Source organism: Synechococcus sp. MIT S9451 (assembly GCF_047304725.1).
GTDB lineage: Bacteria > Cyanobacteriota > Cyanobacteriia > PCC-6307 > Cyanobiaceae > Synechococcus_C.
In genome coordinates this window covers 52,009-494,537 of record NZ_CP138971.1, presented here as the reverse complement: position 1 = coordinate 494,537, position 442,529 = coordinate 52,009, and the positions used below count along the sequence as shown (strand labels likewise).

At 58.6% G+C, this 442,529-nt stretch carries 463 protein-coding genes, 11 tRNA genes, 3 rRNA genes and 5 pseudogenes (1 of these 482 running past the window's edge); 238 read left to right on the top strand and 244 right to left on the bottom strand.

The window, feature by feature from the left end; translation table 11 throughout:
- From SIB72_RS02745 to rpaB, 5 genes are all read right to left on the bottom strand, one after another.
- Positions 1-479, bottom strand: the 5' portion of a protein-coding gene (locus SIB72_RS02745; protein ID WP_413744507.1) for a lysophospholipid acyltransferase family protein. It extends 208 nt beyond the left edge of the window; 479 of the gene's 687 nt are visible here — the first part of the coding sequence; it begins with the start codon at positions 477-479; its stop codon lies beyond the left edge, outside the window.
- A 2-nt stretch (positions 480-481) separates the two neighbouring features.
- A complete protein-coding gene (gene fabD / locus SIB72_RS02740; RefSeq protein WP_115121245.1) occupies positions 482-1,378 on the bottom strand; it encodes an ACP S-malonyltransferase in 897 nt (298 codons plus the stop codon).
- A gap of 27 nt (positions 1,379-1,405) precedes the next feature.
- Entirely contained in the window at positions 1,406-2,434 is a 1,029-nt protein-coding gene (locus SIB72_RS02735) for a beta-ketoacyl-ACP synthase III (protein WP_413744506.1), read from the bottom strand.
- Between the two features lie 102 nt (positions 2,435-2,536).
- Positions 2,537-3,874, bottom strand: coding sequence for a phosphate acyltransferase PlsX (plsX, locus tag SIB72_RS02730; RefSeq protein ID WP_413745022.1), 1,338 nt, complete (start codon positions 3,872-3,874; stop codon positions 2,537-2,539).
- Positions 3,855-4,601 (bottom strand): response regulator transcription factor RpaB, encoded by a 747-nt coding sequence (gene rpaB / locus SIB72_RS02725; protein WP_115016344.1) that lies wholly within the window; start codon positions 4,599-4,601, stop codon positions 3,855-3,857. Before rpaB ends, plsX begins: the two co-directional genes overlap by 20 nt.
- Before the next feature lie 111 nt (positions 4,602-4,712).
- Between rpaB and radA the strand changes: the two genes are divergently transcribed.
- Complete coding sequence (gene radA / locus SIB72_RS02720; RefSeq protein ID WP_115121248.1) at positions 4,713-6,116, top strand: DNA repair protein RadA; 1,404 nt, start codon at positions 4,713-4,715, stop codon at positions 6,114-6,116.
- A 7-nt stretch (positions 6,117-6,123) separates the two neighbouring features.
- Here radA and SIB72_RS02715 read toward each other — a convergent pair whose 3' ends face one another.
- Entirely contained in the window at positions 6,124-6,645 is a 522-nt protein-coding gene (locus tag SIB72_RS02715) for a photosystem I assembly protein Ycf3 (RefSeq protein ID WP_115016346.1), read from the bottom strand.
- Between the two features lie 73 nt (positions 6,646-6,718).
- Here SIB72_RS02715 and SIB72_RS02710 point away from each other — a divergent pair, with 73 nt between their 5' ends.
- The 3 genes from SIB72_RS02710 to SIB72_RS02700 are packed head-to-tail and all read left to right on the top strand — an operon-like array spanning position 6,719 to position 10,652.
- Positions 6,719-9,052 (top strand): heavy metal translocating P-type ATPase, encoded by a 2,334-nt coding sequence (locus tag SIB72_RS02710; protein WP_413744505.1) that lies wholly within the window; start codon positions 6,719-6,721, stop codon positions 9,050-9,052.
- Complete coding sequence (gene tmk, locus SIB72_RS02705; RefSeq protein WP_115121249.1) at positions 9,049-9,696, top strand: dTMP kinase; 648 nt, start codon at positions 9,049-9,051, stop codon at positions 9,694-9,696. The genes SIB72_RS02710 and tmk overlap by 4 nt, the downstream gene beginning before the upstream one ends.
- On the top strand, positions 9,696-10,652 hold the full coding sequence (locus SIB72_RS02700; protein ID WP_413744504.1) for a DNA polymerase III subunit delta': 957 nt from the start codon (positions 9,696-9,698) through the stop codon (positions 10,650-10,652). The genes tmk and SIB72_RS02700 overlap by 1 nt, the downstream gene beginning before the upstream one ends.
- Positions 10,653-10,661: 9 nt before the next feature.
- Here SIB72_RS02700 and SIB72_RS02695 read toward each other — a convergent pair whose 3' ends face one another.
- The 4 genes from SIB72_RS02695 to SIB72_RS02680 form a co-directional block, all read right to left on the bottom strand.
- Positions 10,662-11,459, bottom strand: a complete 798-nt coding sequence (locus SIB72_RS02695; RefSeq protein ID WP_115121251.1) for a response regulator transcription factor — start codon at positions 11,457-11,459, stop codon at positions 10,662-10,664.
- Between the two features lie 302 nt (positions 11,460-11,761).
- Positions 11,762-11,833: transfer RNA gene (locus tag SIB72_RS02690), tRNA-Asn, on the bottom strand.
- A 23-nt stretch (positions 11,834-11,856) separates the two neighbouring features.
- Positions 11,857-12,546, bottom strand: coding sequence for an ABC transporter ATP-binding protein (locus SIB72_RS02685; RefSeq protein ID WP_413744503.1), 690 nt, complete (start codon positions 12,544-12,546; stop codon positions 11,857-11,859).
- Positions 12,539-12,802, bottom strand: a complete 264-nt coding sequence (locus tag SIB72_RS02680) for a hypothetical protein (RefSeq protein ID WP_115016327.1) — start codon at positions 12,800-12,802, stop codon at positions 12,539-12,541. The genes SIB72_RS02685 and SIB72_RS02680 overlap by 8 nt, the downstream gene beginning before the upstream one ends.
- 168 nt (positions 12,803-12,970) lie before the next feature.
- On the opposite strand from SIB72_RS02680, the gene psbD reads away from it, so the two are divergent.
- A complete protein-coding gene (gene psbD / locus SIB72_RS02675) occupies positions 12,971-14,026 on the top strand; it encodes a photosystem II D2 protein (photosystem q(a) protein) (protein WP_413744141.1) in 1,056 nt (351 codons plus the stop codon).
- Positions 14,027-14,178: 152 nt separating this feature from the next.
- A pseudogene (locus SIB72_RS02670) lies at positions 14,179-15,681 on the top strand (DUF2079 domain-containing protein); the annotation flags it as partial.
- Here SIB72_RS02670 and SIB72_RS02665 read toward each other — a convergent pair.
- Positions 15,680-17,134: a DUF2079 domain-containing protein gene (locus tag SIB72_RS02665; protein ID WP_413744502.1), complete on the bottom strand. Its 1,455-nt coding sequence runs from the start codon at positions 17,132-17,134 to the stop codon at positions 15,680-15,682. The pseudogene SIB72_RS02670 and the gene SIB72_RS02665 overlap by 2 nt on opposite strands.
- Positions 17,131-18,690 (bottom strand): ArnT family glycosyltransferase, encoded by a 1,560-nt coding sequence (locus tag SIB72_RS02660; RefSeq protein WP_413744501.1) that lies wholly within the window; start codon positions 18,688-18,690, stop codon positions 17,131-17,133. Before SIB72_RS02660 ends, SIB72_RS02665 begins: the two co-directional genes overlap by 4 nt.
- 19 nt (positions 18,691-18,709) lie before the next feature.
- Here SIB72_RS02660 and SIB72_RS02655 point away from each other — a divergent pair, with 19 nt between their 5' ends.
- From SIB72_RS02655 to SIB72_RS02630, 6 genes are all read left to right on the top strand, one after another.
- The gene (locus tag SIB72_RS02655; protein ID WP_170953834.1) at positions 18,710-18,868 is read left to right on the top strand and encodes a hypothetical protein; all 159 of its coding nucleotides are present in this window, start codon (positions 18,710-18,712) and stop codon (positions 18,866-18,868) included.
- A gap of 220 nt (positions 18,869-19,088) precedes the next feature.
- Positions 19,089-21,023, top strand: a complete 1,935-nt coding sequence (locus tag SIB72_RS02650; RefSeq protein ID WP_413744500.1) for an iron uptake porin — start codon at positions 19,089-19,091, stop codon at positions 21,021-21,023.
- Positions 21,024-21,279: 256 nt separating this feature from the next.
- Positions 21,280-23,040 carry an iron uptake porin gene (locus SIB72_RS02645; RefSeq protein ID WP_413744499.1) on the top strand — a complete coding sequence of 587 codons (1,761 nt, stop codon included), beginning with the start codon at positions 21,280-21,282 and terminating at the stop codon, positions 23,038-23,040.
- A 319-nt stretch (positions 23,041-23,359) separates the two neighbouring features.
- Positions 23,360-24,328 (top strand): cysteine synthase A, encoded by a 969-nt coding sequence (cysK, locus tag SIB72_RS02640; RefSeq protein WP_413744498.1) that lies wholly within the window; start codon positions 23,360-23,362, stop codon positions 24,326-24,328.
- A complete protein-coding gene (locus SIB72_RS02635) occupies positions 24,325-25,041 on the top strand; it encodes a J domain-containing protein (protein ID WP_115121109.1) in 717 nt (238 codons plus the stop codon). The genes cysK and SIB72_RS02635 overlap by 4 nt, the downstream gene beginning before the upstream one ends.
- Positions 25,041-27,143 carry a phospholipid carrier-dependent glycosyltransferase gene (locus tag SIB72_RS02630; protein ID WP_413744497.1) on the top strand — a complete coding sequence of 701 codons (2,103 nt, stop codon included), beginning with the start codon at positions 25,041-25,043 and terminating at the stop codon, positions 27,141-27,143. The genes SIB72_RS02635 and SIB72_RS02630 overlap by 1 nt, the downstream gene beginning before the upstream one ends.
- On the opposite strand, the gene SIB72_RS02625 is transcribed toward SIB72_RS02630, so the two are convergent.
- Positions 27,122-27,376, bottom strand: coding sequence for an NAD(P)H-quinone oxidoreductase subunit O (locus SIB72_RS02625; protein ID WP_115121135.1), 255 nt, complete (start codon positions 27,374-27,376; stop codon positions 27,122-27,124). The genes SIB72_RS02630 and SIB72_RS02625 overlap by 22 nt on opposite strands.
- 59 nt (positions 27,377-27,435) lie before the next feature.
- On the opposite strand from SIB72_RS02625, the gene SIB72_RS02620 reads away from it, so the two are divergent.
- The gene (locus tag SIB72_RS02620) at positions 27,436-28,689 is read left to right on the top strand and encodes a cation:proton antiporter (RefSeq protein WP_413744496.1); all 1,254 of its coding nucleotides are present in this window, start codon (positions 27,436-27,438) and stop codon (positions 28,687-28,689) included.
- 30 nt (positions 28,690-28,719) lie between these two features.
- A complete protein-coding gene (locus SIB72_RS02615; RefSeq protein WP_413744495.1) occupies positions 28,720-29,661 on the top strand; it encodes a TIGR01777 family oxidoreductase in 942 nt (313 codons plus the stop codon).
- Here SIB72_RS02615 and SIB72_RS02610 read toward each other — a convergent pair.
- The 4 genes from SIB72_RS02610 to SIB72_RS02595 form a co-directional block, all read right to left on the bottom strand.
- Positions 29,597-29,872: a hypothetical protein gene (locus tag SIB72_RS02610; RefSeq protein ID WP_413744494.1), complete on the bottom strand. Its 276-nt coding sequence runs from the start codon at positions 29,870-29,872 to the stop codon at positions 29,597-29,599. The two genes, SIB72_RS02615 and SIB72_RS02610, sit on opposite strands and share 65 nt — an antisense overlap.
- Positions 29,869-31,089 (bottom strand): lipid-A-disaccharide synthase-related protein, encoded by a 1,221-nt coding sequence (locus SIB72_RS02605; protein ID WP_413744493.1) that lies wholly within the window; start codon positions 31,087-31,089, stop codon positions 29,869-29,871. The genes SIB72_RS02610 and SIB72_RS02605 overlap by 4 nt, the downstream gene beginning before the upstream one ends.
- Before the next feature lies 1 nt (position 31,090).
- Positions 31,091-31,474: a hypothetical protein gene (locus tag SIB72_RS02600; protein WP_115121136.1), complete on the bottom strand. Its 384-nt coding sequence runs from the start codon at positions 31,472-31,474 to the stop codon at positions 31,091-31,093.
- A gap of 85 nt (positions 31,475-31,559) precedes the next feature.
- Positions 31,560-31,967, bottom strand: a complete 408-nt coding sequence (locus SIB72_RS02595) for a HesB/IscA family protein (protein ID WP_413744492.1) — start codon at positions 31,965-31,967, stop codon at positions 31,560-31,562.
- A gap of 93 nt (positions 31,968-32,060) precedes the next feature.
- Between SIB72_RS02595 and zds the strand changes: the two genes are divergently transcribed.
- The 3 genes from zds to SIB72_RS02580 are packed head-to-tail and all read left to right on the top strand — an operon-like array spanning position 32,061 to position 34,550.
- The gene (gene zds / locus SIB72_RS02590) at positions 32,061-33,533 is read left to right on the top strand and encodes a 9,9'-di-cis-zeta-carotene desaturase (protein ID WP_413745021.1); all 1,473 of its coding nucleotides are present in this window, start codon (positions 32,061-32,063) and stop codon (positions 33,531-33,533) included.
- 8 nt (positions 33,534-33,541) lie between these two features.
- Positions 33,542-33,991: an SRPBCC family protein gene (locus SIB72_RS02585; RefSeq protein ID WP_115121116.1), complete on the top strand. Its 450-nt coding sequence runs from the start codon at positions 33,542-33,544 to the stop codon at positions 33,989-33,991.
- Positions 33,942-34,550, top strand: a complete 609-nt coding sequence (locus SIB72_RS02580; protein ID WP_413744491.1) for a hypothetical protein — start codon at positions 33,942-33,944, stop codon at positions 34,548-34,550. The genes SIB72_RS02585 and SIB72_RS02580 overlap by 50 nt, the downstream gene beginning before the upstream one ends.
- On the opposite strand, the gene SIB72_RS02575 is transcribed toward SIB72_RS02580, so the two are convergent.
- The 5 genes from SIB72_RS02575 to SIB72_RS02555 all read right to left on the bottom strand — a co-directional run bounded on the left by SIB72_RS02575 (position 34,514) and on the right by SIB72_RS02555 (position 38,913).
- Positions 34,514-35,323: a uroporphyrinogen-III synthase gene (locus SIB72_RS02575; protein WP_413744490.1), complete on the bottom strand. Its 810-nt coding sequence runs from the start codon at positions 35,321-35,323 to the stop codon at positions 34,514-34,516. The two genes, SIB72_RS02580 and SIB72_RS02575, sit on opposite strands and share 37 nt — an antisense overlap.
- The gene (locus SIB72_RS02570; protein ID WP_413744489.1) at positions 35,320-36,528 is read right to left on the bottom strand and encodes a glycosyltransferase; all 1,209 of its coding nucleotides are present in this window, start codon (positions 36,526-36,528) and stop codon (positions 35,320-35,322) included. Before SIB72_RS02570 ends, SIB72_RS02575 begins: the two co-directional genes overlap by 4 nt.
- A 70-nt stretch (positions 36,529-36,598) precedes the next feature.
- On the bottom strand, positions 36,599-38,272 hold the full coding sequence (locus tag SIB72_RS02565; protein WP_413745020.1) for a glycoside hydrolase family 3 N-terminal domain-containing protein: 1,674 nt from the start codon (positions 38,270-38,272) through the stop codon (positions 36,599-36,601).
- 2 nt (positions 38,273-38,274) lie between these two features.
- Positions 38,275-38,700, bottom strand: coding sequence for a 30S ribosome-binding factor RbfA (gene rbfA, locus SIB72_RS02560; RefSeq protein ID WP_115017802.1), 426 nt, complete (start codon positions 38,698-38,700; stop codon positions 38,275-38,277).
- Between the two features lie 6 nt (positions 38,701-38,706).
- Positions 38,707-38,913 (bottom strand): DUF751 family protein, encoded by a 207-nt coding sequence (locus SIB72_RS02555; RefSeq protein ID WP_115017726.1) that lies wholly within the window; start codon positions 38,911-38,913, stop codon positions 38,707-38,709.
- A 562-nt stretch (positions 38,914-39,475) separates the two neighbouring features.
- Here SIB72_RS02555 and SIB72_RS02550 point away from each other — a divergent pair.
- The gene (locus tag SIB72_RS02550; RefSeq protein ID WP_115121139.1) at positions 39,476-40,201 is read left to right on the top strand and encodes a glutathione S-transferase family protein; all 726 of its coding nucleotides are present in this window, start codon (positions 39,476-39,478) and stop codon (positions 40,199-40,201) included.
- On the opposite strand, the gene SIB72_RS02545 is transcribed toward SIB72_RS02550, so the two are convergent.
- A complete protein-coding gene (locus SIB72_RS02545; RefSeq protein ID WP_413744488.1) occupies positions 40,113-40,880 on the bottom strand; it encodes a DUF6816 family protein in 768 nt (255 codons plus the stop codon). The genes SIB72_RS02550 and SIB72_RS02545 overlap by 89 nt on opposite strands.
- Here SIB72_RS02545 and SIB72_RS02540 point away from each other — a divergent pair.
- A complete protein-coding gene (locus SIB72_RS02540) occupies positions 40,879-41,145 on the top strand; it encodes a chlororespiratory reduction protein 7 (protein WP_115017731.1) in 267 nt (88 codons plus the stop codon). The genes SIB72_RS02545 and SIB72_RS02540 overlap by 2 nt on opposite strands.
- Here SIB72_RS02540 and SIB72_RS02535 read toward each other — a convergent pair.
- Positions 41,096-41,701: a shikimate kinase gene (locus SIB72_RS02535; RefSeq protein WP_413744487.1), complete on the bottom strand. Its 606-nt coding sequence runs from the start codon at positions 41,699-41,701 to the stop codon at positions 41,096-41,098. The two genes, SIB72_RS02540 and SIB72_RS02535, sit on opposite strands and share 50 nt — an antisense overlap.
- A gap of 92 nt (positions 41,702-41,793) precedes the next feature.
- Between SIB72_RS02535 and SIB72_RS02530 the strand changes: the two genes are divergently transcribed.
- Positions 41,794-42,741, top strand: coding sequence for a 6-pyruvoyl trahydropterin synthase family protein (locus tag SIB72_RS02530; protein ID WP_413744486.1), 948 nt, complete (start codon positions 41,794-41,796; stop codon positions 42,739-42,741).
- A gap of 17 nt (positions 42,742-42,758) precedes the next feature.
- Entirely contained in the window at positions 42,759-43,445 is a 687-nt protein-coding gene (locus SIB72_RS02525; RefSeq protein ID WP_413744485.1) for a RibD family protein, read from the top strand.
- On the opposite strand, the gene SIB72_RS02520 is transcribed toward SIB72_RS02525, so the two are convergent.
- Entirely contained in the window at positions 43,415-43,846 is a 432-nt protein-coding gene (locus SIB72_RS02520; RefSeq protein ID WP_413744484.1) for a hypothetical protein, read from the bottom strand. The genes SIB72_RS02525 and SIB72_RS02520 overlap by 31 nt on opposite strands.
- An 85-nt stretch (positions 43,847-43,931) precedes the next feature.
- On the opposite strand from SIB72_RS02520, the gene SIB72_RS02515 reads away from it, so the two are divergent.
- Both SIB72_RS02515 and SIB72_RS02510 read left to right on the top strand, forming a co-directional pair.
- Positions 43,932-45,131, top strand: coding sequence for a GNAT family N-acetyltransferase (locus tag SIB72_RS02515; RefSeq protein ID WP_115121124.1), 1,200 nt, complete (start codon positions 43,932-43,934; stop codon positions 45,129-45,131).
- Positions 45,132-45,135: 4 nt separating this feature from the next.
- Positions 45,136-45,525 carry a DUF4346 domain-containing protein gene (locus SIB72_RS02510; RefSeq protein WP_413744483.1) on the top strand — a complete coding sequence of 130 codons (390 nt, stop codon included), beginning with the start codon at positions 45,136-45,138 and terminating at the stop codon, positions 45,523-45,525.
- A gap of 41 nt (positions 45,526-45,566) precedes the next feature.
- On the opposite strand, the gene SIB72_RS02505 is transcribed toward SIB72_RS02510, so the two are convergent.
- Positions 45,567-47,141 (bottom strand): B12-binding domain-containing radical SAM protein, encoded by a 1,575-nt coding sequence (locus SIB72_RS02505; RefSeq protein ID WP_115017747.1) that lies wholly within the window; start codon positions 47,139-47,141, stop codon positions 45,567-45,569.
- A gap of 177 nt (positions 47,142-47,318) precedes the next feature.
- Here SIB72_RS02505 and SIB72_RS02500 point away from each other — a divergent pair, with 177 nt between their 5' ends.
- Positions 47,319-47,411, top strand: coding sequence for a cytochrome B6 (locus SIB72_RS02500; RefSeq protein WP_115017751.1), 93 nt, complete (start codon positions 47,319-47,321; stop codon positions 47,409-47,411).
- A gap of 18 nt (positions 47,412-47,429) precedes the next feature.
- Here SIB72_RS02500 and SIB72_RS02495 read toward each other — a convergent pair whose 3' ends face one another.
- On the bottom strand, positions 47,430-48,662 hold the full coding sequence (locus tag SIB72_RS02495; protein WP_413744482.1) for an MFS transporter: 1,233 nt from the start codon (positions 48,660-48,662) through the stop codon (positions 47,430-47,432).
- Entirely contained in the window at positions 48,659-50,056 is a 1,398-nt protein-coding gene (gene rimO, locus SIB72_RS02490) for a 30S ribosomal protein S12 methylthiotransferase RimO (RefSeq protein ID WP_413744481.1), read from the bottom strand. Before rimO ends, SIB72_RS02495 begins: the two co-directional genes overlap by 4 nt.
- 124 nt (positions 50,057-50,180) lie before the next feature.
- Between rimO and SIB72_RS02485 the strand changes: the two genes are divergently transcribed.
- The gene (locus SIB72_RS02485) at positions 50,181-51,122 is read left to right on the top strand and encodes a vitamin K epoxide reductase family protein (protein ID WP_413744480.1); all 942 of its coding nucleotides are present in this window, start codon (positions 50,181-50,183) and stop codon (positions 51,120-51,122) included.
- Between the two features lie 21 nt (positions 51,123-51,143).
- On the opposite strand, the gene nadB is transcribed toward SIB72_RS02485, so the two are convergent.
- The 3 genes from nadB to SIB72_RS02470 all read right to left on the bottom strand — a co-directional run bounded on the left by nadB (position 51,144) and on the right by SIB72_RS02470 (position 54,134).
- Positions 51,144-52,829, bottom strand: coding sequence for an L-aspartate oxidase (gene nadB, locus SIB72_RS02480; RefSeq protein WP_413744479.1), 1,686 nt, complete (start codon positions 52,827-52,829; stop codon positions 51,144-51,146).
- 83 nt (positions 52,830-52,912) lie between these two features.
- Complete coding sequence (psbU, locus tag SIB72_RS02475) at positions 52,913-53,290, bottom strand: photosystem II complex extrinsic protein PsbU (RefSeq protein ID WP_413744478.1); 378 nt, start codon at positions 53,288-53,290, stop codon at positions 52,913-52,915.
- Positions 53,291-53,402: 112 nt separating this feature from the next.
- A complete protein-coding gene (locus SIB72_RS02470; protein WP_413744477.1) occupies positions 53,403-54,134 on the bottom strand; it encodes a DUF3120 domain-containing protein in 732 nt (243 codons plus the stop codon).
- Positions 54,135-54,279: 145 nt separating this feature from the next.
- Between SIB72_RS02470 and SIB72_RS02465 the strand changes: the two genes are divergently transcribed.
- The 11 genes from SIB72_RS02465 to SIB72_RS02415 all read left to right on the top strand — a co-directional run bounded on the left by SIB72_RS02465 (position 54,280) and on the right by SIB72_RS02415 (position 66,735).
- Complete coding sequence (locus tag SIB72_RS02465) at positions 54,280-55,149, top strand: undecaprenyl-diphosphate phosphatase (RefSeq protein WP_413744476.1); 870 nt, start codon at positions 54,280-54,282, stop codon at positions 55,147-55,149.
- Between the two features lie 19 nt (positions 55,150-55,168).
- Positions 55,169-56,566, top strand: a complete 1,398-nt coding sequence (locus SIB72_RS02460; protein ID WP_115121133.1) for a TIGR03279 family radical SAM protein — start codon at positions 55,169-55,171, stop codon at positions 56,564-56,566.
- A 111-nt stretch (positions 56,567-56,677) separates the two neighbouring features.
- The gene (locus SIB72_RS02455) at positions 56,678-58,366 is read left to right on the top strand and encodes a TolC family protein (RefSeq protein ID WP_413745019.1); all 1,689 of its coding nucleotides are present in this window, start codon (positions 56,678-56,680) and stop codon (positions 58,364-58,366) included.
- A 6-nt stretch (positions 58,367-58,372) separates the two neighbouring features.
- Positions 58,373-59,173, top strand: a complete 801-nt coding sequence (locus tag SIB72_RS02450) for an inositol monophosphatase family protein (RefSeq protein WP_413745018.1) — start codon at positions 58,373-58,375, stop codon at positions 59,171-59,173.
- 688 nt (positions 59,174-59,861) lie between these two features.
- Positions 59,862-61,346, top strand: a 16S ribosomal RNA gene (locus SIB72_RS02445).
- Between the two features lie 184 nt (positions 61,347-61,530).
- A tRNA-Ile gene (locus SIB72_RS02440) sits at positions 61,531-61,604 on the top strand.
- A 9-nt stretch (positions 61,605-61,613) separates the two neighbouring features.
- Positions 61,614-61,686, top strand: a tRNA-Ala gene (locus SIB72_RS02435).
- A 403-nt stretch (positions 61,687-62,089) separates the two neighbouring features.
- Positions 62,090-64,955 (top strand): 23S ribosomal RNA (locus tag SIB72_RS02430).
- A gap of 108 nt (positions 64,956-65,063) precedes the next feature.
- Positions 65,064-65,180, top strand: a 5S ribosomal RNA gene (gene rrf / locus SIB72_RS02425).
- The 16S, 23S and 5S rRNA genes sit together here with 2 tRNA genes alongside, the layout of an rRNA operon.
- 212 nt (positions 65,181-65,392) lie before the next feature.
- On the top strand, positions 65,393-66,355 hold the full coding sequence (locus SIB72_RS02420) for a YihY/virulence factor BrkB family protein (protein ID WP_115118342.1): 963 nt from the start codon (positions 65,393-65,395) through the stop codon (positions 66,353-66,355).
- 17 nt (positions 66,356-66,372) lie between these two features.
- Positions 66,373-66,735: a zinc finger Ran-binding domain-containing protein gene (locus SIB72_RS02415; protein ID WP_115118343.1), complete on the top strand. Its 363-nt coding sequence runs from the start codon at positions 66,373-66,375 to the stop codon at positions 66,733-66,735.
- Positions 66,736-66,738: 3 nt separating this feature from the next.
- Here SIB72_RS02415 and SIB72_RS02410 read toward each other — a convergent pair whose 3' ends face one another.
- From SIB72_RS02410 to SIB72_RS02375, 8 genes are all read right to left on the bottom strand, one after another.
- Positions 66,739-67,098: a DUF2834 domain-containing protein gene (locus SIB72_RS02410; RefSeq protein ID WP_115118344.1), complete on the bottom strand. Its 360-nt coding sequence runs from the start codon at positions 67,096-67,098 to the stop codon at positions 66,739-66,741.
- Entirely contained in the window at positions 67,095-67,367 is a 273-nt protein-coding gene (xseB, locus tag SIB72_RS02405) for an exodeoxyribonuclease VII small subunit (protein WP_413744475.1), read from the bottom strand. The genes SIB72_RS02410 and xseB overlap by 4 nt, the downstream gene beginning before the upstream one ends.
- A 24-nt stretch (positions 67,368-67,391) precedes the next feature.
- Complete coding sequence (xseA, locus tag SIB72_RS02400) at positions 67,392-68,582, bottom strand: exodeoxyribonuclease VII large subunit (protein ID WP_413744474.1); 1,191 nt, start codon at positions 68,580-68,582, stop codon at positions 67,392-67,394.
- A complete protein-coding gene (locus tag SIB72_RS02395; protein WP_170955730.1) occupies positions 68,572-68,748 on the bottom strand; it encodes a hypothetical protein in 177 nt (58 codons plus the stop codon). The genes xseA and SIB72_RS02395 overlap by 11 nt, the downstream gene beginning before the upstream one ends.
- A gap of 124 nt (positions 68,749-68,872) precedes the next feature.
- On the bottom strand, positions 68,873-69,013 hold the full coding sequence (locus SIB72_RS02390) for a chlorophyll a/b-binding protein (protein WP_115118484.1): 141 nt from the start codon (positions 69,011-69,013) through the stop codon (positions 68,873-68,875).
- An 87-nt stretch (positions 69,014-69,100) separates the two neighbouring features.
- Positions 69,101-71,680 carry an ATP-dependent helicase HrpB gene (hrpB, locus tag SIB72_RS02385; protein WP_413744473.1) on the bottom strand — a complete coding sequence of 860 codons (2,580 nt, stop codon included), beginning with the start codon at positions 71,678-71,680 and terminating at the stop codon, positions 69,101-69,103.
- A gap of 227 nt (positions 71,681-71,907) precedes the next feature.
- Positions 71,908-72,291: a hypothetical protein gene (locus SIB72_RS02380; protein ID WP_115017609.1), complete on the bottom strand. Its 384-nt coding sequence runs from the start codon at positions 72,289-72,291 to the stop codon at positions 71,908-71,910.
- Between the two features lie 60 nt (positions 72,292-72,351).
- Positions 72,352-72,582, bottom strand: coding sequence for a DUF2973 domain-containing protein (locus SIB72_RS02375; protein ID WP_413744472.1), 231 nt, complete (start codon positions 72,580-72,582; stop codon positions 72,352-72,354).
- A gap of 166 nt (positions 72,583-72,748) precedes the next feature.
- Between SIB72_RS02375 and SIB72_RS02370 the strand changes: the two genes are divergently transcribed.
- Positions 72,749-73,879: a trypsin-like peptidase domain-containing protein gene (locus SIB72_RS02370; RefSeq protein WP_413745164.1), complete on the top strand. Its 1,131-nt coding sequence runs from the start codon at positions 72,749-72,751 to the stop codon at positions 73,877-73,879.
- Here the strand turns inward: SIB72_RS02370 and SIB72_RS02365 are convergent, their stop codons facing one another.
- Positions 73,880-74,059: a hypothetical protein gene (locus SIB72_RS02365; protein ID WP_115118350.1), complete on the bottom strand. Its 180-nt coding sequence runs from the start codon at positions 74,057-74,059 to the stop codon at positions 73,880-73,882. It lies immediately after the preceding gene.
- A gap of 115 nt (positions 74,060-74,174) precedes the next feature.
- Positions 74,175-75,899: an ABC-F family ATP-binding cassette domain-containing protein gene (locus SIB72_RS02360; RefSeq protein ID WP_413744471.1), complete on the bottom strand. Its 1,725-nt coding sequence runs from the start codon at positions 75,897-75,899 to the stop codon at positions 74,175-74,177.
- 82 nt (positions 75,900-75,981) lie between these two features.
- Here SIB72_RS02360 and SIB72_RS02355 point away from each other — a divergent pair, with 82 nt between their 5' ends.
- Positions 75,982-76,161: a hypothetical protein gene (locus SIB72_RS02355; RefSeq protein ID WP_115118352.1), complete on the top strand. Its 180-nt coding sequence runs from the start codon at positions 75,982-75,984 to the stop codon at positions 76,159-76,161.
- Positions 76,162-76,183: 22 nt separating this feature from the next.
- Here SIB72_RS02355 and SIB72_RS02350 read toward each other — a convergent pair whose 3' ends face one another.
- Both SIB72_RS02350 and SIB72_RS02345 read right to left on the bottom strand, forming a co-directional pair.
- Positions 76,184-76,411, bottom strand: coding sequence for a hypothetical protein (locus tag SIB72_RS02350; RefSeq protein WP_115118353.1), 228 nt, complete (start codon positions 76,409-76,411; stop codon positions 76,184-76,186).
- A gap of 70 nt (positions 76,412-76,481) precedes the next feature.
- Positions 76,482-76,820 carry a hypothetical protein gene (locus tag SIB72_RS02345; protein ID WP_115118488.1) on the bottom strand — a complete coding sequence of 113 codons (339 nt, stop codon included), beginning with the start codon at positions 76,818-76,820 and terminating at the stop codon, positions 76,482-76,484.
- Positions 76,821-77,066: 246 nt separating this feature from the next.
- Between SIB72_RS02345 and SIB72_RS02340 the strand changes: the two genes are divergently transcribed.
- Positions 77,067-77,405 carry a ribbon-helix-helix domain-containing protein gene (locus SIB72_RS02340; protein WP_413744470.1) on the top strand — a complete coding sequence of 113 codons (339 nt, stop codon included), beginning with the start codon at positions 77,067-77,069 and terminating at the stop codon, positions 77,403-77,405.
- A gap of 48 nt (positions 77,406-77,453) precedes the next feature.
- On the opposite strand, the gene SIB72_RS02335 is transcribed toward SIB72_RS02340, so the two are convergent.
- The 6 genes from SIB72_RS02335 to SIB72_RS02310 are packed head-to-tail and all read right to left on the bottom strand — an operon-like array spanning position 77,454 to position 85,541.
- Complete coding sequence (locus SIB72_RS02335; RefSeq protein WP_413744469.1) at positions 77,454-78,614, bottom strand: anhydro-N-acetylmuramic acid kinase; 1,161 nt, start codon at positions 78,612-78,614, stop codon at positions 77,454-77,456.
- Positions 78,615-78,619: 5 nt separating this feature from the next.
- A complete protein-coding gene (locus SIB72_RS02330) occupies positions 78,620-79,324 on the bottom strand; it encodes a potassium channel family protein (RefSeq protein ID WP_115118356.1) in 705 nt (234 codons plus the stop codon).
- Positions 79,325-79,339: 15 nt separating this feature from the next.
- Complete coding sequence (locus tag SIB72_RS02325) at positions 79,340-80,743, bottom strand: TrkH family potassium uptake protein (protein WP_413744468.1); 1,404 nt, start codon at positions 80,741-80,743, stop codon at positions 79,340-79,342.
- 3 nt (positions 80,744-80,746) lie between these two features.
- On the bottom strand, positions 80,747-82,591 hold the full coding sequence (locus SIB72_RS02320) for an SLC13 family permease (protein WP_413744467.1): 1,845 nt from the start codon (positions 82,589-82,591) through the stop codon (positions 80,747-80,749).
- Positions 82,579-84,342, bottom strand: a complete 1,764-nt coding sequence (gene hflX / locus SIB72_RS02315; protein ID WP_413744466.1) for a GTPase HflX — start codon at positions 84,340-84,342, stop codon at positions 82,579-82,581. The genes SIB72_RS02320 and hflX overlap by 13 nt, the downstream gene beginning before the upstream one ends.
- Positions 84,339-85,541, bottom strand: a complete 1,203-nt coding sequence (locus tag SIB72_RS02310; RefSeq protein WP_413744465.1) for an NAD(P)/FAD-dependent oxidoreductase — start codon at positions 85,539-85,541, stop codon at positions 84,339-84,341. Before SIB72_RS02310 ends, hflX begins: the two co-directional genes overlap by 4 nt.
- 69 nt (positions 85,542-85,610) lie before the next feature.
- Here SIB72_RS02310 and SIB72_RS02305 point away from each other — a divergent pair, with 69 nt between their 5' ends.
- Complete coding sequence (locus tag SIB72_RS02305; RefSeq protein ID WP_413744464.1) at positions 85,611-86,375, top strand: phosphoadenylyl-sulfate reductase; 765 nt, start codon at positions 85,611-85,613, stop codon at positions 86,373-86,375.
- A 110-nt stretch (positions 86,376-86,485) separates the two neighbouring features.
- Positions 86,486-87,058: a type III pantothenate kinase gene (locus SIB72_RS02300; RefSeq protein WP_413744463.1), complete on the top strand. Its 573-nt coding sequence runs from the start codon at positions 86,486-86,488 to the stop codon at positions 87,056-87,058.
- Here SIB72_RS02300 and bcp read toward each other — a convergent pair.
- The gene (bcp, locus tag SIB72_RS02295; RefSeq protein WP_115118366.1) at positions 87,051-87,518 is read right to left on the bottom strand and encodes a thioredoxin-dependent thiol peroxidase; all 468 of its coding nucleotides are present in this window, start codon (positions 87,516-87,518) and stop codon (positions 87,051-87,053) included. The genes SIB72_RS02300 and bcp overlap by 8 nt on opposite strands.
- 47 nt (positions 87,519-87,565) lie before the next feature.
- Here bcp and SIB72_RS02290 point away from each other — a divergent pair, with 47 nt between their 5' ends.
- From SIB72_RS02290 to SIB72_RS02280, 3 genes are all read left to right on the top strand, one after another.
- Complete coding sequence (locus tag SIB72_RS02290; protein WP_244281454.1) at positions 87,566-88,198, top strand: 4'-phosphopantetheinyl transferase family protein; 633 nt, start codon at positions 87,566-87,568, stop codon at positions 88,196-88,198.
- On the top strand, positions 88,199-88,735 hold the full coding sequence (locus SIB72_RS02285; protein WP_115118368.1) for a thymidylate synthase: 537 nt from the start codon (positions 88,199-88,201) through the stop codon (positions 88,733-88,735).
- 198 nt (positions 88,736-88,933) lie between these two features.
- Complete coding sequence (locus SIB72_RS02280; protein ID WP_170953758.1) at positions 88,934-89,557, top strand: alpha/beta hydrolase; 624 nt, start codon at positions 88,934-88,936, stop codon at positions 89,555-89,557.
- Positions 89,558-89,609: 52 nt separating this feature from the next.
- On the opposite strand, the gene SIB72_RS02275 is transcribed toward SIB72_RS02280, so the two are convergent.
- Entirely contained in the window at positions 89,610-91,826 is a 2,217-nt protein-coding gene (locus tag SIB72_RS02275; RefSeq protein ID WP_413744462.1) for an AAA family ATPase, read from the bottom strand.
- A 131-nt stretch (positions 91,827-91,957) separates the two neighbouring features.
- Between SIB72_RS02275 and SIB72_RS02270 the strand changes: the two genes are divergently transcribed.
- Genes SIB72_RS02270 through SIB72_RS02260 form a run of 3 tightly spaced genes read left to right on the top strand, consistent with a single transcriptional unit; the run spans position 91,958 to position 96,789 of the window.
- Complete coding sequence (locus SIB72_RS02270) at positions 91,958-93,052, top strand: efflux RND transporter periplasmic adaptor subunit (protein WP_413745163.1); 1,095 nt, start codon at positions 91,958-91,960, stop codon at positions 93,050-93,052.
- Between the two features lie 9 nt (positions 93,053-93,061).
- Positions 93,062-96,472 carry an efflux RND transporter permease subunit gene (locus tag SIB72_RS02265; protein WP_413744461.1) on the top strand — a complete coding sequence of 1,137 codons (3,411 nt, stop codon included), beginning with the start codon at positions 93,062-93,064 and terminating at the stop codon, positions 96,470-96,472.
- Positions 96,472-96,789 carry a hypothetical protein gene (locus SIB72_RS02260; protein WP_244281455.1) on the top strand — a complete coding sequence of 106 codons (318 nt, stop codon included), beginning with the start codon at positions 96,472-96,474 and terminating at the stop codon, positions 96,787-96,789. Before SIB72_RS02265 ends, SIB72_RS02260 begins: the two co-directional genes overlap by 1 nt.
- Positions 96,790-96,850: 61 nt before the next feature.
- Here the strand turns inward: SIB72_RS02260 and SIB72_RS02255 are convergent, their stop codons facing one another.
- Together SIB72_RS02255 and SIB72_RS02250 are read right to left on the bottom strand one after the other, a co-directional pair.
- The gene (locus SIB72_RS02255) at positions 96,851-98,512 is read right to left on the bottom strand and encodes an alpha-D-glucose phosphate-specific phosphoglucomutase (RefSeq protein ID WP_413744460.1); all 1,662 of its coding nucleotides are present in this window, start codon (positions 98,510-98,512) and stop codon (positions 96,851-96,853) included.
- Between the two features lie 125 nt (positions 98,513-98,637).
- Positions 98,638-99,033: a hypothetical protein gene (locus SIB72_RS02250; RefSeq protein WP_413744459.1), complete on the bottom strand. Its 396-nt coding sequence runs from the start codon at positions 99,031-99,033 to the stop codon at positions 98,638-98,640.
- Between the two features lie 855 nt (positions 99,034-99,888).
- On the opposite strand from SIB72_RS02250, the gene SIB72_RS02245 reads away from it, so the two are divergent.
- Together SIB72_RS02245 and SIB72_RS02240 are read left to right on the top strand one after the other, a co-directional pair.
- The gene (locus tag SIB72_RS02245) at positions 99,889-100,365 is read left to right on the top strand and encodes a hypothetical protein (protein ID WP_413744458.1); all 477 of its coding nucleotides are present in this window, start codon (positions 99,889-99,891) and stop codon (positions 100,363-100,365) included.
- A 46-nt stretch (positions 100,366-100,411) separates the two neighbouring features.
- Positions 100,412-100,840, top strand: coding sequence for an OB-fold protein (locus SIB72_RS02240; RefSeq protein WP_413744457.1), 429 nt, complete (start codon positions 100,412-100,414; stop codon positions 100,838-100,840).
- 33 nt (positions 100,841-100,873) lie between these two features.
- Here the strand turns inward: SIB72_RS02240 and SIB72_RS02235 are convergent, their stop codons facing one another.
- The 3 genes and pseudogenes from SIB72_RS02235 to SIB72_RS02225 form a co-directional block, all read right to left on the bottom strand.
- Entirely contained in the window at positions 100,874-101,518 is a 645-nt protein-coding gene (locus SIB72_RS02235) for an OmpA family protein (protein ID WP_413744456.1), read from the bottom strand.
- 4 nt (positions 101,519-101,522) lie between these two features.
- The gene (locus SIB72_RS02230) at positions 101,523-102,140 is read right to left on the bottom strand and encodes a hypothetical protein (protein ID WP_413744455.1); all 618 of its coding nucleotides are present in this window, start codon (positions 102,138-102,140) and stop codon (positions 101,523-101,525) included.
- Positions 102,141-102,471: 331 nt separating this feature from the next.
- A pseudogene (locus SIB72_RS02225) lies at positions 102,472-102,606 on the bottom strand (phospholipase D-like domain-containing protein); the annotation flags it as partial.
- Between the two features lie 88 nt (positions 102,607-102,694).
- Here SIB72_RS02225 and SIB72_RS02220 point away from each other — a divergent pair.
- On the top strand, positions 102,695-103,144 hold the full coding sequence (locus tag SIB72_RS02220; protein ID WP_413744454.1) for a hypothetical protein: 450 nt from the start codon (positions 102,695-102,697) through the stop codon (positions 103,142-103,144).
- Positions 103,145-103,252: 108 nt separating this feature from the next.
- Here the strand turns inward: SIB72_RS02220 and SIB72_RS02215 are convergent, their stop codons facing one another.
- The 8 genes from SIB72_RS02215 to SIB72_RS02180 form a co-directional block, all read right to left on the bottom strand.
- Complete coding sequence (locus tag SIB72_RS02215) at positions 103,253-104,668, bottom strand: phospholipase D-like domain-containing protein (protein WP_413744453.1); 1,416 nt, start codon at positions 104,666-104,668, stop codon at positions 103,253-103,255.
- Between the two features lie 92 nt (positions 104,669-104,760).
- Complete coding sequence (locus SIB72_RS02210) at positions 104,761-104,949, bottom strand: hypothetical protein (protein WP_413744452.1); 189 nt, start codon at positions 104,947-104,949, stop codon at positions 104,761-104,763.
- A 4-nt stretch (positions 104,950-104,953) separates the two neighbouring features.
- A complete protein-coding gene (locus SIB72_RS02205; RefSeq protein WP_413744451.1) occupies positions 104,954-106,030 on the bottom strand; it encodes a DUF4912 domain-containing protein in 1,077 nt (358 codons plus the stop codon).
- 169 nt (positions 106,031-106,199) lie between these two features.
- Positions 106,200-106,982 carry a phycobilisome rod-core linker polypeptide gene (locus tag SIB72_RS02200; RefSeq protein WP_115118403.1) on the bottom strand — a complete coding sequence of 261 codons (783 nt, stop codon included), beginning with the start codon at positions 106,980-106,982 and terminating at the stop codon, positions 106,200-106,202.
- Between the two features lie 86 nt (positions 106,983-107,068).
- The gene (locus SIB72_RS02195; RefSeq protein ID WP_413744450.1) at positions 107,069-107,671 is read right to left on the bottom strand and encodes a phycobiliprotein lyase; all 603 of its coding nucleotides are present in this window, start codon (positions 107,669-107,671) and stop codon (positions 107,069-107,071) included.
- Between the two features lie 54 nt (positions 107,672-107,725).
- Complete coding sequence (locus SIB72_RS02190) at positions 107,726-108,109, bottom strand: hypothetical protein (protein WP_115118407.1); 384 nt, start codon at positions 108,107-108,109, stop codon at positions 107,726-107,728.
- On the bottom strand, positions 108,102-108,743 hold the full coding sequence (gene sufR, locus SIB72_RS02185) for an iron-sulfur cluster biosynthesis transcriptional regulator SufR (RefSeq protein WP_115118409.1): 642 nt from the start codon (positions 108,741-108,743) through the stop codon (positions 108,102-108,104). Before sufR ends, SIB72_RS02190 begins: the two co-directional genes overlap by 8 nt.
- Positions 108,712-108,909 (bottom strand): hypothetical protein, encoded by a 198-nt coding sequence (locus SIB72_RS02180; RefSeq protein WP_115118411.1) that lies wholly within the window; start codon positions 108,907-108,909, stop codon positions 108,712-108,714. Before SIB72_RS02180 ends, sufR begins: the two co-directional genes overlap by 32 nt.
- Before the next feature lie 224 nt (positions 108,910-109,133).
- On the opposite strand from SIB72_RS02180, the gene SIB72_RS02175 reads away from it, so the two are divergent.
- From SIB72_RS02175 to SIB72_RS02155, 5 genes are all read left to right on the top strand, one after another.
- Complete coding sequence (locus tag SIB72_RS02175; RefSeq protein ID WP_115017530.1) at positions 109,134-109,493, top strand: ferredoxin-thioredoxin reductase catalytic domain-containing protein; 360 nt, start codon at positions 109,134-109,136, stop codon at positions 109,491-109,493.
- A gap of 5 nt (positions 109,494-109,498) precedes the next feature.
- Entirely contained in the window at positions 109,499-110,938 is a 1,440-nt protein-coding gene (gene sufB, locus SIB72_RS02170; RefSeq protein WP_413744449.1) for a Fe-S cluster assembly protein SufB, read from the top strand.
- Positions 110,939-111,018: 80 nt separating this feature from the next.
- A complete protein-coding gene (gene sufC, locus SIB72_RS02165) occupies positions 111,019-111,813 on the top strand; it encodes a Fe-S cluster assembly ATPase SufC (protein ID WP_115017526.1) in 795 nt (264 codons plus the stop codon).
- 2 nt (positions 111,814-111,815) lie between these two features.
- The gene (gene sufD, locus SIB72_RS02160) at positions 111,816-113,057 is read left to right on the top strand and encodes a Fe-S cluster assembly protein SufD (protein WP_413744448.1); all 1,242 of its coding nucleotides are present in this window, start codon (positions 111,816-111,818) and stop codon (positions 113,055-113,057) included.
- A complete protein-coding gene (locus SIB72_RS02155; RefSeq protein ID WP_413744447.1) occupies positions 113,054-114,325 on the top strand; it encodes a SufS family cysteine desulfurase in 1,272 nt (423 codons plus the stop codon). The genes sufD and SIB72_RS02155 overlap by 4 nt, the downstream gene beginning before the upstream one ends.
- On the opposite strand, the gene SIB72_RS02150 is transcribed toward SIB72_RS02155, so the two are convergent.
- Positions 114,316-115,344 carry a metallophosphoesterase family protein gene (locus SIB72_RS02150; protein ID WP_413744446.1) on the bottom strand — a complete coding sequence of 343 codons (1,029 nt, stop codon included), beginning with the start codon at positions 115,342-115,344 and terminating at the stop codon, positions 114,316-114,318. The two genes, SIB72_RS02155 and SIB72_RS02150, sit on opposite strands and share 10 nt — an antisense overlap.
- A gap of 40 nt (positions 115,345-115,384) precedes the next feature.
- Here SIB72_RS02150 and mtnA point away from each other — a divergent pair, with 40 nt between their 5' ends.
- Positions 115,385-116,485: an S-methyl-5-thioribose-1-phosphate isomerase gene (gene mtnA, locus SIB72_RS02145; RefSeq protein WP_413744445.1), complete on the top strand. Its 1,101-nt coding sequence runs from the start codon at positions 115,385-115,387 to the stop codon at positions 116,483-116,485.
- Positions 116,472-117,176: a class II aldolase/adducin family protein gene (locus SIB72_RS02140; protein WP_413744444.1), complete on the top strand. Its 705-nt coding sequence runs from the start codon at positions 116,472-116,474 to the stop codon at positions 117,174-117,176. Before mtnA ends, SIB72_RS02140 begins: the two co-directional genes overlap by 14 nt.
- Here the strand turns inward: SIB72_RS02140 and SIB72_RS02135 are convergent.
- Complete coding sequence (locus SIB72_RS02135; RefSeq protein WP_413744443.1) at positions 117,161-119,098, bottom strand: alpha/beta hydrolase family protein; 1,938 nt, start codon at positions 119,096-119,098, stop codon at positions 117,161-117,163. The two genes, SIB72_RS02140 and SIB72_RS02135, sit on opposite strands and share 16 nt — an antisense overlap.
- A 129-nt stretch (positions 119,099-119,227) precedes the next feature.
- On the opposite strand from SIB72_RS02135, the gene def reads away from it, so the two are divergent.
- The 5 genes from def to SIB72_RS02110 all read left to right on the top strand — a co-directional run bounded on the left by def (position 119,228) and on the right by SIB72_RS02110 (position 121,238).
- Entirely contained in the window at positions 119,228-119,833 is a 606-nt protein-coding gene (gene def / locus SIB72_RS02130; protein WP_115118423.1) for a peptide deformylase, read from the top strand.
- A gap of 21 nt (positions 119,834-119,854) precedes the next feature.
- Positions 119,855-120,052, top strand: coding sequence for a hypothetical protein (locus SIB72_RS02125; RefSeq protein ID WP_115017510.1), 198 nt, complete (start codon positions 119,855-119,857; stop codon positions 120,050-120,052).
- A 58-nt stretch (positions 120,053-120,110) separates the two neighbouring features.
- Positions 120,111-120,779: a DUF3747 domain-containing protein gene (locus tag SIB72_RS02120; RefSeq protein ID WP_413744442.1), complete on the top strand. Its 669-nt coding sequence runs from the start codon at positions 120,111-120,113 to the stop codon at positions 120,777-120,779.
- A gap of 47 nt (positions 120,780-120,826) precedes the next feature.
- Positions 120,827-120,997, top strand: a complete 171-nt coding sequence (gene rpsU, locus SIB72_RS02115) for a 30S ribosomal protein S21 (protein WP_006043142.1) — start codon at positions 120,827-120,829, stop codon at positions 120,995-120,997.
- A 97-nt stretch (positions 120,998-121,094) separates the two neighbouring features.
- The gene (locus tag SIB72_RS02110) at positions 121,095-121,238 is read left to right on the top strand and encodes a hypothetical protein (protein WP_170953760.1); all 144 of its coding nucleotides are present in this window, start codon (positions 121,095-121,097) and stop codon (positions 121,236-121,238) included.
- Positions 121,239-121,287: 49 nt separating this feature from the next.
- Here SIB72_RS02110 and SIB72_RS02105 read toward each other — a convergent pair whose 3' ends face one another.
- Positions 121,288-122,826 carry a YifB family Mg chelatase-like AAA ATPase gene (locus SIB72_RS02105; protein ID WP_413744441.1) on the bottom strand — a complete coding sequence of 513 codons (1,539 nt, stop codon included), beginning with the start codon at positions 122,824-122,826 and terminating at the stop codon, positions 121,288-121,290.
- 69 nt (positions 122,827-122,895) lie between these two features.
- On the opposite strand from SIB72_RS02105, the gene SIB72_RS02100 reads away from it, so the two are divergent.
- From SIB72_RS02100 to SIB72_RS02090, 3 genes are read left to right on the top strand one after another with little or no spacing between them, the layout of a single operon-like run.
- On the top strand, positions 122,896-123,237 hold the full coding sequence (locus SIB72_RS02100) for a histidine triad nucleotide-binding protein (protein ID WP_115118429.1): 342 nt from the start codon (positions 122,896-122,898) through the stop codon (positions 123,235-123,237).
- A 51-nt stretch (positions 123,238-123,288) separates the two neighbouring features.
- Positions 123,289-125,637 carry an ABC transporter ATP-binding protein/permease gene (locus SIB72_RS02095; RefSeq protein WP_413744440.1) on the top strand — a complete coding sequence of 783 codons (2,349 nt, stop codon included), beginning with the start codon at positions 123,289-123,291 and terminating at the stop codon, positions 125,635-125,637.
- Between the two features lie 9 nt (positions 125,638-125,646).
- Positions 125,647-125,862, top strand: a complete 216-nt coding sequence (locus SIB72_RS02090; protein WP_115017501.1) for a chlorophyll a/b-binding protein — start codon at positions 125,647-125,649, stop codon at positions 125,860-125,862.
- Between the two features lie 5 nt (positions 125,863-125,867).
- Here SIB72_RS02090 and SIB72_RS02085 read toward each other — a convergent pair whose 3' ends face one another.
- The 4 genes from SIB72_RS02085 to psbX all read right to left on the bottom strand — a co-directional run bounded on the left by SIB72_RS02085 (position 125,868) and on the right by psbX (position 128,169).
- Positions 125,868-126,341, bottom strand: a complete 474-nt coding sequence (locus tag SIB72_RS02085; protein WP_413745162.1) for a TolB family protein — start codon at positions 126,339-126,341, stop codon at positions 125,868-125,870.
- A 44-nt stretch (positions 126,342-126,385) separates the two neighbouring features.
- Entirely contained in the window at positions 126,386-126,871 is a 486-nt protein-coding gene (locus SIB72_RS02080) for a Tol biopolymer transporter periplasmic protein (protein WP_413745161.1), read from the bottom strand.
- 91 nt (positions 126,872-126,962) lie between these two features.
- Positions 126,963-127,982 (bottom strand): Ycf66 family protein, encoded by a 1,020-nt coding sequence (locus tag SIB72_RS02075; RefSeq protein ID WP_413744439.1) that lies wholly within the window; start codon positions 127,980-127,982, stop codon positions 126,963-126,965.
- 64 nt (positions 127,983-128,046) lie between these two features.
- Positions 128,047-128,169: a photosystem II reaction center X protein gene (gene psbX, locus SIB72_RS02070; protein ID WP_115017493.1), complete on the bottom strand. Its 123-nt coding sequence runs from the start codon at positions 128,167-128,169 to the stop codon at positions 128,047-128,049.
- A 78-nt stretch (positions 128,170-128,247) separates the two neighbouring features.
- Here psbX and SIB72_RS02065 point away from each other — a divergent pair, with 78 nt between their 5' ends.
- Entirely contained in the window at positions 128,248-128,577 is a 330-nt protein-coding gene (locus SIB72_RS02065) for a YggT family protein (protein WP_413745160.1), read from the top strand.
- A 42-nt stretch (positions 128,578-128,619) separates the two neighbouring features.
- On the opposite strand, the gene accC is transcribed toward SIB72_RS02065, so the two are convergent.
- Positions 128,620-129,963 (bottom strand): acetyl-CoA carboxylase biotin carboxylase subunit, encoded by a 1,344-nt coding sequence (gene accC / locus SIB72_RS02060; RefSeq protein ID WP_115118434.1) that lies wholly within the window; start codon positions 129,961-129,963, stop codon positions 128,620-128,622.
- A 157-nt stretch (positions 129,964-130,120) separates the two neighbouring features.
- Here accC and SIB72_RS02055 point away from each other — a divergent pair.
- The 3 genes from SIB72_RS02055 (at position 130,121) to msrB (ending at position 132,039) form a co-directional block, all read left to right on the top strand.
- Positions 130,121-130,202, top strand: a tRNA-Leu gene (locus SIB72_RS02055).
- Between the two features lie 75 nt (positions 130,203-130,277).
- Positions 130,278-131,585 (top strand): glycosyl transferase, encoded by a 1,308-nt coding sequence (locus tag SIB72_RS02050; RefSeq protein ID WP_413744438.1) that lies wholly within the window; start codon positions 130,278-130,280, stop codon positions 131,583-131,585.
- 25 nt (positions 131,586-131,610) lie between these two features.
- Positions 131,611-132,039, top strand: a complete 429-nt coding sequence (gene msrB / locus SIB72_RS02045) for a peptide-methionine (R)-S-oxide reductase MsrB (protein ID WP_115118441.1) — start codon at positions 131,611-131,613, stop codon at positions 132,037-132,039.
- Positions 132,040-132,059: 20 nt separating this feature from the next.
- On the opposite strand, the gene SIB72_RS02040 is transcribed toward msrB, so the two are convergent.
- The 3 genes from SIB72_RS02040 to SIB72_RS02030 all read right to left on the bottom strand — a co-directional run bounded on the left by SIB72_RS02040 (position 132,060) and on the right by SIB72_RS02030 (position 137,462).
- Entirely contained in the window at positions 132,060-133,298 is a 1,239-nt protein-coding gene (locus tag SIB72_RS02040) for a PRC-barrel domain-containing protein (protein ID WP_115118443.1), read from the bottom strand.
- Between the two features lie 115 nt (positions 133,299-133,413).
- Positions 133,414-136,965 (bottom strand): chromosome segregation protein SMC, encoded by a 3,552-nt coding sequence (gene smc, locus SIB72_RS02035; protein ID WP_413744437.1) that lies wholly within the window; start codon positions 136,963-136,965, stop codon positions 133,414-133,416.
- 119 nt (positions 136,966-137,084) lie between these two features.
- Entirely contained in the window at positions 137,085-137,462 is a 378-nt protein-coding gene (locus SIB72_RS02030) for a hypothetical protein (protein WP_413744436.1), read from the bottom strand.
- Positions 137,463-137,519: 57 nt separating this feature from the next.
- Between SIB72_RS02030 and SIB72_RS02025 the strand changes: the two genes are divergently transcribed.
- Together SIB72_RS02025 and SIB72_RS02020 are read left to right on the top strand one after the other, a co-directional pair.
- Positions 137,520-137,984, top strand: a complete 465-nt coding sequence (locus tag SIB72_RS02025) for a hypothetical protein (RefSeq protein WP_413745159.1) — start codon at positions 137,520-137,522, stop codon at positions 137,982-137,984.
- Complete coding sequence (locus SIB72_RS02020) at positions 137,984-138,397, top strand: phage holin family protein (RefSeq protein ID WP_115118449.1); 414 nt, start codon at positions 137,984-137,986, stop codon at positions 138,395-138,397. Before SIB72_RS02025 ends, SIB72_RS02020 begins: the two co-directional genes overlap by 1 nt.
- Positions 138,398-138,416: 19 nt before the next feature.
- Here the strand turns inward: SIB72_RS02020 and SIB72_RS02015 are convergent, their stop codons facing one another.
- The gene (locus SIB72_RS02015; RefSeq protein ID WP_115118451.1) at positions 138,417-139,544 is read right to left on the bottom strand and encodes a THUMP domain-containing class I SAM-dependent RNA methyltransferase; all 1,128 of its coding nucleotides are present in this window, start codon (positions 139,542-139,544) and stop codon (positions 138,417-138,419) included.
- A 569-nt stretch (positions 139,545-140,113) separates the two neighbouring features.
- Between SIB72_RS02015 and SIB72_RS02010 the strand changes: the two genes are divergently transcribed.
- From SIB72_RS02010 to SIB72_RS02000, 3 genes are all read left to right on the top strand, one after another.
- Entirely contained in the window at positions 140,114-140,347 is a 234-nt protein-coding gene (locus SIB72_RS02010) for a hypothetical protein (RefSeq protein ID WP_413744435.1), read from the top strand.
- Positions 140,348-140,385: 38 nt separating this feature from the next.
- Positions 140,386-140,613, top strand: a complete 228-nt coding sequence (locus SIB72_RS02005; protein WP_413744434.1) for a hypothetical protein — start codon at positions 140,386-140,388, stop codon at positions 140,611-140,613.
- Positions 140,614-140,759: 146 nt separating this feature from the next.
- The gene (locus SIB72_RS02000) at positions 140,760-141,803 is read left to right on the top strand and encodes an AAA family ATPase (RefSeq protein WP_413744433.1); all 1,044 of its coding nucleotides are present in this window, start codon (positions 140,760-140,762) and stop codon (positions 141,801-141,803) included.
- A 445-nt stretch (positions 141,804-142,248) separates the two neighbouring features.
- On the opposite strand, the gene SIB72_RS01995 is transcribed toward SIB72_RS02000, so the two are convergent.
- Positions 142,249-142,638 carry a thermonuclease family protein gene (locus tag SIB72_RS01995; RefSeq protein ID WP_413744432.1) on the bottom strand — a complete coding sequence of 130 codons (390 nt, stop codon included), beginning with the start codon at positions 142,636-142,638 and terminating at the stop codon, positions 142,249-142,251.
- A gap of 65 nt (positions 142,639-142,703) precedes the next feature.
- On the opposite strand from SIB72_RS01995, the gene SIB72_RS01990 reads away from it, so the two are divergent.
- Positions 142,704-143,141 carry a hypothetical protein gene (locus SIB72_RS01990; protein WP_413744431.1) on the top strand — a complete coding sequence of 146 codons (438 nt, stop codon included), beginning with the start codon at positions 142,704-142,706 and terminating at the stop codon, positions 143,139-143,141.
- 684 nt (positions 143,142-143,825) lie between these two features.
- Here the strand turns inward: SIB72_RS01990 and SIB72_RS01985 are convergent.
- Entirely contained in the window at positions 143,826-144,656 is an 831-nt protein-coding gene (locus SIB72_RS01985) for a M20/M25/M40 family metallo-hydrolase (RefSeq protein WP_413744430.1), read from the bottom strand.
- Positions 144,657-145,050: 394 nt separating this feature from the next.
- Between SIB72_RS01985 and SIB72_RS01980 the strand changes: the two genes are divergently transcribed.
- Entirely contained in the window at positions 145,051-145,386 is a 336-nt protein-coding gene (locus SIB72_RS01980; protein WP_413744429.1) for a MarR family transcriptional regulator, read from the top strand.
- Positions 145,387-145,534: 148 nt separating this feature from the next.
- Here the strand turns inward: SIB72_RS01980 and SIB72_RS01975 are convergent, their stop codons facing one another.
- Complete coding sequence (locus SIB72_RS01975) at positions 145,535-146,881, bottom strand: zinc-ribbon domain-containing protein (protein ID WP_413744428.1); 1,347 nt, start codon at positions 146,879-146,881, stop codon at positions 145,535-145,537.
- A gap of 1,279 nt (positions 146,882-148,160) precedes the next feature.
- Positions 148,161-148,325: a hypothetical protein gene (locus SIB72_RS01970; RefSeq protein ID WP_413744427.1), complete on the bottom strand. Its 165-nt coding sequence runs from the start codon at positions 148,323-148,325 to the stop codon at positions 148,161-148,163.
- Between the two features lie 549 nt (positions 148,326-148,874).
- Between SIB72_RS01970 and SIB72_RS01965 the strand changes: the two genes are divergently transcribed.
- Positions 148,875-149,624: a hypothetical protein gene (locus SIB72_RS01965; protein ID WP_413744426.1), complete on the top strand. Its 750-nt coding sequence runs from the start codon at positions 148,875-148,877 to the stop codon at positions 149,622-149,624.
- A complete protein-coding gene (locus SIB72_RS01960) occupies positions 149,602-150,081 on the top strand; it encodes a hypothetical protein (RefSeq protein ID WP_413744425.1) in 480 nt (159 codons plus the stop codon). The genes SIB72_RS01965 and SIB72_RS01960 overlap by 23 nt, the downstream gene beginning before the upstream one ends.
- Before the next feature lie 93 nt (positions 150,082-150,174).
- On the opposite strand, the gene SIB72_RS01955 is transcribed toward SIB72_RS01960, so the two are convergent.
- Entirely contained in the window at positions 150,175-150,813 is a 639-nt protein-coding gene (locus SIB72_RS01955; RefSeq protein ID WP_413744424.1) for a hypothetical protein, read from the bottom strand.
- A 78-nt stretch (positions 150,814-150,891) separates the two neighbouring features.
- Positions 150,892-152,139 carry a hypothetical protein gene (locus tag SIB72_RS01950; RefSeq protein ID WP_413744423.1) on the bottom strand — a complete coding sequence of 416 codons (1,248 nt, stop codon included), beginning with the start codon at positions 152,137-152,139 and terminating at the stop codon, positions 150,892-150,894.
- A gap of 393 nt (positions 152,140-152,532) precedes the next feature.
- Here SIB72_RS01950 and SIB72_RS01945 point away from each other — a divergent pair, with 393 nt between their 5' ends.
- Positions 152,533-154,266, top strand: a complete 1,734-nt coding sequence (locus SIB72_RS01945; RefSeq protein ID WP_413744422.1) for a hypothetical protein — start codon at positions 152,533-152,535, stop codon at positions 154,264-154,266.
- 338 nt (positions 154,267-154,604) lie between these two features.
- Entirely contained in the window at positions 154,605-154,868 is a 264-nt protein-coding gene (locus tag SIB72_RS01940; RefSeq protein WP_413744421.1) for a hypothetical protein, read from the top strand.
- Between the two features lie 315 nt (positions 154,869-155,183).
- Here the strand turns inward: SIB72_RS01940 and SIB72_RS01935 are convergent, their stop codons facing one another.
- Both SIB72_RS01935 and SIB72_RS01930 read right to left on the bottom strand, forming a co-directional pair.
- Entirely contained in the window at positions 155,184-155,477 is a 294-nt protein-coding gene (locus SIB72_RS01935; RefSeq protein ID WP_137006987.1) for a hypothetical protein, read from the bottom strand.
- A gap of 529 nt (positions 155,478-156,006) precedes the next feature.
- Positions 156,007-156,225, bottom strand: coding sequence for a hypothetical protein (locus SIB72_RS01930; RefSeq protein ID WP_413744420.1), 219 nt, complete (start codon positions 156,223-156,225; stop codon positions 156,007-156,009).
- 548 nt (positions 156,226-156,773) lie between these two features.
- On the opposite strand from SIB72_RS01930, the gene SIB72_RS01925 reads away from it, so the two are divergent.
- Positions 156,774-157,151 (top strand): AbrB family transcriptional regulator, encoded by a 378-nt coding sequence (locus tag SIB72_RS01925; RefSeq protein WP_115118469.1) that lies wholly within the window; start codon positions 156,774-156,776, stop codon positions 157,149-157,151.
- Positions 157,152-157,349: 198 nt separating this feature from the next.
- Here the strand turns inward: SIB72_RS01925 and SIB72_RS01920 are convergent, their stop codons facing one another.
- The gene (locus SIB72_RS01920; RefSeq protein ID WP_413744419.1) at positions 157,350-158,090 is read right to left on the bottom strand and encodes a hypothetical protein; all 741 of its coding nucleotides are present in this window, start codon (positions 158,088-158,090) and stop codon (positions 157,350-157,352) included.
- 651 nt (positions 158,091-158,741) lie between these two features.
- On the opposite strand from SIB72_RS01920, the gene SIB72_RS01915 reads away from it, so the two are divergent.
- Entirely contained in the window at positions 158,742-159,464 is a 723-nt protein-coding gene (locus SIB72_RS01915) for a tetratricopeptide repeat protein (RefSeq protein ID WP_413744418.1), read from the top strand.
- A gap of 101 nt (positions 159,465-159,565) precedes the next feature.
- Here SIB72_RS01915 and SIB72_RS01910 read toward each other — a convergent pair whose 3' ends face one another.
- Together SIB72_RS01910 and SIB72_RS01905 are read right to left on the bottom strand one after the other, a co-directional pair.
- Positions 159,566-159,775: a hypothetical protein gene (locus SIB72_RS01910; RefSeq protein WP_115118475.1), complete on the bottom strand. Its 210-nt coding sequence runs from the start codon at positions 159,773-159,775 to the stop codon at positions 159,566-159,568.
- A gap of 12 nt (positions 159,776-159,787) precedes the next feature.
- Positions 159,788-159,967 carry a hypothetical protein gene (locus SIB72_RS01905; protein WP_115118477.1) on the bottom strand — a complete coding sequence of 60 codons (180 nt, stop codon included), beginning with the start codon at positions 159,965-159,967 and terminating at the stop codon, positions 159,788-159,790.
- A 1,955-nt stretch (positions 159,968-161,922) separates the two neighbouring features.
- Here SIB72_RS01905 and SIB72_RS01900 point away from each other — a divergent pair.
- The 4 genes from SIB72_RS01900 (at position 161,923) to SIB72_RS01885 (ending at position 164,644) form a co-directional block, all read left to right on the top strand.
- A complete protein-coding gene (locus tag SIB72_RS01900) occupies positions 161,923-162,471 on the top strand; it encodes a hypothetical protein (protein WP_413744417.1) in 549 nt (182 codons plus the stop codon).
- A 324-nt stretch (positions 162,472-162,795) separates the two neighbouring features.
- Complete coding sequence (locus SIB72_RS01895) at positions 162,796-162,966, top strand: hypothetical protein (RefSeq protein ID WP_413744416.1); 171 nt, start codon at positions 162,796-162,798, stop codon at positions 162,964-162,966.
- A 247-nt stretch (positions 162,967-163,213) separates the two neighbouring features.
- Positions 163,214-163,522: a hypothetical protein gene (locus SIB72_RS01890; protein ID WP_413744415.1), complete on the top strand. Its 309-nt coding sequence runs from the start codon at positions 163,214-163,216 to the stop codon at positions 163,520-163,522.
- Positions 163,523-164,461: 939 nt separating this feature from the next.
- A complete protein-coding gene (locus tag SIB72_RS01885; RefSeq protein WP_413744414.1) occupies positions 164,462-164,644 on the top strand; it encodes a hypothetical protein in 183 nt (60 codons plus the stop codon).
- Between the two features lie 1,075 nt (positions 164,645-165,719).
- Here SIB72_RS01885 and SIB72_RS01880 read toward each other — a convergent pair.
- Positions 165,720-165,848, bottom strand: coding sequence for a hypothetical protein (locus SIB72_RS01880; RefSeq protein WP_413744413.1), 129 nt, complete (start codon positions 165,846-165,848; stop codon positions 165,720-165,722).
- Positions 165,849-165,853: 5 nt separating this feature from the next.
- On the opposite strand from SIB72_RS01880, the gene SIB72_RS01875 reads away from it, so the two are divergent.
- Entirely contained in the window at positions 165,854-166,156 is a 303-nt protein-coding gene (locus SIB72_RS01875) for a hypothetical protein (RefSeq protein ID WP_413744412.1), read from the top strand.
- A gap of 419 nt (positions 166,157-166,575) precedes the next feature.
- Here SIB72_RS01875 and SIB72_RS01870 read toward each other — a convergent pair whose 3' ends face one another.
- The 3 genes from SIB72_RS01870 to SIB72_RS01860 all read right to left on the bottom strand — a co-directional run bounded on the left by SIB72_RS01870 (position 166,576) and on the right by SIB72_RS01860 (position 168,377).
- Positions 166,576-166,740: a hypothetical protein gene (locus tag SIB72_RS01870; RefSeq protein ID WP_170953922.1), complete on the bottom strand. Its 165-nt coding sequence runs from the start codon at positions 166,738-166,740 to the stop codon at positions 166,576-166,578.
- A gap of 262 nt (positions 166,741-167,002) precedes the next feature.
- Positions 167,003-167,770, bottom strand: a complete 768-nt coding sequence (locus SIB72_RS01865; RefSeq protein ID WP_413744411.1) for a hypothetical protein — start codon at positions 167,768-167,770, stop codon at positions 167,003-167,005.
- Positions 167,771-168,269: 499 nt separating this feature from the next.
- Entirely contained in the window at positions 168,270-168,377 is a 108-nt protein-coding gene (locus SIB72_RS01860; RefSeq protein ID WP_256359593.1) for a chlorophyll a/b-binding protein, read from the bottom strand.
- 1,211 nt (positions 168,378-169,588) lie between these two features.
- On the opposite strand from SIB72_RS01860, the gene SIB72_RS01855 reads away from it, so the two are divergent.
- Together SIB72_RS01855 and SIB72_RS01850 are read left to right on the top strand one after the other, a co-directional pair.
- A complete protein-coding gene (locus SIB72_RS01855) occupies positions 169,589-170,287 on the top strand; it encodes a phycobilisome rod-core linker polypeptide (protein ID WP_413744410.1) in 699 nt (232 codons plus the stop codon).
- A gap of 72 nt (positions 170,288-170,359) precedes the next feature.
- A complete protein-coding gene (locus tag SIB72_RS01850; protein ID WP_413744409.1) occupies positions 170,360-170,740 on the top strand; it encodes a 4Fe-4S domain-containing protein in 381 nt (126 codons plus the stop codon).
- A 697-nt stretch (positions 170,741-171,437) separates the two neighbouring features.
- Here the strand turns inward: SIB72_RS01850 and SIB72_RS01845 are convergent.
- Positions 171,438-171,719, bottom strand: a complete 282-nt coding sequence (locus SIB72_RS01845; protein WP_137007083.1) for a hypothetical protein — start codon at positions 171,717-171,719, stop codon at positions 171,438-171,440.
- A gap of 168 nt (positions 171,720-171,887) precedes the next feature.
- On the opposite strand from SIB72_RS01845, the gene SIB72_RS01840 reads away from it, so the two are divergent.
- Positions 171,888-172,022 (top strand): photosystem II protein Y, encoded by a 135-nt coding sequence (locus tag SIB72_RS01840; RefSeq protein ID WP_115121092.1) that lies wholly within the window; start codon positions 171,888-171,890, stop codon positions 172,020-172,022.
- 973 nt (positions 172,023-172,995) lie between these two features.
- Entirely contained in the window at positions 172,996-173,850 is an 855-nt protein-coding gene (locus SIB72_RS01835; RefSeq protein ID WP_413744408.1) for an acid phosphatase, read from the top strand.
- Between the two features lie 229 nt (positions 173,851-174,079).
- On the opposite strand, the gene SIB72_RS01830 is transcribed toward SIB72_RS01835, so the two are convergent.
- The 3 genes from SIB72_RS01830 to SIB72_RS01820 all read right to left on the bottom strand — a co-directional run bounded on the left by SIB72_RS01830 (position 174,080) and on the right by SIB72_RS01820 (position 176,433).
- Complete coding sequence (locus tag SIB72_RS01830) at positions 174,080-174,382, bottom strand: DUF1330 domain-containing protein (protein ID WP_115121090.1); 303 nt, start codon at positions 174,380-174,382, stop codon at positions 174,080-174,082.
- 250 nt (positions 174,383-174,632) lie between these two features.
- Positions 174,633-175,100: a cupin domain-containing protein gene (locus SIB72_RS01825; RefSeq protein ID WP_413744407.1), complete on the bottom strand. Its 468-nt coding sequence runs from the start codon at positions 175,098-175,100 to the stop codon at positions 174,633-174,635.
- A gap of 436 nt (positions 175,101-175,536) precedes the next feature.
- Positions 175,537-176,433, bottom strand: coding sequence for a phycobilisome rod-core linker polypeptide (locus tag SIB72_RS01820; protein ID WP_413744406.1), 897 nt, complete (start codon positions 176,431-176,433; stop codon positions 175,537-175,539).
- Between the two features lie 805 nt (positions 176,434-177,238).
- Here SIB72_RS01820 and SIB72_RS01815 point away from each other — a divergent pair.
- The gene (locus SIB72_RS01815) at positions 177,239-177,448 is read left to right on the top strand and encodes a hypothetical protein (protein ID WP_413744405.1); all 210 of its coding nucleotides are present in this window, start codon (positions 177,239-177,241) and stop codon (positions 177,446-177,448) included.
- 52 nt (positions 177,449-177,500) lie between these two features.
- On the opposite strand, the gene SIB72_RS01810 is transcribed toward SIB72_RS01815, so the two are convergent.
- The 4 genes from SIB72_RS01810 to SIB72_RS01795 all read right to left on the bottom strand — a co-directional run bounded on the left by SIB72_RS01810 (position 177,501) and on the right by SIB72_RS01795 (position 181,195).
- A complete protein-coding gene (locus SIB72_RS01810; protein WP_115121085.1) occupies positions 177,501-177,773 on the bottom strand; it encodes a DUF1651 domain-containing protein in 273 nt (90 codons plus the stop codon).
- Positions 177,774-178,421: 648 nt separating this feature from the next.
- On the bottom strand, positions 178,422-178,640 hold the full coding sequence (locus SIB72_RS01805; protein ID WP_413744404.1) for a hypothetical protein: 219 nt from the start codon (positions 178,638-178,640) through the stop codon (positions 178,422-178,424).
- 376 nt (positions 178,641-179,016) lie between these two features.
- Positions 179,017-180,693, bottom strand: a complete 1,677-nt coding sequence (locus tag SIB72_RS01800) for a SulP family inorganic anion transporter (protein WP_413744403.1) — start codon at positions 180,691-180,693, stop codon at positions 179,017-179,019.
- 82 nt (positions 180,694-180,775) lie between these two features.
- On the bottom strand, positions 180,776-181,195 hold the full coding sequence (locus tag SIB72_RS01795) for a hypothetical protein (RefSeq protein WP_413744402.1): 420 nt from the start codon (positions 181,193-181,195) through the stop codon (positions 180,776-180,778).
- A gap of 164 nt (positions 181,196-181,359) precedes the next feature.
- On the opposite strand from SIB72_RS01795, the gene SIB72_RS01790 reads away from it, so the two are divergent.
- Genes SIB72_RS01790 through SIB72_RS01770 form a run of 5 tightly spaced genes read left to right on the top strand, consistent with a single transcriptional unit; the run spans position 181,360 to position 186,547 of the window.
- A complete protein-coding gene (locus SIB72_RS01790; RefSeq protein WP_115121079.1) occupies positions 181,360-182,361 on the top strand; it encodes a DnaJ C-terminal domain-containing protein in 1,002 nt (333 codons plus the stop codon).
- Positions 182,362-182,401: 40 nt separating this feature from the next.
- On the top strand, positions 182,402-183,403 hold the full coding sequence (gene hemB / locus SIB72_RS01785; RefSeq protein WP_115121078.1) for a porphobilinogen synthase: 1,002 nt from the start codon (positions 182,402-182,404) through the stop codon (positions 183,401-183,403).
- A gap of 39 nt (positions 183,404-183,442) precedes the next feature.
- Entirely contained in the window at positions 183,443-183,685 is a 243-nt protein-coding gene (locus SIB72_RS01780) for a hypothetical protein (protein ID WP_115121077.1), read from the top strand.
- Between the two features lie 46 nt (positions 183,686-183,731).
- Entirely contained in the window at positions 183,732-184,133 is a 402-nt protein-coding gene (locus tag SIB72_RS01775; RefSeq protein ID WP_115121106.1) for a VOC family protein, read from the top strand.
- Positions 184,133-186,547, top strand: a complete 2,415-nt coding sequence (locus SIB72_RS01770; RefSeq protein ID WP_413744401.1) for an endonuclease MutS2 — start codon at positions 184,133-184,135, stop codon at positions 186,545-186,547. The genes SIB72_RS01775 and SIB72_RS01770 overlap by 1 nt, the downstream gene beginning before the upstream one ends.
- Here SIB72_RS01770 and SIB72_RS01765 read toward each other — a convergent pair.
- On the bottom strand, positions 186,544-187,773 hold the full coding sequence (locus SIB72_RS01765; protein ID WP_413744400.1) for an ABC transporter ATP-binding protein: 1,230 nt from the start codon (positions 187,771-187,773) through the stop codon (positions 186,544-186,546). The genes SIB72_RS01770 and SIB72_RS01765 overlap by 4 nt on opposite strands.
- Positions 187,774-187,833: 60 nt before the next feature.
- Between SIB72_RS01765 and cgtA the strand changes: the two genes are divergently transcribed.
- Both cgtA and SIB72_RS01755 read left to right on the top strand, forming a co-directional pair.
- Positions 187,834-188,823, top strand: coding sequence for an Obg family GTPase CgtA (gene cgtA, locus SIB72_RS01760; RefSeq protein ID WP_115121075.1), 990 nt, complete (start codon positions 187,834-187,836; stop codon positions 188,821-188,823).
- A gap of 71 nt (positions 188,824-188,894) precedes the next feature.
- Positions 188,895-189,077 (top strand): hypothetical protein, encoded by a 183-nt coding sequence (locus tag SIB72_RS01755; protein WP_115019954.1) that lies wholly within the window; start codon positions 188,895-188,897, stop codon positions 189,075-189,077.
- Between the two features lie 96 nt (positions 189,078-189,173).
- Here the strand turns inward: SIB72_RS01755 and SIB72_RS01750 are convergent, their stop codons facing one another.
- On the bottom strand, positions 189,174-189,392 hold the full coding sequence (locus tag SIB72_RS01750) for a CP12 domain-containing protein (protein WP_115019967.1): 219 nt from the start codon (positions 189,390-189,392) through the stop codon (positions 189,174-189,176).
- A 161-nt stretch (positions 189,393-189,553) separates the two neighbouring features.
- Between SIB72_RS01750 and SIB72_RS01745 the strand changes: the two genes are divergently transcribed.
- Positions 189,554-190,030, top strand: a complete 477-nt coding sequence (locus tag SIB72_RS01745; RefSeq protein ID WP_115121074.1) for a hypothetical protein — start codon at positions 189,554-189,556, stop codon at positions 190,028-190,030.
- Here SIB72_RS01745 and SIB72_RS01740 read toward each other — a convergent pair.
- The 4 genes from SIB72_RS01740 to SIB72_RS01725 form a co-directional block, all read right to left on the bottom strand.
- Complete coding sequence (locus tag SIB72_RS01740; RefSeq protein WP_115121073.1) at positions 190,011-191,936, bottom strand: ABC-F family ATP-binding cassette domain-containing protein; 1,926 nt, start codon at positions 191,934-191,936, stop codon at positions 190,011-190,013. The genes SIB72_RS01745 and SIB72_RS01740 overlap by 20 nt on opposite strands.
- On the bottom strand, positions 191,933-192,571 hold the full coding sequence (locus SIB72_RS01735) for a DUF2301 domain-containing membrane protein (protein WP_115121072.1): 639 nt from the start codon (positions 192,569-192,571) through the stop codon (positions 191,933-191,935). Before SIB72_RS01735 ends, SIB72_RS01740 begins: the two co-directional genes overlap by 4 nt.
- 107 nt (positions 192,572-192,678) lie before the next feature.
- Positions 192,679-196,104: a hypothetical protein gene (locus SIB72_RS01730; RefSeq protein WP_413744399.1), complete on the bottom strand. Its 3,426-nt coding sequence runs from the start codon at positions 196,102-196,104 to the stop codon at positions 192,679-192,681.
- A gap of 143 nt (positions 196,105-196,247) precedes the next feature.
- Entirely contained in the window at positions 196,248-197,237 is a 990-nt protein-coding gene (locus SIB72_RS01725) for a glutathione S-transferase C-terminal domain-containing protein (RefSeq protein ID WP_413744398.1), read from the bottom strand.
- A 49-nt stretch (positions 197,238-197,286) separates the two neighbouring features.
- Between SIB72_RS01725 and SIB72_RS01720 the strand changes: the two genes are divergently transcribed.
- The gene (locus tag SIB72_RS01720; protein WP_413744397.1) at positions 197,287-198,234 is read left to right on the top strand and encodes an aspartoacylase; all 948 of its coding nucleotides are present in this window, start codon (positions 197,287-197,289) and stop codon (positions 198,232-198,234) included.
- Here SIB72_RS01720 and SIB72_RS01715 read toward each other — a convergent pair.
- From SIB72_RS01715 to SIB72_RS01700, 4 genes are all read right to left on the bottom strand, one after another.
- The gene (locus SIB72_RS01715) at positions 198,231-198,602 is read right to left on the bottom strand and encodes a hypothetical protein (protein ID WP_115019969.1); all 372 of its coding nucleotides are present in this window, start codon (positions 198,600-198,602) and stop codon (positions 198,231-198,233) included. The genes SIB72_RS01720 and SIB72_RS01715 overlap by 4 nt on opposite strands.
- 81 nt (positions 198,603-198,683) lie before the next feature.
- A complete protein-coding gene (locus tag SIB72_RS01710; protein ID WP_244281553.1) occupies positions 198,684-199,079 on the bottom strand; it encodes a hypothetical protein in 396 nt (131 codons plus the stop codon).
- Between the two features lie 94 nt (positions 199,080-199,173).
- The gene (locus tag SIB72_RS01705) at positions 199,174-199,527 is read right to left on the bottom strand and encodes a hypothetical protein (protein ID WP_413744396.1); all 354 of its coding nucleotides are present in this window, start codon (positions 199,525-199,527) and stop codon (positions 199,174-199,176) included.
- 31 nt (positions 199,528-199,558) lie between these two features.
- Entirely contained in the window at positions 199,559-199,717 is a 159-nt protein-coding gene (locus tag SIB72_RS01700; protein WP_170953845.1) for a hypothetical protein, read from the bottom strand.
- A gap of 265 nt (positions 199,718-199,982) precedes the next feature.
- Between SIB72_RS01700 and psbA the strand changes: the two genes are divergently transcribed.
- Positions 199,983-201,062 carry a photosystem II q(b) protein gene (psbA, locus tag SIB72_RS01695; protein ID WP_413744395.1) on the top strand — a complete coding sequence of 360 codons (1,080 nt, stop codon included), beginning with the start codon at positions 199,983-199,985 and terminating at the stop codon, positions 201,060-201,062.
- Between the two features lie 126 nt (positions 201,063-201,188).
- Positions 201,189-202,766, top strand: a complete 1,578-nt coding sequence (locus SIB72_RS01690) for a TRIC cation channel family protein (RefSeq protein ID WP_413744394.1) — start codon at positions 201,189-201,191, stop codon at positions 202,764-202,766.
- Positions 202,767-202,866: 100 nt separating this feature from the next.
- Here SIB72_RS01690 and gap read toward each other — a convergent pair whose 3' ends face one another.
- The 3 genes from gap to SIB72_RS01675 form a co-directional block, all read right to left on the bottom strand.
- Positions 202,867-203,865, bottom strand: coding sequence for a type I glyceraldehyde-3-phosphate dehydrogenase (gap, locus tag SIB72_RS01685; protein ID WP_115120534.1), 999 nt, complete (start codon positions 203,863-203,865; stop codon positions 202,867-202,869).
- A gap of 149 nt (positions 203,866-204,014) precedes the next feature.
- Positions 204,015-205,292: a DUF389 domain-containing protein gene (locus SIB72_RS01680; protein ID WP_413744393.1), complete on the bottom strand. Its 1,278-nt coding sequence runs from the start codon at positions 205,290-205,292 to the stop codon at positions 204,015-204,017.
- A gap of 389 nt (positions 205,293-205,681) precedes the next feature.
- Positions 205,682-205,754, bottom strand: a tRNA-Thr gene (locus tag SIB72_RS01675).
- Positions 205,755-205,759: 5 nt separating this feature from the next.
- On the opposite strand from SIB72_RS01675, the gene SIB72_RS01670 reads away from it, so the two are divergent.
- Positions 205,760-206,053, top strand: coding sequence for a DUF3493 domain-containing protein (locus SIB72_RS01670; RefSeq protein WP_371410880.1), 294 nt, complete (start codon positions 205,760-205,762; stop codon positions 206,051-206,053).
- Positions 206,054-206,548: 495 nt separating this feature from the next.
- Here the strand turns inward: SIB72_RS01670 and SIB72_RS01665 are convergent.
- From SIB72_RS01665 to SIB72_RS01635, 7 genes and pseudogenes are all read right to left on the bottom strand, one after another.
- Positions 206,549-207,106 (bottom strand): annotated as a pseudogene (locus SIB72_RS01665) (low-complexity tail membrane protein); the annotation flags it as partial.
- A gap of 25 nt (positions 207,107-207,131) precedes the next feature.
- The gene (gene infB / locus SIB72_RS01660) at positions 207,132-210,476 is read right to left on the bottom strand and encodes a translation initiation factor IF-2 (RefSeq protein WP_413744392.1); all 3,345 of its coding nucleotides are present in this window, start codon (positions 210,474-210,476) and stop codon (positions 207,132-207,134) included.
- A 73-nt stretch (positions 210,477-210,549) separates the two neighbouring features.
- Complete coding sequence (locus SIB72_RS01655) at positions 210,550-210,819, bottom strand: YlxR family protein (RefSeq protein ID WP_115120514.1); 270 nt, start codon at positions 210,817-210,819, stop codon at positions 210,550-210,552.
- Positions 210,816-212,291: a transcription termination factor NusA gene (gene nusA / locus SIB72_RS01650; RefSeq protein WP_413744391.1), complete on the bottom strand. Its 1,476-nt coding sequence runs from the start codon at positions 212,289-212,291 to the stop codon at positions 210,816-210,818. Before nusA ends, SIB72_RS01655 begins: the two co-directional genes overlap by 4 nt.
- A 67-nt stretch (positions 212,292-212,358) precedes the next feature.
- Positions 212,359-212,826, bottom strand: coding sequence for a ribosome maturation factor RimP (rimP, locus tag SIB72_RS01645; protein WP_115120549.1), 468 nt, complete (start codon positions 212,824-212,826; stop codon positions 212,359-212,361).
- Positions 212,827-212,958: 132 nt separating this feature from the next.
- The gene (locus tag SIB72_RS01640; protein ID WP_413745158.1) at positions 212,959-213,363 is read right to left on the bottom strand and encodes a hypothetical protein; all 405 of its coding nucleotides are present in this window, start codon (positions 213,361-213,363) and stop codon (positions 212,959-212,961) included.
- A gap of 185 nt (positions 213,364-213,548) precedes the next feature.
- Positions 213,549-213,818 (bottom strand): hypothetical protein, encoded by a 270-nt coding sequence (locus SIB72_RS01635; protein WP_413744390.1) that lies wholly within the window; start codon positions 213,816-213,818, stop codon positions 213,549-213,551.
- Positions 213,819-214,073: 255 nt separating this feature from the next.
- On the opposite strand from SIB72_RS01635, the gene SIB72_RS01630 reads away from it, so the two are divergent.
- Positions 214,074-215,141: a trypsin-like peptidase domain-containing protein gene (locus tag SIB72_RS01630; protein ID WP_413745157.1), complete on the top strand. Its 1,068-nt coding sequence runs from the start codon at positions 214,074-214,076 to the stop codon at positions 215,139-215,141.
- A gap of 61 nt (positions 215,142-215,202) precedes the next feature.
- Entirely contained in the window at positions 215,203-215,898 is a 696-nt protein-coding gene (gene rpiA, locus SIB72_RS01625; protein ID WP_413744389.1) for a ribose-5-phosphate isomerase RpiA, read from the top strand.
- 5 nt (positions 215,899-215,903) lie between these two features.
- Here rpiA and hisD read toward each other — a convergent pair whose 3' ends face one another.
- Positions 215,904-217,226 carry a histidinol dehydrogenase gene (hisD, locus tag SIB72_RS01620; RefSeq protein WP_413744388.1) on the bottom strand — a complete coding sequence of 441 codons (1,323 nt, stop codon included), beginning with the start codon at positions 217,224-217,226 and terminating at the stop codon, positions 215,904-215,906.
- Positions 217,227-217,346: 120 nt separating this feature from the next.
- On the opposite strand from hisD, the gene rpsT reads away from it, so the two are divergent.
- The 14 genes from rpsT to SIB72_RS01550 all read left to right on the top strand — a co-directional run bounded on the left by rpsT (position 217,347) and on the right by SIB72_RS01550 (position 234,721).
- Positions 217,347-217,649, top strand: a complete 303-nt coding sequence (gene rpsT, locus SIB72_RS01615; RefSeq protein ID WP_115120509.1) for a 30S ribosomal protein S20 — start codon at positions 217,347-217,349, stop codon at positions 217,647-217,649.
- Between the two features lie 62 nt (positions 217,650-217,711).
- Entirely contained in the window at positions 217,712-218,497 is a 786-nt protein-coding gene (locus SIB72_RS01610) for a TatD family hydrolase (protein WP_413744387.1), read from the top strand.
- A 298-nt stretch (positions 218,498-218,795) separates the two neighbouring features.
- Positions 218,796-222,089, top strand: coding sequence for a DNA-directed RNA polymerase subunit beta (rpoB, locus tag SIB72_RS01605; RefSeq protein ID WP_115019605.1), 3,294 nt, complete (start codon positions 218,796-218,798; stop codon positions 222,087-222,089).
- Between the two features lie 49 nt (positions 222,090-222,138).
- The gene (locus SIB72_RS01600; RefSeq protein WP_115120507.1) at positions 222,139-224,043 is read left to right on the top strand and encodes a DNA-directed RNA polymerase subunit gamma; all 1,905 of its coding nucleotides are present in this window, start codon (positions 222,139-222,141) and stop codon (positions 224,041-224,043) included.
- A 55-nt stretch (positions 224,044-224,098) separates the two neighbouring features.
- On the top strand, positions 224,099-228,205 hold the full coding sequence (locus SIB72_RS01595; protein WP_115120506.1) for a DNA-directed RNA polymerase subunit beta': 4,107 nt from the start codon (positions 224,099-224,101) through the stop codon (positions 228,203-228,205).
- Positions 228,206-228,273: 68 nt separating this feature from the next.
- Positions 228,274-228,426 carry a high light inducible protein gene (locus SIB72_RS01590; RefSeq protein ID WP_115120505.1) on the top strand — a complete coding sequence of 51 codons (153 nt, stop codon included), beginning with the start codon at positions 228,274-228,276 and terminating at the stop codon, positions 228,424-228,426.
- On the top strand, positions 228,423-229,475 hold the full coding sequence (rlmN, locus tag SIB72_RS01585; protein ID WP_115120504.1) for a 23S rRNA (adenine(2503)-C(2))-methyltransferase RlmN: 1,053 nt from the start codon (positions 228,423-228,425) through the stop codon (positions 229,473-229,475). Before SIB72_RS01590 ends, rlmN begins: the two co-directional genes overlap by 4 nt.
- A 28-nt stretch (positions 229,476-229,503) precedes the next feature.
- A complete protein-coding gene (locus tag SIB72_RS01580; RefSeq protein ID WP_413744386.1) occupies positions 229,504-231,393 on the top strand; it encodes a sodium:solute symporter family protein in 1,890 nt (629 codons plus the stop codon).
- 34 nt (positions 231,394-231,427) lie between these two features.
- Positions 231,428-231,553 (top strand): hypothetical protein, encoded by a 126-nt coding sequence (locus SIB72_RS01575; RefSeq protein ID WP_256359588.1) that lies wholly within the window; start codon positions 231,428-231,430, stop codon positions 231,551-231,553.
- Positions 231,554-231,587: 34 nt separating this feature from the next.
- The gene (locus SIB72_RS01570; RefSeq protein ID WP_115120501.1) at positions 231,588-232,397 is read left to right on the top strand and encodes a HEAT repeat domain-containing protein; all 810 of its coding nucleotides are present in this window, start codon (positions 231,588-231,590) and stop codon (positions 232,395-232,397) included.
- A gap of 116 nt (positions 232,398-232,513) precedes the next feature.
- Positions 232,514-232,717, top strand: coding sequence for a DUF2997 domain-containing protein (locus SIB72_RS01565; protein ID WP_115019590.1), 204 nt, complete (start codon positions 232,514-232,516; stop codon positions 232,715-232,717).
- Positions 232,717-233,109 carry a DUF1257 domain-containing protein gene (locus SIB72_RS01560; protein WP_413744385.1) on the top strand — a complete coding sequence of 131 codons (393 nt, stop codon included), beginning with the start codon at positions 232,717-232,719 and terminating at the stop codon, positions 233,107-233,109. The genes SIB72_RS01565 and SIB72_RS01560 overlap by 1 nt, the downstream gene beginning before the upstream one ends.
- 20 nt (positions 233,110-233,129) lie before the next feature.
- Positions 233,130-233,516, top strand: a complete 387-nt coding sequence (locus SIB72_RS01555; RefSeq protein WP_115120500.1) for a ferredoxin — start codon at positions 233,130-233,132, stop codon at positions 233,514-233,516.
- A complete protein-coding gene (locus SIB72_RS01550) occupies positions 233,516-234,721 on the top strand; it encodes an aldo/keto reductase (protein ID WP_413744384.1) in 1,206 nt (401 codons plus the stop codon). Before SIB72_RS01555 ends, SIB72_RS01550 begins: the two co-directional genes overlap by 1 nt.
- A 19-nt stretch (positions 234,722-234,740) precedes the next feature.
- On the opposite strand, the gene rsmG is transcribed toward SIB72_RS01550, so the two are convergent.
- A complete protein-coding gene (gene rsmG / locus SIB72_RS01545; RefSeq protein WP_413744383.1) occupies positions 234,741-235,493 on the bottom strand; it encodes a 16S rRNA (guanine(527)-N(7))-methyltransferase RsmG in 753 nt (250 codons plus the stop codon).
- A 73-nt stretch (positions 235,494-235,566) separates the two neighbouring features.
- On the opposite strand from rsmG, the gene SIB72_RS01540 reads away from it, so the two are divergent.
- The gene (locus SIB72_RS01540) at positions 235,567-236,109 is read left to right on the top strand and encodes a J domain-containing protein (protein WP_413744382.1); all 543 of its coding nucleotides are present in this window, start codon (positions 235,567-235,569) and stop codon (positions 236,107-236,109) included.
- Positions 236,051-236,317 carry a DUF3143 domain-containing protein gene (locus SIB72_RS01535; protein WP_115120497.1) on the top strand — a complete coding sequence of 89 codons (267 nt, stop codon included), beginning with the start codon at positions 236,051-236,053 and terminating at the stop codon, positions 236,315-236,317. Before SIB72_RS01540 ends, SIB72_RS01535 begins: the two co-directional genes overlap by 59 nt.
- A 113-nt stretch (positions 236,318-236,430) precedes the next feature.
- On the opposite strand, the gene SIB72_RS01530 is transcribed toward SIB72_RS01535, so the two are convergent.
- Genes SIB72_RS01530 through SIB72_RS01515 form a run of 4 tightly spaced genes read right to left on the bottom strand, consistent with a single transcriptional unit; the run spans position 236,431 to position 239,182 of the window.
- Complete coding sequence (locus tag SIB72_RS01530) at positions 236,431-236,586, bottom strand: hypothetical protein (RefSeq protein ID WP_413744381.1); 156 nt, start codon at positions 236,584-236,586, stop codon at positions 236,431-236,433.
- A gap of 2 nt (positions 236,587-236,588) precedes the next feature.
- Positions 236,589-237,263, bottom strand: coding sequence for a dethiobiotin synthase (bioD, locus tag SIB72_RS01525; RefSeq protein ID WP_413744380.1), 675 nt, complete (start codon positions 237,261-237,263; stop codon positions 236,589-236,591).
- Positions 237,260-237,985, bottom strand: coding sequence for an alpha/beta hydrolase (locus SIB72_RS01520; RefSeq protein WP_413744379.1), 726 nt, complete (start codon positions 237,983-237,985; stop codon positions 237,260-237,262). The genes bioD and SIB72_RS01520 overlap by 4 nt, the downstream gene beginning before the upstream one ends.
- Before the next feature lie 30 nt (positions 237,986-238,015).
- Positions 238,016-239,182: an aminotransferase class I/II-fold pyridoxal phosphate-dependent enzyme gene (locus SIB72_RS01515; RefSeq protein ID WP_413744378.1), complete on the bottom strand. Its 1,167-nt coding sequence runs from the start codon at positions 239,180-239,182 to the stop codon at positions 238,016-238,018.
- A 59-nt stretch (positions 239,183-239,241) separates the two neighbouring features.
- Here SIB72_RS01515 and SIB72_RS01510 point away from each other — a divergent pair, with 59 nt between their 5' ends.
- Positions 239,242-242,004: a DEAD/DEAH box helicase gene (locus SIB72_RS01510; protein ID WP_413744377.1), complete on the top strand. Its 2,763-nt coding sequence runs from the start codon at positions 239,242-239,244 to the stop codon at positions 242,002-242,004.
- 12 nt (positions 242,005-242,016) lie between these two features.
- Here SIB72_RS01510 and fumC read toward each other — a convergent pair whose 3' ends face one another.
- From fumC to SIB72_RS01490, 4 genes are all read right to left on the bottom strand, one after another.
- Complete coding sequence (gene fumC / locus SIB72_RS01505; protein WP_413744376.1) at positions 242,017-243,414, bottom strand: class II fumarate hydratase; 1,398 nt, start codon at positions 243,412-243,414, stop codon at positions 242,017-242,019.
- Positions 243,415-243,506: 92 nt separating this feature from the next.
- Complete coding sequence (locus SIB72_RS01500) at positions 243,507-243,608, bottom strand: adenylosuccinate lyase (RefSeq protein ID WP_115120492.1); 102 nt, start codon at positions 243,606-243,608, stop codon at positions 243,507-243,509.
- A 15-nt stretch (positions 243,609-243,623) separates the two neighbouring features.
- The gene (gene purB / locus SIB72_RS01495) at positions 243,624-244,919 is read right to left on the bottom strand and encodes an adenylosuccinate lyase (RefSeq protein ID WP_413744375.1); all 1,296 of its coding nucleotides are present in this window, start codon (positions 244,917-244,919) and stop codon (positions 243,624-243,626) included.
- Positions 244,920-244,962: 43 nt separating this feature from the next.
- Positions 244,963-245,226, bottom strand: a complete 264-nt coding sequence (locus SIB72_RS01490) for a hypothetical protein (protein WP_115019564.1) — start codon at positions 245,224-245,226, stop codon at positions 244,963-244,965.
- Between the two features lie 99 nt (positions 245,227-245,325).
- Between SIB72_RS01490 and SIB72_RS01485 the strand changes: the two genes are divergently transcribed.
- Entirely contained in the window at positions 245,326-246,186 is an 861-nt protein-coding gene (locus SIB72_RS01485; RefSeq protein ID WP_115120544.1) for a TlyA family RNA methyltransferase, read from the top strand.
- A gap of 26 nt (positions 246,187-246,212) precedes the next feature.
- Here SIB72_RS01485 and SIB72_RS01480 read toward each other — a convergent pair whose 3' ends face one another.
- Entirely contained in the window at positions 246,213-246,551 is a 339-nt protein-coding gene (locus SIB72_RS01480; RefSeq protein ID WP_115019558.1) for a P-II family nitrogen regulator, read from the bottom strand.
- A gap of 164 nt (positions 246,552-246,715) precedes the next feature.
- On the bottom strand, positions 246,716-246,934 hold the full coding sequence (locus SIB72_RS01475) for a DUF4278 domain-containing protein (RefSeq protein ID WP_413744374.1): 219 nt from the start codon (positions 246,932-246,934) through the stop codon (positions 246,716-246,718).
- A 276-nt stretch (positions 246,935-247,210) separates the two neighbouring features.
- Here SIB72_RS01475 and queF point away from each other — a divergent pair, with 276 nt between their 5' ends.
- Positions 247,211-247,621 (top strand): preQ(1) synthase, encoded by a 411-nt coding sequence (gene queF, locus SIB72_RS01470; protein WP_413744373.1) that lies wholly within the window; start codon positions 247,211-247,213, stop codon positions 247,619-247,621.
- Here queF and SIB72_RS01465 read toward each other — a convergent pair.
- The 7 genes from SIB72_RS01465 to SIB72_RS01435 form a co-directional block, all read right to left on the bottom strand.
- Positions 247,593-248,888 carry a cytochrome c biogenesis protein ResB gene (locus SIB72_RS01465; protein WP_413744372.1) on the bottom strand — a complete coding sequence of 432 codons (1,296 nt, stop codon included), beginning with the start codon at positions 248,886-248,888 and terminating at the stop codon, positions 247,593-247,595. The two genes, queF and SIB72_RS01465, sit on opposite strands and share 29 nt — an antisense overlap.
- Positions 248,889-248,891: 3 nt before the next feature.
- Positions 248,892-249,560: a cytochrome c biogenesis CcdA family protein gene (locus SIB72_RS01460; RefSeq protein WP_413745156.1), complete on the bottom strand. Its 669-nt coding sequence runs from the start codon at positions 249,558-249,560 to the stop codon at positions 248,892-248,894.
- A 107-nt stretch (positions 249,561-249,667) separates the two neighbouring features.
- A complete protein-coding gene (locus tag SIB72_RS01455; protein WP_413744371.1) occupies positions 249,668-250,831 on the bottom strand; it encodes an FtsW/RodA/SpoVE family cell cycle protein in 1,164 nt (387 codons plus the stop codon).
- A gap of 224 nt (positions 250,832-251,055) precedes the next feature.
- The gene (locus SIB72_RS01450; protein ID WP_007098856.1) at positions 251,056-251,256 is read right to left on the bottom strand and encodes a phycobilisome linker polypeptide; all 201 of its coding nucleotides are present in this window, start codon (positions 251,254-251,256) and stop codon (positions 251,056-251,058) included.
- 5 nt (positions 251,257-251,261) lie between these two features.
- On the bottom strand, positions 251,262-251,750 hold the full coding sequence (gene apcB / locus SIB72_RS01445; RefSeq protein ID WP_115019550.1) for an allophycocyanin subunit beta: 489 nt from the start codon (positions 251,748-251,750) through the stop codon (positions 251,262-251,264).
- Between the two features lie 41 nt (positions 251,751-251,791).
- Complete coding sequence (locus tag SIB72_RS01440) at positions 251,792-252,277, bottom strand: allophycocyanin (protein ID WP_115120484.1); 486 nt, start codon at positions 252,275-252,277, stop codon at positions 251,792-251,794.
- Between the two features lie 317 nt (positions 252,278-252,594).
- Positions 252,595-256,137 carry a phycobilisome rod-core linker polypeptide gene (locus SIB72_RS01435; protein WP_413745155.1) on the bottom strand — a complete coding sequence of 1,181 codons (3,543 nt, stop codon included), beginning with the start codon at positions 256,135-256,137 and terminating at the stop codon, positions 252,595-252,597.
- A gap of 165 nt (positions 256,138-256,302) precedes the next feature.
- Between SIB72_RS01435 and SIB72_RS01430 the strand changes: the two genes are divergently transcribed.
- The 13 genes from SIB72_RS01430 (at position 256,303) to SIB72_RS01370 (ending at position 265,735) form a co-directional block, all read left to right on the top strand.
- On the top strand, positions 256,303-257,505 hold the full coding sequence (locus SIB72_RS01430; RefSeq protein WP_413744370.1) for a class I SAM-dependent methyltransferase: 1,203 nt from the start codon (positions 256,303-256,305) through the stop codon (positions 257,503-257,505).
- Positions 257,506-257,552: 47 nt separating this feature from the next.
- Positions 257,553-257,945, top strand: a complete 393-nt coding sequence (locus SIB72_RS01425; RefSeq protein ID WP_413744369.1) for a hypothetical protein — start codon at positions 257,553-257,555, stop codon at positions 257,943-257,945.
- Between the two features lie 24 nt (positions 257,946-257,969).
- Positions 257,970-258,695, top strand: a complete 726-nt coding sequence (gene atpB / locus SIB72_RS01420) for a F0F1 ATP synthase subunit A (RefSeq protein WP_115019543.1) — start codon at positions 257,970-257,972, stop codon at positions 258,693-258,695.
- A 172-nt stretch (positions 258,696-258,867) separates the two neighbouring features.
- On the top strand, positions 258,868-259,116 hold the full coding sequence (atpE, locus tag SIB72_RS01415) for an ATP synthase F0 subunit C (protein WP_007098848.1): 249 nt from the start codon (positions 258,868-258,870) through the stop codon (positions 259,114-259,116).
- Between the two features lie 94 nt (positions 259,117-259,210).
- Positions 259,211-259,678 carry a F0F1 ATP synthase subunit B' gene (locus tag SIB72_RS01410; RefSeq protein ID WP_115019541.1) on the top strand — a complete coding sequence of 156 codons (468 nt, stop codon included), beginning with the start codon at positions 259,211-259,213 and terminating at the stop codon, positions 259,676-259,678.
- On the top strand, positions 259,675-260,196 hold the full coding sequence (locus tag SIB72_RS01405; RefSeq protein ID WP_115120481.1) for a F0F1 ATP synthase subunit B: 522 nt from the start codon (positions 259,675-259,677) through the stop codon (positions 260,194-260,196). Before SIB72_RS01410 ends, SIB72_RS01405 begins: the two co-directional genes overlap by 4 nt.
- Positions 260,196-260,744, top strand: a complete 549-nt coding sequence (gene atpH / locus SIB72_RS01400; RefSeq protein WP_413744368.1) for an ATP synthase F1 subunit delta — start codon at positions 260,196-260,198, stop codon at positions 260,742-260,744. Before SIB72_RS01405 ends, atpH begins: the two co-directional genes overlap by 1 nt.
- 58 nt (positions 260,745-260,802) lie before the next feature.
- Complete coding sequence (gene atpA, locus SIB72_RS01395; RefSeq protein WP_115120479.1) at positions 260,803-262,323, top strand: F0F1 ATP synthase subunit alpha; 1,521 nt, start codon at positions 260,803-260,805, stop codon at positions 262,321-262,323.
- A gap of 13 nt (positions 262,324-262,336) precedes the next feature.
- Entirely contained in the window at positions 262,337-263,287 is a 951-nt protein-coding gene (locus SIB72_RS01390; protein ID WP_115019534.1) for a F0F1 ATP synthase subunit gamma, read from the top strand.
- A 371-nt stretch (positions 263,288-263,658) separates the two neighbouring features.
- The gene (locus SIB72_RS01385) at positions 263,659-263,994 is read left to right on the top strand and encodes a 2Fe-2S iron-sulfur cluster-binding protein (RefSeq protein WP_115120478.1); all 336 of its coding nucleotides are present in this window, start codon (positions 263,659-263,661) and stop codon (positions 263,992-263,994) included.
- Complete coding sequence (locus SIB72_RS01380) at positions 263,991-264,203, top strand: hypothetical protein (protein WP_244281587.1); 213 nt, start codon at positions 263,991-263,993, stop codon at positions 264,201-264,203. The genes SIB72_RS01385 and SIB72_RS01380 overlap by 4 nt, the downstream gene beginning before the upstream one ends.
- Positions 264,200-265,279, top strand: a complete 1,080-nt coding sequence (locus SIB72_RS01375; RefSeq protein ID WP_413744367.1) for a DUF3326 domain-containing protein — start codon at positions 264,200-264,202, stop codon at positions 265,277-265,279. Before SIB72_RS01380 ends, SIB72_RS01375 begins: the two co-directional genes overlap by 4 nt.
- A complete protein-coding gene (locus SIB72_RS01370; protein WP_413744366.1) occupies positions 265,280-265,735 on the top strand; it encodes a YchJ family protein in 456 nt (151 codons plus the stop codon).
- A 432-nt stretch (positions 265,736-266,167) separates the two neighbouring features.
- Here the strand turns inward: SIB72_RS01370 and ald are convergent, their stop codons facing one another.
- The 5 genes from ald to SIB72_RS01345 are packed head-to-tail and all read right to left on the bottom strand — an operon-like array spanning position 266,168 to position 272,028.
- On the bottom strand, positions 266,168-267,307 hold the full coding sequence (gene ald / locus SIB72_RS01365; RefSeq protein ID WP_115120474.1) for an alanine dehydrogenase: 1,140 nt from the start codon (positions 267,305-267,307) through the stop codon (positions 266,168-266,170).
- A 28-nt stretch (positions 267,308-267,335) separates the two neighbouring features.
- A complete protein-coding gene (locus SIB72_RS01360; protein ID WP_413744365.1) occupies positions 267,336-269,078 on the bottom strand; it encodes an NAD+ synthase in 1,743 nt (580 codons plus the stop codon).
- A 6-nt stretch (positions 269,079-269,084) separates the two neighbouring features.
- A complete protein-coding gene (locus tag SIB72_RS01355; RefSeq protein WP_413744364.1) occupies positions 269,085-269,672 on the bottom strand; it encodes a nicotinate-nucleotide adenylyltransferase in 588 nt (195 codons plus the stop codon).
- Positions 269,669-271,051, bottom strand: a complete 1,383-nt coding sequence (locus SIB72_RS01350; protein ID WP_413744363.1) for a GTP-binding protein — start codon at positions 271,049-271,051, stop codon at positions 269,669-269,671. The genes SIB72_RS01355 and SIB72_RS01350 overlap by 4 nt, the downstream gene beginning before the upstream one ends.
- Positions 271,012-272,028: a CNNM domain-containing protein gene (locus tag SIB72_RS01345; protein WP_413744362.1), complete on the bottom strand. Its 1,017-nt coding sequence runs from the start codon at positions 272,026-272,028 to the stop codon at positions 271,012-271,014. The genes SIB72_RS01350 and SIB72_RS01345 overlap by 40 nt, the downstream gene beginning before the upstream one ends.
- An 11-nt stretch (positions 272,029-272,039) precedes the next feature.
- Here SIB72_RS01345 and SIB72_RS01340 point away from each other — a divergent pair, with 11 nt between their 5' ends.
- Entirely contained in the window at positions 272,040-273,416 is a 1,377-nt protein-coding gene (locus SIB72_RS01340; RefSeq protein ID WP_413744361.1) for an aminopeptidase P N-terminal domain-containing protein, read from the top strand.
- Positions 273,417-273,594: 178 nt separating this feature from the next.
- Here SIB72_RS01340 and SIB72_RS01335 read toward each other — a convergent pair whose 3' ends face one another.
- Entirely contained in the window at positions 273,595-274,389 is a 795-nt protein-coding gene (locus tag SIB72_RS01335) for a TIGR01548 family HAD-type hydrolase (RefSeq protein WP_413745154.1), read from the bottom strand.
- A 78-nt stretch (positions 274,390-274,467) separates the two neighbouring features.
- On the opposite strand from SIB72_RS01335, the pseudogene SIB72_RS01330 reads away from it, so the two are divergent.
- Positions 274,468-274,982 (top strand): annotated as a pseudogene (locus SIB72_RS01330) (30S ribosomal protein PSRP-3).
- A gap of 304 nt (positions 274,983-275,286) precedes the next feature.
- On the opposite strand, the gene atpC reads toward SIB72_RS01330, so the two are convergent.
- On the bottom strand, positions 275,287-275,688 hold the full coding sequence (gene atpC / locus SIB72_RS01325) for an ATP synthase F1 subunit epsilon (protein WP_115120468.1): 402 nt from the start codon (positions 275,686-275,688) through the stop codon (positions 275,287-275,289).
- Between the two features lie 78 nt (positions 275,689-275,766).
- Complete coding sequence (atpD, locus tag SIB72_RS01320; protein ID WP_115019508.1) at positions 275,767-277,227, bottom strand: F0F1 ATP synthase subunit beta; 1,461 nt, start codon at positions 277,225-277,227, stop codon at positions 275,767-275,769.
- Positions 277,228-277,466: 239 nt separating this feature from the next.
- Here atpD and groES point away from each other — a divergent pair, with 239 nt between their 5' ends.
- From groES to SIB72_RS01305, 3 genes are all read left to right on the top strand, one after another.
- Complete coding sequence (gene groES, locus SIB72_RS01315) at positions 277,467-277,778, top strand: co-chaperone GroES (RefSeq protein WP_115019506.1); 312 nt, start codon at positions 277,467-277,469, stop codon at positions 277,776-277,778.
- Between the two features lie 101 nt (positions 277,779-277,879).
- The gene (gene groL, locus SIB72_RS01310; RefSeq protein WP_115120466.1) at positions 277,880-279,514 is read left to right on the top strand and encodes a chaperonin GroEL; all 1,635 of its coding nucleotides are present in this window, start codon (positions 277,880-277,882) and stop codon (positions 279,512-279,514) included.
- Positions 279,515-280,177: 663 nt separating this feature from the next.
- Positions 280,178-280,534 (top strand): hypothetical protein, encoded by a 357-nt coding sequence (locus SIB72_RS01305; RefSeq protein WP_413744360.1) that lies wholly within the window; start codon positions 280,178-280,180, stop codon positions 280,532-280,534.
- A 125-nt stretch (positions 280,535-280,659) separates the two neighbouring features.
- Here the strand turns inward: SIB72_RS01305 and SIB72_RS01300 are convergent.
- From SIB72_RS01300 to gpmI, 3 genes and pseudogenes are all read right to left on the bottom strand, one after another.
- Positions 280,660-280,734: pseudogene (locus tag SIB72_RS01300) on the bottom strand (Ycf66 family protein); the annotation flags it as partial.
- A 233-nt stretch (positions 280,735-280,967) separates the two neighbouring features.
- Positions 280,968-281,198: a preprotein translocase subunit SecG gene (gene secG, locus SIB72_RS01295; protein WP_115120464.1), complete on the bottom strand. Its 231-nt coding sequence runs from the start codon at positions 281,196-281,198 to the stop codon at positions 280,968-280,970.
- 24 nt (positions 281,199-281,222) lie between these two features.
- Entirely contained in the window at positions 281,223-282,854 is a 1,632-nt protein-coding gene (gene gpmI / locus SIB72_RS01290; protein WP_413745153.1) for a 2,3-bisphosphoglycerate-independent phosphoglycerate mutase, read from the bottom strand.
- 137 nt (positions 282,855-282,991) lie between these two features.
- Between gpmI and pyrR the strand changes: the two genes are divergently transcribed.
- Positions 282,992-283,543: a bifunctional pyr operon transcriptional regulator/uracil phosphoribosyltransferase PyrR gene (gene pyrR, locus SIB72_RS01285; RefSeq protein ID WP_115120462.1), complete on the top strand. Its 552-nt coding sequence runs from the start codon at positions 282,992-282,994 to the stop codon at positions 283,541-283,543.
- A gap of 77 nt (positions 283,544-283,620) precedes the next feature.
- Here pyrR and SIB72_RS01280 read toward each other — a convergent pair whose 3' ends face one another.
- From SIB72_RS01280 to SIB72_RS01270, 3 genes are all read right to left on the bottom strand, one after another.
- A complete protein-coding gene (locus SIB72_RS01280) occupies positions 283,621-283,842 on the bottom strand; it encodes a ferredoxin-thioredoxin reductase variable chain (protein ID WP_413745152.1) in 222 nt (73 codons plus the stop codon).
- A 45-nt stretch (positions 283,843-283,887) separates the two neighbouring features.
- Positions 283,888-284,736 (bottom strand): hypothetical protein, encoded by an 849-nt coding sequence (locus SIB72_RS01275; protein WP_413744359.1) that lies wholly within the window; start codon positions 284,734-284,736, stop codon positions 283,888-283,890.
- A gap of 103 nt (positions 284,737-284,839) precedes the next feature.
- A complete protein-coding gene (locus SIB72_RS01270) occupies positions 284,840-286,471 on the bottom strand; it encodes an Hsp70 family protein (protein WP_413744358.1) in 1,632 nt (543 codons plus the stop codon).
- A 39-nt stretch (positions 286,472-286,510) separates the two neighbouring features.
- Between SIB72_RS01270 and SIB72_RS01265 the strand changes: the two genes are divergently transcribed.
- From SIB72_RS01265 to SIB72_RS01250, 4 genes are all read left to right on the top strand, one after another.
- Complete coding sequence (locus tag SIB72_RS01265; protein WP_115019491.1) at positions 286,511-286,795, top strand: hypothetical protein; 285 nt, start codon at positions 286,511-286,513, stop codon at positions 286,793-286,795.
- A 26-nt stretch (positions 286,796-286,821) separates the two neighbouring features.
- Entirely contained in the window at positions 286,822-287,049 is a 228-nt protein-coding gene (locus tag SIB72_RS01260) for a DNA-directed RNA polymerase subunit omega (RefSeq protein WP_043692626.1), read from the top strand.
- Positions 287,046-287,432 (top strand): DUF1818 family protein, encoded by a 387-nt coding sequence (locus SIB72_RS01255; RefSeq protein ID WP_413744357.1) that lies wholly within the window; start codon positions 287,046-287,048, stop codon positions 287,430-287,432. The genes SIB72_RS01260 and SIB72_RS01255 overlap by 4 nt, the downstream gene beginning before the upstream one ends.
- 346 nt (positions 287,433-287,778) lie before the next feature.
- Positions 287,779-288,033, top strand: a complete 255-nt coding sequence (locus SIB72_RS01250) for a DUF2811 domain-containing protein (protein ID WP_413745151.1) — start codon at positions 287,779-287,781, stop codon at positions 288,031-288,033.
- Here SIB72_RS01250 and SIB72_RS01245 read toward each other — a convergent pair.
- The 6 genes from SIB72_RS01245 to SIB72_RS01220 form a co-directional block, all read right to left on the bottom strand.
- The gene (locus SIB72_RS01245; protein ID WP_413744356.1) at positions 287,985-288,725 is read right to left on the bottom strand and encodes a hypothetical protein; all 741 of its coding nucleotides are present in this window, start codon (positions 288,723-288,725) and stop codon (positions 287,985-287,987) included. The genes SIB72_RS01250 and SIB72_RS01245 overlap by 49 nt on opposite strands.
- Before the next feature lie 13 nt (positions 288,726-288,738).
- Positions 288,739-289,185, bottom strand: coding sequence for an EVE domain-containing protein (locus SIB72_RS01240; RefSeq protein ID WP_413744355.1), 447 nt, complete (start codon positions 289,183-289,185; stop codon positions 288,739-288,741).
- Between the two features lie 837 nt (positions 289,186-290,022).
- Positions 290,023-291,399 carry a UDP-N-acetylmuramoyl-L-alanine--D-glutamate ligase gene (gene murD, locus SIB72_RS01235; protein ID WP_115120539.1) on the bottom strand — a complete coding sequence of 459 codons (1,377 nt, stop codon included), beginning with the start codon at positions 291,397-291,399 and terminating at the stop codon, positions 290,023-290,025.
- A 27-nt stretch (positions 291,400-291,426) separates the two neighbouring features.
- Positions 291,427-291,498 (bottom strand) — tRNA-Val (locus SIB72_RS01230).
- Between the two features lie 94 nt (positions 291,499-291,592).
- Positions 291,593-292,438 carry a photosystem II S4 domain protein gene (locus SIB72_RS01225; protein ID WP_413744354.1) on the bottom strand — a complete coding sequence of 282 codons (846 nt, stop codon included), beginning with the start codon at positions 292,436-292,438 and terminating at the stop codon, positions 291,593-291,595.
- The gene (locus SIB72_RS01220; RefSeq protein WP_115120454.1) at positions 292,381-292,896 is read right to left on the bottom strand and encodes a hypothetical protein; all 516 of its coding nucleotides are present in this window, start codon (positions 292,894-292,896) and stop codon (positions 292,381-292,383) included. Before SIB72_RS01220 ends, SIB72_RS01225 begins: the two co-directional genes overlap by 58 nt.
- A 78-nt stretch (positions 292,897-292,974) precedes the next feature.
- On the opposite strand from SIB72_RS01220, the gene serA reads away from it, so the two are divergent.
- The 4 genes from serA (at position 292,975) to SIB72_RS01200 (ending at position 296,468) form a co-directional block, all read left to right on the top strand.
- A complete protein-coding gene (gene serA / locus SIB72_RS01215; RefSeq protein WP_413744353.1) occupies positions 292,975-294,561 on the top strand; it encodes a phosphoglycerate dehydrogenase in 1,587 nt (528 codons plus the stop codon).
- Between the two features lie 26 nt (positions 294,562-294,587).
- Positions 294,588-295,502 carry a 50S ribosomal protein L11 methyltransferase gene (prmA, locus tag SIB72_RS01210; protein ID WP_115120453.1) on the top strand — a complete coding sequence of 305 codons (915 nt, stop codon included), beginning with the start codon at positions 294,588-294,590 and terminating at the stop codon, positions 295,500-295,502.
- Between the two features lie 139 nt (positions 295,503-295,641).
- A complete protein-coding gene (locus SIB72_RS01205; RefSeq protein WP_115019479.1) occupies positions 295,642-295,941 on the top strand; it encodes a ferredoxin in 300 nt (99 codons plus the stop codon).
- A 119-nt stretch (positions 295,942-296,060) separates the two neighbouring features.
- Positions 296,061-296,468 carry a hypothetical protein gene (locus tag SIB72_RS01200; protein WP_170953876.1) on the top strand — a complete coding sequence of 136 codons (408 nt, stop codon included), beginning with the start codon at positions 296,061-296,063 and terminating at the stop codon, positions 296,466-296,468.
- Between the two features lie 48 nt (positions 296,469-296,516).
- On the opposite strand, the gene psbV is transcribed toward SIB72_RS01200, so the two are convergent.
- On the bottom strand, positions 296,517-297,029 hold the full coding sequence (gene psbV, locus SIB72_RS01195; RefSeq protein WP_244281583.1) for a photosystem II cytochrome c-550: 513 nt from the start codon (positions 297,027-297,029) through the stop codon (positions 296,517-296,519).
- A 127-nt stretch (positions 297,030-297,156) separates the two neighbouring features.
- Positions 297,157-298,104, bottom strand: a complete 948-nt coding sequence (locus SIB72_RS01190) for a ribonuclease Z (RefSeq protein ID WP_413745150.1) — start codon at positions 298,102-298,104, stop codon at positions 297,157-297,159.
- 166 nt (positions 298,105-298,270) lie between these two features.
- On the opposite strand from SIB72_RS01190, the gene SIB72_RS01185 reads away from it, so the two are divergent.
- The 5 genes from SIB72_RS01185 (at position 298,271) to SIB72_RS01165 (ending at position 305,038) form a co-directional block, all read left to right on the top strand.
- Positions 298,271-299,665: a SpoIID/LytB domain-containing protein gene (locus SIB72_RS01185; RefSeq protein ID WP_413745149.1), complete on the top strand. Its 1,395-nt coding sequence runs from the start codon at positions 298,271-298,273 to the stop codon at positions 299,663-299,665.
- A gap of 75 nt (positions 299,666-299,740) precedes the next feature.
- Entirely contained in the window at positions 299,741-300,460 is a 720-nt protein-coding gene (locus tag SIB72_RS01180; protein WP_413744352.1) for a glucosamine-6-phosphate deaminase, read from the top strand.
- Positions 300,435-304,214 carry a hydantoinase B/oxoprolinase family protein gene (locus tag SIB72_RS01175; RefSeq protein ID WP_413744351.1) on the top strand — a complete coding sequence of 1,260 codons (3,780 nt, stop codon included), beginning with the start codon at positions 300,435-300,437 and terminating at the stop codon, positions 304,212-304,214. The genes SIB72_RS01180 and SIB72_RS01175 overlap by 26 nt, the downstream gene beginning before the upstream one ends.
- An 83-nt stretch (positions 304,215-304,297) precedes the next feature.
- Positions 304,298-304,558: a DUF4278 domain-containing protein gene (locus tag SIB72_RS01170; protein WP_115120450.1), complete on the top strand. Its 261-nt coding sequence runs from the start codon at positions 304,298-304,300 to the stop codon at positions 304,556-304,558.
- Between the two features lie 150 nt (positions 304,559-304,708).
- Complete coding sequence (locus SIB72_RS01165; protein ID WP_413744350.1) at positions 304,709-305,038, top strand: hypothetical protein; 330 nt, start codon at positions 304,709-304,711, stop codon at positions 305,036-305,038.
- Positions 305,039-305,052: 14 nt separating this feature from the next.
- Here SIB72_RS01165 and SIB72_RS01160 read toward each other — a convergent pair whose 3' ends face one another.
- The 4 genes from SIB72_RS01160 to truB all read right to left on the bottom strand — a co-directional run bounded on the left by SIB72_RS01160 (position 305,053) and on the right by truB (position 308,179).
- A complete protein-coding gene (locus SIB72_RS01160) occupies positions 305,053-305,232 on the bottom strand; it encodes a hypothetical protein (protein ID WP_115120448.1) in 180 nt (59 codons plus the stop codon).
- 198 nt (positions 305,233-305,430) lie between these two features.
- Positions 305,431-306,099 carry a hypothetical protein gene (locus SIB72_RS01155; RefSeq protein ID WP_413744349.1) on the bottom strand — a complete coding sequence of 223 codons (669 nt, stop codon included), beginning with the start codon at positions 306,097-306,099 and terminating at the stop codon, positions 305,431-305,433.
- A 255-nt stretch (positions 306,100-306,354) separates the two neighbouring features.
- Positions 306,355-307,137, bottom strand: coding sequence for a YebC/PmpR family DNA-binding transcriptional regulator (locus SIB72_RS01150; RefSeq protein ID WP_413744348.1), 783 nt, complete (start codon positions 307,135-307,137; stop codon positions 306,355-306,357).
- A 58-nt stretch (positions 307,138-307,195) separates the two neighbouring features.
- Entirely contained in the window at positions 307,196-308,179 is a 984-nt protein-coding gene (gene truB / locus SIB72_RS01145) for a tRNA pseudouridine(55) synthase TruB (protein ID WP_413744347.1), read from the bottom strand.
- Between truB and SIB72_RS01140 the strand changes: the two genes are divergently transcribed.
- Positions 308,178-308,927, top strand: coding sequence for a class I SAM-dependent methyltransferase (locus SIB72_RS01140; protein ID WP_413744346.1), 750 nt, complete (start codon positions 308,178-308,180; stop codon positions 308,925-308,927). The genes truB and SIB72_RS01140 overlap by 2 nt on opposite strands.
- A 198-nt stretch (positions 308,928-309,125) precedes the next feature.
- Here the strand turns inward: SIB72_RS01140 and rpmA are convergent, their stop codons facing one another.
- Together rpmA and rplU are read right to left on the bottom strand one after the other, a co-directional pair.
- Complete coding sequence (gene rpmA, locus SIB72_RS01135; RefSeq protein WP_115121408.1) at positions 309,126-309,392, bottom strand: 50S ribosomal protein L27; 267 nt, start codon at positions 309,390-309,392, stop codon at positions 309,126-309,128.
- A gap of 39 nt (positions 309,393-309,431) precedes the next feature.
- Positions 309,432-309,782 carry a 50S ribosomal protein L21 gene (rplU, locus tag SIB72_RS01130; RefSeq protein ID WP_115121409.1) on the bottom strand — a complete coding sequence of 117 codons (351 nt, stop codon included), beginning with the start codon at positions 309,780-309,782 and terminating at the stop codon, positions 309,432-309,434.
- A gap of 163 nt (positions 309,783-309,945) precedes the next feature.
- Between rplU and SIB72_RS01125 the strand changes: the two genes are divergently transcribed.
- The 3 genes from SIB72_RS01125 to kaiC all read left to right on the top strand — a co-directional run bounded on the left by SIB72_RS01125 (position 309,946) and on the right by kaiC (position 312,823).
- Positions 309,946-310,863 carry a circadian clock protein KaiA gene (locus tag SIB72_RS01125; protein WP_413744345.1) on the top strand — a complete coding sequence of 306 codons (918 nt, stop codon included), beginning with the start codon at positions 309,946-309,948 and terminating at the stop codon, positions 310,861-310,863.
- Positions 310,860-311,219 carry a circadian clock protein KaiB gene (gene kaiB / locus SIB72_RS01120; protein WP_413744344.1) on the top strand — a complete coding sequence of 120 codons (360 nt, stop codon included), beginning with the start codon at positions 310,860-310,862 and terminating at the stop codon, positions 311,217-311,219. Before SIB72_RS01125 ends, kaiB begins: the two co-directional genes overlap by 4 nt.
- A gap of 65 nt (positions 311,220-311,284) precedes the next feature.
- Complete coding sequence (kaiC, locus tag SIB72_RS01115; protein ID WP_115121412.1) at positions 311,285-312,823, top strand: circadian clock protein KaiC; 1,539 nt, start codon at positions 311,285-311,287, stop codon at positions 312,821-312,823.
- 35 nt (positions 312,824-312,858) lie between these two features.
- On the opposite strand, the gene SIB72_RS01110 is transcribed toward kaiC, so the two are convergent.
- The gene (locus SIB72_RS01110; RefSeq protein ID WP_413744343.1) at positions 312,859-314,922 is read right to left on the bottom strand and encodes an ATP-binding protein; all 2,064 of its coding nucleotides are present in this window, start codon (positions 314,920-314,922) and stop codon (positions 312,859-312,861) included.
- A gap of 25 nt (positions 314,923-314,947) precedes the next feature.
- Positions 314,948-316,279: a phosphoribosylamine--glycine ligase gene (gene purD / locus SIB72_RS01105; RefSeq protein ID WP_413744342.1), complete on the bottom strand. Its 1,332-nt coding sequence runs from the start codon at positions 316,277-316,279 to the stop codon at positions 314,948-314,950.
- Between the two features lie 98 nt (positions 316,280-316,377).
- Between purD and SIB72_RS01100 the strand changes: the two genes are divergently transcribed.
- From SIB72_RS01100 to SIB72_RS01060, 9 genes are all read left to right on the top strand, one after another.
- Positions 316,378-317,334, top strand: coding sequence for a hypothetical protein (locus SIB72_RS01100; protein ID WP_413744341.1), 957 nt, complete (start codon positions 316,378-316,380; stop codon positions 317,332-317,334).
- A 35-nt stretch (positions 317,335-317,369) separates the two neighbouring features.
- The gene (gene purC / locus SIB72_RS01095) at positions 317,370-318,122 is read left to right on the top strand and encodes a phosphoribosylaminoimidazolesuccinocarboxamide synthase (protein WP_413744340.1); all 753 of its coding nucleotides are present in this window, start codon (positions 317,370-317,372) and stop codon (positions 318,120-318,122) included.
- Between the two features lie 44 nt (positions 318,123-318,166).
- Positions 318,167-320,461, top strand: a complete 2,295-nt coding sequence (locus SIB72_RS01090) for a BamA/TamA family outer membrane protein (RefSeq protein ID WP_413744339.1) — start codon at positions 318,167-318,169, stop codon at positions 320,459-320,461.
- The gene (lpxC, locus tag SIB72_RS01085; RefSeq protein WP_413744338.1) at positions 320,461-321,324 is read left to right on the top strand and encodes a UDP-3-O-acyl-N-acetylglucosamine deacetylase; all 864 of its coding nucleotides are present in this window, start codon (positions 320,461-320,463) and stop codon (positions 321,322-321,324) included. The genes SIB72_RS01090 and lpxC overlap by 1 nt, the downstream gene beginning before the upstream one ends.
- Positions 321,325-321,364: 40 nt before the next feature.
- Complete coding sequence (gene fabZ / locus SIB72_RS01080) at positions 321,365-321,793, top strand: 3-hydroxyacyl-ACP dehydratase FabZ (RefSeq protein ID WP_413745148.1); 429 nt, start codon at positions 321,365-321,367, stop codon at positions 321,791-321,793.
- Between the two features lie 5 nt (positions 321,794-321,798).
- Positions 321,799-322,644, top strand: a complete 846-nt coding sequence (gene lpxA / locus SIB72_RS01075; protein WP_413744337.1) for an acyl-ACP--UDP-N-acetylglucosamine O-acyltransferase — start codon at positions 321,799-321,801, stop codon at positions 322,642-322,644.
- Positions 322,644-323,822: a lipid-A-disaccharide synthase gene (gene lpxB, locus SIB72_RS01070; protein WP_413744336.1), complete on the top strand. Its 1,179-nt coding sequence runs from the start codon at positions 322,644-322,646 to the stop codon at positions 323,820-323,822. The genes lpxA and lpxB overlap by 1 nt, the downstream gene beginning before the upstream one ends.
- A complete protein-coding gene (gene msrA, locus SIB72_RS01065; RefSeq protein WP_413744335.1) occupies positions 323,819-324,466 on the top strand; it encodes a peptide-methionine (S)-S-oxide reductase MsrA in 648 nt (215 codons plus the stop codon). Before lpxB ends, msrA begins: the two co-directional genes overlap by 4 nt.
- 164 nt (positions 324,467-324,630) lie before the next feature.
- Complete coding sequence (locus tag SIB72_RS01060) at positions 324,631-324,843, top strand: hypothetical protein (RefSeq protein WP_115121421.1); 213 nt, start codon at positions 324,631-324,633, stop codon at positions 324,841-324,843.
- Between the two features lie 2 nt (positions 324,844-324,845).
- Here the strand turns inward: SIB72_RS01060 and SIB72_RS01055 are convergent, their stop codons facing one another.
- The 6 genes from SIB72_RS01055 to SIB72_RS01030 form a co-directional block, all read right to left on the bottom strand.
- Complete coding sequence (locus SIB72_RS01055; RefSeq protein ID WP_413744334.1) at positions 324,846-325,094, bottom strand: hypothetical protein; 249 nt, start codon at positions 325,092-325,094, stop codon at positions 324,846-324,848.
- Positions 325,095-325,121: 27 nt separating this feature from the next.
- The gene (locus SIB72_RS01050; RefSeq protein ID WP_413744333.1) at positions 325,122-326,609 is read right to left on the bottom strand and encodes a leucyl aminopeptidase; all 1,488 of its coding nucleotides are present in this window, start codon (positions 326,607-326,609) and stop codon (positions 325,122-325,124) included.
- Between the two features lie 61 nt (positions 326,610-326,670).
- Positions 326,671-327,306, bottom strand: a complete 636-nt coding sequence (locus SIB72_RS01045) for a GIY-YIG nuclease family protein (RefSeq protein ID WP_413744332.1) — start codon at positions 327,304-327,306, stop codon at positions 326,671-326,673.
- 2 nt (positions 327,307-327,308) lie between these two features.
- Entirely contained in the window at positions 327,309-327,890 is a 582-nt protein-coding gene (locus tag SIB72_RS01040) for a hypothetical protein (protein ID WP_115121441.1), read from the bottom strand.
- A 47-nt stretch (positions 327,891-327,937) separates the two neighbouring features.
- On the bottom strand, positions 327,938-328,231 hold the full coding sequence (locus tag SIB72_RS01035) for a hypothetical protein (protein ID WP_413744331.1): 294 nt from the start codon (positions 328,229-328,231) through the stop codon (positions 327,938-327,940).
- Between the two features lie 75 nt (positions 328,232-328,306).
- A complete protein-coding gene (locus SIB72_RS01030; protein WP_413744330.1) occupies positions 328,307-329,071 on the bottom strand; it encodes a LuxR C-terminal-related transcriptional regulator in 765 nt (254 codons plus the stop codon).
- Positions 329,072-329,187: 116 nt separating this feature from the next.
- Between SIB72_RS01030 and SIB72_RS01025 the strand changes: the two genes are divergently transcribed.
- Together SIB72_RS01025 and tyrS are read left to right on the top strand one after the other, a co-directional pair.
- Entirely contained in the window at positions 329,188-329,514 is a 327-nt protein-coding gene (locus SIB72_RS01025; protein WP_115019452.1) for a DUF1825 family protein, read from the top strand.
- 58 nt (positions 329,515-329,572) lie between these two features.
- Positions 329,573-330,820 (top strand): tyrosine--tRNA ligase, encoded by a 1,248-nt coding sequence (tyrS, locus tag SIB72_RS01020; protein ID WP_413744329.1) that lies wholly within the window; start codon positions 329,573-329,575, stop codon positions 330,818-330,820.
- 6 nt (positions 330,821-330,826) lie between these two features.
- Here the strand turns inward: tyrS and SIB72_RS01015 are convergent, their stop codons facing one another.
- Together SIB72_RS01015 and SIB72_RS01010 are read right to left on the bottom strand one after the other, a co-directional pair.
- The gene (locus SIB72_RS01015) at positions 330,827-330,964 is read right to left on the bottom strand and encodes an aldehyde dehydrogenase family protein (protein ID WP_413744328.1); all 138 of its coding nucleotides are present in this window, start codon (positions 330,962-330,964) and stop codon (positions 330,827-330,829) included.
- Complete coding sequence (locus tag SIB72_RS01010; RefSeq protein ID WP_413744327.1) at positions 330,943-331,164, bottom strand: aldehyde dehydrogenase family protein; 222 nt, start codon at positions 331,162-331,164, stop codon at positions 330,943-330,945. Before SIB72_RS01010 ends, SIB72_RS01015 begins: the two co-directional genes overlap by 22 nt.
- Positions 331,165-331,415: 251 nt before the next feature.
- Here SIB72_RS01010 and pyrF point away from each other — a divergent pair, with 251 nt between their 5' ends.
- A complete protein-coding gene (gene pyrF, locus SIB72_RS01005) occupies positions 331,416-332,147 on the top strand; it encodes an orotidine-5'-phosphate decarboxylase (protein WP_413744326.1) in 732 nt (243 codons plus the stop codon).
- Positions 332,148-332,359: 212 nt separating this feature from the next.
- Here pyrF and plsY read toward each other — a convergent pair whose 3' ends face one another.
- The 5 genes from plsY to SIB72_RS00980 are packed head-to-tail and all read right to left on the bottom strand — an operon-like array spanning position 332,360 to position 336,595.
- Positions 332,360-332,959, bottom strand: a complete 600-nt coding sequence (gene plsY / locus SIB72_RS01000) for a glycerol-3-phosphate 1-O-acyltransferase PlsY (protein ID WP_115121428.1) — start codon at positions 332,957-332,959, stop codon at positions 332,360-332,362.
- Positions 332,959-334,059: a DUF3086 domain-containing protein gene (locus tag SIB72_RS00995; protein ID WP_413744325.1), complete on the bottom strand. Its 1,101-nt coding sequence runs from the start codon at positions 334,057-334,059 to the stop codon at positions 332,959-332,961. Before SIB72_RS00995 ends, plsY begins: the two co-directional genes overlap by 1 nt.
- 8 nt (positions 334,060-334,067) lie before the next feature.
- Entirely contained in the window at positions 334,068-334,490 is a 423-nt protein-coding gene (locus SIB72_RS00990) for a DUF3119 family protein (protein WP_413744324.1), read from the bottom strand.
- Positions 334,491-334,515: 25 nt separating this feature from the next.
- Positions 334,516-335,262, bottom strand: coding sequence for an MlaE family ABC transporter permease (locus SIB72_RS00985; protein ID WP_115121431.1), 747 nt, complete (start codon positions 335,260-335,262; stop codon positions 334,516-334,518).
- 16 nt (positions 335,263-335,278) lie between these two features.
- Entirely contained in the window at positions 335,279-336,595 is a 1,317-nt protein-coding gene (locus SIB72_RS00980; RefSeq protein WP_413745147.1) for an MFS transporter, read from the bottom strand.
- A 130-nt stretch (positions 336,596-336,725) separates the two neighbouring features.
- Here SIB72_RS00980 and SIB72_RS00975 point away from each other — a divergent pair.
- Positions 336,726-336,796: transfer RNA gene (locus SIB72_RS00975), tRNA-Gly, on the top strand.
- Positions 336,797-336,884: 88 nt separating this feature from the next.
- Here the strand turns inward: SIB72_RS00975 and SIB72_RS00970 are convergent.
- Positions 336,885-338,918, bottom strand: a complete 2,034-nt coding sequence (locus tag SIB72_RS00970) for a glycogen debranching protein (RefSeq protein ID WP_115121432.1) — start codon at positions 338,916-338,918, stop codon at positions 336,885-336,887.
- A 118-nt stretch (positions 338,919-339,036) separates the two neighbouring features.
- Between SIB72_RS00970 and SIB72_RS00965 the strand changes: the two genes are divergently transcribed.
- The 8 genes from SIB72_RS00965 to SIB72_RS00930 all read left to right on the top strand — a co-directional run bounded on the left by SIB72_RS00965 (position 339,037) and on the right by SIB72_RS00930 (position 343,316).
- The gene (locus tag SIB72_RS00965) at positions 339,037-339,717 is read left to right on the top strand and encodes an MBL fold metallo-hydrolase (RefSeq protein WP_413744323.1); all 681 of its coding nucleotides are present in this window, start codon (positions 339,037-339,039) and stop codon (positions 339,715-339,717) included.
- A 132-nt stretch (positions 339,718-339,849) separates the two neighbouring features.
- Entirely contained in the window at positions 339,850-340,125 is a 276-nt protein-coding gene (locus tag SIB72_RS00960; protein ID WP_006043393.1) for an HU family DNA-binding protein, read from the top strand.
- 81 nt (positions 340,126-340,206) lie between these two features.
- A complete protein-coding gene (gene gluQRS, locus SIB72_RS00955; RefSeq protein ID WP_413744322.1) occupies positions 340,207-341,115 on the top strand; it encodes a tRNA glutamyl-Q(34) synthetase GluQRS in 909 nt (302 codons plus the stop codon).
- A gap of 568 nt (positions 341,116-341,683) precedes the next feature.
- Positions 341,684-342,013, top strand: a complete 330-nt coding sequence (locus SIB72_RS00950) for a hypothetical protein (RefSeq protein WP_244281675.1) — start codon at positions 341,684-341,686, stop codon at positions 342,011-342,013.
- Between the two features lie 37 nt (positions 342,014-342,050).
- The gene (locus SIB72_RS00945) at positions 342,051-342,326 is read left to right on the top strand and encodes a lactate dehydrogenase (RefSeq protein WP_413744321.1); all 276 of its coding nucleotides are present in this window, start codon (positions 342,051-342,053) and stop codon (positions 342,324-342,326) included.
- 69 nt (positions 342,327-342,395) lie between these two features.
- Complete coding sequence (locus tag SIB72_RS00940) at positions 342,396-342,647, top strand: hypothetical protein (RefSeq protein WP_413744320.1); 252 nt, start codon at positions 342,396-342,398, stop codon at positions 342,645-342,647.
- Positions 342,648-342,757: 110 nt separating this feature from the next.
- Positions 342,758-342,919, top strand: coding sequence for a hypothetical protein (locus SIB72_RS00935; protein WP_170953951.1), 162 nt, complete (start codon positions 342,758-342,760; stop codon positions 342,917-342,919).
- A 136-nt stretch (positions 342,920-343,055) separates the two neighbouring features.
- A complete protein-coding gene (locus SIB72_RS00930; protein WP_170953952.1) occupies positions 343,056-343,316 on the top strand; it encodes a hypothetical protein in 261 nt (86 codons plus the stop codon).
- Positions 343,317-343,361: 45 nt separating this feature from the next.
- On the opposite strand, the gene SIB72_RS00925 is transcribed toward SIB72_RS00930, so the two are convergent.
- From SIB72_RS00925 to SIB72_RS00915, 3 genes are all read right to left on the bottom strand, one after another.
- Entirely contained in the window at positions 343,362-343,805 is a 444-nt protein-coding gene (locus SIB72_RS00925) for a hypothetical protein (RefSeq protein ID WP_413744319.1), read from the bottom strand.
- A 482-nt stretch (positions 343,806-344,287) separates the two neighbouring features.
- The gene (locus SIB72_RS00920; protein WP_170953953.1) at positions 344,288-344,461 is read right to left on the bottom strand and encodes a hypothetical protein; all 174 of its coding nucleotides are present in this window, start codon (positions 344,459-344,461) and stop codon (positions 344,288-344,290) included.
- A 691-nt stretch (positions 344,462-345,152) separates the two neighbouring features.
- Entirely contained in the window at positions 345,153-345,407 is a 255-nt protein-coding gene (locus SIB72_RS00915; RefSeq protein ID WP_137007094.1) for a DUF1311 domain-containing protein, read from the bottom strand.
- Between the two features lie 435 nt (positions 345,408-345,842).
- Between SIB72_RS00915 and SIB72_RS00910 the strand changes: the two genes are divergently transcribed.
- Positions 345,843-346,139 (top strand): hypothetical protein, encoded by a 297-nt coding sequence (locus SIB72_RS00910; RefSeq protein WP_413744318.1) that lies wholly within the window; start codon positions 345,843-345,845, stop codon positions 346,137-346,139.
- A gap of 117 nt (positions 346,140-346,256) precedes the next feature.
- On the opposite strand, the gene SIB72_RS00905 is transcribed toward SIB72_RS00910, so the two are convergent.
- The gene (locus SIB72_RS00905; protein ID WP_137007096.1) at positions 346,257-346,451 is read right to left on the bottom strand and encodes a hypothetical protein; all 195 of its coding nucleotides are present in this window, start codon (positions 346,449-346,451) and stop codon (positions 346,257-346,259) included.
- Positions 346,452-347,484: 1,033 nt separating this feature from the next.
- The gene (locus tag SIB72_RS00900; protein ID WP_170953954.1) at positions 347,485-347,661 is read right to left on the bottom strand and encodes a hypothetical protein; all 177 of its coding nucleotides are present in this window, start codon (positions 347,659-347,661) and stop codon (positions 347,485-347,487) included.
- 258 nt (positions 347,662-347,919) lie between these two features.
- Between SIB72_RS00900 and SIB72_RS00895 the strand changes: the two genes are divergently transcribed.
- A complete protein-coding gene (locus SIB72_RS00895) occupies positions 347,920-348,264 on the top strand; it encodes a hypothetical protein (protein ID WP_413744317.1) in 345 nt (114 codons plus the stop codon).
- A gap of 159 nt (positions 348,265-348,423) precedes the next feature.
- On the opposite strand, the gene SIB72_RS00890 is transcribed toward SIB72_RS00895, so the two are convergent.
- Positions 348,424-348,657: a chlorophyll a/b-binding protein gene (locus SIB72_RS00890; protein ID WP_413744316.1), complete on the bottom strand. Its 234-nt coding sequence runs from the start codon at positions 348,655-348,657 to the stop codon at positions 348,424-348,426.
- 366 nt (positions 348,658-349,023) lie between these two features.
- Entirely contained in the window at positions 349,024-349,338 is a 315-nt protein-coding gene (locus SIB72_RS00885) for a DUF3288 family protein (protein ID WP_413745146.1), read from the bottom strand.
- Between the two features lie 536 nt (positions 349,339-349,874).
- Between SIB72_RS00885 and SIB72_RS00880 the strand changes: the two genes are divergently transcribed.
- A complete protein-coding gene (locus SIB72_RS00880) occupies positions 349,875-351,449 on the top strand; it encodes a calcium-binding protein (RefSeq protein WP_413744315.1) in 1,575 nt (524 codons plus the stop codon).
- Between the two features lie 419 nt (positions 351,450-351,868).
- Here SIB72_RS00880 and SIB72_RS00875 read toward each other — a convergent pair whose 3' ends face one another.
- Positions 351,869-352,132 (bottom strand): DNA ligase, encoded by a 264-nt coding sequence (locus SIB72_RS00875; protein WP_413744314.1) that lies wholly within the window; start codon positions 352,130-352,132, stop codon positions 351,869-351,871.
- A 211-nt stretch (positions 352,133-352,343) separates the two neighbouring features.
- On the opposite strand from SIB72_RS00875, the gene SIB72_RS00870 reads away from it, so the two are divergent.
- Positions 352,344-352,604, top strand: a complete 261-nt coding sequence (locus tag SIB72_RS00870; RefSeq protein WP_115121144.1) for a sulfiredoxin — start codon at positions 352,344-352,346, stop codon at positions 352,602-352,604.
- Positions 352,605-353,489: 885 nt separating this feature from the next.
- Positions 353,490-354,032, top strand: coding sequence for a hypothetical protein (locus SIB72_RS00865; RefSeq protein WP_413744313.1), 543 nt, complete (start codon positions 353,490-353,492; stop codon positions 354,030-354,032).
- 256 nt (positions 354,033-354,288) lie between these two features.
- On the opposite strand, the gene SIB72_RS00860 is transcribed toward SIB72_RS00865, so the two are convergent.
- The 3 genes from SIB72_RS00860 to SIB72_RS00850 form a co-directional block, all read right to left on the bottom strand.
- Positions 354,289-355,053, bottom strand: a complete 765-nt coding sequence (locus SIB72_RS00860) for a sulfite exporter TauE/SafE family protein (RefSeq protein ID WP_413744312.1) — start codon at positions 355,051-355,053, stop codon at positions 354,289-354,291.
- Positions 355,054-355,970: 917 nt separating this feature from the next.
- Positions 355,971-356,201: a hypothetical protein gene (locus SIB72_RS00855; protein WP_115119104.1), complete on the bottom strand. Its 231-nt coding sequence runs from the start codon at positions 356,199-356,201 to the stop codon at positions 355,971-355,973.
- Positions 356,202-356,690: 489 nt separating this feature from the next.
- Entirely contained in the window at positions 356,691-356,954 is a 264-nt protein-coding gene (locus SIB72_RS00850) for a hypothetical protein (protein WP_413744311.1), read from the bottom strand.
- Positions 356,955-357,300: 346 nt separating this feature from the next.
- Between SIB72_RS00850 and SIB72_RS00845 the strand changes: the two genes are divergently transcribed.
- From SIB72_RS00845 to SIB72_RS00790, 12 genes are all read left to right on the top strand, one after another.
- Positions 357,301-358,443: an acyltransferase family protein gene (locus SIB72_RS00845; protein ID WP_413744310.1), complete on the top strand. Its 1,143-nt coding sequence runs from the start codon at positions 357,301-357,303 to the stop codon at positions 358,441-358,443.
- Between the two features lie 365 nt (positions 358,444-358,808).
- The gene (locus SIB72_RS00840) at positions 358,809-359,924 is read left to right on the top strand and encodes a choloylglycine hydrolase family protein (protein ID WP_413744309.1); all 1,116 of its coding nucleotides are present in this window, start codon (positions 358,809-358,811) and stop codon (positions 359,922-359,924) included.
- A 188-nt stretch (positions 359,925-360,112) separates the two neighbouring features.
- Positions 360,113-360,274: a hypothetical protein gene (locus SIB72_RS00835; RefSeq protein WP_413744308.1), complete on the top strand. Its 162-nt coding sequence runs from the start codon at positions 360,113-360,115 to the stop codon at positions 360,272-360,274.
- A gap of 115 nt (positions 360,275-360,389) precedes the next feature.
- Complete coding sequence (locus SIB72_RS00830; protein ID WP_413745145.1) at positions 360,390-360,467, top strand: hypothetical protein; 78 nt, start codon at positions 360,390-360,392, stop codon at positions 360,465-360,467.
- A 150-nt stretch (positions 360,468-360,617) separates the two neighbouring features.
- A complete protein-coding gene (locus SIB72_RS00825; protein WP_413744307.1) occupies positions 360,618-360,785 on the top strand; it encodes a class IIb bacteriocin, lactobin A/cerein 7B family in 168 nt (55 codons plus the stop codon).
- Between the two features lie 254 nt (positions 360,786-361,039).
- Entirely contained in the window at positions 361,040-361,201 is a 162-nt protein-coding gene (locus tag SIB72_RS00820) for a hypothetical protein (protein ID WP_413744306.1), read from the top strand.
- 255 nt (positions 361,202-361,456) lie between these two features.
- Positions 361,457-361,612 carry a hypothetical protein gene (locus SIB72_RS00815; protein WP_413744305.1) on the top strand — a complete coding sequence of 52 codons (156 nt, stop codon included), beginning with the start codon at positions 361,457-361,459 and terminating at the stop codon, positions 361,610-361,612.
- Positions 361,613-361,844: 232 nt separating this feature from the next.
- Positions 361,845-361,988 (top strand): hypothetical protein, encoded by a 144-nt coding sequence (locus tag SIB72_RS00810; RefSeq protein ID WP_413744304.1) that lies wholly within the window; start codon positions 361,845-361,847, stop codon positions 361,986-361,988.
- A 344-nt stretch (positions 361,989-362,332) separates the two neighbouring features.
- A complete protein-coding gene (locus SIB72_RS00805; RefSeq protein WP_413744303.1) occupies positions 362,333-362,518 on the top strand; it encodes a hypothetical protein in 186 nt (61 codons plus the stop codon).
- A gap of 1,257 nt (positions 362,519-363,775) precedes the next feature.
- Complete coding sequence (locus tag SIB72_RS00800; RefSeq protein WP_413744302.1) at positions 363,776-364,003, top strand: hypothetical protein; 228 nt, start codon at positions 363,776-363,778, stop codon at positions 364,001-364,003.
- 91 nt (positions 364,004-364,094) lie between these two features.
- On the top strand, positions 364,095-364,313 hold the full coding sequence (locus SIB72_RS00795; RefSeq protein WP_413744301.1) for a hypothetical protein: 219 nt from the start codon (positions 364,095-364,097) through the stop codon (positions 364,311-364,313).
- 149 nt (positions 364,314-364,462) lie between these two features.
- Positions 364,463-365,530 carry a hypothetical protein gene (locus SIB72_RS00790; protein WP_413744300.1) on the top strand — a complete coding sequence of 356 codons (1,068 nt, stop codon included), beginning with the start codon at positions 364,463-364,465 and terminating at the stop codon, positions 365,528-365,530.
- Between the two features lie 594 nt (positions 365,531-366,124).
- On the opposite strand, the gene SIB72_RS00785 is transcribed toward SIB72_RS00790, so the two are convergent.
- Positions 366,125-366,198: transfer RNA gene (locus SIB72_RS00785), tRNA-Arg, on the bottom strand.
- 68 nt (positions 366,199-366,266) lie between these two features.
- Between SIB72_RS00785 and SIB72_RS00780 the strand changes: the two genes are divergently transcribed.
- Complete coding sequence (locus SIB72_RS00780) at positions 366,267-367,070, top strand: helix-turn-helix domain-containing protein (RefSeq protein WP_413744299.1); 804 nt, start codon at positions 366,267-366,269, stop codon at positions 367,068-367,070.
- Between the two features lie 45 nt (positions 367,071-367,115).
- Here the strand turns inward: SIB72_RS00780 and SIB72_RS00775 are convergent, their stop codons facing one another.
- Both SIB72_RS00775 and rsmI read right to left on the bottom strand, forming a co-directional pair.
- Complete coding sequence (locus SIB72_RS00775; protein WP_413744298.1) at positions 367,116-367,343, bottom strand: hypothetical protein; 228 nt, start codon at positions 367,341-367,343, stop codon at positions 367,116-367,118.
- A 19-nt stretch (positions 367,344-367,362) separates the two neighbouring features.
- A complete protein-coding gene (gene rsmI / locus SIB72_RS00770) occupies positions 367,363-368,244 on the bottom strand; it encodes a 16S rRNA (cytidine(1402)-2'-O)-methyltransferase (RefSeq protein ID WP_413744297.1) in 882 nt (293 codons plus the stop codon).
- Between the two features lie 23 nt (positions 368,245-368,267).
- Between rsmI and SIB72_RS00765 the strand changes: the two genes are divergently transcribed.
- Complete coding sequence (locus SIB72_RS00765) at positions 368,268-369,185, top strand: 3'(2'),5'-bisphosphate nucleotidase CysQ (protein ID WP_115119071.1); 918 nt, start codon at positions 368,268-368,270, stop codon at positions 369,183-369,185.
- 90 nt (positions 369,186-369,275) lie between these two features.
- Here SIB72_RS00765 and SIB72_RS00760 read toward each other — a convergent pair whose 3' ends face one another.
- The 14 genes from SIB72_RS00760 to sppA form a co-directional block, all read right to left on the bottom strand.
- Positions 369,276-371,441 carry a polyribonucleotide nucleotidyltransferase gene (locus SIB72_RS00760; RefSeq protein WP_413744296.1) on the bottom strand — a complete coding sequence of 722 codons (2,166 nt, stop codon included), beginning with the start codon at positions 371,439-371,441 and terminating at the stop codon, positions 369,276-369,278.
- A gap of 162 nt (positions 371,442-371,603) precedes the next feature.
- A complete protein-coding gene (rpsN, locus tag SIB72_RS00755; RefSeq protein ID WP_115018462.1) occupies positions 371,604-371,906 on the bottom strand; it encodes a 30S ribosomal protein S14 in 303 nt (100 codons plus the stop codon).
- Between the two features lie 61 nt (positions 371,907-371,967).
- Complete coding sequence (rseP, locus tag SIB72_RS00750; RefSeq protein WP_413744295.1) at positions 371,968-373,059, bottom strand: RIP metalloprotease RseP; 1,092 nt, start codon at positions 373,057-373,059, stop codon at positions 371,968-371,970.
- Positions 373,060-373,078: 19 nt separating this feature from the next.
- Positions 373,079-374,356 carry a serine--tRNA ligase gene (gene serS / locus SIB72_RS00745; protein ID WP_413744294.1) on the bottom strand — a complete coding sequence of 426 codons (1,278 nt, stop codon included), beginning with the start codon at positions 374,354-374,356 and terminating at the stop codon, positions 373,079-373,081.
- 41 nt (positions 374,357-374,397) lie between these two features.
- Positions 374,398-374,559 carry a hypothetical protein gene (locus tag SIB72_RS00740; RefSeq protein WP_170953791.1) on the bottom strand — a complete coding sequence of 54 codons (162 nt, stop codon included), beginning with the start codon at positions 374,557-374,559 and terminating at the stop codon, positions 374,398-374,400.
- An 81-nt stretch (positions 374,560-374,640) separates the two neighbouring features.
- Positions 374,641-376,155 carry an AAA family ATPase gene (locus SIB72_RS00735; protein WP_413744293.1) on the bottom strand — a complete coding sequence of 505 codons (1,515 nt, stop codon included), beginning with the start codon at positions 376,153-376,155 and terminating at the stop codon, positions 374,641-374,643.
- Positions 376,148-376,681 (bottom strand): YceD family protein, encoded by a 534-nt coding sequence (locus SIB72_RS00730; RefSeq protein WP_115119065.1) that lies wholly within the window; start codon positions 376,679-376,681, stop codon positions 376,148-376,150. The genes SIB72_RS00735 and SIB72_RS00730 overlap by 8 nt, the downstream gene beginning before the upstream one ends.
- Positions 376,678-377,826: a membrane protein insertase YidC gene (yidC, locus tag SIB72_RS00725; protein ID WP_115119063.1), complete on the bottom strand. Its 1,149-nt coding sequence runs from the start codon at positions 377,824-377,826 to the stop codon at positions 376,678-376,680. The genes SIB72_RS00730 and yidC overlap by 4 nt, the downstream gene beginning before the upstream one ends.
- A 68-nt stretch (positions 377,827-377,894) precedes the next feature.
- Positions 377,895-378,305 carry a PH domain-containing protein gene (locus tag SIB72_RS00720; RefSeq protein ID WP_115119061.1) on the bottom strand — a complete coding sequence of 137 codons (411 nt, stop codon included), beginning with the start codon at positions 378,303-378,305 and terminating at the stop codon, positions 377,895-377,897.
- Entirely contained in the window at positions 378,302-378,700 is a 399-nt protein-coding gene (gene rnpA, locus SIB72_RS00715; protein WP_413744292.1) for a ribonuclease P protein component, read from the bottom strand. Before rnpA ends, SIB72_RS00720 begins: the two co-directional genes overlap by 4 nt.
- Positions 378,701-378,731: 31 nt before the next feature.
- Complete coding sequence (rpmH, locus tag SIB72_RS00710; RefSeq protein ID WP_115018477.1) at positions 378,732-378,869, bottom strand: 50S ribosomal protein L34; 138 nt, start codon at positions 378,867-378,869, stop codon at positions 378,732-378,734.
- A 60-nt stretch (positions 378,870-378,929) separates the two neighbouring features.
- Positions 378,930-379,565 carry a DUF2808 domain-containing protein gene (locus tag SIB72_RS00705; RefSeq protein ID WP_115119057.1) on the bottom strand — a complete coding sequence of 212 codons (636 nt, stop codon included), beginning with the start codon at positions 379,563-379,565 and terminating at the stop codon, positions 378,930-378,932.
- A 98-nt stretch (positions 379,566-379,663) separates the two neighbouring features.
- Positions 379,664-380,059, bottom strand: coding sequence for a chorismate mutase (gene aroH / locus SIB72_RS00700; RefSeq protein ID WP_115119055.1), 396 nt, complete (start codon positions 380,057-380,059; stop codon positions 379,664-379,666).
- On the bottom strand, positions 380,056-380,865 hold the full coding sequence (sppA, locus tag SIB72_RS00695; protein WP_115119052.1) for a signal peptide peptidase SppA: 810 nt from the start codon (positions 380,863-380,865) through the stop codon (positions 380,056-380,058). The genes aroH and sppA overlap by 4 nt, the downstream gene beginning before the upstream one ends.
- 53 nt (positions 380,866-380,918) lie before the next feature.
- Between sppA and SIB72_RS00690 the strand changes: the two genes are divergently transcribed.
- The 3 genes from SIB72_RS00690 to SIB72_RS00680 are packed head-to-tail and all read left to right on the top strand — an operon-like array spanning position 380,919 to position 384,846.
- Entirely contained in the window at positions 380,919-381,881 is a 963-nt protein-coding gene (locus SIB72_RS00690) for a DMT family transporter (protein ID WP_115119050.1), read from the top strand.
- Between the two features lie 26 nt (positions 381,882-381,907).
- Positions 381,908-382,996, top strand: a complete 1,089-nt coding sequence (locus tag SIB72_RS00685) for a glycosyltransferase (protein WP_413744291.1) — start codon at positions 381,908-381,910, stop codon at positions 382,994-382,996.
- A complete protein-coding gene (locus tag SIB72_RS00680) occupies positions 382,996-384,846 on the top strand; it encodes an ArnT family glycosyltransferase (protein WP_413744290.1) in 1,851 nt (616 codons plus the stop codon). The genes SIB72_RS00685 and SIB72_RS00680 overlap by 1 nt, the downstream gene beginning before the upstream one ends.
- Here the strand turns inward: SIB72_RS00680 and SIB72_RS00675 are convergent.
- Positions 384,840-385,379 (bottom strand): DUF721 domain-containing protein, encoded by a 540-nt coding sequence (locus tag SIB72_RS00675; protein ID WP_413744289.1) that lies wholly within the window; start codon positions 385,377-385,379, stop codon positions 384,840-384,842. The two genes, SIB72_RS00680 and SIB72_RS00675, sit on opposite strands and share 7 nt — an antisense overlap.
- Before the next feature lie 105 nt (positions 385,380-385,484).
- On the opposite strand from SIB72_RS00675, the gene SIB72_RS00670 reads away from it, so the two are divergent.
- From SIB72_RS00670 to SIB72_RS00650, 5 genes are all read left to right on the top strand, one after another.
- A complete protein-coding gene (locus tag SIB72_RS00670; RefSeq protein WP_413744288.1) occupies positions 385,485-386,255 on the top strand; it encodes a PspA/IM30 family protein in 771 nt (256 codons plus the stop codon).
- A 70-nt stretch (positions 386,256-386,325) separates the two neighbouring features.
- Positions 386,326-386,652 (top strand): thioredoxin, encoded by a 327-nt coding sequence (gene trxA, locus SIB72_RS00665; protein ID WP_115018493.1) that lies wholly within the window; start codon positions 386,326-386,328, stop codon positions 386,650-386,652.
- Complete coding sequence (locus SIB72_RS00660; protein ID WP_115119040.1) at positions 386,639-387,832, top strand: aminotransferase class I/II-fold pyridoxal phosphate-dependent enzyme; 1,194 nt, start codon at positions 386,639-386,641, stop codon at positions 387,830-387,832. Before trxA ends, SIB72_RS00660 begins: the two co-directional genes overlap by 14 nt.
- A complete protein-coding gene (locus tag SIB72_RS00655) occupies positions 387,832-388,593 on the top strand; it encodes a biotin--[acetyl-CoA-carboxylase] ligase (protein ID WP_413744287.1) in 762 nt (253 codons plus the stop codon). Before SIB72_RS00660 ends, SIB72_RS00655 begins: the two co-directional genes overlap by 1 nt.
- Before the next feature lie 30 nt (positions 388,594-388,623).
- Positions 388,624-389,619 carry a M23 family metallopeptidase gene (locus tag SIB72_RS00650; protein ID WP_413744286.1) on the top strand — a complete coding sequence of 332 codons (996 nt, stop codon included), beginning with the start codon at positions 388,624-388,626 and terminating at the stop codon, positions 389,617-389,619.
- Here the strand turns inward: SIB72_RS00650 and SIB72_RS00645 are convergent.
- From SIB72_RS00645 to SIB72_RS00635, 3 genes are all read right to left on the bottom strand, one after another.
- Complete coding sequence (locus tag SIB72_RS00645; protein ID WP_115119034.1) at positions 389,585-390,319, bottom strand: response regulator transcription factor; 735 nt, start codon at positions 390,317-390,319, stop codon at positions 389,585-389,587. The genes SIB72_RS00650 and SIB72_RS00645 overlap by 35 nt on opposite strands.
- A 61-nt stretch (positions 390,320-390,380) precedes the next feature.
- Positions 390,381-391,097, bottom strand: a complete 717-nt coding sequence (locus SIB72_RS00640; RefSeq protein ID WP_115119032.1) for an ABC transporter ATP-binding protein — start codon at positions 391,095-391,097, stop codon at positions 390,381-390,383.
- Positions 391,090-392,661, bottom strand: coding sequence for an NAD(P)H-quinone oxidoreductase subunit N (locus SIB72_RS00635; protein WP_115119030.1), 1,572 nt, complete (start codon positions 392,659-392,661; stop codon positions 391,090-391,092). The genes SIB72_RS00640 and SIB72_RS00635 overlap by 8 nt, the downstream gene beginning before the upstream one ends.
- 137 nt (positions 392,662-392,798) lie before the next feature.
- On the opposite strand from SIB72_RS00635, the gene topA reads away from it, so the two are divergent.
- Genes topA through SIB72_RS00610 form a run of 5 tightly spaced genes read left to right on the top strand, consistent with a single transcriptional unit; the run spans position 392,799 to position 398,930 of the window.
- Positions 392,799-395,489: a type I DNA topoisomerase gene (gene topA / locus SIB72_RS00630; protein WP_413744285.1), complete on the top strand. Its 2,691-nt coding sequence runs from the start codon at positions 392,799-392,801 to the stop codon at positions 395,487-395,489.
- Positions 395,489-395,968 (top strand): hypothetical protein, encoded by a 480-nt coding sequence (locus tag SIB72_RS00625; RefSeq protein WP_413744284.1) that lies wholly within the window; start codon positions 395,489-395,491, stop codon positions 395,966-395,968. Before topA ends, SIB72_RS00625 begins: the two co-directional genes overlap by 1 nt.
- A 20-nt stretch (positions 395,969-395,988) precedes the next feature.
- Positions 395,989-396,654, top strand: a complete 666-nt coding sequence (locus SIB72_RS00620) for a DUF2232 domain-containing protein (RefSeq protein WP_115119024.1) — start codon at positions 395,989-395,991, stop codon at positions 396,652-396,654.
- 21 nt (positions 396,655-396,675) lie between these two features.
- Positions 396,676-397,899, top strand: coding sequence for a nicotinate-nucleotide--dimethylbenzimidazole phosphoribosyltransferase (locus SIB72_RS00615; RefSeq protein ID WP_413744283.1), 1,224 nt, complete (start codon positions 396,676-396,678; stop codon positions 397,897-397,899).
- Positions 397,896-398,930, top strand: a complete 1,035-nt coding sequence (locus SIB72_RS00610; protein ID WP_115119022.1) for an ABC transporter substrate-binding protein — start codon at positions 397,896-397,898, stop codon at positions 398,928-398,930. Before SIB72_RS00615 ends, SIB72_RS00610 begins: the two co-directional genes overlap by 4 nt.
- Here SIB72_RS00610 and SIB72_RS00605 read toward each other — a convergent pair.
- A complete protein-coding gene (locus SIB72_RS00605) occupies positions 398,919-400,076 on the bottom strand; it encodes an aldo/keto reductase (RefSeq protein WP_115119020.1) in 1,158 nt (385 codons plus the stop codon). The genes SIB72_RS00610 and SIB72_RS00605 overlap by 12 nt on opposite strands.
- Before the next feature lie 18 nt (positions 400,077-400,094).
- Positions 400,095-400,733: a bifunctional nuclease family protein gene (locus SIB72_RS00600; RefSeq protein ID WP_413744282.1), complete on the bottom strand. Its 639-nt coding sequence runs from the start codon at positions 400,731-400,733 to the stop codon at positions 400,095-400,097.
- A 65-nt stretch (positions 400,734-400,798) separates the two neighbouring features.
- Here SIB72_RS00600 and SIB72_RS00595 point away from each other — a divergent pair, with 65 nt between their 5' ends.
- Both SIB72_RS00595 and SIB72_RS00590 read left to right on the top strand, forming a co-directional pair.
- Positions 400,799-401,464 carry a riboflavin synthase gene (locus SIB72_RS00595; RefSeq protein WP_413744281.1) on the top strand — a complete coding sequence of 222 codons (666 nt, stop codon included), beginning with the start codon at positions 400,799-400,801 and terminating at the stop codon, positions 401,462-401,464.
- 87 nt (positions 401,465-401,551) lie between these two features.
- Positions 401,552-402,136, top strand: coding sequence for an HdeD family acid-resistance protein (locus SIB72_RS00590; protein WP_413744280.1), 585 nt, complete (start codon positions 401,552-401,554; stop codon positions 402,134-402,136).
- Positions 402,137-402,207: 71 nt separating this feature from the next.
- Here SIB72_RS00590 and SIB72_RS00585 read toward each other — a convergent pair whose 3' ends face one another.
- The 4 genes from SIB72_RS00585 to SIB72_RS00570 form a co-directional block, all read right to left on the bottom strand.
- A complete protein-coding gene (locus SIB72_RS00585; protein ID WP_413744279.1) occupies positions 402,208-402,618 on the bottom strand; it encodes an AbrB family transcriptional regulator in 411 nt (136 codons plus the stop codon).
- 130 nt (positions 402,619-402,748) lie between these two features.
- Positions 402,749-403,348, bottom strand: coding sequence for a heme-copper oxidase subunit III (locus SIB72_RS00580; protein ID WP_115119010.1), 600 nt, complete (start codon positions 403,346-403,348; stop codon positions 402,749-402,751).
- On the bottom strand, positions 403,345-405,015 hold the full coding sequence (ctaD, locus tag SIB72_RS00575; RefSeq protein WP_413744278.1) for a cytochrome c oxidase subunit I: 1,671 nt from the start codon (positions 405,013-405,015) through the stop codon (positions 403,345-403,347). The genes SIB72_RS00580 and ctaD overlap by 4 nt, the downstream gene beginning before the upstream one ends.
- Positions 405,012-405,887: a cytochrome c oxidase subunit II gene (locus SIB72_RS00570; RefSeq protein WP_413744277.1), complete on the bottom strand. Its 876-nt coding sequence runs from the start codon at positions 405,885-405,887 to the stop codon at positions 405,012-405,014. Before SIB72_RS00570 ends, ctaD begins: the two co-directional genes overlap by 4 nt.
- Before the next feature lie 302 nt (positions 405,888-406,189).
- On the opposite strand from SIB72_RS00570, the gene SIB72_RS00565 reads away from it, so the two are divergent.
- From SIB72_RS00565 to SIB72_RS00535, 7 genes are all read left to right on the top strand, one after another.
- On the top strand, positions 406,190-407,110 hold the full coding sequence (locus SIB72_RS00565) for a COX15/CtaA family protein (protein WP_413744276.1): 921 nt from the start codon (positions 406,190-406,192) through the stop codon (positions 407,108-407,110).
- Complete coding sequence (locus tag SIB72_RS00560) at positions 407,103-408,107, top strand: heme o synthase (protein WP_413744275.1); 1,005 nt, start codon at positions 407,103-407,105, stop codon at positions 408,105-408,107. Before SIB72_RS00565 ends, SIB72_RS00560 begins: the two co-directional genes overlap by 8 nt.
- Positions 408,108-408,138: 31 nt before the next feature.
- Entirely contained in the window at positions 408,139-409,152 is a 1,014-nt protein-coding gene (locus SIB72_RS00555; protein ID WP_413744274.1) for an ATP-binding cassette domain-containing protein, read from the top strand.
- A gap of 74 nt (positions 409,153-409,226) precedes the next feature.
- The gene (locus tag SIB72_RS00550) at positions 409,227-410,066 is read left to right on the top strand and encodes an ABC transporter permease (RefSeq protein WP_413744273.1); all 840 of its coding nucleotides are present in this window, start codon (positions 409,227-409,229) and stop codon (positions 410,064-410,066) included.
- A 4-nt stretch (positions 410,067-410,070) separates the two neighbouring features.
- Positions 410,071-410,625, top strand: a complete 555-nt coding sequence (locus tag SIB72_RS00545) for a hypothetical protein (protein WP_413744272.1) — start codon at positions 410,071-410,073, stop codon at positions 410,623-410,625.
- A 3-nt stretch (positions 410,626-410,628) separates the two neighbouring features.
- Positions 410,629-411,321, top strand: a complete 693-nt coding sequence (locus tag SIB72_RS00540; protein WP_413744271.1) for an N-acetylmannosamine-6-phosphate 2-epimerase — start codon at positions 410,629-410,631, stop codon at positions 411,319-411,321.
- A gap of 94 nt (positions 411,322-411,415) precedes the next feature.
- Positions 411,416-411,607, top strand: a complete 192-nt coding sequence (locus SIB72_RS00535) for a hypothetical protein (RefSeq protein WP_115118992.1) — start codon at positions 411,416-411,418, stop codon at positions 411,605-411,607.
- 30 nt (positions 411,608-411,637) lie between these two features.
- Here SIB72_RS00535 and groL (SIB72_RS00530) read toward each other — a convergent pair whose 3' ends face one another.
- Positions 411,638-413,308, bottom strand: a complete 1,671-nt coding sequence (gene groL / locus SIB72_RS00530; protein WP_413744270.1) for a chaperonin GroEL — start codon at positions 413,306-413,308, stop codon at positions 411,638-411,640.
- Between the two features lie 129 nt (positions 413,309-413,437).
- Here groL (SIB72_RS00530) and SIB72_RS00525 point away from each other — a divergent pair, with 129 nt between their 5' ends.
- Complete coding sequence (locus tag SIB72_RS00525; protein WP_170953788.1) at positions 413,438-413,614, top strand: hypothetical protein; 177 nt, start codon at positions 413,438-413,440, stop codon at positions 413,612-413,614.
- Between the two features lie 3 nt (positions 413,615-413,617).
- Here the strand turns inward: SIB72_RS00525 and fabG are convergent, their stop codons facing one another.
- The 3 genes from fabG to SIB72_RS00510 form a co-directional block, all read right to left on the bottom strand.
- Positions 413,618-414,370 carry a 3-oxoacyl-[acyl-carrier-protein] reductase gene (fabG, locus tag SIB72_RS00520; RefSeq protein ID WP_413744269.1) on the bottom strand — a complete coding sequence of 251 codons (753 nt, stop codon included), beginning with the start codon at positions 414,368-414,370 and terminating at the stop codon, positions 413,618-413,620.
- A gap of 72 nt (positions 414,371-414,442) precedes the next feature.
- Positions 414,443-415,552, bottom strand: a complete 1,110-nt coding sequence (locus SIB72_RS00515) for a potassium channel family protein (RefSeq protein ID WP_115118986.1) — start codon at positions 415,550-415,552, stop codon at positions 414,443-414,445.
- Entirely contained in the window at positions 415,552-416,388 is an 837-nt protein-coding gene (locus SIB72_RS00510; protein ID WP_413744268.1) for a glycosyltransferase family 9 protein, read from the bottom strand. Before SIB72_RS00510 ends, SIB72_RS00515 begins: the two co-directional genes overlap by 1 nt.
- Before the next feature lie 74 nt (positions 416,389-416,462).
- On the opposite strand from SIB72_RS00510, the gene ispD reads away from it, so the two are divergent.
- Positions 416,463-417,155: a 2-C-methyl-D-erythritol 4-phosphate cytidylyltransferase gene (ispD, locus tag SIB72_RS00505; protein ID WP_413745144.1), complete on the top strand. Its 693-nt coding sequence runs from the start codon at positions 416,463-416,465 to the stop codon at positions 417,153-417,155.
- Here the strand turns inward: ispD and SIB72_RS00500 are convergent.
- Together SIB72_RS00500 and SIB72_RS00495 are read right to left on the bottom strand one after the other, a co-directional pair.
- On the bottom strand, positions 417,142-418,017 hold the full coding sequence (locus SIB72_RS00500) for a S66 peptidase family protein (protein WP_413744267.1): 876 nt from the start codon (positions 418,015-418,017) through the stop codon (positions 417,142-417,144). The two genes, ispD and SIB72_RS00500, sit on opposite strands and share 14 nt — an antisense overlap.
- Positions 418,014-418,922 carry a 4-hydroxybenzoate polyprenyltransferase gene (locus tag SIB72_RS00495; protein WP_413744266.1) on the bottom strand — a complete coding sequence of 303 codons (909 nt, stop codon included), beginning with the start codon at positions 418,920-418,922 and terminating at the stop codon, positions 418,014-418,016. The genes SIB72_RS00500 and SIB72_RS00495 overlap by 4 nt, the downstream gene beginning before the upstream one ends.
- Positions 418,923-419,030: 108 nt before the next feature.
- On the opposite strand from SIB72_RS00495, the gene SIB72_RS00490 reads away from it, so the two are divergent.
- The gene (locus SIB72_RS00490; RefSeq protein WP_413744265.1) at positions 419,031-420,653 is read left to right on the top strand and encodes a Ppx/GppA phosphatase family protein; all 1,623 of its coding nucleotides are present in this window, start codon (positions 419,031-419,033) and stop codon (positions 420,651-420,653) included.
- On the opposite strand, the gene SIB72_RS00485 is transcribed toward SIB72_RS00490, so the two are convergent.
- The 6 genes from SIB72_RS00485 to petC all read right to left on the bottom strand — a co-directional run bounded on the left by SIB72_RS00485 (position 420,565) and on the right by petC (position 424,848).
- On the bottom strand, positions 420,565-421,479 hold the full coding sequence (locus tag SIB72_RS00485; RefSeq protein WP_413744264.1) for a RodZ domain-containing protein: 915 nt from the start codon (positions 421,477-421,479) through the stop codon (positions 420,565-420,567). The genes SIB72_RS00490 and SIB72_RS00485 overlap by 89 nt on opposite strands.
- Before the next feature lie 104 nt (positions 421,480-421,583).
- Positions 421,584-421,655: transfer RNA gene (locus tag SIB72_RS00480), tRNA-Val, on the bottom strand.
- Positions 421,656-421,693: 38 nt separating this feature from the next.
- Complete coding sequence (cobM, locus tag SIB72_RS00475; protein ID WP_115118976.1) at positions 421,694-422,464, bottom strand: precorrin-4 C(11)-methyltransferase; 771 nt, start codon at positions 422,462-422,464, stop codon at positions 421,694-421,696.
- Positions 422,465-422,469: 5 nt separating this feature from the next.
- On the bottom strand, positions 422,470-423,318 hold the full coding sequence (gene lgt / locus SIB72_RS00470; RefSeq protein ID WP_115118974.1) for a prolipoprotein diacylglyceryl transferase: 849 nt from the start codon (positions 423,316-423,318) through the stop codon (positions 422,470-422,472).
- A 20-nt stretch (positions 423,319-423,338) separates the two neighbouring features.
- A complete protein-coding gene (gene petA, locus SIB72_RS00465; RefSeq protein WP_413744263.1) occupies positions 423,339-424,268 on the bottom strand; it encodes a cytochrome f in 930 nt (309 codons plus the stop codon).
- 43 nt (positions 424,269-424,311) lie between these two features.
- Positions 424,312-424,848 (bottom strand): cytochrome b6-f complex iron-sulfur subunit, encoded by a 537-nt coding sequence (petC, locus tag SIB72_RS00460; RefSeq protein WP_115018551.1) that lies wholly within the window; start codon positions 424,846-424,848, stop codon positions 424,312-424,314.
- Positions 424,849-424,952: 104 nt separating this feature from the next.
- On the opposite strand from petC, the gene SIB72_RS00455 reads away from it, so the two are divergent.
- Positions 424,953-425,297: a DUF3067 family protein gene (locus SIB72_RS00455; RefSeq protein WP_413744262.1), complete on the top strand. Its 345-nt coding sequence runs from the start codon at positions 424,953-424,955 to the stop codon at positions 425,295-425,297.
- Here the strand turns inward: SIB72_RS00455 and tatC are convergent.
- Entirely contained in the window at positions 425,248-425,982 is a 735-nt protein-coding gene (tatC, locus tag SIB72_RS00450) for a twin-arginine translocase subunit TatC (RefSeq protein WP_115118970.1), read from the bottom strand. The two genes, SIB72_RS00455 and tatC, sit on opposite strands and share 50 nt — an antisense overlap.
- Positions 425,983-426,117: 135 nt before the next feature.
- Positions 426,118-427,851: an NFACT RNA binding domain-containing protein gene (locus SIB72_RS00445; protein ID WP_413744261.1), complete on the bottom strand. Its 1,734-nt coding sequence runs from the start codon at positions 427,849-427,851 to the stop codon at positions 426,118-426,120.
- A 66-nt stretch (positions 427,852-427,917) separates the two neighbouring features.
- On the opposite strand from SIB72_RS00445, the gene gmk reads away from it, so the two are divergent.
- The gene (gmk, locus tag SIB72_RS00440) at positions 427,918-428,484 is read left to right on the top strand and encodes a guanylate kinase (protein WP_413744260.1); all 567 of its coding nucleotides are present in this window, start codon (positions 427,918-427,920) and stop codon (positions 428,482-428,484) included.
- 247 nt (positions 428,485-428,731) lie between these two features.
- On the opposite strand, the gene psaJ is transcribed toward gmk, so the two are convergent.
- On the bottom strand, positions 428,732-428,848 hold the full coding sequence (psaJ, locus tag SIB72_RS00435; RefSeq protein ID WP_007098612.1) for a photosystem I reaction center subunit IX: 117 nt from the start codon (positions 428,846-428,848) through the stop codon (positions 428,732-428,734).
- Positions 428,849-428,893: 45 nt separating this feature from the next.
- The gene (locus SIB72_RS00430; protein WP_115118964.1) at positions 428,894-429,373 is read right to left on the bottom strand and encodes a Photosystem I reaction center subunit III; all 480 of its coding nucleotides are present in this window, start codon (positions 429,371-429,373) and stop codon (positions 428,894-428,896) included.
- 77 nt (positions 429,374-429,450) lie between these two features.
- On the opposite strand from SIB72_RS00430, the gene tsaD reads away from it, so the two are divergent.
- Positions 429,451-430,521 carry a tRNA (adenosine(37)-N6)-threonylcarbamoyltransferase complex transferase subunit TsaD gene (gene tsaD / locus SIB72_RS00425; protein ID WP_413744259.1) on the top strand — a complete coding sequence of 357 codons (1,071 nt, stop codon included), beginning with the start codon at positions 429,451-429,453 and terminating at the stop codon, positions 430,519-430,521.
- 46 nt (positions 430,522-430,567) lie between these two features.
- On the top strand, positions 430,568-430,756 hold the full coding sequence (locus SIB72_RS00420; protein ID WP_413744258.1) for a high light inducible protein: 189 nt from the start codon (positions 430,568-430,570) through the stop codon (positions 430,754-430,756).
- Between the two features lie 14 nt (positions 430,757-430,770).
- On the opposite strand, the gene SIB72_RS00415 is transcribed toward SIB72_RS00420, so the two are convergent.
- Positions 430,771-432,039 (bottom strand): type IV pilus twitching motility protein PilT, encoded by a 1,269-nt coding sequence (locus SIB72_RS00415; RefSeq protein WP_413744257.1) that lies wholly within the window; start codon positions 432,037-432,039, stop codon positions 430,771-430,773.
- A 58-nt stretch (positions 432,040-432,097) separates the two neighbouring features.
- Here SIB72_RS00415 and wecB point away from each other — a divergent pair, with 58 nt between their 5' ends.
- The 4 genes from wecB to SIB72_RS00395 are packed head-to-tail and all read left to right on the top strand — an operon-like array spanning position 432,098 to position 435,338.
- Positions 432,098-433,210: a non-hydrolyzing UDP-N-acetylglucosamine 2-epimerase gene (gene wecB, locus SIB72_RS00410; RefSeq protein WP_413744256.1), complete on the top strand. Its 1,113-nt coding sequence runs from the start codon at positions 432,098-432,100 to the stop codon at positions 433,208-433,210.
- A 22-nt stretch (positions 433,211-433,232) separates the two neighbouring features.
- Positions 433,233-433,838 (top strand): DUF1643 domain-containing protein, encoded by a 606-nt coding sequence (locus tag SIB72_RS00405; protein WP_413744255.1) that lies wholly within the window; start codon positions 433,233-433,235, stop codon positions 433,836-433,838.
- The gene (locus SIB72_RS00400; RefSeq protein WP_115018567.1) at positions 433,835-434,080 is read left to right on the top strand and encodes a hypothetical protein; all 246 of its coding nucleotides are present in this window, start codon (positions 433,835-433,837) and stop codon (positions 434,078-434,080) included. Before SIB72_RS00405 ends, SIB72_RS00400 begins: the two co-directional genes overlap by 4 nt.
- Positions 434,070-435,338: a cation:proton antiporter gene (locus SIB72_RS00395; RefSeq protein WP_115118953.1), complete on the top strand. Its 1,269-nt coding sequence runs from the start codon at positions 434,070-434,072 to the stop codon at positions 435,336-435,338. The genes SIB72_RS00400 and SIB72_RS00395 overlap by 11 nt, the downstream gene beginning before the upstream one ends.
- On the opposite strand, the gene gltX is transcribed toward SIB72_RS00395, so the two are convergent.
- A complete protein-coding gene (gene gltX / locus SIB72_RS00390; RefSeq protein WP_413744254.1) occupies positions 435,288-436,721 on the bottom strand; it encodes a glutamate--tRNA ligase in 1,434 nt (477 codons plus the stop codon). The genes SIB72_RS00395 and gltX overlap by 51 nt on opposite strands.
- Before the next feature lie 20 nt (positions 436,722-436,741).
- Positions 436,742-436,815: transfer RNA gene (locus tag SIB72_RS00385), tRNA-Asp, on the bottom strand.
- 231 nt (positions 436,816-437,046) lie between these two features.
- Between SIB72_RS00385 and SIB72_RS00380 the strand changes: the two genes are divergently transcribed.
- A complete protein-coding gene (locus SIB72_RS00380) occupies positions 437,047-437,928 on the top strand; it encodes a LysR substrate-binding domain-containing protein (RefSeq protein ID WP_413744253.1) in 882 nt (293 codons plus the stop codon).
- A gap of 66 nt (positions 437,929-437,994) precedes the next feature.
- Here SIB72_RS00380 and SIB72_RS00375 read toward each other — a convergent pair whose 3' ends face one another.
- The 4 genes from SIB72_RS00375 to SIB72_RS00360 form a co-directional block, all read right to left on the bottom strand.
- Entirely contained in the window at positions 437,995-438,183 is a 189-nt protein-coding gene (locus SIB72_RS00375; protein ID WP_006043540.1) for a hyperconserved protein Hcp, read from the bottom strand.
- A 36-nt stretch (positions 438,184-438,219) separates the two neighbouring features.
- Positions 438,220-438,292: transfer RNA gene (locus SIB72_RS00370), tRNA-Trp, on the bottom strand.
- A 63-nt stretch (positions 438,293-438,355) separates the two neighbouring features.
- A complete protein-coding gene (rplS, locus tag SIB72_RS00365) occupies positions 438,356-438,829 on the bottom strand; it encodes a 50S ribosomal protein L19 (RefSeq protein WP_413744252.1) in 474 nt (157 codons plus the stop codon).
- A gap of 33 nt (positions 438,830-438,862) precedes the next feature.
- The gene (locus tag SIB72_RS00360) at positions 438,863-439,177 is read right to left on the bottom strand and encodes a PepSY domain-containing protein (RefSeq protein WP_413744251.1); all 315 of its coding nucleotides are present in this window, start codon (positions 439,175-439,177) and stop codon (positions 438,863-438,865) included.
- Positions 439,178-439,290: 113 nt separating this feature from the next.
- Between SIB72_RS00360 and map the strand changes: the two genes are divergently transcribed.
- Complete coding sequence (map, locus tag SIB72_RS00355) at positions 439,291-440,130, top strand: type I methionyl aminopeptidase (RefSeq protein ID WP_413745143.1); 840 nt, start codon at positions 439,291-439,293, stop codon at positions 440,128-440,130.
- Here map and SIB72_RS00350 read toward each other — a convergent pair.
- Entirely contained in the window at positions 440,111-440,914 is an 804-nt protein-coding gene (locus tag SIB72_RS00350) for an SDR family oxidoreductase (protein WP_413744250.1), read from the bottom strand. The two genes, map and SIB72_RS00350, sit on opposite strands and share 20 nt — an antisense overlap.
- Here SIB72_RS00350 and ebsA point away from each other — a divergent pair.
- Both ebsA and SIB72_RS00340 read left to right on the top strand, forming a co-directional pair.
- Positions 440,906-441,328: a type IV pilus biogenesis protein EbsA gene (ebsA, locus tag SIB72_RS00345; RefSeq protein WP_413744249.1), complete on the top strand. Its 423-nt coding sequence runs from the start codon at positions 440,906-440,908 to the stop codon at positions 441,326-441,328. The genes SIB72_RS00350 and ebsA overlap by 9 nt on opposite strands.
- Before the next feature lie 27 nt (positions 441,329-441,355).
- The gene (locus SIB72_RS00340; RefSeq protein WP_413744248.1) at positions 441,356-442,447 is read left to right on the top strand and encodes a phosphotransacetylase family protein; all 1,092 of its coding nucleotides are present in this window, start codon (positions 441,356-441,358) and stop codon (positions 442,445-442,447) included.
- The last annotated feature ends 82 nt before the right edge of the window (positions 442,448-442,529 follow it).

Genomic DNA, 442,529 nt, shown 5'->3' with positions numbered 1-442,529 from the left:
AGGGGTGCTCCGCTGCGGGCGGCCAGTAGGGCAGCGCCTGGCATCGGCTGGTTCACCCGGCCGTCGGCCTGGCGTGTGCCATCGAGGAAAACACCTGTAGCCCAGCCGTCCTGCAGGCGCGCCGTGGCGGTGCGGATGGCTTCACGGTCACTCGCTCCGCGCTTCACCGGGTAGGCGCCGCATGCTCGGATCAGGGAGCCCAACAGAGGGATTCGAAACAGCTCCGCTTTGGCCATGAAGGCCACAGGACGGCCAAGGGCATGGCCGAGCAGAGGAGGGTCCAAGTGGGAGGCATGGTTGGCGACCACCACCACAGGCCCTTGGCTTGGCACATGTTGATTGCCTCTGGTGCTGCCACGGAAGAGACCGCGGAACAATGGGAATACCAGTAGGGCACTCACCAGCCTGTAGGTCAAGCTAGGCCTTGGCGTCAGCAGCAGCGGAGCCGCGGAGTCTGTCACCGACAGAGAGGAGGGCACGATCAGAGCCCCAAGTCATCAGCGCCCGCCAGTTGGCTCGTGACCACGCCGCTGAGGGAGCGTTTCGCAAGACCGCTGAGCACGTTTCCAGGCCCGATCTCCACCAGGGTGTCAACAGCGTGTGTGGTCATTGTTTCCATCGTCTCCCGCCAGCGCACTCCTGTGGTCATCTGATCGCGCAGGCGTTGTTTGATCACCGTCGCATCACATGTAGGGCTGGGGTCGGTGTTGCTCAGCACCGGCACGCGGGCATCCTCGAAGGCAATTGCATCCAATGCTTCTGAGAAGCCTTGGGCTGCCTCGGCCATGAACGGGGAATGAAAGGCTCCGGAGACCGGCAGGGGAATGGCCCGCTTGCAGCTGAGTTGGTCGGTCACCGCCTTCACGGCTTCGGGGGTGCCAGAAAGAACGACCTGAGCGGCGCTGTTGTCGTTGGCGATCACGACCCCATCCTCAGCGGCCACTAAGGATGTGAGCTGATCACGGTCAAAGCCGATCACGGCGCTCATCGCACCGCCGCCAGCGCTGGCCATCAGGGTGGAGCGCTTGAGCATCAGTTCCAGGCCGATTTCGGCATCGAACACTCCTGCGGCATACAGCGCCACCAGTTCTCCCAGGCTGTGTCCCGCCACCAAGGCGGGTTCGCGACCCTGACGGCGTAATTCGTCCACGATGAGCGACTCCACCACAAACAAGGCTGGCTGGGTGTTGCGGGTGTCATTGAGGTCCGTTGGGCCCGTTCCATTCAGCTCCTCGCCACGGCAGATCGCCAGGAGATCACGCCCCAACAGGCGGGAGGCCTGGGAGAAGCGTTCTTCAGCTCCTGGCAGGCTGAGTACAGGGTCGGCCATGCCGACTTTCTGAGACCCCTGACCAGGGAACACCCAGGCGATCGCCATCGAAAAGCGTGCGGTTGTGGAGGGAGCCTACGAGGGTCCCTGCCAGCGCAGAAGGGCTGCCCCCCAGCTCAGGCCAGCACCGAAGCCACTACTGGCGATCCGGTGACCTGGCTGGATGCGACCGTCGCGCACGGCTTCATCCAGCATGAGGGGGATGGTGGATGCTGAGGTATTGCCGTAATTGGCGAGGTTGCTCAAGACCTGACTGTGGGGGATGGCGAAGCGATCGGCCACGGCATCGAGGATGCGCTGATTGGCCTGGTGCAGGAGCAGCCAGTCGATCTGGTCTGCGCTTGTGTCGGTTTCACTCAGCAGGGTCTTGAGAATCGCCGGAACTTCCCGCACTGCGAACTTGTATACCTCCTGACCGTTCATGCGGATCGGGTCGTAATGCCCCTGTTGATGGCTGGTCTCGCCCACCAGCGGGCTGCGTTGCTCTGTCTGGGGCACGTTGAGGCACTCGCCTCGACTGCCATCGGTACGCATCTGAAAACCGAGCAGCCCGTTGGACTCGTTTGGGCAGGCTTCGAGAGCAAGGGCGCCGGCCCCATCACCAAACAGCACACAGCTGCGGCGGTCGTCCCAGTCGACCCAGCTACTCAGTTGATCAGCACCGATCACCAACACTCTGCGCATCGCTCCTGTGCGCAGGAACTGGGAGGCGGTGATCAGAGCGAAGAGAAAACCGCTGCAGGCCGCTGTGAGATCAAAGGCCACGGCCTGGCGTGCACCGAGCAGGGCCTGCACCTTGGGCGCGGAGCCGAATAGGTCGTCCGGTGTGGAGGTGGCTAGCAACACCAGGTCGAGACTGTCAGCCTCCCAGCCGGCCATGGCTATGGCCTGGCGGCCCGCTTCTGCACTCAAGCTCGAGAGCGTTTGGCCTGGACCGCAGATCCGCCGAGTTTGGATGCCAGTGCGGGTGCGGATCCATTCATCGTTGGTTTCAACCCGCTCACCCAGTTGGTCGTTGCTGATCTGTTGCTCAGCACGGGCGCTGCCGCTGGCCACCAGGGCCACGCCGCCGGAGGGTCCGGAGAGTGGGGCTGATCCAGCCAAGGGCGACGTCAGAACAAGTGGCGCCAGTCAATCACAGCCTTGGGGTTGTGCTCATGCTTCAACCGCACCAGGCAGACTGGCTCATCCTGGTGCAACGAAGGTTCAGACCCCGACAGTGCTGCTGGTATTGCCCAGTGCTGCCAGGTCATCCATCACGCCATGGCTTGCGGCGGAATGGGCAAGGCGCAGGGCGCTGAGCACCGAGAGGGCACGGCTGCTGCCGTGGCCGATCACGCAGATTCCATTCACTCCCAGCAGGAGGGCGCCGCCGTGTTCTGCATGATCCAGACGTTTCTTGATGCGCTTCAGATTGCTGCGCAGGAAAGCTGAACCAACTTTGCCCCGTCGGCCCCGTGGCAATTCAGCGCGAAGCACGCCCAGCAGCACACTTCCTACCGATTCCAGGAACTTGAGAATCACGTTGCCTGTGAAACCATCGCAGACCACCACATCGAATGCACCAGAGAGCACATCGCGACCCTCGCAGTTGCCTGCGAAGAGGAGCCGCGATTCCTTGGAGAGCAGGGCGTAGGTCTTCAGGGCGAGATCGTTGCCCTTGCATTCCTCCTCGCCGATGTTGAGCAGACCTACACGTGGTTTGGCCACCTGGAGCACATCGCGGCTGTAGATGTTCCCCAGCAGGGCGAATTGATGCAGGTAGGACGGTTTGCAGTCCATGTTTGCTCCCACATCAAGCACCAGCACCGGTTGGCCGGGGTCTTTGGTGGGGAAGAGCGCACCGATCGCGGGCCGTTCAATGCCTGCTAGACGACCGAGTCGAAAGATGGCCGATGCCATCACGGCTCCTGAATTGCCTGCGGAATAGACCGCCAGGGCTTCCCCTTTTTTCACCAGATCCATCGCCATGTTGATGCTGGCGTTGCGCTTGCGCCGCACCACGGTGGCTTCCTCATGCATCTCAACCGATGGACCACTGGCCACCAGGTCAAGATGACCCGTTTCGATCGCAGCATTCATGGCGTCCGTCAGCCCCATCTCTGCGGCGGCTGCCTGAACCCGATCGGTTTCGCCGACGAAGCGAATGCGTAGCGGTAGGCGTGCAATCGCCTCCAAACAGCCTTCGAGAATTGCGCCTGGGGAATGGTCGCCGCCCATGCCGTCGACCGCCACCCAAAGGCGGTCGTTGTCATGAATGGTGTCCGCGCCATCATTGTTGCCACCCTGGAGGCGGCGCAGAGGATCGAAAACAAGGGGCTGGAGCACGCTCCCGGCCACGGTTCCCGCGCTGGAAACAACACTGCCGGCCACGCTCCCTGCCACTGATCCTGCAGCCGTGGCCGACGTGGTAGCGGTGTCCACCAAGGTGGTAACGGCCGCATTGCGGCGATACCAGATCACCAGGCGGCGGACGGCCTTGGAGCGTCGGGGTTTGGTCCGGAACGACGGTGTCGCTGCGGAATCAGGGTCCTTCGGAGGCAACGGAATCAACGATGCGCTGGAACAGGTAGCCGGTGCCACGAGCCGTGAGAATCAGCTCGGGATTAGCCGGATCGTCTTCCAGTTTGGAGCGAAGCCGGGAAATATGAACATCCACCACGCGGGTATCAACATGGCGTTCGGGGGTATAACCCCAAACTTCCTTCAGGATCTCGCCACGGCTGAAGGGCTCGCCTGAGCGACTCACCAGCAGTTCCAACAGGCTGAATTCCATCCCTGTGAGACGGATTCGCTCATCAGCTCGGAACACTTGGCGTTTGTTCGTGTCGATGCGCAGGTCGGCGACCTGAATGAGCCCGGAATTCGGGATGCCTGCGACTTGCTCCTTCTCGACACGGCGCAGCACGCAGCGGATGCGAGCCTCGAGTTCCTTGGGGCTAAATGGCTTGACGACGTAGTCATCAGCGCCAAGTTCTAAACCTGTGATGCGATCGGCCACATCGCCAAGGGCGGTGAGCATCACGATCGGAACATCCGATTCCTTGCGCAGTTCCTGGCAGACGCCATAGCCGTCGAGTTTCGGCATCATCACGTCGAGCACAACCAAGTCGGGCTCGGTGTTGCGGAAGCACTCCAGTGCTTCATTGCCGTCGCAGGCCGTGATCACGTTGTAGCCGATCATCGACAGGCGAGTCTCCAGAATCCTTCGGATGCTGGCCTCGTCATCGACCACGAGGATGGTTTCCTTGGCAGGACTGGCGACTGTCATCAGGCCCGCGGGCACTACAACATCTGTTTACACCTAAGTTGCCGGCGGCCCCGGATATTCATCCGCAGCCAATTTTCTTCATAGTTCGACTTCTTACCAGTCGCCCTCATCGTGGCCCGTTCCGTCTCGATTTACGTCTGCCAGAGCTGTGGGGCTCAAACCCGTCAGTTCTTCGGTCGTTGCAATAGCTGTGGCAGCTGGAACTCCCTTGTGGAGCAGTCGCAACCCAAGGTGGATGGACGCCGCCACCGGGCGGGTTCAGATCCTGCCTCCACCCCGGCTGCACGACGGTCTACAGCCATGGCTGACCTCGGTGAGCTGCCGATGCAACGGCTGGCCAGTGGTTATGCGGAATTGGATCGGGTCTTGGGTGGAGGCCTCGTGCCGGGCTCGTTGGTGCTGGTGGGCGGAGATCCTGGGATCGGCAAGAGCACACTGCTGCTGCAGAGCGCCACGGCAATGGGTCGGGAACGGTCGGTGCTTTATGTGAGTGCAGAGGAATCTGCCCAGCAGGTGAAGCTGCGTTGGCAGCGTCTTCAGGGCTGTGGCGCTGATTTGCAGTTGCTGGCGGAAACCGATCTGGAGCTGGTGCTGGAGGAGCTCGAGGCGCTCAAGCCCGATGTGGCGATCATCGACAGCATCCAGGCGCTGCATGATGCCAACCTCACCAGCGCTCCGGGCTCAGTGGCCCAAGTGCGGGAATGTGCTGCTTCGCTTCAGCGTTTAGCCAAACGCCAGAACACGGCCCTTGTTTTGGTGGGGCACGTCACCAAAGAAGGGGTGCTGGCAGGTCCGAAGGTGCTGGAGCACCTCGTGGATGCGGTGCTCACATTTGAGGGGGATCGTTTCGCCAGCCATCGCCTTCTGCGTGCGGTGAAGAATCGCTATGGCGCCACCCATGAGCTTGGGGTGTTTGAGATGCGTGGCCAGGGTTTGGAGGAGGTGGGCAATCCCAGCGAGCTTTTTCTGAGTGGGGACCAGGCCAGTGGAGTGGCCACAATCGTGGCCTGTGAAGGCACACGCCCTCTTGTGGTGGATCTTCAGGCTCTGGTTAGCACCACCAGCTACGCAAGCCCTCGCCGCACTGCCACGGGCATTGCCGTGAACCGTTTGCATCAGATCTTGGCTGTGCTTGAAAAGCACATGGGTTTGCCTCTGTCCCGTTACGACTGCTACCTAGCGGTGGCTGGTGGCTTGGATGTGGAAGAGCCTGCTGCTGATCTTGGCGTGGCGGCAGCAGTGGTTGCCAGTTACAGAGATCTCACTCTTCCTGCAGGCACGGTGCTGCTTGGTGAGCTCGGATTGGGAGGTCAGCTGCGGGCTGTCCCGCAACTGGAGCTGCGGCTGCAGGAAGCGGCAAGGCTGGGATTCCGCCGGGCGGTGGTTCCGCAGGCCAGTGGAATGAGTGCAGCTGCCGCGGCTTTGGGGCTTGAGCTGCTTGAGGCATCCAGAATCACCGAGGCGTTGGTGATGGCTCTCGGAGATGGTTTGGTCTCTCAGGACGAAGCTGGCTGATGGGGGCTCAGAAGTAGACGTCCACGTTGCTGCGACCGGTGGATTTCAACCAATTCTCGATGTCGAGATAGCCACCAGGGTTGAGTCTGACGGCCTGGGTCCAGGCCTCAGCAGCACGGTCGAACCAGCTGTCGGCCTCATCGCGGAGGCCTGCCTCCTCGGCGATCCGGCCCCGCTTCTCGAAGATCAGGCCCATGTTCTTCAGGCATGAAGGCTGTTTGGGGTTCTCTTCAAGGGCCTTCTGATAGGTCTCAATCGCCCTGTCCTCCTCGCCGTTGCTCATGAAAATGATCGCCATGTTCTTGAGGGTTTCGCCTCGGTCGATCGGGTTGTCCTCGAGCTTCAGGCTTTCCTCATAGTTCTCCAGGGCTTCGGCGTAATCACCGTCGTTTTGTGCAGAGAGGCCATCTCTGTAATAGACGTAAGCCTCCTTGGAGCGGGCGTTGATCGGAAGCAGCTTCACGATCAGATCAGCCATCACCGTGAAACTTTTGTCGATGAAGTTGTCGTTGCGGTTGCTGCGGGGCACGGCTGGCCTGGTGGATTTCAACCATCCTGGGGCACGTGGCTCTGCCTAGGCTGGAAACGTCTTAATCCCTGCTGTGAGTCGCTCCGCTGCCGTTGGCCCCCAAGCCACCATTCTTCTCGATGTGGAGGGCATGAAGTGCGGGGGGTGTGTGCGTTCTGTGGAGCGCACGTTGCTTGAACAGCAAGGTGTGCAGGAGGCCAGTGTGAATCTGGTCACTCGCAGCGCTTGGCTCTCCCTTGATGGCGAGGGGGAAGCCTTGGATGGGGTGCTGAAGGCCCTTGCCGATAGGGGCTTCCCGGCCAAACCCCGTTCGCAGTCACCCCTCCCTGCTGTTGGCCAGAGCCCAGAAGAAAGCTGGGGATGGTGGCACCAGTGGCGACAACTGATGGTGGCTCTGGTGTTGCTGCTGCTTTCGGTTCTCGGCCACCTCGCGGAAGGGGGGCATCTGTCTTTGCCCGTGGTGGGAGAACTGCCGTTTCATGCCGCGTTGGCAACGGCGGCGCTCTTCGGCCCTGGGCGATCGATTCTGGTGGGGGGCTGGAAGGCGATGTGGGCAGGGACCCCCAGCATGGACACCTTGGTGGGCCTTGGCGTTAGTAGTGCCTATGGCGCCAGTGTGGTGGCACTGGTGTGGCCCCAGGTGGGCTGGCCCTGTTTCTTCAACGAGCCTGTGATGCTGCTCGGCTTCGTGCTGTTGGGGCGTTTTCTGGAGGAGCGGGCTCGGGTGCGTACCGGTCGTGCCCTCAAGCAATTGGCGGCACTGCAACCCGATCAGGCCCGATTGGTCATGGCCGACGGCAGCGTCCGAGACGTGGCTGTAGCTGCCCTCCGTCCCGGAGAGCAGCTACAGCTGCTGGCGGGCGATCGCATTCCGGTGGATGGGGTGGTGATCGAGGGGCGCTCCGCTGTGGATGTGTCGAGTCTCACCGGTGAGCCCCTGCCGCTTGAAGCTGCACCGGGAACGGAGCTGTCGTCAGGGAGTCTCAATCTGGAAGGCACCCTGGTGCTGGAGGTGCAGAGGGTTGGCGCTGAAACGGCTCTGGCCAGGATCATCGCCATGGTTGATCAGGCCCAGGCCCGCAAGGCACCGATCCAGGGGCTCGCTGATCGCGTTGCCGGTGGCTTCTGCTACGGGGTGATCAGTCTCGCAACCGTGACTTTTTTGTTTTGGTGGCAGGTGGGGCCGCGGCTTTGGCCCGATCTGCTGGCGGAACCGATGCATGCAGCTCATCACCATGGCGTGGTCGGCCATGGCCTTCATGGTCCGCTCGGAGCCGGTGCTGAAACGCCCTTCGGGCTGGCCCTGCAGTTGGCCATTGCGGTGCTGGTGATCGCTTGCCCCTGCGCACTCGGTCTGGCGACTCCCACGGTGATCACCGTTTCCTCTGGACTCGCGGCCCGTCAGGGATGGTTGTTTCGGGGCGGTGATGTGATCGAACTGGCCGCTGGCCTTGATCGTGTGGTGTTTGACAAAACCGGCACGCTCACCTTGGGCAGGCCTCTGGTTGCCGAGATCATGGCCAGTGTTGATCCAGTCCGCACGCTGCAGCTGGCGGCCAGTGTGGAGCACACCAGTCGCCACCCTCTGGCCTATGCCCTGTTGCAGGAGGCGCAACGCCGCAATCTGTCGCTGTTGCCAGTGACTGCAAGCCGCACCATTCCAGGACTCGGTGTGGCTGGTGAGTTGGAGGGTGTTGGCGAAACGGTGAGGGTGGGGGCACCCGAATGGCTCCAGCGGGAAGGGGTGGTCTGGTCCTCCTCGTTGCAGGCCGTGCTCGATCAGGTCGCTGACCGCGGTCAGTCGCTGCTGGCCGTGGCTCTGGGCTCCGAGCCACTTGGACTGATCAGCGTGGATGATCGTCTACGCCCTGATGCCTCTGTTGCCCTTCAGCGCTTGCGAGGGCAGGGCCTCAAACTGGCGATGCTCAGTGGAGACCGCCAACCGTCGGTTGAGCGCCTGGGCCACCAATTGGGCTTCACGTCTGAGCAGTTGGCCTGGCAGCTCCTGCCGGAGCAGAAGCTTGATCGGCTTGAGACGTATCGCCGCACAGGAAAGGTGGCCATGGTGGGGGATGGCATTAATGATGCCCCTGCACTGGCTGCTGCCGACTTGGGTATCGCCGTTGGAACGGGGACGCAAATCGCTCAAGACACCGCCGATCTTGTGTTGCTTGGCGATCGACTCGAGGCAGTGCCTGAAGCCTTGCAGCTTGCCCAGCGCACCATGGTCAAGATCCGACAGAACCTGATCTGGGCTTTCGGCTACAACCTCTTGGCCCTGCCGGTGGCAGCCGGTGCGTTGTTGCCCGGTTTTGGCTTGTTGCTATCGCCCCCATTGGCAGCGTTGTTGATGGCTCTCAGTTCGATCACAGTGGTTCTCAATGCTCTGAGCTTGCGCTTGCCATGACCCATGAGCGCGGCTGCTTCCTTGTGATGGAAGGGATTGATGGCTGCGGCAAGACCACCCAGTTGCAGCGGCTGGTGAATTGGTTGCCTACGTCCGGGCTGATGCCACCGGGGACTGCCGTCGTGCAGACGCGCGAGCCCGGTGGAACAGCACTGGGCCAGGCCCTGCGGCAGGTGCTGCTCCATCCTCCGGACGCGGCCGAGCCTGGTCCTGTGGCCGAATTGTTGTTGTACGCAGCAGACAGAGCCCAGCATGTCGACAGGGTGATTCGACCGGCATTGGAGCGTGGGGACTGGGTTTTGAGCGATCGCTTCGCGGGCTCGACCCTGGCTTATCAGGGCTATGGCCGTCAGTTGGATCGGTCGTTAATCGAGCAGCTCGAGCAGATCGCCACCGGCGGTCTGGGAGCGGATGCCACCCTTTGGCTCAATCTTCCCTTGGAGCTCAGCCTCGCCCGTCGTGCTGATCAGAGCAATGATCGGATTGAGTCCGCTGGTCAGCTGTTCTTGCAGCGGGTTTGCGATGGCTTTGCGGCTCTTGCCAAGGCTCGGGACTGGTGGGTGATCGATGCCGCTCAGTCACCGGATGTGGTGACGGAGCAGATCTGCAACCGCCTGACGGCTGCATTCTCCGGGCAGCGCTGATGGGGGCCTTGTTTGCTGATCTGGTGGGTCAGGCTCAGGCCGTGGCGCTGCTGGAAGCCGCCTTGACGAAGGATCGCGTTGCTCCGGCCTATCTGTTTGCTGGTCCGGAGGGTGTGGGACGTTGCATGGCTGCTCTGCGCTTCCTGGAAGGTGTTTTGCAAGCGGGGCAGTCAGACCTGCGTCAACGGCGACGTCTTGAGGCTCGCAACCATCCTGATTTGCTTTGGGTGGAGCCCAGCTATTCCCATCAAGGCCGTTTGATTGCTCGCTCCGAGGCCGATGAGGCTGGCGTCAGTAAACGCACGCCACCGCAAGTGCGCCTGGAGCAGATTCGCGAGGTCAGTCGTTTTCTCGCCCGGCAGCCATTGGAATCGGCCCGAGGCTTGGTGGTGATCGAAGACCCTGAGGCAATGCCCGAGTCGGCTGCCAATGCGCTGCTTAAAACGCTGGAAGAGCCGGGGCATGGGTTGTTAATTCTGCTGTCTGCAGCACCGGATCGTTTGCTTGCCACCATTCGTTCTCGCTGCCAGCAGATCACCTTTCAGCGCCTTAGCTCCGGCCAGATGGAGGAGGTGTTTGGGCGGCTTGAAGACGATGAGCGTGCCCAGGCTGCTGCGGCCATGGCCCAGCCCGAGCTGGTTGCCCTCGCGGCAGGGTCGCCCGGTGCTCTGCTCAGCCATGCCGACCAGTGGCAGTTGGTTCCAGAGGGGCTGCGGGATCGACTGGTGGCTCTACCGGCCAAGCCGGCAGATGCGCTGGCGTTGGCCCGCGATCTCAGTGAAGCGCTCAGCGGCGAGCAGCAACTGTGGTTGATCTCCTGGTGGCAGCAGCAGCTTTGGTATCGGCAAGGTGATGTGGAGGCGCTGCACCGTTTGGAACGACTGCGCAGCCATTTGCTCTCCTACGTGCAACCCAGGCTGGCTTGGGAAGTCACCCTGCTCGACTTGTTGGAGTAACGACCTGAATCAAGCGCTGGCGCGCTTGCTCTGTTCATCTTTTTGCTGACGCTCTTCCCGGGCTTGAGCCAGCACATCATGCAGGTCGTCAAGCTGAGCACCGGTGGGAAGTTCCAGGCAGTAACCGGCTCCGTAGACGGTTTTGATGAAACGTGGTTTACGAGGGTCGGGCTCAAGCTTCGTCCGCAAATGACGAACGTGCACCCGGATGGTCTCGATGTCATCGTCTGGCTCGTAGCCCCAGACCTCTTTGAGGATGAGGGAGGGTGCAACGGTTTGTCCGTGACGTTGGAGCAGGCAGTGCAGCAGCTCGAATTCGAGATGGGTGAGGCGCACTGGCGTGTCGAACCAGATCGCTTCGAAACGTTCGGGCACCAGAGTGAGTGGTCCGTAGCTCAGAATCTCGTTGTGATTTGAGCTGCCGACCGGAGCGCGGTCGCTGCGGCGCAGCAGAGCTTTCACCCTGACCTGAAGTTCCTCGAGGTCGAAGGGTTTGGTGAGGTAGTCGTCAGCGCCAGAATTGAAGCCGCTCACCTTGTCTTTGGTGCCGCCCAACGCAGTGAGCATCAGGATCGGAATCCCGGCGGTGCGCTCATCGCGGCGAAGCCGCTGGCAAAGGGTGAGCCCGTCAACCTTGGGCAACATCAGATCCAGAAGGATCAGATCCGGCGTGTATTGCAGCGCAAGAGCCTGGCCCTTGATGCCGTCATCGGCACGTTGCACATCGAAGCCACCGTGCTCCAAATGCCCGGCCACAAGCTCGCGCATGTCGCTGTCGTCTTCGATCAGGAGGATGCAGGGCTTCATCGGAGCGAAGGCACGGTGAACAGAGGGGAAGCGGGGGGAAGAATGTCGCTGCTACGGATTCTCACAAGATTTGTAGGCCCTCCGACGCCTCTGTGCATGGACTTGCGCATTGCGGTAAGAGCTGGAATTCTGGCTCTCACTGCGATTTGCTGGCTCAGGTAGGGGTTGGTAGTGCCTGTCTTTTCAGAATGTCTTCGGAATCGTGGCCTTGTTTGTAACGGAATCGCGATTTCTTGAGGGGCTAAGTGGGCCTCCTTAGGTACAAAAAAACCACAGCTTTTGGCTGTGGTTGAAGTGAAAAACTCCCCGGGCGGGATTCGAACCTGCGACCAATCGATTAACAGTCGACCGCTCTACCGCTGAGCTACCGAGGAATGGGACCCGAAGAACTTACCCTTCAGCCCCGCCGCCCTGCAAGGGGTTGAAGCTGTCGTCGTAGTTTTCGTCCGTCGCGCCAGCCGGCGATTCGGCCCCTCTCCATGCGGGCGGCCCCATCGGCGTGGTCGAGTTCGTCGAGCCGGTGGGTCACCCATAGAGCGGTGAGGGGAGACTGGGAGCGGTGGCAGAGCTGCTGAACGGCGGCCAGCACCGTGTGTTGACTGGCTGGATCCAGTAGGGCGGTGGGTTCGTCCAGTAGCAAGAGCGTGGCCTCGCTGGCCAGGGCGCCCGCAATCGCCAATCGTTGTTTTTGGCCACCGCTGAGGGTGTGGATCGGTCTTGTCGCCATCCCGGCCAAGCCCACTTGCTCGAGCAGGTGATGGATGCGTTTTTGGCGCTCGGATCTCTTGAGATGGCGAGGCAGGTTAAGCAGCAGTTCGCTGCCACAGCTGGGTAGAAGCAGCTGATGATCAGGGTTTTGAAAGACCAGCGCCGGTCGGAGTGTGCAGTGGATCGTGCCGGTTTGGGGCTTGACCAGCCCGCCAATCATGCGGAACAGGGTGCTCTTGCCGCTGCCGTTGCTTCCCACCAGCATCCACAGTCCTGGTCCCGGCAGCGTCAAGCTGCACTGGTCAAGAGCGTTGGTGCCGCAGGGCCAGCGAAAGCTGACCCGATCAAGGCTCAGGCCGGGGCCTGTGTGGTCAGCCATCAAATGCGAACCCAGGACGCTTGCTGCCGCCGGCTCCGGAGGCCTTCTCGTAGATCTGTACGGCGAGTACTTCGCTGCTCAGCACGCTGACGCGTTTGCCTTCCATCTTTTCGCAAGTGAGTTCAAGCAACAGAGGTTGGCCTTGCTCCATGGTTTGGCGCACCTGTTGATACAGGGTCTCTGCGGCTGCCTGCTCCTTGCGCTGCACTGAGACCGGCATCGGACTCATCTTCAAGGCCAGTTCAATGATGTACACGAGGGCGAGCTGCGGATTGGCTCATTCTTGCGAATGGTTTCGCCAGCCGCGCTGTGCCTTGGCGGTAAGTATTTCCACTCATCTGTGTAAACGGTGGTGGGCTTCCTTCCCCCAGAACGGCCTATGCCCATTAGTCTTCTGCGTGTAAAGCTTCATGAAGTCCCCCTCATGACGATCGCTGTAGGACGCGCGCCTCAGCGGGGATGGTTCGACGTCCTCGATGATTGGCTCAAGCGCGACCGCTTCGTTTTTGTCGGCTGGTCCGGCATCCTTCTCTTCCCAACGGCCTACCTGGCCATCGGTGGCTGGCTGACAGGCACCACCTTTGTCACCTCTTGGTACACCCACGGCATTGCCTCGTCGTACCTGGAAGGTTGCAACTTCCTCACCGCCGCTGTGTCCACCCCCGCTGATGCGATGGGTCACAGCCTTCTGCTGCTCTGGGGCCCTGAGGCCCAGGGCGACTTCGTTCGCTGGTTCCAGCTCGGTGGCCTCTGGGCCTTTGTGGCGCTGCATGGCGCCTTCGCTCTGATCGGCTTCATGCTGCGTCAGTTCGAAATCGCCCGTCTGGTCGGCATTCGTCCTTACAACGCCATCGCCTTCTCCGGTCCGATTGCGGTGTTCGTCAGTGTTTTCCTGATGTACCCCCTCGGCCAGAGCAGCTGGTTCTTTGCTCCCAGTTTTGGGGTGGCAGCGATCTTCCGCTTCCTCCTCTTCCTCCAGGGCTTCCACAACTGGACCCTGAACCCCTTCCACATGATGGGCGTGGCCGGCATCCTCGGCGGCGCACTGCTCTGCGCCATTCACGGCGCCACCGTGGAAAACACCCTGTTTGAGGATGGCGAGCAGTCCAATACCTTCAAGGCGTTCGAGCCCACCCAGGAAGAAGAGACCTATTCCATGGTCACCGCCAACCGCTTCTGGAGCCAGATCTTCGGGATCGCCTTCTCCAACAAGCGCTGGCTGCACTTCTTCATGCTGTTCGTGCCTGTGATGGGGCTGTGGACCAGCGCCATCGGCATCGTCGGCCTGGCCCTCAACCTGCGCGCCTATGACTTCGTGTCTCAGGAAATCCGCGCTGCAGAAGATCCCGAATTCGAGACCTTCTACACCAAGAACGTCCTTCTGAATGAAGGTCTGCGTGCCTGGATGGCACCGGCTGACCAGCCGCACGAAAACTTCGTCTTCCCTGAAGAGGTTCTGCCCCGCGGTAACGCTCTTTGATGGTTTGGTCTGGATCGCAGATCCATCCCTGAACACAATGGGGTGCCACTCGGCACCCCATTTTTTGTGCGCTCGTGGTGTTCAGGTCACGTTTGCGCGCAGTTTGTTGGCCCCTCTTGGTCGTTCGTGGCCTTCTCGCAACCTTGTTTTGAATGCTGTCACCGCAGGGCTTACTGATGCGCTCGTTTGCTGCCAGGTCGCTGGTTTGGCCGCGGTCTGTGCTGTTGCTTGCTGGCGGCTTCTGGTTGCTCACCCTGTTGATCCAGATTTGGCGTCTGGAAAGCCTGAGTGCCACGTACGACCAGGCTCTGTTTCTGCAGGAGCTCTGGTCAACTGCCCAGGGTCGCCCCTTTGAGAGCAGTTTGTCTTCGGTGCTTTCCGGGGCTGTGGCGATTGGCAATGCTCTCCCCTTTGTGGATTATCTGCATCTGGGTCAGCACGCCAATGTGCTGACGTTGGCGGTGGCCCCTGTGGTGGCCCTGTTGGGGCGTTGGGCCTTGCCTTTGGTGCAGGTCACGGTCCTGACCGCTGCAGGTCTCGTGCTCTGGCGCATTGCAGCAGTGCGCTTGCCCCGGCCTTTGGCGGTGCAAATCACGGCTGCTTACTTTCTCAGTGGAGCCGTGATCGGGCCCGCGCTTGAGAACTTCCACGATCTGATTTGGTTACCTCTGCTTGGCTTTTGGCTGGTGGAAGGTCTGCTGGAGCGCCGCGGCTGGCAGGTGCTGCTCTGTGGGTTGCTCCTGCTGCTGGTGCGGGAAGACAGCGGTTTGGTGCTGTTTTCCTTGGGTTTCTGGGCTCTGGTGCGACGGCCAGATGTGCGGTGGTGGGGTGCGGCCCTGATGCTGCTGTCCTTCGGGTGGGTGTTGCTGGTCACCAACTGGATTCAACCCGCCGTTGATTCTTCGTTGGCCGATCGCTTCCTGGCGGAGAAATTTGGCCACCTCGTTGAAGACCCTTCTCAAGGCACCCTTGCTGTGGTGCGCACCATGCTGGGCCGGCCGCTTGCTCTGCTGCAGGCGCTGGTGTCACCACCCGGGGCCACGGTCGGATTCGTTCTGGCCCTCACCCTGCCGCTGTTGTTTGTGCCGTTGCTTTCGATTGATGCTGGCCTGTTGGTGCTGGTGCCTCTTCTGATTGCTCTGGTTTCGCAGGGACGCACCGCTCTAGCGGTGACCTTGCGCTACGTGCTTGCCCTGGTGCCTGGTCTTTACCTGGGTGCTGTGCTCTGGTGGCAGGCCCATCCTCAGGTGTGGCAACGGCGATGGTTGCGCCCAGTTTGGACAGGAGCTCTGGCCTTGGGAGTGGTGCTCACCCTGGTGGGAAACCCACACCGCTCTCTCTCGGCGTTGATTCCCGACAGCTTTTCGCCTTGGGTGCATGTGCCGCCGCAGAGGATGCTTGCCAGGCGCGAGGCGGCCTGGGCTGCGGTTGATCAAGTGCCGCCTGATGCAAGCGTTTCGGCGGACACCCCATTACTGCCACTGTTGGCGCAGCGGCAAGAGTTGATCCGCTTCCCCAAGCATCTGGCGTTCCGTGGTCGTGATGGGATGGAGCGATCGGTGGAATATGTCGTGGCGTTTCCGGGCTACTACACCCCCTTGGCCCCTGTGTTCAAGCGGGAACGACGCCAGCAGGCATCGATCCGTGATCGTCTCAATCAGTTGGTGCGCCGCGGCGACTATGCGCTGATCCATTGCCAGGGGGGAGCGGTGGTGTTGCAGCGGGTGAGCGGCACAGCTCCAGGCCTGACTCCCAGCTCTGGCAGTGCCAGCCATTGTGATGCGCTTGATTGATCAAGCGGCCTTGCACCTTTCCAGATGAGCCCCAGCCGGGGTCGTTGGGATTGAGGAGGAGCGTGTCCCAGTTGCTTGCGCCTAAGGCCTCGTTGAAACTCTTTTTGGGGAAAGCGATCAGCTCACGTGTGCTGAGGTGAGGTGCCAGATAGCTGGTTGTCAACACGTTTGCGTTCGTTGGAATTTGACCGATAGCAGCGCTGGCATCCACGCGCAGGCTCCACCGCTGCAGGTAGGGCCCAGCAAAAAACCACGGTTTCGCCAGGCTCAGCCAGCACAGCAGTGCCCAGCCCAGCACCAGTGCGCGGCGGCGACCTGTCAATCTGCGCCGGTGCTCGGCAGCTTCTGCCAGGCCGTCAATCGCTGCCGTGACCGCCACCACAGCGAGAGGCAGGCTGTAGTGATGAATGAGGGTGCGGTAGCTGGGGGATGCCGATAGCAGATTCACCACCACGAGTGGCAGCGCAATCACCAGCACCGGCAGAGAGCGGCGACGCCAGAGCAGGCCACAGGGCAGTGTGAGCAGCACGAGATAGCTGACGCCTCCACTCCAGTCGATGCTGGTGAGGATCTGGTGCAGTCCCCCGTTCAGATGGCCGAACATTCGGCCAGCCGCCTTGGGCCCTTCACCACCCCGTAGCCAGGGATAGAGCCAACGACTGAGCATCAGCAGCCAGCCTGCCGAGAGCAGGGCGGCGCTGGCGCTCCATCGCCAGCGGCGTTGGCAGGCCAGCTCCAGTGCCAGACCGATCGTGATCAGCACCAAGCCGTCACGGCAGCCGAGCAGGATCAGCAGCAGCGCCAGCCAGAGCCACGCTCTCCTGGCCCGTTCTGCCCAGAGGATGAGGGCCAAGGCTGGCATCACCCACACCTCAGGGTGGAAATCAAACAGGTTGCTGTTGAACACCACCGGTTGCAGCCACCAAAGCAGGCAGGCCAGCCAGCAGAGGCGTTGGGGTAGTCGGGCCTGGGCGGCCAGCATCCAGATCGGGATCGCCGTCAGGCTGAGGGCAAGCGCCTGAGATGCGAGCAGCCAGTGCACGGATGGAGCGATCGCATACAGGCCACCCGTCAGGAAGAAAACCCAGGCACCATGGTCGGCCAGTAAGTGGACCTCCTCCATCGAGGAGATCGGCGCTAGGCCCTGGCTCAGTAGCCAGGCCCATTGATCGAACAGCCCGAGGTCGTAGGCATTGCTCTGCAGCAGGGCGTGGCGGGCAGCGGAGCAGCACCAGCCAATCAGCGCCAGCAGCAGGCTGATCAGCCAGAGACGGCGAGGTGGAGCCACAGGTCTAGGGCTGCTGGTGCTGGTCATGGGCTCGGTGCATCCAGCGCTGCTGGGCAGTGCCAAAGCTGCCACGACTGTTCTGCCCCCTGGTCGTCGGCAGCGATCGGGTTGCAGCGCTCGAGTGGTTGACGGCTCACCACCCAGTGTTCGCGCTTGCTTTCAGCATCATTGGGTAAGAGTTCACGGCCTGCATACCAGCCAAGGGATGGGCGTGTAGGTCCTCGCAGGATCACAACGGCTTCGGCGGGCAGTTGTCGAATCTCACTCGCGATTGGGCGGGGGTCCCAGCTTTCGTTGAGTTCCCACAGCCAGAGCTGGCTCTGCCAGAGGCATAGCAGGGCCAGGCCCCAGCCGATCAGCAAGCTGATCAGGCCCCAGCGTCGCTGCTGGCTTGTGGGTTGGATCAGTTGCAGCCCGCCTGCCAGTAGGCCCAGTCCGGCGCAGATCAGTGCGAGGCGAGGCAGACCCTGGTTCTGACCAATCAGCAGCAGGGTCATGCCCGTTAGCAAGAGGGCCGTGCCCAAGAGGGCCCAGATTCGCCCCACCCAGAGGGGGCGGCCCGTGATCAGGAGCTGATGCAGTCCTTCGGCGCAGAGCAAGGCGATGGCTGGCCAGAGCAGATGGCTGTACCAGGGCAGCTGGCTGCGGAGCGGCAAGACCAGAGCGCAACTGCCCAGCAGCAGCCCCAGTTCCCAATGTCCACTGCTTTGCTGGCGCTCACTCCAGGCCCAGCGGAGGCCCAGGGGCAAGAGGAGCAACCAGGGCCAGCCGCCTTCAAGAACTTCCGTGATGGGCATCACCCAGGCCCCGGTGCTGTCGCCAACAACGCCCGCCACACGGCTGAGTCCCTGGCCGCCCCACATCACCAAAGCATCGGTGCCGCGTTGATGGCCGTGCCAAAGGTGCCAGGCCAGGCCAGGGAGGATGCCGCTTCCTAGCCAGGCCAGGGCACGGGGTTTCCAGGTGCTGTTGCGACGATCCCAGACGCTGATGGCCGCGGTGATCAGAAGAAAACCCAGCACAGCAGGAGGCTTCAGCATCAGCACCCCCGTTGCTCCGAGGCCAGCGAGTAGGCCATGCCAGGAGGTCTGGCGACTGCTGAGCCAGCCGGTCCACAGCAGCAGTGAGCAGCTCACCAAGCTGCCGTCGAGCATCGCCAGCCGGCCGTGGCGCGCCATCGGTAGCAGGGTCATCAGGATCAGGCCGGCCAGTACTGCTCGTCGTTCGCATTGCGCTCCCCCCAGCTGCCGCCGCAGCAGGATCAGCAGCGGCACCGCCAGGCTGGCGATCAGGCAGGGCAGCAGTCGAGCCGCCCACTCGTGTTCACCCAGAAGTCGGGTGGAGGTACCGATGAGCCAATGCAGTCCTGGAGGCTTGTTCAGATAGGCCTCGTTCCATTTCCAGGCGAGGAGCCAATCAAAGCTGGGATGGGTCGGTTCAATCCGGCCGATCGTGGATCGGGCGACGCTGGTCACCCTGCCTTCATCCCAGTCCCGTAGGGGCAGATTGCCGAGGCCCGGCAACCACAGCACCAGGGTGAGAAGCCACAGCAGCGCAGGCCTTGTGAGTCCGTTAAGGTTCAAAGGTCCTGATCGCAGTGATGTGAAGGCATCCTCGGCCGTTCTCGGCCTGGTTGTCGTCGAAGGCATCGCCGGCGCTCAACAATCCCATCCAGGAGGAGGTGTCCATGAGTTCCAGTTCTTTAATTCAGGGTCTGCTGATCGCGGAGAACGCCGGCTGACGGCACAGTCCTCTGACTGATCAATCGGTTCCGCGCCAGAGCGGACCCGGCGAGAGCCCCCGTCCGGTTTCCGGGCGGGGGCATCGTTTTGGCAGTTTTGCGCCCTGGGGGGGGGCGGCCAGATTGTGTATCAAGCGATACCAGCCGTTGTGTCAGCTGGCACATCCGATGTTGGTTGTGTGCTGTTAATGGGCCAGTTTTGATGTGGCGCATTTTGCGCCTTCCTGTGTGAGGAATTCAATGAAACTTTTCCAGCAACTGCTGGTTGCACCTGCTGCCCTGGGCCTTCTGGCTCCCGTGGCTGCAAACGCCAGCGACCTGAACATCAACGGTGTGTCTGACTACGCCGCTTCTGGCGAGCAGGTCACCAGCATCACCCAGTTCTCGGATGTGTATCCGACCGACTGGGCTTACCAGGCTCTGTCCAACCTGGTCGAGCGCTACGGCTGCGTCGCCGGCTACCCGAACGGCACCTACCGCGGCAACCGTGCGATGACCCGCTTTGAAGCGGCCGCACTGCTGAACGCTTGCCTCGACCGGATCACTGAAGTGACCGACGAGCTGAAGCGCCTGATGAAAGAGTTCGAGCGTGAACTCGCCATCCTCAAGGGCCGCGTTGACGGTCTGGAAGCTCGCGTTGGCGAACTGGAAGCCACCCAGTTCTCCACCACCACCAAGCTGAAAGGTACGACCACCTTCGTGATCGGCGCCAACAGCTTCGGTGGCGACGCCTACGTGCGTGAGCAGTTCGGCCGTAACTACTTCATCGGCGACAAGTACAGCTACAAGAACAACAAGACCTTCACGATCAAGGATCTCGACGGCAACGACAAAACCGTCAACAATCCCTTCTATTACACCGGTTCCAAGACCAGCTACAAGGGCCGGAAGATGGCCGACCAGGCCAACCAGTACCTGGGCGCCCTCACCTTCAACTACGACCAGCGCCTCGATCTGCTCACCAGCTTCACTGGTAAGGATCTGCTGAAAGTGCGTCTGCGTGCTGGCAACTTCCAGAACAGCGCCTTCGGTTTCAGTGCTTCCACTGGTATCGACAGCTTCTTGGGTGGTCAGTACTCCACCATGTCTGGCATGGAGGCTGCCTTCGAAGAGGGCACAGTCACCAATGCTGTGAAGATCAACCGACTCTTCTATCAGTTCCCCCTGGGTAGCAACTTCACCGTCACCGCTGGTGGTGTTGTCCGTCAGGACGACATGCTGGCCGTATGGCCCAGCGCTTACCCCGCTGACACCGTCCTCGACTTCTTCACCTACGCCGGTGCTCCTGGTACCTACAACCTGAACCTCGGTTCAGGTGCTGGTATCTCCTGGGCGAACGACGGCTTCAGCATCAGTGCCAACTACGTCTCCGGCAACGGCAACGTTTCCAAGACCAACAACGGCTACACCACTTCCTACAACGCCTACAACAACGGCACTGACACCCTCGGCATCTACTCCGTAGACCAGGATTGCAGTGGTTCCGGCGGCATGATGACCGACTGTGCCTCAGGCACCGGTACGGTTCAGATTGCCTACACCGACGACCAGTGGGGTGTTGCTGCTGCTTACAACTACAGCAGCCAGAACACTGGCAACATGAACCCCGGCACTGCAACGCCTCTGGCGACGCAGATCGGAACCCTGGGTAACACCAACTCTGTTGGTCTGAGTGCCTACTGGAGCCCCGAAGAGTCCGGCTGGATGCCTTCGATCTCCGCAGGTTGGGGCCTGAACTCCACCAGCGGTGGTGATTCAAGCTCCTACCGCGTCTACAGCGACGGCAGCTGGGGCAAGAGCAAGAAGTACACCAACCTGTTTGGTTACGACTTGAACTCCGCCACCACCCAGTCTTGGTCTGTTGGCCTGCAGTGGACCGATGTGTTCCTCAAGGGCAACACTGCCGGTATGGCTGTTGGTCAGAAGGGCTTCGTCACTGCTCTGGATCTCACCGGCAACAGGTTTGACTTCGGCTACGGCAAGTCCGGCAAGGCCGAAGACCGCCTCGTCCGCGACGGTCAGTACGCCTGGGAATGGTGGTACATGTTCCAGGTCACCGACAACATCTCTGTGACCCCCGCCCTCTTCTACATGAGCCGTCCTCTCGGTTCTGCGACCCAGGGCGTCCAGTTCAACCAGTTCGGCGGTCTGCTCAAGACCACCTTCAAGTTCTGATCTTGAACGTTTGATCTGAAGAGCTTCGCTTTTGCGAAGTTCTTCATTTTCTCCTCACTGACTCATCATCAAGCGCGGGTTTTTGCCCGCGCTTTTTTGATGGCAAAGCAGCAACGCATATCAGGTCTTTTTTGATTGTCGCCTGCGATACCTTCGCCAGGTGTGGTCGGCGACCTCTGTTGCTTTGGTCGGTCGGTAACTTTTGCTCGAAGGCTTTGTGCCTTTATTTACCCTCAATTTTGGTGTGAGGAATTCGATGAAACTTTTCCAGCAACTGCTGGTTGCACCTGCTGCCCTGGGCCTTCTGGCTCCCGTGGCTGCAAACGCCAGCGACCTGAACATCAACGGTGTGTCTGACTACGCCGCTTCTGGCGAGCAGGTCACCAGCATCACCCAGTTCTCGGATGTGTATCCGACCGACTGGGCTTACCAAGCTCTGTCCAACTTGGTCGAGCGCTACGGCTGCGTCGCCGGCTACCCGAACGGCACCTACCGCGGCAACCGTGCGATGACCCGCTTTGAAGCGGCCGCACTGCTGAACGCTTGCCTCGACCGGATCACTGAAGTGACCGACGAGCTGAAGCGCCTGATGAAAGAGTTCGAGCGTGAACTCGCCATCCTCAAGGGCCGCGTTGACGGTCTGGAAGCTCGCGTTGGCGAACTGGAAGCCACCCAGTTCTCCACCACCACCAAGCTGAAGGGCAAGACCACCTTCGTGATGGGCGCCACCAGCGCTGGTGGCGATAGCGGCTACAAGTTTTACCGAGGTGCTGTCCGCGATACGAACGCCTTCGATAAGAAAGGAACGAAGGGCGGCGCCGATGCCTACAACCGCAATTTCGGGGCGTTCACCTTTAACTACGACCAGCGCCTCGTCTTTGACACCAGCTTCACCGGTAAAGACAAGCTGCGTGCCCGTCTGCGTGCCGGCAACTTCCTCAAAAAAGCGAATGCTTTTTCTGGTGCTGGCGTCAACTTGGCGGCGCTCGACATCGCGACCGATTCTGGTGTGAACAACACGGTGAGCAATGCCGTGGTGCTTGATCGTTTGTTCTACAAGTTCCCGGTTGGTAAAGAGTTCACCGTGATTGCCGGTGCGCTCGCTCGTAATACCGAGTCGCTGGCTGTTTGGCCCTCTGTGTACAACAAAGGTGGCGCCAAGATCCTTGACTGGACTGCTCTGATGGGCACCAGTGGTGTTTATAACAAGGAGACCGGTCAGCTCATCGGTGCTTATTGGAAGCAGAAGGTGAACAAGGGCGACAACGCCTTCAGCGTGTCGGTCAACTACGTCGCTGATGATGGCAACGGCAACAACTCCAATGCCCGCAAAGGCGGCTTCATGACCGACAACTCCGAGGCGAGCCTGTTGGCTCAGCTTGGCTATGCCGGTCCTGAGTGGGGTCTTGCCTTCGGTTATCGCTACGGCCAGTGCGACAGCGGCAATGGTCTGCGTCGCGGTACCGAGTTCGCCAAGAACAACACTTGGAACAACAACTGTGTCGCTAAAAACGACAACGGTAAGCTCAAGCGTTATGCCAGCAGCTCCAACAGCTATGCGCTGAACGCCTACTGGCAGCCCGATGAAGCTGGCTGGATCCCATCGATTTCAGCTGGTTGGGCCTTAAATAACGTCAGCGCTGATCGGCTTGTCGAGGGCTCCCCAGTGGATACCCAGAGCTGGATGGTTGGTCTGAAGTGGGAGGATGTGTTCCTCCAAGGCAACGACATGGGCTTTGCTGTTGGTCAGCCCACCTTCGCCACCAGTGTGAAGGACTGTTCCAAGGCCTCTAAGAACGCCGGCACCTGCAGTGAAACGCCTTTCGATGGCAATTATGTCTTCGAGTGGTACTACAACTTCAAGGTGACCGATAACATCGCCATCACTCCTTCTGTCTTCTATCTGTCCCGCCCGATGGGTCAGTACACCAACAACCTGGTGAAGAAAGGCGGCGGCGGCTATGACGGTCAGTTCAATGTGTTTGGTGGTTTGGTTCAGACCACCTTCAAGTTCTGATCTGATGTTGTAAGTGGAATCCCTCGTTTGGCGGGATTCCACCTCATGACTCCTCATCATTTAGCCCTCCTTTTGGAGGGCTTTTTGATGGCTGCAAAGCCAGATTGGCTTTGCTTTGTTTCCGCAAAGTTTCTGTTGATTGCAGCTCATCCCTGCCCAGCGTGCCATCTACATCAGGCCAGATCTTTTTTGCCCTTCATCACAGATTGAGCCTGGGTTTGTGCGCAGTGTGCCAACACGAAGCATCTGCTTTCGCTTCCTATATTGAGCTGGCCATTCATCCCTGCAGATCAGGGGTCTGGTCTGTTTGGATAACGGCATGGTGATCGCAGCCGATATCACGGCCCTTGTGGGCCGCACGCCGCTGGTGCGCCTCAACCGCCTGCCGGCGGCCAGTGGCTGTGGGGCGGAAGTGGTGGCCAAGCTGGAGAGCTTCAATCCCACGGCGTCGGTGAAAGACCGGATTGCAGGGGCGATGGTTCAAGCCGCCGAGGAGGAGGGCACGATCACGCCTGGTCGCACGGTGCTGGTGGAGCCCACGAGCGGTAACACCGGGATTGCCCTGGCCATGGTGGCTGCGGCGCGTGGGTATCGCTTGATTCTCACCATGCCCGACACGATGAGCACCGAACGCAGGGCGATGTTGCGCGCTTATGGCGCTGAGCTGCAACTCACATCAGGCGATGAGGGGATTCAGGGGGCGATCGACTTGGCAGGGGAGCTGGTTGAGGAGATCCCAGACGCCTATCTGCTTCAGCAGTTCTGTAATGCTGCCAATCCGGCGATTCACGAGCGAACCACCGCAGAGGAGATCTGGGCCGATACCGATGGGAATCTCGATGTGCTCGTAGCGGGAGTAGGGACCGGTGGCACCATCACGGGCTGTGGTCGCTTGCTGAAGGCACGTCATCCCGCTCTCAAGGTGGTGGCAGTCGAGCCCGCTGGTAGTGCCGTGCTCAGCGGTCATTCCCCAGGCCCCCATCGCATTCAGGGCATCGGTGCAGGCTTTGTTCCCCCAGTGTTGGAGAGGGAGTTGATCGATGAGGTGATGGCGATTAGCGATGAGGAGGCCATGGTGATGGGCCGAAGGCTCGCCCGTGAGGAGGGGCTACTCAGTGGGGTGAGTAGCGGTGCTGCCATTGCCGCTGCTCTGAAGCTTGGCCAGCGTCCGGAGTTGCAGGGACGCCGGATCGTGGTGATCCTGGCCAGTTTTGGTGAACGCTATCTCTCAACGCCGATGTTCAGTTCAGCGGCGCCGCTGCCGCCCCGTCGGGACGCTCACCTGTGAGTCCCACCGGATCACAGCAGGCGGGGCGTGGGGATCCCTATGCCGTCCTCGAGGTGTCGAGCCAGGCGAGTCAAGCTGAGATCAAGGCTGCCTATCGCCGTTTGGTGAAGCAGCACCACCCCGATGCAGGTGGCGATAGCGAGCGGATCCTGGAGCTCAACGCTGCTTGGGAAGTGCTGGGGGATGCCGAGCGCCGTCGTCAGTTCGAGCGTGATCGTGTGCAGGGATGCGAGGAGGCCCGTCGCCGTGGGGCCCGCAATGCCCAAGCCAGCAGTGCCGCCCGTGCCGCCAGTGGTCAGGGAGCAGCTGCCGATGATGCAATCGTGCAGTGGCTGCAGCGGGTGTATGCCCCGATCGATCGTCTGCTGTCACAGGTGATCAATCCTTTTCCTGATCAGTTGCGGGCACTGTCTGCAGATCCCTATGACGACACACTGATGGAGGCCTTCTGTGCCTACATCGAAACGAGTCAGCAGAAGCTGGAGAAGGTGAAGACGCTCTATCAGTCCCTGCCGGTGCCGGCATCCGTTCGCGGTTTTGGTTTGAGCCTCTATCACTGCCTCTCTCAGGTTGAGGATGCGATCACCGAGCTTGAGCGATACACGATGGGGTACGTGGATAACTACCTCCACGACGGCCGCGAGATGCTGCGAGAGGCCAAGCAACGTCGTCACCGTCTGCAGCAGGAACGTCGACGTCTGGAGATCACTTGATGGCTGTCTGGCCGTTCCGGTTGTTGTTGTTGTTGCTCTGGCTGCTTTCCACTGCCGCAGATCGTGGGTGGTGGATTTGGTTTGACGGCATCCCTGCCTGGGATCAGGCCGACTATCTCAACAGCGCTCTCGACCATGGCCGGGCCTTGGGGCTGCTGCCCGGTGGCGGCTGGCAGGGGTGGGCGGCACTGCTGGATCTTTCTCCCAAGATTCCGCCGTTGGCGTCGCTGGTGAATGGCACGGTGATGGCTGTGGCCGGTGATTCACCGGTGCAGGCGGCCTGGAGCCTCAGTCTCTGGCACGGGGTGTTGTTGCTGGCAGTGACGGCCTGGGCTCTGGAGCTACGGCGCCCCCGTGCCATGGCGCGGGGCTTCGCGCTGCTTGCAGCAGCACTGGTGGCACTTGCACCAGCCCTGCTTGAGTTGCGCAGTGACTACGTGCTCGAGCTGCCACTGACGGCAATGGTGACTCTCGCCCTCTGGCGGCTGGGCTGTTGGTGGAATCCCAAGACCGGTGGGAGCTGGATGCAGGCGTTGCTTGCGGCCCTGGCTTGTTTGTTGGCTTTGCTGGTGAAGCAGAGCGCTCTGCTGGTGCTGCTGCCTGTGCTGGCCTGGGTGGCTGTGCAGGCCCTATGCCGTGGTCATGGCCGCCGCTTGCAGTTGCTGGTTGGTGCGGGTGTGATCTTGATCGGTCTCTTCCCCTGGCTGCAGCACAACTGGATCACCACCCTGGGTGGCACCAATCGGGCCGTCCTTGAATCGGCCGCGCGGGAGGGAGATCCAGGCCCTTGGTCGGTGCAGGGCTGGCTTTGGTACCCCCGCTTGCTGCCCGCTCAGCTGGGGGTTGTGATGCTTGCAGTGGGCCTGGCGGGCTTGCTGCTTTGGTTCTGGTGGCACTGGCAGGGGCGCCGCCATCCTTCAGATCGGTTGATGACGCTTGGTCAGGATGATTCCTTGGCCTGGCGCTGGTTGCTGATCAGTTTGGTTGTTGGTTGGGTGTTCACAGGCTTGAGTCCCAATAAGGACGACCGCTATATCGCTCCTCTGCTGCCGCCGCTGCTGTTGCTGCTGGCACGGGGCTGGTGGCAGTGGGGGTTGTGGCTGGAGCAGCGCTGGCCGCGCCGGTCGCCCTGGTTGGCTTCGGGGCTGTTGTTGTTGGGGCTTGGTGCCAGTGTCCAAGCAGGGGCAGCAGCCCAGTTGGCACGTTTGAACGAACGGACGACGGGGCCGTTGGAAGCGATTGTGGGCCGGGCCGGTGGTGCCACCCCTGGGGCAAAGCCCACCACCCTGATCGTGGTCCCGAGTACAGCTGACCTCAATCAGCACAACGTCAGTTATTACGGCCGTCGCCAGGGCGGTCAGCTGGTGGGGCGTCAGTTGGGGAGCAGTCGCCGTGACCTGCAGCCCGTGCTTGACCATGCTCAGTGGGTTCTGCTTGCGGAAGGGGATCAGGGCTCCGTGCGCAAGAGTGCGCTCAAGCTGGATCGTGCGGTGCGAGACAGCGGTGTGTTTGCGCTGGTGCAGCAGTTCCCGCGCCCTGGTGGCGATAGCTATTCGCTTTGGCGCCGCCGCAGTGATCAAGCTGCAGCTCCAGGATTCGCCCATCGCTTCCCCGGCCTCGCCGCTGGTTTGGCAGCCGGGCCGGAAGGTCTCGATCCCCTGTTTAATGCGGTGGCAATCGAACACATGCTTGACGGCCATTTCCTCTACCGAGACCGGGTGCGCCGCGAGGCCTTGCACAGGCTTGCCCTTGATGCGAACGACCTGGAGGCCCGGTGGAGTCTGGCCTTGTTGGCGGTGCTCGCCAATCGACCTGTTGAGGCCTCAGCTCAATTTGCAGTATTGGAGCAGGCCTTGCCCGCCAGCGCTTGGCCCAGTGCTTACCGGGCTGTGGTGACACTGGCGGGATGGAATCCCTGGCAGGCTGCCGCGATCACGTCTGAAGCTCGCCGTCGGCATGGCGATCAACCTCTACTGATCGCCCTCGATGATCTCAGCGCCGTGCTGGCAGGGGCGATCTGGCGCCTACCTTCGGCATGGCAGTCCATCCCCCAGGCTGTGCAGAGCGTGGAGACGCAACTTCAGGAGAAGGCCTCAAGCTGAGCCAGTTTCAGCCACACGTCTGGCACTGGACGGCGCCAGCGCACCTGGGCGTAATCGCCCTTGACAACAAGGATCTCGCCCGGTCCTTCAAAGATGTAGGCGGGCGGTATTGGGTCGCTGGCTCCTGCCTCGACGCTGCCGCTGTAGGCCTCACGCTTGACGCGAACCAGAGCCCCTTTCTTGAGAGCAACGGGCTTGGCTTTGGCTGGCGCCGCAGTATCGGTTTCGGCCATCAAGAGGAGGCGATCAGACCGCCAGGCTAGAACCAACCCAACTGCCCTAGGCCGAAGGCTTGACCCATCAACTTGCGATTTACCTGCTTGTCTTCGGTGGATTGTTGTTGCTGGCGGTGCTGCTTGACGATCTGGCCGCACGGATTCGCATGCCTGGCGTGCTGATGGTGCTGCTTCTTGGCTTGTTGATTGACAACAAGCTGGATGGCGCGACCACCCTGCTGTCTTTGGATCAAGCCAAGCAGATCACCCAGGCAGCATTGGTGCTTGTGCTCTTCTTTGGGGGCCTAACCACTAACTGGGCGGAGGTTCGTCGGGTGATCCGCCCGGCAGCCCGTCTGGCCACCCTTGGCGTGGTGTTGACGTCGCTGATGATCGCGGCGGTGCTGCTTGGTTTTGGTCTTGCGGAAGGCCAGAGCGTTTGGATGAACCTGCTGCCTAAAGCTCTGTTTGTCGGGGCGATGGTCGGCAGCACTGATGCCTCTGCAGTGCTGGCGTTACTTCGTCCCCTGGAGGGCCGCCTGCCCAAACCCCTGCTCGATCTGATTGAGATCGAATCGGGCTTCAACGACCCGATGGCGGTGGTGCTGGCGGGACTCGCTTTGGCTCTAGCAGGCGGCGGTGGTTTTACGTCGGGGGAACTGGTGATCACGGTGTTGCGCCAGTTTCTGTTGGGCACGATGTTGGGCTTCGTGGGTGGCAGCCTCACCGTGCAGCTGCTTGGCAGTCGGCTCAGCCTGAACCACAGCACGATGCTGCCGGTGGTGAGTCTGGCTTTGTTGCTCGTGCTCACCGGCGGCACGACTTTGCTTGGTGGTAGTGCGCTGTTGGCTGCCTATGTCGCTGGTTTGGTGTTAGGCAATGGCCCCAGCCTGGATCAGGAAGTGCTGGAGGAAGCCCATGCCAGCTTCGCGAAAATGGCGGAGCTGCTGCTGTTCCTTTGCATGGGCTTGGTGGTGAATCCTCAGAATGTGGTGTACGCCGCCGGCTGGGGCTTGCTGCTGTTCCTGATCATGCAGCTGGTGCGCTACTTGATCGTGCAGGTTTTGCTTCTGCGAACGGAGTTTTCGGCCGAACAGCGATTGTTCGTTGCCTCCGCAGGCTTGCGCGGTGCCGTTCCGATCGCCTTGGCGATCGATGCTTGGGCGTCCGGCGTCTCATGGGGAGTCGAGATGCCTCCCCTGGCGCTGGCGGTGGTGCTCTACGGATTGTTGATTCAAGGCTTCGGTCTGGTGCCCCTCGCGAGGCGCCTCAATCTCACACTGCCGATCGAGAGCAGTGCGGCAGTCACCGACACCACTTCTCCGCCTTAACCTGGCCCCTCTCCGTCCGCCCCCTTCCTCATGCGTCTGCTGCTGCTCGGCTGCACCGGTTTGGTCGGGCGCGAATTGGTCCCCATCCTTTTGCAGGAGGGCCACCAGCTCACTGTGGTGAGCCGCCGTCCACGGGCGGCCGTGGCCTGGGCCACGGATCTTGGCCACGACTGGCTTCAGCTCGACCCAGCGCAGGCCTCGCATTGGGCTCAGGGTGGTGGGCTGCAGCAGGCGCTGGAGAACGCTGATGGTGTGGTCAATTTGGCTGGCGAGCCCATTGCTGAACAGCGCTGGACGGTGGCTCATCGACAGCTGCTGAACACCAGCCGTCTTGCAACAACCAGTCATCTGGTTTCGGCGATGCAGCGGCTGGAGCAGCCGCCAGCGGTGTTGGTGAATGCTTCTGCAGTGGGCTTTTACGGCACCAGTGCAGAGGCCACCTTTGTGGAATCCAGCCCTGCTGGTGATGATCTGCTCGGCACCCTCTGCCGCGATTGGGAGACCGCCGCTAGCGGCCGGCCTGATCCCACCCGTCTGGTGGTCGTGCGTATCGGCATTGTGCTTGCCCCAGAGGGTGGAGCTCTGGGCAAGATGCTGCCGGTGTTCCGCGCCGGTTTCGGCGGGCCGATCGGTTCAGGACGACAGTGGATGAGCTGGATTCATCGCACCGATCTGTGTCAGCTCATCCTGCGAGCTCTCACCGACAGCCGTTGGTCAGGTGTGGTGAATGGCGTCGCACCTGAGCCGGTGAGCATGGCCACCTTCGCTTCCACCTTGGGCCGTTGCTTGGGACGACCGAGCCTGCTTCCCGTGCCTGGGCCGGTGTTGCATCTTCTCCTTGGCGATGGTGCTCGCGTCGTCCTGGATGGTCAGCAGGTTCGATCAGAGCGTTTAGCTCAGCTGGGTTTTAGCTTCCGTTACCCCGATCTGTCTGAGGCCCTCGCCGCTGCCACCACGACGCGATCCCGTTGATCAGTGCTGCAGCGATTAAGAGCCCGATCGCGGGGGTGAACAGTGGATCCCAGAGCTGCTGGAAGGAGTGCATCGGCGCTTCGATGCCCTGGCTGCTCGCTACCACTGCAATGCCGAACCAGCCTGCCCCCGCAAGCACCACGAACACATCGAGCACCAGCAGCCTGTCCAGCCAGAGTTTCCAGAGGGGTTGGTCTGTGGCGGAACTCATGGGTTGATGGAGAGGGAGGGCTGACTGGGGGCGAGCAGGTCGGTAATGGCGGAGGCCATGCGGTCGGCTCCCCCCATGCTGCCGAGCCGTTCTTCCGCCTGCTGGCGACACCGTTGCTGCAGGGTGTTGTCTTGTTCACTGCCTTCCAGTAGCTCCAGTGCGAGCTTTGCCGTGGCATCCAGAGTGGTCGGTTCTCCGCTGTCTCCCTCTGCACAGAACACGGTGGGGCCAAGCAATCTCCGCTGCGCTTCGGCGAAGTTGGCGGTGAATTGTGGCCCTTTGCCTGCGACTTGAAGCACCGGTTTGGCAAGCCCCACGGCCTGTTCGGCGGCTGTTCCTGCCATGGACATCACCAGGTTGGCGTTTTGCAGGACGGAGGCGAAAGCGCTGCGTTGCACCTCCACCCGCAAAGGTCCTTTGACGAGTGCGAGTTGATGCTCCGATCTGTGCATCTGCCAGGCATGGGGAGCGATCAGAGCCTGGAGCGCTGCATCGTCCACGCTTCGGATCAGGGCCAGGTCCACCGCCAGTTCCTGATGGCTGAACAGGTGGGTTGGCAGCCGCTGGATGACCTGCAATAGCAGCAGCAGGTTGTGCTCAAGTTCAGGCCTTCGGCTGCCGGGAAGCAGCGCGAGCCGGTGCCGCCGAGGCGGTCGTGGTGTTGCCGGAGCCAGCACTGGATCCATAAAGGGATTGCCAAGAAAGCGCACTGGCCGGCCGAGTTGGCGGCTGAGATCTTCGGCGCTGAGCAGATCGCGGCTGTAGACCGCCAGGAAGCGCCCGCTGCTTAGGCAGTTGTCGCAGGGCCAGGGCAGATTCAGACGACCCTCATAGTGGCTGGAATAGGCGACCAGATAGGTCGCCACTGGTCGCCCGCAGAGCCAGGCCGCCATGACCGGAATCACATCGCCGATCACCACCACGAGGGCATAGCGGCGGCGGATGCGGATCAGCCGCAGCAACGACTGGAGCAGATGCAGCACCTGACCTTGGATCAGTTCGGTGAGACGGCCCCGCAGGCTGGTGTAGCCCAGCCCACCGGTGCTGAATTCACGTGTGTTTGCCATCAAGGGGATGCCTGCATCCCGATAGGGGTGGCCTCCGCCAACAAGCGGCAGGGCATCCACCTGGTGGCCGCAGCGTTGCAGTGCTTGGCCAAGCAACGCACCGGAGAGGTCTTCTCCATGACCGTTGCTCAACAGCAGCAGCCGCGCCACCTCAGAGCTCCAGCCAGTTTTTTACTTTCATGAGTGCTGGCCAGCCCGGTTTACGAACCAGCCCGTCGGCGATGGATGCCTGCAATTCTTGGTTGACCTCCGGCGCTACGGCCAGGATTTGCTGCACCACCTGCACATGATCGCGTACGCCCTTGGCCTTGGTTTCCAGCATTGCCAGGCTCAGGTTGATGCGGGCCTGGGGGTCCTGACCATTCAGTTTCACGGCCAAACGGGCCGATCGCAGCGCTTCTTCTGGCTGATCGCAGAGCAATTGCAGCCAGGCCAGGCAAGTCCACCCCGCCGATTGGCGTGGGGCGGCGTTGGTGATGGTGATGAAGTCCTCAAGCACTTCAGTGGCTGGAGCACCGTCTTGGTAGCGGGCCATTGCCTGTTCAAACAGGCTTTCATCGTTCGCTTCGGTCACCGTTCCGCTGGCGTCTGCAGTGCCATCAGATTCCCATGCAGCCGGTTCAGACTGCGAAGGAACTTCCGCAGCCGCAGGTCTGGCTGGCGTTGGGGTTGGTGAAGTTGAAGCCGCCCCCGATCAGTGCTGTGCTGAAGTCCAGCTGCATTCCGTAGATGTAGAGCAGGCTCTTGGGGTCACACACCACTTGAAACGCTGCACCATCTGGGGCGTTGTAGTCATACACCTCATCCCCTTCCTCGATCTCGGAACTGGGAACGAAATCCATCGTGTAGCTCATGCCGCTGCAGCCACCTGAGCGAACGCCGACCCGCAGCACCTGGTTTTGGCCCTGTTCGTTGCAGAGCTTGGCCAGCTGCTGCATGGCTGGATCGGTGATTTGGATGCCTTTGCCGTCCTTAGCGGTATGGGCGATGGTCTCTGTGGTGCCAGCAGGAGGGACGGATGCGGTCATGGAGGTGGGATCAGTCCGGTCTCCGTACTGTATGGAGGCTCGTTCATGGCTGCCGAATTCATAGAGTCAGTTCGTTGTTGGCGGATGCAGCCGGTGCGGGTCGCGATCGTGGGTGCGGGTCTTGCCGGATTGTCGGCTGCTGTTGATCTGGTGGATGCCGGCCATCAGGTGGATTTGTACGAAGCCAGGCCATTTATGGGCGGCAAGGTTGGCAGTTGGGAGGACGACGACGGCAATCACATCGAGATGGGCTTGCACGTTTTTTTCTTCAACTACGCCAATCTTTTTGCTCTGATGCGGAAGGTTGGCGCCATCCAAAATCTGCTGCCGAAGGACCACACCCACCTCTTTTGCAACCGCGGCGGCGATCTGCGCGAGCTCGATTTTCGCTTTGCTCTTGGTGCGCCTTTCAATGGGCTGAAGGCGTTTTTCACCACCCCCCAGCTCACCTGGATCGACAAACTGCGCAATGCCTTGGCCCTCGGAACGAGCCCGATCGTTCGCGGACTGGTGGATTACGAGGGCGCGATGCGCACGATCCGGGCGCTTGATTCAGTCAGCTTCCAGGATTGGTTTGTGGGCCACGGCGGCAGTCTGGAGAGCATCCGTCGCATGTGGAATCCGATCGCCTATGCGCTCGGGTTCATTGACTGTGAAGCGATCTCGGCTCGCTGCATGCTCACCATCTTCATGATGTTTGCGGCCAAGACCGAAGCCTCCAAACTCAATCTGCTCAAGGGGTCGCCCCATCGCTGGCTCACCGCTCCGATCTTGGATTACATCCAGGCCCGTGGCGGCAAGCTTCATCTCCGCCACCGAGTGAAAGAGGTGCAGTTCACCGAGGCCGACACCCCTGAAGTCACAGGACTGATCCTTGGTACCCCCGAAGGTGAGCGGCAGATCCAGGCCGATGCCTACCTGGCAGCCTGTGATGTTCCGGGTATCCAGAAGCTGCTGCCAAAGGCCTGGCGCCGCTTTCCCCAGTTCGATGCCATTCACAACCTGGAGGGTGTCCCGGTCGCCACTGTTCAGCTCCGCTACGACGGATGGGTGACGGAACTAGGGGACGGTGCGCAGGAGGAGAAACGTCGCCGCGACCTCGCGACCCCCGCAGGTCTGAATAACTTGCTCTATACCGCTGATGCTGATTTCAGCTGCTTTGCTGATCTGGCACTGGCGAGCCCTGAGGACTACCGCAAGCCTGAACTTGGTTCCTTATTGCAGTGTGTTCTCACCCCCGGAGATCCCTGGATTCCCAAGTCGGTTGACGCCATCGTGGCCCACACCGATGCCCAGGTTCGTGAACTCTTTCCCTCCGCCAAAGGCCTCACTTTGGTGTGGAGCAACGTGGTGAAATTGGCTCAGTCGCTTTATCGCGAAGCCCCAGGGATGGAGCCGTTCCGCCCAGATCAGAGCACACCCATCGGGAATTTCTTCCTGGCGGGTAGCTATACCCGTCAGGACTACATCGACTCGATGGAGGGCGCCACGATGAGCGGGCATCTTGCTGCCGCTGCCATCCTGGGCCGATCGGCTCGCTTGGCCACCAATGCCGCAGTTGCCTAACTGAATCTATGGGACGTTGGCTTGAACACACTGTCACCACTGACGTGAGGGCTCCCGTCTCCAGGGTGTGGGCGGTGTGGAGTGACCTGGAGGCGATGCCGCATTGGATGCGCTGGATTGAATCGGTCCAAACTCTTGATGACCCTGATCTCACCGACTGGACCCTCGCGGCTCAGGGATTTCGCTTTCGTTGGAAGGCAAGGATCACCACCCGTGTGGAGGCCCAGCAGTTGCATTGGGAGTCGGTGGGTGGCTTGCCCACCAAAGGCGCAGTGCGTTTCTATCCAGAGGCTGACGACCGTACCGCCGTCAAACTGAGCGTTACGTACGAATTGCCGGGGGTCTTGGCACCCCTCATGGAACCGAGCATCTTGGGAGGGATGGTTACCCAGGAACTCCAGGCGAACCTTGACCGATTCCGGGATCTGGTGGAAAGCGATTACACCGTGTCGGCCTGATCAGTGTCGGCCTGATCAGCTGTCTCGGCAGTTGTTGATGGTGTTGCTCACGGTGCTGGCCGGTTGTGCCAGCCCGGATCCTGACGAATCCCTGATGACTCCCAGCAGTCCATTGGGCTCTCCTTCTCCTGCTGTCATGCCCGAGGAGAACCAGATCGCAGCGATTCCTGCAGTCCCCCCCGCCACGCTGACGCCGCTTCCCACCCCTGCTCAGGTTCAGGACTCTGTGAGCCGGGGACGGGTCGATCCTTTCGCGCCTTTGGCTGGGGGGGCTATTGGCAATGCCTCGTCCTCCCAGCCAGGTTCGGTGCCGATCAGGCTTCAAGGTGTGCTGTCCGTTGGTGGACAGTTGCAGGCTCTTGTCAGCATTCCGAAGGACTCTGGAGCGATCTCTGGAGCGATCTGCGTTGGCCCCTCTGGTCGCTGTGGATCGGAACTCAAGGCGATCCTTCCCCAAGACTGGTCCGTGCTGAGGATTGATCTGCAGCGCGGTTGTCTTACCTATGCGGTGGCGGGCAAGGCTCAGGAACCTGTCTGCTTGGTGGAATCCAAGGCCTGAACACAGGCTTGCACCAGTCCTGGGATGTCATGGGGATCCGCTTCCTGATCGACGCGACCCAGCAGCTCAAGACAGCGTTTGCTGGTCTGCGGACCAATCGACACCACTTTGGCTGTGTCCAGTCGCGTCAACCATTGGGAGCCGAATCGTGCCTCGAGAAGCTGAGCTGTGTGGATCACGGTCTTGCCACTGCTGAAGGTGAGGGCAGCGACCTCGCCAGCCTCCAAGGCCGCCGCCGCATCATTCGGGATGCTTTCAGGACAGCGGGACTCGTAGGCCGCCACCTCGACGACCCGTGCGCCTGCTTCCCCGAAGGCTTCTGCCAGCAAGGTGCGCCCGCCGCTCTGCACACGTGGGATCAGCAACCTCAGCCCCCAGCCAGATATCGGGAAATGTTCGATCAGACTGTCAGCAACGAAGTTGGGTGGCACGAAGTCCGCCTCCGCACCCAGCTCTTCCAGTCTTGCGGCGGTCTTGCGCCCCACGGCGGCAAGTCTGAGGCTGCTGGGTCGTCCAGACAGACTTCCCCCCTGCCTCTGCAGTCGTTCCTCCACCGCGTTCACTCCATTGGCGCTGGAGAACACCAGCCAGTGGAATTCATCCAGTTCGGCCAGAGCGTCGTCGAGCGGTCCCCACTCATCCGGTGGTCCGATCACCAGGGCGGGAAGGTCGATCACGCTGGCTCCGAGTGCTTCCATGAGCTGGCGTCCTTCGCCCTGCTGCTCCTGGGCTCGGGTGAGAACCACCGTGCGGCCTTGCAGTGGCAAGCTCATCGACCGGCCTCGTTCAGTTTCACCAGACCCTCCACCTGGCTGCGCAACGCCTTGGCTTCGTTGTTGCGCCCCTGGGCTTCCAGCAGATCTAGGGCGATCCGGAAGCCGTTGCGGGCTCCATCGATGTCGCCGCCCATCAGCAGTGCCACCGCCAAATTTTGATGGCATTCAGGGTGGTTGGGATGGCGCTGAATCGCCTTGGTATAGGCGTTGATGGCCGCGGCGATGTCGCCTCGGCGCCTTTGCATGAGGCCGAGGTTGTACCAGCCAAGGGCCACTTCCGGAGCCTGTTCAGTGGCGGTGGTGGTGAGCTTGATCGCCTCCTCCAATTGGTCGGTTTCCATCAGCAGCACCGCCAGGTTGAGGCGTGCCCCAAGGTTGAGACGGGGCTCCATCGGCAGATCTAGCGCTTGCTGGTAAGTGGCGATGGCGGTGGTGGGATCATCGTCGCGCTGCGCCATGGCGAGATGGAGCAGTAGCTCATACCGCTCTGCAGTGCGATCCATGCTTTCCCCCAGGGATGCGAGGCCCTGATGCAGCAGAGCGACGCCTCGATCTCGGTTCCCTGCAGCCACCTCAAGGGCGCCCAGCTTGGCGCAGGCATAGGGATCACCAGGCTGCTCGCCCAGCCATTGCTCCATGGCTTTTTGGAGCCGCTGGGCCTTGTCACTGCCCTGGAGAAGCTCGGGGCGATAGCCGTCATGGAGCAGTGCTGGGGCGCTGCAGTTGACGATGCGCCACTGGGGCTCATCGCGGAGCAGGGCCTCGACGCTGTCGTCGATCATTGAGTGGTACGGACGGCTCCACCGCAGGCGTGGATGACGGCGGAACAGCCGGCTGACACTCGAATAAGGGGCCATGGCCGCACCCCTCTCGTAGCGCAGCAAATTGATCACCAGCACATCGGGCTGGCTCATCAGTTCCTGCAGGGCGGGGATGGCCTCGGGTAGGAGCTGTTCATCCGCATCCAAGACCAGCACCCAGTCGCCGCTTACGTGCTCCAGTGCCGCATTGCGTGCGGGTGCGAAATCTCCTGGCCAGGGCATGTGTTCCACCCGTGCGCCGGCGGCCTCGGCCCGCTGCACGGTGTCATCCGTTGAGCCGGTGTCGACCACCACCATCTCGTTGGCTAGACCCCGAACCGAGGCCAGACAGGCCTCGATCCGATCGGCCTCATCGCGCACGATCATCGAGAGGCTGAGCATGGAGGCTTCACGGTTCGCGCTGAGGCTACGGCCCTCGGCTTGGCTCTGCTGCGTTTGCTGTGGCTGAATCTCAGTCGGTGAAACCCTGCCCAGGCCCTGTGCCCGTGGTCTCAGGCTGTGTGATCAGACGACTCAGGGCGGAGTGCTGGGCATCGGGCATTTGGCCTGGGCTGTAGGCGGCCGGAATGCCGGCCTCAAGCCTCGCGCGCAAGGCCTCCCAGCTGTATGGACTTCCGTAGATCACAACCCCGGCAAGCCGACCTGCGCGTTGTAGCTGGGCGAGGGCATCCCCCCAGGGTTCTTGTTTGTCACGACCGCCTCGGAAGGGATTACCACGCAGAAACAGTTGCACCAGCACAGGTCCGTCCCCCAGTCGCTCCAGCGCCAGAGGGGAAGAGGGCTGGTCGTCCCGCCAGATTGACACCGCCATCGGGTGGATGATCAACGGACTGAAGCCTGCTCGTTCAGGCAGCAGGAGGGCTGGAGCCGTGGCATGGAGTTGAGGGCAGGGCAGCACCCCATCCACCCGGATCAGATTGATGCCCTTGCCTGCCGCTGCAGCCTGGATGCGACCCCCGTTGGTCTGGCAGGTCAGCTCCACGAGTTCGGTGCTGAGCGCGCGTTCTTTTGGGCTTTCCTGTGCCAGGAGCTGGTGGCTTGCTTGCTCGCTGCGTTGTTGTTCAGGAGCTGCAGTGTTGATGCGCTGTAAGGCCTTTTGCCGTCTTTCCAAACTGGCATCGAGCTGCTGCCAAGGGATCCGTCCGGAGCGCAGGCCAGAGCAGATCGCTTTGATCGCCGCGTCGGCGTCCTCAGGCATGAGGATTAAATCAGCCCCTGCCTCGAAGGCGAGACGTGCTGCCTCACCGGGGCTGTAGTGCTTTCTGATCGCCTCCATCACCAGGGCATCGGTGACGATCAGGCCTTCAAAGCCAAGCTCTTGCCGCAGCAGTCCAGTGAGGACCGGCTTCGAGAGGGTGGCAGGCCGTGTGGGATCAAGCGCAGGGATTTCCAGATGGGCAGTCATCACGCTGTCGATACCCGCAGCGATGCTTGTCCGAAAGGGCAACAGTTCGATCCGCTCGAGCCGTTCCCTGTCATGGGGGAGCACCGGGAGCTGCAGATGCGAATCCACCGCAGTGTCCCCATGGCCCGGGAAGTGCTTGGCACACCCCAGCACTCCCTCTCTGGTGAGGCCACGTTGGAAGGCGAGTGTGAGCTTTGAGACTGTCGTTGGGTCGTTCCCCCAGGCCCGGACATTGATCACTGGATTGTCCGGGTTGTTGTTGACATCCACGACTGGTGCCAACACCCAGTTCAGGCCGCACTGGCGGGCCTGTCGGCCTGTGCAGGCGCCGTAATGCTCTGCGAGGGTCTCGGCTTGCGCAGGGTCGGAGGCATACAGGCTGGAGAGGGCCATCGGCGGCACGAGCCATGAGGCTCCTTCAAATCGCTGGCCGACCCCCTCTTCGACATCGGCGCAGAGCAGGAGCGGCCGGCCGGCCCAATCACGCAGCTGCAGGCAGCGCTGCTGCAGTTCCACGCAAGTGCCTCCAAGCAGGATCACACCGCCTACACCCGATTGGAGAAGCCGCTGCAAGTCGGCATTGTTGAGCTCCCAGCGGGGGTAGCGCCGTTGTCGGTCTCCGGCATGTCCACTGGCCCGAACAACGATCAGGCTTGCTACCCGCCTGTGCAGTTCTTCGTCCGTGAGTGCCTGGCTGCTTGGTGACGGAAACGACCCCAGCGTCACGATGCTCCTTGCTCGGCTCCGCTTTCGGGGTCTGCATCACTGCCGGCTGGGATCGCGCCGCGTTCTCCCCGTTCCTCCTCAAGGCGGTTGAGCAGATTGAGAACGGTGGTTCCCTTCTCGATTCCACGATCCAGCTGGAAAACGACCTCCGGCGCACGGCGCATCTGCAGGCGTCGCCCCAGTTCTCCGCGTAGGTAGCCGCTGGCGGCCTGAAGGCCTTCGAGCACCTGCTGTCGCTGCTGCTCCTCGCCGTAGATGCTCACGAAGATTTTGCAGTGCTGGAGATCACCGCTCACTTCCACTTCGGTGATGCTCACCATCCCTTGATGCACGCGCTCATCGCGGATCCCATGGATGAGCAGTTCGCTTGTTTCGCGTCTGATCAGGGCCGCGACCCGCTCCACTCGCCGTCCCGGTGCCATGGCCAATCAAGCCAGAGGTGATGGCGTCACCATGGCACGGAGCACCAGGCTCAGGCTGATCATGCCGCTGATCAGGGCACCGATGAGGGCCACGGCGGTGACCGGATTGCTGCGGCGCCGTGCCAAGGGTTCGGCGACAGAATTCAGGACTCCCAGACCGAAGGCGATCAGGTAACGCGGATAGCGCGTCACATTGACGAAAAAATCTCTCATGGTCAGTTATTGCAGTCGGTTTGGCTGGGTGGAATGAACGTGGGCAAGTCTTGGCTGAGGGCTCGCATGCCCAGGACAAAGCGCGCGAGACGGAAGCAACAAGGTGCTGAACCGAATTTTAGGGCGTCCAAATGACGCATGAGTTGCTCGAGAAACGAGATGAATCGATGTGATGCCAGGCCTTTTGGGGAGGCCTTGACATGACGAATGGGAAAAGGCTTGCCCAGCAGTGTCATGGATGGCAATGCATGGGTTGGTCACGCCCAAGCTGCTCTGAGGGTTGGATCTTTCAACTGTTGCCGCTTCACTCTCATCCCGGGACAGTTTTCGTGAGGTGAAGAGTCTCAATCTCAATCGTTTTGTCTTTCAAAAAGATGCATTTGGCTTTGGCAGATTCTTTTGGGGGATGAAACTGCAACCGTCACCTGTTCGGAATTCTTCTCGTTCGGGATCCGACTGTGATGTCGCAAACCTTGTCGAGTAGAGACGACAACCTCTCGCAGGGAGATGGCGAAGGTCGGATTCAGATGGCTACCCTTCCGTTCCCTGGTTGGTGCAGGCCATGTTGGAGCTTCATCAGTTCCGTCATTCAGCCTTTTGTCTCAAGGTGCGGATGATCCTTCAGGCCAAATCTCTGAGCTTTCGAGTCGTGGAGGTGACCCCCGGTGTGGGCCAAATCGACGTGTTTCGTCTCTCCGGTCAGCGTCAGGTCCCTGTCCTTGTGGATGGCGACACGGTGGTGCCCGATTCCAGTGCGATTGCACTGCATCTTGAACAACACCATCCTGCGCCTTGTTTGATCCCTGCAAATCCACGGGAACGGGCCCAGTCCCATCTGCTGGAGGACTGGGCAGACACCACCCTGGCAGCGGCCGCCAGGGTCGCCCTGGCTCAGGCGGCGGTTGGGGATGGGAGTCTCTTAGCTGCCTTATTACCTGATGCTCTCCCCGCACCTCTTCGCCAGACGGTGGGGGCCCTACCTGGTGGATGGCTGCAGGGTCTTGGTGAGGTGGTTGATCAGGGGGAACGTTCAGCCATGCTCGCCAGCCTGATTCAACTGTCTGATGCGGTTGACGTCAGTCCTTGGTTGGTCGGAGATGGCCTGACCATTGCAGATCTCGCCGTGGCTGCCCAGTTGTCTTTGCTCCGTTTCCCCCCCTCCGCCGGAGAAGCCTTGGCAGGTCGAGGGGTGCCTGGGTTTAGTGATCATCCCCGTTTGCAATCCCTGTTCCGTTGGAGGGATCAACTCGAGGATCAGCTCCTGCAGGCTGATCCCGCTGCCGTGTGAGCCGTAGCTCGTAATGGCTTGTGTTCAAGGCCTGGTTGGACGACTGGGCTCCCGGTCCCGGGTAACGGGCTTGCCATTGCTCGGCACAGATCAGGTTGATGTCGTCCGCACAGAGGCTGTATCGGCTGAGGGTTTCGATCCTGCTAATGCGTGGAGGACCGTTGCCATGCAGGATCTGGAGCACCAGCTCATCGCTCACAAAGGGCCTTTGATCGGTGGACGTCTGACGACGACCGATCACGGTTGTTTCCAGTGTTCGATCGTCCGAGAGATGGGCCAGCTGGCGATTGACCTGTTCCGGTGCTTGCTCCACTGAGAGCAGTTGCTCACCGAGAAGGGCTTCGCCGATCGCACGGGCATTGAAGCGCCGGTCTCCGACCACGTCGGCCTTGCCATCGATCAGCGGATGGAGCGCATGGAAGCGAGCCGGATGTTCAAGCCTGCTTTGGTCGGCCAGATCAGTGCTCTCAACCATCCATTCCCCCCTAAGCCACTCGGGATAGATCAGGTCCTGGTGCTGACGAGGCCGCGGCAATGGTGCCGGCAGCTGCCAGTGAGGCCAGGCCTGCTGTCGCTCATCCAGCCAGTCTTCCGCCCCCCAGGCTGGATTGGCATCCACCAAGAGCAGTGCCTGAATCGAGAGCAGGCTGATGATGATGGTCAGCAGCCGTTGCGCCATGTCTGATCCCCTGATCCGTGCCTGTGAGCACTACGTGGTGCTGGAGCCCGGTCAGCCGGAACAGCTTCTGAGTGCCGACGACACCTTGGCATGGCTTGAACAGCACCTGACCTCACTTGACGCTCTGCCTGAAGACCTTGATGCACAGGGCTCGGTAGCGGCGGCGGCCCTTCGATTGCTGGACACGGCCTGTGATCTGGAACTGCAGCCAGGTATCAACCTTCAGTGGTTTGCAGTCCGTCTGGAGCCTCCTGGTTCGAGCTGAGGATGGTTGGAATCGCTTCCAGCACCATGGCCGCCACCTCTTCGGCTGACTGGTCGCCAACGCTGAGATGGAGGTCAGCCTCCGCATAGAAGGGGTTGCGTTTGCTCAGCAGGGCATCAAGGGAGGCCGTGGGGTCATCGGTCTCCAGCAACGGCCGTTGGGTGGGGTCGTTGGCCAGACGCTTGAGGATGCGCTCCCTGTCTGGGGCGAGCCAGATCACCACACCCTGATGCAGAACTCCCCAGTTCTCCGGCCGGGTCACCACTCCGCCGCCAGTGGCCACCACCAGGGAATGGCGCTGGCCAATCGCCTGCAGAACCTGGGATTCGATTGCGCGAAACCCTGCTTCGCCATCCTCCGCAAAGATCTTGGGGATGGGGCGACCGGCCACTTGTTCGATCACCGGGTCGGCATCCACGAACCCGTAACCGAGTTGCTTGGCGAGAGGACGACCACTGCTGCTCTTGCCACTGCCCATCATCCCCACCAGGTAGAGGTTGCGTCCCCCCAGTCGGGAACGAAGCGGGTGGGGCCCGTTCTGGGATTGGTCAGTCATGGAGAGCGGCAGGCGTTCAGGGTGGAGTCGCGTCAGGCCTTGGTCGGTTGCACCCCGGGACTCCCTAGGATGCCCGCTGGACTTACCACGCCATGACTGAACCCTCAGCTGTGGCATGTGCCGCAGATCTGCCTCAGACGGCGACGCATGGCCGGGGCAGGGGGTGTGTGATCACCCGTAGAGCCTGTTTTAGTGCCAGTCACCGCTACTGGCTGCCTGAATTGAGTGCAGATGACAATGCTGCCCGGTTCGGACCCTGTGCTTTGGCTCCTGGCCATGGTCACAACTACGAGCTGATCGTGTCCATGGCCGGAGGCCTGGATGCCGATGGCATGGTGCTCAACCTCTCAGAGGTGAAGCATGCGATCCGCACTGAGGTGACGGGCCAGCTCGACTTTCGCTTCCTCAATGAGGCTTGGCCAGAGTTCGATGTTTCCACACCTGCTGGTTGCCTCCCCACCACCGAAGCGTTGGTGAGGTCGATCTGGCAGCGTCTCACCCCGCATCTGCCGATCACGGCCCTACGTCTCTACGAACAACCGGGCCTTTGGGCCGACTATCTCGGACATCCCATGGACGCCTTCCTGACGATTCGCACTCATTTCGCCGCCGCACACCGTTTGGCGCGCCCGGAATTGAGCCAGGAGGAGAACGAACGCATTTATGGCAAGTGTGCCCGTCCCCATGGCCATGGTCACAACTATTTGGTGGATGTGACGGTGCGCGGCACAATCGATCCCCGAAGTGGCATGGTCTGTGACCTCTCGGCACTGCAGCGGTTGGTGGATGATTTGGTGGTGGAACCCTTCGATCACACGTTTTTGAACAAAGACGTGGCCTTCTTCGCTGAGTGCGTTCCGACGGCTGAGAACATTGCCCTCCACATTGCTGACCGCCTCTCGGCACCGATTCAGGCCATTGGCGCCCATCTCCACAAGGTGCGTTTGCAGGAAAGTCCAAACAATGCCGCTGAGGTCTATGCCGAAGTGCCTCAGCTGGACATGCAGCCCGCTGCCCTTGAGGCGGTTATGGCGTCCTGAGTCCTCCCCCCTCCACCATGCCGCACAAGCTGAGGCTGGTGCTGGCCATCAGCCTTGATGGACGTCTAGCCCCGCCGAAGGGTGGGGCCGCTCATTTGGGTGGTGAGGGTGACCGCAAGGTGCTTGATCGAGCCCTCGCTTGGGCTGATGGCTGTTTGCTCGGTGCGGGCACGTTGCGGGCCCATCGCTGCACCTGCCTGATTCATGATCCGGAGTTGCTGCAAAAGCGTCTGGCAGCAGGACGATCCCCCCAACCCTCCGCGCTGGTGGTGACCTCACGGATGCAGCCGCAGTTCCCCCTGGATTGGCCTTTTTTTCATCAGCCGCTTGAACGACAGCTTCTGCGCCCTGCCGATCCTTCCCTGCCTGATGGCTTGATTCCCGGCTTTGATCACGTGCACGTGATGGCCGATTCCTGGCGTCAGACGCTGGATGGGCTGGCGTCAAAGGGATTGCATCGTCTTCTCCTCCTGGGAGGAGCGTCTCTAACCAGTTCCTTGCTGCTGGCTGATGCAGTCGATGAGCTTCAACTCACCCTCACCCCTCGGGTGCTCGGAGGGCGCCACGGTTGGATTCCCTTTACTGAGGAGAGCCTGCCCTCAGCGTTGGCTGTCGCGGATGCCTGGAGTTTGCAGGAGTGCATGCCCCTTGAGAGCAACGAGTTGATGGTGCTTTATCGGCGCAGGCGTTCGAGCAGCGTTTGAAGCAGACCAGGATTCAGTTCGGTGGTTGGCAGTCCTATCAGGGAGGTCACACAGCGCTGGATCACCACCTCGGAGTCATCGCCGATACGGCCTCTGAGCAGCTCGGTGAGGACCCCCAGTTCTCTGCCGGTGCGACCGGCTTCACGAATCAAGCAGGCACTCACGGGTTTGGCCAAAGACCGGCAGGGCTGTTTCGCCAGCGTGCTGAATCCTTGGCCCAGCCCTTCGGTCGCCTCGCTCACCAGGGAGGTGCAGCTTTGTGTGAGGTGTGTCTCAAGGCGGGGACGCAGCAAATCCAGCAGCGGCTGAAGCAGGCCGGCTCGGGCGGTCTGTGGTCCGGCTCCCAGCAGCAGGAGCATCACGAGCCAAAGGCCACGCTGGGTCGACGCAAAACCGTTCACGGTGGAAGCGGCGCCAAAGTTTCAGTCTGGTCACAGCCAGCGCCTGCTCGTTAGGGTCGCCCCATCCGCCTTGCCTTCGCCGGCCATGACCGCGCTGTCTGCCCGTTGGCATCGCTCTCTGAGCGAGATCCCTGAACAGCAATGGCAGAGGCTGGTTGGGGAGGAGGTTTCTCCTTTCTATTGCTGGGATTGGCTTGTTGCCCTGGAGGAATCGGGCAGCATTGTGCCCAAGCTTGGTTGGCAGCCTTTGCATCTGTCGGTGTGGCGCTCCGACGATCAGCTCGTCGGCGTGGCACCCCTCTATCTCAAGGGGCATAGCTATGGAGAGTTTGTTTTTGATCAAGCGTTTGCGCGTTTGGCTGCCGATCTGGGAGAGCGCTATTACCCCAAGCTTGTGGGGATGAGTCCAGTGAGCCCGGTCCAGGGCTATCGCTTTCATACCGCCCCAGGCGAGAGCGCTGCGGAACTCACGGCCGTGATGTTGGAGCTGATCGACCAGTTCGCCTCTCGCAATGGCATTCTCAGCTGCAATTTTCTCTATGTGGATCCCACCTGGCAGCCTTTGGCGGAGGCGGCCGGCTGCGCCACCTGGATCAATCAGCAGAGCCTTTGGACCGCGGATGGTCAGCAGACCTTCGCGGACTATCTGGCTGGCTTCAATGCCAATCAGCGTCGCAATATCAAGCGCGAACGTCGGGCTGTCGAACAGGCAGGCCTCAGGGTCACACCACTCAGTGGTGCCGACCTTGATCCCAGCCTGCTCCAGCGCATGCATGGTTTTTATGAGCAGCACTGTGCCCGGTGGGGGATGTGGGGAAGCAAATATCTCGAGGCCTCGTTCTTCGATCGGCTGGCATCCCCGGCGATGCGAGAGAGGGTGGTTCTCTTTAGTGCCCATCGCGGCGATGCGCGTGAACCGGTGGCGATGTCGCTGTGCGTGCATGACCATCAGCAGCTGTGGGGGCGCTACTGGGGCAGCGAGGAGGAGATCGACTGCTTGCATTTCGAGGTGTGTTACTACGCCCCGATCGCTTGGGCCCTGAAGAGGGGACTGCAGCGATTCGATCCTGGAGCGGGTGGCAGCCACAAGCGCCGTCGTGGTTTTGTGGCTCGCCCTCTAGCCAGCCTCCACCGTTGGTATCACCCGGCCATGGATGGTTTGATCCGCCAGTGGTTGCCTCGGGCGAATGCCTTGATGGAAGAGGAGATTGAAGCGATTAATGCTGAGCTGCCCTTCAAAGTGGAGCCGCCCTCCTTGTCATTTGTAGCCTGTGACCATGGCTGAATCCATGCAGATGGTTGAACCACTGAAGGAGCTGCAGTCTCTGGATGATCAGTTGTCTCAGCGCTTCATTGCGCTTGATCCAGCTGGCTATTTCCTCATCCGTGTGGACCGGGAGACCCTTGAGTTGGTTGTTGAGCACTTCGCGAATGACGTCGACGAAAGCGGCAGAGCCACTGATCCTGAGACCGGTGAAGTGTTGGAGTGCCGGGGTAGTGCTCCTCGAGCTGCAGCAGCTGTTTACCGCTCTCGAACCGCGAAACAGATGGGCATTCAACTCACCGAGGGGGAGGGCCCTCACCCCCTCAGCTGCTTAGACCATGCGCTCTATCTCGGACGGGAGCTTCAGCGGGCCGAGCAGGCGATGCTGAGCGGTGAAGATTACGTGCAGGACTAAGACTGACTGAGAGGGCAACCCGGTTGGCTCGCTGACCTCGATCAGACGGGTTGGAGTTCCCGGGTGCTTTTCGGCTCTTCAGGTGGCAGAGATTCGAGCTGGTCACGAATTTCTTGCTGCACGATCGAGCGGTACTCGAGGAAATGCTCATTGTGGGCAAGCACCACAAGGAACTGTTCGAGCATGGCCGGGTTGCTTCGTGCCATACCGATCATGTAGCGCCAGAAACGGCTGCGGGTATTGCGCTTAAGGCCCTGACGCCAGATCACAATCGCGAGAGCGCGAAGATCCGTGAGGGTTGGAAGTTTGGTGGACCCCTTCCAGCGGGGTGCTCCCATCTTTAAGTAGTAGGAATAGACCCGATCCATGTAGGCATTGGGCTCATAGAGAGCGCAGAACGCCTCGACGTATTCATTGGCAATATCCCGGATCGGACGGGTTGGTTCGAAATTGAGAAGGTTGGTCTGGTTGACCCCTTTGGCGGCATCCTTGTCTTGGATCAGGCGACCTTCTTTTTCCAGTCGATGCCACAGCGCGGTATTGGGCAGTGCCTGCAGCATTCCCATCATCGCGGCCGGTATTCCAGTGCGGGTGACGAAGTCCACAATCCGGCGTCCGGCCCCTTCTTTCTCGCCATCAAAACCGATGATGAATCCGGCCATCACCCGGATGCCATTGGCCGTGATTCGATCCACTGCCGCATCCAGTGGATTGCGGGTGTTCTGTACTTTTCGGGCCGTTTCCAGGCTGGCTTCGTCTGGTGTTTCGATGCCGAGGAAGACGCTTTCGAAGCGAGCTTCGTGCATCATTCGCATCATCTCGTCGTCATCGGCTAGGTCGACGGATGCCTCCGTGGCAAAGCTGAACGGATAACCCCGTTCTTCTTGCCAGGCCTTGATTTGCGGCAGCAGCAGTTTGGCGTTGCGTTTGTTGCCGATGAAGTTGTCGTCGACCAAGAAGATGGATCGCCGCCAGCCAAGGTCGTAGAGCGACTGCAGCTCAGCCACAAGCTGCTCAGGAGTTTTTGTGCGTGGCTTTCGGCCATACAGCACGATGATGTCGCAGAACTCACAGTTGAACGGACAGCCTCGAGAGAACTGAACGCTCATGGAGTCATAAGCATCTAACTGGAGCAGGTCGAAACGTGGAATGGGTGTGCCGGTGACATCGGGCTTGTCGCCTTCTGCGCTGAATCTTCCACTGGTGTCTCCGCGTTGGATCGCCTCGATAAACAAAGGCAGGGTGATTTCACCCTCATCCAGCACTTTGAAATCGGCTTTGGCAATCTCCGGTGCGTCTGGCGTAGAGCTGGCATAAGGACCGCCGACAGCGACAAGCAGTCCACGACTTTTGGCGATGGAGATCTGTTTCTCCATGTCGTCCTTCTGGACGATCATGCCTGAGATCACAACCAGTTCCGCCCAGTCCCATTCGGCTTCGCTAACTTCCCGCACGTTGCGGTCCACCAGCTTCATCTCCCACTCCTGAGGAAGCAGTGCAGCCACAGTCGCTAGCCCAAGGGGGGGGAGCAGCACCTTGCGGTTCACCAGCTCAAGGATCTTTTCGTAGCTCCAGAACGTTTTCGGGAACTCCGGATAAACAAAAAGGGTTCGCATGGAAGCGCTGCGACAGGGCAGAGATGGGGAACGGTGTGCTGCCGGAGCAGAAGCAGGTGGCCGAACTTGGGCGCTGGCCCGTCCGAGATCAGTCAATCGAATGCGACAACCTTAAGGGGTATTTGGCTGTGACAGCCCTCGGGTCTGATCTAATAGACCAGTCTTGCCATCACTGCCGTGGGTGTTGTCTTCTATCTGGGTCTGGTTGGTGCAGGCCTTGTCGCCGCTGCTGTGATCGGTGGAGTGCTGCGTGGAATCAAGTTGATCTGAAGCTCTTGCAGCGGATCTTCACTCTGTTTCCGTCCTCTCAGGGAGAACGGTTTCACCACGCCTCCAGATTTCCCAACCAGCCAGCACTAGCCCCACACCGCCTGTGATGGCGAAGGTGTGACTGAGTCCAACTGTGGTCGCGAGAGCTGCAGCGATCAGACCGCTCAGCCCACCCCCACCAAGAAAGGCGATCTGGCTGAGTCCGGCCATGCGTCCGCGGATGATCTGAGGTGTGCCCACCTGGGTGATCATGTTGGCGCTGCTGAGCAGGCCTGCAGTGCCTGCGCCGATGAGCAGGGCCATGGTTAATACCATCGTGACCGATCCCCCTTTGGCCATGCCCAGTTGCGCCACAGCGGTGATCAAGGCGAAGCAGCCAAGTGTCATCGCTGGTCGACGGCTGAATTTGTGGCTGTTGCGTTGCAGTACCACCCCACCGGCAATGCTTCCAGCCGCCAGAACACTGGTGAAAAGACCAAGGTCTCGGGGATCAGGGCCGAGGGTGTCGGCAGCGATCAGAGGCGCCAGGCCAGGATGAAAGAAACCCACAACGCAGATCACAGCCGTGAACTGCAGAACGTTGCGCAGAATCGGTCCACAGTCGTTCCACGCTGTCCGCAGTGATGCGCTGCTGGAACCGGTGCTGCGTTGCTCCTGAGCTGTATTGGGCTGCAGTAGCCAAATCACACTGGCGATCGGTAGCAGGTAGCTGAAGGCATCGATGCTCAGGGCCATGGCCGGTCCCGTTAGCGCCACCAGCCAGCCTCCGATCGGTGGTCCCACCAGCTTCCCCACGTTGAACACCACTGAAAAGCTGGTGAGATAAGGGGCCAATTGCTGGGGTTCATCCACCAGCAGGGCACAGTATTTATTGCGGGCTGTCAGTTCGTATGCACCGGCCACTCCCATGAGCAGTGTGCTGAGCAGGAGCACGCTCACCTGCGCTTTGCCGTTGAGCAGGGGAATTGCAAGGGCACCGATCAGGCCCGCTCCGAGCAGAGCCCACTGCGCCTGCACCAGAACCTTCTCGCAGCCGATTCGGTCCGTGCGTACACCGGCGGGACCACTGACCAGCAGGGTTGGCAAGGAGAGGGCGGCGAAATGCAGAGCCAGCAGCATCGCGTTTTGGGTGCCGCTCATCAAAATCCAGCCCTTAGCCGTGAGCCCCGCGAAGGATCCCGCCGTGCTCAGGCCTGAAGCGATCAGAAAGATAGTGCGTTGCCGTTGGTGCCAGTTGGAAACGAGTCTCACAAGGCGCTGCGCGCCGCTGTGACCATGTCGGCTGCTCCGACCAGCTTGCCGGTGAGGTCGTAAACATCGGCACCGGTAATCAGTACAGGCACCATGGTGCCCGGGCTCGCCTGCATGCCGTTATCGCCGGGTTGCAACAGCACCTCTCCATCCACCTCCGGAGCGAAGCGAGCGCAGCGGCCAATCATCTCGCCGGTGGTGGGGTTGTGTTGTTCGATCAGAACATCAACCGTGCGGCCCACCCAGCTGGCGTTGCCCGCAGCTGAAATGGGTTGCTGCAGGCCCATCAGTTTGTCCTTGCGAGCGATGGCCACCTCCTCGGGCACGTGGTCTGAAAGGGTGGCTGCCGGTGTGCCGTCTTCCGGGGAGAACGTGAAGACGCCCACATGGTCGAAGCGCTGACGCTCAATGAACGAGGCCAGATGCTCGAATTGAGACTCCGTTTCACCAGGAAATCCGACAATCAGCGTCGTGCGCAGCACGGCATCCGGCAGTTGCTCACGGATCTGATCGAGCAGGCGTTCGTTCACGTCGGCCTGCCAGGGGCGGTTCATGGCGCGCAGCACATCAGGATGGCTGTGTTGAAGAGGGAGGTCGAGGTAGGGCAGCACGTTGGGCACCTCCCGGTATGCAGCCAGCACCTCTGGTGTGAGCCCTGTGGGGTAGGCGTAGTGCACTCGGATCCAGGGAATCTCCACTTCGCCAAGGGCCCTGAGCAGATCTGCCAGCCGAGGCTTGCCGTAGAGATCGAGTCCGTAGTTGGTCGTGATCTGGCTGATCAGGATCAGCTCCTGCACGCCCTGGGCCGCCAACTGATGGGCTTCGGCCACGATCGATTCAATCGGCCGTGAGCGCTGGTTGCCGCGAAGGTGGGGAATGATGCAGAAAGCACAGCGGTAATCACAGCCTTCGGCCACTTTCAAATAGGCCACGGCTTCGCCAGTGGTGCGGTAGCGCGGCAGATGTTCATCGCCCACAAAGGTGGGGTTCTTACTCACCTGATTGACGCGCTCTCCGGCTTCAACCCGCTTGAGCACGTCCACGATGTGCTGGTAATCACCCGTGCCCACGATGGCTTTCGCCTCGGGAAGCGATTCGAGCAGTTCCTCCTGGAAATGTTGGGCCAAGCATCCGGCGATGATCAGTTCCTTGCCTTGTTCGGCCAATCCCACCAGGGTGCGCACTGATTCTTCTCTGGCGTCCTGGATGAAACTGCAGGTGTTCACAACCACAACGCTGGCATCTGTTTCGTCGCTGCTAACGCCATAACCCGCTTCTGAGAGCAGGCCGAGCATGTGTTCGGTATCCACCCGGTTTTTTTCGCAGCCCAGATGTGCGAAGGCCACTGTCGGCCGTGCTGCCTTTGCACTTGCGGTCGTTGCGTTTGCCGCCATGGCCGCACCACTTAATTCTTCACCTTACGGTTGCACCTGCAACGCTTCTGATCCAAGCCTCACAGCTCTGGAGCTGAAGAAGGCAGCCATGCCTGCCAAACTGATTGGCACCTGAACAGCCTCGATGGCCACCACGCGCCTCACCAGTCGCCGCCGCCAGGACCCGGGCTCGAAATGGGTGCGGATCGCTATGGCCGTTCTGGCCACTGTTGGCGTGATCGATACCGGTTCGATCACGCTTCAACGCTGGAATCTGCTGGGTCCTCTGACCTGCCCTGTTGGAGGAGATGGCTGCGACAAGGTGCTCAGCAGTGTCTGGGGAACTCTGTTTCAAGGAGATGGCTTCACCATTCCGCTGTCGTTTGCTGGATTGCTCGCTTACCTAGCGGTGCTGGTGATGGCGATTGGGCCTTTGTTGCCCGGGTTGGCGGAAAACAAAACCGATTTGTCCCGCCGTACCTGGTGGGGTCTGTTTACGGTCTCTCTGGGCATGGCGGTGTTCAGCTTGGTGCTGATCGGCCTGATGGTGTTCAAGATTCAGGCCTTTTGTTTTTTCTGTGTTTTATCGGCACTGATTTCCCTCACTCTTGTGGTCCTGGCAGTGGCCGGTGGTGGTTGGGATGACCCTGCAAAGTTGCTGTTTCGAGGTGTGCTTCTGGCCCTCGCGGTGCTGTTGGGAAGTTTGATCTGGGCTTCTGTTGTCGACCCCAACCGGCCTGCAGCAGCCCCGGTCGGCCAGCGCACGGGGCCACCAGTCACCAGCCCTAGCTCACCCGCGAAAATCGCTCTGGCCGAACATCTCAGCGCAGAAGGGGCTGTGCTGTACACCGCTCACTGGTGTCCTCATTGTCATGATCAGAAAGAGCTTTTTGGGAAGGAAGCCACGGACAAACTCGATGAGGTGGAGTGTGCGCCTGATGGCCTGAATGGCCAGCCCAAACTCTGTGCCAGCAAGGGGATTGAAGGTTTTCCCAGCTGGGAGATCAATGGCCAGCTTGATTCAGGCGTCAAGCCTCTCGAAACCTTGGCAGGCCTCTCGAATTACAAAGGGCCTTCCGATTTCTGATGCCATCCCTTTGCTGCTGTCTTAGGGGCTAACCGGACGGGTGTGGATCATCCGTCCCTTGAGCTGCCTGGAGTGGCACTGCCACTGCGGCATTGGCAGTGGGGCATCACTCCGGAAATGACCCCCGCGGCTTTCCTGTCGGAACAAGCAGGCTTCCAGCAGCAGAGCACTTGTGCGCTGACGGTGGTTGAGATCCAGCAGCAGGTTGAGCTCCCGGCGACTGGGTTCTTCCAGTTGATGTTGCTGATCGAAGGCTTGAGCATCCAGTAGCGCCAAGGTTTCTTCTTGCTCGAAGCGCGGCATCGCTTCCAGTGTTTGTTGCAGCACGGCTTGCATGCCGTGAACAGATCGGTCGACACCGGCCACGGCCCAGCACTGTTCACGCAATCGATCGATGCTGCGTGTGAGCTCAGAGGCTTGGATGCTGCTGCGCAGATTGGTCATTAAGGGGGGCTTGGCTGCACAAAGTGCGCGCACGCTTCGTTGACTCGCCTCTGACCAGATAGGAAGATCGATCTCTCGTAGCTGCCGGGCGTAGACCAGGCATTCCATCAGGGAATTGCTTGCCAGCCGGTTGGCACCATGCACGCCTGTGCAGGCAGCTTCCCCAACGGCGTAGAGACCGGGAACATTGGTCGATGCATGCTGGTTGGTGGCGATTCCCCCCATCCAGTAATGGGCGGCAGGGGCAACAGGCAAAGGCTTGTCGAGGGGCTGGAGCCCAAATTCGCGGCAGTGTTCGAGGATTGTTGGGAATCGGCGTTGCGCCTGAGCCCGAGGGATTGTCCGTAGGTCAAGGCCAACGTGGTCTGTGCCCTCACGACGCATGCTGTGCACCAAAGCGCGACTGACCTGATCTCTGGGGGCGAGGTCACCTCCCTTCAGATCTGCCACAGGGCTGCGGCCAGAACCATCCACCAGAACGCCCCCTTCACCACGCACTGCTTCGGAAATTAGGAAGCAGGGAGCTCCTGGTAGATGCAGAGCAGTGGGGTGAAATTGCACGAATTCGAGGTCTTCGATTGCTGCGCCGGCTTGCCATGCCAGCGCAACCCCTTCACCGGCGGCTTGAGCAGGATTGGTGGTGTTGGTGTAAAGGTGACCGCCGCCCCCGGTGGCAAGAACGACGGCCCTGGCTCTGATCCAGTGGAGGAGAGGGCCATCAATCACCTGCACGCCGCAGCACCGACCGTCTTCAACCCAGAGCTTGCTAACGCGTACGCCCCTTCTGTGCAGCAACCCCTGTCGTTGTTCGACCCGCTCTCGAAGAACATCCACAAGCGCGCGACCCGTCTGGTCTTGCACATGCAGCACCCGGTGATGGCTGTGGGCCGCCTCTAGCGTGGTGGCGAGACTGCCGTCACTGTTGCGGTCAAAGGCCATCCCGACCTGCAACAGACGTTCCACGCACTGCGGTGCTTGATCCACCAGCAGCCGCACCGCATCTCCGTCGCAGAGTCCAGCCCCTGCCTGGAGTGTGTCGGCGGCATGGCTGCCTGCACTGTCGTCCGGGCGGGTGACGGAGGCGATGCCTCCCTGTGCCCAGCGGCTTGAAGAACGACGACTGGTGTTGCGGTTGAGCAGAAGGATGTTCAGACCTTCGGGCAGCTCCAGGCATGTCATGAGCCCTGCCGCACCAGCTCCTACCACCACCACATCCCAGGGACCTGGTGGGATGGGGTCTCCGTGGGCAGAGACAACTCTCATGCCAGTAGACAAAAAACCGCCGGGAATGCCGGCGGTTTCTTCAACGACGTTTCAGATCGGAACGAATCGTTCAGAGCGGGGCCTCAGCGGTACTGGCCGTCGTTGATGCGATCAAAACCCTCATTCAGGGCAATGGCGGGATCCGTGACCGTGAAGTTGTCGCGGTACTTGGAGAACAGTTCCTTTTGGCGGGCTGTCAGGTCGAGGCTGAGCACATCTTCAACGCTGTTGTAAGGCCCACCGAGCACGATCTTGCCGGCCAGAGTCGGATACATGCCAGGGAACTGCTGAAAGCGGCGAACAGAAGAGTTGTTCAGGTCCACTTTGTCGCCGCGCTCGGCAATTTTGTCGTCGGCAACGTTGCGAATGGAATCGGCGTAGGCAGCTTGCGGAAGCACCAGCCCCAGCAAGAGGCCTGTCATCACCACCACACCAGTCAGCCAGGAGACCAGCCGCTTCATCGGAACACTCCGTCAGGAATCGGAACGAGACTTCCGGCATCGCCGGTATGTGCACCATACAAGCGTGTCTAGGCCAATCTCTAGGCCAGATGACGAGCTTTTGCAGTTCGTTTCAGATCAGTCCACTCAGTGCGGGCTGAAGGAGGGCCATCAGCAGGAACAGACCATCCACCATCAACGTTGTCACCAGCACCGATGCGGCCACTGCCCAGCAGTCGGAATGCAGGCTTGGGCGATGACTCCGCATGTGCATTTGGTTCGCCATGCCAAGAATGAGAGCCGCCAGGCCAAGCATCACGAGCAATGCGGAGGGATGGCGCAGGGACGCTGCTGCGGTGTTCAGAAGCGTGTTTGCTTCCGCTAACGGCGCTTGCACCACGGCTGGCCAGAAGCGCATCACGCCCGTGAGCGCCATGGCTAAATCGGTGAGGGCTGTGCCGATGAGGGAGGAGAGATAGAACGTGCATCCCAGTCGCCAACGTCCCCCCAGTCCGGTGATGGCCAGGGGAAGTGCCAGGGCTTCAATCGGTAGGTGCCAGCTTGGGTGAGCTCGCAGCCATCCCCAGAACAGGCTGCCTGCTAACCAGCTGCCACTGAACCCCAGGAGTAGGGCCCCCATGTCTTTGCGGACTGGTTGCTGCTGCCAACCGAGGGGGATGGCTACAGCCATCAGCACGATGGTGAACAGGCTGGCGCTGAATGGATGAATGCGCACCCAAGGGGCCTGAAGAAACACAGGCAACACCACCAGCGCACCACTCCAGAGGCGCAGTGGTGTTTGCGAGACGCTACGGACGAAGGGGGTGTCCAGTACAGGGAGGACATCCAGCCTGCGGCGATCCATGACTTGGGTTTGGATCAGGCCGCTGGGCAAAAGGGATGCCTCCGTTTGTGCAGTAAGGACCGAAACCTTAGAAGATGCTTCCAAGAAAAGGAGGCTGGCGCCAATGCCGGCAACCGCATAGCGTCCTGAAACATTGGCTTTTGCAATGACTGACGTGGTGGCGGCACCCGGGCTGCTTGAAGCCTGTTGGCGCAATTTGATTCTTGGTGTGGTGCAAGGACTGACGGAGTTTTTGCCCATCAGCAGCACCGCCCATCTCAAGGTTGTGCCCGTGCTGGCGGGATGGGGAGATCCTGGTGTGTCGATCACCGCCGTGATTCAGCTCGGCAGTATTGCCGCGGTGATTGCTTACTTCCGCAATGACCTCAAGAATGTGCTGCGGGGAATCACGGCTGCAGTGGCTCGCGGCCAGTGGAGGGAACCAGAGGCCAGGCTCGGACTGGCGATGGCAGTAGGCACCTTGCCGATCCTGTTCGCAGGATTTCTGATCAAGGTGTTCTGGCCCGGTTACGCCACATCCCCTTTGCGCAGCGTTCCAGCGATTGCGATTGTCTCGATCGTGATGGCCCTGCTGCTGGCTTTGGCAGAACAGTTGGGTCCTCGGATTAAAAATCTGGATCAGGTGCAGGGGCGCGATGGCCTCGTGGTGGGTCTGGCCCAGGTACTGGCTCTCATCCCTGGTGTGTCCCGCTCCGGCAGCACACTCACTGCTTCTCTCTTTGATGGATGGCAGCGGGCCGATGCAGCTCGCTTTTCCTTCCTTTTGGGGATCCCGGCCATCAGCATTGCCGGTCTCGTGGAGCTGAAGGATGCCTTCGCCGATCCCAGTTCAGGCGGTGTTCTGCCATTGCTGGTCGGGATTGTCTCCGCTGCTGTGGTGTCGTGGCTGGCGATTGACTGGTTGATCCGTTATCTGCAGCGCCACAGCACCTGGATCTTTGTTGCGTATCGCTTGCTCTTCGGGGTGCTGCTTCTGGCCTGGTGGATGACAGCAGGATCAACAGGATCAAACTGAGTACAGCAGCTGCTTCCACGTGTGGAATGAGCCCTCTGCTGGTGTTGCTGTGGCGGCACTAGATCACAACTCCTCAGCGCGTCAACCGGTTCCAGCCATTGTTGTGGCTGTTGAGTCTGGTTCGATTGGTGAGGAGCTGGGGTTTGAGCCTGGAGATCAGCTGCTCAGCATCAATGGAATTAGACCGCGGGATCTGATCGATTACCGCTACCTCTGCGTTGATGAAGAGTTGCGCCTGGAGGTGAGAGATGCTGCGGGCGATTTGCATCAAGTCGATCTGGAAAAGGATGCCGATGATGGCCTTGGCCTTGAGTTCAGCGAGGCGCTTTTTGATGGACTACGGCAATGCAATAACGCTTGCCCTTTCTGTTTTATTGATCAGCAACCGCCAGGCCGGCGTAGCAGCCTGTATTTAAAGGACGACGACTACCGTCTGAGCTTTCTCTACGGCTCCTATCTCACGCTCACCAACCTCACCGATGCCGACTGGCAGCGGATCGAGCAGCAACGCCTGTCTCCACTGTTCGTTTCGGTGCATGCCACTGAACCTGAGTTGAGAGCTCGTTTACTGAAAAACCCCAGGGCTGGTTTGCTGTTGGACCAGGTGCGTTGGTTTGCTGCAAGGGATCTGCAGATTCATGCCCAGGTGGTGGTTTGTCCTGGGATTAATGATGGTGACTCGCTTGAACGCACTCTTCAGGATCTGGGTGCGTTCGCGGGTGGTGAATGGCCGGCTGTGCTCTCGGCCGCTGTTGTGCCTGTTGGCCTGACGCGCTTTCGGCCCGAGCAGGATGGCCTCATGCCGGTATCGCCTGAGGACGCACGAGCTGTGATCGCACGGGTGGAGCCTCTGCAGCTGGAGTTTCAGAAGCGTCTTGGTAGTCGTTTTGCTTGGTTGTCAGATGAGTGGTATCTGATGGCCGGTTTGCCGCTGCCCCCACGGGAAAGCTACGAGGATTTGCCCCAGCAGGAAAACGGTGTGGGCAGTATTCGCGCTTTTTTGGAGTCGCTCGATGGCGCCAGCGCCGACCTCCCCAGTGGTATTGATCAGCCCTTGCACAGCAGCTGGGTCGTTGGTCGGCTGGTGGATCAGGCCCTTGCTCCGGTGACGGCCCGTCTGAATGCAGTGGAGGGAGTCACGCTCAGTTTGTATGGTCTTCCCAGCCCCTATTGGGGGCAAGACCAGGTCGTTACAGGGTTGCTCACTGGTCAGGATCTGATTCAGGGACTGGAAGGTTGCAACCTCGGTGATCAGCTGCTGCTGCCATCGGTGATGCTTCGCCAGGGCGAGCCAGTGTTTCTCGATGACATGACGTTGGCTGAATTGGAGCAGCGCTTGTCTGTTCCGATTCGAATCGTGCATGGAGCAGCTGACATCGTGACCGTCGTCCTCGGTGATCAGTCGAAAAGCCCCTAAGCTCCGGCCAGCTTGCGTATTGATGTGAGACGGACTGCCGCCCGCTTGTTTCTCATTGCCGGCACGTTGACAGCCACCGCCTCCATTGGGTTTCCACTCCGGGCCGAGGACATGCTCGCGGCTGATGCTCCAACCTCTGATCAGCGCGCAGAGGGGGCTTTGCTGGATCAGTCGACACTCCCAACAGCTACTGAGGTCAAAGGGGCACGACCTAAGGCAGATGACTCGGTGCTGCCTCCTGCAGCCACAGAGTTGCCCCAAGATCTCTCACCGCTCAAGGCTCCTCCTTCTCTGGCGCTTCCCGATAAACCTTCCCAGGTGAGGATCCGCGAGCTGCGCCCGCTCACTCTTGAGCAGGCTCAACGCCTCACTGAGGTGAACAATCCCAGCCTGAAGGCGGCGGCCAGTCAGGTCGAGCAAGCCAAATCGCAGTTGCTGGCAGCGATTGCGGCCTGGTATCCAACGGTCAACCTCACGGCTAATGGCCTCCCCCAATATCTGGCGGGAGATCAATACCGCAATCCCGACTTTCTCAGTTCTCAGAGAGGTGAATCTCTTCGCATCGATCCGAGGACTGGTAAGCCTCCCGTGAATGCACTCACAAAACGGCCTTACACCCCATATAAGACCAGTGGTCAGTGGACGGCTAACTTCTCGGCTCAGGTGGAGTGGAAGCTGATTGATCCTGCCCGGGTCCCTCAGATCGCCTCAGCACGAGATAGTTACGAAAAGGCACGTGATACGTACTTGATCTCGCTGCGAGAGCTGCGCCTCAACACCGCAACCCAGTATTTCAACCTTCAGCGCCAGGATGAGCAGGTGCGGATTGGCCAGCAGTCGGTGCGGGTGTCGCTCGTCAGTTTGCGTGATGCCAGAGCTCGATTTGAGGCGGGTGTGTCCACGAAGCTGGAGGTTCTCGAGGCTGAAACACAGCTGGCCCGTGATCAGCAGCTGCTCAGCCAAGCTCTGGGCAAGCAGGACAAAGCCCGTCGGGCCTTAGCAGCTCTTCTTGATCTGCCTCAGGACGTCACACCCACTGCCGCCACTCCTGCCCGCGTCAGAGGTGTGTGGCAGCCGTCCTTGCAGGAAAGCATTGTTGCTGCCTATGCCTTCCGCGAAGAGCTGGATCGCTTCATCCTTGATATCTCCATCAACAACAGCAACGCCAATGCTGCTTTGGCCGCTGTGCAGCCAATCCTGAGCTTGGTGAACACCTTCTCTACCTCGCGCACGCAGGGGCAGACCGCCGTTGAAGTGGTCAAGATGGCGGATTACACCTGGAGTGCCAGCAACACCGTGGCTCTCAATGCCACCTGGAACATCTTTGATGGAGGCCGTGCCCGCGCCCAATACCGGCTCAATAAGCAGAAAGCTGAGGAAAGCGAGTTCAATTTCGCTTCCGAACGGGACAAGATCCGTCAGGAAGTGGAAGACAGCTTTTTTGACCTGCGCACCGCTAATCAAGACATTTACACCACCTCTCGTGAGGTTCTCTCTTCACGCGAATCACTGCGACTGGCTCGTCTTCGCTTCCAGGCCGGTGTCACGACGCAACGGGAAGTCGTTGACACCCAGCGTGACCTCACCAATGCGGAGGTTCGCTATGCCGATGCAGTGACGACCTACAACACCTCATTGGCCCAGCTGCGCCGTCGCACCGGATTGGATCAAGTGATCTCCTGTGAATCCGTCAGTCTCAGCAGCACCAAACCGGTTGAGGATCAGGATTACACCGTGCCGATCGAACCCACCTCTAGTCGGCCAGCCTGCCAAGCTTCTGTTTTGAACTCAGAGGGGTGACTCCCAATCGTGGCTGAAGCCCTCACCTCACAGCAGCTCAATGCCGTGCATCAGCTGCTCGATCGGGTGGCTGAGCGCCAGTTGCAGGATTTCGGCCATATCGTTTCCGATATCAAGCCAGATGGCACCTTGATCACCACCTGTGATCGCTGGAGTGATCAGGCCATCTTTGAGGGATTGCAAGCGATTGCACCCGGTGAAGGGGTGCTGAGTGAGGAAGGTTCCAAGTCGGTTCCATCGAGCCAGGCCTACTGGGTGGTGGATCCGTTGGATGGCACGACCAATTTTGCTGCAGGCATCCCTTATTGGGCGATTTCCGTGGCCCGCTGGGTGGATGGTGCACCTTCTGAGGTGTTTCTGGATGTGCCGTCTTTACGACAAAGGATCGTTGCGATCCGCGGTAAGGGGGCATGGAGGAATGGCAAGCGACTCACGCCAGAAACCCGCACGACTTCGGGAAGTGCCTGTATCTCCCTCTGCAGCCGGGCGATTCGTGTGCTTCAGCAGCGACCAGACCGACGTTTTCCGGGCAAGATTCGCCTGCTGGGGGTTGCAAGCCTGAATTTGCTCAGTGTGGCGATGGGGCAGACCGTTGGGGCTCTCGAGGCCACTCCCAAAATCTGGGATATGGCTGCAGCCTGGTTGGTGCTGAGTGAATTGGGTTGTCCTTTGATCTGGCTCGATAGACAGCCATCTGATCTGGTTGTTGGTGAAGATCTGGCGTCTGCTGATTTCCCAGTCGTGGTTGCTAGCAACCACGACATGCTCGAACGTTTGCATGAATGGGGCCAGGCCTTACTGCAGTGATCGGGCAGGGCGCTGCGAGGGGTGATGGTGAGGCAAGCCACTGCCTCACAGGCCTTCAGGCTTTCAGTTGTGGGCTGAGTGTGGGTCCCGAGGCTTAGGGCTTGCGAGTTGGGTGAGTTGTGAGTTATGGTTTTGGACTGCGCGGGAGCCGAGAGGCGAGCGCGCGGACCACAGGTCTGAGGGCGAGAGCCTTTGGCGTCTGTGGTGCTTACGGCAGCGTCAAGGGAGCGATCCCACGGTGTTGTAAGTTCTTCAAGCGGCTGACGAGGCCGCGCCGCTGAACCACTCCTGAGAGGGAGTAGGGAAGCGAGAACCTGGACAATCGAAAAGTTTAGGAACTGACGCTTTTATCGCGTTCAGGGCCGAACCGAGGCTGCGAAGCTGAGGGGAAGTTTTGAATGAAGAGCGATAAAGGTGTGAGGTCCCGTCAACAATTTTTTAGTTGCAGAGAAGCATTGCGCTTACAGCAGCAAGGTTTTCACGAGCCTTGAGGTTGTCGGTGTGCGCAATGTGGAGCAACGACCGGATCTGAGATCCTGGAAAGTCACGAAGGAGAGATTCTAAGTGCACTCTTAAGAACCCTTTCTGTGTCAGCTGAAAGGAGGCTTCAACTGCAACCAGCAGAAGCTGAGATGTGGGTGATGCAAATCAATTTGAGATAGTGAAAGCCATCAAAAGGAATTGATCTACAACGGAGAGTTTGATCCTGGCTCAGGATGAACGCTGGCGGCGTGCTTAACACATGCAAGTCGAACGAACCTTCGGGTTAGTGGCGGACGGGTGAGTAACGCGTGAGAATCTGCCCTCAGGAGGGGGACAACAGCTGGAAACGGCTGCTAATACCCCATATGCCGAGAGGTGAAATGAATTTCGCCTGAGGATGAGCTCGCGTCTGATTAGCTTGTTGGTGAGGTAAGAGCTCACCAAGGCATCGATCAGTAGCTGGTCTGAGAGGATGATCAGCCACACTGGGACTGAGACACGGCCCAGACTCCTACGGGAGGCAGCAGTGGGGAATTTTCCGCAATGGGCGAAAGCCTGACGGAGCAACGCCGCGTGAGGGATGAAGGCCTCTGGGCTGTAAACCTCTTTTCTCAAGGAAGAAGATCTGACGGTACTTGAGGAATAAGCCACGGCTAATTCCGTGCCAGCAGCCGCGGTAATACGGGAGTGGCAAGCGTTATCCGGAATTATTGGGCGTAAAGCGTCCGCAGGCGGCCCAAAAAGTCTGCTGTTAAAAAGTGGAGCTTAACTCCATCATGGCAGTGGAAACTGTTGGGCTAGAGTGTGGTAGGGGCAGAGGGAATTCCCGGTGTAGCGGTGAAATGCGTAGATATCGGGAAGAACACCAGTGGCGAAGGCGCTCTGCTGGGCCATCACTGACGCTCATGGACGAAAGCCAGGGGAGCGAAAGGGATTAGATACCCCTGTAGTCCTGGCCGTAAACGATGAACACTAGGTGTCGGGGGAATCGACCCCTCCGGTGTCGTAGCCAACGCGTTAAGTGTTCCGCCTGGGGAGTACGCACGCAAGTGTGAAACTCAAAGGAATTGACGGGGGCCCGCACAAGCGGTGGAGTATGTGGTTTAATTCGATGCAACGCGAAGAACCTTACCAGGGTTTGACATCCTGCGAATCTCCTGGAAACGGGAGAGTGCCTTCGGGAACGCAGTGACAGGTGGTGCATGGCTGTCGTCAGCTCGTGTCGTGAGATGTTGGGTTAAGTCCCGCAACGAGCGCAACCCACGTCTTTAGTTGCCAGCATTTAGTTGGGCACTCTAGAGAGACCGCCGGTGATAAACCGGAGGAAGGTGTGGATGACGTCAAGTCATCATGCCCCTTACATCCTGGGCTACACACGTACTACAATGCTACGGACAAAGGGCAGCAAACTCGCGAGAGCTAGCAAATCCCATAAACCGTGGCTCAGTTCAGATCGTAGGCTGCAACTCGCCTACGTGAAGGAGGAATCGCTAGTAATCGCAGGTCAGCATACTGCGGTGAATACGTTCCCGGGCCTTGTACACACCGCCCGTCACACCATGGAAGTTGGCCACGCCCGAAGCCGTTACTCCAACCCTTGTGGAGGAGGACGTCGAAGGTGGGGCTGATGACTGGGGTGAAGTCGTAACAAGGTAGCCGTACCGGAAGGTGCGGCTGGATCACCTCCTAACAGGGAGACAAACAACGATTTTGATGTCTGAGTATTTTATTCTTAGGCCGAAATCCTGTCACCTTAGGTCGATCGGTACCTCAGCTTTGAAGTGACTAATTCAGCAGCGATGTTGAAGAGAGTCATGGAGATTCTTAGTTCCTAAACTTTGTCTAGGTCACACCCCATAAGGGATGAGACTCCTGGGCCATTAGCTCAGGTGGTTAGAGCGCACCCCTGATAAGGGTGAGGTCCCTGGTTCAAGTCCAGGATGGCCCATTCGGTGTTGGGGGTTTAGCTCAGTTGGTAGAGCGCCTGCTTTGCAAGCAGGATGTCAGGAGTTCGAGTCTCCTAACCTCCACTGACCGACTCAATCCCCATCTCCAAGATTGGAGTATGAGCTCGGATGGAGTGTGATTTAGATGTGTCCGCTGGATGACCCCAGCTTCCTGTCATTCCAAAGCAAGGAAAGATTTTCTTGATTTGGTTGATAAGATGCTGGGCTCGAGTTTGGCTGGTGAGAGATCATCAGCCAAGTTTGATGTCTAGCAGAACCTTGACAACTGCATAGGTGAAGTCTGGAAAGAATAAAGCATCTCATGGATGCATCATTCTTAATTGGATGATGTTTGATTCTTGAGCAAGAGCCGAGACTCCATGGCGTTCTTTTTAGTGTGTCGAGCACTAAAGAGTTTGATTCCTTAATTCAGCAATGAATGGGGAAGAATCCGTTTCAACGACGGTAAGCGTGATGGAGATTAATTGGTCAAGCTACAAAGGGCTCACGGCGGATACCTTGGCACACAGAGGCGATGAAGGACGTGGTTACCTGCGATAAGTCTCGGGGAGCTGGAAACACGCTTTGATCCGGGAATTTCCGAATGGGGCAACCCCTAGTACGGCCAGCTGCATCCATAGGCTGGCACGAGCCAACCCAGCGAACTGAAACATCTTAGTAGCTGGAGGAAAGGAAAGTAAAAACGACTCCCTGAGTAGCGGCGAGCGAACGGGGAAGAGCCTAAACCGATGGTTTCGACCATCGGGGTTGTGGGACAGCAATGTGGAAAAGGGATGTTAGTGGAAGTGTTTGAATGGCACACCACAGAGGGTGAAAGTCCCGTACACGAAAACTGAACTGACCTAGCTGTATCCCGAGTAGCACGGAGCACGTGAAATTCCGTGTGAATCTGCGAGGACCACCTCGTAAGGCTAAGTACTCCTGTGTGACCGATAGCGAAACAGTACCGCGAGGGAAAGGTGAAAAGAACCCCGGGAGGGGAGTGAAATAGAACATGAAACCGTGAGCCTACAAGCAATGGGAGCCCGACTAATCGGGTGACCGTGTGCCTGTTGAAGAATGAGCCGGCGACTTATAGGCACTGGCGGGTTAAACCGGAAATGGTGGAGCCATAGCGAAAGCGAGTCTGAATAGGGCGTTTGTCAGTGTTTATAGACCCGAACCCGGGTGATCTAACCATGGCCAGGATGAAGCTTGGGTGATACCAAGTGGAGGTCCGAACCGACTGATGTTGAAAAATCAGCGGATGAGCTGTGGTTAGGGGTGAAATGCCAATCGAACCCGGAGCTAGCTGGTTCTCCCCGAAATACGTTGAGGCGTAGCGTCTCGTGCTCCAGCAGGGGGGTAAAGCCACCATTTCGGTGCGGGCTGCGAGAGCGGTACCAAATCGAGATGAACTCTGAATACCCTGTGTGTAGCGAGGCAGTCAGACTGTGGGGGATAAGCTCCATGGTCGAGAGGGAAACAGCCCAGACCGCCAGCTAAGGTCCCCAAATCAACACTAAGTGATAAAGGAGGTGGGATTGCCCAGACAACCAGGAGGTTTGCCTAGAAGCAGCCATCCTCAAAGGAGTGCGTAATAGCTCACTGGTCGAGCGATCCTGCGCCGAAAATGAACGGGGCTAAGTGTTGTACCGAAGCTGCGGATTTATGGTAGGGGAGCGTTCTATGTGGGGTGAAGCGTTAGCGTGAGCGGGCGTGGACTGCATAGAAGTGAGAATGTCGGCTTGAGTAGCGAAAACATGGGTGAGAATCCCATGCACCGAAACCCTAAGGGTTCCTCCGGCAGGCTCGTCCGCGGAGGGTTAGTCTGGACCTAAGGCGAGGCCGAAAGGCGTAGTCGATGGATAACAGGTCAACATTCCTGTACCGGTTATGTTTTGGGAAGAGGGACGGAGAAGGCTAGCCAAGCCAGATGTTGGTTACTGGTTCAAGCGTTCGAGGCTATGAGGAGCGGCGAAAACGTTCCGAGCTGAGGCGTGAGTACGAGCTGCTACGGCAGCGAAGTTGGTGATGTCATGCTTCCAAGAAAAGCTCTATACCCGTTAAGGCATAACTGCCAGTACCCGAAACCGACACAGGTGGGGTGGTAGAGAATACCGAGGTGCGCGAGGTAACTCTCTCTAAGGAACTCGGCAAAATGGCCCCGTAACTTCGGGAGAAGGGGTGCCAGCGAGAGCTGGTCGCAGTGAAGAGTCCCAGGCGACTGTTTACCAAAAACACAGGTCTCCGCTAAGTCGCAAGACGATGTATGGGGGCTGACGCCTGCCCAGTGCCGGAAGGTTAAGGAAGCCGGTCAGCGTAAGCGAAGCTGGCGACTGAAGCCCCGGTGAACGGCGGCCGTAACTATAACGGTCCTAAGGTAGCGAAATTCCTTGTCGGGTAAGTTCCGACCCGCACGAAAGGCGTAACGATCTGGGAGCTGTCTCGGAGAGAGGCTCGGCGAAATAGAATTGTCTGTGAAGATGCGGACTACATACACCCGGACAGAAAGACCCTATGAAGCTTTACTGTAGCTTGGTATTGTGCCCGGGCTCTGAATGCGCAGGATAGGTGGGAGACGTTGATCTAGTGCTCGTGGGTACTAGGGAGTCAATGGTGAGATACCACTCTTTCAGAGCTAGGGTTCTAACGTTCACCCGTTATCCGGGGAGCGGACAGTATCAGGTGGGCAGTTTGACTGGGGCGGTCGCCTCCTAAAAGGTAACGGAGGCGCGCAAAGGTTTCCTCAGGCTGGTTGGAAATCAGCTGACGAGTGCAAAAGCAGAAGGAAGCTTGACTGTGAGACCTACAAGTCGAACAGGGACGAAAGTCGGCTTTAGTGATCCGACGGTTCTGAGTGGAAGGGCCGTCGCTCAACGGATAAAAGTTACTCTAGGGATAACAGGCTGATCTCCCCCAAGAGTTCACATCGACGGGGAGGTTTGGCACCTCGATGTCGGCTCATCGCAACCTGGGGCTGAAGTCGGTCCCAAGGGTTGGGCTGTTCGCCCATTAAAGCGGTACGCGAGCTGGGTTCAGAACGTCGTGAGACAGTTCGGTCCATATCCGGTGTATGCGTAGGAATATTGAGAGGATTTCTCCCTAGTACGAGAGGACCGGGAGGAACGCACCTCTGGTGTACCAGTTATCGTGCCAACGGTAAACGCTGGGTAGCCATGTGCGGAGTGGATAACCGCTGAAAGCATCTAAGTGGGAAGCCCACCTCAAGATGAGTATTCCCATGGGGTAACCCAGTAAGGTCACGGGAAGAACACCCGTTGATAGGCTCTACGTGGAAGTCCAGTAATGGATGCAGCGGAGGAGTACTAATAGACCGAGGGCTTGACCAACATTTGGTTCTTGCCTAAGAGACAAGTTTTATTCAATTCAGATGACATAGCGCAAGCTATGAGAACCTATGCAGTTCTCAGGGTTCACCCCTTGAGAATTGAAACTATCCTGGTGTCCATGGCGCTGTGGTCCCACTCCGATCCATCTCGAACTCGGTTGTGAAACGCAGCAGCGGCGACGATATTTGGGGGGTAGCCCCCTGAGAAAATAGCTCGATGCCAGGTAAAACAATTCTCTTTTTCTGATGATTGCTTGTGCATTGTTGAGCAATGCCTGCAATCATCCTCAACCGAAGCCGCTCCTGATGGGGCGGCTTTTTTTGTGCTTTCAGTCAAGGCGATGGCCGCGCAACGGCGGCGCATCGCCTGGCGTCTTCTCCCTGAGCGAAAGAAGTTGCTTCATGTTGCTAGCGTTTGCTATGGCAAAAGTTGTCTGAATGAGTCGACGATCCAGATGGAAACGATTGCTGGGCTCACTCTGGCGGGCCTATGCGCGTTGGTGTCGTTATGACTGTGTGGATCTCAGTGCGGCATTTGCCTATTACACCCTGCAATCGATCTTCCCGCTGCTGCTGATTGTTCTTTCGATTGCCTCTTGGTTGCTTGGCCGCCAGGCTGGGCTTGCTGAGCAAATTGTTGATTACACGGCTGGCATTTTCCCCCCTTCCGTTGTTGCTCTTGTCCAGGAAACGCTGGATAAGCTCATGCGTCAGGGTGTTGGTGCTGGTTTGCTAGGTGCTGGTGTCTTGTTGGTAACGGCAACCAACGTTTATCTCACTTTGCAGCGCGGTGCTGATCGTATTTGGCAAGGTGTTTTGCCTCAGCAGCAGGATGATCGTCCTTGGCGGCAACAGGTATGGTTTTTCATCAAAGTGCGCCTTGAGGCGTTTGTTGTGGTGTTGTTAATTGGTTTACTGATTGTGGTTGATCAGATTAGTGCGAATCTGCGCATGATCCCAGCGGCGGCTTTAGCTGAGTTCGTGCAATCTGTTCCCTGGCTCGAAGGAGTTTTGCGCTATGTCCCTGTCTTGACATTCGGTCGCTTTTTGATTCCTTGTCTTGGATTTGCGGGAATGGCGCTCTTGCTGCAGTTTTTGCTGCCCAGCCGTCGTGTTCCGATCCGGCCGTTAATTCCAGGTGCTGTCTTGATTGGTGTGTTGTTGACGGTGCTCAACCTGGCCGTGAGTCGCAGTATTCTTTCGCTTGGATCTCGCTTCCAGGCGTATGGCGTGATCGGCAGTGTGTTGGTACTGACGCTTTGGGTCTGGATGATCGGTGTGGTGATCTATTTCGGACAGTGCTGGAGTGTGGAGATGGCCAAAGGGCGATTGCGCAGAAGCGGAGATCCGCACGTGAGGTTGGCCTCTGTGCCCGCAGGAATCGGCGACACTGAAGTCTGATCTGAGCCGTTGATCCCTTGCGTTCTCCGATTCCCCTGGTTTGGATCGCATTGTTGGCGCTGGTGCTGCTGCCGACGGCAGCCGGGCGGGTCTTGCTTGATCTTGCCGGCGGGTTTGTGCTTTTGATGCTTGCCTTGCCGTTCGTGCTGGGTGGGGTTGGTTGGATCGGCTGGAAGTTGATGCAGAGTCGGATGCGCACCTGCCCTGCCTGCGGCACCGTGAACTTTGCCCCTGCTGTGGTCTGTCAGATGTGCGGCACCGAACTGCCTTCTGGCTCAGGAGGCACGCCTGCGGATGGAGCCTCGACACAACGAACACAAGAGGTGTCTGTGCCGGCAAGTTCGGCCACCATCGACATCAGCGCTGAGGATGTGGACTGACGGTTAGGCCGTTTCCTGTTCCTGTTGCTGCAGTTCAGCCAGCCGGCATTCCCGCAGGAACAGGAACAGCGGTGCCCCGCAGGCAAAGGAGATGCTGAAACTGGCGATCAGGGCAATCCACCAGCGTTTCACCTTCAGCCTTTTCGCTTCTGCAACGATCCAGATGGTGATGCTTGAAGCGCCGATCAGAAGATCACGACTGAGGGAGCGGGCTGCAGGATTGATGTTTGCATCAGCAATGAATTGCTGGATGTCAAAGCCGTTGCCTCCGCTGGCCTGGATGAATTCAAGGTTGGCTTGCCAGGGAGCAACAGCCCCCAGTAGCGCCAGGAGTAGATAGACCCATCGCAGTCCTTTCGTCATCGAGTGCCACCGGCATCAAGGGGTGCTGTTTTCATGGTCTTTGGATCGAGCTGAAGCACCGTTTGCTCCACCTCCTCCAGAAGCCTCTCGCAGCGGTCGAGATAGATCTGGCCTCGTTGATAGGTCTGCTGAAGTTCCGCCAGGGGGATGCTGTCGTTCTGCAGTTGATTCAGGAGGAGATCCGCGGCCTGTAGAGCTTCCTCGTAGCTGAGGGCCTCCGCATCCTTCCGCCATTGTTTCAACGGGTCTTTGGTTGTCCTCGGGCCCATGAGAGTGGCGTCTCTGGCTTAACGCTAGGGGGTCAAAGAGTCGCTCGGCGCGACGTCTGGCACTGACTGCGGATCGCATTCTGTGCTTTGCGCTTTCACCCGAATCGAGCCGTCACTGAGTCGAACAACCAGCTCTTGCTCGGCCTCTACAGCGTTGACACTGCGAATGACGGCGCCGCTCGGTGATTCGAGGATGGCAAACCCGCGGGCCAGCCAGCGCTGGGGAGACAGGGCCTGCAACAGTTGCTTGCGCTGCTCCAGTTGGCTGCGACGCTGGATCAGAACGCTGGGAAGGCTGAGTTCCTGCCAGCTTTGCTGGCGTTCAGCAAGACGCTGTCGCTGTCGTTCCGTCCACCAGCTGCGATGGTTGGTGAGTTGCCGTCTTCGTTCACTGATCTGTAGCTGGGCTGTGTCCCGCGAGGGCAGCAGAGCCACCATGGCGGCTGTGGGTGTTGCGGCGCGGTGATCCGCCACGAGGTCTGCGACGGTGAGATCGTCTTCATGGCCGATCCCGGTCACCACTGGTACGGGGAAGCTGGCCAGGCTGCGACAGAGCCCTTCATCGTCGAACACCATCAGGTCTTCTCGACTGCCGCCTCCGCGTGCAAGAACCAGGGCGTCTGGTTGTAGGCCTGCTGATGCATTGCGCAGCTGCTGGAGAGCAGCCTTGATGCGATCCGCGACGTCTCCCTGAACAGGAATGGCCATCACAACCAATTCGGTTAGGGGCCAACGTTCCCTGGCGGTTCGCAGGATGTCGGCGAGGGCCGAGCTGGGAACACTGGTGAGCACCGCCACGCGCTGGGGGCTTTGGGGTAGAGGCCGCCGCCGGTTGGGATCGATCACCCCTTCGCTTTCCAGGAGCGAACGGACGGCCTCGAAACGGCGGAGCACCGTGCTCAGACTCGGACGCATATCCAGGACTTGCACCGCGAGGCTGGCGCGCGCTGCCCAGAAATTGAGCTTGCCAACCACGGTGACCCCTTCGCCATCGGCAGGGACGTAGTTGAGTTGCTTGAGTTTGGAGGCCCAGGCCACTGCCGTAATGCTTGCCTCACCGTCGGTGAGGGTCAGCCAGAGGTGGCCTTTTTTGACCTGGGGACGGGAGGCTGTGGCTTGCACCAGAAAACGAGGAGCAAAACCGCGTTCCAGTAGAGAGCCGATGGCGCCGTTGAGTTCCTGAACGGAATAGGTCGGGGGTGCGTCAGCGGTCAAGGCGTCGATAGGCCATGCCCCAGTAGAGACACAGCACGGCGAAGAACAGGGTGAGGAGCAATCCCCAGGGTTGAAGGATCTGGGTGGCGCTGATGGTGAACAGCACCAAAGCACTGCTGATCAACCGAGCGCCGTCACGGCGGTTATCGACAAAAAGTCGGGACAAGGCCAGTGGGCGGATGGCGATACTCTCGCGCAGCGCGGTCGGTTCCTTGGCATAAAAAGACCCCACCTTGGCTTGGCGGGGTTGGGCGACTCAGATGGGCTGAGTGGCTGAGCTGTCCTGGTGATTAGCCCAGGCCGATCTGGGTCAGAATTCCCTGACCGGTGAGCAGTTCGGTGCCAAGGCCGATGACGAAACCCATCATGGCTAGACGTCCGTTCCAGGTTTCAGCAAAGTTGACGAAACCAAAGCGAGTGTTGTCAGACATGAGTGGCAGCTCCAAGACTTGCTAAAGGTAACAAAAAATTGAGATCGCTTGACGAGGTGGCGATGAGTCGTTTGGGGGTCGCTTAATTCATGGCCTGGGCTTGCCTCCGTCGCGATGCAGTCTCGCTTTGGTCATGGCCGTCGCCGCGCTTGTGCGGGGGTCGTCGGGCCAGGGATGTTTCGGATACCGCCCCCTCATTTCGCGACGGACGTCTTGATAGCTGCCTTGCCAGAACCCTGCTAAATCCTGGGTTCGTTGTAGGGGGCGACCGGCTGGGGAGAGCAGCTCGATGGTGACGGGCAGGGCGTGATCGAGCAGATGGGGCCCTTGATCGCAGCCGAACATTTCCTGCAGTTTCACGGACAGCACCACCTCTTGATCGGTATAGCGCAGGCGCGCTGCGCGGCCGGAGGGGATCATCACTGTGGTTGGCAGGAGGCGATCCACGCGTTGTCGTTCACTCCAGTCCAGCCCGCCCCAGAGCGCCTCGATCAGCCCGTCTTCTTGAAGATCACGCCAGGCCATGCAGCCCATCAGTGCACTGCTCAGCCATGTTTCGGGTGCCTGGCGCAGATGGTCGACATCTCTGCAGGGCCAGGGCTCTCCGCGCTGAAGGTGGAGCAGCTGTAGGCGGGCCCGCAGCTGTTTGCTGGCCTCTCCCCAGGGCAGAAGGTTCAGCCCCTGCTCCTTGATGCATTCGAGCAAGAGTTGGCAGGCGGCCTCGGGAGATGGTTTCGGTCGCGTTTTGGTCTGCAGTCTCAGACCTCCGAGCAGCAGGGTGCTTTGGGCGCGGACGCTGCCGTTGGCCTCATCCCAGAACACAGTCGTCTGCCAATCCCCTTCCAGTTCAGCTCGCTCCACTAACCAGGCTTTCGCTAGGGGCAGGGCCAGTTGGATCTGGGCATTGCTGTGGCCTAGATCAAGGCGAGCCACGGCCAGTGCCTCCTGGCCGACCAGGGGGTCCTGTGGATGCAGGAGTGCCCCTCGTCCCTGACGCAATTGGTAGCGACCCGGTTGTTGCGCGCGTTGGAGAGCCAGCCACTCTGGAAATGCTGCCGCGATCAGGCTGGCGGCGATGGCCTCGTCTCCGTCTTGACTGGAGGGGGCGCTGGCCCAGCCCGGCAGCTCGGTCTCGGGCAACTCCGGAAGTGCTTTGACCTGTTGCTGCAGTTGCTTGCTGAGCCGGCGGATGGCGCCGACGCGTTCTCCTTTGCGTTCTCCCAGCAGCTGTAGGCGGGCCCCGAGGTCGACCCCGTGCTCCCGCGGGTTGAGAGGGTCGCGCTCGCTTAGGAGTGCGGCGAGGTCAGCGCCAAGCGTGCTGCACCCCCAGGCGCGGGCTTGAAGCAGAATCATCGCCAAGCGTGGGTGGGCGCCGAGTTGGGCGAGTTGACGGCCTGCCGCATTGAGGTTACCGGAGGCTGTTAGGGCTCCTTGAGCCTGCAGTTGTTGCTGCCCCTCCAAAAGGGCTGGGCGTGGTGGCGGGTCGAGCCAATGCAGTCCATCCCCCAGCCCGGAGCCCCAAGCTGCCAGGTCGAGGACTAGGGGTTGTGGGTCACTTCTCAGGAGTTCGGGAAGATCATGGCGCGGTCTGCGCTGTTGTTCTGCCTGCGACCAGAGGCGGATGCAGTGGCCAGGGCCCTGACGCCCGGCCCTGCCTCGGCGTTGGTCAGCACTGGCCACACTGGAGGGCACGGTGATCAGTCCTGCCATGCCACTGCCTGGGGAGTATTGGCTGTGGCGGCTGAGGCCGCTGTCGATCACGAGACGGACGCCGTCGATCGTGAGAGAGCTCTCCGCGATTGCCGTGGCAAGCACCACCCGACCATCGACATCGCGGCGGCAGGGGCGCAGCACTTGGCCTTGGCTTGCCAGGGGCTGCTGACCGTGGAGGCAGCAGATCTCCCAACCCTCAAGGGAAGGGGCTTTGGTGAGTTGCTCTCGGCAGCGCTCAAGCTCCCTGAGGCCAGGCAGAAACACCAGCAGGGTGGGAGGAGAGTCAGGGTCTCCCAGGTCGAGGCCATGCTTTTCGATGGCTCGGAGCACCGTGCGGTTGAGCTGTTCATCGGGGCGGGGCGGAAGGTGGTGGGTCTCCACCGGATAGGCGCGCCCTTGGCTCGTGAGGACGGTGGCCTTCGGTAATCGCGCTTGCAGGTCGCTGAGGTCCAGCGTCGCTGACATCAGCAGCAGCGAGAGGTCAGGACGCACCAGGGCTTGCGTGTCCCGCACCAGAGCCAGGGCTAGGTCGCTGTCGCGTCCCCGTTCGTGGAATTCGTCGAAGATCACGCAACCGATGCCCTCCAGCTCCGGGTCGGATTGCAGACGACGTAGAAACAGCCCTGAGGTGATCACCTCGAGGCGAGTTCGGCTGCTGCGCTGCTGTTCGTGGCGTACGGCGTAGCCGACCTGCTCTCCCAATGGCTCGTTCAGTTGATCCGCCAAGCGAGTGGCTGCCGCCTTGGTGGCGAGTCGCCGCGGCTCAAGCATGAGCAGCTTGCCCTTGATCGGGGGCAGGTTCGGCCAGCATCCGAGCAGGGCCAGGGGTGCCCGTGTGGTTTTGCCGGCTCCCGGGGGGGCCTGCAGAAGAACAATGGAGCCTGGACTCAGGTGCTGACGTAGCTCCGGCAGCAGGGAGTCAATTGGGAACGAACCCGATGGGGCGTGAGGCAACGGGTTTGCAGTCAGCTGAAGAGATTGAGCAGGCCGACGAGCAGCAGGCTGCTGACGGCACCGAGGGCGGCCAGCAGCCGCACAAGAGGACCGAGAGAGGCTTTGAGCGTGGCCATAAAGAAAACCTTAAGGGCCGTACTCCTTCTGTCTACTTTGTCTGGATGCGGTGTGCCGTAGTCATTCGCACGCCTTCACAGGATTGGGTGGCGTGGGTGTCTTCCTAGGGCTTAGCGCACGTGGCGAGCGCCATCGACGGGGTGGTATTCCTCGCCAGTGAGCTCTTCATAAACAATGGCTGGGAGTCCTGTCTCAAACATTGTTTGGAGGGCTTCCTTCAGATAAGGGTTCCAGCCTCCGGTGCTCACTTGACCGTGGCGCACTGTCCAGTCCCAGGTGCCCTGGAGGTCGCGAGGGATGCGGCCTTCGCGGTCACGGCGGGCTACCAGGTCAAGGGATTCCACTAGGCCCACCTGGATTGGCTCCTTGCCATAGGACGGGGTGAGGCTCAACTCAAGGCGCACGGGGTCATCCTTGAGCATGTGCAGCCGAAAGCGCGGAGGCAATTTCACGGATTTGATCACCGCTGCCACGATCCGTGTTCGTTGATCCACCTGGGAGTCCCCCTACGAGTCCAATCGGCGCTTTCATGGCAGCCTTTGCACCAACCTTATTCAGTCGGCGTTCTCTGAGGGCTCTTGGTCGCCGCTGAATCGCACCGTCAGCAGATCTTCGTCAGTGAGGCGACCGTCTTGGTCGAGCAACTCGGGATGCACCGTGACCTTCCCGGTTCGATCCTTATCAGGGTTGGCAGCCTTGAAGCCTTGGCCCATCACCTTGAAGGCCTGCCAAAGCAGCAGCACAAAAACGGTGCCGTAGATCAGGGGAAACAGGCTGTTCAGCATGGTGAAGAGTCGAGGCGAGCTGTCCGAGGCTGAGGACTGGGATCGGGGCGTGTCTCAATCATCGCCGTTCTGGTCGCATCCGGTCACGTCTGCGGCGTCGAAGCTCGCGGATCTTCGTCTACATCCCTTCTACCGTCAGTCGATCGTGTCCACTGAGTTGTCGCTCATGACGGGACTCCGTTCCTTGCCGGTGATCGTCTCTGCTGCCGCCCTGGCGATACCTCTGCTCCCATTGGCGACTCCCTCTCCAGTGCTGGCGCGCTCGGCCGCTCAGGCTCTGATTGCCCCAAGATCGTTTGTGGCGGAGGCGGTCAAGCGCAGCGGGCCTGCCGTTGTCACCCTGGAAACCCAGCGGACCGTGCAAACCGGCGGTGGGATCCCCGGCCTGCCACAGGGGCTGCTGATGGATCCTTTCTTCCGGCGTTTTTTCGGCCTTCAGGGATCTGCTGTGCCGCGGTCTCGCGTTGAGAGGGGCCAGGGAAGTGGCGTGATCTTTGATGCGTCAGGGCTTGTCCTCACCAATGCTCACGTGGTCGAGAACACCGACCAAGTGATCGTGGGCCTCCCCGATGGTCGTCGGGTGTCCGGCCAAGTGCTCGGACAAGACAGCCTCACTGATCTGGCAGTCGTGCGTCTTGATCAGGAGGGCCCCTGGCCCATCGCTCCTCTTGGAGACTCTGATCAATTGCTGGTCGGAGACTGGGCGATCGCTGTTGGCAATCCTTTTGGTCTTGAGAACACCGTGACGCTCGGCATCATTAGCAACCTCAATCGCAATGTGTCCCAGCTGGGAATTTCCGGAAAGCGCTTAGATCTGATTCAGACGGATGCCGCCATTAATCCCGGTAATTCCGGTGGCCCCCTGCTCAATGCAGCGGGTGAAGTGGTTGGGATCAACACCCTGGTCCGCTCTGGTCCAGGCGCTGGCCTCGGCTTCGCCATTCCGATCAATCGGGCTCGCACCATTGCCGGCCAGTTGGTCAGCACTGGGCGCGCCAGTCATCCGATGGTGGGGATCGGCTTGTCCTCGGTGCCCTCACCGCAACCCGGTGCTCCTGCTCCGCTAGGCGCTGTGGTCCGATCGTTGGTGCCTGCTGGGCCTGCTGCCCAGGCTGGCCTGCAGTTGGGGGATGTGATCGTTTCGATCGGCGGATCACGGGTCAGTGGACCCGCTGATGTCGTCACGGCGGTGGACCGCCATGGCGTGGATCGGCCGTTGAATCTGGTTGTCGACCGTGATGGTCAGGCCCTTCAGGTGACGATGACGCCGGTCGAGATGAGCGGCCTGCAACCTTGATCAGGCGTCAGAATCGCGTAATTGGTCCACGCAGCGGGTGATGCATTCCCCGTCATCAAGGGAGCAAGTGGTGATGCACTGGAAATAGGTCTCCACGGAGTCCCATGTGTTCTCATGCTGCTGATCGGCGTCGCTGCCGCGGTTGTTCAGGCCGTCATGGTTGGGCTGGATGCTTGTCATGACAGGCCTCGAACAATGAAATCAGCCTATGTACACAAAACCTGTGGGTAAAGCGAAATAAGTCTTCCTGCCTAACCAAGCATGAAGTTTCGTCTTGCGTTGGCCAGATTCTCTGTTACTGGCCCTTTTTGCGTTTCGCCTGTTTCTGCTTCTGTTTTTGCTGATTGGCTTTGCGTTTGGCGTCTCGATCAGCAGCAGCTTGGGCTTGCTTGGCCTGCGCAGCTTCCTCGTCTTTCTTCTGGAGGTAGTAGTCGTAATCGCCGCGATAGAGGATGAGCTCGCCATCGCGCAGTTCAACAATCCGATTGGCGACACGGGAGATGAAATAGCGGTCGTGCGAGACGAGAAGCGCTGCCCCTTCGTAGTCGCAAAGAGCCGACTCCAGCATCTGCTTGGCTGGAATATCCAGGTGGTTGGTGGGTTCGTCAAGCACCAGCAGGTTGCAGGGGCTGAGCAGCATCAACGCCAGGGCTAGGCGTGCTTTTTCGCCCCCGCTGAGTTGCCCTACCTCCTTGAAGACGCTGTCGTTGCTGAAGCAGAAGCTGCCCAGCAGTGAGCGCACTTGGGTCTGAGTCCAGTCGGGCACGGCTTCGAACAAGGTGTCAATCACCGTTTTGCTCAGGTCCAGGGCTTCGGCCTGGTTTTGCTCGAAGTAACTGGCAATGATGTTGTGCTCGCCGAGCCTTGCACTGCCTTCATCGGGTCTCTCCAGTCCCATCACCAGGCGCAGCAGCGTGGATTTGCCGGCCCCGTTGGGGCCCACGAAGGCGATGCGGTCACCTCGCTCTATTTCCAGTTCTGCCCCCAAAAAAAGGATGTGATCTCCGTAGGAATGGGTGAGATTGTCAATGCGAGCAACCTCTCGGCCGGAGCGAGGCGCAGCGGGAAATTGAAAGCTGGGGCCACTGATGCTTTCGATTGGTGCATCCACGAGTGCAACCTTCTCAAGCTGCTTTTCACGACTTTTGGCCTGGGTGCTGCGGGTGGCGCTAGCTCTGAAGCGGTCGATATAGGCCTGTTGGGTGGCGAGCTCTTTTTGTTGTCGGTCGTAGGCGGCCTGCGTTGCTTCCAGTTCCTGTGCTTTCTGTTCGAGGTGGGCGGTGTAATTGCCGAGGTAGGAACGTGAGATCCCTCGCTCTGTGCTCACGATCTGATTGCAGATCCGGTCGAGGAAGGTGCGGTCGTGGCTGATGACCACAAGGGCCGCCGTCTGTTCGGTGAGGTAACCCTCCAGCCATTGGATTGTTTCCACATCCAGGTGGTTGGTGGGTTCGTCGAGAAGCAGTAGGTCTGGGTCCTGAAGCAGGATCTTCCCCAGGGCGATGCGCATTTGCCAGCCGCCTGAGTAGTCGGCCACGGTGCGTTCGGCACCCTCCGGGGTGAAGCCGATTGTGGGCAGAAGTTTGTCGATGCGCGCCTCCAGCTCATAGCCGTGCAGGCCTTCGAAGCGCGCCTGCAGCCGGCCGAGCTCGTGGATCAGCTGGTCAAGTTGCTCAGGATCGTCTTGGGCCTGCTGCGATCCCATCGCTGTTTCCACCTCGCGCTGGCGATTGAGGACGGCTGCAGCCTCGCCGAAAGCCTGGAACAGTTCCTCGCGCACTGTGCGCTTGAGGTCCACATCGAATTCCTGTTGGAGGTAGGCGATCCGGGGTTCCCCTTGGCGGACGACTTGTCCGGATGAGGGTTCTTCCAGCCCAGCGATCAGTCGCAGCTGTGTGGATTTCCCAGCGCCGTTGACGCCAACCAGGCCAATCCGGTCGCCGGCCTTGACCTCCCAGGTCACATCACGCAGCACCTCCCCAGTGGGATAGATCTTGCTGACGCGCTCCAGTCTCAGCACAGGGAAGGGGGCAGGCGGTTCTCATCATCCCGTGCGGGGGGTGCGATGCAGACTGGGAAGCCGAGAAGGGATCCCTTGGGCCATGCGCCGACTCGAACAGATCACCGCAGTGGTGGTGGCTGCCGGCCTGGCGATCGTCAGCTACTGGTTGTTCTTCAGCTGGGCCGACGGTGGTGGCTACCGCCGCAACAAACAGCTGTCGGATCCAACGGCAAACCAGGAACGCACAATGCCTGACAAGGATCAGGGCGGTCTTCCGTGATCCTCGAGCCTTGGGTTGCGCCTCAGAGGCCTCCTCGGGCCTTGATCAGCCATTGCTTGGTGGAGTCGTCATCCAGGCTCTTGATGTGAGCCTTCACGTCTTCCGGGCTGACGGGAAGCCCCATGGACTCGCCGAGTTCGCAGATCGCCGAGATGGCGCCTGAGGGGTTTTGTAAGGCTTGGCGGAAGAGCCCGTTGGTGAGCGCATGGTCGCTCTCGATCCGGCGATAGAGCTCAGCGGCGTTGCTCATGGAGGCGGAATTAGCTCGACTCAACGCTATTCCTCCTGGATGGTTTTGGGCTGAGGCTGTTGCGTTCTGCTCAGGCTGCAAGGTCGAGATCGGCATCGCGTAGGCCAGTGGCTGATGCGTCTTCCATGCTGCGGGCGTCCATGCACAGAACCTTTCTCAACTGGGCATAGTTCGCGGCCTGTGAACGACGCCCTTCCTGGACAGCGCTGTACTCAGCCCGTTGCAACACATGGTGGAGGTGCGTGAGCAGATAGGTGCTGATCACGGCTGACACCAGCACATCGCTGTGTTCCTGGCTGCGGCGTGGCCGCCTGGCATTGCTGTTTTGGCTGCTGCTTTGGCCGGCGGCTTTCGCTTTGGACCGTGCGGGTGACCGTGCTGGCTGGGCGCTGTCTGCCCCCGCTGTGATGGCGCGGGTTGCGCGACGACGGGGAGGCCTGCTTGGTAGTTCAGGGACCTGAATGCCGCTGGCTTTTGGCTTTTGGACAGCTGGGGTTTGGGTTGTTTCCCCGGCGCTGGACGCCTGGCTGGCTGATCGGGGCATGGGCTCTCCGGAGGGGTGAGCGGTGTGCTGAAGAATGACCACAGCATAGTGCTGGATACTACCCTTGCGCATCTCAGTACACTTTTTAGTAGCTGTGATGCTTTCTGGGGCATGGCCACCCGCCAAACCTCATCGAGTGGGAAGACGAAGTCCCCTCGAATCCAGGTCGTGCTGCCTGAGGAGCTGTGTGTGCGCCTGTCGGCCTTGGCCGACCAGGAATCGCGCACGGTGAGCAACATGGCCAAGGTGCTGATTCAGCAGGGCCTCCAGCGCTTGGAGCAGAGCGAGGTCTCGACACCGCCAGCGAGTGCCCAGGCCTCGGTCGTGCCTCCTGCGTCAGCGCAGATCTTGCCTCGCAATGCTGAACAGATCCGCTCAGAGTTAGAAGCTCAGCCCCCCCGTCGCTTGCGCGGGGCTCCTCGTCGGTTGCGCCTTTACAAACCCAGCTGATGCGGCGGAGCTGATGGGTCCTAGCTGATGCGTTCGTGTTCTCCGGATTCAGAAGCCAGGAGGATTCGCAATCACGCCAAGCACGCTGCGTCCTCGGGCGCCTGTTACCGCAGGCGCATTGCCAGGGTGCTGCTGGTGGTGCCACCAGGCCAAGAGCGCAAACACAAGGGCTTCACGGCTGTCCGCCGGTAGATCCAGTTCGTCGCTGCAGCGGACGCGCGTGCCACGACAACGTTGTTCCAGTTCGCGCATCAGGATGGGGTTGCGACAGCCCCCCCCGGCGGCGACCAACTCCTGGGGTCGCGGTAAGCCTCGCTCCACCATCTGATTGATGTCTTGGGCGACCACCGCTGCCGAGAAGGCGGTAAGGGTGGCGATGCAGTCGTCAGCGTTCTTGGGGTTTAGGTCTTTGAGTCGGCGCTGGAGATCCTGGCGGCCGAAGAGTTCACGGCCCGTGGATTTCGGTGGGGGCTGATGCAGGTAGGGCTCTTCAAGCCAGCGATGTAAAGCCGCTTCATCCACCTGTCCTCGACTGGCTCGCTGACCGTCTTTGTCGACGCGGTCTCTGCCGCCGCTGAAGTGCTCCACCGCCAGATCAATCAGCGTGTTGGCAGGTCCGCAGTCCCATCCGAGTACATCGGCTTTGCGATCCGGGCCTTGGGCCGGAGGGATCAGGGTGAGATTGGCAATGCCTCCGAGGTTGAGTAATGCCCGCCAGCCCGTCGCCGCTCCAAGCAGCGCGGCATCTGCCATCGGCACCAGAGGTGCCCCCTGTCCACCCAGGGCGAGGTCGGCGGCGCGGAAGTCATGCACCACAGGTCGCTTGAGGATCTGGGCAAGCAGAGGTGCCTGCAGCATCTGCCAACTGGCCCCTCTGCGGCCGTCACGGTTGGTTGTGGAGGCTGGGGGGCGATGCCAAACCGTCTGGCCATGGCAGCCCACCAGCGCGGCTCGGCCCTCAGGATCACAGGCCTGGGCGGCCGCCGCCTGATGCTCGGTGATGGCTTCCGTGAGGTCGAGTAGATCGGAGGCCGTGTGCGGCACCCCCTGGCCTACAGCAAGGATTCGTTCCTGGAGCGGTGCTGGATAGGCGATCGACGCTTGTCGGATGAGCGACCAGCGGGGGTGTTGGGGGGAACCGTTGAACGAGGCCAGCACTGCATCCACCCCATCGGCGCTTGTGCCGCTCATGAGGCCCACAACGTGCATGTTGCTTAGTCCTTTGGCAGATCCTGCAGATCGTCGATCAGGCCCATCACCACCAAGACATTGTCTTCCACCAGCATGTGCGAGGCCGGCGGGTTCACCGTTAGCTCCTTGGCAGGCCCTGCCGCGAGCACGTTGACGCGGTAGTTCTTGCGCAGATTGAGATCGCGTAGGGAACGTCCAACAAATCGACTGGGCACCTTGATCTCTTCGATGCAGTGCCGTTCATCCAATTCCAACCGCTCCATCAGGTTGGGCCGGACCAGTTCCAAGCCAAGACGCTCTCCCTGCATGCGTGACGGGAAGACAACCCGGTCTGCGCCGACGCGTTTGAGCATCTTCTCGTGCAGATCACTGGTCGCCCTGGCGATCACCCGACGCACCCGGGTTCCTTCGCTGTCTTTGGCGATCAGCGTGGCCGTAATGCTGGCTTCGATGGGTTCGCTGATCGCAATCACCACGGTGTTCATGGCGAGGATGCCTGCTTCCCTCAGCGATTCCTCATCGGTGCAGTCGACGACCCGAGCTTCCACGGATGGAAGTTGCTGCCTCAGTTCTTCAATTGCCCTTGCAGACCGGTCAACCGCCAAAACCTCAGCCCCGTTTTGGAGCAGTTGCTGGCAGACCGCAGTGCCAAAACGGCCCACTCCCACAATCCCGAAGCTCTCAAGTTGATCGCCCTGGGTGGGAGACCAATGCCACCACTCCCTCATGGCCTTCGTTCCTGCTCAGACATACACATCTTCGCGTGGGAAACCAATCCGATTCTGACGATTGAGCCTGTCGCGGTTGAGAGTCTCCCAGATGGCGCTGAGCAACAACAGGATCCCCAGCCGTCCGACGAACATCCCCACCACCAGCACAAGCTGTCCAAAGCGGCTGAGGTTTTCGGTCACCCCCAGATCCAAACCGACGGTGGCGAAGGCGGAAATACAAGTGAATAGCAATTCGAGGAAGGTGAATGGTTCATCTCCCTTGAGGTTGCTGTTGAGCGCGAGTAGCAGCGCCATGGCGAGCACAAACAACAGCGAGGCCACTGTGATGCTCACGGCTCGAAGCACCACCTTGTCGGAGATTTGTCGGTTGCGGATCACCACTTCCTCACGGCCACGCAAGGTGGAGCGGGTGGCGGCCATCAGCGCTACCACGGTGGTGGTTTTGACACCGCCACCTGTGCCGCCTGGGCTGGCGCCGATGAACATCAAGGTCATCAGCAGCAACAGCCCTGAATCGGACACGCTGTTGAGGGACAGATGCACCGTGGTGAAGCCTGCGGTTCTGGAGCTGACCGATTCGAACAAGGCACTCATCAACCTCTCCGGCCAGGCCAGTTTCGTTAGCAGTTGCCCTTGGGTCAGACTTTCAGTCACCAGCAGCCCGAGTGTGCCGATCGCGATCAAGATGATCGTGGCGCGGAGAACGAGACGGGTGTGCAGGCTGAGGTTGCGACGTTGAAGGCGTCGGCGATTGGTCCAGAGGTCATTGGTGACCCTCCATCCCAGTCCACCAAGCACGATGAGCAGCAGCACCACGGCATTCACCACCTTGTTCGTGCGGTAGTGCTCCAGGCTGTCGCTCCATAGCCCGAAGCCGGCGTTGTTGTACGCCGAGATGCTGTGGAACAGCGCAGCCCAAAGCCGTCCACTACCGCGAGGCAGATCGGTGAACCCGTAGAAGTAGAGCACCAGAGCTCCCAGCACGATCAGCACGGCCGCTGTCAGGGCGATGCCGCGAAAGGTGTTTCCCACACCCCCGACGCCAAATTCATCCAGGGTCTGACCGCGGTCGAGCCGCCGGCGCAATGCTGTTCCCCGCACCACAAATCCCTGCAGGAAGGTGGTGATGGCCATCAGACCGAGACCACCAACCAGAATCATCAGGGCCAACACACCCTGTCCAAACCCGGTGAGATCTTGGCCCACGTCGATCACACTCAGTCCCGTCACCGTCACCGCCGAGGTGGCGGTGAAGAAGGCTTCCCACAGGCCGACGCTTGGGTTCGAACACAATGGAGTGGCCAGCATCACCGTGCCGATGGCCACGACCAGCAGGCCCGTCACCACCGTGAACTGGGGCACTGTGAGCCGGCGATACCAGGCTTGGGTTCGATGCAGGGCGGCGGGAATCGGCATCGATCAGGCGGCGCCGTACTGCCAAAGGATGAGAGCGGGAACCAACAGCGTCATCAGCAGAGTGAGACCGGCGCCATAACGGGGAACGTCGAGAAAGTGATAGCGCCCTGGTCCGAACACCATCAGGTTTGTTTGATAGCCCATGGGTGTCAGAAAGGACTGACTGGCGCCGAACAACACCACAAGCAGCAAAGCCTGGGCCGGAATGCCGAGCGGTCCTGACAGCTGGGTGGCCACTGGAATGAGCAGCGCAACGGATGCGGCATTGCTCATCACGCTGGTGATCAGATTGGTGGCCAGAAAAATCAGCAGTAGGGCCCAATAGGTCGGCCAGTGCAGCAGCAACCGTTCCATGTCGGCGGCGAGTCCATCCGCCAGGCCACTGGTCTGCATCGCAATGCTGAAGCTGGAGAGTGATCCCAGCAGCAGAATCACATCGAGGCGTATCGACCGTTGCACTTCACCAGGTCGCAGGCAGCCCACCAGCACGAGCAGAACCACTGCGAACAACACCGATGCCACCAGAGGGATTGTGGTGAGCGAAGGCACCAGCAACATCAGCAGGGTGATGGCGATGGCCAGAGGTTTACGCCTGATGGTGGGCAGGTCATTTTCCAGTTGGTCCAGTACCAACAGGTCGTTGCTGGCCTGCAGCCCGCGGATTGCATCCAGTGGAGCCTGGAGCAGAAGCACATCACCCTCACGCAGCACCGCTTGCCCTAGGCGCTCCTGCACGGTCTGTTGGCCGCGGCGTAGAGCCAGCACGGTGGCGTTGTGGCGCTGACGGAAGCGTAGTTCGCGCAGACTGGCGCCAGCCAAGGTGGATCCGGCAGGCAAGAGAACCTCGACGGTTTTCTGCCCTCCCGCATCGCCTCCAAACAACGGGGCATCAACCGGTCCAAGAGGAGTCTGGTTTGTGGGTGGCCTGTCGGCGTCGGCCAGCTGCACGGTGTGTTCCTGCTGGAGACGAAGCAGGTCGGCACGGGTGACACGGAGTAGAAGCCTGTCGCAGGCTTCAATCTGGCGGTCGGCGAGAGGCGGCAGGATCCGTTCATTGCCCCGTTGCAATTCGAGTACATCGACATCGAAGCGCCGTTGCAGGCGGCTGTGGCGCAGGGTCTGCCCCACCAGCATGGAATCGCCTGGGATGGTGACCTCGGTGAAATAGCCGGTCTGGGAAGGATTGGTCCCAAGCTGATCGTCGGGGGCACTGCGGTTGGGAAGGAGCACGCCTGGCGCCAGCAGCATGTAGGCCGAGCCGACCAGCCAGACCGGTACTCCGATGGCGGTGAAGCTGAAGAGGTCGAGAGCGCCGTAACCAAGCTGTTGGCTGATGTCGCTGGCCAGCAGGTTCACTGAGCTGCCCAGCAGGGTGAGGGTGCCGCCCAACAGGGTGGCGAACGATAGGGGCAGCAACACCCGGGATGGAGCGATGCGGCGCCGCTGACACCAGGTTTCCAGAACCGGTAAAAGGCTTGCCACAATTGGTGTGTTGGGCACCACTCCCGAAATCGGCCCGACCACCAGTGCGAGTAGCCCGACCATCCTCCGGGGGGTGCGGATGCGCTCGGAGGCGATCAGTTCGCGAAGTCGGTCGAGTGCTCCACTGCGAAACAGTGCTGCGGAGACGGCGAACAGTCCCATCAGGGTGATCAGGGCGGGGCTCCCGAACCCGGCGAGCCCCTGCTCGGGAGTGAGCACATTGGTGCTCACCAGAAGAGCCACGCTGAGCAGACCGGTCAGTTCGGGCGCGAGAGCACCGGTGATGAACAACACCACCGCTAGCCCGAGCACGGCCAGGGTGATCAGGGCCTCGGGGTGCTGGAGCGCCGCACTCAATTCGGCCATGGAGGGGCGTGCTCATTTGGCGTCTGCAAAGCCACCGTATCTGTGCTCGTTTCTGTGGGAAGTTCAGGCACGACTTCTCTGTCTTCCTCGGCAGCTGGATCATTCCAGAAGGTTCGCTCGAGGCGTTGCTTGAGGCCCTTCAGACCCGTGCCGTCGGTTGCGGAGATGAAAATCACCTGCGGCTCCAGGCCGATCATTGTGGTGATCGCCTCCGCATGACAGCGGTCGATCTGGTTTGCCACGACCTGTCGGGGCTTGTTGCATCCCAGTTGATCCAGCAGTCCTTGCACTGCTTTCAACTGGGCCTCCCAGTCCGGATCCGCCAGGTCGACCACCAGCAACAGCAGGTCGGCATCCAGCGCTTCTTCCAGGGTTGCGCGAAAGGCTTCCACCAAGGCGTCGGGCAGATCACGAATGAAGCCCACGGTGTCAGTGATCAGCAGCTCTCGAGCAGCAGCAGCAGGTTGGGGCAGGGTGAGACGGCGTGTGGTGGGATCGAGGGTGGCGAATAGTTTGTTTTCCGCCAACACCTTTTTGTGCTCATGGCGTGAGCAGAGGGCATTGAGCAGAGACGATTTGCCGGCGTTTGTGTAGCCCACCAAGGCCAGCCTTGGCAGGCCTTCACGGCGGTCGCGCAGGCGAGCGCGATGCTCTTGGAGTTGTCGCGTCGAGCGTCGAAGCGCTTCAATGCGGCGGCTGATTGCACGGCGATCCTTCTCGAGCTGGGTTTCACCTGGCCCTCGGGTGCCGATGCCGCCCCCTTGTCGGGACAGACTGCGTCCCCGCCCCAGCAGACGGGGCAGCCGATAGCGCAGTTGGGCCAGTTCCACCTGGATTCGTCCGGCAGCGCTGGCAGCGCGTTGGGCGAAAATGTCGAGGATCAGCTCGCTTCGATCCATCACCGGGCAGTCGAGCCAGCGTTCAAGATTTCTGGCCTGCACAGGGGAGAGTTCTCTATCGGTGATCACCAAGGAGGCGTTATGCCGTCGAGCCTCCAGGGCCGCCTCCTGCAGTTTCCCAGTGCCCCAGAGGGTTTGTGGGTTGGCTGCTGATTGCTTTTGTTGGCACATCATCACGGGGTGTGCTCCGGCGCTGCGCACTAACCCCTCCAGCTCCGCCAAGTCCCGTTCGTTGCGATGAGGATCGGAGCCGCTGAGGGTGAGCAGCAACACACGCTCCTCGTCGGTGGTGGCCGGAACCGGCAACGCCGCTGGATCAGTGCTTCGGATTCCTGGAAGTTCTTCACGGCAGAGTTGGTGCAGCTGATCGCCGCCAACGGCAGACCATCCCAGGGGCGCCGTTGGGTCAGGGCGCCAGGCTGCTGCTGTCCAGTTCCCCCCCGCCTTCGCCTGACAGGGGTAACGCAACCAACTGTCTGGGCGCAGATCAAGAGCGACAACGGCCTCGCGGGAGTCGGGGCTGAGTGGTGCCTTGCTATTGACCTTCAAGCAGCTGATCAGTCGCCAATGGCGTTGATCTCCGGAGCGTCGTCGAGAGCTGCCTGGCACATGGGAGAGCAACTGGCCCGATTCGCTCAGTGGCCCCACCCAGAGCAGACGGCAGAGCCCCCTGCTGTCAATCAGCAAATGCAGGGGTTGCTCCAGATCCAGCACTAACTCCGCGAGGCGTTCCAGGGTGAGGGGATCAGCCCCAGTGCCTTGAGGATGGCGGCGATGCCCGAGTCGTTCGGCTTGGCGCAGTTGGGAGGGACGAAGGCCTTTGGTTCGTCCCGCCAGGTGAGTTTGTTTCAACGGCTCAGTAACCACGCTCCGGCCGAACGCAGCCCCAGGGATGCTTTCGGGAGCCTGGCTAGATAGGTCAGCCGGCGCAGGTTGAAGGCGAGAGGGCCGGCCATGGTTAGGCCCATGCCTGTCACGGTGGCGTTGCCCTTGCCCAGGCTGAGCATCTCGCCAAGGTCGCTGAAATGGAAGGGCTTCGGAGCCTGGTCTTGACGCATGGCCATCACGGTGGCTGCCGCTGCCTCACCTTGTTGCATCGCAACCTGAGCGGTGCTCGGCCAGCTGCTGGTTTTGGTATCGGCCTGGGAATGCATGGCCAGATCCCCGATCACCAGGCAATCGGGGATCGACAGGCTGCGAAGACTGGCATCGACGGCGAGCCTGTCGGTTGTCTCTGAGAGTTCTGGGGTGAGTGTGGGTCGGCTTGACCTGGTGCCAGCGGTCCAGATCAGGCCGTGGTGGGCCAGGGTGGTGGTTCGACCTTGGCCTGTGAAGGTCACGCTGTTGTCGGTCATGGTCTCCACCCTGGCGTTGAGGTGGCACTGGATGCCCTTGTGGAGGATGCTGGCCTCCGCTTGTTCTCGGTTGAAGGCGCGGGCTAGGGGCAGGATCTGATCCCCTTGCTCGATCAGGTGAAGTGCCACCCGTCCTTCCACCAGGTCGGCGAGTTTGCAGGCCAGCTCCACGCCTGTCGCTCCTGCTCCCACAATGATCAGGGCCGGCAACGTCCCATTGATCTGGTTGCCGTTTAACCGTTGCACGGTGCGCAGCCGTTGACGCAGGCTGCTCACATCGGCGAGGGAATGGAAGTGCAGGGCATGCTCACTCACTCCCGGAATGCCGAAATCATTTGGTTTTGAGCCTGTCGCCAGAACCAGTTGGCCATAGGAGAGGTTCTGCCCGGATGCGGTCATCACTGTCTTCGACTGCCAGTTGATGCTGTTGACCCGGTCCTTGATCAAAGAGATTCCGGAACTGTTGAGCAGCGTGTCGTAGCGAGGGGCAACCTCCCAGGGCTGTAGCTCACCGCTGAGAAGTTCATAGAGCAGTGGAAGAAAGGCGAACTGCTCCCTGGGTTCCACAAGCACGATCGGTGGCCGGGGGTGCTGACGGCTGAGCTTGAGGGCAAGGGTGAGGCCGGCAAATCCGCCGCCGACGATCACAACAGGCTGGAACGGCGCCGCCTCAAGGCCGTTGGATGGGGCGGACATGGGCGCAGGTTGGCAGTGGAATTGACCATAGGCATGCCATCACGGCCGCCGACATTGGAGGATGGAGTGATGACTGAAGGCCCCAATCCCAACGCCGCCGACGGGACCGCATCGCTAGCGGCCGCCAGTTCAGCCGCAGAAGCGGTTGCTTTGGAGGCAATGACGCCTCCAGAGCGACTGGGGTGGGCCCGGAAGCGGTTTGGGTCTGGATTCGCTTTGACGACCAGTTTTGGGATCCAGTCGTCGGTGCTGTTGCACATGCTCAGCACTCTCCAGGATTCAGACAACGTGCCTGTGATCTGGGTCGATACGGGCTATCTGCCGGCGGAGACCTATCGCTACGCCGATCAGCTCAGTGAGCGTTTCAATCTGAAATTGCATGTGGCCCAGAGCACGCTCTCACCGGCTCGGATGGAGGCCCTTCATGGCCGCCTGTGGGAGACCGGAGAGGTGGAAGATCTCGAGCTTTATCACCAACTCCGCAAGGTGGAGCCCCTCGAAGCGGCCATGGCCGCACTGGATGTGACTTGCTGGGCTAGTGGTGTGCGGCGTGGTCAGACAGACCACCGCAAGACGATGGGCTGGCTGGAGCCGATGCGCGGGCGATTGTCGTTGAGGCCTCTTTTGAGTTGGACGCCCAGGGATGTTTTTTATTACATGCAGGAGCATGATCTTCCCCAGCATCCCTTGTTCGAACAGGGATATTCGACGGTGGGTGATTGGCATTCCAGTGCGCCTGATGGGGCTGAGCAATCCGGACGCCAGACCCGTTTCGGTGGGCTCAAGCAGGAATGTGGAATCCACCTGCCGGGTGTGATGGGTGACGGCATCTAGGCATGCCCAATGGCTGCACATGTTTGCTGATCGGGAACAGTCGGTGGCACTGGGCAACGCGTACTGCGGAGGGGTGGGTGTTTGCGCACACCAATCCGGATCCTTTGCGATTGGACGGACTTGAGCTGGTGCGTTGGGCAGCAGTTGGCCCGGTGCCCGTTCATCCAGTCCTGTCTCAGACCACGCGGCTTGGTTTGGAGGATCTGCCCCTGAAGGGCATGCCCCCTTGGCTCGGCGTGGATCGTGCGTTGGCGGCCTGGGCTGCCACGACCAGAGCGGTGCCGTTGCCAACGCAAGGGGGGTTACTGGTAGCGGATGCCGGCACCGTGCTCAGCCTCACCCGGGTCACCTCGGAGGGGGAGTTCGCAGGAGGGCAACTGGCGGCTGGTTTCGGTCTGCAGCTGCGGGCGATGGCTGCTGGGACCCGTGACCTGCCTGCACCGGGGGCGCTGCATCAGTTGCCCTCAGAGCTTTTCCCCCACGCCACGCTTGCGGCGATGCAGCAGGGTGCCATCCAATCGCTCCTGGGTCTGCTTCTTGAAGCGCAGCGCAGCTGTTCTTGGCCGTTGTGGATCTGCGGAGGCGATGCTCCCCTGCTGATCGATTCGCTGCGTCAGCAGGGGGCTGAAGTGATCCATGCCCCTGATCTGGTGATGGAGGGGATGGTGACTTTGGTCAGCTGAGGCCCAGGTCCTCCAAGATCTGATCCGCCATGCTCTCGGCCTTGACCTTGCGGTAAATCAGTTCGAGCTTGCCTTCAGCATCGACAACGAAGGTATGGCGCATCATGCCCATGAACTCTTTGCCCATGAATTTCTTGAGCCCGTAGCTCTCATAACTGGTGGCCACAGCGCATGGCTCCACATCGGTCAGCAGGGTGAAGGGCAGCTCCTGTTTGGTGATGAAGCGCTGGTGTGAGGCTGCGTTGTCTTTGCTGATGCCCAGAACGGTGATGTCGTGCTGCTTAAAAGCGTCCCAACGGTCTCGGAAATTGCAGGCTTCCTTGGTGCAGCCAGGGGTGGCGTCCTTGGGATAGAAGTAGATCACAACTCGCTTCCCTTTCAGGGATGAAAGCTGCACCGATGCATCGTTCTGGTCCGGGAGAGTGAAATCCGGTGCTGGATCTCCGATCTGAAGTGGCATGGCGCAATGCAAAAAGGCCGCAGCGCAGCGTACCCGCCCTTTGGTTGGTGCCGTTCTCGCGAACCGCTCCGACAACGAACCTCTCCGCCCAGGAGCAGGCCTGGGCAGATGGGTTGCCGTCAAAACGCCGGCAACAGTACGTGTGGTCACGCCGTTGGATGCGAAGTCTGCTTGCGGACCTGCTAGGGCTGCCGCAGGAAGTTTTGCCCCTGGACGCTCCTCCTGGACAGCCGCCCAAGCTGGCGGAGGGATGGGGGTTTGTCAGTCTCAGTCATTGTCCGGATGCACTGCTCCTGGCTTGGGCGCCGTGGCGGGTTGGGGTGGATCTGGAGCGATGCGACCGTGTCATTCCCGCCGAATCCATCCTCAAGCGCTTTTTTTGTGCCGAGGAGCAAGAACACCTGAGCGGGCTGGTGCCAGAAGCCCTACGCCAGGCGGTGTTGGCGCACTGGTTGCTGAAAGAGTCGGCGATCAAATGGCAACGGGGCAGTTTGGGCCGCGATCTCACCCAGTGGTGCTGTAGTCGCGACCGAAGTGTTGTGATCCATCGGGGAGATGGCGCAGTGCTCTCAGCCAGTCGCTGGCGGCAGGGACCTTGGTGCCTGGCGATGGTGGCAGGCCAGGGGGATGTGGGCAATGGTGCCAATCCCATGCACACAGCGATGCTCTGCCTAGCGTGATTGACCGCTCAGAAACGGGTTGTTGTGGTGTGGATCAGTGCTCGTTCGATCCCTTCGCTGTTGGCAGCGGCTGCACTGTTTGGTCTCGGGCTGGTGGGGATGCGTCAGCCGCTGCAGCTCTCTGAGAATCAACGTCTGGCATCGTCTGGGCGTCCTGATCTAGCGGCCGTGGATGCGGCACTGCAAGAGCGTGAAATCACCTTGCATCAGCGGCGAGAAGCAGAAGCCTTGCTTGGTCAGTTCATCCGCGGCCAGATGACTCGGCACTACTGGGGGCATTTCGCCTCTTCCCTGATCGACCTTGGCCTCGATAGCGGCAGCCATTTGCGAGCACGGGTGATCTCCTCTCCGACAGGAACGGAGCTTTGGCTCACCCCTCGACGTGGAGGCGAGGCGTATGCAGCGGCTGTGCGTCAGAAGGGACCAAGGGTGGTGCGATGGCAGTGTCGTGGACCGCTACCTAAGAAAGACTTACGGCTCAGTCTTGTGCGGGGTTGCCCGGCAGGTTGGGTTGAGATCGAGATGCCCCAGCCCTGATCACGGCTTAAGCAACTGATGTAATTGCTTTCTTTTGCTGATGCTCATTGGCAGCGCTCATTTTGATGCCTTGCGTTGGCGTTCGAATGATCCCTATCGGCTCGAAATTGCCATTGCAGCAGTGACCTCTCTGACCAATGTGTTGGCAGTTTTATCCGCTCTGACTAAAAAAGGATTGACGTCTTCAATTCGCCGTCCGTGTTCACTCGTCTTGCAGCCGGTCTTCTCGCTGGCGCCTCTCTTTCAACCCTGGCTGTAGCAGCCGAAGCTGGCACCTCGCGCCCTGTGCGTTGGGAAACCGGTGGCGCTGTCTGGACCACCAAATCCAGTGCTTTCAAAACGTTCTTCAATAACGGTGAAATCACCGATCGTGCCCTGGAAGCAGGCATCAACGGTTCCGGATGGACCGCTGATGAAATCCGCGAAGGCATGACCAAGAACTACAACGTTGATCTGATCGGGGTGTCCCGTTTCCTGTATTCAGATGACGGGGAGAAGTTCCTTGATGATCAGACCCGCAGCTACTTCCCCTACTGGATGAAGAAGAAGACTGCTGTGGTCGCTCTTCGTTCCGCCATCATCGCCGACTCCGTCGATGGCCAGCTGTCTTCAGCCGGCATCATGGACAACCTGCCTGTTGACTTCGCCCTGGCGGACAACGGTGCTTCCGATGGTGCTCAGAACGTTTGCAAGCCTGGTCTCGACGCTCCTCGCGACACCTCCCTGCTGTCGTGGTACGTGTTCCTGCCCGCTTGCGTGCAGGCCAACCAGATCCTGCCTGCTGCTCCTGTTCGTCAGGCGCCCGTTCGCGGCCTCTGGTGATCACTCACGCCCAACTGGGTGTTCCTTCAGCCCCGGCATGCCGGGGCTTTTTTCATGGTGACGTTGATGGCTTGCGGCCAATGATGCGTCGATGCAGGAGTCGTTGCGGCAGTTGCTTTCCCTGCACATGCTTCAGCAGGCGGTTGAGCAGCGCTATTTCGGTTCGCTGCTGCGCCCCAGAGGCAAGCACCTGCCGGTAGGGTCGCTCTTCTCCCAGCCACCGCTCCTGAAAGGAGGCGTCCACAGGTAGATAGACGGATTCGTCCCAGCATTCGCTGTCCAGTTGCCAACCTTGGGCGCGCAGTTGGTCTAGAAACTCCTCTTGTTCTGCTTGGCTATTCAGCCAGGCCTCCTCTCGTTTCAGTAATGGAGTGAGGGCCTTTCGCTCCTTGTCATTGAGCTGTTGCGCGTGTTCGCAGAGCTCAAGCAGAGCGGCTGCGGGGCCCAGTCCGGCATCCGTGAGCAGCAGGCGCAGCTGCGCGTCGCCTCTGCAGCGGTCGTTGCAGTGTTGAAGCAGGTCAGCGCTGCTGCCATGCCTTAGTTCATGGCGGTTGAGGCGTCCGCCCACAACTTCGAATTGATGCTCGATGGGTAGCTTCGCCAGGGCCTGCTTTCCCACGATCACCGCGGGGCGTTGCAGAGGATCCAACAGTTGCAACTGGGCTTCGAGACGGTCCTGCTCCAGCGCAGATTGGCAGTGGATGGTGAGGCCCCCATCCGCAACAGCGCCAAGAGGATCCAGGCTCCACAACAATGTCGAGCCCCCCAGCATCAGAACCCGGTCTGTCCGTTTCCATTGCACTCCTTGCCAGAGCTTCTCCCTGAGGCGTTGCAAACGTGCGCCGTCCTGACTGAGCTGACGCTGAAGCCAGCGTTCCATGTCAGGGACTTCTGGGCCGCTGCTCACCAGCAGAGGATGTTCATCCACGGCTTCGGCTGCCGATGCCAGCTGGGCCGCGCGGCGTTCCAGCATGCGTTGCCGTCGCTCGCCTTCCCAGCCTTGGTTGCTTGGCGTCCAGAACACCTCTCCCTGCAGGGCTGTTGGCAGGTATTGCTGGGCGACCCAGTGCTCCCGAAAAGCATGGGGGTAGCGGTATCCCTTGCCATCGCCGAAGGCATCACCGTCGCGATGGGCATCGCGGAGATGGCTGGGAACGTCCTGGCGGGAACTGGCGCGTACGTGCTTGATCGCTTCGAAGATGCCGATGGTGCTGTTGCTCTTCTCCGTGTTGGCTAAGTACAGAGCAGCCTGCGCCAGCGGATAGAGACCCTCGGGCAAGCCGATGCGTTCGAAGGCAGCGGCACACGCTTCCACCACCACCACCGCTTGGGGGTCGGCCAGGCCGATGTCTTCGCCGGCGGAAATCAGCATGCGCCGGAAAATGAATCGCGGATTTTCTCCGGCTTCCACCATGCGGGCAAGCCAGAACAGAGCGGCATCAGGGTCGGAGCCCCTCAGTGATTTGATGAAGGCGCTAATGGTGTCGAAGTGGGCATCGCCCTGTTTGTCGTACAGAACAGCCCGCTGTTGGATCGACTCTTCGGCAATGGTGAGATCGATCTGAATCGCATCGTTGGAATCTTGGGGGGTGCTTTCGACGGCCAGCTCAAGCGCGTTGAGCAGGCTGCGGGCATCACCATTGGCGACATCGACGAGATGGTCGATCGCCTCGGGGCTGATCGTGACCTGGCGCTCGCCATAGCCGCGCTCTCGATCGTCGATGGCGCGTTGCAGTAGATCACGGAGGTCGTCGACCTCGAGCGTTTGGAGTCTGAACAGGCGTGAGCGGCTCACTAATGCCTTGTTCACTTCGAAATAAGGGTTTTCTGTGGTCGCCCCGATCAGGGTGAGTGTGCCGTTTTCGACCCAGGGGAGTAGGGCATCTTGCTGCGCGCTGTTGAAGCGGTGGACTTCATCGATGAACAGGATGGTGCGAAGGCCATGGCGCTCGAGGCGCAGTCGCGCAGCATCCACTTCGCTGCGCAGCTCCTTGACCCCAGCGAGCACCGCATTGAGGCTGCTGAAATGGGCTCGGGTGTGGTTGGCGATGATCCGGGCCAAGGTGGTCTTCCCCACCCCGGGCGGGCCATGCAACAGCAGGTTCCCGACACGATCAGCGGCAATGGCGCGGCGCAGCAGTCGTCCCTCCGCCAGGATCGCTCCCTGACCCACGAATTCCTCCAGCGTGCGGGGCCGCATTCGATCTGCCAGGGGAGCCTGGCGTTGGCGTAGCTGATCGCCGTGATGGGAGAACAGGTCAGCCGTCATGGCTCAATTTCCATTCGCCAATTTTGACCCTTTGCGCAGCCACGGCCTTCGCAAATCCACCCATAATCTGCTCCGTGAGGTGAGTGCTTGTGAACAGTTGCGCCCGAGTGGCTGGTGTCGTGGCCCTGGCAATGTCCCTGACGGCCTGTGCTTCGTCTGCACCAAGACGGCCACCGGTTGCGGTGCAGCAGGCGACTGTTCAGGAGGCGCAGTTCACCGATGATGTCGATACTGTCAGCACCTTGGAGGCCTTCGAGTTGGTCCAGCTGGCGGCTCAGGCTTCCGGTCGGGTGATGGAGCTGAAGATCAGCCAAGGTGATCAGGTCGAGCCCGGACAATTGCTCGTGGTGCTTGATCAGGCTCAGCAGAGGGCTGCTCTAGCGGAGCAGAGGGCTAAAGCAGAAACGGCAAAGACCGAGTGGGAGCGTGAAGAGTTTCTGGCCAGGGTGGGAGCATCCAGCCTGCGTCAGCGTGACTCCTACCGCACGCGCTACATCGCAGCGGCAGAGCAGGTCAAGTCATTGGAGGCCACGCTCAGCTATCGGAATCTGCGTTCGCCGACGGCCGGCACGGTGGCTGATGTGCAGGTGAAGGTGGGTGATCTGGTGCAACAGAACCAACCTTTCACCAGCGTGGTGCAGAACAACGCTCTGGAAGCACGCGTTGAAGTGCCAGCTGTCTTCGGAGACCGGCTTGCTCTTGGTCAACCCGTGATTCTCACTGCGCCCGGCAGCTCCAAGGTGCTGGCCACCGGTCAGGTTGATTCGATCGATCCACAGGTCAACCCTCAAACCCAGGGCCTGTTGGTGAAAGCTCTTTTTGCGAATGTGGATGGGCGTTTACGCAGTGGCCAGCGCCTGCGCACGCGTGTGCAGTTGCAGTCGCTCAATCTGCCGTCCGTGCCGTTCGCTGCGGTGACCCAAACCTCAGGCCAAAGCTTCGTGTTTCGCATCGGTCGTTTCGAGGAGCTTGAAGCCAACCCAGGCAAGGTCGATCTCAATCGCATCCGTCAGGGCATCAAATACAAAAAATTGCCTGCCAATACCCTCTTTGCGCTGCAAACACCGGTCACTGTCGGCGAATTGCAGAACAATCGTTACCCGATCACGAAGGGATTAAGGCTCAATCAGAAGGTGATCACCACTAATCTCCTCAACCTCAAGCACGGCATGCCGGTGCAGGTCAAAGCAGTGAGCGCGTCGGCTGGCTTCGCAGCTCGGAACTGACGCTGAGCCATGTCTGCTTCCAATACCTTCATCACACGGCCGGTTCTCAGCACGGTTTGCAGTCTGCTGATTGTGATTGTGGGTTTGATCGCGATCCCGATCCTCCCGATTGAGAACCTGCCGGATATTGCACCGCCAACAGTGAAGGTACAGGCCACCTATGTGGGTGCTGATGCTGTGTCGGTGGAGCAGGGCGTCACCTCGGTGCTCGAGCAGCAGATCAATGGTGTGGAGGAGATGGATTTCATTACCTCCACCAGTTCCTCAGATGGGGTGAGTGCGATTTCGGTGTCTTTCAACAGCGGTACCGACGGCAATATCAATCAGGTCAACGTTCAGAACCGTGTCTCCCTGGCTGAACCTCAGCTCCCGGAGGAGGTGCGCAAGGCCGGCGTCACGGTGAACAAGGCCTCTAACTCGATTCTTCTGGTTTACAACTTCGTCAATTCCGATCCAGCCCAAACGGAATACAGCGTTGAGACCATTAGCGGTTATCTCGATAAGAGCCTCACAGACAACATCAAGCGGGTTCCTGGTGTTGGCGATGTCACCTATTTCGGCAACCGCAAAGTGGCGTTTCGTCTCTGGTTGGATCCTGACAAGCTCACGTCTTACGGGCTCACATCCACGGATGTTGTCAATCAGCTCAAGAGCCAGAACCGGCTGGTCCCTGCCGGAAAGGTGGGCGGCGCACCAGCTCCCAAGGGGCAAGAATTCACCTTCACCGTTCAACTGCAAGGTCGTCTGACCACTGAACAGGAGTTCGAAAATCTGGTGCTCAAGAGCACCGATGCAGGAGGCCTGATCAGGCTGCGCGATGTGGGTCGGGTCAGCCTCGGTGGAGAGACTTACGGCATTGACGCCATGGATCTCAAGGGCTCACCGTCTGTTGGGGTTGCTGTTTATCAGCTCTCAGGCAGTAACGCCATTCAGGTGTCGAACGCGGTGAAGGATGTCATTGCTGAGTTTGAGCAAACCCTGCCGGTGGGTTTGGAATCTGAGGTGATTTACGACACCACCGACTTCATCAATCAGTCGATCAAGGGAGTCACCAATTCCCTGCGGGATGCTGTGATTCTGGTGGTGCTGATCCTGTTCCTGTTTCTTCAGAACTGGAAGGCCACTTTGGTGCCCGCTATCGCCATTCCTGTTGCCCTGATCGGTACCTTCGGTCTGGTGCTGGCCTTTGGCTTTTCTCTTAATCAGCTCACCCTTTTTGGTCTTGTTTTGGCCACCGGTCTTGTGGTGGATGATGCAATCACCGTGGTGGAAGACACATCGGCAAAGAAGGCGGAGGGCCTCACCGCCGTCCAAGCGGCGATGGCCACGATGGATGAACTGTTCAGTGCAGTCATCGCCACCTCTTTGGTGAAGATGGCCGTGTTTTTGCCGGTCCTGTTTTTCCCTGGAGCGACTGGAACGATCTACAAACAGTTCGCTGCAACCATCCTGTTTTCGATCGGTATTTCCACGTTTAATGCCCTCACCTTTTCCCCGATGTTGGCGGCATTGCTGCTCTCCCGTGACACCAAGGAGCTGAGCAAAGAGCAGTACGCCACGGCTGGCATTTGTCTTGGTTTCGTCTATGGCCTGCTGAACGCTGGCGATGGTGCGCCCTTGGTCCTGCTGCCTGTGGTGGTGGGAGCACTGCTTGGTTTTGTTGCCATGCAACTCACCGGTCGTCCCCTTCGGATGCCAGGTGCGGTTGGAGGTGCTGTGGTGGGCTTGGTGGTGCTTGGTGTGACCAATCTGATCCCGGTGCTTCTTTTCAGCGCCATCGGCGTTGGGGTGGGCTGGTTCATTCCAGTGATTTTCACCAACTTCAATCGCTGCTATGCGGCCTTTGAAGAGCGTTATTCGACCTTGCTTGATCAGGTGCTTAAGGCAAGGCCGCTGGTGATGGCGGCCTTGGCGGCCGGCATCCTTCTCACTGGCTTCGCATTCACCCGTATCCCTGGCGGGTTTGTGCCGATAGAAGACCAGGGCTATGCGATTGGCTTTGTGCAGGCCCCAGAAGGGGCCTCCAATGAGACCACGTTTGACATCAACCGCAAGGTGGCAGCGGTGCTGCGCAGTGAGGAGGACATCAAGGCTGCAGCTCTCTTCAGTGGTGCCAGCTTCGATGGCAATGCTCCGAATAAAGGTCTGTTCTTTTTCGGCACCAAGCACTGGGATGAGCGCAAAGGCAGTGACCACAGCGTGGCGGCACTTGTTCAACGTCTGAACAAGAAGCTCTTCATGGCAGTGGATGGTGCACGGGTATTCGTGGTCGAGCCCCCGTCGATTCCTGGCTACGGATCCGGTGGCGGTTTTGAGTTCCAACTTCTCGATCAGAGCAGCGGCTCCTATTCCTTGAATCAGTTCTTCGGCTCTGCCGAGCAGATCATTCAGGCGGGCAATGCCAATTCAGTGCTGAATCGCGTCTATTCGCTGTTTTCCCCTGAAGCTCCACAGATCGAAATCAAGGTGGACCGCCAACAGATGGCCAGCCTCGGTGTCGACTTTGGTTCGGCGATGCAGGCCTTCAGCGTCAATTTCGGTGGTGCCTATGTCAATGACACGTTTCAGGAAGGAAAGGTGAGACGGGTCTATGTCCAGGCGGACGACGTCAGCAGAGCCACTCCTGAGCAGTTGTCGTCGATCTATGTCAACAATCTCAAGGGTGACCAGATCCCTCTTTCAGAATTCTTCACGGTCAAGTCCACCACTGGCCCGAGTGTGATTCCCCATTTCAATCTTTATCGTTCAATCAAGGTCGAGGGCACTCCGGCAGAGGGCAAGAGCTCAGGTCAGGCGATTGGTGCGATGAAAACCATCTTTAGAGATGGGAACTTCCAGGGCTTGAGCTTTGACTGGACTGGAATCTCCCGCGAGGAGGTGAAAGCGGGGTCTCTTGCGGTGGTGATCTTTGCTCTCGGAATCTTGGCTGTGTTTCTAGTGCTTTCGGCCCAATACGAGAGCTACTCCGACCCGATCATCATTTTGCTCACCGTTCCCACAGCCCTGCTTGGCGCTCTGGTGTTTCTTGGTGCTGCTGGACAGGTGCTCAATATTTATGCCCAGGTGGGTCTGGTGATGCTGATTGGTCTTGCGGGCGGCAACGCGATCCTGATCGTCGATCTCGCCAATCAGAAGATGGGTGAGGGGGCGTCAGCACTCGATGCTGCTCGGTTTGCGGCCCAGTCGCGACTGAGGCCGATTCTGATGACGGCAATCTCCTCCCTCACAGGCTTCCTGCCGCTGATGCTTGCCAGTGGTGCGGGTGCCCAGAGTCAGTCCTCGCTTGGGCTTGTGGTCTTCGGTGGGCTGTTGGTCGCCACTTTTCTTTCCACCCTGGTCGTGCCTGTGTTCTATGTGGTGATGAAGTCACTGCTGGGTCAGGATCAAGGCCGCCCTCCCGTTGATCCCCAGGTGAGCTGATGCTGCCTCCCTCCGAGATGCCGCCACGGCCTGAGTACGCCGCCCACAAGCGTTTCAGTGGATCGAGAGTTCTGGTGGCGATCGCCATCGGCGCAGTTGTTGGTGTGGCGCTCTCCTACTTCCTCAAGGTGTTGATTGAGAACACCCCAGCCGACCTCGACATCCGTCGGATGCGGCTCTTCTTTCTGATGGTGATCACCTCCTGCAGCCTGGCTGGATTTGCAATCGAATCAACCCGTCAGCTGCAGGAGCAGGCCACCGATCCCGTTTACCGCCGTCCCAATTCTCGTCTGAGCCGGCGTTCGCCCAAATCTTGAAGTCAGCAAAAAGCCCCCATTGGGGGCTGCTGCTCTTTGGATCAAGTGGATGGAGCCTCGATTAAGTAATCACCGTGGGGCGATCCATTCCGGTGCGCTCCTGAATCTCTGCCAGCTGGTTGATGGCAGTGATCATGTCGGCCAGGGCAGCTTGGGGATCCTGGTTCAGGTCACCACTGCTGGGTACGTAGCTCTCAAGGTAGATGCGGATCGTCGCTCCCTTGGTGCCAGTGCCTGATAGGCGCATGACAACACGACTGCCATCGTCGAGCAGGATGCGTAGACCTTGGCCCTCGGTCACGGAGTTGTCGATCGGGTCGACATAGCTGAAGTTGTCGGCGTTTGCGACCAGCCGGCCGGCAAACGACTGACCGATCAAGCTTGGGAGCATCGCTTCCAGGCGGTCATACAGCCCATGGGCAGCCTCACTGGCAACGGCTTCATAGTCGTGGCGGGAGTAGTAGTGGCGGCCGAAGCGTTTCCAGTGCTCCGCCATGATCTCGGCCACGCTGCAGCGGCGTTTGGCCAGGATCTGCAGCCAGAACAGCACGGCCCACAGACCATCTTTTTCGCGCACATGGTTGCTGCCAGTGCCGAAGCTTTCCTCGCCGCAGAGGGTGATGCGGTCGGCATCCAGCAGGTTGCCGAAGAATTTCCAGCCGGTGGGTGTTTCGAAACAGTCGATTCCCAGCTCCTTCGCCACCACATCCACAGCGGCACTGGTGGGCATGGAGCGAGCGACTCCAGACAGGCCGGAGGCATAGGCGGGCGCCAGGGTGGCGTTCGCGGTAATCACGGCCAAGCTGTCGCTGGGATTCACGAAGCAGCGCTGGCCCAGGATCATGTTGCGGTCGCCATCACCGTCGCAGGCGGCCCCGAAGCGGAAGTCATCGCCGTTCAGCAGCAGTTCCGCTAGGTCGTGGGCATAGGTGAGGTTGGGATCAGGATGACCCTTGCCGAAGTCCTCAAGAGGAACGCCATTGCGCACGCTGCCGGCTGGGGTGCCAAGGATGCCTTCGAAGAGACGCTTCGCATAGGGTCCGGTGACCGCGTGCATGGCATCGAAGGCCATTGGGAAATCACTGCGGATCAGATCGCTGATGCTTTCGAAATCGAAGAGCTGCTGCATCAGCTCCACAAAATCATCGACGCCGTCAATCACCTCGACGGCCATCGCTCCGATGGCATGTTGCCCCGGGACATCGAGATCGATGCTGGTGGCATCAACGATCGAATATTGATCAAGGGTTTTGGTGCACTCGTACACGGCGTCCGTGAAGGAGGCCGGGGTGGGGCCGCCGTTGGCACCATTCACCTTCACGCCGAAGTCTCCGTCGGGCCCTCCAGGGTTGTGACTTGCCGACAAGATGATGCCGCCGATCGCCTGACGGCTGCGGATCAGATGGGACGCAGCTGGGGTGGAGAGGATGCCGCCGGTGGTGGTGATCACCTTGCTGATGCCATGGGCTGCGGCCATGCGCAGGATCACATCGATGGCGCGGCGGTTGCCATAGCGGCCATCGCCGCCCACCACCAAGGTGCCGCCTTCTACGCCGGAGAGGGTACGGAAGCTCGCTTCGACAAAGCTCTCCAGGTAGTGGGCTTGCTCGAACTGCTTGCTGCTCTTTCTTAGACCGGATGTGCCTGGCTTCTGGTCAGTAAAGGGGGCCTCAAGGCGGATGATCTGGTGTTGGCTCGGTTCCGCGGGTGCCGTGGTGGTCATCTCGACAACGAATTTGTATCAAGCAGATAAACACGGGGAACCGCCTCTGCCGTGTGGTCATGACCACTTCTCTGAGCTCATGCTCAGTGTTCGCGATTGCTGGGCTTGATTCCCTGAGCAGAGCGTCAGGTTTGGTTGGGATTGAAGCCTCCGATCGGAGGAGTTGCTGGTTTGACGGGTTTGACCGGATTGGCGCAGACCACGGTCAGCCTGCGAGCGGGCCTGTCAATGCTGTCGCGCCTTTGAAAGCTGTTGCTGGACACCACTTTCGCGACTTGGAGTAACTCCCACAGTGTGTCCTTGCAAGAGGCTGGCAGCCGCGGGTGGTCCATCAGCGGATCCGTGAGTGTTCGGGTGCGTTCGCAGGCCTCGCTCTGGTTCTCCCTCGAACAGCTGTATGCCAGCAGCTGGATCTCCCGCAGCTCTTCGCGGGTGGGTAGCGGCATTGAGACGGGCTTGGCTTGCAGCCCGCATGGCCAGGCCAGACTCAAGCCGATCAGAAGCTGCAGTGGGCGTCTCATCTGGATCCTGTTCCTTTCGCCATTTTGGGGGCTGAATCGGCGTTCAGCCGATCAGCATGGCCAGCTGAGACGAGGATGCAACCGCTCCATGCATGCCTCCTCCCACCGGTTGGCGCATCCAGTGTTGTTGGCGTCTTTCCCCTCGCCAGCTGAATGTATCGATCTTGCGTGTTCAGTTGGATCACATTCCGACAGAACCTTTGTTGCTTGAAGGCAAAGATCGCGGGGCTTGGTGGGTGGGCTGGACGCAACATTGGCGGTTCAGGCTGATTCGGTCGGAGCGGGTGTCTGGGTTGTGCTTGGTAAGCATGTTGTTCGTTGCTTCGTTCAGTGATGAGATGGTTTGATGTGGCGGGAGAGGTTTGTTCGGCATGCTCAATTCCACGTGGCACTATTTCATCCACGTCAGGTGGCTTCCCTCTCGAGATGGTCCAGGCCCGAGTGGCTTTTTGCTGTGGGGTTTCACAGCTTTAGGATTCTTTTCCGGACCTCTTGCGCCGATGCCTCCGATTGAAATTGAGAGGCCCATACCACCTTCTCAGGAGGGTCTCCGTCTCGATCAGTTTGAGATTGAGATTGATCAAAACAGCTTGGATTGTGCGGCAGGAGAATTGGCCTCTGGGATTAGGGCACCGTTTCTCTATCGCCCCGAACCTGAGGCTTATCAGGGTGAACTGCAGCTTCATGCTGCGCGCTGCAACATACGTTTTTAGGCGCGTTCGGTGGTCTTCCCGCACTGTTCCCCTTGCCCGGCTCAGCTGCGCTCTTCAGCTTTTCTCCCTGAGGTTTGGCTCCGAGTTGGCTGCCCTCTCTTTGAACGATTGAGGTGTGGTGATTACGCTAAGGCAAGGCCCGATGGCGTTAGTTGTTGCTTTGAGTATGGCTAGAACTTTACGGCGAGTCTTCTTAAAATATATACTTCCAATCACATTGGGTGGTGCTCTTTACGCCTCTTGTCGCACTCCTGTGCTTCTGTATGAAAGGCTTGCGCTCGTCTTGTTTGGTGTGCGCTGGCTTGGTGTTAAAGCCACATTGAATTCGGCTTGTTTGAGTCTGATTGGTGAAGGCCAGGTCTATGCGCTAATCGTTTACTCTCTGCCCAATGCTTTGTGGCATTTGTCCTTATGTTATTTCCTTGAGCAGGGTCTGCGATCTTTTTTTGGCCGAGCTTCTTTTGTTTGGAGATTTCGTTTGGTTTGGTTTGTTTTGTTGGCTCAGATGCCTGATCTCTTGCAGTGGGCGGGTTATTTGAGTGGTGTTGCCGATCCTGCGGATGTGCTTCTCGCTGTCGTCGCTTCTGTCATTGTTTGTGCTACCACGAAGACTGCTTGACTTGGTTTATCGATGCTGTAAATTGTCTCACTGGTCAATTCTTCTCATGCGCAAACTGCCTCAATCTGCAGCCTTTTTTGCTGGCTTGGGCATTTTTTCTTTGTTGGCTGCTGGTTCTGTTGAGGATGAGGTTGATTATTCTGGGCTTGATTATTCAAGCCCCGCCTATAGGGTGAATTATAAGGATTTGGCTGATGAATTTGATGAGAATTCAATTGCCGCTGAAAGTAAATACGATGGACAGTTGATCTATGTGAGCGGTCCGGTGGGGTCGGTGGATAAAGATATCCTTGATAATCCTTATGTTTCGATCACTGGTCAGTACGATTTTGCTTCTGTTCAATGCTTCCTGACGCCAGGAGAGGTGGAGGGTGCTTCTTCTCTCAGGAAGGGCCAAAGGGTTGTTGTGGCTGGTGTCGTTGGCGGTACAACTTTAGGGGTCACCCTTGATGGATGCAGGGTTGTGAGTGACTAGAACCTTGGCTTTAGTGAAAGTATTTCCATCAATTCATCCCTTGGTGTTGATGATAATCTCAACCCGGCGATTGCGTTGGCGACCTGAAGGGTCATCTTCGCCATTTTCTGTTTCGTTGGGCACTGCTGGTTTCGTTTCGCCGAAACCTTTGATGACGAATTGAAATGCTGTGAGCTCCCCACGATTGATCAACCAATCACGAACGGACCTTGCGCGTTTTTCTGAAAGATTTTGATTGTAAGAGTCTGATCCTTTTGAGTCAGTGTGTCCTTCAATCCGAATCTCACCGCGCGCAGAATTGCTGATCCGTTGTGCGACGCTTTTTAGGGATGTCAAAGCGGAAGATTTCAGCTTAGCTTGATCAAAATCGAAGAGAATGTCAGCGGCCAATTCGATTACGATCTCATCCTCTGATTCGGTGATCGTGTTCAGGTTGATGACAGGATAATCTATATCCTGAATCACAAACTCAAGGTTTTGTATGGCTGCTTTTCTCTCTTTATTGGAAATATCGGGCTTCGTATCTTGAGCTCTTGTTGCTTCAGCTTCACTGGCTGTTCCTGAAGTTGGATTGCCCCACGTAGCACTGGCTGATCCAAACAGATGTAGATGGAACAGCAGAATAACGAAGAGCAAGTTTCGAGGCATTTGTTGGGTATGAAGGTAGTGCTTTGGCATGTCCTTATTCCGTAATGCGAATGTCTTCGATTGGTGCAATGCCAGGCAAATAGATCGATACGGTCTTGACATCTGCAGGCGGTGCTGGGAATTTTGCCCAGACATTGATGCTTGAGTTGGGAGATAGAATGATTGGCGTTTTGAATGTGCTGACTACAGGCTTTTTGTTGGCTCTTACGACTAAGTGCTTCTTCTGATTGATGCTATCAATAATATAAGTGCCATTGGCGTATGTGCCTGCAGCCAACTTGTAGGCGCAATACCATGCCGCCGAGCACTTCACCAGTGTCTTGTCTTCTGAGGATGTATTGGTCATCTTCCAGTAAATATTCAACGTGTTCCCACTTGATCGCTTCACGTTGAGAAGAGAAACAACAACTCCTTCAATTTCATAGGGTTCAATGGCCAAAGATTTCTCTGTTTGATTCTGGGTCTTTGTTTCATTGGCTTCTTCTCCAATGGTCTCCTGAGGTGTTGCGCTTGCCTGCGCCTCTCTTCCCTCTGCGACTGGCTCAGCGGGTGCTTGAGTGGTTCCCGTGTTGTTATTGCAGCTTGCAAGCCCGATTGCAGCTGTTGAGAAGACCACAATGGCAAGGAGGTAAGTTTTCCAGTTTCTCATCATTATTCTGTTTTGATGATGTTGGCGGTTGACTCCTGATTCTTGTTAGCAGGTTGCAGCGGCCTCTTCAAGGCTGTTTCACATTTCAATATTTACTGATCGCTTCTTGCGCTACGTCTTCGTTTAGAGCTTTCTCAATTTGTGATTAGCTTCAAAGATGCGTTGTTCCCACTCAAGCAAAGATGGTCGCCTTCATTGTGTGACCTCAGGCCTGTGATCAGGCTGCTCGGGCACGCTTCGATGGCTGCGGAATGGGCTGGCGAGAGGCCTTCAGCAACCGTTCTCCCTGCTTAGTTTCACCCCCACAGCTGACCGGCTCCTCTCTCGATGCATCGCCACGCCACATTCGGATCATCTCACGGGTGAAGTGCGCAGCGAGCTTTGGTGATTCAATCACCAGCAGTGTTTCGTCATTGGTGTGTGCGGCAGCGGGCGACCAGTTGAAGGGTCCTGTGATGACCATTTCGTTGTGCTAGGGATGTACGCATGAATAGTGATTTCATGCCATGGCCAATTGAGATATGATATGAATCGTTGTTTTGAAAGTCTCGGCATTAATGAATTATTTGCCTCCCTTCTTGGTGCTGGCTTTGTTTGGTTTATTTCCTGCTGTTGTGAGATCTTTGCCGTTGGATGGTTTCTATGCTTATCAGCTGAGTAGGTTGGAAGATTCTAGAACGCTGTATAGCAGTACGGTCTGGCTCAAATCTTCTGGCAGCAAATTATCCATCTTTCGGGCAATTGATGCAGATCCTCTTGGTGGCTTGACGCGATGTGGAGGTCTGGGTTGCAATCTTGATGTGCACGAAGAAATCGGTGCTCTAACGTTTAAGCAAGTTTCTGGTCGCTTGAGGGTCGTTGAGGCAGAAGGGTTTGCGAGTTTCCTCTTGAACTCTACTTGTGGTTTGGAAGAAGGAGCACTTGGCTATCGGCTGGGGTGTCGTTCTAAAAAGTTTCCTGGTGGAATTGATCGTGGAAGTCTTGTTCTATTCTCGCCAGGTAGTTGATCGCCATTCATTTCATGGGAGGCGTCGAATTTCTTCGTTTTGAATATTGGTGAGCTGAGTCTGTAAGTTATCCCTCGGATGAGTTTTGGTTCTTCATCCAGATATTGCTTACTCTCTTGTGCTCCCACTCCCGCACTTGGCGCGCTGCCGTTCCAGCTTGCGTCGCATGTGAGCGGTGATCCCCAGCTCCGCACCACGCCACATTCGGTTCATCTCGCGCGTGAAGTGCGCGGCGAGCTTTGGTGAGTGAATCACCAGCAGGGTTTCGTCATTGGTGTGAGCAGCTGATGGTGACCAGTTGAAGCTGCCTGTGATCACAGTTTTGTTGTCGATTACGGCGAACTTGTGATGCAGCTTGTCGCCGCGTGCCAAGCGTGGAGTGCCGACGGTTTGGAGGGGATCTTGAAAAGGGTTGTTGCCGGCTTCCAGTTTGCAGAAGCGATCCGGCATGGCCATACCGAGTAGATCCAGCACTTCCGAAAAGGGCCGGCTGGCGAAGCCGGGATCAGCCAAAAGGCGTACTTTCACGCCTTTATTCACGCGCTGTCGTAGGGCGTCGGTCAGATCCTGGGCTGAAAACACGAAGAGTGCCATATCGATGCTTCGTTGGGCTTTGTTCAGTTCCTGGCCAATCAGTGCAAGGCCGTGCTCGCTGTTTCGTTTGGCTTGGGGAGCGAAGAGCACCTTGATCCTGGCCTCGCCAACGTCGACCTGCTCGATCGAGGGAGCGTCTTTGGCTCGCCCAAAGCGGCTGTTCTGTTGTCCTCCGGGGCCGTCCCCCCACATGCGCTCGAACTCCTGGCTGAATAGGGAGGCGAGTTCAGGGCTCTTCACCGTGATCAGATGGTTCACATTGCCTCTGGTGCGGGGGGCATCGGCGTCTCCATGCAGACCGGAGCTTGTGAAATTGGCGCTGCCGGTGACGACCTGGTTGCGATCGATCACCACGAATTTGTGGTGCATCAGGCCGCTGCCCTTGCTGCCGTCTTCTGTGTCGTCAATTTGAGGCACAGCTCCTCGCGCAAGAATGGCGATCGCATCCCCCTTCAGGCGCTCCTCCGCGCTGAGCACGCCATCACCATTGCGATCGGCCAGTCGCTTGAGGCGTTGAAGCCGCTTGCGCTCATGTGGCGTCAGGCCCGCCTCGTGCTGCTGGCTCCAGGCCTTGCTGTAGTTGTTCTCCAGCACCACTTGGACGCGCACACCACGTTGATGGGCCCTGACGAGGGCATTGGCGATCGCGGGTAGGGATAGCTCTTGAATGGCGACCAGGCACTCCACTTGGGCTTGATCGATGGCCTCGATCAGTTGCTGCTCGAGGTTGTCACCGTTGCGCCAAAGGCCGTTAAGCGGGCTGCGGTAGCGGGCGTCGTCGCGATGGTTGAAGGAGACCTGAATGTGCTGGAGTTGAGCTAACCCCTTTGTCGGTTCCCCCAGCAGCTCCCCGGCCTGGCTGCAGGATCCACAAAGCACTGGCAGCAGCACCAGCAAGATGCGGAGTCCAGGCGGCTGACGTCTGATCACCGATCCTCGCGAGAGCTTGCTCCAGCATTCCCCCGTTTTGTTCTGACTGCTGTCAGCACTGACATCCCATCTGGTTTGAGCTCAGTTCCGGTTCAGTGGGGCATCTCCGCAGTGCGCAGCATGGCCATAAACCAGAGCGTGCTCAGAACGAGAGCCACGCCCACTCCTGCTCCAATACCCACTCGGGCAATGGTGAGTGGCACAACAATTGGAAACGCCATCGCCCCGGCAAGTGGGGTGATGGCGACAAACCAACGCAAGCCTGAACGCTCGTTGGTCATTGGCTCAGAACCATTCAACCTGCGCTTCGCTGGCTGGATTGGTGTTGTCTTCCGGAGTGACTCTCTCAAAGTTGAGGGTGATGTTGCGCTTTTGGGCTCCGTCAGCTGCGGTGGCTTCGATGGGGTAGAGCTGCTTGCCATCCCGGAACGGCACCTGGATGCGGAAGGTGCCATCGCTTGAGAGGGGCACATCTTCTCCTCCAATGGTGAGACGAGCGGAGGGATCGGTGGCGCCGTAGACGATCAGTTCAGCATCGGCGATGAGCCAGAAGGAGCGCTGGCGGGGAGCGACTCCACCCAGGCCGGACTCATTGCGACCACTCGCCCAAAGGCCTGCTCCCGAGTCGTTCAAGCCGCGCTGATCGGAGCTCAAGCCCTGCTGCTCATGGAGCACCTCAGAGCCGACGCGACGGCTGCGGAAATGGGTGGTCGCAGTTTGGTAGAGGCGCTCGTGCAGACCACTATCTGTGCTCTCGGGAGCGCTAACAGGAGCGGCGGCTGGAATGGTTGCTGGGGTTGCATCCAGGCTGAAGGGAACGAACTGATCCATGATCTGATCGCTCGGGTGCAGAGCTGGAACGCGCGCCACAGAGGAGAGGGCCAGAGAGATCCAGGTCGAGCCGGCGCGATAGCCCAGCTCAACGCGGTAATCGCGGTCGCAGAGAGGAACAGGCAAATACCACTCGGTGCTGTGGCTGTCGACAGGAACTTCCTGGAGGGTATGGGGATGGGAGCTGCCATCCTGGATGCCGGTCACGTCAGCTAGGCGCAGGCTGAGGTGAGCAGCGCCTTCGTTTTGTGCCGCTTTACGGTCGCTGTCTGAGATCTCCCAGAACACATAGGCCCATTGGGGATCACGTGGGAGGAACACAACCCGTGTCGTCGTGTCGGAGCGCGTTGCTGCTGCGACGCCTGATTCGATCGACTTTGGCTCACCGCTCTTGCGGTCTTGGCGCTTGGCAATGGCCGTGACGAGGTCCTGCTTGCTCTTCCTGCTGTAGAGAGTCACGCCCAGATCACTGGCCATCTGGCGCAGTTGACGCAGCGTGAGGCGGGCCAGAGAGGACAGTGCTTGCGTCACGGACGGATTCACCCAGGTTTCTTTGGGATCAGTCTGCGTGAAAGAGCTGCATTTCGATCACTAGGGGGTGCTGACGTCAGCATCTTCTGACTGCTCTGACCTTCCCGTGGCCATGAAAAAAGGGGGCTTGATGCCCCCTTTTTCGCTGTGGTGGTAAGGATTCTGTCGACTAGCGACCGACGCTGCGATAGGGGACTTTGGACATGTAGTCCATGTCGGCATTCCCAATTGATGGGGCTGTCCTGATGGCAATCCCCGGCACCCATGCCATGTAATCGGCGGGGGAGCCTCCGCGCGTGATCTTGGCCCGAGCCGGAATGCTTTTGGATGTGCCTGTGAAGACGATCTGAGGGAAGCCCAGAATGCCGCGGTAGTACTCGTCGTAACGAGGGGTGCTGACGTTGAACGGGGTATCACCAAGGTCGCGTCCAGGCAGGATGCGATTGCGTTGGTAGGGAACGGTGTCGTATCCGAAGGCATCCAGGTATTCCTGGCTGTCCAAGAGCTCGTCCACCATGCCGACGATGCCTTTGGTGGCGATCACGATGGACCAAGCCAACTCTTCGCCCTTGCCGTTGGTCTTGCGGCCCAAGACACGCTCAACCAGATGACGAACAACTTTGTAGTTGCTGTTCAGGTTGTAGAAGCTGCGCTGGAAGGTTTCGGACAGCAGCAGGCCACGGATGAAGTCCCTGACGGTGATCTGACCGTCACGCAGCTGGGACTCAAGATTGACGTCGCGATCGCTCTTGAACGCATGAAAGAAAATCTGGCGGTAACCGCTTTCGATCACCGTGGTCAGATTGTCCGCATCCATGGCGATGTCCATGGAGTAGGCCCTTGATTCCTCTTCGGACCCGACGCGAATGTTCGGAACACCGGCCCTCAGAGAATTCTGAGTGATTGGTGCGTACTTAAGAAGAGGGATGGCCACGCGAGCATCAGCGTCCACTGATGGGGATCGTAATTGCAGGTATCAGGAACGAATCCCTTCAATCTGAGAACGGATTACAGACCGTAATACTCGCTACAAGCTTGCTACCAGCCAAAGGCTGACAGGGTCTGGGATGCGGAGGCTTGGGCCCTTGGGGCTGATGCGGTTTCGCCCAGGTCTTGCTCTCGGGTCTCGACACAGAACGAGGCGTTGTTCGACAGCCCTTCGACTGTGCTGCTGCGAACGCGCACATCCGGGCCGATGAAGCTAAACCGTTCCCACACACGCATGGTTTCGTAGCTCGTTTCGAGGATCAGACCATCCTCGGAATCCATCGCGAACAGAGATGACGCCGGCGCTTTTTCTGCGTAGCCCATCGTTCTCAGCATCAGTCCGCTGCGACCGTCGTCGCTGGTGGGGATGAGCCCAAACACTGTTTCGCCGTCGTGGCCCTCCTCGCTTCTGTCCCAAGCCATCGACGCGCTCCAGCGCACATAGCTTCCGCCGATGACCTGACTGGCTTCCTTCCCATGCGCGACCGCTAATTCGCCCAGGCGGCTATCGCTTGGATCGAGGTCCTCGACAACAATTAGCGATCCACCCGCCTCAGCCCGGCGATGCAGCAGATGGTGAACGCTGCGTTGCGAGCGCCAGCGACCACAGCTGAGCTGAAAAAAACTGAGGGCATCGGGGATGACAAGGCTCATGCTCAGCTCCGAAGGGGACCCAGGGGGTCTTTGGATGTTCGCAGGCGACCAGGCCTACGTGATCTGTTGCCTTGCATTGAAGGCCACAACGGCTTGATCGATCAGTGCGCCCAGGGTCAGTTCCAGCGGAGTGATCCCCAGGGCATCCGCAATCGACTCAAGCCGATCAGCCGCTGTCGAGAACTGACGCAGGAGTAGATCGCAAAACTCGGGATCGTTCTTCAGCAGAGGTTGATCCCTGCACCAACGTTGTTGCTGTGCCAAGGCGGGGATTGGGCCTTTGCATTCAGGTGACGCCATCTGTTGAAAGCTGGCCAGGCAGTGGGCAAGCAGTCGTAGGTGATGCCGCTCAAGACTCGGCAGCATGGACGCATCGATCTGTTCCACCATTTCCCTTGTGAGAGGGCTTTCTGCGGAGGTGGACGATGGGTCAGTCATCGCCTGGGGTGATCCGAAAACCACAGGAATGCTCTCCTTTCAGTCGCCAGTGCACTCGTTCCACTTGGCAGTCGGGAAAGGTCTGGCGAATTAGCTCAAGCTCCTGATCACAAACCACCGGGTATTCCTCGGCGATGCGTTGCACGGAGCAATGGAACTCACTCAGGCACCAGCCCTGGCCATCAGGTGCATCTTGCAGTTCGGTGACATAACCCTCCTGGCGGCGCAGTTCGGCTAGGAGGGCCACGCGTTCCTCTAACGGTGCTGAGCCCAGCTGTTGTCGGTAATGGCCTGCTTTGTCGATGGCTTGTTGGGTGAGCAGGGAGACCATCGTCTCGGGTGGCAGCGTTGCGGCCATGGAGTGGAGCAGGCCAAGAGCGAAGTGTTCGCTGCCATCGGGAAAATGTTGGTGGCCGCGGTCTGTAAGCCGCCAGCTGTTCGAGGGACGGCCGGGTCCCGCTGGCATCGGCGTTGATTCGACTAAGCCGTCATCTTCAAGACTGCGCAGGTGTCGCCGCATGGCCTGCACTGAAATCCCAAGTTGGTTGGCCAAATGCGCAGCACTCGTTTCACCCTGCCTCAGCAGCAGGGTGAGAGTGGTCTCACGGGTGGGTGCCTGCGCGTGTGCGCCCATGGGTCGGTGGTGATTCCATCACGATGCCACGCAAATTGGGTGACTGACGGATTCTCGCCAGAGTGCCCCCGGCATGGAGGTCGTCATCGTGACCGGCTTGGACGAGGGTGACGTCCTGATCAAGCGGTTTTTCCCAGGCCTTGCGCCCCAGATCGCCAGCTTCCACCGGCGCGTTGATGGGCCTTGTCGGTGCGATTGGCGCTAACAGGAACGTTGCGCAGCTTCGTCCATGGCCCCTCATCCGGGGCGTTGCGGGGGCACAATGAGCCTTGACCGGCAGCTGTCGTGACTGTGCCCTAGGCTCCAAATACGAAACCGAATGGTTTCGTATCTCCTGAAGCCTGCGTGCCCACGGCCTGTTTCCGTTGACTGCTCAACTCATCGCTGTCCATGACTGACGCACCTGCTGGCACCGCTGAACCAACCCCGGAAAGCCTTGAGGTGATCCGTAAGTTCGCTGAGACCTACGCCCAGCGCACCGGAACGTATTTCTGCAGTGATCCGGGTGTGACTGCTGTTGTGCTCAAGGGTCTGGCTCGTCATAAGGACGAGCTCGGCGGCGCACTCTGCCCGTGCCGCCATTACGAAGACAAGGGTGCTGAAGTTTCCCAGGCGTTCTGGAACTGCCCCTGTGTGCCGATGCGTGAGCGCAAAGAATGCCACTGCATGTTGTTTCTCACTGAGGACAATGCTTTCCGTGGTGATGCGCAGACGATCAGCACCGAGGAGATCCACGCCTCCGCAGGTTGACTCCTATGACCAGTGTCTCCACTCGTGATCTTGTCAGTCAGCCGTATAAATATGGCTTTGTTACTGATATCGAGACTGAGAAGATTGCCAAAGGCCTTAGTGAAGATGTTGTTCGCCTGATTTCCTCCAAGAAAGAGGAGCCTCAATTTCTGCTTGATTTCAGGCTGCGTGCCTACAAGCATTGGCTCACTATGGAAGAGCCTGATTGGGCTGCTTTGGGATACAGCGCGATCGACTATCAAAATATCATTTATTACGCTGCTCCTCGCCAGCAAGAGAAGAAGGCAAGTCTCGATGAGGTTGACCCAAAACTTCTGGAGACATTTGACAAGCTGGGGATACCTCTGAGTGAGCAGAAACGTTTAAGTAACGTCGCGGTCGATGCCGTTTTTGACAGCGTTTCCATCGCTACGACCTATCGCGAGAAGCTCGCTGAGCATGGAGTGATTTTCTGTTCGATCAGCGAAGCGGTGAAGGAATATCCTGAGCTTGTTGAGCGTTATGTCGGCACAGTTGTTCCCAGTAATGACAACTATTTTGCCGCGCTGAATTCAGCAGTTTTCAGTGATGGATCGTTTGTGTTTATTCCGAAGGGCGTGGAGTGCCCGATGGAGCTTTCGACTTACTTCCGGATTAATTCAGGTGATACAGGTCAATTCGAGCGCACGTTGATCGTTGCCGAGGAAGGCGCATCCGTTAGTTACCTTGAGGGTTGCACCGCGCCAATGTTTGATACCAATCAGCTTCACGCCGCCGTGGTGGAGCTTGTTGCTTTGGACGATGCTTCGATTAAGTACTCCACTGTTCAGAATTGGTATGCCGGTGACGAGAACGGAGTCGGCGGCATTTACAACTTTGTGACCAAGCGCGGACAGTGCCGCGGTGCACGAAGTCGCATCAGTTGGACCCAGGTGGAAACGGGTTCGGCGATTACCTGGAAGTATCCGAGCTGTGTCTTGCAGGGTGCCGACTCTGTCGGCGAGTTCTATTCCGTTGCTCTCACGAACAATTGCCAACAGGCCGATACAGGCACCAAGATGATTCACCTCGGTGCCCGTACCCGCTCCACGATCGTGAGCAAGGGTATTAGTGCTGGGCGCTCCAGTAACAGTTATCGAGGCCTTGTGCAGATTGCTCCTGGTGCCAAGGGTGCCCGCAATTACAGCCAGTGCGATTCGATGTTGATTGGCGATGAGGCGGCGGCCAACACCTATCCCTATATCCGTTCCCAACAGCCTCAGGCAGCAATCGAGCATGAGGCCAGCACCTGTCGTATCTCCGAAGATCAGCTCTTCTACCTCCAGAGTCGGGGCATTGGTTTCGAAGAGGCTGTGTCAATGATGGTGAGCGGTTTCTGCCGAGATGTTTTCAATCAGCTGCCCATGGAGTTTGCGGCGGAAGCCGACAAGCTCCTGGCTCTCAAGCTTGAGGGATCTGTCGGATAGACCGTTGATCCCGTTAGTGGTCCCCCCTGCCACTTATCGCTGTTGTCCACACCTTCTTTCTTACTCACTCGCTTTCACCCGTGATCCGTCCTGACGCCGAGCTGTTGCTCGATATCAACGATCTGCATGCTTCCGTTGAGGCTCAGCCCATCCTCAACGGTGTGAATCTGCAGGTCCGTGCTGGCGAGATCCATGCGGTGATGGGTCGTAATGGCAGCGGCAAAAGCACCTTGTCGAAGGTGTTGGCTGGTCACCCTGCCTATCGCGTCACCGGTGGGAGCGTCCGTTACCGAGGTTCTGATCTACTCGAGCTGGAGCCGGAAGAACGCTCCCGGCTTGGTGTCTTCCTCGGCTTTCAATACCCTGTGGAGATCCCAGGTGTCAGCAATCTGGAGTTCCTGCGGGTCTCTAGCAATGCGCGCCGTCAACAGCAGGGCCTGGAGGAGCTCGACACCTTCGATTTTGACGATCACGTGCGCGAACGCCTCAGCGTTGTGCAGATGGATCCTGCCTTTCTGGAACGCAGCGTGAATGAGGGCTTCTCCGGAGGGGAGAAGAAGCGCAATGAGATTCTGCAGATGGCGCTTCTGAATCCGGTGGTGTCCATCCTTGATGAAACGGATTCCGGCCTTGATATCGATGCCCTCAGAATCGTTGCAGGCGGAGTTAACCAGTTAGCCACGCCTGAGAACGCCACGCTGTTGATCACCCATTACCAGCGTTTGCTGGATGAGATCACCCCTGACTATGTCCATGTGATGGCGGCTGGCCGAATCCTCCGAACCGGGGGGCGTGAGTTGGCACTTGAGCTGGAAAAAACCGGTTACGACTGGGTGGATGAGGAGGTGGCGTCCACCGGACAGGGGGTGGCCTAACCATGGTGTCGACTGCGACCGACTGGTTGACGCGTCTGCCTGCTCCAGCAGGAGCCCTCGAGCCTATTCAGCGCCGCGGGCGAGAGGCCCTGGCCCAACTTGGATTGCCCACCCGCCGCCAGGAAGACTGGCGTCTCACCGATCTGACCCGCCTACAGGGTTTATTGACGCTGCCGTTGGCCGCTTTGGATCATGCTTCGGCTGAAGCAGCGTCGGCTCAAAACGTGCCCGGGCGTCCTGAGAATGGCTGGCGTGTTGTGCTCGATGGCCACTCCGATCCCCTCGCAGGGGTCACTCTCCCTGAGGGCGTGAGCGAGCTGAGCGGGAGTGAGTTGGAGCAGGCTCTGGGTCACACCCTCGCGCGCTGTGGCTCGGCCCATCACTGGCCCGTGGAGTTCAATCATTCACTGGCGTCGCAGGTTCTGGCCCTTCGCATCCGTGGTTCTGTGCCTCCTTTAGAGGTGCTGGTTGGCGCCGCTGAGGCATCCCTAAGCCCTACCAGGATCCTGTTGGTGGTTGAGGAGAAAGCAGAGCTGGAGATCCTTGAGGTGTTCCTGGCTGATTCGGGTGCGGCCCATAGCCATTTATTCGAGATGCATCTTGGCCAGGAGGCCAGGGTTCGACATGGCGTTGTGGCCCAGGGATCGGGGGATTCTGCGTTGATGGCCCACTTGGCGGTGGAGCAGGAGCCGCGCAGTAGCTATGAGCTCATCACGGTGTCGCGGGGATGGGCCTTGGGGCGCCTTGAACCTCAGGTTGTTCAAGTGGATGGCCAGGCCTCCACGGTGCTGAAGGGTCTCGTGCTGACGGCTGACGAGCAACAGTTCGCGACCCATACGACCATGCGCTTTGAGGGCGAGGAAGGAGAGCTTGATCAGCTGCAGAAGACGGTCGCCGCCGGTCGTTCCCACAGCATCTTCAATGGTGCAGTCAACGTTCCGAGGGCGGCGCAACGCACCAATGCCGCACAGCTCAGCCGCAATCTGCTGTTGTCAGATCGTGCCCGCATCGACACCAAGCCGGAACTGGAGATCGTCGCAGACGATGTGCGCTGTGCTCATGGGGCCACCGTGACCCAGTTGCAGGAGGAGGAGATGTTCTATCTGCGCAGTCGTGGAATCTCTAGTTCTCGTGCTGCCGCTTTGTTGCTGCGGGGTTATTGCCAGGAGGTGGTGGATGGCCTGCCTCCTCTGGCGCAGCGTTGGCCAGTGATCGATCACCTGCTTGAGGGCCTTGAGCGATGACCGCAGCACCTGAGTGCAATGCGTCTAGGTCTTTGGCAGAGCGGACCCGTTCCGATTTCCCGATCCTGGCGCAGCGCTCCAGTTCGGGCCAGCCACTGATTTACCTCGATCATGCGGCGACCAGCCAGAAGCCCACAGCAGTGCTAGAGGCTCTGCAGCGCTACTACAGCAACGACAACGCCAATGTGCATCGCGGGGCCCATCAGCTCAGCGCCCGTGCCACAGAGGCGTTTGAAGGCGCACGATTGATCACGGCTCGTTTCATTGCAGCGTCCAGTCCCCGCGAGATCGTTTTCACCAGAAATGCCAGCGAGGCGATCAATCTTGTAGCCCGCACCTGGGGTGATTCCAATCTCCAGCCTGGCGACGAGGTGCTGCTCACCGTGATGGAGCATCACAGCAATCTGGTGCCCTGGCAGCTGCTGGCCCAGCGCACTGGATGTGTGCTCCGTCATGTCGGTGTGACCGAGCATGGAACCCTTGATCTAGAAGACCTGCGCCGTCAGTTCACGAGTCGAACCCGGCTGGTGGCCTTGGTGCATATCAGTAACACCCTGGGTTGCTGCAATCCTGTGGATGAGGTGGTCAGCCTGGCTTCGGAGCATGGAGCTCTGGTGTTGCTCGATGCCTGTCAGAGCCTGGCCCATAAACCCGTGGCTGTGCATCAGCTCGGGGTGGATTTTTTGGTCGGCTCCTCCCACAAGCTCTGCGGTCCCACCGGGATGGGTTTCCTCTGGGCGAAAGAGGCTCTACTGGAGGCGATGCCGCCCTTTCTGGGTGGTGGAGAAATGATCCAGGATGTGTTCCTCGATCACAGCACTTGGGCGGACTTGCCCCATAAATTTGAGGCGGGAACCCCCGCCATTGGTGAGGCGGTTGGAATGGGCGCCGCGATCAGCTACCTCGAGACCGTTGGCCTCAAGGCGATTCAGGCTTGGGAAGCTGAGCTCACCGCCCATCTGTTCTCCCGACTACAGGCCATCGACGGTGTTCGCATCCTTGGGCCCACCCCAGAGCAGCAGCCCGATCGAGGAGCCCTGGCCACCTTTCTCGTGGAGGGCGTTCATGCGAATGACATCGCGGCCATGCTTGATCTGGAAGGTGTCTGCATCCGCAGTGGTCACCATTGCTGCCAACCCCTGCATCGCCACTACGGCGTGACTGCTTCAGCGCGGGCCAGTCTTAGCTTCACGTCCACTGTTGCTGAGATCGACCGCTTTGCTGATGAGTTGACGTCCACGCTGGATTTTCTCCGCGCTCACAGTTGAGTGAGTGGACGCAAAGAGCGATTGCGCATCAAGGTGCCCCGATGCCCTTGTAGCTGCTCTGGCAGGGAGTCCCAGTCCAGCGTCATGCCTGTGGCGGCGTCATAGCTGGTTTCCTCGAGGGTGTGCTCCTGCCAGTCGAGATCGAGGGTGGTGAAGCTTTGGGGTCTCGGACGGCGATCTCCAATCAAGAGGCGAGGCCCGCTTCCCATTGCCCCCAGCTGGATGAGATCGAGTCCGGCCTCGCTGGCGGGGTACCAGGCGTGTTGATGGCCACTGATGTACCCCTGGACTCCTGTCTCTTGCAGCAGTCTTTTGATCCTGTGGTGCTCTGTGAGCACTTCGCCGGGTCGGTCGCGTCCCTGACTGATCCCTGCCAATGGCAGGTGCCCCACCACCAGCCGAAGCCGTGCCTGACGGGCTTCAGCTCCCATCAGTTGCCGGCGGGCCCAGAGCAGTTGCGCCTCGGGAACACGGCTGGAGCTCGCATCCCACACCAGCCAGAACACGTCTTGATCCAGAACGCTGTAGTGAAATGGGAAATCGGCACTGTCGACCCATCGCAGCCCCAGGGCTTGACGACGATGCTTCCAAAAGCGGCGAACGGCCTGCCGGTCGGCGCTGAATCCGGGGGCTCCATCGTGATTCCCCACCGCTGGCAGAAAGGGAATGCCCTGTCGACGCACTGGCAGGAGGATCGTGCGGGCAAAGGCCTCCCACATTTGGTCCAGTCTGCGGGCGCTGAGGCCCTTTTTCTGGCCCGCCACCATGTCGCCGGCGCAGACCACTAGGGCTGGCTTCAGCGCTAACAGATGGGTGAGACCCTGCTGTACTTGCGGGATGTAGGAGGTGGAGCCGTAGCTGCTGTTGAGGTCGCTGATCAGGCCGATGCGGAGTGCATCAGCGGCTGCATTGGCCTGGAGCGCTCGTCCCGCCAGTGAATGACCCGCGGCCAGGCCAAGCGCCCCGGAGGCAAGCGTCAGCAGCTGGCGGCGATCACAGCGCATCAGGGAGGCCCCCATCGGAGGGCAGCATGGACCATTCCCTGCGCATCCGCAGCTGATGAATATTGATGGTCAGGCCTGGCGCACCATCTGGCTCGAGGCGGATGGTCGGTCGGTGGGGGTGATTGATCAGACCCTGCTCCCGCATTGCTTCACCACGCGCACTCTCACCACTTGTCACGCCGCTGCGGAGGCCATTCAAACGATGGTGGTTCGGGGCGCACCGTTGATCGGGGTCACCGGTGCTTACGGCTTGATGCTGGCCCTGCAGGTTGATGCCTCGGATGAGGCCCTGGCCACCGCTTTCGATCAGCTCAACGCCACAAGGCCCACAGCCGTGAATCTGCGCTGGGCTTTGGAACGGGTGCGTCAACGTGTGCTGCCCTTGCCCGCATCGGAGCGGGCCGCGGCGGCCAGGGAGGAAGCGGCTCTGATTGCGGAAGAAGATGTGGCCATGTGCGCTTCAATCGGCGACCACGGCCTGGGATTACTCCAGACGCTGGCCAGGGCACGTTCGCCGCAGCGACAGGAGCAACCGTTGCATGTCCTCACCCACTGCAATGCTGGCTGGCTGGCCACCGTTGACTGGGGAACGGCGTTGGCACCGATCTACAAGGCCCATCGTGCTGGCCTCAACATTCATGTTTGGGTGGATGAGACCCGTCCGCGCAACCAGGGGGCGTCCTTGACCGCTTATGAGCTGGGGCGCGAAGGCGTTCCCCACACGGTGATCGTCGATAACGCCGGAGGCCACCTGATGCAGCATGGTCAGGTGGATGCGGTGATTGTCGGCACAGATCGCACAACGCGACGCGGCGATGTGTGCAACAAAATCGGCACCTATCTCAAGGCGCTCGCCGCCCACGACAACGATGTTCCGTTCTATGTGGCGCTTCCGGCCTCCACGATCGACTGGGCGATCGGTGACGGCGTGGCCGAGATCCCGATTGAGGCCAGAGCGGCAGCTGAAGTGACCCATATCCAGGGGCGTGATCCCGCCGGTGCCGTCAATTCCGTGCAGCTGACTCCGGATGGCAGCGACGGATTCAATCCTGCTTTTGATGTGACCCCGGCCAGACTGGTGACTGCTCTGATCACTGATCGAGGCGTGGCTCCGGCCAGTGAGCAGGGTCTCAAGGGGTTGTATGTCGATGCCTGATGTCACCTCTGGCGCTGATGGGCTCGCTGCCGATGACCTGGCCTTGCGGCAAGAGTTGGTGTCCGTGGCTCGGCGCCTCAATGCCAGTGGGCTCAACCAGGGAACGTCTGGCAACCTCTCCCAGCGAATCCCAGGAGGACTGCTGATTACTCCCAGCTCCCTGCCCTACGAGCAGATGGAGCCCACCGATCTGGTGGCGATCGATTGGAGCGGAATGCCGCTCAACGAGCCTTCTCGTAGGCCTTCATCGGAATGGCGCCTGCACGCTGATGTGCTTGCGGCTCGCCCCGATGTGCAGGCGGTGTTGCATTGCCACCCGATTCATGGAACCGCCCTCGCCTGTCATGACCGGGGCATCCCCCCCTTTCATTACATGACGGCTGTGGCGGGGGGAGATGACATCCGTTGTGCTCCTTACGCCACCTTTGGGACGGAGCAGTTGTCGCGGATGACGGTTCAGGCGCTGCATGGTCGTCAGGCCTGCCTGCTGGCCCGCCATGGTCTTGTCAGCCTTGGCGACAGCCTTGACCAAGCCCTGCGCATCGCCGTGGAGGTGGAGACACTGGCGCGCATGTATCTGCAGGCCTTGCAATTGGGAGAGCCACCTCTTCTCACTGCTGAACAGATGCAGGCTGTCCATGCCCAATTCCGAGGCCTGCACTACGGCCAGGCGGATCAAACTCCCAGGTGACGGCGGAAGAAGGCTTCGGTGGCCTCGAGCACAGCAACTTGCACAGCACTGTCTCGGAAGCCATGGCCCTCCTCGGGGAAGGTGATCACTTCCACGGGAATGCCGTTTGCTGTCAGGGCTGAGGCCATCCGCTCGGTCTGCTCCGGTGGAACGACCTTGTCTTTGAGACCTTGGAAGAAGATCACGGGACAGCGAATTTTGTCGGCATGGTGCAGGGGGGAACGGGCTTCATAGCGTTCCCGCTCTGCTGGCCAGTCACCGACCAGGCCATCGAGGTAGCGCGCCTCGAAGCGGTGTGTGTCAGTGGCCATTGCGGTGAGGTCGCTGACGGCATATCGGCAGGCCCCGGCCCGGAAGACATCCGTAAAGCAGAGGCAGGCCAGTGTGGTGAAGCCGCCGGCACTGCCTCCCTCCATGGCGATCTGATCGGGATGGGCTCGGCCGTTGGCAATCAGGGCTTGGGCGGCCGCGGCGCAGTCCTCAACATCCACCACGCCCCATCCCTGTTGCAGTCGATCGCGGTAAGCCCTGCCAAAACCTGTGGAGCCTCCGTAGTTCACATCCACCACGCCCCAGCCCCGTGAGGTCCAGAACTGGATTGCAAGGTTGAGGCCAGTTCTGGCCATCGCGGTGGGTCCGCTGTGACCTTTCACAAGCAGGGGAGATGGTCCGGGGTGCGCCCCGGTTGGGGGGTAGTACCAGGCATGGGTGCGCTCACCATTGGCGCCGTTAAACCAGATCGCTTCCGCACGACTGATCTGCTCGGGGGGCAGCACGGCCGGGCTGGCGGGTGTGTGGCGCCAGTCTCCGTTGGTGAGATCCAGTTCCAGCAGGCCCATGCCTGTGTTGCCATTGCTGGCGATGGCAACGGCTCGTCCGTTTGCTGCCCGCAGCCCTGCCAGGTCATCGAACGGTTGCTCAATGGCTTGGATCGTCCCGTCATTGGTCAAACAGTTCAGTTGCCAGCGCCCCTGATCGCAGATCGCCGCCACCACCTGCTCTCCATCCCAGGCGGTGGTGCTCATCCCATAGATCCACTGGGGCATGGCCGTTTCCGCCTGCATGGGCCATGGTCTTTGCCACTGCGGGGCTGATGACCAAGCCTCCGGACGGCAATGGATCAGATTCCACCAGCCGCTGCGGTCCTCCGCCACTAGCAGGCGTCCATCCTCCAGCCACTGGGGTTGGAAGACGGAGACCCGAGCGCCGGACTCCGTGGTGCCGCCGGCTAGCTGGAAGGGCTGCTCGGGCATCCCCTCTCCATTGAGGCAGGCGCACCAAAGCGTGCTGCAATCCCATGGCATCGCCGGCTGCTGCCATTCCACCCAGGCAAGCCGAGCTCCATCGGCGCTCAGAGTCATGTACCCGGCAAAGTCCTGCGGTTGATGCAGCACGGCGGGTGTCTGATCGGCGCGCTCAAGATCCACGCTCACCAGCCAGTCACGACCCTCGGCTTCCATCACCCCCAGCCATCGCTGGCGATGGTGGTCGATGATGCCGTCGGCTAATGGGGATCCCGGTTGGGTGAGGCGTCGTGGTGGTGCGATTGGCTTCAGGCTGTTCAGCGGGTTCCTGTTTTGGCTCAGGCCCTGCCAGCTCTGGCTCCATAAACAGCCATCCGTGTCATCGACCCAAACCAAAAGCAACAGGTCACCGTCGGCATGGCTTGCAAGGGTGCCGCCGCCGTAGTCGTGGACGCGGCTTCGCAGGTTGCACGGGCAAGGTGTCAGCTCCTGGGGCTGTTGATCTCCTGCCTGCCAGGGGCGGATGAGGGCCGTGGTGCGTCCCTTCTCCTGGGGGCGCTGCTCCAGCCAGAGCACCCAGTCCCCAACCAGCTGTGGATCGCGCAGCACCGGACTGCGGCCGAGCGCCACGTCGGCTGCGAGGGGTATGGCCTGCTTAGGACCAGAAGCGTTGGACACAGCGTTGGGGAGGGCAGAACGGTGAGGCTGGACGGTGAGGGGGGACGGTGAGGGTGGAGGCAGCCAGGGCTGGTATCGGCCAGCACTGCCTAAAGTGGCCGGACACTATCCAATCGCGAGAAGAGGATCTTGGCCCGCAGCTTCGCTCAATTGGCACGGTCAGCTGAACGGAGCAGCTCCTCCGTGGCCGTGGCCAAAGAAGCTCTTGAGGTCTCTCCGCTTGAGATCCACACGCTCGGGGATGAGGTCTTACGCAAGGATGCTCGTCGGATCAGCAAGGTTGACGAATCTGTGCGTGAGCTGGCGCGCGACATGCTTCGCAGCATGTACACCGCCAAGGGAATTGGTTTGGCCGCTCCGCAGGTGGGCGTGCACAAGCAGCTGCTTGTGATCGATCTTGATCTTGAGAATGCCACCTCGCCGCCGCTGGTGTTGATCAATCCTGAGATCACAGCCTCCAGTGCATCGGTCGATACCTACGAAGAAGGCTGCCTCAGTATTCCCGGTGTGTATCTCGACGTGGTGCGTCCGACGGCGATTCAGTTGAGTTTTCGCGATGAGATGGGTCGCCCGCGGAGCATGAAAGCGGATGGCCTGATGGCCCGTTGCATTCAGCATGAAATGGATCATCTCAAGGGTGTGTTGTTTGTTGACCGCGTCACCGATGCAGGCGGCCTGAACAAAGAACTTCAGGATCACGGCTTTGAAGCTGCTGATGTTCGTTCTCTTGTCTGACCAACTCTTGTTTCTCTACCCATGCCGATGAAACCTTTGGCCGGACTGTTCTTGGCCCTCGCCTGCGTGCTCGGCATCGCTGCCACAGGTTCTGTGTTTGAGCTGGCCTATGGAGATCCTGAGCTAGGGCTCACCCCCACTCGTTGGATCCTTGGCTTGACTGCGCCCGGCACCGTCGGGTCACTTCTTGTCGCGATTCGGCTCAACAAACCGGCCTGAGCCCCCCTGACTGGCAGCGCCGCGACTTATACGATCCGCCCAACCAACATCACTCCCGATGGTTCGCTCCTTCCCCGCAACCCTGGCCTTTGCTGTGGCTGGGGCCACGATGTTCACGGGGCTGGGGAACCCAGCATCAGCGCAGGGTTCGCTGTTTTCAGCGACGCCAGTGGAGCAGGCGAATTTCATCCTTGTCGCGGCCCCAATCGGCAAGGGGGAATCTTCTCAGCTCAATATCTATGAGCAGCGCACCAATAAACGTCCTTGTTTTGCGGTGTCTGGCAGTGAGCCGGCAGTGGTGGATCCGCTGCTCGCCACCTTTGATTTCACAGGGGTCTGCAACCGCTATATCGACGGCAATGGCTATTCCTTGCGAATTGGTGGGGATGATTTCGGTACCCGTTATCGCCTCTCTGTGGTGAAGTCCAATCAGGACGTGGAGCTGCTGGCGGTGCCGACTCGCGATCCGTCGCAGCCCACGATGGTGGTGGCCAAGGCCGGTGGTGCCGGCGGCGGCTTTCTGCAGTTGCAGCTGGAGCCTGGCTGGCTGTTGATGCGCCGTCAATACGGCACCCGTTCCCTGGGTCACCTCTACGTCTTCCGAGAGGTCTGGCCTGGCAACGAGGCGGAACCCGTGCAGTCGGAGGGCAACCCAGTTGGCGAAGGCACCTTGCCGGCTGATGCTCCTGTTGCTCCGGAACTGACTCCGGCTGCTCCGGAATCCTGAGTGAGGTCAGGTTGCTACATTGACGGGCTGGAAAACACGCTTGTTGCATGACTCAGGTCACGGTCGGAGAAAACGAAGGCATCGAATCAGCGTTGCGTCGCTTCAAGCGTCAGGTCTCCAAGGCCGGAATCTTTGCCGACCTCAAGCGTCTGCGTCACCACGAGACTCCGATCGAGAAATACAAGCGCAAAGCACAGCAGCGTCGTCGTCGTCGTTGAGTGCGGTTGTCCAGTCGGTTTTAAAAAACGGGTAGTTCCACCTGTTGGCTCCTGACGGTCCCGTTCCCAGACTGGGATGAGACGCCAGGAGCAGTCCATGGATCTGAAGCCCAGAAGCATTCGCCAGTGGTTCGGGGAAACCCTCTCCCATGCCATCGGCAATCCGCGTGAGGAGAAAATGCATCTGCCGCCCCCGATTGGTGAGCAGCCTTTCCGCGATTCCCCCGTGAAGTCCAAGTAGGGCGATTGGCTCAAGGCATCGCCCCTCAAGGGCAACTGATCGGTTCAGATCAGTTGCCTGTATCAAAGCTGCGAAAGCAGAGGGCCGCGGCGAGGTCGCAGCCGCTGATCTTGGCCTGATCGCGAAGATCTGCAAGGGTGCGCGCCACCCGAAGCACCCTCAATCCGCTGCGGGCGCTCAGTTTGCGTTGATGCACCGCTCGTTCCCATTGTTCGAGTACCCCGTCACAGAGTCCTCCGTGGTCACCGAGCTGTGGGCCGCTCAGTGCAGCATTGAGGCATCCATCCGGGTTGCGAGCCTTCATTCGTTGCCTTGCGCTGATGATTTGCTCCGGTGTGGGCGTTGAGACTGCCTTGGCTGCGGCGGTTGTTGTGGTCAGGCTGGCGCGAATTTCGCTGCTCGTGAGACGTTCCAGCCGCAGCTGCAGATCAAGACGATCGATGAGAGGACCTGAGAGTCGAGACCAGTAACGCTGCCGTTGCAATGGTGTGCAGCGGCAGGGGTGATCAGGATCGCCGTACCAGCCGCATGGACAGGGATTGGTTGCTGCAACCAGGGTGATTTGGCAAGGGAAGGCGCATTTGAGCCGCGACCGGCTGAGCCACAGCACCCCTTCTTCCAGAGGTTGGCGCAGTTGATCAAGCACCCGTCGGGGGAACTCAGCGAGCTCATCCAGGAAGAGCACGCCGCCATGGGCCAGGCTGAGCTCACCGGGTCTGGGGATGGCGCCGCCACCGAGCAGCGCAGCACTCGAGCAATTGTGATGGGGTGCACGGAAGGGTCGCTGCTTTGCCAGGCCATCTCCTGGAACCAGCACACCGGCAATCGATTGCACGCGACTGATCTCCAGCGCTTCCTGCCGTGTCAGTGGTGGCAACAGTTGGGGCAGGAAGCGGGCCAGGAGGGTTTTGCCGCAGCCTGGTGGTCCCACCATCAACAAATGGTGGCCTCCAGCGGCCGTCACGGCCAGGGCGGTTTGCGCTAGCGACTGACCGATGATGGCGGCTGGTGGCTCCGTTGCCTTGGCAGGAGGTTGCTGCTCCGTTTGGCTGTACACCCTGTAGGACCGCTGTTCTGGTTTCTGGCGCAGCAGCGTCACCAGTTCCTGCAGCGAGCTTGCTGCGATCACCTTCAGGCCTGGAACGAGTAAGGCTTCGCTGGCATTGGCTTCTGGCACGATCAGGGCTGAGGCTTCGCTGCTTGCAGCAAGGCAGGCCACCGCCAGAATGCCGCGACAGGGGCGCAGGCTGCCGTCGAGTCCGAGTTCACCGGCACACCACAGGCCTTTGAGCAGTGGCGCATCCAGCTGACCACTGGCTGCCAACAGGGCGAGGGCAATCGGAAGGTCGAAGGCGGGACCTTCCTTGCGTAAATCGGCTGGTGCAAGATTGACGATCACCCTCACCAGAGGGCCACGAAAGCCGCTGTTGCGCAGAGCTGCTCGGACTCTCTCCCTCGATTCCTGGATGGCGGCATCTGGTAGGCCCACCAGTTGCAGGCCAGGAAGGCCTGGTGCCAGATCCACTTCAACCGTGACAGGGCAGGCCTCCAGTCCGAGCAGGGAGGCGCTTTGGCAGCGTGCCAGCATTGCATTTCAGATGGTGCATCGGATTGATGCCCTGCCTGTCTCAACCCTTGTTTCGATCAGGCTTTCACCATGGCGGGTGACACGATCTTCGGCCGAATCCTGCGCGGAGAAATCCCCTGTGATGAGGTCTATAGCGACGACCGCTGCTTGGCGTTTCGTGATGTGGCGCCCCAGGCGCCTGTGCATGTTTTGGTGATTCCGCGCAAGCCGATCGAGAGCCTGAATCAGGCCGGTTCTGAGGATGAGGCTCTGCTGGGTCATCTCCTCTTGGTGGCGTCCAAGGTGGCGAAGCAGGAGGGGCTCGAGGCCTGGCGCACCGTGATCAACACTGGTGCCGAAGCTGGCCAGACGGTGTTTCACCTGCACGTGCATGTGATCGGGGGACGGGAATTGGGCTGGCCTCCCGGCTGATCAGCCACCTGTTGCGACCAGTCGCCACAATGGGCCCAGGTGTGTGTATCCATGGCGTCCCTGCAGTCGTTCCGGGCCCAGCTGACGCGGCTGCGCCGGTTGTCGCAGCCTTATTTCCTTCCCTACACCGAGAGCAACGGCTGGCTGTTTGCCTTGCTGTTGTTGGCTTTGCTGTTCTGTGTAGCTGGAACAGTGCTGGGCCTGCTGTCAGGCGTGATGGCCCTGGTGGGGGCGGTCTGGCCCAAGCTCACCACTGAATATTTGGGGGGTGTGCAGGCCGCCATTGGCACTGTTTGGTCCCGCCCGATTATTGAGATCGTCTCCTGGGGGCAGCTTCTGCTTGGGGTTTATCCCTTCAGCCTGGTCATTTTCTTGATCTCCCAGGATCGCGTCTGCAGGCGTTTCCCGATTAAGACCTGGTTGTACGTTCCCACGTTGCTGTTGAGCGCAGCAGGAACAGTGCTGTTTGCGCTTTCGGCAGCGGTTGCTCTCTTCGGCTTGGTGGAGGTACCGGAAACCATGCAGTCGCTGAGTTGGCTCTCGGATCCCCTCACGATTGTTTGGACATCATCGATTGCTGCGGTGCTGAGTTGGCTCTCGGATCCCCTCACGATTGTTTGGACATCGTCGATTGCTGTGGTGACGCCTTGGCTTTCAGGCCTTGGTTTTGGACTGATGTGCTGGGGCCAGTTCATTGTTGCTTTGTTCGTCTTCGGACTTGGCTGTTTTCTCACTCATCGCAGTCGCTTACGGCAGAGACGTTGGTTCCCCTGGTTATTGCTGGGTGTGATCATCCTGATGTTGTTGTCGGTGAACGGCATTAATGCGGGAATCACATTTATCGCAAGAGATCTGACGAATGCGCTGATTGCTCGCAACCCAGAGTCGAGTTATCGCAACCTCTGGGTCTATGGCCTTTGTTTTATGGCGGCGTTGCCAATCCGCACGCTGCAGTACTACCTCACGGCAAAACTAAGCTTGGTGTGGAGGAACTGGCTAACGAAGAGCTTGATCTCTGATTATCTCAAAGATCGTGCTTATTACGTTCTCAACCCCAATGAAGGGGCGGGTGGTGACGTTGATAACCCTGATCAGCGTATTGCTGATGACACCAAGGATTTCACGATTGAGGCGCTGCGATTTACCCTTGATATTTTCGATTCGATTTTGATGTTCTCTTTGAACATCGCAATTTTGTGGAGCATTAGTGGTGAGCTCACATTTGCCTTGCTTCTGTATGCCGGCTCCATCTCGGCTTTGATGGTTTTTGCGGGTCGGAAGCTGGTTTCCATTAATACGAATCAGTTGCGTTACGAGGCCGACTTCCGTTATGGCCTTGTCCATATCCGTAATAATGCTGAGTCAATCGCGTTCTATTCCGGTGAACCCGAGGAGTCTCGCGAGGTGGGGGGACGGCTTGGATCTGTGATCAAGAACTACAACCTCTTGATTATTTGGCAGGCTATTTTGAAGATGGTTCAGCGCTCTGGAATCTACGGAAGTAATTTTATACCTTATCTGATTTTGATCTCCCCGATTTTGGCGGGAGAGATGGATTATGGCAGCTTTGCTCAGGCGAATGTTGCCTATAATTTGGTTGAAAACTCTCTATTTTTTATTATCTACAATATTGAGTCTTTGGCTCGCTTTTCTGCCTCGGTTGGTCGACTTGAAGGTTTCCAGTCGAACATCTCCCATGTTGATCGTGAGGAGTATGCAGATTTCTTCTCGGATGTGAAGCCTGCTAATTCGATTGTTCTTAAAGGTGCATCTGTGAAGACACCTTTTTCGAACCGACTTCTGACCAAGGATCTCAATCTCAGCATCTCTGCCAGCCAGAGGTTGTTGGTTGTCGGCCCGTCCGGCTGCGGCAAAACATCGTTGCTGCGAGTGATCAGTGGCCTTTGGGCCTCGCCGACGGGTCAGGTGTCGACTCCTCCCAGCGGTGAGTTGCTTTTCATCCCTCAGCGCCCCTACATGACCCTGGGCTCTCTTCGGGAGCAACTTTGCTACCCGCTCGATTGTGATCGCTTCAGCGACGATCACCTTCGAGCCGTGCTGAAGGAGGTGCAGCTCCAGTCTGTGCTGGATCGTTATCCCTCCTTTGACGTCAAGCAGGACTGGCCACGGCTGCTGTCGCTTGGGGAGCAGCAGCGTCTCGCTTTCGCTCGGTTGCTCTTGAATGCGCCCAAAGTGGTGGTGCTGGATGAAGCCACCAGTGCCCTCGATGTGAGTACCGAACGGCATCTTTATGCCTTGTTGGTGGAGCGGGAGATGGCGGTGGTGAGTGTGGGGCATCGGCCCACGCTCACATCGTTCCATGATCAAGTGCTGGCACTTCATGGCGACGGTGGCTGGCAGTTGATCCCCGCCGCCAGCTATGACTTTGAACATTCCTGAGCTGGATGCATGACCACAAGCAGCACTGAAGCGGCTTCTCAGGAGCCTCGACCGGCGCAAGTCCCCGCCACCAGTGCAACGACCTCGGATGTGCCTGGCTTCGGTTGGAGCGGCTATGCCGAGCGGGTCAACGGTCGGTTTGCCATGGTTGGATTTGCGGCCGTCCTGCTCGTCGAAGCCCTCTGCCACGACAGTTTCTTGCACTGGGCCGGTCTGGTTCCCTGAGCCATTCAGGGGAGCCGAATGATGTCGACATCCCAGCGTCCGCTGCGGCTGATCTGAACGGCCAGGGTCCTGCCATCGCCATTGAGACTCACCTGACGGGGCACTCCTGGCGGATTGATGTCCAGGCGCTGGAGGGCTCCGATGCTGCGGCGGTAGAGCATGAGTTCTGTCCGTCCATCGCGCTGCTGCACCAAGGCCAGCCGCTCTCCATCCCCGCTGAGGCTGATGCTCACAGGTTGTGCGTCGGCGCTGTTCAGTCCTGGCGTGGGAACGGGTGTGCCGTTCCGAAGATTGATCAGTTCGATCCGCTCCCGTCCTCCCCGGCTGGACAGGGTGGCCAGCCATTCCTGGGCCAGGGTTGGGTCTCGGCGGGCATCGCTGCTGCGGTCGAGGGCGCTGTTGAGGTTTTGGAGTGGACGGATGTCCTCGGTTGAGCAGCCGCCCACCAGTGTGAACAGCAGCAGACTGTTCCAGAGCAGCAGGCTGGTGCGGCCACCGGTCTTCTCCTTTTGAGACTGGGCGATCAAGGGCCCTCCTGCGGTGTGGTCACTCGCAGGCCCCCGGGTCGGTCTGGTTCGAGCACGGAGCTGAGGTCGAGCATCTCGACACGCCAGCGGCCGCGGTCGGCGACTTGAATCGCCATCCTCTGCCCATCCGGTGCCAGGCTGACCCGAACCGGATCCCGGTTGCCAGGTGGCCTGAGGGGATGGGCTCTGCCGGTGACGCGGTCTTCGACCAGTGCCATGCGCCGATTGCCCCGTTGGGTGATCACTGCCAGATAACGACCGTTCCAGCTCAGGGACGGGGAGCTGTGGGGCTGCTGGCGGTTGAGGTGCCGAAGTGGAAGTCGCTGGCCGCTGCGCAGATCACGCAGCTCCACGGTGGGGCGGCCTCGTTGTTCAACGATGACAGCGAGGATGTTGCCGTTGCCGCTGATGGCCGGATCCTGCTGCTGGCGATCCACGGATGCCCCAGGCGCTCGACGGGCATTCGGGCTGCACCCCAGCATGAGCAGGGAAACAGTTGCAGCGATCAAGCTGTATTCAGCGACGCGGGCGATCGGAGGCAGGCGACGCATGGGCCCTTAGCTGGAATGGGCTTCAGTCGTCGAACCGGGAGCTGTTGTCGCGCGGGCGAGAACTGCGAGGTGCCGGGCGACCGGAGGCTGTTCCGGTGTTCTCGGGCCGGTTCGAGCCAGGACGTGCCTGACTTCCTGTTTGGGGACTCGGTCGAGATGTGCCTGGGCCGGGGCTTGTTGTGGAGCGTGAACCGCGCTTGGAGGGTGAAAAGGCAGCGTCTTCAGGGCCTTGGCGCAGCGGAGTGCCTTGGGGGATTCCAGCTGGGCTTGAGGTGGTGGGAGGGGTCTCGCTGGAGCGGCCTCGGGAGGGGCTGCCAGGTCGTTCCCTTGGGTTGCGATCGTCGTTGCTCGCAGCGCCATCGGCGCGCGCAGCACTGGGGCGGCTGCCCCGCCGTTGATCCTGTCGTTGGGTGCGGCGGGATCCGAAGTTAGAGCGGGAGTCGCTGTCTTCATCGCGTCGCCCGAAACGGGCCATGCGCCGCTGTTGCTCACTGCGTTCGTCCCAATTGTCTGCCGAGTCGTCACGACCACGGCGACGGCTGGCAGCCTGCTCGGGAATCGCAGCTCGGGACTGACGCCGTGGACGGTAGAAGTCTCGCTCTCCCTCCTGGCTGTAGTCGTCACCAGAGGCACCCTGAAACCGTCGGCGCAGGGGTTCTGGTTCTGTGTCGTCGAAGCGGTCGTAGGGCGAATCCCACCCTCCGTTTAGACCTCCAGCAGGGCCAGGCCCTGGGGCGGGTTCATCGTCAAAGTAGGCCGAACGCCTTGCTTGCTCGACGGAGACGCCGCGGAGACGCACGCTTTCGAAGGCGAAGAATCCTGTTGAGGCCGAAAGTAAAAAAACGCCGAATTGCAAGATCGGGTCAAGACGCCAGCTTTGCGTCAGCAGAATCCCGCCGCAGAGCAAGCCAACCGCGGAGAAGAACACGTCATAATCCCTAGCTAGCGCAGGCTTGAAGCTGCGCATGAAGTAGAGAAGTGCTCCTCCAACCGCAAGTGCAATTCCGCACAGACTGCCGAAATTGAGGCTTGCATTAAACATTCCGGTCCCCCGATCTCCTTAGTTTACGAGTGGGGACCAGGGGTAGGGGGAAGAACTGAGCGCTTCAGAGCTTGCGGTCAAGCTGGTCGGTCTGGCTCAGCAGAAACAGGCCGATGCTGACCGGGATGACCACGATCACGGTGCCCCACAAGAGGCTGCTCAGAAAGTTGGCGAGGGAGGGGGTCATGTCGAGCCGGAATGGATGGCCAGGATCCGGAGATCCTAGGGATTGTTGGTGTCTTTCTACGATGCAGGCTCGGATGCTTTGAGCTTTGTGACGCCAACCCTCGTTGCGGTTCTGCCGGTTGTGCACCTGATGCTGGGCTTGCTGCTGATGGTCTGGACCCTCTGCTTCCTGGTGCGCATCGTGCTCACTTGGTACCCCCAGGTGGATCTCAGGGCAGGCTTATGGCCCCTGGTTGCGATTCCCACCGAGCCCTTGCTGGCCTCAACCCGCCGCCTGATCGCACCGATCGGAGGGGTGGATGTCACCCCGGTGATCTGGGTGGGCGTGATCAGCCTTGTGCGCGAACTGTTGGTGGGCCAACAGGGTCTGCTGTCCCAGCTGTTAATCCGCAGCGCCATGGTGGGTTAGGTGGCTGCCTCGCCACCCCCTGTCGTCTGAGCTCAATGCTGCTTAGAGCATGTCCTGCTCGACGAACTTCGTGTGCACATCACCGTTCTGAAACTCGGGGCGATCGAGCAGGCGGAGGTGGAATTCCACGGTCGTTGGGATGCCGGTGATGGCACATTCATTCAGTGCGCGTCGCATGCGCTTGAGGGCGCTCTCACGGTCTGGAGCCCAGATGATCAGCTTGCCGATCAGGGAGTCGTAAAAGGGTGGGATGTCGTAGCCGGTGTAAACGTGGCTGTCGACACGGATGCCAGGGCCACCGGGTGGGAGCCAGCCGGTGATCTTGCCGGGAGCAGGCCTGAAGTTGTGGGAGGCATCCTCTGCATTGATGCGGCATTCGATTGCGTGGCCACGCAGCTGGATGTCGTTCTGGCTGACGCTGATCGTCTCACCGCCGGCGATCCGTAGTTGTTCAGCGATCAGGTCGATGCCCGTCACCATTTCGGTGACAGGGTGCTCGACCTGAATGCGGGTGTTCATCTCCATGAAGTAGAAACCGCCGCCGCGATCGAGCAGGAATTCAACGGTGCCTGCGCCTTCGTATTGAATGCTGCGGGCTGCGGCCACGGCCGCTTCACCCATCCGTAGGCGTAGTTCGGGGTCAAGAGCAGGGCTGGGTGCTTCTTCCAGCAGCTTCTGGTGACGGCGCTGAATCGAGCAATCCCGCTCACCCAGGTGCACCACATTGCCGTGGCGATCGGCCAGCACCTGCACTTCCACGTGCCTGGGGCGATCGATGAACTTCTCCATGTAGAGGCCAGGGTTGCCGAAGGCGGCTTCCGCTTCGCCTTGGGCGGCCTTGAACAAGGTATGGAGTTGGTCCGGACCTGGAACCAGGCGCATGCCACGGCCACCGCCCCCTGCCGTGGCCTTGATCATCACCGGGTAACCCATCTCTTCTGCCAGGGTTGCCGCTTCTTCGGGGCTGGCGAGAAGCCCTTCACTGCCAGGCACGGTGGGGACGCCCACCTGCTGCATCGTGCTCTTGGCCGTGGCTTTATCACCCATCGAGCGGATCGCATGGGGTGACGGGCCGACAAAGGTGATGCCGTGGTCGCGGCACATTTCGGCGAACCGGTCGTTCTCAGCCAGAAAGCCGTATCCCGGGTGAATGGCATCCACACCGCGAGACGTCGCTGCAGCCAGGATGTTTGGGATATTCAGATAGCTCTTGCTGCTGGCGGCTTCGCCGACGCAAACAGCTTCATCGGCCAACTGCACATGCAGGGCGTTGCGATCCACAGTGCTGTAGACGGCCACTGTGGCGATCCCCAGCTCTCTGCAGCTCCTGATGATTCGGAGCGCAATTTCGCCGCGGTTGGCGATCAGCACCTTGCCGATGGGCATCCCGCAGTTTCCAGTCAAGGGCGGATCGTATCAGCGCTCACGCTTCTGGAGAAGAATCCGTTGCGTTGGAGGCCCTTGCCAGCGCGCTTGGCAGGGACATGGACCATGGCCCGGTATGATCCATCCTCGACGAGATCCGAGCGGTCACGTCAGCCACGCGGATGTGGTGGAATTGGTAGACACGCACGTTTGAGGGGCGTGTGGCTTCGGCCTTGCGAGTTCAAGTCTCGCCATCCGCACTTTTATCTTCATGATCTGATCGGATCCAGGTCGGTTCCGAGCCTGGGTTCCACCCAAGCTTTCCATGAGGGTTGATGCCTGTTGAACAGCCTTCTGGCATTGGTCAGGAGTTCCCGCCCAACCTATCCATCGTGTTCGTTTCGAACGGCCCGGGGGAGCTGGCGACCTGGGTTCGTCCTCTAGCGGAACAGTTGCACCGCACACTTCAGCTGCGTCCACGCGCTCCTCAGTCGCTGATCAGTCTGCGGTTGGTGCTTGTGCCCTGTCCGAATGCGACAGGTGAGGAGGCTGAGGCCGCTGCCCGCTGGGGCCAGTTTGATCGCATTACGCCCGCTCGTGGCTTCTGGCCCTTGCTGTTGAATCCCCGCCGGGAAGGCCCCTGGGCGGCTCAGGGAGTGGTGGTGTTTCTCGGTGGTGATCAGTTCTGGAGTGTGTTGCTGTCTGCTCGGCTTGGCTATCGCCACATCACCTACGCCGAGTGGGTGGCGCGATGGCCTCGCTGGAACGACCGCCTGGCGGCGATGGCGCCGGCAGTGCGTGAACAGTTGCCGCGTCGGTTCCGTTCCCGCTGCACGGTGGTTGGTGATCTGATGGCGGATCTTTCAAGCCATGCCCGGGACCAGTCCCCCCTGCCGCAGGGAGATTGGGTGGCGTTGTTGCCAGGATCTAAGCCCGCCAAGCTTTCAGTGGGAATGCCGTTTCTTCTGGATGTCGCTGATCGTCTGGTGCCGTTGCACCCTGGCTGCCGCTTCTTGATGCCCGTCGCGCCCACGACCTCGTTGGCTGCTCTGCAGCGCTTCGCCGGCGCGCGCAATCCGATCGCAAGCTTCTATGGCTCGGGGATTGCATCCATCGAGCCGGCCAGCGATGGATCGCCTTGGCGACGGCTCATCACCATTGCGGGAACGGAAATTCATCTCCAGGAGGAGCCCCCCGCCCATGGGCCCCTGAGTCAATGTTCGTTGGCTCTCACGACTGTTGGCGCCAATACTGCTGAGCTGGGGGCCCTAGGGGTGCCGATGATCGTGATCGTGCCCACCCAGCATCTTGGTGTGATGCAGGCTTGGGATGGCTGGATGGGACTGCTTGCCCGTCTGCCTGGACTGCGCTGGTGCATTGGCGCGCTTCTGAGTGCCTGGCGTCTGCGTCAACATGGTTTTTTGGCCTGGCCGAATATCTCTGCCGGTCGGGCCGTGGTGCCCGAACGGGTTGGCGCGATTCGACCGGAGGCGATCGCCGTGGAGGCGGCCGACTGGCTGTCGTCGCCTGAGCGGTTGCAGGGCCAACGGGATGATCTCCGCCTCCTACGGGGCCAGCCCGGTGCAGTGGCGGCTTTGGCGGAAGAGGTAAGGGCTCTGCTGCCAAAGGCTCTGTGTGACTAGCGTGAGGCTCGAATGAAACGCCGCTATGACCGCCAGTTCTGGCCTGCCCCTCGATGCTCAAGACAGGGTTCAGCGCAGCGAGGCGGAATGGAAGGCCGAGCTCACACCTGAACAGTTTCAGGTGGCGCGCAAAGGTGGCACCGAGCGCGCGTTCACTGGTGCCTATTGGGACAACAAGGCAACTGGGATGTACCACTGTGTTTGCTGCGGTGCTCCGCTATTCAGTTCCGACACCAAGTTCGATTCGGGCACTGGCTGGCCCAGTTTCTGGGATGGTGCCAGTCCTGCGGCCATCACCACCAAGACCGATGTCAGTCATGGGATGGTGCGGACCGAAATCAACTGCTCTCGTTGTGACGCCCATCTCGGCCACGTGTTTAGCGATGGCCCCACGCCGACGGGTCAGCGGTATTGCGTGAACAGTGCTTCGCTCCGATTTGAGCAGAAGGGCTGACCCGTCCTGCTCACAAGCATTCACCAGGGGTCGTCTAGGTCGTTGCGATTGGGTAAGGGCTCCCGGTCGCTCCGGCTTGCATAGGCCTCATCGGCTTCGAGTGGTTCCACATCCAGGGGATCTTCTGGCGGTTGGACCGCTCGACGGGCAGCAGGCCTAGGACGCGCTTCAAAGCGGTCAACCTCCATCCCAACTTCAGGATCAGGGTTCATCGCAACAGCATCATCCCAAGGTTGGGGATCAGCGGCGTAACGCTCAGGTGGCTCGTTTCGATCCCTTGGGAATCGCTCACGCTCAAACCGTTCATCGCCGTAGCTATCGGCGTTGTCATCAGGAGCTGCGTTGGAGGTATCGCGATAGCGATCCTGTCCATACCGTTCCTGATCGCTATAGGCCTGGCGACGGTCGTCGTCCTGGCTGTCATAAGAATCGCGGCGGCTGTATGCGTCCCGTTCAGGCAGGTCGTCCATATAGCGACGCTGGCTCTGCTGCTCGCTGCGTCGATCCTCCACTTCGACGTATTCCAGCTCCTCTTCAGGGGCGAAGCTGGCGCTTTCTGAGGCCTGCAGTTGTTTCTGCTGCTCTGCCGCCGGCTGTCCTGAGCTGAGCTGGTTCTCGACCGGCACCACATTGACCCGGTAGCGCTCTCGCTCCTGTTCTTCCCAGCTCGGTCCGCCAACGCCAAGTTTCTCTAAAACGCCGCTGTTGAGTTGCTTCAGTTTGTCTTCTGCGCCCTCGTAAACAATGATCCGATCAGGGCCGCTGCTGACGATTTCATCAACCGGGATTTCCCAGGTGCTGAGCACACCCTCGCCAAGGAGAGGCACGCCTAGGGCTCCCATCACCAACGTGCTGAGTTCGCCGGTTTCGATGTCGAACGAGAAGCCGAGCACCCGGCCGAGGACACTGCCGGATTCAGTGATGACTTGGCAGTTGATCACCCGGCTGTAGCGCTCAGGTGAGAACGTTTCGCTGAGCGAATCGATTGAATCCACCAGGATCACATCACCCACCTGGCGAATGCGCTCGAGGCGCATCCAGCGAGGCAGACCGGGGAGGAAGCGGGTGAGGGGGTTGTCGCGCAGGCCCAGGGCCACTACCTCACGACCATCGATATCAACGATCACTTCTCCGACCACGCCGAGGCGGCGGCCGGTGTCGCGGGTGATCACCTGGGTTCCCATTAGTTCGGAACGGAGCCACAGCCTGTCGCTGGGCACCGTTTCGAGAGGATCGTTAGGGGTTGGGGTCGAGGTCAAATTCAGGCCTCAGCCGTGGCAATTCGGACCATTTTGGCGTAGTGAGCTCGCATTGACTGTTTGTGTCAGAGGGTGCCTGTACTCCTGTCCTGGCAGGGTTGGCGGTCGGTGAGGTTCAGGCTGCGTCGGGAAGGCCCACCACCTGGGTGTGGGCGCCGCGGGCCTGGGTGACGCCGATGGTGCGTAGAGAGGCTCCAATCATTGGCCGGCGGTGACTGACCACCAGGAACTGGGCATCTTCGGCTTGGCGTGCGATCAGCGCGGCTAGACGCTCCACATTGACTCCATCAAGGAAGCTGTCGACTTCATCGAGCGCGTAGAAGGGCGAAGGCCGGAACCGCTGGAGAGCAAAGAGAAAGCTGAGGGCGGTCAGCGATTTTTCCCCTCCAGACATGGAGGCCAGCCGTCGCACTGATTTGCCTTTCGGATGCGCGACCAGAGTCAGCCCGCCCTCGAGGGGGTCAGAGGCGTTATCGAGCTGCAGATGGCCATCACCTTCGGAGAGGCTGGCGAAAATCTCACGGAAGTGACCATCCACCGCCTGGAAGGCCTCCATGAAGGCTTCTTGGCGCAGGGTGGCCACGGTCTCGATGCGAAGCAGCAATTCTTCCCGTTCCTGGCTGAGCACTTCCAGTCGTTCGCAGAGGTCGCCCAGGCGTGTCTCCAGCTCTTGCAGTTCCTCAAGGGCGAGCATGTTCACCGGTTCGAGTGCTTCCATGCGCTTCTGCAGCTCCTGCAGCGAGGCCTGAAGGGCTTCCAGCCCTCCGTCACGCACCTCCGCCGGGATCTCTGGGCGAGGGTCGGGCAGGGTCTGGCTCAGTTCTTGGAGGCGGATGCCGCCGCTGCGGATCTGTTCTGCAATGGTCTCCCGCTCTTCGCGTAGACGCTCCAGTTCCCAACGGGCTTGCTGCAGTTTCTGGCGCTGGTCGGCCACGATCGCTTCGGCCTCATCGCGTGCACGCCGTTGCTCTCCGAAGGCGGTTTGCAGCTCCTTTTGTTCGGTTTCCAGAGTGCTTTTACGGCTGGACAGCTGCTGCTGTTGCTCTCGCCACTCGCCATGGGCCTTGGTCAGTGCTTCCACTGCGTCCTTGAGGCGGGTTTCCTCTGCCTCCAGCGACTGTTGCTGATCGCCCAGGCGTTCCATGGCTAATTCGCGCTGGCGTTGCTCCTCCACCAGGGCGTCTTTGTTGTTCCGTGCTGACAGCAGGGTGGCGTCCGCTGCTTCCAGATCGCTCTGCAGTTGTTGCCAGGCTTCCATGTCACCTTCGGCCTGGGCATTGCGCTCTTGGCCGGTGAGCTGGTTGAGCTCGTCTTCTAGAGGGTTGAGAGCTGCACTCAGAGCCTCGAGGCGCTCGCGGCCGCTGTGTGCGCCGCTGCGCAGGCTGTCAAGACGCTCATTGCGCTGCCTGCAGCGTTCCATCAGCGGGCCATGGGCCCGACGGGCAGCGCTGCGTTCGGCGTCCAGACCGGCCTGGCGCTGTTCCAGTTGTCGCAGCCTCGGGCGTGCCGCTTCCAGCTGGTCGACGAGTCGCTGCTCTTCTCGCCGGCAGGCCAGGAGGGTTTCCCCCAACTCGAGCAGGCGACGACGTAATGGCTCGGCTTCATCGCTGTCTTGGCTGGTGCCAAAACTCAGGCCGCTGCTGCGCTGAGAGAAGCTGCCGCCTGTCATTGCACCACTCTTTTCCAGCAATTCCCCTTCCAGGGTCACGGCACGGTGACGGCCCAGCTGTTGACGGGCCGTGTGCAGATCACTGAACACCTGGGTGTCTCCGAAGACATAGGCGAACACATCGCCATAGATCGGCTCGAAGCGCACCAGGTCGACGGCGCGTCCGATCAGCCCACCAGAGGCGGCACCATCGGGGCGTCGGCCCCTTGCCATGGCTGCACCACCACCGCCACCGGCGGCGCGGATCTTGTTGAGCGGCAGAAAGGTGAGGCGGCCGGCACGGCGGCTTTTGAGCAGCTCGATCGCCCGGGCAGCGATCCGGTCGTCATCAACGACCACCTGGCCAAGCCTGGCCCCTGCGGCGACTTCCAGGGCAAGGCGGTGGAGCTCTTCGACTTCGCCGAGCTGGGCCACAGGTCCATGAATGCCATCAAGCCCGGCTTCCAGCAGCAGGCGAAGGGCGCCGGTGCCCCGGCTTTCCTGCAGGGCTTCGCGGCGACTTTCCAGCTTGGCGATGTCGCGTTCAAGGCGGCTCTGCTCCTGTTCAAGCCTTGAACGGGTGCGTTGCTGCACCGCTACGGACTCGACCAGTTGCTGGACCTCTGCCTTGCCATCCTCTAGCGATTGCAGCAGGGTCTGCCATTCCGCTTCCAGCTTGGTGAGGGCCGCTTGCACTTGCTGGTCTTCAGAGCCGTCTTGCTTCAGCTCCTCCTCAAGTTCATGCAGGCGTTCCTGGTCTTGTACAAGCCGAGCCTTGAGCTGTTGCTGCTCTTGCTGCAGGGGTGTGATCTGCGCCTGAAGGTCCAGCCGGCGGCTGCTGCGCTGACGTTGCTCTTCCATCCAGGTGCCGGAGCGGCCGGCTACATCCCCGAGGCGGCGGCGTGAGACCTCGACGGCCGCTTCGGCTTGATGGCAGGCTTGCTCCGCTGCTTTTAAGGCATCACTGTCTGCATTCGTCTGCAGTGACTGGGAGTTGTCCTGCAGGGCGCGACGACGATTTGTTAGGTCATGGCGTTGGCCTTGGAGTTTTTCTCCCTCCTGCTTGTGCTGCACCGACTGGCGCTCAAGCTCTCGGGCCTGGCTCTCCAGGCCCGCCAGTTCTGCTTGCACCGCCAGAAGTTTGTCTTCGCCTAGGTCTTTGACCTTCTCCTGCAGCTGTTGGAGATGGGCTGCGGCTTCGCACAGGGTGGTTTCGCCTGTTTTCAGGGCTTCGTGATCGCGCATCTCCTGGTCTCCCAGGGAGCGGTGACGCTCCTGCAGCTGCGCCAGGGCTTGTTTCGCGGCCTCATAGGCCAAGACCAGTTCTTGCTGGCGACCCTCCTGCATCTGGGTGCGTAGGGCTTGGTAGGTGCGTGCCTTGGCGCAGTCCTTCTCAAGGCGTTGGCGTGCGCTGTGCAGTTCCTGCTCCACGATCCGGCAGCGCTCCTGGCGCTCCTGCACATCATCGAGTTTGCGTCGTGTCTGCTCGATACGGGTGTCGAACAGGGCAACGCCCGCCAGTTCATCGATCAGGCCGCGGCGTTCGCGGTTGCTCATCGACACGATGCGGGTCACATCCCCCTGCATCACGACGTTGCTGCCTTCCGGGTCGATACGTAACCGTCTCAGCTGGGTTTGCAGCTGTTGGAGATTGCACGGTTCGCCGTCGGCTGTGTAGCTGCTGCTGTAGGAGCCGCCAGGCATCACCCGCAGTTTGCGGGTCACCGTCCATTCCTTCTGGTCCGCTTTGATCCAGGGGCCTTCCTCGGGGGTTTCCAGGCCTTCTTCAGCGGCGTCGGGTTGCCAGTCGCTGAGGTCGAAACGAACGCTCACCATCGTTTCGGCGGATTTGCCTGCTTTGAGGATGCCGCTATTCACCAGATCGGGTAGGCGATCCGCGCGCATGCCGCGGCTGGTGGCCAGGCCGAGGCAGAAAAGAACCCCATCAAGGATGTTGCTTTTCCCCGACCCATTCGGTCCGGTGACGACGGTGAAGCCGGTGTCCAGGGGGATGCTCATCGCCCCCCCGAAGGACTTGAAGTGCTTAAAGCCAACCTGATTGATATGAACCAACAGGATCAGGGGGCTTTCAGCGCTCTGAAATTAGCGGAGGTTCTGGAAACCTCAAGGGGGTTGGCTCAGGTGCAGCGGCTCAACCGGCAATGGCCGTTGCTAATCAGGAGTTGCACCGGGTCGGGTAGCCCTACTGCTGCCATGCCAGTGAGTTGAACGATGACCGCATCACCAGGAGTGCCCGGCAGGGCACCTTTGTAGACCCCCCCCACGAGGCGTCGGGCCCAGCCCCGCCCTCCGGAGACGGCGGCCGACTCGCGCTCCAGCCAGACCAGGCGGTGGGGAGGAAGGGGTGTGGCCTCAAGGTCGGGACCATCAAGTTGCGGCAGGTGGTTCAGCCGCCAGGATCGGCAGGATTCACCGTCCTCCATCAGTAGATCCAGGTGGCATCCCAGCGGATCATCTGGAGCGCCGGTGTGTTCGAGCACGACATACCGCTGCATGGGGGGTTTCACCTCATTGTCACTATCCCTAACCTGCAGCTGGCGAAACGGATGTCCATGGAGTCGGCGCCATCCCCTGCGGATGATCAGTTCAACCCGGGAGCTGCTGCCTCCGGTCCCCCGCTCCAGACGGCGGCTGATCAGTTCCGGGAGCACTTCGAGACGCTGTTGCCGGAGATCCAGCGACGCTGGCCAGAGGTGGCTGAGCACACCCTTGAGGCCACCCGCGGCAGCCTTGATGAGGTTGTGCGGGTGATCTCGGTGCAGTCGGGCCGTGCCGCCAATCTCGTGCATGCCCAGCTGGAGGATCTGCTCCAGTCGTTTGGGAAGGACGGCGATGGCTTCAGTGGCGCCCTAGAACCGCTGGAACAGCAGCTCGAGCAACTGCTGGATGACTTGAATCACAGCTTGCGCCCGAAGATCGAGCGTCCTGTGCGTCAGCGGCCCTTGCTCTCGCTTGCGATTGCCGCCGGTGTTGGCATGGTGATCGGATCATTGATTGCCGGCGGGAGGCGTTCCTGATGTCTGATCTCTCTGACGACCAGGCCCAGCGGCCTGAATCCTCTCGGCCGAGGGGACTCGGTGCTGCGGCGCGGGTGACGGCGCTGGCCTCCTCCGTGATGGATCTCCACGTCCGCATCGCTTTGCAGGAGGTGGACCGGGAAAAGCGTCGCCTGATCAGTGGTGGTGTGTTCCTGGCGATGGGCGGCACGTTGATGCTGCTGGCCTTGGTCGCCGTTGAAGCGGCCTTGATGGTGTGGATGCAGGAGGCCTGGGGTTTGGGTGTGACGCGCAGCCTGCTTGCCTTAGCGATTGGCAATGTGGTGCTGGCTGGCATCAGCCTGAGGCTGGGAGGCCAATTGGCCAAGGGGCCTTATCTGCCTCAGACCTTGGAAGGGATTAGTCGCACCACCAAGGCGGTGCTGGGACGCTGAGATTCGCAGCACCGCAGCATCAGCGCACCTGGTAATGAAGCCAGCGACAATCGATCCCTCCGTTGCTGATCGGGATGCGGCGTGAGGCCTTCATGCGCAGGGCTCCAGTGATGCCGGGATTGCCGCTCAGCACCCAGACATCCCAGCCGGATGCTTGGGCTTTCAGCGTTGTTCCTAGATCGCTGTAAAGACTCTCCAGGTCCTCGCCATCGCCGACCCGTAGGCCATAGGGAGGGTTGCAGACCACCACCCCTGGGCCTGGCGGCAGCGAGAAGTTGCGGAAATCACCGGTTTGAATCGAAATGCAATCGTCCAGCCCTGCTGCAGCGATGTTGCTGCGGGCTTGGTCTGCAATGGTCGCGTCCTGCTCACAGCCGATGATCGGGGCCAGTGGCCGTTGCTTTTGGCTCCGATGTTTGGCTCTCTCGAGTTCGTCCTGCCATAGCTCGTTATCGAAATCCGCCCAGCCTTCAAGGCTGAACTGCCGTTGCAAGCCAGGGCAGTGGTTGTGCGCGAGGCTTGCCGCTTCGATCAGCAGCGTGCCTGAGCCGCAGAGGGGATCCACAAGGGGAGTGGTGCCGTCCCAGTTTGTGAGCCGGATAAGGCCGGCGGCGAGGTTCTCTTTGAGAGGGGCTGCGCCCATCGCAGCGCGGTAGCCACGGCGGTGGAGGCTGCCACCGCAACCATCCAGGCTGAGCACAGCGCCTCCGCGCCCGAGATGCAGATGCAGGTGCAAGTCAGGCTCTTCGAGATCGACGGACGAGCGCTCGCCCCAGAGATCCCGCTGTCGATCGACGATTGCGTTCTTGACTTGAAGGGCGTTGTAGTGGCTGTGGTTGAGGCCTTGGGCGGTGCCGGTGGCATCCACGCGGAAGGTCATTGAGGGATGCAGCCAGCGCTCCCAATCCACGGCATCCTGCACACCGTGATAGAGGGAATCCCTGCCGTCACAGGGGAAGCTTGCCAGCTCTCGCAGCAGCCGAAACGGTAGGCGGCACTGCAGATGCAAGCGGTATAGACAGGCTTTGTCGGCCTCAAAGGCAGCGGCACGCCGAAGCGGTTGCACCGCTTTGGCGCCCAGCGCGATCAGTTCTTGGGTGCCGGCTTCCTCAAGACCCTGGGGCAACACAGCAATGCCGCGATGCATGGCTTTGTGCTGTCGGTTCTCCCTCCCCAATCCTGTGTGCTCCTAGTGACCACTGCTGCCAGAATGGCAAGGTCCGGCTTCGGCCGGACTAGGTGATCCACACCGGTGTTTCGGACAGCGGTTCGATTCCGCTCAGCTCCATTCTCATTTCCTGGGGCTGCAATGGTTTCGACGGGGCATAAGGAGGGTGACTGAAGCCTGCTCGGTAAGAGCAAACCCGTAACAGCGAACAACATCGTTCGTTTCTCCCGTCAAGCAGCCCCTGTTGCTGCCTGACCCTTAGGGGAGATGGGGTGAGGTCAGCCTTATCACCCAAGTGACCCATGGGGGCTGGAAGGCCCCCTCAAACATTCCGGGACAAGCGATCTCAGAGATTCGCTTTAGGGCCTAAAAACACGTTGGGCCTAAAAATGGGCCTACGAGACGCTATGGGTAGCGTCCGGTAGTGGACAGACGAAGAGGAGAGTTCTAGATTTTTGTCGCTGGCTTCCGCTGCTTTGCACCGGTTGCCCTAAGTCGCAGGTCTTGGGTTCGCCCCTCGCGCGAGGCATCTGTTCACTCCCTTCGCAATGCCGAAAAAGCAGAAGCCCCGCGCACAATCACTACGCGTGAATGGTCAGACCATTCGCGTGAGCCCTACGTCAGGTCTTGATGTCTCGATCATCAAATTGATGGTCGATCACCAAGCTGCGCAGGCTGAACGTATTGGCGAGGAATATCACCTTCGCGGTGGTTACCCCGTCCATCTCGCGCACAACACGGCGCTCTCTGCTGCTCTCAAGGCGAAGGGGTTAATCCACTAAGCCCCGTGTTCGAAAGAGATTGGGTGTCCTCCGCCGCAATGGCGAAGATTCTTGGCATCCACCCACAGACGCTGCGAAAGCTCCGGCGTTCTCAGATCGGCCCGTTCAAAGAAGGCCGCGACTATCGCTGGATAGGTCTAAGCACCATCAGCACTCTTCAGTGGTATGTCACGAGCGCGAGCCAGGCGTTCACTGATTTCCGTCGGATGCCTGCGGAGGCGGTTGAGACCTACAGCCGTGCCCCCGGCGAGAGGGCATGGTCATGAGTAATCAGGCAGACGAAAGAACGGCTTTTCACACGTTGCTTGATATGGGGTTGTTGCCTCCTGATGCGTTCCTTTCGCCTTCAAAAATGAATGAGTGCTTCTATTCCAAGACTCTTCAACAGGCGCGCCAATCATCCTCGGAACATTTGTCTGATGGAGGGTGTCAGGGGGATGTTCAAAAAGTCCCCATTCAGTCCGCTAAGGAGGTTCTGGAGACGCGAGAGGCTACGGATTGGATTGTTGATGAGTTCATCCCCCGTGGTCGGCTGTCCGTGCTTGCTGGCGCCTCTGGATCAGGAAAAAGCTCGCTTCTCTATGGGTTGGCGGAAGCCGTCTCCAACGGTTCGGAGTTCATGGGGCAGCTCAAAACAACGAAAGGCAAGGTGTGTTTCATCCAGTCCGACGAAAGCCCAGAAAACGCAGCCGACAAACTCAAGGTGATGGGGGCTCTTGGGGGGTTTCACCTCATCACCGACTGGACTGTTTTTAACGAGAAGAAGCTCGCAGCTCTCCAGAGGCAACAGCGCTACGACCTGATCATTTTGGACAGCATCACGTCGCTCTTGGGCGCTGGCAGACCAGATGGTCCGAAAATGAATGAGGCGGAGTTTGGGTTTGATCTCTACTCACTGAACAAATGGGCTTCTGAAAACGGCGTTGCCGTGGTGATGAGTGCTCACCTCAGGAAGCAGAGCAAAGACTCAACAACCAACGCCATCACTATTGACTCCATTTTTGGCGCCGGCAGTCAGGTCTGGGCTTCCAGCGATGTCTGGGGGATCTGGAGGTTGGATAAGCAGCAGCCAGGCCAGGGAATTCAGATGCAGTTGAAGTGCCTCAAAGGGCGCACCTGTACAGACGGCACAGCGTGGAATTTGGAGGGAAGCGATGAGGACTACTCGTTTCTTCTGAAGGGGGTCGCGAATGAAGCAGGCATGACACCAACACAACGGAGTCAGTTTGCAGATCAAGCGCTGAAGTTGATGGAAGGGAGTGATCGCCTATGGAAGGTTGAGGACATTCGGCGAGAGCTCGGCTGCGCTGAGAGGCACGCCTATCGGGTTCTGAAGGGCTTGTATGTAGAAGACAAGATCTCCAGGCAGACTCTTCCCTCTACTGGTGGTCGCCCGAGATATGCATACGCAGAGAAGACTTTTTGTACTTCCCCCTTACACCCCCAGGCTGCATAAATGCACTACTTGGCAAATACTTGGGTCCTTGCTGCGTTTGTTCTGTAGGTGATTTCGAACCACGTTGATTCCTTAGCGTCAGGCGCGACAACGGTTAAGAGGACAAGTAGAAGGCTGTGCATTGACTGGTTGGATCGGCGGCGCAACGGCGAGTAGTGCCAAAAGCTCTACGACTGCGATCAGACCTTGCCGCTTCATCGCCAGTACCAATGGGGTGAAACCACACTCACCCCCTTACAGGGGCTTCCGACAAGAGCCTTACGGCCGGCGGGGCTTAGCCCAAAAAAAAGCGGCCCGGAAAGGACGCCAGCTCAATTGCACTGTCACTGTTCCTCGCTTGGTGCTGAGTGTTTCAGCGACGCCTGTTCAGGTCTTGCTGTTCATGCTCAGGCCCACGTTGTAGACGTTGGGTGATTCAGCTGGGGCAGATGTTCCTCACGGGAGCTCAATCAGCCCAAGGACACTGCTTGGCGTACTTGGGGATCACTACGGCATGTCCGCTGGCAACCATCTCCCGCTGCACGTTCAGCCTGGTGATGTGAGGGCCAGCCAAGAACAGCTCACCCACCGTGCGGCCATAGCGGTCTTTTGTGATGCGACGGATCTCCACCTGTTTGCCCACCACCATGCGGCGTAGGTGACCCCGTGCAGCTTTGGCTGCTACTGGGTCGGCCCTTGGACCTGTGAGCTCTGGCGTGCCGATGCAGGCCAACCTGATCTTTTCGCCAGCTGCTGTGGTGCAGGTATCGCCATCCCAGCAGCTCTTGATCGTGACGCTGGGGTAAGCCCACGCAGGGGCTGCCAAGAGCAGCAGGGAAAGCAGGCTTTGCTGCATCAGCAGCTCTAATGCTTGTTTCTGTCTCATCAAAGTAAAGTCAGACCCGTTTCAATACGGAGCGCATGAAGCCGGAAGCCATCACTGAGCCTCGTTTCCCGAAGAGCCCAGAGCCTCAGGTCCTTCGTAAGACATACACAGACCTTCGTAAGACGGCGATCAGCATCAATAGGAGCCGTGGTCAGATCCGTGCAGACCGCGATAGGCAGCTGGCAATCGTGGTGGAGCAGCAGGAGAAGCTGCGTGAATTTGCTGAGCAGTCCGGCCTGCTCCTGCGTCAGAAGGCAGAGCTGAACAAGATCATCAACCATTACGCCGAATCTCTGGAGACAGTTGAGAAAGCTGGCGAGGAGCTGGAAGTCGCTATGGCTGACTTCAAAGGTGGATTGTCGAGTTGGCACAAGCTGTTTGCTGCTCTGTCCCGATTCGTCTCCTTCCTGCGCACGTCTAGGGACGCCGCTCGCACAGCACCCAAGGTGATCAGCGGTGGGTCTAGCCAGTGATCTAAGAGCAGCAGTAGCTGCGGTCAACGAGACCGATCAAAAACTCGCGCGGCTTGTTGGTCAGCACATTGAAGACAGTGCTGCTGGCCTGGCCGAGCTTCGCTCTGCAATAGAAGCCAAGAAGCTTGCGCCTGCCAATTTCCAGTCGCTTCCTCCTGCTTCAGCAGAGGAGTTGGACAGCCTGAAGGTTTCAGAACTTAAGGCCATTGGCACGCGTATGAACCTCGCTGGTCGAAGCAAGCCCAAGCGGAAAGCAGATCTGATTCGGTTTCTCGTTGAGAACAAGGCGCCGATGGCACCTTCTTATGAGCAGTTGTTGGCCTTTTGGGTGGAGCACCGGTAGGGAGATGGGCAAGCGCTTGTTGCTTTGAGCAGAGAACTCCGCTGGATCCCATCCATCTGCCTCTGAAGCCACAGCAGGGAAGAGGGTTTTTGATCACATCCTTGGCGGTGCTGCGTACCCGGCGAGGACTGCGTTGCATGGCATCGGGCCAGGATCCCTCCGGCCAGCGCGGCACACGGCGGCCGACGCGGTCACCGAGTTGAAGCAGGGATCGACGCAGCCGGCTGGCCACAGCTTTGAAGCAACAGCATCAATGTTCTGGCTCCAACTCAATGCTGTTGTGCCAAATGACACGAAGGTGGTCGTTGTTGGAACGCTGATGGCTTCTTTCGCTCATCTTTTCAAAGGCCACCGAAGGCGCTGTCGAGACCATCAATCACTGATGCAAAGAACGGCAAATCGAGGGTGTCGATCGTGTCGCTCATCTGGTGGTAGTTCGGGTTTCGCAGAAACGAGGTGTCGGTCACCATCAGTGCGTTGTAGCCGCGATCCCAAAAGGGGCTGTGATCGCTAAGACGTACATCCGGCACGTACCGCCCAGCGCGGGGCACGGGTAATGCCTTGGTGCTGACGTGCTTCCCCATCGCATGGGTGAGCTGAGTGAGCATCAGACCTGCACTGGCGTTCGCCACCAAGGCGATGAAGTCGCCGCGATCGCCATACAACTTGCGCATGGCGGGATGGGGATACTCCTGGTTGTCTGCGGTGAACGCCAGCATTTCCAGGCTCACCATCAGTTTGAGCCTCTGGCCCTCGGTTTTGAGATGGTCGGCCAGGGCTGCACTCCCCAGCATTCCCCATTCCTCTTGATCAAACGCCACGAGCCACACCGGCCGTTTCGGGGGATTGCTCGACCATCGCCTGGCTAGCTCCAGGAGAGCGGCCATGCCGCTGGCGTTGTCGTCGGCACCGATGGAATGCAGTGGCCCGTCGTAGTGGGCACCAACGAGAAGGGGCCTTCGATTGGGGTTTCGGCCTGGGAGCTTGAGAATGAAGTTGAAACCTTCATCAATCCCGCTGGAGAAGTGGTGCTCCTCCAGCTCTCCCAGCGCAGAGAGTTGTTCGCGCACATAACTGCGTACCGCCATCAATCCCATCGGATCCCAGCGCGCGTGGCGGGGAATGGCTAGGGCCTCAAGGTTTTGAAGACATCTTGGTGACAGTGTTGCCATGCCGTCAGTCTGCGATCGGATTCTGCTTTTGCCTGGGAGCCGGTAGCTCTCCTTCGCGCACTCGCCTCAGTACCTCTCGAGCGATAGCAAGGTTGATCGAATCGGTCGCAACCCCGCCTCAGGGCCAGCCCCTCTCCTTTTCCCACATCATTTCCTGCTTGCAAGTTGCTTGCAAGTTGCTGTGCCACTTTCCCCTGCCTTTCCAATGGTTGAGAGCTTCAGGTCGATTATTTGTTTTGCAAGCATGCCTCAAAACTCGTTGCTATCACTGGGATGTCATGTCATAAATAGTGTGACACGACGGGTTTTTGAGGAACCGTCCACTTCGCCCACCAAGGGTTCTACGGCGGTGCAATTCTTTGGTTGGCGCCACCCAAACCCGCTTTTTCAGACAATGAATCTGACCGACCTTGCACAGGCGCTTGAGGTATTTCGTGGCGCCAGCTTTTACGACGGACTGACTCTTCACCACGCTCAATTGCTGCTCTTCGTGGGTCAGCGTGGATCTGTGACTTACGCCGAAATTGAGGATCACCTCAGCCTCAGCAACGCTTCGGTGAGCCGCTCCGTGAATGCCCTCAGTTCCGGTGTCAGGCACCGGCAGACCTGCTTCGAGCTGCTCAAGATCGAACGAGATCTGAATGAAGGCAGGCGTTATGTGGTGAGCCTCTCTGAGAAGGGCATGAAACTGCTTCTGCACTTAGAGGCTGTGTGCCAAGGCAGGCGGTGATGCTCGCTCCCACGCGAATGATGGGGAAGTCATGACGCCGCTTCCTCTACCCCGCCTCAGGATCCCAACCAACCTCCTTCTGCCACGTAAGAGCCTGTTTTTTATAGGCGCGTCCCTGTGTGGGCTTACTACTTGGCGCGTTGACCTCCTAAAAAAGTTCTGTCTCGACCCCGCTCTTTGCCTTTAGTTCTGCCAACGAACGGACTTCAAGTTTTGAGGTGAACCAGTTCTCGTGAGTGTAAGGAACTAACCCGACCTTTGTCCTGAGCCACTGCTTGAGTACCTTCTCCGTCTCTAACACGAGCTTGCCGTTTGCCGGTCCAACAACTTCGAGCTCTACCCAGCCGTAGCGTTGGTGATTTTTAAGCCTTACTTCTGGCTCGTTAGTTATTCCAAGCTGCTGTTCACCTGGTCTTTCAAGCAAGTAGAACCAAGCAGGCAAGCTTTTTTTGAAGCCGTACTTAGCACACTCACGGCAACCACAACCGTTGGCTCTGTTAGCGATGGTTTGAGGGTAGTTTTTTTTGCACTTTGGGCAGCGCCACCTCTGAACGGTGTTGCTTTTTCTTGTGAACTCGCTTGGGTCCCAGCCCACTGCTTCTTTCGCAAGTTCTGGGTACCCACTTTGAAAGTCGTTGAAGCCCGGAAGGACTGCGTTTCCGCTGCAGAAATGACAACCACTGTCTTGGTCAGTCCTGCTTCTGACAGTTGTCTTGTACGGGTGTCCAAGTGGGCAAAGCCAGTCTTTCTCTGCGTGCGTTCCAGGTAGAACTGTCGTGGGGTCCCAGCCGTCAGCCTCTTTGGCTAGTTCTGGAAACTTTGTTGCCAGGTCGTTGAAGCCAGACAACACCTTTTGGTTGCTGCAGTAAGGACAACCTTGAGGCTTCTGCCCTGTTCTGTTGTAGACCGCTTGAGGGAAAGGTGGGTGTTTCAGTTTGCACTGCCACTGCTTTGTCGCTCGAGCGTGCGGAGGTGTCCCTTTGGGGTCCCAGCCGAAAGCTTCGGCGGCAACTTTGGGGAAAAGAGTCTCAAGGTCGTTAAAGCCCGCAACAACTGTTCTGCCTTTTGGGTTGCAGTGAGGGCAGCTAAGACCCTTTGAAGTTCTCTCCGAAGGGCTTCGGGGAAAGGACGGGTGGTCTGCTTCTTTGCACTTCCAGGACTTCCTTTTCGGACTTCCTGCGGTGACGGTTTTCGGGTCCCAACCGTCTGCTTCTTTTGCGATCTCCGGGTAAGTAGTTTCTAAATCATTGAAACCCACCCAAACCTTCTTTCCTGCGCAGTAAGGGCAACCGCTGCCGTCTCTCGCTGCTCCCTCGCTTTTTCGTCTACTCCTGTTGCTAACTACCGCGTCCCAGTTGTGCCCCAAGGCGCAACGCCAACGAAGCTTTTTCCCTGAGTTTTTTGCCACTTTTGAGGGGTCCCAACCGTCTGCTTCGTTGGCAAGCTCTGGTCGCGTTGTTGCCAGGTCGTTAATGCCGGGTTCGAGTTTTCCCATTTCTCACTTGAGGGCTTCTCGCAGGGTCCTATGAAAGTAGCGTTTGCACCTCCCCCAACTGGGGGGAATCACTTCCTGCAGGCGATATTGTAAGCGTCGGCCAAGCCGTGCAAGGGAGAGCCGGGAAAAAAATGCACACCGGGAGTTCCTGCAAACGGAGACCAGGCCGCATGTTCCTTCACTGTGATCTTGCCATTAACAACGTCAAGGTCTGCAGTATGGACACGTTGCTTTGTCTTGCAATTTGCTGCATGAACCCACGTCCCATTTATGTCTGTTAATTTCCACTTTCTGTGCCGGAGGTCTGGAACTATCCCTGTAGAAGTGATCGGTTGGCCCAAGTCGTCAATAGTCACAGTCGTGCTTACAAAAGTCACGAGATCTCCTTTTCTTGTGATGCTGTTCATGTCCACAAGGATTGACTCACGAAAACCAAAACTGGCCTTACTCCGCTTCCAGCCAACAGCTCTCCAAACGGGTTGAGCTAGAGCAGTTAGGGGCGTAGCGGCAAACAGCAGGGCTGCAAAGGCAAGGGCTCGCTTCAATGACTGCAGGCGAATGCCTACATCTTCAACTTTCCATTGAGGTCGCGCATCCCCCAAATGGGGGATCTTTCATCCCACCTCAGGAGCCCAGCCCACTTCTTTCTGCCACGTAGGTGCCCACTGCCTACAGCGCTTCGTCAGGTGCTCTCCTTGCCGTATGCCTCTGCCTGAGCTCGCAGCCGACGAGAGTTTGATCGTCCTCCTGCGGCGTTGGGTCAGGTGCTAGCGAAACGCCCAACGTCGAAGCCTGAACTATCTGCCTCGCCTTTGCAACTAGTTACGGATGCAGCTTGCGCTGACAAAACATTGGCCAGGCAAAAGGGTTTAAGTCCAAATCTGTGAGTTTTACTACGGCCATCACCACCCCCTTGCAAAGCGGTTCCAGTCATCGATGGCTTCCTCTGCTGCATCGGAGTGACGCTTAATTGCATCTTTTTGTTCGTCTACGAAATCTTCAATACACGTTTTGTATGAATCAACGGACCACTCATCGTTCCGGTCCCAGGGTTTACTGCAGCTGTGCGACACCCCCCATGAATCTCCTTGTGCCTGTTGAGGCATAAGCAATCCAACCACTAGGGCAAAACAGAGTGTTGCAGCAGTTCGCATGTAGCCCTTCATCAGAACGTTCCAACTAATGACAGTCTCGCCGCTGTGACGGGTTGCGCGCATCCCCAATTGGAGGGATTCTAGAGCAGGCAATAAAAAACCCCGCTCGTGGCGGGGTAATTCGGTCAGTTGCAGCGATATCTTCCGAGATAATCAGTGTCACAGGTGGTCTTGCTCCCATCGGAACCTCTCCAGGTGTCGCGTCCTAGGTAGTCCTTATCGCCGGTAAAATTAGTGCCGCCATCGGTTTTGCAGACGGTCCGCCCGAGGTAGTCCTTATCGCAGGTCATGCCTGCATTCGCAGCTTCTTGCTGCGTGCCAATTAATAAAACTGTGGCGCAAGCCATAAGGCCTACAGAGCATACGAAAGTTTCATCACGAAAACATGGGCTTTGTTTTTCGCATCGTCTCGCCGACGACACGGGCTGAGACGTAGCACCAAGCAAAAGCCCCCGAGGGCGAGTCAGGGGCCCAGGCTTCGCTGGAAATCCACTGTTCACCTGTGATCTCACCATCGCCGTAACTCTTCATATCCCACATCCCTCAAACAAGGGATCTTTGGTGCACTCCGCCTCCCTCAACTGGGGGATCAACCAGCCTCAGGAGTCCCGCCCAAGATTTGAATCCTCGTTGGCAACGATGGCCAGGTCAGTGGCGGGGAACAGCTCACGCGCCTTCTCCCGAGCCTCTTCGGTGGTGTCGGCTTCGATGGTTCGGAGGGGTTGTTGTGGAAGATGAGATTATGATTGTCAACTAGATATGCAGAGGTGATTATGGGTCTATCGGTACGCCGCCTAGCCCTTTCGTTAGCGTCCTTGCCCATATTAATGTCGATCAACTTGGCCGCTAATGCTAGATACAACGACAAGCTTATTGGAAGGACTTGCGATAAATACATGGGCCACATTGCAGCCAATAAATCATTGGCCGAGCAATATAATTTTGCGGTTAATTGCCTGAATAAAATTAAAGAAGAAACGGGTCGCTATCACGATGCTTATATGCTGTGGATTGCGAATATTCATAATGCGCAGGGCAATGGCGAAGAGGCGCTGAATTGGGCTTGGTGGGCAATAGGACAGACGCGGAAAAATAATCAACTAGACAGCAGAGGCCCAAATGATTTCCTGTCAATTGCATATATGTCATTGCTTTTGCATATGACAGATGGCTTTAGAAGTGAAAAATCTCTTCGTATTCCCCTTTCTGCGTCTGACGCAAAGGTCAGTCACGATATTTCTTTGGCCGTAATAAAGCTCTCTGGATGCAAGACCAAGGGTACGCAAGGGAGACAGTTTTATGGCGGGTTTCCATTGCAGCCTGGAAACACTCTAGTTGACTTCAATGTCCTTGATACGACCTTGTCTGCCGAGGATAGTGCTAGTCATTGTGCCTTCTCTGGGATGGTTAATTTACTTTCGCGGATGGCCATTACAAACAACACAGACTCGGTCGTAGCCTGTGAAGCTTCAAAGGAAATAGCAAAAGCCTTGGCTGATAAGCGGTATCAAGGATTTAGAAATACACTTGGCGCCATGTACACCAGAATGGTGGCCAGGCTGTCCGATGGGCGATGCGAAATTAGCTGAGCATTTCAGGTGGAGAGGCCAGGACTTTCCACAAGGGTATTTATGCTGCCACGTTGCCGCGTATGCCCACGTCGCCATAAATGGCTGGCATCCTCTTTATGTTCACGTCGATTTCGATGGGGAAATCAATCGAGGCGTATCCACCACCGCTGCTTTCAGGGTTGATACACGCCCTGCAGTAACCGCGGACGTTTCTGTAATGGCTCTTCTCAGGCAATCCAAGTCGAGCGATATCCTTTTTATTGCCTTCACTGTTTCCAAAAACCTGCGCGCATATGAACCGCGCATTGCTGGTTCGGTATTGATCAATGGCAATCGCACTGAGGCCGAGCGCGACAAGCATCGTGGCAGCGGGTTGGAGATAAGTCTTCAAGTCCTGCATTCTATTGATTCATCTGAATGCATTATGTTCGTCAACAGGGCTGGGCGTATCCCTCCAGCGGGGGGGTATTTCTAATGAACATCTAGCTTCACCGGGTGCGTCGTACGACCGCCGTTCACCCGAGGAACCCGCCAGACCACGCAAAAGAAAATTTAGCTGTCGGCTTTGTCATTGTGACTCGTAGTATCGCAAGAGGATCTGTATGACCTTGCCCTCTTTCGCCTCAATAAATTTTTCACAAGACGCATCAAGATATGGCCTAATACCAGCCGCAGCTAAAGCGACATTCTTATTCATTGCTGCACCTAAAGGGATCCCAGATTTTTTAAGACCCAATCCAAGGAGGTTTGTCTTCTCCTTTGTGGTTTGAAGCATTCCTTGATCATGTCTGCAGTTTAGGGCTGCAATGAGTCCTGCGGCTGCTGCAAATTTCTCTTTTGTTAGCTTAACCTGACTCCTAGGAGCGCCATTAAAGCGTATGTCATATGCATTGGAGACCCTAATCATCTCTCGTCCAACTTCAATCTTGTCGAATGATCTGCAGTCTGACGAGAGGTGCCTCTTATACTTATTTGAAAGTAATACCACTGCTGGATCATTTAGTTCCGCAGCTCCAACGCCTACTTTCTTTAAAATGATTGTTTTCTCGGATGCAGTAACTTTTCTGCATTCGAGAACTAATCGAATGGAAGCCAGCTGCGAAGCCCTTTCCATATCTTCTGTCTGAGACACAATGACTTGTTTTTCTGCGGCAACGGGCAGGGCGCCTGCGAGAAAGGCAATCGTTGTGAGTGTGGGTCGGATCATCGCCTTCGGGCTCACTACCCACACCATGGCCCTGAGTCTGCTGATGGCGCATCCCTTGGGTGAGGGATTTATCCCGCCTCAGCACGCCCTCTTGTAGGCATTGCGAACCGTCTTCGCTTCGTATGTGCGGTAGCTGCGGCGATGCACCTCAGGGCAATGCCCCATGGCTGCGCATACCAATGTGGTCTCAATCTCAAGGTCGTGGGACCGGACGCTGAATGTGTCCCGGAATGAGTAGGGCCGGAGCCATTCGCCCTGGGCTTCGTACTTCGCCACGAGCTCTCGCCAGTACGGGAGCAGTCGAAGTTTTGCTCCGAGGCTTTTGCCACTGATAATCGGAGGCCACTCCAGTTGATCCCACTTCTTCACTAGGTCAAAAGTCTGACCATTCACGGCTATGGCTTCCAGCCATCGGGGCTCAGTCTCTTCCTTGATCCCTCCGCTTTTGTTGTAGGTCTTGCCCTTGTTCACCCAGAGCTGAGGGTTCCCTTCCTCATTCGTTCTGCGGAGGATGAATTCAAATTCCCAAGTCCTCACCCCGAAGACTCGGGCGACTTTTACGACGTTGGCCCAGGGCTCCGAGAGCTGTCGGGTGAGTTCCATCACTTCGTCATCAGTGAGGACTGCTTTCTGCCTGCGCTTTGCCCCAGCACCTCGTAGTTGCAGGTAGTCCCTCTCTGGAATCAGAAGAGCCTGAGGCTGGCGGTGTTCTGAGACCGCGTACTCAAGGAAGAGTTTCAGGGCGAGGCAGCACTCCTGCCGTGATGCCGACATCTCAATCCAAGGTTTGAGCATCTCGCCTTGTTTGACGCCTGACTTCTGATTGAACCGCTCGTGAGTCAGAACCCGCTCAATCAGCTCCTTGCCCCTCCCGGCCGGTTTGCGGCCTTGGAGGTGCAGGAGGGCCACCTGCAGGTACCGCCCGTAGCTGGTGTCGTAGGTCTCGGGTTTTATTCGGTTGCCAAGGTTGAGCCTGTTGTCCCGGAACCTCTCCACGATTTCTGGCCATGGCGTGACCACTTCGCTGGCCTTGTTGTCGCTGAGAGCCAGTTCGTCGCCGATGGCTTGATGGAGTGTTTTCTTCCCGCTCATTACGGGCTCGTAGACCCGATTAATCAGGAGGACGATTTCGTTCGTAGATCGTTTGTCCCAGGGGAATGGAAGGTTGGTCTGAGCGTTGGCGGGCCAGTCCCCGGTCTTAGGGAACTGGAGGCGTAGCCGGGTCCTGCCGTTGTGTTCGCTGACCGACCACCCACGCTTCCCTCCGCTGACCGCGCCCTGGAGGCCGATCTCCCATGTCTCCTTGTTTTTCTTCAACCGAGGCATCGGAGAGGAATGGGCCTAAAACTGGGCCTAAAACTACTCTCCGCGACTCTCCTGCGCAACTGATGATTATTCGGAACTACAGTGATGAACTGGATTTTGGCTGAAATCCCTTGGCCTCGCTAGAGACTATTCAGTCCTATCACCCAAGTGACCCATGGGGGCTGGAAGGCCCCCTCAATCATTCCACTGCAGCGGATCTAAGGGGTCCGCTTTTTATTGCTCAGGGGCCGCGTGACAAATTCGTGACAACAGCTCGTCTCTTGCTGGCTTCGTGACAACCACTCCGGATTTGTGCATTTCTTCCTTATTCCCTAAATTGGGGATGCACATCCTGAGCGACAGTATCTACGTTGAGCAAATAAACAGAACTATTCGCTATTTGTTTTAGCTTTTATGCCGCAAAAGCCAGTTATTGTTTGTACTGAATTAACTAGCGTTCCACTGGAATGGGTAAGGGACTACCCTTCTAGTCCGGAAGAAGCGTTTGAGAAGTCTGTTGGGAAATATTTTGCCTCGAAGCCATGCAGTAAGGGCCATTATTCACTGAGGATTCAGTCGAAGGGAAAGGATAAGGGGTGTGTTACTTGTACTCAGCTGAAGCAGCGAGATAAGACCAAGGCAGAGCGAGCGACTAGAGGCGCAACAGATTACACCTTAGAAGACTTTATTCGCGATGCGAACTTGAAGCATGGAGAGGGCAGATATGACTATGGGTTGATTGAGCAATTTAATAGGAAGACAGATGAGTATTGGATTATTTGCCCAGATTGCTGTTGTTTTAAGCAAAGGGCAGCGAAGCATGTATCTGGGCAAGGGTGCAATAAATGTAGTCTTTCTTCGGCTATGCGGGAGCGGAGGATGACACAAAAAGAGTATGTTCGCAGGTGTGAGGAAGTACATGATGGTAAATATGATTTAAGCGAAATTAAATATACTTTGATGCACGATACTGTAACGCCAATATGTCGTATTCAGGGGCATGGCCTTTTTGAGACTGAGGCTAACAATTTTATGAGAGGACGCAGTAGCTGTCAGCTGTGTGCGAGATTAGCTACTGCACAAAGATGTAGGAGCGATACCCTTACTTTTGTGAACAAAGCCAAGAAAATGCATGGGGTCAATAAGTACAAGTATGACTTAGTGAATTATGTGACGAGCAAGGATGAGGTAAAAATTATTTGTCCAATTAATGGTCATGGTGTTTTTAGTCAGCTGCCATCAGTTCATCTTTCTGGTGGTGGGTGCAAGAAGTGTGCCGAGTTGTCTCGGGCTGAATGCTTTGCAATGACTTTGGATGATTTTTTAGCCCGCGCCCGAGAAAAGCATGGTGATAAATACGACTATTCGCTAGTTCGGCTTGGTGAGCTTTGTGGTGAGAAGTCCAGAGGGCATGCTGAGGTGGAAATTGTTTGCCCAAGCCATGGGAGTTTCTTTCAGGCTCCTTCAGTGCACTTCCGTTCTGGCTGTAGAAAGTGCCATATGGAGTATTTGTGGAATGAAGTAAGGGCTATTGGGCGTGAAGAATGGATTTCTAGATGTCAAGCCGTCCACGGTAAAAAGTATGACTATTCCAATGTTCGTGATTTCTCTAAAGTTTTAGATGAAGTTGTGACTATTGTTTGCCCAATTCGGGATCATGGTGAATTTACCCAAGGTGCTCGTAATCATATGGCTGGAAGTGGTTGTCAAAAATGTGGCGACTTGAATCGCGGGCGAGATAGCTATTATGCTTTTCTTGCGAATGAATTGTGGGCGGAGGTTGATACTGAGCTTTATTTGGTAGAGGCTTTTAGTAATTACTATAAATTTGGGATTGCGATTGATTTTGAAGATAGGTCAAGGGGTGATTATACAGACACTTTTTATAGGAAAATTATGCCTAGAGCTGTAGCTTGGACTGCAGAGCAATACCTCTTGCTTTCTACTGCATGGGCTGCACCAGGGTTCTTGCCTCCTGATATTGCTGATTGGGGTGGGAATACAGAGCTTCGCAATAAGGATTTTTCTGTGTCTGATATGGTAATTCAAATGGATGCGTTAGTTGAGAATATTGAGGAAATTGGATGGCGTGAGTTTTGTGAGCAGAATCTTATTTTCCGAAGCCAATCATCTCATTCAGAAGCCTGATTGCTCCAATTGCGTTGTTCTCTCGTCCTGCCGCTACTGCCGATGCTCAAGCGACAGAGGTCGGAGCCCAGATCGACCTTTGTATTCAGCGGGTGAAAGCTGAAGCCTCAGAGGGGGCAGCACTTGTTGATGCCTGTGGGCCTCATGGCAGAGCCATCAACTCTGAAGTTCCAATAGGAAAAACAGGAGTTATTGGCTAGCGCTGCCCTGGCAGCACCCATTCATACAGCTGCTGCTGAGCGGCCCGGGGGCCAACCTTTTTGACTCTGCGATTCCGCCCAGGCAGTGCACTCTTGACAGCAACGGTTTACTAGAGCTGTCACTTCAACCCTCTATCTGTGTTGAACGCTCTTGGCTCATTGTTGAAGTGGCTATTCCTCAAAAAACCTGATCAGCCGACATTTGTCGAAAGTAAGACAACGCTGAAAGAACGGACTCAGCAAGCGCTGCAGTCCGATCAAGCGTCCGCCATTCATAAAGGCCCCCGAGGTGGCTTTTATCGAATCGATGCCAAAGGGAGGAAGGTGTACCTCAAGGCGGCGGAACAGCCAAAGCAAGGCAAGCCGCGTCGAGCCAAGCGGCGACGTTCTCAAGCGGCATAAGCAGTGTTGCCGAAAGACCTGGAATGCAAAGGAAAGCCGTCAATCACTGAGGGCTTTCCTTGCTACGACGAACCACAAGTTCGCTGTAAGGCTGCCTTTTTAGTGTGGTCAATACACCTGTACTTGTAGGGAGTTGACCAGTTCTGTGCGTGCCGAAACGACTGCTCCCTTTGGCAGCGGATGTTGTTCTGAACTCGCTTCACAGGGCAGCTGCACTTCCATCGCCAATGACCATCACCACCTGGCCGCACACCGCAGCTGCCCAATACAAAACCCTGCTCAAGAAAGCAGGGTTGTCGTTCAGATTGAATCTGATCAGTGAAAGACACCAGGGTTGTCACTGGTGTCACCACCAGGGGGCATCCAGACACCGTCACCCCCAAAGATGTCGCTCACTGGCGTATGAAATCTCTCAGGGAGTTTGCCTGTTCTCTGCGTTTCTTCAATTTCCTTTGCACCTTTATACACGGCTACGGCAAATTGAGTGAAAAATCCCCACGGAGTCAATTTGTCGCCTCCTGAGCATGCGCTGAGCGTGTCGATGCTTAATTCTTGATCGACATCAGCATGAATGGAATGCAGTTGTGTTGTGACTGGGCGTTTGATCATGGTGGTGGTGCGAAGTGAGTCGAGGAGGTCAGCCCTCCCGCCTCGCAGACCATCGCCTTGATCGCCACAGACTTCGTTGACCTGGCTCAATGTCTGCTGTGACCTTGGTCACACAGGTTGGGGTCGCTGCCGAGACGGCTTGTCCAGGCATGAGTGCATTACAACAAGGATGTTGCCGCGCATCCATTTTGTCTATTCAGCATTACTCACTTGATGTGTTTGCACACTGCATCATGCACTGCGGATCCATAAGTGTTCGGCATGACTGGATTCATCTCCATTGATTTGGTAGAGGCATTGCCGCTAATCACGTAGTAGTACTTGTTCACTATTCGTATTTTTGGGAATTGAATCTCTGCCCCGTCTATGGTGTAAATTCCATTGTTGCTCGTGGTTTCAGGTTCTATTCTTGTGAAAAGAGTGTGGCCACTTGTGTTCGCCGAGCAATTGAATCTCTCGATCAAAATGTAGTAGTTGAAGCTGCCCTTTGGCTCGAATGAGAGTTGAACCCTTTTCAGTTTTTCGATGGTCACAATGCTGCCACTCCTGCTTGCTCTGCGAATGTATCTTGCTTCTCCGGGTTTCTATTCCTGAATTGTGGATGCCAAGGCAGTATTCCCCACTCTCCCTGCCAGCCGCCAATCGTAGGTGGTAAAATGATTGTTTGGGGGATGATTTCTGCATTGCTCGCAGTTGCCACAAATAAAGACGCTGTCATCGCAATGGCAGCAGCAATCTTTTTCATCAAGCGTTGATATTTGCTGCCACTCTACGTTTCTTTGCTCTCATTGCGCATCTTCGATTTGAGCCAAAGCGTCATGGTCGCACCACTGGTGGGCGCAGCTCCTTGGGCCATCGCTCCTCCGCCTGGAGGCCCCGCCGTTGATGGAAGTGATGGTTGTTGCCCGTTGGTGGCATGGTCTTGTGTGCCGCCGGAGCCTAGTCATATGCACCGGGTTGTCGACGACCTCAATGGCAAAACCATCTCGGTTGACTTGAAGCGCGCTAAGGGGTTCTGGTGATGGCTCGTCTCCGCCGGGGCTATGCCTTTGCTTTTCCCGGTGCAGGTGATTCCGCTGGCCGACCTTTTGCGTCGTGAGCGCCGATTCCTTTGGTGGTCGCAGTGGTCAATGTCAGTGCGTAGTGGTCTGCAGCTGGGAAAAGGCAGCGATGCAAGAATATAGTCGCGCTTCGGCCTGGTTTGTGGTCAGTATTTTGTTTCCAGAATTGGCAACTTAAAGGATTGCCAGTGGCCAGAGGAGCGATATGTTTGGATGGTCAATATCTATTGAAACGATGCTCACCGGCTCCGACCTCCTCTCCAAAGTCAAAGAACTCGGGGACGTCTCCAAGAGTGACCTGGCAACGGCTTGTGGTTACGTTTCTGACAAAAAGGACGGCGGTCAGCGAGTCAACTTCACCGCTTTCTACGAAGCTCTTTTGAATGCCAAGGGTATTGACCTGGGTGGTGGTACTGCAGGCATTGGTAAAGGTGGACGCAAGTTGTCCTACGTCGCCAAGGTGCAGGGCAATGGCAACCTTCTGATTGGCAAGGCATACACAGCAATGCTCGACCTTCAGGTTGGAGATGAGTTTGAAATCAAGCTGGGTCGCAAGCAAATCCGCCTCGTTCCCGTTGGTGGTTCAGACGAAGAAGATGGTGGTGAAGACTGAATCACTGCCTAGGTCTTAGTGGGTCATAGGGAGGGGCTTCACAGTCCCTCCTTTTTATTGCTATTCGCAACCATCACCCGAGCTGCCTTTCTTGATTGAAATGGTATGTCTGGCTAAGCCTTCATTCAGACCAGAGCCGTTGCGGCAATCCTGCAATCCCTTAGATCACCACTTCAGAAGATAGACCGGGTGGTGTGGTCATTCTCTGGCTTCCAGACGGATTCGAGCATCGGCCTGTATCCGTCGAATGGCGGCTTTCACAGGTAGAACGCCAGCAACGACATTTATCAGTACGACGAGTAATCCCACAATGGATCGAATCCATAGCTGAACCCAGAGTTCATTTGTCAGCGTGGGCTCATTGATCATCTGCTCTGCATCTAAGGGCAGCAGAAAATGGAAAAGCACCAAGATTCCTGCAGAGGCCAGCAGCACAACAAAGCGAGCTAAAAAATCCCACAGCAGGGGTGTGATCGTGCGCCGAGTGATGGCGTAATAGATGCCTGCAAACGGCAGAAAGCAATGGGCGATGGACCAAGGCCAGGCACGGTCCTGCAGCCGGTTCTCCAGAGCCAGCTGACGGGCCGATTGCTGAGCATCCCTTCGGCTGAATCGCTTCAGCTCACGGCCGTCTGCACGAATGGATCGGATCGACTCAAAGACCACACCCAAGACCAGCAGATTGATCCCAAGCTGAAGGATGGGATCCAGCCGCCAACCCTGGAAAAAGAGAATGCCACCCACTAACGGCAGGGCGATGTTGCGCCCAGCCAAATTGATCAGAAACAGTCCGAAACCAAGCCCCCGAACGGGACCACGCGCTTGGCCCCTCCGCATCAGAGCATCAAAGCGTCGCAACGACACAAAAAGAGCAGGAATCCAGAGCGCCAGCAAAAGGAGACCTGAGTACGCAGCCCAGTTCAGACCCGCATACATCATTGGGAGCTCCGTAGGTTCGACATTGTTCCGCAAGCGTTCATGAGCGTCGACTCTCTCGCAATGCAGATGATTCACTTTCCCATCGCGACGTTTCGATAGAAACGGTGAAACCCTGTCGCGGTGAGCTGGTCCTGTCTTCCGGCGTCTTGAGGTGTCGCATCTACCCGCAATCCTGAAGCTGCAGGATTGCCGCTTGCGTCAACCGATGGATCGCTTATTCATAGAGCTAACTTGACTTCGTTTGTATTGAGCATGAAGTTCTCTTTTCCGGTCATGTCGTGACGGCTTGGCAGTGGCAAAGAGTTGGGCCTTTTGATCACGGAATAGTGCATTGGCTATCACTTCCATGGGTCAGGATATGTGAATGAAAGGTTCGTGATCTCAGTTGATTGGTCATTGAGTTGGCATGACAATGCCTGGTGACCGACCGAGCACGACAGAGTGGTTGGCCAGCCTGATTACGGCTCGCTCATTGATTTGAATGCACCCATCCACGCTTGAGTGACGATGTTGCAGTGGCCATGACGTCCCTTTGCGCAGTGCGTGCATCACGAAACTGCCAGCACTGACGGCGTTTTTCTGTTTCCTGATCAGGCCTAGACAGGGCTTGTTGGCGATGGCTAGAGATGTAGGTGCCAAAACTCTTAGGCGATGACTCGCTCTACCGCCGCTCTGGCTGCTGCACTTTCCCTGCTTCTGCCACTGGGGCAACCGCTCTTGCTGGCATCCACTGCTGCTCTCGCGACTGCGGCGCTGGTGTTGTCTCCCGAGGCGGCACAGGCTTTAGGTGCAGAGGATTATGTTCGCGAAGGAGTTAAGAATCGAAAAAGCGGTGATTCCCAAGAAGCGATTGCTGATTTCAATCAAGCTCTAGAAATTGATCCGCAGAATGCCCGTGCCTACTTTGAACGTGGTTTTGCCAAGAGATGGATGGGTGACTATAAGGGCGCAATTGATGATTACAATAAGGCGATAGAGATTGATCCAGCGAACGCAGTCTTCTTTAATAATCGTGGTTTTGCTAAGCAGTTGTTGGTTGGCGAGAAAGGTGCTGACCTGTATTTGCTAACCCAAGAAGCCATTGCCGATTATACCTCGGCAATATCGATCGATTCGCAATTTGCCCTTGCCTATTCAAACCGTGGCACGGCTAAGGCTGCTTTGGCTGATTATCAAGGTGCCATAGATGATTTTTCAAAGATGGTAGCAATTGATCCTCGCAATCCCGTTGCATACAGCAACCGTGGACTTGCGAAGGGGAGGTCTGGTGACGCAGAGGGTGCTTGCAAAGATTTCATGAGAGCAATCGATTTAGGTGATACATATGCTTTAGCCTTATTCCATGGCAATTGTGATCAAAGTGCTCAAGATTGATCGATGTCAAGGAAGTTGGGATTGAGCCGATAAGCTTGTTGAGGCCCGGTATTGTTTTGCCGAGATAATCGAGGTTATTTCTAAGGATGTCTCTGTTGATGTCAATCGGGATGTTGTAAAGGAGCGGATTGCTGGTCTTGGGGCTGCACGCTTTCTCCGCCTTCGTATCGGCGGCGGTGCCTAGGAAGCAATGGCGATGTGGCCAGCGGCAAGCGCATGATCATCCCGGCATCCTCAGGCCACTGGCGCTCAGGTTGCCAGCCCAGATGCTTGAGATCGGGATGCGCAGCCAAAGCCGGCCCAATGCCCACTTCTGCTGCTGATCAGAAGTTGTCGAAGATTTTTTGCAGGGTGTTCCGCTCGCTCTGAAGTGAATTGGCTCGCATCGGCTTGCCCATCGGTTTGGGCTGTCTTGGACGATTCAGAAACACTTTGCTGAGCCACCACACCTGGAGGCCGAGAAAAGCGATGGCCAGCAGTCCTAATTCAAGTGCTCCCTGCATCAGTAGTGCTTCCCTCTGTTCTCAAGAGCATCTCTTTTCCAGCACTCCAATTCTTCAGGTGTATGAAGCGGGGGCGGTTGGGTTTTGTTTGTCAGTCGCTGAAGCAGCAGCAGGAGCAATCGTTTCATGCCAACAGTGTGGCTCTGTCCTGGACCTAGGCGCAGTTTGTGGCCGATTGACTCGGCTCCAAAGAGGAAGGCCGCCCCTCCCGATGGAGAGACGGCCTAGCTCGCTCGTTTGTGCATGGTTCAACCCATCACGTCAGAAGAGAGAGAGTGGAAGCGTCTGGCTCAAGGCGCCCTGGGGCCATGGGCTCTAGGTGTTGGGTCGTTGACTCCGAGGGCACCTAGGGCGGTGCAAGTGGAGTGTCGATTGGCGTGGCGGACCGATGCATGCCTACCAAAGGACCAACCCTGGTCATGGTTGAGACTGTTGGAGCAGGGGCCAGAAAGTCAGTCTGCTTCTTTGATCTGCGCTGGTGGAGTGTCGGCCGTCATGGGCACCTCCGATCTCGATGGCCTTACTTTCCACCCGCTAGGGGGTGTTTGGCATCGGTCGAATCGCGCATTGCCTTCTGAGCCGAACCGCATGATTGTGGAGATGGCGTGCCCAAACTCGGATGCTGGGCCGTACTGCTCAAGCTTCCATCGACTGTGATCTGAGTGAAGGCAAGAGTGCTCGTTGGGGCTTGGCTCCCTGCCTCGGCCCTTGAAGCCCCTCGCCATGCGCGGCTCCTACGACGGCCAAACCTGCACTTGTCGCACATCTGCCGGAGAGCTGATGGGGCTGGCTAGCAGCACACAGTTGCCCACAACAATCGTCTTGTCGTTCACGACACGATTGATCACCAAACACCAGGGCAACGGGAGTTCATCGCGGCTGACAAGCCAGCAAAAAAGATGTTGGAACCATCAGGCGCCGCCTTCGCTACACCTGCCTCAAATCGCAAGATCTGGATCTCCTTGACCCAAGCATCGTTGAAGACTGAGAGCCCTTTTTGATTGGCCTTCGTTCCACGCTCACAGTGGAACTGCATCAGTTCTGGATCTCCCTGGAGGAAGTCATCCCTGACGTCCATCCAAGCCTCATGTTGAGGTTTTGCAATGCTCGGTGACATCGCCAAAAACAGCACGCTTAAGACCATCAGAAGGGAGCTCAGCTGGTTGAGCTTGCAATCTCTGGTGACGTTGTGCGGATGGCTCATGCCCAAGCGATGACTGAACGCATGCTGAGTAATGCTTGCAGAGCCGTCCATCGCTTTCGGTACCATCTCCACCCCCTCGTCCCAGCAGATCGGGCTTGTTGCGGTTGATCGCTGCAGATCAGTCCGTCTCAATCGAGTGCGTCATCGTTGTCGGCTTTAGCCGCTGTTGATCCTTTGGTTCTGTCGCTTCTGGAGAAGGGACGATGAAAACCAGTAACGATCGATCGGCATGATTGATTCTCTCCCGATCCGGATTGACTTGAAACTGGTCGCGAGCTGGGGATGCGGCCTGCTGGTTGTCTTGTGCAGTGGGTGTATGCCTACTGTTTTGCATCGGATGATCACTTGCTCGGTGATCAAGGACCAATTCCACAGTCAGCAGAGTGGGATCGCGAAAGGAGAAGGTCCGTTTGGGCTCAAGCTCTTTCGGTCAGAGTCTGAGATCAGGGAAGCTCTCAAGCACAACGTGGAGCATTACGGGAAGCATTGGAAGGATGAAGGTTGCCAGGGCTTGCTGATTGAGGGTGAACCGCCGTGGCTCAGGTTGCTCTCAGTCGCGTCTGTCCAGACAGCTCCAGCCACCCCACAGCAGCACGCCCATCCTCAGCCCAGCCACTGACTGGTGTTTGCGCTGTTGTGAGCAAGCTCACAGCACTGCTTGAGTCAGATCAGCAGGTCGGCTGGTGATTCCGGAGATGGTGAATGCATCGGAGGGAGCGATCCCACCTCACTCATCACCCCCATCAGAGCAATGACCATGATCAAAACCATCGCCGCCGCTGCTGCCTCCCTCGCCGCTGGTGCCACCTTGATGAGCGTTGCAGGCCCTGCAGCACAAGCCAATCCCTACAACACCTTTGGCCGTGCCGGCGGCTGTGATTCACTCGCCCTTGGTGGTCGTGGCCCTAATGGTGGTGGATTCATCGCTGGCCGTGACTGCGGCGATCACCGCGACTGGGCCTCACGGGAAGCACGCCGCAATCGCCAGCACGACACCCAAACCCAACTGATTGGTCTTGGTGGTGGCCTGCTGGGCCAAATCATCAACGGCAGCCAGCAGCGTCAACAAGCTGCTTCTGTCTCGTCCTCTGAACTGGCTCTGCTCAGGCAGCAGCAAGAGATCGAGCTGCTCAAGATGCAACTGCAGATGCGGCAACAGCCTGGCTACGGCTACCAGACGGTGAACTACGCCCCTGCGCCTCAGGCTCCTGTGTATCACCAGCCTGCTTATGGCTATCAGCAGCAGAGCAGCTACCAGCAGCACTCCGGTTACGTGCAGCAGCCCCGCTACGGCTACTGATCAGACCGCCGGGGAGCCTGATGCCTGCGGGCTGAAAGCAATACAACACCAAGGATTGGAAAAGCAGGGCAGTCAGTGGAGGTGAGGACTGATCCATCCCCCGGCACAACACCACAAAGCCCCGCCACAAGCGGGGTTTTGTGGTGTCTGTGCGTGTTGTCAGTGCAGGAGCTGAGGTGGGTCTGCAGCGATCACCAGGATTTCACCAGAAGCTGCCTATGCAACCACCAAAACCATGCACTGGGGTTCACCAGAAGGGCTGTGATCTTGAAGGAGTCGAGGGGGCAACACCCCACACATCACTCACTCAACTCACTTAAAACCATGTCTGAACTCAACACTGAACTGCTCGATCAAGAGCTGACTGACGACCAACTCGAACTCGTCGCAGGTGGCAATGATGCCGTCCGAGTTGGTTATGAAGTCGCCCGATTTGGCTCTCCCGCCATCCGAATCGGCGAATGGATTGCCGGTGGACGCTACCCCTGGCAATGATCCCTGCGCAGTCAATCGCCTCACTCGCAACTTGATCACCAGCCCCGCCACGAGCGGGGTTTTTTCATGGCTGTGGTGTTTGTACTTCAGCCTCTTGCTGGGATCTGAGCGGTTCACCAGAGCTGCACCAGAACGATTCCGGTGGTTTGCCAGAGCTATGTAGTGGGGCTCACCAGAAGGGCTGTGATCTTGAAGGAGTCGAGGGGAACAACCCAACACAACCCACACACTTATCACTTTTCAAACAATGACTAACTTCAAAGAACAAAACACCCAACTCACCGTGGATCAACTTAAGGCCATCAGTGGTGGTGCTGGCGGCAGCGGTGCTCCTGGTAGTGCTCCTGGTGCTGTTTCTCGGTTTGTTGATTGGCGCCGGGGCGGTAGCGGTGCTCCTGGTGGTGCTAATGGCATGCTTGCCCCTCATGGGTTTGCCGGTGGTGGGCGCCAGGGCGGTCCTAGTCGATGTCCTTGCGGCGGCAGCGCCTTTGGTGGTGACGGTTTTGGCTATGGCGGCGCCGGCGGTTTTGGCGCTGGCGCCGGTCAGAGCGTGTGACTTTGTCCTCAAGGAGGCTATTGAGCCGTTATCTGCGTAGAGGTAGCCCGCAAAATTGCGGGCTTTTTATTGTCTTGTCTTTTTTGGAGCTAACCCCTGAGTTTCACCAAAAGCTTCCTGGTGGATCACCTGAGAAGTGCAGTGTGGTTCACCACTGGGGCTGAGATCTTGAAGGAGTCTGGGGCAACGCCCCAAATAATACCCAACTCACTCACTTTCCGAATTGTGACTGATCAAATGAAATGGTCACAAATAGATTTTCTCGTCTGCGGAATCTCTGGGAATATTGAGCTTTAAAAAGATTTGCTGGATACGAATAGTATTGATGATGTGTATGAGTTTATGGCTAAACTTGGATTCAAGCTCGAGAAGCAAGAGGCTGATGACAGTCTTGAGCTCTCTGAGGAGGGAATAGAGGATGTTTTATCGGTTTGATTTATTGGCTGTGTCCCAGGATTCGTCACTGTTGAAAAAAGGTGGAGTTCATAGTCCTGAGGAATCTTTTTAAGTCGAAATAAGCCGGGCCACGACTAGATTTTTGTTTCTGATTGGCTGGTGTTGCTCTGAGTCGAAGCTGGTCGCTATTGGCCAGCCAGGTTTCTAGCCATGGGTCTGTTGTGTATGCCCAGGATTAGATGATTGGTGCCATCATCCAGCTTCAGCCTTTGCTATCACTCCCATCTCCACTTATTGGCGCTCTCCCTCGCTGCTGGATCTAGGCATTGCTCCCGGAAACCGAGCATGACAAATGATCCGCAAGGTGTGATCGCTGCGCCGTTGGTGTGGTGGCCTATCGCAAGCCTCCGCTTAGTCAAGGGCATCATTTGAACAGCTGATCTGACCAGTCGGTAGCAAAAAATGCCTAAATAGTGTGTCGCCGTGAGCTCTGTGTGGGCCTTGATGTGTCCTATGAAGCGGCTGAAACGGACAAGTCTTCTGATGGCCAACATGCAGTACCGCTTTGCAAAGCACTCTCTCGCTGGCAAGAGCTTTGCTGCTGAAAGTCGTGAGCTCACCTATCGGGGGGCGACCTACATGACTCGCGTCTTCCAAAGCTGTGCAGATGATCCACAAGTTCTGCGTCTTAACTTTCAGGCACTGCAGGAACCCGTTGCAGCTTGATCTGGCCAGATAGAGGAAAGCTATGAGGCTGTTCCGTTGCTGGAGCAGTGAACGTGGCGATGTCGCAGAGCGGTTGGGCTGCCCTAGCCCAGGCGATGATCAGTCGGCTCTGCAGTGAGAGGCGCTAGACCCTCTTCTTCATCCAGCGCCTTCCCGGTGGAAAGCAGAGGGGTCGAAGGAAACCTCTCTGCTCGCCGGCATGCGACTCAAGGGTTCCGAGGCCCCTGAATCGCAACCACTGTCAGCCGAGATCAGTCGGTAGTCGTCCGTGCATGATCAGGTTCCACGTGCCCAGTGATGCACTTCATTTGTTCCTTTGCTGCCGGGCTTTGTTGGTTGAAGGCTGAGGCCTGCAGTGTCTGTGTCGGCCATGGTGCGACCGTCATCAAACAGCCTTTGGCTTCAAAGGCTGGGCGTGCGTTCACGTTTGATTGGCATTCCTGACAGAGGCATTTGTGATTTGTTTATGGCGATAGGTTTTTGGAGTACTGATCTGAAGGCCATCTTCCGAAAGCGCAGCCAGGGGTTTGCCATCGGGAACGCCAACGCATGACCACCACACTCCAAACAACGCTTGCACTGCGAGAAGCAGCTCTTCAGCGCCTTGAGGCGTCACTGGCGGCCAAGTCAGCCTCCAAGACTCAGCCAAAGAAGCCTGTCGACGCAAGTGGCCCCGGCGATCACTCGTAGAAGCTGCGTGGAACGCTGCGATCAAAGCCTTCTTCGTTGCTGGCTATGGCATCACCCCCTTCGCTGGGAACGATCAGATGTCACACCAGCCCTGTCTTGGGCTCCAGTACGGTCCTGATCATGGACATCGCACACATCCTTGGAGTTGCAGCTGCCTTTGGGCTCGGCGGGGTGCTCGCTGAGTTGAATAACAGGCGTGTGGGTCGCCGTGGTCGGCGGGATTGGCGCTGAAGAGACGCTCCTGGGGCATTGCTGTTGTCCGGCTGGGGAGTCGGGATCGACAGTTAGGGGGTGCTTCTATGGCCACCGATGCGACACACAACTGGTGGGGCCTCTTGTCATTGGGGAGGGGCATAAATGCCGATTGCATCTTTTCCCTCAGCAATTAAGACACTCTCATCACCACCATGGTCTGCAGAGAGGTGTCGATGCATTCACGCTCCAGCCACTCCTCGGGCACGGTGCAGCCCGCCCGACAGGGCATCACGTTGCTGTTAGCCCTCGCCACAGTCATTGGTTGTGGCTGGGCCAACGGGCGCTTTTGATGCAATCGCTCAACGAAACATCACAAACAATTGTGTTGTGAATGACTTGCCTTTGCCCCTTGCTGTAGCTGCTTCCTTATTGCTCTTCAGTAAAAAATACTTTTGTGTTTTGAGCCAGTTTGAGCACATCCTCTGGTTAAGGTTCCCATTGGAGGCTTTGGTGTTGTTGGGAGTTTTGCTTGTGTCTAAGACTCTTAAAGAAGCAAGTTTGCTTGGGTTTACCTTTTTGCTGGGTTTGGCTGCCATCGAGGTTATGCTTCATTTTGCCGGGTTTTGATTGTGCTTTAGGAGCAGTGGCGGCCTCATTACTCAGCGCCTCTCAACCTGCAAGGAAGTCAATCTCCTTCGGAACTCAATGTCTTGATCATGCTCTCCTCCAGCTTTGAAGTTTTTGTTGGTTGGTGATTGAGACGCATTGATAGTGCTCATCACGCGGAATGATTCTTCCAAATCCTGTGTCGATGCAATCGATTGGAATCAGTTCGCAGTGGCCTTGAGTGAGGCCTGGTCTCTTGCCAGAGAGGGAGGCCACTGAGGTTGGATTGGCTTGTGGTTGATTCCGTGGTGCCGGATCACAGCAGAGATGCCGCTAAGCCTTGCGGGTCCGGTCCCTGGGTCGTGACTGTTGGCGGTCAACCAGAGTTTTTGGCCATCTCTGCATCCTGTCGCCACGGGGCCGTCGGTTCCCCTCGTTGGCTATTCCGGCAAGTTCTCAACGGCGCGATGCATGAATCGCTTCACGAAAGGCATGGGCCACCCTTCCCGCTGCAGATTCTCGGCGATCTGATCGATCTGAATTGAGATCTCATCCGCCACGAGGTCTTCCAAGAGGGCGTTGGAGTGTTCCGTGCTGGAGGTCATAAGGCCAGGTGCATCTTCTTGCACTAGCCCAGGTCGACCTCATGCTGCCACTCTTCAGGCACTTTCTTTTTAGGTAGGACTCGTTGTGACCACCATCGTTTGTTGGTCTCTGTGAGTTCGACCCGATGATGCCAGCCAGCGATCATGAATCGGCGGCCATCAGTCATGCGTCATCTGAGGCGTGTTTGATGTTCGGTCTTTTCATTCTTTTCTAGCGTTGTCTCCCTTGTCTGGATCTGCCTGGTCTTAAAAAGTAGGTGTCTCAATACCGTGGGCCGACCTCAAGCCCATTCGGGCTGCTTGCACATGTCTTCTTAAATAATTCGCTTTCTGTGTGCCGTCTGACGATGGGCGTTGAAGCCCCACCATTGTAATTGAATTCAAATAGATGATTAAAATCGGATCGGTCTATTGTTTCCATTTCTGACCAGCCCAAGCCTTTTGCTAGCTCGGGCATATCCCAATAGTGCCAGATGACGACGACGAGAGGGTATTGCGACGCTGGCAAGGCCCTTAAGGCTTTGCCAGCCTGGAGTGTCCCTTGCTTGGCTTGCCACAGAAATCGTATATTTTCCTGAGTGGCTACAGCAAGAGGGACTGCCGTTTGGTACTCCCGTTGATGGGATCTTGGTTTGTTGTTGTCAATCGGATGCACGTAGATTGCGCTGGGTTTGCCAAAGCAGCCAAGCAGCATGTAGGCCAAATTGATAGAACGCGTGAAGCCTTTTGGATTCAGATTTTGCGATGTATTGGATAAGTTTTTGTTTCCATGGCGAATTAAGATTAGGCGCTTTGGAGCAGCTTTTGCCGATGAAATAGTGATGCCTACTGTAAGCAGGATGAAGAATGCAAGTAGCCTCGAAGGGATTCGATGCAGCATGGCTCGGGCTCGGGTGTATTCAGCATGCCTCATCATTGTTGCCATTGTGTTGAACTGTCTTGAGCAACGCTGAATCAATCGTCCCAAGCACAGAATTTCAGCTTGTGCATTGTTCCGCGGCCAAGGCTTCTTGAGGCGATTGATTGCCAACAATCACCCTTTTGGATCAGCCCATCAAAGCAGGCTTGGGCATTGCGCATGTTGCCTGTATTCCAGCAAAGGCGTGCTGCTGAACCTTCGCGCTGCAGAAAGCCGTATACCCCATTTCGCGCGACGCGCATTTGATATCCAAAACAGTCCGATGTTTGGACAGGTCGACCATCAGGGCACACGACTAACAGCCTTTCATCACTGAATGAGTCTGTTTCTCCATGGGATGTGAATGAGCATCGATCGTCTAATCGAGTCACACCATCCATCACCAGGAGACATTTGGCATTCAACGCACTGGCATCGCTCGGAGCTGTATGGAGTGCAGCAAAGCTGGCGGAGAGGGCTGCCATCAGCGCCACGGCTTTGATCATGGAGATCACTGGGTTGTCATCACCATGATTGCCTCTGTGATGCCTGCTTACAACTGCCTCGGAGGCTAAGAGTCGCCGCTCAAGACCAGCTTGCAGAGGTTGAAGCCAAGGTGTTCAGACATGGCTCAGCCAAGACTCGTTAGAAGGGGGTGGCCTTTGAGTAGTTCGGCGGCAATAGCACTGATAAAGCCGACCATTGCTAATCGACCATTTAAAAGCTCTGCAAAAGCCATCCCTTTTGGTATAGGGGTGTGAGGCTGTTTCCTTGTCATAGGGTTGAGAGGTTTCATGCATTCAATCTCATTAGATTTCAAGATCAGATTCAAAAGGCACAACTCATCCTTTCAAGCGATCGATCCATGGTCTAGACGATTCCTATGGGCTGCTTAGGGCCAGATGATCACCTAAAGCTGTGTTCTGATTGTTTCAACAGTTGTCAATTATCGTTGAGTTGATTGAGCGGCATCATTACGAGAGATGCGATCTTTGTCTTTTAAAGAGACTGCTCCTGCTAAGCCAATTGGTCCAAACACGGACCCTGCGAGCAGCCATAGCCAGCTTGGATGATTTTTTGAATCTGCGATTGCTGTACTCAGCAGTCCACATGGAATCCAAACACAAAATAAGGCGATTAAGATGTATGTGCTCATGGTTTGGCTTGTTTTTCTTCGTTCTACGTTCCCATTGCTTTTTTTGTTGTCGTATTTGATTGAAAAGTCTGTCTTCAAAGCATCCTTTTGTCGCAGCAATCAAGACTTTCCCCTTGGTCAAATCCCCAATGATCTATCCATTCAGTCCATTCTTGATGGCTTGGTCTAGCTCTTTTGTTTTGAGAGGTTGTCTCCACAGTGCAATGGAATGCATCACCAACGTCCTTCCTGGAGGGGGCGAGGCATCAAGTCATAGGCCTTGGCATCAACCGGCTTCAACACAAGTGTGTTGACAAGCCGATGGCCAAAATGATCTCAGCATCCCGGTAACAACATGTCGTTGACGGATGGGAGTGTGCTGCTTCACGACCACCAAGGGATGGATTGGTGTGGGTACGACGGCCAGAGATCCGCCATCAATGGCGTCTCCAGCGATTGATGGATCACTAGCGTTAGCCGAAGTGGCTGTGCTTCATGCCTGGTGTCCTGGTTTTATTCATGCCTCATTGTCGTTTGGATGCTGCTCGAATGAGCCCAACTGAATCAATCAATTGTTCAGCTAACATCTTTCCTCCTACCTTCATCAGCAGACGGTGTGACCTTTGTAACATAGTTTTTAATCATAAAAAGCGAAGGCCTACGTCATATTGGCGATATTGGCAGTAAAAATTATAATCAATTTGCCTCAGTCCTCTGGATAATTGTCTTGTGCGGATACGAGCTTGTCCTTAGCTATGCCATCAATTTTTAGCGACACTCGTTTGCAATATCCATACTCATCTCAACGATCCCGTGTGGATTCTTTTGATGCCAATAAAATCTCATCTCAAAAGCGAGATGAGTTAACAGAGTCTTGTGATCAGCTTATAGAGCAATGTTACCGACAGATATTCTTTCATGCTATGACTGCTGATCGAGATGTTTTTCTGGAGTCACAACTTCGATCTGGCAGCATTACGGTCAGGGATTTTATCAGGGGTCTTCTTCTTTCAGAGCGATTCTATAGAGGCTATATTCTTTGCAATAGCAATGAAAGAATTGTTGAGCAAGTGATAGGTAGAGTGCTTGGCAGACCTGTTTACAACTCAGAGGAAGTGTTGTCTTGGTCTATCGTGATTGCTGGGCAAGGATTTGCTAAGTTTATCGATCTAATTTTAGATGGTAGTGAATATATGGATCGATTTGGTTACGACAGTATGCCCTTGCAGATTAACCGTCTGATTCCTGGCCAAGCGATTGGTGAGCTCCCCATCTATCAAAAATTGCCAAGATATTCTGAGTATTGGAGAGATAAACTCATTTCTAGCAAAATGATGATGTCGATTGATCAATTTAATGCCTACAGCCTAAGAAGAGCGTCTGTCGCAAGTCTCATCTATGACAAGCCCGAAGGGCGAGCCTTGACTATCTGGACTCTTCTTCTCTCCATTGGATCGATTAGTGCCCTCATCATTGTGCTGTCAATCTTTAATGCCACTTTTACGGTGCGATGAATGACTGAAAAGCTACCCATCAATGACAGTAGTCTTTTTTAATCAACGTCATCTATCAAGCTTTGAAAAATAATGCAGGAAGTTGATCAAAATAACACGATTGTTGGATCTGCATTTAAAGCTAGGATAGTTGAATTTGCTCGATTGCGTACAGGCGATGAGCCAATTCTAGGTGGCCAACTTAATGTCAAGGCTGTCTGGGTTGATGAACGGTCATGTATTGGATGTGGATATTGCATCAATGTTGCATCAAATACATTCATGATGCTTTCTCATTCTGGGCGATGTAGAGCCCTTCGCCAAGATGGAGATTCGTTGATGCTTATTCAAGAAGCCATCGATACATGCCCTGTCGATTGCATCCATTGGGTTGACTTTAGTGAACTAAGATCTCTCTTGTCTGGACAGTCTGGTGTGGTTACGCATAGAGGCACGCATCAATGGGCTTCCTAAGCATTCGTGAATCATGCCACCTGGATTGTCATGGGTCGGCTTGAAGTTTCTAGGTGAAGATCGATCTGTTCTTGATCCCTTTCTTCGCTTCAGTGATTTGCTTGTCTACTTCTCTCGGTTTGGTTCAGATGTCAATATCGATGCAGCCTTTTCTTCCTATTTAGAGCAAACATGATTTTTATGAATTAAGTGACCGTGCTTGATCACTTGCCGTATTTTTCAAAGGGCATCAAAAGATCTACGTGCTATAGCTTTATTTTTTTATTCTTGCTCCTGTAGAGCAATATCGTCAACCCGGCTGCTGCTAATGGTATCGCAGTAAATAAAAGAATGTATATGGATGTATTGCTTTGCTGCATGGCTCATGTTTTTGAAATTGTAGTAGTGTCTGTGCGGCTGATTATGTATTGATTGATTGCCTGTTACGGGTTAGATGATTCTTGCTTGCTTTCGAAGTTGTGTTCACTGCTGGCCTTTTGTTGATCCCTTCTGTGCCAATTTAATCTGCCAGGTTCAGTTGGCGCGTTAGTTTGTGAAGGCAATGCATGTAGAGATAGATGGCTGAGTCATTCCTTCTTTGGGTTGATTTGTCTACTGCTGTTGTGTGTTTTGGCTTTATTGTTGGGATATTAAGCTCTTTGATGATTGATGATGACCTCTATTGGTGATCTAATCATCAATTGTATTCTTCTCGATTTTATCGTTTCGCTTGTTTTCGCCCTTCAAGGAATGCATCAAGATCCATCTTGGCGTTATTCCATCTGATTAATTTTTCGATACTTTGCCCTTGGAGCCAGTTGCTTTCTGCAGCGATCAACCTGGCGTGTAAAGCTCGCTCTGTTTTTGTCTCAAAACGAATTGTGCCGCTATCTAGCGGTGCATTGATGAAGTAGTCCCAATTTGGCTCAGTCATTCTGATCAGAATCTTTTCTGTATTTAACACCATAACTCTCTGTTTGGCGAATGATATGATTGCCATGACGTCTAGATTTGTTGTTTGCTTGAGCATATTAAATTGGTAGCATTTGAGTGGGTTGCTGGTAAAAAGAATGAAAGCATCGCTTGAGCTTATTGCCCCTTGGCCTGTAGCTTTTTATGCTTTCTTTCTCTGATGAAGGCAGATAATTGGCACAGCATTTAATTGACTGTGGATTTACGGATCGTTCTTGTTTTTGCTCCAATTGTTCTGGCGCTATCTTGGGCCGGTTATAATATTGGCCGTGCAGCGCTCGGTCAGTTTCAGTTGGCACTGCGTCAATACAAGAAAAACACTGGTAACTAGTCTGGTTGCCTTGTGAGGCAAGCCTGAACCTTCGTTTTCACCGCTTGAGTGGCATGTTCGTTGGCTTGTCTTGTTTGGTTTTGTGGCCTGTTCATCGATTGTCATCAGATAAGTCGGCACAAGTTCTCTGACGAGTTGATCGAGGTAGCCACCTGCTCCTATCTCAACGCAAAGCACAGCTATTTTTGCTCTATCTAAAAATTCTTGTTGCTGTCGCTTCATTTCGGCTTCTTGTTCTGAACTCTTCATCCTTGCCCATGCAGCTTGTTTGATTTGTGCTGCCTATTTTGCTTTCTTGGTCTTTCCTCCCTGAGCTCTCTAATCGTGTTAGACCTGCTTCAGCGTTGCAATGGTGCGGGAAGAAGATTTAGCTCCAATTCATGAACTTCCTTCCTCTTGATTGTTCCGTGTTGTTGTCTGCAATGATTCGAGCACCGAAACTCTTTTGATATCGCTTTATTTGAACCCCCTGGTCCCCTTGGCGCTTTCATAGCACCAAAGGAACAGGCGACGTGGGGCTGTCGATCCCGTCCAAAGGATGACTTTTGAATTATTATTTGCCATCTCTAATGCCTCAGTGCGCAACCTTCCTCACATGCGTTACGAATGATCCCCTCCTCCTGACCAGATGAGCATCTTGCCTGAGAGGCCGCTCGCGCAGGAGCCTCTCGGTATTAATACTTATCCTTGGCTTGGCGTCGTTGGCTCTCTTGCCCCTTGCCGTTGGCTTGCTCGCGTCAGTGTGCAATGTAATCCTTTCGCTGCGGGGCATTTGTCCTGCCTGGGATCTAAAGAGGCTGGTTTGATTCCTCTTGAGCCACCGCTGCTTAGCTGCGTTCTTCTCTGTTGCGGTATGGCTTCAAGGCTTCCTTGATCTGTTCTTGAAATCTGGTGAAAAGATTCAAATATGATCGGTCTGCTTTTCAAGCGTCTCGCTTGTCTTTAAGCCTAAGGAGGGAGACCCTCTTTTCTTATGCGAATTCGCACAGCAAAATTCCTTGGCCTTGGGCTGACCATAATTGCTACCAGTTATCCATCCACCGCCTTTGCTGGTGATCAGAAGAGCAGTGAATGTCTGATCGCATCCGCGCAGGTACCCGAACTTCAACATGGATTGATCGAGGGTTATCTTGTGAAGTCGGATTTCCCCGACAGCCTGGAGTTGTTGCCACAACCTCCGAGCCTTGGACAGGCTGATCATGCTCTGGATACGTCCATCTCGAGAAGAAGCTTCAGCCTGCCCGGAACGCCGCGATGGACTCTTGCAGCCAGTGATGCCAACCTAAGGTTCCCCGATGCGGCTAGTACCTTTTCATGCGCAATCGGTGCTCCCATTAGCGAGTCTGAAACTCCTAGGCTTTACCAACTCCTCAGGCGCAGTCTCACCGATGCTGGTTTGTCGACTTATAAGGCCAAAAATAATTACAATCGGCGTAGACCATTCCTTGTGAATCAGAAGCCGATTTGTTCCCCAGAAGATACGATCGAGCTCACTTCAGATCCCTCCTATCCCTCTGGTCATACTGCTGTTGGATGGGCTTGGGCATTGATTTTGAGTGAAATGGTCCCCGACCGTAGCAATCAAATTTTGGCCCGTGGATTGGCCTATGGTGAGAGTCGCCATCTCTGCAATGTTCATTGGTACAGTGATGTGATCAATGGTCGAGTGATGGGTGCAGCGACGGTAACCGTTCTGCATAATAATGCTGAGTTTCGCGCCGATTTTGCAGCCGCAAAAGCAGAAGTTGCCAATGCCCGTGTCAGGAATCTAGAGGCGAGCCGTGATTGTAACGTCGAGGCTTTAGCGCTTGATCAGGATACTCACTGAGACCCTATCTAAGCCAATCAAATTGGTTTGGTACTGTTCAAGTATTGACAGCAGTGTAGTTCACCCCCCTTCGAATGAGGGCTAAGGGTAGTCCTGGAAAGTAGAACGTAGAAACCAGAGAGAAGGAGGAGACCTCTCCTTCTCTCAACTTCCCATTGGCTCACCTCAAAATCTGCATCTCTTGAGATGTTCTTATGGAGACGACTGCATTCAATCTTTAGTACTGGTTTTAATGGCTGGCATGGTCACCTTCCTCAAGGATCGACAGAGAGATGTCGCAATGACCCTGGCGCAGTTTGATCATCTCTTGGTATTGATTTGATTCGTAAGCAGCTTGTGCTTGCGCCACATTCTCAAACTCGATGATCAACGTGAAATGGCCTGGATTCCCTTCTCGTACATCAGTATTCAGTTCTCTGCATAATATCTGTCCCTTGTGAGCTTCCAGAAAAGGTCCAAATGCGGCAAGAAAGTCAGTCATCCCTGCTGGATTGGTGATATTGCCAGCAACGCTCCAATAACCTTTAGCCATTTTGTGAGTGAGAAAACGTTTTATTATTGCATGGCTTAGCGGATTCTCAAAGCAATTCACTCCGACACTCTATGGTCATTGAATTGTCTCGAATGTTCTTATTAACCTCGATTTTTGATTGGCCTCCCATGCTTTTCCAGATCGTTCCATTCCTTCCTCTTTAACATCTCCATAGCTCAGCCAAATGGTGATCTTGGCCAACTCTCAGTGGGCCTAAAAATCAATCCAATTGGCCTAGCCCTGCGCTGCTCTATTTGACGAAGTTGGTTGTAGGCATTCCTTTGACTCCTGCAACTGTCACCCAAATAATCGTTGTTTCATCGCTTTGATTTTGCACAAAGTGTGGTGTGTCGCCACCTTCGATAAAGGCTTTGCCAGCTTTGAATTCCCGTTGCACCTCTGTACCATCTGGCATTACCTGGGTCACCAACAGGTCTCCGGAGTTTTCGCCTTGGACATAAACCATCATCGGTGCTGGATGGGTGTGAAGAGGGATTTTGCTGCCGACAGGTAACTCAACTCGGAATAGGCGCAGTTCTGGTGTGCCTTCGGGGTACTTCAAAGCAACTCCATCAATTGTTTTCGTGTCGCTAAACACTTTTTGGATCACAGGCTCGCTGGATGTTGTTGTGTCTTGCGTCTCGTTTGACGTACACCCCGCCACCCCCATGACGATCACGGTCGTCGTGCTCAGAGCAGCCAGAAATTTCTGCATCATGATCGGCTTGGTTTGGTGGACTATCTCACCACTTTGACGCTTTCCTCCTGGTCATGCCCATGACTGTGACGCCTGTCAGTCAGGCCCCCAAGCCTCGTGATGCTCAATAGTCGCTGTTTCGACAACGATTCGCTGTTGATAGATCAGTTCATTCACGATTGCCCTCTCTCAATAGCTGCTTTTTCTGCTTTGTATTCGCCTTTGCTTTCTATCAATGCTTAGAAGTTGGTTGATTCCGATTACTCTGCCTGTGATCGCTCAGGATTTGACTTGATTTGGGTCTCTTGTCTTGATGATCTGCTCCTCACTGCTCCGCCCATGTCGGCGGCTGTTGATCGGGTCTTCGTCAATTCGTTTAAGCAAGAAAAAGGGCTGGCGCAAGACCAGCCCCTTCGTTATTTGTTGCGGGCGTAGGTTTCTCGACCCTCGTGCATCTCTATGAAGTGATTGCAGAGTAGGCCACGGTTAATGTGATTCTTACGATCTCCATGACACCAGCGATGGTGAGGACTGTACCCACTTTAGAAAGGAATTTTGGAGGACGACCACCAGCCCATGCCGCTGAAGTCCCAATAAACTTATAGCTTGCCGAGGCTGGTGATTTGATGGCGTAGTTGGAGGTGCTTGAGAAGGAGTTCTTCAGCTTGCTGTCGTTGCCGATCGCTTTGTCTGAGTAGGCAAAGCCGAGCACCATCGCAGCTGTTCTATTGAATGATGACTGATAGGAGCCTGCATATGATCTCCATGAATGCATGTATGGAACCGTATGCTTTCCGAATGTTTCTAAGTATTCGGCCGAATCAACCATGGCATCAATGACTGCGCCATGGCCTGATCTTGCTTGCAGGCTTATATAGTCTGCAATTTCTGCTTGGTTACGTGGTGTGCGGCCCAATAGATGCTTGAAATCCAGTTCAATCGTTCTCATGGGGTCACGACCCTCATAGAAATTCTTGGTATAAAACTCACTCTTTGCTAGTCCACGTACGAAGTCCTGGATGCTTATTCTTCCATCGAGAAGCTGGGCTTCGAGAGAACTCTCTCTCTCATAGTCCATCACGTGTGCATTGCCAAATACCTGTTTGTATGCGGCATTGATCGCATTGGTGCATGCGTTTTGGCTTGAGTCTTTGAGCTGGTCACTGGTGACTTTTCTTCCGCACTCTTCATGGCTCCGAGGCCCTGTCGGTAGCTTTAGATTGGTGCATAGTGTGCTGCGGTACTCAGCTTGTGTGAGTGAAGCTCCTGCTGCTTTTGTATTGTCGTAGGTTATCGGCTGCTCTGTTGCACGTTCGCCGCCAAACGTCGTGATGATTGAATTCGATGACAGCATTTGATTTGACGGTGGCAAAGAATGGTTGTTACGACAACCTATTCCGAGTTTTTTGGCTTGAGTTGATCTAAGACTCACTTGTAGGTTTTTTGTAAAAGTCCTTCAAGGAAAATTACATGAGGCCTTGAATTTGTGTTTTTTTGTTCTGTTGTAGGGAATTTTTGGTTCTCCTCTTCTAACGTTCACCACTTTTCTTTTGTATCGACCGGGTTTTCAAGCATTTTTTGTCGATTTCCAGTCATTTGCCCCGGTTTGATGGCCTTGGCCCTGATTCGCCGTTGCAGTCACTTTCGTGACCGATTGCTTCGCTGTTCCTGCTTTGCGATCGCATTGTGATTGCCAATTTGGCCCGCCGGCGGCTTGGTTGCTGTCTTGGCGGTTGCGACGAATCCTTGGCTCCTCAAGCTTTGCTGATGACGGCTAGGCAAGTGTCTTGTGGGCAACTTTGCTCTTTTTGTTCTGTTTTGACTGTTTTGGTGTGGATCGTTTCTGTTCGCCCTGATCTGATTCTCGCCGCCTGATCCTTCATGCCTGATCAGTCTTCCCCTGCTATTCGCAGAAGGGTCGACTCTTTCGGTGCTGGTTCTTGGCGGTTTGTTTCTGCGCAGGCTTGACCCGTTTCGCAAGCGCCAGTCGGCTTCATCCGTTGGGCTGCGACTCGGGCCTGCATTGTCATGCTTGCTTTTCGCTGATCGTTGGCGCCGCATTGGCCCTTGGCATCGTGTTGCATCTGGTTCAGATTCTGTCTTGCTCTATTGCCTGTCGCCGGAATGGGCTTTTGATAGACAACAGTTTTTCAGTTGTGATGTCTTACGAACCAGGCACGACAGAGTGCCGTGTGCTGATCAACAGCAAGGAATCAATTGAAACGATGTTGCTCAATTTGAGCCGTTTAGAGGGCGCTGAGTCGATTCTTCTCCAGCTGCGCCAAGTGCATCAGCAGTTGGAGCTGCTTCATGATCAGCGTCGCATGCAAGTTGACGCTCAGGAAGCCTCTGCGGTTTCACTCTCCTGATTCGGAGATCTGTCTAGGCCTTTCCCTTCCTCTCCACTTCAGCTGGGTTGGTTCAGCGCACAGGGGGGTGACAACGACGCCATCCGCTTTGGAGCATGGTGTTCCAAGCCTCAATCGCATTGTTTCTGAGCATGCGTCGCTGGCTGTGGGGAACTGGAAGTTGTGGTGGTGCCCAGTTAAACGTTCTCAGTGACACCCAGCGGGAATGGACCGTTGGGGTGTCAGGTTTGAACTGAATGAGCAGTTGCTGCGCTTCATGCACCAGCCAGCCTTCCCCACCGTGCTGCTCCGGCTGTCGTTTGGGATCAGGGCGCAGGAGAGGCATGTCATCAGTCTGGCCGATGATTCCAGGCTTCGTCTTTAATCTCTCCACTGTTCTCGGCTGCAGAGATCAGCTCACTGCGTCGTTGCTTGCCGCTTTGTGGCAGAGAAAGGCTTCCTCCACAGCTGCCAAAACAGTGTTCGCAGCCCTTGTGGATCTGTGTTCTGTCCGCGCGATCACTGGCCTGATTTTGGATTCGTAGTGTTTGGCACAGTCGCCATCCTTCATGTCTGGTGTGATGTCTGCATCGAATTAGGGGCAATCTGTGGAACTTCTCGTGCTTGCGGCCATTGCCGTTCCCCTCTCCACGCTTGTGATGCAAGCCCTTTCCTCTGAATCGGATGATGAATTCGACTTCCTTTGATTTGTGGACTGCACGAGCTTCAGGCCTTAAAGACCCCAGCCTTGCTTTGAAGCTCAGATCCGAACTTTCTCGACAGCTGCTTGGAGAGGCCTCACGCCTGTGCTGATCAAAATTGGTCGCTTGGTCGTGATTTCAACTTTGATCCCAGCCCGCGAGATGGCCACAATTGCTCTGCTGATCGCAATGCAGCCGATGACAAAAGCGAGAGGCCAGCGCAGCATCTCGACGATGACAAGACTCCCATTCATGCCGTACTAGCGCCTGAATGATTGCTAGCACTGCAACAGTCAGTCTGCGGACTTGTTGTTGTCTTTCCCAAGGCTGAAGGCGGCAATCTTTGCATCAGCCCAGCGTGCAAAGAAATAAACGGTGATGAACAGTGGCACATACGCCATCCACAGATTGTCTGGGCCCATGCCGCTGTTGTTGATGATGGTCAGTCCCGCGTAACCGACCACGAAATAAATACCTGCCCGTCTCAGCGCACCCGCCAGATTTGGATTCATCACTGCCCCTGCATTGATGTCACTTTAGGTCGTTCAGACCTGTTGTTCGTTGGTGGGTGGACCAAGAGAGCTCTTACGACCGCGTGCTTTCTGGTGGGGGAATGACGTGGGTTGCTGCTGATGAGATTGGCTTCGGCATGGGGCGATCCAGACCGCTCATCAGTTGCAATGTTCCAATCAGCGATGTCTGCAGCAGCAAGCAGATGGCGACATCGATTCGCTGCTGCCAGAGAAGGGACGTCATCTGCCGAGACGCGTTGCTCAATGATTTCAGCCTGTTTTGATCAGGATCGCTGTACTGCAAATCACCTTGGCGGGCAGATGTTGAGTCGCTCGATCCCCTCGATGAAGACGGTGGTTGAGCACTCCATGGCGGTCAGTCAGAGGCGTTCAGCCATCCGTGCGCAATGCTGAGGGCCTCCTGTCGGCTCGAACAGAGTCCGCCGATAGCGAACTGTTCAAGCCGCTCGCGCACTTTCCCTTGGGCTCCGGCCACCAGCACCCGACGCTTGTGACTGTGGGCTTCCTCCACGATGCGTTCGATCGCAAGGGTGGCTGTGACGCCTAAATGGGGCACATCTGTGATATCCAGAATCAGCACTTGGTACTGCCGCACGAGCGTCATCCGTTCACTGATTCCTTTGGCTGCGCCAAAGCTGAGTGGTCCCTGGAGGGCAAACAGCATCACAGCATCACCACATTGATCCAGCAGGTTCTGTTCATCAGCTGGAAGAGCTTTGCGATCGGTGTTGCCCATGCCAGCGAGCTGGTGAGTGGTCAGCGATTCGATCGTGAGCAGATTGGCGACGAACATCCCGATCAGCACGGCGCCGATCAGGTCCCAGAACACGGTGAGAAGCAGCACTCCCCACATCACCAGGGCTGTTTTGATCGAGAGCCGATGGGCTCGGCGCAGGAACCCCCAGTCGATGATGTCCAGGCCGACCTTGATGAGGATGCCTGACAGCAGTGCTGTTGGGATGCCCTCTGCCAGTGGACCTGCTCCCAGCAATAGAACCAGCAGCACGACGGAATGGGTCATGCCTGCTAATGGCGTTTTGCCACCCGACTTGATATTGATCACGGTGCGCATCGTGGCTCCAGCCCCTGGCAGGCCTCCCATCAGGCCTGCGATGGCGTTGGCAAGACCTTGACCCACCAGCTCACGGTTGGAGCGGTGGCGGCTCTGGCCGATGTTGTCGGCGACTAGTGAGGTGAGCAGCGAATCGATCGACCCCAGCAGTGCCAGCACCACGCCGGCACGGATCAACACGGGAAGATGCATCCCCCAGTTGGGGATCACGAACTGCAAGCCACCTTCCGGGATGTTGCCAATACGCGGCAGGGTTTCCCATCCCAGGCTCTCCAGTCGTTGATCGTTGAAGAGCAGAAAGGAGAGCGGGGTAATAAAGATCAAAGCCAGCAAAGGTGCTGGCAGCACACGACTGATCCGTTTGGGAGTGACAAAGACCACCGCCAGGGTCATCAAACCCACGCTCAGGGCCGCCGGGTTGGGCTGGAAATCTTGAATCACCATCGTCAGCGAGCTGATCACCCCACCCGACGAGGGCACTCCCAGCAAGGGCCCGATCTGAATCAGCAAAATGATGATGCCGATCCCCGACATGAAGCCGGACACCACCGAATAGGGCACCATCGTGATGTAGCGGCCCAGCTTGAGCAGGCCGAAGAGGATCTGGAAGAGCCCTCCTAAGACCACCGCGGCCATGACCAGAGGCAGCAGCTCGCCGCCGGTCAGCTTGCCTGCAACACCAACGGCTAGCAGGCTGCTCACCACACCAGCCACAGTCACGCTCATCGGACCCGTGGGCCCGCTCACCTGGGCTGGAGTGCCCCCGAACAAGGCGGCCAGAAAGCCTGTGACGATGGCTCCATAGAGCCCATAAATTGCACCACCAGGGCCGAGCGCTGCATTGCCGAAGGCCAGGGCCAGCGGCAGTGCCACAACGGCTGCGGTCAATCCCCCGAGTAGATCACCGCGCCATTGACGCAGATCCCATCCATAGATCAGCTGTTGTCGTCCGATGCCCATGCATTGCTGAGCAAAGATTCATTCTTCTCGGTCTTTCGCAATCTGGCTGCCCACCGTCATTCCTCGATAACAGTCAGCTGCTTCAAGGCTGTTCGATCCACCCTTGGAGTTCGTTCAGCGACTGCACACCCTCTCGGCGTTCTCCAGAAGGATGGATCCAGGTCGGATAGGCGCGGATCTCAGCAGCACTGCAGGCTCTGGCTTGTTCGGGCAGGGTGTCCGGTTTGGCGCATTCAACGTAGGGAAGTCGTTGCTGCCCTCCCTGGCCGAACAGATGGCTCTGGTATTGACAGGCTGGACAACGCCAGGATCCGTAATACTTCACCCCCGCGGTCTTGAGTTGGTCGGCTAATTGCACTTGAGCCGGAGTGGACGCCGTTGGCTTTGGCGGCAAGGGCGTTGCGCTGCTGCCAGCGCTGGCGGGTGAGCCTGCCAGCAGGAACGCTGCGGCAAGGCTGGCGGATGCCCAGTGATCCATCCGTGCCTTGTTTGCAATGGTCATCACGATCACTTCGGCTCAGGCACGATGGGCGCCCTTAATTCTGTCGAAGCCAGAGCTGGCCTGGTGGATCAAACGTTCGGGCTTCCCTCCATTGCGGTGATTCCATCGCTGAGAAGAAACTGGGACACTGGCTAGAAGCAGGGCCTGCGGGCCGGGGGGAGGCCATGGCTGGCACGGGTTACCGCGACTATTTCAAGGTGCTTGGTGTCGAGCGTGGCGCCGATGCCGACACGATTAAACGGGCTTTTCGCAAGCTTGCCCGTCAATATCACCCGGATGTGAATCCCGGGAATGCCTCTGCTGAAGCCAAATTCAAGGAAGTGAGCGAAGCCTATGAGGTGCTCTCCGACCCTGAAAAACGTCAGCGTTACGAGCAGTTTGGCCAGTACTGGAACCAGGCTGGCGCTGGCAGTGGGGGGGCTGGAGTGGATGTCGATTTTGGCCGCTACGGCAATTTCGACGATTTCATCAATGATCTGCTGGGTCGCTTCGGTGGTCAGGGCGGCGGCCCTAGTGGTTTCAGCGGCGGCTTTCCGGGAGGGTTTGCTGGTGCTTCAGGTTTCCCCGGCGGTGGTTTTGCCGGTGGCGGTTACGGAGGTGGGGGGCGTGCAGCATCTCGGCAACCCGCCAATCTTGATGCGGAAGCCACAGTCAAGGTGTCGTTTTCTGAGGCGTTTCGCGGCGGTGAACGCACCCTTTCGGTGAATGATGAACGCGTTCAGGTGCGGATTCCTGCAGGAGTCAAGAACGGCTCTCGCCTTCGCCTGAAGGGCAAGGGAAATCTTCAGCCAGGTACCGGACGCCGTGGCGATCTCTATCTGAATCTTGAGGTGCAGTCGCATGGGGTCTGGCGGCTCGATGCTGATCAGCTGCGCGCCGATTTACCGGTTTCGATCGATGAACTCGTGCTGGGCGGCACCGTGACCGTGATGACCCCCGATGGCGAAGCCGATGTGACCATTCCGGCTGGTACGCCGCCAGGCCGCAGCCTGCGTTTGAAGGGAAAAGGCTGGCCAGGGCGCAACGGCCGTGGCGATTTGTTGTTGACTCTCAGCCTGCAGTGGCCCGACGGTTGGAGCGAACGTGAGCAGGAGCTGCTGCGCCAGTTGCAGCAGGCGCGCTCCACGGATCCACGTCGCAACTGGCTTAAGTCAGCCCGCCTCTAACGCAAGGCCTACGATCGCAAGCACAATTCCCTGCCCCTGGATGGAGCTCACCTACCGCCCTCGTCGCCTGCGTCGGACCCCTGCTCTGAGGGCCATGGTGCGCGAAAGGCTCCTGCAGCCATCCGACTTCATCTACCCGCTATTCGTGCATGAGGGTACGGAGATCGAGCCGATTGGAGCCATGCCTGGTGCCTTTCGATGGAGCCTGGATCAGCTCAGCGGCGAGGTGAAGCGGGCCTGGGATCTCGGCATCCGCTGTGTGGTGCTGTTCCCCAAGGTGTCGGAGAGTCTCAAGACGGAGGATGGCGCTGAGTGTTTTAACGAAAACGGCCTGATCCCAACAGCCATTCGTCAGCTCAAAAGAGATCTGCCCGATATGGCGATCATGACTGATGTGGCCCTTGACCCCTATTCCTGTGATGGCCATGACGGCATCGTCAGCGAGGACGGGGTGGTGCTCAATGACGAGACCATTGAGTTGCTCTGTCGTCAGGCGGTGATGCAGGCGGAGGCTGGTGCCGATTTGATTGGCCCGAGCGACATGATGGACGGACGCGTTGGTGCCATTCGAGAAGCCCTCGATGACGCCGGATTTGAGCATGTGGGGATCATCAGCTACACCGCTAAATATTCCTCTGCCTATTACGGCCCTTTCCGTGAGGCCCTCGACTCCGCTCCACGAGCTGCTGGCAGCAAGCCGATCCCCACAAACAAGGACACCTATCAGATGGATCCGGCCAATGCCCGTGAGGCGATTACCGAGGCCCAGTTAGATGAACAGGAAGGGGCTGACATCATGATGGTGAAGCCCGGGTTGGCCTATCTCGACATCATTCACCGTTTGCGTGAGGAGTCTGAATTGCCGATTGCCGCTTACAACGTCAGTGGTGAATACTCCATGGTCAAGGCTGCCGCAGAGCGTGGTTGGATCGATGAACGTGCCGTTGTTCTGGAGACCTTGCTCAGCTTCAAGCGGGCCGGTGCCGATTTGATTCTCACTTATCACGCCTGTGATGCTGCGGAGTGGTTGCGGCAGTCCTGATGATTTGCGGCTAACGAAAGGAGGCACCACCCTGCCTCCATGGCCGCCGCTCGCCCCCTCCGCTTTTGGAGCCCTCTGCCCTTTGTGGCCTCGGCGATTGCCTTCGTGATCGCGGCCCACCTGTTGCTGGAGGGTGATCGTCGCGATCGGGCTTCTGCTCTCAACTTGATTGGTAGCGGCCTGATCTGTTTCTCGATCGGATGTGTGTGCCGCACATCCTGGGGGATCTCCTTCGCTCACGATCCCGTTCCTGCTCCCGCAGCCCTTGAGCCTCGCCAGTAGGTTCAAACAACGTTGTATGTCTCCGCTTCTAGTCGGTCTCTCCAACATGGTTCCCGTCCATCGTCTTGGTCATGTCGCCATTCGCGTTGAAGACATGGACCGTGCCGTCGGCTTCTACACAGGTCTCGGCATGCGAATGGTGTGGAAGGCCAACGATTGGTGCTACCTCGAAGCCGGGGATGGCCGCGATGGTTTGGCCTTGCTGGGACCGAACTACAAGGCTGCTGGCCCCCATTTCGCCTTCCATTTCCACGATCGAGCCGATGTGGATCGGGTTCACCAGCAGCTGCGAGAGCATGGCGTGAAGGTGGGCGCTGTGCATGATCACCGCGATGGCACTGCCTCCTTTTATTTGCGCGATCCAGAGGGAAACTGGCTGGAAATGCTTTATGAGCCTCCCGGAGGGATTCCCTCCAATCAGCTGGAGGCGGCGGTTCCTCAGCCCTAATGCCGCCCCTTCACCACGTTGCCTCGTCGCATCACAGTCCTGTGCTGCAGCAAACGCTGGAGCTGCTGGAGTGGCCCAGGTTGTGTTCCCATCTGGCCTCGTTCACTAGCACCCTGGCTGGACGTAAGGCTGCGCAAGTCACCGCCCTGCCGGAGCACATCGAGATCAGTCGCCAGTGGCTGGCCCGCTCGATTGAGCTCGCCGGACTGAATGGAGTCACCGAAGGCGGGCTCAGTTTTCAGGGGGTGCACGATCTGGAGGCTGTGCTGCTGCGCTGTAGCAAGGGTGGCACCGCCCATGGTGAGGAGCTATTGGCGGTCGCCGACACCCTGGCCGCGGCTCGCCGGCTTCGGCGTCAGGTTGATGATCCCGAGCTGCGCCCGCTCTGCACGGCATTGTTCAGTGCTGTGGCCACCATGCCTGAGCTGGAACAACGGCTCAAATTCGCTTTGGAGGAGGGCGGCCGTGTGGCTGATCGGGCCAGCCCTGTGTTGGCTGGGCTGCGTCAGCAATGGCAGCTTCTGAGACAACAGCGACGTGATCGGCTGCAGGAGACGCTCCGGCGTTGGTCGGCCCAGCTTCAGGACACGGTGGTGTCGGAGCGTCATGGTCGACCTGTTCTGGCGGTGAAGGCCGGTGCCATCTCTCACTGCAAGGGCATGGTGCATGACAGCTCTGCTTCTGGGAACACCGTGTTTGTGGAGCCTCAGGCGGTGATCGAGCTCGGCAACCGTTTGGCCGACCAGGAGGGCCGCATTCGGGAGGAGGAGCAGCGCTTGCTTGCGGAGCTGAGTGCCGCGGTTGCGGCTCAGCATGAGCCGCTGATCCGGCTCGGAGAGGTGTTGCTGGTTTTGGATCTCAGCTTGGCCAGGGCTCTCTACGGCCAGTGGATCGGAGGGGTCCCTCCGCGCCTGGAGGCCGACCCCCAGACTCCCTTCGTCTTCGATCAGCTCCGCCATCCACTGCTGGTGTGGTTGGAGAAGCGCGATCAGGGAGCACCGGTTGTTCCGATCAGCATCACGGTCTCGCCTGAGCTGCGGGTGGTGGCGATTACGGGGCCTAACACTGGTGGTAAGACCGTGACGCTGAAAAGTGTCGGCTTGGCCGCTCTGATGGCGCGTGCTGGGCTTTGGCTGCCGTGCAGCGGCACTCCATCATTGCCCTGGTGTGCTCAGGTGCTGGCCGATATCGGCGATGAGCAATCGCTGCAGCAGAGCCTGTCCACCTTCAGTGGTCATGTGAAGCGGATTGGCTGCATTCTGGAGGCACTGGACAACGGCCCGGCACCTGCCCTGGTGTTGCTCGATGAGGTTGGGGCCGGAACGGATCCCAGTGAAGGGACAGCCCTGGCGACGGCATTGCTGAGAGCGCTTGCCGATCGGGCCAGGCTCACAATTGCCACTACGCACTTCGGTGAGCTCAAGGCCCTCAAGTACAGCGACGACCGGTTCGAGAACGCCTCCGTTGCCTTCGATGCCGAAACCCTGTCCCCGACCTATCAATTGCTCTGGGGGATTCCTGGTCGCAGCAACGCTCTGGCCATTGCCTCCCGTCTCGGGCTGGATCACCAGGTCATCGATCAGGCGCGCAGTTTGCTCAGCCCCCAAGCCGACGGCGATGTGAATGTTGTCATCCGTGGTCTGGAGGAGCAGCGTCAGCGTCAGCAAGCAGCGGCTGAGGATGCCGCGGTGCTCTTGGCTCGTACGGAGCTGCTGCATGAAGAGCTGCTCGGCCGCTGGGAGCGTCAGCGCCAGCAGTCGTCGCAACAGCAGGAGCAAGGGCGCCAGCGCCTTGAAACCTCGATTCGCGATGGTCAGAAGGAGGTGCGTCGACTGATCCGGCGGCTTCGCGATCAGAACGCTGATGGTGAAACGGCGCGTCAGGCAGGCCAGCGCTTACGACGGCTCGAATCGGATCATCGGCCTGCGCCCCAACGCAGGCAACACCCAGACTGGAGCCCAAAGGTGGGGGATCGCATTCGTTTGTTGGCTCTCGGCAAAGCAGCTGAGGTGCTGGCGATTTCTGATGATGGTCTGCAGTTGACTGTGCGTTGCGGTGTGATGCGCAGCACTGTGGAGCTGGCGGCGGTGGAGAGCTTGGATGGCCGTCAACCCACACCGCCACCCGCCACTGTGCAGGTCAAAGCCAGAGGGATAGGAACGCGGGGTGCAGAGGTGCGCACCTCACGCAACACCTTGGATGTGAGAGGGATGCGGGTGCATGAAGCTGAAGCGGCTGTTGAGGAGTTGCTCCGCGGTGCCAATGGACCGCTTTGGGTGATCCATGGCATTGGCACTGGCAAACTCAAGCGCGGTTTGCGCCAATGGCTCGACACCGTGCCCTATGTGGAGCGAGTCATCGATGCAGAGAAGGGAGATGGTGGCCCTGGCTGCAGTGTGATCTGGCCTCGCTAGAGGGGTGGCAGTGCTGGTTCTGGTCCGCGGCTGGGCGGTGGTTCCGGCAAGGAGATCGCTTCTCCATCAGCATCGAACAGACGCCAGCCCTGTGGGTCTGCCGCGAGGTGTATGCGGCAGCCTGGGTTCAGGCTCAGGCTTGGTTCGGCGCGAACCTGAACGAGATGATCGCCATCGAGTAGACGGCAGGTGACGAGTTGCTCGTTGCCCAGCACTTCACTGTGGCTGACCTCTGCCGGCAGGTTGCGGTTGGTGGCAGGTGCCACCTGCAGATGCTCGGGGCGGATGCCGGCGGTCAGGGTGTTGCCTTCGAGGCTGGGGAGGGCTGCCGCGATCGGCCCTTCAGGTGTGAGACGTTTGTCGCCAAGAATCAGCGTGGAGCCTGCTCCCACCTGCACCGGCAGAACATTCATCGGAGGACTGCCGATGAATTGAGCCACAAAGAGGTTGGAGGGCCAGCGGTAGAGCTCCATGGGCGTGCCGAGTTGCTGCAATCGGCCCTGATTCAGAACGGCGATGCGATGTCCCATCGTCATGGCCTCAACCTGATCGTGGGTGACATAAAGGGTGGTCGTTCCTAGCTGCCGTTGCAGGCCAACGATCCGGGCCCGCGTGCTGGCACGCAATTTGGCATCCAGGTTGCTGAGGGGTTCATCCATCAGAAACACCGCCGGTTGGCGTGCCATGGCTCGTCCGAGAGCAACGCGTTGTTTTTGGCCACCGGACAGCTCCTTCGGTCGGCGGTCTAAGAGATGGTCCAGCTCAAGGGCTGCTGCCACGTCGTTGACGCGCCGTTCGATTTTGCTCTCGCGCTGCGAGGGGATGCGCAATGGCTGGGGTAGGCCACGGGTGCGGCGATGCAGCTGATCCTGCAGTTGCTGAAGATTGGTGCGAGCTCTGCTGCGCCTCAGGCCGAAACTGAGGTTGTCGCGCACGCTGAGGTGGGGATAGAGCGCGTAGCTCTGAAACACCATTGCCACATCTCTCTGGGCCGGCCTGAGGCCGGTGATCGGACGATCTCCAATACGGATCTCTCCGTCTGTCGGGGAGTCAAGGCCAGCAAGCAGTCTCAACAGGGTGCTTTTGCCGCAGCCTGAAGGCCCCACCAAGACCAGGAACTCTCCATCCTGAATCGTGAGATCCAACTGCCGGATGACCTCCACGGGTTGGTTCTCACCACGGCCGGGATAGGTTTTGCTCAGCCCCTCAAAGCGAACGCCTGCCACTGCTGAGATCCAGGATGCCGCGATCTTAGGGTTGATGGTTGGCCCTGCCCGACGCTTGACGTGCAATTCATTGACCAAGCCCGAGTCACCGTGCGCGGAGGCCGTGGAGGCGATGGCATTGTTGCGTTCCGGCGCGAGAAATATGTGCCTGCTGGTGGTCCATCCGGCGGCGATGGGGGCCATGGGGGCAACGTGGTGCTGGAAGCGGATGCGAACCTTCAAACACTCCTGGATTTCAAATACAAACGTCTCTTCCCGGCCGTTGATGGGCGCCGGGGTGGGCCGAATCGCTGCACGGGTGCGTCAGGCCCAGATCTGGTGATCAAGGTGCCATGTGGAACGGAGGTCCGGCATCTCAAAACCGACATCCTGCTGGGAGATCTCACAGACAGCGGTGAGCAATTAGTGGTGGCTTTCGGTGGTCGCGGTGGGCTGGGCAATGCTCATTACCTCAGCAATCGCAATCGAGCACCGGAGAAATGCACGGAAGGCCGAGAGGGTGAGGAATGGCCCTTACAGCTTGAGCTCAAACTGCTTGCTGAAGTGGGGATCATTGGCCTGCCGAATGCGGGGAAAAGCACGCTGATCAGCGTGCTTTCAGCAGCGCGACCCAAGATCGCCGACTATCCCTTCACCACCCTGGTGCCCAATCTTGGTGTGGTGCGTCGTCCGACAGGAGATGGCACTGTCTTTGCTGATATTCCCGGTTTGATCGCTGGTGCTGCCCAAGGCGCCGGCCTCGGCCATGACTTCTTACGCCACATTGAACGCACGCGGTTGCTGGTTCACATGGTGGACGGTGGCTCAGAGGACCCTGTGGGAGACCTCCGCGTTGTGGAACAGGAGTTGGAGGCCTATGGCCACGGTCTTGTGGATCGTCCGCGCTTACTGGTGCTGAACAAGTTGGAGTTGATCGATGAGGACGAACGTGAAGAGCAGCGGCAGCGTCTCGAGGAGGCCAGTGGCAGACCGGTGATGTTGACCTCTGCGGCCATGGGCCAAGGTCTGGATCGTCTTCTTCAGAGCGTTTGGGCGGAACTCGGAGTCTGAAAAAAGGTGCTGCACTCTGTTGTGCTTTGTCACCTCCATGGCAATAAAGGGAGCAGAGCTGATCCTCTGCTGTGACTTTTTTCACCTGTTTTGATGATCGTGGTGGGCTGATCGCCCGCTGCCAGACCCAAGCCGAAGTGGAAGCCCTGCGACGCCGTGGTCGTCCTATCGCATCGGTACAGCCGATGAAACCTCAGGAGGCTGTGGTCTGCGGTCTGACCAGCAGTCCGGCGGAATATGACGAGGAGCTCTGAAAGTTCCCCGCTCAGTGGTGTGCGACTGCACTGAACCATTAAAAAAGCCTGCAGCCACAAAGCTGCAGGCTTTTTTTGTTCGTCTCTGGCGCTGGGTCAGTCGTCGTAGACCCGACACTCGTCTGCATCAGGGTTGGCCTCGCAGTAGAGCTCCAGGGGTGTGGGGTCGTGGGAGTCTTCAGGATGTTCCTTCTTGTACTCCTGAAGGGACTCCAGCTCCTCAGTGATGTGGCGGACCTTCGCCTCATTCCCTTCAGCCTGGGCTTCCTGAAGGTCGGTCTGGTCCTTCTGAATGTGCTCGTCGATTGATTTCATGAGAGCTGCGGCCAGCACCGCCTTCTTGCAACGCTCATTACCTTACGGCTCATTTCCACGGACGCCACGGCCATGGGGTGCCACTCCGTTTCCGTAACAACGTCATTGTCAGCAGGCCATGACCGGCGCTAACAGCTGAATAGGAAGTGGGCAGTCATCCCATGGTTCGGATCAGGCAGCGCCAGGGCCGGCATTTCATGGATGACGAAGGCCGGATGTTTTGGATCAACGGCCCGGAGGAGTTCTGCTATCTCTCCGAACAACGCCAGTGGCGTGAAGGTCTTTCCTTCCAGCAGGTTTTGGAGTGGAAACAATGTGCGCCGTCCGGTCTGGTGAGCCAGCGGTTCAGTTCGATGTTGGCTGCCTGTGAGGCGTTCGAACACAACCAGGTGATTTGGTCTCATGACCTTTACCTGCGGCGTATGGGAGATCAGATGCAGTTGCACCGCTCTGCTCAGGATTACCGCCCAACCGCGATGAAGAAGGCAGAGGAGGCTGGTCAGCGGGTGGAGCCCCAGCCCTGGGAGGGCACGGTGCAGTGCCCTCCCAGCTGTGAATGGCCGGCCCCGTCGTCTGGGGAGGCCCTCGTCCACCCGCGTCGTCGCAGACGCTCCGGGCTCAAGGTGCCAGTTCGCTGAGTTCAAGCCAGCGTTCTTCTGCCTCGGCCAGTGTTTCCAGCAGTGTGGCCAGCTCTTGGCTGAGGCTGGTGAGATCGTCGCTGCCGCTGCCGATTGCTGTCTCTAGTGCAGCCTTGCGCGTTTCCATCTCTGGCAGCTGTTTGTCGAGTTGTTCCAGCTCCCGCGCTTCCTTGAAGCTGCGCCGGCGGGGCTTGTTGCTGGTTGGTGTGGCTGCCTTCTCACGAGGCCCTGCGCTTGATGTTGATGATGCGCGGCTGGTGGAGTTGCGGCTGAGTTCTTCGGCCCGTTCCAGCTCCCGGCGGTGGTCGAGAAATTCGCTGTAGTTGCCTTCAAATCGTTTGAGCTTGCCCTCTTCAAAGCAGAAGAGACGGTCAACGGTGCGATCGAGAAAGTAGCGATCGTGCGAAACCACGATCACGCAGCCTCGAAAATCCTCGAGAAGATCCTCCAGCACGCTCAGGGTGTGCACATCCAGATCATTCGTGGGTTCGTCGAGCAGCAGCACATTCGGGGCCTGGATGAGCAGGCGGCAGAGCGTGAGCCGGCGACGTTCGCCACCGGAGAGTTTGCTCAGAGGGCTGTGTTGCTGGGCCGGAGGGAAGAGAAAGCGTTCCAGCAACTGCGACGCACTGAGCTGCTCGCCCCCCAGGTCGATTCGGGAGGCTGCTTCTTCCACGAATTCGATCACCTTGCGCTCCAGCCCTCGGCCACTGGTGAGCAGATCGGTGTGCTGATCGAGATAACCCAGGTGCACCGTGTCGCCAAGGCGAAGCTCGCCTCCGCACGGCTGTCGGCGTTCGGCAATCAGATCCAGCAGAGTCGATTTGCCGCTGCCGTTCGGCCCGATGATGCCGATTCGATCCTCTGGGCTGAAGCTGTACGTGAAGTCGTCGAGCAGCACAGTCCCACTGGATGTGCCGTCGTTGGTGACCCGTAGGTTCTCCGCTTCAATGGCCACCTTGCCGATCCGGCGGCTCACGCTTGCCATCTCGAGCTGGTTTTTGGCGCGCTTGGGTGGGGCGGCGCGCATCGCTTCGATCCGTTGCAGCCGAGCTTTCTGCTTGGTGCTGCGGGCTTTCGGCCCCTGGCGAAGCCAGGCGAGCTCGCGGCGCAGCACGCTTTTGAACTTGGCCGCAGAAGCGGCATCGGCCGCATCCTGCTCTGCCTTGCGTTGCAGATACGTGCTGTAGTTGCCGTCGTAACTGCGGGCTTCGCCATCCGCCACTTCCACGATCCGACGGGTGACTCGGTCAAGCACGTAGCGGTCATGGGTGACGAGCACCACCGCTCCTGGATAGCGATCCAGCCAGCTTTGCAGCCATTCCACGGCGGCCGCATCGAGGTGGTTGGTGGGCTCATCCAGCAACAGCACATCAGGGCAAGCCACCAGGGCTGATGCCAGGCCTACCCGTTTGCGATACCCGCCGGAGAGCTCCTCCACCGGTTTGTGCAGATCGCTGATCCCCAAGCGTTGCAACACCTCCTGGCACTGTTGTTCCAGCCCCCAGGCCTCGGCTTCATCCATGCGTTGGCTGAGGTGGCCAAGCTCGGTGAGCAGGGTGCTGTTTTCGGGTTCCTGGGCCACGGCTTCGGTTAGGGCGCTGAAGCGCAGCAGCAGTTCCCGTTTCTCTCCACAGCCGGCCAGAACCTGCTCAAGCACTGTGAGCCCGGGCTGCACCACACTGTCTTGGCCAACCAGCTCCACGCGCAGCCGTGGCGAACAGCGCCGCTCTCCTCCACCAAGCGGCTCGTCTCCTGCCAGCACCTTCAGCAGCGTTGATTTGCCAGCGCCATTCGGGCCGATTAAACCGAGCCTGTCATTGCTGCCGATGTGAAGGGTGAGGGCGGCGAAAAGGGTGCGGATGCCGAAATCTTTTTCCGCATCCACCAGGCTGATCAGACTCACTGGGCTCCAGCCGTGCGCTGTTGCTCCAGATAAGCAAACACACTCTTATCGCCGACATCTGCAGCGGCCGCACCGCCGAATTTACGTAAGGCCAGCACGATCAACAGCATCGCCGCTGCTCCGAGCAGCACCAGGCTTAGGGCCGCTGGTAGCAATCCGCTGAGCTGTCCCAGCAAGGCGATGGGCAACAGCAGGGTGAGGCCGATTGCCTCAGGCCGCTGAAAGCAAAAGAACTCCTTGAAGCCGATACCGGCCAGGGCGGCAAAGAGTGGGCCCACCGCCAGGATCCAGAGAGGTTGCCTCTGCAGAGTGCTGAGCGCGTTTGACGGGCCGGCGAGCACCAGCAGTGCGGCCCAACCGAGGCAACCCAGTAGCCAGAACAGCTGCAGGGTTCGGTGCAACGGTTTCAAATAGATGTGGATCCAGTGCAGGGCCAGGCCCATGGCTGCGGCGAGGGGCAGGATCCAGAGCCAGGCCAGCTGACCTCCCAGTTGCCACCATTGCAGGAGCCCGGCGCTGAAGGCGATGCCACTCACGAGTAGGGCGAAGCGATAGCGCTGCACATCCCGGCGGTCTTGCTCCGTGATGGTGTAGGGGCCATAAACGCCTTCAAACTGGGGATCAGTCGTGGTCATGACCGTGCCGCGCGACTGATCACCAGTGTGCTCGGACCTGTGCGGAAATGCTGCATTCAAAAAACCTGCCCCAGAGGGGCAGGCGGTGGTTGTGTCAGGTGAAGAGATCAGGCGAGGGGGTCGATGAAGAACTCCTTCTGTGCCCAGATTGGTTGTTCCTCAGCCTCCTGGCTCCAGGCTGTGTTGCTCATCGAGACAGCCGAAGCCAATGTGCTTTGCACTTGCTCTGCCGGCAGCATGGTGCTGGTTTGTTCAACTGAGTTGAGGGAGTCGACTTCTGCGCTCTGAGGTCTTGTCCCGGGTTGTAAGGGGGAGCCGATGTTGTTGTTGGAGAGGCCAGCAGAAGCAGCGCCAGTCAAAGCATCGTTTTGAACGTTCCCATCATCTTGGTTGCCGATCGAAGCGCCAATGAGCTCATCGGTGTCGATATCGGCCCAGTCGGCATTGGCTTGACTGCTCTGCGCTCCCGTCAGAGGCTTGACTTTCAACAGACCTTGGCTGTTGCGTTCGGTATCAGTAAGGACAACTCCCTTGTTGATGTTAGAAAACTCAAGAATTTTTGTGTTGCTATTGTTGGTTGTTTTTGTGATAAAGCCACTGCTTTGACTGGTATCGCTGTAGGTGAGCTTGAATGTCTGGCCGGCTTCGATGTGGGCCGCAAGTCCATCAATTGCAAGAGAGTCGTCTCCCAGGTTGCCATTGACAACCGTAGTTTTTTTCAGTGTTGTGTTGGCGGGATCAGTGTTGAAATCGCTGGCGTAACTGATGAGCAGTTGATCGTCATATTGGGATCCATTTGTGGTCCCAGTGGCCCCTGTTTGCACCGTGTATCCGCGGCCTTTATTGGTCGATGATTGGGCGTTGGCTAGCGTGTGATTGCTGCCGCCCCAGGTGCGAATAGTCTCAATGTCGGACAGCTCGTCTGTCCATTTGCCGCTGCTATCAGAGACTTCGATCTTTTTGTTGTTGGTTGAGGTGGTAATCGAGACGGCTGATTTTAAGGACTTATAGCTCACGGTGTCAGTGCCTGATCCTCCATCTACGGTGTCAGAGCCAATGCCAGGATCAAAGAAGTCGTTGCCTGATTCTCCTTTTAACTCGCTGTTGCCGTCGTCGCCCATTATGCGGTCGTGGCCTTCGAATCCGTTGGCTTTTAGCACGGTCGACTTCAATACATCATCTTTGCGCTTGATGAGGATCCTGTCGTTTCCGATGCCGCCGGGTCTGCGATCCGTTGTGCGAGAGACATATTGCCATTGCGAGTCTTTCGCGAAGACATAGTGTGCTGTTCCGTTTGTTTCTCTTAAGTGAAGAAATTGCTCAAAGTAATCTTTTGTGTTTCCGAGTTTTTTGGCTTCTGCGGTTTGGCTTGCGGTGAGACGAATTTGCCCAATAAGTCGAGCACTGTTGTCATTTGCCCCGTCCGTTCGTGATGAGTTGATTTCAATAATTCCTCCTTGCACTGGGTCTGTGCGGTAAGTAATTGTGGGTGTAATTCTTGCAGTAAAGTTGATTTGGTCCCGGCCAACTTTGAAGTCTTTGAACGTGTCATACGTGCGGTTGCTCCCTAGGTCGAACGGGGTGACCGTAAGGTCTCCGGGTATCAATTTGTTGATTTCCCCTCTGCGCTTGTCGATAAAGCGCTTCTCTTGGAGCTCTTTTTCGATGCGTGCATCTTCCGCCATTTGGTTGAAAATTGTTTCGCCAATTAGTGCTCCTAATCCGAGGGCATATTTTGTGTATTTCTTGAATGTTCTAAGGTGAAATTTTGATGCATATTTGTCTATTTTTTTCTCGATGGTGTCTCCGACTGCCTTGGATGCTGGCTTGTAAGCCTTTGTTGTTGTAAGGCTTCCAAGAATCCCCTTGTGGCTTTCTCGAATGTCTGCTTCGCTTTTTGTTCTATTGGCAAGATTGTTTATTTCTCGTACGGACTTGAGAAGGGCCTCGGCCCCTTCGATCTCGACTTTTTGGACGCTTTCATCATTGTGGTCCGCGTGGAGGACAATGACGTGCCCGCTTTTATTGCCGAGTTTATGGGTCTTCCCAAATGTCTGAACAATGGAGGATTTGTTTTCGTATGAAGCTGACCAGATATCTTGCGGGGCAGTGTTGTTTGTTGGCTCTATCTCAAGGAATCGACCGGAATTGGCATAGCTTCTTGACTTATCGGTCGTGGCGCTATTTATATTGCGCTCAAAGTTCCCGTCGCCGATCTCTCTACCGCGGAAGGTGTCGCCGCTTGAGTTGGTGGTTTTGTTGTATTGGATGTTGATGTGTCGGGAGTAGATATTAGAGAAGCGACCAGTTTGTGCTCCTCCCTTAGCGGTATTTTTTCGAAAGTCGACGTCGTCGAAAGTGAGTGAAGACTTTTGATTGTTGGTGGCAAAAGAGCTAATGACTCCAAGGGCTCCCCCGTCTCCTCCGCGCCCAGGTTTTCCACCATCCGTTCGGGTGGGATCACTGGCTTTCGTTGGTGCTGATGCCCATTCGCCGCTTCGACCATTGGCGCCCTGCTTGTTTTTGTATGTCCAGCTGGGGCTGCGTCCATACTCGGTCCAGGAGGGCCAGTGCTGTATCCAGAAATGATTGTTTCCCGCGTTGGCGCCGGCGCTACCTCCGACCCCCCCGCCGGCCCCAAAATTGCCATTGCCCCCATTTCCTCCTCGACCGCCATTCCCCCATCGCTTGCCGTCACCGTCATAGCCAGGCTCTGTTTCATTCCCCCACGCATATACTGATTTTTTGTGGCCACCACCACCGCCGCCACCGCCACCGCCAGCTTCCCCAAAGAGTTTGCCGTTGTGGCCATTGCCGCCATTGCCCCCAATAATCACGCTCGGATGATTTTTGTAAGAGGGGTTCATGAAGCCTTTGCTACCTGCTTTCCCATTGCGTATCCAGGGACGGTTGCTGTTTGATTGACTTGTTTTTGATGATGAGTTGAAGCCTCCGCCCTGTTCCCCTTTCTCACCAGATGTGGCCTGTTGGATTTTGTTGCTGTTATGGATATAAAAGGATTGTCCACCCCTTGCTCCTTTGGCTCCTTTTCCGCCTTCTACCGTGTTGCCTTGAAAGCTGCTTTCGCGCCAGTTCACATGGCCGTTGAAGTGCAGCAAGGCAGAGCCTGCTCCGAGGCCTCCCCCTCCTCCACTCTTTCCGTCTCCACCTTTGACGTGGCTGTTCACGAGATGCATGCGGGTGATGTCAACCTTTAGCTCCTCAATATCACTTGGATTTTTTGCGGAATTGATATTGCTTTGGCTGCCGATCTGGAAAAGTGGCCCTGATGCATTTTCACCATTGATGATGATATTTTTGGTTAACTTTTGGTTGAATGTCCAATCTCCTTTCTCAAGGCTGTAGCCAGTTTTGACTTTGATGTGAAAGCTCGAGGTAAAGGCAATTTCGACGGCTTTTCCTGCTTTGACTGCTTCATTGCCTTGGCGAATTGCTTCTCGCAGGGATCCGTCGCCGTCGTCCTTGTTGTTGGTGACTTTGATCAGCGTGCGCGTTGTGGTTGCTGTCGTCATTGGTGTGTACCTGGGATGTTGTGGTGAGGCGTGGCCTCTGTGACATCCACAAGGTCTCTGCGCTCCTGGTGAGGCTTGCGTTCGCTTGCTGGTGTGGTCTCGGATCTGATCGGGTGAAAATCTGGTGAAGCCGATGCTTCTGCTCAGCTCAGAGGCTCTGGTGCGTTGATCAATGCGCTCAGATCCGGCCCGGCTGGTACAAGGCCACCTGGATTGAGGGGAAACAACGCTCCGAAGTAATCAGCCCGCCAGGCCTCGCCATCGCAGGTGTTGGCCACTCCTGGTAGGGCGTAAAAGCGTTGGCGCCAGCGCCACAGGGCAGGGAACATCCACAACGGTCTGGCACTGCAGCCAAATAGCGGTGCATACACCAGTTCCCAACGGATCAGGGTGGGGAATAGGCGCACATCGGCGATGGTGAGCGGCTCACCGCATAGCCATGGCCCCTGGCTCTGAAGAGCTGCTTCAACTTGTTCCAGGGCTGCGAACAGCTCGGCGCTGGCTTCGTTGTAAGCCTGCTGGGTGCGTGCGAAGCCGCAGCGGTAGACGCCGTCATTGACAGCGGGCTGCAGAAGGGACTGCCAGCGTTCGATCGCTGGCAGCAGATCGGTAGGCGCCAGATTCATTGCTCCGTCTCCGCCAGGCCAATGGTTGAGGGCTTCGCTGAGAGCGGCACTGTCATTGCCCAGCAGACGGGGGGTGATGTCGGCGTCGTTGCCAGGATCGACAAGGGCTGGAACGGTGGCACGGTGATGCGGCGGTGTGCCGCAGTGTCGGTAGAGGGCCAGCAGCGAATCGCAGCCCAACCAGGAGGGAGCAAGACTCCAGCGTCCGGCGCGGTGATCCGCCTTGGCCGTGAGCAGCGTGAGCGTTCCCTCCAGTTGCCGCAAGCGGTGCATTAGCCAGGTGCGATGGGCCCAGGGGCAGCTGCGGCCGATCACCAATCGCGGCTGTTGCTGCATGGATCGACCCAGCAGCTCCTCTGATGAGGGAACCGTGACTTCGAGTCGATCGCTGGGAGGGCGGACGTAGCGGCCTTCCGCATCAGCTGGCCCCAGCCCCTGCATTAATTGACGCCATTGCCAGCGCCAGCCATCACGGGCAGTGGCAATAACCAAAGGGGGAACTGCCATGGGTCGCGGTGTTCAACAGTGTCAGTCTGGAGGTGTTGGCATCTGGTGAATGGCACTCCCTCGCGTTTTGGTGGTGGCCGGCACCCATGGCAACGAGATCAACGCCCCATGGTTGCTGGATCAATGGCAGCGCAATCCTGCTCTGATTGCTTGCGCTGCCGTTACCCCAGTGCCCGTGATCGGTAACCCTGAGGCGCGTGCGCAGGGTCGCCGTTATCTCGATCGGGATCTCAATCGCAGCTTCAGGTTTGAGCTTCTGGCACGGGCGGACCATCAAGCCATGGCCAGCTGCGAGTCATCGCGGCTCGATCGAGAGATCGTTCGAGCCCATGAATTGGTCAGTCGCTTTGGACCGGAGGGGCCGGAGGGCTGTGTTGTCGCCCTTGATCTGCACAGCACCACGGCGGCCATGGGCAGTTCGCTGGTGGTCTACGGCCGCAGGCCGGCCGATTTGGCCCTTGCAGCTGCGGTTCAGCAGCGTCTTGGACTGCCCGTTTATCTGCACGAGGCCGATCAGGCCCAGCAAGGGTTCTTGGTGGAGCGCTGGCCCTGTGGTGTCGTGATTGAGATCGGCCCGGTGCCGCAGATGCTGCTTCAGGCAAGCATCGTCGAACAGACGCGCCTCACGCTGGAAGCCTGTCTGGCTGTGATCGCAGATGCGCGGCGGCAGCAGTTGGTGTGCCCTTCGGCCCTGATCGTGCATCGCCATCTCGGCAGCCTTGATCTTCCCCGTGATCCCGAGGGGCGGCCTGATGCTTGCGTGCATCCTGCGCGTCAGGGGCAGGACTGGCAACCGCTGTTGAGCGGCGATCCACTGTTCCTGAAGGCTGATGGCAGCGTGATCCCTTACGAGGGCCCGGATGGCAGGGTCCCGGTGTTCATCAACGAGGCGGCCTATGGGGAGAAAGGGATCGCACTCAGCATCACGGAGCGTGAGGTCTGGCCCCTGGAAGGGGCCGTTCCTGAGGCGCTCCAGATGCTGTTGGCTGACGATTAACGAGGCGCGCCGTTGTAAATGACGCTGTCAACCGTGTAGCCATCAGGGGCAATCTTGATCTCTGTTTCCGTGGTGGGCTGGCTGTTGTCTTCAGGCCAGCCGGGCTGTCCGCCCAGGAATTGGAAGGTGTAACCGTCGGCGTTGTTTTGGATGAGGCAGTCGCCACCTCCAGTATTGGTTTGGAACATGCAGGGTGCAGGCCGGTAAACAGTGAGCCCACCGTTGTCGGTGACGGCTGTATTGCGCGCCAGGTTGAGGGCCCGAATCTGAGCTGCCGGTACTTGGGCATGCACCAGTGAGGGGATGGTCGCCCCCAGCGCTGCAGTGCCTGCCAAGACCACCACCGCGGAGAGTGAACGAAGGCGGATCATGCCAAGAGGAGAAAGGCACCCTTAGTGGTGAATCCGTTATGCCTTGATGTCAACTTGGGGCGGCTTTCGGTGGGGCTGTTAGGGAATCGGCGTGTTGGTAACACTGCGAATTGTCTGACCATCCGCAGACACCGTCACGGTTGTGGTCACCGTGGGAGTGACGGGATTGCGCTGTTGCCAGCCTGGTGGCCCACCGCGGAAGCTGAAGGTGTAGCCGTCTGGTGTTTGACGCACCAAACACTCGGGCGCGCCAGTGCTGTACATGCAGCGATCGGCTCTGTAGCCGGACACTCCACCATTGAGGGTTTCGGCACGCATGCGAGCCAGATTGGCGGCTTTGGTCTGGGAGAGCGGCAGCGCACCGGGCTCGCCGTTGCTTGGTAATGCGGCGGAGAGTGTTGCCCCAAGGAGCACCAGGCTCGCCAGACGGGCCGCTTTGGCAGGTTTGAGGATGGTTCGGAGAAAGGGAGTCATCGCTCCGATCTTGGCTTTGGCAGCTTGCACAGATAGGTCTGGATGGGCCTTGAGGTCTGACCGGATGTGACTGCAGCAAGGGCGGAGTGCTCTTTCAGCCGCACACCCAAGTGTTCTGTTCCTCCGTGCAGGGGAGGTTGCTGGTGGAGCCATCGCCCCAATAAATACGCAGCCGGTCATCGACGGTGCCCAGCCGCAACGTCAGGGATTTCACAGGGCCAGCCGGTGTTTTGTCGCCTGGATCCGGGCCTGGAGAAGGGTCTTGGTCCAGACGCCTTTCCAGCTGCTGAAGGCGATAGTCAAGCCGCTGGATGGCCTCTGTCTGGTTGATCGCCTCGGAGGATGACTGCTTTGGACTGCAGCCCACCGTGATGAGCCCGACGATGCCAATCAACACCAGACGTTTGATGGTCTCGGCTCCGGGACGAGACGGGGTCGCAGGGTTCATGGGTGACTGCGGTAGTGCCCAGTTTGCTGCTTCAGCAGGGATAGACCAGGCGTTCGCTCCAATAGACAACAGCGCCTTGTGCTTCCAGTTCAAGACGGCGGTGGCGAGCCTGGTGGAAGGGGACGGTCTCCTCCAGGCGTCGTCCGGCATGGAGCCAGCGGATCAGAACCACGAGGTCACCGAATCTCAATCCGAGAATCTTAAGTCTTTGTTGACTTCCCTTTGCTCGGGGCTGGGCCTTTGGTTTGGATTTGCTCAAGAACTCTTCACCGATTCCGGCTTTTCCTTCGCCATTGGGGGCCGTTGGGCGAAAAGACGCCAATGGCGCTCCGCCCAAGGGAGAGGCGATTTACACAAAGGTCTCTTTACAAAGCGCAATCTTGCGTTACATTGCTTGAGGCAGGGCATTCCTGCCCTTCCGTAACCGTCTCTTCGGAGACATTCTTTCCGTTCTCATGACCACCACCATCCAACAGCGCTCCGGCGCGACCGGCTGGCAGCAGTTCTGTGAGTGGGTCACCTCCACCAACAACCGCCTCTATGTGGGCTGGTTCGGTGTGCTGATGATCCCCACCCTGCTGGCTGCCACCATCTGTTTCGTCATCGCCTTCGTCGCCGCTCCTCCGGTTGACATCGATGGCATCCGTGAGCCCGTCGCTGGCTCCCTGCTTTACGGCAACAACATCATCTCTGGTGCTGTTGTTCCTTCCAGCAACGCAATCGGCCTGCACTTCTATCCCATCTGGGAAGCAGCCTCACTCGACGAGTGGCTGTACAACGGCGGCCCCTTCCAGCTGGTGATTTTCCACTTCCTGATTGGCATCTTCTGCTACATGGGTCGCGAGTGGGAACTCTCCTACCGCCTCGGCATGCGCCCCTGGATCTGCGTTGCTTACAGCGCACCTGTGGCTGCTGCTTCTGCAGTGTTCCTGGTTTACCCCTTCGGTCAGGGTTCCTTCTCTGACGCGATGCCCCTGGGTATCTCTGGCACCTTCAACTACATGTTGGTGTTCCAGGCTGAGCACAACATCCTGATGCACCCCTTCCACATGCTTGGTGTGGCTGGTGTCTTCGGTGGTTCACTGTTCTCCGCCATGCACGGCTCCCTGGTGACCTCCTCCCTGGTCCGCGAGACCACCGAGAGCGAGTCCCAGAACTACGGCTACAAGTTCGGCCAAGAGGAAGAGACCTACAACATCGTGGCTGCCCACGGTTACTTCGGTCGTCTGATCTTCCAATACGCCTCGTTCAACAACAGCCGCAGCCTTCACTTCTTCTTGGCTGCCTGGCCCGTTGTCGGCATCTGGTTCACCGCCCTGGGCGTGTCAACCATGGCCTTCAACCTGAACGGTTTCAACTTCAACCAGTCCATCCTTGATGGTCAGGGCCGCGTCCTGAATACCTGGGCTGACATCCTCAACCGTGCCGGCCTCGGCATGGAAGTGATGCACGAGCGCAATGCTCACAACTTCCCCCTCGACCTGGCTGCTGCTGAGTCCACTCCTGTGGCTCTGCAAGCACCTGCAATCGGTTGATCGGAACAGCCTTTGGCTGAAGTCTCCAAACGATTCAGCGCAAGCTGAATCGGAAAGCCCCCGCCGCAAGGTGGGGGCTTTTTGTTGTTGATCTCAGTTGCCTGGAGCAGCATGCAAGCCAGGGGAATGGCGCTTGTTGTGAACGGACCCGCCGGAGATCACTGGAGAGCGAACGGTCGCTTGATGGCTGTCGCATGGGGGATCTGCCTGGCTCTCCTGCTCGCACTTGGGGGGGGCAGCTCTGCCAATGCGATGCAGGACCAGGTGATCCGTGGTGGCTGGTATCCCTGGAAGCCCTATCAGTACCTCGAGAAGTCCGACAACATGCGCCGGATCACCGGTCTCGACGTGCAGCTTTTAAGGGCCGTGTTCGAAGACAAGCTCGGTCGCACATTGGAGCTGCCACAGGTTGGTTGGGACCGGCACCAGAAGCAGATCAGGAGCGGCGATCGGGATGTGGCCGGCGGGGCCTTCATGACGGAGGAACGCAGCCAATACGCCTATTTTTCCGAGCCATATCGAACGGAAGACATCATTCTGGTCAGTCGCTGGGATCAGCCCACGGCCCGGGCCATGCTCCAACCATCGGTCTTCTCCCAGTCATTCCCTAAGAGCCAGCTGCGCTTGGGTGTTGTGTCGGGCTACGTCTACGGCGATGCGATTGATCAGTTTCTTAGAGCGCCATCCAACCGGGGCCGGTGGCTTTCCACGAGCACGGATCTGAACAACCTCCAGAACCTGATTGACGGCAAAGTCGATCTGGTGGCTATCGACAGGCTGGTGGGGGGCACGTTGCTCTGGGAGCAGGGCTTTACAAGCCAGCTGGTTGCTGGCAATCAACCGATCTTCAGCGGCCCGATTGTGGTGCTGTTTAGTCGTCGCACCACCTCGCCAGCTCTGGTGAACGCCTTCAACCACGCCATGGAAACCTTGCGGCAGGAGGGGCGTTACAACCAGATTGTTCGTGACTATCTCTTCCCAACGCTGCTTGGTATGACCGCTGGGCAGCCCTGGTTTTTTGCGCTGGAAACCATTGGGACTGCTGCTTTTGCTTTCTCCGGAGTGCTGCTAGCTCAGCAGGAACGATTCAGCCTCTTCGGTGCTTTTGTGCTGGCGAGCCTTCCTGCCGTGGGTGGAGGGATCCTGAGGGATCTGATTGTGAATCGCGACCGTCCTGCTGTGTTGCAGTCCGTCCACAACCTCACGATCGTGATTGTGCTCGTGCTGTTCAGTTACATCGTGATGCGTGCTCCGTTGCCTCGACGGCTGCCGCGCTGGACGCATCACCTAAGGCTGAATGGTGCCTGGATGATTCAGGTGCTGGATGCCCTTGGCCTGGCAGCGTTCACGGTGGTGGGTGTGATTGTGGCTGTTGAGGAACAATGTGATCCCCTGTTGATTTGGGGCCCTGTGTTTAGTGCCATGACTGGTGCTGGAGGGGCGATCCTTAGGGATGTCATCCGTGCTGATGCAAGCCATCCCACCTTGAGGCATGAGATATATGCGGAGATCTCTCTGTTCTGGGGATTCGTCCTGTCTCTGTTTATCAGCTTCTACGCCGATTCAAACAGCGTCAATCCGATTCCTCTGAATACAGCCGTCATTTTGACTGCCATGGGCTGTCTGATCACACGGCTGCTGGTGATGCAACTGAAGATCAAGCCACCCGCATTCAGCAGAATCCGCCAGCTGGGTGGCCGGTGAACACCAATGCCGTTGAGGTGTTGGTGTTCACTGGCTTCCTGGTTGCATTCACAAGGCTGGTTGGTCGCCTCGAACGTGTGGTTCAAACCCTCCTTTTGGTTCAGGAAGAAGCCATGTGACGGATCAGATCAATGCACTTGCAGCTGTAGGCCCATTCGTTGTCGTACCAGGCCACCAGCTTCATGAACTGATCATTGAGCGCCATCCCTGCTCCGGCATCAAAGACGGACGTGCAACTTTCACCGAGTAAGTCATTCGAAACGATCGGGTCTTCCGTGTAGCCGAGGATTCCGGATAATCCGTTCTGTGATGCCTTTTTCATCGCCAGTTTGATCTCTTCGTAGCTGGTGGGGCGCGCCAGGTTCACGGTGAGATCAACGACGGACACGTCAGGCGTAGGGACGCGGAATGCCATCCCCGTCAGCTTTCCATTCAGTTCGGGGATCACACGACCGACTGCCTTCGCAGCACCGGTTGAACTGGGAATGATGCTCTGACCGGCGCCACGCCCACCGCGCCAATCCTTGAGTGATGGGCTGTCGATTGGTTTTTGGGTGGCAGTGGTGGCATGCACTGTCGTCATCAGACCGCTGACGATGCCGAAGTTATCGTTGACGACCTTGGCCAGGGGAGCCAGACAGTTGGTGGTGCAGCTGGCATTCGACACGATCGGCTGTCCCGCATAGCTGGTGTGGTTCACCCCCATCACGTACATCGGGGTGTGGTCTTTCGAGGGGGCACTCATCACCACGCGTTGGGCTCCAGCCTCCAGGTGTGCACGGGCCTTCTCCTCCGTCAGAAAAAAGCCTGTGCTTTCCAGCACGTAGTCGGCGCCCACCTCTCCCCAACGCAGTTGCAGGGGGTCGCGTTCGGCCGTGACGCGAATTGTGCGTCCATTCACCAGCAACTGACCGTTCTCGACTCGAATCTCCCCCGGAAAGCGTCGGTGGGTCGAGTCGTAGCGAAGCAGATAGGCGAGGTAATCGATTTCGATCAGGTCGTTGATGGCAACCACCTCAACATCCGGGCAGGCCATGGCCTGCCGGAAGGCCAGGCGTCCAATGCGGCCAAAGCCATTAATGCCAATGCGGATGGACATGGAGGCAAGTCCTGCTGATAAGCGATTTATAGAGGGGATATGGCACTTGGTCGCCTCCCTTTTTGGGGATGAAGACAGGCGTGGCTGCTGAGGCTGACTTCGGTCGCCTCATCGCGCAAGACGCCGCCTCATCTCAGTGCTCTTCACCGTCACCAATCGTCCAGGTTCGGTTGCGGTCCTTCAGTCGTCTGACTTGAGGGATGGCGGTGCGGTGCTGTCTGAGCATCTGTTGGAGTGACCTTGTTCTGGGTTGCCGGTTCCGGAATTAGGCGGTGATCTCTGTCCGCAGACTTGGTTTCAGCTTCCGTTGTTATCTCGTCAGAGAGTGTCGACGTGTGAGTTGCAGACGGCTCTTGTCCTGCTCCAGGTGGCTGAGGCAGCAGCACTTCATCCAAGCGGCTATCGAGTTCGATCGTCGGTGTTTTGGGTGGGGGACCCACCACTTCCACAGCGGTGCGTTCCACCACCAGTTGAAACTGCATTCGCTGACGTTTGTTGATCTCTTTCTGCACCGCTTTCACCTGTGTGAAGGTGGGAAAACGAGGGTCACTCACACTGACCCGGGCGCGGATGACTGGTGGTTGAACATCCCAATCAATTCGCACCGATTCAAGGTTCACCGCCTCGCTTTCAGGAACACCTTTCACATCGCCAAAGGTGATGGTTTCATCCTCGAGAAAACGACGAATCGTGATCTCCACGAGGTTTTTGATGTTGTCTTGATTTTTGGCTTGGAGCAGGCTGATGAAACTGGTGCCAAGGGGCACGATGAGTAAGCCAGTCAGCGCGAAGCTGGCTGCACTTAGGCGACTGCGGGTGAGTTGCTCGCGGAAGAACGGGTCTTTCCAGGCCATCAACATCAACCCTCCCGTCAGGATCCCCAGAAGGTTGGTGGAAAAGAGGAGGCCTGCGCCTGCGGCTAAGGACCAATCCTGTTGTGACAGCAGCAGGCCCATCACGCACACCGGTGGTACCAGAGCCACGGCGATCGCCGTCCCTGCCAGGGAGCTCACTGCGTCGCTTCGCATTTTGGCGTAGCTCGCGAGTCCACCTGCAACAAGAGCAATGCCAAGGTCCAGCAGGTTGGGCATGGTGCGCGCTGTGACCTCGCTGCCGAACTGGGGCAGTGCGACCAGTGCACCCAGCAATGCAGATAAAACGGTTGTCAGCGCAACCCCGATGGCCAGGGTGCTCAGCGATCGGCCCAAAAGTCGAACGCGACCGAGCAGAACTGCAAAGGCACTGGCGCGTAATGGGTGGATCCATGGTGCGACCACCATCGCCCCGATCACCACAGCTGAACTGTTTGCCAATAAGCCGAGGGTGGCAATCAGGCTGGCGCCGATGGTGAGAACGATGAAGGCTTCATCCAGCTCCGCATCGCGGCTGTAGCTGCGGTGCAGCCTCTCCAGCTTGGTCGGCTCCATGCCGCTCATCTGCAGCCGTTCACCATGGATCTTCAGTTTGATTCAGTTGTGACACTGCGCACTGATTGTTGAGACCCGTCTCACCACTCTTTTCCCGTTTCAGGCAGAGGCTGAATGCAGCAGCCCTTCAACCATGAAAGACCTGATGCACGGTGCAGTGTGTGTTTGCACTGCTGCTTTAGCCGGATCTCTGGCTGCGGCAGGTTCGTTCCTGATCATCGAGGCTCTACTTCCCGCTCACCCAGAGGTTGCTCACTTGAGGGCTGAGGGAAGGGATGCAAGTTTGAACGGCTTCGCTGATCGGGGATCCTGAGGCCCTGGCGGTCAGGATTGCATCAGAGCCTGGACTCCTCAAATGGAGTCGTTCTTGGGGGCCGATGCGGAAGCAAAGCCGATGACCTGACTTGAACAGGCGACCCACGCTTTACGAAAGCGTTGCTCTACCAGCTGAGCTACATCGGCGTCGATTGGAACTTAACATTCTGGACTGCAGCCTCAAGGGATTGAACGGTCAGAACCCCAATGGTCAGTTGGATCCTGCACTGAGGGAGAGGCTTCTTAAAGAGTCACGCACTCCCTGGAGAGGGTTGCGCCGGTTGCTCTGGATCGCTCTCTTCGCCTCCGGTGGCCTCGGCCTGTTCGTGATGAGTTTTCGCGTCAGCGCTGGCGACAGTGTCGTGCTCTCCGACCTCGCTATCCAGATCGGGGCCGTCATGACCTTCGGAGGGCTGCTCTGGTTCGATCGCTCCAAGGACGGCTAATCCAGGATCGGAAGCCACTGCTCCTGCTGCAGGAGTGTCATTGCTGTCTGGCGCAGGAGTGGAACGTGTTGCAGAGAGGTCTTCGCTGATCGTGGTGGGGGTGTCCAGTTTTTCGCTGACATCCTCAGGCTGGTGCTGGTCTTCAGCCTCGCTGTCTTTCAGGGCCTGGTCCTGCCCTGCCGTCTCTTCCACGTTGTCGTCGCTCTCTTGTTGCCCCGTTGATGGGATCTCAGGCGTTTGGTGATCGTCTGTTGTGCCGCCACTGGCATCGGCGGCGGTTGCATCGACATCGCTTGCATCTGCGTCGCTTGCATCGGCGTCGCTTGCATCGGCGTCGCTTGCATCGACATCGCTTGAATCGATGGTGGTTGTTGTTGGGGTGGATTCGACCGCTGACCGTTCGTCTGAACTGGCTGCAGGTGGTGTTGTCGGTGCTGTCGGCTGCGAATCAGCAACGACCTCAGGACCCCAGTCCAGGTCTGGCAGCCGGAGCAGACTCAGGCCTAACGACAGAGTTGTCTGTTGCAACTCGGCTTCGCTCAGTGGGGTCAAGCGGTCCAGGGCATCGTTGTCTCTGGTCAGTAGCCAACTGGCCTGAATCAGCTGATGCCATTGCCATAGGAGAAGAGCCAGGAGGGGCGCCGCAATCAGCAGGCTCCCCAGGCGGCTGCCGTGCTGCAGCGGCGACAAGTCCGCCACTAGCAGGGCCGAGGCATCGATCCACCACAACAACAGCAGCAAGGGCACGACACCTGCACTCCCAAGCAGTTTCAAAGGGAGAGTGGTTTGGGCCGCGCTGAGCTGGCGCTGGCGCTTGGTGCGATCGGCTAGGGGAAGTCGCAGAAGGAGCAGTGATCCCCAGTCTGGTGATCGACGCCAGAGCAGAAAGGCTGGTGCGAGAGCCCCGATGCCCCAGGTCAAGAGTCTTTCCAGGGCAGGGAATGGGCCCAGGTCTGAGCCGGCGAGCACAAGTCGAAGCACCAGCAGCTCCAGTGGGATGGCTCCAAGGGCCAGACACTGAAGCCACAACAGGGGCTCGCGACGAGAACTCACGATGGATCGGGGCAGGGGGTGACGGTCAGGTGCTCAGCTTGCGGCGTTGGGTGACCATCTTGAAGCCTTCAATCCGGTCGCCTTCCTCCCAATTAGCAAAACGATCGCAGCCAATGCCGCACTCGAATCCGGTGGCGACTTCCTTGACGTCGTCCTTGTTGCGACGGAGGGAGTCGAGGTCGCCTTCGAACACCACTTCTTTGCCACGACGGACACGCACCTTGCAGTTGCGTTGCAGCTTGCCAGTGGTGATGTAGCAACCGGCCACGGCGCTCTTGCCGATGGTGAAGACCGCACGCACTTCCGCTTCTCCCAAGGCCTCTTCGACCAACTCTGGTTCCAGGAGGCCTTCCATCGCCAGCTGAATATCCTCGAGCAGTTTGTAGATCACGTCGTAATCGCGCACATCAACGCCCGTGGCATCTGCGGCGCGTTTCGCACCGGAGGCCATTGAGGTGTTGAAACCCACGATCACGGCACCGGAGGCAGCTGCAAGATCGACGTCTGTTTCCGTGATTTCACCAGGTGCCGAGAGCAGAACCCGAACTTGGACTTCGTCCTTCGGTAGCTGTTCCAGCGATCCGAGAATCGCTTCCACACTGCCTTGGACGTCGGCCTTGAGAATGAGGTTGAGCTCCTTAAGCTCGCCATCGCTTGCCTGGCCAGACATGGCTGTGAGCGATACACGCCTTGAGGCCATCTGTTGAGCCAGTCGGGTGGCACGGGCATCGGATGCCCTGTCTCCCACGACTGCACGGGCGGATTTTTCGTCGGTATACACCTCGAATTCATCGCCTGCTGTTGGCACTTCACTGAAGCCAAGCGCCTCAACGGCGAAGGAAGGTCCGGCCTCCTTCATGCGCTTGCCGGCATCGTCGACCATGGCGCGGACTTTGCCAAGCACAGGGCCAGCGGCCAGAACGTCGCCTGTTTTGAGGGTGCCGTTCTGAACCAGCAGCGTGGCCACAGGACCCTTCGCTTTGTCGAGATGCGCTTCGATCACGGTGCCGCGGGCCATGCGATCGGGATTGGCCTGTAGGTCTTCCACTTCGGTGACCAGCAGGATCATTTCCAGCAATTTGTCGATGTTTTCGCCCTTGATGGCACTGACGGGCACCATCACGACATCGCCGCCCCATTCTTCTGCCAACAGGTTCTGATCTGACAGTTCCTGTTTGACCCGGTCTGGGGAGGCACCTTCCTTGTCGCACTTGTTGATGGCAACCACGATCGGCACTTCGGCAGCACGGGCATGGCTGATGGCCTCCAGTGTCTGAGGCCTGACGCCATCATCGGCAGCGACCACCAGAACAGCCACGTCGGTCACCTTGGTGCCACGGGCACGCATGGCAGTAAAGGCTTCGTGCCCAGGAGTGTCGAGGAAGGTGATCTTGCGGGGTTGCTTGTTGTGTTCAACCTCCACTTGGTAGGCGCCGATGTGCTGGGTGATGCCGCCTGCCTCGCCAGCAGCAACGCGCGCTTTTCGAATCGCATCCAGCAGGCTCGTCTTGCCATGGTCGACGTGGCCCATCACCGTGACCACGGGCGGACGGCGGATCAGATGCTCGAGGTCTTTCTCCTCGATCATCTCGACGGTCTTCTTGGCGGCTTCCTCCACATCGTCCTGGAGTACCGGCACCCCGAATTCGTCGGCCACCGCCTCGATGGTCGGCATATCCAAGCTTTGGGTCACCGTGGCGATGATGCCCTTGAAGAACAGGGATTTGATGATTTCGGAGCTCTCCACACTGAGCATGTCGGCAAGCTCCTGCACCGTGAGGTTGTCCTCCGGCACAACGATCATCTCGGGCCTGACTTGCTTGGCCTCGCGTGCAGCGCGAAGCTCCATGGCCCGTCGCCGCTGACGCTGACGGGCTGTCTCCTTGCGGCGCTTGCGGACGGCAGCCACCGGTTTCGGCGTTGAGCGCTGCGGTGTCTTCGGCTTGGAGGGACGAGCCAGGCTTGCAGAGAGCACCATGGCCTGCTGCTCACCGGCGAAGCCGCCGGTCTGTGCAGCCAGGGCATCATCGTTTTCGCCAATGATGTGGACCTTTTGCCGCTGCTTCTGGGGAGAACGGCTGCGCAGTGCTTCCAGCTTGGCGCTGTCATCCCAGTCGGGTCGTCCGGGACGACGCTGACCACCTGCACCAGGTGCGGGTCGGTAACCAGGCCGGCGGGGTGCGGCTGCAGGGGATGGCGATGTGGCCGGCCGTGCGATTGGGGGCACCGCCTTTCGGGTCGGTCCTTCTGCCGTGCGAGGCGTTACCGGTGAGCCATCGGCGCGGCGCGGTGGCGGTGCTCCAGGGCGCCCACTCGGTTTTTGCAGCTGCATGAGCTCACCGGGCGCCATCGGCTTGCGCATGCCGCTGGGCATGCCCGGACGACTTGGAGGCGCCGGTCGGCCACTGCTATCGCGACCTCCTGCTCCCTGACCATCGCGACGGATGGGTTTACCCACCAATTCGAGGGTGTTGCCGCCCGAGCGTGCTGCTCCGGGCCGTCCGCCTGCAGTTTTGCTGGCTCCGGGACGTGATGGCGATCCAGGCCGTTGAGGGGCCCCGGGTCGTTGCGGCATGGCGGGCCGCTGATTTTGGCTACCGGCCTGACTTGGACGTGGGCTGACGCCAGGGCGTTGTCCGTTGCCGGCTCGCGTCGGAGGCCCAGGAGGGCGTTTCGGCTGAGGCCGTCCCACCAGTTCAGGTCTGGCTGGCGGTCGTTGGGGTGTAGGTGCGCTGCGTTTGACCGGGGGTGGAGCTGCTGGTCGGGGAGCTCCGCCTCCTTTGGCCTGAACTGGTCTTGGGCTTGGTGTGAGCGGCTTGCTTGCCACTGTCTTTGCACTGGGGGCTGCTGGCCGCGGTTGCGGTGCCGTGGGCTTGCTCACAGGTGCTGCCGCCGGTCGAGCCGGTGGGGTTTTGGCTGCCGCAGCGGGATTTGCAGGCGCTGGGCGGTTGACCGGGGCACTGGCTGTCGATTGGCGCGCCACAGGTTGCTTAGGCGCCGAGGGAGTCGAAGCTTTGGAGGGTTGTGGCGCTTTGGCAGCTACCGGCGCGGTTGCCGATGGTTTGGCTGCCACCGGTCTGCTCGGTGCGGCAGCAGTGGGCTTGACCGGTGATTTTGCCGGTGGTGCCACTGGAGCCTCAGCTTTTTTGACGGACAGGATGGCTTTGCCCGCAGGTGGTTTGGCTGGTGCTGCTGGTTGCATGCCTTTCTTGAGCAGGCCGCGGATCTTGCCTGCTTCTGTCTCACTGATGGAGCTGCTGTGGCTTTTCGCCGCAATGGACAGCTTTTCAGCGGCATCAAGCACGTCCTTGTTGTCCAGGCCAAGGTCCTTGGACAACTCATAAATTCTGACTTTGCCGCTGCTGGTCATTCAGGTCTCCGGTCGGTCCGGGCACGGAGTGCCTCGGGGCCCCAGACAAGCTGGGGCCAATGTTCATCTTGCCTCAGCGGCTGTCTCTCTGAAAGGAGAGCCGCTCCTGCAACGTGGCGATAACGCTGTCGGGCACCTGGCATCGCAGGGCCTTATTCAGACGTTTTCGGCGACGTGCCTCATCCAGGCAGGCCTCGGTCGGGCAGAGGTAGGCCGAGCGACCCATCCCCCGATCTAAGAGGACCCCCTCCCTGTGGTCGCGGATGACGCGCCAGAGTTGTTGGCGATCCAACAACTTTCGACAGGCTACGCAGCGACGCAGGACAGGGCGTGGTTCGTTCACCGGGCTCCATCCTCGTCAGCGGTCACGGCTTCGTTGTCGCTCTCAACGGATTCGGCCTCGACGCCCTCCACCTCATCGGTGGGTGCCTCGGTTGCCTCGGCTTCGCCCGATTCAGCCATCGCATTGGCATCGTCCATGGCTTCCATCGTTTCGGCCATGTCTTGGCCGTACTCCTCCTCGTCTTCAGGGAGGGGATAGAGCTCGCGCAGACGGGCGTCTTCCTCAGCTCTTGCCGCTTGCTCGGCAGCCAGGCGCTCCTCGGCCTCTCTCTGCAATGCCTCTTCTTCTTCTCGCTGGGAGATCAGCTCGGCGACGACCGCGTCTTCGCTGGCTTGGTCGTACTCCTGTGAGTTCTTGATATCGATTTTCCATCCGGTGAGCCTGGCCGCAAGACGCACGTTCTGTCCTTCACGACCGATGGCGAGGCTGAGCTGATCGGGGGGCACGAGCACATGGGCATGCTGACCAACAGGGTCGACCAGGCGAACCATCTCGACACGGGCCGGACTGAGGGAGTTGGCGATGTACTGGCCGGGATCTGAGGACCAGCGGATCACGTCGATCTTCTCTCCGCGCAGTTCATTCACCACCTGCTGAATGCGGGATCCCCTGGCGCCGATGCAGGCGCCAACTGGATCGACTTCCCTTTCGATGCTGTCGACAGCAACCTTGGTGCGCGGTCCGACCGACCGAGAGGGGGGATTGGCTTCCCTGGCCACAGCCACGATGCGCACCGATCCTTCCTGGATCTCAGGTACCTCATTTTCGAACAAGTACACCACCAGGCCAGCGTTGGCGCGGCTGATAAACAGCTGAGGCCCACGCCGCGGCACTTCACTGACTTCCTTCAGGAAGACCTTGAAGGTCGCATTAGCTCTGTAATTGTCATTCGGTAGCTGGTCGCGTCTGGGCAGTTCCGCTTCCACCTCGGGCCGACCCAGCCCAGAGCTCACTGCCATGATCACGGACTGGCGCTCAAAACGGATCACACGTGCGGTCAGCACTGGATCCTCAAGGTCGGCGAATTCCTCCTGGATCATGCGGCGCTGCTGATCGCGCAGCTTTTGGGCGAGCACCTGTTTCGTGGTGGCCGCCGCCATTCGGCCAAACTCCTCTTTTTCGGGAGTGACATCAAGCACCACCGTGTCGCCTGCCTGGGCGTCATCGGCGACTTGCATCACTTCGGCGAGAGCAATCTGATGGTCGTCGCTTTCGACCTCTTCAACGATGATCTTGCTGGCCAGCACCCGGTAGCCCTCTTCATCGAGATCGAGCGCAACATCGAAATTGCTGAAGTATTCCTCGTCAAATGGATCTTCATTGATCCCTAGATACAAGGTGCGTCGATAGCGCTCGTAGCCCTTGAGTAGAGCCTCGCGCAGGGCGGCTTCGACAACCTGAGGTGGCAGCTTTTTCTCGTCGCTGATGTCATCGATCAGGTTGGTGAGGCCGGGGAGTAGAACGAGTGCCATCGAGGGCTGAAGGAAGGAAGAAAAGGTGGTGGGTCGGAGACACGACCGGAGAGATTGGCTGCTCTAACTAGCTGGTGGGGCTGGTCAGCTGCACAGAGCGGATGCTCGATCGGGGGATTCGTTTGATTCGACCCTTGATATTGACTTCAAGGTGATCATCAGTCCTCTCCAGAAGAGACCCTGCCAGGGTTTGTTGCTGTCCCTCGTTATCTAGAAAGATGACGTCGACTGGAAACCCCCTAAATGTCTGAAAATCGCGATCGCTCTGGAGCAGATCTCCGATGCCAGGACTGCTGATCTCCAGGACGTAGGCCTCCGTTAACAGTGTGGACGCCTCGATCGCTTCGCCCATCGGAAGACTCAAACCAGCGCAGTCGTCGAGGGTCACATCGTCACCGCTGGTGTGGCGGATTTGAATCTGAACCGTCATCGGCCTCAGATGGGTGAGCATCTGAAGATCTGCCAACTCAAATCCTTGGTCGGCAGCGGCTTTTGCTGCGACAGAAGTGAGATCTGGCAGGAGGGGATGGGGCAACGAGGGGCTGGGATGTCGGGCTCTGGCCCGACGGCTGATACTGAGATCACCCTCCTGGAGAGAAGGACTCGCCAGGCCTGTGAACAATGTAGTGGATCGAGGGAAGACAGCCAGGTTGCGCAGCTGTCTGAATCAGTTGCAGCCTTGCACTGAGATTCGATAGCTGAAGCCGGTTGCGGCAGGGTCGTTGTTAGCTCCAATCCGAAAATTCACCTGGCTGACTGCTTTGCCTGAAGGAGAGGTGAACGGACCGAACTGGGCTCCTGTCCCCGTTGGCGGTTGCATGGTCTCATCCACAACCTTCAGATTGCCGCCATCGCTGAATTTGAGGAATGCCTGTATTGGATACGCGCCAGGATTGCCGTCTGTTGAGTCGGCAGTGAAGAACAATTTGAAGGAGCGATAGGGCTGATTGACAACGAAATCGGTGTTCCAGTTGGTGCGACCGACAGCTCGGCCTAGCAATCCCTTCGGACGCTCCACTTTCTTCTTGACGATCCATGGTTTGGGCCCGCTGCCATTGCCGCCGACCGGCATCAGAAACGTGCAGGAGGCTTGTGCAGCAACGGGCAGCACTGACACCAGAGTGACTGCCACTGCTGAGGAAAGAAGGGCGAGCCGATGTCTGACGTGCCGCATGATCTGGAAAGAGGCGCTGTTGTCACTTTGAACTGAGCATTCAGAGCTGTCCACAGCCCACGTCCAGATGTGCACGACAGGGATCAGCTACCCCCATTGGCTCTGCCCAGATCAAGGGGAGGAGCTTCGTCGTAGCGGTCGCCGGGCTGTTCTTCGCCGCGCTTCGTTGCATCTTGATTGATGCAGCTGGCCTTCTGTTCATCGTTGCTGAGGTACCGACAAACCCTGACCCAAAGCTTGCTGCGGGTGCCGGCTCCACCGAGGCTGAACAACACCTGATCGATCCCGTTATTGCAGTCAATCTCCACCTGACAGAGCTCACAGCGAAGGCGCTGGCTTGTGGGGGCAGTCATGGTCTGGTCCCTGAGATGACGGCGCAAATTAATGGCAGGACAAAACCTCCGTTGCAACAACGGATGCCATGCGCATCGCGCTATCGAGCCCTTCTCTTCCCAGTGCTTTTGATGCAGCCGCTGCGCGTCCCTGGCTTGGGCTCACACACCACCACCCGACCGTGCTCCCTAAGTTGCAGATGAGATTTTCCGTTTGTGATCGCAGCCATGAATCGCCTTAGGCGCTCTCAAGGAGTGGCATTGCTCTTCTCCCTCATGGCCGCTGTTTTGTTGGTCTTCCCTCCCTCGGTGCAGGCGACCCCCGACAGTCCTCATAGCTTCGTCGCCAAGGCCGTTCGCCAAGTGGCACCGTCCGTGGTGCGGATCGACACGGAACGCACCGTGGAGCGTCAGCCCTATGACCCCACTCTGATTGATCCCCTGCTTCGAGACCTACTGGGTGAACCGGGGGGAATGGAGCATGAACGTGGTCAGGGCTCCGGAGTGCTGATTGCTGCCGATGGTCTGATCCTCACGAATGCCCATGTGGTTGAGCGAGTGGATGAGGTCACGGTGACCCTTGCTGATGGTGATCAGCGCGACGGATTGGTTGTCGGTACCGATCCAGTGACGGATCTCGCCTTGGTGCGTCTTCAGCAAGGCCCTTCGCCTGAGGTGGCCCCCCTGGGAGATTCGGAAGCCTTGGAAGTTGGCGATTGGGCGATTGCACTCGGGACTCCTTATGGGCTTGAGCGAACGGTGACGCTTGGCATCGTCAGCAGCCTGCACCGCAATATCAGCAGCCTCGGTTTTTCTGATAAGCGTTTGGACTTGATTCAGACCGACGCAGCCATCAATCCAGGAAATTCAGGGGGGCCGTTGGTCAATGCCAGGGGGCAAGTGATTGGCATCAATACCCTTGTGCGTTCCGGCCCCGGTGCCGGACTCGGTTTCGCCATCCCCATCAACCTGGCCCGCAGGGTGGCTGATCAGCTGGTGGCTGATGGTCAGGTGGTCCATCCTTATTTGGGTTTGCAGCTGGTGCCTCTCACGGCACGGATCGCCCGTGAACACAACCAGGATCCGAATGCTCTGGTGCAGTTGCCGGAACGATCTGGTGCATTGGTTCAGACCGTTCTGCCTGATAGTCCTGCCCAGAAAGCTGGCTTAAGGCGTGGTGATGTGGTGATCACGGCCGGTGAGACAGCCGTGGTCGATCCCCAGTCGCTGCTCAGTGAAGTGGATCGTGCTGAGATTGATGCACCCCTTGCCCTCGAGGTGGTTCGCAACGATAAGGTCTTGCACCTTTCGGTCAAACCGGCTCCACTGCCTGGCCTGGGATGAGCGCTCTTGCTACGGTCGCGCGATCTTTTTGCACTTGACGACGGTGGATCTTCAGACCCAGATGAAACAAGCGGTGGCCACCGCTGCTGTGGATCAGATCAAGGACGGCATGGTGCTTGGGCTTGGTTCCGGTTCCACCGCTGCTTTGATGATCCAAGGGCTCGGGGCCAAGCTTGCGGCTGGTGAGCTGAAGGACATTGTTGGTGTCACCACCTCGTTTCAGGGCGAGGTGCTCGCAGCAGAACTTGGCATCCCGTTGCGCAGCCTCAACGCTGTCGATCGGATTGATCTGGCCATCGATGGGGCCGACGAGGTGGATGCCGCCTTTCAGCTGATCAAGGGTGGCGGTGCTTGCCACGTCCAGGAAAAATTGGTCGCCTGTCGTGCCGATCGTTTCGTTGTTGTGGTCGATTCCACCAAGTTGGTGGATCGCCTCAACCTCGATTTTCTCCTCCCTGTCGAAGTGCTGCCCGGTGCCTGGCGTCAGGTCCAAGCCCAACTTCAGGCGATGGGTGGCAATGCGGACCTGCGCATGGCCACGCGCAAGGCTGGCCCTGTTGTGACCGATCAGGGAAATCTGGTCCTCGATGTGAAGTTCAACGGCGGGATTGCTGATCCCGTTGGTCTTGAGCGCGACCTCAACAATCTCCCCGGGGTGCTCGAGAATGGGCTGTTCGTGAATCTGGCGGACGAGGTGCTGGTGGGCGAGGTCAATGGAGATGTGGCCGGGGTGCGCAGCCTCGAACGCGGATCCTGAGACGCTCAGCTCAACCTGAGATGCACTGAATTGGCATGGCTGTGAAGCCCTTCACTGCGGGCGAGCTCTTCAACTGCTCGTCCCGTTGCTTCAAGGGCAGCCCGGTTAAAGGCAATCAGAGAGGTGTGGCGCATGAACGTCTCAACGCTGAGCGCACCACTGAACCTGGCCGTGCCGCATGTCGGCAGCGTGTGATTGGGGCCTGCGAGGTAATCCCCGACCGCTTCCGGTGACCAGGGGCCAATGAAAATAGCTCCTGCATTCAGGATGCGATCGGCAAGGTGTTGGGGCCGTTCCACTAGCAGTTCCAAATGTTCTGGGGCGAAGCGATCACTGAGGCCTGCGCAGGTTTCGAGGTTGTCGCACACGACAATCACCCCCCAGTCTTGGAGGGATTGACGACAAATCCGTTCGCGGGGGTGCCCCTCCAGTTGTCGTTCAAGTTCGGCAGGGAGGGCATCGGCCAAGGTTTGCTCAGTGGTGAGCAGGATCGCTGCGGCAAGGGGGTCGTGTTCGGCCTGGGCTAAGAGATCAGCGGCGACCTGCTCCACCCTGGCGGTGTGGTCAGCAATGACCAGGACTTCGCTGGGGCCTGCAAGGGAATCGATTCCCACCTGCCCCACCACCGCTTTCTTGGCAAGCGTGACGAAGATGTTGCCCGGACCGGAGATCACATCCACTCGGGGCACTGTTTCAGTGCCGAAGGCCAGGGCGGCAATCGCCTGGGCTCCGCCGATGCGATACACCTCATGCACTCCAGCGAGATGGGCCGCTGCGAGCACGGTTTGATTCACTTCACCATCCGGTCCGGCGGGTGTCACCATCACGATCCTGTCCACACCTGCAGCGCGGGCCGGTACGGCATTCATCAGCACCGTGCTGGGGTAGGCGGCCCTCCCGCCCGGCACATAGAGGCCGGCACGCAAGACCGGTCGCCACCGTCGACCAAGCCGCTCGCCGTGAACGCCTTCAATCTCTAGATCCTTGGGCTTCTGCCGCTGATGGAAATCCTGAATGCGCCGATGGGCGAGCTCCAGGGCATCGCGCAGATCGTTGCTGGTGTTTGTCCAGGCTTGCTCTAACTGCGTTGGAGCCACTTGCAGTGGTTCGGGGCGGAAGTGGTCGAATCGCTGCGTCAGTTCGATTAGGGCGCGATCCCCTTGCTGGCGCACCTGAGTGAGAATGCCGTTCACCGTGGCCTGCGCCTGCTGTTGTGTGTCGCCGGTTGTGCGATTGGCCAGTTGGTCGAGTACTTGCTCCGCTGCGCCCACGTCACGGAGGCAACGCAGCAAAGAGGGCGCTGATGACTGACTGCTCGACGCTGTCATCGGCGGGCTGGAGGGCGACTGCCGCTTCAAGCTAGGTCCCTTCAGCTCCCTTGCCGGAGGTGGGGGAAGCGTGCGCTCGCTGGGTTATGGTGTTGGATTGTCGAACCAGTATCCGACTCAGTGGCTAATAACAAGTCATCGAAGAAGCGCGTTCAGATTGCGGAGCGCAACCGTGTCCAAAACAAGACTTACAAGTCTGCGCTGCGTACCTTGATGAAGCGTTGCTTCAGCGCTTGCGACGCCTATTCATCCGAGCCAGGCGATGACGCCAAGGCCACGGTTCAGGCCAGCATGAAGGCTGCTTTCAGCAAGATCGATAAGGCCGTCAAGGTCGGTGTGCTGCATCGCAACAATGGAGCCCATCAGAAGTCGCGTCTCAGCGCTGCTGTGAAGAAGGCGATTGAACCGGCCACCGCGGCCTGAAGCTACGCCTCGGGGTTGCGGGTGACCTGCAGAATGGACCTGAAGGCGCGTTTCAGGTCCTGGTGACGTCTCCCACACTGATTGACAGCCACTGTCACATCGTTTTTCGGAACTTTGAAGACGATCTTGAGGCTGTTGCCAGCCGTTGGAGGCAAGCCGGTGTTGTCTCTCTTTTGCATGCATGCGTCGAGCCGGCTGAGATCCCTGCGATCCGTGCCCTTGCCGATCGCTTCCCTGAGATGCGTTACTCCGTCGGAGTGCACCCGCTCGATACCGAGCACTGGCAGGACAGCACTGCAGTGGTGTTGCGACAGGCTGCCCTGGACGACAACAGAGTGGTGGCCATTGGCGAACTGGGCCTAGATCTGTTTCGCGATAAAAACCTTTCTGAGCAGTTGGATGTCCTGAGGCCTCAGTTGGATCTCGCGGTGGAGCTTGATAAGCCCGTGATCATTCACTGCCGGGATGCTGCAGAGCCCATGCTCGAGGAACTGCGTTCTCGTCGGTCTGAGGGGCAATGCCCAGCTGGTGTGATGCATTGCTGGGGTGGAACCCCTGATGAGATGGAGGCGTTTCTGGACTTGGGCCTCTATATCAGTTTCAGCGGCACGGTGACCTTTGCCAAAGCAGCCGAAACCCATGAATGTGCTCGCCGGGTGCCGCAAGACCGGTTCTTGGTAGAAACCGATTGTCCTTTCCTTGCTCCAGTGCCCCGTCGTGGCAAGCGCAACGAGCCTTCCTATGTCACGGCTGTGGCGGCCAGAGTGGCGGAGCTGCGAGGTCAGAGCCTTGACGAGGTAGCGACGACAAGCACCGCTAATGCTCGGCGTCTGTTCGGGCTGCCTTGATCCCCGAATCAAAACCTGTCAACCCGGAAGGGGTTCGACGCAACACCCTGAAGTGTAAGATGGTTCATTGGCCTGGCCCGGGTGCATGATCTGCGCCTGAGCTCCCAGAAGCGTCCATTTCCTTCCGGTGCATTGACGACGTCTGCCGTTCTGTCCCGAGATCTCTGAAAGCCCAGCTGCGGTAGCCGTTCTCCGTTGAGGGGGACGGCTTTCGTTGGCTGGGCATCGATGGTTTCGCGGTCATGACGATCCAACGTTCAGGCCTTTTGTCCCCCACTTCACATCTGCAGGTCTCCGCATGAGCAGCAGCGCGATTCAGGTCGCCAAGACCGCCACCTACCTGCCCGATCTGGTAGAGGTGCAGCGGGCAAGCTTTAAGTGGTTTCTTGACAAAGGCCTGATCGAGGAGCTGGAGAGTTTCTCCCCGATCACCGATTACACCGGAAAGCTCGAGCTGCATTTCGTCGGTAGTGAATACCGATTGAAGCGTCCTCGTCACGATGTGGAAGAGGCGAAGCGGCGGGATGCCACCTTTGCCTCCCAGATGTATGTCACCTGCCGTCTGGTGAATAAGGAGACAGGCGAGATCAAGGAACAGGAGGTGTTCATTGGTGAGCTACCCCTGATGACCGAGCGCGGCACGTTCATCATCAACGGCGCCGAGCGCGTGATCGTGAACCAGATCGTGCGGAGTCCTGGTGTTTATTTCAAAGACGAACAGGACAAGAACGGCCGCCGCACTTACAACGCCAGCGTCATTCCCAATCGGGGAGCTTGGCTGAAGTTTGAAACCGATAAGAACGACTTGTTGCACGTGCGGGTGGATAAGACCCGCAAGATCAATGCGCACGTCTTGATGCGTGCGATGGGACTGTCGGATAACGACGTCATCGACAAGCTCCGGCACCCCGAGTACTACCGCAAGTCGATCGAGGCTGCGAATGATGAGGGCATCAGCTCTGAAGACCAGGCGCTGTTGGAGCTCTACAAAAAGCTGCGTCCGGGTGAGCCGCCTTCAGTCAGCGGTGGTCAGCAGTTGCTCCAGACGCGCTTTTTCGATCCCAAGCGCTACGACCTGGGCCGTGTCGGCCGCTACAAGATCAACAAGAAGCTGCGGCTCACGATCCCCGATGCCGTGCGCACCCTCACCCATGAGGATGTGCTCTCAACCCTTGACTACCTAATCAATCTTGAACTCGACGTTGGCGGAGCCAGTCTTGATGACATCGATCATCTAGGGAATCGTCGGGTCCGCTCTGTTGGTGAGCTGCTTCAGAACCAGGTGCGTGTTGGCCTCAATCGCCTGGAGCGAATCATTAAAGAGCGCATGACCGTCGGTGAGACGGATTCGCTCACTCCGGCCCAGCTCGTCAATCCCAAGCCCTTGGTGGCGGCGATCAAGGAGTTTTTCGGCTCCAGCCAGCTGAGCCAGTTCATGGATCAGACCAACCCCCTTGCTGAGCTCACGCACAAGCGTCGGATCAGTGCGCTTGGTCCAGGCGGTCTGACTCGCGAACGTGCTGGCTTCGCTGTCCGCGATATTCATCCTTCCCATTACGGCCGTCTCTGTCCAATCGAGACGCCCGAGGGACCGAACGCAGGTCTGATCAACTCCCTGGCGACCCATGCCCGGGTGAATGAGTACGGCTTCATCGAAACGCCGTTCTGGAAGGTTGAGAACGGTGTGGTGCTCAAGAAGGGTGACCCGATCTACCTGTCTGCTGACCTTGAAGACGAGTGCCGGGTTGCTCCTGGAGACGTGGCCACTGATGCCGACGGTCGGATCCTCGCCGATTTGATCCCCGTTCGTTACCGCCAAGACTTCGAGAAGGTCCCTCCAGAGCAGGTTGACTACGTTCAGCTCTCACCTGTGCAGGTGATCTCTGTGGCAACGTCGCTCATCCCTTTCCTGGAGCACGACGATGCCAACCGAGCCTTGATGGGCTCCAACATGCAACGTCAGGCTGTGCCACTGCTGCGCCCTGAGCGTCCTCTCGTGGGTACGGGACTCGAGACCCAAGTGGCCCGTGACTCCGGCATGGTGCCGATCTCGCGTGTCAATGGAACCGTCACCTTCGTGGATGCCACGGCGATTGTTGTGCGGGACGAAGAGGGGGTGGATCACACCCACTTCTTGCAGAAGTACCAGCGCTCAAATCAGGACACGTGTCTGAACCAGCGCCCAATTGTTCGTCAGGGAGATCCAGTCATCGTTGGCCAGGTGTTGGCTGATGGCTCGGCTTGCGAGGGGGGTGAAATTGCACTCGGCCAGAATGTGCTGATCGCTTACATGCCTTGGGAGGGCTACAACTACGAGGATGCAATCCTTGTTAGTGAGCGTTTGGTCAACGACGATCTCTATACCTCGGTGCATATCGAGAAGTACGAGATTGAAGCCCGTCAGACCAAACTTGGCCCCGAAGAAATCACCCGCGAGATCCCCAACGTTGCGGAAGAAAGCCTCGGAAACCTTGATGAGATGGGCATCATTCGGATTGGTGCCTTCGTTGAAAGCGGAGATATCTTGGTGGGCAAGGTGACTCCCAAAGGGGAGTCCGACCAACCCCCTGAGGAGAAACTGCTGCGAGCGATCTTCGGCGAAAAGGCCCGAGATGTGCGCGACAACTCACTGAGGGTGCCAAGCACTGAGCGTGGACGTGTGGTGGACGTGCGGATCTATACGCGTGAACAGGGTGATGAGCTGCCGCCTGGCGCCAACATGGTGGTGCGCGTTTATGTCGCTCAACGACGCAAGATTCAGGTCGGCGACAAGATGGCCGGTCGCCACGGCAACAAGGGAATTATTAGCCGCATCCTTCCCCGCGAAGACATGCCTTATCTGCCGGATGGAACCCCCATCGATATCGTCCTCAATCCTCTGGGTGTGCCGAGCCGGATGAATGTGGGTCAGGTGTTTGAGTTGCTCATGGGCTGGGCTGCATCAAACCTTGATTGCCGCGTCAAAATTGTGCCCTTCGACGAGATGTACGGCGCTGAGAAGTCCCAGCAGACCGTCGAAGCTTTCCTGAAGGAAGCGGCAAGTCAGCCCGGTAAGGACTGGATCTACAACCCTGATTCCCCTGGCAAGCTCCTTTTGACTGATGGCCGCACCGGCGAGCCTTTTGATCAGCCTGTTGCTGTGGGTTACTCCCACTTCCTCAAGCTTGTTCACCTGGTCGATGACAAGATTCACGCTCGCTCAACCGGTCCTTACTCCTTGGTGACCCAGCAGCCCCTCGGCGGCAAGGCGCAGCAAGGTGGTCAGCGTCTGGGTGAGATGGAAGTTTGGGCTCTTGAAGCCTATGGAGCCGCCTACACCCTGCAGGAACTACTCACTGTCAAGTCGGACGACATGCAGGGGCGCAATGAGGCCCTCAACGCCATCGTCAAGGGCAAGCCAATCCCCCGTCCCGGTACCCCTGAGTCTTTCAAGGTGCTGATGCGCGAACTGCAGTCGCTCGGCCTTGATATTGCTGTCTTCACAGATGAAGGTAAGGAAGTGGATCTGATGCAGGACGTGAACCCCCGCCGGAGCACACCAAGCAGGCCCACCTACGAATCCCTTGGCGTCGCGGATTACGACGAGGACTGACGGATCAACGATCGAACCAACAACTCTTTCCTTCTTTCCCTAACCGTCAATGAGCAACAGCAATCTCCGCACTGAAAATCACTTCGATTACGTCAAGATCACACTTGCATCCCCTGACCGGGTGATGGAGTGGGGTCAGCGCACCCTCCCCAATGGACAGGTGGTGGGAGAGGTCACCAAGCCTGAGACCATCAATTACCGCACGCTGAAGCCCGAGATGGACGGGCTGTTTTGCGAGAAGATCTTCGGTCCCTCAAAGGATTGGGAGTGCCATTGCGGCAAGTACAAGCGGGTGCGTCATCGCGGCATTGTTTGTGAACGCTGTGGTGTGGAGGTCACGGAGAGCCGGGTGCGACGCCATCGCATGGGCTTTATCAAGCTGGCAGCTCCCGTATCCCATGTCTGGTACCTCAAGGGCATTCCCAGTTACGTGGCGATCCTGCTTGACATGCCACTGCGTGATGTCGAGCAGATCGTCTACTTCAACTGCTACACCGTTCTTGATGCTGGCGATCACAAGGATCTGAAGTACAAGCAGCTGCTCACTGAGGATGAGTGGCTGGAGATCGAAGACGAGATCTATGCAGAGGATTCCGAGATCGAGAATGAGCCGGTGGTGGGCATCGGCGCTGAGGCTCTCAAGCAGTTGCTGGAAGACCTCAACCTTCAGGAGGTGGCCGAGCAGCTGCGTGAGGAGATCGCCGGCAGTAAGGGCCAGAAACGCGCCAAGTTGATCAAGCGCCTGCGCGTGATCGACAACTTCATCGCGACCAATGCTCGTCCCGAGTGGATGGTGCTGGATGTGATCCCCGTGATCCCCCCCGATCTGCGTCCGATGGTGCAGCTCGATGGCGGTCGTTTTGCGACCTCGGATCTCAATGACCTTTACCGCCGTGTGATCAACCGGAACAACCGGTTGGCTCGCCTGCAGGAGATCCTTGCCCCTGAAATTATCGTCCGCAACGAGAAGCGGATGTTGCAGGAGGCCGTCGATGCACTGATCGACAATGGGCGTCGTGGCCGCACCGTGGTCGGTGCGAATAATCGTCCGCTCAAATCACTGAGCGACATCATTGAAGGTAAGCAGGGTCGTTTCCGTCAGAACCTGCTTGGTAAGCGGGTTGATTACTCCGGTCGTTCTGTGATCGTGGTTGGACCGAAGCTGAAGATGCATCAGTGCGGCCTACCCAAGGAGATGGCAATCGAGCTGTTCCAGCCGTTTGTGATCCATCGCCTGATCCGCCAAAACATCGTCAACAACATCAAGGCAGCTAAAAAGCTCATCCAGCGTGCGGATGATGAGGTGATGCAGGTGCTGCAGGAAGTGATCGATGGTCACCCGATCCTGCTCAACCGTGCTCCAACCCTGCACCGTCTCGGCATCCAAGCCTTTGAACCGAAGCTTGTTGATGGTCGGGCCATCCAGCTCCACCCCTTGGTTTGTCCGGCTTTCAACGCCGACTTCGACGGTGACCAGATGGCAGTGCACGTGCCCTTGGCGATTGAAGCGCAGACGGAAGCTCGCATGCTGATGCTGGCGAGCAACAACATCCTTTCGCCTGCTACCGGGGAGCCGATCATCACTCCTTCCCAAGACATGGTGCTTGGTGCTTACTACCTCACAGCTCTCCAGCCCGATGCCAAGACCGTGGACTTCGGCGATCGCTCCTGCACCTTCTCCGATCTAGAAGATGTGATCCGTGCTCACGCGGACAATCGCCTCAGCCTGCATCAGTGGGTATGGGTCCGTTTCAACGGTGAAGTCGACGATGAGGAAGAACTGGATCAACCGATCAAGTCCGAGACTCTCAGCGATGGAACCCGCCTCGAACAGTGGACCTATCGCCGAGATCGTTTCGATGAGGACGGAGCGCTGATCAGTCGCTACATCCTCACAACAGTGGGCCGTGTCGTCATGAATCACACGATCATTGATTCGGTGGCAGCCACCTGACGCCTGAATTGATCCCGTTATTTCCCCTTTTCTGAACGACTGACTGATCGCTGCCATGACCTCCACTCCTTCCAAATCCCGCAAATCCGCCAAGGGCTCTAAGGCTGCCAAGGCCAAGGCTGCCAAGGCCGCTGCCGCTGCTGCAGCCAGCAGGGCTCTTGCCAAGACTCCACCACCCTTTCGCAATCGGGTGGTGGACAAGAAGGGCCTCAAACAGCTGGTCGCCTGGGCTTATAAGCACCACGGCACAGCAGCCACGTCAGTGATGGCTGACCAGCTCAAGGATTTGGGTTTTAGGTATGCCACCCAGGCGGCTGTGTCCATTTCGGTGGATGACCTCAAGGTGCCGGAAGCCAAGCAGGATCTACTCGGGCAGGCGGAAGAACTGATCACGGCCACCGAGGAGTCGTATCGCCTTGGCGAGATCACCGAGGTGGAACGTCATACCAAAGTGATCGACACCTGGACCGAGACGAATGAGCGTCTGGTCGATGCAGTCAAGAAGAACTTCAACCAGAACGATCCGCTCAACTCGGTCTGGATGATGGCCAACTCAGGTGCTCGCGGCAATATGTCGCAGGTGCGTCAGCTGGTGGGCATGCGTGGCCTGATGGCCAATCCCCAGGGCGAGATCATTGACCTTCCGATTCGCACTAATTTCCGGGAGGGATTAACGGTCACCGAGTATGTGATCTCCTCCTACGGCGCCCGTAAGGGTCTGGTGGATACGGCACTGCGGACCGCAGACTCGGGCTATCTCACCCGTCGTCTTGTCGACGTCGCCCAGGATGTGATCGTCCGTGAGGACGACTGCGGCACCACCCGCTCGATCATGGTGAAGGCCGAGGACGGCAAGTACGGAAGTCGCCTTGTTGGACGCCTCACCGCCGATCAGGTCGTTAATACTGAGGGTGAGGTGCTGGCGGAGCGCAACACCGAAATTGATCCGCCTCTCTCAAAACGCTTTGAGAAGGCCGAAGTGCCTGCAGTGATGGTGCGGTCTCCCCTCACTTGTGAAGCCAACCGTTCGGTCTGCCGAAAGTGTTATGGATGGGCGCTGGCTCATAACGAGCTTGTGGACCTGGGCGAGGCCGTCGGCATCGTTGCGGCTCAGTCCATCGGTGAGCCCGGGACCCAGCTCACCATGCGCACCTTCCATACCGGTGGTGTCTCCACTGCTGAAACCGGTGTTGTGCGCTCCAAAGTTGAGGGCACTGTTGAATTTGGGCCTAAAGCGCGTGTGCGTCTTTACCGCACCCCTCATGGTGTGAATGCTGAGCAGGCCGAGATCGATTTCACACTCACGATCAAGCCGTCTGGCAAGGGCAAGGCACAGAAGATCGAAATCACGAACGGTTCGCTGTTGTTTGTCGACAACGGCCAGCAGATCGCCTCTGACGTCACTGTCGCCCAGATCTCTGCCGGCGCTGTCAAGAAGAGCGTTGAGAAAGCAACCAAAGATGTCATCTGCGACCTGGCAGGTCAGGTGCGTTATGAGCAGGCGATTCAGCCCAGAGAGGTGACTGATCGTCAGGGCAACATCACACGCAAGGCTCAGAGACTCGGCCGGATGTGGGTTCTCGCCGGTGATGTTTACAACCTGCCCCCCAATGCCAAGCCGGTGGTCAAACCGAGCGACACGGTCACGGAGGGCCAGGTGCTGGCCGAGGCCAGCCAGGCAAGTGAGTTCGGCGGTGATGTCCGCTTGCGCGACTCCCTCGGTGACTCTCGCGAGGTGCAGATTGTCACCACCGCGATGACGCTCAAAGACTTCAAGCTGTTGGGTGAGTCCACCCACGCAGGAGAAATCTGGAATTTGGAGGCGAAGGACGGCACGCGTTACCGTCTCAACACCATCCCCGGTAGCAAAATCGGATCGGGTGAAGTGGTGGCCGAACTCGCTGATGATCGTTTTCGGACTCAGACCGGCGGTTTGGTGCGTTTCGCCACCGGTCTGGCCATTAAGAAGGCCCGTTCCGCCAAAAACGGTTACGAGGTCAACAAGGGCGGCACCATGCTCTGGATCCCCCAAGAGACCCATGAAATCAACAAGGACATCTCCTTGTTGATGATCGAGGACGGCCAGTGGATCGAAGCTGGCACCGAGGTGGTGAAAGACATCTTTAGTCAGACCGCCGGCATCGTCACCGTCACCCAGAAAAACGACATCCTGCGCGAGATCATCGTGCGCAGTGGCAGTTTCCACCTCTGCACCGAGAAGAAGGCGCTTGAGCGCTTCCAAGGTGACGGTGTCATGGTGAATCCCGGTGAGGCGATCGCGAAGGGCATCAATAGCGATGCGATGGTCTATGTCCAAGCCGTGGAGACGCCGGAAGGCACAGGTCTGCTCTTGCGTCCCGTTGAGGAGTACACCATCCCCAACGAAGCTCAGCTGCCTGAGCTTGGTCACGTGAAGCAGCCCAACGGTCCCCATCTGGGATTGAAAGCCACCCAGCGCCTCGCTTTCAAGGACAACGAGTTGGTCAAGTCTGTGGAGGGCGTCGAGCTCCTGAAGACTCAGCTCAGTCTTGAAACCTTCGAGACCACTCCGCAGATGACCGTTGATGTGGAGCGCGTGCCAGACAAGCGAGCCAAAACGATCGAACGTCTGCAGCTGGTGATCCTTGAGAGCATCCTCGTGCGTCGTGACACCATGTCCGACTCCAGCCATGGCTCGACCCACACCGAATTACAGGTGGAAGATGGTCAGTCGATCAAGGCTGCTGATGTGGTTGCGACCACCCAGATCCTTTGCAAGCAGGAGGGTGTGGCCCAGATGCCTGAAGAACTCGATGATGAGCCCGTGCGCCGTTTGATCGTCGAGCGTGAGGAAGACACCACCACAATCACCACCAGCGCTAAGCCGACGGTGGGTGTTGGTGAGCGAGTGGTGGATGGGGAAGAGCTCTGCGCCGGTCAACCCGCCGGCTGCTGTGGAGAGATCGAAGCGGTGGAAGGTAATTCCGTCACTCTGCGTCTCGGCCGCCCCTACATGATTTCGCCAGACTCCGTTCTCCACGTTCGCGATGGCGACCTTGTGCAACGAGGTGATGCCTTGGCTCTTCTGGTGTTTGAGCGACAGAAGACCGGTGACATCGTTCAGGGTCTACCTCGAATTGAAGAATTGCTAGAAGCCCGGCGTCCGCGGGAATCGACGATCCTCTGCAAGAAGCCCGGCGTCGTTGAGATCAAGCAGGGTGAAGATGACGAGACCACCACGGTCACGGTGATTGAAGCCGACGATGCCGTGGCTGAATATCCGATCCTTCTGGGCCGCAACGTCATGGTCAGCGATGGACAGCAAGTCCATGCCGGTGAGCTGCTCACTGATGGCCCGATCAATCCGCATGAACTTCTGGAGTGCATCTTCGAGGATCTGCGCTCTCGCAAGCCACTGATGGATGCAGCCCAAGAGGCGATCGCCAAGCTTCAGCACCGTCTGGTGAATGAAGTGCAGAACGTCTACAAGTCTCAGGGTGTCTCCATTGATGACAAGCACATTGAAGTGATTGTCCGTCAGATGACGAGCAAGGTGAGAATTGAGGACGCTGGCGACACCACCCTGCTGCCTGGGGAGTTGATCGAGTTACGTCAGGTCGAGGACACGAACCAGGCCATGTCGATCACAGGTGGTGCCCCCGCTGAGTTCACCCCAGTGCTGCTGGGCATCACCAAGGCTTCTCTCAACACCGATAGCTTCATCTCCGCGGCCTCCTTCCAGGAGACCACTCGCGTGTTGACTGAAGCGGCGATTGAAGGGAAGAGTGATTGGTTGCGGGGTCTCAAGGAGAACGTGATCATCGGACGCTTGATCCCTGCAGGAACTGGCTTCAGCGGTTTCGAAGAGGAGCTGCGTGCAGAAGCCGGGCCCCATCCCGACATCCTGTCGGAAGACCCGGCTGGGTATCGCCGGATGCAAAACCTTCGCCCCGACTACACCGTTGACATGCCTGCCGCCGATGCCGCCAAGGCGACTGCAGTTCTTGATGATCCCAGTGATGCCGATCTGTCCGCCACTCGTACCCGTCATGGCATCGAGGACAAGAGCAGCCTTGCTGCCTTTGCCCGTCCTGACGCCGACAACGAGCTGAAGGAAGAGCAGGTGGTGGATGCTGAAGCTGTGGAAGGGCTTCAAGAAGAAGGTCTTCTCAGCGATGAGTGAGTCATTGCTCAACCTTCACGGCAGTGGCTTCCTCCACCCCAGACTGACTTGTCCCATGTGTCCCGGTCATGCTTGATCCCACACTGATCCCCAAACGCAAGTTGCCTCGGTATGGCTTCCACACCCATACCGAAAAGTTCAATGGTCGCGTGGCCATGCTCGGCTTTATCGCCTTGCTGGCCCTTGAATACAAGCTCGGTCACGGCGTAATTTCCTGGTGAGCTCCGCTCTGCTCGGGTGCAGTGCTGCTGAGCTTGAGCAGTGGGCTGTGGCCCAGGGGCAGGCGGCCTTTCGCGGTCGTCAACTGCATGATTGGCTGTATGGCAAAGGGGCGCGTGATCTGAATGCGATCACCGTGCTGCCTAAGGCTTGGCGTGCGGCACTGCAAGATCAGGGCGTGGTGGTTGGACGCCTCCATGAGCAACTGCGGTCCGTGGCGAGTGATGCCACCACCAAGTTGCTGCTCGGTACCGATGATGCCGAGACGATCGAAACGGTTGGCATCCCTACAGATCAGCGGCTCACGGTGTGTGTCTCGAGTCAGGTGGGATGTCCGATGGCCTGTCGGTTCTGTGCCACAGGAAAAGGCGGTCTTCAACGTTCGCTGGCAACTCACGAAATCGTTGATCAGGTGCTCAGTATCCGCGAGGTGATGGATCGCCGCCCTTCCCATGTTGTGTTCATGGGCATGGGCGAGCCGCTACTCAACATCGAGGCGGTCTTGGAGGCGATTCGTTGCTTCAACGATGATCTCGGCATTGGCCTGCGCAGGATCACCGTGAGCACCGTGGGGGTGCCCCGCACCTTGCCCAAGCTGGCGGAACTGGCCATGGAGAAACTTGGCCGCGCCCAGTTCACTTTGGCGGTGAGTCTGCATGCCCCCAACCAGCAGCTGCGCGAGGAGTTAATTCCTACCGCTCACGCTTATCCCTATGACGAGCTGCTCGACGACTGTCGTCACTATCTGGCGATCACGGGCCGGCGGGTGAGCTTCGAATACATCCTTCTGGGCGGCCTCAATGACCATCCAGCCCATGCCGAGGAGCTGGCCGATCGGGTTGGGGGGTTTCAGAGCCATGTGAACCTGATCGCCTACAACCCGATCGAGGAGGAGGAATTCCAGAGACCCTCATCAGAGCGGATTGCTGGTTTCCGCCGGGTTCTGGAGCGGCGTGGCGTGGCCGTCAGCCTGCGGGCCAGCCGCGGACTGGATCAGAACGCCGCCTGTGGTCAATTGCGGAGACAAAACAGGTCAGAACCCACGATCTAAGGGAGACTGCCTCCACCTGTATCGAGCCATGACCGGAGTCGACTGGCTGATTCTTGCTGTCTACATGCTTGGCACGCTGGTGCTGGGTCTGTGGTTGTCACGCCGTAACCGCAGTGAAGACGATTACTTCGTTGCCGGTCGCAGCCTCAGTGGCTGGCTAGCGGGTGCGTCGATGGCGGCGACCACCTTCTCCATTGATACGCCTCTCTATGTCGCTGGTTTGGTTGGAACTCAAGGCCTGGCAGGGAACTGGCAATGGTGGGGTTTTGGTCTAGCTCATGTGGCGATGGCTGTGGTGTTTGCACCCTTGTGGCGCCGTAGTGGCGTGATGACCGACGCTGCCTTCACGGAGCTGCGTTACGGCGGAGCAACCGCCGCCTGGCTGCGGGGGACCAAGGCCTTTCTGCTGGCTCTTCCGGTGAACTGCATCGGCATCGGCTACGCCTTCCTGGCCATGCGCAAGGTGGTGGAGGCCCTCGGTCTCGTGTCGAACCAAACGGTCTTCGAATTTCAGGGGAATGTTGGCTTCGGCTTCGTCACCCTTGGCCTCTCTGACACTGTGTTGTTGCTCGCAGTCGTGGCGGTGCTGGTGCTTATTTACACAGTTGCTGGCGGGCTGTGGGCGGTTGTGGTCACCGATTTTGTGCAGCTGGTGCTGGCCATGCTTGGTGCTCTGGCCGTGGCCTGGGCTGCGGTGCATGCCGCCGGAGGCATGGAGGCGATGCTCGCCCAGATCAACGATCTCGGTCGACCGGAACTGCTCTCGCTGGTGCCATGGCGCTGGGAAGGGGATTTCAGCGGGATATGGCCCTGGAAGGAGGGGGGCTTCAACTGGTCGGCTTCAGCTGGGATGGGCGTGAGGTGGATTGGCGGAGCCCAAATCAGTGTTGCCACCTTCTTGGCCTATCTGACGGTGCAGTGGTGGAGCTTTCGTCGCAGTGATGGTGGCGGTGAATTTATTCAGCGCATGCTGGCGACCCGAGATGAGCGTCAGGCCCAGTTGGCCGGCTGGGTGTTTCTCGTCGTCAATTATTTGTTGCGTAGCTGGTTGTGGGTGGTGGTGGCTCTTGCTGCCCTGGTGCTGCTCCCACCTGGTGGTGACTGGGAGCTCAGTTATCCGATCTTGGCTGTGCGTTATCTACCTCCGGTGGTTCTGGGCCTGGTGGTTGTGTCGCTAGTGGCGGCCTTCATGAGCACCGTGAGTACCTCGGTGAACTGGGGTGCCAGCTATCTCACCCATGACCTCTATCAGCGCTTTGTGCATCCCAAGGCCAGCCAGAGGGAATTGCTGCTGGTGGGGCAGATCATCAGTGTGTTGTTGCTCGTCTGCGGGGTTGTTGTGGCCATGTTGGCTCAGAGCGTTGGCGACATTTTTCGCTTGGTCATTGTGATCGGAACGGGTTCAGGCGCAGTCCTTATCCTGCGTTGGTTCTGGTGGCGCATCAATGCAGCCGCTGAGTTGGCGGCCATGATTTGTGGCTTCGTTGTGGGCCTGAGTACGTCCGGAAAATTAGATCCGCTGCTGGATCGCTTGGTTTGGATCCCTCCGCTGAAGATTGACGATTACGGCGAGCGCCTGATGGTCACCACAGGCATTACGGCGGTGGTTTGGGTTCTGGTGATGCTGATGACGCCGCCTGAATCGCCCGATGTGATCGAGCGTTTTGTCCGCAAGGTGCAGCCTCCCGGGCCGGGTTGGAGACGATGGCGCCAGCGATTTGATGTGGATGTCGTCGATCCTCTTGACGAACTGATTCGACGATTCCTGCTCAGTAGTGGTGTGCTTTTCGGTGCCCTGATTGGCTCAGGGGCTTTCTTGCTGCATCAATCTCTGACCGGTTGGTTTGGGATTGCGCTGGCAGTGCTCTGCGGTTTGCCTCTGCTCAAAACGTATGGTCTACGGTCCCGCCCCGGTTAAACAGGTTTCAGAATGGAGTGAAAGCCTCTTCAAGTTGCAGTTCTTCCGTTCCACTCTTCTGCCGGCGCTGATTGTGCTGCTCTTCGCTTTGGCCCTCGTGGCCGTTAGTGCCCGGATCTGGTTGCCAGGCGACATGCTCGCCCCTGCCCCCATCGGCTGATTCATGCCATCCAGCTGCCTTTACGATCAGCATCATGAGTGATCTTGAAAACCAGTCAGGAGACGAGGGGTTGGCCGATCTCGCCATTGACCCTGAGGTGCTTGAGAGGGAGCTTGCCGCCGAGCTGCTTGGTGATCCTCTTGATGAGATCGCCTGCGAGGAAAGTGAAGATGAGGCACTCGTAGCGGCACGAGAGTGTGACGCAGGCCTGAAGTGGTTGCTGGGTAGTCATGAGGATCGTTTGCAGGGATTGAGGGTGTTCTGTGAATACCGAGACCCTCGTGCAGTGCCACAGCTTCTCCCTCTGCTTCAGGAGATGTGTCCTGTGTTGAGGATGAGTGCGGTGTATGCCCTTGGACGGAATCCATCTCCAGTGGCCGTGGAGCCTCTTCTGAATCTTCTGCAGTCCGACTCCAACGGCTACGTGCGCAAGGCAGTGGTTTGGAGTCTGGGTAACCATGCCGATGCTCCTGTGCTCAACCCCCTGGTTCGTGCCCTCCAAACCGATATCGCGGCCGTGCGTCTGTGGGCATCCGTTTCGTTGGCAGAAGCGGGGATGGTCTCAGCGGCCAAGGCTGATCTTGTTGCCTCCGAGCTGTTGGTCAGCCTCGGCATCGATAGTGAGCCGGTGGTACGTAGTAACTGCATCTGGTCACTTGGCCAGTTGATCGATCAATTGGAGGCGCCGCGCCGCGAGCAGGTGATGGAGGCATTTGTTCAAGCCTTGGTGCACGACCCTGAAGCCTCTGTGCGCGATGAAGCTCGAGCTGCTTTGGAGCAGCTTGATCAGCCTGACTTGCTGGAACGGGTGCAGACGTTGGTGGACGAGGGGCTTCTGGCGTAAAGCATCGTCTGATCGCGTCTGATCACGACTTCAACCACTCTGTGGCCGAGCTGTAACAGATAAACCCCAGCCTTTGGCAACGTTGCTTAGCATCTGCCGAACATTGACTGAGGTGCATGCCCCAGCGCACACTCCGCTTTCGGATCCGCCCCGATGGTCGCGTCGAGGAACGGGTTGAAGGTCTTCAGGGAGAGGCTTGCCTGGGACTCACCGAACGGCTGGAGACCGCTTTAGGCTCCGTCGAACGGCGAGAGGCCACATCTGAGGCCTACACCACACCTTCTGAGCAATCCCAGCCCCTGTCCGTTAAACATCTCTGATGTCTCACTTCAGCACTGTCAAAACCGAGCTCCGTCAACGTGAGCCTCTGGTCGCGGCCCTGCGTGATCTTGGCTATTCCCCAGAGGAGGGATCAAGAGTGGTGCGCGGCTATCGCGGTCAGACAGTGGAAGCCGAACTCGCAGTGGCGATGAACGATGGTGGGGATCTTGGCTTTCGCTGGAATGCAGAAACCGGCGCCTATGAATTGGTCACCGATCTCGATCTCTGGAGACAACAAGTGCCGATCGAGCGTTTTCTGTCCAAACTCACTCAGCGCTATGCGTTCAATACTGTTTTGAAAGCAAGTGCTCAAGAAGGGTTTGAAGTCGCTGAACAACGTGATTGTCAGGATGGATCAATCGAGCTTGTTGTGACGCGCTGGGATGCCTAATTCCTGGTTCCGACTGTTGCGTGACCTTTCCTTTTGACCCTTCTGTCGCCTACAGGGCCTCGGCTGTTGAGTCCGATGGTCCGACTGGATCAGAGCCTGTTCTCGGCGGTGCTCTGAGAGAACAAGCTGTTTGGGTGGATGAGGCAGTTTGTATCGGCTGTCGTTACTGCTCTCACGTGGCTTCCAACACCTTTGTGATTGAGCCAAGCCTGGGGCGTTCTCGGGCGATTCGTCAGGATGGCGACAGTACATCCTGCATCCAAGAGGCGATCGAGACTTGCCCGGTGGATTGCATTCATTGGGTTGGCTTTGAGGAGCTTGATGGTCTCCGCGAGCGTCTTGAGGGCATGGAGATGTTGCCTTTGGGTTTGCCCTCTCCCTCACGGCACCGCCGGCAAAAGTTCTGATGGCGGCCGGCTTGCCCACCCGGCGTTTTGGGCGCACGGAGTTATCAATCCCGGTGCTTTCGCTTGGGGGTATGCGCTTTCAGCAGAGCTGGACCGATCTCCCTGCAGAAGAGATCAAGCCTGAGTCACAGAAGACGGTTGAAGCCACGCTGCAGAAAGCCGTGGATTGCGGTTTTCACCATGTGGAAACCGCCAGGCATTACGGCAGTTCCGAGCGCCAGATCGGCTGGGCGTTGCCGAAGGCTTGTGATCCGCAACGCCTTCTCCAGACCAAGGTGCCACCCCGTGAAGACCCGGCTGTGTTTGAACGAGAGCTTGAGCTCAGTGTGGAGCGCCTTGGTGGGGCCCGTCTTGATCTGCTGGCGATTCATGGAATCAACCTGTCAGAGCATCTCGACTGGACCATTCGGTCAGGGGGCTGTCTGGAGGTGGTGCGGCGCTGGCAAAGCGAGAACCGCATCGGTCATGTGGGTTTCTCCACCCACGGTCCAACGGACCTGATCCTGAAGGCGATCGCCACCGATCGTTTTGATTACGTCAATCTGCACTGGTACTTCATACGCCAGGACAACGATCTGGCCCTCACGGCTGCGAGGCGCCATGACATGGGTGTTTTCATCATCAGCCCTACCGATAAGGGCGGGCATCTGCATACTCCCTCGCCCAGGTTGGTGGAGCTTTGCGCACCCTTGCATCCGATCGTCTTCAACGATCTTTTTTGTCTCAGTGATCCCAGGGTGCATACGATCAGCGTTGGCCCTTCCCAACCAAGCGATCTTGATTTGCATCTAGAGGCGGTTGCCTTGCTTGATCAGGCTCCTGCTTTGATCCTGCCGATCATTGAGCGGCTCCAATCTGCAGCCCGCATGGCTCTCGGAGATGCCTGGTGTGAGACCTGGCAAGCCGGATTGCCGAGTTGGGAAGACACACCTGGCGAGATCAACCTGCCTGTGTTGCTCTGGTTGCACGGTTTGGTAGAAGCCTGGGGCTTAGAGGGCTATGCCAAGGCCCGCTACGGCCTGTTGGGTCAGGGGTCCCATTGGTTCCCTGGGGCGAATGCCGATCTGCTCGATCGGGATGTGAGTGAAGCCTGCTTAAGAGCTGCACTCACCAAGAGCCCCTGGGCTGATCAGATCCCAACCCTGTTGCGAGAGTTACGGCAACGGGTCGGCGGATGCGCGCAGCAGCGTCTGGCGCAGATCTGATGCATTGCCCTTCCCGTATTCAACCGCTGTTGGCGCCAAGGGGGAGCTTGGCAGGCAGTCCCACAGCCCGGGGATAGGTTTTGGGACAGGGGCCGGTCGCTTGCAGGCGCAAGAGATGGCGCATGCCTTTTCCCGCTGGCAGTTCCAGAGCATCACGCGCTCTGATCCGAGCTTTGAGGGGGGCCAAGGCTTGTTCCAGCTCCTGCTGATCGTTAACGCTCCAGCGGCCGCGATACAGGAGTGCCTCGCCCTCGTTGCGCAGCAGTGGCACCAGATATTCCGCCACCACAGGGGCCGCCGCTACGGCACGAGCCATGGCCAGGTCAAAGTGGCCGCGGCAGGAAGGATCGCGGCCTGTCAGCTCCACGCGCTCGGTACGAACGGTGACTCTGTCTTTGATGCCAATCGCCTCTGCCATGGCCAGGACTGCGGTGGTTTTTCGGCCGACCGAATCCACCAGAGTGAGTTGGGCCCCCGGCAGGGCAATGGCGACTGCTAGCCCAGGGAAGCCTCCACCGGTGCCCACATCGATACAGCGGCGAGGAGCTGTCGCAGTTTCCAGTTCCTGATGCAGGGGCCAGAGACTGTCAATGATCTGCGACACCCAAAAGTCTTCTCCCTCCAATAGCCGTGTCAGGTTGACGCGGGAATTCCAGCTCAGAAGTTCGCTCTGTAAGGTCTGGAACTGGAGGAGCTGCACCTCGTTTGGAGCCCAGCCCAAGGAGTTCCAAAGTTCAGGACCAGGAACACTAAAAAGGGACGTGGACGGCATGGAGCGCGAAGGACAAGTCTTCCTAGGATGACGCCTGGCCTCCCGCTTCGATGTGGCCTCTGCAGATCGGAGTGTGAGCACCCCACCGACTCATTACGAACGTCTTGGGGTATGGCCAGGAGCTGATAGCCACACACTGCGCCAGGCCTTCCGCAGCCGCAGCAAGGCGCTCCATCCTGATACCACCAGCCTGCCAGCCGCTGAGGCGGCGCGACAGTTCAGGCTGTTGCGCGAAGCCTATGACCAGTTGCAGGATCCCACCCGGCGGGCTGCCTATGACGCGTCCTTGCAGCAGCAGTGCCTTCAACAGCAGCAAGCAGCCGAGAAAGCTCAAGCGGCACCTCTCGCTAGTTCGGATGGTTGGGGTCGTGTCGGGGAACGTCGCCCTCTTTCCGGGGGGGAATGGTGGGCACTGTTGCTGTTGCTGCTGGCTCTGATCTTCTGCCTGTTGCTGGGCATCGGTGGTGCCTGGGCCCGAGGCTTGGAACTCCAGGTGCAACCCAGTTGGTTGGTGGCAGATCAGACTTCGGCTCAGCCTTTGATCAAGGTTCGCAGCGATGACCCCACTGCCACCGGGCCAGACACCACTCAATCGCCATTCACTCCGCTCACTTGAAGAATGGCTCAACGAACTCGGTGCCGTTCGCACGGAGTCAGACCCTTGCCTCTGGCATTGGCAACAACCCACATGGTCCGCTCAGATCCGTTTGGACCAGGAAGACCTTCTGGTGACCTGGGAACACACTGGCAGGCCCTGCCAACGCAGCTTCCCCTACGGACTGTCCCGATTGGATGTTGAGGCTGCCATGCGGGCAGGTCCCTGATGGCTTGCAATAAACAGTCTCAAGCGCAGCCGTTGATCCTCCAACCAGCTCGCTTTGATGAGCATGAATGGGTCACAAGGTGGCCTTTGGGATCCCCAATTCTTTGGGCTGCATTAGCGACAGACTTCACTGCGCTCGTCTGCTCCGGTGGAGAGAGGCCCGCAGTTGACCCAGCGCACCAGATTCAACTCCACATCAGTGAACAGAACAAGGATGCCTCCGCAGAGCAGGATGACTGCAAGGGTTGCCCATGTCTGTCGGCGGCTCATGCTCAGTTGCTTGCTTGGGTGAGTACTGCTTTGAACTTAGGGCCGAGATTCTGCTGTTGCCACTCACGTTGCAGGGTCTCTGCATTCAGTGGATTCAAGGGTGGCAGCTGTGCGAGGACCGGCACCTTCCCCAGCTGCTCCAGGGTGCGTGGGTTGTCGGCATGACAGGGGCCATTCAAGATGAGTCCCAGCACGGGAAGGTCCCGGCGCTTTAAGGCCTCGAGGCTGAGCAGAGTGTGATTGAGGGTGCCCAGGCCGCTGTGGGCCACCAGCACGATGGGCAGTCGCCAGCGTTCTAGCTGATCGATTTGCAACCAGTCGCGCGTGAGTGGCACCAGCAGCCCTCCCGCACATTCCACGACAAGTGGCGAGGTCACAGATGGGAGACGGAGATGGGCGGGATTGATCCGTTTGCTTTCGCGTTCCGCCGCCCAGTGAGGCGAGACGGGCGCTTGGAACACGTAGGCCTCCGGGATCCAGCGCTGCTCGGGCAGGTTCAGCAGCTTGATCACCTGCTGACGGTCACTGCCTTCGCTCAGACCACTTTGCACCGGTTTCCAGTAGCTCGCCCCCAGCCCCTGCACCAACAAGGCACTAGCCACCGTCTTGCCGACATCGGTGTCTGTCCCACAGACCACCAGCTGGAGGGGGGATTGTTCAGAGATGGTGGAGGTCATGGTGCTGTTCCGGAGTGTTCAAGCCATTCCTGCACGCGCAACAGCAGATCGGGTACGAGCAAGGCATGGCCACTGCCCTCCAGAGTCCAGATGCTGGGTTTGTGTTGGAGATGGTGCTGGAGATCTTCCAGCAGTTGCCGGCGTGCTTCGGCCACCACAATCGCGTCTGCGCCTGCATTCACCACCAGCACCCTGGCACCGGTGGGAAGACCAGAGGGAAGCGATGCGGTGTCACGGAGCTGTGTGAGATCCGCACGCAGTCGTTGTCTGCCTGCAGTCGAAAGCCCGTCGTGTACAGGGTTTGCTGGTAGCCCGCTTGCAGATTCAGGGGCTGCAGCCCGGTTGAGAAAGGTGTGAAGCATGGTCCTTTCTTGGTCTGTGCCGATGCAGTGGCCCATGCCGATCAGCCCGGTATGCAGGGCTCGTCCGGCTCGCCCTACAGGCACAAAACGGCTGAAGCAGGCCAGCAGCACCACGTCGGTTGACGCTCTGAGCACCGGTTCGGGCAGCAGATGGGGACCAAGAGAGTGGCCGATGATCACGCGGCGCTGTTGTTTGACCGGACTGCGATCGCTGCTCCAGGTGGGCATGAAGGGTGGACGTGACCCGTACCCCCTCTCTCCGTTTTGCCACGTCCACCCATGGTGTTGGAAGCGGCGCTGCCAAGGGCGCCATGCACGGCTGTCGCCGCTCCAACCATGCATGGCGATGACTTGTTTCATCGCAGTGTGATTGCGGTCATGGGGTAGCGGTCATTGAGCCTTCGCCAGGCAGTGCAGCAAGAGTTCCAAGGTGTCATCACTCTGCTGCCGATGCAGCACCAGGCGCAGCCTTGCACTGCCCTCCGGCACCGTGGGGGGACGGATGGCAATGCTGAGTAGGCCTGCCTGCTCCAGTTGTTGCTGCAGATTCAGGGCGGTTTGGTCATCGCCCACAAGCAACGGCAGGATCGGGCCACGCCCCCTTGGCCTTGGCCAGCCCGCAGTCGCGATGCGATCGCGCCAGTGCTCAGCACGCTCCACCAACTCCCTGCCCCAGTGGGGGTGAGCCTGGATGAGTTGGAGGGCCGCCAGGGCTGCAGCTGCCAGGGGGGGGGCTAGGGCTGTGGTGTAGCGGAATGCGCCGCTGCTTTGCAGCAGTTGATCTCCCACTTCGTCATCACAAGCGAGAAAGGCGCCGCCACTGCCGAATGCCTTGCCGAAGGTGCCGCTCACCATCGTGACGCCGTGATGGATGTGATCACTGGGCGGTGCAATGGTTGCCGCCAGTCCTTCTCCATTGGGCCCAAGGATTCCGAGGGCGTGTGCTTCATCGACGAGCAGCTTTGCGTCATGGGCACAGCAGAGCGCCACCATGCTCGCCAGATCCGGGCTGGTTCCCTCCATGCTGAACAGACTTTCGGTGATCACCAGCAGCGGCTGGGACGGCCTTGCCCTGCGAATGTTCTCGAGCTGAAGACTGAGATCTCCAAGGTTGTTATGGGCGAACCGCTTGAGCCGGGCACCGCTCGCTTGAACACCCACCAGTAGGGAGTGATGGATGAGCCGGTCGGCCAGCACCGTGGTGTGTCGATCCGTGAGGGCTGTCACCGCCGCCAGGTTTGCTTGAAAGCCACTGGGAAAGAGAAAGGCCCGTTTCCAGCCCAACCAGGACCCCAGAGCGGCTTCCAGCTCCTCATGGACCGGACGGCTACCGCTCACCAGACGCGAAGCACCGGCGCCGACCCCTTGATCCTTGATGGCCCGCCAGGCGGCCTGTTGCAGCAGGGGATGTCGGGCCAGATTGAGATAATCATTGCTCGCCAGATCAAGCAGGCCCTGATGGGATGGGTGGGTGCCGGAGGGTCGCAGGCGATCCGATCCGGGCTTGGGCACCCAGGTGCGCAGGTTGCGGCGGCGAGCGGGCGGGATGCTGGCCATCGATTCACTTTGGATCACGCCTGTCGGTGTGAGGCCATGGCCTCCCTAGGATCTTGGCCATGGCTGATCATGATTCACCCTCTGCGCAGTCTGCAATCAATGGGGTGATTGACCTCGAGCAGCTGTTTTCCTTCGCACTGGATGACTTCCAGCTTGAAGCGATCGATGCCCTCAATCAGGGACAGTCGGTCGTGGTGAGTGCTCCCACAGGCTCAGGAAAGACCTTGGTGGGTGAATATGCCATTCACCGCGCCATCGCGCACGGTCAGAAGGTGTTTTACACCACCCCTTTAAAAGCACTGTCCAATCAGAAATTACGGGATTTCCGCGAGCAGTTCGGTCAAGACAATGTTGGCCTGATGACCGGTGATTTGAGCGTCAATCGCGACGCCAGGGTCGTGGTGATGACAACCGAGATCTTCCGCAACATGCTCTATGCGGAAGTGGACAAGGGCAACGATCCCCTTGCTGATGTTGAGGCTGTGGTCCTCGACGAGTGCCATTACATGAATGACTCTCAGCGCGGCACCGTTTGGGAGGAATCGATCATTCATTGCCCGCCATCGGTCCAGTTGGTGGCGCTGTCAGCCACGGTCGCCAACGCAGGTCAACTCACCGATTGGATTGAGCGTGTTCACGGGCCGACAAGGCTCGTCTTGAGCGATTTCCGTCCGGTGCCGCTGCAGTTCAGCTTCTGCAGTGCCAAGGGATTGCATCCTTTGCTGAATGAAGCCGGTAATGGTTTGCATCCCAACTGCAAGGTGTGGCGTGCTCCCAAAGGTCACAAGCGCAAGGGTCGCTCCCCAAAACCACCGCAGCCAGAACCGCCACCGATCAGTTTCGTGGTGGCCCAGATGGCAGAGCGGGACATGCTTCCGGCGATCTATTTCATCTTCAGCCGGCGCGGATGCGATAAGGCTGTTCGCGATCTCGGCGTGCAGTGCCTCGTCTCGACAGAAGAACAAGCCCGGATCGCTGCGCGTTTGCGGGCCTATACCCTTGCCAACCCGGAAGCCGTGCGTGACGGGCTCCATGCCGATGCCCTGCTGAGAGGGATTGCTGCACACCATGCCGGTGTGCTTCCGGCTTGGAAAGAGTTGATTGAAGAGCTGTTTCAGCAGGGATTGGTGAAGGTGGTTTTTGCCACCGAAACCCTGGCTGCCGGCATCAATATGCCTGCCAGGAGCACTGTGATCGCTTCATTGTCGAAGCGCACAGAACGGGGCCATCGCCCCTTGATGGCCAGTGAATTTCTGCAGATGGCCGGTCGTGCGGGGCGCCGTGGTCTCGACTCCAAGGGTTATGTGGTCACTGTGCAAAGCCGCTTTGAGGGGGTCCGTGAGGCGGGGCAGTTGGCCACCAGCCCTGCGGATCCGCTGGTGAGTCAGTTCACCCCCAGCTATGGCATGGTGCTCAATCTGCTTGCCCGCCATGACCTCTCGAAGGCGCGGGAGTTGGTCGAGCGCAGCTTTGGGCGCTATCTGGCAAGCCTCGACTTGGTGGAGGAGGAGGAGATCCTCAATCAGTTGCGTCTTCAGCTCGGCCAACTCCAGGGCACCTCAGGAGATGTGCCTTGGGAAGACTTCGAGGATTATGAGAAACGGCGTGGACGCCTGCGCGAGGAGAGGAGACTGCTGCGCATCCTGCAGCAGCAGGCTGAGGAAACCTTGGCCAATGAACTCACCCTGGCGCTTCAGTTCGCCAGTACCGGAACGCTGGTGAGTCTGAAGGCCCCCCAACTGCGCGGTGGTGTCACCCCAGCGGTGATTGTTGACAAGCTCGATGGCCCGGGTCAGTTTCCATTGCTGCTCTGCCTGACGCACGACAATGTCTGGCTGTTGCTGCCCTGTCAGGCGGTCGTGAGTCTGCATGCAGAGCTCAGCTGCCTCCAGGTGGACAGTGTCATCGCTCCCGACCTCCATCGAGCTGGCGAGTTGCGTCATGGTGACCAGCAGAGCGGTGGTCTTGCTCTGGCAGTGGCGCATATGGCCCAACGCCATGACATGACAACGCCCCAATACGACCTGGCTGGTGAGGTGCTTTCCCAGGCCAGGCTGGTGAAGGAGTTGGAGGAGGATCTGGAGGCCCATCCCGCTCACCGCTGGGGTGATCGGCGTCAGCTCAAGAAGCATCGGCGGCGTATGGAAGAGCTAGAGATCGAGATCGGCGAACGCCAGCAGCTCTTGCATCATCGGGCCAATCGCCATTGGGACACCTTCCTGGCCCTGATCGAGATCCTTCAGCACTTTGGTTGTCTTGACGATCTTCAGCCCACGGAGATTGGCCGAACCGTTGCAGCCCTTCGGGGTGATAACGAGCTCTGGCTTGGTCTGGCCTTGATGAGCGGCCATCTGGATGATCTGCCGCCACAAGAGTTGGCAGCAGTGTTCGAGGCGATCAGCACTGAAGTGAACCGGCCGGATCTATGGAGTGGTTTCCCGCCCCCGCCGCGAGCTGAGGAGGCTTTACATGATCTGATGGGACTTCGCCGCGAACTGTTGCGGGCCCAGGAACGCTCCAACGTGGTGGTGCCTGTGTGGTGGGAGCCCGAGCTGATGGGGCTGGTCGAGGCGTGGGCCAATGGCTGCGCCTGGAATGACCTCATCGCTAACACCTCCTTGGATGAGGGCGATGTGGTGCGAATCATGCGGCGAACGGTGGATCTTTTGGCCCAGGTGCCCTACTGCGAAGCGATCAGCGAGCAGCTGCGCAGTCATGCCCGTCAGGCGCTGAGGGCGATCAACCGCTTCCCGGTGGCTGAAGCCGAGGATCTGCTCAAGACTGGTGAGGGACTCAATCCTGCGACTGAACGGGCAGCTTGACCAGCTTTCCCCTTAGCCGTGGGGGATGGTCATGGCGGCCGGATCGACGATGCGATCGAAGTCTTCGGCGCTGACATAGCCGAGCTCTAGGGCTGCATCGCGCAAACTTGAGCCCTGTTCATGGGCATATTTAGCGATAGCGCTGGCTTTGTCGTAGCCAATCACCGGTGCCAAGGGGGTCACCAGCATCAGCGACTGCTCAACGTCGCGTTGGATTCGGGTGTTGTTGGGCGTGATCCCTTCCACCATCGCGACCCGGAAGCAGCGGCTGGCATCCGTTAGCAACGTGATGGCCTGCAGCAGGTTGAAGCCGATCAGTGGTTTGTAGACGTTCATTTGTAGATGGCCACCGGCGCCTGCCATGGCCACCGCTGCATCCAGACCGATCACCTGGGTGCATACCATCGCCATGGCTTCACACTGCGTGGGGTTCACCTTGCCAGGCATGATCGAGCTCCCGGGCTCGTTCTCTGGGAGATGCAGTTCCGCCAGGCCGGCGCGGGGTCCGCAGGCAAGCAGGCGGATGTCGTTGGCGATCTTGAGCAGGCTCACAGCCAGCAGTCGGAGTTGCCCCATGGCGTTGACCAGGCCGTCATGGCTCGCCATCACGGCGAATTTGTTCGGTGCGGAGCTGAAAGGCAACCCCATCAGGCGGGCTAATTCCGCGGCGGCTTGGTCCGCATAGCCATCGGGGGCATTGAGGCCTGTGCCTACGGCGGTGCCCCCGAGCGGCAGCAACAGCACTTCCTTCAGGCTGGCGTTGATGCGCACAGACGCAGTGTTGATCTGATCTCGCCATGCGGAGGCCTCTTGCCCCAAGGTGAGAGGTACCGCGTCCTGGAGGTGCGTGCGGCCGATTTTCACGATGCTTCCCCAGGCCTCAGCTTTGGCCGCAAAGGTTTGGCTCAGCCGTTGTAGTTCAGGTAATAGACGGTGGCAGATCCCATCAGCTGCGGCGACGTGAATCGCTGCTGGGAAGGCGTCGTTGGTCGATTGCGACTTGTTGACGTGGTCATTGGGATGGACTGGTTGATGGCTGCCGAGCTCTTCTCCTGAGCTGCGTGCTGCCAGATTGCTGATCACCTCGTTGAGGTTCATGTTGGTCTGGGTCCCGCTGCCGGTCTGCCAGACCCGAAGAGGAAATTGATCGTCGTGTTGGCCTTCTGCAATGGCGGCAGCAGCGTCAACAATCAAATCGCGTTTCGCTTCGTCCAGGACACCAAGTTTGGTGTTGACGATGGCTGCCACCTGCTTGATCCTTGCCAGGGCATGGATCAGCTCAGTTGGCATCCTGTCGGCTGCAATGTCGAAGTTCTGCAGAGACCGTTGGGTTTGAGCGCCCCATAGGGCTTCAGCAGGCACCTCAACAGGCCCCATGCTGTCGGTTTCGACCCGTGTCGCTGCCACCATCAGTTCGTCTCGCCCCGCTGCGACGCACTTGCACACGTCTTCATCCTGCCAGCAGGGCTTGGACGACCGACTCTGGTGTTGGTCAGCTGTCTTCAGCTGTCTGGTCTAGGTCGCAGCACCAGCCAGGTCACAGCCGCTAAGCCTGACAGGCTCACGACCACGTAAATCCAGTCGGCATAGGGGGTCCAGAACATCGGCTGAGCGGGTGATCAGAGCCCCAGGCGTGACCAGATCACCCCTAGGTTGGCCTGGTGTAGATCGGTGCTGAAGCAGGCCGCCAGTTGTTCGGGATTGAGCTTGTTGGTCACATCGGGGTCGGCTTCTAAATTGCCGCGGAAATCACCACCGTCGGTGTTCCAGGCCGTATGGGCGTTGCGTTGCACGACCCGGTAGGCATCCTCACGGCTCATGCCGGCATCGACTAATCCAAGTAGGACTCGCTGGCTAAACACCACGCCGCCGTAGACGTTCATATTGCGGCGCATGTTGTCGGGATAGACCCCAAGTTGGGAGACGACGGCGGTCATCTCTCTCAGCATGAAGTGAAGGGTGACAGAGCAGTCGGGCAGCATCATCCGCTCGGTGGAACTGTGGCTGATGTCGCGTTCATGCCAGAGCGCCACGTTTTCCAGTGCTGCCACCACGTAGCTGCGCAGTACGCGCGCCAGACCGCTGATCCGCTCGCTGCGAATCGGATTGCGCTTGTGAGGCATGGCTGAACTGCCTTTCTGTCCCTTGGCGAAGCTCTCCTCCACCTCAAGCACGTCAGTGCGTTGCAGGTTGCGGATCTCGGTGGCGAATCGGTCGAGAGACGCTCCCACCAGTGCGAGTGTCTGCACGTAATCGGCATGGCGATCGCGTGAGATCACCTGAGTGCTGGCGGTGTCTGGGGTGAGGTCCAGCCGCTCGCAAGTCAGGCGCTCCACTTCAGGGTCGGTATTGGCGTAGGTGCCCATGGCACCGCTGATCTGGCCGACGGCCACATCACGCTCAAGTCGCTCAAGCCGCTCTGCGTTGCGGCGGGTCTCCGCTAGCCAGCCAGCCAGTTTGAAACCAAAGGTGATCGGTTCGCCATGAATGGCGTGGGAGCGACCGATCATCACGGTGGCCTTGTGGGCGATCGCCAGCTTGGCGATCGCCTGATCCAGATCGGCGAGTTCCTTTCGCAGCAAGCCAACCGATGCCTTGAGCTGCAAGGCAACGCCGGTATCCAGCACGTCGCTGCTGGTCATGCCGACATGAATGAAGCGTCCTGCATCACCCACGTGCTCGTTCACATTCGTGAGGAAGGCAATCACATCGTGACGAACCTCCGCCTCGATCTCGAGGATCCGCTCCGGCTCGAAGGCGGCCTTGGTCCTGATCTCCTCCATCGCGTCCTCAGGCACGCGCCCGAGGCTGCAGTTCGCTTCACAAGCGGCCACTTCAACGTCGAGCCAGCTCTGGTATTTGGCTTTATCAGTCCAGAGGTTGCCCATTTCGGGCAGGGTGTATCTCTCGATCAAGGCCAGCGCGTGGCAACGACGTCACCAATGTATGGCCCTGCCTTCAGGCTGAATGCAGCCGCTGGTGCTCCACTTCCCACTGCACATGCTGGCCCCAGGCCTGCTGCCGCACTAGGCAACGACCGCCACGGCAGTGGATGACCTGAAAGGGAGGAAGGTCTGAGGGATGGTTATCGAGGGTCACGAAACTACCGGGGTGCAGCAGTTCGAACACGTCGTGCTTTGGAGCTGGGGAGACGGCGCTGAGAACGCGTTCAGCCCGGTTTCGGCCGTGGCGATGGCTGCGGGGAGGCTGACTAGCTGACACGTCCCGATGGGCGGATTGGGTTGATCTTCCCGGAGGTCATCCAGGCTTTGGACTTACCCCCCGGATTTGTTCGGTTTTCCCCTCTGCTTTTATGACGAAATGGCACATAAGACCCGTTTGGACCAGCATTTGCTGACGCTGGGCCTGGTGCCAACCAGGCAGCAGGCTCAGTTGTTGATTCGTGCAGGCAAGGTTCGTGATGGAAGCGGGCTGCTGCTGGATAAGCCTGGCCAGCAGGTGGCCATGGATCTCACGGTGACTGTGGAGCAACCCCCACGTTTTGTCTCCCGTGGAGGAGAGAAATTGCTGAAGGGGCTCGAGGTGTTTCCTCTGACAGTTGAGGGTCGCGTTTGTCTGGATGGTGGGATCTCTACCGGTGGATTCACCGATTGCCTTTTGCAGCACGGTGCGCGTCGGGTCTATGGAATTGATGTGGGCTATGGCCAGACGGCCTGGAGCCTGCGCACCGACCCCAGGGTGGTGCTGCGAGAACGCACCAATCTGCGCAGGCTCACCCCCGAAGAGATGTATGGACCTGATGATCCCCGCCCCGACTTTGCGGTAGCGGATGTCTCTTTCATTTCGCTAGGTCTGGTGATGCCAGCGATTCAGGCCTTGCTTGCCCCTTCGGAAGCCGAAGCCGTGCTGCTGGTGAAACCCCAGTTTGAAGTGGGTCGTGAACGGGTGGGGAAGGGAGGAGTCGTCAGAGATCCTGGGGCCCATCGCGATGCTTTGCGTGGAGTGATTCAGGCTGCATCTGGTCTCGCTTGGCAGGCTTACGGACTCGTTGGCTCGCCCATTACCGGACCGGCCGGCAATCACGAATATCTGCTCTGGTTGCGCGCCGGGCGCCCGGATCTGGTCTGGTTGTCTGGTTCACGCAAGGGTCAAGCTGTGACCGAGGTCGATGACACAGACATCGCCAGAGTGGTGACTACCACCCTGGCGAAGGCTGAATGAAGTCATCCGAGCGGGTGGACGTGTCGTCAGAGAGCGGTGCCGTCGCGCTCACCAGTGCGGATTCTCAACACGCTGTCGACTGGGGAAATGAAGATCTTGCCGTCGCCGATCTCTCCTGTTTTGGCGGCCTCAGCAATGGCGTTCACGACAGCCTCAACATTGCTGTCATCGATCACAACCTCGATCTTCAGTTTCTGTAGGAATTCAACGGTGAATTCAGATCCGCGGTAGCGCTCCACCTGGCCTTTCTGGCGTCCGAAGCCGCGTACTTCGCTCACGGTCATGCCAACGATGCCGGCGTTGACCAGGGCGAGTTTGACGTCCTCAAGCTTGAAGGGGCGAATGATGGCCTCGACTTTTTTCATGGACGGCGATCGATAATTTCGAGTGTTAAAAGTGTGTCAGAAAAGGCCTGCTTTCGGTAGAGCCTGCACCGGAAGATATTGCAGGATGAATTGAAAAGGTCTCTCTGAGGTTTCGCCCATTAGGACTCAGCCTCGGAGAGAGGATTGTGCTGGCTGCTACTGATTCAGGAGTCCAAGCTGCTCTGGGCCTCTTGGCGGCGATGGTGATACACGCTGCCTCGGTAATGGAGCTCTACGCGTGGATCGGGCGCTGCCGCGTCGTGTCGCAGAGGAGCTTCGTAGTGCAGGCCACGGTAGGTGTGATCAACCTTGGCTCTGCTGGCCTGTTCGTGCTTGCTGGGGTCGTACTGGATCCCGCGATAGGTGCGCAGTTGAGTGGTCATGGTGGGCAACTCGAAGGGATGAACCTTGTCCCGGCTTTGGCCGGGTCCGCTTCGAAAGAAGGAGCGTTGCTTCGCCTTGCGGACGGGCTACTTCCTGCTGGTGGGTCGGTGCAAAGCACCGCTGGAGCTCAACGTTTTGTCCTTCTTTAACATTTTATCGAGATGCCGCTGTTCATGGTGAACATTTGATCATTCCTTCATGGATATTTCCTGAAGGAATGTGGTGGCGGTGGGCTTGCCCTGAGCCTTAGTGTTCGACTTGTCTGTTGCCGACCTGTGAGCCAAGTCGTCCCTGATGCCACGCGCACGCCTCTATATGGGGAGAGGTCGATTGCCGATGCAGAACTGATCTGCTTTGAGAACCCTCGCCCAGGACGGCCCTACGAGGTCTCGATCGAACTGCCAGAGTTCACCTGCCTGTGTCCGTTTTCGGGGTATCCCGATTTCGCTGTGCTCCGGTTGCTCTATCAACCGGGGCCGAAAGTGGTTGAGCTCAAGGCGATCAAGCTCTATGTCAATAGTTACCGCAACCGGACGATTTCCCATGAGGAAGTAGCCAATCGGATCCTGGATGATCTTGTGGTGGCCTGTGAGCCGGTGTGGATGCAGCTCGAAGCCGATTTCAATCCCAGAGGCAATGTGCACACGGTTGTGCGTGTCACGCACGGATTTCGTCAGCCCTGCTAAGCAAAGTGGGGAACTCCTGCGCAAAGCCGCTCAGATTGCGGTTGCAAAGTCCTGCGATGTGTAATTTCTGATGCTTGGGGTCTTCCACGGCCCAAAGTTGACGGGTGGCTACCAGGCTCAGGCCCCCCCCCAGAAGGGTGATGGCGAAGCCGGAGTAAACCAGGGGCACCCCAGGGTCGCGCTTCAGCAACAGTCCGCTCGCGGGCATCACCTCGACCACCCTCAAGGGCAGGCCATTGACTTCGACGGAGGAACCACCTGGGCGAAGGTTGGTGATCAGCTCGCCGCCCTCCCCGAACACCTGAACCGGCCCGGCTTCGCTCCCTAAGGTTAGGAGCACAGGTTCGCTCCCATCGGGGCGGGTTGGTAGGACAAGGCCCCAGAGCTGGTCTCCGAGCTCAGGGAAGTTCTGGAGTGGCAGTTGCAGCAGGGGGCTTCGGCCCAGCTGAACTGTGATTGTGGCGAGGGACCAATCCGCTTGATAAACGGTCATGCCGCGATATCGCAGCGGGTGATTGACACTGATTTCTTTGAAAACCGCCTCCTGATCCCCTGGGGGTTGAAGCGAGAGTTGGGAACGAAACTGTTCGGTTCGTCCCGCCGGGTCACGTTCAATCGTGAATTGATCGAGCCTGAGCGTGAGCTGGCTGTTACCGGACCTGTCGAGAAGGTCAAGGCTGCGGCCTGGCGCCAGAAACCGTTCCAGTCGATTGCCTCCGAGGGACCCCCAGGCCGCCCCGAGCATCAGCAGGACCATCCCGGTATGCACCAGGAGAGGCCCTACGCGGCCCACCACCCCACGCCGGGCTGCCAGCCGACCTTGCTGTTCCTGAACCTGCCATCCCTGCGCTCGCAAGCTGGTCGCCAGATTGGTGATCCCCTTCTTCGGATCAGGGCTGCTCACCGTTTCGGCGAGCGCCATTTTGCTGAGTTGTCGGGGTTCGCGGTAGTCGATCCAGCGCAGGGCGGATTGCAGTGCAGGCCATTGACGCCGCCAGCTGCAGAGCATGAGCGCCACACCGAGCCAGCCAAGGAGGCCTAGGAACCAACCACTCGAATAGACATGATCCAGCTGCAATTGCAGCATGCGCTCGCCGTTGATCACTCCCAGCCAAGGGTCGGCATTGAATCGCTCCAGATAGAGAGCAGGGTCTTCCCCCTGGGGAAGGATGGTGCCGATGGCGCTAGCGCTGGCAATGAGCAAAAGGAGAAGGATGGCCAGCCGCAGGTCGGAGAGCAGGGCTGCGAGGCGTCGGAGCAGTGTCATCGATCAGCTCCAGCGGGCCAGAAGGGTGAGCATGCCAGTGCAGATCAACACCACACCACTGATGGGTGGAACCCATCGGCCGATCGGTCTCAATGCCAGCAGCTTGGGCACACTGGCGGCAGCACTGCCGGCGACCAGCAAGGGCAGCACTTGGCCGACCCCGAAGCTTGTGAGGAGCAGCACGCCCACGAGTGGTCTGCCGCTTGTGGCAATCCAGCCCAGCAACACCGCCAGCACAGGCGTTGTACAGGGCGACGCTGCTAAGCCGAAGGCGAGTCCGGCTGCGATCGGTGCCAGGGGGGCTGGCACTCGCTCAGTCCAGCGGATTGGATCCGGGCCTGAAGGAAGGGGGAGCCGAACCAGGCCAAGCAAATTGAGTCCCATCACCACCGCCAGCAGGCCGACGAGGCTTGGCACCACATCCGGTACCTGGCCATAGATGCGGCCCACAAGTCCGCTGAGGCTGCCCAGCACGACCAAGGCACCCACGATGCCCGAGCAAAACAGCAGGCTGCGTTGCCAGCCTGGCTGCTGGCCCTTGAAGCCAGCAAGATAGGCAAGGGTCACCGGAAGCAAGGAGAGCGAACAAGGCCCCAGGCTGGTGAGAGCACCGCCCGCAAAGACAAGCCCGATGGTGAGGAGACCGGGCTGATTGAGCGCCTGGGTGAGCAGCTGCTCACTGCTGCGCGCCAGATCCGACAGATCCAGGGAAGCAATCGCCAGGAGGGAAACGTGAATGGTCGCTGCCGGAGCATCCGGAGTGCGCTTGATGGATCACCCTATCGACTTGGCGCCAGGTGCTGATTGGAGCGCTCGTTGGCTCGCCTCGGTCGGCGTCCTCCCACGAGACTGGTGGATTCAAGCGAACAGCGGATCAGAAGGCCTGCCACCAGAAGGCTGGAGAGCAGAGAGTTGCCTCCGTAACTCACCATCGGTAATGGCAGCCCCGTTGTCGGCATGGCACCAGAAGCAACGGCAAGATTCATCAAGGATTGGCCGATCAAGAGGGTGGTGCAGCCAATGGCGGTGAGCCTCGTCTGATTGCTGCGGCAACGCAGGGCAACGCGCAGCCCAAGAAATGCCACCAGCATCAAGAACAGCAGCAGCATGACTGATCCGATGAATCCGAATTCTTCGGCATAGACAGCGAAGATGAAATCGGTGCTCTGAATGGGCAGGTACTGCAGTTTCTGGGTGGACAGTCCGAAGCCTTGGCCGACAATGCCTCCGGAACCGATCGCCAGAAGGCTCTGGACCAGTTGGTAACCATCGCCCTGGGGGTCTTGCCACGGGTTGAGGAAGGAGACCACCCTCAGCCGCTGGTATTCGTTGATCATGATGCTGCTGACCCCGAGTGCAGCGCCGACCAGTGCTGTTCCAAACAGGCTGCGAAGACGAAGGCCGGCAGAAAAAGCCATGAGCCAGAGCAGGAGTCCCGTCAGAGCCGCTGTACTCAGATTCGGTTGTTTGAGAATCAGCAGTATCAGAGCCCCGAAGCTGCCTAGCCAGAGCAACTTCTGATCCACAGCACTGCGTTTCCAGTGCGCAAATAAGTTGGCTGCCTGCAGTACCACGAAGGGTTTCACCAGCTCGGATGGCTGAATCTGCATCGGACCGATCGGTAGCCAGCGGCTAGCGCCATTGACTGGGTCCCCAAAAAGAAGCGTGGCGGCCACCAGTAGACAGCCGATCCACACAGCTGGGCCGGCCACTTTCATCCAACGTCGTAGGTCGGTGCTCACAGCAAGACTGAGGAGGCCCCAGCTTGCGACCATCCAGATCACTTGTCTTTTGAGGTAATAGGCCCCTTCTCCCATCTCACGACTGGCAACCCACCAACTGGCAGAACCCAGGATGAGAAGTCCTGCAACGCTCCAGATCAGCGTGAGAGTCAGTAGCAGGCGCGCTTCGGCAGGCCAGAGAGACCAGTCAAGGGGCAGCATGCGGGACCAGATGCTGCTGGCCTTTGGCACCGCATCTGCTGCGGCGCTGATCCGAGCCTGTCGCGAGGAAGCCCTCCGTCGGGAGTTCAAGCTTTTGCGGGACAAAGACTCAGGATCTGATTCAGTCCATTCAGCCGTTTTAAACCGTGTTTGCCAAGGCATGGAAGCAAAAAAAAGCCCGGTCATTGACCGGGCTTGGAAACGAATTGGTTTGGTGGTGACTCTTAGTTGCCCACGTTGACCTGACGGCCACCTGTGCAGAGCTCAACTTTGATGATTCGTCCACCTTGCTTCTGGATTCGCTGTTGTTCAGCGAACCAACTGTCGTAGGGCACCCACTTGGTGAAGAAAGTGTTTTGCAACTCGCGTTGCGTGCGCACTTTCTCAGGGCTGGGAATGCAGGCCGTAACTTTGAACAACCGCATGGTTCTCAGTTGCCGAGACCAGAGCAGATGTAATCCAGGTAAACGCCCATCTCCTTGCCAGCATCTGCGCCGACGAGGGTGGCAACCACTTCCTTCATTGCCTGGATGGCCTGAACGGTTGCGCCAATGGGAACACCCAGGGAGTTGTAAGTCTCCTTAAGACCGTTGAGAACACGCTCATCAAGGATGGAGGTGTCACCGGCCAGCATGGCGTAGGTGGAGTAGCGCAGGTAGTAATCCAGATCGCGGATGCAGGCTGCGTAGCGGCGGGTGGTGTACATGTTGCCGCCTGGACGGGTGATGTCCGAGTACAGCAGTGCCTTGGCGACGGCATCACGGATGATGCCGGAGGCGTTAGAGCTGATGGTGGCTGCGGCACGAACGCGCAGCTCACCACTGGAGAAATAGGACTCAAGGCTGGTCATCGAAGCCGTGTCCAGGTACAGGCCCTGGACGTCGGACTTATTGATGACGTTGGTGATGGCGTCTTGCATGGATCCGTAGGAAGAGCGTTGTCAGTAGGAGGGACAGGGGATCAGGCGAGGGCGCCCACCACGTAGTCGAAGTAGAAACCGGCTTCCTCTGCATCTGAGCCGGTCAGCAGGCCCATGGCGACGGTCTTCATTTCACGCACGGAGTCTGCGAGGGCTTCGAGGGGGGTGCCTAGGGACCGATAGAGCTCCTTCGCGCCAATCACGCCAATCTCTTCGATTGGGGTGATGTCACCGGCGACGATGCCGTATGTCACCAAGCGGAGGTAGTAATCCATGTCCCGCAGGCAGGTCGCGGTCATTTCCTGACCGTAAGCATTGCCGCCAGGGGAGATGACATCTGGACGCTTCTGGAAAAGCTGACCACCAGCCTGCTTGACGATGCGCTCTCGGCTCTCACAGAGAACCTGAGCAACACGCAGGCGTCGTTCGCCGCCGTTAACGAAAGCCTTGATCTGGTCGAGTTCGCCAGGGCTCAGATAGCGGGCTTCGGCGTCCGCGTTGATGATCGAGTTGGAGACGATGCTCATGCAGTTCTGCCTCGAAACAAGCGACCGCCCGTAGGAGGCCGAGATCCGGTGAAAGGTTTACGCGATCATTTTGGCTGACCGCCCAATCATTGTGCGGTCAGCGGCCTGCACTTATTAGAACTCGTTAACAGTTCTTCATGGGCGGTGCGGGCCCAAAACGGTTGCAGCGCAGCGATTCTGCTGTTTCGCGTTTGTTATTTTCTGCTATTGAAAGGTCCGCCTCTTTTTGTCACATTGTGTTAGCAACCAAAGAAAACAAGCCCGCGTATTGCGGGCCAATGTTTTTAGAGGTCTTTGTTTTGGGGGCTGTTATTAATCTAGATCGCCGAATCTTTTGGAGGATTGAGAGCTGAATTGCCTCGATACAGTGATGCTGTGCGAATCACTGTTGATTGCGATTGGCCTGGACTTGTTTCCATCCCTTGGACGCGAGGGACTTCATTTGTTGAGAGGGACTCTGCAGCCATCAGAAGCGAGCGCACCGCTTCTAGCTGTCCAGCCCCAGCGCGAATCTTCAAGAACTCGGCGACTTCCGCTGGGGTGGCTGCTCGTCCTAGCAGGGCTAGGGCGGCGGCAGATGCCGCGCGAAGGGGCGCCATGCTCGAGAGGCGTTGTTGGAAGAGATCGCTCATGGCGACTGCTTCAACAAATCCTGAGATGTCCAGATCTTGATTGCGAAGCAGGGATTCAGCGCTCGTCAATCGCTCGTTATCTAAGGGGATGCGGTTGATGAGTTGGCGATAGGTCGCATCAATGGCAATGCTTAATTCATCCTCGCTAAACGGAGGAGTGAGAAGGATGGGTGATGGGATCCCTGCCTTGCGTTGGAATCCTGTGGTGTCTTTGCTCTCAAGTGCTCTGGCTAATGGAGGCAGAGGTGCTGCAGTCGCTTGAATGGCCTGGGTCTTGACCGCATTGAAGAGGGTGGTTGTTTTGCCTTCACCATCTCCCTCGAAGATCGGTGGTGTCACCGGAGCAATGGGTCTTGGCAAGCTGTCCTGCCGGGTGGTTTGCAGCTCTCTGAAGCTTTGGCGACCATCCGTGGAAGGAAGTTTGATTTGGAGGAGGCGGTTGGCATCATCGGCCTCGCGCCGTTCGAAGACCTTGCGAATGGCAGCGGGTTGGCCATTGGCGGCTCTGGTCTGAACGAATTCAGCCGCTTCTCCAGGAGTTGAAGCGCGACCAAGAATGGCCAGGCTGACTGCAGCAGCTGCTCTTAATGGAGCCATTGCGCTCAGACGTTTCTGGAACGTGTCGCTGAGGGCAACAGCTTCAATAAAACCAACAAGGGGGATTGTCTGGTTTCTGAGTTGAGACTCTGCTTCAACTAAGCGTTCGTCATCGAATGGGATGCGATTGAGGAGCTGTCGATAGGTTTCGTCGATGACGGAAGAAAGAGCTTCCTCTGTAAATGGTGGCTTTAATTCAATCGAGGTTTTCAGGCCAACGCGTGCTGCAAAGCCATTGATGTCATTACGCCTTAGGGCCTGAAGGATTTTTTCTCCAGGAATCTCGGGATTAACGATCCCTCTGAACTCAACCTTGGCTTGCCAGGATGGAGTTTTTGCTTTCGTTGTTTTGTTGAATTGCTTGGTGAGAGCAAACGACGTTAGTTGCTCGTTGTTCCGATTGTTAATGGATGAGGATTGTTCCCATTTGATCTGACCTCCGGCTCCCTGGATGTTTCGCTGTGTGAGATCGCCGCTGGTCTTGAGCCTCTCGACAGTTTGGGCCTCAGGCCTCTCTGACTTTGTACCAGAAGCAAGAGCTTCGAGATTGATGGCTTGCTTCCAAGTTGGAACCCGCCGCGTATTGAGATCGGCTGGGGTGATGAAGCGTTCATAGGGAGCGGTGTCTTCTCCGAAGCAATCGCAGTATTCCTTGCTGTTGATCAAGGCATCAATCAGACCGTAGAAGCCATGGCGAGCCGCGACATCAAACAGAGAATCGATCTCCCAACGACCAAATGTTGGTCGCCCCAGGAGGCGACGATGCATGACCTCGATGGCCTTGGCGATGTAGAGGCCGCTCCAGTAGCGACGCCGGAAGGCATCAGAACGGGCAACACTGCGCACAAAATCGCGCAGGGAAATGTCGCCGTTCTCCAGACGTGCTTCGTCTGATGAGACGCGTTCACCCGCATAGCCGGCATTGCCGAGAACCTGCACATAGACAGCGTTGATCACCGCTTGCGTACTGGCTTCCGTATTTCGAACGCTGGGCAAACCACCCCGCCGAGGACGCGCTGCTCCGCCGGTGGCGATCTGCTGAAGTCGGACCACACGGGGACCGACTTTGCGGGGACGGCTGCTTCGGAACTGAGCGCTGTCCATCTGGCCTGGAGAGGCCAGCCCGTTGCTGACCAGCAGCCGTCGGCTGTCGTAGCCATAGGGCGCTGGGCGTGTGGCTACGGAAGCAGTGCCACTCGGGAAAATCGCACCGTACTGATTGCCAATCGGATCATTCCCACCTCCGTAGACGTGTTGATCAGCGAAAGGCTGTCGATAAGAGGCGTAAAGGGTGACGTATTGGGGTGCTCCCTCGAAAGGTGCGCTGAAGCGGAAAAGCTTTCGGTTCGAACCCCACCCAGCACTTTCTTGGGCCTCTTCACCAAGGTCACGCAGGAATGGAACTGTCTCTTCTCCGAAGGTCTGTGCGTACTCACTGGAGTTCACAAGCACATCAATCAGACCATGGAGGCCTTGGTCGCTGAGGATGGCAAATGAGGTTTTGAATTCCTCGAGGGAGCTAACCCCTCGGCCGAGGAAGTGACGATAAGCGAGTTCAACAACTCGGCTGTTCACAAACCTGTCGTGGAATTGCTGGCGGTATTCCTTGCATCGACCAAGGGCGCGAATGAATTCGCGCATTGAGATTTTGCCCTGGACTAACTGAGAGGCTTCTTGGGCACAAGGTGCCTGGGAATAACCCTTGGCGATATCGCGTTCAAAAACCTGGCGGTAAGCGGCACGTACGATCTCCTGACGTTCAGCCCCACTCATCCCCAGCTTGATGCTGTAACGCGGGGATTTTCCCTGTGAAGCGAGGGCATAGATCGCTGGCAGTTGAAGGCCTTGACGCTCTGAACTGCCTAGTTTCTGTCGGCTGGAGGGCGTTGCGATGGCGAGCTCTTGGAGCAGCACGTTGAAACACTGAACGGCCATCTCACGTGCTTCTGGGCGATCGCGCAGCAAGCTGGCGGCTGCAGCACGCATCTCCTGGAGTGCCACATTGGTGGCAGCAAGCGAACATCCCTTCTCAAGAACGTCGCGAAGTCCGCGGGTATTGACCGAAAGAATGCTTGGGTCTCCTGCCACTAGGGCATAGCCCACATAACGGAGGAACCAGCCGAGGTCACGCACCGATTTGCGCATGCGTTCGGGGCCATATTTGGCCACGCTGATCGGAGCGAAACCGGTCGGGAGAACGACTCGAACGTCGGCATCTTCGCTATTTCCCCGCAAAAGGCGGGTGAAGGCATTACCGCCGCCTGTTGCCGCACTGGCTCCTGTAAACGTCTCGATTGACGCTTGGAACGCTGCTTGGTCGGAGGCAAGCACCGTGCCGTCTCGACGCTGTACTTCCCCTCTGCTGAGCGGTGCTTCCAGAAAGGAGAGAGGCGTCCCTCCGGCAAAGATCTTATTGGCGGCCCTCGCCACGATGGCTTCGGCGTTGTCAGCTAGAACCCTTGATGCCTCAATCCGATCCTGACCACTCCGGAAAAAGGTAATCAGGTTGTTGAGCTCGCCACCATCAGGAAAGCGGTCCTGCTGTTCGGCCTGACGCACGCTGGACAGCGGCAGTGTGTCGAAGAGCTGGGGCGTCACCCTTGGGCTGCCGCTGCTGGCGGTCACGGTCATGAACGAAAGCAAGCCAGATCGAGCCAGATTACGGCTCGCTTCATGGCCTTCCCGGCCTGCATGAACAAATGTTTGCAGGGGGTCGGTGCTGGTCGCTTTGGTGGCCATCGCCCGTGAAATGCTCGGCCCGTCGACCCTGCACTTCACCGCCCAGCACCCAAGCCGATGCCTGAGCACTCAACCGACGCCGCCACCCCTGTCGTCAGCGCCTTCTATGACCGTTTCCCCTATCCGGGTGATCCTGTGCAGGATGGTCCTCCGCCTGGATACAACTGGCGCTGGTGCCTACGCAGCGTGCATGCAGCCGTGCATGGTGAACTTCAGCCTGAGCCGGCTGGGGGAAGGCCCTGGAAGATTCTCGATGCCGGTTGCGGCACAGGAGTCAGCACTGATTACCTCTGCCATCTCAATCCAGGTGCTGATGTGCTGGCTGTTGATATCAGTGCAGGTGCTCTCGAGGTTGCCCGTGAACGCCTCCGTCGTTCCGGTGGGGCAGATCAGGTCACTTCATTAAGGCAGGAACAACGGAGCCTGCTGGATCTTCAGGGCGAAGGACCTTTTGATTACATCAATTCCGTGGGTGTCCTGCATCATCTCGATGCCCCTGAGGCCGGACTGACGTCCTTGGCTCAGTTGCTTGCGCCCCACGGGCTTTTGCATCTTTTCCTTTATGCGGATGCTGGACGTTGGGAAATTCATCGAACCCAGAGAGCTCTGAACCTCCTGGAGGTGGGTACAGGAGCTGAGGGCTTGCGTCTGGGACGTGAATTGTTCGAGACGCTTCCTCAGAACAATCGACTGCGGCGCCACCACGAACAACGCTGGTCAGTGGATTGTGCTGCTGACGCGAATTTCGCTGACATGTATCTCCACCCTCAGGAGACCAGCTACGACCTCGAGCGACTGATGGGTTTCATCGAAGCCTCCGGGCTTCACTTCGCAGGATTTTCAAATCCTGCTGTCTGGGATCCAGCTCGTTTGCTTGAGGGCGAACTGCTTCAGAGGGCTTCTTCCCTCCCATTGCCCCAGCAATGGGCCTTGATCGAGCAACTCGATCCAGACATCAGTCATTTCGAATTCTTTGTCAGCGCCCAGCCTGTGCAGGTCGAGACCTGGGGGGATGACCAGGCATTGCTTGATGCCTATGGAGAGCTTCAGCCCTGTCTCTGGGGCTGGCCTTCGGCGAGTCTGCTCGGCACAGATCTCGAGCCGATCAGCCTCGACGAGCCGTCTCTCGCGCTGCTACAAGCCGTCGAGCAGCACCCAGGTACATCCCTGAAAGCTCTCGGGATCGGAGCTGAAGTCGTTGACATAGCGCGAGACCTTTGCAAAAGACGCCTGCTGCTGCTGAAGCCTGGTTCAGGCTGAGTTGGGTGTTTCGCGTGATAGATTCCGCGCGCTTTCTCAAGTGTTGTTTGCAGGCTGCGACTTCCACTAGTTCGGACGAGGCGAACGCCCCTTCCGATAACGGTATGGAGGACTACGTACGCCTGCAGCGACGCCTGATGCTGGCCACCTTGATGGTGTCTCTTGTTGCGACTCTGGTCGCAGCTTGGCGATTCGATCTCTTGGTGGCCCGCAGCCTGTTGGTCGGAGCCTGCGCAGGAGTTCTCTACTTGCGCCTGCTCTCCCGCAGCGTGGCCCGGCTCGGCGGAGGATCCCGTCAAGTTGGTCGTTTTCAGCTGGTCGTGCCGATTGTTCTCATCGTCTCTGCCGCTCGATTCCCCCAACTTGAACTCCTCCCAGCCTTTGTGGGTTTTCTCCTCTACAAGCCCGCCCTGATTCTTCAGACCGTCATTGACGGCTGAGCCCGCGCACCCCCTCCTGCATTCATGGCTTTGCTGCCTTTATCACTGCCGTTCGCCGAACTGGAGGTTGGCCATCATCTGTATTGGCAGATCGGCAACCTCAATCTTCATGGCCAGGTTTTTCTTAGCTCCTGGATCCTGATCGGTGCCTTGCTCGCTCTTGTGGTGGTCGGCACCCGAAAGCTCGATCGTGATCCCCGGGGTGTGCAAAACCTCCTCGAGTTCATGTGGGATTACTTGCGTGATCTTGCACGTGATCAGATTGGTGAGAAGTACTATCGCGATTGGCTTCCATTCATCGGAACCCTCTTCCTTTTTATCTTCGTCAGCAACTGGGGTGGTGCACTGATCCCCTGGAAGATCATTGAACTTCCTGAGGGTGAACTCGGGGCTCCAACAGCTGATATCAACACGACTGTGGCGATGGCCTTGCTCGTGTCCCTTGCATATTTCTATGCAGGTCTCAGCCGTAAAGGACTGCGGTTCTTCGAGCTTTACGTGGAGCCGACTCCGATCATGCTCCCGTTCAAGATTATCGAGGAATTCACGAAGCCTCTTTCTCTCTCCTTCCGTCTTTTCGGGAACATCTTGGCCGATGAACTTGCCGTTGGAGTGCTTGTTTATCTCGTTCCATTGATTGTTCCTCTTCCTGTGATGCTGCTGGGACTCTTTACCAGTGCAATCCAGGCTCTGATTTTTGCGACTCTTGCCGCCTTCTATATCGGCGAAGGTCTGCACGAGTCTCACTAGTCACACATTCGCTATTCGCCTTTTCAAGGCGATCTGCTATACACATCTGCGCGTAGGTCCGGCGCTTATACCCGGGCCCGCTCTCTCTTGAGGGAGTGTCCCTGCGCAGGGGGAACCAATCCCCACGCCTTACTGCTCTGCGCTTCACGGCGCGCCCCCAAACGCACTCAACATGGATTCCATCACTTCCGCAGCTTCTGTCGTTGCCGCTGGTCTTGCTGTCGGCCTGGCTGCCATCGGCCCTGGTATCGGTCAGGGCAGCGCTTCCCAAGGTGCTGTTGAAGGTATTGCCCGTCAGCCCGAAGCTGAAGGCAAGATCCGCGGCACCCTGCTGCTTTCACTGGCATTCATGGAGTCGCTGACGATTTACGGCCTGGTGGTGGCTCTGGTGCTTCTGTTCGCCAACCCCTTCGCCGGTTGATGCAGGTGAGAGGAGCGATGTCTGTTAAGGCATCACTCCTCCCTCTTTGAAACCTGCTCTGCATTCTTTCGCTTTTTCCTAGCGCTCCTCTTCCATGACCTGGCTTCTGCTCGCTGAAGCGGCGGTTCCGGAGGGAGGTCTCTTCGACCTCGATGCCACCTTGCCTCTTATGGCAGTTCAGGTGGTTCTCCTTACCTTCCTGCTTAATTCCCTCTTCTTCCGTCCGGTCGGCAAGGTCGTTGAAGAACGTGAGGGCTACATCTCCACCAGTCTTGCTGATGCCAAGCAGAAGCTTGCGCAAGTTGAGCGTCTGGAAGCTGATCTCACTGAACAACTGCGTGGTGCTCGCCAGTCTGCTCAAACTGCGATTGTCGAAGCTGAGCAGGAAGTCGATAAGCTTTATCGCGATGCGATCACCACAGCTGAGACCGAGGCGAACCGCACCCGTGAGAAGGCTCGTCGTGAGATTGAAGAGCAACGAGAAGCAGCTCAGTCCAAGCTGATGGCCAAGGTTGATCAGCTCAGCTCTCAGATCATTCAACGTCTGCTGGCCGTTTCATGATGTCTTTCCTCACCGTGCTCGCCACTGAGGGTGGCTTCTCGATCAACCTCAATCCTCTTGAGACGAATCTGATCAACCTCGTGATCGTGATCGGGGTGCTTGTCTATTTCCTCAAGGGATTTCTTGGCGACATGCTTGATCGCCGTCGTCAGTCCATTCTTAAGGAACTGGACGACGCTGAGGCTCGCTTAAAGGCCGCCACTACTGAGCTGAGCAAAGCCCAGGGTGAGCTTGCTTCGGCCCAACAAAAAGCAGAAAAAATTCGCGCTGATGGTAAGGCCCGAGCTGAGGCCATTCGTGCTGATGGTGAAAAGCGCACCATCGAGGCCATGGCGGCACTCAAGCAAGATGCCCTTGCTGATCTCAACGCTGAGGGTGCACGCCTGACCGAAGAGCTTCGTCGTCAGGCCGCTCTTGCCGCGATTGACAAGGTCTTGGCCGATCTGCCCGGACGGCTCGATGAGAAGACTCAGTCTCAACTGATCGATGCCTCCATCTCGAACCTGGAGGATGCCTGATGCCCCTACTGAATTCACTGGCCACCCCTTACGCGCAAGCTTTGCTTCAGGTCACCGATGCCCGCAAGGAGTCGGATGATGTGGCTGATCAGTGCAAGCAACTGCTGTCGATCTGGTCATCTTCCTCTGATTTCAGGGAAGCGATGACCTCACCAGTTCTGGAGCCTGATGCAAAGAAGCAGGTGCTCTCCACTCTGCTTTCGGAACAGATCCAGCCTTCTTTGCTGAATCTGCTCAAGGTTCTCGCTGATCGCCACCGTCTTGTTGCCTTTGACGCGGTTCTCAATCGGTACCTCGATCTCTATCGGCAGTCCCGCCAGATCTCCTTGGCCAAGGTGGCCACGGCCCAAGCGCTTTCCGAAGCCCAGCAGGCAGCCCTGACCCAAAAGGTTCAGGCGATGCTCGGCAAAGGATCTGTCGAGATGGATCTGAGCGTTGATCCTTCTTTGATTGGCGGCTTTGTTGTCAACCTGGGTTCCCAGGTCATTGATGCCAGCCTCGCTGGTCAGGTTCGCCGCCTCGGTCTGGCACTCGCCAAGACGAGCTGAGTTCTCCTCCACCCCTTCCTGCTCCTCTACTCACCACCCTTCCTAGGGATTACCCGCCATGGTTTCCATCCGTCCTGACGAGATCAGCGCCATCCTCAAACAGCAGATCGAGGACTATGACAAGTCCGTTTCTGTCAGCAACGTCGGTACTGTCCTGCAAGTGGGCGACGGTATCGCTCGTGTTTACGGCCTTCAGCAGGCCATGGCCGGCGAACTCCTTGAGTTTGAAGACGGCACTGAAGGCATCGCCCTGAACCTTGAGGACGACAACGTCGGCGCCGTTCTGATGGGCGAGGGCAACGGCATTCAGGAAGGGAGCACCGTTCGTGCGACCGGAAAGATTGCATCCGTCCCTGTAGGTGACGCCATGCTGGGCCGCGTGGTCAACCCACTGGGCCAACCCATGGATGGTAAGGGCGATATCGCGACGACCGAGTCTCGTTTGATTGAGTCTCCCGCTCCGGGGATTATTCAGCGGAAGTCGGTGCATGAACCCATGCAGACCGGCATCACGGCGATTGACGCGATGATTCCGATCGGTCGCGGTCAGCGTGAGCTGATCATTGGTGACCGCCAGACCGGTAAGACCGCCATTGCGATCGACACGATCCTCAATCAGGCGGATCAGGATGTGGTTTGTGTCTATGTGGCCGTTGGCCAGAAGGCTGCATCGGTGGCCCAGGTGACTGAAGTGCTGCGCGAGCGTGGAGCTCTCGATTACACCGTGGTTGTTGCCGCGAACGCTTCCGAGGCCGCGGCTCTGCAGTACCTGGCGCCTTATACCGGTGCCTCGATTGCTGAGTACTTCATGTACAAAGGCAAGGCCACGTTGGTCATCTACGACGACCTCACCAAGCAGGCACAGGCTTATCGCCAGATGTCACTGCTTCTCCGCCGTCCACCCGGACGTGAGGCTTACCCCGGAGATGTCTTCTATTGCCACAGTCGTCTGCTTGAGCGTGCAGCCAAGCTCTCTGATGCCATGGGCAAAGGTTCGATGACTGCTCTGCCAATCATTGAGACCCAGGCTGGTGACGTTTCTGCTTACATTCCGACCAACGTGATTTCGATCACCGATGGTCAGGTCTTCCTCAGCTCTGATCTGTTCAACTCTGGTCTGCGTCCTGCCATTAACGTCGGTATCTCTGTGAGCCGAGTGGGCGGTGCTGCTCAAACCAAGGCCATTAAGAAGATCGCCGGTACCCTCAAGCTCGAGTTGGCTCAGTTTGACGAGTTGGCTGCCTTCTCTCAGTTCGCATCTGATCTTGATGCCGCCACACAGAAGCAGCTCGGCCGCGGTAAGCGTCTGCGTGAACTTCTTAAGCAGCCTCAGTTCAGCCCGTTGATTCTTGCTGAGCAGGTGGCCATCGTTTACGCCGGTGTGAAAGGTTTGATTGATGATGTTCCTGTGGATCAGGTGGTTCAGTTCTCCCGCGAGCTGCGTGAGTATCTGAAGAGCAACAAGCCTGATTTCATCCAGAAAATTCAGACCGAGAAGGTGCTCAGCCCTGACGCTGAATCCATGCTTAAGGAGGCCATCTCAGAAGTCACGTCCACAATGCTGGCCACGGCCAACTGAGAGGTTTTCACTCATGGCGAATCTCAAGGAGATCAGAGACCGGATCAAATCGGTCAAAAACACACGCAAGATCACTGAGGCCATGCGTCTCGTGGCGGCGGCAAAGGTCCGTCGAGCCCAGGAACAGGTGTTGCGCAGTCGTCCATTCGCGGATCGACTCGCTCGTCTGCTGGAAAATCTGCAGTCACGAATGCGCTTTGAGGACGCTGACGCTCCTCTGCTGGAGCAGCGAGCTGTCGACACCATCACTCTTGTGGCTGTCACCGGCGATCGTGGTCTCTGCGGTGGCTACAACACCAACATCATCAAGCGCACCGAACAGCGTTTTAATGAACTCAAGGCCAAGGGTTTCAAGGTTGATGTGGTTCTGATTGGCCGCAAGGCGATCACCTATTTCACGAACCGCAACTATCCAACTCAGGCCACATTTACTGGTCTTGAGCAGGTCCCAACCGCTGAGGAAGCCGGCTCAATTGCAAATGAGTTGTTCGCTGAGTTTCTCTCGGGGAGCACCGATCGTGTGGAGATTATCTACACCAAGTTCATCAACCTGGTGAGCTGCAAGCCGGTTGTTCAGACACTCCTTCCGCTTGATCCTCAAGACATTGCGGATCCAGACGATGAGATTTTCCGTCTCACAACGAAAGAGGGGCGCCTCACTGTCGAGTCTGGTGCAGCACCTGCCAACACTGAACCGAAGATTCCTTCGGACATTGTGTTTGAGCAAACTCCAGATCAGTTGCTGAATGCCTTGCTGCCCCTTTACCTCCAGAACCAGCTTCTGCGCTCTCTGCAGGAATCGGCAGCGTCTGAATTGGCCAGTCGAATGACGGCGATGAACAATGCCAGTGACAACGCCAAGGCACTCGCCAAGGAACTGACTCTGGATTACAACAAAGCGCGTCAGGCCGCCATTACTCAGGAAATTCTTGAAGTGGTTGGTGGTGCCGCAGCAGCTGGCTAATCGCTGAATTGCTTCTCACCTCTTTCTTCAGCCGGTTCCTGACGGGACCGGCTTTTTATTTGTCGAATTTCAGTGTCGGGAACTGGCGCCTGTCTCGATCATCACTTTGGAGTCTTGTGCGTTGCCGGAGATGGTCGTGCTCCGAGGGCGCGTGCACGGATTCGTCTCCAGCACACGCAGGCTTGATCGCAGCTGAGATCAAGCGCCTTCGGATCACCACAGTTGGCTGCCCTCTGTGGGGGAGTCCTGGCTGAGTCCGCAGGGCTGGTCTCGTCATCCCAATGCCCATCTCGCACTGCTCTGATGCAAGAGAAGGGTCGCAATCGTCCCTCGCCCTGAGAGGATGAACTTTCTGGTGCGTTCCTGGAAGGATGAGCAACACGACTGGCACGAGCTATGCCATCAGCATTGAGCTGGATGGTCAGCAGCAGGTTTTCCAGTGTGCTGAAGATCAGACCGTGCTGTCAGCGGCAGAGGATGCCGGGGTGATGATTCCCAGCTCTTGCTGTGCTGGTGTTTGCACCACCTGCGCTGCGCGCATCACGCAGGGTGAAGTGCATCAGCCCGATGCCATGGGAGTGAAGGAGGAGCTGCGCAACGACGGCTTTGCCCTCCTCTGTGTTTCGTTCCCTCGCTCAGACCTCAAAATTGTGGCCGGCCAAGAGGATGCTCTCTATGAAGCGCAATTTGGTCAATATCAGAAGTGAAACTCGCCTCTCGGCGATTGATGCTGGCCTGCCCGGCAGACCTTCCACCTTCCGGGTTGCATGCTTGGGTTCTGAATCAGCTCCGCGATGAGGGGGAGCCCTTGCGTTGGGCGATCACCAGTGTTCACCGCACTGCTGGCACGACTGCTTCTACGACTGATGCCATTGCTGTGCTGACCCTGCAAGTCGAGGCTGTCTTGATCCAATGAGCGGGCCTGACCGATGCGCCGCACCCTTCCCCACGCTGCTGCTGGTTCCCACTGGTATCGGCTGTCAGATCGGTGGTTTCGCCGGTGATGCGCTGCCTAGTGCACGGCTGTTGGCCGCTGCTAGTGGTTGCCTGATCACCCATCCCAACGTGATGAACGGCGCGGCGCTGTACTGGAGTGATCCCCGCATCCACTACGTGGAGGGCTATGCGGTCGACCGATTCATGGTCGGGGACTGGCGCTTGCGGTCAGTTCGGGGGCATCGGATTGGCTTGCTGCTGGATGCGGCCATTGAACCTGAGTTGCGGCATCGGCACCTGCAAGTGGCCGATGCTTGTCGCGCCAGCCTTGGTCTGGAGATTGGACCTGTGGTGACGAGTGATGTGTCCCTGGGGGTGCATCTGGAGCTTGGGGAGAGCGGTATCAGCTCGGGCACGTTGGAACGTCCCGATGCCTTGCTGCGTGCCGGCGATCAGCTCAAGGCGGCTGGTGCCACTGCTATTGCCGTTGTGACACGTTTCCCTGAGGACCCTCACAGTGAGGCGCTGGCGGCCTATCGGCACGGCAGTGGTGTGGATGCTCTTGCCGGTGCGGAGGCCGTGATCAGTCATCTTCTGGTGCGTCACCTGCAGATTCCCTGTGCCCATGCTCCTGCCTTGTCACCACTTTCTGTCGAGCCTGAGCTTGATCCAAGAGCAGCTGCTGAAGAGCTGGGTTATACCTTTTTGGCCTGCGTCTTGGTGGGGCTGAGCCGGGCCCCAACTCTGCTCTCTGCGGAGGCCTCTGCCCACGGTTCGGATCTGAGCGTTGAGCATCTGGGTGCCGTGGTGGTGCCTGCAGATGCGCTTGGGGGAGAACCGGTGCTCGCTTGCCTAGAGCAAAACATCCCTTTGATCACGGTCGCCAATCCGTCGTTGTTGACGGTGACGGCACAAGCTCTCGGCCTCCAGTCCTACGCCCAGTTGCTACCTGCAGCGTCCTATGCAGAGGCGGCAGGACTGGTGCTGGCGCTGCGGGAAGGGGTCAGCCCAGCCTCTCTTCAGCGTCCCCTCTCTGGGTTGCAGGAGCTGCTCTAGGTGGGACGAGGATTCACAGTTGCGGAAGACAGCGCTGTTCCATGCCCCTGTGGCAGTGGTCAGCGCTATGCCGTTTGTTGCGCACCCTTGCACCAGGGTTTGGTGATGGCGGACACGGCTGAGCAGTTGATGCGCTCCCGTTACAGCGCCTTTGCGAAAGGGGAGGTGGATTACTTGATCAAGACCCATCTCGATCGCGAGAATTCGCCGGCGCGACAGCGGCGAGACCTTCGCGCGCATTGCCGCCAGACACGATGGCTGGAACTTCGCATCCAAGCGGTGGAGGGAGGAGGAAGCGGCGATCTGACCGGTTGTGTTCGCTTTGAAGCGGATTTTAAAGAATCTGGGCAGCACAGAATCTTGAAAGAAGCATCACTGTTCAAGCGCTGTGGTGATCGAATTGAGGGCGACTGGCTCTATCTAAGACCTCTTTCGTTAGAGCTTGTTCATGCCTGATTGTTTTGGCAGCTACTGAGCAAGTTTTGGATTCTATTTAACATCTTTTCTGCGTGTGGGCCTTTGTTTTCGCGGCAGATTGTGGCCTCTAGAGTGCTGAGTTATAAGCATCAAGTGATTGTTGTTGATGAGGCAGAGGCTCTCGATGCTCCCACTTTTGATGGTCCACTGTCGATGTCGTTGATGCTCTGGAATCAGCTCATTGTGTCGTCAGCTTTGGGGCTTCGCTGCTTCAAGATGCTGATGAAGGTGTTGTCTTCGAAAGAGGGATTTGGCTGAAGCGTTTGGCTGGAATGAAGGGTTCATTCTGTGTGTGCTGTGCCTTTGGCCGCTCCCTGACATTGAACATATGCGGCTCTTTTCTGAATTAGGGGTTATCGATTGATCTATCTGCCTAGGTCATGAGCTGTTGGCACAGCTGTGCGCCCCGTCTCAGCGAAGGCAGGCCATCGGATGGCGAGGCTGCACACCCAAAGCCTTCGCCACGCTGGGATGACAGACCGCCCCCTGCACAGTATTCAGGCCTGATAGAAGCTCAGGTCGTTCCGTCACCGCTTCTTCAAGGCCGCGTCCTGCGATGCCAAGGATGTAAGGCAGGGTGACGCTCACAAGGGCTTCCGTGGATGTAAACGGCACAGCTCCTGGCATGTTGCCGACGGCATAGTGCTGCACACCATGGATTTTCACGGTTGGGTTGGTGTGGGTGGTTTCCCTGCTGGTTGCCACACAGCCGCCCTGGTCGATCGCCACATCAACAATCACCGAATCCGGCTTCATCTGCTTGACCATCTCTTCGTCCACAAGCGTCGGGGCCCGACCACCGGGCGTGAGAACAGCCCCAATGAGGAGATCGGTGCTGGGCACGAGCCGCTCCAGCAGACCGCGACTACTCACCACGCTCATCAGGCGACCGCGCCGATCCGCCTCCAGGCTCCGAAGCCGTTCGGGAGAGCGATCTAGCAGCATCACTTCCGCATCCATGGCGGCCGCCAGCCTCGCCGCGTTCCAGCCCACGGTGCCGGCCCCCAGCACCACAACCCGTGCCGGTCGCACGCCTGTGCATCCTCCGATCAGCACACCACGGCCACCATGGGGGCGTTCCAGCAAATGGGCTCCCACCTGTGCTGCCAGTCGCCCGGCGATTTCACTCATCGGGGCAAGCAGTGGGAGGCTGCCGTTCTCCAGCTGCACCGTTTCGTAGGCCACACCTGTGGTCCCCGCCTCTAAGAGCGCCTCTCCAACTTTTGGATAGGCGGCAAGGTGGAGATAAGTGAATAGAACCATGTCGTCGCGGAGAAAGTCGAATTCCTCCTCCTGTGGTTCCTTCACCTTCACGATCAAATGGGCTGCCCAGGCTTCCTCCCTGGTCACAACCCGTGCCCCGGCTGCTGCAAAGTCAGCGTCGCTGAGGCCAGCACCTGAGCCAGCACCACTCTGGACCCGCACCTCTAGCCCCTGGGTCACCAGTTCCCGCACAGCATCTGGGGTGAGTGCGACCCGTTGCTCATCGACTTTGATTTCGCTTGGCACGCCGATCGTGGCCATCGGCGCCGTCAGGACGGAGTGGACCATGGTTGCGGGGAAGTGCCCTCAATCTGGCTCAGCTGGCGGCGATCGGCAGCCTCCATCCAGTCCCGAATGCCTGGCTGCTCACCTTCAGTAAAGGCGCTGCCTGGCGGCGTTTGAACTCAGAACGGCGGAACAGTCGTTGCACCCTGTCGATCTCCTCTGCCGGATGGCCTCGCTCCAGCAGTTCTTCCCGGCCGCAGCGTTCCTCGATCAGATCGCGCAGCAGTGGATCGAGCACGGCGTAATCCGGAAGGGAATCACTATCTTTTTGGTCCGGCCTCAGTTCGGCACTCGGTGGTTTTTCGCGGATCGCTCGGCCCACCAGTTCCCCTCCCCCCGGCAGATTGAGGTCTTGACGGCATGCGCAGGCTGCATCGCTGTCCAGCCAGTTGCAAAGAGCAAATACGGTCGATTTGTAGAGGTCACCGATGACAGCCAGTCCACCGTTCATGTCGCCGTACAGAGTGCAGTAGCCCACAGCAAGCTCCGATTTATTACCAGTAGAGAGCAGCAACTGGCCCTGTTGATTGGCTACGGCCATCAGCAGGGTGCCGCGGATGCGCGACTGCAGGTTTTCGGCAGTCACATTCGCGGGTGCCGCTTGCATCACCGGTGTGAGGCTGGCATCGAAGCTGGCCATCAAGGCGGAAATCGGCACGGTGTGGGTGCGAAGTCCTAGGCGGCGTGCAAGGGCTTCCGCATCCTCGATCGAGCCCTTTGAGCTCCAGGGAGATGGCATGAGGAGTCCTTCCACCTGTTCGGCACCCAGAGCTGCCGCTGCGATCACGGCCACCAAAGCTGAATCAATGCCTCCACTCAGGCCCAGCAGGGCTTGGTCGAATCCGCATTTTCCGGCGTAGTCGCATACTCCGAGAACGAGGGCGCGGAACAGGCTCTCTTCCACCGGCATCGGCGTTGTTGCCTGTGCTTGGTGTGGGGTGGTGACGGCTTCCCATACAGCCAGCTCTTCGCTGTAGCTGGGTAGCTGCAGGGCCAGCCCAAGCGGTGTGCCGCTCTTTGCAGACGTCTCTGTGGATGGATCATCTGTGGCGGGAACCATCACGAAGCTGGCGCCATCGAACACCAATTCGTCGTTTCCACCCACCTGGTTGACATAGACCACTGGGCAATCCAGGCGACATGCGGCCTGCTGGGCCAGCTGATGTCGGACTGCCTGCTTGTGCCGCCCGAAAGGGGAAGCGGAGAGATTGAGCAGCAGATCGATTTCTTGTTTGGCAAGAGCTCCGATCGGATCGGGGCCGCATAGTCGCTCCCGATGCAGGCCTGGGTCGACCCAGAGGTCTTCGCAGAGGCTCAGTCCAAGCTGCCAATCACGGTTGCCCACTGTGAAGTTGAAACTGGATGGGCCGCTGGCCGGCCGGAAATAGCGGCTTTCATCAAACACGTCGTAGCTGGGCAGCAATTGCTTTCGCCCCACCACCTGCCATTGCCCGCCGCGGATCAGAGCGACGGCATTGAACAGTCGTGGCTGCTGGCCATCATCGGCAGGGTCCACTAGCCCAACCAGTACACCTAGCGCCGGTGACACTGCATCCAGATCACGGCTGAGTCGATCCATCACCGATTGCTGCTGGGCGACGCGAGAACGGTTGAGCAGCAGATCTCGTGGTGGATATCCCCACAAGCCAAGCTCTGGTGTCACAACGAGGTCCGCTTGAAGTCCGTTGGCTTGACGGCAGGACTGAAGGATCTTGTTGGCATTGCCGGCCAGGTCGCCGACGAAGGGGTTGAGCTGGGCCAGGGCGATGCGCATGGACCTTTAGAGAGCGGCTGAACCGGAATCTGTGTCGAAACCGTAGAACTTGTTTTGCATGAGCAGTGGCCTTAGGACTGCTGGGATTTGAGAGGGATCAGTGTCGCGTCGGACGCTGGAACTGGCCGTTCCCGGTATGTGCAGTGAGAGCACATCCAGCTGAGCACCATGGCGGCGGAGCATGGCGATGGCGCTGTGGTTCAAGGGCCAGCCTTCCCTGGGCACGATGATCAACCGACAGCGGGCCAGCAGTGCGTCGGCCTCTTTCCACCGCAAGACCTGATCCATCAGGTCGCTGCCAATCACGAAGCAAAGCACCTGCCCAGGCCAGAGGGCCTCTGCTCGTTCAAGCGTGGTGATGGCCCAGGGACTGCTGATCTCTTGCACCAGTGTCAGGCGCGGATCACCGACTGACTGCACCAGTGCTTGCAGCAGTGCGCTTCGCTGTGCAAGCGGTAGGGCATGTTGCTTGCCTGGGTTGTCACTGGCCCAGGTCACAACGTGAGTGAAATGGGCCAGTAATTGCTCAAGCAGGGCCTGATGGCCACAGGTGGGTGGATCCGCGCTGGTGCCAAGCAGAGCGATGGCACTCATGGCAACACATCCCCGATGCTGTTCCGCTGGCTGTGATGGGGCCAGTCGTTCAACAAGAGGCGCAATGTCGGGTCGCTGCCAGCCAGGTGACGCAGTAGGGAGGCCGGCACCGGTTGACTGAGGCGTCCTCGTCCCTGTTGTTCCAACAGCCAACGGGCCGTGAGTCGCCCCGTCCGGCGGGTTGTATGAACGGCAAGGGCTGCCTGGGCGATGGCCACTGGGGCTGCCGGGGCAAGACTCAGGCCTGCTGTGAACGGCACTGCTGCCATGAGCAGTTGGCGTATGCCGGCTAGCGCGGCCTGAATGCCCAGTTGTGCACCACCGATCAGGGCGTTATGGCCTGAGAGTCGTTGGAGCAAACGGCGGGCCGCTGGGCCTCCCATCGGCAGGTCATAGAGCTGGCAAAGTTGCACCACCAAGGCGGTGTCGCAGGCCAGTCCACCGGCTAGATCGACAATCACTAGTGGGTTGGCGGCCACTCCTGTTGCCTTGAGTGCGGCAAAGCGACCAATCAGGCTTTGGGCATCACGGCGTCTGCGTTGTAACCGCCCTTGTTCGATCTGTCGTTGCAGCCTGTCGGCTTGCCGCAGCGCATTGAGGGCAAGTAGCGGTGCCCCTTGCGCGCTGAGCAGCTCGACCAGCACCTGATGCAGTGCATCCACGCGTGCCGGTTGCATTTTGCTTCTGACCCGACCGTCTTGGAGAAGACTGGCCTGTCGTGGTGCAGCGGCCACCGCCACTGGTGAGCGCAGACTGAGCCCAGCGGTGGGTCCGCAGTGGTCACTGATGCGCCGCCGAATGCTGGCCAGCAGGGAGAGGCGTTCCTGCTCAGACCAGCAATCGCTCCGATTCAGAACTGGCAGCACCGGTTTGCCGCTTGCTACAAGGCTGTCGAGAGCGTCGAGTTCGACGCGACTGATATCGGCATCGAGCACCAGCAGCACCAGATCCGATTGCAGAGCAACACGCGCGGCCAAGCGGGCTCGCGCTTCAGCAGAGACTTCGTCGATTCCAGGGGTGTCCACCAGTTCCACTCCCTTTAGACCCGGGATTGGCTGTGGCCAGGCCACTGCTTTCTGAAGGCGCGTGCAGCCATGGGCAACGTCGGTGGCGAGCAGCGCCTCCCCCGTGAGAGCATTGACCAGACTTGACTTGCCTACCCCCACCCTGCCGAAAACGGCCACGCGAAGGCGGCGATCGCGCAGCCTTTGCATCTGCCGGTCCAGGTTGGTCATGGTTCCGGCCAGCGTGCTGCGTTCTCTGCCGCTGAGGCTGAGCTCGCTGCGCCAGCGTTGGAGCAGCTCCAGGGCATGCTCCAGCGTGGGAGGCGACACGTCCCTCACGGTGTCGCTCCATTGGTCGCTGAGGATTTGCGCCACCAGCCAGCCAGCACGGCCAGGACGGAATCGGCTCCAATCACCCCTACAAAGCCACCGAATTCATCCACAACCACTCGCACGCCGCTGTTGTCGCGTCGAAAGCTTGTGAGCAAACGGTCAACCCGGATCATTTCGGGAACAAATTCGACCGGTTCTGCCAGGTCGAAGGCGCTGAGATGACCTTTGTGCTCCAGCAGAGCGGTGAGCAGATTCTCACGGCTGGCGACGCCCAACACGTTGTCGACTTCCTTGCCCAGGACCACCCACCATGGTGAGGAATTATCGACCAGCTGCTGGCGTAGTTGATGCAGGCTTGCGCTGCCGGCAAGGGTTGGAGCCGCCACCCGCGGGGTCATCAGCTCACGGGCAGTGAGGTCATTGAGTTGAAACACCTTGGCGATCATCGCCGCTTCATCGGCTTCGATCTGACCCTTCTGGGATCCCAGGCGTGCAAGCAGCCGAATCTCGTTCTCGTCGGTGCTGATTTCGTTCTCTTCGGTGATTGCAGGAAGGAGGCGTTCGAGCAGCAGCACCAGTGGCCGCATCAGCACCCCAAGGGCTTGCAGCACTGGTGCACTGCTGAGGGCTACCGGCAGGGCTAAGCGGGTGCCGAGGGCCTTGGGCAGGATTTCTCCCAGGAGAATCACCAGCACTGTGAGTGCCACAGAAAACAGCGGTAACGCGACCTCGCTGAATTTGTGCTGCTGGAACACCGAGGCGGCGTAACCACCCAACATCATGCTGCCAAAGATGTTGAAGGCGTTGTTGGCGATCACCAGCACTGACAGAGTGCGACCGAGGCGTTGGCGCAGGCGGGCCAGAGTGCGTGCTCCTGCAACGGGCTTGGTGCGACTGGCCAGTTCGTGCAGGCGCACGGGGTTGACTGAGAGCAGGGCGGCTTCGACACCCGAGCAGAGGGCGGACCCGGCGAGAACCACCACCACCATCAACAGCAGGATCAGCAGATCGGAGCTCATGCCGGGACGCTTTGCCTGCCATCCTGACGGTTCCCTGTCGCTCTGTCTCCGCCGTGATCGATCAGCACTGCCATGCCGAGCGGCGCCAGCGCTTTCTCGAGCTGCTCGGTGGTGCCGCGGCAGTCATCCCTGCTGCCCCGCTGGTCACCCACCATGCCGACTGTGAATGGCCGTTTCGTCAGAACAGTGACTTCTGGTATCTGACCGGTTTCGATGAGCCCGATGCGGTGGCGCTGCTGCTGCCCCATCGCCCAGAGGGCGAGCGCTACGTGTTGTTCGTTCAGCCACGTGAGCCTGGCGCCGAAGTGTGGACCGGGAGGCGCTGGGGAACGGAGGGTGTTGTTCACCATTTCGGGGTTGATATTGCCCATCCCCTGGCGGATCTACCCACTTTGCTGCCGGACTATCTCCACGGCGCGGAGGGCATTGCCTTCCGTGTCGGTCACCATCCGTCAGTGGAACCATTGGTGCTCAAGGCCTGGGCTGGCCAGCTGGATCGTCAGCCCCGCGTCGGATCGGCAGCCCTGGCCCTGGTGGCCCCCTGCCCGTTGCTGCATCGTCTTCGTCTGCAGAAGACCCCTGAGGAGCTTGAACGCCTGCGGAAGGCGTGTGGGATCTCGGCCGAGGCCCATGAACTGGCCCGCCAGGCGGCGGCACCCGGTGGGAGTGAACGACAGATCCAAGCGGTGATTGAGCAGCACTTTCTCTCCTCTGGTGCGCGGGGGCCTGCGTACGGATCGATCGTGGCCGGCGGAGACAACGCCTGCGTGCTCCATTACATCGCCAACAGTGACCTGTTGCGAGATGGCGACTTGCTATTGATCGACGCAGGTTGCTCGATCAGTGACTACTACAACGGCGACATCACGCGTACCTTCCCGATCAATGGGCGTTTCAGCGGTGAGCAAAGGGCTCTCTATGAGCTCGTTCTGGAGGCTCAGAACGCGGCGATTGCTTCGGTGAAGCCTGGAGGCACCGCCGAAGAAGTGCATGCCACGGCTCTGCGGGTGCTTGTGGAGGGTCTGTTGGATTTGGGGCTGCTTGCAGGGCAGGTCGATAGCGTGATTGAGCAGGGCGCCTACCGCCATCTCTATATGCATCGAACCGGTCACTGGCTGGGGCTTGATGTGCACGATGTAGGTGCCTACCGCTTGGGTGAGCATCCGGTCAGTCTCAGCCCGGGCATGGTGTTGACCGTGGAGCCTGGTCTGTATGTGAGCGACCGATTGCCTGTTCCGGAAGGTCAGCCCGCCATTGAGGAGCGCTGGAAGGGCATCGGCATCCGTATTGAGGACGATGTGGCGGTGCGTGATGGTTCCGAGGTGGCCTGCGGCCATGAGGTGCTAACGGCCGCGGCGCTCAAGGACACTGCCGACATGGAGGGGTGAACTTCCCTGTTCCCGCCAGCCTTCAGACGATCCAATCACCACTACGGTGAGCAGCATGAGCGCCTCAGCATCAGACTTGCGGAGTGCTGAAGCAGCTCCGCCAACAGCGCTTTGGCCCCGATCGCAAACAGGATGAGGAGTCTGCGCAGCAGTGCCCATTCCTTGCGGAGCGCGGCAATCACGACAGGCCCTTCACCCACTCCAACGCTTCACTGGTCTGGCGGAGGATGACATCAGCCCCGGCCTCTCGGAGGGCCTGTTCGTAACGAGCCCGGGCCGCAGCTTGGGCGGTTGTCTGTAGATGGGGAGGAACCACCGCCAAGCTGACAAAGCGTTGTTGCGGCCACCGCTCCCGAGCGCGCATCACGGTGTGGACGTCTGCCACGGTGTCGCCTAGGTAGCCGACAGGAGGTGCCGTCGCGGAGAAGGGCTGGCCAAGTAATTCGGCTGCCATGCGCAGAAATCCGCTGGGGTCAGGTTTGTCAGGCGCATCTCCCATGGCGATCAAGGCTGGGTTGATCAGCCCCAGTCGTGTGGAGAGAAGAAAGCGTGCGGAAGGAGGTTCAGCCCCACTGACGAATCCCCAGCGCACATTGCGGTTCGTCAGGCTGGAAAAGAACCCTGGGTCCACCAATAACGATTCATCGCAGATGTAGCCGTCCCAGGCCTCTGGCTCGCCGTCTGGATTGGCGCCGAAATAAAAGCGGCTGAAGACTGTGATCAGTGCATCACGGTCGGGCAGCGTCGCGTTGTCGATTGGATGGCTGATCCAGTGCCGTCGCAAGAGTTCCAGGCTTGCGTCCCAGTCGTTGTTCCAGACGCCTTCTCCCTTGAGAGCGTCGATGCAGCTCGGCTCAGGGCACCAGCCGCTGTAATGCTCCACCGTGGATTGCAGGGCACGGCGGTAACTGCCCGCCACATCGCGGATGACTCCATCGATGTCAAACAGCAGGAGGCAGCTGGGCGGTGCAATGGATCGGTCCAGAGATCAGCCAAGGTTGGGGCGGCTGGTAGGTTAGTTCTTTGTCCTGAATTCTTGAGCGCTGACACCATGACGGTTTCCGAAGGCGCTGCTGCCGACCAGGAGGTCGCAACCGCAGCACCAGCAGCTGATTCCGCCCCCCAGGAAGCGCCGGAAACCGGCAGCACTGAACAGGAGCAGGAACCCAAGGAAGGCCGTCCGGTCATGCGTGGCGGCAGTGCTGCACTTGCCTCGGCCACCATCGATGCGGATGGTGTGCCATCCGGCTACACCCCAAAGCCGATGAAGGCCGTTTTTTACTGAAGATCCTTTGGCTGCCAGACAACGTGGCTCTGGCTGTCGATCAGATCGTGGGTGGCGGTCCCAGCCCCCTCACGGCTTATTTCTTCTGGCCCCGTGAGGATGCCTGGGAAACCCTCAAGAGCGAACTAGAGGGCAAGAGTTGGATTACCGACAACGAGCGGGTTGAGGTGCTTAACAAGGCCACTGAGGTCATTAACTATTGGCAAGAGGAGGGCAAGGGCAAGAGCCTCGACGAGGCCAAGCTCAAGTTCCCCGACGTCACTTTTTGCGGAACCGCTTGATTGGGCTTTCAGCCTTGGATCTTCGACGACCTGCTTAGCCGGGTCGTTTTTTTTGCCTCATGGTCCTCGCCGGTGGCCGCTTCCTTGCTTCTGTCGGCGTTTGGCGCCTTGCAGCTGGAAGGGATTGTTCGGGCTGTTGTTTGGATCTGGATGGGACCCAGCAGTGGTTGGGCTTAATCAGGCCAGCTTTGAGGATGGAGAGGTGAGGCTGCGACCCACGCGATCTGTCTTCCAGGCACAAAAAAACCGGAGAGTTTGATCTCTCCGGCCTGATGTCTTGCGGGTTTGGACCCGGCAGTCTTGATTACTTGCTGGCTTGCATGCGTGCACGAGCACGATCAAGCGATTGCTGAGCTTTGACTTTTTCAGGTGTGGAGGGCTGGCCTTCCAGTCGGGTGACATTGGCCCGAGCTGATTCCAGTTCAGTCGCAGCCTTACTGGTGTCGATGCTGCTTCCTAGTTCGGCAGCGTTCACCAGAACAGTGACGTCGTCAGCTTCAACTTCTGCAAAACCGCCCATCAGAGCGATGGACTGCCAGTCGTTGTTGGTCCGTACGCGCAAGACACCAACATCAAGGGCGGCCAAGAGGGAAACGTGACCGGGGAGGATGCCAAGTTGGCCTGTGGTGCTGGGGAGGATGACCTCATCAGCGGAACCATCAAACACGCTCTGGTCGGGCGCCAGCACGCGAAGGGTGAGGGACATGGGGAGTCAGAACGTGGGAGCGAAAAAAGCCATAAAAGAATGAAGATAGGGACATCATTTTGATGTCCCTATTACGAATCAACCCTTGGCTTCGGAGGCGATCTTCTCAGCCTTGGCCTTGACTTCATCGATGTTGCCAACCAGGTAGAAGGCCTGCTCCGGCAGCTGATCCAATTCACCGGCGAGAATCTGGTTGAAGCCGCTGATGGTTTCTTCCAGCTTGACGTACTTGCCAGGCATGCCGGTGAAGATCTCAGCCACAAAGAAGGGCTGGGAGAGGAATTTCTCGATCTTGCGAGCGCGGTCAACAGTTTGACGATCGTCTTCTGAGAGTTCGTCGAGACCCAGAATGGCAATGATGTCCTGGAGCTCCTTGTAGCGCTGCAGGGTGGACTGCACGGCGCGGGCGGTGCGGTAGTGCTCGTCACCGACAACCGCCGGCTGAAGCATGGTGCTGGTGGAATCGAGGGGATCCACAGCGGGGTAGATGCCTTTGGATGCCAAGGCGCGGTTCAGAACCGTGGTGGCATCGAGGTGGGCAAAGGTGGTGGCAGGAGCGGGGTCGGTAAGGTCGTCAGCAGGCACATAAACGGCCTGAATCGACGTAATCGAACCCTCAACGGTCGATGCAACACGTTCCTGCAGAGCGCCAACGTCTGTACCAAGGGTGGGCTGGTAACCCACAGCTGAGGGCATGCGGCCCAGCAGAGCGGACACCTCGGAGCCGGCCTGCACGAAGCGGAAGATGTTGTCGACGAACAGCAGCACGTCCTGCTTGTTCACATCGCGGAAGTGTTCAGCCATGGTGAGAGCCGAGAGGCCCACGCGCATGCGTGCACCAGGGGGCTCGTTCATCTGGCCATAGCAAAGCGCCACCTTGGACTTGGAAAGGTCCTCGGAGTTGATCACCCCGGATTCCTTGAATTCCTCGTAGAGGTCGTTGCCCTCACGGGTGCGCTCACCCACACCACCGAACACGGAGACGCCACCGTGTTCCTTGGCGATGTTATTAATCAGCTCTTGAATCAGAACGGTTTTGCCGACTCCGGCACCCCCGAACAAACCAACCTTGCCGCCCTGACGGTAGGGGGCCAGAAGGTCGATCACTTTGATGCCCGTTTCAAACACCTTGGGCTTGGTCTCAAGCTCGGTGAGCTTGGGAGCGTCACGGTGAATAGGGGCTGTGGTGGTGGTGTTGACAGGGCCTTGCTCATCAACAGGCTCACCGAGCACGTTGAAGATTCGCCCCAGGGTGGCCTCGCCAACAGGCACGGAAATGGCAGCACCGGTGTCAATGGCATCCATGCCACGCACCAGACCATCAGTACCGCTCATGGCCACGGCGCGGACGCGGTGGTCACCAAGCAGTTGCTGAACTTCTGCGGTGAGAGCAACCTGTTCACCTGCGGTGTTCTTGCCTTCAATCCGAATCGCATTCAGGATTTTGGGCAGCTTGCCAGCGGGGAATTCCACGTCCAAAACCGGACCGATGACCTGACGGACAACACCCTTGGTACCGGCGGTAGCAGCAGCAGCCATAAGAAAGGAAGAGTTCGAGGGAACGGAGCAAAACAATGCTCTGAAGGCATTCCCTTCCTGAGCGGCGCAACCATACCACCGCAACCGTTGGCTGAGCATGGTTCGGTCAACCGCACGCTCAGGTGGTAGTCGGACCCTGCTGCTGAGGCATAGGTTGGCAGTCATCGACCTTGAGTGCCAGTCGCCTCTGAGTCGATGCGCGGCGCTCGACGCCCTCTTTTCTGCTTCCGCAATCAACCATGGCTGCTGTTTCCCTCAGCGTCTCCACCGTTAAGCCACTCGGAGACCGCATCTTCATCAAGGTGTCTGCTTCCGAAGAAACCACTGCTGGTGGCATTCTTCTTCCTGACACTGCCAAGGAAAAGCCCCAGGTGGGTGAAGTCGTTCAGGTTGGCCCCGGCAAATGCAACGACAACGGCAGCCGTCAGGCTCCTGAGGTTGGGGTCGGCGACAAAGTCTTGTACAGCAAGTATGCCGGCACTGACATCAAGCTCGGTAGCGATGAGTACGTGCTTCTTTCCGAGAAAGACATTCTCGCAGTTGTGAACTGATCAACTCCATCGCGTCGTTTCGACCCTGCTGACGCACATGGGCCTCCGGATCATCCCGGACCTATCAGATTTTTCTTTTTCTCTCATTCCCTTCGCCCGCTATGGCAAAGCGCATCATTTACAACGAGAACGCCCGTCGCGCTCTCGAAAAAGGCATCGACATTCTCGCTGAATCCGTTGCCGTCACCCTGGGCCCCAAGGGGCGCAACGTTGTCCTTGAAAAGAAGTTCGGCGCCCCTCAGATCATTAACGATGGCGTCACCATCGCCAAGGAGATCGAGCTCGAGGACCACATCGAGAACACGGGTGTGGCTCTGATTCGTCAGGCTGCGTCCAAGACGAATGACGCAGCTGGTGATGGCACCACCACCGCGACAGTTCTGGCTCACGCCATGGTGAAGGCGGGCCTGCGCAACGTGGCTGCCGGTGCCAACGCCATCACCCTCAAGAAGGGGATCGACAAGGCATCTGACTTCCTGGTTGCCAAGATCGAGGAGCATGCCAAGCCGATCGCTGACAGCAATGCGATCGCTCAGGTGGGCACCATTTCTGCCGGTAACGACGAAGAAGTCGGCAAGATGATTGCCGACGCCATGGACAAGGTTGGTAAGGAAGGTGTGATCTCCCTCGAAGAGGGCAAGTCCATGGAGACCGAGCTCGAGGTCACCGAGGGCATGCGCTTTGACAAGGGCTATATCTCCCCTTATTTCGCTACCGACACCGAGCGGATGGAGGCTGTCCTCGAAGAGCCCTACATCCTTCTCACCGACAAGAAGATCGGGCTGGTGCAGGATCTGGTTCCCGTACTCGAACAGATCGCCCGCACCGGCAAACCTCTGCTGATCATTGCTGAGGACATCGAGAAGGAAGCTCTCGCCACTTTGGTGGTGAACCGTCTTCGTGGTGTTCTCAACGTGGCCGCTGTGAAGGCCCCTGGCTTTGGCGATCGCCGTAAGGCCATGCTCGAGGACATGGCTGTTCTGACAAATGGTGAGTTGATCACTGAGGACCGCGGCCTCAAGCTCGACAACGCCACCTTGGAAATGATGGGCACCGCTCGCCGCGTCACCATCAACAAGGACACCACCACCATCGTTGCTGAAGGCAACGAGCGTGATGTTGAGGCTCGTTGTGAGCAGATCAAGAAGCAGATGGAGGAGACCGACTCCACCTACGACAAGGAAAAGCTCCAGGAGCGCCTGGCCAAGCTTTCCGGCGGCGTGGCCGTGGTGAAGGTGGGTGCAGCCACTGAAACCGAGATGAAGGACAAGAAGCTTCGTCTGGAAGACGCCATCAATGCGACTAAAGCGGCTGTCGAAGAGGGCATTGTTCCCGGAGGCGGCACCACCCTGGCTCACCTGGCTCCCGCTCTGGAGCAGTGGGCTGGTGACACTCTCAGCGGCGAAGAGCTGATCGGTGCCAACATCGTGGCTGCGGCTCTGACCGCTCCCCTGATGCGCATTGCTGAGAACGCAGGTGTGAATGGTGCGGTTGTGGCTGAAAACGTGAAGGCCAAGTCCTTCAACGAGGGTTACAACGCCGCGAATGGCGACTATGTCGACATGCTCGCTGCAGGCATCGTTGATCCTGCCAAGGTGACTCGCTCTGGCTTGCAGAATGCCGCGTCTATCGCCGGCATGGTTCTGACCACCGAGTGCATCGTTGCTGACATGCCTGAGAAGAAGGATGCTGCTCCCGCCGCTGGCGGTATGGGCGGCGGCGACTTCGACTACTGAGGTTGAAACGGGAGGGACTATTCCCTCCCAAACGCTTCAGTTACCTGATAGCAACGCTTCTGGGGCACTTCGGTGCTCCTTTTTTATTGCCTGCCCATTCTGGGATGTGTGGAACATCGGGTGATTTGTGTGGAGCATTCACGGCAATCCAATTCCCGCCATCGCTCCTGATTTCTTGTCTGGAGCAGCGAGTGGAGCATTCTGTATAGACGAAACTAGACCGGTCAATGTGAGTCGCTGCCTCTAGTGCCAACAAATTGCAGGAGCACTGAATCGGATTTGGTCCATAGAAATTTCTTGGCGATGCAATTTGCATAGGCATTGCTAGGTGTGCCAATACAGGAATCAGGGTATTGCTCCTAGGTCTTTGCGCGTATTTGCCTTGCAACAATCTCAAGCGCATCGCGTTGAGCGAACCCTTCGTTGACCGCTCCCAGGGGTCGATTCATTGTTCTTTGGAGGCCTGGCCTCAGTCCAGGAGAAGGGAAGGTGTCCGTGGATTGGGGATGTCCTCAAAAAGGGAGGGTATTGGCCTGTCGCTTCAGCGGCTCCCAGGAGCAATCCTCATCAAAGAATTGATGGAGGTGGAGTCCGGAGGGGGTGAAAATGAGGCCCCTAGCTTCTACAACACCGATATAGTTGGATCAATACCGTTGTCCTTCTATGTCAAGGCCAGGTGCCTTTGCTGCCAACTTCTCTCCGGACACCCTGAACCGGTTTAGAGGTCTCTGTAAGCAACAGGGAAAGCAATACACAAAGGTGCTGGAGAGGTTGGCAGAGGTCTATCTGGAAACAGGTGGTGGAGTGCTGGACGGTGTTGCCTCGTCTGTTCCAGTGCCGGATGCCAAAAAGAGGCAGGTTCAGGTCGAATCCCTCCAGAACAAGTTGCTTGAAGACCTCCTCAAGAGGGTGGAGGTGTTGGAGAAGCAGAAGGTCAAGACGGACTATGAAATTGAGAGAGTGCAGAAGTCCGTTGCATTTATCCGGTCAGGATTGCAGGAGCCCAGTCAACCTAAATAGGCTTACTCCTTGAGGTCGGTTGGTTGCATTTTTACTGGTAAAGCTGCCTTCGCTCGACCAGTGCGAGCTCTTCACTTCTGGTAGTCAGTAATCATCGAGCTGGCGGATGTAAGCAAGATCTCAATGGCTAGTAGGAATTGTCCAAGCTGAAGAATTGGGCCTAGTCTCCACCCTTGGAAGAACAGGATCCCTCCGCATAGGGGAAGAATGGTGTGCCTTGCAAGCTCCAGAAAAATGATGAATACGGTTTTCCCGATTGCTGCGGTGTAGTGTCTGCTCTCCTTTGGAGGTTGAAAAAGATTTGGGGTATTGCCAGCAATTCTGCAAATATTCCCTAGGGGGGCATAAGGCCATGCCTGCGATCCTTGCCTAGTTCAGTGACGGATTGATTGCTTTTGCTTTATAGCCGTGGATGCATGAATGAATTGAGCGCCTAGCTGAGCCAGCCCGCGCTGAGGATTACGGCCAGCGTTAGAAAAATTGCAAGGCAGGTCCATGTGATGCGGTTGAGCGTGGATTCTGCGCTACTTGCACTCGTAAACATTGAACTGCCGCTAGCGGCAAGACCACCCATGCCATCGCCTTTAGGACTGTGCAGTAACACCAGAAGGATGAGAATGAGTCCACTGCCTATCCAGACCCAGGAGAGAATGGAAGTGAGCATATCTACAGAAATAGGGGTGATGAATTAGACCGGTTGGGGAAGTCGGGCACTGAAGGCAGACCCGGCTTCGACCGCTTCGATCAGGCTGGATCCTGACATGGCTTCCGGCTTTGGAAGCTCTAGCAGCTGGAGCAGGGTTGGCGCGATATCGGCCAGGCCGCCGTCGTCGCGGAGATTGATCGAATTGCCCATCCCTGCGACCTTGCGCTTTTCGCCTTCCACCAGAATGACGGGCACCGGGTTCGTGGTGTGTGCGGTCCAGGCCTGACCGTCAGGGCCCTGCATGAGCTCTGCATTGCCGTGATCGGCAGTGATCAGCAGGGTTCCTCCCATGCGACCCACCGCATCAAGCAGGCGGCCGATGCAGTGATCAACCGTTTGTATGGCTTCTGTGGCTGCTGTCATCACGCCCGTGTGACCGACCATGTCGGGATTGGCGTAGTTGATCACCACCAACGAGTATTCACCCTTCTCGATCGCTGCAATGCAGCTGTTGGTGAGGATGTCAGCCGACATGGCAGGAGCTTCGTCATAGGTGGCGACCCGAGGTGACGGCACCAAATGGCGTTCTTCCCCCTCTAGAGGCTGTTCGATGCCTCCGTTCAGGAAATAGGTCACATGGGGATATTTCTCAGTTTCTGCCGTCCGGTATTGCTTGAGACCATGTTCAGCAACCACCTGTCCGAGGAGATGGTCAAGGGATTCAGGGGGGAAGGCCACGGCAACTGGGAGCCCGGCTTCGTACTGGGTGAAGGTCACCACCTCCAATTTTGGTTGATTGGCTCGTTCGAACCCTTCGAAGGATGGGACTGTGAGGGCCTGGACCAGCTGGCGAGCACGGTCTGGGCGGAAGTTGAACATCACCAGCCCATCGCCATCACGCAGGAAGGTGTCGCTTAGCCGAACAGGTTCGAGGAATTCGTCGGTAATACCTTCTGCATAGCTGGCGGCCAGGGCGGCCTCCACATCGGTGTCGCTGATGTCGACCGCCGGGTCGGTGAACAAGGTGTAGGCCTTGGCGGTCCGTTCCCAACGGTGGTCGCGATCCATGGCCCAATAGCGACCACAAAGGCTGGCGATCTCGCCAATGCCGCTGCTTTGGATCGCTTTGCGCACCTGCTGGATGTAACGGGGGGCGCTTTCGGTGGGCGTGTCGCGGCCATCGGTGATCGCATGAATGGCGACCCGGCTGATGCCCGCGTCCGCTGCCCATTGCAAGAGGCCACAGAGGTGATCCACATGGCTGTGGACCCCGCCGTCGGAGCAAAGCCCCAGCAGATGGAGCGTGCCACCGCTGCTGCGCAGCGACTCAGCCAGCTGGGCCAGGGCAGGGGTCTGGCTCAGCTCACCATTGCGGACCGTTTCCGTGATGCGAACCAACTCTTGGCGGATGATCCGGCCTGCCCCGATCGTGAGATGCCCCACCTCGGAATTGCCCATCTGGTTGGCAGGAAGGCCCACGTGAGCCCCGCTGGCTTGAATCAGACTGTGCGGATAGGCATGCCAGAGCGCATCCATCACAGGCGTTTCAGCGCTACGGATGGCGTTATGGGTCTCTGTCTCCCGATGTCCCCAGCCGTCGAGAATGGCCAGAACCACCGGCGCGACTGGGATGGTGCGATTGATGGCGTTATCACTGCTAATCGTCACGCTCACTCCGCGGCTATTCGTTCTTAAGAGCTTCTCCATATTCAAGTTACCTCCAGAGGACCCGATCGCGATGGCTGCTCTCGGGTCGGTCAGGTTTTGCTCACGCCAACGCTCATAAACTGAGTGGCCTCGGCGACAGAGTCATGACTGCTCCTGCAGGATCAGAGCGGATTGAACTCCTCTCTGCCCAGGATCTGACGCGGACGCTGCAGCGTCTGTCCAGCCAAGTGCTGGAAACCGTTGAGAACAGCGAAGCGTTGTTACTGCTGGGCATACCCACCCGAGGGGTCCAGCTTGCCCGTGTGCTCGCCAAGCAGCTTGAGACGATGAGTGGGTACCCGCTGGCCCAGGGAACGCTTGATCCCACCTTCCACCGGGATGATCTGCAGCGTGTTGGCACACGCATGGTGCAGGCCACTGATCTACCGATCAGCGTGGAGGGGCGGGATGTGCTGCTGGTCGACGACGTGATTTTCACGGGTCGCACCATCCGTGCTGCTCTGGAGGCGATTCAGGCGTGGGGGCGCCCCCGCCGAGTCATGCTGTTGGTGATGGTGGACCGTGGTCACCGCGAGCTACCCATTCAGCCAGATTTTTGCGGCCGTCACGTGCCTACACGACGGAGCGAAACCATCGAGCTGCGCCTTCAGGATCTGGATGGTGAAGAGGGTGTGTATTTGCGTCGTGAGCAATGACGTGCAGTGATGACACAAAGGCATGCACCATCCAAGCGATCATTTTCTCAGCGCAGATCTGTCGCTCTTTGATGGCCTCAGTCAGCGACGCTGAGCTCATCGCTGCGGAAATGGGCCTTGTAGCGACCGAAGGCGACGATCACAGGCAAGGTCGGGCTGATCGGCCGGCCTTTCCATTCATTCAGAACGCTGACCACTTCACCGCTACTGCCCTGCATGTCAAAGGCCTCCCCCCTGTGCTGAGGGTGGTTGAAGACCACAACGTTGGCTGACACGACAACTTTGTCTCCGGGTTGCATGAGCCATGGCGTTCCTGGCGGCATTTTGTCATGCGTGCCACGCCCTTAGGGGCTGTTCCTCTTGCAAAGACTTTCTGGGCCTTCTTCTTCAACATGACCGCCCACATCACCGCAGCCAGCCTGGAATGCCTGCCAGGGCTCGAGTCCTTCCGCGATTCTTGCTTTCACGGCACGGTCCAGATCCGCTTGGGACACGCTGTGGGCAGGAAGGTCGCCATGGTTGTGGTGCTCCTCAAGGTCTTTGAGCGCATCGATCGCTGCTTCGACCTTTGCTCGTAAGGGTTCTGATCGGCTCTGCCACCAGGGGTGATCCAGTCTGTTGAGAACTGCGAGAGCTTCCCACCAGCGTTGTTTCTCCACCAGATCAGCAAGGCGTTGGTGGTCGAGTTGATTGCGGTTCCAGGTCTCGCGCAGGCTGTCGCTCAGTCGGTCGCCTCTGGAGCGGATGCTGGTTTCCATCGGTGCCAGCAGCTCAAGGGCCGCCTCGATGTCACCATCCCGGAATGCCTCCAGTGCTGTGCGTTGCAGGTGCTTGCGCCAGCGCGTTAGGCGCTGACGATCGGTGCGTTGGTTCTCATCGGAGCCGACAGCGGAATTGACCAGCTGTTCTTGGAGCTGGAGAGCTTCGGCCTGGCGCCCTGTTTCCCAAGCGTCTTGAGCGGCACGTCTTCGGCATAGGGCTTGCTCCTCAGGGACTCGCTGACCCAGCCAGCGCAGGGCTGCAAGCTGTTCGCTGTAACGCAAGCAGGCCATGTTGTCGCCCTCAAGGAGCGCATTGGACAGGCGTGCGGGGAGCTGACGTTCCCACCAGTACGCCAGGCCGCAGAGCATGGCCACTCCGCCCAGGGTGAGCCCAAGCCAGTAGCGCGGGAGCCAGTGGCGTCGGAGCGCCAAGGAGGTGGAGGCAAAAGATCACTTCTTTCTATGGAGATGACCATCGCTTCTCACGTTGCGGTGGACGGACGGTCCACCGCCCTGATCCCCAGGTCAGCGATGTTCAGCGCACGCGTCCCAGCTTTCTCGGTTCAATGGCTGCCCCGGTGCGGAGGTCTTCTCCGTCCATCAGCAGATCGGCAGCATCATCGAGACGGAAGTGCAGTTTCAAGCAGTCTTGGCCGGGAGATCCGGGCTCATCCAGCTCGATGCTGCTGACGGGCTGATCCCAGGCTTTGATTTCGGACGTGCCCTGATGCTCCTGAACAGTGGGTAATCCGTTCACGAACACCACGTCATGGCGTGCATGGTTGTCGGGCTCTCCGAGCACCAGCTCGATATTGCTCTGATTGTCCTGACCGGCCGCAAGCACAAGTGTGAGAGGAGATTCGGATGGCCAGGTCTGTCCGGCGACAAACAGTGGGTGCCAGTGATGGGTCCCGCTGCGTCGGTCCCAGCAGCGCAGAGACACCCCCCGTTGCAGCACATCGCGCACACGAACCCCAGGTGTCAGGCTGAGGGCGCCTTTGGCCACTGCCTCCACAGGGGGCGCGCTCAGCAGAGGTACCGGTCGGGCGCGCTTGCTGAGCCAATCGCGAAGCAGAGGTAGCTGGGCACCGCCACCCACGGGTAGGACGCCCTGCAGATCTTCGAGTTGGCACGAATGCTGACGGGCTCCGGCGAGCGTTTGCTCCAGAAGATCATCGAGGACCTCGAGAACGCCTCGTTCCACAAGCAAGGTCTCTAGCTGATGGCGGCTGAGGCGCAACTCGTGCTGTGAGCCGTCGTCGGCTGCCGCGAATTCCGTGAGTACGGTTCTGTCTGCCAGTGTTGGGTCACTCAGGCGGCATTTCAGCCTTTCAGCTGCGTTCAGAACCGCTGGCGTGGGCTTGCTGATGCTGGTTGGATCCGCAGATGGCTGGAGATACTCCACGATCCAGTGGTCGAGATCTCGCCCCCCAAGCTGAAGACCTGCTTTCCCCAGTACCCGAGCGCAGCGGAGGGTCTGGCGACTGTTGTCAAGACTCTGGCCCCCGAAACGAAGCAACTGGGCGAGAGGGGCTGCCCGCCCTTCTCCTCCCTCCAGAGCCACGATGGAAAGGTCGATGGTGCTGCCACCCATGTCCACCACGAGCAGCCGGCTGCCTGGCGCGAGGCCGGCCCCAAGAGCTGCTGCGGTGGGTTCGTCCACCAGGGCCACCTCGTCGATGGGGAGGGCTTGACTGGCCTGGAGAAGCCATTGGCGATAGCCCCGGTAGTGCTCCACTGGCGCCGTCAGCACGAGACGCTTGATGTGCAGATCAGTCGGTAGCCGTTTCCAGATTTGCAATAACAGTGATTCCGCCGCTGCCTCTGCGCTCAGGCAGGTCTGGTGGGAATGGAGAGGTGCTGGTGCCCCAATCGCCCGTTTGAAATCACGCAGCAGTTGGGGGGCATCACTGTCTCCAAGGCCGGCATCCAGGACCTGGCGTCCGACTAGGGGACTCGGGTCTTCCTGGCTTTGTGCCCAGATCAGGCTCGGCACCTGGCCTGGGGAACGGGTGATCGCCTCGAGCTCCAAGAGTTTTGGCTCAGGAGTCTGTGGTCCTTGGAACGCGACCACCGTGGTGGTGCTCCCAAGGTCGATGGCAAGGGTGCCTGCGTTTTCGGAAACCTGAAGGTTTTGTTCGTCCGTAGGGGCCTGGTCCACCGCCATTGGCAGGTTGGTTAGAGGAAGAGGTTACGGGGAATCTGAATGGATCGCTTGCAGCGGCTCGTGTGGTCCTTCTATCGGGAGGAACCCCAACTGGAGGCTCAGTTGGAACCCTTGCGTGACTGCAAGTTGTCCCGTAGCTGGGGGAGTATCCGGGTGGAGTGCGTGGATGCCCGCCACTTGGAGGAGGTCAGCGCTCTCCTGGCTCTGCTGCGCCGTCCACTAGCGGCCATGGGGCTGGGACGTCAGATTGTTTTGAAGGTGCCAGGAAGCCTTCAGCGCACGTACCCAATGCATGTGCCGTTTCATAGTGACCTCCTCACCTAGGATGGGGAATCCTTGCGTGGACAAACGTGATCAGTGCCGGTGTGGATTCCCAGGATCTGGCCAAGCGCGGTGAAAGTCTGATTCGTCAGTCCAGCAACCGTTATCTCACGACCGTCCGGATCGCATTCCGTGCAAAGCAGCGTCGTTTTGATGATTTCGACGGACTGCTTGAGGAATCCAGTGTCAAGCCCGTGCAGAGAGCCATTGTTGAGCTCAGCGATGAGCAGGATCAGCCCGACCTGCTGCCTGGATGATTCAGCAGGAGGGGCCCGGCTGGCGCTTGGCCCGGGATCTATCCCGTGCTGATTTCCCTGCCTTGATTGGTGGAGAAGGATGGGCGTTTGAGCTCACGCAGAAGGAGAGTCAGGTGCTGATGGCACTGCTGTGTGAACTCACCGATCAGCATCAAGCACTTCAATCCCAGTTGATGTCTGAAGAGTCCATCGAGCTGGAGATGGAGCTTGAGCCCTGGTGGGGATGTCTTGAAGGCAGCAGGGAGAGCTGGGGTCTGCGTGTCGTGCTTGAGGGGGGATGGACCGGCCGTGGCGTTGAGGGGCATTGGCCTGCACCGGCTGCCCAGGCCTTTGTGGCTGCGATGAGAACGGCCTGGGACACATCCGGGAATAAGCAGGGCTGATCGATAGCACTTTGTTTGATTTTTCCCGGAATTCACGACGACCTTTCACAGGTTTTCCACACGCTTGCGGCCTGGATCGTTCTCCTGGGGCCGTTCTGTGGAAAAGCGCTGGTCGTGGGGTCTAGGCCTTGACGGCTGCCTGGTCGGTTCAGGGTTTCATGCAGATTTTGCATCGCTTGCCCTGAAAGGAGTCTGGGCCTTGTGTCTTATCCGGAGATTGGATGCGACTCTCGTGTTCGGGCGTCCTTGACGTTGGCTGACGAATGTGGAGAACTAATTAGCGTTCGAGGGCTTCAGGATGCAGCACGTGCAGTCAGTGGATCAGGAACAGGCCATTCTTCCTTGCATGGAAACTCGGGCTTCCGCCGCTTTGGTGAATGAGGCCACTGACGCAATGGTGAGCTTCCATGCTGAGCTGCCGGAGCCTCTGCAGCAGGCCATGACCAGCTTCATCGAGCGCTACCCCAATTGGGACCAGTACCGATTGATTCAGGCAGCTCTCGCTGGCTTTCTGGTCCAGAACGGAGTGGAATCTCGCGAGATCACCCGTCTCTACGTGGGCAATATGTTTCGTCGCCAGTCCTTGCTCCAGGGCGCTTGAGTTCGGCAGCTGGCCATCAGAATGAGGGCGCTGAACGGGAGGCTGAGAATCAGGCCCAGGCAGGCCCCCATCAGCCCAACCAGATTGATCCCCAAGATCAGGCCGACGAGAGCCAAAACCTTCAGCCGGTTCTGCTGCACAAGTTTGCGGCTGTGTTCCATCGCTGCCAGTGGTCGATAGCCGTGATGAATCAGTAGGGGCAGTGCCAAGCACTGTTCGAAGGTCCATGCGATCAGAGCAACGCTGCCAATCAGCGCACTGAATGCTGCGAGGACGCCGCTGTGTGTGATCAGGCTGAGAGACACACTGCGAATCGCCGTGATGCCGCCTAACAAGATCAAGGCTTCAATCAACACGAGTGCGATGGATTGACGCATCAGCCAGGGCATGCGCTCCCTGGTCTGCGCTTGGTCCCGTTCGTCAGGGCCTGAGCCAGGTAGCAGCTTGTCGGCGAGTTGAAGAAGTGCGAGAAGCGGCACAAGGGGAGCCAGCATGGAGAGCACCCAGAACAGGTCTCCGAGGTGTCGGACCCAGGCATCTCCACTGGTGTGAAGCTCCTGGGCCAGGCTTCCCAGGGCGAAGGCGCTACTCAGAGCTAAAGCAGCCAGGCCGATACAGGGCCAGGGTGAGCTGCAGAATCCAATCCAGGCGCGCGGCAGAACTGTGCTGAGCGGAAGGCGTTCCGGAGACATGACGGCCTATCTCTTATTGGAGAGGACCGAGACGCTTCAGTAGATCGGTTGCAATCGCAGAACTCACTGGCAGGATCGACAACCTGTTGCCCCTTCTGACGACAGTGAGTTCTTCAGGGTTGTAGGTCTCCTTGAGGGCATCCAGGCTGAGCATCGTCTTGAATTCTCCGAGATAGCGGAGCCGAACGCAGTCCCAGCGTGGAGAGTCTTGTTTTGATGCAGCATCGTGATACTTCGAACTGCTATCAAATTGGGTAGGATCAACCACGTCAAGTTCGCAGACCTCCATCAGGCCGACAATTCCTGGAGGTTTGCAATTGGAATGATAGAAAAAAACGCGATCACCGATTGCCATGGTGCGCATGAAGTTGCGAGCCTGGTAGTTGCGAATGCCATCCCAAAGAGTGGTCTGTTCGCGTTTTAGGTCGTGGATTCCGTAGACATCTGGCTCGCTTTTCATTAGCCAGTATGAAATATCAGTCATAGCAATGATTCTTGTGAGTTGAGGCTATTGGGATGCCCTTGCTATGGCCAGCGTTTGGGCCATATTCGCGTGGGCTTTCGAATGAAAGCGATCACATACTGGACAAGGCAGCAGAGTTCTGCCCGTTTTGTATAGCAGTGACACGCAGCGGTTTGGCCTTGTTGGGCAACACGGGTTTGTTATCCCGATTCCTTCTCTTCCTAATGATGTGCCTGCTTTGGCGGCTTGCGGTACAGCGAGAGCGCCTCTGCTATCGCTTCGATGTTGAGGAACGCTGATCAAGGCACTGTCAAGATGACGGTGCCGGCAACAGCTCTCTGTCTGTCTTTCTGGGGTTGCTGCTGTTGATGGTCATGCTCGTTCTCTTCTTGCTTCTTTTTGGTCACTGCAGTTGAGCGGCAAACTCCATTCGCTCTGGTGGTCTCATGGTCGTCGACGCTGCCATTGCGGCGATTGCCTCAATCGCGATTGCTTTCCCTGATGGGCCTCAGCACGATTGGTCCAGGCCTGAACTTCATCGTATCCATCACGCGTCTGGTCAGGCACCAATCCTCTGGCTGCTGCTGAGCGAAGCGATTGAGGGTGAATATAATAATTCTAAATGTATCTGGATGCAAGGATTGCAACAGGAGGATTCTTCTCTGTTGCCCCCTATTTGTGTGGGTTGATTGCTGTCTTGTGCTTGCGGTTGGTCTGTGGGATTGCCGGGTCTATGTCTGCCTAGAAAGTGTTGTTGAAATGGAAGGATTGACTGCCTGGTGAATGGTTCTTTTGAAGACTCGTGCGGCACTCGCTGTGCTCTGATCGCAATGTTCAGGGTTTCTGCGCTGCTTTCACCAGGCGGCGGAAGTCTTCGCCTCGGGCTTCAAAGTCTTTGTACTGATCAAAACTGGCGCATGCTGGCGAGAGCAGAAGCGAGTGGGCAGTGTGCGCTGCACCGCAGTGGATTGCTGTTGGAAGGGCGGCCTCAAGATCGTTCTCCATCCACACGCCACCAGCGAATCCGCAGGCGTTGATCAGCCTTTTCAATTCCTCGGCGCCATCGCCGAACAGCACGACATCACAAGCCCGTTGCTTCAGCAGGTCGAGCCATTCGGAAGCATCACCTTGTTTGGTTTGTCCACCCGCAAGAACCACCGTGGGACTGGCTACAGCACGAAGGCCGACGGCGGCTGCGTCGTAATTGGTGGCTTTGCTGTCATTGAAGACCTCCATGCCTTTCAGGAGCCCTAGTGGTTCAAGGCGATGGGGTACTCCAGAAAAACTGCGCAGACCCGCTTCGATCGCCGCCGCGGTTAGGCCGGTCTTCAGGGCTGCGGCGGTGACCAGCAGCATGTTTTGGCGATTGTGAGCGCCTGGTAATGACAGGGCTTCAGCAGGGAACAGGCGGTCGGCGGTGGTACGCACCCAGTGCTCCGAATCGATCCACAGCGAGCACGGCATGGTTGGACATGGTCTGGTGCTGACCCAGGTGGCGTCAGTCCATGCGTGCTGATGCTTGCGCAGATCGGGGTCGTCTCCATTCAGGACTGCATGTTCGGAGCGGACTAGCAAGCCACGTTTGATGGCTCGATAGGCCTCAAGCGTTCCGTGTCGCTCGAGATGGTCAGGGGTGAGGGTGGTCCAGATGCCAATCCTGGGTGCTACCTGCTCAGCGGCCTCGATCTGGTAGCTGCTCATTTCCATCACCACCCAGTCGGGCTGATGCTGCTTGGTGTTCATGCACTGCAGTGCAAGTTCGGCGGCGGAATGTCCCACATTCCCTGCCATCGGAGCCTGGAGGCCTGCCTCATTGAGCACATGCTGAAGCAGATGGGTCACGGTGGTTTTGCCGTTGGTTCCGGTGATGCCAATCCAGGGGATATGACGAAGAGCATCCCAGGCAACGGCCATTTCGCCACACACATTGATGCCCTTCCGGCGCAATTGGGTCATGGCTGGGTGGTCCCAGGCGATCCCGGGACTGATCACAACTTGGTCCAGACGATCGGCCAAGGGATCGAATGGATCAGGGTGAAGAGGGCAGCCAAGGTGCACTTCAATGCCAAGTTGCCGTAGCGCCTTGGCGGACGCCTGCTGGGTCTTGTCGTTCTTGCTGTCCAGCACAGTCACGGTGTGTCCCTGGGCCTGGAGCAGACGCGCCGCTCCCATCCCGGATCGTCCAATCCCGACGACCACGCTGGCTGTCATGGAGAACTCCTGTCCCTGCAAGAGAAATGGGCGATACTGGATTTGAACCAGTGACTCCTACAATGTCAATGTAGTGCTCTACCCCTGAGCTAATCGCCCGCACATTTCACATTGATGTGAAAGCGGTCTGCACACCCTGGTGCGCTGAAGAATGTAGCAGCCGGCCATGATCTGCACGGCTGACATATGGCATTCAGCTTCTCTCCATCGTGACCCTCCAGCGGTCCCGTTTCGTGAGCTCTAGAGACAGCACTTCTAGGCTGCCGCGGTCCTGAAGCTGCAAACGGTCGCCGCTGCTGAGACTTTTACTAGCCAGCCGCACCGCTTGCCAATTGAGACGCAGGCGGCCGCTGCGGATCTGCTGCAACACCCTGGCGCGGGAGATGCCGAATCCCGCTGAAGCGATCGCGTCCAAGCGGCAAGAGGCCTCAACGCTGGTGAACCGTTTGGTCGTACGGATTGAAGGGAGTTGCAGCATCTCAACCCCTCGCTGCTCCATCTGAATCTCTACCTCCCTGACGTGACTTGTCTTTCCGTTCAGCGCAGCGGCAGCCTCGGGTGTGCAGAGGGCCTGGGCACCACGATCGCCACGAATCCAGATGTCGCCGATCTCCCCGTCTGAAATCCCTAGGGAGGCGATAGCGGTACGCATGTCTTCCGGTTCCAATGGATCAAACAGGAAGTTGCCTTCCACCTCCAGCCCCATCACAGGAAGGGGATGGCGTTCCAGCACGTCATTGACCTCACAGCGTCGACTGATCAGCAGGCGCTGGCGTTCAGCGCCCTGGCGTCCGCCATCGCTGTCCACCTGGAGTTCTGCGAGCTCGAGAAGCCGTCCCACTGCCTCCTCCCTCAAGGGGGCGGAGAGAAAAGGAGACCAGAGAGGTTGCCAGGTGCGAAGCACGGTTTCTGAAAGCTCCAGCAGCGTCTTGATGCCCTGCGGGTCCCTGCAGCCTTCAAGCAGCTCTTGTTTGGGCAGCATCACAGATCGTTGAGGCGCACCACCTGGAGTGGTCGGGAGCTCTGTAGCAGCTGCCATGGCGGCTCGATCCCAGTGGGTGTCTCAAGCAACAACAACCACCGGTTCTCCTCATGCCGGTTGCGCAGGATGCGAACTCCGTCCTCATTCTCAGAAGGCACGCTCGCCGCGGCTGAGTAACTGCCCATCAGGCCTGCACCCATCCCCAGCAGTCCGCCAATCACGGGTTGTCCCCAGGGACCAAGACTGGAAAAGGTTTCGAGGTTCGTGATCTGGGTGAAGGTGAGGCCTGCCATGAAGCCGAATGGCAGTAGCCATCGGGCCATGGACCGTTGGCGTCGCTGTCGCGCCAGGCGAGGTGTGAGCAGATCAACAGAATCGATTGGCGTCCCTTGTTCCGTGCGATCCGCAGGCGGAACCAGCAGGCAGCGCTGCAGGGGGACTCCGTTGGCCCTCAGCTTCTCCTGCAGGGATGCCGCAGCGACTTGTTCCTTCAGCACCAGCACGCAGACGGGCATGGGTGATTTCCTGAGAGCGTTTAATTCTGGCCTGCTGGCCTGTCTTTAAAGTGGTTTGAGGCAGTCTTTCGCCGGTTGATGACAAAAGTTCTGGTTTCCGATCCCATTGATCAGGCCGGCATAGACATCCTGAGCCAGGTGGCTCAGGTTGATCAACGCACTGGTCTCAGCCCAGAAGAGCTGAAGGGAATCATTGGCGAGTACGACGCTCTGATGATTCGCTCGGGCACGCAGGTCACCGCCGATGTGATCGCAGCGGCCGATCGCCTGCGCATCGTTGGTCGCGCCGGAGTGGGCGTTGACAACGTTGATGTGCCGGCCGCGACCCAGCGTGGGGTGCTCGTGGTCAATTCCCCTGAGGGGAACACGATCGCTGCAGCTGAGCATGCCCTGGCGTTACTGCTCTCGTTGTCTCGCCATGTGCCCCAGGCTCACGCATCGATGCGTCAAGGGGCCTGGGATCGGAAAAAGTACTTCGGAAACGAGCTCTATAAAAAAGTGCTCGGCGTTGTGGGTCTCGGCAAGATCGGCTCCCATGTGGCGAAGGTGGCCAAGTCAATGGGCATGGATGTGATCGCTTATGACCCCTTCGTGTCCAGTGAGCGAGCTCAGCAGATGCAGGTGCGTCTGACGCAGTTGGCTGATCTGTTCAGCAGCGCTGATTACGTGACGCTGCATATCCCGCGAACCCCAGACACCGAAAACCTGGTGAATGCGGAGTTGCTTCGAAGCATGAAATCCACCGCTCGCCTCGTGAACTGTGCCCGTGGCGGAATCATTGATGAAAGTGCCTTGGCCGAGGCGATCGAGAACGGTGTGATCGCAGGAGCCGGTGTGGATGTGTTTGCGACTGAACCACTCGCGGCTGATTCACCGCTGCGCAGCGTTGAGCGTGGTCTGGTGCTGACACCCCATCTTGGTGCGTCCACTGAGGAAGCCCAAGAAAATGTCGCCACCGACGTGGCCGAGCAGATCCGCGATGTGCTCCTCGGTCTTCCGGCACGCAGTGCGGTGAACATCCCCGGTCTCAGTGCCGAGATCATGGAGCGTCTCAAGCCCCATTTGCAGTTGGCCGAAACACTGGGCCTCCTTGTTAGCCAGTTGTCCGGGGGGCAGGTGGAGGAACTGGAGGTCAGGCTCCAGGGTGACTTCTCGGAGTATCCATCCCAGCCCTTGGTTGTGGCTGCTCTTAAAGGTCTGCTCTCCAGTGCCCTTGGCGAGCGCATCAACTACGTCAATGCTCTGCTTGAGGCCAAGGCCCGCGGCATCCACGTGCTGGAGGTGAAAGACGAGTCCAGTCGTGACTTCGCAGGGGGCTCGCTCCAGCTCACCACCCGTGGCTCCCAGGGGGGGCACAGTGTCACTGGTGCGGTGTTTGCCGATGGTGAGCTGCGTGTCACCACCATCGATGAATTTCCAGTGAATGTGCCGCCCAGTCGGCACATGTTGTTCACCCGGCATCGCGACATGCCCGGGATTATTGGCCAGCTTGGATCCGTTCTGGGTGAGCACAACGTCAATATCGCTTCAATGCAGGTGGGACGTCGCATCGTCCGAGGTGACGCGGTGATGGTTCTCAGCATTGATGACCCAATCCCACCGAGCCTGCTGGCCACCATCAGTGCCATCAACGGCATCCAGGAAGCACATCCCGTCACCCTCTGACGGTTTGTTGTTCAACCTCCTTGGCCATGACATCGACCTCCCTTCGTTGGTGGCGTTTTTCCCTGCCACTTCAGCCCGAACTTGAGGAGTCGCTTCTCTGGAAGATGGAGAGTCTTGGGCTGCATCGCGTGGCGGTGCAGCATGCACCGGAAACGCCACACCAGCGCACCCTTTTCGCTTGGTTGCCGGAGCCAGAATGGCCTGAAGATCAGCGCACAGAGCTGATCGATAGTCTTCGGCCGTTGGCGACCACGTTCGGCCTGAGCTTGCCCAGGGTGGAATGGAAGCAACTGGATGATGAGGATTGGAGCCTCACCTGGAAACAGCATTGGCAGGCCGATCCCGTCGGAGATCGATTGTTGATCCTGCCTGCCTGGCTTGAGCTGCCTCCGGAACATGCCGATCGTCTGGTGTTGCGGATGGATCCAGGCAGCGCTTTTGGTACTGGCAGTCATCCCACCACTCGGCTTTGCCTCGAGGCCTTGGAAGCCTCTCCCCCTCAGGGCTTGCAGGTGGCCGATCTCGGATGCGGCAGCGGTGTCCTTGGGCTGGCGGCCTTGGCCCTAGGCGCCGAACGAGTGTTGGCGGCAGACACTGATTCTCTCGCCGAACGCTCTACAAGGGATAACGCCAGTCTGAATGGGCTCGATGAAGACCATCTGATGGTGCGCCAAGGCTCGGTCGAGACATTGGCTCTGATGCACGCAGGTGTTCAATCCCAGCTGTTGCTCTGCAACATCCTGGCGCCTGTGATCGAAGCCCTGGCCCCTCATTTCACCTCGGTGTTGGCCCCGGGAGGGCGCGGCCTCCTCAGTGGTTTGCTTGTAGAACAGGCTCCGCGGCTCACCAGCGTGCTGGAAGAACTGGGATGGACTGTTGTGGCGCTTCGTTCCCAGGGAAGCTGGGGATTGATGGAGATCAGCAGGGTCGAATCTGCATAAGCCTGCCTTATCAGTGCATGGGCTTTGATTGGCCTTGCCCGGAAAGCTTGTCCTAAAAGACTGAGAGTGCCCCAGTCCGATGTAGAAGGGTTTGGTCCTGCATGCCTGTTTTTCAGGTCAGTGCGCACTCCATCCATCCATGGCTTCCTACAAGGTCACTCTGGTCGCTGAGAGCGAAGGTCTGAACAAGACCATCGAAGTGCCCGACGATCAGTACATCCTCGACGCCGCTGAAGAGCAGGGCATCGATCTGCCCTATTCCTGCCGTGCAGGCGCCTGCTCCACCTGCGCTGGCAAGATCACCTCTGGCACTGTCGACCAGTCCGACCAGAGCTTCCTGGACGACGACCAGATTGAAGCTGGCTTCGTTCTGACCTGTGTGGCGTATCCCACGTCAGATTGCACCATCAAGACCCACGCTGAAGAAGAGCTCTATTGAGTTCGACCTCAGGGTCCTAAATCTCGTATGCAGTCCTCCGTCGCTTTGATGGACTGTCCATCCGCCACCCCCAGGGGTGGCTTTTTGATGGCATCGTGAGCGCACGATCAGGATCTCCCATGCCTGCAGCGTCAGCCGCTGCTTCTGCCTCCTCCAGGCCTGAAGTCGATGCACTGATGGAACACGGCAGTGTTCACACCAGTCCTGGTGGTCAATACAGCTTTCGGGTCATTGGACCCTGCTGCCGCCTTTTCGATCGGGAGGAGCTGCCGTGGCCCTGCTGCCGTCTCGTCTGGCGAAGCAAGGAGCCCAGTTGGAGAAGGGTCGGACGGCGCTTTGTGCCTGATCTGGCGGCGCGTCGATGCCCCTCCTATGCCGTCGAGTTGTTGCAACCTGGCTCAAGACCCACGGCCACGGTGCTGACGCTGTTCTCGATCCGTTTCAGCTCTGCGCTCCAAGAATGGTGGTATAGCCGCCATCCCCGTTCCTTTGAACCGGCGAATACAGCACCGGGTTCCCAGTCATGAAAAAGCCGCCCTTTGGGGCGGCTTTTTAATTGAGAGCTGGTTGAGAGATCAGAAGTAGATCTTTCCGCCGCCCCATTCTTTGCCAAGCACCTTTGGTGCCACAAGGATGTAGCCAGCCATCAGGCGGAGGTCTTCATCGGTGAGATCACGCATTGCTGGATAGAGCTCGCGGCTGCGCATGCTGGGGTGGACGTCAGCAATGCTGTATTCGCCGTCGTAGGAGGTTGGATCGTTGATGTAATCCACCAGGCCTTCAATGCTGTCGCGCGCTGGAGTTGCCAGCGCAAGGGTCTCAGGGTCGAGTCCCACGTTGTGGTTGGTCTTGGTAATACCACCGGCATGGCAGGTGCCACAGCTGGTGTTGAACACCTTGCGGCCAGTTTTGATCTCCTGCTCGGAGAAAGTCACCTCAGCGCCGCTGGTGTCAGCGGGAACGGTGAGGGTCTGGGCATCCCACTGGGCAGCAAGAGCGGGGGAGCTGAAGGCGAGAGCGACCAGCGCAGGCAGCACGAGCAGCAGTCGGCTCAGGGACCGTCGCAGGGAATGGAAGGGAGAGACCATGAAGGACACCAGAATCTGACGGATACACCGCACCAAGTTCTTGTATCACGCGGTGATGGTCCCTTGGTGATGTTCCTGGAGCGTGCTCATGAACTGTTGCAGCCGGGAGGATGGCTTGTGGTTCCGCTCACTCAGCCGGGTGGATGTCCAGGGTGAGGAAGTCCTTGGCGAGGAGCGTGTTGGGGAAGATCGCCTGTGCCTCATGCAGCAGGTCATCGGGGGTGACGGCATTGCCCGGCGCATACCGGGGGCTGAGGTGGGTGAGAGCCAGCTGCTTGACCCCAGCTTCCGCTGCGGTTTGAGCCGCCATGGTGCTGGTGGAGTGTTGGCGCTGGAAGGCCATCTCCGCTTCGGCGTGGGAGAAGGTTGCTTCATGGATCAGCAGATCGGCGCCGCGGGCTAGCTCCACAGCCGCCTCGCAAAACACTGTGTCTGTGCAGTACACAATGCTGACCCCAGGCCGGTCTGGTCCGCATAGTTCCCGACCGTCGATGCGGCGGCCATCCTCCAGGGTGACGGTTCGCCCCTGCTTGAGTTGGGCATAGACAGGTCCAGGCGGGATCTTTAGGGCACGGGCTTTGTCGATGTCGAATCGTCCTGTGCGCGGTTTTTGGTCGATCCGGTAGGCGTAGGCGGGAACCCGATGGGTGAGGGGAGTGGCCCTCACAATGATGTCGTCGTCTTCCAGTACCAGCCTCCCTTGCTGGGCGGCCTCTTTCACCCGATGCACAGTGATCGGATAGCCGATTCGGGTGGAGCTTGTCCGCAGAACTCCCTGCAGATAGTCCTCCAGCGCCTCAGGACCATAGAGATCCACTCCCGAACTGTTGCCGGCTAGGCCGAGGCTGGCCAGCAGGCCAGGCAGGCCGAAGACATGGTCGCCATGCATATGGGTGACGAACACCCTTCGCAGTTGGGAAAGGCGCAGCTCGCTGCGCAGAAATTGATGTTGTGTGCCCTCTCCACAATCGAACAGCCAGAGTTCCGACCGCTGCGGTAATCGCAGTGCCACAGCTGAAACGTTTCTGGCCCGGGTGGGAACGCCGGAACTGGTGCCGAGGAAAGTGACCTGCACGGTCTGGGGCGGGCAAGCATCAAATTTGCCATGCAGCACCCTGGATGAACGGGGCAGAGGGGGGCACACTGAGCTGCCCTGCCGATCGGATCGCGTGGTGAGGCCCTTCCCTTCCCTTCTGTTCGGACCCGTTGCCGCTCTGTTGTTGCAACCGTTGCTGCCGGCCATGGTGCCAGCAGCAGCTGTTGAGATTGCTGCTCGGCAACCCCAGATGCGGGTGTTGGTCGCGGAGGCGAGCACCTTGCGTCTGCGCGCCGACGGTCGACAGCGCTTGGAGCTGTCAGGACTGGGTGGGGAGCCGCTGCAACTGTCCCGTCTTCTGATTAAAAGCAGCCACGGACAATGGCTGATCGAGTCTCCTGAGCTGGGACGTCGGAGCCTTCCTCGCACAGCCAGATTGACGATCCACAGCAGAGATCCGCGCGGCATCTGGCTCGGTCAGCGTCGCTATAGCGGTGAACTGCGTCTGGCGTCACGAGAGGGTCGGATCCAGGTGGTCAACCATCTCGGCATCGAGAGTTATCTGGCCAGTGTCGTGGGCAGTGAAATGCCCCAGGACTGGCCGATGGCCGCGCTGCAGGCTCAGGCGGTTGCTGCTCGCACTTATGCCCTGCGTCAGCGCGGGCGCAACGGCAGCTTTGACTTGAAAGCGACTGTGGCTAGTCAGGTTTATCAAGGGTTGGAATCGGCGACGCCCCGCACCCGCGAGGCGGTTGACAGCACCCGCTCCTTAGTCATGGTGCATGGCGGCAAGCTGATCAGCGCCGTCTTTCACAGCAGCTCCGGCGGTGCGACCGAGCCCAGTGGTGAGGTGTGGCGCAACCAGCTGCCCTATCTAGTGAGCGTGCGTGATCACGATCAAAACAGCCCGGTGCATCGCTGGGAGCAGCGCTTTGATACCCGTCAGCTCAAGAAGGCCTTTCGCGAAACCGGGGGGTTGCAGAGGCTGGAGGTCTTGCAGACCAGCTCGACCGGCCGACTGCGCGCAGTGCGCGTGCGCGGTCCTCGAGGCGCGCTTGAAATCACGGGCCGGGAGTTGCGTCAGCGCCTCGGTCTCAAAAGCACGATGGTCAGTTTTAACTGGCTGGCTCAAGCGCCCGTCGCGGCCGTGCCCGCTACAAGCCCCCTCCCCTCGACGGCGGCTGCAGTGCCCGCACCCACCACAAGCCGGATGCGCGACAGGGCTGTTTTGATCGGCGTGTGGCGGGATTCGGCGACTGGATCTGTTGATGTCGAGTCCAAGGGACCTGCCTCCTTGCCTGCGACCTCCTCCGCTGCTCGGCCTGGGGTGATGCCGCCGCCGCCGCCGCCGCCACTGGAGCTCTCTCCCCTTGTGACTAGAGGTGGTGGTACCAAGAGAGTGCTGGCGGTTCGCGGTCGCGGCTTCGGCCACGGCGTCGGCATGAGTCAGTGGGGAGCCCGTGGCCTGGCGGAGCAGGGCGCTGACTTCCGCCAGATTCTCCAGCACTATTACCGCGGTGTCACGATCCGACCGTTCTTGCCTGCTGATGACCCGGCGATGGCATGGATCGCCCCACTCAGGCCAGCCTGGAGCAGTTGATAGTTCTCATCGTTGGATCTCCAGCAACTTCCGCACACGATTGTTGTCTCACAGCGAGCCGATCCACCCGCGCTGATGGACGCCATCGTTGATGACTGGGAAGGGCAGCTACGCAAGCGGTTGAACACGGTGGCCCCCCGTCCGTTGGGCCTGGCCACCGGACGCACGATGGAATTGTTCTATGCGGCCTTGGTGCGGCGCCTGCAGCAATGGAGCGGCTCTGACTTGGAGCGGCTCCGTAGCGGCTGGCTCAGTTTCAATCTCGATGAATATGTCGGTCTTTCCAGCACGCATGCCAACAGCTTTGCCTTCTACATGAAGCAGAGGCTGGCAGACCCGCTGGGATTGCTTCCCGAGCAACTGCATCTGCCTGATGGTGCAGCGGCCCAGCCTGATCTGGAAGCAAGGCGTTACAGCCAGGAGCTGCAGAGGGCCGGTGGCATCGGATTGCAGCTGTTAGGGCTCGGTGGTAATGGTCATATTGGCTTCAATGAACCCCCCTGCGGTGCCGATGCACCCTGTCGCTGCGTTCAGCTCTGCGCTGCCACCCGTGAGCAGAACGCAGCGGCCTTTGGTGGAGTGTCTGATCAGGTGCCGGCTCGGGCGATCACTCTGGGTATCGCAGAGATTCTCGCTGCGCAGGAGCTGCATCTGATTGTCACAGGGGCGACGAAAACTGAGATTCTCCGGCGCGTGTTTGCCAACGGTTGTGACCCCTCCTTGCCGGCAAGCTGGTTACTGCGTCATCCGCGGGTTCGGCTTTGGGTTGATGATGCCGCTCTTGGGTTGCGATAACGGCACCTTGACGGACTGGCGCTTCTGGGTTGATCGCGGCGGTACCTTCACGGACCTGGTCGGGATGGCTCCGGACGGACGTCTGGTGGTCCGAAAAGTGCTCTCGGAGCAGCCGTGGAAATCAGGAGATCCCGCAGTGCAGGCCATGCAGGAGATGCTGCTAGAGGAGGGGCTGTCTGCGGAGCGGGAGGCCTCCATCGGGGAGCTGAGGCTGGGCACGACTGTCGCGACCAATGCCCTGCTGGAGGGAGCTGGGGATCCTGTCCTTTTGCTGACCAATGCTGGCCTGGAGGATCTATTGCGCATCGGTGATCAGCACCGAGTGGATCTTTTCGCTCTCGAACTGCAGGAACCGCCCTTTCTTGCGGTGGCGGTGGAGGCGGTGAACGGGCGGCTTGATGCCGATGGTGCGGAGGTGATTCCGTTGCAGCTTGATGATGCGCTTGAGGAGCGACTGCGTTATCACCACCGTCAGGGATTGCGCTGTTGTGCCATCGCTCTGTTGCATGCCTGGCGCTATCCAGAGCATGAACAACGTTTGGAGGCCCTTGCTCGGCGGATCGGTTTCACCACCGTTGTCTGTTCTCATCGGGTGTGTCCGTTGCCGAGGTTGGTGCCGCGCGGGCAGACCACGCTGGTGGAGGCGACGGTGGCGCCATGCCTCTTTGGCTATCTGCAACAGGTGCAGCAGGCGCTCGGTCACCGGACTCAGTTACGGGTGATGACCTCCAGCGGTGCCCTGCAGGCACCAGGGCACCTCCAGGCCAAGGACACGATTCTGTCTGGTCCAGCTGGTGGGATGGTGGGAGCGGTGGCGGTGGCGCGTAGGGCGGGTTTCGCGACCCAGCCGCTGGTGGGCTTCGATATGGGCGGCACCAGTACGGACGTGTTTTGTCTCCCGGCCGGTTCCTCGGACAGTGCTTGGGAGCGCAGCGCTGAAACGGAGGTGGCTGGGTTGACGCTTTTGGCGCCAAGGCTGCCGATTCACACGGTGGCCTCGGGGGGAGGGTCGATGATTGATCGGCATGGTGATCGCCTCACCGTCGGTCCCCGTTCGGCCGGTGCTGATCCGGGGCCTGCCTGTTACCGCCGCGGCGGTCCGCTCACGATCACAGACGCGAACATGCTGCTGGGACGACTGCAGGTGCAGGGTTTCCCGGCTGTGTTTGGGGACACCGGCAACCAGCTGCCCGATGGGGAGGTGGTGCAGCAACGCTTTGCTGCGCTTGCCGAGGCCCTTGCCTGTACCCCTGAGCAGTTGGCGGAAGGGGCCCTCGATCTTGCGGTGGAAACCATGGCGGCTGCGATTGAGCAGGTGTCGCTCTGTCGTGGCCATGACATCCGTGGTGGTGTGTTGGTGGCCTATGGCGGAGCCGCTGGTCAACTGGCTTGCCGTGTGGCTCGCGCTCTCGGCCTTCGGCAGGTGTTGCTGCATCCTCTGGCAGGCGTGCTGTCGGCTTACGGCATGGGACAGGCGCGTCAGCGTCAGTGGCGACAGGGTGCCGTGCGCCAGCCATTGCAGGAGAAGCAACTGCTTCCGTTAGCGGAGCAGCTGCGTGCGGCTTTGGAGCTGGCAGAGCAGCAGTTGCTTGCCGATGGCGACGCACAGGGCGGTCTCCTGGAACGGAAAGTGTCGTTGGAGTTGCGTGATCCAGCCTCCGAGCAGGGGTTGATGGTTGAGATTGCCGATCCAGGCGAGGCCAATCTCCTGGCCTTGCCAACGATCACCGATCTAGAAGGAGCCTTTGCCAGGCTGCATCAGCAGCGTTTCGGTTTTCTCCCCCAGCGCCAGGTCCCTCTTGTGGTGGAGCGGTTTGAGGTGGAGGTGGTGGCGCCACCTCTGTTGGCCATGCCGTCGGTTCGTGGGTCTGGTGCCGAGGCCACCCCGTCCGTGTTGGCTTCAGTCGACCGATCTGAGCTCGTCTCGATGCACTGCCCTGGACGTGGCTGGTGTTCTGTCCCGTTGTGGCGTCGTGAGCAGCTGCACGAGGGGCAGCACTTGGTTGGCCCTGCCCTGATCCTTGAGGCCACCGGGTGCATTGTGCTGGACCCCGGTTGGAGGGCACGCTGCGCCTGTCATGGCGATCTCATTCTTGAAGACCTTGTGATCAGTGGTCGGGGTGTGAAAGCGGGGAGCGATTCAGCCTCAGCAGGTTCCGGTCTGGTGCCTCAGGCAGCTGAGGCTTTGGCTGGTGGGGGTGCGGATGAGGCTGTGGATCCAGTGGACCTCAGCTTGTTTCACCATCGCTTCATGGTGATCGCCGAACGGATGGGGGAGCGGCTGCGGCAGACCAGTCGGTCTGTGAATATCCGCGAACGGCTCGACTTCTCCTGTGCCTTGTTTGATGGTGCTGGTGCCTTGGTGGCCAATGCTCCCCACATCCCAGTGCACTTGGGGTCGATGGGGGAGGCGGTGGTTGATTTGCTCGCTGAGGTGGCGGCCGGCAAGGCCCCGCCGCTGCAGCCAGGTGATGTGGTGATCAGCAATGACCCTTTCCATGGAGGCACCCATCTGCCAGATATCACTGCGATCACACCTGTGTTCGCAGGGGGAAGTGAACCGCTCTTCTTCGTGGCCAGTAGGGGCCACCATGCTGATGTGGGTGGTCTGACCCCCGGCTCGATGCCTCCCTTCAGTCGATGCATTGAGGACGAGGGGTTGTGCTTGCGTCACTGGCCTCTGGTGCGGCAAGGACGTCTTGATCGCGAGGCCTGGACGACGCGCCTTGCAGCCGAGCGGTTGCCGCCGCGCTGCCCTGATGTCCTTCTTGCTGACCTCCAGGCCCAGGTCGCTGCCAATCGACTCGGGGTGGACTTGCTCGAGGCTCTTGTCGCCCGAGAGGGCCACAAGAGGGTGGCTGGTTACATGGATTATGTGCAGCAGCACGCTGCGGAGGCGGTGGAAACGCTGCTCTCTCGTCTATCCGACCAGTGCTTTGAGGTGAAGCTCGACAACGGTGCTCGCCTGCAGCTTGAGGTCCGGGTGGATCAGACGCGGCGGCGAGCCCATCTCGATTTCAGCGGTAGTTCGCCGCAGGCAGACCACAACTTTCATGCTCCGCTGGCGGTAACGAAGGCGGCAGTGCTCTACGTGATGCGCTGTCTTGTGCAGGAACCCATCCCTCTGAATGCTGGCTGCTTTCGCCCCCTCACACTCACGGTGCCGTTTGGATCGCTGTTGAATCCGAAAGCTCCTGCGGCTGTCGTCGGCGGCAATGTGGAGACCTCCCAGGCACTCTGCAATCTGCTGTTTGCTGCCCTGGGAGTGATGGCTGCCTCCCAAGGCACCATGAACAATCTCAGCTTCGGCAACCAGCACTTTCAGTATTACGAGACCATCGCCGGAGGCAGCGGGGCAGGAGAAGGCTTTGCTGGTGCATCGGGTCTGCAATGTCATATGACCAATTCCCGGCTGACGGATCCCGAGGTGCTTGAACAGCGCTTTCCTGTTCGCGTGGAGCGCTTCGCTCGCCGCAAGGGCAGTGGTGGCGCGGGTCGATGGCCCGGGGGAGATGGGCTGGAACGCCGTTTACGTTTCCTTGCACCCATGACGGTGGGACTGCTGTCCGGTAGTCGTTTCGTCTCGCCGTTCGGGCTTGCGGGTGGAGGGGATGGACTCTGTGGGAGCAATCAGCTCGAACGCGCCGATGGGTCCAGGGAGCACTTGCCCGGTTGTGTGCAGCTTCAATTGGAGGAGGGTGATTGTCTGACGATTGCGACTCCAGGCGGAGGAGGCTGGGGCATACCGCAATGATCGGAATTGATGGGTCTGTAGCGCACTGAACGCCAGAGGGAGCGACACTTTCGCTATTTATGGAATGTGAGGCATTCATCTGAATGCGTCGCGACACGTTCACTCTGTGTTTCACAGAGCGCAGTTCGTTTCAGACCAAGGAACGGGGGTCTGAGCTAACTCGGAGAACCACCATGCAGCTCACCTACATGGGCAATGTCTACACGCGTCAGTCCGTCGCAGTCGTCAAGCCGACTGTCGCCCTCGTCTATCGCCATGCTTCGTATCAAGCCCGCCAGGCTGATGCCCAAGCTGCTTCAGCAGGTCTCACCTACCGCGGCGTGCACTATCAACGGTCTTTCTGAAACGTCGTACCTGATCCAGGTCGTTAGCCATTCGCCCCGCTCCGGCGGGGTTTTTCGTTGACGAGCGCACCACACTGATGCCACTGGTGATAACTTCGGCGCAGATAGGTGATCAGAATGAAAACATCACGGCTGGTCCGAATGGCACCGATGGTTGCCAGCGCGATGCTGCTTGCTGCAGCTCCCGTTGTTGCTCGCACGCCCTTCGTGTATGCAAGCAAGTTCAGCTATGACGGAAGCCTTCAGAGCTGCATCGATGGTGCCACCAAGGCTCTGAAAATCCATGGGTTTGATAAGAACGTGCGGGTTCTGGATGTCAATCCCAAACTCAAGGAGGTGAAGGCTAATCACTCCGTGGAGTATGTGGCCGCACTGATTGAGTGCGATAAGAAGCGAGGCCTCACAATGCTGGTGGTGGCTGGTCCTGACAATGACGCTGTTTATGAAGCCTATGAGAAGCTTTACAGCGCGGATTGGTAAGGCCCCATCTCGCCTTAGTGATGGATCTCAGCGGTTTCGGGCAGACGTTCCACTTGCTCGTTGAGCATTGCGGCAACGATGCTATGCAAATAGGCGGCTTGTCTTAAACGCAGCATATCCAAAGTGTTGAGGCTGCCAGACTCAATCACGGCAATCATCTGCTGGAGGGCGGCGTTGTTGAGATCGCGGTTCATGGTAAAGGTTGAAACTGCAATCACCCTCTCTGAACTGGTTGTGGTCAGGTGTGACTCAGATCCTTTTTGCTGTGATCTTGGTCACCCCGTTGTTGCGCAGCAACGAGGCTGTTCAGGGACCCAGCCCACTTCCTGTTGGAGCGCAGACAATAAAAAACCCCGCTCGTGGCGGGGCTGGTAAGGGCATCAAGACGTTCATCACAGGGCAATCGTGGACTGATTCAATGCCTCCTGGCTGCCAAGTTGGACAGTATCAGTGCTGCCGAGTAGTGAATCACGCAGTGGGTCGGCTTGATGCTCTACGGCTGCAGTTGTTCCTAGCGACTGTGCATCAAGGGGCAAGATTGTTTCTGGAGTGGATGCAAAGATTGCAGCACGACGCTCAGTACTTGCCTCGAACGCTGGGTCGTCTCCCTCAAAGCCTTCATCTTCATCGAAACCAAAGTGCTCAAGGGCTTGGCCTGTTGCGGTGAGTGCGTTGGCGACCTTGTCGACGCCTTCGATTTGTTGTTGAGCTTCTTGGGGCAGAAAAGGTTTTAGGGCGTTGCCTGCGTTGGCGAAGGCTTGGGCTTTTTCTCCGGCTTCGATGAACTGAGCGGAAGGCGTGAAGGTGGAGCGAGTGGGGTTGGTCATTGGCTGATGACCTGTCACCAGATCTGCATCTTCATCGAAACCAAAGTGCTCAAGGGCTTGGCCTGTTGCGGTGAGTGCGTTGGCGACCTTGTCGACGCCTTCGATTTGTTGTTGAGCTTCTTGGGGCAGAAAAGGTTTCAGGGCGTTGCCTGCGTTGGCGAAGGCTTGGGCTTTTTCTCCGGCTTCGATGAACTGAGCGGACGGCGTGAAGGTGGAGCGAGTGGTGTTGGCCATTGACTTGGAGAGGTGATTTCAGATGGGGGGTGTTGCCCCCTCGACTACTTCAAGGTCACAGTCCTTCTGGTGACCCCCAGTGCATGCCTCTAGTGCGAATCAAGCCAACATCTGGTGAAACTCTGGTGAACGGCTCAGATCTCAGTCACCACCTTGGCTGACACCGCACCCACCCTCTCGCTACCAGATGTCGAAGCATGATTCGATCCATTGCCGATTTGAAGGCAGTCACTTTCGCTCTAAAAACCAGTCATGTCAGTCGATCTGTAGCCCTTCGGCGAGATCGAGGTTGGCGCTGACGCTGCTGACATCGTCCAGTTCATCGAGCACCTCGAGAAGTTTGAGGCACTCGCTAGCGGTGGCCGGATCGGTGAGGGTGACGCTGGTGAGCGGATGCCAGCAATGTCCCCACTCCTGCACGGACCAGCCACTGTCCCTCAGTCCACTCTGCAACTGTTCCAGGGCCTCGAAGCGGCCATGCACGAGGGCAGAACCGTCGTCGCCCAGCTCATAGCTGTCGGCATCAAGATCGAGCAGGGTTTCTAAAAGTGCCTCCTCTTGGACGCTGTCAGCTGCTGTGGTGCCCCGCTGCTCCGCTGCGCCGTGACGGATGCGCACCTCACTTCGGTGTTCAAACAAATAGCTGACGCAGCCGCTTTCGCCCAGGTTGCCGCCGTTCTTGCTGAAGGCCAGGCGAATATCGGCCGCTGTGCGATTGCGGTTGTCCGTGAGGGCATCCACCAGAACCGCCACCCCACCTGGGGCATAGCCTTCATAGCGGATCATTTCCAGTTGATTGATTCCGTCGCCCCCCTGACCGGACCCTTTGGCGATCGCCCGCTCGATATTGGCGGCAGGAACGCCAGCGGCTTTGGCTTTGGCGATGGCGGTGCGCAGTTGAAAGTTCCCGGTTGGATCGCCACCACACCGAGCAGCCACCGTGATCTCGCGACCCATCCGGGTGAACACGGCACCTCGCCTGGCGTCGACCACCGCCTTCGTGCGTTTGATCTGGGCCCATTTGCTGTGGCCAGCCATCGAATCGCGAGCGCCCTTCCGCTTCAGGGCAGGCTACCGGTTGGCTGCTGGCCAGGATTCAGCCGCGAGCATCGAACACGACCTTGGGTCGCAGCTGGCTGTCGGCCTCGATCAAGCCAAGACCCAGCATCTGGCCAGAGTGGTGCACCACCATCAGGGTCTCTCCAACGGACCCCAGTCCGTTGGCAATGTGCAGTCGTCGTCCACAACGCCAGTTCTCCCTGTCGGTATCGGACGCCTCGTGTGCGGCCAGATGCTTCAGGGCCTGTTGGGGTGGCAGAACCGGGGGAAGGCGCTGGCTCGTTGCGTCGCTCTCATCCGGCCACTCAGGCAGGGGGGAAGCCTGCTCGATCTGGAATCCGAGGGCTTGAATACGCCGCAGGCTTGCGAGACATCCGCCGCAGCCAATCTGTTCCCCAAGGTCGCGGGCCAGTGATCGGATATAGGTGCCAGCGGAGCAGTGCACCTCTAAATCCAGTCTGCCGTTGTTGGGATCCCAGCCCTGCATCTCCAGGCGGTGGATGGTGACGGGTCTCAGCGGTAGATGCATGTGTTCGCCGCGTCGAGCCCTTTCGTGGGCGCGTACTCCGTCCACGTGCACTGCAGAGACCTGGGGCGGTCGTTGTTGAATCGGTCCACGGAAGGTGTGCAGGGCTGCTTCGAGGTCGTTGGCTGAGAGAGCTGGCCAGCTCTGATTCGTCAGGACCTCGCCTTCGAGGTCATCGGTATTGGTGGTTCTGCCGAGTTGAATGCTGCCGCGGTAGGTCTTGTCCCCAGGCAGATAAGGCAGCAGACGCGTCGCGGCACCGAGTGCGATCGGAAGCACGCCAGTGACAGCAGGATCCAGGGTGCCGCCATGGCCGACCCTTTTCAGTCCAAAGCAGCGTCTCAGGCGACTGACACAACTGTGGGAGGTGAGGCCTGCGGGCTTGTCAATTACAACAAAGCCAAAGGGACCCACGACCGCCAGACGCACAAACCTGAGAGGACTGTGGCAGTTCAAGTGGCCCGGTAGGTTGGCCGCGGCGTGAGATCGGCCCATGCAAGAGCTCCGGGACCGCACTGTGGACGTGGCGGCTTTTCTTCAAGACGGCCTGGCGGTGAAAGCCCATCTCAGTGCTTATCTGAACCTGCCTCTGGATGAGGTGGAGCTGCGGCTGAAACGTGCCACAGACGACCTTGCTGCTCTCCATCCAGGGGCTTTTCAACCTGACGATGCCACTGGTTTCTACGAAGACACCGTCGGTACCGGACATTTACTGGAGCTTGCGGCCTGGCATCTGACCAGTTCTGACTACATCGCTGATACCTTGCGGCTGCAGCAGCAGTTCGCCAAAGGCCATGTGCTCGACTTTGGCGGTGGCATTGGAACCCATGCTTTGGCGGCGGCGGCTTTGCCGCAGGTGGAGCATGTGTGGTTTGTGGATCTCAATCCGCATAACCGCGACTTTGTGACCCAGAGGTCGGCTTCCCTTGGGCTTGGCCACAAGCTGTCGGTGCATCGTGATTTGCAGAGCTGCTCTGATCAGCGCTTCGATGCTGTGGTCTGCCTCGATGTCCTGGAACATTTGCCAGATCCCTCTGCCCAGCTGGACCTCTTTCATGCGGCCATGGCCCCCGGTGGCACGGCTCTGCTCAACTGGTATTTCTTCAAGGGGGACAACGGTGAGTACCCCTTCCATTTCGATGATCCGGCACTTGTGGAGCGTTTCTTTCGCACCTTGCAGAGTCGTTTCCTTGAGCTGTTCCATCCCTTTTTGATCACCACTCGTGCCTACCGACCCCTTTGAGAACGAGCTCTGAAGTGTTGATCGCTTCGTCTTGAACGGCAGAGCAGGCGCTGAGATGGGTGAAGCGCCTGCAAGCCTGTTCCTCGAGCGGATCGCTCGGCATTAAGGCATTAAAAAGCCCCAACAGTGTTGTGCTGCTGGGGCTCAGCCATGCTGGGGTTCGTCTTGACCCTGCGTCAGCTTCAAAAGGGGTGAGGCTTAGCCGGCGGCCTTCACGCTGATGCGCTTGCGGTTGCGCAGGCCCCTGCGAATACTCTCAAAGGTCACGATGCCGTCTGTGAGCGCGAACAAGGTGTCGTCCTTGCCATGACCCACATTCAGGCCTGGGAGCACAGAGGTGCCGCGTTGGCGGATGAGGATCGAACCGGCCGTGACGCTTTCTCCGCCGTACGCCTTCACCCCAAGGCGCTTGGAATTTGAGTCGCGTCCGTTACGTGTGGAGCCTGTGCCTTTCTTATGTGCCATGAGTGATGCCTGAAAAGTGAGGGGGTGGTGTGGAGAGTGTCAGCTGATGGCCGTGCCGCCGACCTTGATGGCCTGAACCATCACACGGGTCAGCTCCTGGCGATGTCCATTCTTGCGACGTGTCTTCTTCTTAGGGCGCATCTTGTAGACGATCACCTTCGGTCCACGGCGGTGATCCATCACCTTGAGCTCAACGGTGGCGTCTTTGATGTAGGGCTGGCCGAGCGTGGTGCCCTTGCCGTCCTTCACCAGAAGCACGTTGTCCAGGGTGATGGTTTCGTCAACTCCGGCCTGGAGGCGGTCCAGGTCGTAATAACGGTTGGGCTGCAGCCAGAACTGCTGGCCTGAAGCCTCCACGATCGCGTAGGTCTCGGTACTTGGGTCTGCCATGGAGAGAAGGCGACGCGGACAGGCTCGAAGCAATGACATGTCGGAGCAAAGCTCCGAGGCCCTCGGCTTCGATTCGGCCTGAACCGCAATCGAAAGACAAACAAAGATCCTCCACCTTTGGTTCCCCTTTCGTCAAGATCAAGTCAGAGCAATCCTGCGAAGGATGAATGGTCCGGCCCTCTCCATCGCACTGCTTGTGAAGACGCAGGACCTGGTGACGGCGTGCCGTTCATGGTTGCCCAGCAACCGCTACACGACTGTGGATTTGGGATTGACAGCCGACGTCAAGGATTTTCAGGCGGCTCTCGAGCAGAAACGTGAAGCGGTTGATGCTGTGGTGATTGAGCAATCACTGCTCGAACCCGAATTGCGGCAGTCGCTGCTCGACGCCGGCCTCCTCTTCCCTGCTGTGGTGGTGGGGGAGGTGATGGGTCGGGTGGACTACCACCCTGAAGAGGTCCACCTGCCTGTCGATCAAATTGAGCAGCTGGGATACAACGTTGATGCTGCGATTTCGCGATTCCTGCGTCAAGGTCAGAAGGAGGAGCGTCAGGCAGAAGGCCAGGCCCTGAACGTGCAGGGGGGAGTCGCGGTCGAGAGCAGTGCTTGGCGTCTCACCAGCCGGCTTCAGGAACGACTTGGTTACCTCGGCGTCTTCTACAAGCGCGATCCATCGCGTTCGCTCAGCAATCTTCCTCCTGATGAGCAGGAGGAGCTGCTGAAGTCTTTGGAGCGGACCTACCGAGACTTGCTTTTGAGTTATTTCCGCGATCCGGCAGCGGCAAATCAGGCCCTGGAAAGCTTTGTGAATACGGCATTTTTTGCAGATCTTCCGATCACCCGTGCTGTTGAAATCCACATGAACTTGATTGACGACTTCTGGAAGAAGCTCAGACTTGAAGGGCACAAGAACGATTTCCTGCAGGACTACCGCTTGGCCCTTCTTGATGTGATGGCCCATCTCTGTGAGATGTATCGCCGCTCGATCCCAACCGAAGCGCCGCTGGCGGGAACCGGCGCTTCGCCAGGATCGTTATCCGTGGCTGCATCGTCGGAAGCGCGTCGGGAGCTGTCCTCATGAGTCCTCGCAAGACTTACATCCTCAAGCTCTATGTGGCGGGGAACACCCCCAACTCAATGCGGGCCCTGAAAACGCTCCGCAACATTCTTGAGACTGAATTTAAGGGGGTTTACGCCCTGAAGGTGATTGATGTGCTCAAGAATCCTCAGTTGGCAGAAGAGGACAAGATCTTGGCGACCCCAACGCTCTCCAAGATTCTTCCGCCTCCGGTGAGACGCATTATCGGGGATCTTTCGGATCGAGAGCGGGTGCTGATCGGTCTCGATCTCCTCTATGACGAGCTCACTGATGCTGGCCTGGGCTCGTCCTTGATGGACACATTGGAGGATGCTGACGAAGTGCCCACAGAACCTTAAGCAGGGCCCTGATCTATCGCCTTTGCCTCCATTCGTGATTAGCGTCTGAATAACCCTCATTTGTCATGCAGATCTCAGGTTCCACGGGCTCACCTCAGATGCAGGTCCAGAAGCTCCCAACGGGGATTGAGGGCTTTGATGATGTCTGTCATGGCGGTCTCCCGATTGGCCGCAGCACCCTGATCAGCGGCACCTCGGGCACAGGTAAGACTGTGTTTTCACTGCATTTTCTGCATAACGGCATTGCTCACTTCGACGAGCCCGGGATTTTTGTCACCTTTGAAGAGTCGCCACTCGATATTCTTCGCAATGCAGCCAGTTTTGGCTGGAATCTTCAGGAGATGGTGGAGCAAGATAAGCTCTTCATTTTGGATGCATCCCCAGATCCAGATGGTCAGGATGTAGCTGGCAGTTTTGATCTCTCTGGTTTGATTGAGCGGATCAATTATGCGATCCGCAAATACAAGGCCAAGCGAGTTGCGATCGATTCGATCACTGCTGTTTTCCAACAGTACGATGCTGTTTTTGTGGTGCGTCGGGAGATCTTTCGTCTGATTGCGCGCTTGAAAGAGATTGGCGTTACTACGGTCATGACCACAGAGCGCATTGATGAATATGGCCCAATTGCTCGTTACGGGGTTGAAGAATTTGTCTCCGATAATGTAGTTATTCTCAGAAATGTTCTTGAGGGTGAACGCCGACGCCGCACCGTTGAGATTCTCAAGTTGCGCGGCACCACCCATATGAAGGGAGAGTTCCCGTTCACGATGGGTGCGCACGGCATCAGCATCTTTCCTTTGGGAGCGATGCGCCTCACTCAGCGCTCGTCCAATGTGCGCATTAGTTCTGGTGTGCCGCGTCTCGATGAGATGTGCGGTGGCGGCTTCTTTAAGGACTCGATCATCCTTGCGACCGGCGCTACTGGAACGGGTAAGACCCTGTTGGTGTCGAAGTTTATTGAGGATGCATGCCGCAACAAGGAAAGGGCAATCTTGTTTGCCTACGAGGAATCACGCGCCCAGTTGCTGCGCAATGCCACCAGCTGGGGAATTGATTTTGAGCAAATGGAGCAGGATGGAGTGCTCAAGATCATCTGTGCCTACCCCGAATCCACTGGTCTCGAAGACCACCTGCAGATCATTAAGACAGAGATCAGTCAGTTCAAGCCGTCGCGGATGGCGATCGATTCCTTATCGGCCCTTGCCAGAGGCGTCAGTCACAACGCCTTCCGCCAGTTTGTGATTGGTGTGACCGGTTACGCCAAGCAGGAAGAAATTGCGGGCTTCTTTACGAACACTTCTGAAGAGTTCATGGGCAGTCACTCGATCACTGATTCCCATATCTCCACGATTACTGACACGATTCTGCTGCTGCAGTATGTGGAAATTCATGGCGAGATGGCCCGCGCGCTCAATGTCTTCAAGATGCGTGGTTCATGGCATGACAAGGGCATTCGTGAGTTTGTGATCACCGGCAATGGTCCGGAGATCAAAGATTCCTTCTCCAATTTCGAAAGAATCATCAGTGGTGTTCCCCATCGCGTGACCACCGATGAGCGCAGTGAGCTCTCACGGATTGTCCGCGGTGTCTCACCTGAAGATTGAGTTTTAGGGCACGAGAAGGCTTAGCGCTCTCGATCTCAGACGCTCAGTTCCTCTGCTAGCTCGAGTTGCTGCTGGCGGCTCTGTCGGTCGGCCTGCAGTTCCAGTTCGTCCTGATCAGCTGCAGCTAGAGGCAGGTCGAACCAGAAGGTGGTCCCCACGTCTGGCTCGCTGCTCATCCTGATCGTGCTCCCGTGTTTTTCAATGATGCCTCGCACGATCGATAGCCCGAGGCCAGTTCCCACCTCGGTATGAACCGCGTTTTCCACCCGGTAGAACCGATCGAAGATGCGCTGCTGATCGGCTTCGCTGATGCCACATCCGGTATCGGCAACTTCCACCCGCAGCCGAGGCATGGGTGAAACCATTTCACAGAAGGGGGCGTTGTTGGCTGCTAGGGGGGCGTCCGTGGGCGATGTCATCGCGCAGAGGTCAGGCCAGGTGTAGGCAGTGATTCGGAGCACTCCTCCTGGGCGGCTGAATTTGAGAGCATTGCCCACCAGATTGTCGAGCACTTGCAGCAGCAGATCCCAGTTGCCCAAGACCTCTGGCGTTTCAAGTGCTGCATCGAGTTCCAGCGTCACATCCTTATCGGTGGCATTGAGTTGGTAGCTGCGCAACGTTTGCTCCATGGCTGGTCTCAGTTCGATTGGACTGAATTGCACTGTCCGTTCCGATTCCAGCCTCGACAGGTCGAGCACGTCATTCACTAAACGTGTGAGGCGATCGGTTTCAGCGTTGGCAACTCCAAGAAATTCTTGTTTCTCTTCGTCAGTCAGTTGATCCCCCATGTCATAGAGAGTTTCCACGTAGCTCTTGATGTTGAACAGCGGTGTGCGCAGCTCGTGGGAGACATTGCTGATAAACCGGCTCTGGGCTGCATTCAGTTCCACCTCGCGGCTGAGGTCCTGAATGGTCACGGCGATGCCCTTCAGGCTTTCTCCACTGGCATCTCGCACCGCCTGAAAGACAACCCGCAAGGTTCGGGGTGGTTCGCCGACACTGCGTCTTAGCTCATTGCTGTCGGAGACATTGCTCAGTACAGCATCCAGGGGATTATGGAGCTCAATGGCCAGGAGTTCGGGCAGTTCTCCAAGAAAATCCTGTCCCTCCAGTTTGCGGCCTTCCCAGCGGAACAAGCGTCGTGCCGTTGGGTTCGCCAGCACGATCCGGCCCCGTTCATCCAGCAGCACGGCGCCATCAGCCATCGTGGCGATCAAGGAGGCCTGCTTCACCTGAGCAGCGGTTAACTCCTCAATGTTGGCGGCGTCATAGGCCTGGAGTTGGGAGGCCATGGCATTGAAGCCATCCAGCAGTTCCCCGAGTTCACCGCCCACGGGTAGGCCGATCCTGGCCTGGAAATCACCGGTGGCGATCCGGCGCACCCCTCGCAGCAGTTCCTTCACCGGTCGCGTAATGGTCAGTGCGTTGAACACTGCGCCGAGAATCACCAGCACCCAGATGGAGATGAACACCGCCACCGTGACCTCACGGGTGAGGGCGGCGCTGGCCAGTCCGGTTTCGCTTGGGTTCACCCCAAGGGCAAGAACACCCAGATAGCGACCATTGCGCACCAGTGGCACAAACACATCGGTGATTTTGCCCTGGGGGGTGAGGTGCTGACGGACCAGGGGATTCTGCGGTCGCGTCTGCAGTTCGGCAGGTAATTCAAGTCGACGGCTTAGGCGCAGGTCAGTACTCCCATTCGCTTCAGTGCCGCTGATGGGAATTCCCAGGTAGACGACTCCCTCAGGATCGGCAAAAAAGATGTAGCGGAGGCTGGTGCTGGAGCGCCAGAATTTTTCAGCCACGTTGGCGAGTTCCCTGTCATGGCCCTTCTCCACCAACTCGCTGACATTGCCGCCCAGCAACAGGCCAAGATCCCGGGCATAGCGCGTGTCATTCATGACGGCGTCGCGCTGAATTCCGTTGAGTGCAAAGAATGTGATGCCTGTCATCATCAGGCTCACCACCAGCGTGGCGATCGCCAGCAGCTTGGTCTGAAGGCTGAATTCCGCCCACCAGCTTGTGAGCTGTTGCCACCAGGTTGCAGCGGTGTCCGAGGACGCCGGGTCTGAAGCGGTAGGGGTGCTGGTGGCCATCGCGCCGAACAGCGTGACGATGAGCCTAGGCCCGTCGCACTTGATGTCCGATGTCGCGGCGATACTGCATCCCTTCAAAGGTCACCTTCGCAAGGGCTTCATAGGCGGCAGCGAAGGCCTGGTCGAAATCGGATCCTTGAGCGCTCATGGTGAGCACACGACCGCCAGAGCTCACCAGGATGCCCTGCTCGTTCAATCGGGTTCCGGCATGGAAGAGTTGATGGCTGGCTCCAGCCTCGAGCTGGCTCGTAATCGGATCTCCCTTGCGGGGAGCATCCGGATACCCTGCCGCGGCTGCCACCACACAGACACTGCAGTCTGAGCGGATGGTCAAAGCCGGTGCTAAATCAAGCCGCCCGATGGCACAGGCCTGCAGCACCTGGGCGAGCTGGGGCCCCATCAGGGGCATCAGGGTCTGACATTCCGGATCTCCGAACCGGCAGTTGAATTCGATCACTTGTGGGCCATTCGCCGTCAGCATGAGTCCGGCATAGATCACGCCGCGGTAGTCGATCTCCCTGTCTCGTAGTGCCTGGAGTGTCGGCTCAAGGATCTGCCGACGAACGGTTTCAAGTCCTTCGGCATCCAGTAGGGGAGCGGGGGCATAGGCACCCATGCCACCGGTGTTCGGCCCTGCGTCACCCTCTAGCAGCCGTTTGTGATCCTGAGCCGGGGGAAGGATCACCATCCGTTCGCCATCAGAGAGGGCGAAGATTGAGACCTCGGGCCCCTGCAGACATTCCTCCAGAACCACCCGATCACCAGCGCTGCCGAAGCGCCCCCCGAAGGCTTCACGGATCGCGCTTGCAGTGTCCGTAACGCTGGTGGCAACGGTGACGCCCTTGCCAGCGGCCAGTCCATCGGCTTTCACCACAAGCGGCCGCTGCAGTTGCTCAAGCAGGGCCAGCCCCTCGTTTGCACTGCTGATTGCCCAGTGACCTGCAGTCGGGATACCTGCCTCGTCCATCAGCTGCTTGGCCCAGGCTTTGCTGGCTTCAAGTTGGGCGCCATCGGCACCGGGGCCAAACACGGCGAGCCCCGCGGCCCGGAGGTGATCCGCCAGCCCTGCAGCGAGAGGTGCCTCCGGACCGACCACCACAAGGTCCACCGATGCGCTGCGGCAATGCTGGAGCAGACCGTCTCGATCCCCTTCACTCAGAGGCAGTTTGCTGAAGGTCTGCGTTTGCCCTTCCGTCCGTTCTGGAATGCCGCCGTTCCCTGGACTAACCCAGACCTGCTCGATCCCAGGGCATCGGCTGAGGGCCCAACCGAGAGAATGTTCCCGCCCGCCACTCCCCACCACAAGCACTCTCTGCAGAGGGGGAAGCGACTGAAGACCGGAAGCTGAGTTGGCCATGGCAGCGGAACTTGCGGGGCAGGGCCCTTAGGTTTGAACGGATCGTGAGGCGGATCGCCCCGGTCGATCTGCGTCCATTTTTGTTGAACGGCTGCCCCATGGGGATTTCCTCCCTCTCTCTCTCCCTGCTGCTGGCGGCCACTCCCTTGGCGGTGCAACCGGTCTCTTCCCCTGTCGATGCCGAGCCGATCGCCGAGGTTCACTACCTACGGATGCTGCAAAGCGATGACCTTGCCCAGTTGCAGCAGGCTTGTCGTGATGCGGCTCGCTTTGGGTTGAAGCAACGGCTGCAGGACTTGCGCGATCGCTTGATGCTGGTCGCACCAGCGCCCCAGCCCTTTGCTGTGGTGACCGCCAATACCCGCGCCCTTTTGGCTTGTAAGGCACCAGAGAGTGCTCAGAGGGTGCTCAGTCGGTATGGACCTGGCTCGGGTCTGGAGCGCCAGGAGTGGCTGGTGCTGTCATGGCGTGCGGCGGCCGCGGCTCTCGATCACCAGCGCGCGATTCTTGCCCTTCGACGTCTGGCAGAGGGTGATCTCTCGCGACTGGAGAGGGTGCAGTTACCGCTGGTTGACACAGCTACCGGTTTAACCATCAGCCGTCTCGCTCTGGATCAGTTGGCGGAACACGAGGCGGCGGCCGGACGGATTGACCGTGCAGCAGCAGTGGCCCTGTCGGCCCCAAGTTTTGGTCGTGAGGGGGCCGCTCGTCTGGCTCGGGCCGCGCTCTGGCTTGAGGAGTTGGGTCAGAACGACGCGACCAATCTCTTGGAAACAGCCCTTGATCAAGCAGCGGCGGCCGAGGCCTGGTCGTTGGCGGAGGATTTGCTCAAGATTCAGCTGAGGCTGGAACGGAAATTGGGGGGTGATGGCGCCAGGCCTCGAGCCAGGCTTGAGCGTCTGGCCACTCGTCTGGATGATCGCTACACCCTTTGGCAACTGATTCGGGAGGATTCAGACAGAACGGCGATTGAGGAAAGGCGCTTGGAGCTGGAACGCCAACTCCGATCTCCTCGGGGACTTGGGGGGAGCTCCTCCCTGGGAGAATCGGATTAGGAAGGGCCGTTCGCCCTCGTTTCGATTGCGATTTCATGACCAATTCCCACGGTCCCCTGCTGTATGAAGGCAAGGCCAAGCGTGTTTATGCCGCTGATCAGGACGACTGGGTCTTGGTCGAGTACAAAAACGATGCCACGGCGTTCAATGCCCTCAAACGCGAACAGATCGCCGATAAGGGACGGTTGAATTGTCAGATCTCAGCGCGGTTGTTTGAGCTCCTTGAACAGGAGGGCATTCCGACGCATTTCCTCGGTCTGGTGGATGAGACCTGGATGGCGGTTCAGAAAGTGCAGGTCATTCCCTTGGAGGTCGTGCTGCGCAATGTGGCCACGGGCTCGCTTTGCAAACAGACTCCGATCGTTCAGGGCACCAGCCTGGAGCCAGCACTGCTTGACCTCTATTACAAGGATGATGCTTTTGGTGATCCGCTCCTCACCGAATCACGCTTGGAATTGCTTCAGCTGGTGAGTGCTGAGCAGCGTCAGGCCATTGAAGTTCTTGCCCGGCGTGTGAACGCCGTTTTGGCGCCTTTTTTCCGTGGTCTAGATCTGCAGCTGGTGGATTTCAAGCTGGAGTTGGGATGTAATCCATCCGGAGAATTGCTGGTGGCTGATGAGATCAGCCCTGACACTTGCAGGCTCTGGGATCTGCGTACCACTGATCCCAAGCAGCGCATTCTCGACAAGGATCGGTTCCGTCAGGACCTCGGCGGTTTGATCGAGGCCTACGGGGAGGTCTGCAAACGGGTCCAAGGGGCCTGCCCGAACCCCCGCAACTACCGGTAAGGTCTCGGTGATTCTGCGGCCATTGGGCCGATTGCTGCCCCTCCATGGTCAACTTCACCTCCAGCCGGACCAAGGACGCCGTTCGGCAGGGGGCGCTAGGCCTTGCACTGGCCCTCCCGCTTCTTACCACTGTTCCTGCAAGAGCGCAGACGGAGACTGTCTCAGAGACCGAGGCCGTCACCGTGGATGTGCTGGAAGGCACGACAGAGACGGGTGAGGTCGAGGAGTTGGAGGTTGAAGCCTCTGAGGTGGAGACGATTGACGTTGAGCAGGCACCAACAACCAATCCAGTGCCTATCAGCCAACCGATTGAGGACCAGCAGCCTCAACAGCCTCGGGTTTTGATCAGCGAGGTGGTGATCGAAGGGATTGCCGGTCATCCCGAACAGGAGCGGCTTGAACTGGCCGCCTATGACGCGATGGCGGTGAGGCCAGGGATTCGCGTCACCCGCGATGAACTCAAGCTGGATCTGGATGCTATTTATGCATCTGGATGGTTCTCAGATGTGCGCATCGAGCCAGTCAACGGCCCCCTGGGTGTGCAGCTTGTGGTGCAGGTGGTGCCCAACCCCGTGCTCACCAAGGTGGAGCTTGAGCCTTCGGACTCCAAGATCCCTGACAGTGTGATCGCCGACACCTTCAGCTCCGATTACGGCCGCACGCTGAATCTCAGCGAGCTGCAGCTGCGCATGAAGGAGTTGCAGGGCTGGTATAGCAAGGAGGGTTATTCCCTGGCGCGGGTCTCAGGGCCAAGCCGGGTGAGTCCCGACGGTGTGGTGCAACTCAAGGTGGTGATCGGCACCGTCGCCGGCGTTGAGGTTCAGTTCCTCAATAAGGATGGTGAAACGACAAACGACAAGGGCGAACCCATCAAAGGCAAGACCCGTCCCTGGGTGGTGACCCGAGAGATTTCAATCCAGGCAGGAGAGCCTTTCAATCGGACCCAGCTCGAAGGAGATCTCAAGAGGCTTTATGGCACTTCTCTCTTCAGTGATGTCAAGGTCACGCTGAAGCCGGTGGCTGGGGAGCCCGGCAACGTCACCATCATCCTGGGCATCGTCGAACAGTCCACCGGTTCCCTCTCCGGTGGTCTGGGCTACAGCCAGAGTCAGGGTGTTTTCGGTCAGGTGCAGCTCTCCGACAGCAATCTGTTTGGACGGGCTTGGAATCTTGCTCTGAACCTCACCTATGGCCAGTACGGCGGACTGGCGAATTTCACCTTCACAGACCCTTGGATCAAGGGTGACAAGCACCGCACCTCCTTCCGTACCTCGCTCTTCCTCAGTCGGGAAGTGCCCCAGGTGTTCCAGAGCCAGAACAATGGCAACATCCTGACGCTGAGTGATTACGACGACAACGGCGGTGGCTACGCCTATTCGATCAACAATCCCCCCAGCTCGTTTAATACAGACAATTTCAAGAGTGTCGGCCAGGCCAGCAAGGAGTTCCCAAACACCAGTTGGTTTGAATACGAAGGTGATTCGGTGGCCTTGCAGCGCGTTGGCGGCAACGTCATTTTCGCCCGACCTCTCAATGGTGGTGATCCTTACAAGTTCGTTCCGTGGAACGTGCTTGTTGGTCTCAATGTTCAAAATGTTCGGCCGATCAACTTCGCTGGCGACACCCGTTCCTATGCCTTGCCGAATGACCGGATTAAGGATCACCGGATTCCGAATGACGACGTCATCTGCATCGCCTTTAACTGCGCCACCGAGAACAATCTTGCTGGCCTGCGCTTTGCTGCTACTTACAGCAATCTCAACGATCCTCGCAATCCCACATCAGGCAACTTCTTCAGTTTTGGAACCGAGCAGTTCGTCTCCGTTGGTGAGAACTCTCCGACCTTCAACCGGGTGAGAGCGAGTTATACCCACTTCATTCCTGTCAATTTCCTCAAGCTGGCTAAGGGCTGCCGCCCTAAGCCCGGAGAAAAGGCCAATTGCCCTCAGGCCATTGGTATTCAGCTCAAGGCCGGCACTGTGCTTGGTCAGCTCCCTCCCTATGAAGCGTTCTGCCTGGGGGGCTCCAATTCCGTGCGTGGCTGGTACGACTGTGATCTTGCAGTCGGACGGAGCTTTGGTGAAGCCACGATCGAATATCGCTTCCCGATCATCAGCATCTTCGCGGGTGAAATCTTTGCTGATGCCGGCACCGACTTTGGATCTCAGGCGAATGTGCCCGGTAAACCTGGTCAGCTGCTGGACAAGCCGGGCTCCGGTTTCTCGGTGGGTACTGGTGTGATTGTTACCACTCCCGTCGGTCCCCTTCGCCTGGAGGTAGCAAGCCAAGACTTCACTGGTGACTGGCGTTTCAATCTGGGTGTGGGCTGGAAGTTCTGATGACGTCCTGGCCGGCGGATTATGAGGGAGCTTGGACTCTTGCCGGGCCCGTGACACGTTCCGGTGTGGGCCTTCACAGCGGTGAGTCCGTCTCCGTCACCCTTCTTCCATGCGATCGAGCCGGCTTCTGGGTGTCGTGGCACGACTGCTCTGCTGATTCAGAGCTAGTGCAGCTGCATCCCAGTCAGGTTCGTGACAGTCCGCTCTGCACCACCCTGGAGTTTGGTGCTGGGCGTCGTCTCAAGACCGTGGAACATCTGTTGGCAGCTCTTGCTGGTACAGGCATCACCCATGCTGAAATCCGAGCCAGTGGTGTCGAAGTACCGCTTCTCGATGGGTCTGCCCAAGGATGGGTTGAGGCGATCGGCGAAGTCGGTCTCTCCCCTGCGTCGACTGCTCGTCCCCCACGCCCGCACTTGGATCAGCCCTTGGTCAGGCATCGAGGCAGCAGCGTGATTACTGCCGTTCCGGCAGAGCATTTCAGTTTGGTCGGTGTGATTGATTTTCCCCAGGGTGCGATCGGTCGTCAGCAACTGTCTCTCACGCTGACTCCCGAGCTGTTCGTCAAGGAGATTGCACCGGCTCGAACCTTCGGTTTCCGTGATCAGGTGGAACAGCTGCGGGAAGCAGGGCTGATCCAGGGCGGTGCCCTCGACAACGCTCTGGTCTGTGATGGGGATCACTGGCTGAATCCGCCCCTGAGGTTTGATGATGAACCGGTGCGCCATAAGCTCTTGGACCTGATTGGGGATCTGGCTTTGGTTGGTTTCCCTACGGCGCAGGTGCTGGTCTATCGAGGCTCCCATGGGCTTCATACCGATCTGGCCTCGGCCCTTGCCGACTCCCCTCACTCCCCAAGCTGAACCTCCCTTGACCCTGGACTCCACTGCCCCCGCGGAACCGATGCTCAACAGTGAGCAGATCATGGGCCTGCTTCCGCACCGTTATCCCTTTGCCTTGGTGGATCGCGTGCTAGAGCACGAGCCTGGGTTGCGCGCGGTGGCGATCAAGAACATCACCCTGAATGAGCCCCAGTTTCAGGGACATTTCCCGGAGCGGCCATTGATGCCTGGGGTCCTGATCGTTGAAGCGATGGCCCAGGTGGGTGGTCTGATCGTGAAACAGATGCCTGATCTCCCCAAGGGGCTCTTCGTGTTTGCCGGCATCGATGGTGTGCGATTTCGCCGGCCGGTGGTTCCCGGTGATCAGTTAAGGATCAGCTGCGAGTTGGTGAGCCTTAAGAGGAAGCGTTTCGGCAAGGTGAAGGCTGAAGCAACGGTGGATGGTCAGCTGGTCTGTTCCGGTGACCTGATGTTCTCGATGATGGACTGAAGGCCATGAGTGAGAACGCAGCACCAGCGACCATTAACGACCGATCTGTGCAGATCCATCCCCTTGCTTGTGTCGACCCCAAGGCTGAGCTGGCTGAGGGAGTGGTTATCAGTCCAGGTGCGGTGGTGGGTCCGCAGGTACGCATTGGTGCCCATACCTGGATTGGCCCGAATGTCGTGCTGGACGGCAAGGTGACCATCGGCCGGCATAACCGCATTTTTCCTGGCGCTTGCCTGGGTCAGGAACCTCAGGATCTCAAATACAAAGGGGCCCTCACGGAGGTGGCCATCGGCGACAACAACACCATCCGGGAGTGCGTCACCATCAATCGTGGAACCGATGAGGGGGAGGTGACAAGGATTGGTAATGGCAACCTTCTGATGGCCTATTGCCATCTCGGCCATCACTGCATTCTTGGGAATGGGATTGTGATGTCGAATGCAATTCAGGTGGCTGGCCATGTGGTGATTGAAGACCGGGCAGTGATCGGTGGCTGCCTCGGCATTCACCAGTTCGTGCATATCGGGCGCATGGCCATGGTGGGCGGCATGACCAGAGTGGATCGTGATGTGCCTCCTTACTGTCTGGTGGAGGGCCATCCCGGCAGGGTGAGGGGTTTGAACCGGGTCGGCCTGCGTCGTAGTGGACTTGCAGAGCAGCATGAGGGCCGTGAGCTGCAGCAGCTGCAGGAGATCTGGTCGTTGATCTATCGCTCTGACCATGTGATTTCAGAGGGATTGAGGTTGGCTCAGGCCCATGAGCTGCTGCCCGCTTCTGACCACCTCTGCACCTTCCTTGAGGGTTCGATCTCCAAAGGTCGCAGGGGCCCGATGCCACCAGCAGGCCGCTGATGGTGCGCCTGCTGATCAGCACCGGCGAGGTCTCCGGTGATTTACAGGGCGGCTTGCTCGTAGAGGCTCTGCACCGACAGGCCGCTCTGCGAGGACTATCGCTGGAGGTCTTGGCCCTTGGAGGGCCACGCATGCGTGCTGCTGGTGCGGAGCTTTTAGCGGACACTGCACCGATGGGCGCTATCGGGCTTTGGGAAGCGTTGCCTTTGGTGATCCCGACGCTGAAGCTGCAGGCCAGGGTGAACCGTGAGCTGCTTGAACGTCCACCGGATGCGGTTGTGCTGATTGATTACATGGGGGCCAATGTGCGCCTGGGACAGCGTCTGCGTAGGAAGCTGCCCCAGGTGCCGATCACGTATTACATCGCCCCCCAGGAATGGGCCTGGCGCATGAACGACGACGGCACCAGCAGCCTGCTTCAGTTCACTGATCGTATTTTGGCGATCTTCCCTGAGGAGGCGTCCTTTTATGCCTCCCATGGCGCTGATGTCACGTGGGTTGGCCACCCTCTGCTGGATCTGACAGCCTCCCGTCCTGATCGCACCGAGGCTTGTCGACACCTGGGGTTGGATCCTGATGGACGTCTGCTGTTGCTGCTGCCCGCCTCGCGGCCGCAGGAGCTTCGCTACCTGATGCCGGTCCTGGCTCAAGTGGCTGTGCGCTTGCAGGCCAGGGATCCATCCCTTTCGGTGATGGTGCCTGCAGGTCTTCAGCGCTTTGAGCAACCCCTTGCTGATGCCCTGCAGGCCGCTGGAGTGCGCGGGCGTGTGATTCCAGCGGCCGAGGCGGATGGTCTGAAACCCTCTCTGTTTGCTGCCGCGGACCTGGCTCTCGGTAAGTCCGGCACGGTCAATATTGAGTTGGCTTTGCACGGGGTGCCCCAAGTGGTGGGCTACAAGGTCAGTCGCCTAACGGCTTGGGTGGCTCGCCATCTGCTGAGCTTTCAGGTGGATCACATCTCCCCCGTGAATCTGCTGCTCGATGAACGGTTAGTCCCGGAGCTGCTGCAGGATTCGTTCACGGTGGAAGAGTTCATGGCTCAGGCCGTGCCCTTGCTGGAAGATCACCAGTGCCGTCAGTGCATGCTTGATGGGTATCGGCGGCTGAGGCAGACGCTTGGTACCCCTGGAGTGACGGATCGGGCTGCATCGGCCATCCTCGATTCGATTCAGCAATGACCAGAGTGTTTGCTGTGTTCCTGTCGCGAGTGCTGATAGGAGCTCTGCTGCTTGTGGGCCTGTTGGCGCCGGTGCCTGCTGCCTGGGCCGGATCCACACAGGAGGCTGTGCTTTCAGGCGGGTGCTTTTGGTGTTTGGAGCATGACTTGGAGACGCTCCCCGGTGTGATCTCCGCTGAGAGCGGTTACAGCGGCGGTCATGTCAACAACCCCACCTATCAGCAGGTCAGTGGCGAGACCACAGGTCACCAGGAGACAGTGCGTGTGCGCTTCGATCCCGGACAGATCACGTATGCCATGCTTTTGCGGCAGTACTGGCGCAATATCGACCCTCTCGATGGTGAAGGGCAGTTTTGCGATCGGGGTGATTCCTATCGACCGGTGATCTTCACGGCTGGGCCAGCGCAGGAGGAGGAGGCCAAGGTCAGCGCTTTGGCTGCCGCAAAGGAATTGGGTGTTTCGATCGAAAAGGTCAAGGTCCAGATCCGTCCTGCTGTGCGTTTCTGGTCCGCCGAGCCTTATCACCAGAATTACGCTGATCGCAATCCGATTCAGTACAACTACTACCGCTGGGCCTGCGGACGCGATCGCAGATTGGATGCGGTTTGGAACGACAATGCCCGGCAGGGGAGTCCCTGGAGGTGAGCGATCACCTCCTGATGCAGGGCTCTTATTGGAGAATATGAGGAAAACCTGAAGGGCTCGATGGGCTCCTGCTCAGTGACTTCTCAGTGAAGATGCGGGTTTCCCCCCTTTTTTGCCCTCAGAGGTGTTTATTACCATCATGATGTGAATTGAGGGAGAGATGTATGTATCTGCTGACCATTCGAGATGGTCTGGTGACACGGCACGTTGGGCCATACCCATCTCCAAAGCAAGCTTCCGATGATCTCGATCGGGTGCTCGCGTCCTGTACTGACCGTGCACGCTGGCAGATTCATTCGTTGGAATGCCCTGGTGATCTGCGTTTTGCCCAGGGGCTCGAATCGGATCAACGTTCAATGACGGCCGCTGCGTCTTAATTTCAGGGCCGGTCTTGATCCAGTCTTCGGCTTGGATAGCCACGTAGAAGCCCACTTTCGATCATCAGACCTACCCCGGCGTTGATCAAGATCAGGCTGAGCGTGCCGTACCACCACCAAGGGCCGCCATCGCCACCTGCAAGCTGCAGAGTCCGGCGGCTCACAGCCTCTCCAAACAGGCACAGCCCAGCAGGAAGAAGAAGAATGCCTAGTTGGGCTCTCACGTACCAGCGGAAGGGGCTGGATGACATGGGGGCTTGCTTCGTTGTTGCTGAAATTTAGTTGGCGGTGGTTGTGGCGTTGCTCACAATCCAATTCACCAGCGTCCGCACCCCGTAACCAGTTGCACCGGCTGGGTCAAAGCCACGTCCCTTGTCGCTCCAGACTGTGCCCGCGATGTCGAGATGGGCCCAGGGGAGACCTGCATCGACAAACTCCTTCAAGAACAGCGCAGCGGTGATCGAGCCTCCGGGGCGTGGCCCTGTGTTCTTGAGATCCGCCAGCAGCGATTTGAGCCCTTCGCGATAACTGCTCTGTAGGGGCATCCGCCAGAGGCCTTCTCCAGCCTGTTCGGCAGCGTTGCAGAGGTCTGTTGCCAGCTGGTCGTCAGGGCTCCATAAACCCGCGATTTCTTCGCCGAGCGCGATCACACAGGCACCGGTGAGAGTGGCGAGATCGACGATTGCGTCTGGTTTGAGTTTGCTGGCGTAGACGAGGGCATCAGCCAGGGTTAAGCGCCCTTCCGCGTCGGTGTTGTTGATCTCGATTGTGGTGCCGTTGGAGGCGGTGACAATGTCTCCGGGGTGAACGGCGGATCCATTCACCATGTTTTCGCAGGAGGCCACAATCATGTGCACCTCCACGCCCTTGGGCTTCAGCTCGGCAATGCTGCGCATGGCCCCCAACACGGCGGCGCTGCCTCCCATGTCGTACTTCATCATGTGGATCTGGGCAGCACCCACCTTGAGGTTGTAGCCGCCTGAATCGAAGGTGAGCCCCTTGCCTACCAGGACCAGCCGCCGCTGGATTGGCCCTTCTCCGCGGTAGGTGAGATGGATGAACTTGGGGGCGAGGTCCGAGCCCTGGCTGACGGCCAGATACGCACCCATGTTGAGAGCTTCGCAGTCACTGCGCTCCAGCACCTGGAGTTCAAGACCATGCTCTCGGGCCATGGTTGATGCAGTGGCCGCCATCACTTCTGGCGTCAGCTTGTTGGGTGGGGCGGCCACGAGCTCCCTGGCGAGTTCCACGCCAGCGCAGACGGGTGCCACGGTGGCTAATGCCGAGTTGGTCTCGGCCGGCAGTGCGCCAAGCAGCTCCACACGTTCGGGCAGTTCTTGGGATTCCTGTTCACTGCGGAAGCGCTGATCTTTGAACGAGGCAAGGCGTACGGCCTCTGCCACGGCGGTGGCACCCTCGACTCCAAGCTCACCCCAGGGCAGGAGCATGCCAAGGCTGTCCCCATTGCCAAGGCTTGCCTTGGTGGCACTAGCGGCTGCAAGGCGCAGAACAGGCAGGCTCACGCCATCAGCGGCTCCTACCCCCACGATCACAAGGCTTGAGAGGCCTGAGGTGAGCAGCTGAAGGCTGGCGACCTCACCGGTCTTACCCCTGAATTTGCGTTGCTCCAGCCAGGGGGTGATCTTCCGTTCAAAGCGGGTTTCTAGCTGGGCCACGACACCCTGGGGATCGCCTTCCAACACGCCCACGGCCAACACGCTTCCTGTCCACGTCTGCAACGTTGCTGGCGAATGGGAAAACTGCATCACATCGGATTGTCTTGGCCCTGATGCTACGGAGCGAACAACGCATCAGTCGGCATTCAAGTCAGTCGGCATTGAAGGGCGTAGCCCAACGTTCGCGGGTCTCCTTGTTGAAGGGTGGCAGCCACGTCTGGATCAGTTGCTGTTCCAGTCTTCGCCTGGCCATGGTGGCCTTAGGGACATCCCCCCAGAAGCGAATACTGGGGCTGGAGCTGAGGCCGGCGCTGCTGAGAGCTTCGCCATAGGCGGACAGGTAGGCCTTGCAGTCGTGTTCGCCTTTCCATCGACGGTCAGCGGCGATGGTCTCCCCCACATAAAGCAGGATCGGCGTCGATAGGTGAGCGGGTCGGTCCATCACTAAATAGATCGCCGCCCCCTGATGGGGGCTATTGGGCCAGCGCCAGAAGCTCAGGGGCAAGGGCCGCAAAACCAGGGGCTTCAAGCGCCTGAGCGGGTCATCAGAGGCGCTGTGTTCGCGGCTGGTCTTGTGCGAAAGCCCTACAAGCCTCGCTTGCTCGGCTCTGGCTTGACCGGGTTCAAATAGGGGGGCCTGATGTCGATGGATTCGCGTCTGCCAGTCGCGCAGAACCACGGCACTGATGATCAGTTGATCTGGGAGCTGCGCCTTGCGGCCGGGTCCATCATTCGTCGGATCAGCGGCGTCGCTTCCGCTAAAGAGATCACCTTGGCGTGCGGACATGCTTAGTGCCGTGGAGGCAAGCTTGGACCCGGGCGGCGGTCGCCAAACCGCACTTTGCCTAGCAGTTGTTCAACGGTTTCTGGGGGAAGGCAAAGCCGCTCTTGTAGATCGGCCAGGTTGTGAAAAGGCCGGCGAATGCGTTCCTTCAGTAACAGGGTGAGGCGTTGTTCAGGCCAATCGAGGCTTTGTTCGAGTTCCTGGGCGGAGGCAGCATTCAGATCGAGGTTGGTGGTCTCTGGGAGGGGTGGTGCATCGCCATACCAGTGAAAAATCAGATGGGGTCGCCACTCTTCAGCCTTATGGGCGGGCAGGTCGAGCAACTGAAAGAGATCGTCGGCTTGGCTGAACTGAACGCCGCCCCGCTGGAGCCGTAGCAAGAGATCGATCATCTCCTCACTGCATCCAGGTAGCTGCCGCCAATGCTCCGCGGTGGCTCGATTCACATCAATCACCCAGCTCGGAACCGATGGCGTCACCGGTGCCGGGCTGGGGCTCGCCCCCTGATTCGGAGGGTCGGGTGGTAACTCTCCGACTGCCTGGAGGACTTTCCGGGCCAGTGGATCCAACCAGTGACCGCGGGCCATCACGCTCATGTGGGTGGGCTGACATTAACGACTGCAGCCGGCAGGCGTCACTGTTTGAGCTCTTGGACCAGCTGCTCGCAGCCGCCGCGCTGCTGGATATAAGTCAGCATCAAGGTGTTGAAGTCTTGGTTGCGCTGCACTGCATTGCTGCGGGTGGCTGTGATCCCTTGCTGGGTGAGAAAGGCTTTGGCGATCGCCATGGCTTGCTCGGCGGGGAGGGTCTCGGTTTCGATTAGGCAGATGGCATTGGCTTGGGCCACGGTGACCAGCACCGTGCTGGGATCGGGATCGCCCTGGGCTGTGCTGGGGCCGCTGCTGATCACGATCAGGGAAGCGAGCATCACTGGGAGCCTGCTCTGCATCACCCTTGCGAAAGCCACCATTGATTGCCGAACCCCCGCGTAGGCGCCACTCTCTCAGTTGGTCCAGGCAGGAGGACTGCTGGGTAGATCAACCAGGCCTGTCTGGAATGCCATCACGACGGCCTGGGTGCGATCGTTCACATCCAACTTGCGCAGCACGCTGCTCACATGGCTTTTCACGGTGTCGATTGAGACCGTGAGCGCGTCAGCAATGTCTTGATTGGTCATTCCCTTGCAGAGGCCATGGAGCACGTCTTCCTCACGCAGGCTGAGGGCGGCCAGCCCGGTTGCGATGGCCTGTTCTGTGGCGGAGCCTGGGGGGGCTCCGCTGGCGCTCCGTCGTAGTCGGCCATGACTGAGGACGCCTGCTGCCACACGGTCGATGTATTGGTTGTCGCTTTCCATGGCGTTGAGTGCTGCGTGCACTGAACCGTTGCCGGTGAGTTCGGCGGCGCAGATACCGTCGCAGCCGCTGTCAATGGCATCAAGGATTGTGCGGACGAGAGGTCGTTGCACCAGCAGCAGGGTCTTGATCGCGGGGTGCTCATGACGCGCTTGACGCAGAAGGCTGACACCTGAACCCTGTTCCAGGCCGTCGGTGCAGATGAGAAGGTCTGGATGGTGCTGGCGGACGTGAAGCAGCAGTTCAGTTTCAGTGGTGGCTGCTCCCACCAAGGGAGACACCCCCTCCATCCATCCCACTAGAGACGCCAGCAAGACGCGATCTCGACTGCCGATCAGGGTGCGGCTTCTGCGCAGCAGACCATGGCCTTGACGACGACGTTCCTGCAGCAGTGGGATTTGGCTGGTGAAGTCCACGGCACCGCAAGCAATTGAACGGCCCCCTGCATCTTGGCTGCGATGGGAGGGCGTGGATCCGCACTGTTAAGGATCGGTCGAATTGGTCAGAATTTGTTCAAGCCGCATGAGCACCGATGGCTTTCTTTGAGTCTGAAATCGTCCAGGAGGAAGCCAAGCGCTTGTTCAGCGACTATCAGCAGCTGATGCAGCTCGGGTCCGACTACGGCAAGTTCGATCGTGAGGGCAAAAAGAAGTTCATCCACACCATGGAGGAGCTCATGAGTCGTTACCGCGTGTTCATGAAGCGCTTCGAACTGTCGGAAGATTTCCAGGCCAAGCTCACCGTTGAGCAATTACGCACTCAGCTGGGCCAGTTCGGGATCACGCCTGAACAGATGTTTGAGCAGATGAATCAGACGCTGGAGCGCATGAAGAGCCAGCTGGATCAAACGCCTTCCTGAACCAAGACTGACGGCGGCCCCCGTACGATCCGCACTGCACGTCGCTGATCCGGCCCCTATGTCGTCTTCGCCGCATTCCCTGCCGAGCTGGCTGGTCCGCGGCATGGCGGATCTGTTCCCTACAGGCGACCCTGCTGATGCCGATCAGGCTTTAGCCGCCAGGTTGGCGGATGCTGAGCAGCACAATCGGCCGTTGCGCATCAAGTTGGGCATCGATCCCACAGGTAGCGACATTCATCTCGGCCACAGCATCCTGTTCCGCAAGTTGAGGGCCTTCCAGGATGCTGGTCATACGGCAGTTCTGATCATCGGCGATTTCACGGCGCGGATCGGAGATCCCACCGGCAAAAGCACCACTCGAGTTCAGCTCACCAAGGAGCAGGTGGAAGCGAACGCCACCACCTATCTCAAGCAGCTTGGTCAGGGGCAGCCCAAGGACAGTGCACTCTTGGATTTTGAAACCCCTGGACGGTTGGAAGTCCGTCGGAACAGTGAATGGCTGGAGGAGCTGGACCTCCCTCAGGTGATTGCTCTTCTGGGTACGGCCACCGTGGGTCAGATGTTGGCGAAAGACGACTTCTCGAAGCGCTATGGCAGCGGGTCACCGATTGCGCTGCATGAGTTCCTCTATCCGTTGTTGCAGGGTTACGACTCAGTGGCGGTTGATGCCGATGTGGAGCTGGGAGGAACCGATCAGAAATTCAATGTGGCGATGGGGCGTGATCTGCAGCGCCATTTCGATCAGCGCACTCAGTTCGGAATGTTGCTTCCGATTCTCGTCGGCCTTGATGGGGTGCAGAAGATGAGCAAGAGCCTCGCCAACACGGTCGGTCTTGAAGAAGACCCGCTCTCGATGTATTCCAAGCTTGAGAAGGTTGGCGATGCCGCCATCAACGACTACGTGACCTTGTTGACGGACCTGGATCTGGAGACGTTGCCGGAGAATCCGCGCGAGAAGCAAAAGGTGATGGCTCTGGCCGTGACTGCCAGTCGCTATGGCCAAGCGGTTGCCCTGAAGGCTCAGGCGGATGCAGCCACTCTGGTGGGTGGCGGCGGCGATGCCGGTGCTGATGTCCCTGAGGCGTCGTTGGCGGAGGTGAATTTCCCCGCTAAAGCATTTTATTTGCTGAGTGCTGTGGGCATTTGTGCCAGTAGCAGCGAGGCCCGACGCCAGATCAAAGGCGGTGCCGCGCGCCTGGAGGGCGAGAAGCTCACTGACCCCAATCAAGAGTTCGCTTCTGCCGCTGAGCTGGAAGGAAAGGTGTTGCAGCTCGGCAAGAAAACGTTCCGGCGTTTGGTTGGGTAACGAGGCTTAAGTTGGAAACACAATGCTTTTGTGATTCGTGAATTCGTGAATGCCTAGTTTTCCTAGTTCACGTCCGAAGCCACTCTCTTCGCAGCCACCGAAGGGAATAGGTGGATTCCTTCTCACGAAAGTATTGATTGCCATTGATCCAGTTTAATTCTCTGTTCTGCAAGGTTGCGAGCCTTGCGAATGTTCGCTGTGACGATGGCTGCGCCGAGGCTAAAGCGACTCTCGCTTGCCAGGGTGGCTGCCTGCTCTTCGCTCTGATCTCGTCTCAGACTCACCACCGGTTCGAACACTTTATCCCCGAATGATGGGGTGACTGATTGAACATTTCCAGGCACAGTTGCCGGATGCCAAGACCCTTTGCTCTTGGATCTTGCGGCTCATTGTTAATGCTGGCTTTGTCCTGTGATTGATGGGATCGCGAGTCGATCGATGTTCCATCTGTTCACCTGTTGGAGTGAGGGTTGCTGCAGAGTCCTGGAGCGGTCGAGGTTCTGTCGCATTCTCTGGGGCACTTGCGATCAACGAAGGCAGGGCACTAGTGGTCTGACGGGAACCCTTCAGGATGGGGTGAGATCGCTGCGTTGCCTTGGTCCCGTTGCTCTCCGCTGATCCTGCCGATCGGATCATTGTTGCCCTTGATGGCATGAGCCTCGAGCAGGCCACCGCCTTGAGTCGGCAGGTGAAAGGGCTGCGCTGGGTGAAGGTAGGTCTGGAGCTGTTTGTACAGGCGGGGCCGGAGGTGGTGACACAGTTGTGCGACCAAGGGCTGCGGGTGTTCTTGGATCTGAAGTTCCACGACATCCCGGCAACGATGGCCGGTGCCTGTCGACGCGCCTCCGCGCTTGGAGCGGAGTTGATCACTGTGCATGCCTGCGCTGGCAGTGTGGCCTTGCAAGCCGCGCAGGATGCGGTGTCAGAGGGTGCTGAAAGTGCCGGTCGGCGAAAGCCAACGCTGCTTGCAGTGACGGTGCTCACCAGTTGGGAGGAGTGGCGAATGCAACGAGAACTCGCTCTGACCCAGTGCATGGATGAGCGTGTGTCGTCCTTGGCTCAGCTCGCAGAGGCAGCCGGTATCGGCGGTTGTGTGTGCTCCCCTCTGGAGGTGGCCAGCTTGCGTGCCGCGCACGCTGAGCCATTTGCGTTGGTCACGCCTGGGATCCGTCCAGCGGGCAGCGTCTCCGGTGATCAGGCCCGGGTGATGGGGCCTGCCGAGGCAATGGCTGCGGGATCCTCCCAGCTGGTGATTGGCCGGCCGATCACCAAGGCGGCCGATCCCAACGCAGCATTCGCGCATTGCTGCCAGGAACTGGCGGCCTGAGCCTTCCCTCGGCAGCCGAGCCGTTAGCCAGTGGTGTTCGCTGCCGATCCGTGACCTGGTCAAACTCTCTGGAGCTTGCGAGATCTCAGGATCAATCACGGGGTTGTCACGCTCATTGGTGAGGACGGCAATCCCAAGATCTTGGCTGTCAACCGCGTGGACCGGTGGTATCGCTGCTGCGGTTTGCGCGCAGCAGGCCCTCCTCTCGAGCGTCAGTCTTTCTGGCCCAGGCGTGGCTCGGTGCCAGCCATGATTCGCTGCAGGTTGCTGCGGTGACGCCAGATCACCAGGGCCATCGCCAGAAGTGCCACCGTTAGATCAGCGTTGCTGCCATCACCGGCCGCCATCAGTAGCGGCAGACTGATGGCTCCGACCACACTGGAGAGCGACACCATCCTGGAAAGCGACAAGGTCGCAAGGAAGACCCCGAAACAGGCCAGGCCTACTGGCCAGGCCAGTCCAAGGAACATCCCGAAGCCTGTGGCCACTGCCTTGCCACCTTTGAAGCCAAGCCACACCGGCCAGATATGACCTGTTAGTGCCGTCAGCCCCGCCATCACCTCCACCCAGTCGCCAAACGTATGGCCTTGGGTGATCGCGCTCGCCAGAACCACAGCGGCGGCGCCTTTGCCCACATCAATCACAAACACCACCAGGGCAGGACCTTTACCGACCTGGCGAAGCACATTGGTGGCACCCGTGGAGCCGGAGCCCAGTTCACGTAGGTCCAGACCCTTGCACCAGCGTCCGGCCAGATAGCCGCTGGGAATGGAGCCAAGCAGGTAGCCCAGAAGCAGGGAGAGGAGGGCCATCAGAGCAGGTCGTCGTCGATGAGTAATTCCTCTGGCTGGGCAGCGAAGGCCAGCCAGAGGGGGAACTGAAGCACAGGGATGTCCACAGCGCGTTCTGCGGCATCGATCAGGATCAGGGGCACCTCACCGCGTTCTTCCAGGCGATCGGCCCGTTCCACCAGGGCATCAGCGCGATCGAACAGCACGATGCCACTGTTAGGACCGAAGTCCTCGCGGCCGAGCCCGAGGCAATCCTGCAGACCACGTCGCCAGTCCCCGAGTCGTTCTGGCTGTCCAGCCAGGACCAGGGTCTGAAACTGATCGCCATAGAGCTCACCGATGATCGCGATCAGACCGGAGGCCAAAAGAACATTGCGGGGACGACTGCCTCTGCTGGCTTGGGCACCTCGGCCTCCCTGGTTGAAGAACCAGTCTTCGAGTAGGGCCACATCGCTGCCATCGAGGCTGCGCCGAAGTTTCCAGGGACCTGCGTAGAAGTCAGGCTGCTCAAGGAAGCCCTGCAGGCTTGCACGGATCAGCTCTTCATCGGGTTTGAACGTGTCGGCAATGGCTGGGGTTGGAACGTTCTCAACAGATGGTTCATTGCTGTTGCTGTTCTGATGATCGAGAGGGGACGGCTGTACCACCATCGGTTGCACGACCAGCTCCAGACTTTCCACCGATTGGGCCAAGTCCTGAAGGGCACCGCCCAGATACTCCTGGAACCCTTTCACCCGTCGTGCGATTGCATCCGACTGTCCAGCGAAGGACTGGCGCAGGTCTTGCTCTAACTGCTGCTTGCGTTCGCTTAATTCCTGGATCTCTTTCTGGAGCGTGTCGCGTCGCTCGACGAGCTCTGCGGTGGCGAGCGTCTGCCAACTAGGGGATTCGGGTTCTGGAACCGTCGGACTCGACCCTCCCGAGGAAGGGGATGCTGGATTGGAACCGGCGTCTTTGCTGCTCTCTGATCGAGCAGATTCAGCGGCAGTGCTTTCAGCGGCGGTGCTTTCATCGGCGGTGTTTTCAGCTGCAGTGCTCTCAGCTGCAGCTGTTTCGGAGGTGTTGCCCGGCGCGGCGTCGTTGCTGTCGCCGATGCCCTTGCTCTGGAGTTCGTCAGCCATGGAACGGTTCAGGACGGATCGCTGCTTGGGGGGGCGTTGTGTTCCAGATTGCCAACTCGCGTGCGTAATTGCTCCTGTAGTTGCTCGGCGTTAAAGATCACTGGGATCAGATGTGGGCTTTTGGATTCCCGGAAATAAAGAACGGTGGGGAATCCCGGCCAGAACACTCGCCAGCTGATCCAGTCTTCATATGGGAAGTGGCGAAGTTGCTGTTCACCCCGCCACACGATCAGAGCACTGTCTTGAAATTCCAGGCGCAGGCTGTAGCTCTGCACAAGCAGGGCCAGGCCAATCAGGCTGTTGATCAGGGTGGGCCAGGGGTGGAGCGGCAGGGGTAGTAGGCCTGGACCGAGCAGCAGAATGAGTAGCGGTAGACGCGGGCTCGGAGCAATGCTCACGCCGCTGGTTTGGTCGGGGCTTGGGTTGGGCATGGATCAGACAAATGACGCGTTCGCGTCAACCGAAAAGGAGTTGGGTGAGCAGCACATCCATCAGGGCCACGGTGACGAGGATCATCACCACTGAGCCAGTGGTGCTGGTGCCGACTTCCTTCGGTCCACCAGACGTCGTGAGGCCCCAGCCACAAGACAGCACAGCGATTTGCAGGCCGAATACAACAGCTTTGATCAGCATGAAAGGGAGGTCATCTGGCTGCAGCCAAGTGCGCACCGAGTTCCAGAACACTTCCGGAGGAATGCTGTAAAACTCTGTGCTGGTGACTTGGCCGCTCCAGACAGCAACCGCGAAGAACAGCAGACACTGCACGGGGGCCATCACCACCATGGCGATCAAGCGGGGAACCACCAGGTATTCCACTGGGTCGGTCCGCAACATGGTGATCGCATCGATCTGTTCGGTCACCTTCATCGTGCCGAGCTGGGCTGCGTAGGCGGTGGCTACTTTTCCGGTGAGCAGCGTGGCGGTGAGCAGGGGTGCGATCTCCCGCGCCAGGCCGATCGCCAGCACACCACCCACGGTCGAGCCTGCCCCCATGCTGCTGAGTTCGGCGGCGACCTGAATATTGAAGACCGAGCCTGCGGCCACTCCAGTGATCAGCACGATTAAAAAGCTGCCAGGACCGGCCTCCATCAGCTGATCAAACAGGTCGATTGTGTTGATCCGGCCGCGAGCGGTGGCGGAAACGGCCTGACCACCGATCAGCAAGCTGCTGCCCAAGCGTCGTAACCAGCGGGGGGCTCTCATCGGTGGTGGCCGCGTGTCACGGGTACTGGAGGTGGGCGCCTCTGTCAGGCCAGCGTCGCATCAGGACGAGGCCAAGAGCCACCATTACAGCTGGAATCAAGCCCATGCAGAGACGGATGGCAAGCAGGGCTGTCTCTGGTTGTTCGATGAACGTGAGGGCACTGTTGCATTCCTGGCTGGAGATGTAGCCAGTCAGGGCGAGAAGTCCGCCGAACAACGACATACTTAGACCGATGATCAGCTTTTGGACCAGCACCATCCAAGCGGTGTACATGCCGGCAGGGTGTGAAGGGTCGGCATCGATGGCGTCGGGCAGAAGCGACCAGGGGATCAGGTAGGCCGTCGAGGCGCCGAAGCCCACCAGCATGATCAATCCGATCAGTGGGGCCAGACCAAGGCCGCTGATGCCGGCGGCCAAAGGCGAAAACAGCATCGAAAGCAGACAGGCGGCAATCCAGATCCCACCTCCCCATCGCAGGGCGACCAAGCGGCCGCGACGGTTCGAGACCAGGCTCCAGACCTGAAGACCTACTAGGGCACTGATCTGGAAGGGAAGCAGAATCCAGGTGGCGATTCCGGACGGTACGTGAATCACCTGTACCAGCCACATCAGGGCCACCACTTGCATCAGTTGAAGGGCAAACCAGAGCAGTAGGTAGAGCCCGAGCACCATGAGGAAGCGGGGATTGGAGCGAATTCGCCCCAGTTGTTGCAGGACTGGTTCGCTATCGCCGCTTGGTCGCTGGGCTCGTTTGGCGAAGGGGGCAAGGCCCCAGCAGCAGGCCAGGGTGGCGGTGGCGGCTACTGATCCGGTGATGCGCCCCATGACCAGGTAACCCTCAGAGCCATTGCTGAGCACCACGGCACCGACGATGAGTCCGCTGAGGCCGGCAATGATCGAGCCGGTGAAACGGGCTGCATTGAGCCGGGTGCGGATCGCTGTATCGGGTGTTAACTCAGTGGACAGCGCTGCATAGGGCAGGTTGACACTGGTGTAAGTGGTCATGAGCAGGATCGCCATCACCACGTAGTAGATGGTGCGCTCGCTGACGCTTCCTTCCGGTACCCACCACATCGCTGCAAGGCTGATGCCGAGCGGCAATGCTGCTCCGAGCATCCAGGGCAAACGAGGACCCCAACGGCTGCGGGTGTGATCACTCATCCAGCCAATCAGCGGATCGTTGATCGCATCCCAGACCTTGATCACCGTGAACAGAGAGCCAGCGATCAAGGCTGGTAGCCCAGCAGCACAAGTGAAGAACGGAAAGAGATAGAAGCCAAGCACGGTGGCGGCAAGCCCTGTGCCGGCATCGCCGAGGCCGTAGGCCACCATCAGACGGCGGCGACTGCCTCCGGAAAGCGTGTCAGAGCGGGTCAAGCGGCGAACAGTGGACGGCGCATGGTCATAATGCTTTGGTATTGAGTCAACCGGGTCAACTTCTGACCAGTTGGTTTGTACCAGTGCGGGCGTAGTTTAGTGGTAAAACCTCAGCCTTCCAAGCTGATGATGCGGGTTCGATTCCCGCCGCCCGCTTCCAAAGGCTCCTTTTAAAGATTGCGCCTTGGATCGGGTGCCGAACTGCCTGATTGGCAATGAACACTGGCATCCGGCCAAGTGCCGATCAGTTGGGCAGCCATTCCTTTGCCACCATCACCACCATGCTGCGGCTTTCGAGGGGCACGCTGTTCGGGCTCCAAGGTTCAGGGTGTTCGGGTAGGTCTTGACCTGGGGGAAGGGCAGTGTCGATCAGGCGATGCCAGGCTGAGGCGGCTGGTGGCAGGTCGAAATGCATGGCCTTGAAATAGCTGTTGAAGCCCACCCACAGCACCGCGCCCCGTTCGCCTTGATGAAGGCTCGTGGCCAGGCAGTGTGACCAGCTGGCCCAGTCGGGTTTTTGCAGTTCCACCCCATGCCACTGGCGCCAGAGTCGATCTGGTTCCTCTCCGCACTTCGGCGCAATTTCGCTGATGGCTGTTTCTGAGTTGAGGAGGTCTGTCAGTTCCCGTCTCGCGTGCAGCAGCCGCTGAAGGAAGCAGAACAGGTCTTGATCACATTGATCCTGCCGCCAGGTCATCCAACTCAGTGGGCTGTCCTGGCACCAGGTGTTGTTGTTGCCGCCTTGGCTGCGTCCCACTTCGTCGCCCATCAGGAGCATCGGGACGCCACGGCTGAGCAGCAGGCTTGTGAGCAGGTTGCGTTGCTGCCGACGGCGCAGGGCCTGAACGGCCAGGTCGGTGCAGGGCCCCTCTACTCCATGGTTCCAGCTGCTGTTGTGGTTCTCTCCGTCGCGGTTGTCTTCGCCATTGGCCAGGTTGTGTTTTCGGTTGAAGCTGACCAGGTCTGCCAGGGTGAAGCCGTCGTGGGCGGTGATGAAATTCACAGAGCGATCAAGTTTGAGCGGCTTACCGTCGTTGAGATCTGGGCTGCCGCGCAGGCGCTGACCCAGCTTCCAAGTGCTGTTCTCATCGCCTTTCCAGAAGCCGCGCAGGTCGTCTCGAAAACGGCCGTTCCAGGCTCCGATCCGTTTGGCAGGAAAATCACTGAGGCGATAAAGCCCGCCGCAGTCCCAGGGTTCGCTCACGAGCTTCAAGTCGCTCAGGTGCGGATCGGCATCAATGGCTTCAAACAGAGGCGGACGATCGAGTGGTTTGAGGTTCTCGCCGCGGCTGAGGGCAATGCCCAGATCGAATCGGAATCCATCGATGCCTAGCTCAAGGGCCCAGCAACGCATTGATTCAAGGATGAGCTGTCTCACCAAGGGGCGATTGGCGGCAATGCTGTTGCCACAGCCGCTGACATCCTGATAGTCGCCTTTGGCGCTTTGGTGGTAGTACAGCTTGTCGGCAATTCCGCGCCAGCTCAAGGTCGGGCCTTGATGGTTGCCTTCGGTGGTGTGGTTGTAGACGACGTCAAGTAGCACTTCAATGCCGGCGTCATGGCAGGCGGCTACCAGTTCGCGTACCTGGAGCCGGGCCGAGAGCGGATCATCGCCTTCGATGAAACCTTGATGTGGTGCAAACCAGCTCAGGGGGCTATAGCCCCAAACGTTGTCTCGGCCTGGTGGCGCGTCCTGGAGATCAAAGGCCTGGATCGGCAGGAGTTCGATCGCTGTGACCCCCAGATTCGCTAGGTAGGGGAGCTTGGTGATCAGCCCGCGCAGGGTGCCCCTCTGTGAGGGCTCAACGCCTGAGTCGTCCCGGCGCGTGAAGCTTCCCACATGCAGTTCGTAGATGACGCTGCTGGTCCAGCTGTGGCGGGGCCGGGGGTGGGCGTCAAAATCGAACCTGTCGCGTTCGCACACCACAGCCTTTAGGCAGGCATCCGTATTAGGGGAGGCGCCTGTGGCTGCACCACGCCGGTACACGTTCCATCCGGCGATCGCTCGGGCACAGGGGTCGAGCAGGACCTTTGCGGGCAGAAATCCATGCCCCCCTGGCTGTAGGGGGCCAAACACGCGATAGCCATAGCAACATCCGGCTTCGAGTCCTTCCACCTCCACGTGCCAGTAGTCACCAGAACGATGGTTGCTGTCAAGCTCGATAATCCGCTCAGCTTGAGCAGCATCAGCATCGGTGAAGAGCAGCAGCTCCACCCGGTTGGCGGTCGGTGCGGCCAGTGAGAAGTTCACGCCCCTTGGCGTGATCGAACTGCCCATCGGCCAGGGGGTACCGCGGTGGATCGTGGCCAATGATCCTGCCCGCGGAACGCAGGACGAACTGTCCACAAGCTAGAGGGGTGCCCACACTGAAGGTTGCGGCCCCAGTGACCATGTCATGACACTGACTTCTTCTTTGGAGCAAGGCCGACCGCCTCAACAGATTCGAGAGGATCTTTGGCTGTTTCCGCCAAACCGCGACTGCCTTGGAGGGTCCTCTTGGTGGCTTGACTGTGTACCGGAACCGGTTCTGATCGATTGCCCTCCCCTGACTGAGGCGACGCTTCAAGCGCTGGAGAGGCTTGCCGCTGGAAGGATCCCCAGGCTGTTGCTCACGAACAGGGAAGGGCATGGCCGGGTGCGGCGCTTGCAGGAACGCCTGGGCTGGCCAGTGCTGGTGCAGGAGCAGGAGGCCTATTTGCTGCCTGGGGTTGATCCCTTGGAAACATTTGCACAGACCCACCGCACGGCCTCTGGCCTTCGTCTGCTCTGGACGCCAGGGCCCACTCCGGGCAGCTGTGTGGTGCATGCACCGGCCCCTTGGAACGTGTTGTTCTGCGGACGTCTGCTGGTGCCTGTGGCAGTAGGGGTTCTGGCCGGATTGCAGCATCGACGCACATTTCACTGGCCTCGCCAGCAGCGCAGCCTGGAACGTCTACGTGATTGGGTTTGCTCAGATCCATTGCCATCACTGGCTTCTGGGGCAGGGCTTGGCGCGCTTCGTGGTGAGCGCTTGGCGCCTTGGAGCGCATGGGCTGATGGCTTTCATCAAGCACCCCATCAGGAGACTCCGACGTAAAGCATTGCTGCATCAGACATTTCGCTTGCCCCAACGGCTCAGCCTCCATACGATTGGCGCGCTCAGGGAAGCCCTAGCGGATGTCGACCTCCGCATCGTCAATCAGCCGCTTCCGCAACTCACTCCCTTTCCATGAACAAAGCTGACCTCGTCAATCTCGTCGCTGCTCGCACTGAGCTCACCAAGACCGATGTCTCCCTAGTGGTGGATGCCGCCATTGAGACCATCATCGATTCCGTCGTTGAAGGCAAAAAGGTGTCGATCCTTGGCTTCGGTTCGTTTGAGCCTCGCGAGCGCTCTGCTCGTCAGGGCCTGAACCCCAAGACCGGCGAAAAGATCAAGATCCCCGCGAAACGCGTGCCTGCTTTCACAGCCGGCAAGATGTTCAAGGATCGCGTCCAGGGCTGATTCAGATGATCATTGCTCCGCCTCTCAACGGCGGTAGCTACTGGGTGGTCCGTTTGGGCCACCTTTTCTTTTGCCAGGCTCATGCGCCGCTTCTCAGCTCCTAATGGCTTGCCTGATCATCTCCAGAAGCGATTTGCTCTGGGTGATGATCTTCGGCGGCAGGGCTACAGGGGCCGTTTTGCACCCACCCCTTCCGGGCCACTGCATCTTGGCAATCTGCGCACAGCCTTGATGTCTTGGTTGGTGGCCAGGCGGGCTGGCGGTCGCTGGCTGTTGCGAATCGATGATCTCGATACTCCACGGATTCGATCAGGTTCCATCGCCTCTGTTTTGGAAGATCTGCGCTGGCTGGGTCTCGACTGGGATGGACCAGTGCTGTTTCAGAGCCATCGGCGAGGGATCTACAGCGGAGTGCTATCCCACTTGCGTCGTCAAGGAGACCTCTTCCCTTGTCGCTGCAGCCGGCGTGAGCTCGCTGCGAGTCGGATTTATCCAGGCACCTGCCGCGACAAGACCCATGGTTGGGGCTGGGAAAAGCAGCGATTACCTGCGTGGAGATTGCGAGTTGCGGCTGCTGCCTCTCAGACCTGCGGGGATGTGGTGGTGCGCCGAGCAGATGGATTCATCGCTTATCACCTCGCGACGGCTGTGGATGAATTGGTCTGCGGGATCACTGAGGTGGTGCGAGGGGCCGATCTGGCTCCAGCGCGAGCGGCCCAGATGGCGGTGATGGCCGCCTTGGATCAGGGGGCACCGCGCTATTGCCATGTTCCCCTGCTTTTGGATGGCTCAGGCGAGAAACTGTCGAAGCGAGAAGCCAGTGAAGGCCTGGCGGCATGGCGGGAGAGAGGGGCTCGCGCAGAGCAGGTGATTGGTCTCCTCGCAGAGCAACTGGATCTTGTTCCTCAATCCACAGTGCTGTCGCTTCAGGAGCTTTTGGAGAGTGTGCGAAGCAATCCAGAAGGCCTCGAGGCTGTGCTCGAGGTCTGATTCTTTGTAAAAACTTCGGGATTGCTGCCGTTTAGACGCCCCACACTGGCGATGGGGAGTTTGAGGCAGGGCCGATGATCTGTCCACGTTGCGGCGGGAGCGGTATTCAGCGGGTTGCTGATCAACGTTTCCGCACCTGTCAGGACTGTCTGGGACAGGGTGTGATTCTTGTTTCCGGCTCTGTGAGTCCAGAGCCGGAAACGCCAAGATCCGATCCGGATCGGGCCGTTCAGGTCAGCGCAGCTGCTTCTTCCTTTGCTGCCAGATGAAAAAGACTGCGGTGACAACCACCGCCAGCAGGGGCACGGTGGTGAACAGCAGCAAGGCGACAGCGGTCCAGTCGGTGTACATCCGCAAACAAACAAAGCCAGTGCATCATCTCAGCTGAGCGCTGATGTTGGTCTCTCACCACTCCACTTGACGGAGATTGTCAACAGTGGACCAGCTCATTTCGGCCGCGGACGCGATTGCTCAGGTTCTCTGTCGCGTCGAATTGTCGCTTTTCTGGTCGGCTTTCAAGCACGATGCTTGGGTTGGTGATGACCATGTTGTTCTTTGATCCTGAGTCATGCGTTTGGCAGCAGTGAGTTCTGCCGTTGCTCTGTTTTTGCCCATGGCTGCTTTCGTGCCGCTAGCCCCTGTTTTGGCCAGTAGCGTTGGGCGTCTGATTCCCCTGGTTCAGGACTGCTTCTCAACCCAGAGGCCGAGCGCCTGTGAGCAAGCGCTCTTGCAATCTGAGGCTCTGCAGCAGCGAGCCGCTGACCAAGATCGCTACCCCTGCCAGAGCATGGTGCTGGGAGTGCAGGCCGAGGTGGTGATGGTGCAGCTGCAGGCCGGGAGGGGCAAGCTTGCTTATGAAACTCTCAATGCGGTGCGTCAACGCTGCAGAGGTCTCTAGCTTGAGCGCGAGGCATCTCACGGTCAGGAGCAGCAGCATGGGAGCAGTAAAGACGTCCCCTGTCCTTCCTTGGACGGCTGGTGTGCTGATCGCGTTGGTCGGCGGGATCGGGCCGGTTGGGGCCCAGGTTCGTTTCGATGATTGTCAGCCGATTTCTGGCGGCGGCATCACCTGCAACACCGTTCCCTATGGCAACACCCGTATGAACATGATTGATGGGGAATACGGTCTGATGGATCAGGCCAGTCCAGGTTGGGCTGAATACGATCCTTATGAGGGATATGAAGACATGCTCGGGGGCAACCAGACGTGAACTCTGGAACTGAGTTTCAGAGGATTGCTCGAGCCCCATTAGCGTTGACCAGGCTCCTTGGAGATGGGAATGATGGCTGTTTCGCAGCTGCAGAAGGATGAGTGGAGGGATTTCTTGCTCCAGGAAGTGGTGAGTTTCCTTGGGGCTCGCAAAGACGATATCCACTGCAATTACGAACGCAGCAGTGTGGGAAAAGTACCTCTTGAGGTGTTGGATCAAGCGGGACTGTTGGATGTGGAGGTGGCCATCACCTTCCTCCAGGACAAACGGCCTAGTTGGGGGCTTGGCAAGGGATTCTTGGGTATGAATCTGATCAAGTGATCGTCACTGTTGGGGCAGCAGCGATTGATCTCCATCTCCGCTATCGATGGTCTCAATTCCCTTCGATGTCTTACGAGCGTTAGGTTGTCTCTGAGGATCGATGGGTCATTGTGGTCGATTGGAACGATGATCAGGACTATCGCGAGGGCTGGTGCGACACCAAGGAGAGAGCGGAGAAGCCCCATCGAGTCTTCACGTTTAAGGAGGCTGGTGTTGCCCGTTTCAATGATGTGGTCGATGACGGTTACGACGAAGCTGAACACAACGCCTAATCCGAAGCCGTTGCTGCCGGCTGTCTTTGGTCAAGATCATGGTCTGGATCAACGGTCGTTGAAACATTGCCTAGGGCAAGCACGGTTCTCTCCCCGCTAGCTGTGGTGCTACAAACGGAGCCTGAACAACTGATCCATGGCTGCTAAGTCCACAACGCAACCGAATGCCCGTTGCTGGGTTTGGTTCAAGGGAGGCTTGAATGAGCCGTCCCATTGGCGGGGGGGCTGGTATGGAGCTCCCTCTGTTCTCGGTGGAATCAGGATTGAGCACAGTGATTACGTGCCTTGTCGCTGTCCGGATTGGCGTGTGGTGTTTGAGGAGCCTCAGGATCTCAATCAACCACCCGTGATCCCAGAAGATAGTGAATGGAAGTTGTTCCCCACCGAACCCACTTGATCGGGGTTCTGGATGGGGGCAGGGAGAGGCGATGTCAAAACTTGATCAATTTCGGGTGAAATCCTCGATCGTTTGATCGGCCTGGAATGAACGTTTTCGGCCGAGCACTTTGCGCTTCACGACGCCTTTGCTCTTTTGATACCGGATCAGCTCCCCATCTTCCAGAGTGTTCAGGCTAAGTACACCATTTTCTCTATATTCTCGCTCGAATGGCACAACCCAAGATGTGCCATTGTCTAAAACATAGATGACTTCGGTTTTGTCATCACTGATGCAGAATCGAACCTTGATATCGTCGAAGACTCCGACATCGCTCACAAACTCTGCATCGAAATACGAGCAAGCTTGAGATCTTTCAAACTCATCCTTGATGTTGGCGAAGCCTGGGCCCGTCGCGGCCATGAACAAAACCATGAGCGCAATCAGCTGGGAGATTGTATTCGAAGACATCGTGGCCGCGCTTTCTTCAGGCTGGATTTGAATCGTCATAGCAGCGTACGAGCCCGCTGTCCGCTGGGATTGAGTGCTGCAACGTCTGAACGTCTCTTGTCCGCTCTGGAAGGGTTGTGTTTCTAGATCCAGCTTGTTGGCAATAGGGTTCACAAGAGTTTTGGTGCTTGCGAACAAGGCCACAGGCACGCTTGAGCCAAGCCATCAGGTCGCACATCGAATGCGGTAGATGGTGTGTGCATCGGAGTGAGGGGGGCAACGCGCGCAACAAGCCACTCAGCTTCCTGGCGGACTCATTGCTTTCATCGACCTCATGCCTTGGTCGAGATGACTCCAAGGTCGTGATAGCTGCTATTCAATGCAGTTCATTGGGATGATCTGACATTGAGCGAATGCCGGGGAGTTTGATTCTTAATCTCTGAAAGCCATGCAAAATCCCTTAGGGAAAAATAGGCCAGTCAGTGAAGTGGAGGGTTGATCGATTTCCTCTTCAGGCCAATTGAAACCGTGTCACTCTGCAGCTACTCAACATCCATGTCGCTTGCATCCAAGACCTGCCACTCAGGCTCACCTTCCTGATCGCAGAACTCGATTGCATCCTCCTCAGAGGCAAACATCGCCACTTCTCGGTAGATTCCTTCCGTGTCCGTTGGTGCCATCACCACCCATCGCGGTTCGGGGTCCCAATGATCCATGCTCCTTTGGCGGTAATCGGTCTTGGCTCAGCATCTTCGCGGAGACTTCGCGGGGGCGAGGAGAAGCTTTGATCAGCTAGCAGCCTGTTTCAGTTCTCGATGGACGCGGAGTTGTTGGCAGGCTCCCCGTCTTCCTGTCCAGGGCTGTCGGCCTGTGGAGAGTCACTGGAGAGTCATCCCGTCTGTGGGTTGTAACACTTCAGTCATCCCAGTGACTCCTGCTTGGATCAAGGCGCTGCGGGTGTTTGTGGAGACACTTACTTTTTCTTGCCGATGCGAATGGTTCGTGGATTCAGTGGACAAGCCAAGGCATGGAAGGGGGCATGACTCCCATCATGGACAAGGCTTCCCATCGGTTGCGCGTTGGAACTGTCGAGTTTCATTGGGATGCCTGGATCACTGTTGTTCTAAGAAGTCCACCTTGCTTTGCGCGATAGGTATTAGCCCCCATTTTGCTCTGGAGCCAGGGCTTTGATCCAGGCGAACCCCTTGATTAACGAAGAAATCTGTCAGCCACACTCTTGTATTGGCAAGTTTTGATGCATTTATTCCTTGTGTCCTATTAGCACACATTCATTCAGGTTTTTTGTTGCTTGATGCTGCTGGCAGCATGGTTGTGTCAGCGTAGGCCTTGATCGTGCAAAATCTGAAACTTGGTTGTGGTGATGGGAGGCGATCACCTTCTTCCTAATCAGGGGGGTGTTGGCGATGAATCTCCCAGTGGCGTGAACTGATCGAGTGAGGATCGATTGAATTGATCTGTGCAGACAACTACCAGCTGGGAGTAGATCGAACCATTTTTAGATGGTGTGAAAGCTTGTTTGCAAACCTTCGAGGTGATCGCTTCCCACTGCGCCAGATCGGGTGTCGGCAGTTTATGTTTCAGCGCTTTCAGGGATTGATTCCGCTGCTCGGCAGCGCAGGCTTGCATTTCGATCGTGGCCATGCCTGGGCACTGATGAGTGCGCTGAGTCGTGCCTGTTGCCTGGTTCGCAGCTCGTTTCCTCGATGCATGCTCAATGGACCTCTCCCCGCATGAGCTCGCGCTGATGGCCTGATTTGTGCGCAGCATCTGAAACATGGGAGTGGCATCTCTCAGCACATGGCAGAGCATCATTCCTCAGGTACTGGCAGCGGTCTAAGCCTGAGAGTGAGGTCGACTCAGGTGGCTGACGGCATTTGAGTTGATCCGGTGAGTAGAGGAGGGGAACCGCGCCCCTTCTCTACTTTCCCCGGGTAACGGGGTTGAGCTGGTGAGGACTAGGGATGGATTTCACCAGCACAACCACCTGATCTCAAGCTTGCTCGTGTTTGATGGGCTCTGAATGGATGGTTGTTCATCCAAGCCAGGCTGTCGCTTCCGATCGGAGCTGCAGTGTCTGTGGCCAGCCTGAGCTGGGAAGAACGCTCAAAAAAAAGAGCCATCACCCCTCGTGACAGCTCGAAGCATTTTCCTGAAATTAAACTATTCAGGAATGGTGGCCTTTGGCAAGCAAGATCAGGAGAGCCGACCTGTGTGATCGGTGTGGCTTATGCATTGGCTGATGGGAGTGGGCGGCTGGCTCGTGATGTTGTTTTCTCTTTGCTTGAATTCACAGCTATTTCACCCCGAAAGTCATCACCCATCCCCAATCCTGGATTTGATTTTCGGCAAGCCACAGCTGAAATGCTGGCTTGAAGCCTGGATGGGTTTGAGAGATCAATGTGATCGGGTCTGACGGAACACCTCTGAGCCCTTCTCGTGCAGAGATTTTGCATCCCTGCGCCCCCTTAAGGTCGCCGGGATGTGATCTGGTCAAGCACAGTTGTCACCCTGTTGCAGCGGGAACACGCTGACGCCACTGACGACATTGGCATCCATCAGGACTCGTACTTGCACCCCGCCTTTGGGGTCTTCGGCCATTTCCACAGAAAGACCAACTAGCTCATCTCCGGAGCTATTGATGTAATCCAAAAGTTGCAACCTCTTGAGAATTTTTGGCTCTGTCACGGGTGCCTCTTACTGCACTACACCGCACAGGCATAACCCACGAGGCCAGGCTGCTGTGTGGCAAATGATATTGAGCACCGCTCTTCAGGCTGCAAGCCGAACGTCTGAAGCCAAAGCGACAGTCTTTGGATTGAGGTGTTCATGGAAGCGATTGGTCAGCTTGCTACCGATTGGCGTTGGAGATGCCGAAGCCTTGTGCCGCCTTCGGGTTGAGTACTCACTCCATTCACTCAACTTGTTCAGGCCTTTCGTCCCCTCGTGTTGAACAGGTCAAGGTTGTGCCCATAACACACATTCCCTCAAGCCGAGGAGGCTCTTTGCGGCAAGGTGCACATCTGGAAGTTGCGCTGGTGACTCCTCCCGTGGAGCACCAGGACAACCCCATTGCCCGGGGAAAGCAGAAAAGGGAGAAACGGAACCCTTCTCTGCTGACCGGATCGACTCAGCGTCTCTTCCGAGTCCCCATTACTTTCATCGATTGTGTGGCGGTGCTCTTAAGAGAATGATCCGCAGCCGGGTGCCGAGAGCTGCTGTCCGCATGTTACGGATGCTGCTGCCCTTGATTCAGTTGATGCAACGCCCAATTCCTCTGGGCGAGTTCGGGTTCAGCCGGATTGGTAGAGCTTGATTGTTTGCTTCAGGGCCGTCCTTATTGCCTTTGGCCTCGATCTTGATTGATCTGTTGGGGAATTCTGTTCAGTGGTTGTGCTGGTGAATCACTTTCCAAGCCCTCACCAGCCCAACACCGATGGAGAGGTACAGAGAGAAGACGCTGGCAGCCCCTCTCCCTGTACTCCCGAAGAGACCCAAGAGGCGCCCCCCTTGAGCTGAAAACACTGTCGTTCGAGGCGGAGAGAAAAGCTACAGCAATGATTGTTTGCTCGCTGATCGATGAATGCTGCGTCTGTGACGGGTGATGCCTGGAATGGTGTGTCGATGACCTCGCCGGATGGTGGCGAGGTCAATGGGTGTTCCTCCTAAGACAAAGGCCCCGGATTGGGGCCAGATCTTGGAGGGTGCTGGATCAAGCGCGTTAGCGGGTGTAGGTCACTCCGCGGTAGGTGCAAGACCTTGTGGGCGAGCCGATGCGAGGCGCCTGGTGGGCCGAGGTGTAGTCGGCCGAGACAGGCTGCATGGCGTTGTGCCGCTTCGCTGCATCACGTAATTGCTCACGTTGCAGCTGCTTCTGGATCAATGAGAGGGGGGACATCAGTCGTCTCCACAGCGTTCAGGCCCCCGTTGCTTGGCCTGAATCGAACTGCACCTGCACACTGCAGGCCAACGATTCTTTGATTGTACAGGATCAGCTCAAACACTGCTGTTTCCACTTGGCAAGGGACGGAGTGAAATCCCTAAGGAATCGAAGGCAAACAGTGTCTTGTTGTTTTGCAGTGGAGTGGAGCTGTTGTGTGTGCTCAGTGAAGAAATTAGAGCTAAGTTCGCTCTGGTGTTTCTTTGCTTCTTTTCCATGGCCTCCCGCTTCTTTCATGTCCAGCACGAGTTTCGAGCTGGTAAGAGTCAGCAGTGGTGGGATGCTGCTCAGAAAGCGATGGCTCCAGGTGGAGGTTGGGATGAAGCCGTATCGAGGAATCTGCAGGCTGGTTTTTTTAATCATTCATTCAATCCCATTGCTCCGGAAGGCCCCGCTTTTTGTATCTGGGAAGTGCAGGAGGGAATCACTGATGAGCAGTTTCAGGATTTCATTGATGGACCTCATGGCCCCGATTTTGGCCTCGGTGCCTTCATGAATATTTGCCGGGAAATTAACGTGGAACTCGCAGGTAATACTCCCTATCCCCGTAAGTTTGTCTAAGTCTGACGAGTCTGCTCAGCTCGGTTGGCTGGGCGGGCTTTTGGCTGGGAGGGTGAGTACCTGGTTTTGGCAGATTAGAGACAGATATCAATTCAGCTTGAGCTCTCGGCTTCGGCGGGGGTGGTGGAGTGGCCACCACCTAGAATGGTCTGCTTGGGATTACAGCCCGATCAGGTGAAGTAGTCCTTCGCCTGTTGCCAGCTCTGTCACGATTGCGGCCATGAATCCAAGCATGGCGCATCTGCCGTTCAGCTGTTCGGCTCGCTGGTGGAAGGCCCAGCCAGCATCCGCTTCAGCAATTTGGATAGGGGGCTCTTTGGCATAAACATTCTCATGCCCTTCAGCATCATGGGTGACCAGGCCGGTGGGTGCGTTGAATGTGGTTGCAGTCATGGGTGTCTCCGAGAGGGACCTGTTTGGTCTATGACTGCCGTGAAGACTGCGAAAGAGGGTCAACCGTACGTAGAGGTTCGGTTTCAGGCCCATCTTCTGGGTCTCATGATTGACCTCTCGACAGTTTTGCTGACTCAGCCTTCGTCGGGTTTGATGTATTCAATGGTGCAATGAATATCTTCTTGCTGTTGCGATCTTGCCTGCAGAGCGAAGCCTTGATGGCAAGCCTTTGAATGCGCTTGATGCTCGCAACTGTTGAGTCAACTTATCGTCTCGTGGTCGTCTCGCTGAAACAGACTTGGCAGACAGTGAGAGCTGGGTTGTTTGTTGGAAGGAAGGCCCTCATGATGCATCGACTTGCCTTGCTTAGGAACCTGAGTCTTCTACATCGGCACCTGAGCCGACGGTGTCATCGAGCGTCTGACCAGGCCTCCACCCTTGTGCCCAGATCTCGCGGCATTTTGCATTTAGGCCATCGCGGTCGAGAGCCCATCCTTTGAGTGCTCGCTCGATGTCTTCCTTGATGTCGGGAGACCCAGGGAAACCGTCATATCGCATCAACAGCCTGGCAGCACTGGTGAGTTGATCCGGTCCTGGTGCACCTTCATGCCCCAGCAAGCTGTCTACAACCTCACGGTCGGTTGCGTAGAGAGGGTGTGTTTGCCCGTTGTCTTCAGTCATGTACCAGAGTGTGGCATTGAAACGATCTGGTTGCCTTGTCAGCGATGGAGGCTGCCGGGCAAGTGTGAATGCGGCCACTGGATCATTGAGCTGGAGGATTCCTTTTTGCTCATAAGAACGATGGGCTTAGTGGTATTGATTTGATTGGCAGAATTGGGCTGCACCTACTGGTTGTGCTTATGCAACACGACCGCTCGGCTAAAGAGCTTTAGTTTGCAGATATGCCATCTTTAATCCTGCTCTCTTTGCCTAAGTGTGTTTGATATGTTAATGAACTAGAGCTTCTTTGGGTCCGTTTTAGCTTTGTAGTCTGAGATGCTTGCTCGCAGTGTTGGCAGCGTGACCAGCATCACAGTTAACTCTGCTTTTTGTCATTAGATCGCTTTGATCTGGCTGTGATGGTGGGTGCATTAAGAGAAAGTATTCTAGCTCCACCTTGAGTGTGGCTTTTTATTTTTTAGATCTGCTCGAGTGGTTGTTATGACATGAAGTTTATGGCTTGTGAGCAAGAAGGCTGGCGGCCGTGACTTTGATCAATGCCTTCTCTCAGGGAAATAGAGACATTGGAGGTATCAACTTTTCCTTTGTGTTTTGAGGACTTCGCTATGACAAGGTACTCACAGGTCTTTCGCCCTCATCCTCGGCATGAGAGATGCGACTACTGGATTTTCACATCTCTCTTCTGTGATGCGCCACGTTTTAATCTGATTTGGACATTTAGTAATTCAGTTCACTTTATTGGACGCAATGATCACGATCATGCTCTTGGCTCTGAGTTCGCTGATCGACTAGAAGGTCATCGTGGTAATGATTGCTTGTCTGGGAGGGGTGGAAATGATATTCTCGATGGAGGCTTAGGTCACGACCGCCTTAGTGGTGGGGATGGAAACGATAGCCTCTGGGGAAGAGATGGAAATGATCTTATTTATGGAGGTAGTGGTTGGGATTTTTTAAGTGGCGGTCGAGGTGATGACACATTGTCTGGAGGTGATGGAGGTGATCGTTTAGAAGGTGGTGAAGGCAACGATTATCTTTTTGGTGACGATGGAGATGATTTGCTTTATGGTGGCTCTGGAGACGATATTATGCACGGCGGCTTAGGAAATGATTTCTTGAGCTCTGTATCAGGTGTGAACCATTTCTGGGGCGGGGAAGGCGATGATGTTTGTATTGGTGGTCATGGAAGTGGTGACACTTATTGGGTCAGTAGCTATATCTCATCAAGAGTTGATCTCTCATTGCGAACGAGACAAAATACAGGAGAAGGATTTGATCTCTTGCTAAGAATTGATCATGTTGTAGGAGGTGAACATAGGGATCTTCTGTTTGGCAATCAAGGCGAGAATGAAATCCGTGGTCGCCTCGGGGATGACATATTATTCGGCAGGGGAGGAAACGATTTCATTGCTGGCGGATGGGGAGATGATTTGATTTATGGAGAACATGGAGACGACTATATTGATGGAGGTAATGGTCGTGACTATATATCTGGTGGCTTGGGGAACGACAGTATTAATGGAGGTGCTGGTGTTGATACAATTATTTTTGGCTTTGCGCACAATAGGGTCGATCTTGGCAAAACTAGGTCTCGTCAAGATACTGGGGAAGGCTTTGACCATATCATCAACGTTGAAAATGTAGATGGTGGTTCTGGAAATGATGTCCTAACTGGCAATTCGGGAAATAATGTTCTTCGTGGCGGTAGTGGTGTGGATACGCTCTTTGGGGAAGGTGGCAGCGACCAGCTCTATGGTGGATCTGGAGATGATACGCTCTTTGCTGGTTCAACTGCCCCTGAGAATGCCTTAAATAATAATCTATTGTTTGGTGGCAGTGGCAATGATTACCTTGGGGCTGGGCGTAATTCTACTGACTTAATGTGGGGTGGGGCAGGAGCAGATACTTTTCAGCTCAACACTGGAGCGGGTGTGGCTTTGATTCAAGACTTTGCAGATGGACAGGACGTCGTTAGCTTCTTTGGGCTCAACACTGACTCGATTCGGATTGAAAACTTTGGTGGTGATGCTTATATCTATAGTGGCGTTGATCGCCTAGCGGTCGTTACTGGTGCTGCTGGAAGTCTCCAATGGGATGCCTCAACTCTTGTTTGAGCAGAGGCGCTGAACCAATTCCCTTGCCGTTGTAGCTGCTCGCGCCCTCTGCCCACAAATCCATGCACTATTTTGCGACATCTCGGGCATGACCGGCTTTGGTCAATCCTGTGAATCAATTCATGCTTACCCCTGATTCCAGAATGTTCATCAATGCTGCAAGTTGCAAATCATGCTTGGAAGAGCAAGATATTCTCCCGACTACTTAATGATGGTTGGTGATAAATTCTGGCTGGATCAATAAGCCAATATTGTCTGAAGATCTTTCTTCTTGACGCCGTTCGTTGGTCTGAGGCTGAGCTGGTCTGGATTTTCAGGAGCTTTCAAGCAAGCCCTAGTCTTGACCTACGATTAATCAGTTGTTAGGTGCTTGCGCTTCAAGGAATAATCCAGTGCTGATCGGTTGATCAGAAGCTTGGTTAATACAGGTCTCGCTTTGTATTTCTTGGGTCTGTGATGCGTATGTTGCAGTCTGCCTGTCCAGCGGCGGTGTTGTTGAACGTGTCAACGTATTGATTCATTAACTCTGGATCGTTGCTCTGAATTAATGCGGCTTGCAGCTCTGCTAGATCTTCGCCTACGCCATCACGGCTGAGTTGACCCGCCGCCAGGCCTGAGCAGATGGCTTGAGCTGCTGCTTTGCCCTCGCCGGGAAACACTGTGGTTTGGATACGTTCGATCACGACTGTGTTCGCCCCTGCTATCAAGGGTTGAGCTGCCAACAGGCTGAGTGAAGCCCACGCGAGAGCGCGCATAACTTTTGGGAGAGAGTGCTGTTGTAGTGCTAGCTCGTTTCACCAGCTAAGCCCACCTCCAGCCGGCACGGTTGCCACTATCGGCGATCACTCCTAATCAGTTGATCGTCCACATCCCAACTCATTAAGGATTCTCACCATGGAGCGTCGCACAGTTCCAATCGCTGACATCATCCGTCCGCATCAGTCCATCCTTGATGAGGCCAAATTGAAATATCTGATTGAAAGTATCAAAGAGATTGGGCTCGAGGAGCCGATCGATCTATTGGAGATCGATGGTAAGCTCTATGGTTTCAACGGATGCCACCGGTATAATGCTCACAAGCGCCTAGGACTCAAAACCATCGAGGCAAAGGTGCGAATGGTCGACAAAGCAACGCTTCGGCTCCACTTAATGTGAGCTGGATCTTTGGCTTTGGTCCTACCCTTTTGTCTTGTATTTCGGGATCGTGTTAGAAGGTAGGGTGGCAATGCTAGTTAGACTTCTGCAGGCTTTATTCCAAAAAAAATAGGCGAGACACTCCTGTCTCGCCTTAGGTGCTGTGAATGACTTGGAAAGCTAGTATTTTACTAGAAACTCTTATTCCAGTTTGGCGGATCTTTGAATCAGATCAGGTCAGCAACTGCTAGTGACTTCGTCAAAATCATTCGTCGAAGACCTTGCACATTGGTGATCCGGGATGAGTATCACAGATGTCGTCAATTAACTTGTCTCTGTGGCGACTCTCTGGATTGTTTAAGGCTGCATCATGTTTTGGGTCGAACTCTTCGGGTGAATGCTTTTCGTTAGCACTGAATGGTAATTTGTACTCATCATGCTTGTAATTGATTTCAGCCATAGTTCAATGCTCTCGGCGAAACGATTCAACGACTTATTGATCCTAGATAGTTCGACCAGTATCCGTGCTTTCTTTGGCAATTTTTCCAATTCCTCCAGGCTTCGTGTTGAATTCAGCGTCTGTTGTGCTCAGAAGCTCGCTCGTCCACTTGTCTGTACTGGGGCCTAGCCAGCGCCGCGATCCCTGATTCGCGCTCTGGGCAAGGGTCGTGGCGGGGCTGGCACGCTGGCCACGCCTTTGATGCCACGCACAGAAATCGATCCGTGCCCGCTCAAAGCACCATCAGCCTGAAGCGCTGTGAGCCCAGCCACTGACTGGTGTTTGCGCTGTTGTGAGCAAGCTCACAGCACTGCTTGAGTCAGATCAGCAGGTCAGCTGGTGATTCCGGAGATGGTGAATGCATCGGAGGGAGCGATCCCACCTCACGCATCACCCCCATCAGAGCAATGACCATGATCAAAACCATCGCCGCCGCTGCTGCCTCCCTCGCCGCTGGTGCCACCTTGATGACCGTTGCAGGCCCTGCAGCACAAGCCAATCCCTACAACACCTTTGGCCGTGCCGGCGGCTGTGATTCAGTCGCCCTTGGTGGTCGTGGACCTAATGGTGGTGGATTCATCGCTGGCCGTGACTGCGGAGACCACCGCGACTGGGCCTCACGGGAAGCACGCCGCAATCGCCAGCACGACACCCAAACCCAACTGATTGGTCTGGGTGGTGGCCTGCTGGGCCAAATCATCAACGGCAGCCAGCAGCGTCAGCAAGCTGCTTCTGTGTCGTCCTCTGAACTGGCTCTGCTCAGGCAGCAGCAAGAGATCGAGCTGCTCAAGATGCAACTGCAGATGCAGCAACAGCCTGGCTACGGCTACCAGACGGTGAACTACGCCCCTGCTCCTCAGGCTCCTGTGTATCACCAGCCTGCTTATGGCTATCAGCAGCAGAGCAGCTACCAGCAGCACTCCGGTTATGTGCAGCGTGTGTACCGCTGAAGGTCAAAGCAACGGATCGCTTTGAAGGCAGCCAAGCTCAACCCCCGCCCCGTTAGGAGCGGGGTTTTTTATTGCCATGGCGCTGACGCATTCGATTGGCACAACCGCAGCCTTGCTTGGTCGCTCCAACAGGATGATCTCGGCCCCTTTGTGGCAGGGAGACTTTTGCTTCTGAGTCTTCGAATCCCGCATGGTGTTGCCTGGCGTTGACTGAATGCGTGATGCATCAAAAGGGGCAGCCAATTGGAATTTTTTTTTATAATAAGAGCCTCAAGGATTCAATCGCCACGATGCTGATCAGGAAGCGGTAAACCCATTGATTGGCGTTTTGGCTCATCGCCAGTTTGGCGCCTACGAAGGAGCCGGCGATGCTGCCGATCACCATCGGGATGCCGACTTGCCATTCAATCTTGCCGCTTCTGGCAAAGATCAAGAAGGTGCAAAGACTGAAGAGAAAGACCATGCCTGTTTTGACTGGCACGGCCTGCCGTAGGCTGATCCCGCCTGCTAGCACCAAGCTCAGCAGCAGGAAAATGGCGGCGTCCACGATGATTAGGCCCGCCCAGAATCCACAAAAGGCGGTTAAGAGCCATAGAGAGAATGATGCCTGAAAGCTAGCTTTCTGCCCATCATCTGGTCTCCCTTTCAGTAGCTGTTGCGGACGTATTAGTAGAAAGGCTAGGGCACCTAAGACGGAAATACGAATCAGCAGAAGGCTGATCGACGTATTCATCGTTGTTGCGATTTCTGCGCCCAGTAGACTAAAGGGAAGAAAAACGATCGACAGTTGCAAGACTGATTGCCAGGGAATCAGCTTGGCTCGCTCAAATGACCACAATGCTGTCGTGCTGCCGAGAAGAATTGGCAGGCGTGCGGTCGCATTGGCGATATCAGCCGGCAGGCCCATCGCGAGTAATGCGGGAAGCATCACTGCAGATCCACCGGAGGCGACCGCATTGAAAAATCCGCAGATGGCCCCTAAGCCAAGTCCGAATGCGATTAGGGGGAGATCAATGCTCATGGCGTTCTCAGGCCTTGCTGTTGTATTGCATCGATCACAGGGAGGTGCCGCGTCTGTGCTGTCTCCAGCTTGCTACCAGTCTCATCACCTGCCATCTCAGCTTGCTGGCTTTCTTAGCCTTGTTTGGCGACTGAACAGCACCTCATCAATGGCCTGGACGTGAGAAAATAGGTATAACTTCGCTTCTCACTCCCCAGTTAGAAGTCCTCATTGCCTGGTGGATCGTTGTTTTTGGCTTGAAGGGTGATGTGGCTATTGCAGTCGATCGCATGCAACTCAAACGTGAGAAGACGAGTGTTCAGATGGTTCGCGGCGCTTTCTCTGGTTGGTGGTGCCACTCCTCTCAATGCAGCTGTTCTCGAGTTGCAGTGCTCGGATCGTGTTGCCTTTACGGCGGCTTTCAGGCATGGGGGCTTGGTTGAGAGTCCCAGGCCAAGATTCGAGGCAACCAAGCGCCAAATCACAATCGACACCCGAGCACTGGCAGGGTCACATGATGGTGAAGGGATGGTTGTTTTACAGTTGCTTCCCCATCTGTTCACTCTGATGAGGGGAGATCTGAATCCCTCTGGGACCAGTCTTTTGATCACTCTCGACACTGATCGCTTTTCATTTACGAGCAGTCTTGTTCAGAGCCATCAAGTGGGCCGTGTGCCCTGGCTGACGATTGCGGAGTCACAGGGGAGTTGTGTGCCGATGACGCATCATCGAAGAGGCTAAATAGGATTCATATTGTTGTTTGTCATTGGTTTCAAGTGTTGAAATAAGTATTGAAGGGCTTTCTCCTTTGTTGTGCATGCAATCCCTCTCATTGGCTGGTGATTCGAAGGCCCTGGCTCTGCGTTGTTTTACGTTTTCTCGTTGTGCTAGGAAGAGCATGAAACCCAGCCTATTGCGAGGTTTCATGCTCAATCCTTCTACCATTCACTCATCGGGAATACGTTGGTTGCAATTAGCCTGGAAGAGCAGTTGCTTGGGCGAGAATCCTTCAATAGTGCTGTTTTCTTGGCTGTTGCTGCACGTTTGATTCCCTTGCTCGGAAAGCGGCTTGCTCCAACATCAGGCTCGCTGATGAAGCCTGCAAGATTTGTTTTTTTGCCTCCACAGGCAGTGGAGAGTTGATGAAGGCTCAGTTCGTTGTTGATCATTGGTTTGAAATGTTGAAATGAGGGCTGAAGGGTTTTCCCCCCAACATGCTCACGATGCCCTCAATCAGTTGACGACTCGATGACTTGACTCAGCGTTGATTTTGAGCTTGGTCACAATGTCGAGAAGGGCATGGGAAGCGGCTCTGTTGGCTGCTGTTCACGTGCTGCCTCATGGTTCCCTCGCTGTCTTGTCTCTACTGAGTGTGATTCCGTCAGTGCAAGGGTGGTTTGCGGCACAGTCGTCTTCACGTGCATTAACGCCAATAGACATAGCGAAACTGTGGCCAAGTTTGTTGTTGATGGCTCCAACATCCATCTGCTGATGCTCTCACCTGCTTATTCCCCGAACTGTTCCAGTTTCTGATCAGGGCTTTACCAGACCCTCACAAAGTCGGCGGAGATGGTGCAGGTCTCTCTATCGATCGCTCAACGCAACAACTCACGCCAATGAGCCCCGCTCGTGGCGGGGCTTTGCCTGGCACGATTGCTTTAGTGCAAAACACCTGGGCCAGGATCTTCAGTGCCAGGCTCTTGGTGAACGCCAGTGTTCTTTGCAATGAACTTAAAGATTTTGACGGCTTCATCGGCATAGTCGCCAAACGTGTGCTCTCCGTCGCCGTTGCCAAAGGTTTTTTCGATCCATTTTCCGATCTTTTTTTCGGCTTTTTTGCCGCCTCCGCTGATGGTGGAGAGTGTGGCGAGGTCGAGTTCTTGATCTGTGATCTCGTTGATGAGTGCAGTGGATTGAGCCATGGTTTTGTGTGTTGTGTGAGTTAGACGCGGAGGCGTCTCCCTCCGACTCACACACCATCGCCGTGATCAACAACCACCTCATTGATCGAGCTCAACTGTGGCTGTGATCTTGCTCACAGGGCTTTCACCCCTTACGCAGGCAATGCGTACAGTCTGAAAAGATCCCCCATTTGGGGGATGTGTAAGCAGGGGTGGCTGGGAGATGGTGTGTTGACGGAGCGAGAGGCTCACAACTCACGGCTAAGCCATGCATCTACGCGCATCTAACGCATCTCTCCAAATGAGAATGAGGAGAATCACAAATTTTGGGTTGCAAGGCTTTCGGGCCCTTGGTGATGCTGGTTCTATGACTTCCCAGCAAACCAGCGCCAACCAGCGTCTGCTCTATTTTGATCAGATCAAGGCGTTAATGATCGCGCTAGTCATTTTCGTCCATGTTTTACTGGCAGGTTCGTTCAGCTGGAGCGGAGTGCACATTCCCAGCGGAGGATCTGCTGATCCGCTATTTGAAGTTGCAGTCGGTTGGTGCATATTTTTCTGCCAAACATTCTTCATGTATATGTTGTTTCTGCTCTCGGGCTACTTCGTTCCGCGTTCGTTACATAAAAAAGGTATTGCGCATTACCTGAAAGATCGCCTCTTCCGAATTGGTATTCCCTTCTTGGTTGGTGTGCTGTTGATCAACAACGCCTCGCTGCTCTTAGGAAGGCTCTCCCCGGCCAGTCCTTTAGCTGAATTGCCGTGGAATGACATGCCTTTTAACCGTGTAGGGGTGCTGTGGTTTCTGGTCGTTCTGTTCGTGTTCGATTTGCTCTATTGCGCCTGGGTTGCGCTGCGAGGAGATCGATTCTTTGTCGACACCTCTGTTCCCACACCCCAGCTGCGCTCTTGGCTCATCAGTGCCGTCGTCCTCGCGATCCTTGAGGTCCTGATGGCGACACGGTCCGACCTCTGGGCTGCTTTGAGACGTTCACAGTTCGATGGCCTTGGTTTCCAAGGCATGCATATTTTCACCTATGCCTTTTTGTTTTTTCTGGGGTGCAAGGCATCATTTCATCGCTGGCTGGAACGACTTAACACCCATTTGGTTGTGCGCTGGTTCCGCTTCTCCTGCGCATTGGCTCTTGGCGTTCTTGCAATCTTGCTAGTGCTGACCTTCAACGGCACTGTGTCATCCGATTTTGGCAAGCTCTCACTTTTGGAGGCTTTCCTGTTCCCCTTCATCGGTTGGGGCGTGATCGCCTATCTGTTGCTGTGGTTCCAGCGCAATGAAAATCGCTGCGGGCAGTGGTTGGCTACCGCTGGAGTCGACAGCTTCGGGGCCTATATTATCCATCCACTGGTGCTTGTTGTGGTGCTAGAGGCCATTGGTTTTATCGGACTCAATCATTGGCTGATTGCACTAGCTGCGTCAGCTCTTGGAATCACGATCTCGTTCGGAATCAGTCATCAGCTCAGGCGGATTCCACCTGTTGCTCGGATCATCTAGTTCATGAATCACCTGCTTTCAGCGCATCATCTGCTGCGCCTGCTTCAGCGTTGTTGTGGGCGTTCAGTGTCGTGATCCATCTCTTGGGAGCACATTCACCAGCCCCGCCATGAGCGGGGCATTGCGTGCACACAGCGTGGAACACGCAGATCAGCTGCCGCTGCTCGCTCTGGTCCCGAAGCGGACTTGTTGGTGATTTCGAACGGATGCAGCGGGTTCGATGGAGCTCCGTCCGTTCTTGGCGGCATGCGAGCGATGTGCCGTTGTTGCGTGCCTGGGCAGTGTCGGTTGAAAACATTCCGTGAACTGATGAGCCCATCGATCGGTCTTGCAAAGACTTGAAACCGAGGTTCAGCTATTGCGCCATGCTCGCTCGCAAAACACGTCACCTCGCATGTCTACTCGGCATGGGTCTGTTGGTGTGTGCCATCAGCCCTGCCAGTGCCTGCACCAGTTTCATGCTGCAAGGTAATGACGGCGGCAGGGTGTATGGCCGCACCATGGAGTGGGGGCAACCGCTCAACAGTGAGGCGTTGCTGATTCAACGCGGCACATCGTTAGTAGGAGCGGGGCCATCGGGGGAGGCAGGCACCGGTTTGGCTTGGACCAGTCGCTATGCCGTGGTCGGCCTGAATGCTGTTGGCGTTGATGACATCGTCGTTGATGGCATGAACGAACGCGGTCTGGCTGGCGGACTGCTGTATTTCGCCGGTTATGCCCAGTTTCAAGAAGTTCCTGATGGCCAACAGGATCGATCCATCGCTAGTTGGCAGTTACTCACGTATGTGTTGAGCAACTTCGAGTCGATCGCCGAGGTGAAGCAGGCGCTTCCCAACATCCTGGTGAACGGATCGGTTCTCAAAGCCTTCGGCGGCCCGGTGCCGATTCACATGACTCTGCACGACAGCTCAGGCCAGAGCCTGTCGGTGGAATACATCAACGGTGAACTCAATATGCTCGATAACCCAACGGGGGTTTACACCAACAACCCTCCCTTGCCGTATCACCTGGCTGCTGCTGGTAACTACGCCAACCTCAGTGCCAATCCTCCTGCTGTGATGCGCATCAATGGCCTGACGTTGCCGCCTGCAAGTTCAGGTGTTGGCTTGCAGGGCTTGCCTGGTGATTTTTTGTCGACATCGCGTTTCATTCGAGCACTGATCTTCAGTCACAATGCGCCGACCGATTTGAGCTCAGCCCAGCAAGTGGGCACGGCGTTTCATCTGCTTGGCCAGTTTGATTTGCCGCTTGGAAGCATCGTCCTTCCTCCTGGTGGAGCGTTTGGTGGTGGGAGCTCCAAACCCAGCTATGAGATCACCGAATGGACCGTGGTCGCTGATCAGAAGAACGGCACCTACTCGATCAAAACATTTGAGAATCCCGATCTACGCCAAATGCGTTTCGCCGATCTACCACTCTCAGGAGGCGAGATCAAGGTGATGCCTTTGACGCAACAACAATCGATCACCGAACTGCGTTGATGATGAGGCATCGGCTTTGGTGCGTTCGATGCAGAGGACGATCTGAGCACTCATTGACTGTGAGTCCGGTTCGACTGAAAAGCCTGGACCGTCTACCAGTGCCAGCAGCTTGAGCACCTATGAAAAAGCCGCAGCATTGCGTTGGCATACCTGAGACAGCTACCAGTAAGGCATCATGCTTTTGATCAATGGATTGGATCGTCCGCCCTATCCGAGCCGTGTTCTTTGCTGACGAGCAGGCGTTCAACTGGATTCAGAAAAAACTGGGTCTGTCGAACTATCAGATGGCCTGCCTTGTGTGGGTGAAAGGTCTCATCATTGGCCTGTTGCTGGGCTGGTGGCTGCTCTGAAGGTGCTACTCAACGCAGCCTTTCGTCTGCGCGTAAGCACTGGCTGATGGTGACGCTGCCCACCCAGTAGGAGACCAGACTGCTACTGGGTGGTGGTCAGCCTGTGGTGCGAAGGATGCTCAGGCACAACGCAATTGAAGCCTGGGAGACCATGCAGAAGGCAAGTTGGCAGCGATGTCAGCCCAGGTGGTGACTGGATTCTGAGCCCATCACCAGGCTTTCACCAGAAGCTGCCTATACAACCACCACAACCAGGCACTGGGGTTCACCAGAAGGGCTGTGATCTTGAAGGAGTCGAGGGGGCAACACCCCCACACATCACTCACTCAACTCACTTAAAACCATGACTGAACTCAACACTGACTACAACAACACTGAACTGCTCGATCAAGAGCTGAGCTTCGATGAACTGCAAGAAGTTAATGGGGGCGTAGCTCCACTTGTATTTGGAGTTTTGGGAATTATCCAAGGAATTGCGGGAATTACATATCAAGCCACTAAAAGGAATTGAACTGTTGGAAAGTAACTGATACTGACTAATGCCAGATCAGCATCAAGCCCCGCCACGAGCGGGGTTTTTTGTTGTTTGCATGCATTGTCATCCCAGGCTTTGACTGGGTTCTGAGCCTTTCACCAGAGCTTCACCAGAACTTGCCTCCATCCACACCACAACCAGGCACTGGGTCTCACCAGAAGAGCTGTGATCTTGAAGGAGTCGAGGGGGCAACACCCCACACATCACTCACTCAACTCACTTCCAAAACCATGACTGCTTTTAACACTGACTACACCAACACTGAACTGCTCGATCAAGAGCTGAGCTTCGATGAACTGCAAGAAGTTAATGGGGGCGCATTCGGCCTTATTGCGCTTGCAGTTGCCCAAGGAATTGCGGCAATTACATATCAAGCCACTAAAGGGAATTGAACTGTTGGAAAGTAACTGATACTGACTAATGCCAGATCAGCATCAAGCCCCGCCACGAGCGGGGTTTTTTGTTGTCTGCATGCGTTGTCATCCCAGGCTTTGACTGGGTTCTGAACCTTTCACCAGAGCTTCACCAGAACCTGCCTGCTTCCCCACCACATCCAGGCACTGGGGTTCACCAATAGAGCTGTGATCTTGAAGGAGTCGAGGGGGCAACAACCCCACACATCACTCACTCAACTCACTTTCAAAACCATGACTGCTTTCAACACTGACCACACCAACACTGAACTGCTCGATCAAGAGCTGACTGACGACCAACTGGAGGCTGTCGCAGGCGGTGCCTTTTGGATGATTCCGGCAGTTCTTCCGATTGTTGTTGAAGTTATTAGGCAAAACAATAAGCTGTGAATTGATTTGCAGGTCAACCACTAAGCCCCGCCAAGAGCGGGGTTTTTTATTGGCTGTGGTGTTTGCACTTCAGTCCCTTGCTGGGATCTGAGCCTTTCACCAGAGCTTCACCAGAACCTTTCAGGAGTATGACCAGAGCAGTGCAGCGTGGTTCACCAGAAGGGCTGTGATCTTGAAGGAGTCGAGGGGGCAACACCCCCACACATCACTCACTCAACTCACTTTTAAAACCATGACTGATTTCAGCACTGACTACAACAACACCGAACTGCTCGATCAAGAGCTGACTGACGACCAACTGGAGGCTGTCGCAGGCGGCGGTGGCCCCGGAATTCTGGTTGTTCCGATCCTGCAGGCTGTTATCAGCCTGCTCTGAGGACTGAGCAGCGCTATGGTCCGCCGCTGATTCTCGGACCTGCTTGATCCATCAAAGATATGTCGCCAAAGCTGACCTCAATCATGCGATGCGCCGAGTATCTGGTTGGTTGAAGACAAGCTTGCAAGCAACAAAAAGCCCCGCCACGAGCGGGGTTTTTTGTTGGCTGTGGTATCTGCACTTCAGTCTCTTACTGGTATCTGAGCCCATCACCAGGCTTTCACCAGAAGCTGCCTATACAACCACCACAACCAGGCACTGGGGTTCACCAGAAGGGCTGTGATCTTGAAGGAGTCGAGGGGGCAACACCCCACACATCACTCACTCAACTCACTTTCAAAACCATGACTGCTTTCAACACTGACTACCAAAACACTGAGCTACTCGATCAAGAGCTGACTGACGACCAACTGGAACTCGTCGCAGGTGGCAATGATGTCGTCCGATTTGGTTATGAAGTCGCCCGATCTGGATCTCCCGCCATCCGAATCGGCGAATGGATTGCCGGTGGTCGCTACCCATGGCAATGATCCCTGCGCAGTCAATCGCCTCACTCGCAACTTGATCACAAGCCCCGCCACGAGCGGGGCTTGTGATCGCCCGCCAAGGTGGTGAATTCTCCTGTGACCAAGATCACAGTCACCGTTGAGACAGGTCATCGAGACAGACGGTGAACCCGGAGATGGTGTGTTTATCGGCGGGAAAGAGTCCCACCGCAGCCATCACTCGACGTTCTCACCATGACTTACAAACAGATCCTTGCCGCTTCCTCGATTGCTCTGCTGGGAACAGCGTCCGCTTTTGCGCTGACGGCTCCAGCCCACGCCTTGGATGGATGTGGGCCCCGCGGTCGCTTTTCTCAGAGCCAGCAACGGTGTGTTCGCAGAAGTGATGTTTTGAGAAGCCCTCAGCGGCAATGGGCTGCTGACAGAGCTTGCGGCTATCGATACCGCTTCTCAGCTCGGCGAAACCGGTGTGTCTTCAGGGGGGATATGAGATCTGTGGGTGTCCATCCCATACCCCGTCGCGGCTGGGTGGCTCCAGTGCGTTTGATTCGTTACCGACAGCCAGGCCTGAGCCTTAACTTCTCCTTTTAAGAGCGCATAAGGCCATTTTCATTATCCCCGCTCGTCAGAGCGGGGTTTGTATTGGGCTGTTACGACGTGCGGCTTCGTGGTGATCACGCTTGCTGGTTCAGCTCTCTGCAAGTGAATGCGATGGCTATTGAAGCAATGCTTGGCCATCGACTCATTCATTCGGTGATGGTGGTGAAATTCATTGCAAATTTGCTTGCTTGACCTGGACCTGAATGACCGCCCCCACAGAAAAAAGTGTGTCTGCTTCTCGGATGCTATTCACCTGATCGTGTTCAATCGCGTCAGTTTCACAAGCCCATTGGCGACAGAAAGAACGCTTTTGTCGCCCCCACCCGTTTGTGTCATAACCGTGACTAGCAGGGCCCTTAGTATCACCAAGAACCCTTGCTGTCACTAACGCCCCCTGATGGATTCGAACCATCGACCGACTGCTTAGAAGGCAGTATGTCCTGGTGTCTAGACCCATCGCAGTGACTGGGTTTTGCTGGGTGGCAGTTGATCGGTTAGAGCCAGGATTAGAGCCAACGTGAACAACCCTGATCAAGCAGATCTAAATCCAGTGAGAGCAGCTGCCTGGGGCGCGTCTGGTTGGAGATGTGCGGCGTGAGTCATGGCCTTAAAAGCGGCCTGATTTGATCTCTGCAGCTTCCGATCCTCAGGGCGAAAATGAGGGTCGGTTGCCTGGCTCGGATGCTGCTGACTCTCGACGTTCTGCTTGAGGCCGCCAATGCGGTGAACGACGAGATCGTAACTCACATCAACTGCCTGCAGCAGCATGAGCTGACGCCTGAGGATCGGACCCACATTCAGCAAAACCTGGCTTTCGGCGTTGCACTTGGCCTGCAGGTGATCGGGATGCACCAGCTACATCTGTCTTTCAAGCTCGACGAGTTGGCCGTGGAGATGGCCGACGCTTGAATTGCCAAGGCATCGATGAAATTCATCGGCCCCGCCAATTGCGGGTTTTTCTATTGCAGCGGGGAATGCTTTGAGCAGTTGCATCAAACCGATGCACCTTCAAACCTTGACCACGGTGACGTTGCTCACCGAACTCCTGCTGGCGCTGAGAGCAAACAACCCTGACGGCTTCAAGCATCTGCTGAATCTGTGCCTGCAGGAACTGGGTCCGGATGCCGTTGATGAGCTAACGCGGGACTTCCTGGTGCCACTGCTCAGCGAAGCAGAGGCTGACCGAAAGGTGGCTTGGTACTGGGGTTTGAGCCTCTAAATACCAGTTATTGCAAAGCTTCTGAAATCATGTGAGCAACATCACAGGCACCTTTTACGCAGGTCAATAACTGGACCGCTGAATCCGGAGATGGTGTGTGTGTCGGAGGGAGGCATCCCCGCGACACAAAACACACACCACAAAGAGCAATGACTTTCAGTTTTTACTCAAAATTCAACAAAAGCTTCACAAAAAAAGCAGCAAAATTCACGAATTTTTCCAGTAAATTGACGAAAGGCGTGAGTATCAATAAAACGAAAGAGCTTGAATTCGATGCCAGCAAAATCCACTTGGATTTAAATAAGAATATCCAAGTGGGGATGACTTTAGATCATAGCAATATTGGCACGACAGAGATCAAAGATAAATTCGACGGATATGATAAAAATGATAGAAATTCAAAGCTTATGGGATATATCGGGAAGTTTAAGAATAGCAGGGGGCATGAAGGCCATGAAGAAGAAGATTTAGCAGACGCTGCCGTTGGGGGATTTTGCGCAGGTGCATCGTGGCAAGCTGCTAGAAACCCCGCATCTGCAACATTTGGAGCTGTTATAGCTGGCTTTTGCGGTGGTTACTTTGTCGGAAGTGTTATTCGAGATGCGTTTACACCTGAGCCCGTAGAACGGGGGGCTGGCGGCGCTCAAAACGACGAAACCACAACTCCAGCAAGTGAGCCAGTAAACAACCCAGAAAATGATCCTACTAATGAGCCGAAAGAAGACAACAAAGACGAAGAACCAAATGAATCTAGGACTGAAGATGGTTCAGATGAAGAGCCAAATGAATGCTTGCCTGAAGATGGCCCAGAGGGAGAAGCCGCTACACAGTCAGATAACCCTATTGACGAAGGACAAGGTGGAAATGATGAAGAAGCGGGTTCGTCTTTTGGTGATACCGATAGCGACATTAACTGGGGTCCAGATGGACAACATTCTGGCGATGACGACTCATCTAATAATGGACCCATTGATCAGCTTGATCCGATCACAAACTGGGGGCCTGATGGAAAGGATGGCGAAGCTCAATCTACAATGAGTCTAGGGATTGGTGTCCTTGATCCATGCACTAACTGGGGTGATTCACAATCTGATGTTTATGTGATATCAGATTTCTCTGGCATTTTAGGCGACATCGATCCGACTCATAATGACTCTGGCAACGATGTATCAAATCTGGTGGAATCAATGACAGCTGTAGTTAGTGATTTCTTTTGATTCATAACCGCCGGGGAGCCTGATGCTCAATAAGTAGATGAAAGCCATAAAAAACCTGATAGGGAAAAGCAGGGCAGGATGTGTGGTTCCTGATGTACCCCCCCCCCGGCGGACAAATCACACCAATCACCCCCCGCCAAATGCGGGGTTTTTGCTGTCTGGCTACCCGCGTCAATGCGGATCACCAGGTCAGCGGGACCGAGCAGCTCAGCCTGATGGTGGGCTCACCGTTTGGCCTTGGGGTGTCGATTGGGTGGGACCGGTGTTAGTGGCGCATAGGAATGGGGTCGCTGACCCGAACTCTGTGCAGTTGCGTACACCCCAGCTAGTGCGGGTCCCTTGAACCAAACCCCTTTGTGACTCAGCGTTGGGGGGTAGGGGTAGGGCTTCCTAGGTAGTGAGGTTGTCTGAGGCAGATCCATCTCTGAGCGACCCCCTATGCCGCCTGCCGCCAAACGAACCGCTTGGTAGGGGGGAGGGTGGATGGCCTGGCCGGGTGTCACCAACCTCCAAGGATTGCGGCCGGTCGAAGTTGTTTGCTCAGCAGCAAAGTGACGCTCACCTCAACCGTTGCGGTGACTTGGGTTTTGGTGACGCCCCCTGATGGATTCGAACCATCGACCGACTGCTTAGAAGGCAGTTGCTCTATCCAGCTGAGCTAAGGGAGCATGGCGCCATATTGACAGTAGGGAGAGGGGTGGCGCCGCCTAGGATTGGTCTCTGCGTAGACCATGGAATGGCCCCGAGCCGGCTTAACGACAGCCAGAAGCAAGAGCTTGTCGAGCGTTATTGCGCCGGGGAAGCCAGTTCTGCATTGGCTACGGCTTTCGCTTGCAGCGTCAACACCGTCAGTCGCACGGTTCGTAATTTGCTGCCTCCAGAGCAATACGACGCCCTCAAGACGGCCCGAGCCAAAGGGATGGTGGCTGCGGTGGCTGCCCCTGCAGCGGCTGCTGAGCCATCCCCCCAAGCCGTGGTGGCGGCTACGGAGAAGGATGCGTCCGCTGAGTCCCCTGCGGTGTCCAGTGTCAGTGAGCCTGAAGAGGGTTCTCGACCTGATCAGACTGATGCTGCTGAGGACGCGGTTCAATCCCTCGCGCTCGATGATGCTGATGATTTCAGCGTGGATGACGAGGAGGACAGCCTTGGCGAGGAGGACGATCCCGCCAATCAGTTCCATGAAGTGGCCATCCTCACTGGTGTGACGCACCATGACAGCCACGAACCCGTTGCCTGTCAGCCGATCGGCCCAGGGGTTCTGCCTGACAGTGTTTACATGCTCGTTGACAAAGTGGTGGAGTTGGATCCTCGCCCCCTCGCTGACTTCCCTGAATTGGGGACTCTCGGCTCGGCTGAGCAGGATCGTCAGGCCCTCTGCCTTTACTCCAGCCCACGCATGGCTAAGCGTCAGTGCGGACGCAATCAACGCGTGATCCGTGTGCCGGACACCAGTGTGTTCACGCGCACCAGCCGTTATCTGTTGGCTCGTGGAATCACCCGTCTCGTGATGGAAGGATCCTTGATCGCTCTCGACAGCTGAACCTGCCCCTGCTTGGCATCGCCTTCGCAAGCCGATCAGATGCGATCACTGTTGCTTCTCAGGAAGCAGGATTGCAGCCAGACTCCCGCCACTCAGTACACCTAGTACGGCGCTGACGCCCACAATGAATCCTGTTGGCAAGGGTGCTGTGCGACCAATTCCTAGCGCAATCGCGCGGCGCTCGTTCAGGTTCTGAGCTCCGAGACAAAGCACCAGCAGCAATAAGCCGGCTCCGCCGCAGCTGAGCAGAAACAGACGCAGGCGCTGAAGCATGGAACCACTAGGTCTGCATTCAGTCTGAGTCCTGCCCGTCTGTCGTGCTTCCCTCGGTGTGCAGGAGGGCGTAAAGCTCCCGCTTCGCTCGACCACTGCTTTGGGCTAGTTGTTTTGCTGCTGCATTGGCACTGAGCCCCTGGTGGATCAACTTGTTCAGCTCCTCCAGCCAATGCTGATCATCGTGCTCAATGGCTGCTGGCTCCTGAGCCCCACCCAGAACGAGGGTGAATTCCCCCTGAGGTTTGTGGCTGCTGAAGTGAGTGAGGGCAGCCGCAATCGTTGGCCCAACCTGCTCTTCGTGCCGTTTCGTCAGTTCGCGAGCCACCTGGAGGGGACGCTCGCCGCCGCAGTGATCGCTCAGTTCTTCGATCAGCTTGAGCAAACGGTGAGGTGCTTCGTAGAGCACGGTGGTGCGTGAATCAGCCGCAATCGCCTTCAAGCGTTCACGACGGTCTTTCCCCTTGGCTGGTAGGAACCCTTCGAAACAGAAACGACCACTCGGTAGTCCACTGCTCACCAATGCGGTGGTCGCGGCGCAGGGGCCGGGGATGCAGATCACCTGCCGTCCTGCTTCGCGGGCTGCGGCCACCAACTCTTCTCCAGGATCGCTGATGCCCGGGAGGCCGGCGTCACTGATCACGGCCACGCTCTGGTGCTGGGAGAGCAGCTCGAGCAGTTGGGGGATCCGACCACGGGTGTTGTGCTGGTGAAAGCTCAGCCGCTTGCCAACGGCTCCGAGACTGCTGAGCAGTTGGCCGCTGTGGCGGGTGTCTTCGCAGGCGATCACATCGGCTCCGGCCAGCACAGATCGGGCGCGCTCGGACAGGTCTGCTAAATGGCCGATTGGTGTGCCCACCAGATAGAGCACCCCTGGTGCGGGCTCCGCTCCTTGCTTCACAATGACTCAGCCCAGACTTGTCCATGATGCCGAGCGCGCCCACCCTCCCTGCCGGCGTCAGTCAGGAATCCCTCTTGCAGGCACTCCGACCCCTGTGCTGGGGTGCAGCTGACATCCTTCGTGCCTATGCCAGAGGTGAGCAACCTCCCCATGGATTTTCCAAGGCCCTGAGTGTGGACCACGGCGGCGAAGGCCCGGTCTCTGCCGCTGATCTGGCCGTGAACCAGTGGCTCTTGGATGGACTTCAAAGCGCGTTCCCGTCTGCCGGTTGGACCCTTCTCAGCGAGGAGACGGCGAAGGAGCAGCTCACCGAAGGGGTGCCGTTGGCTGCGGAATGGCTATGGATCCTCGACCCCCTCGATGGCACCAAGGATTTTCTTCAGGGCACCGGAGAATATGCGGTGCATCTGGCCCTGGTGCATCAACAGCGACCTGTGGTGGGTGTGGTGTTGCTTCCAGAAGCCGAGGAGCTCTGGTTTGGCGTGGTGGGTGACGGCACTTGGTGCGAAAACCGGGAGGCGGTGCGCTCTGAGGTGCGATTTAGTGATCGCCTCGCGCTCTCTGATCTCACCCTGGTGGCTAGCCGCAGCCACAGGGATCAGCGCCTGGAACAGCTGATTGAGGCACTCCAGCTCGGTGGCTCGAAGGCGGTGGGAAGCGTTGGCTGCAAGGTGGCCACGATCCTGCGCGGTGAAACCGACTTCTATGTGTCTCTCTCTGGGAAAAGTGCCCCCAAGGACTGGGATATGGCGGCTCCAGAGGCCGTGTTGCTCGCCGCCGGAGGTGCGTTTACCCACGCCGATGGTCGTGCATTGCTCTACAACACCGGCGATGTGAGGCAGGCCGGCTGTCTGATCGCCAGCCATGGCAAAGCTCACACCAGTTTGTGCGAGCAATCGGCCGAGGCGATGGCTCTGATTGATCCAGGCTTTCCGGTTTGATGAGCGTTGTGATCGCGCCATCAGCCCATCAAAAATCCCGGAGCTCACAACCAAGAGTTGGAGGTCCGGGATCAAAGAGATCTCAGTGGATCAGGTGAGTGGTGCTACCGGGGTAGGGGCAGGCTCAGGTGCTGCCTCTTCACCGTTCTGAGGCACACCACGCAGGGTGAGGTTGATGCGGCCGCGGTTGTCGATTTCGCGAACGCGCACGGTGACTTCATCGCCAACCTTGACGACGTCTTCCACCTTCTCCACGCGGGCTTCGGAGAGTTGGGAAATGTGGATCATTCCTTCCTTGCCTGGGAGGATTTCCACGAAGGCACCGATCGGGATGATGCGGGTGATCGAGCCGGTGAACACCTCGCCTTCGTTCACCTTGCGGGTAAGCCCTTCAATGATCTTCTGGGCTTCCTCAGCGGCTGCACCATCGTGGGAGGCGATGGTGACGATCCCGCTGTCTTCAATGTCGATCTTGGTGTTGGTGCGCTCAGTGATGCCTTTGATCGTGCGGCCGCCGGGGCCGATCACCGTTCCGATCAGTTCAGGGTCAATTCGGAAGCTGAGCAGGCGCGGGGCATGAGGGGAGAGGCCCTGACGGGGTGTGTCGATCGCCTCCATCATCTTTTCAAGGATGTGTAGGCGGGCAGGACGGGCCTGGTTGACGGCATCGGCCACCGTGTTCACCGCCAGACCGGTCATCTTCATGTCCATCTGGAGGGCCGTGATGCCCTTGTCGGTGCCGGCCACCTTGAAGTCCATATCGCCCAGGAAGTCCTCAATGCCCTGGATGTCGGTGAGAATCCGCACCTCATCACCTTCTTTGATCAGTCCCATGGCAGCACCGCTGACAGGTGACTTCAGAGGGACACCGGCATCCATCAGTGCCAGGGTGCTGCCGCATACGGAGCCCATTGAGGTGGATCCATTCGAGCTCAGCACTTCGCTCACCACTCTCACCACATAGGGGAAGGTGTCTTTGGCCGGGAGCACGGGGATAATGGCTCGCTCAGCCAGGACTCCGTGACCAATCTCGCGGCGACCGGGTGAGCGCATTGGCCGGGTCTCGCCGACTGAGTAGGGGGGGAAGTTGTAGTGGTGGAGGTAGGTCTTCTCTGTATTGGGGTTGAGGTCATCCATCTCCTGGGCATCGCTTGGTGTGCCAAGCGTTGCTGTTGACAGCACCTGGGTGAGACCCCGTTGGAACAGACCGGAGCCATGCACACGTTTGGGCAGGACCCCAGCGGCTGCGCTAATCGGACGCACCTCATCCAGAGCACGGCCGTCAACGCGCTTGCCATCCTTCACGATCTGCTGACGCATCAGCTTCTTGGTGAGGGCCTTGAAGTGATTGGCCAAGGCTTTGCCGTTGGCATTCACTGCTGCGCGCACCGGATCATTCTCTTTCAGCCCTTGGATGGTCTCAGCGGTGGATGTGCGGATGGCGTCGAGTTTGTCGTCGCGCTCGCCCTTGGTCTGTTCGAACTGCTTGAGCACCTCGCCGATGGCCTTGGTGCAGTTCTTTTCCAGGTAGGTGGGCAGGGTGGAATCTTGCTCCGGGGTGGACGGAATGACCTGCTCGATTCCTGCATCCTTGAGGATCGACTGCTGCGCTTTGATCAATTCGCAGACGGCTTCATAGCCGAAGTCGATCGCTTCGATCACGTCCTGTTCAGGAAGCTGGTTGGCGCCGGCTTCCACCATCACGACGCCGTCCGGTGTGCCGGCAACAATCAGATCGAGATCACCGCGCTCGATTTCGCGGTAACTGGGATTGAGCACAAAGTCGTCGCCCAGCAACCCCACGCGCACAGCCGCCATCGGGCCATTGAAGGGAATGCCAGCCATCAGGGTGGCGAGAGAGGCCCCGGTGACTGCAAGCACATCGGCAGGAACCCGTTCATCCAGAGACATGCAGGTGGCGACGACCTGGAGGTCATCACGCAGCCAACTGGGGAACAGTGGCCGCATTGGGCGGTCGATCAGGCGGGAGATCAGCGTGGCTCGCTCAGGAGGCCTGCCCTCCCTCCGCATGAAACTGCCGGGAATGCGTCCGGCGGCGTAGAGGCGCTCTTCGTAGTCACAGATGAGGGGAAGGAAATCGATTCCTTCGCGGCCTGAAGAACGGGTGGCGGTGACCAGAACGGAAGTATCACCGCATTCAATCATGACCGAACCACCGGCCTGGGGGGCATATCGCCCAGTGGTCAGCCGGATCTCCCGACCATCGAAGGAGATCGACTGTGTCTGACCTTTCACGTGTGTTTATGTCTTTCTGTCAACCAACAGTCTCGCACTTGATAGGAACGATTGGCGATGGTTTGGCAAAAAAAAAGGAGGTTGAACAGCACCTCCTCGATCATTTGTTAGAGCAAAGACCTTGCCAATCCGTCATTCCATGACAAGGCGAAGCTGGATGACTCACCAGCTGGACTTGACCACGCCTGGAAGTTCTCCCTTGTGAGCACGTTCGCGTAGCTGGTTGCGGCAGAGGCCGAAGTCGCGATACACACCCCGAGGCTTACCCGTGGCCCAGCAGCGATTCCGCATGCGGGTAGGCGCACTGTTGCGGGGTAGGGCTTGAATCTTGCGGTGGATTTCCAGGCGCTCCATCGGGTCCTTGGATGCGTTGAATGCATCCATCAGGGCTCCGCGCTTGGCCGCATAGCGCTCAACCATTTTTTTCCGCTTGGCATCGCGGGCAATCATCGACTTCTTGGCCATACCGGCTGGCGTTCTATGCGGACGGATCAACCACGATACCTGTTCACTCGCCCTCCCCCTCCTACTGGCCCATCAGCCGCTGAATCAAAGGAAGCTGACTGGTGTCCCGCACGATCAACACCACGCTCAGGCCTAGCAGGAGCAGCAGTCCAGACTGCATCACGGCCATCTGAAAACGATCCGGCAGCGGCCGGCCGCGCACACCCTCGAGCAGCAACAGAACGAGCTGACCGCCATCGAGCAGAGGCAGGGGCAAGGCGTTGAGCACCGCCAGATTGATCGAGATCAGAGCCGTGAAGAGCACCAGGCCTCCTCCGCCCTGGCTGCTGAGCTGGGCACCCATTTCCACGATCTTCACCGGGCCGCTGACTTGCTGCGCGGTCTGGCCGAAGTTGGTGATCAGGCCGCTGTAGCCCACAACGGTGTTCTTGATCAATCCTGCGAACTGGGTGGTTCCATATCCCAACGCCTCGAAGGGGTTCGACGCTGGATGAAGGGCCCCAGTGAGGTTGGCTTGGAGTTGTGCGCCGATCCGGCCCTGGCCATCCCGATCGGCGGGAGTGAGTGTGAGTTGGCGTTCGCTGCTGCCATCACGATGGCTGCTGCTCACGAGCTCGAGGCTTTGGCCGGGTTGCGCCTGGATGTGCTCCACAAGGCTCCGCACTGCCTTTTGGCCGACGCCGAGCGGTTCTCCGTTGAGGCTGAGAATTCGATCGCCTGCCTGAAGGCCTGCTTGGGCTGCGGCTTCACCTGGCTGCACAGCCACCACCATCACCCCCGGCTCCGGAGCAGAGGGAATGCCGGCGAAGGTTGATTGGCCAACCAGGATCACCCAGGCCAGCAGCAGATTGGCCAGCACGCCGGCGCTGATCACCAGCACCTGCTGGCGAATCGGTCGGTTGCGCAGCAGGTCAGGATCATCGTCCGGAATCGTGCTGTTTTCATCATCGTCGGGGAATGACACGAACCCACCGAGTGGCAAAAGGCGCAGTGCATAGGTGACCCCCTTGCGTTCGTGCTTGATCAAGGCTGGTCCGAACCCCACGGAGAAACCGTTGACGCGGATGCCCTGCCCGACGGCGGCCAGGAAATGGCCCGCTTCGTGGATCACCACCAGCAACCCCAGGGCTAGTAGTGCAGCAAGAACGTTCACGCTGTCGTTATCAGGATCGTCATTCTGGCTGGAGACGGTCGGCGCCGAAGTAGGGCGCCAAAGCTTCTGGAAGAAGCACGCTGCCATCGGCTTGTTGGCCGTTTTCCAGTACAGCCGCCATCGTGCGGCCGATGGCCAGGCCACTGCCATTGAGGGTGTGCACCAAGCGTGTGGCCTTGCCCTCTTTGGTGCGGATCGAGGAGCGGCGAGCCTGGAAGTCGCCGCACACACTGCAGCTTGAGATCTCGCGGTAGGCCCCTGCCCCGGCCAGCCAGACCTCCAGGTCGTAGGTGCGCGCAGCGGAGAAGCCGATATCGCCGGTGCAGAGGTCAAGCACCCGATAGGGCAAATCAAGGGCCTGGAGCACCGCTTCGGCATCGGCGGTGATCTGCGCGTGGGCCTGGTCTGATTGATCGGGATGGCTGAACCAATACAACTCCACTTTGTTGAACTGGTGCAGGCGGATCAGCCCACGCGTGTCCCGGCCGTAGCTACCGGCCTCTCGGCGGAAACAGGGGCTGTAGGCCACGTAGCGGACAGGGAGTAGATCAGCCGGAATGATTTCGTCGCGATGGAGCGAGGTCACCGGAACTTCGGCGGTGGGTGTCAGCCAGAGGTCGTCGTCGGCGCAACGGAAGCTTTCTTCGGCGAATTTGGGTAGCTGACCCGATCCCTGCAGGCTGTCGCTATTCACGAGCACCGGCGGCAGCACTTCCTTGTACCCCTTGCTGCAGTGCAGGTCGAGCATGAAATTGATCAGTGCCCGCTCGAGCCTTGCGCCCTGGCCCATCAGGGTGACGAAGCGACTCTGGGCGATCCGCACAGAGCGCTCTGTCTCGAGCAGGCCAAGTCGATCGGCGATCTGCCAATGCTCCTCAAGGCCCTCGGCTTTGCGGGGCTCACCCCAGCGACGCACTTCCTTGTTATCGGCTTCGCTCCGTCCCTCGGGACAGTCAACAGACGGCAGGTTCGGGAAGCTCAGGAGTTGCTCGCGCAGCTTTGAGGACAGCTGTTTCTCCTCCTCCTCGAGTACGGCAACCTGCTGCTTGATGGTGTTGCCCCTGTGGCGCAACTCGGCGACTTCACTGCCCTTCGGGTCAGCACCACCTTTGATCTTCAAGCCAACCTGTTTACCAACAGTGTTGCCTTCTGCTTGAAGGGAGCTTCGTCGTTCCTCGAGATCACGTTGCTGGTTGGCGATCAACTGCAGGCCGGTGAGGTCGACATCCAACCCTCTGCGCCCAAGTTGTTGGGCAATGAAATCGGGGTTGTCACGCACCAGGCGCTGATCAAGCACGGCGGTTTGGATCGCGGCGCCGGCAGCCTAGGCGCTGGTGCTTAGAGCACCTGGCCAATCATCACGGCTGCGACGGCGGAGAACAGCGTGATTCCTAGGGCTGTGAGGGGGTTCTGGCCCTGAGCGACTGCGACGGTGGTAATCACACCGGCACCGAGACATGCGACAGCCAATTGGGTGGTGAGATCGCTGAATCGGTTCACGCCTGCTCCCTTTGTATTGAAGCGACGCTAAGGAGGGTGCAACGGCTTGCCCCGATCCCAGCCAGGGCTCTTTACGCCGCGTCAGAGTTCTTCATTTGGCGTAATACGGGTGGAGGGCGAGTGGCTGCTGCTGGCGGCTCTGGCCCTGCCGCTGCTTGCCCAGCGCTTGAGAGCTTCTAGCTGCTCTCGGGCCGTGCGGGAGAGGGGGACCAACTGAGTGGCTGCCTTGATCAGATCGCTTTCGTTCAGTTCTCGGCGCTCGGCGAAGGCCAGGTGCATCGCTTCGATCACTGTTTGTTCCAATTCGGCCCCTGAATAGCCCTCGGTTCGCCCCACGACGGTTCCTAGGGGAAGGGAAATGCCCGGTCGCCGCCTTGTCACGTGCAGCGAAAGGATGCTCTCCCGTTCCGCTGGGGCAGGCAGATCGAGCAGGAAGATCTCATCGAACCGCCCCTTGCGCAGTAGTTCTGCCGGTAGGCGATCGACGGCATTGGCCGTCGCTACTACAAACACTGCGGAGCGTTTTTCTGCCATCCAGGTGAGCACGGTGGCCAGCACGCGCTGACTGGTGCCGCCGTCGCTGCGGGCATCCCCTCCAAATCCTTTGTCGATCTCATCAATCCAAAGCACGCACGGGGCCATCGCCTCGGCTCGTTGGATCGTTTCCCGGGTGCGCGCCTCACTGGCTCCCACCAGACCTGCGAACAGACGCCCCACATCCAGACGCAGCAGCGGCATCGACCAGCTATGGGCGACAGCCCTGGCGGTCAGCGATTTTCCAGTGCCCTGGGGGCCCACCAACAGCACGCCCCGGGGTAGGGGTAGGCCGAAGCTGCGTGCTTCATCGGAGAACGCCTGATGGCGCTGGTTTAGCCAATGTTTAAGCGCATCGAGCCCTCCAATGTCGGCTGGGTCCGCGTTGGTATGGCAATACTCGAGCACTTCACTGCGGGCGAGAGCACGCCGTTTTTCCTCCAGCACATCGGCCAGGTCATGGCGGCTGAGGGCGCCGCGTTGCGCCAGGGCTCTGGCTGCGACGTGGCGCACCCTCGCCTCGCTGAGGCCGCTGCAGGCATGGGTGAGTTCTTCCAGCACCTCTCCATCCAACGGGGTGCCACTCGCCTGGGCAATCGACTGGAGCAGTGGGCGGATCTCTTGCTCACGCGGTAGGGGAAGGTCCAGCAGGGTGATTGATTCCTCCAGTTCTTCTGGTGGAGACCAAGCACCGGAGCAGAGCACCAGGGTGTGGGGTTGTTCGCGCAGACGGGTGGTGAGGTTGCGCAGCATCCGCGCGACCCCAGGGTCCTCACAGAAGCGATGGAAGTCTTTAAGCAGGAGCAGCGTCGGGTTGCTGCTTTCTAGCTCCTGCAACCACTGGAGGATGGCCATCGGCTGACGAGCCCCCACCCCATCATTGTTGAGCACTCCTCCGAGACCATCGATGAAGTTCCAGGTGGCGAGTCGACGATTGCCAAGGCGGGTCACGGCCTTGTTGAGCAGGGTCTCGACGCGCTCTTCTTCGGGACTTCGGATCCAGATCAGTGGGGTGCCAGCACGGATCAGCAGGTCGAGCTGATCACTCCAAAGCTCAAGCATTGCTGTTGTTCTCCCGAAGCTGTTGCAAGGACTTCCAGCGAGGATCAACTGGGTCTGAGGCCGTGGCCGTTGCGGTGGACTTCGCCGGTTTTGGAGGCCCTGGGCAAGCGTCGCCGCAGCGATTGACGACAGAAAGCTGAAGGCTGAGCTGTTCAAACACCCAGCGTTCGGGTTCGAAGCTGCCACGGGGGTCGAGACTCTCGATCAGACCGTCCGGGCCGTCGGCATCCAGTTCTGCTCCGCTGAGTGCTTCGACCGACTGCCCATCTCCGAGCCAGATCAGTTCTTCCGTTTGAACAGTGAGTTGTTGGTTGAACTGGCCTAGGCAGCGATCGCAGCACAGGCTGATGATCGTGCTCAGAGACCCGCTGACCTCCAGCAGGTTGCCCCGATGCTCGGCCTTCACCTCGCCACGCACTGGGGTGAGGGAGGGGAGATCGTCGAGTTGACCTTCCACAGGCCAAACCCTGGCGGTCGCCAGGGTTTGGAGGTCTCGAAGCGGAACGGGCTCAAGCCCTGGAATCATTTGCTTCCACCACGAGGTTCGAAGGGAAGCCTTGATCCCCCCTGGCCACCCGCACCGGCGGTTGCGCCAGCTGTTTTCTTCTGCTTCATCTGGTCATCAAGGATCGTCTGAAGGTTGTCAGGAAGAGCCTCTCGGGTGAGCAGGAAGGTCTGACCTGCTTGGAAAATATTGGCGATCACCATGTAGAGCAGCACCCCCGCTGGCAGAGGGAAGAACAAGAACATGCCGGTAATCATCACAGGAGTGATTTTGTTCGCGGTGCTCTGTTGTGGATTGGCAGGCATCCCCATGCCAGACAGCAGCTGGGAGGCAAACAGGCTCAAGCCAAAGCCACCGACCAGAATGGCGATATCCCAGTTGACGGCTCCATCGGTGTAGAAGCCAACCTGGCCAAGAGCCTTAATAAACAGGAAGCCGCTGCGAGCGGCGATGCCTGGGATCTTGCCCTCGACAGTGGCATCACCAGGCGTGATGGCTTTGATCGTGCCGTCAGCGGCGACAGATACCACCCCATCCCCTTTGGTGACGGACCAATCAGGTTGGAATTTCTGGCCATCACTCACTCCGCTCAAGACCTGGCTGAAGCTTTCGCCCGTCTTGGTCTGCAGCTGAATCTTGGCGCTGTCGCCAGCTCCGAGTTTGGTCCCGCCAGGAAGGCTTCCGATCACGGGAACATGATCGGTTTCGGTAATGAAGATCGAGTGGCTTGCGGTGTTGAACGGTTTGGGTTCAACCGCAGCAATTTGATCTGCGGGAAGCACCTTCAGATTGAAGGTGTAAGGCACATCTGCAAACGGTGACCCCCGCAGGGTGGCGAACAGTGCGAACAGGATCGGCATCTGCACGAGCAGGGGGAGGCATCCCGCCAGGGGACTGCCGAACTCCTTCATCAGCTTCTGGAGCTCTTCCTGCTGTTTCTGGGGATTGTTGGCGAAGCGGGATTTGATATCGGCTTGCCGTTTCTGCATCACTGGCTGGGCGATGCGCATGCGTCGAGCACTGCGGATGGAGCCGGCACTGAGGGGAAACAGCGCCAGGCGGATCACAACAGTGAGCGCCACGATCGCCAGGCCGTAGCTGGGCACCAATCCATAGAAGAAATCGAGGATTGGAATCAGCAGGTTGTCGGAGATGTATCCGATCACGATGAAGGTCCTGAAGAGGGGTCAGAGAAGCACTGCCAGTGTGCAACAGGCAGGAGGAGGGTGGGGGATCAGGCAGCGAAGCCTTTGGACTCACTCTCGTCTTTGCTGGCTGAACGCTGGTCGATTCGCTCGAGGATGTAGGCCTCAGTGGCGCGGAAGTTGGGCACCGAGCGCATTTCCAGGCGGGAACCGTCAGAGAGCACCAGAACCATGTCGCCCCATGCTCCGAAGCCGCGGGGAACGCAACGCAATTCACGGATCTGGCTATAGACCACTTGACTGCGGTCTTTTCCCTTCCAGCCACCGCTCACGGAAACACGACGGCTGGTGATCTGGAAGCGCAACCACAGTGCGCGGACAATGGCTCCGACTGCGAATGGAATGCCGATCAGGGTTAGCCCAAGCAGCAGGTTGAAGATCAGATCGCCAATAGCAGGCCCACCTTCATAGAAGGTGTCTTCCTGAATGGTGGTTGTCATGGAAGCAGTCCCGCGTCTGTGAGCAATCTGTCGCATTCTTCCAGCAACGGAGCCCCCGATTCGACCGCTCCGGGCTTGATGCTGAGGAGAAGCCAGTGGCGTCCTAGCTCTGGTTTGGTCTCCAGCCGCTTGCGCAGGTGGCTGTGAAGTTGGCGGCGTAGACGGTTCCGCACAACGGAGCGTTTACTCACCTTGCTGCTGATCACCACACCGCATCGGCATCGACGGGATTGGGGGGAGGCGTTCTCGGCAGAGGCGATGAAGGGCCTCAGCAAGTTCGGCCTGGCATCGACAATCCGTAAAAGCATGTGTGTGCTGTTCAGACGTCGGCCGTCGCGATGCAAGCGATCAAAACAGCGATGGCCCCGCAGACGCATCGGTGTCGGCAGGACCATCGGTAAATGCTGAGCGAGGTGAGCCGTTGAATCAGACAGCCAGACGAGAGCGCCCGCGTTTGCGGCGGGTGCGGATCACACGACGACCAGTGTGGGTGCGCATGCGCACGCGGAACCCGGAAACGCGCTTGCGTTTGCGGCTGGTGCCACCGAGAGTTCGTTTCGTCATGATGGAATTTCGGCGCCCGGCCTGTCGTCAATTCGATAATTTATCAGTTGGGATGACCGCTCAGAAGCCGTTGGCTCCGCTGTTGTCGATGTCGATGCTCCAGCTTCCGAGGTAACCAGATACCGGCACGTCGCCAGGAGCTTGTGCCAAGGCATTGAATTGGAACATGCCGCCGCTGCTTGGGTTGAAGATTTTCATGACCACGGCATAGGTGCCCCCGGTGGGAACCGGCACGTCTGGGAAGACCTCGATGGCCGTTTGCTTTTCGTTCACTTCAAACACCGCGGGCAGAGTCTCCTCGCATTGGCTCCTGGAGAGCATTCCCCCCAGCTTCATCTTGCAGAGTTTGAGCCCTGAAGGCTTGATCTTGGCGTCGAAATAATCCGGCACCGTGATGGTCAGTTTCAGAATTGCATTTTTGCGGTCCTTGGGGCGGAGCATCAGGTAGTACCTGGCCCTGTCGAGTGGGCGGGTGGAGCTTTGCCAGTAATAGAGCTTCTTGTAGTCCTTGTTGTCCTCCCAGCGAAACTCCAGCAGTGCAGGGGTGGCCTGGGCCTGCACTTCGCTGGGAGGCAGGGTTGGGATGAGGGATGCTGCCCCCAGTAATCCGGTCAGGGTGACCCTTCCGACCATGCCGCCGGTGAGACCGAACCGACGCAGTCTCTGGACACAGGAGTTAGGGGTGGGATCAGACATCTCGTGAAGACGATGGCATCGGCCATCGGCATGACTTGTGTCCTGATTGTCTTGGAGAGTGAGGAAGATCGGAAGAGCCTGGGCCGGCGTTCGAGCTGTCAGTTGTAACCAGATCTGTCTGGCCGCAGCCGAGAGGCCTCGCCAAGGTAGGCATGACAAGGGCTTTGCTCGGCTGGCAGCCAAACGTGGGCGAGGAGCCGGATGCAGCGTTTGAGGTCGCCTTGAACAGCCATTTGTTGGCAATCGAGCAGTGCCACCTCGTCCCATCCCTGCTGGCGTCGGGCAATCGCTGCTGGAAAACAGGCATCGAGATCGGTGGTGACCGAAAACGTCACCGACACAATTCGGTCCGCTTCCAGGGCGTTTCGCTCGACGAGGCAGGTGACCAACTCATGCACGGCCACTTCGATGGCCTCGACGCTGTTGTCACCACAGGTTGTGGCCCCCCGCAATCCCCGTAGGGCCAGTCCGTTGGCGATCGAAGGGCGGGTCATGGGCGATAGAGCCAGAGGGCCTGGCCGCAATGGGACAGCTCTGTCTCAAGCATGTCGCTCAGCCTGTTGACCAGGCTGCTACCTGGCAGTCGGGCCAGCAGCTGTTTCTTTGGTTTGCCAAGGGTGACAGGCTTGCAGTTCTCGTCCAGATCGGCCAATTCCACGGCGAGAGCACGAGCGCGTTCCTCATCGCCCAGTTCATCCACAAGGCCAAGCTCTTTTGCCTGGGCTCCACTGAAAACTCTGCCATCAGCGAACTGACGCACTGCTTCGGTACTGAGCCCCCGGCCTGTCGCAACCGCCTCCACGAATTGGTCATAGCTGCTGTCGATTAAGGCCTGCAGCAACTCCCTTTCCTCCGCCGTCAAGGCTCGGTCAGGGGAGAGGATGTCCTTGTAGGTACCACTCTTGACCGTTTCAAACCGGACCCCGATCCGCTCGAGCAGTTTGGAGAGGTTGTTACCCCGCAGAATCACGCCGATGGATCCGGTGATCGTGCCCGGGTTGGAAACGATTTTCTCGGCTGCGACGCCGACATACACCCCGCCCGAAGCGGAGATGTTGCCAAAACTGGCCACCACATGGCAGCCCTTGTCGCGCAGTCGCAATAAGGCCGCATGGATCTCCTGACTGTCACCGACGGTGCCGCCGGGACTGTCGATGCGGAGTAGCAGAGCCGGGAATTCCCGTTGCTCCACCTCCCGTAGTGCCTTGAGAACCCGTTTGCGGGTGGGTGACGCAATCGCCCCTTCGATGGTGATGCGTGCCATCCGTCGCCGGGATTTGCGGCGCCAGGGCCAGACCATATTCGTCAGTCGTTATCGATCAGATCTTAAAAAGGAGCCTGTGATCTGCCGCCATGGTGTCGATTCGCCTCGGGCTGCTGATGGTGTTGCCCTTCGCGCTCTGGGGAACAGCCATGGCGGCGATGGCTCCATTGCTCGAATCCGGTGGCCCGGAGTTGGTGGCGGCTTTGCGCCTGGTGCCGGCGGGTATTGCCCTGCTTCTGGCGCTGCCAGCGTTGGGTGCGTCATGGAGGATTGCACCTCAGGACCGGATCTGGTTCGTTGTGTTCACGCTGATTGATGCCACTCTGTTCCAGTTCTGTTTGGCGCGAGGGTTGCGGGAAACAGGCGCCGGCCTTGGCTCTGTTCTGATCGACTCCCAGCCCCTGATGGTGGCGCTTCTGGCCCGAAGCCTGTTCGCCGAAGCGATCAATCCGGTGGGTTGGTTCGGTTTGATGCTGGGCCTGGCGGGGATTGTTTGCCTTGGGGTTCCCACCGATCTGCTGCGTCACTGGTGGCTGCTGGGAGACGCCGTTCCCTTCTCTGGTCTTTGGGAGGGCGGTACTGCCTGGATGCTGGCCGCGGCAGTGGCCATGGCTTTGGGGACGGTCATCAGTCGCTATGCCTGTAGCGCCAGTCATCCCGTCAGTGTGACCGGGTGGCACATGGTGTTGGGAGGACTGCCCTTGCTGGTTTGGCATCTTGCGGATCCGGCCTATCCCCTTGTCCCTGAATGGGGCTCAGGCCAGTGGTTCTTGATGGCCTACGCCAGCCTGCTGGGCAGTGCTGTGGCCTACGGATTGTTCTTCTGGTTTGCCACCCATCGTGAACTCACCGCTTTCTCCAGCCTCGGATTCCTCACCCCGCTGTTTGCGCTTGCCTCCGGGGGTGTGTGGCTGGCTGAAAGGTTGGCGCCGCTGCAATGGGTCGGTGTTGTGTTGGTCCTGCTCTCTGTGGTGCTCGTGAGCATGCGTCGGCGCTGGTGGGAGCACGGGCCCTCGGCGGTGATTGGAGCAGCCGGAGGGTCTGGAGGATGACCAGCAAGGAGAGATCGTGCCGCCCGATGGATCTGGTCTTAGTCAGTACACCGATCGGTTACCTCGGCAGTGGTCGAGGTGGTGGCGTGGAGCTCACTTTGGCGTCTTTGGTGCGTGGCCTTCTGGAGCGGGGGCACCGCTTGACTTTGGTGGCAGGGCAGGGTTCCGCCCCCCCCGTTGTCGATCAGGACCTTCGCCTTGAGTCCGTGGTTGGCGTAGATCAGCCGAGCTGGCAGCACCTTGAGCGCCAAGCAGCTGTGGTGATTCCCCCTGATGGTCTGCTGCCGCGACTGTGGCAGAGGGCCTTAGCCCTGGGGCATGAGGCGGATGCAGTGCTGAATTTCGGCTACGACTGGCTGCCGCTCTGGCTCACTCCGCAGGTGCCTCAGGCTCTCTTTCACTTGGTGAGCATGGGATCAGTGTCCACAGTGATGGACGAGCAGATTGCTGCTCTCGCCTGCTGGGATCAGCGTCGTCTCGCCTTTCATACCCAGGCCCAAGCATCAGATTTTTCATTGCCCGCCCCCCCCAGAGTGGTCGGCAATGGTTTCGATCTCAGCGCTTATCAATTCCAATCCGGTGCCGATGGCCCACTCGGTTGGGCTGGTCGGGTTGCTCCCGAAAAAGGTCTTGAGGATGCGGCTGCCGTAGCCGCAGCGTTGGGTGAGCCGCTGTGGGTCTGGGGGATGCGTGAAGACGAGGCCTACGCCAAGCGCGTTGAGGCCGGGGTCCCACCAGGCACCATTCATTGGCGTGGCTTCCTTCCCACCGACGCCTTGCAGAAAGAGCTTGGGTGCTGCAGGGCTTTGATCAATACACCGAAATGGAATGAGGCCTACGGCAATGTGGTGGTGGAAGCCATGGCCTGCGGTGTGCCTGTGGTGGCCTACAACCGCGGTGGACCTGGTGAACTCGTTCAGCATGGTCTGACCGGCCTACTGGTTCCGCCCGATGACGTGGATGCGCTTCGGCAGGCAACCGTGCGTGTAGCCAGCCTTGAGCGTCTTGCCTGCCGACGCTGGGTCGAGACCCATGCCAGTCAGGACGTCTTCGCTGAGCGTGTGGAGGCCTGGATCAGGGCAGGTCTAGAGACCGAGGATGGCAGCATCTCCTGATGACCAGCTCCCCTGAGGCCGTGGCCACCGTCGCTTCCCCCCATCTGACGCCGCGTCAGCGACGTCGCGGGCTGCTGTTGGTGCTTGTTGTTGGTCTGTTGATCTGCTTCTGGCAGCTCGGAGGCAATGGCTTGGTGGATGAAACTCCACCGTTATTTGCGGCGGCTGGACGGGCGATGGCTCGCACCGGTGATTGGCTCACTCCCCGTGTCAATGGACTGCCTCGCTATGACAAGCCTCCCCTCGTGTATTGGTTGATGGGATTGGGGTACTCCCTCCCAGGCCAGTCGGAGTGGGATCCCTTAGGGACTTGGGCCGGTCGTTTGCCGTCCGCTCTCGGCACGCTGGGCACGTTGCTGATGCTGGCTGACACGTTGCTGCGCTTTCCGCAGAGCAACGATTTCACCCCACGTCGCACAGCCCTTGCGGCCGCCCTTGCCTTCGTTCTTTCACCTCTGGTGTTGCTTTGGAGCCGCACCGCCGTCAGTGATGGGTTGCTATCGGGCACTCTTGCCATCAGCCTTCTCTGTCAATGGCGCTGTCATGCCTCGGGAGGGCGTCGGTGGTGGCTCGCCTGGATTGTGCTCGGCCTAGCCGTGCTGACGAAGGGCCCTGTGGCCGTGGTGCTCAGCGGTATCTCACTGGTGTTGTTTGGGCTGGCCCGCCGCAATCTCGGAGCACTTTGGTGTGAGCTCCGTCCATTGCCGGGTCTCGCAATCACTGCCCTGATCAGCCTCCCTTGGTATGCCCTGGAGTTGCTAGTGGAGGGCCAGCCGTTCTGGGACAGCTTTTTTGGATACCACAATTTTCAGCGGTTCACCTCTGTGGTGAACAGTCATCTGCAGCCCTGGTGGTTTTTTGTTCCGGTGCTGCTGATCGCCGCATTGCCGTTCACCCCCCTCGTGCTGCTTGGCCTCACTCAGGTGGTGCAGGGGCTGGTGCGTCGACGCCCACCTTCGACACCTGATCAGAGCCTCCAGATGTTCGCGGCCTGCTGGTTGCTGGCGGTGTTCCTGTTGTTCACCACTGCCGCCACCAAACTGCCGAGTTATTGGCTGCCGGCCACTCCTGCTGCAGGCTTGTTGATCGCCCTGGCTCTGCTCCCGGATCCCAGTCGATCGCGTCGTGCCCAGAGCTGGTGCTGGCTGGGATCGGTGCTCCTGGCCTTGGTGTTGGCGGCGGGGCTTTGGGGTGCAGGTCTCTGGGTGCCCCTCATCGATGATCCGGAGATGCCTACCCTCCCCGCTGAGCTGCTGGCCAGCGGCTTCGTGCTGAGGGCTGCGGTGTGCCTCAGTGTCGCTGTGGTGCTTGGTGCCTGGCTGTGGTGGCGCCCCCAGCCTGGAAGGCTGTTGGCCATGCAGGGGCCCCTGGTGGTGTTTCAGCTTGTGGCTTTGGTCCCAATGATGCTGTTGGGAGACAGGGTGCGACAGGTCCCCGTTCGCCAGGTGGCCGAAGCGATCGTGCGCGAACGTCAATCCGTCGGTGTGGAACCACTGGCGATGGTTGGAGCCATGAAGCCATCGCTGCACTTTTATACCGATCAGGTGGTAATTTTTGAGGGGATTTCTGAGGCGGCCTTGGTCAATGTCGTTGATCGATTCCGCTCCGAGATGTCCCGTCGCGGTTTTCGCGGCTCGAGTGTGGAAGAGCAGCCCACAGCCCTTGTGGTGATCGATGGTCGGACGAGTGAGTCGGAGCATTGGCAGGCACTGCAACCGCAGAAGCTGGCGAGCCATGGCATTTATCGGCTCTGGCGAGTGGATCGCCGCCGTCTGGAGGCCCGAGCCATGCAGTTGCGTCAGCAAGGCGTGACCCCTGACTGGCGGGAGCCCAGACCTGAGCGCTACTGAGAGTCCGTCGGGGTGATGGCTGCCAGTTCGCTTCGTCTGCAGAAGCCGCAATGGCCCCAGAGGGCCATCTCACCTGCTGGCGAGGGGCGCCCGCAGCGGGGACAGGTCTCCATGCCGTGGACATCAATGCGGCTGGGATGACGGGCCCAGACTGCTGCTTCGCTTTCCAGGTCTGGTCTTGGCTGGCTGTGGTGCTGTTGGATGCGGAGATCCTTAATGGCATGGCCTGCAGCCCGCAGGGAGGCCAGCAGCTGGGGTCGGCTATAGAGCAGGGCTTGGCGCCATTGCGGGTGGCTGGCTCCCACGATCAGAACGTCGCCCTGAAGATTGAGCGGCCGGCAATGGGGCGCCAGTTGTGCGCCAGCCAATTTGGGCCAGTCTTGCCAGATGGCCGCCATTGAGCCGTCACGTCGCCACTGGCTTCGCAATCTCTCCAGGCAGGCGCTGAGGGACTGGGCCGGGGCGGGCGGCGGTGGTTGCAGCAGTTCCCCTTTGCCGAAAGGGCGACGCTGGGATTTTGGGGCCCGTGCCATCGCCGTTGCCGTCCTGGTCCGTGCTGTGGTTTGTGGATCGTAGGTGGGATGACGTGGCTGTCTCGCTAGCCTCCAGCTGCTGCCCTTCTGTGCTGACCTCCACCCATGGGTTTCTTCGATCGGCTGAGCCGCTTGGTCCGTTCCAATGCCAATGCTGCGGTGAGCAGCATGGAAGACCCGGTCAAGATCCTCGACCAGTCCGTCGTTGACATGCAGGCGGATCTGGTCAAGTTGCGCCAGGCCGTGGCAATGGCGATCGCCAGCCAGAAGCGACTCCGCAATCAGGCTGAACAGTCTGAGGCTCAGGCCCGCACCTGGTACGAGCGTGCTGAATTGGCGCTGAAGAAGGGTGAGGATGACCTGGCACGGGAAGCACTGACCCGTCGCAAGACGTTCCAGGAGACAGCGACCTCTCTGTCATCTCAGGTGAAGGGCCAGGACGTTCAGGTGGAGACCCTCAAGAAGAGCCTGGTCGCACTTGAAGGCAAGATCGCCGAGGCCCGAACCAAGAAAGACATGCTCAAGGCTCGTGCCCAGGCGGCGCAGGCCCAGCAGCAGCTCCAGAACGCCGTCGGCACCCTCGGCACCAACTCCGCCATGGCGGCTTTCGAGCGCATGGAAGACAAGGTGGAGGCGATGGAGGCCAGCAGCCAGGCGGCTGCAGAACTGGCTGGTGCTGACCTCGAAAGTCAGTTCATGGCCCTGGAAGGCGGTAACGATGTGGACGACGAATTGGCCAGCCTGCGCCAGCAGCTTGCCGGCGGTCCTGAGGCCGTGGCTTTGCCAGCCGGAGAGGCGCCAGAGGTCAAGCCAGTGAAGGTGTCTGAGGTGGATGCCGACCTTGAAGAACTGAAGAAATCGATCGACAAACTCTGAACCTCAGCCTTGATCTCTGCCCAACCCCCCGCCTTGATTCATAGGATCGGGGGGCGTTTTACAAGCTGCAGTGGGCCAAGCCGTGTCTGACTACACCGATGCAACGTTCGCTTCAGAGGTGTTGCAGGCAACATCCACTGTGTTGGTGGATTTTTGGGCTCCCTGGTGCGGCCCATGCCGCCTGATGGCTCCCCTGATGGACTGGGCTGCTGAGACCTATGCCGACAGGTTGCTAGTCGGCAAGATGGAGGTGGATAGCAATCCCGTCACCCGAGACGCTTATCAGGTGCAGGGCATTCCCAGTCTGATCCTTTTCCGGGATGGCAAGGAAGTCGCCCGTCAGGAGGGAGCGATTGCCAAGCCCCAACTGCAGGCCTTCCTGGATGCTCACCTCTAAACGACTGAAACGCCTCGGAAGCGGCGTTTTCGATCGCAACGATCAGCGCAAGCAGCGTTATCGCACGAGTGCAGCCGAAGGTCACCAACCTCTCGTGGATCTCTCGCTGGGCTCCACGGATTTGGATCCGCCAGCGGTAGCGATCAACGCCATGGCTTCGGCCCTGGAACTCCCTGGAAGTGCCACGTATTGCCTGCATGCGGGCACGCGTCCACTGCGAGAAGCGGTGGTCGATTGGTGTGCCCACCGTTTTGATGTGACGGTGGATCCCGACCGGGAAGTGCTTCTCTTGGTCGGCTCCCAGGAGGGAACAGCCCACCTCCCTTTGGCTGTTCTCAATCCTGGAGATGCCGGACTGATCCTTGATCCCTGTTATCCCTCCCATCGCGGTGGCCTGTTGCTCGCCGATGCGGTGATTCGCTCTCTCCCTCTGCGCGTTGAACAGCAGTGGCGCCCCTGTTTCGACAGTCTCAACGCCAGCAGCTGGGACCAGTTGCGGCTGATGGTGATGGGCTTTCCCCACAATCCCACCGCTCAAGTGGGTGAGCAGGCCTGGTTGGACGAGGGGATGGACCGCGCCAAACGTCATGATTTGGTCTTCGCCCATGACAATCCCTACGTGGATCTGGCTCTGGACGGTGAGGCTCCGGCTCTGCTGCGCACGCATGGATGGCGTGAGCGAGGTATTGAGTTCTTCTCCCTTTCGAAGGGTTGGTGCATGGGAGGTTTCCGGCTGGCCTTCGCCGTTGGTGCTGAGCCGTTGATCACGGCATTGCGCCAGCTCAAGGGTGTGGTCGATTTCAATCAGTCGCTCGCCTTGCAGCAGGGCGCGATCGCAGCCCTGTCTCAAGCCCCTGACTGGCCTCAGCAGATTTTGCCTGTGTACCGCGAACGTCGGGATCGAACACTGGCTGCCCTCACTCGCCTTGGCTGGCAGGCCCCTTGCCCGTCGATGGCTCTCTACCTATGGCTGCCGCTACCCGATTGGGCCTCTGCCTCCGATTGGGATGACGAGCAACTGGCCGCGGCCTTGCTGGAGCACACCGGACTGGCACTCACGCCTGGGTCGGGGTTTGGCGATGCCGGTTTGAATTGGCTGCGACTTGCGTTGGTCAGGCCGGTGGAAGAGCTGGAAGCCGCGGTTGCTCGCTTAGAACCCTGGTGGCGCCAGCAGTGTTGATGCCAACTGGGGGTGCTTCCCTGGCTCGGCTGCGCAGACAAAGCGGGGCTCCGCCTTGGCAGTTGCGTTGTTTGCCTGTGTGTGCGAGCACAGAGCAGGTTTTGAGCGACTGGTTGCGTTTGCATCCTTGGGACGGAGTGCTCCCCCGGGCCGTCATTGCCCGTCGTCAAACCTTGGGCCAGGGTCAGTGGGGGCGTCGCTGGCAGTCGCCTCCTGGAGGTGTCTGGCTCAGCGCCGCATTGCCCTGGTCAGCGCCTTGCACGGCGCCAGGGATCTTGGGGCTTGCGGTGGCGGTGGCGCTGGCGGAGCGCTTGGAGGCCTCCGGTGTGGCTGTGCTGATCAAATGGCCCAATGATCTCTTGGTGCAGGACCGCAAACTCGCAGGTGTCTTGCCACGCATGGTCGTCCGCGGCAGCAAGGTTCGTTTGGCTCGAGTCGGTGTGGGTCTCAATGTCGTTAATGCGGTGCCGCCTGGCGGCATTGCATTAACGGAGATTCCTGTTGTTCAAAGACTTCAGCAGCTCCACTGGACGGCGGAGGTGCTGGCGGCTCTAGACCATGCTGTCTCCCTGGTGGCAGACCCCGAGCGGGTCTGCCATGCGACTGAGATGCGGTTGTGGACGCGACAGGTGCAGGATCCCCGCAGTGGGGAAAGCTGGACCATTGAGGGGCTAGCGGAGGATGGTGCTCTGCGTTTGCGTCAGGGAACCCGGACGAACACCTGGACTCGTTGGAACGATGCCCCTGTTGCGGATCTCTAAAGTCTTGCTGAACACAATTGGAGTTGGGCTGTGCGTTGGCTCGCGGCTGCCTGGCTGCTGACTGTTCCCGCTGGGGTGCCCCTTCATCCTTCTGGCCCAGTGCGGCCTCCTGCGAATCTGCCTGCGCCGCAATCCCCTCTGCGCTTTGATCATTCGCTCGAAAATCTCGAGCGCAATCAGGTGATTACACCTGCTGAACGCCGTGAGCTCGAGGGTGATGCCCCGGGACTGCCGATTGATGTTCCGCGTTTTCAGCAAGCCTGTCGCAGTGGGGCCCTGTCCCGTCAGGAGTGTGCTTCAGGGGTCGCGATCCGGGGCGGGGCCGGTCGCCGACTGGCGGCGCGAATTGCTTGGCGCGAGAGAGGTGGCGCTGGCTTGCCCACCACGCTGCGGCGGGGCAGGGATGGCCGTCCCCTGCCTCCGATCACCGTGCCAGTGTCTGCCCTGCTCGGAGGCAGCGGTTTTCGACTCGAATCGGTGTTTTCTGTCACCCCGAGACCCTTGCCGCTTGTGGGGAACGGTGATCGTCGCTTGCTCTTCCCGATCATCGGTTCCGCGATCACCACCAGCGAGTTCGGTTGGCGCATGCATCCAGTTTTTGGTGAGTGGTTGATGCACGCTGGCAGGGATCTAGCAGCCCCTGAGGGCACGCCTGTGGTGGCAGCCCTGTCTGGCAGCGTCGCCAGTAGCGGCCTGGCTGGTGGCTATGGCATCGCGGTGGAGCTGGAGCATGCCAATCCGAAACGGCGCACCCTTTATGGCCATCTGTCTGAGCTCTATGTCAAGAGCGGGGACCGGGTGCGGCAGGGTGAGGTGATCGGCCGGGTGGGAAGCACGGGCATCAGCACCGGACCCCATCTGCATTTCGAGTTGCGCAAGCCCCATGGCTCTGGATGGGTGGCCACCGATCCTGGCGATATGGACCTCAATCCCCTCACCGGTGAGGGTGGCGATGCCGTAGCAATGCTGGTGGGCCAGCTGCTGGACAGCCTCAGGTCTCCTGACTCGAGGCGTCCCGAAGGATGAATCCCACACCTCGCACGGTGTGGATCAGTGCCGGTAATTCAGGCGCTTCAATCTTTTGGCGTAGATAGCGGATGTAGACGTCGAGCAAATTGTCGTCGCCGTAGAAGTTGTCGCCCCAGACGCCGCGCATAATCTCCGCACGTTCCAGAACCTTGCCGTCGGCACGCATCAGGAACAGAAGCAGATCGTATTCCTTGACGGACAATTGAATTTGCCGGTCGCCGCGGCTGACATCGCGGGTGCTGGTGTCGATCCTTAGATCACTCATTGTGAGGACCACCGGCTCTCGCCCCTGCCCCCCTCCAGAGAAGGTCTGGGCCCGGCGTTGCATCGCCCTCAGGCGAGCCATCAGTTCCTCGATCGAGAAGGGTTTGATCAGGTAGTCATCAACCCCGGCATCCAGAGCTGTGACGCGATCGGCGATGTCGTCGTGGCCCGTCAGCATCAGGATCGGGATGGTGACGCCACTTCGCCGGATGCGCTGACAGATGTCCACACCGGAGAAGTCGGGCAGGTTCCAGTCGAGAACAATCAAATCAGGGGCCGGTTCGGACCGTGCCTTCACCAGGCCGGACGCTCCATCACAGGCGATATCGACGTCATAGCCCTCGACATCCAGTTCAAGCTGAAGCAGTTCGGTGAGCTTGGCTTCGTCGTCCACCACGAGGACGCGCAGACGTGGTGTTGACGGGTCTGGCATGCAGGCTGCAGGCGCCTCTCCCCAAGTTAAACAGGCTGAGAAGCCCTGACCGAATTCTCAGTTATTGCTGATTCCTGGAGATGTTGTCCACACGGCCATCTCGGAAGAAGGCCACGGTTTCGGCGCGGGCAGCAACCTCATCCTCATGCGTGACAAGCACAAGGGTGATGCCCTGGCTGTGCAGGTCATCGAAGAGATCAAGCACGTCCTCGGTGGTGCGGGAGTCGAGAGCTCCTGTGGGTTCATCCGCAAGCAGTAAGGCCGGTTGGTTGATGATCGACCTGGCGATGGCAACCCTCTGCTGCTGGCCACCAGAAAGCTGGTTGGGACGGTTCTCCAGTCGTTCCGCTAGCCCGACACGGTCAAGGGCCTCGGCAGCTCGACGGCGCCGTTCTGCTGCTGGCACCCCGGCATACACCATGGGAAGCATGACGTTCTCCATGGCCGTGGCGTGCGGGAGCAGATGGAACTGCTGAAACACGAACCCCAGTTGCTGATTGCGCAGATCGGCGAGATGGTCATCATCAAGCTGTTCCACTGCAACGCCGTTCAGCAGATATTCACCTGTGCTGGGGCGATCGAGACAGCCGAGAATGTTCATCGCCGTGCTCTTGCCGGATCCGCTGGCGCCCATCACAGCCAGGTAATCGCCTTGTTGAACGGTGAGATCAAGGCCATCAAGGGCCCTCACTTCAGTTGCACCCTGGCCGTAGATCTTTTTCACGCCCGTCAGACGGGCGACTGGATGGCCGGGGTCAGCGGTGGAGGGCTCAGCCAATCGCTTTCTGACTAGCGATGGCGATTGCCTGCTGCAGCAGCGGAGTGCCGTCAACGGCACTATTGGCCCAGCGGAAGATCGGATCGGAAAGAATGCCTCCCACTGCAGTGACAATCACGCAAGTCACCAGGGCGAAGCGGAGTGGGGGTAGGCCGATGGTGTTCCAAGTCACCTCTGGATAATCCTTGACCACGTCAGAGGCCTCTTGGGGCTCCTTGACCACCATCATCTTGATCACCCCGATGTAGTAGTAAATCGACACCACGGAGGTGATCAGGCCAACCACCACCAGGAGATACTGGTGATCGGCCCAGCCGGCGAAGAAGAGGTAAATCTTGCCGAAGAAGCCAAGCATCGGCGGGATCCCTCCCAGAGAGAGCAGGCAGAGGCTCAGTCCGAGCGTGATCAGGGGATCCTTTTGGTAAAGACCGGCGTAGTCGGAGATTCGATCACTACCGGTACGGATGGAGAAAAGGATGATGCAGGCAAAGGCGCCCAGATTCATGAACAGGTAGGCAGCCATGTAAAGGACCATGGCGGCAAAGCCTTCTTCGGTGCCACACACCAGGCCGATCATCACGAAGCCTGCCTGGCCGATCGAGCTGTAGGCCAGCATGCGCTTCATCGAGGTCTGGGCCAGCGCCACCACGTTGCCGAGGGTCATGCTCAGCAGGGCTAAGACTGTGAACAGCAGCTTCCACTGGGTATCGAAGGAGCCGAAACAGCCCACGAGGATGCGCAGTGCAAGGGCAAAACCTGCTGCCTTGGACCCCACCGAGAGGAAGGCCACCACCGGAGTTGGTGAGCCTTCGTACACATCAGGCGTCCACTGGTGGAAAGGCACAGCAGCAATTTTGAACGCCACTGTTGCCAGCACGAACACCAGGGCAAGGGCTGCCAAAGGCGATGGACTATCGATCAGAGCAAGACCGATGGTTTCGAGGCTGGTGGAGCCGCTCAGGCCATACAGCAGGGACGCGCCGTAAAGGAACACGGCCGCAGCGGCTGAACCGACCAGCAAATATTTCAACGCCGCTTCCGAGCTGCGGGCGTCCCGCTTCATGTAGCCCGAGAGCAAATAACTAGCGACTGAGAGGGTTTCCAGCGAGACGAATACGCTCACTAGATCGGTGGCACCGCAGAGGAGCATGCCTCCCAAGGTTGCCGCTAGGAGGATGGCGGCGTATTCACCAACGGGCGTACCGCTCTTTTCTGCGTATCTCCAACTGATCAGCAATGAAAGCAAGGTGGACATCGCCACCACCGCCCTGAAGGCGATGGCCAGTCGGTCGGAGAGAAAGGCCCCGAGGAAAGAGGGCTCCAGAGGTGCATTCCACTGCAGGGCCAGCAGCACAAGGGCAGCACCAAGGCCTAGGTAGCAGATGGGAGGGACCCAACGGATGGCGACGCGTTCACCAGCCAGGTCCACCAGAAGGGTGGCCAGCATGGCCAGCAGCACTGCCCCCTCCGGGGCAATGGCTCCGGCATTTAGCGCCAGATTCAGCAATTCGCCCGGCGCGGGCATGGCCTGGGTGGAGAGAAGCAGTGCACCCAACTCGGGCATGGCGCTCGCGGGATCAGACCTGTTCGGATGACTGTAGCCGCGCTGCCGGATCGACCTGCTTGAGGCCATGAAAACCTGTCCATTCGCTGCAGTTGGTTCGACGGTGCGATAAAGAAGGGAACGGTTACCTCCCGCCTGTGGCGAACACCCTGGTCATCGTCGAGAGCCCCACCAAGGCCCGAACCATCCGTGGTTTCCTCCCCAAGGGCTACCGGGTTGAGGCCTCGATGGGTCATGTGCGCGACCTCCCCAACAACGCAAGCGAGATCCCAGCGGCCCAAAAAGGGCAGAAATGGGCCAACCTCGGTGTCAACACTGAATCCGACTTCGAACCCCTCTATGTGGTTCCGAAGGACAAGAAGAAGGTGGTGCGCGAGTTGAAGGACGCGCTGAAGGGGGCGGATCAGCTCCTCTTGGCGACTGATGAAGACCGGGAAGGGGAAAGCATTAGCTGGCACCTGCTCGAACTTCTGTCGCCCAAGGTGCCTGTCAAGCGCATGGTGTTCCACGAGATCACCAAAGAGGCCATCTCCCGGGCTCTGGATGACACACGAGAGCTCGATATGGAGCTTGTGCATGCCCAGGAAACTCGCCGGATCCTCGATCGCCTTGTCGGCTATACCCTTTCCCCCCTCCTTTGGAAGAAAGTGGCTTGGGGGCTTTCCGCCGGCAGGGTGCAGTCGGTGGCTGTTCGCCTTCTCGTGCAGCGTGAACGGGCTAGAAGAGCGTTCCGCAGTGGCAGTTATTGGGACCTCAAAGCAAGGCTCAGCCATTCCGGCAGCAGTTTTGATGCCAAACTCAGCCATCTCGGTGGTCAGAAGATTGCCACCGGTAACGATTTTGATGAGAGCACAGGGGCCCTGAAAAAGGGCAGTGCCGTTCGTCTGCTCAGTGAAGACGAGGCCCGTCTCCTGGCCGACCAACTGCGCAGTGGTGACTGGTGTGTCGAGGCGGTGGAGGAGAAGCCGACGGTGCGGCGCCCTGTTCCGCCCTTTACCACCAGCACCCTGCAGCAAGAGGCGAACCGCAAACTGCGGCTTTCCGCACGGGAAACCATGCGCTGCGCGCAGGGGCTCTACGAACGAGGGTTCATCACCTACATGCGCACCGACTCGGTGCACCTATCCGAACAGGCAATTACGGCTGCTCGCAGCTGTGTTGAATCCCGCTACGGCACGGAATACCTCAGCAAGGCAGCACGTCAGTTCAGTACCAAGGCTCGGAATGCCCAGGAGGCTCACGAAGCGATCCGCCCGGCCGGCGAAAGCTTTCGCTCTCCGTCTGAAACGGGACTTGAGGGGCGGGATCTTTCGCTCTACGAACTGATCTGGAAGCGCACCGTTGCCAGTCAGATGGCTGAAGCGCGGCTCACGATGATGGCTGTTGAGCTTGCGGTTGGCGAAGCCCGCTTCCGGGCGAACGGCAAACGGATTGATTTCCCAGGCTTCTTCCGCGCTTACGTCGAAGGCAGCGATGACCCGGATGCGGCCCTTGAGGGGCAGGAAGTGCTGCTGCCTGCACTGAAAAGTGGTGATGCCCCAAGTCCTCAGGAGGTGGAGGCACTCGGTCACCAGACCCAGCCGCCGGCTCGATTCAGCGAGGCATCCCTCGTGAAGATGCTTGAGAAAGAAGGGATTGGCCGTCCGTCCACCTACGCCAGCATCATCGGCACGATTGTTGACCGCGGTTACGCCAGCCTGCAGAGCAATGCCCTCACCCCCAGCTTCACTGCCTTTGCTGTGACGGCTCTTCTTGAGGAGCATTTCCCCGATTTGGTGGACCCTGGCTTCACGGCTCGGATGGAAAACACTCTGGATGAGATTTCCCACGGCAAGGTGCAGTGGTTGCCTTATCTCGATGGGTTCTACAAGGGCGAAAAGGGCCTTGAGAACCTCGTCCAGCAACGGGAAGGAGACATCGATTCCGGGACCTCACGCACGGTGGATCTCGAGGGTCTGCCCTGTGTGGTGCGCATCGGACGTTTTGGGGCCTATCTCGAGGCCAAGCGTGTTGGGGAGGATGGCGAGGAGGAGTTGCTCAAAGCAACGCTGCCGCTGGAAATCACTCCTGCTGACCTCGATGCCGAGAAGGCTGAACTCATCCTCAAGCAGAAGGCCGATGGGCCTGAAGCCCTGGGTGAGGATCCTGAGACCGGCGATTTGGTTTATTTGCTGTTTGGTCAGTACGGCCCCTATGTCCAGCGCGGCCAGGTGAGCGATGAGAATCCCAAACCCAAGAGGGCTTCGCTTCCCAAGGGTGTGAAGCCCGAGGACCTCTCCTTAGACGATGCGCTTGGGTTGCTGCGCCTCCCCCGGCTGCTTGGCGAGCATTCGGATGGTGGCAAGGTGCAAGCTGGCCTCGGGCGTTTCGGACCCTATGTGGTGTGGGACAAGGGCAAGGGAGAGAAGGATTACCGCTCGCTCAAGGGGGAGGACGATGTGCTGAGCGTGGGCCTGAGTCGGGCTCTCGAACTGCTGGCCATGCCCAAGCGTGGGCGTGGAGGTCGCACCGCTCTCAAAGATCTCGGCAAGCCCAAGGGCAGTGATGAATCCATCCAGGTGTACGACGGTCCCTATGGCCTTTATGTGAAACAGGGCAAAGTGAATGCCTCCTTGCCGGAGGGGAAGGGGGCTGACGACATCACCCTGGAGGATGCCGTTGAACTGCTGGAGGCCAAGGCCGCGGCCAAAAAGACCTCCCGACGCAAAACGACGACCACCAAAAAGGCTGCTGCTAAGAAGCCGGCGGCCAAGAAGCCACCGGCGACCACCAAAACGGGTCGGCTCCGCGCCAGTGCCGTGCGCGTGATCAAGCCTGGAGATGCCTGATGGTCCAGGCCCGTTCTGGCCTCTTGATGGTGGCGATCATGCTCCTGCAGGCCTGCGGGAATAACCCTGTTGGCCAGAAGCTTGCAGACAGTTTTGATGCACCGTCCACACCCGCTGCCGGCACCGCGTCGGTGCCTTCAACCTCTGCATCTAGCGGCGAGCCATCACCGCAGAAGCCCCGTCCCCAGCCGTTGAAGTCAACGCCAGCGGAGGGGGCTTCTGCGGATAGCAAGGATGACAAGCCAGCCACTGCGGTGCCGTCCCGAGCGGTGGTGAGCCAGGCGCGCCCCAAGCCAGCGACTCCTCAGCCTTACAGGATCACGATTCGACTGTCAGCGGCGGATCCTTCCGCTCCGGCTGAAGTGGTGACCAGGTCCCTGCGGGAGGCCGGCATTGAATTTGAAGTGGAGAGGATCGAGCGCATTCAGCCCCCTGCCACCCTGCAGGTGACCCCGGATCGCCGAGGAGCGAAACCTTGAGCCGGCCTGTCGGTCATGGCATGAGCCGTCGCCAGGCTTTGCGGGTGATGGAGACCTCCTATCTGGCCGCTACCGCAGGCCTGATTTGGCTGGCGCTCTATTACTTGCCCGTTGGTGGGGCGCTGTTCAGGCTGGCGCTGCCCCTGCCGCTGGCGCTTTTGCTGCTGCGACGAGGCTGGAAGGCCGGCCTGGAGGGCGTGGTTTTGGCGGTGCTGCTTCTGGTGGCTCTGATGGGTCCCGTGCGCGGGCCTTTGATCCTCTTCCCCTACGGATTGCTCTCGCTTTGGCTGGGTTGGTGCTGGCTTCGGGGTCTGAGCTGGTGGCTGAGCTGGGGCCTGGGAACCCTGCTCGGTGCAGCCGGTTTTCTGGTGAGGGTCGTGGTGTTGTCGCTGCTGGTGGGAGAGAACCTCTGGGTGGTGATTACCCGGGCTGGTGACAACATGCTCAATGGCCTGATCAGCACCCTCAACAATGTCCTGGTGCTGTTGCATTTACCTCTGCGCGTCACCCTTTCCCCCGATCTCGAGCAGGTGCAGTTGATGGCGCTGGGCCTGGTGATGCTGCAGCAGCTCATCTATGTGCTTGCCCTGCACGCTCTGTCGTATTGGATCTTTCCGCGTCTGAAGGCTCCTGTTCCATCGCCTCCGAAGGCGCTAGAGGGCCTGGTTGCCCTTGACCCTCTCTGAAGCAGACCTCCTTCCTCTGCGATGTCTCCCACCATGGCCTCAATCCTTCCGCCTGGATGTGAGTTGATCGGTGCAGGTTGGTCGCATGCCGATCTCACCGCCCGCTTGCGCCCTTGGTGTGATCAGGCATTTCAACCCTCGTTGCTGGTGGTGTTGGCGGCCACCCGCACCGCCGAGGTCCCAGGGATCTCGGCGGCAGGGGCCACAACGGCATCCCGTCGCTACACGGCTATCGCTGATGCCGAGCTGTTGCTGCATGGGCCTGCTCATCAGCCGCACTGGCCCCTCCCCCCTTTGCCGGCAGGGGTCTCACCGGCACTGATCAGCTGGGCTGCAGCCCAACGACTTGCCCTGGCGCCTGAGGTGGCGGCCATCGGTCTGCATCAACAGCCCCCGTTCCCGCATCTGCGTTTTGAAGCACCCTCCCTCGGGGCTGCGGACTGTCTCAGCAGTGGTCAGGCGATGTCGCTTGACAGGGTCGAGCGGCTTTGGGAGCGCGGGCGGCGACTGGGGTCTGTGCTGCGGGGGCCGCTCGTGCTGGCGGAATGCGTCCCGGGAGGCACCACCACAGCGCAGGCTGTACTGAGTGGCCTTGGGGTGCCCGTGGATGACCTGGTGAGCGGTAGTGCTCGGCAGCCACCTCTTGTCCTGAAACAAAGCCTGGTCGCTGACGGGCTGAAAGCGGCTGCTCTGCGCCCGCCTATTCAGCCGAAGCCCTTGGTTGCTGCCGTGGGGGACCCGTTTCAGGCCCTAGCCGCTGGGCTCATCGAGGGGGCCATGGAGTCCGGCCAGCCGTTAATGCTGGCGGGGGGCAGTCAGATGCTGGCTGTGCTGGCCCTTGCTCTGACCGGCTGTGCCCCTCACGAGCGCCCAGTGCTGGCAAGTCAGTTACTTCTGGGCACCACCGCCTGGCTGGCGGTTGAGCAGCTTGCGGAGATGGTGGATCAGAGGCCTAGCCCTCCAGCCTTCCCGGAGCTGTTGCAGCGCGTTTCCCGTTTTTTGGAGCTCCCTGTTTTGGCGATCGCCAGTGGTCTTCGTTTGCAGTTGAGTCGCCATCAGCAGCTTCGCGATTACGAACTCGGTCATGTGAAGGAGGGGGTCGGTGCAGGGGGGCTGGCTCTACTCGCCCAGCTGCGCGGTACTGGTACGGATCAGTTGCTGGCGGATTGCGATCGGGCGATGGATGCTCTGTTGCAACAGCCCGGTGGGTGCACTGGTGGCGGGTCTTTAGGGTCGGAGCCATGACGGCCGACTCCAACGTTCCATCCCTGCGTTCACCTGCTCTGCCCCCGGCGGGGATCCGGCGGCGCCAGGTGCTGCAGATGGGTTTGCTGCTTGGTATGAGTGGCCTTTCGGGATGTGCCAGGGCCGCTGCCCCCACGTTGATGGCGGCCCCTGAGACTCTGCCGATGCTCTGGCGCCGCCGGATCGCTAAGCCTTGGCAGTACAAACCCTTGGAATCGATCCGGCAGCTGGAGGGCCAGCTTCCGCTGCCGGCGGACCTCTTAGCCCTTCCGGACGGCTGGGTTCCCCAGCTCCCCCCGGATGCCTTGCAGTCCTTAGGAGCGCCCTCGCTGCGTGAGCGCCTCAGTCAGCAGGCTGTCAGCCTGCTGGGGAGCTTCCCTCCCGATTTGGCTGCGGCTCTGTTGCCTGTGTCGGTCAGTCCCTGGGTGATGGTGTTCCGGGGCGATGACGACGGGCCGAATGTTGCCAAGCAGGGGTGGAGAACGTTGCTCGAGCCTGGCCTGGCTGGGCAGGTGGTGCTCCCCGCTAGCCCCAGGCTTGTGCTCAGTCTTGCCGATCACATCGATGCGCCTGATGCGTTGCGTCGTCTGCGGGGAGCGGCTCGAGTGTTTGACGATCGTCATGCTCTCAACTGGCTGCTGCAGGGCAAGGCTCGGGTGGCGGTTCTGCCTTTAGTGCGATGCATGAAGATGCTCAGGAGTGATCCGCGGGTGAAGGCGGTGTTGCCTGAGCAGGGTGCGCCTCTGAATTGGACGCTGTTGATGCGGCCTGCCACAACCAAGGAACCACTGCCCCAGGCCTGGGTTGAGGAGGCCTGGAGCGAGCCGCTTCTGGCTGGGCTGCTGGCTGAGGGCTGGGTGCCACCTTTGCCCCAGCAGGTGTTTAGGGGGCTGCGTGCGTCTGTGCCGTCGCGTCTGCGTCCTGTCGTGCTGCCGCCTCAATCCATCTGGGACCGTTGCTGGAGTCTCAGCCCTCTATCGCCCCCTGAGGCGCAACAGCTGGCGGAGCGCTGGGACGATTCAACCCCATAGCCGCCGCCGTGGTGCTGCAGCCAGCAGGGCATGGGTCTCTGCCAAGAGATCGGGAATGGGCAGGTCGTGCGGGCATCGAGGCAAGCAGTCTCCGCAGCGTTCACAAGCACTGGCGTTGCGCGATTCCCACCAGTGGCCGGCGCGTCCGATGAGGTTGTAGCGCTCTTCGCAGTAACCACGCAGATCGTGGCCAAGACGCATGTTTCGCAGGCGCAGCAATTCCGGAATCGGCACTTGGTTTGGGCAGGGCAGGCAGGCCCTGCACTGCCCGCATTGATCGCGCCCCAGCCGCTCGCTGCGGCGTGCCTGCAGTTGATCGAGCGCCTGGTGTTCGCTGTTGCTCAAGGGTTGCTCCGCTTCGGCGAGTTGGTGGGCCAGATGCAGGTCCTCGGCTCGGCTAGCGCCGAGGGTGAGGGTGCTGATACCGCGGCTGAGCAGATAGCGGTAGGCGAGTTCGAGAGGGTGATGGGGACTGCAATCGGCCTCAAGGGTCGGGCTGGGGTCCTGGAGGCGCCCGCCCTTGTCGGCGGGGGAGATTGCCATGACCCCCATGTCCGCCTGGAGGGCGGAGGCGGCTAGGGGCAGATGAACAGGATCCAGCAGGTGGAGGTGGAGGCTGCAGAACTTGAACCTGCCACTGGCGATGGCGTCAGCGATCACTTCGGTCGTGCCATGACTGCTGAAGCCCACCTGACCGACTAGGCCTTCCTCGCGGGCCCAGCGCATCAGCGCCAGTCCATCCCCTTTCAGGGCCCAGTGGAGATGGTCATTCAGATTCAGACCGTGGATGGCCCAGTTGTCGAGCCTCGGCACTCCAAGACGCTGGAGGCAGTTCCGGAGCTGGGCCTGCCCCTCCTGCAACGTCACTCCTGGAAGCACCTTGCTGGTGATCACCCAGCCGCCACTTGGTGCGATGCCCCGATCGCTGAGGTCCCGCAGTGCCTGGCCCAGAAACGCCTCTGCAGGGCCGTAGGCGGGCGCGGTTTCAAGATGGTTGATCCCTGCTGTGACCGCCGCTTCCAGCACCTCCTGCATCTGGGCAGGAGAGGTGAGTGCCCGCATCGTGCCGAGGGTGAAGAGACTCACAGCCGGTCCATCACCGAAGCGGCGACGGGCTGGGGTGCGGACGGCGGGAGCTGCATTCATGCTGTGGTCATGTTGCGCTCATGGCGCGTTCTCGCCGCTCGCGTCGTTCGGATCATCAGGCTGTCGAGACTGGAGGTGACGGACGAGGGCTGCAGGACTGACCTGATCCAGAAAACGTCGGAATTCGTCCTGCTCTTCGGAGTCGGCCTCGGCATCGACGGGGATTGAGGCTTCAGCCACGACTTCCTCCAGCATCCAGATGCCTGTGCCAGTCCGCACCGCTAGGGCAATGGCATCACTGGGGCGTGCATCGATCTCGATGTCTTCGCTGCTGTCGGCGACGGCCTCAGACGGTGCCATCTGCGTCTCTGGAGGTTGCTCCTGCCCCTTCTCCTCGCTCTGGTCGTCACCCTTCCGTTGATCAGCGTCCACGCCGTTATGGCCGCAGCGCTGGAGCTTGAGCAGTGCCCGAAACGTGCTGTCTTCAATGGCGTGGATGATGACACGCTCCAGCTCCAACTCGCCCGCCTCCAGCAGGGCCACCATCAGATCGTGGCTGAGGGGTCGAGGTGGTTCTTCTCCCTGAATGCCGGCCATGATGTTGTGGGCCTGGGGCTGATCGATCCAGATCGGCACCTGACGGCGCCCGGAAGGGTCGCGCAGGAGCACGATTGGACTTCGACTGCCGGCATCGAGAGCAATCCCGGCAACGTGCATTTCAACCACGGCCTCTCTGCCCTTTATCCGATTATGGCGAGAGGAACGGCCATGGGCGGGAAGCGATGTTCACTGGGCTGGTGCAGGCTGTTGGATCCGTGCAGCGACGTGGTCAACGTCTGATGGTGGCTGGATGTGGCCCATTCCTGCCGCTTCAACTTGGCGATAGCGTCGCGGTCGACGGGGTCTGCCTCACCGTGGCTGAATGCGTCGGTGATGGCTTCCTGGCTGATGTGAGTGAGGAGACACTGCATCGCACCACACTCGGAAGCAAGGCTCTGAAACGTGGCGCGGTGAATCTCGAGCCCGCTTTGCGGCTGGCGGATCGACTTGGTGGCCATCTAGTGAGCGGTCATATCGACGGGGCCGGAGAGGTGATGGCGGTGGAGGCGTTGCCGCAGTCCTGGCGCTTGGAGCTGCAGTGGCGAGAGCCCACTTATGGCCGTTATGTCTGTGAGAAAGGGAGCATCGCTGTGGATGGGGTCAGCCTCACGGTGGCGGGCTGCTCTGAGGCGGGACGTCGTTTCTGGGTCGCGGTGATTCCGCACACCTGGGCATCCACGGCCCTGCAGCACCTTGCCGTTGGCGCTGTGGTGAATCTTGAGGCGGATCTGATCGCTCGCTACACCGAAAGGCTGCTGGCCCAGCCCGGCTCAGGTGGCGACATGGATCAAAACCCAAATGACGCCACGATCACTCCTGCATGGCTGACGGACCACGGCTGGAGCTGAGCGGTGCCGCCGGCGAAACGGTGATGAAAAGTGGCCGCGCCCGGAGGTCGTCAATACCTTGCGGGAGTTGTTCACTGTGAACCAAAAATGACCGTGGATCAGCGCCCTGACTCTCTGGGCAGCTTCAAGGCCTTTGCCATCGCCGAAGGCGTCTTGCTGATTGTGCTTGGCATTCTTGCCCTTGTGTTTCCCGTCTTGGCCTCTGTCTGGACAGTGGCTGTTGTCGGTGTTTTGTTCTTGATCGGCGGCTTGGTGGGCTGGATCAGCAACTTGGTCCGTGCTGGACGGATGGGCCGCTGGGTTTGCTTCTGGCGACTGGTTGTTTCGACCCTGTTCATCGTGGCCGGTGGTTCGATTCTCAAGGATCTGCGTCAAGACAGCCTCGAGCAGGTTGCTGTCTTCGCCTTGGCGATCGGTATCGTCTTTCTGGTTGAGGGGGTGGTGGCTTTCTTCAGCGGCCTTATCAACAGCAGTCGACCTGGTGCTGGCTGGGCGATTGCGAATGGCGTGATCACGTTCATCCTTGGCCTGCTGATCGTCACCCTTAAGTTCTGGGGTCTTCTCTGGGTGCTGGGAACCCTTGTGGGCATCAGCTTCCTGTTCAGCGGGATCGACTTGATCGCCTTCAGTTCCAGTCTTCACGATGGTCAGGATCCGCCGGCAACGGCTTGAAGCTGTCCATCACGTTGATTCAGCTTCAATGCTTGAAGCTGAATCAATCCTGCAGGTCAAGGGGGGGTGATTCAGGTGGCTTCGTCTGATCCTGTCTGAGCAGATAGGGCCCCATCACCGCTCATGGCTGCGTCTTCCTCAAGTGGAAGCAACCAGATTGAGCCGGAGTCCTTGTGAAGTTCGATTCGGAATTCCTGCCCGGGCTCAAGACCAAGCCGTCTTGTGTAGGCATGGCCGATTAAGAGATTGCCATTCCCATGCACCCTGGTGCGGAATTCTGCCTGCCGACCTCTGGTGCCACCACCAGCATTGCCACTGGCGGATGGAAGCGTGTATCCCTTCGCTTCCACCAGCGCCTTGTAGAAGCTTTTCTTGAGTACCCGTCCGCTGGGGCCCACATAGCCGCATCCACGTGCGATTTCATCTTCACGCCGATTGCTGAGGGCGCGAGCTTTGTCGAGGAGTTCCTGGCCGACCAGCATCTGATCAGGAAGAGTTAATTGAATTCTGGCGATTCTGAGCAATTGCCGCAAGGATCATGCTCGCTTTTTGGCCTCCTCTTTCTCCCAGCAGGCTTGATGCTTCTTATAGGGGCCTTGCTCAGGGCTGTGATCAGATCAGATAGAGAATCAGAAAGAGCACAACCCAGATCCCATCAACGAAGTGCCAGTAGAGCTCAACGGCTTCGAGCGGGAACTGATTTTCAGAGGTCACCCGGCCGGCTGGAGTGCGGCATTGCCACCAAACGATCAGGATCATCAAGGCCCCAAGCGTGACGTGGAGGCCGTGGAAGCCAGTTAGGGCATAGAAGGTGCTGGCGAAGAGGTTGTCGGTCAGTCCGAAGGGCAGGGTGAAGTATTCGACCATTTGGCTGACTAGAAATGCCAGGCCGAGGACTGCGGTCAGCATCAGCCACTGGCGGCACACCTGGTTGGCACCCTTGCGCAGGTTTTGGCCGGCTTTGTGGAAGGTGGCGCTGCTCACCAGCAGTAACACCGTGTTCAGGATCGGTAGGGGCAGCTCAAGCTCATAGATGGCATCGGGCTGAAGCGGATTGACAGCATGAAAGGTGAGGTAAGCGGCAAAGAAACCGGCAAAGGTCATCGCGTCAGCGACCAAGAAGGTCGCGACACCAAACATGCGGTGGTCCTGATGGGCGTGGTCAGTCGCGCTGCTGGCGACGTCGGTACTTGATGGCTTGAGGCTGGTCATTTGCCGCTGCTCCAGAGGTCACTGCCGCTGGCAGCCGCTAGGTCGATTTGGTCGATGGGCACGCCGTAGCCGTAAGGCTCATGAACAAGAGGTGCTTCCCCTTCCCAGTTCTCAACCGGTGGCGGTGAACTGGTGAGCCATTCAGGCGTCAGAGCGTTCCAGGGATTGTCGCCGGCGATTTCACCTCGGAAAGCGCTGTCGACCACGTTCCAGAGGAAGGGAAGCGTGCTGATGGCCATCAGCAGTGCCCCAGCGCTGCTGAGCTGATTAATGAAAGCGAACTGTGGGTCGTATTCCGCCACCCGTCTTGGCATGCCGTTGAGGCCCAGCCAGTGCTGGGGGGCAAAACAGAGGTTGAAGCCGATGAAGGTGAGCAGGAAGTGAAGGCGACCCAGCGTTTCGTTGAGCATGCGACCGGTGACCTTCGGATACCAGTGATAGATCGACGCGAAGATCACAAACACCGTGCCTCCATAGACGATGTAGTGGAAATGGGCGACGACAAAGTAGGTGTCATGCACATGAACATCGAAAGGCACCTGAGCCAAGGCCACTCCTGTGATGCCTCCGAGCACAAAATTGATGATGAACCCGCATGAAAAGAGAACAGCGCTGTTTAAGGCAATTCGTCCTCCCCACAGGGTGGCTAGCCAGTTGAAGAACTTGATTCCTGTGGGAACGGCGATGAAGGCGGTGGCGATGGTGAAGAACAGGCGCATCCATGGAGGTGTACCGCTCGTGAACATGTGATGGGCCCACACCACTAGGCCCAACACAACGATTGCCATGATTGAGTACACCATTGTTGCGTAGCCGAAAAGTGGTTTACGGCAATGAACAGGCAGGATTTCACTCACCAGTCCGAAGGCTGGTAGCACCATGATGTAAACCGCTGGATGTGAATAGAACCAGAAAAGGTGTTGATACACCACCACATTTCCGCCAAGCCCTGGATTGAAGAATCCGGTATGGGCAACAATATCGAAGCTGAGAAGAATGAGTGTGCCTGCGAGGACGGGGGTCGAGAGCACGACGAGAATGCTTGTGCCCAGCATGGCCCAGCAATACATCGGTAATTGCATCAGCTTCAATCCAGGTCGTCGCAGCTTGAGCACCGTTGCGATGAAATTGATGCCGCCGAAGATTGAACTTCCGCCTAGAAGAAGCACGCTCAAGATCCAGATCACTTGTCCGCTGGCTGCGGTAGTGATGCTGAGCGGTGGATAGGCGGTCCATCCAGACTGGGCTGCACCGGTGATGAAGTAGCTGCTGATCAATAACAGCCCCGCTGGCGGAATTAACCAGAATGCAACTGCATTCAACCGTGGGAAGGCCATGTCGCGGGCCCCTACGTAGAACGGGATCAGGTAATTGCCGAAGGCCCCATTCACTACGGGGACGATCCAGAGAAAGATCATCACCGTTCCGTGCAGGGTGAGCACTTGGTTATAAACATCTCTCGGCATGAAGTCCGACATCGGACTGACCAGTTCGGTGCGGATGGCTCCTGCGAGAGCACCTCCGATCAGATAGAAGAGAAATCCGCAAACGAGATACTGCAGACCGATCACCTTATGGTCGACGCTGAAGCTGAAGTAGCGCAGCCACCCAGTCGGTTGCAGTGAAGGTCTGTGTTGTTCACCCTGCGGTGTGAGAGAGACAGTCATGCGTCGGCGACCTCCAAAGTGTTGTTGGCGTTGAACCAGGCTTCGTAGCTTTCGGGGTCATCAACGACGACAGATGAGCGCATACCACCGTGATAAGGACCACAGAGTTCTGCGCAGACGATCGGATAGGTGCCGGGCCTTGTGGGGGTGAAGTTCAGTACGGTCGGCTGTCCAGGAATCACGTCTTGTTTGAGTCGGAATTCAGGCACCCAGAAGGCATGGATCACGTCTTTCGCTTCCATGCGCAAGCTGACGGGCTTTCCTGCTGGCACATGCAGCTCTCCGGAGATGAAATCGCCCTGTGGATAGCGGAACAGAAAGGCGAATTGCATGGCGGTGACTTCAATGGGCACGGCTGCAATGGCACCACCATCCTTCGCCTGGATGGAGCTGGTGCCAATCCCTCCCCAAACCCGTTCTCCATTCTCGTCGGGAGGTGACGGATCATGCATCGGAGCGGAGTGATCCATGCCGCTGTGAAGCATGCCGCTGTGATCCATGCCGTGGTTGAGCGGGGTCATGCCGCCCATTCGGTCATAGATGTCGTAGCTGTACAGCCCGACGAACAGCACCACGATTGCGGGAACTGCTGTCCAGAAGATTTCCAGCGGTAGGTTGCCTTCGATCGCAAGGCCATCGCCGCGTTGGCTAGGTCTGCGGCGGAAGCGAATCAGGCTGAAGATCACCAGCCCAACAATGCCAATGAACAGGATGGTGCCGATGCTGAAGAGAACTCGGAAGAGTTCGTCGTAGACGGGTGCATTGGCACTGGCATCGGCGGGCAGGAGGTTGACGTTCTGACCGATCCAGAGTCCACCCAGTACCAGGATCATCCCCAGAACAAGGGTGAGAATTGAAGAGGGGATTGGCACGGCACGATCCGTGGTTCATTTCAGGCTATGGGCATCGTCAGATGGCAACCACACGTTGATTGTTAAGCCGTTTGGAAATTCCTGGAATCTTGATGATGCTGCTCATCGAAATCCTTTTGGTTGCTGCGATTGTGGCCATTTTGTCGTGAATCTGTCAGCGGAAGGAGACGTTTGTGGCGTGAATGTGGGCGAATGATGTTGCGAACGGCCATAGACCGTGCCGTTGTCGATCAGATCGCTACGTTCCGTCTATTCCCGTTGCTGCCTGTGAGGGGGGCGTTCCGTTGGTTAGCTCCTCTTCGTTGCCGATTCGTCATCGTCTTGCCCTCCTTGCCAGTCATCTTGTGGTGGCCCTAGTCGCACTTGTGGTGATCGGTGGTGCCACAAGAGTGATGGAAGCTGGTCTGGCCTGTCCTGACTGGCCTCTTTGCTACGGCTCCTTGTTGCCAGGCAGGCAGATGAACGTTCAGGTTTTTCTGGAATGGTTTCATCGGCTTGACGCCTTTGTGATCGGCATTGCCCTTTTGGTTCAGCTGGGGGCGGCCTGGTGGTGGCGGCGTCAGCTGCCCAGGTGGCTGCTGCCCTGCAGTGTCGTTCTTGTGCTGATGGTGCTTGTCCAGGGTGGACTCGGTGCACTCACGGTTCTGAACCTCCTTCCTACTGGTGTGGTGACTGCGCATTTGGTGCTGGGCCTTCTGCTGGTGGCGCTGATGAGCGGACTCAGTCAGCTCTTGCTGGCGCCGCAACCGTCGTCCCAGGCGCAGACCTCTCCACTTTGGTGGCGACTGCTTGGGGGGCTGAGCCTGCTTGCGGTGAGTGCTCAGTGCCTGCTGGGAGGGCGGATGGCGACCTCCTGGGCGGCCAAGCGATGTCTTGATGCCGGCCACTCTTGTCAGTGGTTGCACTGGCATCGCACTGCGGCAACACCAGCAGCGCTCAGCGTCTGTCTGTTCGTCGCCGTTGCGTTGGTGGCCGGGGGCTGGGCCAGGCGGCAGTGGCCCCTGCTGCTGGCCGTGGCATCCCTGGTGTTCCTGCAAATCGCGCTCGGTGTGTTCACTCTGCGACTCGGACTGGCTCAGCCATCGCTGACCGTGGCCCATCAACTGGTGGCTTGCCTCCTGGTTGCGCTGTTGGCAGCACTCACGTGCAGGCGTCCTCATCTATCGGTGCAGACCGATCCCGCACTTCTCGATTCCTCCTCTCTGGAGCCTTGTCATGGCTAGCTCCACTGCAACAAGTCCTCAGGTCATCACCCGTGATCAGGTGGTGCCTTCTCGAAAACGGGTCAAGCTGCCGGCTTGGCTTGAGGTGGCTAAGCCGCGTTTGATCCCCCTTCTCCTGGCCACGACCCTCGGTGGGATGGCCCTGAGCGAGGGGTGGCCTTTGTCGTCACCGCGACTGGCCTGCACTCTTGGCGGCGGCGCTTTGGCTGCTGCTGCTGCTGGAGTGCTCAATTGCCTCTGGGAGCAGGAGCTGGACGGCCGCATGCATCGCACCAGTGGCCGTGCCCTTCCTTCCGGTCGCCTCTCCCCTAGCACTGCATTCGCTGGTGCCGTCTCCTGCACCCTGGCGGCCGCTCTCCTCTTGGTGAGCGGCGTGAACTGCTTGGCGGCGGGATTGTCGTTGCTTGGTCTGTGCAGCTATGTGCTGCTCTATACGGCCATACTCAAGCCGCGAACACCACAGAACATCGTGATCGGTGGTGTCGCTGGAGCGATCCCCCCTCTGGTGGGCGCTGCTGCGGCCACGGGGCATGTGGGCCTTAGCGGTTGGTGGCTGTTTGCCCTGGTGATGGTGTGGACCCCAGCCCATTTCTGGGCCCTAGCCCTACTGCTCCGCGATGACTACCGAGCTGTCGGCATCCCGATGCTTCCAGTGGTGAAGGGCCCGGTTGTGACCGCTCGCGCCATTCGTCGCTACGGCTGGGCCACGGTTGTGCTGAGTGGCTTTGGTGTGCTGGCCCTGCCGGAGGGTGGTCTTCTCTATGGCCTGTTACTACTCCCCTTCAACGCCCGCCTCTTGCAGATGGTGCACAATTTGGCCGCAGCCCCGGAGAGCACAGAACGGGCGAAGGGCTTGTTTCGTTGGTCCATCCTTTATTTATTTGGCATCTGCCTGCTTCTGATCCTCAGTCGCCTGCCTGTCTCTGTCGTGTTTGATGATCAGGTTCATGCCGTGTTCGACATTCTGATCCGTGGACTTCCACAGATCGCTGCCTAGATTCACATCCCGACCCTCCCGCTACAGCTCAATGCCCTTGTTGGAGCTGGCACATCTCCAGAAGTCCTACGGGCCAGTGAAGGCGCTCGAAGACCTCAGCCTGGAGGTGCCTGAGGGTTGTCTTTATGGCCTGCTGGGTCCCAATGGTGCCGGGAAGACCACAACGTTGCGAATCCTCGCCACTCTCTTGGCTCCTGATCAGGGGACGGTTCAGGTCGCAGGCATCGATGCGTTGCAAGATCCCCGCTCAGTGCGTTGTCTGATGGGGTATGTGGCCCAGGAAGTGGCCATTGACAAAATTCTGACCGGTCGAGAGTTGCTGCAGCTTCAGGGTGATCTCTATCACCTTCGGCCTTCGAATCGCGACAAGCGCATGCAGGAGCTGATCGCACTGCTGGGAATGCAGGATTGGATCGATCGCCGTTGTGGGACCTACTCCGGTGGAATGCGTCGCAGGTTGGATCTCGCGTCAGGGCTGCTGCATCGACCCCGACTGCTGGTCTTAGATGAACCCACTGTCGGTCTGGACATTGAAAGCCGTGGCGCGATTTGGCAGGTGCTTCGTGAGTTGGTCCAGGAGGGCACCTCGGTGTTGCTCAGTAGTCATTACCTCGAAGAGGTGGAGGCTCTTGCTGACCGGATGGCGATCATCGATGCAGGGCGTGTGATTGCAGAAGGCACGCCAGATGAGCTCAAGCAGCGGCTCGGTGGTGATCGGGTGACCCTGCGGGTGCGTGAATTCAGCGATCAGCACGAGGCAGAGCGACTCCAGCGCCTGCTCCAGCCTGTGGAGGGCGTGCTTCAGATCGTGGTCAACCGAGCTCAGGGGTACTCCCTCAATCTGGTTGTGGAAGGAGATCATGTGCTCCAACGTCTGCGTCAGCAGCTTGATCAGGCGGGTTTGCCGGTGTTTGCCCTGGCCCAGAGCCGACCGAGCCTTGATGATGTCTACCTTCAAGCCACCGGTCGCACTCTGATGGATGCGGAACTGGCTGTTGCCGGTCAGCGTGACACCAAGCAAGAGCGGAAACAGTCCATGCGTTGAGGTTCCGGATTGTTGCTTTCGCTGATGTTGTTTCGTCTTTCTTCTCAGCTTCTCTCGTCTGATCCAATCTCCTGATGACCAGTCCTGTTGCTACTCCCACCAGCGCTCCGATGGCTGAACTGGTGCAGGAAACCACGGCCCTCACGCGACGTTTGTTTCTGCAACTGCAACGCCGTCCTTCCACATTGGTGGCCGGGGTCCTCCAACCCCTGATCTGGCTGGTGCTGTTTGGGGCCTTGTTCTCGAGGGCTCCTGAGGGCCTGTTGCCAGGCGGGATCAGTTACGGCCGCTTCCTCGGTGCCGGAGTGATTGTCTTCACCGCCTTCAGTGCGGCTCTCAATGCCGGATTGCCTGTGATGTTTGATCGGGAATTCGGCTTCCTAAATCGTCTGCTGGTAGCGCCTCTGCGCAGCCGCAGTTCGATCGTGCTGGCATCCGTGATCTACATCACCACCTTGAGCTTGATTCAGAGTTTGGCCATCATGGCCACTGCTGCCCTGCTCGGTTATGGCTGGCCTGGGATGGCAGGCCTCGGGCTGGTGTTGGTCACGCTGTTGCTCTTGGTGTTTGCCGTGACGGCCCTCAGCCTCGGTCTGGCCTTTGCTCTCCCAGGGCACATTGAGCTGATCGCGGTGATCTTCGTTTTCAACTTGCCTCTGCTCTTTGCAAGCACGGCGTTAGCGCCTTTGTCATTCATGCCGCCCTGGTTGGGCTGGCTTGCGGCACTGAATCCACTTACCTTCGCCATAGAACCGATCCGTGCTGCCTACGCCGGTCCTCTGGATCTCTCGATCGTCCTTCTGGATGCACCCTATGGTCCGGTGAGTGGTTATGTCTGCCTCCTGGTCTTGATGCTGCTCACTGCGGGACTGTTCCTGCTGATCCGCCCCCTACTCAACCGCAAGCTTTCCTAATCCTGTGACTGCCTCTAGAGCCTTTTCCCCAAAGCGTCGACGGGACGCTCAGTTGCAGCAGCTCAACGATGCCCGTGCCCAGGGTGATCAGTTGGCGATCGATCGTGCCGAACTTCAGTGGGTGCATCGCTACGGAGTGGGCACGTTGCCTCAGCCGGTCGAGAGCCCTGCACCACAGCCTCTCCTGACTGTTGTGGAGCCCACTGCGGATTTCGGTGCTGATGCTGATGCTGATGCTGATGCTGATGCTGATGCCGATGCTGATTTTGTGCCGGTGACGCCTTCACCGTTGGCAGCAGTCGCACCTATCGGAACCGCTGCACAGCCTTCTCCAGTGGCTCGGTTCAAAAGCGAACGCGCGGATTGCATCGAGACAGACTGCCTCGATGAGGTGGTTAGCACTCCTGAGGCTCCCAACGATGCTGAGGGCTTCGACAAGCCTCTGCTGGATCGCCTGTCCCCTGCAGGGGCGGTTCCTCCCCCTCCGTCACCCCGTTTGCATCGGTTGCGTCGATGGCTGCCGACTGCATCCCCCGACGAGCTGCCACGGGCTTCCTGATTGATGAGCCGTCTGGATCTGGCAGCCCTCAGGGGTGGGCTCATCGTGTCTGTTCAAGCGCCTGAGGGCTCGCCGATGCGGGACCCTGAAGTGATCGCCGCCATGGCAGAGGCGAGTCTCAACAACGGTGCAGTCGGAGTACGTCTCGAGAGTCCTGAGCACATCGGCGCTGTGCGTCGTCGCTGTCCAGAGGCCCTCATTATTGGTCTGTGGAAACGGACATTCCCTGATAGTGAGGTCTACATCACACCGCGTTGGCAGGAGATCCAGGCTGTTTGGGGTGCTGGGGCCGATGTGGTGGCGATCGATGCCACATCACGCCCAAGACCGGATGGAGAGTCTTTGCAAGCTCTGGTTGAACGCGCTGATCGGGAACTGAAACTCCCCTTGATGGCTGATGTCGATAGCGTTACGAACGGATTGCGTGCAGCCCAGCTTGGCTGTCGTTGGGTTGGAACAACCCTGTTCGGCTATACCGCTGAGACGGCTGAAGCAACGCCGCCTGGGCTGGAGCTGTTGCAGCCGTTGCGTACTCAGTTGCCGCAAGCAGTCCCCTTGATCTGTGAAGGAGGGATTGCCTCAGCCGTGATGGCGAGACAAGCGCTTGAACAGGGTGCCGACTGTGTGGTGGTGGGCACAGCGATCACTGGAGTGGATCTGCAAGTGGCTGAGTATTGCCGCCAGATAGCGAGTTGATCAAGCCATCCGCTTTAGGGCTTTGAAGCGAATCTGACGGATTGACACCACGGGGCCGCCTGGACACACAATGTGTTTGAGACGCGTGAGACCGATGAAAAGACTCCGGTTGTATCTGCCATTGCCTCTTGCCCTCGGTGGTCTCGTGTTCGCCATGCCCCTGGCAGGGCTGCCAATGGGGGAGCTGCAGGCCCTGAATCATGAGCTTGGACGGCTTTGCAGTCGCCCGCCTCGGGAAGCACTTGCTGTCTGCAGGATCCATGCTCGACTGGTGCGCTCCCTCTGAGGTGCGATCGCACCAGCCTTGAGCGGTGGATCACATCATGCCGGGCATGCCCATGCCACCCATGCCACCCATTCCACCCATGCCGCCCATGCCACCCATGGGATCGCCTCCTGGCGCGGCAGCGGCAGCAGGCTCGGGCTTGTCTGCAATCACCACTTCAGTGGTGATGAGCAAAGAGGCGATCGAAACAGCATCCTGAAGCCCCAGGCGCACCACTTTGGCCGCATCGACGATACCGGCTTGGAGCAGGTCTTCAAAGTTGCCTGTGAGGGCGTTGAATCCCTTCCCGGAGCGTCGTACTTCTTCGACCACCACGTCACCATTGGCTCCAGCATTGATGGCAATCTGGCGTAGGGGTGCGCTGAGAGAACGCTTCACGATCTCGACGCCCGTGCGCTGGTCGCCCTGCAGCTGCGCGGAGAGCTCGTCGAGTCCCTCGGCGAGCTCGATCAGGGTGCATCCACCGCCGGCAACGATGCCTTCCTCTACGGCGGCCCTGGTGGCATTGAGAGCATCCTCAATACGCAGCTTGCGATTCTTGAGTTCGGTTTCGGTCGGCGCCCCCACCTTGATCACGGCCACGCCGCCGGCAAGCTTGGCGATGCGCTCACTCAGCTTTTCACGGTCATAGTCCGATTCGGTGTTGTCGAGTTCGCGCTTGATCGCTCCAACACGTTCAGTGACCGCTGCACGATGCTCCTCGCTGGCCACGATCGTGGTGCTGTCTTTCGTGATGGTGATGCGGCGGGCACGGCCCAGGTCGTCCAGGCTGACTTTGTCGAGGGTCATGGCACGGTCTTCGCTGATCACGGTGCCACCGGTGAGGATGGCGATATCAGCCAGTGCGGCCTTGCGTCGCTCGCCGAAGGAGGGTGCGCGAACGGCTGCAACCTGAAGAACGCCGCGGTTCTTGTTCACCACAAGAGTGGCCAAGGCTTCGCCTTCCACTTCCTCGGCCAGTACGACGAGGGGTGAGCCGGACTTCTGGACTGTTTCCAGAACGGGGACCAGGTCGGCAATGGTACTGATCTTGCGGTCGGTCAGAAGCAGCAGCGCGTTCTCGAATTCGCACAGCTGGCGTTCGCCATCGGTGACGAAATAGGGGGAGCTATAGCCCCGGTCGAAGGCCATGCCCTCGGTGACCTCCAGCTCGGTCGCCAGGGACTTTGACTCTTCAACAGTGATCACACCATCGACGCTCACCTTGTCCATGGCTTCGGAGACCATCTGGCCAACTTCTTCGTCGCCACCGGCACTAACGGTGGCAACCTGGCCGATGGCTTGGCCGCTCACCGCCTGGCTGCGTTGGGAGAGGCCGCTCACCACATGGGCCACGGCCTTCTCCATGCCTCGGCGCAGCTCGATCGGGCTGGCTCCTGCAGCGGTGTTGCGCAGACCTTCCTCAACCATGGCCTGTGCCAGCACGGTGGCTGTGGTGGTGCCGTCGCCAGCCTTGTCTTTGGTTTTCGACGCCACCTGCTGAATCAGCTTGGCGCCGATGTTTTCGAAGGGATTGTCGAGTTCGATCTCCTTGGCGATGGTGTCGCCGTCATTGACGATGTCAGGAGCGCCGAAGCTTTTCTCCAGAACCACGTTGCGTCCGCGGGGGCCGATCGTGACGCGCACGGCATCGGCAAGGGTGTTCATGCCGCGCTCGAGCGCGCCGCGGGACTCATCCGAAAAGCTGAGGAGTTTGGCCATGTTCTACAGGTACCCGCTGGTCAATGTCCCACAGGAAGCTGACCCTTCGGACCGCCCGTTTGGTGGGGAAAGCCGAATCGAAGCGATCCTGATGCTGTCTGGCCTAACTCGGCTCGTTATGGTCCGGCCATGGATGAACCCGGCTTTCAGTCCTTCACCCTGTTCGCGGCCCTGGCGGGGGGCATGGCCTTGATCTATGCACCCTTGAGGCTCTTCCTCACCGCCACGGAGCGCAGCCGGCGGCTGCGCCTGCTGCAGCGCATCCGCCGGTTGCGGGATGAACTGAATCAACCCCTAGAACGCTGATGCTCAGCTCATCACCATGCCGCCGTCCACCTGCAGGACCTGGCCGGTGATGTAGGCGGCTGCAGGGTCGGCCGCCAGGAAACGAACGGTGCCGGCGATGTGATCGGGTGTACCGAAGCTGCCCAGGGGAATGGCCGCCAGGATCCCTTCGGCATCGAGATCCTTGGTCATGTCCGTCGCGATGAATCCGGGAGCGACAGCATTGACGGTGATGCCCCGGCTGGCCATTTCCTTGGCAGCACTTCGGGTCAGTCCCACGACTCCGGCTTTGGCGGCGGCGTAATTGGCCTGGCCGGCGTTGCCCATCAGGCCAACCACGGACGTGATATTGATAATCCGCCCGCTCCTTTGTTTGAGCATCGTGCGGGTGACGGCACGGGTGCAAAGGAAGACACCGGTGAGGTTGAGGTTGATGACCGACTGCCAGTCAGCTGTCTTCATCCGCATCAGCAGTCCGTCGCGGGTGATGCCGGCATTGTTCACCAGCACATCAATGCGTCCACTGCGCTCGAGCACGGTTTTGATCAGGCCTTCGACTGCTTCCTCGTCAGCCACGTTGGCCTGGAGGGCATAGGCCTTGCCGCCGGCAGAAGTGATCTCTGCCACCACTGCGTTTGCTGCATCCGGAGAGCTGGAATAATTCACCACCACTTCAGCGCCCGCCGCAGCAAGAGCCAGAGCAACGGCGCGGCCGATACCGCGGCTGGCACCGGTTACCAGAGCGGTCTGGCCGTTGAGGGAGTCGTTGGACGTCATAAAGGGCTCCACAGTGGATGGATCGTAGGGATCCGCCCCGTATGGGCTCAACCGGGATGGGTTGGGGAGCGCTTATCCCGAGGCGGAACCGCCCATGGTCTCCACCATGTCCACGGCAGGGCCAAGCAGCTCGCGGAAGCGCATCAGTTGCTCTTTGCTGCCCAGCACCACCAGAAGCTGTCCTGCTTCCAGGCGCATATCGCCACCGGGATTGGCCACCAGCCTGCCCTTGTCCCGAATGGCCAGCACGAAGGCTCCGCTCCGTCGCCCCAGCTGGAGATCTGCCAGGGTCTGTCCCGGGAGGTTGTGGAGAAGCAGCGGGTTGTTGCTCAGTTGGAACTCTTCGATTTCGCAGTCGGAGCCCACCAGCAACTCCATGAAGTCGACGGCGAGGGGGCGCAGAGCAGACGCTGCCATGACCCGTCCCCCGGCGACGTAGGGGCTCACCACCACACTGGCGCCGGCAAGTTTCAGCTTCGCTGCTGCCTCTTCGCTGTCGGAGCGTGCAATCAGTCGACAGTTCGGCTGCAGGCCTCGGGCACTGAGCACTACATAGAGGTTGGCCGCATCACTGGGGAGGGCTGCCACCAGGCTGCGACAGCGATTCAGACCGGCCTCGAGGAGGGTTTCATCTCCTGTGGCATCCGCTTCCAGGACCCGCAAGCCGCGTTCCTGGGCGGCCTGGCTTCGCTGGGGGTCCAGCTCCACCACCAAGACAGCGATGTTCTCCTGAAGGAGTTGTTCGCCGATCTCCCTGCCGATACGGCCATAGCCGCAGATGATCACGTGATCGTGCATGCGCCGGAGTTTGCGTCGAAAGCGCAGTGCTCGCAACTGGCGGAAGTAACCGGCCTCGGTCAGGCCAAGAATGCGCTGGATGGTCAGTTGGACCACCACAATGCCCCCGGCGATGATCAAAACCGTCACCAACCGCCCGGCGTGTGAGAGGGGCTCCACTTCGCCGTAACCAATCGTGCTGATTGTGATCAGCACCATCCAGAAGCAATCCCCCCAGTCCCAACCCTCGGTGATCCGATACCCGACGGCCCCACCGATGACCACCACCACCAGCGCCAGTAAGGGGCCGATCCAGGGTTGAGCGAGCAGCCTCAGATTGGGCCCCAGGCGCCACGGTGAGAAGGATGGTCTGCGGCTGGACTGGCCCAGTCGCTTCTTTGGCATCAGAACCCGAGAGCGGAAAGCACGTCCTGTTCGCTGAGGTCGCGAAGATCAGAGCCCGCACCCCCCAGGCAGCGCACCCCTTGACGTGTTGGTAGATCGGCCTCATCCGCGCCAAGGGCCACCAGTGGAACACCGGCATACACCGCCAGAAGCTGAGTGACGGGGCAGCTGCTGAGCACCACATCCGAGCAGGCCACCTGGGCTGCACGGATGTTGAGCTTCCCGCCAGCCGGTAAGTGCTGGCTGCGTAAAGAGTCCAAGCGCTGGCGGATGCTGCCTGGCAGCCGCTGCCAGCGATCGGCGGGCCAGTCGTTGTTGTCCTGACCAGGAGCAAGCAGCAGCAAGGGACCGTCACCGGCGGGCTGGTCGGCACGCACTGAGTCCAGCGCTGCAGCAGGCAGGGATAGGCGGAAGGCGTCGGCATCGAGCTTCAGGCCGATCGGCTGAAGAAAACTGCTGGTCTTCTGGGCCTTCCAGCCACTGCCGGGCTGGATCTGGTCGGTGGTGGAGAAACCGTCGAGAGCGATCCGTGTGGGGATATGGCTCATGCCGAGCATCAGGTTCACCTGTCGCCCGGAGGCGAAGTTGAAACACACCTGGAAGTCGGGTTCGCGCACGGTGCCAAGCAGATTGGCCCAGTCCGACAGATTGGTGTCGTCGTCGAATCCGAAGGGGATCACCTTCTCAACGGCCGGAAGCAGCTCCCATCCCTGGCGGTGGGCGAGTGGACAGGCCACCTGAATCGTGGCGTTGAGCTGTTCAGCAGCAGCGGCCAGAGCGGGCAGACGCTCGAGTTGCTGCTGAAGAGTCCCCGGACTTAGGACAAGAACACGCATGAACCAGCAGCACAAGGAGGGTGCGAGCTGATTGTATGGAGGCCGTTTCCCCCTGCCGGCCGCAGGAGTCGCTTGTGCATCTGTTGATCGCTGCCGCCGGAAGCGGTCGTCGCATGGGGGGCGACCGCAACAAGTTGTTGTTGCCGCTGCGGGAACGTCCCGTTCTGGCTTGGACGCTTGAGGCTGCCTTAAAGGCGGAGACGGTCGGCTGGATCGGCATCGTCGGGCAAGAGATCGATCGTGCGGCGATTGAGGCCCTGATCACTGAGGCCCAGCCCCTGGCACTCGCCAAACCGATTCATTGGATCGAAGGAGGCAGCACGCGGCAGCAATCAGTGCTGCGTGGTCTGGCTGGGCTGCCTGAAGAGGCCTCCCATGTGTTGATTCACGATGGGGCCCGTTGTCTGGCGGAGTCGGCCCTGTTCGACCGCTGTGCGCAGGTCGTGCTCGAAGGTGAGGCAGTCATCGCTGCTACGCCGGTGACCGACACGATCAAACGGGTCGATGATCAAGGCTGCATCACTGCCACACCAGATCGCTCCGAACTCTGGGCTGCCCAGACACCCCAGGCCTTTGCTGTGGATCAGTTGCGCCAAGGGCATGCGGAGGCCCTTCGGCTTGGCTGGGAAGTCACCGATGATGCCTCGCTGTATGAACGACTCGGTTGGGATGTGAAGGTCTTGGATGCTGGCCCCGCCAACATCAAGGTCACCACTCCTTTTGATTTGATTGTTGCCGAGGCGGTGCTGTCGTTTAGAGAAGCCTGAGGTGTCCGCGGTCACCATCCAGACAGGCCTCTCTCCCGATCGGTAGGGCGGCGTTGCCACCCGGACCATGCCCCAGTGGCAGGTCGGCCACAACGGGAATGCCCAGATCGAGGCTGCGCTCCTGCAGCACCTCCGCACAAGCGAATCCATCGCTGTCCTCGTCGTCCTCGCAGCCGCTGAAACGTCCGAAGCCCAGGCCAGACAGCTTGTGCAGTGCACCGGTCAGGCGCCAGTGGGTGAGCATGCGATCGATCCGGTAAGGACTCTCCCCCACGTCTTCAAGGATCAGGATTGCTCCGCTGAGGCCTGGCATGTGGGGGCTCCCTAGTAAATGGGAGGCCACGGTGAGATTGGCTGCGATAAGGGGCCCCCGTGCTGTGCCGCTAGCCCAGCTGATGCCCTGTAGGTCAGGCAGTGGCTGCCCGAATAGCAGATCTTTCAGCCGCTGCTGGCTCCAGTCCGGTTCAGCCGCCAGGGTGCTCAGCAGGGGGCCGTGAATGCTTCCATCAAGCCCTGCGCTGAAGCGAGCCAGCAACAGGGCGGTCACGTCGGAGAAGCCCAGTAGCCAGCCTGGTCGCCAATGGATTGGCTGTTCCAGCAGGCGTGCTGCCCCCCAGCCACCGCGTGCACAGGCCAGTAGTGGTGCTGCCGGCACGGGGTGAAGGTCGTTGCGACGTTCGTGGTCTTCTCCCGCTAAGTAGCCCCACCGACGCCGAGGGATTCCAATGGGATCCGTTTTCAGGCCCCAGCGACTGAGCACCTCCAGGCCCTGGTAGAGCGCTTCGGGGTCATCAAAGGCTGAGCTGGCTGCCACCACATGGACGGCGTCGCCCTTGCGAAGAGGCGCGGTGAGTCCGCTCATCCTTGTAGCCCGCCCAGCACGAGGCCAAACAGCAACAGCCCCCCCAGCCAGACCTGATGTTTGAAGTGTCGGCCGTAGACCGACATCGGCTGCTGGCTTAGACGCTGCAATCGCCTGGGCTCGAGCACCATGGCGGTTGCCGCCACGCACCAGCAGGGCCAGAAGGCAGCCCCCACACCTGTCTCGATGGCGGCAGCCCCCAAGGCCAGCACAGTGAGGGAATAGCAGGCGGTCACGACTGGCACGGAGGCCTTGCCGAGGGTGAGGGCGCTGCTGCGCAAGCCAAGACGACGGTCATCGATCCGGTCGGCCATGGCATACACGGTGTCAAAGCCGAAGGTCCAGGCCATCGTTGCCAGCCAGCACAGCCACAGGGCTGGTGTGGCGGTCAGCTCTCCTTCAGCCGCGGCCCAAGGGATCAACACGGCGAAGCCCCAGCAGAGCGCCAGAACGGCTTGAGGGAAGGGGAACCAGCGTTTCGCTGAGGGATAAAGCAGGATCGGTGGCAGCGCCAGCAGGGCCAGCACAAGGCAGAGGCCGCGTCCCGTTGCTGGAAGGGCTAGCACCACAACCAGGCTGATCAGCAGCAGCGCCAGTAATGAGGCGATGGCCACCGATAACGGCAGGCCTCCTCGGGCCAGAGGACGGCCTTTGGTGCGCTCCACCTGGCGGTCGATGCGTCGGTCCCAGAGGTCATTGGCAATGCACCCTGCCGCACTCACGGCGAGACCACCGACGCTGATCAGCAGAACGAGGGAGACTGGTGGTGGAGATTCGGGGGTGAGCCAGAGGCTCCATCCGGCCGGCACTAGCAAAATCAGTCGTCCGCTGGGTTTGTTCCAGCGAAGAAGTTGGATCCAGGCGGCCCAGGCAGGATTGAAGTGGCGTTGTAGTGCGCCGATCACGTTGAGCGGTGTTTCAAAAAACCTTAGGCACTCCTTCCCTTGAGGCGGTGCTTGATGGTCTCTCCATGGACCGATGCCAGAGTGTGAGCGGTTTGCAAGTCTCTGCTGATGGCAGGTGTCGACGCCGCGTCATCTGACAACGCTCAGCGCCAGGGCGTGAGAGAGCTCAGACGCGTCGCCGCGATCGACATCGGCACCAATTCCACCCACCTGTTGGTCGCGGCGGTGGATCCCAGCTTGCGCACCTTCAGCGTTGTGCTGGCGGAGAAATCCACCACAAGGCTCGGAGAACGGGATGCTGCCACGGGACACCTCAGTAAGGAGGCGCTCGCGCGTGGCATGGATGCCCTGCGCCGGTTCACCGATCTGGCCGCCAGCCATCAGGTTGAGCAGATTGTCACGGCGGCCACCAGTGCCGTCCGGGAAGCACCGAATGGCCGTCAGTTTCTCCAACAGGTCAAAGATGAACTCGATCTCGATGTCGATCTCGTCAGTGGTCCTGAAGAGGCGCGACTGATCTACCTCGGGGTGCTCTCTGGCATGTCTTTTGGGGATCGCCCTCACCTGCTGCTGGATATCGGCGGTGGATCCACCGAACTGATCCTGGCTGACGGACGCGATGCCCGCGCCCTGACCAGCACCCGCGTTGGAGCCGTGCGGCTTCAGCGTGATTTCGTTAGGGAAGATCCTCTGCCTCCCAAGGGACAGGCCTTCCTACGGGCTTACATCCAAGGTTCCTTGGAGCCTGCAGTCGACAAGGTTCGGCGGCGCATCAAGCCGGGAGAAACGCCTGTGATGGTCGCCACCAGTGGCACCGCCATGGCGATTGGCGCTCTCGCCGCCAGCGAGGACGACCGTGCTCCGCTGAAGCTGCATGGCTATCGCCTGGATCGTGATCGCCTTGACCGGGTTGTTGATCGATTGGTGACTCTCTCCCCAGAGCAGCGCAAGGGTTTGGCGCCGATCAACGACCGACGGGCCGAGATCATCGTGCCGGGCGCGTTGATCCTGCAGACCACCATGCAAATGCTCGACGTTGAGGAGATGGTGCTGAGCGAAAGGGCGCTTCGAGAGGGCTTGATCGTTGACTGGATGTTGCGTCACGGTCTTCTCGAAGACCGCTTCAGTTTTCAGAGCAGCATTCGCCAGCGCACCGTCATCCATCAGGTACAGCGTTTCGCTGTTGATCAGCAACGGGCGGAACGGGTCGCCAAGCATGCCCTCTGTCTTTATGACAACACCGCCGGTGTGCTGCATCGGGATACCGGTCTGGGACGGGAGTTGCTCTGGGCTGCGGCCATGCTCCATGCCTGTGGTCAGCACATCAACCTCAGCGCTTATCACAAGCATTCCTGGTATTTGATTCGTCACGGTGAGCTGCTCGGTTACTCCGAAACCGAACACTTGATGGTTGCGGCGATCGCCCGCTACCACCGCCGCAGCCTGCCCAAAAAGCGGCATGAAGCTTGGCAGGCACTGCAAACGCGCTCTGAACGCCGCACCGTGTCGGAGATGGCTTTGTTGCTGCGTCTGGCTTCAGCCCTCGATCGACGGCCTGAACCGGTGGTCGATTCGATCCGCGTCAAAACAAAACAGGGGATTCTCTCGCTTGAACTGGTGCCAGAGCGAATGAACCAGAACCTCAGTCTCGAGCAGTGGAGCCTTGAGGGTTGTTCGCTGGTGTTGCAGGAAGCGACTGGTTTGGCTCTGAAGGTGAAGGTGCAGCAGTGATGGGATACCAACGCAGCTGATCGATTGCACCCAAGGGGCCTTGGCTCTGACCGTCATCGTTCACCGTCACCAGATCCGGCCTGCCGGCATAGATCTCAATGCCGTTGCTTGCGTCGAAGGTTTTTTGGGAGTCCACCATGCCTTCAAACAGAAGCTGGCCTTCTCGATCGCGGATAGCGATCCAGCTGGGCTCCTTCGTGAAAATGGTGACCGACTGGTTGCTGCCCCTCGTTGTCGAGGCTTGATCCGTCAGCTCGAGCCCTTGACTGGCCCGCAGCTGAGGGGGTGTTGGCTGGGGCGATGGCAGGGAAGCCGAGGCTGATGGTGGTCTTTGCGGCAGCAAGGGCTGACGTCGGAAGGCGGTTTGGCTCCAGCCCCAACCAGCGGCGACTGCCGCCCCCACGGCCACGGCCACCATTGCGATTCGGATTAAACGTCCGCTCTGGTTGGGTTTTGCACCGGTCTGTCCAGGAGCTTGGGCCGGAGTGGATCTCGCAGTGGAGCGTTTGGACCGTTGGTCGGAGTCCATGCCATCCAGATCGCGAAGGGCGGCGATCAAGGGCTCTGGATCCATCCGTAGCCTGTCGGCAACACGTCGCACCGTGGCGCGAACAAAAACGCTTTCGGCAAGGTTGGCGCGGTCACCGGCTTCAAGAGCCTTGAGCTGTTCATCGCCCATGTGAAGGCCTTCGGCCAGCTGATGAAGGCTCAGGCCCTGGGATTCTCGGGCGGACTGGAGAGCAGCCCCGACCTGTTGAAGACCGGTGAATGATTCTTGCCTGGTCTCGCTGTGGTTGTCGCTGGAGGAATGGTCGACATTCGCCATATCCAAGAGCACGCTCTTTTCGATCAGGCAGAACCTAATGGTAAAGATCGGATTTGTCCTGATCCAATTGATCTAAAAATGTGCTGCTGGGCATCAAGAATCAATGGGCGATACTGGATTCGAACCAGTGACCCCTTCCGTGTGAAGGAAGTGCGCTACCACTGTGCTAATCGCCCGCACGAAGGGATCTTAAACCACCACCGGTGCTTGTTTGTTACCCCTGCTGGGGACGGAATAGATGGTCGTGGCTGGGGGAATAAAGCATGGAACGGCGTCCTTGGCTTGCAAGGGCTGGACTGACGATGTAGAGGGTTGTGCGGATCAGATCTCGCTCTTTGGAGGCCTTCGCCATCGCATTCAGCGGCACCACATCCAGCCACTGATCAGGCCAGCTCACCCGGTAGCCAATCGCTACGGGTGTGTCGGCCGGATAATGCTCGAGCAAGGTGGCCTGCACCTCGTCAACATGACGGGCACTCAGGTAGAGGCAGAGGGATGCTTGGAGGCGGGCCAAGTTCGCCAGTTCTTCGGTTTGTGGCACGCCGGTCCGTCCGCCGGCGCGACTGAGCACGATGGTCTGGACGATGCCTGGAATTGTGAGTTCTGCGCTGAGAGCGGATGCAGTGGCCTGATAAGCACTCAGCCCAGGCACGACCTCAACGCTGATACCGGCATCAGCCAGTCCGCAGACCTGCTCAGACAAGGCTCCATAAAGACAGGGGTCACCGTCATGAAGACGGACCACTCGCAATCCTTTGCGTGCGCGATCAATCATCACTGGCAGCACCTCTTCAAGGGTGAGGTTGCTGGTGCGGATGCGTTCGCAACGTTGCGATGCAAGCGCGGCAATCTGCGGAGAGACCAGTGAATCGGTCCAGATCAGAACGTCGGCTGTTTTGAGTCGGTCTTCGGCGCGTCGGGTCAGCAGATCTGGCGCGCCTGGTCCTGCGCCAACGATGGCAATTCTGCTGGGTGTGGAAGACATGGAAATCAGCCCTGACGGAGGCCCGGATCGGGAAGGGACCGATCGCGTCCATACAGCCACCACAGCCCAGCAGCCGCAAGGGCCATCAGCATCAGGCTCATCAACTGGGCCATGCGCAGTCCGCCATCGCAGAAGGGAGGCATGCCACCCAGGCAGAGGGGATCGATGCGCAAGCCTTCAATCCAGAGACGCCCCAGGCTGTAGGCGAGCAGATACAGGCAGCTGAGAGCACCAGCAGGCAGTTTTAGCGATCCCTGTTTGGCTCGGAGGAACAGCAGCATGAGCACTGCAAAGACCACCAAGTTCCAAAGGGATTCGTAGAGGAAGGTGGGATGGAAGAACTGGGCGTCAGGAAAGAGCCTCTGGACGTTCATCGGAACGGTCTTGATCAGCAGTTTCCAGGGGAGGTCTGTAGGCACTCCGAAGGCTTCGCTATTGAAGAAATTGCCCCAACGACCGATTGATTGACCAAGGGCCACGGATGGCACGAGCACGTCCAATACATCCCAGAAGGGCTGTCGCCTCCAGCGGCAGAACAGAATGACGGCAAGGGTTCCTGCGATTAGGGCTCCATGAATGGCGATGCCGCCTTCCCAGATCGCCAGAGCTTTCAAGGGAGTGGCGGCGTAGTTACGCCACTCAAAAGCGACGTAGTAAAGCCTGGCTCCGATCACCGCTGAGAGCACAAGGATCGGCAGCAGATCACTGATCAGTCCTTGCTCGAGCTGCCGCTGCCTGGCCAGCCAGCTGGACAGGTTGAGGCCGATCAACACGGCCAGGGCAATCAGCAACCCGTACCAACGCAGAGCAAAAGGCCCGAGCTGGAAAAGCTCGGGCCCTGGTGACGTGAACAACGAGAGGAGTGACACAGACCTCAGACGCCTTCAGCAGCCTGCACTTTCTCCACCTGTCTCTTCTTCAGCACCAGCATGATCTGGGCAAGGGCTACGGCAGCAAAGAAGGCGAGCAGGCCGTAGATGCGAACAGGGTTCTGGAGAACCACTTCTGCATCGAGCTGGCCGAAGCCACCCACATTGGGATCATTGGTGAGGGGAGCACCTGCTTCCACTTGATCACCAACTGCAACAGCCAGTTCGGGGCCCACAGGAATGGTCTCAGTGGTGGTGCCTTCAGCCGTCTCAATGGTCACCAAGCTTGCACCGTTGTCGCCAGGCTCAATCGAGGCAATGCGACCCTCAGCAGTGGCGGTGAAGAGGGTGTTGTTGGACTTTTCACCGGTGGGGTAGACCTGGCCACGGCCACGGTTGCCGCCAACGTGGATCTGATATTTGCCGAACTGAATGCTGCTGTCGGTTGCAGGGTCTGGAGACAGGATCGGGAACACGATTTCCTGATTCTGATCTCCGGGGATTGGTCCAACCAGGAGGATGTTGGGTTGGTCGTCGCTGTACTGACTGAAGTAGACCCCTTCAGTTTCTTCTTTGATCTCGTCGGTCCAACGGTCCTGCGGTGCCAGGGTGAAACCATCGGGAAGCATCACCACAGCACCAACTTGGAGCGGTACCTGGCTGCCATCAGCACCGACTTCCTGCAGGCCTGACTGATAAGGAACCTTCACAACAGCTTTGAACACACTGTCGGGAAGCACCGATTGGGGTACCTCAGCTTGGGTGAGCTTGTTGGCGAGGTGGCAGTTAGCGCAAACGATCTTGCCAGTTGCTTCCCGGGGACTGTCGTAGTTCTGCTGAGCCCAGAAGGGGTAAGCCCAGGATGCGGTGGGTGCCGTGAGCACGGCCATGCCCATGATCAGGGCTGCGAGAAGAGGTGAGAGGAGGCGACGCATGGGGGACGAGGAGCGGGGTGGGATGGGAGGACGGCTGGGTTGATCAGGCCCACCAGGGCTTCTCGCCCGTGCGGAAGTCGGTTTCGGTCCACTGGCTCACGAACACGTTGTCGTTCTCGACACTCACGTTCGCCAGGGCCAGAGAAAGGGGAGCAGGACCACGCACCACCTTGCCGGTGGCGTCGTACTGGCTGCCGTGGCAAGGGCACATGAATTTGTTGGCACCGCTGTTCCAAGGCACAACGCAGCCAAGATGGGTGCAGATGGCATTGATGCCGTAACTGCCGATGGCGTCGTCGCCTTCGACGATCAGATAGGTGGGGTCACCTTTGAGGCCCTGCACCAGGCTGCGGTCGCCGCTGGGGTGGCTGTTCAGCCATCCGGAGGCGGTGACAGCGTTGCCAAGTTCATCCTTGGCACTGGTTCCACCACCACTACCTGCGGCCCGGGGAGGGATGAAGTAGTTGGCAACCGGATAGAGAGCACCCAGGGCAACGCCAGTCACGGAGCCGAATGTCAGCAGATTCATGAACTGCCGACGACCCATTCCGGGCACATCGCTCGAGGAGGCTTGGGTCATGGCGGGTGATCAACCGTCACTGAATGGCGATCATTATGGACGCTAAAGGTCCCGTCACACTTTGCGACGACAGGGCTTTACCGATTGTTCTTTCTTGCGATTCCGTGCTTGACGTTCGTGCTGGAGAGGCTCCCAGCCCCTTGACCGTCGATGAGGTGATTGGCTGCTTACAGCAGCGCTGGCAGGCGAGTTACGACCTTCAGCTGGTCGTTCGTAGGGGGCGTCTTTACCTCCATGTGATGTGGGCGTATCTCGAGCAGCAGTCGTTTCCCCTCGACGAAAACGCCTATCGGGAGCACATCGCGGATGTGATTGATGTTGTGAATCGTTTAGCTCAGGCGCAGGTGGTGCGCGAGTGGTTGGCCACGACTCGCGATCGCCCTCGCCTCGGAAAGGCCCTCAGCCTGCCGCTTCAGGGGGGGGAGCGTCTGGAGGAGTTTGTGCTCTGAATCTCTCGGTGAGGGCCACCAGCCCCACACCGATGAGGAACAGCGCCGTGATCGCTCCTGCCAGTAACAGCATTGTGATCGGATCGGTGGAAGGCGTGAGCACTGCTCCAGCCAGGGATGCCGCCAGCACAACCCAGCGCCAGGCCGCCAGCATTGATTTCCAGTTGATCAGCCCAAACAATCCGAGCAGCAGTTGCAGCACAGGCAGTTGGAACGCCAGACCTGTCGCCAGCATCAGCAGCAGCACGAAGTCGAGGTAGCGCTCGATCGACCAGAGCGGTTCCACGACATCGGCGCCATAGCTCACCAGGAAGCGCAGGGCCGCAGGCACGAGTGCCCACCAGGCAAAGGCCAATCCCCCCAGAAACAGCACTGCCGAGCCAGCTACGGCCGGAGCGATGAGGCGGCGTTCATTGCGCGTGAGGCCTGGGAGTACAAAGGCCAGTCCCTGATAGAGCACATAGGGCAGTGCCAGGGTGAGGCCGGCGTAGCCGGCCACCTTGAAGGAGACGAATAGAAACTCCCCAGGTGCGAGTTGGAGAAAATGGATCGAGCCGGCCGGTTCCTCCAGGAGCCGAACCAGCGGCTTCACCGCTACCAGGCAGGCGATCGCTGCCACTACCACCGCAACCAGGCTGCGCAGAACGCGTTGGCGCAGTTCCTCGAGATGGTCCAGCAGAGGCATCTCTTTATCCGCCGGTAGATCCGCCCCTCCGGATCGACCGATCTGGATCGGCGGAGGAGGCGCGAGCGGCTTGGGGATGACGTCCGGCTGATCGATCGGTTCGGGAGGGCTCAGAAAGGCGTGCCTGTGCTTGCTTCAGGCTAGAAGTTCTCCGGCTTGGAGCTGTTGCTCAGCGCGCTCGGGTTCGGCCCAACGCACAGCGCCACCGCGGTGGCGCACTGTGCCTGGCCCAGCCCCAACAATCCGCTGCAGTTGCTCCACCGGCACCATCACTACCGCCACGCGACGGTTGCCGCGTGCTCGGCTGAATAGGGCTGCCAGATCGGCCGCCAGAGTGAGGTCGGCTTCATCCGCCAGGCCGGTAGATGCCTTCAGCACAACGTGGCTGCCGGGGCATTCCTGGGCGTGGAACCAAAGGTCGCCTGGCTTGGCATGGCGCAGGCTGATCCAATCGTTCTGTCGGTGGTTGCGGCCCACCTGGATCGTCAGACCTGCTGGTGAGCGCAGTTCCAAGGGCTGGGGCTGGAGCGCTGGTCGAGGTGCCCCTTGGCGACGGCCACGTCGCCGCTGAGAGGTCAACAATTCCTGCGCCTCGAGACGCAGCTCATTCAGGCGCTCCAACCGCTGCCTAGGGCAGTCCCAGCCTGCAGAAAGCACCTCCTCAAGAAAGGCCTCGCTGCCGTCGATTAAGGCCAGCCGTTGGCGATGGTGGCGCTGCCGTTCCTCCAGCTGAGGCACTGCCCTTCGCAGTTTGCGTGCGCGGCGGTAAAGCTTCTGTGCCTGATCAATCTGGTCGCGACTAGGAGCCGGCAGGCACAACAGGCCATCCGCCTGTTGTTGCAGCTCCGCAGCCGAGTCGGTGGCTTGCATTTTGGTGATCTGATCCAGCAGCAGCTCCTCTTCCCGGCGTCTGGCCTGGAGGAGCTGCTGGCGCAGCTCCTCGCTTTGACGTTCCAGTTCTCGGGCCTGCAGCTGATCGCTGTAGTAGCAACCGAGCGTCAGGCTCAGGGGTGGTTCTTTTTGGGTTGAGGCCGCTAATGGCACTGCGGTCGCTCCCCACACGCGATAGCTATTCGTTGCGGTTGAGATGTGGAGCCTGAAGCTGGCCTCGTCCAGGCAGTGCAACCACTGCTGCCAGCGTCCATGCAGCTGTTCCCATTGCCTCTGATCAATCTCTTGAACAGGAGTGTTGAGAAGAGAGTGGGTCGCAGTGGGGTCATCTGCCGCCAGTTGTCGTGCCAAAGCCGGACTAATGCCCTGGTAGGCCTGGGGCAAGGCTTTGGCGAGGGGAACCGGTAGCAGAGTCAGCCGTTTTCTCCAACGCGCGAAGTCTTCATCCTTCTGCGGTGGACTGCTTTGCAGTGGTGGGGGTGGCACGTAGTCATCCCCGGTGCCGATGGGTCGCACCCGTGATTGATGACCCCTCACCTGGCGGCCCAGAGCGATCACCCGATTGCGTTCATCAAGGAGCAGCAGGTTGCTGTGGCGGCCCATCAGTTCCAAGACCAGATGTCGTTGCACGGGATTGCCAGGCCGGCTGGCAAATCCGAAGCGCACCACCCGTTCGAATCCCTCCTGCTCCATCTCGACCAGAGCGAGCTGGCGAAGACTGTGCTGGCTCTGTTGCGCCAGGGTGCTGCCGCTGCCGTTCCTGGGTGGTGGCGGAATCTGTACCAGCCGAGGGCAGTCGGCTCGCCAGCTCAGCTCAAGCCACACCATGCCCTGCAGCGTGCGGAAACCGAGTTGGAGGGTCTGGCTATCAGGCTGCTGGGCTTTCTCGAATCGACTCGGCAGCACGCGTCCGCGCAGATCGTTCACCACCGCCAGCAGGGTGGTGACGTCCATGACCTGTGGTGAAGGCGTGCCCATCGTTGGGATGGTGGAACCTGCTGAGCAGGATGCCTTCCTACCCTGGGGGGTGACCGGAAGCGATTCATGCCCCTATCCGAGACATGCGCAAGGCTCACGGTGTTGACCGGGCCCAGCGGCGTTGGCAAGGGCACTCTCGTGACCCGTTTACGGGAACGCCATCCTTCGCTGTGGTTGTCCGTGTCTGCGACGACGCGCTCTCCGCGTGAGGGGGAGAAGGACGGTGTGCACTATTTCTTCCATCGTCGAGAGCAATTTGATGCTCTGGTGGCGGAGGGGGGATTGTTGGAGTGGGCTGAATTTGCCGGCAACTGTTATGGCACCCCCCGCCAGCCTGTGGAAGTCAGGTTGGCGGCTGGCTCGCCGGTGTTGTTGGAGATCGAGTTGGAGGGGGCGCGTCAGGTGCGTCGCACCTTTCCTGATGCGCAGCAGATTTTTTTGGCTCCCCCCAGCTTTCAGGTGCTTGAACAGCGCATCCGCGGCCGCGGCACCGATGCAGAAGAGGCGATCCAACGCCGTCTCGCCAGAGCCAAGCAGGAACTGGAGGCTAAGGGGGAATTTGATGCGGTCGTCATCAATGACGATCTTGATGTTGCTCTTGTTGCGCTGGAGAGCCTGATGGGTCTGGCTTGACTTGAGCGGAAGGCTGTTGTCGATGAAGCTCGTTGTCGATGAAGCTCGTTGTCGATGAAGCTCGTTGTCGATGAAGCTCGTTGTCGATGAAGCTCGTTGTCGATGAAGCTCGTTGTCGATGAAGCTCGTTGTCGACACTGCTCTTTGCTGCTCAACCCGTGCTGCCGCCTAGGACTGTTGAAGCGATGAAAAGGCATCAAAAAAGGAGGCCAACAAAGGCCTCCTTTTTTGATGGATTGTTCTCCAATCACATGGGGTGGAAAAGGAGATCAGGGAAGAAGCGGTTCCACTCAATCAGGATGCCTGCGGTGAGGGTGAACCAGATTGCTGCAACCACTGGAGCGGTGGTGAGGAATTTCTGCATCGGAATTCAGTTGTTGAAAACGAGTGAAGTGATCTTGAGAGAGGCTCAGCGAGGTGAGACGGTCACCTTGTCGTCGCTTTCAAGCAGCTTGCCGCTGGTGAATTCGCCGAAGGCAGCCAGAGGCCAGGAAGCAGCAGCGATACAGCTCTTAAGGGCGAGCTTGAGATCGATCTGGATTTCCTTGGTGTATTGCTCTTTGGTGCCACGGGTGGCTTTGAGATACTCACGCCCGGCCCAGCCGATGCATCCGGTGATGTAGAGGAACATCAGGCCGGGATACACGAAGTCACCAGCGTGGCTAAAGCGGCCATCAACAATCAGGTGGGGAAGACCGTCTTCTCCACAAACTGCTTGGCTGTACATCTCGAAGCGGGCTTTGGCCTGCGGGGTGGCAGCTGCACTGGCACGCTGCTGGAAACGGGCACTTTCGGAGCAGGGAGTCAGACCTGCCACATCAGCCTTGGCAACTGGGGCGAAGCCGAAGACAAGAAGGGCCGAAAGCGCAAGGGCAAAGAGACGACGCATCGGAAGGATTCCTGATTAAGCCTGCCCCGAAACGGCAGGATGTCACATGCGGACACTAGGGGAGGCTCCCCAACCAAATGACAACGGTGCTGGCCCTCGAAACAAGTTGTGACGAGTCAGCTGCTGCGATCGTGCGCCGGAGCGGCAGAGGAATGGAGGTGCTTGCCCATGGCATCGCCTCCCAGGTTGAGGAGCATGCCCAGTGGGGTGGGGTGGTGCCGGAAATTGCATCGCGCAGGCATGTCGAAGCCTTGCCTCATCTTGTGGAGGCAGCCTTGTCAGAGGCTGAGGTGGACGTTGATCAGCTCGATGCGGTGGCGGCCACCGTGGCTCCGGGGCTGGTTGGTGCCCTGATGGTTGGTTCGGTGACAGCGCGCAGCCTGGCGGTGTTGCACCAACGGCCGTTTCTTGCGATTCACCATCTCGAGGCCCATCTCGCTTCAGTGCAACTAGCGCCCGATCCACCCAGGCCTCCTTATTTGGTGCTGCTGGTGAGCGGAGGCCATACGGAACTGATCCGTGTCGATGCTGATGGAGGGATGCTGCGGCTCGGCCGCAGTCACGATGACGCGGCTGGTGAGGCCTTCGACAAAGTGGCCCGTTTGCTGGGCCTGGCCTATCCGGGAGGGCCTGCGATCCAGGCGTTGGCAGAAACAGGGGATCCACGCCGCTTCGCCTTGCCCAAGGGGCGTGTGAAGCGGCCAGAAGGGGGCTTTTATCCCTATGACTTCTCTTTCAGTGGCCTGAAAACAGCGATGCTTCGCCAGGTCGAGGCATTGCGAGATCAGTTTGATCCGCTGCCTCTGGCTGATCTGGCTGCCAGTTTCGAGCAGGTGGTGGCGGATGTTCTGGTTGACCGCAGCCTGCGCTGTTGCCGCGAGCTTGGCCTCTCTCGCCTGGTGATGGTGGGGGGGGTGGCGGCTAATCGTCGTTTACGGAGCCTGATGCAGCTCCGAGGCGGGAAGGACGGCGTCGCCGTGTGTTGCGCGCCGCTTGCTTACTGCACGGACAACGCCGCCATGGTTGGAGCGGCCGCTGTGCAGCGTTTGTCTCTGGCGCCCCAAATGAGTTCGATCTCGCTAGGGGTCTCGGCCCGCTGGCCGCTCGATCAGGCTTCTGCTCTGCAAGCGGAGGCGCCGCCGTTCTGAACAGATTTTCCTTAAAGTTGTTATCAACAAAATTGCGGGCCGCCCCATGGCAACTGAATCCGCTCCCGATGGCACTTCTCTCCTGGAAGAGGTTCCCAGTGATGAACTCAATGCTTGGCGTCGTGGCATTACTCCGCAGGCGGAGATCTGGAATGGCCGACTGGCCATGCTCGGTCTGTCGGTCGCCCTTGTTGTGCTTCTGATCGTGCGCCTCTTCAGCAGCGGTTTGTCCTGAAAGGCTGCATTGCTTCAACTCCTGCCTCTTAGGGCCTGAGCCAGTTCGTTCGGTTTGAGACTGACAGCGATTGCAGCTTCACCATCCACCCGGCCAGCCTCCACCAGGGCTTGTAACGACTGGTTCATCGTGACCATGCCATCAAAGCCGCTGCGCTCCATGATTTCCTCAACCTCATCGAGAGCACCCCGCTGGATGTAGTCCCTGCAGGCGTCTGTGTTGATCAGGATGTCGTGATAAGCGGCGCGTTTGGCATCTGTCGAGCGGATCAGTCCCTGGGCGATCACACCCAGTAGCGATTCCGACAGGGCGCGACGCACACTCTCTTGTTCATCCGGTGGGTACATGCCAAGCACCCTCTCCACTGTTTTGACGGCGGAATTGGTGTGCAGGGTGCCGAACACCAGGTGACCGGTTTGGGAGGCTTCGAGGGCTGTGCTCAGGGTTTCGCGATCTCTGATCTCACCCACGAGGATCACATCCGGGTCTTCCCGCAGCGCTGCCCTTAGGGCGTTGTGAAATTTCAGCGTGTGTTGGCCCACCTCCCGATGGCGGATGAGCGATTGTTGGCTCTGGTGGACGAATTCCACCGGATCCTCAATCGTCAGGATGTGGCGTGTCTGGTGCCTGTTGATCCAGTCGATCATTGCGGCGAGGGTTGTGCTCTTGCCAGAGCCGGTGGGACCTGTCACCAGTACCAAGCCTTTCGGACGGGCGGCCAACCCCTGCAGCACCTCAGGAAGCCGCAGTTGTTCCAAGCTGAGGATCGTCTGGGGGATCAGCCGCAACACCATGGCCGGGCCTCGCAGTGAGTCCAGCAGGTTGATCCGCACCCTGACGAAGGGGAAGGCATGGGATCCATCGAACTCTTTCGTGGTGGTGAAGGCGTCAATCTGCTGCGGACTGAGGATTTCTTGCAGCCAGGCTTGAAATACTGCGGCGGTTGTCTCAGGCCACTCGGTGATCACCATCTCGCCGCGGGCCCTGAAGCGCGGCTGTTCCCCCACCCCCAGATGCACATCGGAGTGTCCGGCGTCGTAGGCGATGCGCACGATCGCCTCAAGGCTTGGACCACCGTTTGGCCCGGAGTTGGTCGCTGCTTGAGAGGGAGCGACCTGCGCTGCCGGGGTCCCCAAGGGTGTGGCTTGCTCCGAGGTTGCCTCGCCAAGGCTGCCGCTGTTGTCCTGGTCCGCGACCGGGCGCGGCGGAAGCGGTGGGAAGCCTGGAGGAAAAACCGGACTGGTCACTGTGTCAGCAGAGCCTGATCTCTTCAGCTTCGCCATGGCTGTGGATCTGGCAAGCAGGAATCGCTCTTAAACTGAGGCGACCGTTGAGGGATGTATGGCTGGGAAGCCCAGGGTGACGATCGTGCTCGGCACCCGTCCTGAGGCCATCAAGCTCGCTCCGGTGATCCAGGAGTTTCAGGCCTGTGCACTGTTGGAGACCCGCGTGGTGCTCACGGGGCAGCATCGCGAGATGGTGACTCAGGTGATGGATTTGTTCGGTCTCCGTGCCGACCATGATCTCGATTTGATGGCCCCCCGCCAGACACTCACCCATGTCACATGTGCGGCCCTGCAGGGGTTGCGCGACGACTTTCAGGCCTATCCCCCCGCGTTGGTGCTTGTTCAGGGGGACACCACGACAGCCTTCGCGGCAGCCTTGGCCGCCTTCTACGAACAGATCCCTGTTGGCCATGTCGAGGCCGGTCTGCGCACCGACAACATTCTTGACCCGTTCCCGGAAGAGGCCAACCGCAGGTTGATTTCCCAGGTGGCCCAGCTCCATTTCGCACCCACCCAGCGCTCTGAGCGGAACCTTCAGGCCTCGGGCGTTGTGGGTCAGGTCATGGTCACTGGAAACACCGTGATCGATGCCCTGTTGCGCATGGCTGAGCGTGCGCCTGAGCTCAATGACATGCCGATCGACTGGTCCACTCAGCGGGTGATCTTGGCGACCGTCCATCGCCGCGAAAACTGGGGTGATCGCTTGACGAGCATTGCCGAGGGCATGCTCAAGGTGCTCAACGCTCATCCCGACACAGCCTTGCTGCTTCCGCTTCATCGCAACCCGACAGTGCGTGAACCGCTTCAAGCTCTGCTGGGTTCCCATCCTCGGGTGATCCTCACCGAACCCCTGGATTACGACCGGCTCGTGGCGGCGATGAAAGGCTGCACCCTGTTGCTGACCGATTCAGGTGGTCTCCAGGAGGAGGCTCCCGCCCTGGGTAAGCCCGTGCTAGTGCTCCGTCGCACCACCGAGCGTCCAGAAGCAGTGGATTCCGGCACGGCGCGTCTTGTCGGCACCGATGCCGACACCATCGCGGCCGAGGCGTCGCTGTTGCTCAGCGACCCGCAGGCATACGACGCAATGGCCCGGGCGGTGAACCCCTTTGGTGATGGTCAGGCCAGTGCCAGGATCCTTGAGGCGGCCCGTGCCCTGCTCGCGGTCTGAGCCTCGGCCCTGCGCGACAGCCGTGGTTGGTCGTGCCGCTTTCAGTCGCTGCGGGCGTTATCGCTGGTTGCTGGAGCGGCGCTGGCTCCCCCCCAATCGGATCACACCGGGTGGCCAAGGCCTGAACACCCTCATTTATTGCGGGCTTAATCCATCCCGGGCTGATGCCGGCAGCGATGACCCAACGCTTCGTCGACTCTGCGGTTTCGCCCGTGGCTGGGGATATCAACGCTTGGTGGTGCTCAATCTGTTTGCCCTGGTGACGCCCTCTCCTGCGGCTCTGCGCCGGCACCCGTTTCCCATTGGAGCTGGCAATGATGCTGTGCTGGAGAGCTGGTTACAACGCTGGAGCCTGACCGCCTCTGTGGACCTGTGGTTGGGCTGGGGAGCTCATGGCAGTTTTCAAGGGCGTGATCACTGGCTGCTGGAGCGCCTCGTCTCATTCGCTGCGTTGCGCCGCAGGAGAGGTGCAGCAGCTGCGTTCTGCCTCGGTACAACCCAAGGAGGTCATCCCCGCCACCCTCTCTATCGCCCCGCTTCGGCCATGCCTCAAGCCTGGATTGGAGAGCAGCCGTGCCTGCTGGTGCAGCCTGGGAGCCAGGGTCCTGCTAGTACGGTTCGGCTATGACTCGCACACCGCGCCGTTACGCCGTCTCGCTCCATCTGATCGGTGGGCAGACCGAGAGGGTGCATTTTTCAACTCTGGAGCAGTTTCAGCAGTGGTATCAGGGGTTGGTCAGTGCTGGAGCGGAGTCTGGATTCGTCAATGTGCCTCTGGGGGATCTGGAGGGGGAATATCTCGTGGTGCGGCCGGACGCGGTGATCGGGCTCCGGGTAGAGCCGCAATTCACCTCCATCGATGACGCCTGAGCGTTTGGGTCTGCTCTGGGGTGTCACGGTGTTCGCCGGGGCTTCCGCTCGTCTTCTGGCAGCCCTTTCGGGGTTGCCAGGGGTGGTGCTGCTACTGCTGTCCGGGCTGCTGATCGGCCGTTCTGGCCTTGGGCTTGTCGAACCCCTAGACCTTGGCCAGGGCCTGGCCACAGTCGTGGGTCTGCTGGTGAGCCTGGTGCTCTTCGACGGCGGCCTCAACCTGCGCCTTCCCGGCGACACGATTAAGGCCACGGTCCTGCGCATCTCGGTGATTCGGCTGTTGCTGTCACTTGGTGCGGGACTGCTGGCGGCCCATTGGCTGGCGGGCCTGAACTGGTCGGTGGCGGCGGTCTACAGCGCCATCGTCCTAGCTACCGGTCCCACGGTGGTGACGCCATTGATCCAGCAGATTCGCCTCGCCTCACCCTTGGGGGATGTGCTCGAAGCCGAGGGTCTGGTGCTGGAACCGGTGGGAGCTGTTCTGGCCCTGTTGCTGCTGGAGCTTCTGCTTGGAAACCTTCACGGCTGGCGGGAGCTGGCCATGGGGCTTCTGGCCCGTCTCGGTGGCGGCGTGCTGATCGGTCTTGCCGCTGGCTGGTTGCTGTCTGAGGGACTGCGTCGTCTGCGGCCCGATCCCTCGGTGGGGCTTCGTCTGCAGATCACTCTTGGCGTTCTGTTCTTGATGTTCGGTGCCTGTGAGTGGCTGTTGCCCGAGTCAGGGCTACCGGCTTCCGTGGCGGCAGGCGTGGTGGTGGGCCGTCGTCCCTCCACGCAGGCAGCTCAGCTCGATGAAGTGATCCGTGAACTAGCCCGGCTGGCGATCACCATGTTGTTCCCGCTGCTCGCGGCTGATGTGTCTTGGGCGGAGCTCAGCCCCCTGGGCTGGGGAGGGGTGAGCTGTGTGCTGGTGCTGATGTTGGTGGTTCGCCCTGTGGCGGTCAGCGTGGCCACCATTGGCCTTCCTCTGGACTGGAGACAGCGTTTGTTTATGGGCTGGCTCGCGCCACGGGGCATCGTCACGGCTGCGGTGGCGTCCTTGTTCGCGATCCGTCTAGAGCAGGCGGGTGTGCTTGGCGCCGGTCGGTTGCAGGGCCTTGTGTTTTTAACGATCCTGATGACCGTTGGTCTGCAAGGTCTGACAGCCCAACCGTTGGCCAAGGTTCTGGGTCTGGTGGATCCTGAGCCTGCGGATGCGGCTGGGTCGGAATCAGAGGCAGCGGTTGAGTCGTTGCCGGTCGCAACCGATCCTGGCCAATAGGCTCCAGGTGGTCATCAGATCAGGTCCCTGGAGTCGCCCCAGCAGAGCCGCTCGCAGTGATTTCATCAGCACACCTTTTTTGACGCCGGCAGTTTTTGCTGCAGCTCCGATCATGTCCTGACCGCGAGCAACATCCATCCCGTCCCATGGGGTGGCGTCAAGCAGAACGATGAGAGCTTGAAGGGCATCGCGGGCCCCATTGCTTTCGATCTGAGCCACGGCGTCGCTTTCCAAGGGTGGTTCATCGAAGAATGGCCTTGCCTGGTCAACCCCGTCGTTGAGAAGGGTGAGGGAGGGGCCGAGCAGCTCAGCCAGTGTGACTGCCCAGCTTCGATCATCAGGAAGACTCCAGCCTTGGTCGTGCCAGAGCGGTATCAGTGACTCCAGCAGCTGATCATGGCTCCAGTTGTGCAGCACCTGGGCATTGAGCCAGTTGAGCTTGTCCCAGTCGAAGCGTGCACCAGCCTTGTTGACGCGGTCAAAACTGAACGATGCGGCCGCTTCCTCCAGGGTGAAGCGCTCCTCCATTCCTTCCGGAACGGACCAGCCCAACAGCGTCATGTAGTTGGCCAGGGCCTCAGCGTTGTATCCCATCGAGCGAAAATCATTGATCGAGGTGACACCATCCCGCTTGGACAGCTTGCGACCCTCGGCATTAAGGATGAGCGGTGCGTGGGCAAAGGTCGGTACTGGCAGGCCCATCGCCTCATAGAGCAGGAGTTGCTTGGCGGTGTTGGCGATGTGGTCTTCGCCACGGATCACATGGGAGATGGCCATGGCTGCGTCGTCCACCACTACCACCAGGTTGTAGAGGGGGTCGCCGATCTGATCCGCAGCAGCGCGGCGCGCCACCACCATGTCGCCACCGAGGTCCGCTCCACGCCAGCTCATCGGGCCCCGCACCAGATCGTTCCAGCGGATTTCGGCGGAGTCATCGATACGGAATCGGATCACCGCTTCGCGGCCATCCGCCTGGAAAGCTGCTTCTTGCTCCGGAGTGAGGTTGCGGTGACGATTGTCGTAGCGAGGGGCTTGGTTGGACGCTTTTTGGGCCTCCCTCATGGCCTCCAGTTCGGACTCGCTGGCGTAGCAGCGATAGGCCAGGCCCTTGTCGAGCAGAGCTTGAATCGCGGCGCGGTGCTCGGCAACCCGCTCGCTCTGGATGATGGGTTCCTCGTCCCAGTCGATCCCAAGCCATTGCAGGCCTTCGAGGATGTTTTGCGTGAATTCTGGTTTGGAGCGCTCCTTGTCGGTGTCCTCAATCCGCAACAGGAACGAACCTCCGCTGTGACGGGCATACAGCCAATTGAAGACTGCGGTTCGAGCCGTACCGATGTGAAGAGTCCCGGTTGGGCTAGGAGCCAGACGAACGCGAACCGACACTGTGACGTGGGGCTTTGGAACGGGACCGACGGGATTCGAACCCGCAACTTCCGCCGTGACAGGGCGGTGCTCTAACCGGTTGAACTACGGTCCCAGGTGCACCCACTCAGGAGAATGATCTTCTGCGGTTGCCCTGTGTCGCTTGCACGACCAAGGAAGTATCGACCTCAGCCCGGCCCTCCGTCAACCCAATGCTGAAAACCGGCAAATTATGCGGGTTCCGGATGAAATTGCGCTCAACCTTCATCTCTTGCGGGGATGTGATCGATTAGCTGAATTAATAGTTGGCAGTTAGAGGCTGCGATTTGAACGGCGCTACTCCGCCATGATCACGCTTGATGCACTGCGCATGCTGGATACCACCTACTGGCTGAGGTCAGGGGAGAGAGCTTCACAGCGTCTGCACTGTTCTCAGAGCACGGTGTCGAGAAACAACAGCGAAAGTCTGACCCTCTTCGGTCTTGCCATGGAGCGCGTGGATGGCGAGTGGCAGATGCATGGCGACGTCAATCTGTTGATGATGGAGCGCTTGGTTCATCAGAAAAAGCGCCTGCTTGGGGATTCCGTCTCCCCACCGCTCAGGGTTGAAGCCAATTTCTGGTCGGCACCCTCTCTTTTGGAGCCCATCCCGAAACATTGGGAGGGTGGTACTTGGGATCATGTGGGCATGGAGCGGCCACTACAGCTCTTGCGTGAGCGTGTGATCGATGCCTGGATCGCCAGTTACCAACCAGATCTGCCGGACAGGGATCCCGATCTGTGTGTGATCGATCTCTGCCGATCTCCTGTGCACCTGGTGGCTGCTGTTGATCATCCCCTGGCTGGATGCGGACCACTTTCGGCGTCGGATCTCGATCCGTTTCCCAGTCTTGGCTTGCCATCAGGCATGTTTCCACAGACTGAGGCGATCCTGCGGGGCCATGGCCTCTGGCAGACCCGGGTACGCATGAAGCGCTACCGCCCAGAGCTTTGGCATGGGCGAACTGAGGATCAGGTCACGTTGACCTATGCCACCTGTCTCGCTTTGGAGGTGATGCCAGGCTTGGTTCCTCTGGATTTCAACCTCGGCCTGATCAGCGGTGAATCTCTAGTTGTTCGCCGTGATCTCCTGGAGGAAGTGGTGATTCAGGATCTTCTCCAGCTGCTCATACACCGTTGCGAACTGCTGGCAGAGGACTTCCCTGAGCTGGAGATGGCTCTCAATTGATGAGCAATTAAAAAAGCCCCGCCTGAGGCGGAGCTTCGGGGATAGAAATGACCGTGACGTTGATCGTCAGGGACGGAATCCAGCTGGTTCAATCAGGCGCACCTGATTCCCCCGAGCTGTGAACTCACGGCCTTGATCGCTCTGTACCACGACACGACCACCAGATTTGACGCGGATCACTCGTGCACGAACCCAGCCAAGGGCGGCTGATTCGAGCACCTTCACGACGTCACCAGGTTGAAGATCCAACTCCATGCTCGAACTCAGGAAACTGCATGAGGGGGCATCGGACGCGCCGTGGAGGACTCGAACCCCCGACATCAGGTTTTGGAGACCTGCGTTCTACCAACTGAACTAACGGCGCAAGGCGATGGACCCCTCGACCATCGCAAAACAATGGTTTTTAGACGGTAATGAAGCGAAAGCCTCAGCGGTCGAAGCGCTGCTTCACCCGAGTGGCCTTGCCCACCCGGTCCCGCAGATAGAAAAGCTTCGCCCTACGCACTTTACCGCGACGCTCAACCTTAATGGAGGCGACTTGCGGACTATGGACCATAAAGACCCTCTCCACACCGATTCCTTGGAAGATGCGTCGAACGGTGATGGTGGCGTTGATGCCTCCGTGGCGCTTGGCAATCACAACGCCTTCATAGGGCTGCACTCGCTCCTTGTTGCCTTCACTAATGCGAACGCCCACCTTGACGGTGTCTCCGACATAAATGTCGGGGAGCTCGGATTTCTGCTGACCGGCTTCGAATTCCCTGATCAGTTCTTGGGCGCTCAGCTTCACGGTCGATGCACTGCCAGTGTCCTTGGCAGGAGCATCGGCGACAGCTACATCACTGCTGGCCACGTCTGTGGCTTCTTCCTGTACGGAAGTCTCTTTCGGATCCGCTGCCATCCCAGCTCCGGGTAATCACGCCAAACAACCAGCTTACCCCTTCGCCCTCCCTTCTATGGAGTTCTCCTGGCGGGGCGTCCGCCATTGATTCCAGATCATCGTGCCGCCAGTGATCAGCATCCAGAGCAGTCCCAGCCCGTTGAGCAGCACCATCACAGGCTCGAGCTGAGGGCCGAGCCACTCACCGTCGTGGAGTGTCATCAGCCAATGCACCTGATCGCGCTCCATCCCTCCCCAGTCTTTGGCCAATCGATAGGCAATGCCTGTGATCACGGTGAGCAGGACAGGCAACACCACAAAGGGAGCCACCCATCGATGCAGCTGGCGGATCCGTCGCAGCCACGCCATTAACTCTCACAGATCCTGCAGCTATTGATAGCGTGAATTCAGGATCGTCGAGATTGCACCGCCCATCACGACTCGCCTGCCGCGACATCCCAGTCACCTTCTTGAGCGCCTCGATGAATCTGTTTGCTGACCTTCTGGCTGCCTCCAACAGTGCTAAGGCCACATCCACCGGCCCCCGCATTCAGCAGCGTCGCGGGGTGGAGGTGAAATCCTCCCGGGAGCTCAAAATCATGGCTGAGGCGAGCCGGATCGTGGCCACGGTGCTACGCGAAATCATGGGGGCTGTTCAGCCCGGCCAGACCACGGGTGATTTGGATGCCATTGCTGAACGACGCATCCGTGAAATGGGAGCCACTCCCAGTTTCAAGGGCTATCACGGTTTTCCGGCCAGCATCTGCGCCAGCATCAATAACGAAGTGGTGCATGGCATTCCCAGCGCCAAGAGGGTGATTCACAAAGGTGACCTCTTGAAGGTCGACACCGGCGCCTATTTCGACGGTTATCACGGTGATAGTTGCGTCACCATCTGTGTTGGCGATGCGCCCGAAGAGGCTCAGAACCTCAGCCGAGTGGCCCGTGAGTCTTTGATGGCTGGTCTTGCCAAGATCAAGGCTGGAAACACGCTGCTCGATATCGCTGGCGCTGTGGAAGATCACGTGCTGGCCAATGGCTACAGCGTGGTGGAGGACTACACCGGTCATGGCGTGGGCCGCAATCTCCATGAAGAGCCCTCTGTCTTCAATTTCCGTACTGATGACCTCCCCAATCTCACCCTGCGACCAGGGATGACCTTGGCGGTGGAGCCGATCCTGAATGCGGGCAGCAAGCAGTGCCGGACCCTCAAGGACCGCTGGACCGTTGTCACCCGGGATGGAAGCCTCTCAGCTCAGTGGGAGCACACCATCGTGGTGACGTCCGATGGCTGCGAAATCCTCACGGATCGGGGCGACTGAATAATCTGCTGTATAGCGCTCGCCCCAGTTCGTTCAAAGGCATCAGCACATACGTGAACGGATTGGGCGTGACGATGATCAGGTTCAGGCCCAGGTTGGCTTGGCTCAGGACCTGCCTGGCGACCCAATCCGCCGTCATGATTCCGATCGGGTTGAGATTGGATTTGAACGGTCCAAGCACAAGCTTGCGCAGGCGAAGCTGACGCTGTTCAGCCTTGCTGCGTTGGCTCCAGCGCAGGCTGACCAGCTGGCCGATCAAACGTTTGCTCAATTCGTAGCCAGGGCTTAGCGCGGGCTGGACCTCTGCTTCCGATGTGTTCACCCAGAGTTCTTTTGGCTTCCCATCGCAGCCAGCCTCTGAGGCAATGGCCTCGAAGCGGTTGATCAGTCGCCAGCTGCTCAGGGCATTGATGGTGAGGGCCTGGGTGATCGTCTCGCTGCGCTGGTCTCCTCCAGGATTGATGCCGTGGTTCAGCACAAGCACATCAAGGGTTCTCAGCACAGGATCCAGCTCGGACTCCTGCTCACATGTCCATTGCCTCCATTCCTGCGGAGCATGGTCTGGTTCGCTGTGCTCGGGCCGAGGGCCATGGCTGAGACCGACCACCACGGCGCCCCTCAGCAGAAACTGCTGGCAGAGAGCCTGTCCTAAGGCGCCTCGCACACCGGTGATTCCGATCCGGCGTCCTTGCCAGTGATGGCCGGATGGGGACGATGCAGTGGTCTCAGGCACCGTGCGCTCTCCTGGGGCATGGATGTGGGCCATCCCACCAGCTTGGGGCATCCTGAAGAGAAACACGCCCGGCCTTTGATCAGTCCAGCCGATGCAGCTCAGCTCGCCCTGTTCGCTCCCTATTGCGGTGGGCTTCAGAACGAGCAGGCTTTGCGACAGGTGTTGCCGCTGCTCTCCCGTGGCCGGCTTGAGGGGGCGCGCTCACTGGGCGAGGGGAAAGGGCATGCTTTTCTGCTCTGCTGGGAGCCGGTGCGAGCTCCGCTCACCCCGGCTCACTGCACGCTCAGCTTCCCCGGGGAAGCTTCTCTGCACTACACCTTTGATGTACCAGGCCACCAACTGGTGGAGTGGTTGATGCATGCCGAAGCTGAGGCCAGTGTGGCTGATCTGCCTGACCGCTTTTGGCAATGGCTTCTGCTGGAGCAGACCCCAACCGGATCGCTCGGGGAAGGCCCGTTACATTGATCCTCTGAAAGGCCTGCGGAGCCGTTGATGGGATCCACCTTGCTGATCGGATCATGTGAACCCTTCAGCGGGAAGTCTGCTCTTGTGCTTGGCCTGGCCCGCCAGTTGGCATCCTCCGGGCGGCAGGTTCGCTTTGGTAAGCCCCTGGCCACAAGCCTGGACTGGTCACCGGAGGTCGGCCCGCTGCCAGACCCTTTGATCGATGACGACGTTCGCTTCATCGGCACCACCCTGGGCCTCAAGGATGATCAGCTGATTCCCTCTCTCCACCTTCTGGCCCCCGCCACCGCCGATCAACGGCTGGCGGATGGACACCTTCAGGCCGGCGAGGGCTTTGTCCGTCTGCAGCAGCAACTGCAGAGCGACGATGAGACGGTCACGTTGCTGGAAGCGGCTGGCAGTCTTCACGAGGGCCTGCTTTACGGTCTCAGCCTCGGTCAGCTGGCCCGTGGCCTCGATGCCTCGGTCGTGCTTGTCCACCTCTGGCAAGACAGCCGCAGCGTTGATGCCCTATTGGCGGCCAGAGATCAACTGGGAGAACGTTTGGCAGGCATCGTTCTTAATGCCGTCACTCCCGATGATGTCGAGTCGCTGCAGCGCCATGTGGTGCCTGAGCTCGAATCGCTCGGTCTGGCTGTGTTCGGTGTGATGCCGCGTTCTCCTTTGCTCCGCAGTGTCACGGTGGGGGAGCTGGTGCGTCGCTTGGATGCCCGGGTGCTGTGCTGTGAAGAGCGGCTTGAACTGCTGGTGGAAACCCTGAGCATCGGCGCCATGAACGTGAATTCGGCAATGGAGTTTTTCCGTCGCCGCCGCAACATGGCCGTGGTCACTGGTGCCGATCGCACTGATATTCAGCTGGCAGCCCTGGAGGCTTCCACCCAGTGTTTGATTCTCACAGGTGCTGGTGAGCCTTTGCCTCAGTTGATCAGTCGGGCGGATGAACTTGAGGTGCCTTTATTGAAGGTGGAACACGACACCCTTGCCACGGTTGAAGTGATTGAACAGGCCTTTGGCCATGTGCGCCTTCATGAAGCGGTGAAAGCCACCTATGCGTTCCGTCTAGTGGAAGAGCACTGCCAGCTCGATCGATTGTTCGATGCTTTGGGATGGACCAGTTGATCGCTGGATCTCTCGCTTTCGCATTAGTTAGATCCGGTGCGATTGCTGCTTCCTGGCCAAGGACATTGCTGCTAATTTCAAC

Bases quoted from the DNA above. Each gene is read 5' to 3' on its own strand.
- fabD (WP_115121245.1), bottom strand. From the start codon at position 1,378: ATGGCGATCGCCTGGGTGTTCCCTGGTCAGGGGTCTCAGAAAGTCGGC.
- rpaB (WP_115016344.1), bottom strand. From the start codon at position 4,601: ATGACAGTCGCCAGTCCTGCCAAGGAAACCATCCTCGTGGTCGATGAC.
- tmk (WP_115121249.1), top strand. From the start codon at position 9,049: ATGACCCATGAGCGCGGCTGCTTCCTTGTGATGGAAGGGATTGATGGC.
- SIB72_RS02700 (WP_413744504.1), top strand. From the start codon at position 9,696: ATGGGGGCCTTGTTTGCTGATCTGGTGGGTCAGGCTCAGGCCGTGGCG.
- SIB72_RS02695 (WP_115121251.1), bottom strand. From the start codon at position 11,459: ATGAAGCCCTGCATCCTCCTGATCGAAGACGACAGCGACATGCGCGAG.
- SIB72_RS02685 (WP_413744503.1), bottom strand. From the start codon at position 12,546: ATGGCTGACCACACAGGCCCCGGCCTGAGCCTTGATCGGGTCAGCTTT.
- psbD (WP_413744141.1), top strand. From the start codon at position 12,971: ATGACGATCGCTGTAGGACGCGCGCCTCAGCGGGGATGGTTCGACGTC.
- SIB72_RS02665 (WP_413744502.1), bottom strand. From the start codon at position 17,134: ATGACCAGCACCAGCAGCCCTAGACCTGTGGCTCCACCTCGCCGTCTC.
- SIB72_RS02650 (WP_413744500.1), top strand. From the start codon at position 19,089: ATGAAACTTTTCCAGCAACTGCTGGTTGCACCTGCTGCCCTGGGCCTT.
- SIB72_RS02645 (WP_413744499.1), top strand. From the start codon at position 21,280: ATGAAACTTTTCCAGCAACTGCTGGTTGCACCTGCTGCCCTGGGCCTT.
- cysK (WP_413744498.1), top strand. From the start codon at position 23,360: ATGGTGATCGCAGCCGATATCACGGCCCTTGTGGGCCGCACGCCGCTG.
- SIB72_RS02630 (WP_413744497.1), top strand. From the start codon at position 25,041: ATGGCTGTCTGGCCGTTCCGGTTGTTGTTGTTGTTGCTCTGGCTGCTT.
- SIB72_RS02625 (WP_115121135.1), bottom strand. From the start codon at position 27,376: ATGGCCGAAACCGATACTGCGGCGCCAGCCAAAGCCAAGCCCGTTGCT.
- SIB72_RS02615 (WP_413744495.1), top strand. From the start codon at position 28,720: ATGCGTCTGCTGCTGCTCGGCTGCACCGGTTTGGTCGGGCGCGAATTG.
- SIB72_RS02610 (WP_413744494.1), bottom strand. From the start codon at position 29,872: ATGAGTTCCGCCACAGACCAACCCCTCTGGAAACTCTGGCTGGACAGG.
- SIB72_RS02600 (WP_115121136.1), bottom strand. From the start codon at position 31,474: ATGGCCCGCTACCAAGACGGTGCTCCAGCCACTGAAGTGCTTGAGGAC.
- SIB72_RS02595 (WP_413744492.1), bottom strand. From the start codon at position 31,967: ATGACCGCATCCGTCCCTCCTGCTGGCACCACAGAGACCATCGCCCAT.
- SIB72_RS02585 (WP_115121116.1), top strand. From the start codon at position 33,542: ATGGGACGTTGGCTTGAACACACTGTCACCACTGACGTGAGGGCTCCC.
- SIB72_RS02575 (WP_413744490.1), bottom strand. From the start codon at position 35,323: ATGAGCTTGCCACTGCAAGGCCGCACGGTGGTTCTCACCCGAGCCCAG.
- SIB72_RS02570 (WP_413744489.1), bottom strand. From the start codon at position 36,528: ATGCTCAGCCTCTCGATGATCGTGCGCGATGAGGCCGATCGGATCGAG.
- rbfA (WP_115017802.1), bottom strand. From the start codon at position 38,700: ATGGCACCGGGACGGCGAGTGGAGCGGGTCGCGGCCCTGATCAGACGC.
- SIB72_RS02555 (WP_115017726.1), bottom strand. From the start codon at position 38,913: ATGAGAGATTTTTTCGTCAATGTGACGCGCTATCCGCGTTACCTGATC.
- SIB72_RS02550 (WP_115121139.1), top strand. From the start codon at position 39,476: ATGTTGGAGCTTCATCAGTTCCGTCATTCAGCCTTTTGTCTCAAGGTG.
- SIB72_RS02540 (WP_115017731.1), top strand. From the start codon at position 40,879: ATGTCTGATCCCCTGATCCGTGCCTGTGAGCACTACGTGGTGCTGGAG.
- SIB72_RS02545 (WP_413744488.1), bottom strand. From the start codon at position 40,880: ATGGCGCAACGGCTGCTGACCATCATCATCAGCCTGCTCTCGATTCAG.
- SIB72_RS02535 (WP_413744487.1), bottom strand. From the start codon at position 41,701: ATGACTGACCAATCCCAGAACGGGCCCCACCCGCTTCGTTCCCGACTG.
- SIB72_RS02530 (WP_413744486.1), top strand. From the start codon at position 41,794: ATGACTGAACCCTCAGCTGTGGCATGTGCCGCAGATCTGCCTCAGACG.
- SIB72_RS02525 (WP_413744485.1), top strand. From the start codon at position 42,759: ATGCCGCACAAGCTGAGGCTGGTGCTGGCCATCAGCCTTGATGGACGT.
- SIB72_RS02515 (WP_115121124.1), top strand. From the start codon at position 43,932: ATGACCGCGCTGTCTGCCCGTTGGCATCGCTCTCTGAGCGAGATCCCT.
- SIB72_RS02510 (WP_413744483.1), top strand. From the start codon at position 45,136: ATGCAGATGGTTGAACCACTGAAGGAGCTGCAGTCTCTGGATGATCAG.
- SIB72_RS02505 (WP_115017747.1), bottom strand. From the start codon at position 47,141: ATGCGAACCCTTTTTGTTTATCCGGAGTTCCCGAAAACGTTCTGGAGC.
- rimO (WP_413744481.1), bottom strand. From the start codon at position 50,056: ATGGCGGCAAACGCAACGACCGCAAGTGCAAAGGCAGCACGGCCGACA.
- SIB72_RS02485 (WP_413744480.1), top strand. From the start codon at position 50,181: ATGGCCACCACGCGCCTCACCAGTCGCCGCCGCCAGGACCCGGGCTCG.
- nadB (WP_413744479.1), bottom strand. From the start codon at position 52,829: ATGAGAGTTGTCTCTGCCCACGGAGACCCCATCCCACCAGGTCCCTGG.
- psbU (WP_413744478.1), bottom strand. From the start codon at position 53,290: ATGAAGCGGCTGGTCTCCTGGCTGACTGGTGTGGTGGTGATGACAGGC.
- SIB72_RS02470 (WP_413744477.1), bottom strand. From the start codon at position 54,134: ATGGATCGCCGCAGGCTGGATGTCCTCCCTGTACTGGACACCCCCTTC.
- SIB72_RS02465 (WP_413744476.1), top strand. From the start codon at position 54,280: ATGACTGACGTGGTGGCGGCACCCGGGCTGCTTGAAGCCTGTTGGCGC.
- SIB72_RS02455 (WP_413745019.1), top strand. From the start codon at position 56,678: ATGCTCGCGGCTGATGCTCCAACCTCTGATCAGCGCGCAGAGGGGGCT.
- SIB72_RS02420 (WP_115118342.1), top strand. From the start codon at position 65,393: ATGAGTCGACGATCCAGATGGAAACGATTGCTGGGCTCACTCTGGCGG.
- SIB72_RS02410 (WP_115118344.1), bottom strand. From the start codon at position 67,098: ATGACGAAAGGACTGCGATGGGTCTATCTACTCCTGGCGCTACTGGGG.
- xseB (WP_413744475.1), bottom strand. From the start codon at position 67,367: ATGGGCCCGAGGACAACCAAAGACCCGTTGAAACAATGGCGGAAGGAT.
- SIB72_RS02390 (WP_115118484.1), bottom strand. From the start codon at position 69,013: ATGTCTGACAACACTCGCTTTGGTTTCGTCAACTTTGCTGAAACCTGG.
- SIB72_RS02375 (WP_413744472.1), bottom strand. From the start codon at position 72,582: ATGCTGAACAGCCTGTTTCCCCTGATCTACGGCACCGTTTTTGTGCTG.
- SIB72_RS02370 (WP_413745164.1), top strand. From the start codon at position 72,749: ATGACGGGACTCCGTTCCTTGCCGGTGATCGTCTCTGCTGCCGCCCTG.
- SIB72_RS02365 (WP_115118350.1), bottom strand. From the start codon at position 74,059: ATGACAAGCATCCAGCCCAACCATGACGGCCTGAACAACCGCGGCAGC.
- SIB72_RS02355 (WP_115118352.1), top strand. From the start codon at position 75,982: ATGCGCCGACTCGAACAGATCACCGCAGTGGTGGTGGCTGCCGGCCTG.
- SIB72_RS02350 (WP_115118353.1), bottom strand. From the start codon at position 76,411: ATGAGCAACGCCGCTGAGCTCTATCGCCGGATCGAGAGCGACCATGCG.
- SIB72_RS02340 (WP_413744470.1), top strand. From the start codon at position 77,067: ATGGCCACCCGCCAAACCTCATCGAGTGGGAAGACGAAGTCCCCTCGA.
- SIB72_RS02335 (WP_413744469.1), bottom strand. From the start codon at position 78,614: ATGCACGTTGTGGGCCTCATGAGCGGCACAAGCGCCGATGGGGTGGAT.
- SIB72_RS02330 (WP_115118356.1), bottom strand. From the start codon at position 79,324: ATGAGGGAGTGGTGGCATTGGTCTCCCACCCAGGGCGATCAACTTGAG.
- SIB72_RS02325 (WP_413744468.1), bottom strand. From the start codon at position 80,743: ATGCCGATTCCCGCCGCCCTGCATCGAACCCAAGCCTGGTATCGCCGG.
- SIB72_RS02320 (WP_413744467.1), bottom strand. From the start codon at position 82,591: ATGGCCGAATTGAGTGCGGCGCTCCAGCACCCCGAGGCCCTGATCACC.
- SIB72_RS02310 (WP_413744465.1), bottom strand. From the start codon at position 85,541: ATGTCCGCCCCATCCAACGGCCTTGAGGCGGCGCCGTTCCAGCCTGTT.
- SIB72_RS02305 (WP_413744464.1), top strand. From the start codon at position 85,611: ATGACTGAAGGCCCCAATCCCAACGCCGCCGACGGGACCGCATCGCTA.
- bcp (WP_115118366.1), bottom strand. From the start codon at position 87,518: ATGCCACTTCAGATCGGAGATCCAGCACCGGATTTCACTCTCCCGGAC.
- SIB72_RS02275 (WP_413744462.1), bottom strand. From the start codon at position 91,826: ATGACGGCTGACCTGTTCTCCCATCACGGCGATCAGCTACGCCAACGC.
- SIB72_RS02270 (WP_413745163.1), top strand. From the start codon at position 91,958: ATGTCCCTGACGGCCTGTGCTTCGTCTGCACCAAGACGGCCACCGGTT.
- SIB72_RS02265 (WP_413744461.1), top strand. From the start codon at position 93,062: ATGTCTGCTTCCAATACCTTCATCACACGGCCGGTTCTCAGCACGGTT.
- SIB72_RS02260 (WP_244281455.1), top strand. From the start codon at position 96,472: ATGCTGCCTCCCTCCGAGATGCCGCCACGGCCTGAGTACGCCGCCCAC.
- SIB72_RS02255 (WP_413744460.1), bottom strand. From the start codon at position 98,512: ATGACCACCACGGCACCCGCGGAACCGAGCCAACACCAGATCATCCGC.
- SIB72_RS02250 (WP_413744459.1), bottom strand. From the start codon at position 99,033: ATGAGACGCCCACTGCAGCTTCTGATCGGCTTGAGTCTGGCCTGGCCA.
- SIB72_RS02245 (WP_413744458.1), top strand. From the start codon at position 99,889: ATGGCGTTAGTTGTTGCTTTGAGTATGGCTAGAACTTTACGGCGAGTC.
- SIB72_RS02240 (WP_413744457.1), top strand. From the start codon at position 100,412: ATGCGCAAACTGCCTCAATCTGCAGCCTTTTTTGCTGGCTTGGGCATT.
- SIB72_RS02235 (WP_413744456.1), bottom strand. From the start codon at position 101,518: ATGCCAAAGCACTACCTTCATACCCAACAAATGCCTCGAAACTTGCTC.
- SIB72_RS02230 (WP_413744455.1), bottom strand. From the start codon at position 102,140: ATGATGAGAAACTGGAAAACTTACCTCCTTGCCATTGTGGTCTTCTCA.
- SIB72_RS02220 (WP_413744454.1), top strand. From the start codon at position 102,695: ATGAATTATTTGCCTCCCTTCTTGGTGCTGGCTTTGTTTGGTTTATTT.
- SIB72_RS02210 (WP_413744452.1), bottom strand. From the start codon at position 104,949: ATGACCAACGAGCGTTCAGGCTTGCGTTGGTTTGTCGCCATCACCCCA.
- SIB72_RS02195 (WP_413744450.1), bottom strand. From the start codon at position 107,671: ATGAGCCTTGTCATCCCCGATGCCCTCAGTTTTTTTCAGCTCAGCTGT.
- SIB72_RS02190 (WP_115118407.1), bottom strand. From the start codon at position 108,109: ATGACTGACCCATCGTCCACCTCCGCAGAAAGCCCTCTCACAAGGGAA.
- sufR (WP_115118409.1), bottom strand. From the start codon at position 108,743: ATGGGCGCACACGCGCAGGCACCCACCCGTGAGACCACTCTCACCCTG.
- SIB72_RS02175 (WP_115017530.1), top strand. From the start codon at position 109,134: ATGACTGACGCACCTGCTGGCACCGCTGAACCAACCCCGGAAAGCCTT.
- sufB (WP_413744449.1), top strand. From the start codon at position 109,499: ATGACCAGTGTCTCCACTCGTGATCTTGTCAGTCAGCCGTATAAATAT.
- sufD (WP_413744448.1), top strand. From the start codon at position 111,816: ATGGTGTCGACTGCGACCGACTGGTTGACGCGTCTGCCTGCTCCAGCA.
- SIB72_RS02155 (WP_413744447.1), top strand. From the start codon at position 113,054: ATGACCGCAGCACCTGAGTGCAATGCGTCTAGGTCTTTGGCAGAGCGG.
- SIB72_RS02150 (WP_413744446.1), bottom strand. From the start codon at position 115,344: ATGGGGGCCTCCCTGATGCGCTGTGATCGCCGCCAGCTGCTGACGCTT.
- mtnA (WP_413744445.1), top strand. From the start codon at position 115,385: ATGAATATTGATGGTCAGGCCTGGCGCACCATCTGGCTCGAGGCGGAT.
- SIB72_RS02140 (WP_413744444.1), top strand. From the start codon at position 116,472: ATGTCGATGCCTGATGTCACCTCTGGCGCTGATGGGCTCGCTGCCGAT.
- SIB72_RS02125 (WP_115017510.1), top strand. From the start codon at position 119,855: ATGCCGATGAAACCTTTGGCCGGACTGTTCTTGGCCCTCGCCTGCGTG.
- SIB72_RS02120 (WP_413744442.1), top strand. From the start codon at position 120,111: ATGGTTCGCTCCTTCCCCGCAACCCTGGCCTTTGCTGTGGCTGGGGCC.
- rpsU (WP_006043142.1), top strand. From the start codon at position 120,827: ATGACTCAGGTCACGGTCGGAGAAAACGAAGGCATCGAATCAGCGTTG.
- SIB72_RS02110 (WP_170953760.1), top strand. From the start codon at position 121,095: ATGGATCTGAAGCCCAGAAGCATTCGCCAGTGGTTCGGGGAAACCCTC.
- SIB72_RS02105 (WP_413744441.1), bottom strand. From the start codon at position 122,826: ATGCTGGCACGCTGCCAAAGCGCCTCCCTGCTCGGACTGGAGGCCTGC.
- SIB72_RS02100 (WP_115118429.1), top strand. From the start codon at position 122,896: ATGGCGGGTGACACGATCTTCGGCCGAATCCTGCGCGGAGAAATCCCC.
- SIB72_RS02095 (WP_413744440.1), top strand. From the start codon at position 123,289: ATGGCGTCCCTGCAGTCGTTCCGGGCCCAGCTGACGCGGCTGCGCCGG.
- SIB72_RS02090 (WP_115017501.1), top strand. From the start codon at position 125,647: ATGACCACAAGCAGCACTGAAGCGGCTTCTCAGGAGCCTCGACCGGCG.
- SIB72_RS02080 (WP_413745161.1), bottom strand. From the start codon at position 126,871: ATGCTGGGGTGCAGCCCGAATGCCCGTCGAGCGCCTGGGGCATCCGTG.
- SIB72_RS02075 (WP_413744439.1), bottom strand. From the start codon at position 127,982: ATGTTTAATGCAAGCCTCAATTTCGGCAGTCTGTGCGGAATTGCACTT.
- psbX (WP_115017493.1), bottom strand. From the start codon at position 128,169: ATGACCCCCTCCCTCGCCAACTTTCTGAGCAGCCTCTTGTGGGGCACC.
- accC (WP_115118434.1), bottom strand. From the start codon at position 129,963: ATGCCCATCGGCAAGGTGCTGATCGCCAACCGCGGCGAAATTGCGCTC.
- SIB72_RS02050 (WP_413744438.1), top strand. From the start codon at position 130,278: ATGCCTGTTGAACAGCCTTCTGGCATTGGTCAGGAGTTCCCGCCCAAC.
- msrB (WP_115118441.1), top strand. From the start codon at position 131,611: ATGACCGCCAGTTCTGGCCTGCCCCTCGATGCTCAAGACAGGGTTCAG.
- smc (WP_413744437.1), bottom strand. From the start codon at position 136,965: ATGAGCATCCCCCTGGACACCGGCTTCACCGTCGTCACCGGACCGAAT.
- SIB72_RS02030 (WP_413744436.1), bottom strand. From the start codon at position 137,462: ATGCAGCGGTATGTCGTGCTCGAACACACCGGCGCTCCAGATGATCCG.
- SIB72_RS02025 (WP_413745159.1), top strand. From the start codon at position 137,520: ATGGAGTCGGCGCCATCCCCTGCGGATGATCAGTTCAACCCGGGAGCT.
- SIB72_RS02020 (WP_115118449.1), top strand. From the start codon at position 137,984: ATGTCTGATCTCTCTGACGACCAGGCCCAGCGGCCTGAATCCTCTCGG.
- SIB72_RS02015 (WP_115118451.1), bottom strand. From the start codon at position 139,544: ATGCATCGCGGCATTGCTGTGTTGCCCCAGGGTCTTGAGGAAGCCGGC.
- SIB72_RS02010 (WP_413744435.1), top strand. From the start codon at position 140,114: ATGCCGAAAAAGCAGAAGCCCCGCGCACAATCACTACGCGTGAATGGT.
- SIB72_RS02005 (WP_413744434.1), top strand. From the start codon at position 140,386: ATGGCGAAGATTCTTGGCATCCACCCACAGACGCTGCGAAAGCTCCGG.
- SIB72_RS01995 (WP_413744432.1), bottom strand. From the start codon at position 142,638: ATGCAGCAAAGCCTGCTTTCCCTGCTGCTCTTGGCAGCCCCTGCGTGG.
- SIB72_RS01990 (WP_413744431.1), top strand. From the start codon at position 142,704: ATGAAGCCGGAAGCCATCACTGAGCCTCGTTTCCCGAAGAGCCCAGAG.
- SIB72_RS01985 (WP_413744430.1), bottom strand. From the start codon at position 144,656: ATGGCAACACTGTCACCAAGATGTCTTCAAAACCTTGAGGCCCTAGCC.
- SIB72_RS01980 (WP_413744429.1), top strand. From the start codon at position 145,051: ATGAATCTGACCGACCTTGCACAGGCGCTTGAGGTATTTCGTGGCGCC.
- SIB72_RS01975 (WP_413744428.1), bottom strand. From the start codon at position 146,881: ATGGGAAAACTCGAACCCGGCATTAACGACCTGGCAACAACGCGACCA.
- SIB72_RS01970 (WP_413744427.1), bottom strand. From the start codon at position 148,325: ATGACCTGCGATAAGGACTACCTCGGGCGGACCGTCTGCAAAACCGAT.
- SIB72_RS01960 (WP_413744425.1), top strand. From the start codon at position 149,602: ATGGGCGATGCGAAATTAGCTGAGCATTTCAGGTGGAGAGGCCAGGAC.
- SIB72_RS01955 (WP_413744424.1), bottom strand. From the start codon at position 150,813: ATGATCCGACCCACACTCACAACGATTGCCTTTCTCGCAGGCGCCCTG.
- SIB72_RS01950 (WP_413744423.1), bottom strand. From the start codon at position 152,139: ATGCCTCGGTTGAAGAAAAACAAGGAGACATGGGAGATCGGCCTCCAG.
- SIB72_RS01945 (WP_413744422.1), top strand. From the start codon at position 152,533: ATGCCGCAAAAGCCAGTTATTGTTTGTACTGAATTAACTAGCGTTCCA.
- SIB72_RS01935 (WP_137006987.1), bottom strand. From the start codon at position 155,477: ATGATCAAACGCCCAGTCACAACACAACTGCATTCCATTCATGCTGAT.
- SIB72_RS01925 (WP_115118469.1), top strand. From the start codon at position 156,774: ATGCTCACCGGCTCCGACCTCCTCTCCAAAGTCAAAGAACTCGGGGAC.
- SIB72_RS01920 (WP_413744419.1), bottom strand. From the start codon at position 158,090: ATGATGTATGCGGGTCTGAACTGGGCTGCGTACTCAGGTCTCCTTTTG.
- SIB72_RS01915 (WP_413744418.1), top strand. From the start codon at position 158,742: ATGACTCGCTCTACCGCCGCTCTGGCTGCTGCACTTTCCCTGCTTCTG.
- SIB72_RS01905 (WP_115118477.1), bottom strand. From the start codon at position 159,967: ATGCAGGGAGCACTTGAATTAGGACTGCTGGCCATCGCTTTTCTCGGC.
- SIB72_RS01900 (WP_413744417.1), top strand. From the start codon at position 161,923: ATGACCATGATCAAAACCATCGCCGCCGCTGCTGCCTCCCTCGCCGCT.
- SIB72_RS01895 (WP_413744416.1), top strand. From the start codon at position 162,796: ATGTCTGAACTCAACACTGAACTGCTCGATCAAGAGCTGACTGACGAC.
- SIB72_RS01890 (WP_413744415.1), top strand. From the start codon at position 163,214: ATGACTAACTTCAAAGAACAAAACACCCAACTCACCGTGGATCAACTT.
- SIB72_RS01885 (WP_413744414.1), top strand. From the start codon at position 164,462: ATGGCCAACATGCAGTACCGCTTTGCAAAGCACTCTCTCGCTGGCAAG.
- SIB72_RS01880 (WP_413744413.1), bottom strand. From the start codon at position 165,848: ATGACTGTGGCGAGGGCTAACAGCAACGTGATGCCCTGTCGGGCGGGC.
- SIB72_RS01870 (WP_170953922.1), bottom strand. From the start codon at position 166,740: ATGACCTCCAGCACGGAACACTCCAACGCCCTCTTGGAAGACCTCGTG.
- SIB72_RS01860 (WP_256359593.1), bottom strand. From the start codon at position 168,377: ATGGCTTTTGCAGAGCTTTTAAATGGTCGATTAGCAATGGTCGGCTTT.
- SIB72_RS01850 (WP_413744409.1), top strand. From the start codon at position 170,360: ATGCAGGAAGTTGATCAAAATAACACGATTGTTGGATCTGCATTTAAA.
- SIB72_RS01845 (WP_137007083.1), bottom strand. From the start codon at position 171,719: ATGGCAATCATATCATTCGCCAAACAGAGAGTTATGGTGTTAAATACA.
- SIB72_RS01835 (WP_413744408.1), top strand. From the start codon at position 172,996: ATGCGAATTCGCACAGCAAAATTCCTTGGCCTTGGGCTGACCATAATT.
- SIB72_RS01830 (WP_115121090.1), bottom strand. From the start codon at position 174,382: ATGGCTAAAGGTTATTGGAGCGTTGCTGGCAATATCACCAATCCAGCA.
- SIB72_RS01825 (WP_413744407.1), bottom strand. From the start codon at position 175,100: ATGATGCAGAAATTTCTGGCTGCTCTGAGCACGACGACCGTGATCGTC.
- SIB72_RS01820 (WP_413744406.1), bottom strand. From the start codon at position 176,433: ATGCTGTCATCGAATTCAATCATCACGACGTTTGGCGGCGAACGTGCA.
- SIB72_RS01815 (WP_413744405.1), top strand. From the start codon at position 177,239: ATGTCTTACGAACCAGGCACGACAGAGTGCCGTGTGCTGATCAACAGC.
- SIB72_RS01810 (WP_115121085.1), bottom strand. From the start codon at position 177,773: ATGCCTCTCCTGCGCCCTGATCCCAAACGACAGCCGGAGCAGCACGGT.
- SIB72_RS01805 (WP_413744404.1), bottom strand. From the start codon at position 178,640: ATGAATCCAAATCTGGCGGGTGCGCTGAGACGGGCAGGTATTTATTTC.
- SIB72_RS01800 (WP_413744403.1), bottom strand. From the start codon at position 180,693: ATGGGCATCGGACGACAACAGCTGATCTATGGATGGGATCTGCGTCAA.
- SIB72_RS01795 (WP_413744402.1), bottom strand. From the start codon at position 181,195: ATGACCATTGCAAACAAGGCACGGATGGATCACTGGGCATCCGCCAGC.
- SIB72_RS01790 (WP_115121079.1), top strand. From the start codon at position 181,360: ATGGCTGGCACGGGTTACCGCGACTATTTCAAGGTGCTTGGTGTCGAG.
- hemB (WP_115121078.1), top strand. From the start codon at position 182,402: ATGGAGCTCACCTACCGCCCTCGTCGCCTGCGTCGGACCCCTGCTCTG.
- SIB72_RS01780 (WP_115121077.1), top strand. From the start codon at position 183,443: ATGGCCGCCGCTCGCCCCCTCCGCTTTTGGAGCCCTCTGCCCTTTGTG.
- SIB72_RS01775 (WP_115121106.1), top strand. From the start codon at position 183,732: ATGGTTCCCGTCCATCGTCTTGGTCATGTCGCCATTCGCGTTGAAGAC.
- SIB72_RS01770 (WP_413744401.1), top strand. From the start codon at position 184,133: ATGCCGCCCCTTCACCACGTTGCCTCGTCGCATCACAGTCCTGTGCTG.
- SIB72_RS01750 (WP_115019967.1), bottom strand. From the start codon at position 189,392: ATGAAATCAATCGACGAGCACATTCAGAAGGACCAGACCGACCTTCAG.
- SIB72_RS01745 (WP_115121074.1), top strand. From the start codon at position 189,554: ATGGTTCGGATCAGGCAGCGCCAGGGCCGGCATTTCATGGATGACGAA.
- SIB72_RS01735 (WP_115121072.1), bottom strand. From the start codon at position 192,571: ATGACCACGACTGATCCCCAGTTTGAAGGCGTTTATGGCCCCTACACC.
- SIB72_RS01730 (WP_413744399.1), bottom strand. From the start codon at position 196,104: ATGACGACAGCAACCACAACGCGCACGCTGATCAAAGTCACCAACAAC.
- SIB72_RS01725 (WP_413744398.1), bottom strand. From the start codon at position 197,237: ATGGCAGTTCCCCCTTTGGTTATTGCCACTGCCCGTGATGGCTGGCGC.
- SIB72_RS01720 (WP_413744397.1), top strand. From the start codon at position 197,287: ATGGCACTCCCTCGCGTTTTGGTGGTGGCCGGCACCCATGGCAACGAG.
- SIB72_RS01710 (WP_244281553.1), bottom strand. From the start codon at position 199,079: ATGACTCCCTTTCTCCGAACCATCCTCAAACCTGCCAAAGCGGCCCGT.
- SIB72_RS01705 (WP_413744396.1), bottom strand. From the start codon at position 199,527: ATGAACCCTGCGACCCCGTCTCGTCCCGGAGCCGAGACCATCAAACGT.
- psbA (WP_413744395.1), top strand. From the start codon at position 199,983: ATGACCACCACCATCCAACAGCGCTCCGGCGCGACCGGCTGGCAGCAG.
- SIB72_RS01690 (WP_413744394.1), top strand. From the start codon at position 201,189: ATGGCGCTTGTTGTGAACGGACCCGCCGGAGATCACTGGAGAGCGAAC.
- gap (WP_115120534.1), bottom strand. From the start codon at position 203,865: ATGTCCATCCGCATTGGCATTAATGGCTTTGGCCGCATTGGACGCCTG.
- SIB72_RS01680 (WP_413744393.1), bottom strand. From the start codon at position 205,292: ATGGAGCCGACCAAGCTGGAGAGGCTGCACCGCAGCTACAGCCGCGAT.
- infB (WP_413744392.1), bottom strand. From the start codon at position 210,476: ATGACCAGCAGCGGCAAAGTCAGAATTTATGAGTTGTCCAAGGACCTT.
- nusA (WP_413744391.1), bottom strand. From the start codon at position 212,291: ATGGCACTCGTTCTACTCCCCGGCCTCACCAACCTGATCGATGACATC.
- SIB72_RS01640 (WP_413745158.1), bottom strand. From the start codon at position 213,363: ATGCCGGTCGGCGGCAATGGCAGCGGGCCCAAACCATGGATCGTCAAG.
- SIB72_RS01635 (WP_413744390.1), bottom strand. From the start codon at position 213,818: ATGACTGCCCCCACAAGCCAGCGCCTTCGCTGTGAGCTCTGTCAGGTG.
- SIB72_RS01630 (WP_413745157.1), top strand. From the start codon at position 214,074: ATGGCCGCTGTTTTGTTGGTCTTCCCTCCCTCGGTGCAGGCGACCCCC.
- rpiA (WP_413744389.1), top strand. From the start codon at position 215,203: ATGAAACAAGCGGTGGCCACCGCTGCTGTGGATCAGATCAAGGACGGC.
- hisD (WP_413744388.1), bottom strand. From the start codon at position 217,226: ATGACAGCGTCGAGCAGTCAGTCATCAGCGCCCTCTTTGCTGCGTTGC.
- rpoB (WP_115019605.1), top strand. From the start codon at position 218,796: ATGAGCAGCAGCGCGATTCAGGTCGCCAAGACCGCCACCTACCTGCCC.
- SIB72_RS01600 (WP_115120507.1), top strand. From the start codon at position 222,139: ATGAGCAACAGCAATCTCCGCACTGAAAATCACTTCGATTACGTCAAG.
- SIB72_RS01595 (WP_115120506.1), top strand. From the start codon at position 224,099: ATGACCTCCACTCCTTCCAAATCCCGCAAATCCGCCAAGGGCTCTAAG.
- SIB72_RS01590 (WP_115120505.1), top strand. From the start codon at position 228,274: ATGCTTGATCCCACACTGATCCCCAAACGCAAGTTGCCTCGGTATGGC.
- SIB72_RS01580 (WP_413744386.1), top strand. From the start codon at position 229,504: ATGACCGGAGTCGACTGGCTGATTCTTGCTGTCTACATGCTTGGCACG.
- SIB72_RS01570 (WP_115120501.1), top strand. From the start codon at position 231,588: ATGAGTGATCTTGAAAACCAGTCAGGAGACGAGGGGTTGGCCGATCTC.
- SIB72_RS01565 (WP_115019590.1), top strand. From the start codon at position 232,514: ATGCCCCAGCGCACACTCCGCTTTCGGATCCGCCCCGATGGTCGCGTC.
- SIB72_RS01560 (WP_413744385.1), top strand. From the start codon at position 232,717: ATGTCTCACTTCAGCACTGTCAAAACCGAGCTCCGTCAACGTGAGCCT.
- SIB72_RS01550 (WP_413744384.1), top strand. From the start codon at position 233,516: ATGGCGGCCGGCTTGCCCACCCGGCGTTTTGGGCGCACGGAGTTATCA.
- rsmG (WP_413744383.1), bottom strand. From the start codon at position 235,493: ATGCCGTCCACGTCCCTTTTTAGTGTTCCTGGTCCTGAACTTTGGAAC.
- SIB72_RS01535 (WP_115120497.1), top strand. From the start codon at position 236,051: ATGACCCCACTGCCACCGGGCCAGACACCACTCAATCGCCATTCACTC.
- SIB72_RS01530 (WP_413744381.1), bottom strand. From the start codon at position 236,586: ATGAGCCGCCGACAGACATGGGCAACCCTTGCAGTCATCCTGCTCTGC.
- bioD (WP_413744380.1), bottom strand. From the start codon at position 237,263: ATGACCTCCACCATCTCTGAACAATCCCCCCTCCAGCTGGTGGTCTGT.
- SIB72_RS01520 (WP_413744379.1), bottom strand. From the start codon at position 237,985: ATGAAACAAGTCATCGCCATGCATGGTTGGAGCGGCGACAGCCGTGCA.
- SIB72_RS01515 (WP_413744378.1), bottom strand. From the start codon at position 239,182: ATGGCCAGCATCCCGCCCGCTCGCCGCCGCAACCTGCGCACCTGGGTG.
- SIB72_RS01510 (WP_413744377.1), top strand. From the start codon at position 239,242: ATGGCTGATCATGATTCACCCTCTGCGCAGTCTGCAATCAATGGGGTG.
- fumC (WP_413744376.1), bottom strand. From the start codon at position 243,414: ATGGTGGCAGCGACACGGGTCGAAACCGACAGCATGGGGCCTGTTGAG.
- SIB72_RS01500 (WP_115120492.1), bottom strand. From the start codon at position 243,608: ATGTTCTGGACCCCCTATGCCGACTGGATTTACGTGGTCGTGAGCCTG.
- SIB72_RS01485 (WP_115120544.1), top strand. From the start codon at position 245,326: ATGGCACATAAGACCCGTTTGGACCAGCATTTGCTGACGCTGGGCCTG.
- SIB72_RS01480 (WP_115019558.1), bottom strand. From the start codon at position 246,551: ATGAAAAAAGTCGAGGCCATCATTCGCCCCTTCAAGCTTGAGGACGTC.
- SIB72_RS01475 (WP_413744374.1), bottom strand. From the start codon at position 246,934: ATGACCACTCAACTGCGCACCTATCGCGGGATCCAGTACGACCCCAGC.
- SIB72_RS01465 (WP_413744372.1), bottom strand. From the start codon at position 248,888: ATGACACTGCTCCGACGCCTCGCAGCCCTGCTCTCCGACCTGCGGCTG.
- SIB72_RS01455 (WP_413744371.1), bottom strand. From the start codon at position 250,831: ATGCTGCCCCTTGACTGGTCTCTCTGGCCTGCCGAAGCGCGCCTGCTA.
- SIB72_RS01450 (WP_007098856.1), bottom strand. From the start codon at position 251,256: ATGCGGTTGTTCAAAGTTACGGCCTGCATTCCCAGCCCTGAGAAAGTG.
- apcB (WP_115019550.1), bottom strand. From the start codon at position 251,750: ATGCAAGACGCCATCACCAACGTCATCAATAAGTCCGACGTCCAGGGC.
- SIB72_RS01440 (WP_115120484.1), bottom strand. From the start codon at position 252,277: ATGAGCATCGTCTCCAACTCGATCATCAACGCGGACGCCGAAGCCCGC.
- SIB72_RS01435 (WP_413745155.1), bottom strand. From the start codon at position 256,137: ATGACCGTGACCGCCAGCAGCGGCAGCCCAAGGGTGACGCCCCAGCTC.
- SIB72_RS01430 (WP_413744370.1), top strand. From the start codon at position 256,303: ATGCCTGAGCACTCAACCGACGCCGCCACCCCTGTCGTCAGCGCCTTC.
- atpB (WP_115019543.1), top strand. From the start codon at position 257,970: ATGGCTTTGCTGCCTTTATCACTGCCGTTCGCCGAACTGGAGGTTGGC.
- atpE (WP_007098848.1), top strand. From the start codon at position 258,868: ATGGATTCCATCACTTCCGCAGCTTCTGTCGTTGCCGCTGGTCTTGCT.
- SIB72_RS01410 (WP_115019541.1), top strand. From the start codon at position 259,211: ATGACCTGGCTTCTGCTCGCTGAAGCGGCGGTTCCGGAGGGAGGTCTC.
- SIB72_RS01405 (WP_115120481.1), top strand. From the start codon at position 259,675: ATGATGTCTTTCCTCACCGTGCTCGCCACTGAGGGTGGCTTCTCGATC.
- atpH (WP_413744368.1), top strand. From the start codon at position 260,196: ATGCCCCTACTGAATTCACTGGCCACCCCTTACGCGCAAGCTTTGCTT.
- atpA (WP_115120479.1), top strand. From the start codon at position 260,803: ATGGTTTCCATCCGTCCTGACGAGATCAGCGCCATCCTCAAACAGCAG.
- SIB72_RS01390 (WP_115019534.1), top strand. From the start codon at position 262,337: ATGGCGAATCTCAAGGAGATCAGAGACCGGATCAAATCGGTCAAAAAC.
- SIB72_RS01385 (WP_115120478.1), top strand. From the start codon at position 263,659: ATGAGCAACACGACTGGCACGAGCTATGCCATCAGCATTGAGCTGGAT.
- SIB72_RS01375 (WP_413744367.1), top strand. From the start codon at position 264,200: ATGAGCGGGCCTGACCGATGCGCCGCACCCTTCCCCACGCTGCTGCTG.
- ald (WP_115120474.1), bottom strand. From the start codon at position 267,307: ATGGTCCACTCCGTCCTGACGGCGCCGATGGCCACGATCGGCGTGCCA.
- SIB72_RS01360 (WP_413744365.1), bottom strand. From the start codon at position 269,078: ATGCGCATCGCCCTGGCCCAGCTCAACCCCTTCGTCGGCGACCTGGCC.
- SIB72_RS01355 (WP_413744364.1), bottom strand. From the start codon at position 269,672: ATGAGTGCCATCGCTCTGCTTGGCACCAGCGCGGATCCACCCACCTGT.
- SIB72_RS01345 (WP_413744362.1), bottom strand. From the start codon at position 272,028: ATGAGCTCCGATCTGCTGATCCTGCTGTTGATGGTGGTGGTGGTTCTC.
- atpC (WP_115120468.1), bottom strand. From the start codon at position 275,688: ATGTCCCTCACCCTTCGCGTGCTGGCGCCCGACCAGAGCGTGTTTGAT.
- atpD (WP_115019508.1), bottom strand. From the start codon at position 277,227: ATGGCTGCTGCTGCTACCGCCGGTACCAAGGGTGTTGTCCGTCAGGTC.
- groES (WP_115019506.1), top strand. From the start codon at position 277,467: ATGGCTGCTGTTTCCCTCAGCGTCTCCACCGTTAAGCCACTCGGAGAC.
- groL (WP_115120466.1), top strand. From the start codon at position 277,880: ATGGCAAAGCGCATCATTTACAACGAGAACGCCCGTCGCGCTCTCGAA.
- SIB72_RS01305 (WP_413744360.1), top strand. From the start codon at position 280,178: ATGTCAAGGCCAGGTGCCTTTGCTGCCAACTTCTCTCCGGACACCCTG.
- secG (WP_115120464.1), bottom strand. From the start codon at position 281,198: ATGCTCACTTCCATTCTCTCCTGGGTCTGGATAGGCAGTGGACTCATT.
- pyrR (WP_115120462.1), top strand. From the start codon at position 282,992: ATGACTGCTCCTGCAGGATCAGAGCGGATTGAACTCCTCTCTGCCCAG.
- SIB72_RS01280 (WP_413745152.1), bottom strand. From the start codon at position 283,842: ATGCAACCCGGAGACAAAGTTGTCGTGTCAGCCAACGTTGTGGTCTTC.
- SIB72_RS01270 (WP_413744358.1), bottom strand. From the start codon at position 286,471: ATGGCGGTGGACCAGGCCCCTACGGACGAACAAAACCTTCAGGTTTCC.
- SIB72_RS01265 (WP_115019491.1), top strand. From the start codon at position 286,511: ATGGATCGCTTGCAGCGGCTCGTGTGGTCCTTCTATCGGGAGGAACCC.
- SIB72_RS01255 (WP_413744357.1), top strand. From the start codon at position 287,046: ATGATTCAGCAGGAGGGGCCCGGCTGGCGCTTGGCCCGGGATCTATCC.
- SIB72_RS01250 (WP_413745151.1), top strand. From the start codon at position 287,779: ATGGAAACTCGGGCTTCCGCCGCTTTGGTGAATGAGGCCACTGACGCA.
- SIB72_RS01245 (WP_413744356.1), bottom strand. From the start codon at position 288,725: ATGTCTCCGGAACGCCTTCCGCTCAGCACAGTTCTGCCGCGCGCCTGG.
- SIB72_RS01240 (WP_413744355.1), bottom strand. From the start codon at position 289,185: ATGAAAAGCGAGCCAGATGTCTACGGAATCCACGACCTAAAACGCGAA.
- murD (WP_115120539.1), bottom strand. From the start codon at position 291,399: ATGACAGCCAGCGTGGTCGTCGGGATTGGACGATCCGGGATGGGAGCG.
- SIB72_RS01225 (WP_413744354.1), bottom strand. From the start codon at position 292,438: ATGGCAGCTGCTACAGAGCTCCCGACCACTCCAGGTGGTGCGCCTCAA.
- SIB72_RS01220 (WP_115120454.1), bottom strand. From the start codon at position 292,896: ATGCCCGTCTGCGTGCTGGTGCTGAAGGAACAAGTCGCTGCGGCATCC.
- serA (WP_413744353.1), top strand. From the start codon at position 292,975: ATGACAAAAGTTCTGGTTTCCGATCCCATTGATCAGGCCGGCATAGAC.
- prmA (WP_115120453.1), top strand. From the start codon at position 294,588: ATGACATCGACCTCCCTTCGTTGGTGGCGTTTTTCCCTGCCACTTCAG.
- SIB72_RS01205 (WP_115019479.1), top strand. From the start codon at position 295,642: ATGGCTTCCTACAAGGTCACTCTGGTCGCTGAGAGCGAAGGTCTGAAC.
- SIB72_RS01200 (WP_170953876.1), top strand. From the start codon at position 296,061: ATGCCTGCAGCGTCAGCCGCTGCTTCTGCCTCCTCCAGGCCTGAAGTC.
- psbV (WP_244281583.1), bottom strand. From the start codon at position 297,029: ATGGTCTCTCCCTTCCATTCCCTGCGACGGTCCCTGAGCCGACTGCTG.
- SIB72_RS01185 (WP_413745149.1), top strand. From the start codon at position 298,271: ATGGTGCCAGCAGCAGCTGTTGAGATTGCTGCTCGGCAACCCCAGATG.
- SIB72_RS01180 (WP_413744352.1), top strand. From the start codon at position 299,741: ATGGACGCCATCGTTGATGACTGGGAAGGGCAGCTACGCAAGCGGTTG.
- SIB72_RS01175 (WP_413744351.1), top strand. From the start codon at position 300,435: ATGATGCCGCTCTTGGGTTGCGATAACGGCACCTTGACGGACTGGCGC.
- SIB72_RS01170 (WP_115120450.1), top strand. From the start codon at position 304,298: ATGCGTCGCGACACGTTCACTCTGTGTTTCACAGAGCGCAGTTCGTTT.
- SIB72_RS01165 (WP_413744350.1), top strand. From the start codon at position 304,709: ATGGTTGCCAGCGCGATGCTGCTTGCTGCAGCTCCCGTTGTTGCTCGC.
- SIB72_RS01160 (WP_115120448.1), bottom strand. From the start codon at position 305,232: ATGAACCGCGATCTCAACAACGCCGCCCTCCAGCAGATGATTGCCGTG.
- SIB72_RS01155 (WP_413744349.1), bottom strand. From the start codon at position 306,099: ATGGCCAACACCACTCGCTCCACCTTCACGCCGTCCGCTCAGTTCATC.
- SIB72_RS01150 (WP_413744348.1), bottom strand. From the start codon at position 307,137: ATGGCTGGCCACAGCAAATGGGCCCAGATCAAACGCACGAAGGCGGTG.
- SIB72_RS01140 (WP_413744346.1), top strand. From the start codon at position 308,178: ATGCAAGAGCTCCGGGACCGCACTGTGGACGTGGCGGCTTTTCTTCAA.
- truB (WP_413744347.1), bottom strand. From the start codon at position 308,179: ATGGGCCGATCTCACGCCGCGGCCAACCTACCGGGCCACTTGAACTGC.
- rpmA (WP_115121408.1), bottom strand. From the start codon at position 309,392: ATGGCACATAAGAAAGGCACAGGCTCCACACGTAACGGACGCGACTCA.
- rplU (WP_115121409.1), bottom strand. From the start codon at position 309,782: ATGGCAGACCCAAGTACCGAGACCTACGCGATCGTGGAGGCTTCAGGC.
- SIB72_RS01125 (WP_413744345.1), top strand. From the start codon at position 309,946: ATGAATGGTCCGGCCCTCTCCATCGCACTGCTTGTGAAGACGCAGGAC.
- kaiB (WP_413744344.1), top strand. From the start codon at position 310,860: ATGAGTCCTCGCAAGACTTACATCCTCAAGCTCTATGTGGCGGGGAAC.
- kaiC (WP_115121412.1), top strand. From the start codon at position 311,285: ATGCAGATCTCAGGTTCCACGGGCTCACCTCAGATGCAGGTCCAGAAG.
- SIB72_RS01110 (WP_413744343.1), bottom strand. From the start codon at position 314,922: ATGGCCACCAGCACCCCTACCGCTTCAGACCCGGCGTCCTCGGACACC.
- purD (WP_413744342.1), bottom strand. From the start codon at position 316,279: ATGGCCAACTCAGCTTCCGGTCTTCAGTCGCTTCCCCCTCTGCAGAGA.
- SIB72_RS01100 (WP_413744341.1), top strand. From the start codon at position 316,378: ATGGGGATTTCCTCCCTCTCTCTCTCCCTGCTGCTGGCGGCCACTCCC.
- purC (WP_413744340.1), top strand. From the start codon at position 317,370: ATGACCAATTCCCACGGTCCCCTGCTGTATGAAGGCAAGGCCAAGCGT.
- SIB72_RS01090 (WP_413744339.1), top strand. From the start codon at position 318,167: ATGGTCAACTTCACCTCCAGCCGGACCAAGGACGCCGTTCGGCAGGGG.
- lpxC (WP_413744338.1), top strand. From the start codon at position 320,461: ATGACGTCCTGGCCGGCGGATTATGAGGGAGCTTGGACTCTTGCCGGG.
- fabZ (WP_413745148.1), top strand. From the start codon at position 321,365: ATGCTCAACAGTGAGCAGATCATGGGCCTGCTTCCGCACCGTTATCCC.
- lpxA (WP_413744337.1), top strand. From the start codon at position 321,799: ATGAGTGAGAACGCAGCACCAGCGACCATTAACGACCGATCTGTGCAG.
- lpxB (WP_413744336.1), top strand. From the start codon at position 322,644: ATGGTGCGCCTGCTGATCAGCACCGGCGAGGTCTCCGGTGATTTACAG.
- msrA (WP_413744335.1), top strand. From the start codon at position 323,819: ATGACCAGAGTGTTTGCTGTGTTCCTGTCGCGAGTGCTGATAGGAGCT.
- SIB72_RS01060 (WP_115121421.1), top strand. From the start codon at position 324,631: ATGTATCTGCTGACCATTCGAGATGGTCTGGTGACACGGCACGTTGGG.
- SIB72_RS01055 (WP_413744334.1), bottom strand. From the start codon at position 325,094: ATGTCATCCAGCCCCTTCCGCTGGTACGTGAGAGCCCAACTAGGCATT.
- SIB72_RS01050 (WP_413744333.1), bottom strand. From the start codon at position 326,609: ATGCAGTTTTCCCATTCGCCAGCAACGTTGCAGACGTGGACAGGAAGC.
- SIB72_RS01045 (WP_413744332.1), bottom strand. From the start codon at position 327,306: ATGTCCGCACGCCAAGGTGATCTCTTTAGCGGAAGCGACGCCGCTGAT.
- SIB72_RS01040 (WP_115121441.1), bottom strand. From the start codon at position 327,890: ATGGCCCGCGGTCACTGGTTGGATCCACTGGCCCGGAAAGTCCTCCAG.
- SIB72_RS01035 (WP_413744331.1), bottom strand. From the start codon at position 328,231: ATGCTCGCTTCCCTGATCGTGATCAGCAGCGGCCCCAGCACAGCCCAG.
- SIB72_RS01025 (WP_115019452.1), top strand. From the start codon at position 329,188: ATGGCTTTCTTTGAGTCTGAAATCGTCCAGGAGGAAGCCAAGCGCTTG.
- tyrS (WP_413744329.1), top strand. From the start codon at position 329,573: ATGTCGTCTTCGCCGCATTCCCTGCCGAGCTGGCTGGTCCGCGGCATG.
- SIB72_RS01015 (WP_413744328.1), bottom strand. From the start codon at position 330,964: ATGGCAATCAATACTTTCGTGAGAAGGAATCCACCTATTCCCTTCGGT.
- plsY (WP_115121428.1), bottom strand. From the start codon at position 332,959: ATGGCCCTCCTCTCCCTGCTTCTGGGCTACCTGCTTGGCTCCATTCCC.
- SIB72_RS00995 (WP_413744325.1), bottom strand. From the start codon at position 334,059: ATGGCTGACGAACTCCAGAGCAAGGGCATCGGCGACAGCAACGACGCC.
- SIB72_RS00990 (WP_413744324.1), bottom strand. From the start codon at position 334,490: ATGCCCAACCCAAGCCCCGACCAAACCAGCGGCGTGAGCATTGCTCCG.
- SIB72_RS00985 (WP_115121431.1), bottom strand. From the start codon at position 335,262: ATGAGAGCCCCCCGCTGGTTACGACGCTTGGGCAGCAGCTTGCTGATC.
- SIB72_RS00980 (WP_413745147.1), bottom strand. From the start codon at position 336,595: ATGGTGGCCTACGGCCTCGGCGATGCCGGCACAGGGCTTGCCGCCACC.
- SIB72_RS00970 (WP_115121432.1), bottom strand. From the start codon at position 338,918: ATGGGCAGTTCGATCACGCCAAGGGGCGTGAACTTCTCACTGGCCGCA.
- SIB72_RS00965 (WP_413744323.1), top strand. From the start codon at position 339,037: ATGACACTGACTTCTTCTTTGGAGCAAGGCCGACCGCCTCAACAGATT.
- SIB72_RS00960 (WP_006043393.1), top strand. From the start codon at position 339,850: ATGAACAAAGCTGACCTCGTCAATCTCGTCGCTGCTCGCACTGAGCTC.
- gluQRS (WP_413744322.1), top strand. From the start codon at position 340,207: ATGCGCCGCTTCTCAGCTCCTAATGGCTTGCCTGATCATCTCCAGAAG.
- SIB72_RS00950 (WP_244281675.1), top strand. From the start codon at position 341,684: ATGCGTTTGGCAGCAGTGAGTTCTGCCGTTGCTCTGTTTTTGCCCATG.
- SIB72_RS00945 (WP_413744321.1), top strand. From the start codon at position 342,051: ATGGGAGCAGTAAAGACGTCCCCTGTCCTTCCTTGGACGGCTGGTGTG.
- SIB72_RS00940 (WP_413744320.1), top strand. From the start codon at position 342,396: ATGATGGCTGTTTCGCAGCTGCAGAAGGATGAGTGGAGGGATTTCTTG.
- SIB72_RS00930 (WP_170953952.1), top strand. From the start codon at position 343,056: ATGGCTGCTAAGTCCACAACGCAACCGAATGCCCGTTGCTGGGTTTGG.
- SIB72_RS00925 (WP_413744319.1), bottom strand. From the start codon at position 343,805: ATGACGATTCAAATCCAGCCTGAAGAAAGCGCGGCCACGATGTCTTCG.
- SIB72_RS00920 (WP_170953953.1), bottom strand. From the start codon at position 344,461: ATGGATCATTGGGACCCCGAACCGCGATGGGTGGTGATGGCACCAACG.
- SIB72_RS00915 (WP_137007094.1), bottom strand. From the start codon at position 345,407: ATGGCCACGATCGAAATGCAAGCCTGCGCTGCCGAGCAGCGGAATCAA.
- SIB72_RS00900 (WP_170953954.1), bottom strand. From the start codon at position 347,661: ATGTCCCCCCTCTCATTGATCCAGAAGCAGCTGCAACGTGAGCAATTA.
- SIB72_RS00895 (WP_413744317.1), top strand. From the start codon at position 347,920: ATGGCCTCCCGCTTCTTTCATGTCCAGCACGAGTTTCGAGCTGGTAAG.
- SIB72_RS00890 (WP_413744316.1), bottom strand. From the start codon at position 348,657: ATGACTGCAACCACATTCAACGCACCCACCGGCCTGGTCACCCATGAT.
- SIB72_RS00885 (WP_413745146.1), bottom strand. From the start codon at position 349,338: ATGACTGAAGACAACGGGCAAACACACCCTCTCTACGCAACCGACCGT.
- SIB72_RS00880 (WP_413744315.1), top strand. From the start codon at position 349,875: ATGCCTTCTCTCAGGGAAATAGAGACATTGGAGGTATCAACTTTTCCT.
- SIB72_RS00870 (WP_115121144.1), top strand. From the start codon at position 352,344: ATGGAGCGTCGCACAGTTCCAATCGCTGACATCATCCGTCCGCATCAG.
- SIB72_RS00865 (WP_413744313.1), top strand. From the start codon at position 353,490: ATGACCATGATCAAAACCATCGCCGCCGCTGCTGCCTCCCTCGCCGCT.
- SIB72_RS00860 (WP_413744312.1), bottom strand. From the start codon at position 355,053: ATGAGCATTGATCTCCCCCTAATCGCATTCGGACTTGGCTTAGGGGCC.
- SIB72_RS00855 (WP_115119104.1), bottom strand. From the start codon at position 356,201: ATGATCAACAACGAACTGAGCCTTCATCAACTCTCCACTGCCTGTGGA.
- SIB72_RS00850 (WP_413744311.1), bottom strand. From the start codon at position 356,954: ATGGCTCAATCCACTGCACTCATCAACGAGATCACAGATCAAGAACTC.
- SIB72_RS00845 (WP_413744310.1), top strand. From the start codon at position 357,301: ATGACTTCCCAGCAAACCAGCGCCAACCAGCGTCTGCTCTATTTTGAT.
- SIB72_RS00840 (WP_413744309.1), top strand. From the start codon at position 358,809: ATGCTCGCTCGCAAAACACGTCACCTCGCATGTCTACTCGGCATGGGT.
- SIB72_RS00835 (WP_413744308.1), top strand. From the start codon at position 360,113: ATGGATTGGATCGTCCGCCCTATCCGAGCCGTGTTCTTTGCTGACGAG.
- SIB72_RS00830 (WP_413745145.1), top strand. From the start codon at position 360,390: ATGCTCAGGCACAACGCAATTGAAGCCTGGGAGACCATGCAGAAGGCA.
- SIB72_RS00825 (WP_413744307.1), top strand. From the start codon at position 360,618: ATGACTGAACTCAACACTGACTACAACAACACTGAACTGCTCGATCAA.
- SIB72_RS00820 (WP_413744306.1), top strand. From the start codon at position 361,040: ATGACTGCTTTTAACACTGACTACACCAACACTGAACTGCTCGATCAA.
- SIB72_RS00815 (WP_413744305.1), top strand. From the start codon at position 361,457: ATGACTGCTTTCAACACTGACCACACCAACACTGAACTGCTCGATCAA.
- SIB72_RS00810 (WP_413744304.1), top strand. From the start codon at position 361,845: ATGACTGATTTCAGCACTGACTACAACAACACCGAACTGCTCGATCAA.
- SIB72_RS00805 (WP_413744303.1), top strand. From the start codon at position 362,333: ATGACTGCTTTCAACACTGACTACCAAAACACTGAGCTACTCGATCAA.
- SIB72_RS00800 (WP_413744302.1), top strand. From the start codon at position 363,776: ATGCTGCTGACTCTCGACGTTCTGCTTGAGGCCGCCAATGCGGTGAAC.
- SIB72_RS00795 (WP_413744301.1), top strand. From the start codon at position 364,095: ATGCACCTTCAAACCTTGACCACGGTGACGTTGCTCACCGAACTCCTG.
- SIB72_RS00790 (WP_413744300.1), top strand. From the start codon at position 364,463: ATGACTTTCAGTTTTTACTCAAAATTCAACAAAAGCTTCACAAAAAAA.
- SIB72_RS00780 (WP_413744299.1), top strand. From the start codon at position 366,267: ATGGCCCCGAGCCGGCTTAACGACAGCCAGAAGCAAGAGCTTGTCGAG.
- SIB72_RS00775 (WP_413744298.1), bottom strand. From the start codon at position 367,343: ATGCTTCAGCGCCTGCGTCTGTTTCTGCTCAGCTGCGGCGGAGCCGGC.
- SIB72_RS00765 (WP_115119071.1), top strand. From the start codon at position 368,268: ATGATGCCGAGCGCGCCCACCCTCCCTGCCGGCGTCAGTCAGGAATCC.
- rpsN (WP_115018462.1), bottom strand. From the start codon at position 371,906: ATGGCCAAGAAGTCGATGATTGCCCGCGATGCCAAGCGGAAAAAAATG.
- SIB72_RS00735 (WP_413744293.1), bottom strand. From the start codon at position 376,155: ATGCTTGAGCTTTGGAGTGATCAGCTCGACCTGCTGATCCGTGCTGGC.
- SIB72_RS00730 (WP_115119065.1), bottom strand. From the start codon at position 376,681: ATGATTCCAGGGCTTGAGCCCGTTCCGCTTCGAGACCTCCAAACCCTG.
- SIB72_RS00720 (WP_115119061.1), bottom strand. From the start codon at position 378,305: ATGACAACCACCATTCAGGAAGACACCTTCTATGAAGGTGGGCCTGCT.
- rnpA (WP_413744292.1), bottom strand. From the start codon at position 378,700: ATGGTCCTGCCGACACCGATGCGTCTGCGGGGCCATCGCTGTTTTGAT.
- rpmH (WP_115018477.1), bottom strand. From the start codon at position 378,869: ATGACGAAACGAACTCTCGGTGGCACCAGCCGCAAACGCAAGCGCGTT.
- SIB72_RS00705 (WP_115119057.1), bottom strand. From the start codon at position 379,565: ATGTCTGATCCCACCCCTAACTCCTGTGTCCAGAGACTGCGTCGGTTC.
- aroH (WP_115119055.1), bottom strand. From the start codon at position 380,059: ATGACCCGCCCTTCGATCGCCAACGGACTGGCCCTACGGGGATTGCGG.
- sppA (WP_115119052.1), bottom strand. From the start codon at position 380,865: ATGGTCTGGCCCTGGCGCCGCAAATCCCGGCGACGGATGGCACGCATC.
- SIB72_RS00690 (WP_115119050.1), top strand. From the start codon at position 380,919: ATGGTGTCGATTCGCCTCGGGCTGCTGATGGTGTTGCCCTTCGCGCTC.
- SIB72_RS00685 (WP_413744291.1), top strand. From the start codon at position 381,908: ATGGATCTGGTCTTAGTCAGTACACCGATCGGTTACCTCGGCAGTGGT.
- SIB72_RS00680 (WP_413744290.1), top strand. From the start codon at position 382,996: ATGACCAGCTCCCCTGAGGCCGTGGCCACCGTCGCTTCCCCCCATCTG.
- SIB72_RS00675 (WP_413744289.1), bottom strand. From the start codon at position 385,379: ATGGCACGGGCCCCAAAATCCCAGCGTCGCCCTTTCGGCAAAGGGGAA.
- SIB72_RS00670 (WP_413744288.1), top strand. From the start codon at position 385,485: ATGGGTTTCTTCGATCGGCTGAGCCGCTTGGTCCGTTCCAATGCCAAT.
- SIB72_RS00660 (WP_115119040.1), top strand. From the start codon at position 386,639: ATGCTCACCTCTAAACGACTGAAACGCCTCGGAAGCGGCGTTTTCGAT.
- SIB72_RS00655 (WP_413744287.1), top strand. From the start codon at position 387,832: ATGCCAACTGGGGGTGCTTCCCTGGCTCGGCTGCGCAGACAAAGCGGG.
- SIB72_RS00645 (WP_115119034.1), bottom strand. From the start codon at position 390,319: ATGCCAGACCCGTCAACACCACGTCTGCGCGTCCTCGTGGTGGACGAC.
- SIB72_RS00635 (WP_115119030.1), bottom strand. From the start codon at position 392,661: ATGCCCGAGTTGGGTGCACTGCTTCTCTCCACCCAGGCCATGCCCGCG.
- SIB72_RS00625 (WP_413744284.1), top strand. From the start codon at position 395,489: ATGGTCCAGGCCCGTTCTGGCCTCTTGATGGTGGCGATCATGCTCCTG.
- SIB72_RS00620 (WP_115119024.1), top strand. From the start codon at position 395,989: ATGAGCCGTCGCCAGGCTTTGCGGGTGATGGAGACCTCCTATCTGGCC.
- SIB72_RS00615 (WP_413744283.1), top strand. From the start codon at position 396,676: ATGTCTCCCACCATGGCCTCAATCCTTCCGCCTGGATGTGAGTTGATC.
- SIB72_RS00610 (WP_115119022.1), top strand. From the start codon at position 397,896: ATGACGGCCGACTCCAACGTTCCATCCCTGCGTTCACCTGCTCTGCCC.
- SIB72_RS00605 (WP_115119020.1), bottom strand. From the start codon at position 400,076: ATGAATGCAGCTCCCGCCGTCCGCACCCCAGCCCGTCGCCGCTTCGGT.
- SIB72_RS00600 (WP_413744282.1), bottom strand. From the start codon at position 400,733: ATGCACGTTGCCGGGATTGCTCTCGATGCCGGCAGTCGAAGTCCAATC.
- SIB72_RS00595 (WP_413744281.1), top strand. From the start codon at position 400,799: ATGTTCACTGGGCTGGTGCAGGCTGTTGGATCCGTGCAGCGACGTGGT.
- SIB72_RS00590 (WP_413744280.1), top strand. From the start codon at position 401,552: ATGACCGTGGATCAGCGCCCTGACTCTCTGGGCAGCTTCAAGGCCTTT.
- SIB72_RS00585 (WP_413744279.1), bottom strand. From the start codon at position 402,618: ATGCTGGTCGGCCAGGAACTCCTCGACAAAGCTCGCGCCCTCAGCAAT.
- SIB72_RS00580 (WP_115119010.1), bottom strand. From the start codon at position 403,348: ATGACCAGCCTCAAGCCATCAAGTACCGACGTCGCCAGCAGCGCGACT.
- ctaD (WP_413744278.1), bottom strand. From the start codon at position 405,015: ATGACTGTCTCTCTCACACCGCAGGGTGAACAACACAGACCTTCACTG.
- SIB72_RS00560 (WP_413744275.1), top strand. From the start codon at position 407,103: ATGGCTAGCTCCACTGCAACAAGTCCTCAGGTCATCACCCGTGATCAG.
- SIB72_RS00555 (WP_413744274.1), top strand. From the start codon at position 408,139: ATGCCCTTGTTGGAGCTGGCACATCTCCAGAAGTCCTACGGGCCAGTG.
- SIB72_RS00550 (WP_413744273.1), top strand. From the start codon at position 409,227: ATGACCAGTCCTGTTGCTACTCCCACCAGCGCTCCGATGGCTGAACTG.
- SIB72_RS00540 (WP_413744271.1), top strand. From the start codon at position 410,629: ATGAGCCGTCTGGATCTGGCAGCCCTCAGGGGTGGGCTCATCGTGTCT.
- SIB72_RS00535 (WP_115118992.1), top strand. From the start codon at position 411,416: ATGAAAAGACTCCGGTTGTATCTGCCATTGCCTCTTGCCCTCGGTGGT.
- groL (WP_413744270.1), bottom strand. From the start codon at position 413,308: ATGGCCAAACTCCTCAGCTTTTCGGATGAGTCCCGCGGCGCGCTCGAG.
- SIB72_RS00525 (WP_170953788.1), top strand. From the start codon at position 413,438: ATGGATGAACCCGGCTTTCAGTCCTTCACCCTGTTCGCGGCCCTGGCG.
- fabG (WP_413744269.1), bottom strand. From the start codon at position 414,370: ATGACGTCCAACGACTCCCTCAACGGCCAGACCGCTCTGGTAACCGGT.
- SIB72_RS00515 (WP_115118986.1), bottom strand. From the start codon at position 415,552: ATGCCAAAGAAGCGACTGGGCCAGTCCAGCCGCAGACCATCCTTCTCA.
- SIB72_RS00510 (WP_413744268.1), bottom strand. From the start codon at position 416,388: ATGCGTGTTCTTGTCCTAAGTCCGGGGACTCTTCAGCAGCAACTCGAG.
- SIB72_RS00500 (WP_413744267.1), bottom strand. From the start codon at position 418,017: ATGAGCGGACTCACCGCGCCTCTTCGCAAGGGCGACGCCGTCCATGTG.
- SIB72_RS00490 (WP_413744265.1), top strand. From the start codon at position 419,031: ATGGCAGGTGTCGACGCCGCGTCATCTGACAACGCTCAGCGCCAGGGC.
- SIB72_RS00485 (WP_413744264.1), bottom strand. From the start codon at position 421,479: ATGGCGAATGTCGACCATTCCTCCAGCGACAACCACAGCGAGACCAGG.
- cobM (WP_115118976.1), bottom strand. From the start codon at position 422,464: ATGTCTTCCACACCCAGCAGAATTGCCATCGTTGGCGCAGGACCAGGC.
- petA (WP_413744263.1), bottom strand. From the start codon at position 424,268: ATGCGTCGCCTCCTCTCACCTCTTCTCGCAGCCCTGATCATGGGCATG.
- petC (WP_115018551.1), bottom strand. From the start codon at position 424,848: ATGACCCAAGCCTCCTCGAGCGATGTGCCCGGAATGGGTCGTCGGCAG.
- tatC (WP_115118970.1), bottom strand. From the start codon at position 425,982: ATGCCTCTGCTGGACCATCTCGAGGAACTGCGCCAACGCGTTCTGCGC.
- SIB72_RS00445 (WP_413744261.1), bottom strand. From the start codon at position 427,851: ATGGGCACGCCTTCACCACAGGTCATGGACGTCACCACCCTGCTGGCG.
- gmk (WP_413744260.1), top strand. From the start codon at position 427,918: ATGCCCCTATCCGAGACATGCGCAAGGCTCACGGTGTTGACCGGGCCC.
- psaJ (WP_007098612.1), bottom strand. From the start codon at position 428,848: ATGCAGAAATTCCTCACCACCGCTCCAGTGGTTGCAGCAATCTGGTTC.
- SIB72_RS00430 (WP_115118964.1), bottom strand. From the start codon at position 429,373: ATGCGTCGTCTCTTTGCCCTTGCGCTTTCGGCCCTTCTTGTCTTCGGC.
- tsaD (WP_413744259.1), top strand. From the start codon at position 429,451: ATGACAACGGTGCTGGCCCTCGAAACAAGTTGTGACGAGTCAGCTGCT.
- SIB72_RS00420 (WP_413744258.1), top strand. From the start codon at position 430,568: ATGGCAACTGAATCCGCTCCCGATGGCACTTCTCTCCTGGAAGAGGTT.
- SIB72_RS00415 (WP_413744257.1), bottom strand. From the start codon at position 432,039: ATGGCGAAGCTGAAGAGATCAGGCTCTGCTGACACAGTGACCAGTCCG.
- wecB (WP_413744256.1), top strand. From the start codon at position 432,098: ATGGCTGGGAAGCCCAGGGTGACGATCGTGCTCGGCACCCGTCCTGAG.
- SIB72_RS00400 (WP_115018567.1), top strand. From the start codon at position 433,835: ATGACTCGCACACCGCGCCGTTACGCCGTCTCGCTCCATCTGATCGGT.
- SIB72_RS00395 (WP_115118953.1), top strand. From the start codon at position 434,070: ATGACGCCTGAGCGTTTGGGTCTGCTCTGGGGTGTCACGGTGTTCGCC.
- SIB72_RS00380 (WP_413744253.1), top strand. From the start codon at position 437,047: ATGATCACGCTTGATGCACTGCGCATGCTGGATACCACCTACTGGCTG.
- SIB72_RS00375 (WP_006043540.1), bottom strand. From the start codon at position 438,183: ATGGAGTTGGATCTTCAACCTGGTGACGTCGTGAAGGTGCTCGAATCA.
- rplS (WP_413744252.1), bottom strand. From the start codon at position 438,829: ATGGCAGCGGATCCGAAAGAGACTTCCGTACAGGAAGAAGCCACAGAC.
- SIB72_RS00360 (WP_413744251.1), bottom strand. From the start codon at position 439,177: ATGGCGTGGCTGCGACGGATCCGCCAGCTGCATCGATGGGTGGCTCCC.
- map (WP_413745143.1), top strand. From the start codon at position 439,291: ATGAATCTGTTTGCTGACCTTCTGGCTGCCTCCAACAGTGCTAAGGCC.
- SIB72_RS00350 (WP_413744250.1), bottom strand. From the start codon at position 440,914: ATGCCCCAAGCTGGTGGGATGGCCCACATCCATGCCCCAGGAGAGCGC.
- SIB72_RS00340 (WP_413744248.1), top strand. From the start codon at position 441,356: ATGGGATCCACCTTGCTGATCGGATCATGTGAACCCTTCAGCGGGAAG.